Raw genomic sequence first — 447767 nt, 5'->3', positions numbered from 1 at the left:
CCCGCAGCCGTGCCATGAAATCGTCGGCATCGGGCAGATCCGGCGGCTCGGCTGCGGCCGCGGCCGGCGCGGCCTCGTCGCGCTGGTCGGCATCCTCCTCAGCCTCAGCCTCCGCGATCTCCGGCATCTCGGCCGCAGGCTCCGGGCGATGCAGCGGGGAGGGGATCGGCTCCGGCTCGGCGGGAGCGCGGGCCTCGGCCGCCGAGGCGCCGAGCAACAGGCGCTCGAGCGAGGCCATGGGGTCGGCGAGCTCGCCGTCGGCCGGCGCCTGGGGCGCGAGATCGGCCTCCGCCGCCTTCACCTCTGCCTTCATGTCCTCGACGGCATGGACGAGTTCCGGGTCGTCCTCGGGACGCGGCGGGGCCTTGTCGGCGCCCCTGCCCTCGTCGAAGGCGGGCTCCTCGTCGCTCAGGTCCTCCATCGGCTGGGCCACCGGCGGCGGCGCGGGGCGGAGCGACGCGACGATGGGCTCGACCCGCACCGGTTCCACCACCGGCGGCTCGACGACCGGGGTGGGCTCCGGCGCCTTCTCGGCGCCGCGCGCCTCGACCGGAGGGGTGGCGGAGGCGAGGCCGGCGGCCGCCGCAAGTCCGGCGGTCGCGGCCGCCGCGAAGGGTGCCTGGGCGGTCAGCGGCGGCAACCCGAAACTCTGGCGCGAGGGCGGCGTCGGCGCGGCCGGTGCCGAAACAGGCGGAGACGGCGGGGGCGGCGGCGCCATCAAGGCGTCTTCCAGCCTGTCGAGGGCGATCTCGCGAGGCGGCGCGGCGATGGGTGCCGGCGCGGTCGTCACGGCGGGTGCCGGTGCGGCCGTCACGGCCGGTGCAGCCGTCACTGCGGGTGCGGGTGAGACCTCCTCGACCGGAGCCCTGTCGAAGGGCTCGGCGAAGTCCTCGCGCAGCGGGGCGGAACCGCCCAGCCCGATGCGCAAAGCGTCGAGCTTCGCCGCGACCATACCGAGCTGGTCGACGACGGCGGCGAGGCCGAAGAGGACGATGCCGGCGGCGGCGATGACGGCGCCGACGATCATCACCGTGTTGCCGAGGCTCAGCAGGGCCGGGTTGGTGCCCCAGTAGAGCGTCACCACCCCGATCAGCGCCAGCAGCGCAGCCGCCACCTTCAGCACGAGGGCCATGGATCGTCCTTTCACCCGCGCGGACGACGAGGTCCGCTCCCGGCTACCGTAGAGCCGACAAAAAACGACCTATAGAAGGCAGGTCGTCAGATTCTCGCAACTACACCACGCCATGGCAGCGGGGCAATTGCCGCCGCGCACCCGGCGGCCTATGTGAGGGGGGTTGTTTCGTGTGCGATCGCCTGCCGCACGGCGCGAACGCGGGCGCCCCCTAAGGAGACGAGATCATGTCTTTCACCCTCGACGACCTGCCCTATGCCTACGACGCCCTGCAGCCCTACATGTCGAAGGAGACGCTGGAGTATCACCACGACAAGCACCATCAGGCCTATGTCACCAACGGCAACAACCTGATCAAGGGTACGGAATTCGAGGGCAAGAGCCTCGAGGAGATCGTCAAGGGCTCCTTCGGCAAGCATGCCGGCATCTTCAACAACGCCGGCCAGCACTACAACCACATCCACTTCTGGAAGTGGATGAAGCCGAACGGCGGCGGCAAGATCCCGGGCGGCCTGGAGAAGGCGCTCATCGACTCCTTCGGCTCGATCGAGAAGGCGAAGGAAGACTTCATCCAGGGCGGCGTCACCCAGTTCGGCTCGGGCTGGTCGTGGCTCGCGGTGCAGGGCGGCAAGATCGTCGTCACCAAGACGCCGAACGGCGAGAGCCCGCTGGTTCACGGCGGCGTGCCGATCCTCGGCGTCGACGTCTGGGAGCACTCCTACTACATCGACTACCGCAATCGCCGCCCCGACTACCTCAAGGCCTTCGTCGAGCACCTGGTCAATTGGGAGTATGTCGACGAGCTGTTCCAGAAGGCGACTGCCTGAGCGGGCCTATCGTCTTTCGGATCTTCGGAAAACCCCGGCCATCGCGCCGGGGTTTTTGCTAGGGTTAGGCATTCATCCGCATTGGCGAAGACATGCCCTTCCGTTACGGCTTGCCCGTTCTTTCCCTTAACGGAAACCAGCCATGGTCCGCGCCCTCGCCCTCGCCCTCGTTCTGGGTACCCTCGCCACACCGTCCGTCGCTGCCACCAGTTGGGTGCCGGGGAACGGCCGTTCCTGCGAACAAGCCTGCCAGGGCGCGGGGCGCCGGCCGGTTCAGTCGGGCGTCTATCTCCCGAGCCGGCAGATGTTCAACGTCTGCGCCGCAAACACGGCGGGCGAAGGCCTCCGCCCCGGCTTCAACCTGCGTCCGAGCTGGTCGAACGTCTGCGTGACGGCCTGGGGCGGCGGCACCGGCCAGGCGCGCAGCGAGCGGCAATACGAATGCCTCTGTGAGTGAAGGCCGCCCCTCCCGCGGCGCCGCGCCACCCCTGGCCCCCATCCCTCGGCCTCAGAGGATTGAGCGAAAGCGGGATGCTTTCGCATCTTCCTTTCGGGCTCGCCAGGGATGACGGAACGGCACGCCTCACGCGATCTCGGTGACGATCTTGCGCCTGACCGCATCGGCGAAGGAGCGGTCCGCGTCCGCCACCTCGACGAAGGCGCCAGGGCCGCCGATCACCGCCTCGCGATAATAGTCGGGCAGCGGCTGGCCGAGGCGCGCGGGAACCTGGCCGCCGGGCCTGAGGATCGCCAGGGCGTTGACGGTGATGCCCTTGGCCACGGCGTCGTCGCGGGCCGCCTCGACGGCGCGGCCGCCGATGTTCGGCCCGTCGCCGGAGACGTCGATGACGCGCCTGAGGCCCCGATAGGGCCCGGTCTCGATGTGGCGCACGCAGAAGTCGATGGCGGCGGAGATGGAGTTGTATCCGCGCGCCGCCCGCGGCCGGGCAAGGAGCTCGGCGGCAAATCCCCGCGCACTGGGCTCGTCGCGAATGAGCGTCCAGTCGACGATGACGTGCTGTGAGGTCGGCCCGCCCCACTCGGTGTAGATCACCGCGATGGCGCCGTGCATGCCCTTCGTGACGACCGAGAGCACCTCCGGCGACGATAAGGCCTGGCCGTAGCCGTCACGCTGCAGCCTGAGCTCGTCGTCGTCGATGGAGCCTGAGCCGTCGGCCGCCAGCGCCAGCACGACATCGACGGGAACGGGGCGCTGGGCGCTGCCCAGCCTGGGTGCGGCAGCCGCCGCGGCGAGACCGAGCGCCATGCGCCGGGACAGTCCGTTCCACCGCGATACCGGCATGCGCCCTCCCCTCGTGCCCCGTCGCCTCGTGCCATGTTCCAGCGGGCCGGCGGCTATGACCATCCACATCATCGTGACCGCAGGCGCCTTCGTATAGGGTGCGCCTCCCGCGACAGCCGCCGCCTCCAACCCCGAGCCCCGATTGGCCCTTCTCGTCCTCCTGTCCCTCGGCATGCTCATCGTCGGCTTCGGCGCCTTCGGCGTCATCGGCGTCATCACGCCGATCAGCCGCGATCTCGCCCTGACGCCGGTCGGCGCCGGCTGGATCGTCAGCGCCTATGCCTTCGCCTATGCGATCGGCTCGCCGCTCGGGGCCTCGATCACCGGCCGGCTGGACCGCCGCACCGTGCTCGTCATCGGCATGGGCCTGATCGCCGCGGGAGCCCTGATCACCGCCGTCGCCGCCCATCCGGCGGTGCTCTATGCCGGCCGCATTGTGCTCGCGGCAGGGGCCGGGCTCTATTCGCCGGCCGCGGCGGGCGTCGCGATGATGGCGGTACCGGCAGCGCAGCGCGGCCGGGCGCTGGCCACAGTCTATGCCGGGCTGACCGTCTCGCAGGTCATCGGCATTCCCGCCGCGGGCTATATCGGCTTCACCATCGGCTGGCCCTGGCTGTTCATCGCCATCGCCACCGTGGCCGTCGTCATGGCCGGCGCATTGTGGCTGCGGGTGCCGGCGAGGATCGCCATCGCACCGGCCACCCTCGGCGATCTCGCCCGCGCCATGACCGATCCGCGCCTGGCGCTCGCCGTGCTGGTGACGGTGACGGTGATGGGGGCGGCCTGGATCCCCTATACGTTCCTGTCGCCGATCATCGAGGAGAAGACCGGCGGCGGGGCAGGCCTCGTTGCCGGCCTGCTCATCGTCTACGGCGTCGGCTCGGTCGCCGGCAACGCGCTGGGCGGTTTCCTGGTGGACCGGATCGGCGCCAACCGCACCCTCATGATCGCCGCGACGGGGCCGCTGCCCATGATGGCGGCGCTGACCTTCATCCCCTGGGGCCCCTGGCTCGGCGGCGTCATCCTCTTCCTCTGGGGCATGCTCGGCTGGACTATCGGCGTGTCGCAGCAGGCGCGGCTGGTCGCCCTCGATCCCGCGCGCATGCAGGTGCTTTTGTCACTCAACGCCGCCTGCATCTATGGCGGCGCGGCGCTGGGGGCGAGCCTCGCCGGCCTCGCCAAGAGTCTCGGCGGCACGCCGGGCCTCGGCATCGCGGCGCTCGGGCTCGGCCTCGTCGGCGTCGCCCATCTCGCCCTGTCCCTGAAGCTCGGCGGCCGGCGCGACTACTGAACGGGCGCCTCCGGCGCGCCGGTCACCGCCACCGCGAAGGCGTAGGAGCGGGCGACCTCGGCCAGGCGGTCGAAGCGGCCGGCGGCGCCCCCATGGCCCGCATCCATGTTGGTGACGAGCAGGACCGGATGGGCGTCGGTCTTGGCGGCGCGCAGCCGCGCGACCCATTTCGCCGGCTCCCAATAGGTGACGCGGGGGTCCGAGACGCCGGCGAGCGCCAGGATGGGCGGATAGGCCTGCGCCCTGACATTGTCGTAGGGCGAATAGGCGAGCATGCGCCGGAAGGCCTCGGGATCGGCGATGGGATTGCCCCATTCGCGCCATTCCGGCGGGGTCAACGGCAGGGTGTCGTCGAGCATGGTGGCGACGACGTCGACGAAGGGCACCTCGGCGAGGATGCCGGCGAAGAGGTCCGGGCGCATGTTGGCCACAGCGCCCATCAGCATGCCGCCGGCCGAGCCGCCCTGGGCGACGATGCGGCCCTTCGCGGTGAAGCCCTTTGCGACCAGGTGTTCGGCGCAGGCGATGAAGTCGGTGAAGGTGTTGGTCTTGAACTCGCGCTTTCCCGTCCGGTACCAGCGGTAGCCCTTCTCCATGCCGCCGCGCACATGGGCGATGGCGTAGACGAAGCCGCGGTCGACCAGCGACAGCCGCGACGTCGAGAAGGAGGCCGGCATGGAGGCGCCGTAGGAGCCGTAGCCGTAGAGCAGGACCGGGGCGGTGCCGTCGAGCGGCGTGCCCCGGCGGTAGACCAGCGAGACGGGGACGGTCTCGCCGTCGGCGGCGGGCGCCAGCAGGCGGCGCGTGACATAGTCCGCGGCGTCGTGGCCGGAGGGGACCTCCTGGCGTTTGCGCAGCACGCGCGTGCGGGCGCGCATGTCGTAGTCCCAGGTCTCGTTCGGCGTCGTCATCGACGAATAGACGAAGCGCAGCGTGTCGGTGTCGAATTCGTAGCCGGGCAGCACGCCGAGCGAATAGGCCTCCTCGTCGAAGGCGATGGCGTGTTCCTCCGATGTCGTCAGGTTGCGGATGACGATGCGCGGCAGGGCGTTCTCGCGCTCCAGGCGGATGAGCCAGTCCTTCAACACATGGGCCGAGAGGATGAGCACGCCTGGGCGGTGGGGCACGACCTCGCTCCAGCGCTCGCGTTGCGGCGCGGCGAGGGGCGCGGCGACGATGCGGTAGTCCTCGGCCTCGTCGTTGGTGCGGATGAACAGCGTCGGCTCCCCCCGCCAGGACGGGTGGTAGTCCGGATAGGCCTTCACGTCCTCCCTGCGGGGCAGGACCAGGCGGGGCTCGGCGTCGGGACGGGTGAGGTCGAGCGCAAAGGTCTCGGTCGAATCGCTCTGCGAGCAGGAGATCAGCGCCAGGCCGCCTGCCGTCGTCTCGCCCATGCCGACGAAGACGGTGGTGTCCTTCTCCTCGAAGACGAGCGCGTCGCGCGCCTGGTCCTCGCCGAGCACGTGGCGGAAGATCCTGAGCGGGCGGTGGTTGTCGTCCAGGCGGATGTAGTAGAGCGCCGAACCGTCGGCGCTCCAGACCGCATCGCCGCCGGTCTCCTCGACGAGGTCGGCATGATCGGTGCCGGTGGCGAGGTCACGCACCTTGAGCGTGAAGAATTCCGAGCCCTTGTCGTCGTAGCTCCAGGCGAGGAGCCGGTGGTCCGGGCTGTGGGTGGCGCCACCGAGATCGAAGAAGGCGCGGCCCTCGGCGAGGGCGTCGCCGTCGAGCATGACCTGCTCGCCATCCTCGCTGCCGCGCGGGCGGCGGCAGACGATGGGGTGCTGGCCGCCCTCGCGGTAGCGGTCGTAGTAGTCGAAGGGGCCGTCGGGCGAGGGCACCGCCGAATCGTCTTCCTTGATACGCCCGCGCATCTCGCGAACCATGGCCTCGATCAGCGGCTTGACCGGCGCCAGCACGGTCTCGGCATAGGCGTTCTCGGCCATGAGGTGGTCGCGGATGGGCGCCGGCAGCACGCCGGGATCACGCAGCGCCTCCTGCCAGTTGGCGGCGCGCAGCCAGGCGTAGTCGTCGACGAGGTCGACCCCGTGCACGCTGCGCCGGGTGGGTCGGGGGTCGGCCACGGGGGCGGGAGCGGCCTTGGCGTCGAGCGTCATGAGATCATCCATTCGGGTGAAGGCGGAGGCGGCGCCTCGGAATCACTTTGCGGCAATGCAGTATTAACGCGTGGTTCATTGGTAGGGCAGAGCCGTGGCATTGGTAACATTATGTATCGACTACCGGGACGATGCGGGCGAATCGCGGCGATTTGCCCCACGGAGGCGGTTGCATGGTGAAGGAAACTACTCGTTTTGGGACCATACTTCGCCGTAGCAGTTGAATTTGCTGAAAGCGAACCGCCCCAATATCCACTTTTTTACTTAAAGCCTGCCATTCAGGCCTTGCCAGCCAAGCTCAGCGGCAGTATCTGCGCCACATGGACGTTGTCCCGGGCCAACAGGCTGAATCGGACGGCGCCCTGCAAGCAAACGAGCGCAACGCTCCGGGCCGCGACGGGGTTCTTCAACGTCGCCTGTCAGAGGATTTCGTGACCATGGCCGACTCGTCGACTGCCAACAACTATATCGAGCTCGCCGCCGATATCGTGTCGGCTTACGTCAGCAACAATTCCGTCTCCGCCGCCGACCTTCCCAGTCTGATCAACAACGTCCACAATGCCCTGGTCAACGTCACGACCGGCAAGGTGGAGGCTCCGGCCGAGCCGCTGAAGCCGGTGATCCCGATCAAGAAGTCGATCACGCCGGACTACATCGTCTGTCTCGAGGACGGCAAGAAGTTCAAGTCGCTGAAGCGCCACCTGCGCACCCAGTACAACCTCTCGCCGGAGGACTACCGCGAGAAGTGGGGCCTGCCGGCCGACTACCCGATGGTGGCGCCGAACTATGCCGCCGCCCGCTCGCAGCTCGCCAAGCAGATGGGCCTCGGCCAGCAGCGCCGCCGCAAGGGCCGCTGAGCTCATCCACTCCGTCTTCGACGACGCCGTCCGGATCTCCGGGCGGCGTCGTCTGCTTTTCGGCGCCCCTCTTCATCTGCGCCACCGCCCGCAGCAGGGCGACGTGCCGCCCGAGGTCGTAACCCTCGCCTGCCGCCCTGCTCAGAGCACGCTCGCGGCGCAACTGCCGCTCCAGCCGGCGCAACAGGGCGCCGCCACGCTCCGCCGGACCGAACAGGCCGCTGGCCCGCATCACAGGGCAGGCGGCATCGGCATCGGAGCGTCCCTCGGTGGCGCGCCAGCTACGGATGCGGCAATCCCCTCGTCCGGTTCCGGTCATCGCGATCCTCCTTGCGTCCATGCGCGAGGATGGCGGGCAGGGGAATGATGGGGACAACTTTTCCGCGATTCTTCCTCCCGGCGGTTGCACCCGCGGGTTAAGTCCCTGCGAAGACGCGATTTCCCGGTGGGCCGACAGCCTGCTGACATCCGAAGGAATAAAAACTTATTACCCTTGCGCCTCCCGCTCTTAAGGATTGTAGTCCTTTTCACGGAGGTCCTAACGATGTCCCCTCACCTCTCGCCGCCTTCCAGGTCCGCGAGGCCCGGAGAGGCCGGGATCGATGTCGCCGCGGCGCTCGCTGCCTGGGTCGCCGGGGTGGACCGCCTCGCTCTCTTCGGGGCAAGCCGTGGCGGCGCCCAGGTGGCGGCGGCGCGTCAGCTCGCGATCTACCTGGCCCATGTCGCGCTCGGCTATGAGCTGACACGGCTCGCCGCCGCCTTCGGTCGCGACCGCGCCACGCTCCGTCATGCCCTGCGCCGGATCGAGGACGAGCGCGACGATCCCGCCTTCGACCGGCAGCTCACCGGGCTGGAAGCCATCCTGATGCCGCTGCGGCGCGAGCGCGTCACCGTCGGAGGGCGCTGCCGATGACCGGTGCGCGAGGCCAGGCCGGCGACGATGCGGACCGCTTCCGGCGCGCCCATCAGGAGCGCGCTCTGGTGGAGGGGCCGGAGGGGCCGGTGGAGATCGACCTCACGGAGAGCCCGCTGCGCTGGCTCGCCAGCCGGAAGGATGCGGCGGGCCGGCCCTTCCTGTCATCCACCGAGGTCGAGGCCGGCGAGCGCTTCCGTCGCGACTTCACACTGGCGGGCCTCTCGCCGCGGCTCGGCGCCACCTGGGCGGCGCCGGTCTCCGGCGGGCGGCCTGCGGGGTCGGGACCGGACTATGCGGATGTCGTGGTCGCGGCGAAACAGCGGCTCGACCGGGCGATCGCCGCCGTCGGACCGGATTTCGCCTCCCTGCTCCTCGACGTCTGCGGCTTCCTCAAGGGACTGGAGGAGGCCGAGCGCGAGCGGCGCTGGCCGCTCAGGGCCGGCAAGGTCGTGCTCAAGCTGGCGCTCGGCACGCTCGCCCGGTCCTATGGTCTGGGCGAGACGGCGACAGGGCCGGCCCGGGCGCCGGCCATCCGCACCTGGCGGGCGCCGGCGGGTGACCCGGGCTGACCGGTCAACCGGCCAGCGCGTCGATGATGCGGACCCAGGAGCGGATGCCCTTGTGGAACGAGGTCAGGTCGTATTTCTCGTTGGGCGAGTGGACGCGGTCGTCTTCGAGGCCGAAGCCGACGAGCAGCGTGTCGAGGCCGAGATCCTCCTTGAAGGCGCCCACGATGGGGATCGAGCCGCCGGTGCCGATGGTCACCGCCTTGCGCCCCCATTCGTCCGTCAGGGCGGCGCGGGCCTTGGCGAGGACCGGCATGTCCCAGGGCAGCGCGATGGCGGCGCTGCCGCGCGAACCGAAGAACTCGGCGCGGCAATCGGCGGGAAGCTGGGCGCGGATATGGGCGCGGAAGGCCTCGCGCACCTTCACCGGATCCTGCTTGCCGACCAGGCGGAACGTCACCTTGGCCCAGGCCTCCGAGGGAATGACGGTCTTCGAGCCCTCGCCGGTATAGCCGCCCCAGATGCCGTTGATGTCGCAGGTGGGGCGCGAGGTCACCATCTCGATGAGCAGGCGGTCCTTCTCGCCGATCGGGTGCTTCAGACCGACGGCGCCGAGGAACTCCTCGGCACGGAGGTTCAGGCCCTTCCAGTCCGCGAGGACGTCGGGCGGAAGGTCCTCCACGCCGTCGTAGAAGCCGGGAATGGCGATGCGGCCGTCGGCGCCGTGGATCGAGGCGATGGCCTTGGCCAGCATGTGGATGGGGTTGGCGGCCGCGCCACCATAGACGCCCGAGTGCAGGTCGCGGTTCGCCGCCACGACCTTGAACTCGTCGACGACGATGCCGCGCAGCGAGGTGGTGATCGCCGGGATCTCGCGGTCCCACATGCCGGTGTCGCAGACGAGCGCGATGTCGGCGGCGAGGTCGGCCTTGTTGGCGCGCACGAAGTCGAAGAGGTGCTTCGAGCCGCTCTCCTCCTCGCCCTCGATGAGCATGGTGATGCCGAGGGGCAGTGTGCCGGTCACGGCCTTCCAGGCGCGGCAGGCCTCGACGAAGGTCATGACCTGGCCCTTGTCGTCGCTGGCACCGCGGGCGACGATCCGCTTGGAGCCGTCGGGCGCAGTGGCGATGCGCGGCTCGAAGGGCGGGGTCTCCCACAGATCCAGCGGATCGACCGGCTGCACGTCGTAATGCCCGTAGAAGAGCGCGTGCGGGCCGCCGTTGCCGGGGCTCTTCGCGACCACCGCCGGATGACCGCCCGTGGCGCGGGCCTCTGCGGTGAAGCCCATGGCGGCGAGATCGGCGGCCAGCCACTCGGCGGCCGCGACGCAATGGGCGGCATAGGCGCTGTCGGTGGAGACGGAGGGGATACGCAGCAGCGCGAAGAGGCGCTCGAGGCTCTGGTCGAGGCCGGAATCGACGGCGGCGAGGACCTGGTCGACGGGGCGGGATGTCATGGCGGATGCGTCCGGTTGGGGAGCGAGGGCGGGACGCTAGCAACCTCGCCCTGGATTGCAAACGCGGCGCGAAGCGTGACAGCCACCCGCCGCGGCAGGGCCTCAGCCTGTTTCGCCCGCGACGTCGCGGGCGCGGCCGGAGCGGCGCACGCGCTGCATCAGGGCGCCGACCCGGCGATAGACGAGGCGGGGCGCGGCGTCGGCGGACATGGCGGCGGCATAGCCGAGCGTCAGGGCGGCCCGCGCGACGGCGCGGGAGAAGGCGGGCACCAGAAGGAGACAGGGAATGCCGCTGCGCAGCGCCGCATCGGGGGGCCGCGGCAGGGCCCCCGCCGGGGCCACCGGATCGGGTGCGGCGCGTGCGGCGGCGACGACGATCACGTCGACCCGCCCCTGTTCGACGTGGAGCGACAGTTCGCCCTGGTCCGCCAGACCCACCGCATGGATCATGCCGAGGCTCCTGAGGCCCTCCGCCGCGACAGAGGGATCCACCCCGTCGAGGCGCAGCACGACGACCCGGGCGCCGTGAATCTGTTTCGTTCCCGCCATTCGCATCATTCCCGACACCAGCCGGGACCGGCAGGACTTCGCAGCCTGTTGAATCAACGCGGCGACGACCGTCCGGGCTCGGTCTTCGGCTCCCGGGCGAGGGGATAATGATACCGTCTTGAAGACCCTCTACGAATTTCGCTGCAATTGACGCAATCCGGCGGGACTCTGGATCAGCGGCGGCCGAGGCCGCCGAGCACGCCGCGCATGATGGCTCGGCCGATCTGGGTGCCGACGCTGCGCGCGAGCGAACTGGAGGCGTTCTTGATGATGATCTCGGTCGTGGACATCGGCGCCCGGCCGCGGCCCTTGCCCGTCGGTGCGGAGCCGCCGCCGAGGATGGAGCCGAGAAGGCCGCCGAGCCCGCCGCTGTCGGCCTGCTGGGCCTGTTCGGCCTCCTCGATCTTCTGGCGCGCACGCTTCTGCAGGATCTCGTAGGCCGACTCGGTGTCGATCGTTTCGTCGTATTTGCCGCGGAAGGGGCTCTTCGCCATGATCTGACGCCGCTCCTGCTCGGAAACGGGGCCGATGCGCGCCAGCGGCGGCGAGATGAGGGTGCGCTCGACGATGGAAGGCACGCCGTTGCCCTCGAGGGTGGAGACCAGAGCCTCGCCCTTGCCGAGCTGGGTGATGACCTCCTCGGTGTTCAGCTTCGGATTCTGGCGGAAGGTGGTGGCGGCGGCCTTCACCGCCCGCTGGTCGCGCGGCGTGAAGGCACGGAGCGCATGCTGCACGCGGTTGCCGAGCTGGGCGAGGACCGTCTCCGGCACGTCGAGCGGGTTCTGGGTGACGAAATAGACGCCGACGCCCTTGGAGCGGATGAGACGGACCACCTGCTCGATCTTCTCCACCAGCGCTTTCGGCGCGTCCTTGAACAGGAGGTGGGCCTCGTCGAAGAAGAAGACCAGCTTCGGCTTGTCGACGTCGCCGACCTCCGGCAGTTCCTCGAAGAGTTCAGACAGCAGCCAGAGCAGGAAGGTGGCGTAGAGCTGCGGGCTCGCCATCAGCTTGTCGGCGGCAAGCAGGTTGATGTGGCCGCGCCCCTCCCTGTCGGTGCGCATCAGATCCTTCAGCGCCAGCGCCGGCTCGCCGAAGAATTTCGAACCGCCCTGGTTCTCCAGGGTGAGGAGCTGGCGCTGGATGGCGCCGACCGAGGCGGCGGAGACGTTGCCGTAGGCGGCGCGCAACTCGTTCTGCAGCTCCTTGTTCGATCCGAGTTCCTGCAGCATGGCGCGCAGGTCCTTCAGGTCGAGGAGCGCGAGGCCGTTGTTGTCGGCATAGTGGAAGAGGATGTTGATGACGCCTTCCTGGATCTCGTTGAGATCCATCAGGCGGGAGAGCAGCAGCGGCCCCATCTCGGCCACCGTCGCGCGGATCGGATGGCCCTGCTCGCCGAAGAGGTCCCAGAAGACGACGGGAAATTCGTCCGCGTGCCAGTCGAGGCCGACGGTCTTGGCCCGTTCGAGGATGAAGGGCTTCTCCTCGCCCATGGCGGCGACGCCGGAGAGGTCACCCTTGATGTCGGCGGCGAAGACCGGCACGCCCGCCGCCGAAAAGCCCTCGGCGAGCACCTGCAGCGACACGGTCTTGCCGGTGCCGGTGGCGCCCGTGATCAGGCCGTGGCGGTTGCCGAACCTCAGCGCCAGCCATTCCTGCTTGGTGCTCTTGCCGAGGAGGAGGGCGTCGTCGGCCATGATCTGATCCTGAAGCTGCAGCGCTGCGGTCCGTCCGTTCTAGCAACGGGGCCGGGCGCTCGCCAAGCGCGATGAACGGCCGCGCTCCCCCAGGGGCATGTTGACGTGGATCAAGGCCCCGGACCGGCCGGCGCGGGCAATCTCCCGCCGACATTTCGGAGGGGGTTCTGCCATGACGGAAACGCTGTTCCTCGGGCTCGTGCTGGTCGTGTTCTGCGGCTTCGGCGCCACGCTCGCCTGGGTCGACTATTCGGGCAAGGACCTGCGCCCGCCGGTTCCCGGCCCGGGCGAGTGAGGCGCCGCAGCCGCGGCGCCCTTCCCGATCGCGCGACTCAGCCGCGCGCCCAGAGTTCGCCGACGACGGTGCCCGCCTTCTTCTCGATGGCGGCCGCCGCGTCGAGACAGACGTCCTCGCGGTAGCGCGAGGTGATGAGCTGCACGCCGATGGGCTTGCCGTCGACGAGGCCGACCGGCACGACGGCGGCCGGCAAGCCGAGCACGTTGATGGCCGACATGAAGCGCAGGTCGTTCCAGAACAGCTCGCGCCCGCGCTCGGGGCTTTCGAGATCGGCGTTGTAGGACGGCGTCTGCCGCACCGAGAGCGGCGACAGGATCACCGGGTGTTCCTCAAGGAACATCATCCAGTCGCGCAGCACGCGGGAGCGGCGGGCGATGGCCTTCATGTAGCCTTCGCGGTCCAGCACCGTGCTCGTGCCCTTCATCGCCTCGATGGCCTTGATGAAGTCGGGGCTGCCGTGCTGGCGCATGGTCGGCTCCTGCAGCACCGTCAGCTCGGTGAAGATGAGGTCCGACCAGAGCTTCCAGGTGCCGTCGAGATCGGGCAGTTCGACCTCGTTCACGTCGTAGCCGGAATCGGCGAGGTGGTCGGCCGCCTTGCGGACCAGCGAGATCACCTTCGTGTCGGTCTTCATGTCGCGCGGGATCTTCGCGACCGCGACCTTGATCGGCCCCTTCAGCTTCGGGCCCTTGAGCGGTGCCGGCACCCACCAGGGGTCGCGCGGGTCGCGCATCGCCATGACCTCGAGGCCGAGGCGCACGTCGGCGACGGAGCGGGCGATCGGCCCCTGGGCCGACATGAACTGGGCCATGAGCGGGCGCTCGTCGCCGTTCATCTGGGTGGGGTTGAAGGCGGGGATGCGCCCCTGCGTCGGCTTGATGGTGGCGACGCCGTTGCAGAAGGCCGGCCAGCGCAGCGAGCCGCCGATGTCGTTGCCGTGGGCGATGGCGCCGATGCCGGCGGCGACCGCCGAGCCCGCGCCGCCCGAGGAGCCGCCGCAGGTGATGGCGGGGTCCCAGGGGTTGAGGGTGAGGCCGTGCAGCGGGTTCTCGGTGAAGCCGCGCATGGAGAATTCGGGCGTGTTGGTGAGGCCGACGATGACCGCGCCGGCCTTGCGCAGGTTGGCGGTGACGGCGGAATCGTCGGGAGCGATGTTGTCCTTGAAGGCGACGACGCCGTTGGAATTGGCCTGGCCCTTGACGTCGAGATTGATCTTGATGGTGACGGGGACGCCGTGCAGCGGCCCGACCGCCTCGCCCTTGGCCAGGGCCTTGTCGGCGGCTTTCGCGGCCTTCAGCGCGTCCTTCGACAGGTCGACGACGACGGCGTTGAGCTTCGGGTTCACCGCCTTCATCCGGTCGATGCTCGCCTTCACCACCTCTTCCGACGAGACCTTGCCGGACTTGATCGCCTTGGCGGTCTCGACCGCCCCCCACTGCCAGATCGGTGCTTTCGCCACTGTCGCTGTTCCCCTCGTGATGAGGAGCGGATGGTGCGCGGGGAAGGGCACGGGGGGAAGTGCCCGCAGCGGGGACTGGTCATGCGCGGGACCGCCCCCTCTAGCGCGGGTCGCACCGTTCACCTCTCCCCGCCGGGAGAGGCGAAGGAGAGCCCTGTGCTGCCCCCGAGGCGCGTCGGCGTCTCAGATCCCCAGCACCCCGGCGATCTCCTCCACCGCCACCATGGGCGCGAGGCGACCCGCGGCGACGTCCGCCTCCAGCGCCGGCAGGCGGGCCTTGAGCACGGGATCGCGCTTCAGCCGGTCGGCGACACGCTCGTGCAGCATGGTCCACATCCACCGCACGCCCTGGGCACGGCGGCGGGCGGCGAAGTCGCCGGAGGCCTCGGTCTTCGTCCGGAAGACGCCGATCTGCTCCCACAGGGCGTCCAGCCCCTGATTGGCGAGGCCGGAGATCATCAGCACCGGCGGCGACCAGACACGCGATTTCGGCGCCATGATGTGCAGCGCCGCCCGGTATTCCGCCGCGGCGGCCTTGGCGCGCAGCGCCCCGTCGCCGTCGGCCTTGTTGACGGCGATGATGTCGGCGAGTTCCAGGATGCCCTTCTTGATGCCTTGCAGCTCGTCGCCGGCGCCGGGCAGCATGAGCACGAGGAACAGGTCCGTCATGTCGGCCACCGCCGTCTCCGACTGCCCGACGCCGACCGTCTCGACGAGGATCACGTCGAACCCCGCCGCCTCGCAGAGCAGCATCGTCTCCCGCGTCTTGGCGGCGACGCCGCCGAGAGTGCCCGATGAGGGCGAGGGCCTGACATAGGCGTTCTCGTCGTTGACGAGGCGAGCCATGCGCGTCTTGTCGCCGAGGATCGACCCGCCGGTGCGCGAGGAGGAGGGATCCACCGCCAGCACCGCGACGCGGTGGCCGGCGGCGGTGAGATTGGTGCCGAACGTGTCGATGGTGGTGGACTTGCCGGCACCGGGCACGCCAGTGATGCCGATGCGGATGGAGCCGCCGGTGTGGGGCAGCAGGATCTGGACAAGCCGACGCGCCACCGCCTGGTGCTCGGCCTTCGTCGATTCCACCAGGGTGATGGCGCGGGCGAGCACGGCGCGGTCACCGGCGCGGATGGCCTCGGCAAGCTCTGAGGGATCGGGAAGGGCACGCATGGCGGCGTGGTATCAAAGCCACGCTCCGGAGGCGAGCGATTCGGATGATGGCGGCGCCTCCCTCCCGCCCCATTGCGGCCATGCCCGCCCGCTAGGCGGCAGGACCCCAGGGGCCCTGCCCCGCCATTCCTGACCGATCCGAGTCCCGTACCGCATGCCAGAGCCGTCGACCGCCCCCGTCGCCGCACCCTTCCCCGTCCTGCGCCTCGCCGCCCTGGCGGTCGCGACGCTGACGCTCGGCGGCTGTTTCGGCACGGGATTGTCGACGGTGACCGGTTCGATCGGCGCGCTGACAGCGCCTGCGGCCGCGCCGACGGCAACCCCCGTCTTCGTCGCCTCCACCCGCCCCGCCTTCCCCGGCGACCGGCTCGGCGCGCCCTCGGCCGAACGGGCGCGGTTCTACCGCCAGGTGGTGACCATGCCGCCGGGCCGCGCCACGGGCACCATCCCGCGCCCGCAGATCACGCCGGAGAGCCCCAGCCGTCATGCCGTGCTGGCTGACCGGGCAGCGCTGACTCCCGACGCCTTCCGCCGGCAGCTGGGCGAGGCGGTCAACGCCAAGCCCTATGACGGGCGCGACGTGCTGGTCTATGTGCACGGCTTCAACACTGATTACGACGAGGCCGCCTTCCGGGTCGTGCAGGTGGCGGCCGACGGCGGCTTCCGCGGCACCCATGTGCTCTTCACCTGGCCGAGCTACCGCCGCGTGCTGGCCTATGGCGGCGACCGCGAGGTCGCCACGGCCTCTCGCGACGCGCTGGACAGGCTGCTCACCGATATCGGTCGCACGCCCGGCGTCGGGCGCATCCACATCCTCGCCCATTCCATGGGCGCCTTCCTGACCATGGAAGCCCTGCGGCAGGTGTCGATCGCCGGCAACGGCGAGTTGGGCGGCCGGCTCGGCGAGGTAATCCTCGCGGCGCCCGACCTCGACGTCGAGGTGTTCCGCCAGCAGATGGCGCGGATCTCCCGGCCCTCGCGTGTCTCGCTCTTCGTGCAGTCGGACGACCGGGCCCTGGCCGTCTCCTCGACGGTCGCGTGGGACCGCCAGAGGGTCGGCGCGCTCGACGTGCGCAATCCGGAACACCGCCGCATCATTTCGGGGCTCGGCGTGCGCGTCTTCACCATGAGCGCCACGGGCTGGACCGACCTGATCCGCCACGGCACCTTCGCCGAAGCGCCGGAGATCGTGCGGCTGATCGGCGGCAAGATCAGCCAGCCGCCGGTGATCGAAGATTCGCTGCCGCGGGTGGCCGAGGCCCCGCCGCTCCCGTCCGAGCTCCGGCCGCCCCAGGAGCAGCGGCCGATGGCCGGCCAGCCGGAGAGCGCCAGGGCCGTGACGGCCGAGCCGCTGCCCTCGGCGGAGCCGGTAACGTCCCCGCCTGCGGTACCGGCCGACTGAGCCTGAACGAAGCCGGCTGCCACCTGCGGTGCAAGACCGTCGCCCCCTGGGCCAGCCGGTTCAGGATCTGCCCGAGAGGATGAGTCGCGCGAGTTCGGCGGCGTCGGCGGCGAGCGCCGTGGGGCGGGCCGCGGCGAGCGCCGGCAGGGTGGCGAAGCCCCAGGTGACGGCGATGCTGGCGGCGCCCGCCTGCTGCGCCGCCTCGACGTCACGATGTTCATCGCCGATGCAGACGGTCTCGGCGGGCGAGACACCGAACTGCCGCATCAGTCGGCGGAACTTCGCCGCCTTACCGAACAGCGCGGCGCCCCCTTCGACGGCGGAGACGTGGACGGCGGTCTCCGGCCCCAGGATGCTCAAAATCGTGTCGCGGTCGTTGGAACTGGCGACGGCGACCTTCACCCCGGCATCGGCCAGTTCGGCCAGCAGCCCCGGCGTCCAGGGGAAGAGCGGGATGTCGTCAGCCTTCTCCCGGACGAGGCTGCGCATGTGCGCGGCGATCTGCGGCAGCTTCCAGACAGGCACGCCGAGGGCGCGGATCACCTCGCGGTTCGGCCGGCCGCGCAGCGCCTCGCGCTCCGCCGCGTCGATCTCGCGGAAGCCGTAGCGACGGGCGACGTCGTTCATGATGCCGAAGACCCAGTCGGCGCTGTCGGCGAGGGTGCCGTCGAAGTCGAAGATGGCGAGCCTGTAGCCGGTCATCACGACCGGCTACCAGCAGCCCGACGGACGGTCAAATTCACGCCGCCGCAGGTTTCGCCTTTGCCCAGGGGCCCATCCGCCAGAGCATGATCAGCCAGATGGCGATGGTGGCGACGCCGAGCATGCCGGCGATGGGCCGGGCGAAGAAGGCGAGGAAGGAACCGTCCGACTTGATCATCGAGGTGATGAAGTTCTGCTCGAACATCTCGCCGAGCACCAGGCCGAGGATGATCGGCGCGATGGGAAAGCCGTTCTCCTCCAGCATGAAGGCGAAGACGCCGAGGACGAGCATGATGATGATGCCGTAGACCGAGTTGGTCATGGCGTAGGAGCCGACGACGCAGAAGATGAGGATCATCGGCAGGAGGATGTTCTTCGGCACGCGCAGCACCTGTTTCGCCGACTTGATGATGGCCCATCCCAGGGGGAGCATCAGCAGGTTCGCGAGGACGAAGATCATGAAAACCGCGTAGATGAGCTGCGGATTCTGCAGGAACACGGTGGGGCCGGGGTTCATGCCCTTCATGTAGAGCACGCCGATGACGATGGCGGTGATGGAATCGCCGGGGATGCCGAAGACGAGGGCGGGGATCCAGGCGGCGGCGAGCGCCGAGTTGTTGGCAGCGCCGGCATCCACGATGCCCTCGACATGGCCGGTGCCGAACTTCTCCGGCTCCTTCGAGAAGCGCTTGGAGACGGCGTAGGAGATCCAGGCGGCGATGTCGGCGCCGGCACCCGGCAGCGCCCCAATGACGACGCCGATGCCAGACCCGCGCAGGAAATTGACCCAGTACTGCCGGAGCACCCCGCCGACGCCCTTGAAGACGTTGCCGACCTGCTGGAGCGCGGCCTCGCTGGCAGCGCCCATGCTGGTGACGCCGCGGAGCAGCTCGGAGATCGCGAACATGCCGATCATCGCTGGGATGAAGCTGATGCCCTGCATGAGCTCGACCGAGCCGAAGGTGAAGCGCGGGAAGCCCGCCGCCGGGTCGATGCCGATGGTGCCGAGGCCGAGGCCGATGAAGAGCGAGGCGAAGCCCTTGAGGGGATCGTTGGTGGCGAGGAAGACGGCGCAGGTGAGCCCGAGGGCGGCGAGCCAGAAATATTCGAAGCTCGAGAAGGCCAGGGCGAATTCGGCGAGGGCGGGCGCGGCGAGAACGAGGATGGCGACGCCGATGAGACCGCCCAGCACCGAGGTGACGAGATTGGTGCCGAGATTGAGGTCGAGGAGGCCCTTGCGGCCCATCAGGTAGCTCTCGTCGGTATAGGCGGCGGAGGCCGGTGTTCCCGGCATGCGCAGCATGGCGGCCGGGATGTCGCCGGCGAAGATCGCCATGGCCGTGGCGGTGACGATGGCGCCGAGCGCCGGCACCGGGTCCATGAAGAAGGTAACGGGGATGAGCAGGGCCGTCGCCATGGTGGCGGTGAGGCCTGGCATGGCACCGACGAACATGCCGAACAGGCCCGACGCCAGAATGATGAGGATGACGTCCCAGCGGAAGACGAGGGCGAAGGCCTGGAAGAGGATGTCGACGGTCATCGGGCGCTCCTCACAGGATCCAGTCCATCAGGCCGCGCGGCAGGGGCACGCGCATCAGGCTGGCGAAGAACCAGTTGACGCCGAAGGCCGCCACCAGCGCGGTGACGACCGCCACGGGCACCCGCACCTTGAACCAGAGAAAGAGGACGAGCAGCACGACGATGGTCAGCGGTACGAAGCCGACGGCATCGAGGACAAGGATGTAGGCGAGGGCCGCGCCGAGGACGAGCAGGGCGGAGACCACGTTCGCCGGGTCGCGGGCCCAGGACGGCATGTCGGCCAGCGGCTCGCCGGCCCGCCAGGCGGCGAAGCCGCGGATCATCATCATCACGCCGCAGAGGATGAGGAGGACCGCGAGCAGGCGCGGGAAAACTGCCGGTCCGTAGTTCTGGCCGGGAAAATCCGGGAATTTCGACGTCAGCACGATGACCAAGAGGGCGGCGGCGATCAGCATCGCCCCGCTGACGAGATCGTTGAACCGCACGGGGATGCCCTCGCCGCAGAGATGGAGGGAAGCGGCCCGCGGGCCGCTCCCCGGGAGAGTGGATCAGGCCTGGCGGGCGAGGCCGGCGGCCTTCATGGCGACACCCATGGCAGTGTTGCCCTCGTCCATGAACTTGGCGAAGCCGGCACCGTCGGCCCACTTCACGCCGAAGCCGCGGGCCGACATGAAGTCGCGGAACTCCTTCGACTCGTTGATCTTCTTGAGCACCGAGGTGTAGCGCTCGGCGATCGGGGCCGGCAGGTTCTTCGGCGCGGCGATGCCACGCCAGGCGCCGACCGTATAGTCGACCCCGATGGCCTCCTTCAGCGTCGGCACGTCGGCGAACTGCGGGTTGCGCGCCGCCGCCATGATGGCGAGAGACTTGGCACGGCCGGCGTCCAGCATGGCCTTGGCCTCCGGCACCGAGCAGGTGACGATGTCGATGCCGCCGGCCGCGAGGTCCTGCATGGCAGGCGCAGCGCCGTTCGACGGCACCCACGGCACGGCATTGGCGGGCAGGCCCATGGCGCCGAGCCAGCCGACGAGGGCGAGATGCCAGATGCCGCCCTGGCCCGTGCCGGAGGCCTTCAGCTTGCCGGGATTGGCCTTGATGAAGTCGGCGAGCGTCTTGAGGTCCTTGTAGGGGCCGGAGGCGGAAACCTGCACGCCCGGCGGATCCTCGTTCATCAGCGCGAGGGGCGTGTAGCTGTCGGGCTTCAGCTGGGTGAGGCCCTGCCAGTGCATCATCGAGATCTCGACGGTGATCATGCCGATCGTGTAGCCGTCGGGCGCGCCCGTCGCGATGGCCGAGTGGCCGACGACGCCGGAGCCGCCCGTGCGGTTCACGACGTTCACCGGCTGGCCGAACTCCTTCTCCATCAGCGAGCCGACGATGCGGGCGGTGGCGTCGGTGCCGCCGCCGGCGCCCCAGGGCACCACCAGCGTGATCGGGCGGGCGGGGAAGCTCTGGGCAATGGCCGGGGCGGAAAGTTGCGAAGCGAGGCCGAGGCCGGCGGCGCCGGCCATGAGGTGACGACGCGTGAAGTCAGTCATGGTGATCCTCCCGAGATCAAAATGAGGCCGGTTGATCCGGTCCTTGTCTGTGATCACAGAAAGCTGCACCGGAACGGCGGCCAGTTCAACCGTTTCGATCGACCGAATTTGCGGCCGCAAGGGAGGGTTGCGGCCGGCAGGGCGCGTGGCGGCCCGGCCCTACTCCGCCGCCTGCACGTAGCCGAGCTTGGCGTTGAGCTTGTCCATGAGGTCGATGGCGGCGTCGGCGATGGGCGTGCCCGGCGGGAAGATGGAGGAGGCGCCGGCCGCGTAGAGCGCGTCGAAATCCTGCGGCGGGATGACGCCGCCCACCACGATCATGATGTCGTCGCGGCCCTGCTTTTCCAGCTCCGCCCTGAGCTCCGGCACCAGCGTCAGGTGGCCGGCGGCGAGGGATGAGACGCCGACGCAGTGGACGTCGTTCTCGATAGCCTGCCTGGCGGCCTCCGCCGGGGTGGCGAAGAGCGGTCCGATGTCGACGTCGAAGCCGAGATCGGCGAAGGCGGAGGCGATGACCTTCTGGCCGCGGTCGTGGCCGTCCTGGCCGACCTTGGCGACGAGGATGCGGGGGCGGCGGCCCTCGTTCTCGGCAAAGGCCTCGACCATGTGCTGGACCTTCGAGACGTTCTCGTTCATGGCGCCGACCTCGCGCTTGTAGACCCCCGAAATGGCCTTGATCTCGGCCTTGTGGCGGCCGAACACCTTCTCCATGGCATCGGACATCTCGCCGACGGTGGCCTTGGCGCGGGCCGCAGCGATCGCGAGGGCGAGGAGATTGCCGTTGCCGGCCGCGCCGGCGGTCAGCGCGTCCAGCGCCGCCTGCACCTCCGCCGGGTTGCGCTCGGCGCGCAGACGCTTGAGCTTTTCGATCTGGCTGGCGCGGACGGCGGAATTGTCGACCTTGAGCACATCGATGGGCTTCTCGCCGTCGGGGCGGAACTTGTTGACGCCGATCACCGACTGGACGCCCGAATCGATGCGGGCCTGGGTCTTGGCGGCGGCCTCCTCGATGCGCAGCTTGGGGATGCCGGCATCGATGGCCTTCGCCATGCCGCCGAGGGCCTCGACCTCCTGGATGTGCTCCCACGCTTTCGCCGCGAGGTCGGCGGTGAGGCGCTCGACATAGAGCGAGCCGCCCCAGGGGTCGATGATACGGGTCGTCCCGCTCTCCTGCTGCAAGAAGAGCTGGGTGTTGCGGGCGATGCGGGCGGAGAAGTCGGTGGGCAGGGCCAGCGCCTCGTCGAGGGCGTTGGTGTGCAGCGACTGGGTGTGGCCTTGAGTCGCCGCCATGGCCTCGATCTGGGTGCGCACGACGTTGTTGAAGACGTCCTGAGCGGTCAGCGACCAACCCGACGTCTGGCTGTGGGTGCGCAACGGCAGGGACTTGTCGCTCTGCGGGTCGAACTGTTTGACGAGCTTCGCCCAGAGGAGGCGCGCGGCGCGCAGCTTCGCCACCTCCATGAAGAAGTTCATGCCGATGGCCCAGAAGAAGGACAGGCGCGGCGCGAACTGGTCCACCGTCATGCCCGCGGCGATACCGGCGCGGATATATTCGACACCGTCGGCCAGCGTGTAGGCGAGCTCGAGGTCCTGCGTCGCCCCGGCCTCCTGCATGTGATAGCCGGAGATCGAGATGGAATTGTATTTCGGCATCTCCTTCGCCGTGTGGGCGAAGATGTCGGAGATGATCCGCATCGAGGGCTTCGGCGGATAGATGTAGGTGTTGCGGACCATGAACTCCTTGAGGATGTCGTTCTGGATGGTCCCGGAGAGCTTGGCCTGCGGCACGCCCTGCTCTTCCGCCGCGGCGATGTAGAGCGCGAGGATCGGCAGCACCGCGCCGTTCATCGTCATGGACACGCTCATCTGGTCCAGCGGGATGCCGGAGAACAGCGTGCGCATGTCGTAGATGCTGTCGATGGCGACGCCCGCCATGCCGACGTCGCCGGAGACGCGGGGGTGGTCGCTGTCGTAGCCGCGGTGGGTGGCGAGATCGAAGGCGACGGAGAGGCCCTTCTGGCCCGCCGCGAGATTGCGCCGGTAGAAGGCGTTGGAATCCTCGGCCGTGGAGAAGCCGGCATATTGCCGGATGGTCCAGGGCTGGTTCACGTACATGGTCGGATAAGGACCGCGCAGGAACGGCTTGATGCCGGGGTACGTGTCGAGGAAGTCGATGCCTGCGAGATCCGCCTCGGAATGGACCGGGCGCACCGCGATCTCCTCCGGCGTCAGCCAGGTGGCGCCACCGGTGGCGGCCGGGGCTGCATCGGCGAAGGGGATGGTCGTGAAGTCTGGGATGCGGGTCATGGACCTCTCCCGGTCATGAAGCGTGTTTAAGCGTCAGGGACGCGAATTCGGGGCGAAGCGCAAGACGGCGAAAAGGGTGAGTGTCACGCCGCCGGCTCGAAACGGATGACGAGGCGGGTGCCGGTCGCCTCGGCGTATTTCTTCAAGGTGCGGGTCGAGGGCATGGACTTGCCGCTCTCCAGCCGCGCCACGACGGACTGGGTCGTGCCCATGCGGCGGGCGATCTCCTCCTGGGTCAGGCCCGAATGGGCGCGCGCCTTGATCAGTTCCTCCACGAGGGCGAACTCGTCCGCAAGGGCGTCATATTCGGCACGGACCGCAGGGTTCACCAGCATCCTTTCGCGCAGAACCGTCCATTCCGTCATCGGATCTCCTTGGCGCGCCTGCGCGCCAGTTCCATTTCGTGCCCCGGCGTCTTCTGTGTTTTCTTCACGAAGACCCTGACGATCACGACGCGCCGCCCGGTGGCCGTCACGTAGATGGCCCTGGCGATCCCGTCGCGTCCCTGAAGTCGCAGCTCCCACAGGCCGTCGCCCAAGCTTTTCGACCAGTCGCGCGGCAGGCCCATCGGACCCAGAACCTGGACGGCGTCGATCATCCTCAAGAGCTTGCCTTGAAACTCCGGCGGCAAGCTCAGGATTTCACCGTCCACCGTCGCGTTCAACGTCTCGACCGATCAGGTCATGGAGGGCGATCATCGCAAAAATGCGATCACCCGTCAAACCATGGGGTGCGTCAGAGGGCACCACGGGCCGTGCGCAGAACCTCCAGCACGTCGCCGCCGGCCTGGATGAAGCCGTCGATGCCGGCGGCCTTCAGGCCCTGCTCGAGATCGCCGGGGCGGCCGGCGAGCCAGAGCTGGCGGGCACCTGCCGCCTTGAGCGCCTTCGCGACATCCGTTGCCTCGGCCGAATAGAGCTCGTCCGTCGAACACAGGCAGGCGATCGCGGCGCCGCTCGCCCGGAAGGCGGCGGTGAGAGCGGCAGCGTCGGGGAAGGGCTCGGGGATGGGCGCGTCGAAGCCGCCGGCCTCGAAGAGGTTGCGGGCGAAGGTGGCGCGCGCCGTGAAGGCGGCGACGGGTCCGATGACCGCGAGAAAGACCTTCGGCCGGGTGCCGGCGGCGGCGAGGGCGTCGAGCTCGGCACGCAGCGCCTCGAAGGGCTCGGCGAGACGGGCGGGCGCCAGGGGATCGACGAAGATGGTATCGCTCTTCAGCCGGGACAGGGCCGAACGGATGGCACCGCCTGCGAAAGCCCTCACCTGGGCCTCGAAACGCTCGCCTCCGGCCGCCTCGGGCAGCTCGATGGGCGCCGCGCCGCGCCGGGTCTCGCGCTTCGGAGGCGTCAGCACCTCGGGAACCGCCTCTCGCACATTGGGGAATTCGGAGGCGCCAGTGAGCGGCGCCCGGCGCCGGGCGATGGCCGTCGCGCGTTCGGCACGGACCCCGGCGACGGCGGCCTGGACAGTGCCGGACGATAGCGCGGCGACGATCCCCCCTGCCCCCTCCCAGTCCTGAAAAAGGGCCCAGGCCCGCCGGCAGAGTTCGTCGGTGAGCGCCTCGATGCCGCCGGAGCCCGCCGCCGCGTCGGCGACGCGGTGGAGGTTCGATTCCTCGATGAGGATGAGCTGGGTGTTGCGGGCGACGCGGCGGGCGAAGCCGTCCGGCAGGCCGATGGCGGCGGTCCACGGCTCCACGACGACATGGTCGGCGCCGCCGATGCCGGCCGCGAAGACCGCCGTGGTGGTGCGCAGCCAGTTCACCGCGGGATCGACCTTCGTCACCATTCGCCAGGCCGTCTCGGCATGAAGGTCGAGATGGGAGGGCGCGAGACCGCAGGCCGTCTCCAGCCGCGCCCAGAGCCTGCGCATGGCGCGGATCTTGGCGGCCGAGAGGAACTGGTCGGCATCGACGGAGAGCACGACGGAGAGGGCGCGCGCCGCCTCACCGAGCGGCAGACCCGCCGCCTCCAGCATGCGCCAGTACTGGACGGCGGTGCCGAGCACATAGGCGAGCTCCTGCGCCTCGGAGCCCCCGGCGTCGTGGATGACGCGGCCGTCGGCCAGGAGCTGCGTACCCGCGAAGCCGCGGGCGCGCAGGGCGAGGACGGCATCCGATGCCTTGGCGGCGGTGCCATTCCAGCTTTCCAGCGTGCCGCGCCGCGCGAAGGCGCCGATCGGATCGATGCCGAAGGCGATTGTGAGGCTCTTCGGATCGAGCCCGTCGCGTTCCGCCTTCGCCGCCAGAATGGCGGCGACGTGCCCGGCGGAGGTGCCGGCGTCGACGCGCAGGGGAATGAGGTCGAGCATCACGCCGGCGAGGAGGGCATCGAGATCGGCGAGGCCGTCGATCACCATGGCGTCGCCGCGCCGGTCACCGATGGCGCCGCGGGTGACCACGACGAGGCCGGAGGCGCCGCCCGAGAGGTCCTCCAGCGCCTGGGCGTTGGCGGCTGCGGGATCGGGATGGTCGGCGCGCTGGGCGATGGTCCAGGGGATGCCCGGTGCCCGGCCCGCGAGCGGCGCGGCGCCTTCCTTGCGCGGATAGAGCGGCTGGACGGGGATGCCGTCGGCAGTGCGGCCGACCAGCACCTTGTCGAAGGGCTTGCCCTTCAGAACCGCGTCGACGGCGGCGCGCCACTGGGCTTCCGTGGCTGGCGGGAATTCGGCGGCGAGCGCGAGCGGTGCGGCGGGCGTGGTCGTGGCTGTGGTCATGGCCCCTTCGATGCCACGACGGCGCGCCTGCGGGAAGGCGTCCTTTGGGCGGAGCGCCCGTTCCGGCGCGCCGCCTTTACCCGGCGTTAACCACGATCGCCGCAAAACGGACGAGAACCAACAGGCTCCAGCGGGGTTTGCATGAAGGTGGTGATCCTCGCCGGCGGCGGCGGCACGCGCATGTCGGCCGACGGCGACCTGGCGCCGAAGCCGATGCTCGACATCGGCGGCCGTCCCATCCTCTGGCACATCATGCGGTCTTTCTGCCTGCAGGGTTTCGACGATTTCGTCGTCGCCGCCGGGCAGCAGGCGGAGAAGATCAAGCGCTTCTTCCTCGACGAGGTCGACACGGCCGGCGACCTCGCCATCGATGCCGGCCGCCGGCAGATCGACCGGACCGGTGGTCCCGACGATCACTGGCGGGTGCGGATCGTCGACACGGGCCTTCACACGGAGACGGGCGAGCGGGTGATGCGCCTTCGCGACGTCCTCGGGCAAGTGCCCTTCATCGTCACCTATGGCGACAGCGTCTCCGACGTCGACGTCGGGGCCGTCGTCGATCAGCACCGCCGCCGCGGGCACCTGGTGACCGTCACGGCGGTGCGTCCGCCCTCGCGCTTCGGCGGCATCCGCTTCGACGGCGACAAGGTGGCCGGCTTCGTCGAGAAGCCGCAGATCGGCGAGGGTTGGATCAACGGTGGCTTCGCCATCTTCGATCCCGCGGTCTTCGAGCATCCCGCGCTCTCCGCCCGCGGCGCGACCCTCAACGGCCTGTTCGAGACGCTCGCCAACGAACGCCGCCTCGGCGCCTACCGGCACGAGGGTTTCTGGCTCGCCGCCGACACGCTGCGCGCACTGAAACTGCTCGAGGGCCTGTGGGACAGCGGCGAAGCCCCCTGGATCCGCCCCGCCATGGCACCGACCGCCACCGTCAACGGGATCGCCTGATGAAAGTCGTCGACTGCCCCCGCGCCCGCCTCTACGACGTCGTCGCCGGCGCCTTCACGACGCTCGGCCGCCAGCCCGCGATGATCGAGCTCGGCGTCCACAAGGGCGACAACGCCACGCGGCTGATGGATGTGCTGGGGACCCGCCACTCCGTCCTGGTCGACGCCTGGAGCGCCGAGGCGCTGAAGACCTATTCCCATTTCGACAGGCTACCGCCCTGGATCCTGCCGCTGACCGCCTTCGAGCGCTATTTCGGCGGCAGCCTCTCCGACCAGGCCACCTTCGACAGGACCTACGAGGTCGCGCGCCAGCGCTTCGAGGGGCGCGGCGACGTGGAGATCATCCGCGACGACACCATCTCCGCCTTCGCGCGCATCCGCGACCGGCACGGCGACGGCGCCTTCGACTTCATCTACGTCGATGCCAACCACCAGTACGAATATGTGCTGCGCGACCTCCTCTACTACCAGCACCTGCTGGCCGAGGACGGCGTGATGATGCTCAACGACTGCTGCCACAGCCAGAAGGGCATGAACCAGAACCTCGGGGTGCTGGAGGCGGTGGGCAGCTTCCTGAAGCGCGCGGATTTCGTGCCCGTCGCGCTGACCAGCACGGACATGAGCGACCTGATCATCGCCCGGAAGGGCTCGGCCGTCGCCGCCGCCCTTGATGCGGCGCTGGATGCCACCGACATCTCCTTCGTCGAGGTCATGCCGCAGATGCTCGCGGCCGCGCATATCCGCCTCAGCCCGCAGGGGCGCGCGCGCGTGAGCTTCGCCTAGGGACGGTCCGGCAGGCGCGTCACGCCCGCGCTGTCGATGCGCGCGGCGAGATCTCCGACACGGACACCGCCGACGACCCAGTCGGGCGCAATCTCCGCCAGCGGCACCAGGACGAAGGCCCGGTCCGTCATGCGCGGATGCGGCAGGTGCAGGTCGGGCTCGTCGAGGACCACATCATCATAAGCGAGAATGTCGATGTCCACCGGCCGAGGGCCCCAGCGCCGCCCCGTAGCGCGGTCGCGGCCGAGGGAGGCCTCCACCGCCAGCGCCCGCTTCAGGAGTTCGCGCGGAGGGAGATCGGTGGCGATCCTCAGGCAGAGATTGACGAAGGCCGGCTGGTCGGTGACGCCCCAGGGCGGCGTCTCGTAGTCGGCGGAACGGGCGAGGAGCCGCACGGCCGTGCCGTCGCAGAAGGCCGCGACCGCACGGTCGAGGGTCTCCCGAACATCACCGACATTGCCGCCGAGGCCGATGAGCGCCTCGGCCATCAGGAGGGGCGCCGGCGCGTCATGACCACGCCCACGTCGTCGAAGATGGCGGCGATGGGCGCATGCGGCTTGTGAACCGTCACCGTCACGGCGGCGATGGGCGGGAAGGCGGACAGGATCGCGTCGGCCACGGCGCCGGCCGCCGCTTCCAACAGCTTGAAGTTGCGCGCCTTGAAGGTACGGACGGTGACCGCGGCGACGTCGGCATAGGAGACGGTGTCGGCGAGATGGTCGCTCGCCGCCGCGGCCGACAGGTCGAGCGCCATGTCGAGGTCGATGACGAAGCGCTGGCCGACCTCGCTCTCGTGCGACAGGAGGCCGTGATGGGCATGAACCAGCAGGCCCTTGAGGAAGATGCGGTCGGTCATGCGGCGTTCCCGATGGCGGCAGCCACCTTCAGCGCCTGTACCGTCTCGCGGACGTCGTGGGCACGGATGATGGCGGCTCCCGCCTGCATGGCGAGGATATGGGAGGCGAGGGACCCGCCGATGCGCTCGTCGACGCCGGAGGGGTCGACGAGGTCGATGAAGCGCTTGCGCGAGGCGCCGACCAGCACGGGCAGGCCGAGGGCCTTCAGCCGGTCGAGCTTCGCGAGCGTCTCGATGCTCTGAAGCGGCGTCTTGCCGAAGCCGATGCCGGGATCGACCGCGATGCGGTCGCGGGCGATGCCGGCGGCCTCGGCGATGGCGACGGAACGGGCGAGGAAGGCCAGCACATCGGCCATGATGTCGAGGTCGGGATCGGCGCCGTCACGGTTGTGCATGACGACGACGGGAACGCCGCGCTCGGCGACGAGGGGCGCCATGGCGGGGTCGCGCTGCAGGCCCCAGACGTCGTTGACGATGAGGGCGCCTTGGTCGAGCGCCCAGCGGGCGACCTCCGCCTTGATCGTGTCGATGGAGACGGGCAGGCCGAGCTTCACCACCTCCGGCAGGACGGGGGCCAGGCGGGCGATCTCCTCGTCGCGATCGACGGGCTCGGCGCCGCCGTAGGGCCGTGTGGATTCGGCGCCGATGTCCAGGATATCGGCGCCCTCATGCGCCATGCGCTCGGCATGGCGGATGGCGACGAGGGGGTCGAAAAAGCGCCCGGCGTCGGAGAAGGAATCCGGCGTCAGGTTGAGGATGCCCATGACGGCGGGGCGGTCGTTACGCAGGAAACGGCCGAGCGGCCCGCCGGACGGGATGGGGTCGGGGGTGTACGATGGCGCCATGGGGCAGCCTTGGACGCCAAGCCCCCGGCGCTGTCAATACCGGGCGTGGCAGGGGTCGTCTCTTCCGCGGGACGGGAGCGGATGCCGCCTCCGTCGGCCGCCATCCCCGGCCGAGCGCAGCGGGGGGATAAGGGATCCAGGGGTTGCAGGGGGGAGCCTCTCCGGCCGCAGCGTCCCGCAGCGTCACCTCTCCCCGGCGGGGAGAGGTCGCCGAGCGACAGCGAGGCGGGTGCGGGGGAGAGCAAACGGCGCAGGCTTGCCCCCTCACCCGGCCTGCGGCCTTTCCTCTCCCCGTCGGGGAGAGGTGAAGAGGCGGCGACGACCCCTGCGAGTCCCTAACGATCGGCCTCAGACGAACTGCGACAGGCCCGGCGTGCCGGCGACGATGCGGCCCATGACGTCCTCCCCGGCGTGCTCGCGGCCGAAGGCCATGAGTTCCTTGCCGACCGTGGAGATCTGGCCCATGTCGAGGCCGGCGCCCATCAGGTTGGCGCCGAGGCCCATGATGCCGCCGCCCATCATGCCGCCCATCATGCCCATGAGGCCGCCGCCACCGCCGCCCTCGCTCTGGGCGATGAGGCCCTCGGCGCCCGGCAGGGCGGCCAGCATCTGCTGCACCTCGGCCTGCGGACCCTCTTTCTGGAGGAAGCCGAGGATCATGCCGACGGCCTTGGCGGCGAGCCCTTCGTCGAGGCCGGCAGCGGCCGCGACGCGGTTGATGAGCTCCTGAATCATGATGGTCTCCCGGCTTCGACGGCTCCGGCTGACTGCCCCGTCGGTTGCGGCGCACTATGGCCAACGGCCAGGCGGGGAGCAAGCGCCCGCCTGTTTCGCCGGAGCCCCGGCTGTGCTTTGCTCACGCCCCGCATACCAGCCTGAGGAGGCGACACATGACCGCCGTACAAGCCCTGAAGCCGACGCCCGCCTATGACCGTTCCACCGTCGAGGCGGTGATCCAGCTCTATTTCGACGGGCTCTACGAGAGCGACGTCGACAAGCTCGGCGCCGCCTTCCATCCGACCGCCGATCTGCGCTGGCAGGACAAGGGCGAGTTGCAGGTCCTGCCCTACCAGGACTGGCTGGACCGGGTCGCCAAGCGCCCCTCGGCCAAGGGCCAGGGCCATGCGCGCCACGACTTCGTGGTGACGGTGGACCGTTCGGACGAGAGCACCGCCTTCGTGAAGGTGCAGTGCGCGCTTCTGCCGCGCTTCTTCACCGACTATCTGGTGCTGATGAAGCTCAACGAGGGCTGGCGCATCGTGTCGAAGTCCTACCGCTTCGACGTCCGCGAGTGAGGGCAAAGCCCCCTGCCCGTTCGGGCTGATCGAGAAAGGGGACCCGCGGGTCCCCTTTTTGTCAGGTGCGCTCAGAGGTTGTCATGCGCGGGCCTGGCCCGGGACTGACGAGGAGGACGGCGCGGGTTCGCCGCCCTTGCGAGGCCGCGCCCCCGCCTCAGCACATGTTGGGCTGGGCGGCGCAGGCGGTGCGGGCGCGGGCGAGGTTCTCGCGCAGCTTTTCGAGGCCCACCGCGCCGACCACCACCTCGTCACCCACCACATAGGTCGGCGTGCCGTTGATGCGCAGCATCTCGGCGAGGCGCATGTTCTCGGCGAGCGTCTGCTGGACCTGGGGCGACTGCATGTCGCGCTGCAGGCGCGTCATGTCGGCGCCGACCTCGCGGGCGACCTCCAGGGCGCGGGCCCCGTTGGCCTGGCCGCGGCCCCCGAGCAGCTTCTGGTGGAACTCGAGATATTTGGGCGGGGCGATCTGCATCTTCAGGGCGACGGCGACCTGCGCCGCCTCGACCGAGCCCTGGCCGAGGACGGGGAAGTCCTTCAGCACGATGCGCAGGCGCGAATCCGAGCGCAGCAGCTCCATGGTCTCGGGCAGCGCCCTTTTGCAGAAGCCGCAATTGTAGTCGAAGAACTCGACCAGGGTGACGTCGCCCTGGGGATTGCCGAGCACCACCTGATTGGGCGAGCGGTAGAGGGCGTCGCGGTTGGCGGCGAAGGCGGCGGCGCGGGCGCGGTCCTCGGCCTGGGCCTGGCGCTTTTCGAGCTCGACGAGCGCCTCCTGGAGGATTTCCGGGTTCTTCAGGAGATAGTCCCTGATCATGGATTCGATGCGGGCGCGCTCCTCGGCCGTCGGCGGCGCCGACTGGGCGAGGACGGGCGCGGTCACGGCGAGCAGGGCCGCGAGGGCCGGCGCGATCAGGCGCTTGAACATGGATTACGTCCTCAGTTGCGCCGGGGGCGCTGATTGTAGATGTCTTCGGCGATGAGCCAGCCGGGAGAACCGGTCGGCAGCGAGCCCTGGGCGCGGCGGGCGAGACCGCGCGCGGTCGCCAGGTCGCCGGAATGATAGGCCGCCTGGGCGGAGGCGAGATCGGCCTGGCCGCGGTCGTTCTTGCGGCCATAGGCGATGGCGAGCTGGCGATAGCCGTCGCCGGCCTCCGGCTCGCGCTGGAGGGCGAGACGCAGTTCGCGGATGGCCTCGTCCAGCACGGCATTGTTGCCGGAGGCGACGAGAGCGTGCCCGAGCATGATCCGGATGAGGCCGGCATTGGGCGCCAGCGACACGGCGCGACGCAGCGGCCCCATGGCGGCCGCGGGCTGCCCGGTCTCCAGCAGGATCTGCCCCTTGATCTCGTGGAAATAGGGGTTGTTCGGCTGGGAGCGGATCAGGTCGTCGGCCATGCCGGCGGCGCGAGTGCGGTCACCGAAGCGGAACATCTGGATGGTGCGGGCATAGCGCGCCGGCAGCGACGTGTCGGACGGGGGATAGCGCCGGGTGATGGCGTCCGACCGGTCGAGGAAGCCGGCGAGCTTGGCGCGCGCCAGCTGGTGCCGGGCGTCCAGCGCCGGCGGATCGACCTTGCCGTAATGGGGACTGGCCTTGGCGAGCGGCTCGATGATGGCGATGCGGTCGGCCGGCATGGGGTGGCTGACCGTATAGGGGTCGACGTGGCGGGCGACGAACATGGTCTCGTTCTGCAGGCGGCGGAACGTCTCGACCATGCCCTTCGCCGACTGGCCGGTGGCGTTGAGGTAGTTGATGGCGGCGCGGTCGGCGGCCGCCTCCTCGCCCCGCTGGTAGGACAGGAGCGAGCGCATGCCCATATGGGCGCCGGCGGTGATGGCGCCGGGCGCAGCCTCACCGACGCCGGACCGGCCGCCGCCGGTCGCAGCGCTCGCGGCGACGCCCGCGGCGCCGACGATCATGCCGAGGGCGGCGATGATCTGGGCGCGCTCCACTGCCTCGCGCAGGCGGGCGAGATGGCCGCCGGCGATGTGGCCGGTCTCATGGGCCATGACGCCGATCAGCTCGTTCGGCGTGCGCGAATCGAGGATGGCGCCGGCATTGATGAAGATGCGGCGGCCGTTGGCGACGAAGGCGTTGAAGCCGCGGTTGTTGACGATGATGACGTTGGTCTGGCTGCCGCCGACACCGGCGGCGCGGAACAGCGGCCGCGCGTAGTCGCGCAGGAGATTCTCGATCTCCGTGTCGCGGATGATCGGCAGGCCGCCCGGCATCTGGGCCTCGGCGGCGGGCGTCATCGCCATCAGGCCGGCGAGGGCCGCAGCCGCGGCGCGAAGCGGAAATGTGAACGACGTCATCGCTCGGAATCCTAAGGAGCAGGCTGACGGGGGTCAACGCGGGGGCCGGTCACAACAGGGAGAGAGCGGTGACCCGGCCCGCCCCGTGTGATAGGCGCTTGGCGACCCTCTTGGCGCGCCAAGGGGGCGAAACCATGACGCGGCCGCCATTTCGGGACTTTAACAGTATGACGCGCCAGGACCTTGCCCGCCAGATCCTCCATCCGACCCGGCGGGGCTCGGTGGCACCATTCCTCGTCATGGACGTGATGACGGCGGCGGCGAAGGCCGAGGCGGAGGGGCAGAGCGTCATCCACATGGAGGTGGGCCAGCCCGCCGCACCGACGCCCATGAGCATCCGCAAGGCCGCGGCCGAGGCCCTGATGGACGGGCAGATCGGCTATACGCTCGCTCTCGGCACGCCGGAGCTGCGCCGGCGCATCGCCCGCCACTATGCCGAGACGCATGGGGTGGAGGTGCCCACCGGCCGCATCGCGGTGACCATGGGATCCTCCTCGGCCTTCATCCTGTCCTTCCTCGCCCTGTTCGAGCACGGCGCGCGGGTGGCGATCGCCAGCCCCGGCTATCCCGCCTACAAGAACATCCTGGAGGCACTGGGCTGCGAGGTGGTCTTCATCGAGACGACCGCGGCGACGCGCTGGGCGGTGACGCCGCAGATGCTGGCGGCGGAACACGCGAAGAAGAAGCTCGACGGCATTCTCATCGCCAGCCCCGCCAATCCGACGGGCACGATGATGACGCCGGAAGCACTGAAGGCGCTGGTGGAGGCCTCGCGCGACCTCGGCATCCGCTTCATCTCCGACGAGATCTATCACGGGCTCTCCTACGAGATGCCCTGCCACACGGCGCTGGAGACCAGCGACGACGTGGTCGTGATCAACTCCTTCTCGAAATATTACTGCATGACCGGCTGGCGCATCGGCTGGATGATCGTGCCGGAGAGCCTCGCCCGCTCGGTGGAGTGCCTGGCGCAGAACCTGTTCATCTCGGCGCCGCAGCTCTCCCAGGTAGCGGCGCTTGCGGCCTTCGGGGCCACCGCCGAACTCGAGGTGATCAAGGCCGGCTATGCCGCGAACCGCCGGGTGCTGCTGGAGGGCCTGCCGAAGGCGGGGCTCGACCGGCTCCTGCCGGTGGACGGAGCCTTCTACGTCTATGCCGACGTCTCCCGCTACACCAACGACAGCCTCGACTTCGCCCGCCGCATGCTGGCCGAGACCGGCATCGCCGCGACGCCGGGGCCCGACTTCGACCCCTATGGCGGCATGCACGCCGTCCGCTTCTCCTTCGCCGGATCGACGGCGGACATGGAGGAAGCGGTGAAGCGGCTCGGGGCGTGGTTGCGGTGACCACCCTTCTCGTCACCGGTTTCGGCCCCTTCCCCGGCTGGGAGCGCAATCCGACGCCCGCCATGGTGAAGGCGGTGGCGGGGCTGCGCCTGCCCGGCATCCGCATCGTTGGGCAAGTGTTCAACACCGTCTATGCCGAGGTCGCCCGCGACCTGCCGGCCCTCATCGCGCGCCACCGGCCGGACGCGATCCTGCTCTTCGGCCTCGCCGGCCGCACCGGACACATCCGCATCGAGAAGCACGCCCATAACGTCACGTCGCGGCGGGTGCCGGATGCCTCCGGCGTCTTCCATGTCTCCGCCGACATCGTTGCCGAGGGGGCATGGCGGGTGCCGACCGACTTCGCCTGCGGACCCCTCGTCGCTCGGCTGCGGCGCAGCGGCTTAGACGCCCGGCTGTCGCCCTCGGCGGGGGACTATCTCTGCAACTTCGCCTATTGGCTGGCGCTGGAGGCGGTGAAGCGCCATCAGGTGAAGCGCGCGCTCTTCGTCCACGTGCCGCTGCCGCTGCAGGCCGGCCGATCCGCGCGCGGTGCCTTTTCCCGCAGGATGACGGCGGACGATTTGGCCGAGGCCGCCGTCGGAGCCGCACTGGCCATCACTGGCCGCGGTTACTTGGCGAAGCCGGTGCGCAGGCCGCGGGCCCAGTCGGCCCGGCCGTAGCTCTCGGCCTTCAGGGCCGCAGCTTCCCAATCATAGGCCACGGCGACCATCTCGACGCTCACCACCGCGCCCTGCGCCATGGTGACCACCGCATAGCGCGCGTGGGGCGAGCCGGCCTCCGAGACATGGGCGTCGGGCGGCGTCGGATCGGAATAGGCCGGCTGTCCCACACTGCCGGGATTGACGATGGTGGTCCCGTCGAGGACCAGAAGCCGCGGCAGGTGGCTGTGGCCGCAGAGCATGAGGCGGGCGGCGCCCACGTCACCGAGGCGGGCCCGGATGGTCGCGGCCTCCGACTGGACGAGGCGCCCGTCGCGCTTGTCCTCCATCAGGTAGGTGTCGTCGTCGGCCGGGGTGGCGTGGAACAGCCGCACCGCAAGGCCTGCGCCGTCGACGTCGCGCTGCATGGGGAGCCCAGCGAGCCAGGCGCGCTGCGCCGCGTCCAGCCGCTCGCGGGCGAGCTTGTCCGAGAAATAGAGCGCCTCTCCCTCCGCCTCGACCACCCAGCGGTCGTGATTGCCGCGCACCGTCGGCAGGCCCAGCGCCATCAGCCGCGCGGCGGTTTCGGCCGGCCAGAGCGGACCCGAGACGCAGTCGCCGAGATTGACCGTGAGGTCCACGCCCCGGGCAGCGATGTCGGCGAGCACCGCCTCGAGGGCGAGGAGGTTGCCGTGGATGTCGGCGATGACGGCGAGGCGCATGCGGATGGTCCTGATCTCGAGGCTCCATCATCGGGTCGGCTCGCGGGCCGGACAACAGCCATTCCGGCATCCCGATCCGGCACAAGACTCCACGGCACGGTGCTTGCGCTGGCTTCCGCAACACCGGAGTGCCCCATGCTCGCCCGCCGTTCCTTCCTGTTCGCAGCCGCCGCCCTGGCCCTGCCCGCCTCCGCCCGCGCCGCGACGCTGGATGCGGCCTCCTTCGGCCTGAAGCCCGGCGCGGCGGAGGACCAGACCCGCGCCATGCAGCGGGCCGTGGAAACGGCCGCCGGCTCGCGCATGCCGCTGCGCCTCGCGCCGGGCGCCTATAAGGTCGGTGAGATCCGGATGCCGGCCGGCACCCAGGTCATCGGCGTGCGCGGCGCCACCCGCCTGGTGTTCCAGGGCGGGACGGCCTGTCTCTCCGCCCAGCGCGCCGACATGGTGACCTTGTCGGGCCTCGTCGTGGAGGGCAACGGCCGGCCCCTGCCGGACAAGCGCGGCCTCATCGTGCTCGAACACGGCCGCGGCGTGCGCGTCGAGGATTGCGAGATCGCCGGCTCCAGCCACCACGGCATGGTCCTCGAAGGCATCGACGGCCTGGTGCGGGGCAATACGGTCTCCGGCGTCGCCAAGGCGGCGATCGTCGCGCTCGACAGCCGCGGGCTGACGGTCACCCAGAACACCATCCGCTCGGCCGCCAACAACGGCATCCTCGTCTGGCGCACCATCGCCGGCGACGACGGCACGATCGTCGAGGGCAACCGCATCGAGGAGATCGGCGCGCGGGACGGCGGCTCGGGCCAGAACGGCAACGCCATCAACGTCTACCGCGCCGGCAACGTCACCGTCACCGGCAACCGCATCCGCGGCGCCGCCTTTTCCGCCGTGCGCGCCAACGGCGCCGCGAACGTGGCGATCACCGGCAACAACTGCGCCTCGCTCGGCGAGGTCGCCATCTATGTCGAGTTCGGCTTCGAGGGGGCGGTCGTCGCCAACAACATCATCGACGGAGCGGCGCTCGGCATCGTCGCCACCAACTTCAACCACGGCGGCCGGCTCGCCAACATCCACGGCAACATCATCCGCAACCTGGTGAACCGCCGCCCGGCGGGCACGGATCCGAACGACGGAGCCGGCATCGGCATCTCGGCCGAGGCCGACGCCGCCATCTCCGCCAACGTCATCGAGGGCGCGCCGACCGCCGGCATCCAGCTCGGCTGGGGCCAGTACATGCGCGACCTCTCGGTGACCGCCAACGTCATCAAGGGCGCCCCCGTCGGCATCGCCGTCTCGGTGGTGCCGGGCGCGGGCCAGGCGCTGATCGCCGACAATCTCGTGCAGGGCGCGCGGATCGGCGCCGTCGTCGGCATGGAGTGGAAGAAGCCGGTGACGGGCGACATGGCCCGCGAGGGTGTCGGGCGCTTCGCACAGCTCAGCGTCTCCGGCAACAGGGTGCGCTGAGACTCAGGTTGCCGCCGCCGCAGCCTTCGACCGCTCCACCTCCGCCTCCACACGGCGGCGCGGCAGGGCCTCGGGATGGGCCTGCTGGAGCCAGGCCATCATCTCTTCGCGGATGAGGCAGCGCAGGTCGAAGGCGCGGGGCGAATTGGCGGCGCTGGCGAGGATGCGGACCTCCATCGTGTCCTGGCGGAGCTCCGTCACCTGCACGGCGAAGACCTTGCGGTCCCACAGTTCGCTCGCGGCGATGACCGTGCGCGCCTTTTCCCGGATCGCCTCCACCGGCGCCCGGTAGTCGAGATGCAGGAAGACGGTGCCGATGAGGTTCGCCTCCTCGCGCGTCCAGTTCTGGAACGGCTTCTCGATGAAATAGGTGAGCGGAATGACGAGGCGCCTGAGGTCCCAGATCCTGACGACGACATAGGTCGCGGTGATCTCCTCGACATTGCCCCACTCGCCCTCGACGAGCAGCGCGTCGTCGATGCGGATCGGCTGGGTGATGGCGAGCTGGATGCCGGCGAAGACGTTCTTCAGCACCGGCTGGAGCGCGAGGCCGACGATGATGCCGGCGGCGCCCGCCGAGGCGAGAAGACTGATGCCGTACTGGCGGACGCCGTCGAAGGTCATCAGCGCCACCGACAGCGCCACGGCGATGACCAGGATGCGGCCGACGCGCTGGAGGATCTGCGTCTGGGTCACGTGCTTGCGCGCCAGCAGGTTGTCGCTGGAATCGAGCTTGTAGCGACGCAGATAGACGACCGTCCAGACATGCAGGGCGCTGATGGCGACCCAGGCGAAGAGGCCGATGATGCAGAGGACCAGCAGGTGCTGGACGGCCTCGGCCTGGGCGATGGTGAGGGGCGCGGCCGGGGTGACGAGGGCGACGGCTGCGGTGACGAAGGCGAGGCGCACCGGCCGGCGGTTGCGCGAGACGAGGGAGCGCCAGAACAGGTCGCGGTCGCGCACCAGCCGCGTCGCGGCACGGAAGGCGACGCGATAGAGCAGCACGGCGACGAGGATGGCGGCGGCGTAGAGGCCGAGGCTGACGGCCCAGTCGGGAATCCAGGCGGGAAGGTCGAAGAACATCGGGGGCGGCAATCCGGCTTGAGGGGCGGAATGGGGCTCAGCGCCCCATCCTGAACGCGGAATGTGTCGAGGACGCGGGCACCGCCGGTCCGCGGCGTTAAGACCCCGTTAACCGGATCAGTCCACGGTTTGCCGGTCAGCCCTGTCCGGAGCCGCCCCATGCGCGCGCTTGCAAAGGTCTTCGCGGCAACCGCCGTGGTTCTCGCCCTCGCCGCGCCCGCCATGGCGCAGCAGGCCTGCGCCCCCGCCGACCTCACCCGCTTCACCGCGGAAGCGATGGTGAGCGACGCCGATCTGAGGGCGGAAGCCGAGGCGGCGCTCCATGGTTGCGCGAGCTTCGCCCTCGACCAGTTCCGCAATGTCGGCGAGATCGAGGAACGCGTCCTCGTCCATGTCGCCGCGCTCGCGGGACGGACCTCCTACGCCACCTATGCCGCCGACGAGATCCCGCAGGTCTCGCCGGCCCTGATCGCCCTGATCGGCGCCGCCTTCCGCCCGCTCTACCCGCACCTGCACGCGCTGCCGGAGCAGGAGAACACGGCGGCGATGCGCACCATCGTCTTCCACCTGCTGGCGCAGTCCGGCCCGCTCTCGACCGGTTCGGTCGCGCGGCCGGCCGCCCCTCCCGCCACGGGAACCCGGCCATGACCCCCGACGAGACCGCTCTGCCCCTCATCGTCGCACCGCCGCTCTCGCCGGCCGCCTCCTTCGACGCCGACGTCGCCGACCTGCACGAGGTCGAGTGGCTGGCGAGCGGAACCATCGTCCGAAAGGACTGAGCGCGCCCGCTTGCCCCGCCCGCCCCACGGCGGGCATCGTCCCGCCCCAGCCGCGTCAGACGGCGAGGAGGACAACGACCATGATCAGGGGTTCGGCGGTTCCGCGGAGCGGGCCGCTCGTCGCCATCGATCCGGCGGCCTATGTGCATGCCTCGGCGCAGATCTACGGCAAGGTGAGCCTCGCCGCGGGCGTCTCGGTCTGGCCCAACGCCGTCATCCGGGCGGAGATGTATGAGGTCGCCATCGGCGAGGGCTCGAACATCCAGGACTTCGCCATGATCCATATCGGCGGCGGCACCGGCACGACGGTGGGGCGCAACTGCTCCATCACCCACCGCGTCACGCTGCATGGCTGCACCATCGGCGACAACGTGCTGGTGGGGATCGGCGCCACGATCATGGACGGCTGCGTCATCGGCGAGAACTCGATCGTCGCGGGCGGCGCCTTCCTCAAGGAGAACACGGTGATCCCGCCGAACTCCATCGTCGCAGGAGTGCCGGCCGTGCTGAAGGCGAGCCGCGACTGTGGCCCGGCCAACCGGTTCAACGCTTGGCTCTACACCAGCAACGCCGAGGCCTATGCCCGCGGCGAGCACCGCTTCTGGGACGAGGCGGACCTCGACGCCGCCGCCGCGCGATTCGGTTTCACCCGGCGCCCCTAGCGCACGACGCGCCGCTCGATACGGAAGCGCATCTCCACGCCGCGCGCGGCGTCGGGGCGACGGTCGGGGGTGAGCCAGTGGCTGAACCGGGCGGTGGCCGGCGGGTCGCCCGGCAGGTCGAGGCTGAAGCGGGCGATCTCGCCGTCGCCGCGCCGCAGGACCACGGCCCTGACGCCGCCGGCTTCGCTCATCGGGAACACCGCCTCGGCGGTGGTCGCGCCGTCCTCGTCCGGCCGCCAGTGCAGGTCGAGGGGCGGAATGGCGGCGCGGGTACCGGCGCCGGCGAGGGCGAGGTCGGTCCAGCCCTCGCCCTCCAGGCGCAGTTGCACGAGGAGGAAGGGCTGGATCGGCGGCGGCGGGGTGGTGAGGGCGAAGGCCATGTAGCCGACCGCCACCGAGACGGAAGCGAGGGCTGCGGCGGCGCCGGCAGCGCCCCGCGCGATCGAGGCGGGCCGCGACAGGCGGCTGAGCGCCAGCCAGAGGCCGAGGGCGGCGCCGGCCGCGGCCCCGATCCCGCCCATCACCGCGGCAAAGGCGAGCCTGTCGCCCGACCTGCCGAGGTCGAGCCAGCCGGCGAAGGCGAGCGCGCCGTGGCGGCTGGCGAGGCCGGCGACGGCGGCGCCCGCCAGCGCCGCCACCAGGAGGGCGGCGAGGACCAGGGCGGGATGGTGCCGGCTACCGGATGAGCGGGAGCGGGCGGAACTGCGGAACGGGCGTGGATCGGACATGGCTCGACTGTCGCGCCGCGCAAGCGGCTCGCAGGTTCAGTCGCGCCGGGAGGCAATAAGGTTCAGCGTGCCGCCAGCGGCGGCCCGCCGGTCACTTCTCGACGAAGGCCTTTTCGATGACGAAATGGCCGGGGCCGGAGATCGCCCCCTCCTCGAAACCGCGGGCGACGAGCATGTCGACCATGTCCTTCAGGAAGGCGGGCGAGCCGCAGATCATCACCCGGTCATTGGCCTTGTCGAGCGGCGGCAGGCCGAACTCGGCCTGAATCCGGCCGGTGTCGAGCAGCTCGGTGATGCGGCCGTTGTGGACATAGGGCTCGCGGGTGACGGTGGGATAGTATTTCAGCTTGGCACGGACCAGCTCGCCGATGAGCTCGTCGTCGGGAAGCTCCTTCGAGACATAGTCGCCATAGGCCTGCTCGGCGATGAAGCGCGTGCCGTGGATGAGGACGATGTTGTCGAAGCGGTCATAGACCTCCGGGTCCTTCACCACGCTGATGAAGGGGGCGAGGCCCGTCCCCGTCCCGCAGAGATAGAGATTCTTGCCCGGCAGCAGCGCGTCCTGGACGAGCGTGCCGACCGGCTTGCGGCCGACCAGGATGCGATCGCCGACCTTGATGTTCTGCAGGTGCTTGGTCAGTGGCCCGTCGGGCACCTTGATGGAGAAGAACTCGAGGTTGTCCTCGTAGTTGGAGGAGACGATGGAATAGGCGCGCAGCAGCGGCCGGCCGTCGATCTCAAGCCCGATCATCGTGAACTGGCCGTTGACGAAGCGGAATGACGGGTCGCGGGTCGTCTTGAAGGAGAAGAGCCGGTCCGTGTAGTGGCGGACATCGAGGACGCGCTCGGAATTCAGGTTCGACATGGCAGAGCCCGGGGTGACTGGCGCCGACGGCAGTTCATTCGTGTACGAATGATACCGCATTGCACCAACTAGGCAAGAGCATGCGGCAAGGCAACAGCAAAATCGCTGTGCTGGATCAAAAGCCCCGCGGGGAGCCGTCGTCGCCGCCGCGAACCCTTGCCGGACGCGGGTTGCCGCCTATGCTGGCCGGCCCTCATTGCACGGTCCTGCCATGCCTTCCGACATCCTCTGCTTCGGCGAAGCCCTCGGCGAGTTCAACCAGACCATTCCGCGCGAGCCCACCTATCTCTTCGGCTTCGGCGGCGACACGTCGAATTGCGCCATCGCGGCGGCGCGATCGGGGGCGAGCGTCGGGGTGATCGGAGCCGTCGGCGACGACACCTTCGGCCGCGCCTTCATGGACCTGTGGCGGGCCGAGGGCATCGACACCGGCGCCATGCGCATGCCGCCGCAGAGCGAAACCGGCATCTACTTCATCACCCACGGCCCGGACGGCCATGAGTTCGCCTATCGCCGCGCCGGATCGGCGGCGGCGCGGTTCACCTCCGCCGACCTGCCGGTGACCGCCATCCGGGCCGCGAAGATCCTCCACGTCTCCGGCATCTCGCAGGCGATCTCGCCGTCGGCGAGCGCGGCGGTGCGCCTCGCCATCGCCGAGGCCAGGGCGGCGGGCGTCACCGTCTCCTACGACACCAACCTGCGCCTCCGGCTCTGGCCGCTGGAGCGGGCGCGCGAGGTGACCAACGAGGCCATGCGCCTCGCCGACATCGCCCTGCCGGGCCTCGACGATGCGCGCCAGCTCACAGGCCGCGACACGCCGGACGCCATCGCCGACTTCTACCTCGACGGCGGTTCGAAGATCGTGGCGCTGACCCTCGGCAAGGACGGGGCGCTGATCGCCACCGCCGAGGAGCGGCGGATCATCCCCTCGATCCCGGTGGGCGCGGTGGACGCGACGGGCGCGGGCGACTGTTTCGACGGGGCGTTTCTCGCCGAGTGGCTGGCGACGGGCGATCCGTTCCGCGCCGGGCGCTATGCCTGCGCGGCGGCGGCGCTCTCCACCCGCGGCTACGGGGCAGTCGCGCCCCTGCCGCGGCGGGACGAAGTTCTGGCGGTGCTGGGCTGAGGGCCGAGGCCGCTCGCCCCGCAACGAAAACACCCGGCGGGAGGCCCGCCGGGTGCCGTCATTCCGGTGTTGTGACCAGCTTTACTGGCTGACGCCGCTGGCGCGGATGGGAGCGGCCCACTTCTCGATCTCGCTGCGGACGAGCTGGCCGAGATAGGCCGGGCCGCGACGCTCCGGCGTCGCCATGATGGCGCCGAGGCTCTCCAGCCGCTCCTTCACGGCCGGCGTGTCCATCGCCTCGACGGTGACGGCGCGCAGGCGCTCGACGATGGCGGGCGGGGTGTCCTTGTGGAAGAAGAAGGCGTTCCAGGTATAGGCCTCGAAGCCCTGCAGGCCCTGCTGCTGCGCGGTCGGCAGGTCGGGGAAGACGGTGGACCGGTTGGCGGTGAGCGTCGCCAGCGCCTTCACGGCGCCGCCCTGGATGTGGGGCATGGCGGTGGAGGAAATCTCGCACATGTAGTCGACGCGGCCGCCGATGAGGTCCTGGATGGCCGGAGCCGAGCCGCGATAGGGCACGTGGGTGACGTCGTTGGTGCCGATCACCGAGTTCAGGTAGAGGCAGCCCAGGTGGACCGCCGATCCGGCACCTGCCGAGGCGAACTGCATCTTCGCCTGGTTGGCCTTCACGTGGGCGATGAACTCCTGGAGGTTCGTCGCCGGGAAATCCTTGCGGGTGATGAGGATCAGCGGCACCTCGGCGATGAGGGTGACGGGAGCGAAATCGGTGGCGGCGTTGTAGAGCGGCTGCTTGTAGAGCGTCTGGTTCACCGCATGGGTGCCGACGGTGCCGAGCACGAAGCTGTAGCCGTCGGGCGAGCCGCGGGAGACGCGCGCCGTGCCGGTCATGCCGCCGGCGCCGCCGACGTTCTCGACCACCACCTGCTGGCCCAGGATCTGCGACATGCGCTCGGCCATGATGCGGCCGAGGACGTCGGTGGGACCGCCCGCAGCGAAGGGGATGATCATCGTCACCGGCCTGGTCGGCCAGGTCTGCGCCTCCACGGCGGGGGCGGCGGCGAGAAGGGGAGCGGCTGCAGCCAAGGCGAGAAGCGCGCGGCGAGAGGTATTTTTCATCGATAATCTCCTCTGGAACGGCGGATCATGGTCAAAAGCCCCCTGATGTCCAGCCCCGAAAGCGGGCAGCGGCACACCGCCGCATTGACCTCCCGGCCCGCTGGATCACCCGTCCCGGGCATGGAGGCCATGAAGGGCAGGACTGGCAATCGGCGCCCGAGGCTCTATGGTCCGCCACCCTTTCGCCGGAGAGTCCCATGACCACCACCCGCATCGCGATCGCCGGTCTCGGCGCCATCGGCCGCACCCTCGCCGCGAAGATCGCCGGCGGAACCATCCCCGGAACGAGCCTCGCCTGTGTCGCCGCGCGCGACGAGGCCAAGGCGAAGGCCTGGCTCGCCGAGCAGGGCATTGCGGCTCCCGTGGTCCCCCTCGCCGACTTTCCGGCCCATGCCGATCTCGCCGTGGAATGCGCCCCCGCGGCGGTGATCGAGGAGATCTGCACGCCGATGCTCACCGCCGGCAAGAAGGTCATGGTGCTGTCCTGCGGCGCGCTGCTGCCGCGCCCGCACCTGATGGAGCTGGCGAAGACCCATGGCGGCCAGATCATCGTGCCGACCGGCGCGCTGCTCGGCCTCGACGCGGTCACGGCCGCCGCCGAGGGCACGATCCATTCGGTGCGCATGATCACCCGCAAGCCGCCGAAGGGCCTGGTGGGCGCGCCATATCTCGTCGAAAAGGGGCTCGACATGGACGCGGTGACAGAGCCGACCCTGATCTTCTCGGGCACGGCGCGCGAGGCGGCCAAGGGCTTTCCCGCCAACGTCAACGTCGCCGTGGCGTTGTCGCTCGCCGGCATCGGCCCCGACCGCACGACCATCGACATCTGGGCCGATCCGACGGTGACCCGCAACTGTCACGCCATCGAGGTCGATTCCGATTCGGCGAAACTGTCGCTCGCCATCGAGAACATCCCTTCGGACAACCCGAAGACCGGCCGCATCACCGCCCTTTCGGTCATCGCTGCCCTGCGCAAGCTCAACGCACCGGTGCGCGTCGGTACCTGATGGTGGTCCTGCGCCGCCGCGACGCAGCGGCGGCGGCCACAACAGCTTGCAACCCCCCGAACAGGCGCTAGTCTCTGTCTCAACCGGCAGACAAAGCCGGACGAGCAGCCCGCCAAGGGCCGCCAGAGGAAACCGTCTCGAGGGACCCCATGCGCAAGTTCATATTCGCCGGCTTCGCCGCGCTCTCCATGTCGCTGTTCGGTGCGGCGGCGGAGGCTCAGACCTGGCCGACACGGCCGATCACCTTCCACGTGCCCTTCGCCGCCGGCGGCGGCACCGACGCTTTCGCCCGTCCGCTCGCCGCCCAGCTCGAGAAGCAGCTCGGCCAGGGTGTCGTCATCGAGAACCGGGCCGGCGCCGGCGGCACGGCCGGTGCGCTGGTCGCCTCGCGCGCCGCGCCCGACGGCTATTCCTTCTTCGTCGGCGCCGCGCACCACACGATCGCTCCCTCGCTCTATCCGCGCCTCGACTACAACATCGAGACGGACTTCATCCCGATCGCGATCATCGCCCAGCCGCCGCAGATCATCGTGGTCAATCCGCGCCGCGTGCCGGCGACGACGCTCGCCGAGCTCATCGCGCTGGCGAAATCGAAGCCCGACGAGCTGATCTACGGCTCGGCCGGCATCGGCACGACCCACCACCTGGTCGGCGAATTGTTCAAGATCCTGACCCAGACGAAGATCCGCCACGTGCCCTATCGCGGCGCGGGCCCGGCCATGGCCGATCTCGTCGCCGGCCAGATCGACATGGTCTTCGACGGCCTCGGTACCTCGGCGCCGCAGATCCAGGGCGGCGCCATCCGCGGCATCGCCGTGGCGGCTCCGGCCCGCAGCCCGGCGGTGCCCAACGTGCCGACGGCGTCGGAAGCCGGCCTGCAGAACTTCGACGTTTCCACCTGGTATGCGGTCTTCGCGCCGAAGAACACGCCGGCGCCGATCATCGAGCGCATGCGCACCGAGATCCGGACGGCGCTGCAGGTGCCGATGATCAAGGAGGCCTGGGCGCGGAACGGTTCGGACATCCCGACCCTCGAGGGCGCGGAATTCGGCCGCTTCGTGTCGTCCGAGGTGCAGCGCTGGCGCAAGGTCGTGACCGATGCGGGGGTGAAGCTGGAGTGATCCGGCGGGGCTCCGCGAGCCAGGCGAAGACGTTGGAAGGCCCGCTTCGGCGGGCCTTTTGCGTTGGGGGTGAGGCTCAAGCCAAGCCTCTGCCATGTTGAGCGCTACCTCACCGCGTCATGGCCGGGCTCGTCTTGGCCGTCCACGACCTGGACACCGCCCTATGAGGAAGTCGTGGATGCCCGGGACGAGCCCGGGCATGACGGGCGCGGAGAGGGCGCTTTCAGGGCGTGGTCGTCCCTGCTCCCGCCTTCTGCCCCAGGCTCATGGCCAGAACGCGCGCCACATGCACCGCCTCGCGACCGGCGCCGTCGGCGATCTGGTGACGGCACGAGGTGCCGTCGGCGACGATGATCGCGTCGTCGGGCGCCTTGCGGACGGCGGGGAGCAGCGACAACTCTGCCATGGCGAGCGAGGCGTCGATGGTCTCGGCGTGATAGCCGAAGGCCCCCGCCATGCCGCAGCAGGAGCTCTCCACCGTCTGCACCTCGAGGCCGGGAATGAGGCGCAGCGCCCCCTCCACCGCGCCCATGGCGCCGAAGGCCTTCTGATGGCAATGGCCGTGGAGAACCGCCTTCGCCTTCATCTCGCCGAGCGGCAGGGCGAGCCGGCCGGCCTTGGCTTCGGCGGCGATCAACTCTTCGAAGAGCACCGCCACCCCGGCCACCGCCGTCGCGTCCTCCGAGCGCAGCAGCGCCGGGATCTCGTCGCGCAGGGAGAAGAGGCAGGAGGGTTCGAGGCCGATTACCGGCACGCCGCGGGCGGCGAAGGGCGCCAGCGCCGCCACCAGCCGCTCCGCCTCGCGTCGGGCATTGTCGACCATGCCGGTGGCGAGATAGGTGCGACCGCAGCACAGCGGCCGGCCGCCGCCCGCGGGCCGCGCATGGTGGACGCGGTAGCCGGCTGTTGTCAGCACGGTCACCGCGGCGTCGAGGTTCTCGCGCTCGAAGGCGCGGTTGAAGGTGTCGGCGAAGAGAACCACCTCGCGCCCCGCCTCGGGGCCCTCGGCGGCGGGCGGCGCAAAGACGTCGGAGCGCCAACGCGGCAGGGACCGGCGGGCCGAGAACTGCGCCAGCTTCTCCGACAGCGCCGCGAGGCCAGGCAGGCGGTCGCGCAGGTTGAAGAGCCAGGGCGCCATCGCCGCGAAGGGGGCGAAACGCGGCAGGTGCGCCACCAGGGTCTCGTGCAGGCTCGCGCCTCTGGCGGCATGCCGCACGGCCGCCACCTCGATCTTCATGCGGGCCATGTCGACGCCGGTCGGGCACTCGCGCTTGCAGGCCTTGCAGGAGACGCAGAGCTTCAGCGTCTCCTCCATTTCCGGCGCCAGCAGCGCATCGGGACCGAGCTGGCCGGTCATGGCGAGGCGCAGCGTGTTGGCCCGCCCGCGCGTCACATGCTGCTCGTCACGGGTGACGCGGTAGCTCGGGCACATGGCGCCGCCGTCGAGCTTCCGGCAGGTGCCGTTGTTGTTGCACATCTCGATGGCGCCGAGGAAACCCTTGCTCGCACCGGGATAGTCGGACCAGTCGAGGGCGGGCGTGATCTCGATGCCCTCGTAGCCCGGCGGGTAGCGGAACAGCGTCCGGTCGTCCATGGCGGGGGCGCGGGTGATCTTGCCGGGATTGAACAGGCCCTCGGGATCGAAGCGGTCCTTCACCTCCTCGAAGGCGCGGACGAGGCGGGTGCCGAACATCTGTTCGTGGAACTCGGAGCGGACGATGCCGTCGCCATGCTCGCCGGAATGCGAGCCCTTGTAGCGGCGCACCAGTTCGAAGGCCTGCTCTGCCATGGAGCGCATGCGCTTGGCATCCACGTCCAGCTTCATGTTGAGCACGGGGCGCACGTGGAGGCAGCCGACCGAGGCGTGGGCGTACCAGGTGCCCTCGGTGCCGTGGGCGCGGAAGATCTCCGTGAGGCCGGCGGTGTAGGCCGCGAGATCGGGCAGCGGCACGGCGCAATCCTCGACGAAGGAAACCGGCTTTCCCGCCTCCTTCATCGACATCATGATGTTGAGGCCCGAGGAGCGCATCTCGGTCACCGCCGCCTGCCAGGCGGGCTCCGTGACCGGCACCACGCCGCCGAAGCGGGCGCCCTCCCCCTGCCAGGAGAAGCCGAGATCGCCCATCAGGCCCGCGAGATCCTTCAGCTTCTGCAGGTTCTGGGCTTCCGTCTCCTCGGCGAATTCCACCACCAGCAGCGCGTCCGGATCCCCGCGCACCACGCGCTCCACCGTCGGGCGGAACATGGCGATGTCGCGGGCAAGCCCGATCATGGTGCGGTCGACCAGCTCCACCGCGATGGGCTTCAGGGTGACGAGGTGCTGGGCGGCGTCCATCGCCTCGTGGAAGGAGCCGAAATGGCAGATGCCGAAGACCTTCGGGCCGAGCAGCGGCCAGAGCTTCAGGTCGACCGCGGTGGTGAAGGCGAGCGTGCCCTCCGAGCCCACGAGGATATGGGCCATGTTGTTGGCGGCGCCCCTCGGCACGAGAGCGTCGAGGTTGTAGCCGCCGACGCGGCGCTGGACCTTCGGGAAGCGCACCTCGACCTCCGAGGCCTCGCGCTCGCCGAGGGTGAGGAGGTCGCGGGTCAGAAGGTCGGCGTCATTGCGCATCGCATCGTCGCGGGAGACCTCGCCGAACCAGCGGCGGGTGCCGTCGGCGAGCGCCGCCTCCACCTGGAGAACGTTGTCGCGCATGGTGCCGTAGCGCAGCGAGCGGCCGCCGCAGGAATTGTTGGCGGTCATGCCGCCGATGGTGGCGCGGGAGGCGGTGGAGACGTCGACCGGATACCAGAGGCCGTGCTTCTTGAGCTGGCGGTTGAGGTCGTCGAGGACGATGCCCGGCTCGACGCGGACGGTGCGGCCGGCGACGTCGAGGTCGAGGATGCGGTTGAGGCGCTTCGAACAGTCGACGACGAGGGAGGCATTGACCGTCTGGCCGCACTGGGAGGTGCCGCCGCCGCGGGGGAGGACGGTGACGCCCGCATCGCGGGCGAGCGCCACGGCGCGGATGGCATCGTCAATGGTCTCGGGGACCACCGCGCCCAGCGGCATGATCTGGTAGATCGAGGCGTCGGTGGCGTAGCGGCCGCGCGAGAAGCGATCGAAGAGAACGTCGCCCTTCACCTCGGAGGCGAGGCGGCGCTGCAGCGGCGTGTCGGGCGTCTTGCTCATGTCGTTCATCGGCACAGTCTCAATTCGGGCCGGGAGGCCATCGATCGGGCGATCGGACGTGAAGGCTCCGCCTTCACCTCTCCCCAGCGGGGAGAGGTCGACCGGAGCGACAGCGACGGTCGGGTGAGGGGGAAACGCTGCTGACGAGCCCTGCCCCCTCACCCGGCCTTCGGCCGACCTCTCCCCACCGGGGAGAGGTGGACCCAGCGGTCGGCGCCCGAAAGGGCCATGAGCCGCCGAGGTCCCTTGACTTGAATTTTGCATTCATTATTCATTCTGGCAAGAGGCCGCTGCGAGAAGCCGCGCCCGCCGATTCCGAGGAGACCCCCGATGGCCACCAATGCCCCCCGCGTCGCGGGCCGCCACTTCCTGCAGATTCCCGGACCCTCGCCCGTGCCGGAGCGCATCCTCAGCGCCATCGCGCGGCAGACGATCGACCATCGCGGCCCGGATTTCGGCAAGCTCGGCCTGCGCGTCCTCGACGGCATGCGCTCGATTTTCAAGACCCGCGGCGCCGTGGTGATCTATCCGGCCTCGGGCACCGGCGCCTGGGAGGCCGCGCTCGCCAACACGCTCTCCCCAGGCGACAAGGTGCTGATGGTGGAGACCGGCCATTTCGCCACCCTGTGGAAGACCATGGCCGGCAAGCTCGGCGTCGAGGCGACCTTCATCCCCTCCGACTGGCGCGCCGGCGCCGATCCCGCCGCCATCGAGGCGGCGCTGCGCGAGGACAAGGAGCATGCCTTCAAGGCGGTCTGCGTCGTCCACAACGAGACCTCGACGGGCTCGACCTCGCGCATCGACGAGGTGAGGAAGGCCATCGACGCCGCCGGCCACCCGGCCCTGCTGATGGTCGACACCATCTCCTCGCTCGCTTCCGTCGACTACCGCCACGACGAGTGGGGCGTCGACGTCACCGTCGCGGGCTCGCAGAAGGGCCTGATGCTGCCGCCGGGCCTGTCGTTCAACGCGGTGTCGGAAAAGGCGCTCGCAGCCTCGAAGGCCTCGCGCCTGCCGAAGAGCTTCTGGGGCTGGGAGGAGATGATCGCTGCCGGCAAGTCCGGCTACTTCCCCTACACGCCGGCGACGAACCTGCTCTACGGCCTCGACGAGGCCATCCAGATGCTGCACGAGGAGGGCCTCGACGCCGTCTTCGCCCGCCATCTGCGCCACGGCGAGGCGACGCGCCGGGCGGTGGCGGCCTGGGGCCTGGAAAACCTCTGCACCAACCCGAAGCATTTCTCGCCCGTGCTCACCGCCGTCGTCATGCCGGAGGGCCACGACGCCGACCGGCTGCGCTCGGTGATCCTCGACGCCTTCGACATGTCGCTCGGCACCGGCCTGTCGAAGGTTGCCAAGAAGGTCTTCCGCATCGGCCATCTCGGCGACATCAACGATCTGACGCTCGTCGGCACGCTGGGCGGCGTCGAGATGGGCCTCGGCCTCGCCGGCGTGCCGCACAAGGCGGGCGGCGTCGCGGCGGCGATGGCCTATCTGGCGGAAGGCAAGCGCGAGGGTGGTGCCAAGGCGGCGTGACGGTTGCCTTGCAGGACGGCAGTGCGTCCTTCGAGGCTCGCTTGCGGACGATGCTGACGCATCGCCGCGCGCTCGCACCTCAGGATGAGGATGGGGGTGACCTGCATTGGGGTACGACGCAAGCCAGCTCCGACCGAGTGTTCGCCCGTCGGTGCAACGCTCCTCCTCCCTCATCCTGAGGTGCGAGCGCGCAGCGCGAGCCTCGAAGGACGCACTTCCGTAATGCAGGGCTGAACAGGAGCCGATCATGAACGAGCATCCGCTCATCGCCCGCCGCTCGCTCGCCACGGAGCTGACCGGCCGGCTGCGCGACATGATCGTCGAGGGCACGCTGAAGGCCGGCGACAAGATTTCCGAGCCCGACCTCTGCGACCTCTTCGGCGTCTCCCGCACGCCGTTGCGCGAGGCGCTGAAAGTTCTCGCCGCCGAGGGCCTCGTCGACCTCACGCCCAACCGCGGCGCCCGCGTCGCCCGCATCGCGCCGGAGGCGGTGGAGGAGCTCTTCCCCATCATGGGCATGCTGGAGGCTCTGGCGGGCGAACTCGCCTGCGCCCGCCTGACACCTGACGACCTCTCCCGCCTCGAAACCATGCACGCCGAGATGATCGGCCATTGGCGGCGCGGCGAATGGGTGCCCTATTCCGGCCTGAACCGGCGCATCCACGAGGAGATATTCCGCATCGCCGGCAACGCCACGCTGGCCGGCCTTTACCAGAACCTGATGGTGCGCATCCATGCGGTGCGCTTCGTCGCCCGCAAGACGCCAGAGCGCTGGGCCGAGGCCATCGAGGACCACGAGCGGATGATGGCGGCGCTTCGAAAGCGAGACGGCGCGGCGCTCTCGACCCTGATGCGCGAACATCTGCGCCACAAGGCCGATGTCGTTCACGAGGCGCTGCGCCAGCTCGGGGCGCCGGAGCAGGGCTGATCCGCTGCCCCCTCCCCTCGCCATCCCGCGGGAAGCGCCTATCTTGAGGGACCCGACCCCGGCCCTTGACCCCGGATGACGCCATGACCCTCTTCTCCATCCTCGACCTCGCGCCCGTGCCGGAGGGCAAGACGCCCGGCGACGCGCTGCGCAACACGATCGACCTCGCCGGCCATGCCGACCGGCTCGGCTACAACCGCTACTGGCTCGCCGAGCACCACAACATGACCGGCATCGCCAGCGCGGCCACCGCGGTGGTGATCGGCCAGGTGGCGGCCGCCACCAACCGCATCCGCGTCGGCGCCGGCGGCATCATGCTGCCGAACCACGCGCCCATGGTGATCGCCGAGCAGTTCGGCACGCTGGAGAGCCTGTTTCCCGGCCGCATCGACCTCGGGCTCGGCCGCGCGCCGGGCACCGACCAGCGCACCCTCAGGGCGTTGCGCGTCGACCCCATGGACTCCGACAATTTCCCGCAGGACGTGCTGGAGCTGCAGGCTTTCCTCGCTCCCGTCCAGCCCGGCCAGCCGATCCAGGCGGTGCCCGGCGCCGGCACCGAGGTGCCGCTGTGGATCCTCGGCTCCTCGACCTTCGGCGCCCAGCTCGCCGCCATGCTGGGGCTCCCTTACGCCTTCGCCTCGCATTTCGCGCCCGATGCGCTGATGCAGGCGCTGACGCTCTACCGGGCGAAGTTCACGCCCTCCGAACAGCAGGCGACGTCCTATGCCATGGCCGGCTGCAACGTCTTCCTCGCCCCCACCGACGAGGAGGCGCGGCACCTCTTCACCTCGGCGCAGCAGCGCGCCGCCGGCATCTTCCGCGGGGTCCGCGGCCTCCTGCCGCCGCCGATCGACGACATCGAGACCTTCTGGAGCCCGATGGAGAAGGCGCAGGCCTCGCGCATGCTGCAGTTCTCCTTCGTCGGATCGCCAGAGACGGTGCGCCGCGGCCTGAAGCAGTTCGTCACCCAGACGGGCGTCGACGAGGTGATGGTGGCCTCGGCGATCTTCGACCACGCCAAACGGGTGCGCTCCTACGAGATGCTGGCCGAGGTGGTGAAGGATCTCGCGGGCGAAGCCGCCGCGGCGTGAGGGCCCGGCGGGCCCCTCACAGTCCTGCGGGTCCTGGCCCCTCACCCTCGCCAGACACCCCGCATTGGACCTTTCCCCCCCGCCGAACGCTATATGTCCATGATGACCTACCGGCCCTCCACTGCCCATGCCGATCTCGGCCCCGCCTTCTTTGACGTCGTCGCGCCGGCACGGTTCCCGCAGCACGTCCTGCGCTTCCGCAACCAGCGCTGGGCCGAGGCGGTCGGCCTCGGCGGCCTGTCGGATGCGCAATGGATCTCCCATTTCGGCCAGTTCGAGCCTCTGCCGGACAACCTCCCTCAGCCCCTGGCGCTGCGCTATCACGGCCACCAGTTCCGCTCCTACAACCCGGACCTCGGCGACGGGCGCGGCTTCCTCGCCGCGCAGCTCGTCGACGGCGAGGGACGCCTCCTCGACCTCGGCACCAAGGGCTCGGGGCAGACGCCCTATTCGCGCTCCGGCGACGGGCGCCTGACCCTCAAGGGCGGCGTGCGCGAGGTGCTGGCCTCGACCCTGCTGGAGGCCTTCGGCGTCTACACCTCCAAGACCTTCTCGCTCATCGAGACCGGCGAGCAGCTCATGCGCGGCGACGAGCCCTCGCCGACACGCTCCGCGGTCATGGTGCGGCTGTCGCACAGCCACGTGCGCTTCGGCACCTTCCAGCGCTGCCTCGCCCACAACGACTCCGACGGCATCGCGGCCCTCGTCGCCCATTGTATCCGCCACTACCACCCGCAGGCGGCGCGCGGCGGAGACGTGGCGAAGGAGGCTGCCGCCCTGCTCGCCGCGGTCTCCCAGGCGACGGGCGCCCTCGCCGGCGAGTGGATGGCCGCGGGCTTCGTCCACGGCGTGCTCAACACCGACAACATGGTCGTCACCGGCGAGAGCTTCGACTACGGCCCCTGGCGCTTCCTGCCGCGCTACGAGCCCGGTTTCACCGCCGCCTATTTCGACCAGACCGGCCTCTACGCCTTCGGGCGTCAGCCGGGGGCGGTGGCCTGGAACCTCGAGCGCTTCGCCGAATGCCTGACGCTGGTCGCCCCGGTGGCCGAGCTCGAGGACGCACTGAGAACCTATGCCGGCGCCTTCCACGAAGGTCTGCGGCGGGCGCTCTGCGCACGGCTCGGCCTGCGCCAGGTCGACGCGGACACCGATGACGAGCTCGCCGCCGCGGTCTTCCAGTTCCTGCTGAAGTCGCAGGCCCCCTTCGAGCGCACCCTGTTCGACTGGCACGGCGGCCTGGCGCGGCGCGCCTTCGCCATGGCGGGGCCGCAGGCGCATTTCTACCAGGGCGAGGATTTCGCCCGGCTCGAGGCGGCGCTCGGCGCTCACGAGCCCGTGCCGCCGGCGCCCGGCGCCGCCGCCTATTTCGAGGGCGAGGGTCCGGCGACGCTGCTGATCGAGGAGGTGGAGGCGCTGTGGGCCCCCATCGCCGAGCGCGACGACTGGAGCCTGTTCGCCGCCAAGCTTGACCACATCGAGCGCGCGCGCGTGGCTCACGCCATCGCGTCGCGACGATAGACGGCGACCAGGGCGTCGAGGCCTAGCCGCGCAGGCGGGCGACGATGCCCCAGGCCAGCGGCATGAGCGCGGCGGCGAGCGCCGTCTTCACCAGCGTGCCCAGCGCGAAGGGCCAGAGGCCGGCCGCGAGCAGCTTGTCGCCATAGCCGGTGAAGGTGCCGAGCCAGAGGAGGCCGGGCACGAAGACGATGACGTTGGCGAGGGCCATGGCGGCGAGGGTCGTCGGCCACGCCTTGTCCCAGCCGCGGTCGGCGGCGGCGCCGATGATCGCCGACATCACCAGGAAGCCGGCGAGGAAGCCGCCTGTCGGGCCCATGAAGGGAGCGATGCCGACGGACCAGCCGGCGAAGACCGGCGCGCCGAGGAGGCCGGCGAGGAGATAGGTCGCGACGGTCGCGACGCCGAGGCGCAGGCCGTAGGCGGCGGCGACAACCGAGATGGCGAGGGTCTGCAGGGTCAGCGGCACCGGCCAGAAGGGCACGCTCGCCTTGGCGCCGAGCGTGATCAGGCAGACGCCGCCGGCAACCAACGCGAGCGAGCGCAGGGTCGTCGCCGGCAGGGCGGCCGAACCGGATGGCCAGAGGGTCGCGGCAATGGTCGCGTCGGACATGGGTGAAATCCTTCGTGGGGGCTATGCCGTTGGGTCAGCTTGTCATTCGGCTGCCGACGTGGTGGCTTCACCCCCATAGCCCGTGACCTGCGGCATCGGCAAGGCGCCGGCCCACCCCGTTTCGACAGAGGCAGAATGGCCGAGGATATCCCCTTCGAGCGCGAGGACGCGGCCGTGCCCGGCCGGCCGGAACAGCTTTCGCCGCTGATCCGCCGGGTTCTCTGCGACAATCCCGGGCCCTTCACCTTCAAGGGCACGGTGACCTATGTGGTCGGCACCGGCCGCGTCGCCATCATCGACCCCGGCCCCGACGATCCCCGCCATGTCGCCGCCGTGCTGGAGGCGGTGAAGGGGGAGACGGTGGAGGCGATCCTCGTCACCCACACCCACCGCGACCACTCGCCGGCCACGGCCGCCGTCAAGGCGGCGACCGGCGCGCCGGTCTATGCGGAGGGGCCGCACCGGGCGGCGCGCGCGCTGAACCTCGGCGAGACCAATGCGCTCGACGCCTCGGGCGACAAGGATTTCCGGCCGGACGTCGTGCTGAAGGACGGCGACGTCGTCTCCGGCACGGGCTGGACCATGGAGGCGGTGTTCACGCCGGGCCATACCGCCAACCACATGGCCTTCGCCCTCCGCGAGGAGGAGACGCTGTTCTCCGGCGACCACGTCATGGCCTGGTCGACCTCCATCGTGGCGCCGCCGGACGGGTCGATGGGCGACTACATGGCCTCCCTCGACAAGCTCCGGGCGCGCGGCGAGAGGCTGTTCTGGCCCGGCCACGGCGGGCCTGTGCGCGAGCCGGCGAAGTTCATGCGGGCGCTGTCGCATCACCGCAAGCTGCGCGAGGCGGCGATCCTCAAGCGCCTGGCGACAGGCGACCGGTCGATCCCGGAGATCGTCGCGGCGATCTACGAAGGGCTCGACCCCCGGCTGAAGAGCGCGGCGGGGCTGTCGGTCTTCGCCCATCTGGAAGACCTGGTGGCGAAGGGCCTCGCCACCAGCGACGGCGCCCCGTCGCTGACCGGCGAATTCCGCGCAGCGTGAGGATTTGGGGGTAGGGGGGGCCAGGGAGGCCCCACCCTCACCCTCCCCTTGTCGCTCCGCTCCAAGGAGAGGGGGACTTTGACCCCGCGCTCCGTCCGGCTCCGGCGGCGCCAGGCACGACGGCGGACGACCGGCGGGACGCGGTCGTCCCCTCCCCGCGCAGCGGGGAGGGTCAGGGTGGGGCCATTTCTTGGAGACCCGTCCGCCCTCAAACGAAGTCGAGCGGCAGGGCCGTGACCTCCTTGATCTCCTCCATGACGAAGCTCGCCGAGACGTCCTGCATCTCGATGCGGGCGGTGAGCTTCCTGTAGAGACGATCGTAGGCCGCGACGTTGGGCACGCGGGCGTGCAGGATGTAGTCGATCTCTCCGGCGGTGCGGTAGACGCCGAGGAGCTCGGGAATGTCCTGCACGGCGGCATGGAAGCGCGCCGCCCAGTCGGCGTCGTGGCGGCTGGTGCGCACGGCGATGAAGACGGTGAGCTCGAGGTTGAGCTTGGCGGCGTCGGCGAGGACGACGCGGGCGCGGATGACGCCCTCGTCCTCGAGCCGCTTCAGCCGCCGCCAGCAGGCGTTGCGCGACAGGTTCACCTTCTCGGCGAGTTGCTCCATGGAGAGGCCGGCGTCCTGTTGCACCAGCCGCAGCAGCGCCTTGTCGGTGGAATCGAGCACGAGCGGTGAGGATGTCATCCCATCATCTTATCCAAACCCGCAACACTGTCCACCAAGTCGCGGCATTAACCCAAACGTTTGGGACATCATCCCACGGGGGCGGAGTTACGATCATCCCCATTGTGCGACTCGCGCCCTGCCGCGCCGGAGCCCCCGTCATGATCGAACGTGCCAAGACCGCCTTCCTCGCCCATCCCCGCTCGGTCAACGAGAGCTATTTCGAGCATATGGGCGTGGCGCTGCGCTATTCCGGCACCTTCGCCTTCTGCGCCTTCTGCGCCTTCGTGCACGCCTTCTTCCCCTTCCTGTTCGAGAAGACGGCCTCGACCATCGTCAAGAAGATGGTCGCCAACATGAATGCCCGCATGGACGCGCCGCAGGGCCAGGTGACGCCGGGCGCCCAGGCGGCGGAATAACGGGCTTTTCCCGGCAGCGGTTCTGGCTTATCGCGGCGGTCTGCCTCCAGGGAGCCCGTCCATGTCGCTGAGCGATCCCATCCTCGTCGAAGTCCTGCGCGGCGACAGCGTCGAATGCGTCCACCGCGGCGCCGCCGTCGTCTCGGATGCCGCCGGCCGGATCGTCTTCTCCCTCGGCGACATCGACCGCGCCATCTATCCGCGCTCGGCCATCAAGGCGCTGCAGGCGCTGCCGCTGGTGGAGAGCGGGGCCGCCGATCGCTTCGGTTTCGGCAATGCCGAACTGGCGCTCGCCTGCTCGTCCCACTCCGGCGAGGAGCGCCACGTGGCGACGGCCGCCGGCATGCTGGCCAGGGCCGGGCTCGGCGAGGCCGATCTGGAATGCGGGGCGCACTGGCCCTCGGGAGCGGCGGCGACCCACGCCCTCGCCCGCTCCGGCGGCAAGCCCTCCGCCCTGCACAACAACTGCTCGGGCAAGCATTCCGGCTTCCTGTGCTTCGCCTGCTCGCAGGACATCGACACCCGTGGCTATGTCGGCATCGATCACAAGGTGCAGCGCTTCGTCGCCGAGGCGGTGGGCGAGGTCACCGGCCACAGGCTCGACGCCGATACGGCGGTGGGCACCGACGGCTGCTCGATTCCGACCTTCGCCGTGCCGCTGACCAAGCTCGCCCAGGGCTTCGCCAAACTCGCCACCGGCGAGGGGGTCGGGCCGGAGCGGGCCAAGGCCTTCGTGCGGCTGCGCGCCGCCTGCGCCGCCGAGCCCTTCTTGGTGGCGGGCTCCGGCCGGTTCTGCACCGACGTGATGGAGCTTCTCGGCCAGCGTGTCTTCGTCAAGACGGGCGCCGAGGGCGTGTTCTGCGCGGCACTGCCCGACCAAGGCCTCGGAATCGCGCTGAAATGCGTCGACGGTGCCCCGCGCGCCAGCGAGGTCATGATGGCCACGCTCATCGCGAAACTTCTGCCCATGAACGAGGCGGAGGCTGCCAAATTCCGCCGCTTCGTCACGCCCGTCATGAAGAACTGGAACGGGATCACGGTGGGCGGACTGCGTCCGACCTTCTCCTAACCGTTTGATCGGCCGATACGATTCTGCGGATCAAGGGGAGCTCGTCGGGGCTCCCCCGTCCAGTTCTCAGGAATTCCAAAAAAGCCTCTTGCCAGCGGTCCGGGACGCGGTATCGTTCGCTTACGAATGATCTTCCGAAGAACAAAACAACGGAAGCTTCGGTCAGAGGTGGAACGGGCGGTCCCCGCCGCCCGCATCTGAGGGGAGATTGTTGATGTCGAAGCTCGATCTGTCGCGCCGCACCGTCGTCGGGGGCCTCGCGGCCACCGGTGTCGCCCTGACCACCGGAACCGGCTCCGCCCAGGGCGCCCCGGTGAAGGTCGGCGAGCTCAATTCCTACAGCCGCATGGCCGCCTTCGCCGTTCCCTATCGCAACGGCATGCAGCTCGCCGTCGAGCAGATCAACGCCGCCGGCGGCCTGGCGGGCCTCGGCGGTCGCCCGCTTGAGATCGTCTTCCGCGACGACGGCTCGACGCCGGGCGATGCGGTGCGCGTCGCCGAAGAGCTGATGACCCGCGAGAACGTCTCGTTCATCGCCGGCGCCTTCCTGTCGAACGTCGGCCTCGCCCTCGCCGACTTCGCCAACCAGAAGAAGGTGCTCTACCTCGCCACCGAGCCGCTCACCGACGCGCTCACCATGGGCAGCGGCAATCCCTATACGTTCCGCGTCCGCCCCGGCACCTACATGCAGACCAAGATGCTGGTCGACGCCGCCAAGGGGAAGGGCGTGAAGCGCTGGGCCGTGGTGGCGCCCAACTACGAATACGGCCAGTCGGCCGTCGCCGCCTTCAAGCGCCTGATGGGCGCGGCGGTTCCGGGCTTCGAGGTGGTCGCCGAGCAGTTCCCGGCGCTCGGCCGCGTCGACGCCGGCGCCACCGTCGGCGCCCTGGCCCAGAGCCGCCCCGACGGCATCTTCAACGTGCTGTTCGGCGCCGACCTCACCGCCTTCGTGCGCGAGGGCAACACCCGCGGCCTGTTCGAGCGCCGCACGGTGGTCAGCCTCCTCACCGGCGAGCCGGAATATCTCCTGCCCCTCGGCGACGAGACGCCGGACGGCTGGATCGTCACCGGCTATCCGCCGGAGCAGGTGGAGACCCATGGCCACCAGGCCTTCGTCACCGCCTACAAGGCGAAGTTCAACGACACGCCGCGCCTCGGTTCGGTGCTCGGCTACGTCGTGCCCTTCATGATCCGCGACATGTTCAACAAGGCGAAGTCGACCGAGACGGCGGCGATGATCGAGGCCTTCAAGGGCCTGACGACGCAGACCATCTGCGGTCCCGTCACCATGCGCGGCATCGACCAGCAGTCGACGCTCGGCGCCTGGGTCGGCGAGACGACGCTGAAGGGCAAGCTGCCGACGATGAAGAACTTCCGCTACGTCGACGGCGCCGACGTCATGTTCCCCGAGGCCGAGGTCCGCGCCGCGCGCAAGATCTGAGGATCGCAGTACGAGCCCTCTCCCCTGGCGGGAGAGGGCGTCCCATTCGCATGCACCTGCCGGGCGTCCGCCCGGTTCATCTCCCCCGACGGGCCGCGACTTGCCGCGACCCCGTTCTGACCGCTTGCGCCGAGAGCCCCCCGCCGATGGATCTCTCCTTCCTCGTCATCCAGGCCCTGTCGGGATTGGCCAGCGCCTCGGCGCTGTTCGTCATCGCCTCGGGACTGACCATCGTCTTCGGCGTGACGCGGATCGTGAACTTCGCCCACGGCTCGTTCTACATGCTCGGCGCCTATATGGCGGTGACCATCGTGCCCTGGCTTTTGGAGTTCGACCGCTCGCCGACGCTGTTCTTCATCGGCGTCCTCGCCTCGGCGACGGTGGTGGGCATTCTCGGCGTCATCATGGAGGTGGTGCTGCTGCGCCGCATCTACCGGGTGCCGGAGCTGTTCCAACTGCTCGCCACCTTCGGCGTCGTGCTCATCGTCCAGGACGTGGTGCTGAAGATCTGGGGTCCCGTCGACATCACCGGCCCGCGCGCGCCGGGCATGCGCCACGGCATCGAGATCCTCGGCCAGCGTTTCCCCGCCTATGAGATGTTCCTCATCTTCGTCGGGCCGACGGTGCTCGGGGCCCTGCTCCTCATCATGCACAAGACGCGTTTCGGCGTGCTCATCCGCGCCGCCACGCAGGACCGCGAGATGGTCGGCGCACTCGGCGTCAACCAGGCCATGCTGTTCACCGGCACGCTGTTTCTCGGCGCCTTCCTCGCCGGCCTCGGCGGCGCGCTGCAGATCCCGCGCCTGCCGGCCAATACGGGCATGGACCTCTCCATCATCACCGAGGCCTTCGTCGTCACCGTCATCGGCGGCATGGGCTCGGTGCCCGGTGCCTTCATCGCCGCGCTGATCATCAAGATGCTGGAGGCCTTCGGCATCCTCATCTTCCCGAAGATCACGCTCGTCCTCGTCTTCCTGCTCATGGCGGTTGTGCTGGTGGTCAAGCCCTGGGGCCTGATGGGCAAGCCGGAGGTCGCCTCGGGCCGCGCCGTGCTCCCCGAGGGCATTCTCAACCTCAAGGGCTTCTCGCGCACCGAAACCGTCGTCTGGATCGCGCTCACCATCGCGCTCCTGCTGATCCCCATCGTCGGCGACACCTACAAGGTGAAGGTCGGCATCGAGATCATGGTCTTCGCGCTCGCCGCTTTCTCGCTCAACCTCCTGATCGGCAACGGCGGCATCGTCTCCTTCGGCCATGCCGCCTATTTCGGCGTCGGCGCCTATGCGGCGGGCCTCCTCGTCACCGGGCCGATGAAGGCGCCGATGGAGCTGGCGCTGGTCGCGGCTCCCATCGCCGGCGGCCTCGCCGCCGCGCTGTTCGGCTATTTCATCGTGCGCCTCTCTGGCATCTACCTCGCCATGCTGACGCTGGCCTTCGCCCAGATCACCTATGCGATCTGCTTCCAGTGGGTGGAGGTGACGGGCGGCGACAACGGCGTCGTCGGCGTCTGGCCGTCGCGCTGGGCGGCCTCGCGCGAGGTCTATTTCTACGTCGTCGCGGTGCTGGCGCTCGCCTCCATCGTGGCGCTGCGGCATCTCTTCTACACGCCCTTCGGCTACACGCTGCGCGCCGCCCGCGACAGCGCCAACCGGGCGGATGCCATCGGCATCGACGTGAAGACGCATCGCTGGCTCGCCTTCATCGTCGCGGGCGCCGCGGCGGGCCTCGCCGGCGGCCTCTATTCCTTCTCCAAGGGCTCGATCGACCCGACGATGATCTCCATCGCCATGTCCATCGACTTCCTGATGATGATCCTCACCGGCGGCATCCAGACGGTGATGGGGCCGCTCGTCGGTACCGCCGTCTTCCACTCGGTGAAGGACTTCTTCATGCCGCTCACCGACTTCTGGCGCTTCTTCCTCGGCGTCTCGATCATCGCCATCGTGCTGGTCTTCCCGAAGGGCGTCGTCGGCGCCATCGAGGGCCTGCGCGAGCGGATGGGGCGTGGCGCGGCCGCGCCGGTCGTCGCGAAGGAGGCCGCGTGATGACCACGCTGCTCGCCGTCACCGGCCTCGAGAAGCGCTTCGGCGGCGTCACCGCCGGCAAGAACGTCACCTTCAGCCTGGCGGCCGGCGAGATGCTCGCCATCATCGGGCCGAACGGCGCGGGCAAGTCGACCACCTTCAACATGGTCGGCGGTCAGCTGAAGCCCGATGCCGGCACCATCGTGCTGGCGGGGCAGGACATCACCGGCAAGCCGCCGCGCGAGATCTGGCGCCTCGGCGTCGGACGCACCTTCCAGATCGCCCAGACCTTCGTGTCGATGAGCGTGGTGGAGAACGTGCAGATGGCGCTGATCTCCCACCACGGGCAGACCCGCTCGGTCACCGGCGCCGCCACGCGCCTCCACCGCGAGGCCGCCATCGGCTTCCTCGCCCGCGTCGGCATGGCCGACATGGCGGACCGGCCGGTGAACGAGCTCGCCTATGGCGACGTGAAGCGGGTCGAGCTCGCCATCGCGCTCGCCTCGGAACCCAAGCTCCTCCTCATGGACGAGCCGACCGCCGGCATGGCGCCGAAGGAGCGCACCGCTCTGATGCAGCTCACCGCCGACATCGCCCGCGCCCACGGCATCGGCGTGCTCTTCACCGAGCACGACATGGACTCGGTCTTCGGTCACGCCGACCGCATCCTCGTGCTGGTGCGCGGCGAGATCATCGCCACGGGGACGCCGGACGAGGTGCGGTCGAACCAGCGGGTGAAGCAGGTCTATCTCGGCGAGGCCGGATCGCAGGCGGCCCTCAAGGCACGCCGGCAGGCGGCGGAGGTGCACTGATGTCGACGGCCTCCACCACCATCTTGGAGACGCGCGGCATCGCCGCCGCCTATGGCCATGCGCAGGTGCTGTTCGGCGTCGACGTGACGCTGCGCGCCGGCGAGGTCGTGGCGCTGATGGGCCGCAACGGCGCGGGCAAGTCGACGACGCTGAAGGCGATCATGGGCGTCGTGCCGTCGCAGGCCGGCACCGTCACCTTCGAGGGCCAGGACGTCACCGGCTGGCAGCCCTACCGCATCGCCCGGCTCGGCCTCGGCTATGTGCCCGAGGACCGGCGCATCTTCACCGATCTCACCGTGTACGAGAACCTCGAGGTCGGCCGGAAGTCGGCGGCAGGCAGCCCCGGCAAGGAGCCCTGGTCGCTGGACAGGCTCTTCGCCATCTTCCCCAACCTCGCGGAGATGAAGGGCCGCCGCGCCTCGGCCATGTCGGGCGGCGAACAGCAGATGCTGACCATAGCCCGCACGCTGATGGGCAACCCGCACGCCGTGCTGCTGGACGAGCCGTCGGAGGGCCTCGCCCCCGTCATCGTCGAGCAGATGGCCGATGCCGTGCTCGCCATGAAGGCACAGGGCATCGCGGTGCTGCTCTCCGAGCAGAACCTCTACTTCGCCTCCGCCGTGTCGGACCGCGCCTATGTCATCGAGAAGGGCGCCATTCGCTACGAGGGGACGACGGAGGACCTCGAGGCCAACGACGAGATCAGGGAAGCCTATCTCAGCGTGTGAGCGCAGCCGGCCGGTCCGCCGCTTTCACCCTCCCCTGGAGGGGGAGGGTCGGACGAGCGAAGCGAGGACGGGGTGGGGTGACCCCGCCGTCCTCACCCCACCCCGGCGCCTCTCGGCGCCGACCCTCCCCCTCCAGGGGAGGGTGAGCCTACCCGGATGGTGCGGTCCCGACCGCACCGTTCGTAGGCGAATGAAAAGGACGAGACCTTGAGGCGCGTTGCCGGCATCGACGTTGGAGGCACCTTCACCGACCTGCTCCTGACCGAGCAGGAGGGGACGAGCGTGACCGTGAAGCTCGCCAAGGTGCCGACCAGCATCGCCAACCAGGCGGTGGGCGTGGTGAAGGCCATCGAGGCGGCGGGGGTCGGCCCGGCCGACCTCGACCTCATCATTCACGGCACCACGGCCACCACCAATGCGGTGCTGGAGCGCAAGGTCGCCAAGGTCGGCCTCATCACCACCGAGGGCTTCCGCGACATTCTCGAACTCGGGCGCCGCACCCGCCCGCGCGCCTATGGCATGACCGGCACCTTCGAGCCGCTGATCGAGCGGCCCTTTCGCCGCGAGGTGGCCGAGCGCATGAATGCGCTGGGAGAGGTCGTCACCCCTCTCGACGAAGCCGCCGTCAGGCGCGAGGCGGAGGCGCTGGCCGCCGCCGGCTGCGAGGCCATCGTCGTCCATTTCCTGCATTCCTACGCCAATCCGGAGCATGAGCTGCGCGCCGGCGAGATCGTCCGCAGCGTCTGGCCGAACGGCTATGTCACCCTCGGCCACGAACTCCTGTCGGAATATCGCGAGTACGAGCGCGGCACGACGGCGAGCGTGAACGCCGCCGTGCAGCCAATCCTCGACCGCTATGTGCAGCGGCTGCAGGCCGACCTCTCCGCCAAGGGCTTTTCCCGCGACCTTCTCGTCATGAACGGCAACGGCGGCACGGTGCCGGCGACGCTGGTGGCGCGCGAGGCGGCGAAGACGGTGATGTCCGGCCCCGCCTCGGGCGTCATGGCGGCGGCGGCGACGCTCGCCCAGTCCGGGCTCACCAACGCCATCACCTACGACATGGGCGGCACCTCCACCGACGTGGCGCTGATCCATGGCGGCGTGCCGGAGGTCTCGGCGGAGCTGACCATCGATTACGGCCTGCCGATCCACCTGCCCATGGTGGACGTGCGGACGGTCGGTGCCGGCGGCGGCTCCATCGCCTCGGTGAACGCGGCGGGGATGCTGCAGGTCGGCCCGCATTCGGCCGGCTCGGAGCCCGGGCCGATCTGCTATGGGCGCGGCGGCACGCGGCCGACCATCACCGACGCCAACCTCATCCTCGGCCGCCTCGACCCCGACCGGCTCACCGCGGTGCAGGGCAAGGTGTCGCTCGCCGACATCCGCTCTGTCTTCGAGCGGGATCTGGCCCAGCCGCTGGGCATGAGCGTCGAGGAGGCGGCAGCCGCCGTCATCCGCCTCGGCAACGTCCATATGTCCGGTGCCATCCGCATGGTGTCGCTGTCACGGGGCTACGACCCCCGCGACTTCGTGCTCTTCGCCTTCGGCGGCGCAGGCCCCCTCCATGCCGTGGCGCTCGCCCGCGAACTCGGAATTCCCGAGGTGCTGGTGCCGGCGCGCCCCGGTCTCACCAATGCGCTGGGATGCCTCGTCGCGGACCTGCGCCAGGACCGCGTCAACACCGTGAACAGGCCGCTCGACCAGGTCGACATGGGCGAGGTCAAGCGGCTGATGACGGCGCAACGCGACAGCGCCCTCGCCGTGGTCGAGGAGGAGAAGGCGGAGATCGAGGAGACGCTGGTCATCCACGGCGCCGACATGCAGTTCCGCGGCCAGACCCATCTCATCCGCGTGCCGCTCGCCTCGCCCGACGTGACGCGCGAGGAGATCCAGGCGGCCTTCGAGGCGGCCTATTTCCACCGCTTCCAGGTGCGGCTGCCGGAGATCCGCGCCGTGCTGGTCAATCTCGTGACCTCGGTCATCGGCCGGCGGCGCGCCTTCCCGCTCTCCGCCCTGCTCGATCCCGCCGCGCGGGCGGCGGACGTCGCGGGCGCCGTCATCGGCGAGCGGCAGGTCCATGCCGACGGACGCTGGTGGGACGCCAAGGTCTATTCGCGCGACGCGCTGCCCATCGGCGCCGTGGTCACCGGCCCGGCCGTCATCCAGCAGATCGACGCCACGACGGTGATCGAGCCGGGTGCCGTCGCGACGGTGGATGCCATCGGGAACCTCAGGGTGAAGGTATGAGCAGCACCTTCCCACGTTCGCGCCGTCCTCTCCATTCCCCTCCCCCCGCGCAGCGGTGGGGAGGGTTAGGGTGGGGGGCATACGAGCTTCCACAAACTTCTCCCCCCACCCCTGACCCCTCCCCTCCGCAAGCGGGGGGAGGGGAAATGCGCTTGGCTCTCGGAACGCAGCAGGAGGCCGCATGACCCTCCACACCCCCACCGTCATCGACGCCCTCACCCTCGCGGTCATCCAGGCCGGCCTGCAGCAGGTCTGCAACGAGATGGACATCGCCTTCTCGCGCTCGGCCTTCTCGCCCGTCATCGCGGAAGCCGACGACCGCGCCGACGGCATCTACGACCGCGACACCGGCGCGCTGATTTCGCAGGGCGAATTCGGCCTGCCGGTCTTCGTCGGCACGATGCAGCACTCGACCGGCCACATCATCCGCCTGATCGGCGAGGGCAAGGCGGGCAAGCCGGAGCCCGGCGACATCTACATCGTCAACGACCCCTATCTCGGCGGCACGCACCTCATGGACGTGCGCTTCGCCAAGCCGGTCTTCGTCGACGGCGCGCTGTTCTGCTGGCTGCAGAACACCGGCCACTGGCCGGACATCGGCGGCATGGTGCCGGGCGGCTTCTCGGCCCATGCCACCGAGGTCGAGCAGGAGGGCCTCCGCCTGCCGCCGGTGAAGCTGTTCAAGCGCGGCGCGATGGACCAGGAGATCTTCGCGATCATCTCCTCCAACATCCGCATCGCCGACCAGCGCATCGGCGACATCAAGGCCCAGGCGGCGGCGCTGCTGGTGGGCGAAACCCGACTGATGGACCTCGTGGCGAAATACGGAACCGCGACTCTGGACGAGGCGATCCGCCAGATCCGCGCCCGCTCGGCCGAGCGGATGCGGGCGGAGATCCGGGCCATTCCCGACGGCGTCTACCGCTCGGAAAGCTTCGTCGATTCCGACGGCGTCGTGAACGAGCCGCTGCGGATCGCCCTCACCGTCACCAAGGCCGGCGAGACGATGACCTTCGATTTCTCCGAGTCGTCCCCGCCCTGCCAGGGGCCGATGAACTCGGTCTTCGCCACCACCTGCTCCTCGGTCTATCTCGGCGTGAAGCACATCTTCCCGGACGTGCCGATCAATTCCGGCGCCTTCGAGCCGCTGACCGTCCTCAAACCCGAAGGCACTTTCCTCGACGCGCAATATCCGCGCCCCGTCTCGGGCTGCGCGGCGGAGGTGTCGCAGCGCATTGCCGAGGCGGTGTTCCTCGCCCTCGTCCAGGCCATTCCCGACAAGGTGACGGCGGCGCCGGCGGGGACCTCCGGCAATTTCGCCCTGGGCGGCTTCGACCCGGCGAAAAAGGCCGGCTATGTCATGTACCAGATCACCGGCGGCGGCTATGGCGGCAACGCCGCCCATGACGGCCTGACCAACGGCTGCTCGACCATCGGCATCTCCAAGACCGCGCCGGTGGAGGTGATGGAGCAGTATTATCCCGTGCTGTTCCGCCGCTTCGCCCTGCGCGAGGGCTCGGGCGGCGCCGGCAAGGCGCGCGGCGGCTTCGGCGTGCACTACGAGGTGGAGCTGCTGCGCGGCGAGGCGCGCGCCTCCTTCGTCATGGACCACGGCCGCTTCGGCCCGCCGGGCGTGCTCGGCGGCAAGGACGGCGCGCCGAACGTCGTGAAGATCCACCGCGGGACCGAGACGACCATTCCCGAGCACCTGTCCAAGGACCAGGGCTTGCGCATCCGCGCCGGCGACCGGGTCGAGGTGATGACGCCCGGCGGCGGCGGCTACGGCGACCCGGCGAAGCGCGATCCCGCCGCCGTCGCCCGCGACGTGGCGCGTGGCTACTACACCGCGGCCGAGGCCGAGACCCTGTGGGGACGGAGGGGCTGATGAGCTATTTTCGTCCGACCAGCCTCGCCGAGGCCATCGCCATCAAGGCCGGGAAAGACGTGACCGTGCTCGCCGGCGGCACCGACGTCTATCCCGTCCGCACCGCCCGGCGGGCCTGGGGCGACCCGGCCCACAAGCCGATCCTCGACATCACCGCCGTGCCCGGCCTGAAGGGCATCGCCGAGGAGGCCGATCACGTCCGCCTCGGCGCGCTCACCACCTGGAGCGACCTTGCCCGCGCCGACCTGCCGCCGCTCTTCGACGGCTGGCGCCGCGCGGCGCGGGAGGTCGGCGGCCTGCAGGTGCAGAACCTCGGCACGCTCGCGGGCAATCTCGTCACCGCCTCGCCGGCCGGCGACGGCATCCCGAACCTCATGGCGCTCGACGCCATGGTTGAGGTCGTCGGCAAGGCTGGCACGCGCGCCCTCCCCGTTCAGGCCTTCTCGACCGGCTATCGCACGACGGCGCTGGCGCCCGACGAGATCGTCACGGCGCTCATCGTGCCGAAGCTCGCCGGCGCGCGCTCGACCTTCCTCAAGCTCGGCGCGCGCAAATATCTCGTCATCTCCATCGCCATGGTCGCCGCCGTGATCGCCACGGACGAGGCCGGCAGGATCACCGCCGCACGCATCGCGGTCGGCGCCTGCTCGGCCGTGGCACAGCGGCTGACGGCGCTGGAGGTGGCGCTCGTCGGCCGGCCCCTCGCTGAAGCCGCAGGGCTCGTGATCAGCGACCACCTCGCCGCCTTGCAGCCCATCGACGACGTGCGCGCCACCGCCGCCTATCGCCGCGCGGCGGCCGAGGCGCTGGTGCGCGACGCCCTCGCCGACCTCGCCTCCCCCGCCGCCCGGAGGGCCGCCTGATGCTCGACCGTCCCGCTGCCACGCCGGTCAGGCTCACCGTCAACGGAACCACCCATCCGGTTCAGGCCGAGCCCTTCGCCAGCCTCGCCGACACGCTGCGCGAAGGCCTGGGGCTCACCGGCACCAAGATCGGCTGCGACGCCGGCGACTGCGGCGCCTGCACCGTGCTGATGGACGGCGAGCAGGTCTGCGCCTGCCTCGTCGCCACGGCTCAGGCGGAGGGCCGCGCCATCACCACCATCGAGGCCTCGGACCCTCTCATCGACCGGCTGCGCGCGGCCTTCCTGGCCGCCGGCGCGGCCCAGTGCGGCATCTGCACGCCGGGCATGATCATGGCGGCGGCGGATCTCCTCACTCGCAACCCTTCCCCCGGCCGCGGCGAGATCGAGGACGGCATCGGCGGCGTGCTCTGCCGCTGCACCGGCTATGCCAAGATCATCGAGGCCATCGACGCGGTGGCGCGCGGCGCCAACGCCTATGCACCCGTGGCGGAGGCGGGCTGCGCGGTCGGTACCCGCATCGCCCGCGCCGACGGGCTGCCGAAGGTGCAGGGCACCGACCGTTTCGGCGCGGATTACGCACCGGAGGGCGCGCTGTGGCTGCGCGCCGTGCGCTCGCCCCATGCGCGGGCGCGCTTCACCCTCGGCGATCTCGCCGCGGTGAAGGCCGCTCATCCGGGGCTGGAAGCCATCCTCACCGCCTCGGACATTCCCGGCGCCAATGCCTTCGGCATCTTCCCAACCATCAAGGACCAGCCGGTGCTGGCGCCCGGCTTCGTGCGCTATCGGGGCGAGGCGATCCTTGCGCTCGTCGGCACGCGCGGGGCGGTGGAGGGCATCGCCGATGCCGACCTGCCGATCACCTGGCAGGTGGAGCCAGCGCTGATCGGCGTCGAGGCGGCGCTGGCCGCGGGCGCGACGCCGCTCCACGCCAACATTCCCGACAACGTGCTGACCCGCGGCTATCTCGAGACCGGCGACGTCGCCGAGGGCCACAAGCTCGGCGCCGCCACCGCCGAGGGCCGTTTCCGCACCGGCTTCGTCGAGCACGCCTATATCGAGCCCGAGGCGGGTTACGCGGTTAGGGTCGGAGATCGAATTGAAGTCACCGCCTGCACCCAGGCCGCGGTGATGGATCAGGAGGAGGTCGCCCGCGTCGTCGGCGTGCCGATGGCCCAGGTCCGCATCATCCCGACCGCCTGCGGCGGCGGTTTCGGCGGCAAGCTCGACGTCTCCATCCAACCGCTGATCGCGGTTGCCGCCTGGCTGACCAAAAAGCCAGTGCGCATCGTCTATTCGCGCACCGAGAGCATGGCCTCCACCACCAAGCGTCACCCTTCGAAGATCCAGGCGCGGATGTCGGCGGACCGGGAGGGCCGCTTCACCGCCTACGAGATGACCGGCGACTTCAACACGGGTGCCTATGCCTCCTGGGGGCCGACGGTGGCGAACCGCGTGCCGGTCCACGCAACCGGCCCCTACAAGGTGCCGCATGTGCGCAACGCCACCCGCGCCGTCCACACCAACGAGGTGCCGGCGGGCGCCTTCCGCGGCTTCGGCGTGCCGCAGGCGGCGATCGCCGGCGAGACGCTGATCGACGATCTCGCGGAGCGCCTCGGGCTCGACCGCTGGCAGATCCGCCGCGTCAACGCCATCGGCCACGGCGACAGGACCCCGACCGGGCAGATCCTCCACGCCTCCGCCGGACTGCCGGACTGCCTCGACGCGGTGAAGGCGGACTACGACCGGCTGATGGCGGAAGCCGCCGCGCACAATGCGAAAGGTGGCCGCACCGCGCGCGGCGTAGGCGTCGCCTGCATGTGGTACGGCTGCGGCAACACCTCCATGTCCAACCCGTCGAAGATGCGGATCACGCTCACCCGCGACGGGCGGCTGACCTTCCTCAACGGCGCCGTCGACATCGGCCAGGGATCGTCCACCGTCCTGCTGCAGATCGCGGCGGATGCGCTGGGACTGCCGCCCCAGGCCTTCGGCTTCGTCATCGGCGACACCGACCGCACCTTCGACGCCGGCAAGACCTCCGCCTCGCGCCAGACCTTCGTCTCAGGGAACGCCGCCAAACTCGCGGGCGCCGATCTCCGCGCGAAGATCCTGGCGCTGGCCAATGCCGGCCCCGCCGCGCGGCTCGCGCTCGTCGGTGACAGGCTGACCGTGGAGGACGGCGAGGCGAGCCGCACCATCGACCTCTCGGGCCTCGCCGCCGACGCGGCGGGCATCGTGCTCATGGGCGACGGCGAATACGACCCGCCGACCACCGCCCTCGACGCCAAAGGCCAGGGCATCCCCTACGCCACCTATGGCTTCGCCGCGCAGGTGGCCGAGGTGGAGGTGGACCGCCTGCTCGGCACGGTGAAGGTGACGCGCATCGTCGCCGCCCACGACGTGGGCCGCGCCATCAACCCGACACTGACCGAGGGCCAGATCCACGGCGGCATCGCGCAGGGGCTGGGCCTGGCGCTGATGGAGGAATATCTCCCGGGCCGCACAGAGAACCTGCACGACTACCTCGTTCCCACGGCCGGCGACATGCCGGAGATCACCATCCACCTCGTCGAGGACACCGAGCCGGAGGGGCCGTATGGGGCCAAGGGCGTCGGCGAGCCCGCGCTCGTCGCGACCGCCCCGGCCATCCTCGGCGCCATCCGCCACGCGGTCGGCGTGCGCATGACCGAGGTGCCGGTCCTGCCGCACAAGCTGTGGGCTGCGATGCAGGGCCAGAGGGAGGCGGCGGAATGAGCGTGCGGCTGCCTCATTGCTTGACCGGTCACCCTGCACGACCCGAGTGCGTCCTTCGAGGCTCGCTGCGCTCGCACCTCAGGATGAGGAGGTCGGGTGCATGGCAACAGAGGCTGCCAGTCGGAGCGCCGCGCACCTGGGGCGACGGCTGCTACAGGTCTCAAGCCTCCCTCATCCTGAGGTGCGAGCGCAGCGAGCCTCGAAGGACGCACTTGGCTGTTGCAGAGCGCACAATTTCAAGGAGGTCGCCATGACCGCCACTGACCATCTCTCGCTCGAGGCGCGCTCGAAGAAGTTCGGCGCCGCGGAAGGCGACGGCATCCTGCGCTGCGACGCATGCCCGGTCCTGTGCCGCATCCGCCCGGGGCGCTCCGGCGCCTGCTCACGCTACGCCAACGAGAACGGCCAGCTCGTACGCACCGACCCGGTCGTGCTGCTGGCCAGGGCCGTAGAGGAGGGCGGCAGGCTGGTGGAGTTCGGCAAGAACGACTGGGACGGCCAGGTGCTGGATCCCTCCCGCACCTTCGTCACCGCCATCGGCGCCGGCACCACCTATCCCGACTACAAGCCGGCGCCCTTCATCGTCTCGGCGGTTCACGAGGGCGTCGACACGGTGACCGTCGTGACCGAGGGCATCTTCAGCTATTGCGGCGTCAAGGTGAAGATCGACACCGACCGGCACCTCGGCCCGGAGGCCGCGCCCATCCGCGTCGGCGGCGAGCAGGTCGGCCACGTGACGACGGCCGAGTACGGCAGCCAGATGCTCTCCATCGGCGGCGTGCGCCACCTCACCGGCGGCTCCAAGAAGGAGGGCAACGTCACCTGCGACACCATGCTCAAGCTCTGCGCCGGCGAACCGGTGACCATGGTGATCGACGGCGGCCACGAGGTGGTGGTGGCGGCGAACCAGGCACCGATCGTCGACGGCAAGCCCGAGCAGCGGATGCGGGTGGGCTGCGGCTCGGCGACCGTCGGCATCTTCGCCAAGCAGTGGCTCGGCCATGTCGACGAGGTCATCGTCGTCGACGACCACATCACCGGCGTGCTGACCGAGCACCAGGCGGGCAAGGTGCTGGACATGCGGCAGGCCGGCATCCGCGTGCGGGGACGCAAGTCGACGCCGGGCCGCTACTTCCAGGTGGCCAATCCCGGTATCGGCTGGGGCGGTACGGACATCGAAGACCCCCTGTCGATCATCCAGAAGATCGATCCGGAGACCGCCTGGCCGGGCCTGCGCCTCCTCCTCACCTCCACCACCGGAGAGCATTTCCTCTATTGCGTGCTGGACGAGAACCTCGTGCCCCAACCCGCCCCGATCCCCGAGGCGGTGATGAAGGTGGTCGACCGCATCGGCGAGAATTGCGAGCCCTCGCTCTGCACCGTGCTGTTCATGGCGGGTGCGGGCGGGAGCCTCAGGGCGGGCGTCACCGAGAACCCGGTGCTGCTGACGCGCTCGGTCGCCTCCGGCGAGACGAAGGTCACCATGGGCGGCGCGCCGGTCTATCTCTGGCCCGGCGGCGGCATCACCGTCATGGCCGATGTGACCAAACTGCCGAAGAACGCCTTCGGCTACGTGCCGACGCCGGCCATCGTCGCGCCCATCGAGTTCACCCTGCCGCGGGCGCTCTACGAGCGGCTGGGCGGCCACATGGAGGACGTCGTCTCCATCGACGACATCCTGCGCGACGTCGCCCCGCAGGCGCGCATCGACGGCTGGGTCGAGGGCAATCCCTGGCCCTTCCCGGAGAAGCGCCCATGACGGCGAAGCGATCACGGCGCGCCGGCGAGGCGGCGAGGACGCCTTATGTCCTCGAGGAGCAGATCGGCTTCCTGATCCGGCGCGCTCACCAGCGCGCCAGCGCGATCTTCGAGCAGGTGATGGAGGGGCTGGACGTCACGCCGGTGCAATATGCCGCGCTCGCCAAGCTGCACGACCTCGGGCCGACCTCGCAGAACCAGCTGGGGCGCATGGTGGGCATCGATCCCGCCACCATGTTCGGCGTCGCCGGTCGTCTCGCCAAGCGCGGCCTCGTGTCGCCCTCGGTCGACCCCAACGACGCCCGGCTCGTGCTGCTCGAGCTCACGGCCACCGGCCGCGAGACGGTGGAGGCGATGAAGGCGCGCGGTCCCGAGGTTTCGGCTCGCACGCTCGAACCGCTGTCGGCGGAGGAGGCGGAGACGCTGCTCGCCCTGCTCGGGCGGATCGGCTGACCATGTGGGACGCGCCCTCCGTGCAGCGCCTCGACGGCGACAGGTTGCATCTGCAGCACGGACCGATCGACGTGGTGCTGCGCGCCTGGGGCGCGTCGAGCGCGGTGCGCGACGCCTATGAGGCGGTGATCGCCCGATTCGGCGGCATCCTTCCGGAACTCGCCGGCGAGCTCGTGGAGCTGCGCAAACCCATGGCGGAGCGGCCGGAGGTGGAGACGCCGGTGGCAAAGCGCATGGTCGCGGCCTGCCGGCCCCATGCGGGGCTTTTCGTCACGCCGATGGCGGCGGTGGCCGGTGCCGTGGCGGACGAGCTGATGGAGATCATGGTGACGGCGGCACCCCTCGACCGCGCCTTCGTCAACGACGGCGGCGACATCGCCGTCCACCTGACCGAGGGCGAGACGATGGAGGTGGCGGTGGCCGCCGACTTTTCCGGCGGCGCCATCCCCGCGCTCAACGGACGCATCACCCTGACGGACCGGGACGGGATCGGCGGCATCGCCACCTCCGGCGCGCAGGGGCGGTCCTTTTCGCTCGGCATCGCCGATTCGGTGACGGTGCTCGCCCGCGACGCCGCCTCGGCCGACGTGGCGGCGACGCTGATCGCCAATGCGGTGGATGTCGACGACCCGCTGGTCGGCCGCAGCCCGGCCCGCCACCTCGACCCGGACAGCGACCTCGGCGACCTGCTGGCGACCACCGCCGTCGGCCCGCTCGCCACACCGCAGATCATCGCGGCGCTCGAAGCCGGCCGCGCGCGTGCCGAGCAGTTCCGCCGGCGCGGGCTCATTTTCGATGCGGCGCTGATGCTCCAGGGCGAGGCGCGCATTCTCGGACACACACGCAGCCTCAGGGAGATGAAACCATGACCATCGACGTCCGGAAGATCGTCGTCGGCGTCGAGGAGGTCCGCCACGACGGCGGACCGAAGCTCGACAGGCCGATCCTCAAGGGCTGGATCGCCGCCGTGCTGAAGAACCCCTATGCCGGCCGCTATGTCGAGGACATCCAGCCGACGATGGAGGCGCTCAAGCCCCTCGGCCTCGAATGCGCGACCAAACTGCTCGAGGCCCTCGGCGGCGACACCGCCGCCATCGAGGCCTACGGCAAGGGCTCGCTGGTCGGCGCTGCCGGTGAACTGGAGCACGGCGCGCTGTGGCACGTGCCGGGTGGCTATGCCATGCGCGAACTTCTCGGCGAGGCGCTGGCCATCGTGCCCTCCATGACCAAGGTGGGACCGCTCGGCGCCATCCTCGACGTGCCGATCCACCACCGCAACGCCGCCTATGTGCGCTCGCATTTCGACGGCGTGACCCTGATGGTGCAGGACAGCCCCCGCCCCGACGAGATCCTCTTCGCCCTTGCCATGACGACCGGCGGCCGGCCGCATCCGCGCATGGGGGGGCTGACGCAGGACCAGATTTCGAAGCGCGACGGCCAGAGGTAAGGCGAACGAACCACACTCCATGATTGCATATCATGCGGGATTTCCGTATGATATGTGATGGCGTCGTCGCTTGAGTTCGACTGGCATGACGGCAAGGCGGCGGCAAACGTCGCCAAGCATCGGCTGCGATTCGATCGAGCCGTAGCGGTCTTTGCGGATCCCGACCGTGTCGACTTTGATGTGTCGCGGGCAGAAGACGGTGAGGTTCGTCGCAAAACCGTTGGTCGATTGGACGGTCGGCTGACGACCGTCGTCTACACGCTCCGGGGCGACGTGCATTGGGTGATTTCGGCGCGACGAGCAAACAAGGCAGAGGAGCGGCGATATGGCCAGGTTCACACTTGATCCACGAAACCCGCCGCGGCTGTCGCCGGAAGAGGCAGCCCGCCTCGACGCCATGACGCCGGAGGAGATCGAGCAGAACGCGCTCGACGATCCGGACAACCCACCCTCCACCGAGGAGGAACTGGACCGCGGCGTCGCCGGCCGGCGCGTCCGGCTGCTGCGGCAGTCGCTGAACCTCAGCCAGCCGGCCTTCGCCGAGCGCTACCGGATCAATGTCGCGCGCCTGCGGGACATCGAGCAGGGCCGCACCATGCCGGACAGCGCCTTCCTCGCCTACATCACCGTGATCGAGACCGAGCGCGAGGCGGTGGACCGGGCGCTGGCCTCCTGACCTCAAGCCTGCTCCCCGGCAGGGCCTCTGGACCGGACGGGCCGGCTGTCTCTATGGAGGGGCTTCCGTCTCTCGCGTGAGCCTGCCCATGTCCTCGCAGACCGATCTCGCCGGCCTCCTCGTCGTCTCCGTCGAACAGGCGGTGGCCGCGCCCTACGCCGCCTCGCGGCTCGCCGATGCCGGCGCCCGCGTCATCAAGATCGAGCGCGACGAGGGCGACTTCGCCCGCCGTTACGACCGGGCGGTGGACGGCGAGAGCGCCTATTTCGTCTGGCTCAACCGGGGCAAGGAATCGGTCGTGCTCGACCTGAAGGATGCCGGCGACCAGGCGGTGCTGGCGGCGATGGTGGCGAAGGCCGACGTCTTCATCCAGAACCTCGCGCCGGGCGCGCTGAAGCGCATCGGTTTCGACATGGAGACGCTGCGCCGGCGCCACCCCCGGCTCATCACCTGCTCCATCTCCGGCTATGGCGAGGAGGGCCCCTGGCAGCACCTGAAGGCCTACGACCTGCTGGTCCAGGCGGAATCGGGCCTCTCGGAGATCACCGGCGAAGGCGATTCGCGCGCGCGCGTCGGCGTCTCGGTCTGCGACATCGCTGCCGGCATGACCGCCTACCAGGCCATCCTTCAGGCGTTGATCGGCCGCTCCATCACCGGCGAGGGCCGGCACATCGCCGTGTCGCTCTACCACGCGCTCGCCGACTGGATGAACGTGCCCTATCTCCAGTACGCCTATGGCGGCATCTATCCGCCGCGTTCGGGCCTCAACCACCCGACCATCGCGCCCTATGGCGCCTACCCTTGCGCCGACGGCAAGGCCATCCTCTTTTCCATCCAGAACGAGCGGGAATGGGTCTCGCTCTGCGAGAACGTGCTCGCCGACGCCTCCGTGGCAACCGATCCGCGTTTCGACGCCAATGTGAAACGGGTCGCCAACCGGGCCGACCTCGACGCCATCATCCTCGCCGCCTTCGCCCGCCATCCGCGCGAGGCGGTGGTGGAGATGCTGGAAAAGGCGAAGGTCGCCTATGGCCGGGTGTCCTCGCTCGACGACCTCAAGGTCCACCCGCAGAACCGCTATATGGAGGTGGAGACCCCCGCCGGCCGCAAGCGCATGCTCGCCCCGGGCGCCCTCCACGACGGGGCCATCCCGCAGTTCGGCCCGGTGCCGGCGCTCGGCGAGCACACCGCCAAGGTGAAGGCCGAATTCGGCGGCTGATCAACCCGCCGCGGTCGCTTCCCAGCCGCCGGTGGTGCGCGAGAACAGGATCGGCGTCGCGTTGCGGCGCAGTTCGGTGTGCAGGTCGACCCCGGTGAGAGCGGCGAGCACCAGCAGCACGCCGCCGTGCGAGACGATCAGCAGGTCGCCCTCCGGATCGTCCTCCAGCGACATCCAGCGCGACAGGGCGTGGCCGGTGCGGTGGACGAAGGTCGCCAGGCTCTCGCAGGCCGGCGGATCGACGCGCCAGTCGAGCGTGCCGACCGGCGTGCCGAAGAGGCCCATATACATGCGCTCCTGCAAGGCGGCGTCGGGCTCCGGCACGATGTCGCGGCCGTCGGTGACGACGGCGGCGGTCCGCCACGCGCGCATCATCGGGCTCGCCGCCACGCGGCAGATCGAGGCGAGCGCCAGGATCGAGGCGGCTTCGGCGGCCTGGGCCTCGCCGGCCGGGTTCAGCGGCGTGTCGGGAAACTGGTAGATGCCCTTGCGGTTGCCCTCGGTCTCGCCGTGGCGGAGGAAGATCAGCCGCGACAGGCGCGGGCGGAACGGCACGGCCCGCACGTGGTCCTGGATGGCGTCGTAACCGAGCGTCGGGGCGACCTGGGTCGGTGTTCCGCTGGCCAAGGGGCTTCTCCTCGCAAAATCGGGCGCTGGCATGGACCAGCCCGGCGGCGATGTCAAAGGGGCCGGAGGCCCTCATCCCCTGTTCTCCCCCTCGCCTTCCGACGGACCTTCGGCTAGTCAGGGGACATGACGACCGCCGCGCAGCGCCCCTCCATCCGTGACCGCATCCGCCCGATAGAGGCCCGGGAAACCGTGCTCTCCGCGCATTTTCTCGGCGCCGAGGCCGTTCTCGTCCTCGCCTCCGGCGAGATCATCCTGGCCGGTGACGGCGACCGCAGGATACCCCTGCACGAGGGCGGGATTCTCGACGCGGCCTGCGACGGGTCGCTGCTGCTGACCGGCGGCGATGACGGCCTGGTGCTGGCGCTCGACCGCAAGGGAGACCTGCGCCGCATCCACGACAGCGGCGGAACCTGGATCGACCGGGTGGCGCTCGGCCCGAACGGGGCGATCGCCTGGAGCGCGGGGCGCAAGGCCTTCGTCGCCCAGCCGAAGGGCGATCCCATGAGCCTCGCCCTGCCCTCGGCGGCGGGCGGCCTCGCCTTCTTCCCCAAGGGGCTGCGGCTGGCCATCGCCCACTACAACGGCGCGACGCTCTGGTATCCCAACGTCAAGGGCGACCCGGTGAAGCTGGAGTGGAAGGGCTCGCATCTCGGCGTCACCGTCAGCGCCGACCAGCGATTCGTCGTCACCACCATGCAGGACGCGCAGCTCCACGGCTGGCGGCTCGAGGACGGCCAGCACATGCGCATGTCCGGCTATCCCGGCAAGGTGCGCTCCTTCTCCTGGACCCAGGGCGGCAAGTTCCTGGCGACGTCGGGCGCGAGCGAGGCCATCCTCTGGCCCTTCTCGGGCAAGAACGGCCCCATGGGCGCCACCCCCACCATGATCGCTCCCGCCGCCAAGGCGGGGATCAAGGTGACGCAGGTGGCGGGCCATCCGCAGGCGCCGGTCATCGCGGCCGGCTTCGCCGACGGCCTGATCCTGCTCTGCCGCATCGAGGACGGCGCCGAGATCCTGATGCGCGAGCCGGACGGCGACGCGGTGACGGCGCTCGCCTGGCGCGCCGACGGCAAGGCCGTCGCCTTCGGCACCGAGGGCGGCAAGGCCGGCCTCGCCACCCTCTGACGGTTCATACTGCCGGCGGTGGCGCAGCCGGCGTGCGCGCCTGTGCGATGCCGAGGACGCGCTGGTAGACCCGGCCTACGACAAGCAGGACGAGACCGAGGCCGATGAAGGACAGGGCGCGCCACAGACCGGTGAGACCGGCCATGTCGACGAGGAAGACCTTGAGCACGGCGAGCGCCACCATGGCCGCCGAGGCCAGGCGCAACGTGCGGCTGCCGAAGGCGGCGCCGGCGCCGAGCAGCGCGATGCCCACCGCCAGCCAGACGGCGGAATAGGCGTAGAGCTCGCCGTCGCCGATGCCCCAGAAGGACACCTCGCCGCGCGCCAGCATGGCCACGGTGATGTTGAGATAGTTGACCAGCATGGCGAGGCCAACGAGACCCATGACGCGGCTCTCCATCGCCCGGCCGGCGCGCCGCTCCAGCATGGCCGCGCCGAGCGCCAGCACGGCGCCGAAACCGTAGCCGAGCAGGGCCCAGTTCACCACCGGATGGGCACCGACGTCGGCGCCGGTGACCCAGGGGTTGCAGGCGAAGCCCATGACCACGGCGATCCAGGCCCAGGAGGCGTAGCGGACGACGAGGACCGCATTGTCCCAGAAGACGCCGCTGCGCATGCCGGCGAGACGCGACAGGCCGAGCCCGAAGGCGAGCATGGTGACGGTATGGGTCGCCGCCTCGGGGAAGCGCATGGGGACGGCGAAAAGGCGGAGCCCGTGGGCGCCGAAGGCGTGGCGCACCTCGACGATCAGCAGCAGCGCCGTGAAGACCAGCGCCAGCGCCTCGAGGATGCCGACGGGCGCATCCTCGCCGCGCCGCCGGCGCAGCATCCAGGCGGCCGCGGCGGCGCTGAGGGCGGGCAGTCCGTAGCCGGGCAGCAGCCAGTTGAACACCACGGTGGAGCCCACGTCCGCCCCGTTGATGGCGGGGTCCCAGATCACGCGCAGCAGGACGCCGCAGCCGGCCAGGGCCGCCACCCAGCGCAGGTGGGGCAGCGGCCGGAAGGTGTAGACCCAGGCGATGCCGGCGATCATCGCCGCCAGGGCGAGGGTGAGCCAGGCGCGGTCCAGGAGCAGCGTCAGGGCGAAGGCGAGCGCCGCCAGCGCGCCGATGGCATAGAGCGCCGAGGCGGAGGCGAGGCCCGGCCGGCGGCCGGACCTGAGGCGGTGGGCCGCCTCGGTGGCCGCGCCGAAGCTTGCCGCCAGCACCATGGCCAGCGCCGCGAAGCGGGGCGAGATCACGAAGCCGTCGACCTTGCCGTAGACGACGGCGAGCACGGCGAGGGGCATGAGGACGGAGGTGGCGACGAGCGTCAGCACCACCCAGGCCTCGCGCTGGCGCCGCGCCACGGCGAGGACGGCCGGGACGATGCCGAAGAGCAGTGCCATGGCGAGGCCGGACCAGACGATGCGGGTGAGCACGTCCGGGAATTCAGGCGGAACGCCGAGCGGATCCACCAGCGTCGAGGGCCTGACGCCGACCGACCAGCCGAGGAGGATGAGCAGGGCGAAGAGCCCGGTGACCGGCGCCGCCGGGGCAACCGACGGCGCGCGCCAGACAAGGGCGAGAACGGCGAGCGCGAGGAGCAGGAACAGAGCGATGGCGGCCATGCCCTGCCGGCTCTCCAGAACGGCGAGCATGGCGAGGAAGGCGAAGGCGCAGAGGATGGCGGTGGCGCCGGCATCGGCGCCGCGCTCGCGATAGGCAGCGAAGCGGATGCCGGGCACCACGAAGAGCGCCGCGGTGGCGATGCCGGCCAGCGCCTGGACGAGGCTCGGATAGGCGCCGCCCGAGGTCGCGACGAGGGTCAGGGCGCCGAGCCCGACGGCGACGCCGGTCGCCGCGAGGCGCAGCCACAGCCAGTCCCGGATCCAGGCGAGGGTGAAGCAGGCGGCGGTGATGACCGCCGCATAGACAGGGAAGACGTAGGGGTTGGGATCGTCGGCGGCGACGAGGAACGGCGCGGCGAAGGCGGCGACGAGGCCGATGGCGCCGAGCAGGGGGCCGTGCACACCGGCGAGCACGAGCGTGCCGAGGCCGACCGCGCCGAGGGCGACGAAGGTCGTTGCCGGGCCGATGAAATCGTAGAGCGCATGGGAGGCGTAGATGGTGGCGAAGGCGGCCACCGCGCCGGCACCCGTCAGCGCCGAGGGGATGTCGGCGACGGGGAGGGTCGGCAGGCCCTTGTCGTTGCGGCGCAGCCACTCGCCGCCGGCCAGCAGGGCGAGCGAGAAGAGGAAGCCGAGGGCGATGCGCATGCCGGGGCCGACGAGGCCCTGCTCGATGGAATAGCGGACGAGGAAGATGCCGCCGAGGCCGAGCGCAATGGCGCCGACCCAGACCGCCCAGCGCGAGCCGATGCTCTCCTCGAAGCCGCCGAGGCCGGCCGCGGCGGGCGCGGGCGGCGGAGGCGGCGCGGGCGGGGCCTCCATCGGGTCGATGGCTTCCAGCGGTCCCTTGCTGGCGACCGCCGGCACCGAGCGGCGGACGAAGGCAGGCTCAGGAGCCGGTGCGGTGTCGGTAACCTCGGGCTCCGCCGGGATGGCGGGCTCCGGCGGGGCCACGAACGGAGCGACTTCGGCCGGCGGAGAGGCCGGTGTCGCCGACGCGCCGGCGGCGAGCGCCGCGCGCAGCAGCCCGAGCTCCGTCTCCGCCTGTGACAGCCGCATCTCGACGCCGTCGAGCCGCCGCTTGGCGTCGCCGGAGCGGACGAAGGCGGCGATGGCCATGATGGGCACGCCGAGAACGACCGCGACCGCGAGGAGGATGCCGAAGGCGAAACCCATGCTGTGCGGCCCCCCTGATGGCCGGAATCACGTGGTGGCGGCAGCGAATTGCGCCGCCGATATTCCGCCAGATGCGGCTTCAACATTTCGGCGCGATGGCGCGCGACGGGGCGATTGTCACCGCGGGATGTTGCGATCGCGTTGTCGCAATCGCGGCAATGCGGTCAGCGGCCGAGCCGGAGCGCGAAGGGTTCGCCCTCGAAAGCGTCGCGGCCGCGGCCGATGCGCTCGATGGCCGAGACCATGCGGCCGTCGCGGCCGAGCATGCGATCGGCGATGGTGACGAGGCGCAGGTTGGGCGTGGCGCTGGGGCTGAGCCGCCGGAGTTCGCCGGCAAGCGCCTCTTCGTCCTCGGCCGGATTGATCGCGCAGGCGGTGATGTAGGCGGCGGCGGTGGAGCGGCTGATCCCGGCCCAGCAATGGACGACGAGCGGGCTCCGCGCGCTGTGGCTGCTCCACCAGCCGTCGACGAAGCCGAGCAGGCGCTCCACATGGGCGTCGGCGGGCACGATGTAGCCGTCCATCGGCGCGACGATGTCGTTCATGCCGAGGAAGAGGTGGTCGTCCACCGCGACCGTCGCCGGCCGCTCGACGGCCGTGCCCTGGTTGATCAGCGTGACGACATGGCGCGCGCCGGTCGATTCGACCGTCGCGGCGAGCCTGGACAGCGAACAGACGTGAACCTCCATGACCCTGTCCTCCTGGTGCCCGCATGGCTTTCCGCCTGATAGCGCGGGATCGATGACGGAACGATGCGGCAGATCGCACGGGCCGGCAATGCCGGCCGGCGCTCAGGCCGCGAGTGCGGCGAAGCGGGCGAGATAGGCCGCCTTGGCGCTGTCGGAATCCATCGGCACCAGCACGGGCGGCACGCCCCGCTCGCCGCCGAAGACGCCGGTAGGGGCGCCGAAGATGCCGGTGGCCTCGTCGTGGCCGAAGCCGGCGAGCTGGGTCGCCTCGAGAAAGGCGGCGACGTGGTCGGCCTTCTTGGTGAGGGTGGCGATCTCGGCCGGGGCCGCCGCCGGCAGGCCGAAGCGGATGTGGATGGCGCCCATCAGCCGGGCCTCGACCGTCTTGTAGTCGCCGCCGATCACCGCCTTGAAGGGCGAGATCATGTCGCCGATGACATATTCGGGCGCGTCGTGCAGCAGCACGGCAAGCCGCCAGCGCGCCTCGAGGCCAGGCTGCATCCGCGCCGCGATCTCCTCCACCAGCAGGCAGTGCTGCGCCACGGAGAAGACGTGAGGGCCCGTGGTCTGGCCGTTCCAGCGGGCGACGCGGGCGAGGCCGTGGGCGATGTCCTCGATCTCGACGTCGAGGGGCGAAGGGTCGAGCAGGTCGAGCCGTCTGCCGGAGAGCATGCGTTGCCAGGCGCGCGCCGGGCGCTGGCGGGGGGACGGGGAGCGGGTGGCCATGGGCCCTTCCTGCCCGCTTCGCCCGGCGCGGGCAAGCCGGGTTTTGGCAGCAGCGTGGCGCGAGCGGGAACGACGTGCCGGTGGACGGGGGAACGCGGAGCGGATAACCGGGTTCACCCCGCTCGCGCGCCGGCGCGGAGCTCGCGTGAGGATGCCGCATGACCCCCGCCGACACGGCAAGCCTGCCGCCGCGCCCCGCCGACACCCCGCGCCGCCCGCGCATCGCGCTCGCCGACATCGCCCGCGGCGCGGCGCTGGTCGCGATGTTCGTCTATCATTTCGCCTGGGACCTCTCCTTCTTCCGTCTGATCGCCACCGACATCGTCGCCCATGCGGGCTGGCGCTGGTTCGCCCATCTCATCGCCGGCTCGTTCCTGGCACTGGTGGGAGCGAGCCTGGTGCTGGCGACGCGCGACGGCTTCGACCGGGCCGCCTACCTGCGGCGGCTCGCCCTGGTGGCCGGCGCGGCGGCGCTGGTGACGGTCGGCACCTATCTCTTCATGCCCGACGCCTATGTGTTCTTCGGCATTCTCCACCACATCGCGGTAGCGAGCGTGCTCGCCCTGCCCTTCCTGATGCTGCCGAGCCTGGCGGTGGCGGGCGGCGCCATCACCGCCTTCGCCCTGCCGGCCCTCGTCGCCCATCCCGTCCTCGACGCCGATCTCCTTCTCTGGCTCGGCCTCTCCGACCGCCCCATCCGCTCCGGCGATTTCGTGCCGCTGTTCCCCTGGTTCGGCTGCGTGCTGGCGGGGATCGTCGCGGCACGGGCGCTGCTGTCGTTCGTCGGTGAGGAGCGGCTCGCCGCGGTTCGCGCCGAGGGCGGCGCGGGGCGGCTCCTCACGACCATGGGGCGGCATTCGCTGCCGATCTATCTCGTCCACCAACCACTGTTCATCGCCCTCATCTCCGCCTGGATCTGGCTCTTCCCGGCGTCAGTGCATCGTGGGCCGGCCGCCGGCGACGCGCAGACGCGGCCCTTCGTGGAAGCCTGCATGCGCACCTGCGTCAGCAACGGCCAGGAGGCCGATCTCTGCCGCGAGGCCTGCGAATGCACGGCGGACCGGCTGAAGCGCGACAACCTCTGGGGCCAGGCGCTGTCGGGGCAGATGAGCACGACCGAGCGCGCCCGCGTCGGCGACATCGCGCGGATCTGCACGCGGGGAGAATGAGGCGGGCGGGAGCTGCGCGTCATCAGGATGGAAGGACACCGCCCCTTCCGTCATGCCCGGGCTCGGCCCGGGCATCCACGACTTGAACACCGGAGCGGGAAGGGAATTCGTGGATCCCGGGACAAGCCCGGGCATGACGGTGGTGGTTCGTGAGCGACTTTTGTCACAGGACGCCCTGCACGACCCCAGTGCGTCCTTCGAGGCTCGCTGCCGCTCGCACCTCAGGATGAGGGCGTTTGTGACCGACATCCGGACCGAAGGCGGTGTGACGGGCGCACTCCACCTCATCCGCGGTGCAGTTCTCCCCCTTCCTCATCCTGAGGTGTGAGCTGCCGGCGATGCGTCGGCATCGTCCGGCGGCGAGCCTCGAAGGACGCACTTCGTCCCTGCAGGTCGCCCCACCTCACCCCAGCGCCTTCATCTCCTCGTGGCGGAAGCAGCCGACCATGTGGTCGTTGGTCATGCCGACCGCCTGCATGAAGGCGTAGACGATGGTGGGGCCGACGAAGGAGAAGCCTCTCGCCTTCAGGTCCTTCGACAGTTTCTGTGCCACCTCGGTCTCGGTCGGCACCTGGCTGCGGTCGCGGAAATCCGGCTGCAGCGGCCGCCCGTCGACGAACTTCCAGAGATAGTCGGAAAAGCCCTCGCCACGGCCCATCATGTCGCAGTAGATGCCGGCGGCCTTCACCGTGCCGACGATCTTGGCGCGGTTGCGGATGATGCCGGGGTCCTCCAGCAGCGCCGCCACCTTCTCCGGCCCGTAGCCTGAGACGACGTCCGGCCGGAAGCCGTCGAAGACCTTCCGGAAATGCTCGCGCTTGCGCAGGATGGTGATCCAGGAGAGCCCCGCCTGGAAGCCGTCGAGGATGAGCTTCTCGAACAGGGCGCGGTCGTCGCGCTCCGGCACGCCCCAGTCGGTGTCGTGATAGGCGACGTAGAGCGGATCATAGCCGGGCCACCAGCACCGCGGCTTGCCGTCTGCATGATCGGTGAGCAACATTCGGGTCTCCTGCCGAATTATTTTACACTTAAAATATTTTTGGCGGGTGGGGTTGTTCGCGAAAATTCCACGGCGATAATGCCTTCGCATTGGCCGCGACCACGGACAAGCCCGGGAGCGGTCTTCGACCCGAGCAAGGCTCGGGGTGGGAGGTTTTCGATGAAGCGCATCCTTCTCTCTCTGGCGCTGGGGGCAGCGATGCTCGCCGGTCCCGCCCAGGCCCAGGAGCCGATCCGCATCGGCGTGATCCAGACGCTATCCGGCCCTGCTGCCGTCCTCGGTCAGCAGGCGCGCGACGGCCTCCAGCTCGCCGTCCGCCAGCTCGGCGGCCGCATGGGCGGACGCGAGGTCCAGGTCATCGTCGTCGACGACGAGCTGAAGCCGGACGTCGCCGTGCAGCGCGTCCAGGCCCTCATCGACCGTGACCGCGTCGACTTCGTCGTCGGCCCGATCTTCTCCAACATCCTGCAGGCGATCCACGCGCCGGTGGTCAATTCGCAGCGCACCTTCCTGATCAGCGCCAATGCCGGCCCGTCGAGCTATGCCGGCCGCGGCTGCCACGAGAACTTCTTCGTCACCTCCTACCAGAACGACCAGGTGCACGAGGTGCTCGGCGCCTATGCCCAGCGGCAGAACATGAAGAAGGTGTTCCTGCTGACCCCCAACTATCAGGCCGGCCGCGACGCCATGGCCGGGTTCAAGCGCCATTTCCGCGGCGAGATCGTCGACGAGGTCTATGTCCCGCTGAACACGCTCGACTTCTCCTCCGAGCTCGCCCGCATCGGCTCCTCGGGCGCCGACGGCCTCTTCACCTTCATGCCCGGCGGCATGGGCGTGAACCTCGTCCGCCAGTACGGGCAGGCCGGCCTCACCCAGCGGGTGCCCTTCCTCTCCGCCTTCACCGTCGACGAGTCGACGCTGCCGGCCCAGCAGGACGCCGCCATCGGCATGCTCGCCGGCATGACCTGGGCGCCCAACATGGACAATCCGCAGAACAAGAAGTTCGTCGCGGATTACGAAGCGGCCTTCGGCTCGGTGCCCGGCTCCTACGCCATGCAGGCCTATGACGCCGCCATGCTGATCAACAGCGCGGTGGTCGCCACCGGCGGCAACCTGTCGGACCGCGCCGCAGTCCGCACCGCCCTGCGCAAGGCCGACTTCACCTCGCTGCGCGGCCGCTTCCGCTTCGCCAACAACCACTATCCCATCCAGGACTTCTACACGGTGCGCGCCGCCAAGCGCCCGGACGGCAAGTTCCAGACGGAGATCGTGGACCGCATCTTCGAGAACTACACGGACGTCTACGCCGCCCAGTGCCAGATGCGCTGGTGAGGTGACACGCGATCACCCTCTCCCCTCGTGGGAGAGGGTGGCAGCGTCAGCTGCCGGGTGAGGGGCCGACTGGTCCTCACCGACACCCATCGCCCCCGCGTCCGCGGCCGGGATCCTGTTGCCCGCCCCTCACCCGGCGCCTTCGGCGCCACCCTCTCCCACGAGGGGAGAGGGTTTCCGATCGGCCTGCGATGTCCTCCACGCTCCTCATCATCCAGACGCTGAACGGGCTGCAGCTCGGCGTGCTGCTGTTCCTCATCGCCGCCGGCCTCACCCTGGTCTTCGGCGTGATGGACTTCATCAACCTCGCCCATGGCGTCCAGTACATGCTGGGAGCCTATCTCGCCGCCATGTTCGTCGCCTGGACCGGCAGCTTCTTCATCGGCATCGCCCTCGCGCTGATCACGGCGCTCGCCTGCGGCCTGGTTCTCGAGGTGGCGGTGATGCGCCACCTCTACGACCGCGACCACCTCGAACAGGTGCTGGCGACCTTCGGCCTCATCCTGTTCCTCAACGAGGGCGTGAAGATCGTCTGGGGCGCCGCGCCGCTGCAGGTGCCGATCCCGCCCTCGCTGTCGGGCACGATCCGCATCGCCGACGGCGTGCTCTATCCGGTCTGGCGCCTCGCCATCATCGGCTCGGGCCTCGCCGTGGCGCTGGGGCTCTACCTCGTCGTCGCCAAGACGCGGGTCGGCATGCTGATCCGCGCCGGCGCCACCAACGCGCCGATGGTCTCGGCGCTCGGCGTCGACATCCGCCGCCTGTTCATGATCGTCTTCGGCTTCGGCGCCATGCTGGCGGGCTTCGCCGGCTGCATGGCCGCCCCGGTCTTCTCGGTGGAGCCGGGCATGGGCGACAACCTGCTCATCCTCGCCTTCGTCGTCATCGTCATCGGCGGCATCGGCTCCATCCGCGGCGCCTTCGTCGGCGCGCTGCTGGTCGGCCTCGTCGACACGCTGCTGCGCTCCTTCTCGGTCGACCTGCTGCGCCTGTCGGGCCTCTCGCCCTCGGACGCGCGCACCATCGGCCCGGCGATTGCCTCCATGTCCATCTACATCCTCATGGCCGCCGTGCTGTTCTTCCGGCCGACCGGCCTCTTCCCGGCCAAAGGCTGAGCCATGGCCGAAACCCCCGCCCCCGCCGCCCTGCCCGCGACACCGCCGCTCTGGCGCCGCATCTGGCTGCCGGTCGTGGTCTTCGCGCTGCTGGCGCTGGTGCCCTTCGTCTGGTCCGAGCGCTTCATCCTGGGGCTCGTCAGCCGCGCCATGATCATGGCCATCGGCGCGCTGTCGCTCGACCTCATCCTCGGCTACGGCGCGCTCGTCTCCTTCGGCCACGCCGCCTTCCTCGGCATCGGCGCCTATGCGGTGGCGATCCTGTTCTCCCACGACATCGTCGACGCCTCCATCGCCTTCCCGGTGGCGATCCTGGCGGGCGCGCTCTTCGCCCTCGTCACCGGCGCCATCTCGCTGAAGACCCGCGGCGTCTATTTCATCATGATCACGCTCGCCTTCGGGCAGATGGCCTATTTCACCGCGACGAGCCTCTCGGCCTATGGCGGCGACGACGGCCTTCGCATGTTCCACCGCTCCGAGGTCTTCGGCACCCGCATCCTCGCCAACGACACCGCCTTCTACTTCGTGGTGCTGGGAACGCTGGTGCTCTGCTTCCTCCTGCTGAAGGCCATCGTCGGCTCGCGCTTCGGCCGGGTGCTGCGGGGCGCGAAGGAGAACGAGCGGCGCATGCGGGCGCTCGGCTTCGACCCGTTCCGCTACCGGCTCGCCGCCTATGTCATCGCCGGCGCGGTCTGCGCGCTGTCGGGCGCGCTCTTCGCCAATCTCGGGATGTTCGTCGCCCCGGCCTACATGACCTGGCAACGCTCGGGCGAGTTCATCGCCATGGTGGTGCTCGGCGGCATGGGCACGCTGATCGGCCCGATCATCGGCGGCATCGGCGTGACGCTGGTGGAGGAATGGCTGGCGGCGCTGACCCAGCACTGGAAGGTGATCTTCGGGCCGATGGTCATCCTCGTCGCCATCTTCGCGCGCGGCGGCGTCGTCAAGCTGCTGGAGCGGGGAGGTGGCAAATGACCGCGCCCATTCTCGCACTCTCGAACCTGCACAAGAGCTACGGCGCGCTGAAGGTGACGGACGGCGTGACGCTGGAGATCGCGCCGGGCGAACTGCATGCCATCATCGGCCCGAACGGTGCCGGCAAGACGACGCTGATCTCCGAGATCACCGGCGAGGTGGCGCTGGATGCCGGAACCGTCACCTTCGCCGGCGAGGACGTCACCGCCCTGCCCGTCCACGCCCGCGCGCTGCGCGGCCTCACCCGCTCGTTCCAGATCACCCAGGTGCTGCCGGGCTTTTCCGTGCTGGAGAACGTCGCGACGGCGGCGCAGGCCCATGACGGCTCCTCGTTCCGCTTCTTCCGCTCCGCGGGCGCCGAACGGCGGCTCAACGACACCGCCATGGCGGCGCTGGCGCAGGTGGGCCTCGCGCCGCGTGCCGGGACGCTCGCCGCCAGCCTCAGTCACGGCGAGAAGCGCCAGCTCGAAATCGCGATGGCGCTGGTGTCCGAGCCGAAGCTCCTCCTGCTCGACGAGCCCATGGCCGGCATGGGCCGGGAGGAGACCGAGCGCATGGTCGACCTGCTGATGGCGCTCAAAGGGCGCTATCCCATGGTGCTGGTCGAGCACGACATGCACGCGGTGTTCCGCCTCGCCGACCGCATCTCCGTCCTCGTCTACGGCCGCGTCATCGCCTCCGGCAGCCCCGAACAGGTGCGCGCCGAACCCGCCGTGCGCGAGGCCTATCTCGGCGAGGAGGAGTTCGCATGAGCAGGCCCGACCTCGCCATCGACGCCGAGACGCGCCTCGCCCACCAGTCGGGCGACACCCGGCCGGAGCTGCGCCTCTGGCTGCGGCTCCTGACCTGCACGACCATGATCGAGCGGGAGATCCGCCGCCGCCTCGCCGAGCGCTTCCAGATCACCCTGCCGCGCTTCGACCTGCTGGCCCAGCTCGACAAGTCGCCGGAGGGCATGACGCTCGGCGACATCTCCCGCCGGATGATGGTGACCAACGGCAACGTCACCGGTCTCGTCGCGCGCATCGCCGAGCAGGGCTATGTGGAGAAGCGGCGCGACGCGCTGGACGGGCGCGCCCAGCGCATCGTCATGACCGAGAAAGGCCATCAGGACTTCGCCCGCATGGCGCGCGAGCACGGTGCCTGGGTGCGCGAGCTCCTCGCCGACGTCGACCCGACGGAGCGCGAACTCTTGATGGGGCTGCTGGCCAAGACCAAGGCCTCCGTCGCCCGCGCCACGGCGGCGCGGATGGAGGGCGGGGCGTGAGGACACAGAACCGGAACCACCCATGCTGAGCGTCTCCAACCTCGAGGCCGGCTACGGCGACGTGCAGGTGCTGTTCGGCGTCTCTCTCCAGGTGGCGAACGGCGAGGTGGTGACCCTGCTCGGCCGCAACGGCATGGGCAAGACCACCACGATCAAGTCGATCTTCGGCCTGTTGAAACCCGCCGCCGGCGCCATCGCGGTGGACGGGGTGGCGCTCGCCGGCTCGCCGCCCTTCAAGATCGCCCAGTCCGGGCTCGGCCTCGTGCCGGAGGGCCGGCAGATCTTCCCCAATCTCGACGTCGAGGAAAATCTCGTCGCCACCGCGGCCAACAGGGCGAAGCGCGAGCAGGCCTGGACCCTGGAGCGGGTCTATGAATTCTTCCCGCGGCTGAAGGAACGCCGCCGCAACATGGGCAACCAGCTCTCGGGCGGCGAGCAGCAGATGCTCGCCATCGGTCGGGCACTGATGACCAATCCGAAGCTGCTCGTGCTCGACGAGGCGACGGAAGGGCTCGCGCCGGTCATCCGGGCGGAGATCTGGGGCTGCCTGTCCCGCCTCAAGCAGGACGGCCAATCGATCCTGGTCATCGACAAGAACGTCGATGCTCTGGTCAAACTGGCGGACCGGCACCTGATCCTCGAGAAGGGCCGGATCGTCTGGGAAGGGACCAGCGGCGATTTCCTCGCCAGTCCCGACCTGAAGGACCGCTACCTGCACGTTTGATCGGACATGCCCATGGCCACCCCGCTCGCCGAAACCATCGCCCGCGAATACGGCACCCCCGCCGTCGTCATCGACATGGACCGGGTGGAGGCCAACATCGCCCGCGTCCAGGCCCAGTGCGATGCCGCAGGCCTCGCCAACCGGCCCCATATCAAGACCCACAAGAGCCCGGAGCTGGCGAAGCTGCAGGTCGCCGCCGGCGCCAAGGGCATCACCTGCCAGAAGATCGGCGAAGCCGAGGTGATGGCCGCCGCCGGGCTCGACGACATCCTCATCAGCTACAATCTCCTCGGCGAGGAGAAGATGAACCGGCTGGGCCGGCTCCTCGAATCGACCACCGTCACGGTCGCCGCCGACAACGCCACCGTCATCGGCGACCTGCCGAAGGCCGCAGCCCTCGCGGGACGGCCTCTCGGCGTCGTCATCGAATGCGATACGGGACGCAAGCGCGCCGGCGTCGAGACGCCGGGCGAGGCCATCGAGCTCGCCAAGCTGATCGCCGCCTCGCCGGGCCTCGCCTTCAAGGGCTTCATGATGTACCCGACCGAGGACGGCTGGCCGGAGGCGCAGAAGTTCCTCGACACGGCGCTCGCCGGCATCGGGCTCGAGGGCCTCGAGGCGGAGATCATCTCCACCGGCGGCTCGCCCAACATGAAGAACATCGGCAAGCTGAAGGGCGCGACCGAGCACCGGCCCGGCACCTACATCTACAACGACCGCATGCAGGTGGAGGCCGGCGTCGCCACCCTCGACGACTGCGCGCTCACCGTCTATTCCACCGTGGTGAGCCGCGCCGGCGCCGACCGCGGCATCCTCGACGCGGGATCGAAGACGCTGACCGCCGATCCCGGCGGCGGGCTCGACGGCTACGGGCTCATCCTCGAACACCCCGAAGCGCGTATCGCCCGCTTCGCCGAGGAGCACGGCTTCCTCGACCTGTCGAAATGCAACGAGCGGCCGAAGGTCGGCGACATCGTGCGCGTCGTACCGAACCACGTCTGCGTGGTGGTCAACATGGTCGACGAGGTGGTGATGGTGCGCGGCGACGAGATCGTCGGTATCCTGCCCGTCGCCGCCCGCGGCAAGCTCAGGTGAGGAGACGGACATGAGCCCCGAAGAGAAGCTCGCCCAACTGGGCCTGACCCTGCCTCCGACGCCGACGCCGGCCGGCAATTACGTGCCGTTCAAGCGCGACGGGAACATCGCTTATCTCGCCGGACAGGGTCCGCGGAAGGCGGACGGCTCGCTGCATACCGGCAAGGTCGGCGCCGACGTCACCGTCGAGACCGCCTACGAGCATGCCAAACTCGTCGGCCTGCAGATCCTCGCCTCCGCCAAGGCGGCGGCCGGCGGCGACCTGTCCAAGGTCGAGTTCCTGAAGGTTCTCGGCATGGTCAACGGCACGCCGGATTTCGGCGACCATCCCCGCGTCATCAACGGCTTCTCCGACCTGATGGTGGCGGTGCTCGGCGATCGCGGCCGCCATGCCCGCTCGGCGGTGGGCATGGGCTCGCTGCCGATGGGGATCACGGTGGAGATCGAGGCGGTGATCCGCATTCACGATTGAGGGGTGGGGGCGATTGCCCTGCCTGCTCTTCCAAGATCCAAGCCCCTCACCCTTCCCTCTCCCCGCAAGCGGGGAGAGGGGACTTCGGCGTCGCGACCATCCTCGATCGCCGTGCAAGGCGCTACCGTAGTCCATCGAAACGCTGCGTCGTTGCCCCCTCTCCCCGCTTGCGGGGAGAGGGAAGGGTGAGGGGCTTCTGGGATCACCGAGGCCGGGCGTGTCGATCGGCACCCCTCTCCGCGTCATGGCCGGGCAGACGGCAGGCGTTGATAGGAATCCCCCACCCTGACCCTACTCCGCCACGACCGCCGTCGCCTCGATCTCGATCTTCGCCGCCGTCTCCACCAGCCGCACGACCTGCACCACGGCCATGGCCGGATAGTGCTGGCCGAAGACCTCGCGATAGGCCCGGCCGAGCGGGCGCAGGTTCGCCTGATATTCCCCCACGTCGGTCACATACCAGGTGAGCCGGACGATGTGGTGCGGCAGGGCGCCGCCCTCGGCCAGGATCGCCCGGATGTTCTCGAAGCACTGGCGGGCCTGGGCGATGAAGCCCTCGGGGAAATTGCCCATGACGTCCCAGCCGACGACGCCGCCGGTGACGATGAGCCGCCCCTTGGCGGCCATTCCGTTGGCATAGCCGCGCGGCACTGGCCAGCCCTTGGGGTTGAGCGTCACCGGCACGGAATCCTCGTCCGGCAGGTCGAGCGGGATCACGGGCTTCACGGGATGGGACATGATCGGGTCTCCGGCGGCCTCTATTCGGCGGCCTTGGCAGTGTCCGGGGAATGGCCGGCGCCGGCCTCGCGGGCGGCGCGTTCGCGCAGCGCGAAGCGCTGCAGCTTGCCGGTCTCGGTGCGCGGCAGTTGCGGCACGAAGGCGATGTCGCGGGGATATTTGTAGGGCGCGATCTCGTCCTTCACGAAGGCCTGGAGCTCGACGACGAGGGCCGGCGTCACCGTCACCTCGGGCTTCGGCACCACATAGGCCTTGACGATCATGCCGCGCTCGGGATCGGGCTGGCCGACGACGCCGGCCTCGGCGACGGCGGGATGGGCGAGGAGGGCCGCCTCCACCTCCGGGCCGGCGATGTTGTAGCCGGCGGAGACGATCATGTCGTCGTTGCGCGCCTGGTACCAGAAATAGCCGTCCTCATCCTGCACATAGGTGTCGCCGGTGACGTTCCAGCCGCCCACCACATATTTGCGCTGGCGCTCGTCGGCGAGGTAGCGGCAGCCGGTGGGGCCACGCACGGCGAGCCGGCCCGGCGTGCCGGGGGGCAGGTCCTCGCCGTCGGCGCCGATCACCTTGGCCTCATAGCCTGGCACGGGCCTGCCGGTGGCGCCGGGGCGGATCGCCTCCTCGGGGGCCGAGATGAAGATGTGCAGCATTTCGGTGGCGCCGATGCCGTCCATGAGCTTCAGCCCCGTCGCCGCCTGCCAGGCGTCGAAGGTCGCTTTCGGCAGGGCCTCGCCGGCCGAGACGCATTTCCGGAGGGACCGCCAGTCGTGGTCGCCGAGCAGGGGGATCATCGCTCGGTAGGCGGTGGGCGCGGTGAAGCAGATGGTCGGCTTGAAGGTGGCGATGGCCGGCAAGAGGTCGCCGGGCGAAGCCTTCTCCACCAGCACGGTGGAGGCGCCGACGCGGAAGGGGAAGAGCACGAGGCCGCCGAGGCCGAAGGTGAAGGCGAGCGGCGGCGAGCCGATGAAGCGGTCGTCCGGCCCGGGCTTCAGGACGTTCAAGGCATAGGCGTCGCAGATGGCGAGCAGGTCGCGGTGGAAATGCATGGTGCATTTCGGCTCGCCCGTCGTCCCCGAGGTGAAGCCGAAGAGGCAGACGTCGTCGCGGGCGGTGTCGACGGGGGCGAAATCCGCAGAGGCGTCCGCGGCGAGCGTCTTCAACTCTGAGAAGGTCACCACCCGCTTCAGGAAACGCGAACCGGCTGCGGTCTTGGTGAGTTCGTCGGTCAGGCGGTCGTCGCAGAGGGCGAGTGCGATCTCCGCCTTGTCGACGATCTGGCCGAGCTCGCGGGCGCGCAAGAGCGGCATGGTGGCGACGACGATGCCGCCGGCCTTGATGACCGCCAGATAGGCCGCGACCATGGTCGGGTTGTTCGGCGCCCGCAGCAGCACCCGGTTGCCCGGCACCAGGCCGAGGGCGCCGGTGAGGACGTTGGCGATGCGGTTGATCTCGGCGGCGAGGCCCGCATAGGTCCAGTTCGTGCCGTCCGGGGCGAGAATGGCGGTGCGGCCGCCGCGGCCCTCGGCGACGTGGCGGTCGACGAACTCGGTGACGCAATTCAGCCGCTCCGGATAGGCGAGCTCCGGCCGGTCGAAGAGGAAGGCCGGCTGCAGCTCCGCCGGCGGCAGCCCGCGCGCGGCGAATGTGTCCACATGGGCTGAAGCGGTGCCCGTCCCGAGCTTCACCACCGATCCCGTCATCGGGCGCTCCTATCCGGCTGCCTTGGAAGCCGCGGCCTCGGCCTCGGCGAGATGGGCCCTTGCGATGACGACCTTCTGAACCTCGGTCGCCCCCTCGTAGATGCGCAGGGCGCGGATCTCCCGGTACAGTTCCTCCACCTTCTCACCCTTCTTGACGCCCAGACCGCCGAAGATCTGGATCGCCCGGTCGATGACCTTCTGGGCGTTTTCGGTGGCGACCATCTTGGCGATGGCCGCTTCCTTGGTGATGCGCGGCTTGCCCTGGTCCTTGGCCCAGGCGGCGCGGAAGACGAGCAGGGCCGCGGCCTCGAGCTCGGCGACGCTGTCGGCGAGGGCGGCCTGGGTGAGCTGCAGGTCGGCGAGCGGCGCGCCGAACATGATGCGCGAGCGCGCCCGGCGCGTCGCCTCGTCGAGGGCGCGAAGACCCATGCCGAGAGCGGCGGCGGCGACGGTGGGGCGAAAGATGTCGAGATTGGCCATGGCCATGGCGAAGCCGCCGCCGGGCTTGCCGATCAGTGCGTCGGCGGGCAGGCGGCACTCCTCGAAGAGCAGGGTGGCGAGGGGATGCGGCGCGATGACGTCGATGCGCTCGGCGATGGAGAGGCCGGGCGCGTCGGCGGGAACGATGAAGGCCGAGATGCCGCGGGCTCCGGGCGCCTCGCCGGTGCGGGCGAAGACGACGTAGCGGTCGGCGATGCCGCCATTGGAGATCCAGGTCTTGACGCCGTCGAGCCGCCAGCCGTCGGCGAGGCGCGTCGCGGTGGTGGACATGGCGGCGACGTCCGAGCCGGCATCGGGCTCCGACAGGGCGAAGGCGGCGATGGCCTTGCCGTCGCGCACCGGCGGGCAGCACAGCGCCTTCTGCGCCTCCGTGCCGAAGAGCGAGACGACGCCGGTGCCGAGGCCCTGCATGGCGAAGGCGAAATCGGCGAGGCCCTCGACATAGGCCAGCGTCGCCCGGGTGATGCAGAGGGTGCGCACGTCGAGGGCGGGGTAAAGCCCGCCCTGGTCAGCCGGCACGCAGGCCTTCAGCCAGCCCGCCTCGCCCATGGCAGCGACGAGGCGGCGGCAGGAGCCGTCGACGTCGTGGTGGTCGACGAGGCCGGGGACGGTGCGCGCCGCCCAATCCGACAGGCGCGCGGCGTAGTCGCGGTGGCGGTCCTCGAAGAAGGGCAGCGACAGGAGGTCGGCGGGGAGCATCTCAATCCCCCTCGAAGACAGGCTTGGTCTTCGCCGCGAAGGCCTCGAAGGCGCGGCGGAAGTCCTTGGTGTCCATGCAGATCGCCTGCGCCATGGCCTCGGCCTCGATCGCCTCGTCCACCGACATGGTCCATTCCATGTGCAGCATGCGCTTGGTGATGGAGTTCGCAAAGGTCGGACCATCGGCGATCTCCCCCGCGAGCGCGGTCGCCTCGGCGAGCACCGCCTCGGGAGCGGCGAGGCGGTTGAAGAAGCCCCAGGCGTGACCTTCCTCACCGCCCATCATGCGGCCGGTGTAGAGCAGCTCCGAGGCCCGCCCCTGTCCGATGATGCGGGGCAGGATGGCGCAGGCGCCCATGTCGCAGCCGGCGAGGCCCACCTTGTTGAAGAGGAAGGCGACCTTGGTCTTGGCGGTGCCGACGCGCAGGTCCGAGGCCATGGCGATGATGGCGCCGGCGCCGACGCAGATGCCGTCGATGGCGGAGATGATCGGCTGCGGGCAGGCGCGCATGGCCTTCACCAGCTCGCCGGTCATGCGGGTGAACTGCAGGAGGCCGGGCATGTCGCGGCCGGTCAGCGGCTCGATGATCTCGAAGACATCGCCGCCGGCGCAGAAGTTGCCGCCGGCGCCGGTCACCACGACGGCCTTGATGGAGGTGTCGAAGGCGAGCGCGCGGAAGAGGTCGCCGAGCTCGGCATAGCTCTCGAAGGTCAGCGGGTTCTTCTTCTCCGGCCGGTTCAGGGTGATGGTCGCGACCTTGCCCTTCACCTCCCAGAGGAAATGCGTCGCCTGCCAGTCGGCCAGGGCCTGTCGGTGCGGGATGCGGTGGGCGGGGGCTTGCATGGGGCGTGTCCTCAAATCTCTCCGCCCGCCACCGGCAAAGCGAGGCCGGTGACGGCGGCGGCCGCGTCCGAGACGAGCCAGAGGACGGCGGCAGCCACCTCCTCCGGCTTGATCAGGCGGCCGATGGGCATGGTTTTTGTGAGGTCGGCGAGCGCGGCCTCGGGGCTGCGGCCGGTCTGGGCGACGATGGTGTCGATGGAGCCGGCGACGAGGTCGGTCTCGGTGAAACCGGGGCAGACGCAATTGACGGTGACGCCGGAGGTCGCGACCTCCTTGGCCAGCGCGCGCGTCAGGCCGACGACGCCGTGCTTCGCCGCGCAATAGGCGGAAACGTAAGGGTAGCCGGTGAGGCCCGCGGTGGAAGCGACCGAGACGATGCGGCCGGTACCGCGCGCCACCATGCCCGGCAGCACGGCGTGGATGCCGTCGAAGACGGCGGTGAGGTTCAGCGCGATCATGCGGTCGAAGAGCGCGGCGTCCATGCGCTTCAGCGGCGCGGTCTCGGCGTGACCGGCATTGCTGACGAAGATGTCGAGGTCCCCTGCATCGTGCAAAGCGGCGAGGAAGGCGGGACGGTCGGTGACGTCGCAGGCGATGGCGCGGGTGGCATGGCCGGCGGCCACGGCCTCGTCGAGGGGAGCCCGGCTGCGGCCGAGCACGATGACCTCGGCGCCCTGCCCCGTCAGCGCTGCCGCGATGGCCCGGCCGATTCCGCGTCCACCCCCGGTGACGAGGGCGCGCTTGCCGCGAAGGGGCGTCAGCGCAGAGGATGGGGCGGCGGGGTCCGTCGGCATCGTGGCCTCCTCGCCTGAATGTTTTAAGCTTCAAATATTTTGGAGCAAGAGCCTTTCCGCGCCTTGCCGCCAATTATTTTAAGCCTAAACTATTTCGGGTGACGCCTGCATGAGAGGCAGTGCGTCCTTCGAGGCTCGCCATCGGACGATGCTGCCGCATCGCCGTGGCTCGCACCTCAGGATGAGGATGGTGGTGCCCTGCATGGGCCAGGATGCGCCGCCTGTGCTCCTCCTGAGCCTGTGTCATGCTCGCCCCTCCTCATCCTGAGGTGCGAGCGTCAGCGAGCCTCGAAGGACGCACTCCGGTCAATGCAGCGACAAGGGAGATGGCCATGCGCATCGCGGTGATCGGCGGCGGACCGGGCGGGCTCTATTTCGCCATCCTGATGAAGAAATGGCAGCCGGCGGCCGACATCACCGTCTTCGAGCGCAACCGCCCGGACGACACGTTCGGCTTCGGCGTCGTCTTCTCCGACGCGACCCTCGACATATTCGAGCGCTACGACGCGGAGAGCTACCGCGCCATCACCGAGAACTTCGCCTACTGGGACGACATCGAGGTCCGGTTCAAGGACACGGTGCACCGTATCGGCGGCAACGGCTTCTGCGGCTGCTCGCGCCAGACGCTGCTGATCCTCCTGCAGAATCGCGCCCGCCAGCTCGGCGTCGAGATGCAGTTCCAGACCGAGGTGGAGCCGGACCCCGCGACCTTCGCGGGTTACGACCTCGTCGTCGCGGCGGACGGCATCAATTCGCGCATCCGCGAGGCCAATCGCGACCACTTCCACCCCGAGGTGGACCTCAGACCCAACAAGTTCACCTGGCTCGGCTCCACCCGCGAACTCGACGCCTTCACCTTCTTCTTCCGCGAGACGGAATTCGGCATCTTCATCGCCCACACCTACCAGTACGAGGCGGGCCGCTCGACCTGGGTCATCGAGACCGATCCCGAGACCTTCGCCCGCGCCGGGCTCGACCGCATGGACGAAGAGGCCTCGGCCCGCTTCCTCGAGGGCGTCTTCGCCGAGGAGCTCGCCGGCCATCCGCTGATCACCAACCGCTCGCTCTGGCGGCAATTCCCGATGATCCGCTCGAAGCGCTGGGTGAAGGACAACGTGGTGCTGATGGGCGATGCCAAGGGCACGGCGCATTTCTCCATCGGCGCCGGCACCAAGCTCGCCATGGAGGATTCCATCGCGCTGTTCGACGCCTTCCGCGCGAAGGGCACGGTGGCCGAGGCGCTGGCGTCCTACGAGACCGACCGCCGCGAGGAGGTGGAGCGCACCCAGCATGCCGCCGACGTCTCGCTCGTCTGGTTCGAACATGTCGACCGCTTCTGGGACATGGACCCGCGCCAGTTCGCCTTCGGCCTGATGACGCGCTCCAAGGCGATCACCTACGAGAACCTGAAGCTGCGCGCGCCGGACTTCGTCGCCGAGACCGACCGGATGTTCGCTGAAGGTGTTCCGGGCGCGGATGTCGCCAGGCCCCGCCCGCCGCTGTTCCAGCCGCTCAGCCTGCGCGACATGACGGTCGCGAATCGCGCCGTCGTCTCGCCCATGTGCATGTACTCGGCCGTCGAGGGCATGCCGACCGACTGGCACGTGGTGCATTACGGCGCCCGCGCCATCGGCGGCGCTGGCCTCGTCTACACCGAGATGGTCTGCGTCGCGCCGGACGCGCGCATCACGCCGGGCTGCGCCGGTCTCTGGTCCGACGAACAGGAGGCGGCCTGGACGCGCATCGTCGATTTCGCCCACGCCAACTCGCAGGCGAAGCTCTGCCTGCAGCTCGGCCATGCCGGTCGCAAGGGCGCCTCGAAGCTGATGTGGGAGGGAATGGACCGGCCGCTGACCGAGGGCGCCTGGCCGATCGTCTCCGCCTCCCCCATGCCCTACTATCCGGACAGCCAGGTGCCGGCGGAACTGGATGAGGCCGGCATGGCCCGCATCACCGGAGAGTTCGTGGCGGCGACGGAGCGGGCGGCGCGCTGCGGCTTCGACATGCTGGAGCTGCACTGCGCCCACGGCTATCTCCTCGCCTCCTTCCTGTCGCCGCTGACCAACCGGCGAACTGACGGCTATGGCGGCAGCATCGAGAACCGTCTGCGCTTCCCCCTCCGCGTCTTCGCCGCCATGCGCGACGCCTGGCCGGCGGAGAAGCCCATGTCGGTTCGCATCTCCGCCACCGACTGGGCCGAGGGCGGCATCACGGAAGCGGACAGCATCGCCATCGCCCGCGCCTTCGCCGAGGCCGGCGTCGACCTCGTCGACGTCTCCACCGGCCAAACCACGCCGAAGAGCCGGCCGGTCTACGGCCGCATGTTCCAGACGCCATTCTCCGACGCCATCCGCAACGAGGCCGAGGTGAAAACGATGTGCGTCGGCAACATTACCTCGGCCGACCAGATGAACACGATCCTCGCCGCCGGCCGCGCCGACCTGGTGGCGCTGGGACGGCCGCATCTCGCCGATCCCTCCTTCATGCTGAAGGCGGCGGCCTGGTACGGGGTCGACATCCACCAGCCGCCGCAATACCTGCCGGGCAAGGACCAGGCTCTGCGCAATGCGGTGAAGGACAGGGCCGACTTCGAGGCATTGAAGGTGGCGGCCAAGCCCAAGCGCCATGCGCGGGGGAGCTTCGCGCCGAAGGCCGCGGCGGAGTAGGTCAGCCGAGGTCGGCGAGGCTCGGCTCTACCGCCCCGCCGCCGACAGCCCGCCATCCACCGCGATCTCGGCCGCCGTCACGTAGCGCGCCTCGTCGGAGACGAGGAACAGCACGGCCTGCGCCACGTCCCAGGCATCGCCCATCTTTCCCGTCGGCACCTGCGCATTGCGGGAGGCGATGAGGGCCGCGGCATCGCCGCCGGCGACCTGCTTCGCCAGCCGCGTCTCGACGAGCGGCGTGTGCATCAGGCCGGGGATGACCGTGTTGCAGCGGATCGCCTTCTTCGCATAGGTCACGGCGATGGAGCGCGAGAAGCCGAGAATGCCGAGCTTGGTCGTCGTGTAGGCGACATGGGGCCGGTCGGGCAGGATGCGCACGCCGGCAATCGACGACAGGTTGACGATGGCGCCGCCGCCCTGTCGCTCCATCACCGGGATGACGTGCTTGCAGCAGAGGAAGGCGGTCTTGAGGTTGAGGTCGAGCTGGGCGTCCCAGACCTCCTCGCTCATCGAGACCGGATCGCCCGGCGCCGATCCCCCGACATTGTTGACGAGGATGTCGATGCGGCCGAAGCGGGCGAGGCAATCGGCCACCGCCGCCTCGACCTCCGCCGCCTTGGTCATGTCGACGGCCGCCGCATGGGCGGTGCCGCCCTCGGCCGCGATCAGCCGCCGGGTCTCTTCCGCCGCGGCGAGGGTGATGTCGGTGCCGTAGACGGTGGCCCCCTGGCGGGCGAGCAGGACGGCGGTCGCCTTGCCGTTGCCCCAGCCCTCCCCCACCGAGCCCGCGCCGGAGATGAAGGCCACCTTGCCGGTGAGGTCATGCATGACGGTGGCTCCGCTCAGGGGTCAGACGAGGACGGGGTGGGCAGTCATGCCGACGGTGCCGAAGACCCGGCGGTAGCGGGCGATCTCCTCCGCCGGGCCGGTGGCCTTCAGCGGATTGTCGGAGAGCTTCACCGCCGGGCGGCCGTTCGCCTCCACGACCTTGCAGACGACGGAGATGGGCGCGAGGGCGTCGGGGTCGCCGTTGGGAACGCAGCCCTTGAAGTCGTTGGTGAGGTTCGTCCCCCAGCCGTAGCCGATGCGGACCTTGCCCGTGAACCGCCGGGCCGTCTCCTCGATGGAATCGATGTCCATGCCGTCGGAGAGGATGACGAGCTTCTTGGCGGGGTCGCGGCCCTTGGCGCGCCACCAGGCGATGAGCTCCTCGGTGCCCTCCGTCGGGTCCTTGGAATCGGGGCGGGCGCCGGTCCAGTCGGCCACCCAGTCCGGCGCATGGGCGAGGAAATGCGCCGTGCCGAAACAATCGGGAAGGATGATGCGCATGTTCTGGTCGTAGATGCGCGCCCAGTCCTCCAGCACCCGGTAGGGCGCCTTCAGAAGCTCCTCGTCGGTCTTCGCCAGCGCGCCGTAGACCATGGGCAGCTCGTGGGCATTGGTGCCGATGGCCTCGAGGCCGAGATCCATGGCGAGCTTCATGTTGGAGGTGCCGGTGAAGACCTCGGGGCCGAGGGCGTCGGCCATGGCCTCCATCATCCACTGCTGCCAGAGATAGCCGTGGCGGCGGCGGGTGCCGAAATCGGAGATCTTCAGCGTGCCGACCTCTTCCTTCAGGCGGCGCAGGCGCTTGATCTTCTCCCAGGCCTTGGCCTTGGCATTGGCATAGAGGATGTCGAGTTCGAGCTTCGACAGCGAGCGCATGGTGGCGCGGGCGCGCAGCTCGTTGATGATGGCGAGGGCCTGCACCTCCCACATCGTCGTCTCGGCCCACTTGCCGGCGAAGGTCAGCTCATACTGCCCGTCGCGCTTTTCCAGCTGGTACTCGGGCAGGCGGAAGTCCTTGAGGAAGGCGAGGTAATCGGGGCCGAAGATGCGCTCGCGGCCGTAGAAGGTGTTGCCGGCGAGCCAGATCAGCTCCTTCGGCTTGAAGCGGAGGTCGCGGGCGTGATCGAGCTGCTCGCGCAGTTCGCGCTCGTCGATCACCTCGGCGAGGCGGATGGTGCGGGTGCGGTTGGTGAGCGCGAAGGTCGCCGTCACGTCCGGGTGGAAGCGCCGGATGAGCTGCTGCATCGAGAACTTGTAATAGTCCGAATCCAGCAGCGACCGGATGATCGGGTCCAGTTTCCACGTGTGATTGTAGACCCGGGTGGCGATATCGACCATGGACGGCCCGCTCGTGGCGCTTCAGGGCTGCGGACCTTAGGAGCCCGGGCGGCCGTTGGAAAGTCGCCCGTCCGGCAGCGGCGTGCAAGGCTGCCGCGCGGTACGGGGCTGCGCCGGCTTGTCCTGGCTCGGCTTCCCTCTTGCCCCCCACCCCTGACCCCTCCCCGCCGCAAGCGGGGGGAGGGGAATGGCGGGACGTCCGTCAGCGATCGCCTGTGTCGATCGTCGCAGGGATAGGCGCGTCCCCTCCCCCCGCTTGCGGCGGGGAGGGGTCAGGGGTGGGGGGCGTGATGCAATGAAGAAGAGAACTCAGGCGACCACCGCATCCCGGTTCAGGCCGAATTCCCGCCCGGGAATCGAGGCCAGCAGCGACTGCGTATAGGGATGCCGCGGATTGCCGAAGACCTCACCGATGGGGCCGGCCTCCACCACCTCGCCGCTCTTCATCACCGCGACGAGGTCGCAGACCTGGGCGGCGACGCGCAGGTCATGGGTGATGAAGACGATGGAGAGGCCGAGCCGTTCGCGCAGGTCGGCGAGGAGCCGCAGCACCTGCGCCTGCACCGAGACGTCGAGGGCCGAGACCGCCTCGTCGGCCACCAACACCTCGGGTTCCAGCGCGAGGGCGCGGGCGAGGCCGATGCGCTGGCGCTGGCCGCCGGAGAACTCGTGCGGGAAACGGTCGGTGGCCGCCGGATCGAGCCCGACGAGGCCGAAGAGCTCCCTGGCCTTCGCCAGCGCCTGCGCCCTGTCCATGCCGTGGACGATCGGGCCCTGGGCCACCAGCTCGCCGGCCTTGCGGCGCGGGTTGAGCGAGCCGAAGGGGTCCTGGAAGACCATCTGGATGTGGCGCGTCTCCCGCCGCATCTCCTCGCGGCTGAGCTTCGCGAGATCCTTGCCGTTCAGCACCAGCGAGCCGGTGTCGGGGTCGATGAGGCGGACGATGCAGCGCGCCAGCGTCGACTTGCCCGAGCCCGATTCCCCGACGATGCCGAGCGTGCCGCCCTTCGGCAGCACCAGCGAGACGTCCTTGACCGCATGGGTGACGCGCACGCCGCGGCCGAGGAAACCGCCGGTGCGGAAGGTCTTGGTGACCTTGGCGATCGTGAGGATGGGTTCATCCGAGATCGGCCGCGGCGGCGGCGCCTTCAGCGGCGGCACGGCGGCGATGAGCTGCTTGGTATAGGCGTGCTGCGGCCGGTTCAGCACCTCCTCCGCCGGGCCCTGCTCGACCACGAGGCCGTACTGCATGACCGCCACGCGGTCGGCGATCTCGGCGACGACCCCGAAATCGTGGGTGATGAAGAGCACGGCGGTGCCCTTGCGCTTCTGCAGATCCTTGATGAGGCTCAGGATCTGCGCCTGGGTCGTCACGTCGAGGGCGGTGGTCGGCTCGTCGGCGATCAAGACCTTCGGATCGAGGGCGAGCGCCATGGCGATCATGGCGCGCTGGCGCTGGCCACCGGAGAGCTCGTGCGGATAGGCCCGCGCGGCGAGCTTGGGATCGGGGATGCGCACCTCGGCCAGGAGGTCGAGCACCTTTGCCGCGATCTCCTGCTTCGACAGGCCGGTGTGGATGTCGAACATCTCGCCGATCTGGTCGCCGATGGTGCGCAGCGGATTGAGCGCGGTCATCGGCTCCTGGAAGATCATGGCGATGCCGGAGCCGCGCACGGCGCGCATCTCGGCTTCCGTGAGCTGCGTCAGGTCGCGGCCGTCGAACAGCACCTTGCCGCCGTCGATGGTCACGCCGCCGGGCAGGAGGCGCATGATGGCGTTGGCGGTCATCGACTTGCCGGAGCCGCTCTCGCCGACGACGCAGAGGATCTCGTTGCCGGCGATGGCGAGAGAGACGTCCTTCATGGCGTGCGGACGGTCGGCGCCGGCGGGCAGGCGGACGCTGAGCTGGTCGAGGACGAGGACGGGGGACGGGCTCACGGTCATCGGCCCTTCAGGCGCGGGTTGAGGGCGTCGTTGAGGCCCTGACCGACGAGCGAGACGGCGAGCACGGTGACGAGGATGGCGATGCCGGGAATGGCCGAGACGTACCACTGGACGCGCAGCACGTCGCGGCCGAGGCCGATGAGGTTGCCCCAGGAGGCAACGTTCGGGTCGGAGAGGCGGAGGAAGGCGAGCGCGCTCTCCAGCAGGATGGAGACCGCCATGACGACGCTGGCATAGACGATGACCGGCGGCAGGGCGTTGGGCAGGATCTCGCCGAAGATCAGCTTGAGGTCCTTAAGGCCGAGGGTGCGGCCGGCCTGGACGAATTCGCGGTTGCGCAGCGACAGGAATTCGGCGCGGGTGAGCCTGGCCGGTGCGGGCCAGGAGACGATGCCGACGGCGACGATCACCGTGGTGATGGTGGAGCCGAAGACGGCGACGAGGACGAGCAGCAAGAGGAAGTTCGGCAGGGTCTGGAAGGCCTCGGTGATGCGCATCAGCACATTGTCGACCCAGCCGCCGTAGTAACCCGCGACAGCCCCGATGACGATGCCGATGACGACGGCGATGATGGTGGCGACGCCGCCGATCAGCAGCGAGATGCGGGCGCCGTAGAAGATCTGGGCGGCGATGTCGCGCCCGGAATTGTCGGTGCCGAGCGGGAAGCGCGGATTCGAAAAAGGCCAGACGAGGGGACGGCCGGCGAGGGCCAGCGGATCGCGCGGGAAGAGCCAGCCGGCGCTCACCGCCATGGCGATGACGACCAGAAGCAGGATGAGGCCGATGACGGCGGGCGGCGAGCGGAAATAGGCGCGGACGATCTCCACGGCTCAGGCCCCCGAGGTGATGCGCGGGTCGAGGCGCGCATAGATGAGGTCGACGATGAAGTTCACGGTGATGACCAGCAGGGCCGAGACGAAGATGATGCCGAGGAGCGTGTTGAGGTCACGCTGGACGACGCTCTCATAGGCGAGGCGCCCGAGACCGGGGAGCGAGAAGACGCTCTCCACCACCACCGAGCCGCCCAGCATGGTGCCGGCCTGCAGGCCGATCAGGGTCACCATGGGCAGCAGCGCGTTGCGCAGCACGTGGCGGGTGATGATGCGCGTCTCGTCGAGGCCCTTGGAGCGGGCGGTGCGGACGAAGTCGAGGTTCAGCACCTCCAGCATCGAGGCGCGCATGATGCGCAGGTAGATGGCGAGGAAGATGAGCCCCAGAGTCAGCGTCGGCAGCACGAGGTGGCGCGCCGTGTCGAGCACCGCCCAGATGCCGGTGGCGGTGGAGGTGATGTCGGAGAGGCCGCCGGCCGGCAGCCATTGCAGGTAGATGGAGAAGACGACAATGGCCATGAGGCCGAACCAGAAGGAGGGCGTGGCGTAGAAGATGAGGCCGACGGTCGAGATCAGCGTATCGGGCCACTTGTTGACGCCGCGGGCCGCGACGACGCCGAGGATGAGGCCGAAGAAGAAGGCGAAGGAGAGTGAGGCGGTCATCAGCAGGATGGTCGCCGGCAGGCGCTCGGCGATGACGGTCGCCACCGGCTTGCCGTAGATGGCGGAGAAGCCGAGATCGAAGCGCACCAGCCGCCAAAGGTAGCTGCCGAGCTGGGCTGAGACCGACAGGTCCAGGCCGTAGAAGCGGCGCAGGTCCTCGGCCGTCTTGGCGTCGCCGCCGCCCATCTGCGCCATCATGGCGTCGACCGTGTCGCCCGGCGCGAACTGCAGCAGCAGGAAGACGCCGATCAGAATCAGGAAGAGGGTCGGGATCGAGGCGGCGAGACGCCGCCCCGCCAGGCTGAAGATTCGCATGGGATCAGGCCATTCGAGGCGGTCGTGAACGGTGGGGCGCAGACCGGCAGACAAGGGCAGGCACGTCATCCCCGGCCGAGCGAAGCGAGGGGAAGGGGATCCAGGGGCGGCCGAAGCTGCCCCGGAACGCATGAGCCTTTCGCCACCTGGCCCCCCTTCCCTCGCCCTTCGGGCTCGCCGGGGGTGACGTCGGTTTCACCTGTCTCGTCTCCGCAATCAGCCGGGCGTGGAGTCCGTGCGGGGTTCCCCGCACGCCGACGTGTCACTCCGCCAACCAAAGATCGTGCCAGGAGGACGAGCCCCAGCGCGGCGTGTTGGAATGGTTGCGTGCCTTCGCGGTGATCACCGTGACGAAGATCTGTTCGATCGGCATCCAGATCATCAGCTCGCCGTTGGCGCGCTTGACGAAGTCGGCGTAGAGCGCCTTGCGCTTGGCCGGATCCACCTCGGTGGCGGCATCGTCGATGATCTTGTCGAGGGTGGCGTCGGCGACGCCCCACTGGTTGGTCCAGGGCGCACCGGCCGGCTGCCCCGAGCGGTACCAGACCGTGGTCGAGACGGCGGGGTCGTTGCGGTACTGGTGCCAGCCGGTGGCGAGGTCGAAGGCGTGGTCGGCGTAGACCGACTTCAGGAAGCCGCCGCCGTCGTTGCGCACCACCTCGACGCGGATGCCGACCTCTCCCAGCGACTGCTGAATGAAGGTCGCCCAGAGCGACACGTCCTCGCCCCATGGCGCAGGCAGGAGGCGAAGCGACAGACGCGTGCCGCCGGCGCCGGGGCGCAGGCCCGCCTCGTCGAGCAGCTTGATCGCCTTGGCCTTGTCGTAGGGGTACTGGGGCGTGTTGGCGCCCGGATAGAAGTCGGTCGAGACCGAGGGGATGGGGCCGGTGCCGAGCTTGGCGAAGTCGCCGAGGAAGTTCTCGATGAAGAAGGGCACGTTGATGGCGTGGGCAATGGCCTGACGCACCTTGATGTCCGCCAGTTCCTTGCGCCGGAAGTTGAATTCCAGCGTGTTGGTGCGGGCATTGCCCTCGTTGCCCTTGGTGGAGACGACGAAGCGCGGGTCCTTGCCGAGGCGCGCCATGTCCGAGATCGTGAGTCCCGAGAAAGGCGAATAGTGGAGCTGTCCCGCCTCCATCTGGGCAGCGGCGGCGGCGCGGTCGGTGATGACGCGCCAGACGATGCGGTCGAGATTGGCCGGGCCCTTCCAGTAGCCGTCGTGCCGGTCGGCGATGATGTGCTGGCCGCGCTCGTACTGGACGAACTTGAACGGGCCGGTGCCGACCGGAGCGAGGTTCACCGGGTTCTGGCGGATGTCGCCCTTGCCCTCGTAGAGATGGCGCGGCGAGATATAGCCGAGGTCGGGCAGCGCGCGCAGCAGGAGGTTGAGCGGCATGGGCCGCTCGTAGCGGAAGATCGCCGTGTGCGGGTCCGGCGTGTCGACGGCGGTGAGGAAGAGCTGCAGCGTCGACCCGTAGTTCAGGATCTTCTTCCACATCTCCATGGCGGTGAACTGCACGTCCGCCGAGGTGAAGGGCTTGCCGTCGTGCCAGGTGACGCCCTGGCGCAGCTTGAAGGTGATGGTCTTGCCGTCGGGTGTGGACTCCCAGCTCGTCGCCAGCACGCCGACCGGATTGCCGGCGGCATCAAGGTCGACCAGCGGCTCCAGGATCTTGCCGGAGATGATGTAGACGCCCGTCGAGGCCTGGAGGCTCGGGTTCAGCTGGCGCTGCTCGGCGCCGTAATGGACGACGAAGACGCCACCCTTGCGCGGCGTCTGCTGCGCGAAGGCCTTGAAGGGATCGACCACGTTGGCGGCGATGGCCGCCGAGGTCATCAGGGCTGCGCGACGGGTGAAGTTCATGGAGCTCTCCTAACGGCAGGCAAGACGGATTTGACGATGGGCGACTGCGGAATGGGCGTCAATCGCGGATCTGCTCAGAAGCGCCTCGTGCCTCTCAATGGGGCACGAAGCTGACGATGACGCCATTCACGCGGGCGGCCGGCACGCTGACCGTCTCCTCGCCGTGGGCGATGCCGCCCGAGGCCTTCGCCGCCTTGGCGAGGTCGTCGGTGGCGATGACCAGGGCGACGGCCCCCTCGGACGCGGCGCCCTCTCGCACGGCGGCGGGATAGAGGGCCGAGAAGGTCTCGGCGTCGTAGAAGCGGAAGTCGGCGCGCTTGCCGCCGGAGGGCACGCGCCAGCCATCGGGCGTCTCCGTCGCCGGCTCGTCGATCAGGCCCGCCATCTTCTCGGCGGCAGCCTTCGGATCGGCGGTGAGGATCTCGATGCGGGCGATGCGTTTGGCGCCGTTGGCGTGGGTCATGATCTCGGGAATCCAGACCGTGTCGCGGGTCAGGTGCTGGCAGGCGAAGATGCGCATGCCGCCGGGATTCTGGTCGAGCGGCCAGCGGAAGACGTTGAACTTGGCCTCGCCCGTGCCGCCGCCGGGCAGGTCTACCGGGCGGCCGAAATGCACCGGTCCCAGCGGCTCGAGGCCGCGCGCCTTCAGCTCGGCCGCGCCGCCCGCGGCATCGTCGGTGGTGAAGGCGGTGCGCTCGATGCCCTCGCGCTTGGCCAGGAAGTCGCGGGTCGGCTTGTTCTGGTCGGTCTCGGTCAGCACGCCCAGCAGTTCGAGGTAATCCTCGCCGAACATGGTCGTGTAGTTGCCGGTGCCCAGATGCGGCGAGTGGGTGCCGCGGGGAGACATGGTGAAGCCGATCGCCGCCCAGGCTTTGGCGGCCGCGTCGAGGTCGCGAACCGTGACCACGACATGGTCGGCGCCGAGAATGTGCTTGAGCGGCATGGCAGCAGCCCTCCCCCTGATGATTGCGCGGGCAGTTCAACCCAACATGCCGCCGGAGGCAACGCACCGAGGGTGGCAGATTTGCGGGGCTATGCTGCCGTGCACACATAGCTGACGTAGCAAGATTTTCCATCTTCGCAGGAGAATTTCCAGACAAACAGTATTATTTTTCTCCGTACCGCAATACAAACAGAATTTAAATGCTGCCTACCTGGCCACCTCCGATAGCGACGCGCCATTTCGCCGCCCTCGTCGTCCCGGGCTGCAGACGGCACTCTTGCCGCTGCCCTCCGGGGCCGCTTTCATGGATCATGCCACATTCCGCGGAGATTGCTTCCATGCCGTCCACATCATCGGCTCCCTGGCCGCCGTCGCTCTGGGCGGCGACCGCCCCTCCCGGCCCGGTCCTCTCCCCGCTGACCGGTGCCGAGACGACCGATGTCGTCGTGATCGGCGCCGGCTTCACCGGCCTGTCGACGGCCATCCACCTGCGCGAGATGGGCGTCGCCGTCACGGTGGTGGAGGCGGTGGAGCCGGGCTGGGGCGCCTCGGGGCGCAACAACGGCCAGGTGATCCCGACGCTCGCGGGCCACGACCCCTCGGGCATGACGGCCCGCCACGGCGAGGCCGGCGAGCGCTTCAACGCGGTGCTGCGCGACGCCGCGCAATATCTCTTCGACACCGTGCGCAAATACGACATTCCCGCCGAGGCCGAGCAGGCCGGCTGGGTGCAGCCGGTGCATTCGCCCGGCCGCTTCAAGATCGCCGAGAAGCGGGTGAAGGAATGGTCGGCACTGGGCGCGCCGGTGGAACTTCTCGACCGCGGGGCCATGGCGCGGATGCTCGGCTCGGAGGCCTGGTACGGCGGGTTCTGGAACCGCACCGGCGGGCACATCAACCCGCTAGCGCTGGCCCGCGGCCTCGCCGAGGTGGCGCTGCGCCTCGGCGCGGTGATCCGCTCGCGCTCGCCGGTGCAGTCCTACGAGCGGGTGGGTGACGCCTGGGTGGTCAAGACCGAGAAGGGGTCGGTGACCGCGAAGGCCCTGGTGCTCGCCACCAACGCCTATACGGGGGAGTTCAGCGACAGGCTCAACCCGGACATCGCGCGCGAGGTCATCCCGGTCCTGTCCTGGCAGATGGCGACGCGGCCGATCAGCGACAATGTGGCGAAGTCGATCATCCCCGACCGGCAGGCCATGTCGGACACCCATCGCGAGCTCTATTTCGCCCGCTGGGACGCCCGCAACCGCCTCGTCACCGGCGGCGCCGCCATGTTCCCCGGCGCCGGCGGCGACAATCTGCGCGCCCAGCTCGCGCAGCGGCTGAAAAAGCTGTGGCCGCAGATCGGCGAGGTCGAGTTCGACTTCGTCTGGTCCGGCTATGTCGGCATGACGCCGGACAACCTCCTCAAGCCGCAGGTCGCCGGCTTCCCGCGCTTCCACCGGCTCGGACCCAACGGCTATGCCTGGGCGGGGTGCAACGGCCGCGCCGTGGCGCTCTCGGTGTCGCTCGGGCGGGAGCTGGCGAAGATCACGCAAGGGGTGCCGGAGAACGAGCTGGGGCTCCCCTTCTCCGAGCCGACGCCGCAGCCCTTCCAGCCGATCCTGCGGCGCATCGCGCCCTTCGCCCTGCCGCTCTACCGCCGCCTCGACGCGCAGGAGATCTGAGCCATGAGCGCGCCCGTGCCCGGCGAGGTGAAGGTCTTCGGACCGGAGGAGAGCCCGTCCTACTGGCAGCCCGTGCCGGCCAACGGCTTCGTGCGCTGCATCCTCAACCCGAAGACGGTTCAGTCCGAGAGCCGCTTCGCCATGGGCACGCAGACGGTGGCGCCGGGCTGCCACATCCGCGAGCACACCCACGACCGCCACGAGGAGGTGATCCACCTCACGGCGGGCAAAGGCTTCGCGCGGATCGACGGCGAGGACATCCCGATGGAGGTGGGCTCCACCGTCTTCATCGGCCGCGACCGCAAGCACGGCTTCGTCAATCCGGGGCCGGAGCCGATGAGCTTCGTCTGGTTCCTGATGCCCGGCGGGCTGGAGAACTTCTTCGCCGCCATCGGCCGCGAACGGGTGCCGGGACAGCCGGCGCCCGAGCCCTTCCCGCGGCCCGCCGACGTCGCCGAGATCGAGAAGCGCACCGTGTTCGGCTGGGCCGATGCCAGCCACAACCCGAAAGGCTGAGCCGATGATCGTCGAGGAGCGCGACTACCGCATCAAGACCGGCCACGTGGCCGAGTTCATCGGGCTCTACGAGGAGCACGGCCTGCCGATCCAGAAGGAGCTGCTGGGCACCTTCCACGGCTATTTCACCTCGGAGACGGCGGAGCTCAACCACGTGGTGGCGTGGTGGTCCTACGAGAGCCTGGACGACCGCCTCGTTCGCCGCGACCGGATGATGGCCGACCCGCGCTGGCAGAACTATCTCGCGCGGGTGAAGGGCCTCGTCGAGACCCAGCACGTCAGGTTCTTGCGGCCGACGCGGTTCTCGCCGATCCGGTAGGGAGAGGCGGCGGTGCCCTGGCGCCCGATCGACCACCCCCCTGCATGAGGCAAGTGCGTCCTTCGAGGCTCGCCATAGCATCGAGCGAACGCGAGATGCGTTCGCATCTCGCTATGGCCTCGCTCCTCAGGATTGGGGAGGATGTGCGTGGCACGAGGGGAGCTGCCGGATGGCTCAGCGCCCGCTCTTTCGCTCCTTACAGGACACCACCCTCCTCATCCTGAGGTGCGAGCGCTCGGCAATGCCTCAGCATCGACCGAAGCGAGCCTCGAAGGACGCACTTCGGCAGTGCAATCGGACCGATGCCATCGGCGCACCGCCCCTACTTGAACCCCACCACCGCGTGCGGCACGTAGGCCGCCTCCATCGTGGCGATCTCCTCCGCCGTCAGCTTGACCGACAGCGCCGCCACGGCATCGTCGAGATGGCTCATCTTGCTGGCGCCGATGATGGGCGCGGTGATGCCGGGCTTCTGCAACACCCAGGCGAGCGCCACCTGCGCGCGCGGGATGCCGCGGGCCTTGGCGACCTTCGCCACCGCCTCCACCACCTTGCGGTCGGCATCGGCGGTGGCGGCATAGAGCGTCTTGCCGAAGTCGTCGGTCTCGGCGCGGGCACTGCCCTCCTCCCAGTCGCGGGTGAGGCGGCCGCGGGCGAGCGGGCTCCAGGGGATGACACCGATGCCCTCCTCGCGGCAGAGCGGCAGCATCTCGCGCTCCTCCTCCCGGTAGAGCAGGTTGACGTAATTCTGCATGGTGGCGAAGCGCGTCCAGCCGTTGGCCTCGGAGGTCTTCAGCATCTTCATGAAACGCCAGGCGCTCATCGAGGAGGCGCCGATGTAGCGGGCCTTGCCGGCCTTCACCACGTCGTGGAGAGCCTCCAGCGTTTCCTCGATCGGCGTGTCGTAGTCGAAGCGGTGGATCTGGTAGAGGTCGACATAGTCGGTGCCGAGGCGGCGCAGCGAATGGTCGATCTCGGTCATGATCGCCTTGCGCGACAGGCCGGCGCCGTTCGGCCCCGGGCGCATGCGGTTGAAGACTTTGGTCGCGATGACGACGTCGTCGCGCTTCGCCATGTCCTTCAGCGCCTTGCCGACGATCTCCTCCGAGGAGCCGAGGGAATAGACGTTGGCCGTGTCGAAGAAGTTGATGCCGAGGTCGAGCGCCTTCCTGATGAAGGGGCGGCTCTCCGTCTCGCCCATGGACCAGGGATGGGCGCCCTGATCGGGCGCGCCATAGGTCATGCAGCCAAGGCAGAGGCGGGAGACGTCGAGGCCGGTGCGGCCGAGCTTCACAGTGTCCATGATGGTCCTCCGGGGCGGGCGTGCCGCAGTTCTAGGGCGACGGGGGCCCCGCGGGAACGGCCCGCTCCCGCGCCCCTGCCATGCCGTCAGTCGCCGCCGTGGCTGCGCCTGATCCGCCGGACGACGAGGGCCATGACGATGACCACGAAGGGCAGCACCGCCGCAGTCGCCACCGTCGGCTCGAAGGGCAGGATGCCGGCATCCTTGCCGCCCTTGAACAGGTAGCCGAGCAGGCCGAGCACGTAATAGGAGACGGCGGCGATGGAGAGCCCCTCCACCGTCTGTTGCAGGCGCAATTGCAGCCGGCCGCGTTCGGACATGGTCTCCAGCAGCGCCCGATTCTGCTGTTCGAGGGCGATGTCGACACGGGTGCGCAGGAGATTGGCGGCACGGGTGAGCTTCTGCGACAGCTCGGCCTGGCGGTCGGCCGCCGTCTGGCAGGTGCGCATGGCGGGCGCGAAGCGGCGGTCGAGGAAGGCCGCCCAGGTGGAATGGCCCTCGACCGGCACCTCGCCGATGACGGCGAGGCGCGAGCGCACCAGCGCCTCGTAGGCGCGGGTGGCACCAAAGCGGAAGCTCGACAAAGCCGCTTCCGCCTCCAGTTCGGCGGCCTGGGCCACCAGCGTGTCGAGGAGCGCGGCATTGCTCTCGAGGCCGGTCGCGGTCTTCATCCGGCCGGCCACCGCCACGAGTTCGCGCTCGATCCGGCCGATGATCGGCCCCATGCGCTGTGCCTCGGGCAGGCCGAGCAGGGCGAAGCAGCGGTAGGTCTCGACCTCGAGGAGCCGCTGCACCAGCGCGCCCGCCACCGCCGGGGTCAGCGTATGGTCGATGACGAGGATGCGGGTATAGCCGCGGGCGTCCTGGCGGAAGTCGGTGGCGATGGTGGCGGCGCCGTCCATGGCGCCGGAGACGCAGAGCGAGGCCGGGTCGAAGAGGCCTTGCCAGTCCGCCCCCAGCGCCTCCTCGCGGACGAGAGCGAGGTCGATGGCGACGAGGAGAGGACCGGGCGCCGCCACGGCCGCGCCGACCGGCGTCGGCTGCGGCAGCGGCCAGTGGAAGGGATCCTCGCCGGGCGCCGGCACATCCCAGCCGTAGGTGGAGAACTCGCTGTGGCGCTCCCAGCGCAGGCGCGCGGTGGGGAAGACGGCGCGGTGAAAATTGGCGCCCTCGTCGGGGCGCGCCGCGCCGGTGGCGTTGCACCAGGCGGCGAGAGCCGCGCGTTCCTGCACCACGGGCAGATCGGCGGTGGAGAAGGCGTGGAGCAGCACCCGTCGCGGCGTTTCCACCAGCTGGAACGGCCGGGCGTGCAGTTCGTCGAGAACCTGCCGTCGCAGCGGGTGGGGCGCGAAATCGAGACTCACGGGCGGCGCGTCCTGGGGCGGGGCCGGTATTGGAGCCCCGCCGCGACCGCTTGGCAAGCGGATGGGAGCGGCTGCGTCACTCGATGCCGTAGGCCTTCCTCGCCTCCGCGACCTCCTGTTCGTCCCAATAACCGATGAGGATGCCGCCGCGCATCTGCCGCGCCGGGCCGTAGGTCTCGATGGTGGCGTCGGACATCGTGATGCGGTTGTGGTCGGTGAGTGCCCAGGCGAGCAGGTGCTCCTTCAGCCGCCCGCGCTCGGCGGCGAAGTCCGGGTCGTCGCCGAGATCGCGGTATTCGTGCGGGTCGGCCTGAAGGTCCCAGAGCATCGGCCGGAAGCCCGGCGCATGGACATATTTGAACCGCCCGTCGAAGACCATGAACAGCCGGCACTCGTCGGGCTTGCGGCCGAGGGTGCGGCGGGAATCCAGCATGGAATAGTCGTATTCGGAGATGGCCACCTGCCGCCATGCGGGCGGCCTCTCGCCACGCAGCAGGGTTTTCAGCGACCGCCCCTCGACGATATGGCGCGGCACCTCGCCGCCGAAATGCTCGATGAAGGTCGGCGCGAGGTCGATGGCCTCGACGAGGGCGTCGCAGGTGGTGCCGCGGGCGGCATCGGCCTCTTTCGACGGGTCGACGACGATCAGCGGCACCTTCACCGAGACCTCGTGGAAGAGGTCCTTCTCGCCGAGCCAGTGGTCGCCGAGATAGTCGCCGTGGTCGGAGGTGAAGACGATCATGGTCTTGTCCGTCAGTCCCTCGTCGTCGAGGAACTGGAACAGCACGCCGAGCTGGTCGTCGATCTGCTTGATGAGGCCCATATAGGCGGGGATGACGCGGCGGCGGACCTCCTCGCGGGAGAAGTTGCGCGACACCCGCATGTCCATGAAGGCGCCGTAGACCGGATGCGGGTTCTGCCTCTCGCCGTCGGAGCGGATGGCCGGCTGGACGTCCGCTTCCGTGAACATGTCGTGGTAGGGCGCGGGGGCGATGTAAGGCCAGTGCGGCTTGATGTAGGAGAGATGCAGGCACCAGGGCCGGCCGTCCTCCTTCGCCTCGCGGATGAAGTCCATGGCGCGGCGGGTCATGTAAGGCGTCTCGGAGTGCTCCTCCGGGACGTTCGCCTCCTTGTCGGCATGGGCGAGAAGCCAGCCGTTCTGCTTCTGCCCGTCGGCCGAGAGGCCGGAATTGGCCCGGTCCTCCCAGGGGTTGCGGGCGGGAAAGCCGTGTTCCTCGAGATAGGTGTCATAGGCCGGCCGGGTTGCGCCGGGGCGCGAGGGGTGCAGGCCGTCGTCCCGCTCATAGGGCTCGAAGCCGCATTGCGCCGCCTCGACGCCGATCACCGAGCCCTTGGGGATGCCCAGCCGCTCCATGCCCTCGTCGTCGGCGGTCATGTGGGTCTTGCCGACGAGGACGTTGCGCACGCCGAGCGCCTTCAGATGCTGGCCGAGGGTCGGCTCGCCGATGCGCAGGGGGAAGTTGTTCCAGTTGGAGCCGTGGGAGCGCATGTAGCGGCCGGTGTAATAGCTCATGCGCGAGGGGCCGCAGACCGGCGACTGCACATAGGCCCGCGTGAACCGGACGCCGCGGGCGGCAAGGGCGTCGATGTTCGGGGTCTTCAGCCGCGGATGGCCGTAGCAGCCGAGGTAATCGAACCGGAGCTGGTCGCACATGATGAAGAGGATGTTCTTGTCGGCGTGCGGCATGTGAAGTCGTTCCGTGTGGGCTTCGTGCGATCTCCGAAGGCCCCACCCTCACCCTCCCCTCGCTGGCGCGAGGAGAGCGGGACTAAGCGTTCCGGGTATCCTGAACCGCCGTGCCAGGCGCGACCTTCGGCCGGAGGCCAGGCGGTAGTTCCCTCCCCTCGCCAGAGGGGAGGGTAAGGGTGGGGCCTATTCTCCTAGGATGGCTTGAAGCCTGAGGCCTTCACCGCCGGGGCCCAGGCCTCGTTGTCCTCTTTCTGGATGCGGCCGAGCTCCTCCGGCGTCGACCCCGTCGGCACCATGGAGAGCCGCAGCACCTTCTCCTTGACGCCGGGATCGCGCATCGCCGCCATGACCGCGCGGCTGACGCGCGCCACCATCTCGGGCGGCGAACCGGCACGGGTGAAGAGCCCGTACCAGGCGCCGCCTGTGATGGGGACGCCGGCCTCGGTGAAGGTCGGCACGTCGGGCAGGAAGGGCGAGCGCTCCCGGCCCGAGACGGCGAGAATGCGGATGCGGCCGCCCTTCGCCAGTTCCGTGACGTCGGAGGTGGTGGTGATGACCATCGGCACCTGGCCGGCGACGAGGTCGGTCAGCGCGGGAGCCGAGCCGCGATAGGGCGCGTGCTGCAGCGGCACGCCGATCTTCTCGGCGAGGAGCGCGCCGAAGAAATGCGGCAGGTTGCCGACGCCGGGCGAGCCGTAGGTGCCGCGGCGCGGGTCCTGCTTCAGCCAGGCGACGAGTTCGGCGAGGGTCTTCGCCGGCGTGTCCGGATGGATGGCGAGGGCGAAGTCGAAGGTGGTGACGAGGCTGACCGGCGCGAGATCCTTGAAGGGGTCGTAGGGCAGTTGCGGGAAGACGATCGGGTGGATCACCACCGGGGCGATCGGGGTGAGGAGCAGGGTGCGGCCGTCAGCCGGGGCGTTGGTGACGGCCTGGGTGCCGATCTGCCCGCCGGCGCCGGGGCGCGCCTCGACGATGGCCGTCTCGTTCAGGGCGCGGCCCACCTCGTCGGCGACGATGCGGGTCAGGGCGTCCCCTGCCCCGCCGGCGGCGAAGGGGAAGACGAAGCGCAGCGGGCCGGACTGGGCATGCGCCACGCGGGCCGCGAGGGGTGCCAGAGCGGCGCCCGCGATGAAATGCCTGCGATCCATGGTCGACCCTCCCGTCTTCTGTCGTTGCGACCATCACTGCACGAAGGCGACACGGTATCAACGGTGCCCCTATGATGTCAAGGATAGATTTCCTATTATAGGACTGCTGAGCCCGATGAGGCCGCGGGGCTGGCCGCCTCGGCGCCGTGCAAGGCTCGGCTCAGTAAGCCTTCACCGGATGGATGAAGGGCCACGGAGACGCCTCCGATCCGCGCTGCAGCCTGACCTCGATCAGCGCCGGGGTGCCCTTGGACAGCGCCGCGGCGAGAACCGGGCGCAATTCCTCCGGCGAACCGACGCTCGCGCCGTCGACCCCGAAGGCTTTCGCCAGCGCCGGAAAGTCCGGATTGATCAGATCCGCGCCGATCAGCCGGTTGCCGTAGCGGGTCTCCTGGTCGCGGCGGACATTGCCGTAGGCCGCGTTGTTGAAGACCACCGTCACGAGGCCGATGCCGTATTGGCGCGCCGTCGCCAGTTCCTGCACGCCGAACATGAAGCCGCCGTCGCCGGTGATGGAGACGACAGGCTTGTCCGGGTGGGCGACCTTGACGCCGAGCGCGGTCTGGAAGCCGTAGCCGAGCGTGCCCTGGAAGCCTGTGGAGACATAGGTGCGGGGCCGATGCACGGGATAGCCGAAATAACTGGCGAAGCCGGCCTGGCAGAGCTCCTCGACGAGGAGGCCCTCGGCCGGCAGCACGTCGCGGACGACGTCGAGATAGTCGATCTCCGGCTGCACGACCCGGATCGCCTCGGCGGCCGCGGCGCGGGCGGCCTCGATCGCCGCGCGGTTGTCGACGGGGCGATGGCCGGCGAGGGCCTCGAGCAGCGCCAGGACCGCCTCGCGGCTGTCGGCGACGAGGGGCGCGTCCGCCTCCAGTCGCCCCGTCTCTTCGGGATCGATGTCGATGCGGACGAGCTTGCGGCCGCCGTCGAGACGGGTCGCGACCTCCATCATGTTCGCCCAGCGCATGGTGGGCATTTCCAGCCGCGTGCCGATGGCGACGACGAGGTCGCACCGCTCCCAGAGGCGGAAGGCGGCGTAGGAGGAGAGCCCCCAGGGGCCCGCCTCGTCGACCACGCCGCGGCCGCCGCGGAAGGCCGCCACCGGCGCGCCGATGCGCTCGGCGAGGAGGGCTACCGCGGCTGCCGCGTCCTGCGCGCCGGACCCGGTCATGATCATCGGGCAGCGGGCGGCGCGGATCAGGTTGGCGGCGTGGGACACCGCCATGGCATCGGACTTCGGCGGCGCGTCGAGGACCGCGGCCGCGGCCTCGGGCACCGCCTCGCTCGCCGCCATGACGTCCCAGGCCATTTCCAGCGCGACAGGCCCGGGCCGGCCCGATTGCGCCTGGCGAAAAGCTTCCGCGACCAGGGCCGGCGCGTCTGCGGGCCGCTCGATGCGTTCCGCCCATTTCACCAGCGAGCGCAACGTGCCGAGCTGGTCGGCGATCTCGTGGAGATGGCCGCGGCGCCGGCCGATGAAGGCGGAGGGGATCTGCCCGGTGAGGCAGACCATCGGGGTATTGCAGCCCCAGCCGGTGGCGAGCGCGGCGGTGGTGTTGAGGAGGCCGGGACCTGGCACGACGGAATAGACGCCGGGCCGGCCGGTGGAGCGGCCGTAGCCGAAGGCCATGTAGCCACAAGCCTGTTCGTGGCGGGCGCCGACGGTGCGGATGCGGTCGGCGCTCCGGGCCAGCGCGTCGAACAGCGGATACATCTGCGCGCCGGGCAGGCCGAAGACCGTGTCGACGCCGTTGGCGAGGAGGCCCGCAACGATGGCCTCGCCGCCCGTCATGGGGCTGGTCACGGCCATTTCACCACCGGCGGCAGGGAGGAGAGGATGCTCTCGACATTGCCGCCCGTCTTCAGGCCGAAGACGGTGCCGCGGTCGTGCAGGAGGTTGAACTCGACATAGCGGCCGCGGCGGACGAGCTGCTCCTCGCGGTCGGCCTCGGTCCAGGGCGTCGTCAGGTTGCGGCGGACGAGGGCGGGATAGATCTCGGCGAAGGCGCGGCCGACGTCCTGGGTGAAGGCGAAGTCGGCGTCGCGGTCGCCGCTGTCGAGATAGTCGAAGAAGATGCCGCCGATGCCGCGCGGCTCCTTGCGGTGCGGCAGGTAGAAATAGTCGTCGCACCAGGCCTTGTAGCGGGCGTAGTCGGCGACCTCGTGGGCGTCGCAGGCGCCCTGCATCGCGGCGTGGAAGGCCAGCGTGTCCGGATCGCTCTGGCTGCGGCGTCGGTCGAGGACCGGGGTGAGGTCGGCGCCGCCGCCGAACCACATGCGGCTGGTGGCGACGAGGCGGGTGTTCATGTGCACCGCCGGCACGTTGGGGTTCACCGGATGGGCGATGAGCGAGATGCCGGTGGCGAAGAACCGGGGATCCTCGCTCGCGCCGGGAATCTGGCCGCGGAACTCGGGGGCGAACTCGCCATAGACGGTCGAGCAATGGACGCCGACCTTCTCGAAGACGCGGCCCGCCATCATGCTCATCACGCCGCCGCCGCCGTCCGCCCCGGTGTGGTCGGTGCGCACCCAGGGCTTGCGACGGAACCGGCCGGCGGGCGCCGCCGAGCCGGGCAGCTCGTCTTCCAGCGCCTCGAAGCGGGCGCAGATGTCGTCGCGCAACGCCTCGAACCAGCCGCGGGCCTTCACCTTGCGGTCGGAGAGGTCGGGCGGCAGGGGCGAGGGATCGGGGCGTGGCGCGTTGTGTGTCATGTCGACGCGATCTAGCCCCCTCGGGTGCCGCCCGGCAACCGGTCAGAAGGCCACGCAGGCCCGGCGCGTCATGACGCCCACCGATTCCTGCCGGAACTGCCGGCGATAGGCAGCGGCGATGTCGGCCAGGCGCGGCAGGTCCCGCGCCTCGTCGTCGAGGACGATGGTGACCACCTTGCCTGGCTCCCGGACGATCCGCCCGTCGGCATGGCGGTACTGGCCGCGGCTATCGGTGATGGTGAGGCCGGCCGGAAAGCGCGGCGTGATCTCACGGTCGACGAAACGGGCGAAGGCGTGCTCGCCGACGCCGACCACGTCGCCGATCTTGCGGCCGAACAGGAGCTCGGCGACCAGCCGCTCTCGGCCACCGGGCGGACAGGAGGGCGGCGCGGCGGTGACGCAGGCCGAGAGCGCCAGCGCGGCACAGGCGGCAGCCACGGCTCCGCTAATTCGCACGGTGCCTGTCAAAGCCTGGCGGTCTCGTACCAGAAGCGGTTGATGCTGTCGGCGAGGTCGCGATAGCCCTCGGAGGAGCGGGGTTTCACCACATAGGCGTTGGCATAGGCGCGATAGCTGCGCCGGACGTCCTCCTCGCTCTCGGAGGAGGAGAAGATCAGGGTGGGAACACCCCGCATGACCTCGTCGCGGCGGATGCGGCCGAGGACGTCGTGGCCGTCCATGCCCGGCATGTTGAGGTCCAGGAGGACGAGGTCGGGGTTGAACCGCGGAATTTCGGCGAGGGCCGCCTCGCCGCTGTCGGCGTGCCGGATCTCCAGGTCCTCGGCCGTGCCGGCGAAGGCATGGCGGAGAAAGAACACCTCGTTCGGATCGTCATCCACGATCAGAAGCTTCCGTCCGGAATGGCCCATCGTCTCCTCCTGCCGAGAGGTCTTTCCTGCCGCGCTGTCGGGGCAGCGTGAACTGGAAACGTGCGCCTTTCGGCCAGTCCTTGTCGAGCCAGATTTCGCCGCCGTGGCTCTCGACGATGCGGCGACACAGGGCGAGGCCGAGCCCGAGGCCGGGATAGCGCCTCTCGTCCCGGTGCAGGCGGCGGAATATCTCGAAGATCCGCTCGCCGTAGAGTGGGTCGATGCCGATGCCGTTGTCCTCGACGCTGATCTCCCACATCCGGCCCGCAGGCCGGGCGCGGATCTTCACCACGAGCGGCTCCTCGCTCCGGTATTTCAGTGCATTGCCGATGAGGTTCTGGAACAGCCGGGTCAGCAGTTCACCGTCGCCATCGACCCGCGGCAGGTTGAACACCTTGATCGCGGCACCGGCCTCGGTGATGTCGGCGTCCAGAACCGCCATGGCCTCGCCGACGACGGCGGCGAGATCGACGTCCTCGCGTTTCACCAGGGCATAGGCGACCTGGGTATAGGCGATCAGGCTGCGAATGAGGCGCTGCATGCGCTCGACGCTCGCCATGATGTTGGCCGCATAGCCGGCGGCCTCCGGATCGCCGTCTCCGACCTTGAGCTTCAGCATGTCGGAGAACATGTTGATGTGGCGCAGCGGGGCCTGCAGGTCGTGTGAGACGATGGCGGAGAACTGCCGCAGCGCCTCGTTGGTCTGCCGCAGCTTGGTCTCCTGCTCCTGGCGCTCGGTGTCGTCGCGCACCACCACGATGATGTTGGGCTCGTCGGGCCCGACGCCGTCGATACGGCTGTAGGCCGCCTGGATCCAGACCCAGTGGCCTTCCTTGTGGCGCAGCCGGTGGACGCTGAAGCCGAGCTCGCGCCCCTCCCCTATCGCCCTGTTCACCGCATCGACCCGCTTCCAGTCGTCGTGGTGGACGACGTCGGCCGGCCGAAGCCCGGTCATCTCCTCCGCCGTGTAGCCGAGCAGGCGGTGCGAGGAGGGCGATGCGTAGAAGATGCGGCCCTCGACGTTGCGCAGCAGGATCATGTCGCGGACGTTCTCGGCGAGGAGCCTGTAGCGATCCTCGCTGGCACGCAGCTCCCGGCTGCGCTCCTCGACGCGCTGTTCGAGGTCGCGGTTGGCGCGGGCGAGGGCCGAGGCCTGCAGGTGCAGCTTGACGGAAGCCCGGCCGAAGGCCTCGCCGACCCGGTTGACCTCGGCCACGCCGGTGCGCGGCACCACGGTGAGCTGGCCGCGCTCCATGGCGGCTGCGGCATCCGTCATGGCGGTGCTGGCACGGGCGAGACGGCGGACGATGAGGCTCGCCACCGCGGTCGCGATGCCGATGAGCCCGGCGGCCACGGCGAGCATCCACGCCAGCGAGTTCCACAGGGACCGGTTGAGCGCCGCCACCTCCACGCCCAGCGCCAGGAACCAGCCCGACGCGGGTGAGCGGCTGTAGAAGGCCGAGACCTCGACCCCTTCCGGGTTGACGCCACGCCAGCCTCCACTGCTGCCGGTGAGGGAGGCGAAGGCGGGCAAGGACCGGCCGACCGTTTCGCTATGGCGCGAGGAGCGGGCGATGATGAGCCCCGTGCGGTCGGCCAGGGAGGCGTAGTAGGGCGCCGCCACGCGAAAATCCGCCATGATGCGGGCGAAGACGTCGGGGCTGAATGTGGTGGAGACGACGAAGGCCACCTCGTCGCCGCGGATCACCGGCAGGAAGATGGCGACCGCATAGGTCCCGGTGCCGCGGCTGACGAAGAGGTCGGAGAAGACCGGCTCGCGCTGGGCGACCGCACTTTCCATCGGCTCGATCACCGGCCATTGCGGCAGCGGACTGCCCTGCGGTGTCGCGGTATCGACCAGCAGTTGACCGTCCATCCGCCGGAGGCGGATGTCGATGCCGAGGCTGGAGAATTCGCGCGCCTGGGCGTCGAACCGGGCGAAGTCGCCGGCGTCGATGGCGGGTGAGGTGGCGAGGGCACGCAGGATGGCGAGGCGGGAGGTGAGAAGCCGGTCGATCTCGGCGGCGACCGTCTCGGTCAGCTGCAGGGCACCGGCCCGGAGCTGCCGGTTCTCGGCCTCGGCGAAACGCCAGGTGAGGAAGGCCGCGAGAAGGAGGAGCGGCACGGTCAGGGCGGCCGCGAAGGCGGCGAGGTAGATTGCGAGCGAGCGTTCCTTCACCACGCCGTCCACGTCGCCCCCGCCCGCCCGATTCGACAGGCCGCAGCATATCACCGCCGGCAGGCGGTTGCCGCATGGTCAGGCGGGGCCGGCCTCGCCGCTGCCGCAGAAGATGTCGTAGACGACGCCGATGAGGCGGCGGACGTCGTCGTTGGCGAGGCTGTAATAGACGGTCTTGCCGTCGCGGCGCGTGGTGACGAAGCCCTCGAGGCGCAGGCGCGCGAGCTGCTGGGAGACGGTCGGCTGCCTGAGGGCGAGGATCGCCTCGAGCTCGCCGACGGACCGCTCCTTCTCCGACAGCAGGCAGAGCAGCAGCAGCCGGCTCTCATGGGCGAGCGCCTTGAGGAAACGGCTGGCTTCGCGCGCCTTTTCGGCCAGACCGACGGTCGCGGCGGACAGGTCGTCCGATCCCTGCCAGTCCATCGCTTGCGCTTTCGCCGGTCCCGCAGCCATTCCCGTCCTCCCGCCTTGCCGCCGTCCACGCCGGCACCCGCACGTGGCCGATCCCACGGCGGTTGCGTGTTCTATACCAATTTACCACCTACCGGCATACCGGGCTCATGGGACACCCCGCAGCGGCGTCCCTAACGTGGGGGCAGCCTGACCCAGATCAAGGCCGCATGCGGCCGGGGGAGGCCATATGCCCCCATCGACGAGGCTCACCCGGGCCCGCCGTTCCCTGCCACCATCCAGGCAAAGGCGCCGTCCCATGCGCATCCCACTGATCGCCGCCGCACTCGCAAGTCTCGCGACCGCCCCCACCTTCGCTCAGCAGGCGGGCGATGCAGCCGCCGGCGAGCGCGTGTTCGCACAATGTCGCGCCTGCCATCAGGTCGGCGAGACCGCCCGCAACCTCGTCGGTCCGCAGCTCAACGGCCTGTTCGGCCGGCGCGCCGGCTCCGTGGCGGGCTACAACTACTCGCCGGCCTACAAGACGCCGGAGGTTGCCGAAAAGACCTGGTCGCCCGAGAACTTCGCGACCTATATCCGCGACCCCCGGGCCGTGACGCCCGGCACACGGATGATCTTCGTCGGGCTGCGCGACGATACCCAGATCGCCAATCTGACCGCCTATCTGCAACAGTTCGGGACCGACGGAAAGAAAGCGCCCTGACGGGCCGACGCCGCGCTGCACGCTGCCGGATGCGCTCGGCCACCGGTGGCCGGGCGATTCGGCCTGCGCCGACACTTACGCCGAAGGTATTCAAGTATTTGTACGACCCGAATACCGTCATTCTCAGGCCACCTTCGATTTCAGCGATCAAAACACTGTTCTTTCCATGAAGCCCGGTCACGATAGAATAGTTTGGTCTGCATTTGACCAAGTCGTCTTTCGTATTGATTAAGCAATCTCCAGCAGCATTTGTGGCGGGACAAGGACGGCGGGCAGCGGCATGGGTCGCGGAGGCCGGACCAGGGATCGCCACGCTGGGGACACGGGATGCTGGGCTTGCTGGGGAGAAGACGGAACAAGGCGGCGGCAAAACTGGCGGCGCTCGACCGTGTGCAGGCAATGATCGAGTTCGACCTCGACGGCACGATCCTCGACGCCAACGCCAATTTTCTTGCCGCCGTCGGCTACACTCTCGATGAGATCCAGGGACGGCACCATGCGATGTTCGTCGACGCCGCCACCCGCGACAGCGCCGAGTACCGTGCCTTCTGGAACAGCCTGCGCGCCGGCACCTTTCACGCCGCGCAGTTCCGGCGCATCGCCAAGGGCGGGCGGGAGATCTGGATCGAAGCGTCCTACAACCCACTGATCGGCAGCGACGGCAAACCTTTCGGCATCATCAAGTTCGCCACCGACATCACCCGCCAGAAGGCCGAGGACGCGGAGAGCGCCGGACAGGTGGCCGCCATGCGGAAGTCACAGGCGGTCATATCCTTCACCCTCGACGGCGTCATCCTGGACGCCAACGACAACTTCCTGCGCGCGGTCGGCTACGAGCTCGACGAGATCAAAGGCCGGCATCACGAGATTTTCGTCGATCCGGCAACCCGTCGCAGCGCCGATTATGCCGCCTTCTGGGCCGCGTTGAAGCGTGGCGAGTTCCAGGCCGCCCAATATCGCCGCTTCGGCAAGGACGGCCGGGAGATCTGGATCCAGGCCTCCTACAATCCGATCCTCGATGCCTCCGGCCGGCCCTACAAGGTGGTGAAATTCGCCACCGACATTACCGCCCAGATCCGTCTGCTGGAGACCCTGCGGCGGATGATCGACACCAATTTTCTCGAGATCGACCAGGCGGTGGGGCGCACGAGCGAGGAATCGGCGCGCGCGGTGGACGCGGCGACGCGGACCCGCGACAACGTCCAGGGCATGGCCGCGGCGACGGAGGAACTCGCGTCCTCCATCGCCGAAATCTCGCAGATGATGACGAACTCCCAGGCCGCGACAGATACGGCGCTGGAGCACACCCGGGCGGCCGGCTCCTTCGCCACCCGACTGTCGGAGGCCACCGTCGCCATGGGCGGGATCATCGGCCTGATCAACACCATCGCCGGCCAGATCAACCTCCTGGCGCTGAACGCCACCATCGAATCGGCGCGGGCGGGCGAGGCCGGCCGCGGTTTCGCCGTCGTGGCGCAGGAGGTGAAGAACCTCGCCAATCAGGCGGCGCGGGCCACCGACCAGATCGGCACCGAGATCAACGGTGTCCAGGCGATCTCGGACGAGGTCGTCGGCGCGCTCACCGGCATCCGCAACTCCATTGCCGTCATGCGCGACAGCGTCGTGGCCACCGCCGCCTCGGTGGAGGAACAGAGCGTGGTGACGCGGGACATGTCGTCGAGCATGCAGCAGGCGGCACGCGCCAGTGCCCTCATCACCGAGAACATGGCCGGCATCGCGGCCGCCGTGACCCAGGTCTCCCAGGCGGTGACGTCGACCCGCGAGGCGGCCGTGGTGCTGGCGCGCTGAGCTCAGCGCAGCGGCGGCGCGTAGAGAATGCCGCCCATCGACCAGAGCTGGTTCATGCCGCGGGGAATGGCCAGCAGCGACCCGGCGCCGACATTGCGCTCGTAGATTTCCGCGTAGTTGCCGACCGCCCGGACGGCGCGGATGGCGAAGGCGTTGTCGAGCCCGAGCTTGACGCCGAGATCGCCCTCCGCTCCGACGAAGCGGCGCACGTTGGGCTTGGCCGAGCGCATCGCCTCGTCGGCGGTGGCGGTGGAGATGCCGAGCTCCTCGGCATTGACGAGGCCGTGGGCGACCCATTTGACGATGTTGAACCAGGCGACGTCGTCGGCACGCACCACGGGTCCCAGCGGCTCCTTCGAGACGACGTCGGGCAGGATGACCGCCTCGGCGGGCTTCGAAAGCTTCAGCCGCTCGGCGAAGAGGGCCGACTGGTCGGTGGTCAGCACGTCGCAGCGGCCGGCTTCCAGCGCCGCCAGGGCCTCGGCCGAGGTCGGCAGCGTGTGGAGCGTCAGGCGCATAGAATTGGCGCGGAAGAAGTCGGCGACGTTGAGGGCGCTGGTGGTGCCCTCCTGGACGCAGACCGGCACGCCGTCGAGCTCCAGCGCCGAGACGACGGCCGGGCGCCGCAACACCATGAAGCCCTGGCCGTCATGGAAGGTGATGCCGGCGAAGAGCAGCTTGAGGCCGGCCTCCCGCTCCAGCGTCCAGGTGGAATTGCGGGAGAGAAGGTCGATGCGGCCCGCCGCCAGCGCCTCGAAGCGCTCGGTGGCGGAGAGCGGGACATAGGTGACCTTTGCGGGGTCGCCCAGGACCGCGGCCGCCACCGCCTTGCAGAAGTCGACGTCGAACCCGGTCCAGGCGCCGCCGGAGCGGTCGGAGAAGCCGGCGAGGCCCTGGCTGACGCCGCAGACGAGGCTGCCGCGCTGCTTCACGGTGTCGAGCGTGGCGGCGGACGCGGGCAGCGCGGCGGCGGCGGCGAGGGCGAGGCCCGCCGCCCAGCGGCGGAACAGGCGGCCGAGCGGCATCGCGATGGTCGTCGTCATGCGGACCCTCCGGGGATCGGCGCCGGCGGAACGCGGCGGTCAGAGCGCGGCGGCATGGCGGATCACCACCTTCGCGCCCACCGGCACGCGGGAATAAAGGTCGATGACGTCGCCGTTGGCGAGGCGGAAGCAGCCGGAGGAGACGGCGTGGCCGATCGTCTCGGGCTGGTTGGTGCCGTGGATGCGGTAGACGGTGGAGCCGAGATAGAGCGCGCGGGCGCCCATGGGGTTTCCCGGCCCGCCGGCCATGAAGCGCGGCAGGTAGGGCTGGCGCTGGATCATCTCCGGCGGCGGCGTCCAGTCCGGCCACTCGGCCTTGCGCGAGATGCGCACGAGCCCGGACCAGGTGAAGCCCTCGCGGCCGACACCGATGCCGTAGCGCAGGGCGCGGTTGTTGCCGAGGACGACATAGAGAAAGCGCTCGGAGGTATGGACGACCACGGTGCCCGCGGGCTCGTGGGTGCGGAAGAAGACGAGCTGGCGCGCGAAGGGGCCCTCGCGGATGACGACCTCCTCGGTGGAAACCCTGCCCGGCTCGTCGCCGATCGACAGGGTCTCGCGCATGGCGGCGGGAGAGGCGGCCTGGGCGCGGGCCGCGGCGGGCGCGAGCGCGAGCAGGGCGGCGAGGACGACGGCCGTTCGGGCGGGGCGCGCGGTCATGGCGGTGCGGGTCCGGACTGGGAGACGCATGGGATCAGCGGGCGGCGGTGGCGCCGCCGCCGGGGCAGCGCACATAGACGAAGGTGCCGTAGCGGGCGTGCACGTCGGGGGCGACGAAGCGCATGACGATGAGGTTCTCGGTCAGCGACAGGATCTGCCGGTCCTGCGGGTGGCCCGGCGGGGCGTCGAAGCCGAGATAGATCTTGCCGTCGGCACTGCCCTTCAACGTCAGTTCGTAGAGCTTGGCGTCGTCGGCGACATGCATCATGACCCCGTCGGTGGGGCCCTTGGTGATGACGTAGGGAAGCCGGCAGTGCTGCCGCGCCATGGTCTCGGTGCGCGGCCTGTCGCGATCCTCGCGGAAGCTGGCGACGCCCCAGGAGCCGACCAGGGCGGTGACGGGATAGGCGGCGGCGACGCGCGCGGGCTGGACCGGGGCCTGGGTGACCGGGCCGCTCGGAGCGGAGGCGCAGCCGGCGAGGAGAAGGGCGAGGCCGGCGGCCACCACCGGACCGGCGGGGGGCGGAAGGCGAGCGAAAAACAGCACCACGATTGCACTCCGGCGACGGCCCGTGGCACGCAGTCAAGAATCTTATTTTACCGTTGGCAATGGGGGCCAAGGCTCGGCTCGGAAAAAATCCCGGGCCGATCCCGCCTCATCGCCGCGGAGGCAGCGAACAGCCTGCGGCGCTCAAGATCCGCGGCGGAACAAGACTTGGCGATGCTCGCCGCCTTCCCCGCAACGTCAGGCCGCTCCACGCGACGGGGGCCGGCCCCACACGTTTTCGCTCGCATCTCTCTGCGTAATCTGACATCGTTTCGCTGCCCATGCGGGCAGGTGCTGTCGCACCTCAGGCGCGACCGTCGTGCCGGCCCTGACGGAGGTCCGTCCGTCCAGGTAGTGGAGTTCAACATGCCCCAGATCCGAGGCGGCCGCCTGGCCGCCACCTTCGTCGCGACCGTGCTCGTGTCCGGCGCCTTCCTCAGCCTTCCCTCCTCGTCGGCGCGCGCGGCCTCGCTGATCGACGTCGCTCCCGCCACCACCGACAGCGCCGTCTCGCCGGTCGAGATGCAGCGTCGCGGCGGCGGCTTCCGCGGCGGTCCCGGTCCCGGCTTCCGTGGTCCCGTGCGTGGCGGAGGTCGCCCGGGCTTCCGCGGCGGGCGCGGCGGCGGCGGCAATGTCGGCGCGGCCATCGGCCTCGGTGCGGCGGCCCTCATCATCGGCGGCGCGGCGGCGGCGGCGGCATCGCAGCAGCGCGGACCGCGCGACTGCTGGATCGAGCGCCGCTGGGTGGACGGGCCCTACGGCCCGGAGCGCCGTCGCATCCGCGTCTGCGAGTAAAGGTCCGACGCACGGCACGGCCGGCCGCGTCCGCAGGGACGGCGGCCGGCCTTTGCCGTTCTGGCCTCCGCTATCCGCAGATCAGTATCGGGGAATGGTTGCCTTTGCCGCGTTCCCACGTAACGTGATCATCCGTCGTCGTGGCGATTCATCTGATCTCGTCACCACCCCGATCCGAGCCGGAGACTGACATGCGGCAGTTGACTCGCCTCATGATCATCGATGACGAGCTTCACGATATCGGCTTCATGCTGCAGTTTTTCGAGGAACGCATTCCCGATTGCGCCTTCGAAACGTTCAATTCCGCTGAGGAAGCCCTCGCCCGGCTGCACTTCACCGAGGCGCGCGGCGACAACCCGCCGCTGCCCGACGATCCCGACATCATCATCCTGGACCTGAAGCTGGGTGCGATGGACGGTTTCGAGTTCCTCCGCACGCTGCGCGGGGACGAACATACGCGGCACATTCCCGTGATCGTCATTTCCGGGACGGATTCCCCCAAGGCGGTCGACCGTGCCTACGAATGCGGGGCCAACGCCATGTTCCGCAAGCCCGTCTCGCTCGAAGGCTACCGCGCCATGATCGGCTCGATCGTCGACTACTGGCAGCGCACGGCGGGCCACGCCGCCGCCTGAAGGGCGGGAGGAAAGCGGCGGGGCCGGTGACGCTTGTCAGGTCGGATGCCCTCGGGCAATGCCCGCGACGCGACACGACCTGCGGAGTGCACCATGATTCGCGCCACCCTCCTGACCCTTCCCCTCGTCCTGCTGGCCGGCACCGGGCAGGCACGCGACGCCGGATGCCGCATCGAGCAGGCCGGGCGCGTGGTGCTCGACCGCACCTGCGACTTCGCGCCGGACGGCCGCGACGGCTCCTTCACGCTGTCGCCGCGCGGCGGCGGTCAGGGCATGCTGTTCGGATCGGTGTCGGTGGTGTCGGTCTCGGTCATCGAGCCCGGCCTCGCAGAGGTGCGCGGCCTGACCCGCGACGGCATCAATTCGCGCTGGGGCACCGCCCGCCGCTCGCAGCGCGACGGCGCCTGCTGGCAGGGCGACGACTTCCGGATCTGCGCGCGCTGACGGCGACTCAATCGCCGGAGGTCGGGGCGCTGTCCTCGACCACCATGCCGAGTTCGCCGGCCACCGCCCGCATGATCTCCATCTGCTGGGCCGTCACCTCGCCCTGGAGCTTGGCATCGAGGTCGATGTCGACGGCATAGAGCGGCAGGTTGCCCTCGATCAGGGCGAGGACGCGGTCGGAGGCCGGATCGCCGGCGCGGGCGACCATCACCTGCTGGTGCGTTTCCACGGTGCAGACGCGGACCGCAGCCTGGCGATCGGCGCGCGCGTCGGGAGTGAGCGCGACGAGGGAGAGGAGCCCCGCAGCCGCGCCCAGACAAAGGTGTCTGTTCATCGGTGTCGTTCCCAGCCTGACGGCTCCGCGTACGAACGCTGCGGGAGCCCGGAAGATGGCTGAAGAACGTCGAGAACGGGCGGAAGGTTCCGCCTTCGCCATTCTTGCGGCACATCTCGGCGACGTCACGGCGTCATCGCCGGCTGTTGGCTGGGTCGCTAGGATTCGAAGGTGACTCCAGTTTTGGCAGCCCGCTCAATATCTTGACGTATTTTCAATGGGTTGCTACGACTGACTGCTACATTTGACTGCTACAGTTGAGCCCCGATGAGCCGCCTTCCGCAGCCCTTCAAGCGTCCCGGATCAGCGAACTTCTATCTCCGCATTCAGGTGCCGCCGGACCTCAAGAAGATGTATCCGGCCTCCGGGCAGGTGTGGCGCAGCCTTGGCACTCCCTCCCCCGCTGAAGCCAAGCGACGGGCACCGGCAGCCCTTGAGGCGATCTACGCGGAGTTCGATGCGAAACGGCAGTTGCGGCCTCCCACGGATGGCGATGTTCAGGACATCGCTTGGGCTCGCTACGCCTATCTGGTCGAGCGGGATGAGCTGCTTCGGGAGAAGACCTACACCGAGGACGAGCTGGATGAGATGTGGCAGGCCATCGTCGCCAAATACGGAGACGAGGATTACGTCGCCTACAAGGAATTCGAACGTCTCGTTGAGCGCCGGAAGAAATACGATGCAGCTCGCCTCGCACGCACAAAGGAGCTGAAGAGCCCGGACCCCAATCGGACGGTCCGGATGGTTGCGCCTCAGGTCGAGGATGCCGTCGCGAAGCGGGGCCTCAAGGCTCCTAAGGGGACGGCGGATTTTCGGCGGATCGCTTCCGCAATCCAGCGTGCAGAGCTTGAGGCGTTCAAGCGAGCTGATGAGCGCGATCAAGGCGAATGGGGTGGGACACCGACAGACCCCCTTGTCCGCCCTCCCTCGACGTCTGCCCCCAGGACGGCTCCGGATGGCGACAGGCTGATGGATCACTTCGCGAAGTTTCAGCAGCAGCAAGGCAGTCAGCACCGGCCCGACACGCTGAACCAAAACCGACAGATTGTCCGGCTCTTTTCCGAGAGCGTGGGAGAGGCCAAGCCTGTCGAGCAACTGACCAAGCTGGACGTTGCCCGCTGGCGGGATCAGTTGCTCAAATTCCCAACTAAGGCTCAGCAGGTGCGGGAACTGCGCAGCCTGAAGTTTCCGCAGGTCGTGAAGAAGAACGAGGCGCTTGGCCGGGCCACTCTCGACCCCAAGACGGTCAATAAGTATCTCAGCGCCCTCGCCCCGTTTGCGCGGTGGCTCTCGTCCAACGGCTATGTCCCGACGCTGATCCTCACCGACGAAATGTATCTTACCGTCGATAGGGAGAAGCGGGGGCGCGATCCCTTCAGCGATGATCAGTTGAAGCGCCTGTTCGCCAGTCCGCTGTTCCACATGTGCCAAGGCGACAGGAAGGAGCATATCCCGGGCAATGTCGCGATCCGAGATTGGCGCTACTGGATTCCCTTGGTTGCTCTGTTCTCCGGGATGCGGCTAGGCGAGATAGCGCAGCTTCTGGTCAGCGATGTTCGCGACATGCACGGCCAATGGACGTTTCACGTCACGGGCGAGGGCGACGATGCGAAGACCGTCAAGACGGCTGGATCGGAGCGCATTGTCCCGATCCATTCCCGGCTGATTGCACTCGGATTTCTCGACTATCTCGGAAATCGGCACCAGAGCGGAGACGCCCGCCTATTCCCTGAGATTAAGCCCGACGCGCGAGGATTCTTCTCTGGCGTGCCGTCAAAGTTCCTGAACGGCTACATGCGCGCGGTGGGCATCAAAACGGGCAGCACGGCCTTCCATAGCCTTCGCCACAACTTCGCTGACCGCCTTCGGGCTGCCGGTTATCTGGACCAAGAGTTTGGCTTCATTCTCGGACACGGCGACCGGTTTGGAATGACAACCGGGCGATATGGAACCCTCACCCAAGGCACTCTCGACATGCGCGTCAAGCTAATCGAGGCGGTCCAATACACCGATATCGCACCCAAAAAGAAAGCATTGCGGGGCTGCCTGTGAGCGTTATACTTGTCACAGCCTGAGTTAATCTTGATTTTGACGTAATTATCCTTCAGTATATGCGCTGTTCCTGTTGTGAGTAACGGCGTTGTCTCGGAAATCATCCAAGCGATCTAAAGTCGATAAGGTCGAAGCGAAGTCGGTCCTCGCTTCTCCCGACGATTTCTTGATGGAGCTTTTTGGGGCAGCGCCGTCCTCTTCTGGAATCAGCGTCACGCCCGCGAAGGCGATGACTTGCCCGCCCGTCCGATGCGCTGTTCAGGCCATCGCTGAAGCCATTGGGCAGCTTCCCGTTCACGTCTATCGCCGCACCAATGGTGGCAAAGAGCGCTCTCAAGATCATTCCGCCTATCGGCTGCTTCACGACGAAGCGAACGACCACATGTCGGCGGCAGATTTCCGCGAACAGCTCACTCGCGACGCCCTGCTTCATGGCAACGGCCTCGCACTCATCAATCGCATCGATGGCAGGCCGATTGAGCTGATCCGGCTAGACCCTGTCTCTGTCGATATCGAGCCCGATGACCTTGGTTCGCCGCGCTACTTCCTCCGGCAAGAGACTCAGCGGCGAGAGATCGCCCGCGCCGATGTCCTGCACATCAAGGCCCCGTCTCTCAACGGCATCTCTGGCGATAGCCCGATCCGGCAGGCTCGCGAGACCATCGGCCTGTTGCTGGCAATCGAGGCTCACGCGGCCCGGCTGTTCAAAAACGGTGCTCGCCCTTCCGGACAGATCGTCCTGCCCAAGAGGGCCGCTCCGGAAACCCGTAAGAACCTCGCTGCCGCATGGCGTCTCGCCCATGGTGGCGAAAACAGCGGCGGCACGGCCCTTCTGGACGATGGCGCGGAATACAAGCCCGTCTCGCTGACGAGTGTCGAAGCCCAGCTCATTGAAGTGTGGAACCGTGCCGTCCTCGACGTGGCGCGCGTGTTCCGCGTGCCGCCTGCGCTCCTGATGGACTACTCCCGGCAGACTTGGACCAATGCAGAGTTCGGCGGGCAGCAGTTCCTGACCTATGCCCTCGCCCGATGGATCAAGGCTTGGGAAGGCGAAATTCGTCTCAAGCTGATCGGCGTCGATGAGCGCGACACGTTCCTCGCTGAGTTTCTGATCGACAACCTTCTAAGGTCCGACCTCGCAGCCCGCGCCGAAGCCTATTCGAAGCTGATCGCCGCTCGCGTCCTCAACCCCAATGAGGCCCGCGCAATGGAAAACCGCGCGCCCTACGCAGGCGGCGACGAGTTCCTGAACCCCCACACGACCTCAGCCCCCAGCGTGCCCAATGTCTGACGCCACCACTCACCGCGCCTTCTTTGGCGACGCGGAATATGCGTTCCGCCTGACGCCCCCGCTGATCATCGAGCTTGAGCGCCTGACAGGCATGGGCATCGGCGGTTTCTGTCAGCGCTTGTTCGCCATGGATTTCCGTCACGCCGACATGCTCGCGACGATCAGGCTTGCCCTCATCGGTGGCGGCATGGCGCATGGCGACGCTGATCGTCTCGTCCGCACCTACGCTGCGGACCATCCCATCATGCACGCCTATCCCCTCGCGGTGGACATTCTCGACCGGCTTTGGGGCGGCCCCCCTGCCGTCGAGACGGATGAGCCGAAGGACGAGACGCAGGAAGTCGCGGAACCCCAGCCGGAAGCCCAGGTCGAAGTCTTCGATCCCCCGGCAGACGACGACCACGCCCGTAGCCTCCGCAATGGCTACGGGGCCTGACATGGAACACCTTGAGATCAAGGCCGCGCTCGGCATCGACGCCGAAGGCACCATCACCGGCACCGCTTGGCCGTTCGGCTCTGCGGATCGCGTTGGCGACATCATCACCAAGGGCGCGTTCGGCTTCAGCGGCGAGCTGCCCATGCTTCTCGCCCATGATCCCGAACAGCCTGTCGGCCTCTGGAATGAGATCACCGAGACAGACGACGGTCTTCAGGTGAAGGGCTCGCTGTTCATCGGTGAAAGTCAGCGCGCCCGCGCCGTGCGCAGCTCAATCCAGAGCGGCCTTCTCACCGGCCTCAGTATCGGCTTCCGGACCAAGGCTGCGACCCAGAGCGGACGCAACCGGATCATCTCGTCCCTCGACCTTCTCGAAATCTCTGTCGTCCGCAATCCGGCCCATCCGAAGGCCCGGATCGCTCACGCCAAAGACGCCACGGCAGCCATCGCCGAGGCCATCAACCGCGCCGCCGTGGCGCTTCGCAAATCCTGAAAGGATCCCCAATGACTGCGCATGTCCGCGCCTTCGAAGGCGCAATCGAGCTGAAGGACGACGGCGACACGCCCGACGCTATCGCCAAGGCTCTCGCCAACTTCAACCAAACCGTCGATGACCGCCTCAAGGCCGTCGAGACGAAGACCGCTGATCGGCTCGACAAGGTCGAAGCCAAGCTCAATCGCCCGGCTGTCCATACCAAGGGCCAGGACGAGACGGACGTCGAGACGAAGGCGTTCAACCGCTTCGTTCGCGCTGGCGTCGAGCGGATGCAGCCGGACGAGGTGAAATCTCTTCGCGTCGCCTCCGATGCCGCAGGCGGCTTTCTCGCCCCGGAGGCTTTCGGGAACGAGCTGATCAAGCTGCTTCGCGAGTTCTCGCCCATCCGGAACTATGCCCGCGTCATCACCGTCGGCGCCTCGTCCATCAAGTATCCGCGCCGCACCGCCTCGACTGCCGCGACGTGGGTTGACGAGACGGCGGATCGCACCGGTTCCGAGCCGGCGTTCGAACAGCTCGAAATTGCCCCCTATGAGCTGGCGACCTTCGTGGACGTGTCGCAGCAGCTTCTGGAAGACAACGCCTACAACCTCGAATCCGAGCTGGCGTCGGACCTTGCCGAGAGCTTCGGCATCACCGAGAGCCTCGCCTTCGTGAAGGGCAACGGCACCGGCAAGCCGCGCGGCATCATGGCCGCGACCGGCATCACCGAAGTGAAGACCGGCAACGCCGCAGCTTTCCCGGCCTCCAACCCCGCCGACGTGCTGATCGGCATGTTCCACAAGCTCGCCAATCCGCATGCCCAGAACGCGGTCTGGATGATGAACCGGAACACGCTCGGCACCGTGCGGACGTGGAAGGACGCCAACGGGCGCTATCTCGTCATGGAGCCGATTTCCAACGGTGCGCCGACGACCCTTCTCGGCCGTCCCATCGTGGAAGCCGTCGATATGGACGACATCGCGGCGAACGCCTTCCCGATCCTGTTCGGTGACCTTCAGGGCTATCGCATCGTGGATCGCGTCTCGCTGTCCATGCTGCGTGATCCCTACTCGCTCGCGACGAAGGGCCAGGTTCGTTTCCACGCCCGCAAGCGCGTCGGCGGCGACCTCACGCACCCGGATCGCTTCGTGAAGCTCAAGGTCGCGGCCTAAGACCATGCGCCTCGCGGATTCAAACCTCATCGTTCGCGTCGAAGGCCAGGAATTCATCCTGCGTCCGACGCTGCGTGCTGCCTACAGGCTTGAGCGTCAGTTTGGCGGCTTCGCCCCGCTGATGCACCAGCTTCTCGACGGCTCGCTGACTGCGATGGCGGCAGTGATCCGCGAGGCGTCGTCCAATCCCTCAGACCTCCCGGCTTTCCTTGAGGGCATTCAGTCCATGCCTCTGCGCACCGGCATCGATCCGTTGCGCACCGTGCTCATCACCTTCGTCTGCGATCTCGCGGGCATCGATCCGGATCAGCAAGACGAGCCTCGCTCGTCCTCACCGATGGAGGCGAAGGACTATCACGAACACCTCTTCAAGATCGGCACGGGTTGGCTCGGCTGGACGCCGGAAGCGACTTGGAACGCCACCATCCCAGAGCTTCGCGCGGCCTATGAAGGCCGTCTCGAAATGCTGAAGGCAATCTTCGGCAGCGAGAAGGACAAGACCGAGACGGTTCCCGAGGAAGACGGCTTGCACGTCCTCAAGGCCATGGTCGCATCCGGCCAGAACAAGGCGTCGTGACCATGCCCATGCGCGCCCCCACTCGCTGCCCGTGTGGCAACCTCATCGCCTATGGCTCCCGCTGCCCATGCCGGCAGACGCAGGACCGCGAACGGAAGGCACGCCACGACGCAACACGTCCCTCTGCCCGTGAGCGCGGCTATGACGGCAAGTGGCAGCGTGAGCGCGAAGCCTACCTCGCGGCTCACCCCTTATGCGTCCGGTGCGGCGAGCCCTCCCGCATCGTTGACCACATCACGCCCCACAAGGGCGACCTCAAGCTCTTCTGGCGTCGCTCCAACTGGCAGCCTCTCTGCGTGCCCTGTCACTCCCGCACCAAGCAGCGAGAGGAGCGACGCACATGATGCCCCGTGCCGATCTCATCCGCGCTGATCGTGCGCTCTGGCGTGCCGTCATCTCTCAGGCGATCAGCGACGCCACGCTTGCTCTTGCCACCGTCAAGCCGGCAGAGCGCCACAGGGCTGTCGCATGGCTCACGTCGAACGGCCCAGACTTTCGGCACGTGTGCGCACTGGCGGACCTTGAGCCTGATCGCGTTCACGCATTCGCCCTCGACGCGATCAGCAAGGGTGACCCCATCCCCGCGCCCAAGCTGCGGCCCGTAGCCGTGAAGACCGTTCGCCAGTCCCCGCCCAAGCAGCCGCCCGTAGCCGTGAAGGCCACTCGCCAGCCCGAACCGAAGTCGGCTCGGGAGCCTAACCCTGACGCCGCTCGCTTCGGTCGAAGGATCGTCGTCGAGTTCGAAGGCACGCGCATAGACCTCATCACCCTTTGCAAAAAGCTCGGCCTCAAGCTGAACACTGTCCGTGATCGCCTGCGACTGGGTTGGTCTATCGAGGATGCGATCTCTCGACCCATCACGAAGCTCACGGGCGAGAACAAGAAGCGCAGGGCAACTGTCGAGTTTGAGGGCGAGAACATCGACCTCATTACCCTCTGTCAGCGTCATGGCATCACGCACACGGCGGTTCGCATGCGGCTCCGGAAGGGATGGAGCCTTCGCGATGCCCTTTTGAGGCCGATGCGCGAGCCCCGGGGTGGGTCGAAACTTCAGGCGAATGAACAGGGACCGGCGGGGGTCCATCCGCACAAGATTGCACCTAATTGGAGTTTTTCAGCATGACCGTTAGCGACCCTACTGGATACGTCGTGCGGCTCGCCAGTGGCGGCCCGCCCATGACCGTTGAGGGCTTCAACGTTGCCAAGAAAACGGCAGACGTCGCTTGGGTGGATCAGCTTGGCCGCATCCAGCATGCGACGTTCCCTGAAGTCTGCCTGCGCATCGTGAAGGTGAGGCCGGCATGACCGTTTCCCTCGCCAGCATGAAGGACCATCTCGGCATCACCGAGGACCACGACGACGCGCTGATTTCCGAGAAGATCGCGGTAGCGACGGCCTTCATCGAAGCCCAGATCGGCAAGCCCTTCGCTGAATTCGACCCTGTTCCGGCCCCGCTTCTTGAGGCAGTGCGACAGGTCGCGGCGCACCTCTATGAGAACCGGGAGGCGACGATCATCGACGCGTCGGTTCGCGAGATGCCCTTCGGCGTCGAGCAACTGATCGGCCCCTATGTCGAGTGGGTGGTGTGATGTCGGATCAGCTCGCCCGCCTGAACCGTCGTCTTGCTGCGATCCCGGTGGCAGTCCGCGAGGCTGTGAAGCCTGCGCTCGAAACCTCTGCGAACGAGATGGCGGAGGCGATGCGCAAGCTCGCCCCGGAGGACACCGGAGCGCTGAAGGACAGCATCACGGTCACTCCGGGAGGCGCGACGACGCCCGCCTACAGTCAGCCAGGCGGATCGCAGAAGGTGCCAGAGAACGCGGTGGCGATCACCGCCGGCAACAGCGATGTGCGCTATCCGCATCTGGTCGAATACGGCACCGAGCACACCCCGCCGCAGTCGTTCTTCTGGTCTGCCTTCCGGCTCTATCGCCAGCGTGCGCAGCGCCGCATCAACCGGGCCATCGGCAAAGCCGTGCGGGAGGGCTGGACGAAATGAGCGTCGAGCCGAGCCTTGCCATTCAGCGCGCTATTCGTGCCCGGCTGATCGCTGATCCCGCCGTGACGGCTCTTGTCCCGGCAGAGCGCATCTTCGATGGCCGTTGGCGCACCGAACAGCTTCCCTGCGTCGTTATCGGCGAGGGCAGCGTCAACTATTCGAACGAGTATGAGAGCTTCCATGACGAAGCCTATCTCGACGTTCATGTCTGGGTTCGCGAGGAAGGGTTTGAGCTTGCCAAGGAGATCACCGGGGCCATTCGTGCCTCGCTGAAGCAGGCCCCTTGGACCGCCGAAGGCCATATCGTTTGCGGCGTCACCGTCTCGAAAGCCCGCTTCATCCGGGGCAAGGACGCGGAGAACGCGCACGCCATCGTGTCGATCGACGCAATCCTTCAGGGGGCCGCGTGATGCGTTCCGGCACCCTATCCGCAGTGGTCACCCTTCAGCACGCCACGGAGGCTCCCAACGCGTCCGGTAGGATCGTCGCGTCATGGGCGACGACGGCCATCTTCCGCGCCGCCGTTGTCGAGGAAGCCGCGAACGATACCGGCAAGCCCGAAGCGATCATCGGCAAGCGTCACATCACCATCCGCTGCCGCGAGCGCGACGACGTCGAGCTGGCGAGCCGCGTGCTCTATCGCGGGCGACCCTATGAGGTTGTGGAGATCAAAGCCCATGACCGTCGAGGGCTGGAAATCCGCGCCGTGGCAAAGGATGCCGCGTGATGCGCGGTCGCAAGCCCGATCAGATCGCGGCCGATGCCGGTGCGCTGAATGTCGCGCCGTCGCCTCCGGGATGGATGGCGAAGGATGCCAAGGCGGAATGGCGTCGCATCCTGCCCGATCTCGTCCGCCGTCAGACGGTGACGACCTCCGATCTCGGATCGGTTGAAAGCTACTGCGTCGCCGTTGGCCGCGTCCGCGAGCTTGAGCGCCTGATCCAAGGTGCCCAGGTCATCGACCCGAGGTTGTTTCGCCTTCAGAACGGAGCCATTCAGACGGCCCGGCAGCTCGCCGCAGAACTTGGCCTTACGCCGGTTAGCCGCTCTCGTCCGAAAATGGTTGTGCCCGAGCACGACGAAGACTCGCTGGAACTGTGATGGCCGCGAGCACCTTCCCCGAATGGATCTATGACGGCAGCGAAATCCCCGATCCCTTCGGGCATGGCGAGAAGGCTGTCGCCTTCCTGCGACGTCGAAAGCACCCGAAATCCACGCTGCCCGGCAAGGGATTCCAGCTCGACCCGTGGCAAGAGCGGATCGTTCGCCGCATCTATGGCCCGCGTCATGCTGACGGCTCGCGGATCGTCAAGCGCGTGGTGCTGTTGCTGCCTCGCGGCAATCGCAAAACCTCGCTGTCTGCGGCCCTCGCTTGTCTGCATCTCTTTGGTCCGGAGCGCGTCCCCCAGGGCGAGGCGATCTTCGCCGCAGCGGATCGCGAACAGGCGGGCATCGGCTTTCGCGAGGCCCTTGGGATCATCCGCGCCGACAAGCGGCTCGATCCGCATTTCCGGGTCTATGACGCCTTCAACTCGGCGAAGAAGATCGTCTATTCGCGCGACGCCGTGACGCTTCAGGTCATCTCGTCCGATGCCGGAGCGCAGCATGGGCGCACGCCCTCATTCGTGCTCGCGGACGAGCTGCACGTCTGGCGTGGCCGCCTTCTCTGGGAAGCGCTTTCGACGGGAGCCGACAAAATCGACAACCCGCTCTTTGTCATCGCCTCGACCTCCGGACGCGGGCAGGACAGCGTTGCGTGGGAGATCGTTGAGGACGCCCGCAAGGTCGCGCGTGGCGATGTCGATGATCCCTCTATTCTCCCAATTCTGTTCGAAGCCGAGAAGGATGCGGACTGGAACGACGAAGCCCTCTGGCGTCGCGTCAATCCTGGCCTCGCCCATGGTTACCCCAGCATCGAAGGCTTCCGTCGCCATGCGCGGGCTGCGGAGCGCAGCGCGAGCGAACGGGAGAGCTTCAAGCAGCTCAAGCTGAACGTTTGGGCCGATCAGTCGACCTCCCCCTTCCTCGACATGGGCGTCTATGACGAGTGCGGCGAGCCCTTCGATGCCGAGGCGCTGAACGGCCTGCCGTGCTGGATTGGCGTCGATATGTCGACCACGACCGATCTCACCGCCGTCGTGGCCTGCGTCCGCGATGGCGACGACTTCTATCTCATTCCGCGCTTCTTCCTGCCCGGCGACAACCTCCGCGACCGCGCCGAGAGAGATGGCGTGCCCTATGTCCAATGGGCCGAAGACGGCTTGCTCACGGCAACGCCCGGAAACGTCATCGACTATCGCGCCGTCGAGACCTGCATTCGCGACCTCTGTGACCGCTTCGACGTGCAAGAGATCGGCTTCGACCTCGCCTATGCCCAGCCTGTCATGGGGCCGCTGTCCGACGATGGCCTGCCCGTGACGATCGTCCGACAGGGCTGGATTACCCAGAGCCCGGCTTTGAACGAGCTTGAGCGCGTCATCCTCGCGAAGGCGCTGCATCACGGCGGCAACCCGCCTCTCAGGTGGTGCTTTGCCAACGTCGCCATTCACACCGACAGCGCCGGCAACCGCACGATGCACAAAGGCAAATCGACAGGCCGCATCGACGGTGCCGTTGCGACTTGGATGGCCGTCTCACGCGCCGTCGCCTGCGAGAGCGCGGGCACCGCATACGCCGATCCCCACTTCGATCCCTCTGAATTTGTGTGTTAAATCATGGCTGAGTTCGACGCCCCCCAACTTTTGGTAATGCTGGAAGCTCGCATTCGCGAGTTTGAGCGAAACTTCCAAAAGGCTTCTCGCATCACCAACGATAATTGGCGCGGTATCGAGAACCGCAGCCGCGCCGCTGCCCGCAACCTTGAGGGCGTGATGGCTTCGATGGGGCGCAGCCTTGTCGCGCCGCTCTCAGGCATCGGTGCCGCCCTCAGCACCCGAGAAATCCTGCGCTACGCGGACGCCTGGACCGCAGCCAAGAACAGTCTCGCGGTCGTGGGTGTGACTGGCGTTCAGCAGACCGCCGTGCTGAACGAGCTGTTTCAGTCTGCCCAGCGCAATGCCGCTCCGCTTTCGGCATTGACGACCCTCTACGGACGAGCCGCGCAAGTGTCCACAGAGCTGGGGGCAAGCCAAGCCGAGCTTTTGAAGTTCTCAGATGGCGTTGCCGTGGCGCTGCGGGTTGCCGGCACCGATGCGACTCAGGCGTCCGGCGCGCTGCTTCAGCTTGGGCAGGCTCTCGGCTCCGCCAAAGTGCAGGCTGAGGAGTTCAATTCGATCAACGAGGGAGCCCGGCCAATCCTGATGGCCGTGGCGAACGGTATGGCTTCGGCTGGCGGATCGGTGGCCAAGCTGAAAGAGCTGGTCAACGAAGGTAAGGTCACAAACCGCGAGTTCTTCCGCGCCTTCATCGAAGGGATGGGATCTATCGAGGCCATGGCCGCGAATTCATCCCAGACGATCGGGCAGGCATACACCAAGATCACCAACGCACTGACCCGCTACATTGGCGAGACGGATGAGAGCCTTGGTGCCAGTCAGCGTCTCGCCCAGGGCTTGAACTCGCTCGCTGATAGTTTCGGCCAGACCGCAGACATTGTGCTGAAGGTCGCGGCCGTGATTGGCGGTGCTCTTGTCGGCCGTGCAATCGCGCCCATGGTGGCCTCTCTCGCTCTCGGCACGGCCGGAATGATCCAGTTCGTTGCCAGCCTGCGTTCGGCACTCGCCGTCGCTCTGGCCGTGGGCACAGCGACCGGCACCGCCAAGGCGGCGATTGCCGGCATTGGGGCCGCTGCCGGTCCTCTTGGTCTCATCATCGGCGGTGCGCTGGTCGGTTCGCTGGTCCTGTTCGGCTCATCGTCCGCGAAGGCGACCGAGGGAGCGAAGGCTTACGAGGCCGCGCTTCTCCGGGTCGAGCAGGCGGCAAAAAAGACAGGCGACGCGACGGTCGATGCCGCTCAGCGTCTTGTGGCCTCCCAGCGCAGCGCCTTGCTTGCCGGCTTGCAGGTTGCCGAGCAGACCGAACGCCAGACCCAACGCCAGCTTTCCGGCTTCATCCGTCTGGTTGACGATTTTTCGATGCGGCAGTTCATCTCGCCTGCGCAGGTCGAACAGCTCAAGCAGTTGGACCGAGAGCTTCAGAGCGGGGAGAAGACGAGCAAGACGGCTGCGGACGCTCTAGAGGCGTTGGGCCGCAGTCTGAACCCCGGCCCGCTGGTGGATCGGATCAATGAGATCATCGCAGCACTGCGCAAGCAGGTTGCCGTGACGAATGAAGCCGCAGCGGCGCTTGGAGCGCTCGGCGGCGGGCCATCCTTCCGCCGCTCCGAGAACGAGTCGATGTCCGCCTATGAGCGAATGGCTCAGGCGGGGCGCGCGTTCCGAGCCGAGGCAGAACGACGCAACGCGCTGACCAGCGAACAGGTGACGCTCGAGGCGAAGATTGCGGAGATCAGAAAGAAGGCGAATGAGGGCGGCGTTACGCTTCGCGAGAGCGAAATTCGGTCGATGGCGCAAGCCGAGATCGCAGCGGACGAGCGCCGGAGCGGCGAAGGCGGCGGCAGGACCAGCACGCGGCAGCGGCGCACGACGGATGACAGCTTCAACCGCGAGGTTCAGGCAATCCGAGACCGCATTGCCATGCTTGTTCTTGAGCGCGAGACGGTCGGCAAGGGCTATGAGGAACAAGAGCGCCGCCGCATGCAGCTTGAGTTGGAGCAGCAGACGCTGCGGCGGCTTCAAGACACGGCCAGATCAAACGGCGATGCCCAGTGGCGCAATATCTCGCTGTCAGAACAACAGCGCAGCGCCATCGCAGCGGTTGCAACGGAGTATGGCAGGCAGGCCGATGCGCTACGCCGCGTGTCCGAAGGCCATGAGCGCGCGAAGCAGGCCGCAGAGGAGTTCTACAGCACGTCCAAGAACGAGCTTGTCGACGTCGTTCTCGGAACGAAGAGCTGGGATCAGGCCCTTCGCAGTCTCGGCAATCGCCTCGCAAGCCTTGCCCTGAACGCTGCGTTCGACGCGATCTTCAAGCCCGCTGGCGGCGGAGGCCTGTTCGGCTCTCTGTCCGGCATCTTTTCGAAACTGATGGGATTTTCCGAAGGCGGATATACGGGCAACGGCGGCAAGTATGAGCCGGCGGGCATCGTCCATCGCGGCGAATATGTCCTGCCGCAGGAAGCCGTCGCCCGCATCGGCGTGAAGAACCTTGAGGCGATCCGTCGAGGCGTGCCCGGCTATGCCGGTGGCGGAAGCGTCGGTGCGATCCCTGTTCCTGCCATTCCGTCGCCCCCTGCACGCGGCTTTACGGGTGCTAACGCGAGCGGGGCCAACGTCACGATTTCCCCCGTCGTGACGGTCACCGCCAACGGCGGCACGCCTCAGCAGAACCAAGACCTTGCCGAGCGGACGAGCCGCGAGATGATCAACGGCATCCGCGCCATTGTCGGGGAAGAGCTGATCAAGGCCTTGAAGCCCAACGGCCTGATCGAAGCCCACGGGCGCTTGTGAGGGGGTCATGACACTCGCCTATTTCCAGCCCGTTCCCGCTCCCTCTCCGGGCACCGAGAACACCCCGGAGTTGAAGATCCTCGATGCTGAGTTCGGTGACGGCTATTCCCAGCCGACGCCGGACGGGCTCAATCACATGCGCGACGTCTTCCGCCTGAAGTGGGACGTCCTCACGACGGCGCAGGCCGATGCAATCGTGACGTTCTTCCGCACCCAGAAGGGCACGACGCCGTTCTGGTGGCGCGAGACGACGACCGGACCCTGGATCAAGGTGACCTGCAAGGAGTGGTCGCGCACACGCGGCGCGCCCCACACCGTCACCGCGACGCTGCGGCAGTCGTTCAATTAGCCGAGCGAAATTCGACTCAGGTCCTCAAGGGAATATCTGAGGCACGCACTTTCTCCTTCAGATCTTCCATACCAAGACTTTCTAGCTCAAGCACCATTGCGTCATATTGTAGCAATGGAAACCGCGAGGGACCGATGATGACTTGGTCGATCAGCTTGTCTGGCGTCACCCCAGTTAGACCGATCTCCGCGTTATCCTCCATTATGATCTTGTATACGATCTGGGGATAGCCATTGATGACCTCGACGCTCCTCTCTGTAGCCTTGCTTGGCCAGAGTTGGGGCAAGTGCATAATCCGCCACTCTCTTTCTTCAGCGAAACCGGGATGCTTCGTGCAGATAGTCATATTGAGAAAGCATGCAAAAAGCCCCTGCATGACGGTTGCTTGACCCGCGTCTTTCAGCATAGACTTATTGAGTATTATATTTGATATGACCTCTTCTATCTCGTCTTTTGCCTCTTTCTGAGAAAAATATTGAACAGGGTTGGACATTAAACCGATATCGTCTTCAATATACATGGGGTCAGCATTGATGACGAGCGCCGTTCCTGCGATTTGGCTACCATAGGCCCGCCACATTGACAGCCGACCAAGCCCATCTTCCTCTGGAAGGTGTTCCGACATGCAAGCAACGTAGGTGCCTCGCCGGATCGCGGGCAGGTGGGAGTTGAACAAGTCGACGGTCATTTTACCGACGCCGACCGAGCATTCATCAAGCGCCGCAAAAAGCTCGTCTTTCTTCGCAGTTAAAGACTCATTCAGAAGATCGAAGCCATGTTCGATCTCTCTGAAGTCATTCATAGCATAGATGCTCCGCATCCATACGCGACGGTTCCGGATGATGTTGAGGGCATTGGCGGCACTTGTGTAGTGGACCAGTTTTCGTCCCGCATCTTTTGCCTCGGCTCGCTTGCGGGTTGCCGTTGGCATAAAAATCGACTGAATTTGCCTGACTAGTGCCTTTTGCTCTGCTGTGAGCATCTGAAGTGCCTCTCGAATCGCATCACGCATGCTCGCACGTTGCGGCGCTGAATATCGAGATGCTGAGAACTCTCTCCACATCCACCTGCACTGTCATGCTATAATAGGGATAACAAAAAAGCCCCACGCCGAAGCGTGGGGCAGATTAGGTTTTGAAAGGTATCGAGCAATGCCACTCGATGAGTTTGATTATAGCGGAATCCCCGGAGTTTCGCAAAGAAAAGACGAGACGTTCGTCTACAGCAGCCATAGCGACGATGATGAGCGGCGAGCTCGCGAGCTACTGTTCGTGCAAATCGATCAGCTTGACCAGCCGGACCGAGACGGCGCTTCAGCACCCGCTGCCAGCGAGATTTCACCGCTCCCGGTGCGGTCCAAAACTGCCGAAAAACGCACCCGCCGATCGTCCCGTCGCGACCGTCATTTCCTCAGCGAATTGAAAGACTTGGGCCGCCGAAAGGCGCTGCAAGAGTTTCGCGCGACTTCAGTTAAAGCCCCCTCACCCCTCTCTCTCCACACCCCAGACCCAGACCTCCTAGAGCGCATCAAAGCCCTCAAGGCTCGATACCTGACACCCCAGGTCAAAGGCTATCTCAAGCGACAGTTCCCGGACCACAAGCATCCCCCTCTCTGGGAGAAGGCGACCCCGGTCCTCAAGAGCCATTACTGGCAGCAGTCAGTGAGTGAAGCCGGGGGCGTGCCCTTCGTCGTCAACTTCAGCCCTGATGTGATTGCGCGTGCCGAGGGCTCTGCGAAGGGTGCCTTCACTGTCCTCCGGGATCGTGTCCGCGATGCCCTGAAGGCTGAGTTCGGGCAGGCCATGGATTTCTGGTGCGCCCTCGACATTGACGACGACGGCAGGCTTCATCTTCAGGGCGGCATCATCGCCAGCTGGCAGGACAGCGACCGCGTCCGGAAGGCCCTGAAGAGAGCCGGTGGACGCTGGACCCATAGACGGGGAGAGAAGCGCCAAGTTTGGATTGGTGAGCACGGCGACGGCGGCTGGGGCACCTACTGCGTCCGCAACAACGAGGCCGTGCGGCAGCAAGTTGGGCAGCGCGGTGTCTCTGCGTCCCCGACTATCAAGCGGCGTGCTGAGGCTCTGTATGGGCGCGATAGGCTATCGGTCCTGCAAGCGCAGGAGGAAGCCTAATGGCTAAAGAGGCTAAGCCTTACGATCGTCCGGCTCGCCTACCCATGGGCGACGCATCGCCGGAACGGATATTCCGGGCAGTGGGGATCGCGCTTACGACTTGGGAGCGGCTTGAGTGGCGGCAGGCGGTTCTGTTCGCGCAGATTCTTGGAACCCGATCCGAAGCTGCCGCGCGTGCCTATGGCGTAGTAATCCCTGCGGCGACCAAGCGCGACATGATAGTGAAGGCTGCCGAATATGTTTTTGCCAATCAAAAGGATGTTGCTGCATCGATCACCCGGATATGCAATTTAACAGTCAGCTATTCTCAGCTCCGGAACGATATAGCCCACGGAGTTGCTACCAGTAAGACAATAAATGACCGCGACTTTGGATATTATCTGATGCCGAGTGACCGCAACTCGAAGCGGTATGAGCTCCCTTTTACATTCGACGACAGCAAGGGTGAAGAGGGTCTACTGGACATCTATGCTTATGCTTATACCGGTGCTCAGATTGAGGACATTGCCGTCAATTTTGAGCTTCATGGCCGCAGCATCGCGGAAATGGTGGCGAATATTATTGAGCTTCGGTCTCGTCCCGGCTATCAGGACTTGGCATAAGTAAGTAACGCGTTATTTCACCTCAGAAATTCATTGGACGATATTGGAACTACGACTCACGATCCCCCGGTCACTAACACCGAGGGGATCCAATGCACTTCCAACTCGTCCCTGGCGATGACCTCGCCCTCATCCTCGAATGCTCAACCGTCACCCGGCGCGTCTCAGAGCGCCTCGACGCATTCGAGGCAGCACACCCGCTAATCGGGCGACTTCTCGTCACGGTGGATGCCATCACCGGCAATGCGACCGTCGCTAGCGACAGGCCGCTCGCGGATCACCTCGTGCTCTTCCGGTCCGCGCCTGCGCCGGTGTCGATGGTCTATTCGGCACGAAACCTGTGACGGATCGCTATAGAGTAGTTTGTAGGGCTCCTACGCCCTGCACCTCACCCAACTCAAACGGAGGTGCCTTTATGGACCTTATCCCACGCGCTATGCGCGCCTATCACCGGAGCCAATCTGCGTCGCTGGTGGACGCATCTGCGGTTCTTTCAGAAGTCATCGATGGTCCCAGCCGGACCGATGTCCGCCTCTGGAAAGCTGGCAAGGGACCAGTCGCGAGCTACATCGTCTGCCGTCGTGCCAACGCGGCTGGCCTGATCACCCCACGATTCCGGCTTCTAGCAACAGGGGAGGCTGCGTGATGGGCAAGGCTGTCTGGAAGGACATCAGCTTCGAAGTTAGTGATCGTCGCGTCCACGGCCGATACAGGGTCGAGCACGACGTGCTCACCGTGACCTACGATGGCGAGGAAAAGACCACTCAGGTCGGCGGCATGCCGCCTGAGGCGCTTGCGCGACAGCTTCTTCGCGAACTGGTCCGGTAGTCATAGCCTATGGCCGAAGGACTGCTCGCCGCGCCGCTTTCCCGGCGCGGCGGATAACCTAAAGGCCGTGCTTGGCGGCCAGTGACGCTGCCAGCTTCTCGACCGGTTCCATCTGGCGATTTCGGACGTGTTCTGCCTCTCGGATCGCGGTCAGGACAGCGTAATTTATGAGCGTAAGCCGGTGTAAATAATAGAACAGGATTGCGCATATCGCAGGCAGGAATGCGCCACCCGCGACAACTCCCGCAGTGTATAGCGTCGCCATCCGTCCCATGGGATCGCTGAACTGACTAGGTGCATTGGCGGCGATTGCTGCCGCAATGAGCAAGAACGCTATCGCAAGAATTATACAGGCGATAACAGCGTTAGAATCCTTGGGTGGTTCTTTCATTTCATGTGCCCTCCGCACGCGATTAGGCACGAAGAGTAAGTCTCCTGCAACGGCCCTAAATTGGTTGGCCCTTCCCGCCAATGCCGCGGCGCACTGCTACATTTCACTGCTACAGTCTTCAAAAAATTATTATATATTTCATACACTTATGGAAATGGCTGGGTCGCTAGGATTCGAACCTAGATAGCGGGTACCAAAAACCCGAGTCCTACCATTAGACGACGACCCAATGCCGTGCCGCCGCGCCGGGGGCGAAGCAGGCGGGCGGACCATAGCGATGTGATCCGCCGGGTTCAACGGGCCCGGTGCCGGCGTCCCCGCCCCGCCGAACGGCCAAGGGGTCGGCAGTGGACGGCGCGCGCCCTCCTGCACTAGGTTTCCGCGCGACAGAGGCCGGCGTTCGGGCCGGCCCGCACATGCCCGGAGGAAACCATGCTCGGTCTGATGCAGGACTGGCCGCTGCTGATCCCGAAGATCATCGACCATGCGGGGCTCTATCACGGCGGCCGCAAGGTGATCTCGCGCTCCATCGAGGGGCCGATCGTCGAGACGACCTATTCGGACATCCGGCGCAACGCGCTGCGCGTCGCCAAGCGGCTCGAGAAGGACGGCATCAAGCTCGGCGACCGGATCGGCACCGTGGCCTGGAACACCTGGCGCCACCTCGAGGTCTGGTACGGCATCACCGGCATCGGCGCCATCTATCACACGCTGAACCCGCGCCTTTTCCCCGAGCAGATCGCCTGGATCGCCAACCATGCGGAAGACCGCATGATGCTGGTGGACCTGACCTTCGTGCCGCTGATGGAGAAGCTGGCCGACAAGCTGCCGACGGTGGAGCGCTTCGTGGTGCTCACCGACGGTGCGCACATGCCGCAGACGAGCCTGAAGAACGCGGTCGCCTATGAGGACTGGCTGAACGAGGTCGACGACGACTTCGCCTGGAAGAGCTTCGACGAGAACACCGCCGCCGGCATGTGCTACACCTCCGGCACGACGGGCAACCCGAAGGGCGTCGTCTACTCCCACCGCTCCAACGTCATCCATTCGCTGATGTGCAACGCGCCCGACATGCTGGGCCTGTCGTCGCGCGACGTGATGCTGCCGGTGGTGCCGATGTTCCACGCCAACGGCTGGTCCCTCGCCTTCACCGCGCCCATGGCCGGCACCTCGCTGGTGATGCCCGGCGCCAAGATGGACGGCGCGTCGATCGCCGAGCTCCTCGTCACCTACAAGGTGACCCATTCCGCGGCCGTGCCGACGGTGTGGCTGATGCTGCTGCAGGAGCTGGAGAAGACCGGGCAGATGCTGCCGGACCTCACCAAGGTGATCATCGGCGGCTCGGCCTGCCCGCGCGCCGTGACGGAGAAGTTCCGCGACGTCTACGGCGCCGAGGTCATGCATGCCTGGGGCATGACGGAGATGAGCCCCATCGGCACCCTGTGCTCGCTCAAACCCGAATATGCGGACCTGACGGGGGACGCCTGGCTCGACATCAAGGAGACGACGGGCCACCCGCCGTTCGGCGTCGAGATGAAGATAGTCGACGACGCGCGTCAGGAGCTGGCGCGCGACGGCAAGGCCTTCGGCCGCCTGATGGTGCGCGGGCCGGCGGTCGCCGGCTCCTACTTCAAGCGCGAGGGCGGCGAGATCCTCGACGCCGACGGCTTCTTCGACACCGGCGACGTCGCCTCGATCGATCCCTACGGCTACATGCGCATCGTCGACCGCTCCAAGGACGTCATCAAGTCCGGCGGCGAATGGATCTCCTCCATCGACCTGGAAAACCTCGCCGTCGGCCATCCCGACGTGGCCGAGGCCGCGGTCATCGGCGTCGTCCATCCAAAATGGGACGAGCGGCCGCTGCTCATCGTGGTGCCGAAGGCCGGCCGCACGCCGACGCGCGATGGGCTGCTCGCCTTCATGGAGGGCAAGATCGCCAAGTGGTGGATGCCGGACGACGTGGTGGTGGTGGACGAGATTCCGCACACCGCCACGGGCAAGATCCAGAAGACCACCCTGCGCGAGCAGTTCAAGGCCTATCGTTTCCCGGCCTGACCGGTCCGCAACGAAGGGGCGGGTGCGCCGGCGTGGCATTGCAACGCCGGCGGCGCTACCATGCCGCGACGCCCGCCGCCGGAGACCGCGATGACCGATGCCGCCCCGCCCGGACCCTGGGGACCGCGCTCCGCCGCGGCGGCCATGGCCGCCGCCGAACAGGCGCAGTTGCAGCGATCGGCGGCCACCTCGGTGCCGCGGGTGGCACCCGCCGCCGCGACGACGCCGGTGGCCTTCACCGGCCTCGCCGGCGAGCTGCTCGGCCTCCTCGTCAAGGGCTATCTGCTGCAGGTCGTCACCCTCGGCATCTACCGGTTCTGGTTCATCACCGACGTGCGCCGCTACTACTGGTCGCACAGCTTCGTCGGCCGCGAGGGCATCGCCTATACAGGCCGGGGCATCGAGCTCCTGAAGGGCTTCCTCATCGCGCTGGCCATCCTGGTGCCGATCCAGGCGGCCTCGTTCTTCGTGCTGCTCGGCCTGCCGCAGGCCGAATTCGTCGTCTCGGCCGTGGTCTTCGTGCTCTACCTGCTGCTCGGCCAGTTCGCCGTCTATGCCGGCCGCCGCTACCGGCTGACCCGCACCTCGTTCCGCGGCCTCAGGCTGCGCATGACCGGCTCGGCCTGGTCCTACGCCTTCAAGGCCTTCGGGCTCTGGCTCCTGGTGATCCTGTCGCTCGGCCTCGCCTTTCCCTGGGCGGCGGCGATCATGGAGCGCCTGAAGATGCGCCAGACCTGGTACGGCGACGCGCAGGGCGACTTCGTCGGCACGGCCGGCGACCTGATGAAGCGCGGCATCCTCATCTGGCTCCTCGCCTTCGGCCTGCCGGCGCTGATGATCGGCTCGGTCCTCCTCTCCATCCCGCCGCGGGTCTGGAGCGACCTCTTCGCGGCCGTCGGCGACGGGACCGTCAGCCGCCAGTCCGCCACGGGCCTGGCGATCGCGGCGCTGACCGGAGCGGGCATCATCTCCGTCGTCATCCCGATCCTCCTGTTCCCCGCCTTCTCCGCCGTCGTCTATCGCTGGCGCATGAACGGCACCCGCATCGGCGGCGCGGCGCTGGCGTCCAGCTTCACCATCGGCAGCTCCTACCGGGTCTACATCCTCGGCTGCATCGCCCTGCTCGGGATCCTCCTCCTGGTGGCGGTGGCCGGCGCCATCCTGTTCGGCGGCCTGGCGGCGGCGATCTTCGCCCGCGGCAATCTCGACTTCGAATCCCCCGCCACCGGCATCACCGGCATCGCCGTGCTGGCGCTCGCCTATATCCTCGTCATCGGCACGCTGTGGATCGCCAAGCAGCTCGTCATCGACCTCAGGCTGCAGCGGGCGCGGCTCGCCTCGCTGAGCGTCTTGAACCTCTCGGCCCTCGACGGCGTCACGGCGAACAATGTCGACGCCTCCGCCATGGGCGACAGTCTCGGCGACGCCGTCGATTTCGGGTTCGGCGCCTGATGCCCAGCGTCCGCGCCACCTATTACGACGGGATCGTCAGCCGCCGCCGGGACGTGGAGATCTCGCTGCACCCTCAGGGCGTGGCGATCTTTTCCCGCGAGGGCGTGCTGCTCACCACCTGGCCCTATGCCGACATCCGCCGCATCGAGGGCTTCCGCGGGACCGGCCTCGCCGTCACCCGGCTGGAGCCCGGCTCCACGGCCGAGCCGCGGCTGGAGATCGAGGATGCCGCCGTCGCCGCCGAGCTGTCGGCCCGCGCGCCGCTCACCCTCACCGGAGCCGCCGGCTCGCGCAAGGAACGGCGCGCGGTGGTGGTCTGGGCGCTGGCGTCCGTGGTCTCGCTGCTCGGCCTCGCCTATTGGGGCCTGCCGGCCATCGCCGGGCGCATCGCTCCCCTCGTCCCGGCAAGCGTGGAGGCGCGCCTCGGCGCCGCCATGGACCCGCAGATCCGCGCCGAGTTCGGCGGCCCCGCGGGGATGAAGATCTGCACCGCGCCGGCCGGCGTCGCGGCGCTGGCCGAACTCGTCGCCCGCTATGAGAAGCACGCGGACCTCCACGTGCCGCTGAAGGTCGTGGTGGTCGATAATCCGATGGTCAACGCCTTCGCCCTGCCCGGGGGCTACATCTACGTCATGCGCGGGCTCATCCAGAAGGCGCGCGGGCCGGACGAGGTGGCGGGCGTGCTCGGCCACGAGATCGGCCACGTCAAGTTTCGCCACGGCCTGCAATCGGCGATCCAGAGCGGCGGCCTCGGCTTCCTGCTCGGCACGGTGTTCGGCGACTTCGCCGGCGGCACGGCCATTCTCCTCGCCTCGCGCACCCTCCTCTCCAGCGCCTTCTCGCGGGATGCGGAGCGCCAGGCGGACGCTTTCGGCGTCGACCTCATGCTCAAGGGCGGCGGCAATCCGGAAGGGCTCGCCGGCTTCTTCGGCACGGCCGGCGGCGGCCCGCCAGGCGCCCTCAACTGGCTGACCAGCCACCCGGCCAGCGCCGAGCGCGAGGCGGCCATCCGCCGCCTGGCGCAGAACCGACCGGTGCTGGCCCCGGCGCTGTCGCCCGACCAGTGGCAGGCGCTGCGCGCCATCTGCCAGACCACCGGCTGAGGCGGACCCCGACCATGCGCCGTGCCCCCCTGGTGGAACCGAACTCGCGCCTTGCGGTGTGGAGCCTCAGGCTGGTGCTGGCCGGCCTCGCGGTCATGCTGGTGGCGGTGGTGGCGGCGCGCTCCGACTGGCTGGACGGCCTGCAGGCCGTGGTGGCGCTCGCCATCGGCATCGCCATTGCCGGCCTCGGCCTCCTCGCGGCGGTGGCGGCCGGCGCGATCATCTGGGTGACGGGTTATCGCGGCGCGCGGCAGGCTGCGGCGGCGGCGCTGCTGGGCCTTGCGGCGACCGCCTATCCGGTGACCCTCGTGGCGATCGGCTGGCGTCTGCCGGCCATGCCCGACATCACCACCGACTTCGCCGATCCGCCGGGCTTCGCCATCGCGGCCATGGCGCGGCCTCCGACCGCCAATCCCGTCGCCTATGCCCAGCAACTGGCTCCGATGCAGCGCCGGCTCTATCCCGAGATCCGCCCGATCGAGGTGGACCTGCCGGCGGAGAGCATCAACACCATCGTCTCCGACCTGGTCGAAGACCGCCGCTGGACCGTGCTGGACCAGGTGGACTATCGCGGCCCCGACCGCGAGGGCCGCGTCGAGATGGTGACCCGCTCGCTGCTGCTCGGCTTCCGCGACGACATCGTCATCCGAATTCGCTCGGTGAATGGCAGGTCCCGCATCGACATGCGCTCGGCGTCGCGCTACGGACGCCAGGACTTCGGCGTCAACGCCAGGCGGGTGATCGCCGCCCTGGACGAGATGCGAACGGCGGCGCGCCGGGCCCAGCGCGAGCGATAGGTGACTGACATGAGCATCAAGGCGGCGACCGTTCCCCTCCACGAGGACGAGGTGATCGAGGGCATCCGCCGCTGGGTGACGATCGAGAGCCCCACCTACGACGTCGGCGGCATCGAGGCCGTGCTGGATGCGGTCGAACAGGATTTCGACGGCCTGCCGGTGGTAATGGAGCGGCGCGAGGGCCAGGGCGGCTATGGAGGCGTGCTGAAGGTCTCCACCGCCGAGCCCTCCAACGAGAAGCCGATCCTCGTCCTCACCCATATCGATACGGTTCATCCCAAGGGCACGCTGACGGGCCGCCTGCCCTTCCGCCGCGACGGCGACCGCCTCTACGGGCCGGGGCTCTACGACATGAAGGGCGGCGCCTATCTCGCCGTCGCCGGATATCGCGCGCTCGCCCGCGCCGGCGTGCCGACCGCCCGTCCGGTCACCTTCCTCTTCACGCCCGACGAGGAGGTCGGCAGCCCCACCTCGCGTGCGATCATCGAGGAGGAGGCGTCCAGGGCCGCCTATGTGCTGGTCACCGAGCCCGCCCGCGACGGCGGCCGCATCGTCACGGCGCGCAAGGGCGTCGGCCGCTTCACCATCGCAACCCACGGCCGCCCGGCGCATGCCGGTGCGCGCCACATGGACGGCCGCAGCGCCATCCGCGAGATGGCGCACCAGATCCTCGCCGTCGAGGGCATGACCGACTACGCCCGGGGAATCACCACCACGGTGGGGCTGATCAAGGGGGGCACGGCGGCCAACGTCACGCCGGAGACCTGCACCGCCGAGATCGACCTGCGCGTGCCGGATCCGGCGGTGGGCGAGGAAATGGTCGCTCGCATCCGCGGCCTGACGAGCGTCGACCCCGACGTGACGCTCACCATCGAGGGTGGCATCAACCGGCCCGCCTATCCGAAGACGGCGATGATCGCCGACATGCTGGAGCGGGCGCAGAAGGTGGCTCTTGCGGTGGGCTTCGACCTCGCAGACTGTCCCATGACGGGTGGCGGGTCCGACGGCAATTTCACCGCTGCGCTCGGCGTGCCGACGCTCGACGGCCTCGGCATCGACGGCGCCGGCGCCCATACTCTCGAGGAGCACGGCCTCGTGTCCTCCATCCTGCCGCGGGCGCGCCTGCTCGCAGGCCTGATGGAAACCCTGAGGTAAGGAGCCTTGCGCTAAAGCTCACCTCGAGATCGAGGGAGCAGGCGTCGCATGGCCGAAATGTGTGGCAATTGCCGGAATTTCTTCGAACCGCGCACGGGCGGCGTCTGCCGCGCCCATCCGCCCACGGCACGCGACGACGGAACGGCGCGTTGGCCGTCCGTCGCCCGCAGCGACTGGTGCGGTGAGTATCGGGTCGCCCCGCCTCCGGCCAATCCGGGGATCCGGCGGCTCGTCTCCGCCTGAGGCCTCTAGGGAACGGTCGAGGACCAGATCGTCAGATAGGCGCCGAGCACGAAGACGGCGGCACAGAGGCTGGCGATGAGGACCCACAGCACCGGCTTGCCGATCGGCGCGGTGCGGGCAGTGTCGGCGTTCAGCACCTGCGAACCCGGCGAGTCCTCGCGCGGCGGCGGCTTCTGCCGGCGATCGGGTTCGACCAGTTTCGTCTCGTCGTCCGCCATCGGTTTCTCCTGTAAGCTGGAAAACCAACGCGGCGCGCACCGACGGGTTCCTCCGGACGAGCCGACGGCGGATGATCAGGGCGCCATGCCACCGGAGTCGCAGGCGAGAGCCGCCTGACCCGGGCGCATCCGGAACGTCTCTGCCTCCGCCTCCATGAAGGCCGTGTTGACGCCGAAGGTGCGGATGACCAGTTCCTTGACGCCGCGCACGAGAACCAGCTTGGTCTCAGGTTCCAGATTCCCCTCGTCGATCAGTTCGGCGGCCCGACCGAGGCTGGCGGTCGCCTCCGCGAAGGCCCGGACCACCTGAGCACGGGCCAGCGCCTCCTGCGGCGCGCGCGGCGCGCGGCCGAAGAGCGGAACAATGTTGGTTGGCGGACAGGAGCTGCTGACCACGGGGCACCTCGGGACTGGCGAAATGTTGCGCATGACGCTACGTAAGACGGCGCGAGGCTAGGCTCCCTTGGGTGAACGACATGTTAATGTTCAGGACGGGTAGAAGAAAATTCTCTCCTACAAACCATAGCACTTTCAGGCATTTGTCGCGTGTGCGACCGATGGTTGCGGCGGCAGGCAAGGTCGGACCCGCGTGGCCACATCCCCGGGAACGCAACTTTCGACCACGATCAACGGCAGGGGCGACCACGAAAAAAGGGCGGCCCGCGGGCCGCCCTTTTTCGTTCACGATGCCACGGAGGCCCAGAGGCCTCCGCTGGTCGGAGTGGCAGGATTTGAACCTGCGACCCCCACGTCCCGAACGTGGTGCGCTACCAGACTGCGCTACACTCCGCCTCGCGAACAGGCCGCGTGTATAGCGGCGCCTTCGGCCCCGCGCAACCCCATCCTTACCGCCTTTCGACGCCGTGTTCCGGCGCCTCGACGGCAGCGCCCTCGAGCCCCTAGACTGGCGCGATGAGCCGCCATTCCTTCGATGCCGTCGCCTTCGCCGGCGGTGGCAACCGCTGTTATTGGCAGGGCGGGTTCTGGGACGCCCTGAACGCCGTCCGGCCGCAGAGCCCGCGCTTCGTCGTGGCCGTGTCAGCGGGCGCCTTCCAGGCCTGTTTCTCGCTGATCGGCGAGGGCGACCGGGTGCGCCGCATCGTCTTCGACGCCTGCGCCGGGATCGAGCGCGAGATCGAGTGGCGGCGACTGCTGCGCGGCCGGTCCCCCTTCGTCGTCGGCGGGCTCTACCGCGACCTCATCGCCGAGGTCTTCGGCGAACTCGAACTGGCGGCGCTGCGGGCAGCTCCCGACATCCACATCCAGGTCACCCATCCGCCCGCCCTCATGCCGCCCCTGGTGGCCGCCTATGCGGCGATAGCGGCCTATCAGGTGGAGAAGGTGGTGACCGGGGCCGCCCATTCCCGCGCCGGCCGTCATCTCGGCCTGACCGCGAGCTGGATCTCGACCCACGCGGTGGAGACCCGCGAGGAGCTGGTGGACGCTCTGATGGGCACGGCGACCGTGCCGCCCTTCATGCCGGTGGGGCTGGTGAACGGCCGGCCGGCCCTCGACGGCGGCCTCGTCGACAACCCGCCGGTGGACCGGATCGCGGCGGTCGAGAAGGCGGGGGGACGGACCCTGGTGCTGACGACGCGGGCAGGCCGACCGATGCCCGCGGTGGAGAACCGCACGGTCGTCCGCCCTTCCGTGCCGATCCTGACCAGCCGCTTCGCGGTGACGGACGCGGATGCGATCCGTGCCGCATACGAGCTCGGACTCCGGGACGGGGAGGCCTTCGCACGGAGCCTTTGAAACCTGTTCAGCCGCGCGCGTCGAGCCAGCCGGCGAGGTCCATGAACGAGGGCAGGACCACGTCGGCGAGCGCCTCGAAATTCTCCGGGACCAGCGGCCCGGACGTCACGCCGACGGCGACGACCCCCGCGGCCCGGGCCGCGTGAATATCGTGGAGGCTGTCGCCGATCATCGCGACCTCGTCCGGCGCCATCTCCCACCGGTCGAGGAAGGCCTGGATCTGGCCGGGCGCCGGCTTGCGGCCATGGCCGGAATCCCAACCGACGATGTAGTCGAAGTGGTGGTCGATGCCGAGCCGGGCCGTCTGGCTGCGGGCGCCGTTCTCGGAATCGTTGGTGACGACGCCGAGGACGAGGCCGCGGTCCTTCAGCGCGCCGAGGGCGGCGGCGGGGTCGCCGATGGGTGTGAGGCCGGCGAGGCCCTCCTCGACGAAGAGCACGTCCATCTCGTCGGTGACGGCAGCAGAGAAGGGAACGCCGAGGGCCATGGCCCAGAGCGGGCCGTAATCGGCCGAGGAGCCGGCCACCAGCGGCGAGGTGGGGCGGAACCGCATGGCCGCCTCGTCGAAATGGGAGACCTGGATCAGCCTGTCGAGCTTGCCCCGGTCGCCCCGGGCCATGCGGTCCATGACCCGAAAGGCGGCCGGGCCCCAGGTCCTGTCGAAATCGACGAAGGTGCCGTCCTTGTCGAAGAGAATCGCGCGAATGGTCATGGGCCGCTCCTAGGCGCGCCATGTGACACGCCGGTTACGGCGGGTCCAGCCGCGCCGCGGGCTTGCCTTGGCGGGCCTCGGGGCCTAAGCCCCCCTCGACCACCGATCAAGGGCCGTGGAGACTTCGCCATGCGCTACATCTCGACCCGGGGCGACGCCCCCGTGCTGAACTTTCCCGATGCGCTCCTCGCCGGCCTCGCCCGCGACGGCGGCCTCTACGTGCCGGAGACCTGGCCGGCCATGACGCCGGAGGCGATCGCGGCGCTGTCGGGCCAGCCCTATCCGGAAGTGGCCAAGCGCGTGCTCGCCCCCTTCGTCGACGGCACGATCGGGGCCGCCGCGCTGGAGGCGATGATCGATGAGGCCTATGCGAGCTTCCGCCACCCCGCGGTGACGCCGCTGGTTCAGCTCTCCGCCTCGGAATGGGTGCTGGAGCTGTTCCACGGGCCGACGCTCGCCTTCAAGGACTGCGCCATGCAGCTCCTGGGGCGGCTGATGGACCATGTGCTGAAGGCGCGGGGGCAGCGCGCCACCATCGTCGGCGCCACCTCCGGCGACACCGGCGGCGCCGCGGTGGAGGCCTTCAAGGGCCTCGACCAGGTGGATGTCGTCATCCTCTTCCCCGAGGGCCGCGTGTCGGACGTGCAGCGGCGGATGATGACGACCGTGGATGCGGCGAACGTCCATGCGGTGGCGATCGACGGCACGTTCGACGACTGCCAGGCCATCGTGAAGGGGCTGTTCAACAACCACGCCTTCCGCGACCGGGTGCGCCTGTCGGGCGTCAACTCGATCAACTGGGCGCGGATCGTGGCCCAGGTCGTCTATTACTTCGTCGCCGGCGCCGCCCTCGGCGCGCCGCATCGGGCCGCCCGCTTCGTGGTGCCGACGGGCAATTTTGGCGACGTCTTCGCCGGCTATGTCGCCAAGCGCATGGGCCTGCCGATTTCCGAACTGGTGGTCGCCACCAACGTCAACGACATCATGGCGCGCACGCTCACCACCGGCCGCTACGAGGTGACGGGCGTGGTGCCGACCTCCTCGCCCTCCATGGACATCCAGGTCTCGTCCAACTTCGAGCGGCTGCTGTTCGACGCCCATGGCCGCGACGCGGGCGCCGTGCGACGGCTGATGGCGGGCCTCGCCCAGTCGAAGAGCTTCACCATCGACCAGGGGCCGCTCGCCCGCATGCGGGCGGAATTCGGCGCGGCGCGCGCCGACGAGGCCGAGGTCTCCGCGATGATGAAGGCGACGCTCAGCGAGGCCGGCTATCTCCTCGACCCGCACACCGCCGTCGGCATGGTGGCGGCACGCAAGGTGGACGCCGACCCGGCGGTGCCGACCGTCGTGCTGTCAACCGCCCACCCCGCGAAGTTCCCCGACGCGGTGGAAGCGGCGACCGGCACCCGGCCCGCCCTGCCACTCTGGCTCGGCGACCTGATGACGCGCGAGGAGCGCATCACGCACCTGCCGAACGACCAGGCGGCGGTGGAGGCCCATGTGCTGGAGAAGACGCGCGCAGCAGTGGCCGGCGCGGCGTGAGGGTCACATCCCGAGATAGGCCTTCCTGACGCCGTCGTCGGCGAGGAGCTCCGTGCCCGTGCCGGAGAGGGTCATCCGGCCGTTCTCCAGCACATAGCCGCGGCTGGCGAGCTTGAGGGACACCGCAACGTTCTGCTCGACTAGGACGCAGGTGAGGCCGCCCTCGGCGAGGTCGCGGATGGTGCGCAGCACATCCTGCACGACGGTCGGGGCGAGACCGAGTGACGGCTCGTCGAACATGACCAGTTCCGGCTCGCCCATCAGGCAGCGGCCGATCGCGACCATCTGCTGCTCGCCGCCCGACAGCGTGCCTGCGGCCTGGCCGGAACGCTCCAGGAGCCTGGGGAACATGGCGTAGACGCGCTCCAGGTTGCGCGCCTTGTGGCGGCGGGCGCGCGGGATCATGGCGCCCATGGCGAGGTTCTCGGCCACAGACAGGCTCGGGAACACCTGGCGGCCTTCGGCCACCTGGCCGATGCCGAGGTCGCAGACCTCGTGGCTCGGCAGGCCGGTGATGTCGCGGTCCTTGAAGCGGATGATGCCGGCGGCGGGCCGGTGCATGCCGGCGATGGTGCGGATGAGCGAGGTCTTGCCCGCCCCGTTGGCGCCGACGATGGCGACGATGGAGCGCTCGGGCACCTCGAGCGAGACCTTGTCGAGCGCCTGGGCGTCACCGTGGAAGACGTCGATGTCGTGGACGAACAGCATCTAGAGAGCCTCCGCCCCGAGATAGCTCTCGAGCACCTTGGGATGGCGCGTCACCTCCTCCGGTGTGCCCTCGGCGATGGTGGCCCCGTGGTGGAGGACGTGGATGCGCCCCGCCAGCGCCATGGTGGCGCGCATGACGTGCTCGATGAGCAGGATGGTGACGCCGGACCGGTTGACCTCGCGCAGGATGGCGACGATGCGGTCGACCTCGGTCGGCCTGAGGCCCGCCATGACCTCGTCGAGGAGCAGGAGCCGAGGCCCCGTGGCGAGCGCCCGGGCGCATTCGAGGCGCTTCCGATCGGGAAGGGTCAGCGACTTCGCCCTGGCGTCCCGCCGGTCCCACAGGTCGAGCTGGCGCAGCACCTCGCCGGCCTTGACGCGGGCCGCATCCATGTCAGGCGCGCGCATCATGGCGCCGATCGTGGCGTTCTCCATGACGGTGAGTTCGGGGAAGGGCCGGACGATCTGGAAGGTGCGGGCGAGGCCCCGCCGACAGAGCTCGTGGGGCGGAAGGCCGTCGGCGCGCTCGCCGGCGAAGGTGATGGAGCCGGCATCGGGCGCCATGGCCCCGGCGATCATGTTGAAGAGCGTCGTCTTGCCGGCACCGTTGGGGCCGATGACGGCGAAGATCTCGCCCTCCTCCACGGAGAGGGAGACCGCATCCACGGCGGTGAGGCCGCGGAAGCGCTTGGTGACGCCGCGGACGTCGAGGAGCGTGGTCATTCGCGCCCCTCCGGAATGCCGAGCTTCTTCTTCAGCCAGGGCCAGACGCCGTTCGGCGCGTACCAGATGATGACCATCAGGGCGGCACCGTAGAAGACGAGGTTGACGCCGGGAATGGCGCGGCCGGCGATCTTCTCGACGAGGGCGATGAGCGTCTGGCCGAGGGGGGTGAGAATGAAGGCGCCGAGGACCGGTCCGAACAGGGTGCCGAGGCCGCCGATGATCGGCGCCAGGATCATCTCGATGGAGCGGGCGATGTCGAAGGTCTGACTGGGAAAGAGGTTGTTCTGGTAGAAGGCATAGACGACGCCGGCCACCGCGGTCATGGCGGCCGAGAGCACCACCGCCGCCATCTTGGCGCGGAAGACGTCGATGCCCAGCGCCCGCGCCGCCTCGGCGTCCTCGCGCACGGCGAGCCAGGCATGGCCGAGCTTCGAACGACGGAGCGCAGCGCAGACGAGGAACGCAACGATCATCATGGCGAGGCCGACATAGTAGAACAGCATCGGTCCGCCGCGCAGGTTCACGGGGCTCGCCGTGGCCGAGACGGGAATGAAGAAGCCGGCGGCCCCGCCGACGAAGGACCAGTTGTCGAAGCCGATGCGGGCGACCTCGGCGAAGGCGATGGTGAGGAGGGCGAAATAGACGCCCTCGATGCCGAAGCGGAAACCGAGCCAGCCGATGACGGCGCCGAAGGTCATGGCCACCAGCATGGCCGGGACGATGGCGACGGCCGGTGAGATGCCGAACTTCACCCACAGCAGTGCGCCCATGTAGCCGCCGAGGCCGACATAGAGCGCGTGGCCGAGGGAGAGCTGGCCGCAAAAGCCCATCATGATGTTCCAGGCCTGGCCGACGGTGGCGAACCAGAAGATCAGGAAGAAGACCGAGAGCAGGTAGCGGTCGAGCACGGCCGGGGCCGCCAGCAGGACGGCGAGGAAGACGGCGAGCAGGACGAGGGCGCGGCGCGGCGCCTCGTCCACCAGGCGGGCGAGAGTTGCGAAGGGGCTCATGCGCGCTTTCCCAACAGGCCCTGCGGGCGGAGCGCCAGCACCAGGACCAGGAGGCCGAAGGAGGCCATGGTCTTCATCGAGGGCGCAATCAGGACGGAGGCCATGGCCTCGGCAATGCCGATGAGCAGGCCGCCGACGATGGCACCGGTCATCGAGCCCATGCCGCCGATGATGACGATGGTGAAGGCGAGCAGCGTGAAGGCCGGCGCGATCATGGGCGTGGCGTCGGTGAGCGTCACCATCAGCGCCCCGGCGGCCCCCACGCAGGCGAGGCCGAGGCCGAAGGTGAGCGCGTAGAGCTTCTTCACGTCGAGGCCGACGACGGCGGCGCCGACGAGATTGTCGGCACAGGCGCGGATGGCGACGCCCGTATCTGTGAAGCGGAAGAAGGCGAAGAGGAGCGCGGCCACGGCCAGCGCCGCGAGCGCGGCATAGACGCGGACCTTGTCGACGATGATCGCGCCGACCTCCCAGCTGTCGAAGGAATAGGGAAGGTTGGCGCTGCGGGCGTCGGGCCCGAAGATCATCAGCGTCCCGTTGACGAGGATGATGGCGAGGCCGACCAGCAGGATGAACTGCTCGTGCTCGGGGCGCGACACGAAGGGATTGATGAGCACGCGCTGCAACCCGTAGCCGATAACAAAGAAGGCCATGGCGATCGGCAGCATGGACAGGAAGGGGTCGACGCCGAAGGAGCGGAACAGCACGAAGGCGGCGTACATGGCGACGACGGCGAATTCGCCATGGGCGAAGTTGACGACGCGGACGACGCCGAAGATCACCGACAGGCCGAGCGCCATCAGGCCGTAGACCAGGCCCGTCAGGATGCCCTGGACGAGCACGTTTGCGTAGAGCGACCAGAACATGCCGTTTCGGGGGGATCCTGTGAGGGCGACAGCCGCAGTTAGCGCGACATCGCGGCGCGAGCAACCCGAGCGGGCGCCGTGCAGCCGGTCATGGCGCCGCAGCGAGCAGGCGGGTCGGTATGCCGAGGAGCGGGCCGGCCTCGGCAAGACACCGGTCGAGCGCGTGAACGGAAGCGCCCATGGGTCGCTGCGACAGCCAGGTGCACGGCGTCTCCGGCGCGCAGGCCGCGTTTCTGCTGATCGACAAAGGCGGCCGCCATTCGAAAATGCCGGGCCTCCACCGCGAGCGTGGCGAGGCTGTCGGCGGTCATCGCGTTGAAGGCGGACAGGCAAGCCGCACGCTGATCCAGCGAAATGCTTCCCGTCCGCAACCTGATTGCGAGCGCCGAGGAGACTTCCGTGATCGTCCAGTCGCTGATTGCAAGATGCTCGGTCCCATGGCTCTCCAGCCAATGATGGACGGCTTGAGTCATTGCGTCCTGCGACAGGGCTGCAACGATGAACGACGTGTCGAGATAGACCATCAGTAGCGGTCGCCGTCCCGCATGGATCGGACCAGATCGGCGGCACTCTCCGCCTGCGGCTGCATCGTGTCCGTCAGGGCACCCAACCGCCCCACATCGACCGGCTTGCGCGGACGGGGAATGGCGGCGAGGCGGGCCACCGGCTTGCCGCGGCGCGTGATATCGACGCTCTCGCCAGCCTCGACCCTGTCGACGAGGGCACTCAGATGGGCCTTGGCATCGGCGAGGTTGACGGTGGACATGGAGGCTTCCTGACCAACTGGATGGTCACATGGCCTGAACCACCAGGAAGCGCCAGCGAGGGCCGGCGCTCCCTGGCACGTTGCGTCAGCTCCGGCCCTGCCAGGCCGGCAGCGGCAGGACCGGCTCGGCCAGGGCCACGTCCTTCGGCAGGACGACGGTCGGCACACGCTTCAGGTTCTGCACCAGGGCCGAGCCGATGTTGGGGTTCTGGCCCTTGGCGTCGAAGGTGATGGGGCCGCCGATCATGACGTGATCGGCGATGTTGGTGGCCTTCACCGCCTCCATGAGCTGCGGGCCGTTGGTGGTGCCGGCGCGCTTGAAGGCGTCGGCGGCGATCAGCAGGCCCTCGAAGGCGAAGCCGGCGTTGAAGCTGTCCACGGCGAAGCGGTTGTTCGGGTTCGCTTTGGCGAAAGACTTCTCGAAGGCCTGGGTGACGCTGGATTTCGGGTTGGCCCAGGGCAGGCCGAAGAGGACGAAATCGGCCAGCGGGCCGAGGGCCTGGTAGAATTCCTCGTCGTAGAAGCCGGGCGAGCCGGGCGAAATGATCGCCTTGGGCTGGAAGCGCTGGCGCACCATGTCCCGCACCATCTTGATGGCGTCGGAGGCGCGGGTGACGCACATGACGAGGTCGGGATTGATCGAGCGGATCTTGGTGACCTCGACCGACAGGTCCTGGGCGCGCGGATCATAGGCGATCTTCTCGACCAGCTCGATCGGCAGGCCGACCCGCGGCCAGATGGCGTCCATGGCGTTGCGCTGGGCGGTGCCGAAGGTGTCGTTGGCGTGCAGGAACACCGCCTTCTCGAACTTGATCGACTTGGCGTCCATCACGTCCTTGATGAGACGCAGGCCGTTGGTGACGAGCTGGCCGCCGGTCTGGAAGTTGCGGACGAGGAACTTGTAGCCCTGCTCGGTGATCTGGGGCGCGGCCGCGACGTTGACGACGAAGGGCACTTGGCGCTGCTCGGTCACCTGGGCGATGGCGAGGGTATGGCCGGAATCGAAGGCGCCGGTGAGCACGTGGCAACCGTCGTTGATGGCACGCTCGGCCTGGGTGCGGGCGACGTCGGCGTTCGACTCGGTGTCGATATGGACGATCTCGACGTTGTAGCCCAGTTCCTTCAGCAGGTCCGGCGCGGCGAGAATGCCGCGGTGCATGGACTGGCCGGCCTGTGCGAAGAAGCCGGAGCGCGGCAGCAGCGAGCCGATCTTGAGCGTGCGCGCCTGGGCTTTCACCACGGCTGGTGCGGCGAGGGTCGCGGCAGCGCCGGCGAGGACGGTGCGGCGGGTAAAGGCGTCGGTTCTCTTCATCGGTTCCTCCCTGGATCCGAATGCCTGTCCATCTCGGATCGATTGATGGCGCGATCTTACGCGAAGCCGCGGCGAGGGAAAGCCGGCACGACGCAAGGCCACGCCGCGTCCGCACGGGTCTCAGGCGGGCGTCTTGTGCTCGAAGCGGCAGATGTCGGCAATGAGGCAGCGCGGACAGTCAGGCTTGGCCGCCTTGCAGACGTAGCGCCCGTGCAGGATCAGCCAGTGGTGCGCATGCAGCCGGTAGGCGTCCGGCACGACCTTCTCCAGCCCCAGCTCCACCGCCAGCGGCGTTTTGCCGGCGGCGAGGCCCGTGCGGTTGGCGACGCGGAACAGATGGGTGTCCACCGCGATGGTGGGAACGCCGAAGGCCATGTTGAGGACGACGTTCGCGGTCTTGCGGCCGACGCCGGGGAGCGTCTCCAGCGCCTCGCGATCGGCCGGCACTTCGCCGCCATGCTCGGCGATGAGGCGCTGCGACAGGGCGATGACGTTCTTCGCCTTGGTGCGGAACAGGCCGATGGTCTTGATGTGGCCGATCAGCGCCTCCTCGCCGAGGGCGACCATCTTTTCCGGCGTGTCGGCGATCTTGAACAGGGCGCGCGTCGCCTTGTTGACGCCGACGTCGGTGGCCTGGGCGGAGAGCGCCACGGCGACGAGCAGCGTATAGGCGTTGACGCTCTCCAGTTCGCCCTTCGGCTCGGGCTCGACCTGATGAAAGCGGAAGAAGATCGCCTCGATCTCCTCCCGCGTCAGGGCGTCACGCTTGCGGCGCCTGGCGGCGGCCTTCGCCGCGGCGAGATTGGCGATGGCCTTGGCCGGGCGCTTCGGCGGCGCCTTCGCGGTGGTGGACCGGTCTGACTTCCTGGGAGTGGTCGGAGCGCGCATGGAGGTCGTATAGTCGCAGGCGATGAGCACCGGCAATACAGACGCAGCCACGGTTCACGACGCCGCCGAGGAGGCTCCCCTCTTCGCGGCGCTGCTGACGCCGCACCGCTCCATGGGCTGGCCCGGCTTCATCGCCGTCATGACGGCGGTCGGGGCCGTCAATCTCGTCGGCGCGGTGATCTTCACCTCCATCGGCGCCTGGCCGGTCCTGCCCTTCCTCGGGCTCGACGTCATCATCATCTTCCTCGCCTTCCGGGCCAACTACCGCCATGCGCGGGCCTTCGAGGAGGTCATCGTCACGCCGACCGAGATCCGCATCCGCAAGGTGACTTGGCACGGCCGGGCGCGCGAATGGCGGTTCAATCCGGCCTGGACCCGGCTGCAGCAGACGCGCGACGAGGAGGACGGGCAGGTGCTCGGCCTCACCCTCGACGAGGGACGACGGCGGCTCGACATCGCCACCTTCCTGCCGCCGGTGGAGCGGGAAGGCTTCGGCAAGGCGCTCACCGCAGCATTGGCCGAGGCCCGGCGAGGCCCGGTCCGTACCCATTTCGACTGACGGAACCACACACATGGCAGGATCGACCGACCGCGTCCGGGGGGCGCTCAGGGATGCGGGTCACGACGACACGATCGTCACCTTCCCCGCCAGCACGCGCACGGCGGCGGAAGCGGCGGCCGCGGTCGGCTGCGCGGTGGCGCAGATCGCCAAGTCCCTCGTGTTCCGCGCCGGCGATCGGCCGGTGCTCGTCATCGCCAGCGGCACCAACCGCGTCGACACGGGCAAGGTGGCCGACCTCGTCGGCGCAGCCGTCGAGCGCCCCGACGTCCGCTGGGTGCGCGACGTGACGGGCTTCGCCATCGGCGGCGTCGCGCCGGTCGGTCACCTGACGGCGCCGATCGTCCTCGTCGACGCCGACCTCGCCGCGATCGATCCCATCTGGGCGGCGGCCGGCGCCCCGAACGCCGTGTTCCGCACGCGCTTTTCCGATCTCCTCGCGCTGAGCGGGGGAACGGTCGCGGCCATCGCCGAATAGGGCGCCGGCACCCGCAGAAATCGGGTGGAGGCCGGCGCATCGAGGGTCCACAGTCGCGCCAGTTCGTCACCGGAGCCCTTCCATGCTCAACGTCGTCCAGCTCGAACAGCACGGCCGCCCCATCCGCCTCGCCGAGGCCGCCGACGACTACGAGGTCGTCCGCCGGACCCTCGCCTTCATCACCGACCACTGGCGCCGCCAGCCCTCGGTGGAGGAGATGGCCGGCCATGTCGGCCTCTCCGCCGGCCACCTGCACCACCTGTTCCGCCGCTGGGCGGGCCTGACGCCGAAGGACTTCCTGCAGGCGATCACGCTCGATGCGGCGCGCGCGCTGCTGCGGGACGAGGCCAGCGTCCTCGATACCGCCTACGAGGTCGGCTATTCCGGCCCGGGGCGGCTGCACGACCTCTTCGTCACCCACGAGGCCATGTCGCCGGGCGAGTTCAAGACCGGTGCCGAGGGCCTCACCATGCGCTACGGCTTCCACCCCTCGCCCTTCGGCCTCGCCATCGTGGTGGCGACCGACCGCGGCCTCGCCGGGCTGGGCTTCTGCGAACCGGGCGGCGAGCCTTCGGCGCTCGCCGACATGAAGGGCCGCTGGCCGAAGGCGGTCTTCGTCGAGGATGCGGCGGCGACCGCCCCGCTGGCGCACCGGGTGTTCGATCCCGCCGCCTGGACCGGCGACCAGCCGCTGCGGGTCTGCCTCATCGGCACCGATTTTGAGGTCAGGGTCTGGGAGACGCTGCTGCGCATCCCCATGGGCAAGGCGACGACCTATTCCACCATCGCGAACCACATCGGCCGGCCCACGGCGGCGCGGGCGGTGGGGGCGGCGGTGGGCAAGAACCCCATTTCCTTCGTCGTGCCCTGCCACCGGGTGCTCGGCCGCTCCGGCGCGCTCACCGGCTATCACTGGGGCCTGACCCGCAAGCAGGCGATGCTCGGCTGGGAGGCCGGGCATAAGGGGTGAGGTGGTGGCGGGCCGGGCAAATTGCGCGGTCGCGGCGTGAGGCGGGCACATAACCCTCTCCCTTCATGGGAGAGGGTGGCGCCGTCAGGCCCCGGGTGAGGGTGAGTCCTTGATCCGTCTGGGGAGTTGCGTCGAAGTCAGGACGATCCTGTCGAGCACAGCATGCGGATTGGTGGTCACCTCGTGGTTCCAGAACCTGAGGACCGCAAACCCGCGCTGTCTGAACCATGCATCCCGTGCTTGGTCGTGGGCGCTGCCGGCGTGCTGGGCGCCGTCTGCTTCGACGATGATCTTAGGGTCGAAGCAGGCGAAGTCGGCCACATAGGGTCCGAGCGGAACTTGTCTCCGGAACTTCAAGCCGTTCAGCCGGCGGTTGCGCAGGACATCCCAGAGAATTCTTTCGATGCCAGTCGCGTTTCGGCGCAAGGACCGCGCAAAGGCGGAGGGCATGTGGCTCCTCCCTCACCCGGCCGCTGACGCGGCCACCCTCTCCCATGAAGGGAGAGGGTTTCGCGCCTGCCGTCCAGATTCGGAGCAAACCCGATGACCCAGTTCCTGCCAACTGGCAGTTCGGCTTTGGAGAGGCACAGCGTCATAGTCCCCCTCTCCCCGCCTGCGGGGAGAGGGCAAGTGTGAGGGGCCGGGGCAACACCCGCGCCGCCGATCACACCGCCGCGTCCCGCGACCGCCCCATGGCTCCCCTGCCCTCTCAGCCGCTGGATTTCCCGCCGCGCCCGGCTAGAACGGCAGGGTGACAGCCGCCCTCCCCGCCTCCCCCGTGGTGACCCATCGCCGCGTGCTCGCCATCGCGGTGCCGATGATCTTCGCCCATGTGACGACGCCGCTGCTCGGCATCGTCAGCGCCACCGCCATCGGGCGGCTCGGCGACGCCACGGCGCTGGCCGCCGTCGCCCTCGGCGCCGTGGTCATCGACGTCCTGTTCTGGGCCTTCGCCTTCCTGCGCATGGGCACGATCGGGCTCACCGCCCAGGCGGTCGGCCGCGCCGACGAGGTGGAGAAGCGTGCCGTCATCGCCCGCGCCCTCCTCCTCGCGGTCGCGCTCGGCCTCGCGCTCATCCTGCTGCAGAAGCCGCTGCTCTTCCTGTTCTTCACGGCCATGGGCGCCTCGCCGGCCGTCACCGCGGCGGCCGACACCTATGTCTCGATCCGGCTGTGGTCGGCTCCCGCGGTCTTCGTCAATTTCGCCGTGCTCGGCTGGCTCATCGGGCAGGCGCGCACCGTCACGGGCCTCGTGCTGCAGATCGTCATCAACGTCGCCAACATGGCGCTGACGGTCGTCTTCGTCTCCGTCCTCGGTCTCGGCATCACGGGCGCCGCCACGGCCAATGCGCTGGCCGAATGGGGCGGCGCGGCCGTCGGGATGGTGGTGGTCTTGTCCTCGCTCGGCTGGCGCTTCGCCGTGCCCTGGCGGGTCGTGCTCGACCGGGCGCGTATCCTCCGCACCATCGCCATCAACCGCGACATCATGATCCGGACGGCGCTGCTGGTCGGGTCCTTCGCCTTCTTCACCCGGCAGGGCGCGGTCGGCGGCGACACGGTGCTGGCCGCCAACGCCATCCTGATGAACTTCGTCGGCGTCGTCGCCTTCTTCCTCGACGGTTTCGCCACCTCGGCCGAGCAGCTCGGCGGCCAGGCGGTGGGCGCCCGCGACGAAAAGGCCTTCCGCCGCGCGGTCTTTCTGTCGAGCCTCTGGGCCATCGTCTTCGGCACGCTCGCCTCGGCCGTCTTCTTCACCGCCGGCGGCCAGGCCATCGACCTCGTCTCGACCTCCGAGGCCGTCAGGGCCGAGGCGCGGCGCTTCCTGCCCTACATGGCGCTGACGCCCTTCACCGGGGTCATGGCCTTCCTGCTCGACGGGGTCTTCATCGGCGCCACCTGGAGCGTCGCCATGCGCAACTGCATGCTGGCGGCGACCGCGACCTTTATCGCCGCGTGGTGGCTGCTCTCGGCTTACGGCAATGACGGGCTGTGGATCGCCTATCTCATCATGCAGGCGGTGCGCGGACTCTACCTCGGCCTCGTCATGCCCGGCCTGATGCGCGCCACCTTCAGGTGAGGCGCCACTCGGCGTTGGCGGTGCCGACGAGGTCGGCGACGGATGCGACGCGCTCGCGCATCAGCCGGTGGACGAGCCCCTGCTTGATCTCGCCGACGAGGCCGAAACCCCGGAACACCAGGCCCGAATAGAGCTGCACCAGCGTCGCGCCGGCGGCGATCTTGGCATAGGCGTCCTCGGCGGAGGCGATGCCGCCGACGCCGATGAGCGGGAACTGGCCCTCGACCCGCCGCCATGTCTCCGCCAGCATGGCGGTAGAGCGGGCGAAGAGCGGCCGCCCCGACAGGCCGCCCGTCTCCTTCGCCGTCGCCTGATCCTTCAGGCTCGCCGGGCGTTCGATCGTCGTGTTGGAGACGATCATGCCGTCGATGCCGCGGCGGCGGCTCACCGCCACCATGTCGTCGAGGCCTTCCAGCGACAGGTCGGGCGCGATCTTGACCAGGATGGGCTTGCCCGGCGCGGCAGCGTCGCGCGCCTCGACGCAGCGTGCCAACACCTCGTCCAGGAAGCTCGCCTGCTGCAGGTCGCGCAGCCCCGGCGTGTTGGGCGAAGAGACGTTGACCGAGAGATAGGAGACGTGGGGAGCGAGTTTCTCCACCAGCAGGCCGTAATCGGCGACGCGGTCGGTGGAGTCCTTGTTCGGCCCGATGTTGACGCCGACGATGCCGCCGCGGCGCGAGCGCTCGGCGAGGCGGCGAGCGACGGCCTCGACGCCGTCCGAATTGAGGCCGTAGCGGTTGATGACCGCTTCGTCGGACACGAGGCGGAAGACGCGGGGCTTCGGGTTACCCGGCTGCGGCTTCGGCGTGACGCCGCCGACCTCGACGAAGCCGAAGCCGAGGCGCAGCGACGCGTCGGGCACCTCCGCGTGCTTGTCGAAGCCGGCGGCGAGGCCGATCGGGTTGGGGAAGCCGAGGCCGAAGGCGGAGACGGCGAGGCGCGGATCATCCGCGCCACAGGCGGGCAGCGGCAGGGTCTTCAGCGCGGCGACGGCGAGGTTGTGGCCCGTCTCCGGATCGGTGGCGAGGAGGATGGGGCGGGCGAGGCGCGAGGCGAGGGAGAGGAGCGACATGGGTGGTTTCTTGCACCACGCGGCGGGGCCGGCAAGGGTGATGGCGCAAGGGTCTCGCTCGCAGAGCGTCGCTGGCCCCTCACCCTACCCTCTCCCCGCAAGCGGGGAGAGGGGGACTTCGACGTCGCGACCCGACCTCGGCGGTCATGCCGAGCTACACCGTGCCGGGCAAAGCGGGAGGCTGTAGCCCCCTCTCCCCGCTTGCGGGGAGAGGGTCAGGGTGAGGGGCAGAAGTCCCGATAGTACCGCCGTGCTATCCTTCAAATCCGCACGATCTTGGCGTCGGCCGGCCATTCCAGCGTCTTCAGCGCCTGGGCGAGATCCTCGATCAGGTCGTCCGGGTCCTCGAGGCCGACCGAGAGGCGCAGCAGGCCGTCGGTGATGCCCATTTCCAGCTTCTCGGCGGGGGTGAACCGGTCGTGGGTCGTCGTCGGCGGATGGGTGATGAGGCTCTTGGAGTCGCCAAGGTTGTTGGAAATCTTGATGATGTTCAGCGCGTTGGCGACGCGGAAGGCGCCGGCCTTGCCGCCCTCGACCTCGAAGGCGATCAGCGTCGAGCCGCCGCGCATCTGGCGCTTGGCGAGCTCGTATTGCGGATGGTCCTTGCGGCCGGGATAGATGACCTTGGTGATGCCCGGCAGCTCGGCCAGCGCATCGGCGATCTTCGCCGCGCTCGCCGTCTGGCGCTCGACGCGCAGCGGCAGGGTCTCCAGGCTCTTCAGCACGACCCAGGCGTTGAACGGGCTCATGGCCGGGCCGGTCTGGCGCAGGTACTGGTAGACGTTGTCCTGGATGAACTGTTTCGAGCCGAGGATGACGCCGCCGAGGCAGCGGCCCTGGCCGTCGATGTGCTTGGTGGTGGAATAGACGACGCAGTCGGCGCCGAGGGCGAGCGGGCTCTGCATCATCGGCGTGGCGAAGACGTTGTCGACGGTGACCTTGATGCCGCTCTTCCTGGCGATCGCGACGATGGCGGCGATGTCGTAGACCTCGAGGGTCGGGTTGGTCGGGCTCTCCAGGAAGAAGACCTTGGTGTTGGGGCGCACCGCCGCCTCCCACTGGGCGAGGTCGGCGCCGTCGACCAGCGTCGACTGCACGCCGAAGCGCGGCAGCAGCGTCTCGATGATGTAGCGGCAGGAGCCGAACAGCGCCTTGCAGGCCACCACGTGGTCGCCGGCGGAGAGCTGGCCGAACATGGCGGCGTTCACCGCGGCCATGCCGGTGGCGGTGGCCTTGGCGGCTTCCGCGCCTTCCAGAAGGGCGATGCGGTCCTCGAACATCTGGACCGTCGGATTGGAGAAGCGGGCATAGATGAAGCCGGGATCGGTGCCCTTGAAGCGGGCCTCGGCCTGTTCGGCGCTCTCGTAGACGTGGCCCTGGGTGAGGAAGAGGGCCTCCGACGTCTCGCCGAACTCGGAGCGGATCGTGCCGCCATGGACGAGGCGGGTGGCGGGCCGCACGCGGGAGGGGTCAAAGGGCTTCTTCATCGCATCGCTCCTCGTGGCGCGGCGGCGGGACACTTGTCCCCCGAAAAAACAGAACCCGACCTGGCAAAAGCCGAGGCCGGGTTGATCCCGTGCGCCCGGCCTTTTAGCGAATTGTTTAGCGTGGTTCGCAAGCCGGCCGGCCAAATCTCCACGTCGTGCGAGCGTGGTAGGGCGGCCGCAGGCGGGCGTCAAGCGGTTTGTTCGTTTTGACGAACGTTTCGTTCGTCGGAGTTGGGGCGCATGCAGGACGAAACGGTTCAGGGCATTCTGCCGGCCCAGGCGATCGAGGACCTGGTGGCGCGCGGCCAGATCCGCATCGCCCGGGCGCTGGACGCCGACCAGGTGCAGCCGGCCTCCCTCGACCTCAGGCTCGGTACGAGAGCCTATCGCATCCGGGCGAGCTTCCTTCCCGGTCCGAACACCACCGTGGCCGACCGGCTGCAGGCCGTCGCCCTGCACGAGATCGACCTGTCGCGCGGCGCGGTGCTGGAGACGGGCTGCGTCTATCTCGTCGAGCTCATGGAGGGGCTGGCGCTGCGCGGCGGAATTTCCGCCACCGCCAATCCGAAGAGCTCCACCGGCCGGCTCGACGTCTTCACCCGCGTGATCCTCGACCGCGCCCAGGCCTTCGACACGATCCCCGCCGACTACGAGGGCCCGCTCTATCTCGAAGTGTCGCCGCAGACCTTCCCCGTCCTCGCGCGCGCGGGCTCGCGCCTGTCGCAGATCCGCTTCCGCCGCGGCCGCGCCGAGCTGACGCTCGACGAGGTCAACGTGCTGCAGGAGACCGAGCGACTGGTCGACACTGGCACGCCCGTGGTCGGGCCGGTCGGAATCGCGGTGACCATCGACCTCCTCGGCGAGGCCTGGGGCGGGCTGCTCGGCTATCGCGCCAAGCGCCATTCCAGCGTCATCGACGTGGACAGAAAGGCCGCCCACGACGTGCTCGACTTCTGGGAGCCGATCCAGGAGCGCGGCAAGGGCGAGATGATCCTCGATCCCGACGAGTTCTACATCCTCGCCTCGAAGGAGGCGGTGGTGGTCCCGCCCGACTATGCGGCGGAGATGCTGCCCTTCGACCCGCTGGTGGGCGAGTTCCGCGCCCACTACGCCGGCTTTTTCGACCCCGGCTTCGGCCATGCGGCGGCAGGCGGCAAGGGCGCGCGGGCGGTGCTGGAGGTGCGCTCGCGCGAGGTGCCCTTCATCCTCGAACACGGGCAGATCGTGGCGCGGCTGGTCTATGAGCGCATGACCGAGCGGCCGCGGTCGCTCTATGGACAGGCCGGCTCGAACTATCAGGCGCAGGGCCTGAAGCTGTCGAAGCATTTCCGCTGAGCCAGGCCGGCGCGGCGATTTTTCCGGCTCCTAGTGTTCCGTGCCGTCGTCCGGCCGCTCCCTCGTCGGGTCGCCCAAGGCTCGCTTCAACGTCGTCAACGGCGTTTCTCCGAAAGCTTCGCGGTACTCGCCCGACAGGCGGGCCACATTGGAGAATCCGAGCCGGTCAGCGGCATCGCGCACCGAGGAGACCTCCCCACTCTCCAGGAGGTCCCGCGCCTGCCGCAGGCGGGCGCGCTTGATCATGGCGTGAGGCGAGGCTCCGAGCCTCCGGCGAAACGCGAGCTGCAGCGCGCGTACGCTGAGGCCGACGGTCGCGGCGATATCCGTCACCGTCAGGGGGGTCGTCATGGCGTTGATCAGGTCCAGTGCGCGTTCAACCTGCCGGGCGGACGGCGCCGCCACGCCCTCGCAATCACCCGGGCCATTGAACACGCCGCCATGTTCGAGCAGGAACATGACCAGGGCCTCCTCGCTCAACCGCAGGGAATGACCGACTGAATGTCCCGCGCGGTGGGCGAGCTCGATATTGGCGGCCGTGGACTCGACATGGGCGCCGAGGCCACGACCAACAGGGCTGTCGACATCGAAGACATGCACCCATGGCCAGTCATCACCGATGCTGCGGTCGATCATCACACGCGCCATCTCGGCCACTCGGTCGAAACACAGCAGGACGAGCCGCTTGCGGGTATTGCGGGCGGCGAGATGTCCTTTCGAACGCGCGGTGTCGAAGATCATCCCCTGGCCCGAGGTGATGGCGACGTCGTCGGTTCCCCGAATGATGCCTGAAGCACCCTGGGTGACGGTCCTGATGCCGACGCACCGCACGCCGTTCTCGGTGTAGGTCCTTGCGCCGCTGTGATTGAACGAATCCAGCACGAAGATCGAACCGTTGGAGACGAACTGAACGTCCAGAGCGAAAGAACGAGGAGCGGCGGGCTCGATCGAGATCCTGCAGTCGGTCGCCCTGCCGATGTGGTCGGCGGCCTGTTCGCTGTCGCGAAACGTGGCTTTGCCGAACAGCAGCTCATGGGGGAACATAAGACAGCCTTCAACTCATACGCCTTTCAACCGGTGTCTCACGGCGCGGGGGCCTTCCGCAAGGGAATCTGCGCAAACTTGATTTGCGCATTCGCATGCGTCGCCCGTCGATTGTACGTAAATTTACTTGTTGTATTCTCGTGTTTCTGGATCAAATACATAATGCGAACAGATATACAAAATGCGAATTCTATCAGATTAACTCAGTATTAAGCGTGTTCGTCTGTATTGACCTCATGGCCCGGTCGCGAGGTCCAGATGACTTCGCCCGCGTTCGCGATCGCATGGCCAGCTTGTCCATCGCAGCGGCACCGAGAGGGGGCCGTGCGGTCGTTGATCAGGACGTAGGAGGTCCTCCCCATGTTCTCGCTCGGTGCAGTCCGAACGACGCCGAAAATCCTCGCGGTCGTCATTCTTCTCAACATCATCATGATCGTCGTCGGCGCGATCGGGATCCTCGCGCTCCGGACGGTCGCGAGCGACGCTCAGCTCGCGGCGCGCGCCGCCCAGCGCGCCGTCGCTTCGTCGCGGCTGAACATCAACGTTCTGGCGTTGAACCGGATCGAGCTGCTGATCGCAGCCGACCCCCGCCCGGAGCGGATTCGCGAGCTGAGCGGCGACGCAGAGCGGGAAATGACCCAAGCCCGGGAGCGGATCGAATTCGTCCGCACCTCCCAGGCCCAGGCCGTGCAGGATTCCCTTCGCAAGGTGCAGACATCCTTCGAGGCCATGCGTGCCTCGGTGCAGAAGACCCTCGCCGCCGCCGCCCGGGTGCAGGGGACCATCACCCCCGATCAGCAGAAGGAGATCGACGCGCAGGCTCTCGCCACCCGACCGCTCATGGTCGCCACACGCGGGCTCGTCACCGAATTGACTTTGCTGCTGATCAGCCGTTCCGACGCCTATGCGAAGGAAATCCAGAACACCGCCGACGCCAAGGAAATGCTGCTCTACATCATCATGGCCTGCGCCGTGATCGCCGGTCTCGGCCTCGGTGTCCTCATCGGCCAGTTCGGCATCGCCCGGCCCATTCGCGCCATCAACGCGACGCTGGCGCAGCTCGCCGATGGCAAGTTCGACGCGAAGGTCACCGGCATGGAACGCAAGGACGAAGTCGGTGACATCGCCCGCGCCGCGGAGGTGTTCAAGGCGAACGGCATCGAGGCGGCGCGCCTGCGCGCCGAGCAGGAGGCGGCCAAGGCCGAGGAAGAGCAGCGCCAGAAGGCCCTGATGCGGGAACTCGCCGATCGTTTCGAAGCCTCGGTGGGCGGCATCGTCGAGATGGTTTCCGCCGCGGCGACCGAGATGCAGGCGACGGCGACCCAACTCAGCGCCTCCGCCCAGGAGGCCTCTGCTCAGTCGACCTCGGTCGCCAGCGCGGCGGAAGAGGCCGGCGCCAATGTGACGGCGGTGGCGGGATCGGCCGAAGAGCTCGGCGCCTCGGTGCAGGAGATCGGGCGGCAGGTTGAGCATTCGGCCGCCCTCGCCCGCGGCGCGGTCAGGGAGGCCGATGCTACCAGCGGTATCGTCACCGAACTGTCGCAGGGCGCGGCGCGGATCGGCGCCATCGTCGAGATGATCTCGAACATTGCCGGTCAGACCAACCTCCTCGCCCTCAATGCCACCATCGAGGCGGCGCGGGCGGGCGAGGCCGGAAGGGGCTTCGCGGTGGTCGCTCAGGAGGTGAAGGGTCTCGCCGAGCAGACGGCGAAAGCGACCAACGAGATCGGGGCGCAGATCGTCGCGATCCAGGAGACGACCCGCAAGGCGGTCGAGGCCATCGCCGGCATCACCGGCAGCATCCGCTCGATCGACGACGCCACCTCTTCCATCGCCTCTGCGGTGGAACAACAGGGCTCCGCGACGCGCGAGATCGTCAACTCCGTGGGTCAGGCATCGACCGGCACGAACGAGGTCTCCTCCAACATCACCTCCGTCGCGCAGGCCGCCGCAGAGACCGGCCACGGCGCCGCCCAGGTGCTCTCCGCCTCGTCCGACCTCGCCCGTCAGGCCGAACGTCTGTCGGCCGAGGTCAAGCAGTTCCTCGCCGGGGTCAGGGCCGCCTGAGCCGCCGCGTCAACGGCCGGGGCCCGAGGGGACTGTTCCCACGGGGCCCGGCCATGCCCTTCCAACCGATCCGGTCAGCCCGATGAAGAAACCCTCGTTCCGCCTGGTCGATGCGTCCTACCCGCAGCAGAGCGATGCGGCCGCCATCGCGCGCGAAATTCAGGTCGTGGCCGGGGCCCTGCAGCGTCTGCAGCGCCCGCTCGCCGCTCCCCCCTTCAACACCAGCAACGAGTTGAACCTCCATTTCGTCATCATGACCAAGGCCTATGTCGAGTTCTTCGCCTGCTACTGCGCCTCTCTCAAGCACGAGCTAGGCAAGACGGAGTGACGCCGTCCGCGCGCCCTCACGCGCCCGAGAGCTGCTGCTCCACCAGCCGCGCAAAACAGCTCGCGCCGATCGGCAGCAGGTCGTCGTTGAAGTCGTAATGACCGTTGTGGACCGGCACCGCCTTGTGGGTCTCGGTCACCTGTCCCAGCAGCATGAAGGCGCCGGGCGCCTTCTCCAGGTAATAGGCGAAGTCCTCGCCGGCGGTGAGCGAGGGAAGGTCGGTCTTGATGAGGTCGTCGCCGACCACGTCGCGGGCCGCCGCCTCGAAGGCGGAAGCCTCCTCCGCCGTGTTGATGGTCGGGGGATAGGAGCGCTTGTAGTCGAGGATGAGCTCGACGCCGTGGGCCGCGCAGAGGCCGTTCACGGTCTGGTGGAAGAGCTCGTCCATGGCCTTGCGCGTCGCCGGTTTCAGCGTGCGGATGGTGCCGGACATGGTCACCGTCTCGGGGATGACGATCTGCGAGGTTCCCGCGTGGAACATGCCGATGGAGAGCACCACGGTGTCGTGCGGGTCCATGCGGCGGCTGACGAGGTTCTGCAGCGCCCCGTAGATCTGCACCGCGCAGGGCAGCGGGTCGAGGCCGCGGTGAGGCTGGGCGGCGTGGCTGGAGCGGCCCTTCACGGTGATCGTGAAGTAGTCGACGGCGGCGAGCACCGTGCCGGGGCGGATGGCGGCGGTGCCGAGCGGCAGGTCCCAGGCGTTGTGGATGCCGTAGACCTGATCGCAGGGGAATTTCTCGAAGAGCCCGTCGCGGAGCATTTCGGCGGCGCCGGTCAGCCCCTCCTCCGCCGGCTGGAAGATGAGGTGAACGGTGCCGGAGAAATTGCGGGTCTCGGCGAGATAGCGCGCGGCGCCCAGCAGCATGGTGGTGTGGCCGTCATGGCCGCAGGCATGCATGCGGTTCTCGTAGGTGCTCTTGTAAGGCAGGTGGTCGTTGAGCTCGGGCATGGGCAGCGCGTCCATGTCGGCGCGCAGGCCGATCTTGCGGTTGCCCGGCCGGCCGTGGATGACGCCCATGATGCCGGTCTTGCCGAAGCCGCGATGCACTTCGATGCCCCAGGACTCCAGCTTCTCGGCGACGATGCCGGAGGTGCGGACCTCCTCGAAGCCGATCTCGGGATGGGCGTGGAAGTCGCGGCGCCATTCCGTCATCTCGGGGTGGAATGCGGCGATGCGGTCGATGACGGCCATGGCATGGGTCCCGGTGGGCGATGCGGAAGGCTATCCGGGACGGGGCAGAAGGCAATCCTCACGGTGCAGCGCAGCCCTGCGAAGCGGCACTGCAGCTCAGGTGGGTCCGAGCGGGATTGGCACGCGGCGGCCGTCGACGGTCGCATGGGTAAAGGCGAGGCCGAAGACCTTGCGGAGAACATCGTCCGAGAACGCCTCCTCCGGCGGGCCGAAGGCCGCCAGCCGTCCCTCGTGCAGCACGGCGACCTGATCGGCGAAGCGGGCGGCGAGCGCCAGGTCGTGCAGGACGGCGAGCACGACGCGCCCCGCGGCCGCCTCCTCCCGCAACAGCCCGAGCACGGCGAGCTGGTGGGCCGGATCGAGGGCGGCGGTCGGCTCGTCGGCGAGGATGAGCCGGGCGCCGGTGGCGAGGACGCGGGCGAGCGTGACGCGCGCCCGCTCGCCCCCGGATAGGGCAGTCACCGGCCGGGCCGCGAAAGAGGAGAGGCCGAGGCGGTCGAGGGCGGCGTCGACAGCCCGGCGGTCCTCGGCCGTGGCGCCGGAGAAGGGATCGCCGTGGGGCAGCCGGCCGAGCGTGACGGCGTCACGCACGCCGAGGTCCCAGGCGATTTCGGAGCGCTGCGGCAGATAGGCGATGCTGCGCGCCCGCGCCATGGGGGCGATGCGGGCGAGGTCCTCGCCGCCGAGGCGCATGGTTCCGGACGCCGGCGCGAGGCCGGCGAGGGCGCGCAGGAGGCTGGTCTTGCCGGCACCGTTCGGGCCCACCACCGCGACGAGCGTGCCGGCGGGGACGGCGAGCGTCACGTCGCGCAGCACCGGCCGGCGCCCCAGCGCCACCGAGACGCCATCGAGGGACAGGGCGGTCATGCCCCCTCCTCCGTCCGGCGGATGCCGAGGATGCGCCACAGGAAGAACGGCACGCCGACCAGTGCCGTGACGACACCGGTCTTGATCTCGGTCGTGGCGGGGACGAGGCGCACCAGAATGTCCGCGGCGGTGAGCAGCGCCGCCCCGCAGAGCGCCGCCGGCAGCAGAACACGGGCGGGATCGGAGGCCGCCGCCCGGCGCACGAGGTGCGGCGCGACGAGGCCGACGAAGCCGATGGCCCCCGTCACCGAGACGGCGGCGCCGACCCCGAGCGCCAGTCCGGTCGCGACGGCGAGGCGGGCTCGGCCCACCCTGACGCCGAGGCTCGCCGCCACCTCCTCGCCGAGGGTGAGGGCGCGATAGGCCCGCGCCTGCGAGACGAGCAGCACGGCACCGAGCGCCATGAAGGGCCCGGCGAGGGCGAGGTGGACCACCGAACGGTCCTCCAGCGAGCCGAGCAGCCAGAAGGCGATCTCGAGGGCGGCGAAGGGATTGGGCGCGAGGTTGAGGACGAGCGCGGTCGCCGCACCGAAGAAGGCGTTGAGGGCGAGGCCGGCGAGCAGCAGGACCGTGATGCCGGCGCGCCTCCCGGCGACGAGGAAGAGGAGCCCCACCGAGACGAAGGCGCCCGCCATGCCGGCGAGCGGCAGGGCCAGCGACAGGGCGGAGGCGCCGCCGAAGGCGAGGACGACGGCGGAGGCGAAGGCGGCGGCGGAGGGCGCGCCGAAGAGCGTCGGCTCCGCCAGCGGATTGCGCACGAGGCCCTGCAGCGCCGCGCCGGCGAGGCCGAGCGTCGCCCCGATGGACAGGGCGAGAAGCGTGCGCGGGAGGCGGATGTCCGTGACGATGATCGCTGCCGTGCCGTCACCACCGGCGAGACCGGAGAGGACCTCGGCGGGCGGCAACCAGACGGGTCCCGCCATCAGCGAGAGGCCGGCCAGCAGGATGCACAGAAGGGCCAGCGCCGCCGTCACGTCGTCTCCCGGGCGGTCAGTTGCGCCGGAAGGTCAGATAGCACGGCGTGCGCCCCTCGCGCAGGGCCTTGGCCTCGTAGCGGGTCGACTGCCAGTTCGGCCAGGGCGTCTTCCAGTCGGCCGAGGATCGTGCGGCGAAGGTGAAGTCGGGGGAGCGCATGAGGCGCTCCAGAGTCCAGGCGGCGTAGTGGTCGATGTCCGTGGCGAAGCGGAACTCAGCCCCGGGCTTCAGCATGCGGGCGAAGGCGCGGACCGTCTCGTCGGAGACGAAGCGGCGCTTGTGGTGGCGCGTCTTCGGCCAGGGATCGGGGTAGAGCAGGTAGACGATGTCGAGGCTCGCGTCGGGGAACCAGGGCAGCAGCAGCCCGGCGTCCTCGGTGTGCAGGCGGACGTTGTCGATCTCCTGGCCCTCGATCGCGGCGAGCATCTTGGCCATGCCGTTGACGAAGGGCTCGACGCCGACGAAGCCGAGACGGGGGTGAGCCGTCGCCTCGCGCACGAGGTGCTCGCCGCCGCCGAAGCCGATCTCCAGAACGTAGCCGTCGAGCGGCCGGGGAAAGAGGCCGGCGAGGTCGCAGGGTTGCGCAGGATCGACCCGCAGGCGCGGCAGCAGGGTCTCGAACAGATCGGTCTGGTGCGGGCGCAGCGCCTTGCCCTTACGACGCCCGAAGAAGGAGCCCTGCCCCGCGAGGCGCTTGTCGTCTGTCATGGTGAAACGCGCTGTCCCGGGCATCCACGAATTCTGTCGGCGCTACCGGTTACAAGCCGTGGATGCGCGGGACAAGCCCGGACATGGCGCGAGAGGGGCGGCGGGCGGTCACAACGAAAAGGGGGCCAGCGGCCCCCTTCCCTGTCACACGCGGAGCGCGTCGCCTCAGGCGACGACGGCTTCCTTCAGCTTGGCGACGAGATCGGTCTTCTCCCAGGAGAAGCCGCCGTCGCGCGAGGCCTTGCGGCCGAAGTGGCCGTAGGCGGAGGTGCGGGCATAGATGGCCTTGTTGAGGCCGAGATGCTCGCGGATGCCGCGCGGCGAGAGATCCATGACCTCGGCCAGGGCCTTCTCCACCTTCGCCTCGTCGACGCCGGCCTTCGCCGTGCCGTGCAGGTCGACGTAGATCGACAGCGGTTTGGCGACGCCGATGGCGTAGGAGAGCTGGATGGTGCAGCGGTCGGCGAGCTTGGCGGCGACCACGTTCTTGGCGAGATAGCGCGCGGCATAGGCGGCCGAGCGGTCGACCTTGGTCGGATCCTTGCCGGAGAAAGCGCCGCCGCCGTGCGGGGCCGCGCCGCCGTAGGTGTCGACGATGATCTTGCGGCCGGTCAGGCCGGCGTCGCCGTCCGGGCCGCCGATGACGAACTTGCCGGTGGGGTTGATCCACCACTTGCAGTCCTTGGCGATCTCGAGGCCGTCGAGCGTCTCGCGGATCACCGGCTCGACGATCTTCTGCACGTCCTTCGAGGTCAGCTTCTCGTCGAGATGCTGGGTCGACAGCACGATCTGGGTGACGGCGGCCGGCTTGCCGTTCTCGTAGCGGATGGTGACCTGGCTCTTGGCGTCCGGGCCGAGCTTGCCGCAGCCCTTCTCGCCGGACTTGCGGTACTTGGTCAGGTTCTCGAGGATCTTGTGCGCGTAGTAGATCGGCGCGGGCATGAGCTCGGGCGTCTCGCGGCAGGCATAGCCGAACATGATGCCCTGGTCGCCGGCGCCCACGTCCTTGTTGCCGGCCTCGTCGACGCCCTGGGCGATGTCGGCGGACTGGGGGTGCAGGAGGACGTCGATCTTGGCCTTCTTCCAGTGGAAGCCGTCCTGCTCGTAGCCGATCGCCTTGATCGCCTTGCGGGCGGCCGACTTGAACTTGGAGGGATTGACGACCGGGTTGCCGTGGGCGTCCTTCAGGACCTTGCCGTCCTTGTCCTTCTTGAGCAGCGAATCCGGCACGCGGACCTCGCCGGCGATGACGACGCGGTTCGTCGTGGCAAGGGTCTCGCAGGCGATGCGCACGGAGGAGGCGGGCACGCCGGCCTTGGCGGCTTCCTTGAAGATCAGGTCGACGATCTCGTCGGAGATCCGGTCGCAGACCTTGTCCGGATGGCCTTCAGACACGGATTCCGAGGTGAAGAGATAGGAACTGCGGGACACGAAACGTCCTCCAGGAGCAAGAGCCCACGGGTATCGCGGGGTGGGGCGCCGTCGTAGCGGTGGCACCGTGAACCGGAATTGAACGGCTGCATGACCCGAAACGGGCCGCGCAGCAGCCGGCGACGCGCATCGCCCGGCGCCCAAGCCGGGCGAGGTTCTGGCAACAGCGCGTTCGGCGGTCAAGTCCGAATATGACAAAAAGGCCGGTTCGTTCGCAAAAAAGAACGACCGGCCTCAGGATTCCGGAACAGCCGTCGTCAGACGGCCTCCTCCTCGTCACCCGCGAAGGCGCTGACGAGATCGACGATCTTGCGCCGGACCTTCGGGTTCTTGATGCGGATGAACGCCCGGTTCAGCGCCAGGCCCTCGCTCGTGGACAGGAAGTCCGAGACGTAGGACGCGGCGGCGACATCGGAAAAGCCGCCCTCCGGCGCTGGTTCCCCCGAGGGGGCACCCTCGAAGAAGAAGGAGACGGGGACCGAGAGAATGGCGCCGATCTGCTGCAGGCGGCTCGCGCCGATCCTGTTGGTGCCCTTCTCGTATTTCTGCACCTGCTGGAACGTCAGGCCGAGGCGCTCGCCGAGTTTTTCCTGGCTCATTCCGAGCATCATGCGGCGCATGCGAACACGGCTTCCGACGTGCTTGTCGATCGGGTTCGGGGACTTCTTCACAACCATCAAAGACTCTCCGTGCCTCCGCACGCTTTCGAGAAACCCACCCGACAAGCCCCCCGGCTTGCGACATCAGGCCCGCGGCCCTCCGTCGCGGGGACGACCATATCACCCCCATCGCGCTGCACCAAATCACGCGGCGCAGCGGCAGGATTGCGTCCCGCACTGTGCTTATGACCAATTGTGCAAATCGTTACAAGTAAATTGACGTCTGCCCTTTGGGTCAGCTCGGCCCGACAACGCTGCGACGGCTTTTGCGAAGCAGGAACAAGACTATGCCCAGGCAGACTACCGCCAACGGCAGGTGTCCTGCGCGCGCGAAGACGGTCGTCGGCAGCGCCTTCGGCAGGTCGGCGTCCAGCACGTCGCGGACACCGAGCGGCAACGACCACAGCGTCCTCCCGAGAGGGTCGACGACACCGGAAATACCACTGTTCGCGGCACGCACAACTGGCAAACCCTCCTCGATCGCGCGCACCGCGGTCTGGTGCATGTGCTGGTAGGGGCCCGGCGTGAAGCCGAACCACGCGTCGTTGGTGAGGTTCAGCAGCCATTGAGGCCTGAGGTCCGGAGCCGTCACGGCGCCGGGGAAGATGACCTCGTAGCAGATGAGGATACCCACCGGCGGCGCGCCCGGCACGACGAGGCTGCGCCTGCGGTCGCCGGACGAGAATCCGCCGCGCTGGCGGGTGATGGCCTCGAGGCCGAGCGCCTCGAGGCGGTCGTGGAGCGGCAGGTATTCACCGAAGGGGACGAGGTGAACCTTGTCGTAGGTCTGGTTGATGACCCCTTCGTGATCGATGACATAGGCGGAGTTGAAAACGCGGGGATCGCGGCGGCCGGGCAGCGGCTCGTCGGGCCGTGCGGCACCGGTGATGAGCGTCACTCCCGGGGGCACGAGGTCGGCGATCTTCGACAGCGCCTCCCGATCCCAGATGAGGAAGAAGGGAAAGGCCGATTCGGGCCAGATCACGTGGGTGACGTCGCGGATGCCGGAGCGCTCCGGCGAGGTCGGCTTGTCGGAAAGCTCGGCGTAGCGGGCGAGGATCTCGTCGCGCGCCTCGGGCCGGAAGCGCTGGTCCTGGGCAATGGCGGGCTGGACGATGCGGAGCTTCACGCCGGGCACGAAGGCCGCCTCGGTGGTGGAGACGCGCCAGCCGCCGAAGAGGGCGAGGCACATCAAGGCCAGCAGGGCGCCGGTGGGCACGGCGAAGCGCACGGTCGGAGTGGCCTCCTCGTCGCCGAGAACAGTCGGACTGGCGAAGACGAGCACGGCCACCAGCGTCAGCCCGTAGACGCCGACGACCGCGGCCCCCTGAGCGAGCCAAAGATACTGGGTCAGCGCGTAGCCGTAGAGGTTCCAGGGAAAGCCGGTGAGCACCGTTCCGCGGAGATATTCGGCGAGGGTGAGGCCGACGGCGAGGGCGAGGATGCGACGCGCGCCCGGCCGCCAGAGCAGCCGGGCGACGAGGGCGCCGAACGCTGTGAAGAGGGCGAGGCCGGCGGGAAGCAGGGTCACCGCCGCCGGCAGCAGCCAGGCGAAGCGGTCGGCCTCCACGAGGAAGGCCGCACCCACCCACCACAGACCGGCGAGGTGATAGCCGAAGCCGAACCACCAGCCCGTCCGCGCGGCGGCGAGGAGGGTGCGCCAGCCGCCGCCGGCGGCGGAGGCACCGTCGAGGAGCCAGACGAGCACCGGAAAGCTGATGGCGAGGACGGGAAAGACGCCGAAAGGCGGCATGGCGAAGGCTGCCAGGGCGCCGGCCCCGAAGGCCAGACCCGTCCTCTTCCATCCCCAGGCGAGGATGACCCCGCGCGCCAGGCCGCCCACCGTCACGGTGCGGCGCCTGCAGGGCGTCCGGGCGAATCGCGCAGTGCTCCGCTCATGGCAGCCCGTGTCCGACAGGCCGGCAGCGGGGTCAAGCGCCGACGGGTCAGGTCTTGTCGCTCCGTAGGTCCGGCGAGGCCGGTGCCGGCCGCATCGCCTGCTCGGCGGGGGCAGGCAGCACCTCGGGCGCGGCCGGCTCGGGGGGCGCCATCGACGAAGCCGAAGGAGCAGAGGCGGCGGCGGCCACCGCGGACTGCACCTCCTCGTCCCGGCGCCGACCACGCGCCGGCGGGCGGCTGATGAGCCCGCGGCCGCGGGTGATCTTCACGCGCTTCACGCGGCGGGGGTCGGCGTCGACGATCTCGAACTCCAGCTCCCCCGGTCCGGGGACCAGTTCGCCGCGCACCGGCACATGGCCGGCGACCACGGTCAGATAACCGCCGATCGTGTCGACGTCCTCGGTCATCTCCTCGCCAGGATCGAAGTCCGGGCCGAGCACCTCGCGCACTTCGTCGAGGGTGGCGCGGGCATCGGCGATATAGGCGCCGTCGGCGAGCTGGGCGATGGTCTTGCCGTCGTCGACGTCGTGCTCGTCCTCGATGTCGCCGACGATGCTCTCGACGATGTCCTCCATGGCGATGAGGCCGTCGGTGCCGCCGTATTCGTCGACGACGAGGGCGAGCTGGATGCGCGTCGCCTGCATGCGCGCCAGGAGGTCGATGGCGGGCATGGAGGGCGGCACGAAGAGGATGGGCCGGATCAGCCGCGTCGCCGACAGCGACACCCTCAGGTCGACGGCGCCGAGGTCGAGGCCGGGGGCGACCTTCGCAGCCGGCTTGTCCGACGGCGTCTGAGCATCGGCGTCAGCGGCCTTGGTGCGGCGCTTGCGCGTCGCCTTCTTCGCCTCGGCGAAGAGATGTTTCACGAGGTCCTTGATGTGGACCATGCCGACGGGATCGTCGAGCGTGTCGTCGAAGACCACCAGGCGCGTGTGGCCGGCATCCTCGAAGGTCTGCATCAGGTCGGCGAGGGAGACGTCCTTCTGCACCGCCATGATGTCGGCGCGCGGCTGGGCGAGATCGTTCACCCGGCTCTCGCGCAGATCGAGGATGTTGCGCAGCATCGAGCGCTCTTCCGGCGAGAAGCCGGCGGCGGCGGGCGCATTCTCCTCGAGCACGTCCTCGAGGTTCTGACGGGCGGAGGTGGCGGCTCTCAGACGGAGCCTGCCCAGGAGCCGGTCGACCCAGCGGTCGTTCTTGTCCCCCGGGCGGTCGGACCCCGCTCTCGGCGCATCCGCCGGCTGTGCGCTCGCGGGGGTCGTCGTGGAAGCGGCCTCGGCCGCGGTGGTTCGGTATCGACTGTCGCTAGGGTCGGGCATGGGGTCCGTCGGGCATCATCCGCCCGGTCGCGTGGGGATCGGCGATTCCGAGGCCGGCGAGAATGGATGTTTCCATCGCCTCCATCGCCACGGCTTCCGCCTCGGTCTCATGATCATAGCCTAAAAGATGCAACAGACCGTGGATCGTCAAGTGGGTCAGGTGATCGGCGGGCGCAAGCCCCTCCTCCCCTGCCTCGCTCACGAGTGTCTCGTAGGCGACGACGACGTCGCCGAGCAGAGGTCCGTGCGCCGCCGGAAAGGACAGGACGTTGGTCGGCTTGTCCTTGGCGCGATACTCGCGGTTCAACCGCTGCACCATGGCGTCGTCGGCGAGCGCCACCGAAAGTTCAGCGTCGGGGGGAATCGTCATGTCGTCGCGGGCAACCACCGCGTCGACCGCCCGCCGCACGATCTCCTCCGCCTCCGGGAGCCCATCCCAAAGATCGGAGAGGACCGCGATCTCCGTCTGGATTCCCGCCTCGTCGGCCTGCGGCTCGACGGTCATGGTTGGCGCATGCGCCGCGGCTGGTGCGGGGCGGAATGGTCTCCGGCCCGGGTCGCCGCCTCGTAGGCGCGCACGATGCGGCCGACGAGTTCATGGCGCACAACGTCGTCCTCGGTGAAATAGCTCTGGGCGATGCCCTCGACGGTGTCGAGGAGGTCGAGCGCCTCGGAGAGGCCGGACTTCATGCCGGGGGGCAGGTCGACCTGGCTGGGATCGCCGGTGATGATCATGCGCGAGTTCTCGCCCAGGCGGGTGAGGAACATCTTCATCTGCATGGAGGTGGTGTTCTGCGCCTCGTCGAGGATGACGACGGCGTTGGTCAGGGTGCGGCCGCGCATGAAGGCGAGCGGGGCGATCTCGATCATGCCGGACTGCATGCCGCGCTCGACCCGCGGCGCGTCCATCAGGTCGTAGAGCGCGTCGTAGATCGGCCGGAGATAGGGGTCGACCTTCTCCTTGAGGTCGCCGGGCAGGAAGCCCAGGCGCTCGCCGGCCTCGACGGCCGGGCGGGTGAGGATGAGCCGATCGACGAGCCCCTTGTCGAGCAGGGCCACGGCCTGGGCGACGGCGAGCCAAGTCTTGCCGGTGCCGGCCGGGCCGATGCCGAAGACGAGCTCATGGCGCTTGAGGGCGCGGATGTAGGAGTCCTGCGCAGGCGTGCGGGCCCGCACGGTGCGCTTGCGGGTGACGATCTCCTCGTGGCCGAGTCGGGGCGCGCCGTCCGGCTCGAACAGGGAGCCCTGGGAGGTCGTCATGCGGATGGCGCCGTCGACGTCGCCGAGAGTGACGTCGTGGCCGCTCTTCAGCCGCGCGTAGAGATTTTCCAGCACGATCTTACCCTGTTCGCAGGGATCGGCCGGGCCGACGAGATTGACGAGATTGCCGCGGGCGGTGGCGCGGATGCCCAGGCGCTTCTCGAGGAAGGCCAGGTTCTGGTCGTACTGGCCAAAGAGGCGGCTGGCGAGGCGGTTGTCGTCGAAGGAGAGGGTGATCTCTGCCTCTGCTCCTTCATGGTCGGCCGCAAGCCAGGGAATGTTGCGTCCGCTGTCCGGGCCGAAGCCGCCCCCGCTGGAATTTTTCAACCGCGCCGTCCTCTTGTCCTGGGTGAAGACCACTCATTCAGCCGCATGCACTGCTCTCATATGGTCGTCCGCGGCGAGAACGCCATCCAGGGAGTTTGTCTTGGCTCCCGTGATTCGCACAGGGACGATGCTGCCGATCATCGACGACGGTCCGATGACCTGGACCGGCGAGAGATAGGGCGAGCGTCCGACCACCTGGCCCGGCTTGCGGCCGATCTTTTCGAAGAGGACGTCGACGGTGCGGCCGACGAGGCTCTCCTGGAAGGCGTGCTGCTGGGCGGTGATCAACGCCTGCAAGGCATGAAGCCGCTGCGTCTTCAAAGGTTCCTCGATGTGGCCGTCCATGTCGGCTCCGGGCGTGCCGGGGCGGGCCGAGTAGGCGAAGCTGTAGGCGGCGGCGAAGCCGACCTGGCGGACCAGGTCCAGGGTGTCCTCGAAATCCGCGTCCGTCTCGCCGGGAAAGCCGACGATGAAATCGGACGAGAGCGCGATGTCGGGCCGCGCCCGGCGGATGCGGTCGACGAGGCGGAAATAGTCGTCGCGGGTGTGCTTGCGGTTCATGCGCTTCAGCACGGCGGAGGAGCCGGACTGCACCGGCAGGTGCAGGTAGGGCATCAGGGCGGCGAGGTCGCCATGGGCCTCGACGAGATCGTCGGTCATCTCGCGCGGGTGGCTCGTCGTGTAGCGCAGGCGCGCGACGCCCGGTACCTCGGCGAGGCGGCGCAGCAGCCGCGCAAGAGTCCATTCGGAGCCATCCTCGCCTGCGCCGTGATAGGCGTTGACGTTTTGGCCGAGCAGCGTCACCTCGCGTACGCCGGCCGCCGCGAGCTTTTCGACCTCGGCGAGAACCTCCGATACCGGCCGCGAGACCTCGGCGCCACGCGTGTAGGGTACGACGCAGAAGGTGCAGAACTTGTCGCAGCCCTCCTGGACCGTGACGAAGGCGGTGAGGCCGCGCGAGCGGGTTCTGGCCTCCGAGGCGGCGGGAAGCGCCTTGAACTTGTCCTCGACGGGAAACTCGGTGTCGACGACACCGGGCCTGACGCCGGCGCGGGCGACGAGGTCCGGCAGGCGGTGGTAGCTCTGCGGCCCGACGACCAGATCGACGACCTTCGCCCGTCGGACGATCTCCTCGCCCTCGGCCTGGGCGACGCAGCCGGCGACGCCGACCATCACCTTGCGGCCGGCCACCCTCGCCTCCTCCTTGATGATCCTCATGCGGCCGAGCTCGGAATAGACCTTCTCGGCGGCGCGCTCGCGGATGTGGCAGGTGTTGAGCAGGATGAGGTCAGCCTCCTCCGGCGTCGCCACCTCGCGATAGCCCTCCGCGCCCATGACGTCCGCCATGCGCTGGCTGTCATAGACGTTCATCTGGCAGCCGTAGGACTTGACGTAGACGGCCTTCGGCGCGGGCTTTTCGGGGTGGCTCATCAGGGGCTCCGGAGCGCGGAGCTATAGCGGGTTCGCGGCAGGGCGTTAAGGGGCGTGGCCCGGTTGCCGTTGCGCGATGTCCGGACAGGGAACCAGACCGACCGCTCCTCCGTATGAGTCCCAAGGTGACCATCGGCGGAGATGTTCCATGAGGGTGTTGAAGTCCGGCCTGACGGCGGCGGTCCTCCTCGCGGCGGGCCTGTCGGGCGCAAAGGCGATCGAAGGCACATGGCTGCGCGGCGACGGCAATGCGCGGGTGCGCATCGCGCCCTGCGGCGACAAGGTCTGCGCGACCAACCTGTGGATCGGCGACACGAGCAGCGGCGAAGAGGTGGGCGACCGGCTCGTCATGACGCTGGCGCCCGAGGGCGAAGGCAAGTTCGGCGGCACCGCCTTCGACCCGAAGCGCGGTCGCACCTATACGATCGTCATCACCACCAGCGGCGATCGGCTGAGCACGCGCGGCTGCATCCTCGGGCGGGTTCTGTGCCGGGAAGTAACCTGGACGGCGGCGCGCTGAGTGGCAGCGCGCTTGGTTAGTCTGCGGCGCAGCGCTTTCCTTGCTTAGGGAGCGCCGCATTCCGATCTGATCCGGCTCCGTCGGCGCATGAATGTCCAAGCCCAACCAATGCCAGGGAGGGCAGTCAGGAGTCCGGCAACGGCTAGCCGCCATCCGGCCTTCGCATGGTACGCTGCCGCGTCGGCTCCTGGCGTAGCGCTCAACCATGCGGCCTGCAGCGCCCACCAGGCACACACGACCGCCAAGACCAGACTCACAATCGTCAGCGAGATTGCAGCAAGCCTCATACCCTCGCCCTCACGAAATGGATCGATCTGACCCCCGTCAGCCCGGATCCAGTGGGGTCGTCCCCGTCGGCGAGCCGTCGGCCGCCAGCGTGATCTTCTGCACCCGCGCCTCGGCGTCGCGCAGCAGCGCCTCGCAGCGCTTCTTCAGCGCCTCGCCGCGCTCGTAGATGGCGATGGAATCCTCGAGCGGCACGTTACCGCCCTCGAGCTTCTGGACGATCTGCTCGAGCTCCCCCATGGCCTTCTCGAAGGAGAGAGCCGCGACATCGGCATGGGGGGCGGCGCTGGTGTCGCTCATGGGGGCACTCCGGGAATCGGCTTCGGTCAGCCGCGCATCAATGCCATGACATGGGCGCCGACGGAACGGCCGAGGCCTTCGAGATCGTAGCCGCCCTCGAGCACCGAGACGACCCGGCCGGAGCAGGTCTCGTCCGCCACCTCCATCATCCGCTTGGTCGCCCAGGCGAAGTCGGCCTCGGTGAGGTTGATGTTGGCGAGCGGGTCGCGCTCGTGGGCGTCGAAGCCTGCGGAGATCAGCACGAGGTCGGGCCTGAAGCCGCTCATGCGCGGCAGGATCACCGTGTCGAAGGCCTCGCGGAAGGCATCGCCACCGTCGCCGGCGCGCAAGGGCGCGTTGACGATCTGGTTGTGGGCGCCCGTCTCGTTCAGCGCGCCGGTGCCGGGATAGAGCGGCATCTCGTGGGTCGACAGATACATGACCGAGGGGTCGGACCAGAAGATGTCCTGGGTGCCGTTGCCGTGGTGGACGTCGAAATCCATGATGGCGACGCGCGTGGCGCCATATTTCGCCTGGGCGTGGCGCGCGGCGATGGCGACGTTGTTGAACAGGCAGAAGCCCATGGCGGTGGCCGTCTCCGCATGGTGGCCGGGCGGCCGCGTCGCCACGAAGGCGTTGCTGACCTTTCCCGTCATCACCTCGTCCACCGCGAAGACCGCGCCGCCGGCCGAGCGCAGCGCCGCCTCGTAGGAGCCGGGCGAGAGCGTCGTGTCGCCGTCGACGTGGACGAGGCCGACGAAGGGCGTTGCGTTCACCAGCTTGTCGACGAATTCCGGCGGGTGGACGCGCACGATGGCTTCGACGGAAGCCTCCGGCGCCTCGTCGCGGGCGAGGTCGGCGAAGCGCTCGTGCTCGAGCACATGGGTGATCATGCGCAGCCGGTCGGGGCGCTCAGGATGGCCGAACGGCGTCTGGTGCTCGAGACATTTGGCATGGGAGATGACGAGTGTGGTCACAGCGGCCGGCCCTTCCATGCACTGTCACGAGACGCGCGGGCCCCGCCGCCGCCCTCGGGGCCATGAATAAAGCATGGGACGGCGCGTGCAACCGAGGTCTCCCACGCAAACGTGATGGCCCATGCCGGATTGGCTGTTGGCACCTGGCGAAACATGCTTCCCCCCCTCTGCCGCCCTGTGTCAGGCTGATGACGGTCCGGCCTCTTGCTCGGGGTTTTTCATGATCCGTGCATTGATCCTCGTCGTGTCCCTGGCCCTCGGATGGGCCGTTCCCGCCAGCGCCCAGGGCCGCTCCGCGGCGAGCGAGGTGGACGTGCAGATCGTGCTGGCGGTCGACATCTCCTATTCGATGGACCCGGACGAGCAGCGCCTGCAGCGCGAGGGCTACATCAAAGCCATCACCTCGCAGGAGGTGATCGACGCCATCCGCAAGGGGCTGATCGGCAAGATCGCGGTGAGCTATCTCGAATGGGCCGGGCACCACGACCGGCAGGTGCTTATCGATTGGCGGATCATCGACGGGCCGGAGAGCGCCCAGGCCTTCGCCGCCGAGCTCCAGTCGAAGCCCTACCGCCGCGCCTTCCGCACCTCCATCTCCGGCGCCATCCAGTCGAGCGTCGACCTCCTGGAGAAATCGGGCCTGAGGTCGCTGCGCCGGGTCATCGACGTCTCCGGCGACGGGTCCAACAACAACGGCCCCCATGTCGAGATCGCCCGCGACGACGCGCTGGCCAAGGGCATCGTCATCAACGGCCTGCCCATCGTCATCCCCCGCCAGAACAGCCGCTACGTCGACATCCCCAATCTCGACGCCTACTACCAGGACTGCGTGGTCGGCGGCCCCGGCTCCTTCATGATCCCGATCACCACGCCGGACGAGTTCGTCACCGCGACGCGCCGCAAGCTGATCCTGGAGGTCGCCGGCATCACGCCGGTCTGGCCGCTGCCCTACGGGCCGCAGATCGTGCCGGCCCAGGCCCAGAAGGTCGACTGCCTCATCGGCGAGCGGATCTGGCGGGAGCGCTGGGAGCGCAACTGAGGCGCCTGCGCCGGGCTGTCCCGCGAGGCGTCCTCTTGCATCGGCGCGCGCTTCGGGTTTGTCTGCGCGCCCGTTTCCCAAGGAGGATGACATGGATTTCGGCCTGTCCGACAAGAAGGCACTCGTTCTGGCCTCGAGCCGCGGCCTCGGCCTCGGCATCGCCGAGGCCCTCGCCGCCGAGGGCTGCACCGTGATGCTGGTCGGCCGCACCGCGGACCGGATCAAGGCCAACGCCGAGGCGATCACCGCCCGCGGCAAGGGCAAGGCCTACGGCATCGCCGCCGATCTCGGTGCCGACGGCGCCGTGGACGAAATCGTGGCGCTCGCCGAGAAGACCCTCGGGCAGATCGACATCCTCGTGAACAACACCGGCGGCCCGCCCGCCAAGCCCGCCACCGAGGTCGCTCCCGACGAGTGGGCGAAGCTGTTCAAGGTGATGGTGGAGCCGGTCTTCCAGATCACCGCCAAGGTGCTGCCGGGTATGCGCGCCCGCAAGTGGGGCCGCATCCTCACCGTCGCCTCCTCGGGCGTCGAGAACCCGATCCCGAACCTCGCTCTGTCCAACGCCCTGCGCTCGACCATCGTCGGCTGGTCGAAGACCCTGTCGACCGAGGTCGCCAAGGACAACGTCACCGTCAACATGATCCTGCCGGGCCGCATCGCGACGGACCGGATCAAGGAGCTGGACGAGGCCAATTCCAAGCGCTCGGGCAAGTCCATGGACGAGATCCAGGCGGCCTCGATCGCCACGATCCCGGCCGGGCGCCTCGGCACGGCGGCCGAGTTCGGCGCCACCGCCGCCTTCCTCTGCTCGGAGCAGGCCGCCTACATCACCGGCTCGAAGATCCGCGTCGACGGCGGCGCGACGAAGAACGTCTGAGGACGGAGGGCGGCGCAGCACACTGCGCCGCCTTCAACCTTTCCCTGGCGGGCTCGCCAGCGGCGGGATGTGGCGCAGGGCTGGCGAGCAAGACAACGCTCTGCTTGCACCTCTGCAAACTCTGATCGCGAAGCCGGTGGTCGCCCAGCACGGCATCCTCGGCTAACCTCCGGGCATCCTTACTCCAGCCCCGAGGAGTTCCCGATGTCCTTCGCCCCGACCCCCGATCCGACACCCGGCGACAAGCTCGCCTGCGACGCCATCGACATGGTCATCGTGCCGCGCACCCATGACATCGGCGGGTTCACCGTCCGGCGCGCCCTCCCCTTTGCCAAGCGGCGGATGGTCGGACCCTTCATCTTCTTCGACCACATGGGTCCGGCCGAGTTCAAGGACGGCGGCGGCATCGACGTGCGCCCTCATCCCCATATCGGCCTGTCGACCGTCACCTATCTCTTCGAGGGCGAGATCCAGCACCGCGATTCCCTCGGCACCTATCTGCCGGTCCGTCCCGGCGAGGTGAACCTGATGACGGCCGGCCGCGGCATCGTCCATTCCGAGCGCACCGACCCGGCCCTCAAGAGCAAGGGCCACAAGCTGCACGGTATCCAGAGCTGGGTGGCGCTGCCGAAGACCCACGAGGAGATCACCCCCGGCTTCGAACATGTCGAGCAGCAGGAGCTCCCCGTCATCACCGGCGACGGCAAGACGATCCGCGTCGTCATGGGCTCGCTCTACGGCGCGACATCGCCGGTGACGCAGAACTGGCCGACCATCTACGGCGACATCGCGCTGGAGGCGGGGGCGAAGCTGCCGGTCGACGCCGACACCGAGGAGCGCTGCCTCTATGTCGTCTCCGGCGAGATCGACCTGCAGGGCGACGTCTTCCGCGAGGGCCAATTGCTGGTGCTGCGCCCCGGCGACCGCATCACCCTCTCGGCGGTGACACCGGCGCGGCTGATCCTCTGCGGCGGGGCGACCATGGACGGGCCCCGCCTCATCTGGTGGAACTTCGTCTCCTCCTCGAAGGAGCGGCTGGAGCAGGCCAAGGAGGACTGGAAGCAGAAGCGCTTCGACACCGTGCCGGGCGACGAGGAGGAGTTCATTCCGCTGCCGGAATGACCCGTCAGGCGGGGGCCTTCGCCTTCTCCTCGAACTGCAGGAAGGCGGTAAAGGCGTCGGCGGCATACATGAGCGAAGGGCCGCCGCCCATCTGGATGGCGACGCCGAGCACCTCGGCCACCTCCTGGCGGGTGGCGCCGAGCTTGACCAGCGCCTCGGCGTGATAGCCGAGGCAGCCGTCGCAGCGCGCCGCGACACCGAGGGCCAGGGCGATGAACTCCTTGGTCTTTTTCGACACGGCACCGTCCTTCATGGCGGCCTGTGTCAGGGTCGAGAAGCCTGCCATGGTCTCGCCGGCCTCCTTGCGCAGGTCGCGCAAGCCCGCCGAGAGGGCCCGGGTGATCTCGGGATAGTCCTTGCTCATGGATCAAGCTCCAACATCATATTCGTTTTTCCGCATATAGTGGGACACGAGGCCCCGCCGCAACGGCGCCCGGCGCAGGACACGGCTGCGCCAATCGGCCGCCCTGTCGCCGCTGCATTGCGCCGCCATGTCCGGTGGTGTACCCCTCGACGCCCTTGAGAGCCGCATTGATCCGTCCCGCCACATGCCGGTGACACGAGTGACAGACCGCCCAGCCACGCCCCTGCTCGACACGATCCACATCCCCGCCGATCTCCGCAAGCTGTCCGAACATCAGGTCAAGCAGGTCGCCGAGGAGTTGCGCGCCGAGACCATCTCGGCGGTGTCGGTCACCGGAGGCCATCTCGGCGCCGGGCTCGGCGTCATCGAGCTGACGACGGCGCTGCACTATGTCTTCGACACGCCGGCCGACCGCATCATCTGGGACGTCGGTCACCAGGCCTATCCGCACAAGATCCTTACCGGGCGCCGCGACCGCATCCGCACCCTGCGCCAGGGCGGCGGCCTGTCGGGCTTCACCAAGCGGTCGGAGAGCGAGTACGACCCGTTCGGCGCCGCCCATTCCTCCACCTCCATCTCGGCCGGGCTCGGCATGGCGGTGGCGCGCGACCTCGACGGCGGCCGCAACCACGTCATCGCGGTGATCGGCGACGGCGCCATGTCGGCAGGCATGGCCTATGAGGCGATGAACAATGCGGGCGCCCGCCACGAGCGGCTCATCGTCATCCTCAACGACAACGACATGTCCATCGCCCCGCCGGTGGGCGCCATGTCGGCCTATCTCGCCCGCCTCGCCTCGGGAAAGACCTATCTGAAGCTGCGCGACATCGGCAAGCAGCTGACCAAGAGCCTCGGCCCGACCATCGACCGCACCGTCACCCGCGCGGTGGAACACGCGCGCGGCTTCGTCACCGGCGGCACGCTCTTCGAGGAGCTCGGCTTCTACTATGTCGGCCCTATCGACGGGCACAATCTCGACCACCTGCTGCCCGTGCTGAAGAACGTCCGGGACGCCGATTTCGGGCCCATCCTGGTCCATGTCGTCACCCAGAAGGGCAAGGGCTACGGCCCGGCCGAGGAGACCGAGGACAAGCTGCACGCGGTGGCCAAGTTCGACGTCGTCACCGGCACCCAGGTGAAGGCCAAGGCCAATGCGCCGAGCTACACCAAGGTCTTCGGCGAGAGCCTGGTGAAGGAGGCGGCGAAGGACGAGAAGATCGTCGCCATCACCGCCGCCATGCCCTCCGGCACGGGCGTCGACATCTTCGAGAAGGTCTATCCGGCCCGCACCTTCGACGTCGGCATCGCCGAACAGCATGCGGTGACCTTCGCGGCGGGCCTCGCCACCGAGGGCTACAAGCCCTTCTGCGCCATCTACTCGACCTTCCTGCAGCGCGCCTACGACCAGGTGGTGCACGACGTCGCCATCCAGAACCTTCCCGTGCGCTTCCCCATCGACCGCGCCGGCCTGGTCGGTGCCGACGGGGCGACCCATGCCGGCTCCTTCGACGTCGCCTTCCTCGGCTGCCTGCCGAACATGACCATCATGGCGGCGGCCGACGAGGCCGAACTCGTGCACATGGTGGCGACCGCAGCCGTCCACGATTCCGGCCCCATCGCCTTCCGCTATCCGCGCGGCGAGGGCGTCGGGGTGGACCTGCCGGCGGAGGGCGTGCCGCTCGCCATCGGCAAGGGTCGCATCGTCCGCGAGGGCTCGCGGATCGCCCTGCTCTCCCTCGGCACCCGCCTCGCCGAATGCCTGAAGGCGGCCGAGGACCTCGGCGCGCTCGGCCTGTCGACGACGGTGGCCGACGCCCGCTTCGCCAAGCCGCTGGACATCGATCTCGTGACCCGGCTCGCCCGAGAGCACGAGGTGCTCGTGACGGTCGAGGAAGGCTCCATCGGCGGGTTCGGCTCCTTCGTCCTCCATGCGCTGGCCGATCGCGGCCTGCTCGACGGCGCCTGCCGCGTCCGCTCCATGGTGCTGCCGGACGTCTATCTCGACCACGACAAGCCCGAGGCCCTCTACGCGCGCTGCGGGCTCGACGCCCGGGGCATCGTCGCCAAGGTCTTCGAGGCGCTGGGGCGCGAGGCCGTGCGGGCCGGAACCGGGGCTCTGAGGGCTTGAGCCCGCGGCGGCTGCGGGCCGACCTCCTTCTGGTCGAGCGCGACTTGTTCGACAGCCGCGCCAAGGCCCAGGCGGCCATCGCCGCCGGCCTCGTCACCGCCGACGGTCGCCCGGTGCGCAAGGCCTCCGAGGAGATCCCGTCCACCGCCGCCATCACCGCAGAAGCGCCGCATCCCTGGGTGTCGCGCGGCGGTGTGAAGCTCGCCGCGGCGCTCGCGGCCTTCCAGGTGAGACCCGGCGGCCGGAGCTGCCTCGACGTCGGCTCCTCCACCGGCGGCTTCACCCACGTGCTCCTCACCGAAGGCGCGGCACGGGTGATCGCCGTCGATACCGGCCGCGACCAGTTCCATGGCAGCCTGCGCGGCGATCCCCGCGTCACGCTGATGGAGGCGACCGACATCCGCCGCCTGACGCCGACGGACCTGCCGGTGGTGCCCGATCTGGCGGTGATCGACGTCAGTTTCATCTCGCTGAAGCTGGTGCTGCCGGCGGTGACGGCGCTGCTGGCGCCGGCGGCGGAGCTGGTGGCGCTGGTCAAGCCGCAGTTCGAGGTGGGCCGTGCCCATCTCGGCAAGAACGGCATCGTGACGGATGCGGCGGCGCGCGAGGCCGCGGTGGCGGCGGTCCGCCTCGAAGCGGAAGGCCTCGGCTGGCGGATCGGCGGCCTCATCGACAGCCCGATCGCCGGCGGCGACGGCAATCGCGAGTTTCTGCTACACGGCATGCGGCCGTGACGGCCGACAAGCCCCACCCGCACCCTCCCCTTGTCGCGCTCCAAGGAGAGGGAGACTTCCGCGCTGCGCCCGATTCTTTTCCCTTGGTGCCTGGCGCGACGGGTGTGAAGCAGGCAGACGTGGTAGTCCCCCTCTCCTCGCGCAGCGAGGGGAGGGTACGGGTGGGGCCTTCCCCGTCCGCCTTCCCGACGGATCGGACGATGACATGACCACCCGCCTGACCATCTCCCATGTCGGCCATCGCGGCGACGGCGTCGCCGATGGGCGGTTCGTGCCCTACACGCTGCCGGGCGAGGTGGTGGAGGTGGAGGGGACGGAAGAGCGCGTCGCCCCGTCGCGCATCGTCACGGCGAGCCCGGACCGGGTGGCGCCGCCCTGCCCGCATTTCGGCACCTGCGGCGGCTGCGCGCTGCAGCACTGGGCCAGCACCCCCTATCTCGCGTGGAAGCGCGACATTCTCACCGCGACCCTCGCCCAGCACGGGCTGCATCCTGAGGTCGCCCCGACCGTCGATGCGCGCGGGACCGGCCGGCGGCGCGTCACCTTCCACGCCCGCCGAGGCGCAGGGACCCGGCTCGAGGTCGGATTCACCGCAGCCCGCAGCCATGCCATCGTCGCCATCGACGCCTGCCCGCTGCTGGCGCCCTCACTGGAGAGAGCCCTGCCGGCGGCGCGGCTGGTCGCGCGGGCGCTGGAAGGCGTCGGCAAGCCCATCGACATCCAGGTCACCGCGACGCTGCAGGGGCTCGACGTGGAGCTGCGCGGGCCCGGCAGGCTCGGCGAGAAGGACCGGCTGCGGCTGATGGAGGCGGCCAACGCGGCCGGCCTCGCACGCCTCACCAATCACGGCGACCTCGTCATGCAGCGCGAGCCGCCCAACGTCATGATCGACGGCCACCGCGTGCCGCTTCCGCCGGGCGGCTTCCTGCAGGCGACGGATGCCGGCGAGGAGGCCCTCGCCCACTTGGTGCTCGCCGGCGTCGGCAAGGCGAAGGCGGTCGCCGACCTCTTCTGTGGCGTCGGGCCCTTCGCCCTCAGGCTGGCGCGCCAGGCCAAGGTGCGGGCCGTCGATTCCGACGCCGGTGCCGTCGCCTCCCTCGCCCAGGCCGTGCGCATGGCCTCGGGCCTGAAGCCGATCCAGGCGGAAACGCGCGACCTCTTCCGCCGGCCGTTGATGGCCTCCGACCTCAAGGGTCTGGACGCCGTCGTGTTCGACCCGCCGCGGGCGGGTGCGGAGGCGCAGGCGACGATCCTCGCCAAGGCCGACATCGGCCGCATCGTCGCGGTGTCGTGCAACCCCGCGACCTTCGCCCGCGACGCCTGCAGCCTGGCGGCCGGCGGCTGGAAGCTCGGCACGGTGACGCCGGTTGACCAGTTCACCTGGTCGGCGCATGTGGAGCTGGTGGCGACGTTCACGCGCTGACCCCGGCGGCCTAGGCACCTCGACAGAGGGGCCGAGGTTGTTACGATCTGCGCGTTTCAAAGCGATTTTCCTGACCATTGCCATGATCTCCCGCCTCGCCGTCGCCGGCTACCGGTCGCTCCGCGACATCGTCATCGAACTCGGGGCCCTGACGGTCGTGACCGGGGCCAACGGCGCCGGCAAGTCGAGCCTCTACCGCTCGCTGCGGCTCCTCGCCGATACGGCCCAGGGGCGCGTGATACAGTCGCTCGCCGCCGAAGGCGGACTGTCCTCGACGCTCTGGGCCGGACCCGAGAGCTTCTCCAGGGAGGTCAAGGCGGGGATCCACCCCGTCCAGGGCACGCGACGGTCGCAGCCCATCAGCCTGCGGCTGGGCTTTGCCGGCGACGACTACGGCTATGCGATCGACCTCGGCCTGCCGATCGTCTCCGACAAAACGCTGTTCGGCCGAGACCCGCAGATCAAGACGGAGAGCCTGTGGACCGGCTCCAGGCTTACGCGCAACAGCCTGTTCGCCGAACGCCGCGGCCCCCTGGTGCGCATCCGCGACGACGCGGGACAGTGGCGAGACGTCTGGAGGACGCTGGAACCCTTCGACAGCATGATGACCCACGCGGCCGATCCGCGCGACGCGGTCGAGCTCCTGACGCTGCGCGAGCGCATGCGCTCCTGGCGCTTCTACGACCACCTGCGCACCGACCGCGATGCTCCGGCGCGCCGGCCCCAGGTCGGCACCTACACGCCGGTTCTGGCGAGCGACGGCGCCGATCTCGCGGCCGCCCTGCAGACCATTCGCGAGATCGGCAGCCCGGACGATCTCGCCGCCACGATCGAGGACGCCTTCCCGGGAACACGGCTCGAAATCAGCGCGCCCGACGGCTATTTCGAGGTCGAGCTTCGCCAGCACGGCCTCCTGCGCCCTCTGAAGGCGGCGGAACTCTCGGACGGCACGCTGCGCTATCTGCTTCTTGCAGCAGCCCTTCTGTCGCCGCGACCGCCCGAGCTGATGATCCTCAACGAACCGGAGACGAGCCTCCATCCGGATCTTCTGCCACCCCTGGCGAGGCTCATCGCCAAGGCGGCGGAAAGCACGCAGGTCATCGTCGTGTCACATGCAGGCGCCCTCGTCGGCGAGCTCGGGCGGCAAGCGGTGCGGGTCAACCTCGAGAAGGATTTAGGTGAGACGAGGACGCCGGACCTGGATCCGCCCGCCTGGAGCTGGCCGGCCCGCTGACGGAGGACGCCGCTACTCCCCCCGCGGCGCGGCGGCGCGGGCGAGGCGGTCGCGGATGGCTTCGCCGAGGCCCTCGGTCGGTATCGGCATGACGGCGATTCGCCGGGCGCCGGAGGCGTCGAGGAGGCGCAGGTGGCCGAAGAGATGGGCCGCCGCCTCGGCGAGATCGCCGGACGGCGACAGGTTGAGGACGGTCGCGGCCCCGCCGGGGACCTCAGGCCCGAAGGCGAGCAGCGCCTCGTCGGGCCCGGGGTCGGTCGCGTCGAGCCGCATGGCCGCGTTGGGAGCGTAGTGCGAGGCGAGCATGCCCGGCGCGATGGTCGCCTCCCCCGTCGCGGCCCCGAGGGGCCGGCCGATCACCGCCTCGACGGCGTCACGCGGAACGCCGCCCGGCCGGAGCAGCACCGGATCGTCGCCGAGGCAGGCGACGATGGTCGATTCCACGCCCACGTCCGTCGGCCCGCCGTCCACCACCGCGTCGATGCGGCCGTCGAGGTCGGCGAGGACATGGGCGGCGGCGGTCGGGCTGACATGGCCGGAGCGGTTGGCGGAGGGCGCGGCGACGGGCCGGCCGGCGGCGGCGAGCAGTGCCTGCGCCACCGGATGGTCCGGCACGCGCAGCCCGACCGTGTCGAGGCCGGCGCGGGCGAGGTCGGAGATGTCTCCGCCCGGAGCGACGGGCACCACCAGGGTCAGCGGTCCGGGCCAGAAGGCGCGGGCGAGAGCAATCGCGGCGGCGTCGAAGCGGCCAAGACGGAAGGCGGCCTCCGGCGTCGCCACATGGGCGATCAGCGGGTTGAAGCTCGGCCGGCCCTTGGCCTCGTAGATGGCGGCGACCGCACGCCCGTCGGTCGCGTCCGCGCCGAGGCCGTAGACCGTCTCGGTCGGGAAGGCGACGAGGCGGCCCGCGCGCAGCAGGCGGCCGGCTTCGGCGATGCCGGCGGCGTCAGGGGCGAGGCGAAGGGTGGAACGCGGTGGCATGGGGCGGCGCTTAGCACGGCGGGCGGGGAAACTCACCACTCGGCCGAGGAGCTCTGCATCAGCCAAGTGCGTCCTTCGAGGCTCGCTGTCGCTCGCACCTCAGGATGAGGTTGGTGGGAGAACCGCATCAGCCGGACAACGCGCGACAGTCCAGCGATTGCGGAGGCCGATGCCCCGCACCGCGCTCCTCATCCTGAGGTGCGAGCCCCCGGCGATGCCACAGCATCGTCCGGCGGCGAGCCTCGAAGGACGCACTTGGCTGATGCAGCCGTTCGACGGGAACGGTGCATCGCGCCCCCTTCCCCGATCCGCCATCCGACGTCCTTGCCGCTGGGCCGGGTCAGACCTAGAACCTAGTCCGACCGGAGGATATCGCATGACCTATCGCGCGCCCGTCGCCGACATGATCGCCACCATGAAACATGCCGCCGGACTGGAACAGGCCCTGGCGAGCGGCCTCTACGGGGACCTCGGACTCGACGACATCACTGCCATCCTGGAGGAGGCCGGCAAGTTCGCCGCCGACCGCATCGCGCCGCTGAACAAGGTCGGCGACCGCCACGGCACGCCGTTCAGGGACGGCGTCGTGACCATGCCGCCGGGCTGGAAGGAGGTCTATTCCGACTGGGCCGCCGCCGGCTGGAACGGGCTGACGGCGAGCGACGCCTTCGGCGGTCAGGGGCTGCCCTGCATCGTCAACTCGGCCTGCATCGAGATGTGGAACGCCGCCTCCGGTGCCTTCGGCCTCGGCCCGCTGCTGACACAGGGCGCCATCGAGGCGATCACCGCCCATGCCTCCGAGGAGTTGAAGGCCAAGTACCTGCCGAAGATGGTCTCGGGCGAATGGACCGGCACGATGAACCTCACCGAGCCCTCGGCAGGCTCCGACCTCTCGGTCCTGCGGACCCGCGCCGAACGCGCGGGCGACGGCACCTACCGCATCACCGGTTCGAAGATCTTCATCACCTATGGCGAGCACGACCTCACGGAGAACATCATTCACCTGGTGCTGGCACGCCTTCCCGACGCGCCCCCCGGCACCAAGGGAATCTCGCTGTTCCTGGTGCCGAAGTTCCTCGTGAACGCGGACGGCTCCATCGGTGAGCGGAACGACGTGCGCTGCCATTCCATCGAGCACAAGCTCGGCGTCCACGGCTCGCCGACCTGCACCATGGTCTATGGCGACAAGGGCGGCGCCACCGGCTGGCTGGTGGGCGAGGAGAACCGCGGCCTGATGGCGATGTTCACGATGATGAACAACGCCCGCCTCGCCGTCGCGCTGCAGGGCGTCTCGATCGCCGAGCGGGCGACGCAACAGGCGGTCGCCTATGCGATGGAGCGACGGCAGGGCAAAGCGCCGGGCGCGAAGGGCGAGGGCATCAGCGCCATCATCGAGCACCCGGACGTCAAGCGCATGCTGGCGACGATGCGCGCCTCGACGCGGGCGGCGCGGGCCATCTGCTACATGCTGGCCTCCGAGATCGACCGCGCCCATCTCGGCGCCAGCGAAGCCGAGCGCAAGGCCGGCAACGCCCGTGCCTCGCTGCTCACCCCCATCGCCAAGGCCTATGCCACCGACATCGGCAACGAGGTGGCCTCGCTCGGCGTACAGGTCCACGGCGGGATGGGCTTCGTGGAGGAGACGGGCGCCGCCCAGCACATGCGCGACGCGCGCATCTACGCCATCTACGAGGGCACCAACGGCATCCAGGCCATCGACCTCGTCACCCGCAAGATCGGCATCGACGGCGGCGCGCTGGTGGCGGCGGAGATCGCGCGCATGCGGGGCATCGTCGCCGCGGTGGCGGGCTCCAACGCCGAGGGCTTCGGCCAGACCGCGACGCGGCTCGGCGAGGCGGTGGATGCGCTGGAGGGGTCGACGCGTCACCTCATCGCGGCGCTCGCCTCCGATCCCGCCGACGCCCAGGCCGGCGCCACCCCCTATGCGCGGCTGTTCGGCCTGGCGCTCGGCGGCACCTCGCTCGCCGAAAAGGCGCTGAAGGCGCGCGACGGCGACACCGCCGAGACGGTGCGCGCCGAGGCCCTGGGTCTCGCCCGCTTCTTCGCCGAGAATCTCGCCACCGCGGCGCCGGGCCTCGGCGCCTCCATCGTCTCCGGCGGCCAGTCCGTCACCCATCTCGACATTCCGCTCGCCAGTTGAGGATCATCCCCATGGACGGCATCACTCCGCAGGCCGGCACCGACCACGTGACGATCACCCGTCACGACAAGGGCGTGGTGCTGGTGCGCATGAACCGGTTCGACAAGAAGAACGCGCTGACCGGCGCCATGTACGACACGATGCGCGGCGTCATCGAGAACGCTTCCGCCGAGGGCACGCGCGCCGTCGTCTTCGCCGGCGGCCCCGGCGTCTTCACCTCCGGCAACGACATCGCCGACTTCATGCAGCGCTCGGCGGGCGGCGCCTCGGCCGGCTCGCCGGCAGGCGACTTCATCCGGGCGCTGGCGACCGTCGACGTGCCGATGATCGCCGCCGTTGACGGCCTCGCCATCGGCGTCGGCACCACCATGCTGCTGCACATGGATCTCGCCTATGCGAGCCCTTCGGCGATGTTCCGCATGCCCTTCGTCGACCTCGGCCTGGTGCCGGAAGCGGCCTCCTCGCTGCTGCTGCCGCGCCTCGCGGGCATGAAGAAGGCGACCGAATACCTGATGCTGGCCGAGTCCTTCGGCGCGAAGGAGGCCGCAGAGATGGGCCTCGTCAACGCCGTGGTGTCGTCGGAGGAGATCGAGGCGAAGGCGCTGGCGGTCGCGACGAAGCTCGCCTCCAAGCCGCCGATCGCGCTCGCCCATTCACGCCGGCTCATGCGCAAGGGCTCGGAGGAAATCCGCGCCCGCATGGAGGAGGAGGGCGCCCTCTTCGCCGAGCTCCTCAAGGGCGACGAGGCGAAGCAGGCCTTCATGGCCTTCATGACGCGGAAGTAGGGAACGGGGCGGATCGCCCCCACCATTCTGTCGGAAAGACGTATAGAGCCCCACCCGCACCCTCCCCTCGCTCACGCGAGGCGAGGGGGACTACGGCCGACACGGCCACTTCATGGCTTGTGCCAGGCTTCACCGTTCCACGGAGGCGCGACGCGGTAGCCCCCTTCCCACGCGAGTGGGGAGGGTAAGGGTGGGGTCGTTGCAAACAACCGGCTGCAAGGATCGGCCGCCTCCCCTACCCCTCCAGCATGTCCGTCGAGACGATCTCGATGCCGAAGCCGCCGAGACCGACATAGTGCCGGGCCTTGGAGGCCAGCAGCCTGATGCGGTTGGCGCCAAGGTCGCGGAGGATCTGCGCGCCGAGGCCGATCTCGCGCCACTGGTCGTCGCGCAGCTTGGCCGAGCCGTGGCTCTCGTGGATGTCGGGCGCGGGGGCAGTCGCGGCGAGCGACTGAGCCGGCACGCCGGCCGTCCCGTCGCGCAGGTAGATGAGCACGCCGCCCTTCTCGGCGAGCGTCTTCATCGCCGCATCCGTGGAGCGGTTCTTGCCGAAGACGTCGCGCAGCACCGTCTCGCGGTGCAGGCGGACGAGGGTGGCGCCGGCCTCGTCGACCTCGCCGAAGACGAGGGCGAGGTGCTCCACCCGGTCGTAGGGCGTGCGGTAGGCGATGCCGCGGGCGGGACCATAGGGCGTCTCGATCGGGAATTCGCCCGCGCGCTCCACCAGCCTGTCACGGGCCTGGCGGTATTTGATGAGGTCGGCGACCGACACCATCAAGAGCCCGTGCTTCTCGGCGAAGGCGTTGACCTGCGGGCCGCGGGTGACCGTGCCGTCGTCGTTGACCAGTTCGCAGATGACGCCGATGGGCGGCAGCCCCGCGAGCTTGCAGAGGTCCACCGCCGCTTCCGTGTGGCCGGAGCGCATGAGCACCCCGCCCTCCTTGGCGATGAGCGGGAAGATGTGGCCGGGCCGGACGAAGTCGACGGCGCCGACATTGGGATTGGCCAGCGCCCGGACGGTGGCGGTGCGGTCGTCGGCGGAAATGCCGGTGGTGGTGCCGTGGCGATAGTCGACCGAGACGGTAAAGGCCGTGCCGTGGGGGCTGTCGTTGGAGGAGACCATGGGGTCGAGGCGCAGGCGCTGCGCCTCCTGCAGCGTCAGCGGCGTGCAGACGATGCCGGAGGTGTGACGGACGATGAAGGCCATCTGTTCGGGCGTGCAGAGCGAGGCGGCGACGATGAGGTCGCCTTCGTTCTCGCGGTCGTCGTCGTCGGTCACCACGACGATCTGCCCCTTGGCGAAGGCGTCGAGGGCGGCCTTCACGCGTTCGGCGGCTTCGAGCATGGTTCTCTCCTCATCGCGCGGCCCCTTCAGGCCGATGAAATCATTGGGGGTGACGGCGCCCGCGGTGAGCTCGGCGATGCGTTGGGCCGTCTCGCGCGACATCCACGGCGCGTCGCCGTTGCACAGCGCGGTGATGGTGGCTGGCGAGACGCCGAGCTGGCGGGCGAAGGCCAGCCGCGTCATGCCGGCACGGGCGAGCCAGGTGTCGAGCTTCATGGAGGGAAAATGGAGACGGACTGGATTTCAGTCAAACTGAAATTCTGCCGATACAGCTGTGCAATTCGGTGGGGATGAATAAACGGAGGGTGAGTGGCCCTCACCCTCACCCGTTCTGGCCGCGGTTCCTCAGGTAGTGATCGGCGATGACGCAGGCGACCATGGCCTCGCCGACGGGCACGGCGCGGATGCCGACGCAGGGGTCGTGGCGGCCCTTGGTGAGGATGTCGGTCTCGCCGCCCGTCTTGTCGATGGTCAGCCGCGGCGTGAGGATGGACGAGGTCGGCTTCACGGCGAAGCGCGCGACCACCGCCTGCCCCGTCGAAATGCCGCCGAGGATGCCGCCGGCATGGTTCGACAGGAACAGCGGGGCGCCGTCATTGCCCATCCGGATCTCGTCGGCGTTCTCCTCGCCGGTCAACGCCGCCGAGGCGAAGCCCGAGCCGATCTCGACACCCTTCACCGCATTGATGCCCATGAGGGCGCTGGCGATCTCGGCGTCGAGCTTGCCGTAGATGGGCGCACCGAGGCCGGCGGGCACGCCTTCCGCGACGATCTCGATGACCGCGCCGATGGAGGAGCCGGATTTGCGGATGCCGTCGAGATAGGTCGCGTAGAAGGCGGCCTTGTCGGCGTCGGGACAGAAGAACGGATTGGCGCCCACCTGCTCCCAGTCCCAGTTGTCGCGGTCGATGGCGTGCGGGCCCATCTGGACGAGGGCGCCGCGCACCGTCAGACCGGGCACGACCTTGCGGGCGATGGCGCCGGCGGCGACGCGGGCCGCCGTCTCGCGCGCGGAGGAGCGCCCGCCGCCGCGATAGTCGCGGATGCCGTATTTCGCCTCGTAGGTGAAGTCGGCATGACCGGGGCGGAACTTGTCCTTGATGTCGGAATAGTCCTTCGAGCGCTGGTCGGTATTCTCGATCATCAGCGCGATGGGGGTGCCGGTCGTCACCTGCACGCCGTCGTCGTCCACCATGACGCCGGAGAGGATCTTCACCGCATCGGGCTCGCGGCGCTGGGTGGTGAAGCGCGAGGTGCCGGGGCGGCGGCGGTCGAGATCGGCCTGGATGTCCTCGGCGGTGAGCGGGATGCGCGGCGGGCAGCCGTCGACGACGCAGCCGAGCGCCACGCCATGGCTCTCGCCGAAGGTGGTGACGCGGAACAGGTGGCCGAAGGTGTTGTGCGACATGGGCTGCGGATTACAGGCGCAGGCGGCGCTCGGCAAGCGGAGCCGCCTCACTCCTCCAGATAGATTCCCGTGTCGAACTTGACCCGCTGCAGGTTGAAGCTCGAGCGGAAGCGCCTGATGTTGTGCTCCTGGGCGAGGACCTGCCGGACGAAATCGTTGTAGTGGTCCATGTCGCGGCACACCACGATCAGCATGTAGTCCGTCTCGCCGGTGACGAAATAGCACTGCTGCACCTCCGGCTGGGTCGAGATATGCCGCTCGAAGGAGCGCAGCACGTCCTCGCGCTGGCGGTCGAGTTCCACCGAGACGAAGGCGATGAGGGTCGAGCCGACGCGGGCCGGATCGACGAGGGCGACCTCGCGGGCGATGTAGCCCTCGTCCTTCAAACGGCGGACACGGCGGGAGGTCGGCGCCGGCGACAGGCCCACCTGGTCGGCGAGATCCTGGTTGGGAATGGCGGCGTCGCGCTGCAGCCGGTTGAGGATCTTGCGGTCGATGCGGTCGAGCGGTTCGGGGGGTGGCGCAATCTGCGACTTCGGATTGCGTGAGGCCTGCGGCTTCTTCATCTGGATTGCGCTTTCGGCGGCTGTTGGCGCAACAGACGATGCAATTCTTGTGCAAGTTCGCAACCCCGGTTCACGCCGGATGGCTCACCATCATGGCCCATCGGACGGCTGCCGGTGGCCGCCTCCGCCCACTTTCGGAGACAGCCAACATGGCCAGCGCCCTCGCCCTCGACAAGTTCCCCCGCCAGAAGCTCACCTTCGGGCCCTCGCCGCTGGAGAAGCTCGACAGGCTCTCCGCCCATCTCGGCGGCGGCGTCGAGCTGTGGGCCAAGCGCGAGGACTGCAACAGCGGCCTCGCCTTCGGCGGCAACAAGCTGCGCAAGCTCGAATATCTCATTCCCGAGGCGATCCAGCAGAACTGCGACACGCTGGTCACCATCGGCGGCGTGCAGTCGAACCACACCCGCCAGGTGGCGGCGGTAGCCGCCAAGCTCGGCATGAAGTGCCGCCTCGTGCAGGAGAGCTGGGTGAACTGGAACGACGCCGTCTATGACCGGGTCGGCAACATCCTGATGAGCCGCATCCTCGGCGCCCATGTGGAACTCGTCGACGAGGGCTTCGGCATCGAGTTCAAGCGGAGCTGGGAGAACGCGCTGGAGGACGTGAAGGCCAAGGGCGGCAAGCCCTACGCCATTCCTGCTGGTGCCTCCGACCACAAGTTCGGCGGCCTCGGCTTCGTCGGCTTTGCGGAGGAGGTCCGGGCGCAGGAGGCCGAACTCGGCTTCGCCTTCGACTACATCGTCGTCTGCTCGGTCACCGGCTCCACCCAGGCCGGCATGGTGGTGGGCTTCGCCGCCGACGGGCGCGCCGACCGCGTCATCGGCATCGACGCCTCCGCCACCCCGAAGGAGACGCGGGCGCAGATCAAGCGCATTGCCGAGCGCACCGCGGACCTCGTGAACCTCGGCCGGCCCATCACCGACGCCGACATCGTGCTGTTCGAGGAGTACGCCTATCCCGAATACGGCCTCGCCTCGCCCGAGACGGTGGAGGCCATCCGCCTCTCGGCGCGGCTCGAGGGCATGATGACGGACCCGGTCTACGAGGGGAAATCCATGCAGGGCATGATCGATCTGGTGAAGAAGGGCTTCTTCCCCAAGGGATCGAAGGTGCTCTACGCCCATCTGGGCGGCGTGCCGGCGATCAACGGCTACAGCTACCTCTTCCGCAACGGCTGAGCCATGGCGGGGCCGGCGCTTCTCCTGGAGGTGCCGTGCGATGCGGCCGCCCTCCGGGCCACTGTCGCCCAGCGCCTCCGGCAGGTGGCGCTGAGGGAGGCCGTCACGGTCCTCGCCGCCGGCTTCGACGGCGCGGGCCGCACCCATGTGACGATCGTCGCCTTCGCGGCGGCGACCGTCCGCGACGGCTTTCTGGAGGGACTCGGAGACCTCGCGGGAGCGGGGCTCGTGGCGCGGCCCCTGGCGCTGGAGCCGGTGGAGGCGCCGCCCCCCGATCCGCTGTTCCCCTGAGGATCAGGTCGGCGCGAGCACCCCGCCGACCCGGAGCGGCGTTACGGCGGTTGCGAGCCCGTTGGCGCCGATGTCGACGATGATGCCGGAGAGCGTGGCGGGTCCGCCCGCCGGCTCGAACTTGCCGCCCGGCGTCTTCTCGCGCATGCGGCGCAGCGGCTCTGCCCTGTCCATGCCGATGACGCCGTCATAGTCGCCGCACATGCCGACGTCGGTCTGGAAGGCGGTGCCGCCGGAGAGCACCCGGTGGTCGGCGGTGGGCACGTGGGTGTGGGTGCCGACGACGAGGGAGACGCGCCCGTCGAGCACGTGCCCCATCACCTGTTTCTCGCTGGTCGCCTCGGCGTGGATGTCGACGACGATGGCATCGGCCACGCGCCCGAGGGGTGCTCTCTCCACCTCGCGCTCCACGGCGGCGAAGGGATCGTCCATGGCGTCCATGAAGACGCGGCCCATGACGTTGACCACCAGAACCTGCGCGCCGTTCTTGGCCTCGATCAGCGCGGCGCCGCGGCCGGGCGTACCGGACGGATAATTGACCGGGCGGACGAGGCGCGGCGCACGGTCGATGAAGACGAGGGCCTCGCGCTGGTCCCAGGAATGGTTGCCGAGGGTGACGCAGTCGGCGCCCGCATCCAGCAGTTCCTCGTAGATCGCCTCGGTGATGCCGAAGCCGTGGGCGGCGTTCTCGCCGTTGATGACCACGCAGTCGAGCTTCAGCTCGGCGATCAGGCCGGGCAGCTTGTCGGTGACGGCGGTGCGGCCGGCCTTGCCGACGACGTCACCGAGGAAGAGGAGGCGCATCAGAAGGTCCTGAAACCGGTGTCGGTGAGCACGAAATTCAGCCTCCGGTCATGGGGCTCGTGCGGCACGGCGTCAACCTCCTGGCAGGAGAAGGCGATGCCGACGGCAATGCGGCGCGACAGTGCGTCGAGGCGGGCGAGGGCCTGGTCGTAATGGCCCTTGCCGTAGCCGATGCGGTTGCCCATCGCGTCGAAGGCGGCGAGCGGCGTGAGCAGGATGTCGGGGTCGAGTTCGGCGGCTTCGGGTCCCGGTCCATAGGTGCCGAAGCCCATGGGCACGAGGTCGGCACCGCGAACGAGCTCGCGGAAGATCATCGGGCCCTTCCGGTCGGGGAAGGCGGGCAGCGCCAGGCGCGCGCCGGCGCGGCGCAGGCGGTCCATCAGAGGCCGCACGTCGATCTCGGACTGGATGGGCAGGAAGCCGGAGACGACCTTGCCGGCGACGGGGATGACGTCGAGCGGGAAGGTCTCGGCGAGCGTCAGCGCCGCCTCGATGCGGAAGGCGGGGTCGAGGGCATCGCGGCGGGCGAGCGCCGCGGCGCGCAGATCGGCCTTGGTGGGCTGGTGCATGGGGGAGGATTTAGCGGAGCGGCGATCGATCGTCACTATGGCGGAGTTCGTCCGAACTCACGCCACAGCCCTCTCCGTCATGCCCGGGTTTATGCCGGGCATGACGGCGGAGGTTCTTGCGCCAGGGACGCAGTGCGTCAGCCCTTATGCGCCGCGCTCGCGGCAGCCGGCTGCCTTGTCGCCATCGCCGCACCGCCCGCAAAATCAGCGGAGCCACTCTGCCGTTGGACGGCGATCCCGGGAACCTACCTAAGTAGGTGGGCGCCGTGTGCCCAAGACCAGGGTCGAGGACAGGGACAGCTCCCATGAGATCGATAAGGCCCCGGGGAAATGTGTCCTGACGAACGTCGCAGCTCCGTCACGACAGATAGGGCGGAACGTCTCCCGGCGGAAGACCCTCGGGGCCGGTCGCGGCGAATTCACCGCCGCCATCCGCTCGGACCCGTTGACGCTCGCGCTCCGCGCGCCCCAATAGGCGTCCCCGACCCGCACAGTGCCGCCGGAACGCCCGCCATGCCGCTGCCGAAACCCGTCACCGCCCTTGCCCCGCCGATGCCGGCGACGCTGATCGAGCGCTTCGCGGCGATCGTGGGCGCCCGCTACGCCATCACCGATCCCGGCGACCAGGCGCCCTATCTGCGCGACGACCGCAGCCTCTATCACGGGCGCACCTCGCTGGTGGTGCGGCCGGGGTCGACGGACGAGGTCGCGGCCGTCATGGCGCTCGCCCACGAGACCGGCACGCCGGTGGTGCCGCAGGGCGGCGCGACGGGCCTCGTCGGCGGCCACGTGCCGCACGAGACCGGCGCCGAGATCGTCCTGTCGCTGAACCGCATGACGACGGTGCGCGCCGTCGACCCCGCAGGCAACACGATGACGGTGGATGCAGGCGTGACGTTGCAGCAGGCGCAGGACGCGGCGGCCGCCGTGGGCAGGCTCTTCCCGCTCAACATCGGCTCCAAGGGCTCCTGCACCATCGGCGGCAACCTCTCGACCAATGCCGGCGGCACCCAGGCGGTGGCCTATGGCATGGCGCGCGACCTCGTGCTCGGCCTCGAAGTGGTGCTGGCCGACGGCCGCATCTGGCACGGCCTTAGGACCCTGAAGAAGGACAACACCGGGTACGACCTCAAGCACCTGTTCATGGGGGCGGAAGGCACGCTCGGCATCATCACGGCGGCGGTGCTGAAGCTCTATCCGGCGCCGCGCTCCATCGAGGCGGCCTGGGTGGCGGTGCCGTCCCCCGAGGCGGGCCTCGCCCTGCTCAATGCCGCGCAGGAGCGCGCAGGCCCCTCCGTCACCGGCTTCGAGCTGATGCCGCGCAACCTCTTCGAGTTCGTGCTGCGCCACCTCGCCGGCGCCCGCGACCCGCTGGCGGAGGCATCCCCGTGGTACTGCCTGATGGAGCTCTCCACCGCCTCTGCCGCAGGCCTTCGCGAGACGCTGGAGGAGATCCTCGCCGCCGGCTTCGAAGAGGGCATCGTCACCGACGCGGCGCTCGCCGACACCATCGACCAGCGCAACACCTTCTGGCGCCTGCGCGAGGGCATGAGCGAGGTGCAGAAGCTCGAGGGCGGCTCCATCAAGCACGACGTCTCGGTGCCGGTCGCCGCCGTGCCGGACTTCATCGCGAAGGCGGTGGCGGCCTGCTACGCCTATATGCCGGACTGCCGCCCCGTGCCCTTCGGCCATCTCGGCGACGGCAACATCCATTTCAACGTCAGCCAGCCGGTCGGCATGGACAAGGCCGCCTTCCTCGACCACTGGGACGCGGTGCAGACCATCGTCCACGACATCGTCGGCGAATTCGGCGGGTCTATCTCGGCCGAACACGGCATCGGCCGCATGAAGCGCGACCTGCTGCCGGGCGTGAAGGACCCGGTCGCCATGGACATCATGAGACAGGTGAAGGCGGTGCTCGACCCCAAGGGCATCCTCAACCCCGGCAAGGTGCTCTAGTCGAAGAGGCTCCCCTGCCCACCTTCCGTCCCCGGCTCCCGGCGACGCGGCGCCGCCTTCGGAGCCGCCACCGCCGGCCCTGCGGGCTCCTGCAGGTCCGGCCCGTCGTTGGCGACACGGTTGACGGCCGAGGAGATCGGAACGAGTTCCAGTTCGGCCTGAACCGGCGGCTCGATGAGGGCGGCGGCGCGTTCGGGCGTCGTCTCGGGCGCCAGCCATTCGTTCCAGTTGGCGGGGTCGAGGATCACCGGCGTGCGGTGATGGATGGCCGAGACCGGCGGCGGCGCCTCCGCCGTCAGCATCGCCACCGTGTCGACCTCAGAGCCGTCCGGCGAGATCCATGTCTCCCACAGGGCCGGGAAGGCGAACAGGCCGCCGTCCGGCCGGCGGATCATGTAGGGCGTCTTGACCTTGCCCTCGCGGTGCCACTCGTAGAAGGCGTCCGCCGGCATCAGCGCGCGGCGGCGGGTGAAGGCGGCGCGGAACGAGGGCTTATCGCGCGCGGTCTCGCTGCGCACGTTGATCACCAGCGGAAAGTCCTTGGGGTCCTTCACCCAGCCGGGAATGAAGCCCCAGCGCATCAGGACGAATCGCCTCCGGCCGTGATCGAGGGTGACGACCGGCACCGGCTGTGTCGGCGCGATGTTGTAGCGCGGCGGGAAGTTCGGCCTGTCCTCATAGCCGAAGGCCGCCTGCATCACCTCGGGAATGGTCTTGATGGCATAACGACCGCACATTTCGAACCTCGCCTGCCCTTGCGTCCCGCAAACTGGCCTGTATCGATTTAAGCCTTCTTTCACCCCGGACGTGGCTACCTGTCATGTAAAGTTGGGGACGACCACATTCCATGCTCGACGCCGTTCGTCAGGAATCCAGAATAGAGCTGACGCCGGAGCGCCTGCGCGCCGCCAATATTCATCCGGAAACGCGGCTGGCGACGGATTACCTCAACCATTTCAACGAAGTCATCATGCTCCTGGAGCTGGTGCCGTCCATGCCCGATTGCCTCGACGACGTGCTCGCCTGGCAGCCCGCCTCCTACGAGGAGCATTTCATCCGCTCGCACTACCGCGACAAGGACCTGGTGCTCGAGGCCTTCGCCGAGGCGCCCGTCGGATCCCGCCGCCGCTTCCTCGCGCTGGTGGAGGAGATGGACACGGTGATGCTGGAGACCATCGCCCAGCTCAAGGCCCATGCCGGCACGCCGGTGGCCGGCTACATCGCCGAGGAAGCCTCGGATCGGCTGAAACATCTCGCCGCCCGCACCTCCGGCATCATGAACGCCGTCATCCACGACGACGACGAGGGCGAGGGCGCCTCGGCGCAAGACGCCATCGACGCGCTGATGACGCGGTGAGCGACCGCTCCTATCCCGCACGGCCGATCCTCACCGTCTCGACGGCGGTGATTCGCGACGGCCGGGTGCTGGTCGCCGAGCGTGCCAATGCCCCCGGCGCCGGCTTGTTCAGCCTGCCGGGCGGCCTCGTCGAGGTGGGCGAGACACTGGCCCAGGCGGCGGCGCGCGAACTGATGGAGGAGGTCGGCGTCAGCGCCGAACCGGTCGGGCTGTGCGGCGCGCGCGACATCATCGTGCGCGATGCGGACGGGCGGGTGGAACGCCATTTCGTCGTGATCTCCTTCGCCGCGCGCTGGACCGCCGGCGAGGGCACGGTCTCGCCCGAAGCCGCCGCCATCCGCTGGATTCGCCCGGAGGAGGCGGCCGGCCTGCCGACGACGGAAGGGCTCGCAGAGGTTCTCGCCGGCGCGGTCGCGCTGGTTCGGGCCTGACGCGTCAACCACCCGCGCAGCTTTCCGTTGCGGCGACCCGGCGGCTCGCTCATATCTCGGGCCATGGCGAAGCTCGTCCAGGCCCTGGCGCTCCTCTCGATCCTGGTTCCGGCCGCGGCGACGGCCCAGGCGCCGCGGGCGTCGTCGCCCGTGCCCCTGCCTCCCGCGGCCCTGCGTGCGCCCTACGAGCCACAGCTCGTCCGGCTGTCGGAGATCATGGGCGCGCTGCATTATCTGCGCACGCTGTGCGAGGGTCCGGAAGGGGGCGCCTGGCGGCGCGAAATGCAGGCCCTGCTCGATGCGGAGGCCGCCGGAGGCGAGCGGCGGGAACGGCTCGTGCAGGCCTTCAACCGCGGCTATGGCGGCTTCGAACAGACCCACCGCACCTGCGCCCCCGCCGCGCGGCTGGCGACGCGACGCTATGTCGCCGAGGCGCGCAAGCTCGTCTCAGAGATCACCAGCCGTTACGGCAACTGAGCGCCTGTGTCATTTGGGGAACGGCTTCAATTTCTTGCCCGCCGTTAACCTTCCGGTCAGAAACGGGTGTCTTGGACATCGGACCATGCTACGGTCGCGCCACAGGACAGGACCGATCAACGGTCCCGCAGTGGACGCGACGATGCATTTTTCCCCAGAGACGACCTTCCGGTCGGCCGAGGCCGAAGACCAGCGCCATGCGGCGATGGGCTACGTCTCCGAAGCCTTCGCAGAGGCGCGGCTCGACGGGCTCGACGTCGATTGCATCGCGCAGGCCGCCATCTTCGCCTCCTTCGTCGAGATGGTGGCGACCTATGGCGAGGAGGCGACAGCCACCTTCGCCCAGCGTCTGGCCGAGCGCGTCAGGGGCGGCGAGTTCACCGTCGACCGATCGGCCCATTGATTCGCCCGTAGTTCGGCCCGCCATCGCCGGGAACGCTCCTTGGAACCGCGCAAGTTGGCCCTTCTCGCAGGATTGATCACCACCGCCGTTCTGGCCGTGTCGGTTGCGCAGATCATGCCGCGCGAGGCGCCGCGGCAGACCGAACCCGTCGTTTCCGCCGGCACGCCCCTGCGCACCACCATCCGGGACGTCACGCCACAGGCGGCCGAGGCGCCGCGACCCGCGCCGCCCCCGCTCGCCCAGGCGCCCGCGCCGGCCGCAACGCCCGCGCCGGCGGCGACACCCGTTCCCCCTCCGGCCGCGACACCCGTTCCGCCGCGCTCCGCCGCACCGGTGCCGACACCCTCGCCGCGCCGTGCGGCGCAGGCGCCCGTCTCGGTGGAGCTCCTGCCCGACAACGAGGACCTGCGCGAACGCGTCGGCTCCATGCGCGAGCGCCTGATCCTCGCGGCGCGTTCCGGCGACATCGCCAGGCTCGGCGTCGTCTTCCAGATGAACGAGACCATGCCGGTTTTCACCCGGGGCGCCGAGCGCGATCCCGTGGCGTTCTGGAAGAGTGCCTCGGGCGACGGCGAGGGCCGGGAGATCCTCGCCGTGCTCCTCAACATCCTCGACCTGCCGGCCGCCCTCATCAACAAGGGCACGCCGCAGGAAATGTATGTCTGGCCCTATCTCGCCCATGTGCCGATGGGCGACCTGACGCCGCGCCAGACCGTCGATCTCTATCGCCTGATGACGGCCCAGGACGTGCGCGACACGCGCACCCTCGGCTCCTGGGTGTTCTGGAGGCTGGGCATCGGGCCCGACGGCACGATCCACTTCTTTCTCGCCGGCGAATAGGCTCAGGCGCGCGGCGTCAGGACGAGAACCGTCCAGCTGACGCCGGGCCGGCCGAACATGTCGGCCCGGGTGGCGCTGAACAAGCCGGCGAGGCCATGTCGGCCGGCGAGAGCCAGGGTTTCCTCCCCCGACACGTCGAACATGCGCCGGCCCGGCGGCACCGGGCCGTGGCGCAGCGTCATGACCAGACGCCCGCCGGGCGCGAGGTGGGCGGCGAGCCGTGCCATGGCCCGCGCGCGCTCGCCGGCATCGAGATGCATGAGGACGGCGGTGAGCATGACGAGGTCGAAGCGCTCCCTCGCCGCGGCGAGGACCGGCAGGTCCGGCAGGCCGTCGTCGATCCAGGTGATGGCCTTTGCGGCATGGAGGCGGGCGCCATGGGCGCGCAGTTCCGCCGTCGGCTCGACGGCCGTGACCTCGAAGCCGCGATCGGCCAGGGCCGCGGCATCGCGGCCGGTGCCCGCGCCAATGTCGAGGGCGCGTCCGGCCGGCGGCAGAAGGTGGAGGACCGGGGCGTGCACCTCCTCGAAGGTGACGCTCTCGTACTGGACCGCGAGCCTGTCCGCCTCCGCGGCATAGCCGCTGGTGGCCTCGCTCACGGGCGCTGGTCCTGGAAGCGCACGGGGCGGCCGCCCGACGGGGCCACGAGGTCGCCCTCCCACATGACACGGCGGCCACGGATGACGGTGCCCACAGGCCAGCCGGTGACCTCCTTGCCGTCATAGGGCGTCCAGCGGCTCTTCGAGGCGATCCAGCCGTTGGTGATGGTGTGCCGGCGCTTCAGGTCGACGACCGTGAAGTCCGCATCGTAGCCGGCGGCGATCCGCCCTTTGCCGGCGATGGCGAAGATGCGGGCAGGTCCCGCGCTGGTGAGGTCGACGAAGCGCTCCAGCGTCAGTTTTCCGGCGGCGACGTGGTCGAGCATCGTCGGCACCAGCGTCTGCACCCCGGTCATGCCGGAGGGCGAGGCCGGATAGGTCTTCTGCTTCTCCTCCAGCGTGTGGGGCGCATGGTCGGAGCCGAGCACGTCGACGATGCCTTGTTCGATGCCCTTCCAGATGCCGGCCTGCGCCCTCGCGTCACGCACCGGCGGGTTCATCTGGGCGAGGGTGCCGAGCCGCTCGTAGCAGTCGGGGGCGACGAGGGTGAGGTGGTGCGGCGTCGCCTCGCAGGTGGCGACGTCCTTGTGGTGCTGCAGGTAGTCGATCTCCTCCGCCGTGGAGATGTGCAGAACGTGGATCTTGGCGTTGTAGCGCTTGGCGATGGTCACCAGCCGCTCGGTGCACATCAGCGCTGCGGTCTCGTCGCGCCAGACGGGATGGGAGCGGGCATCGCCCTCGATGCGCTCGCCCTTGCGCTCGCGCAGCCTGAACTCGTCCTCGGAATGGAAGGCGGAGCGACGGCGGGTGTTCTTCAGGATGGAGGCGACGCCCGCATCGTCCTCGACCAGCAGCGAGCCGGTGGAGGAGCCCATGAAGACTTTGATGCCGGCGGCGCCGGGCAGGCGCTCCAGCTCGGCCACGTGGGGGGCGTTCTCGTGGGTGCCGCCGACCCAGAAGGCGAAGTCGCAATGCATGCGGTCGGTGGCGCGCTTCACCTTGTCGGCGAGGGCCGCCTCGGACGTGGTCAGCGGGTCGGTGTTCGGCATCTCGAAGACCGCGGTGACGCCGCCCATGACGGCGGCACGGGAGCCCGATTCGAGGTCTTCCTTGTGGGTGGGTCCCGGCTCGCGGAAATGCACCTGGCTGTCGATGACGCCGGGGAGAACGTGCAGCCCCGTGCAGTCGACCACCTCGCCGCCCGAGGCCTGTGACAGGTCGCCGATGGCGGCGATGCGGCCGGCGGTGACGCCGATGTCGCGGATCGCTCGGCCGTCCTGATTGACCACCGTGCCGTTCCTGTAGATGACGTCGTAATTCGGCATGGCGGGCTCCCGGCAGTGCCGGGCCTTGTCCCCGGCGCGGCCTCGCTTATGTCCGAGAACGACAACCGTGCCAAGCGACCGAGAGGCCCCGATGCCCAGCGCATTCCTGCCCGACCGTGGCGTCGTCCGCGTGACCGGCGAGGAGGCCACGACCTTCCTGCAAGGTCTCGTCACCTGCGACGTCGCGGCGATCCCGGAAGGAGAGGCGCGGTTCGGGGCGCTGCTGACGCCGCAGGGCAAGATCGTCGTCGATTTCCTCGTCATTCCCGCGCCGGGCGCCGTCGGCGGAGGCTTCCTCTTCGACGTGCCGCGGGCGCTGGCCGCGGACCTTACGAAGAAGCTCGGCTTCTACCGCCTGCGGGCGAAGGTCACCGTGGAGGACCAGTCGGATCGCCTCGCCGTGACGGCGCTGTGGGGCATGGACGCGCCGCCCGCCGCTGGCGGGGTCGTCGCCCGCGATCCGCGCCATCCCGGCCTCGGCTGGCGCATGGTGGCGCCGCCGCCGCTGGAGATCGTCTCGGACGCGTCCGCCTATGACGCTCACCGCCTCCGCCTCGGCATTCCCGATGGCGGGCGCGACTTCGTCTACGGCGACACCTTTCCGCACGAGGCGGACATGGACCAGCTCGCCGGCGTCGACTTCCACAAGGGCTGCTATGTGGGCCAGGAGGTGGTGAGCCGCATGCAGCACCGCGGCACGGCGCGCACGCGCGTGGTGCCGGTCTCCTTCCCCGACTTCCCGCCGATGGAGGGACTGGACGTGACGGCCGGCGAGAAGACCGTCGGCGTGATGGGGTCGGCGGCCGAGGGCCATGGGCTCGCCAAGCTCCGCCTCGACCGCGTCGCCGATGCGCTGGCGGCAGGCGAGCCGATCACGGCCGGCGGCATTGCCCTGACGCCGATCAAGCCGGACTGGGCGCGGTTCGCCTGGCCGGGGGAGACCGTGGAGGGCTGAGGGCGGACAAGAGGCGCCACTACAAAAAGCTCTGCGGGTCCACGTCGATCTCGAGCCGCACATTGCCGCGCGGGGCCTCCACCGAGGAAAGCCAGCGGCGCATCCAGCCCGAAAGGTCGAAAGCCCGCGGCGAGCGCGCCAGCAGGCGGACCCGGTGGCGGCCACGCACCAGCGCCAGCGGCGCTTCCGCCGGCCCGAGCACCTTCACCTCGGGTGTCGGCGGCACGGCGCGGACCAGCGTGCGCGCGTAGGCCTGCGCGTCGCCCAGCGCCTCCGCGGAGACGACGAGGGCGGCGAGCCGGCCGAAGGGCGGCAGCATGGCCGCCTCGCGCATCGCGATCTCGACCTCGTAGAAGCCCTCGCGGTCACCCCTGACGATGGCCTGGATAATCGGGTGCTCGGGCTGGTGCGTCTGGATGAGGGCGCGCGAGCCGTCCTTCGCCCGCCCGGCCCGGCCCACCACCTGCTGCAGCAGCTGGAAGGTGCGCTCGCCGGCCCTGGGGTCGGCGTTGGACAGGCCGAGGTCGGCGTCGATGACGCCGACGAGCGCAAGGTTGGGGAAGTTGTGCCCCTTCGCCACCAACTGCGTGCCGATGACGATGTCCGCTTCGCCGCGGGCCACCGCCTCGATCTCCTGGCGGATGCGCTCGATGCCGCCGGCCATGTCGGAGGAGAGCACCAGCAGCCGCGCCTCGGGGAACAGCGTGGCGCATTCCTCGGCGAGGCGCTCGACCCCCGGGCCGCAGGCGACGAAACTGTCGACCGCGTCGCATTTCGGGCAATGCTCCAGCGGCGGCATGTTGAAGCCGCAGTGGTGGCACATCAGCCGCCGGCGAAAGCGGTGGTCGACCAGCCATGCCGAGCAGTTGGGGCACTGGATGCGCTCGCCGCAGGTGCGGCAGAGGGTGAGCGGCGCGTAGCCGCGGCGGTTGAGGAAGAGCAGCGCCTGTTCGCCGGCCTCCACCGTGCGGCGAATCTCCGCCTCCAGCGCGGGCGCGATCCAGCGGGTGCGCGGCGGGCCGGCACTGCGCAGGTCGACGGTGGCGATCTTCGGCATGTCGCGGCCGCCGAAGCGTTCGGGCAGGACGAGGCGGCGGTAGCGGCCGCGGTCGGCGTTGACGCGGCTCTCCACGGAAGGCGTCGCCGAGGCCAGGACGACGGGAATATCCTCCAGACGCGCCCTGACCACCGCCATGTCGCGGGCGTGATAGTGGACGCCATCGTCCTGCTTGTAGGCGCCCTCATGCTCCTCGTCGACGACGACCAGGCCGAGGTCCTGGAAAGGCAGGAAGAGCGCCGAGCGGGCACCGATCACCACCTGCACCTCGCCGGCGGCCACGCCCGCCCAGACCCGCCCGCGCTTCGTCGTTCCGACGCCGGAATGCCAGGCGGCGGGGCGATGGCCGAAGCGGGCGGCGAAGCGGTCGAGGAACTGCGTCGTCAGGGCGATCTCCGGAACCAGGATCAGCACCTGCCGACCCTGGCGCAGGGCCTCGGCGACCCCCTCGAGATAGACCTCCGTCTTCCCCGATCCGGTGACGCCGTCGAGGAGCTGCACGGCGAAGGCGCGGGCCGCAACGGCGTCGCAGAGGGCGAGAGCCGCCGCGTGCTGGGCATCGTTGAGGGCGGCGACGGCGTGGTCGGGGTCGAGCCGCGCCAGTGCCTCGGCCGGCATGAGGACGGCCTCCAGCACACCCTCGTCGACGAGCCCGTCCACCACCGAGGCGGAGACACCCGCCTCGCGGGCCGCCTCTCCCTTGGCCCGGGCAAGGCCGTCGGCGAGAACGGCGAGCAGCCGCCCCCGCGCCGGCGTCATACGGCCCGGCGCCGTGCCGGTGACGCGAAGTCCGACGCGCGGTTTCGGGGGTGCGAGATCGTCCGGGTCGCGCAGCGCCATGCGCAGCACCATGCCGCGGGGGCTGAGCGTATAGTCGGCCAGCCAGTCGCAGAGCTGGCGCACCGCATGGGGCACGACCGGCACGTCGAAACGGGCCGCCACCTCCTTCAGCCGGTTGTGCGAGACGCCGCCGGGCTCGTCGCGCAGCGCCCAGACGGCGCCGAGCGTGGTGCGGTTGCCGAGGGGCACGGCGACCACGTCGCCGGGCCCCAGCTCCATCCCCGCGGGGATGCGGTAGCTGTAGGGCCGGTCGACGGCGACCGGAATCAGCACGTCGGCGAAGCGGGGTGCGGTCATGCCGATGGCCTAGCGCGCCCGGAGCACGAAGGGAATGGGAGCGCGGCGCGGGATGCCGGGACAGGCTCTCGCGGCGATTTACGGCACCTGGATCGGGCGTCCAGTTTGGATTGTTTCCAATGTTTTCCCGGGCGATTGCCGCTCGTCATCGTTCGGGGTAAATAGCTGACATCTCCAGTCAACTTTACCGTCGGCGGCTGGAGAGGAGAGCTGCCTTGATCGTCTGTCATTGCAACGTTCTGAGCGACCACGACATCCGCGCCTGCCTCGGCGACGGCCCCGATTGCCCGCGGGCGGTGGGCGAGGTCTATACCTGCCTCGGCTGCAGCCCGGAATGCGGACGCTGCGCCCGCACCATCCGCGCCATCATGCGCGAGGCGGGAGTCGGGGGCTGCGCCGCCTGCCCGGTGGGCGAATGCGCCGGCCATGCCCATGACGGCGCCGCGGGCCCGGTTCTCGTCGCCGCCGAGTAACGCGCCCCGGCGCTGGTTGTTTCTGCCGGCCTTCCACTCTCCCCTGCCCTGTGCGTGCCGCGGCCGAACGGCGGTTCCGCCGGTCTGCTCCCTTGCCTCCACTTTCTGGAATGATTAAAAAGTGTCGGCCGCCCTCTGCGGCACGACGCGACGGAAACAGGTGGAGCAGGCCATGAAGGGCGACAAGAAGGTCATCGACTATCTCAACCGGGGCCTGCGCAGCGAGCTCACCGCCGTCAGCCAGTACTGGCTGCACTACCGCATGCTGCACAATTGGGGCTTCCTCGATCTCGCCAAGTACTGGCGCAAGGAATCGATCGAGGAGATGGTCCATGCGGACAAGTTCATCGACCGGATCCTGTTCCTCGAGGGCCATCCGAACCTGCAGGTCCTCGACCCGCTTCAGATCGGCCAGGACGTCGGCGAGATCATCCAGAGCGACCTGAACGCCGAAATCGGCGCCCGCGCGCTCTACCAGGAGGCGGCGTCCTATTGCGAGACCGTCAAGGACTATCCCTCGCGCGACCTGTTCATCGAGCTGATGACGGACGAGGAAGGCCATATCGACTTCCTCGAGACGCAGCAGGAGATCATCAAGACGATCGGCCTGCCGCTCTACATCCAGAAGCACATGGGCCCGGTGGGCGGGGATCACTGAGCCCGTTCACCCCGCATGAACCCGCGCCGTGGCAGGCTCTCCGCCATGGCGCGTCCCGACATGTCCGTGAACCTCCTCATCCCCGGCGCGGCCGACGACACGGCCGCCGCCCTCGGGCAATGGCTCCTGCACCTCTCCGCCGAACGCGGCCTGTCGCCGAAGACGCTGGAGGCCTACGGCCGCGACGTCCGGGCCTTTCTCGCCTTCATGGCGGAGCATCTCGGCGGGGCGGTGAGCCTCGGCGCCATGGACGGCCTGCAGCCGCGCGACGTCAGGGCCTTCATGGCGCGGCGGCGGGGCGACGGGCTCGATCCGCGCTCTATCGGCCGGGCGCTGGCGGCGGTGCGCTCCTTCGCCCGCTTCCTCGAACGGGAGGGCCGCGGCCGGATGGCCGCCTTTGCCGCCGTGCGCACGCCGAAGGCCGGCAAGCGTCTGCCCCGCCCGCTCGCCGTCTCCGCCGCCCGCGCGGTGTCATCCGTCGACGCGCGAACCCATGACGATGCCGCCGACTGGGTGATCGCCCGCGACGCGGCGGTGCTCGCCCTGCTCTACGGCTCGGGGCTCCGCATTTCCGAGGCGCTGGGCCTCAGACAGAAGGACGCTCCGCCCCCAGAGAGTGATGGCCAGATCACCGTGCTCGGCAAGGGCGGCAAGATGCGACAGGTGCCGGTGATCCGCACGGTCGCCCGGGCGATCGCCGACTACCGCCGCCTATGCCCCTGGACCCTCGGCGCGGAGGACGCCCTCTTCGTCGGGGTGAAGGGAGGGCCGCTGTCGCCGCGCATCATCCAGCTTGCGATGGAGCGGCTGCGCGGGGCGCTCGGCCTGCCGGAGACGGCGACGCCCCATGCGCTGCGCCATTCCTTCGCCACCCACCTGCTCGGCCGTGGCGGCGACCTGCGCTCCATCCAGGAGCTGCTGGGCCACGCCTCCCTGTCGACGACGCAGATCTACACCGAGGTCGACACGGCCGCCCTGCTGCGCGTCTACGAGAGCACGCACCCGCGGGCCTGATCGCCGTCAGCCGCTCGCCGGGCGGAGCGCCGCCCGCTCGCGCCGCGCACGCCGGAAGCGCATCAGCAGGCGCAGGGAGCGCCCTGCCCTGCCGCCCCGCAGGATGCGCAGATGGGTGAGAATGCGCCGCTTGATCGGGTCGATGTGGCCGTGCGCCCAGGCGAGCCAGCGCGTCCACAACCCGTAGAGACGCACGAAGAGCGGAATCTGCATGAGCTTGGGCTTGCAGGTCTCGAACAGGAAGGCGGTGATGCCGACGCCCACCACCTTGGCGAGGACGAGCACGCCGGCGCCGAGCACCAGGTGCCCGGAGGCGATGAGGCCGAGGGCCGCCAGCTTGAAGGGAAAGAGCAGGCCCGCCGGCACGGCGAACACCAGCAGGGTCGCATAGGGCGGCAGACGCTGGATGCCGTCGTGGATCGCCTGCTTCAGCGCCTTGAAGGGCAGCACCTCCACGAGGCGGGCGATGAGCGGGCCGAGGCGCTCCCACAGCCAGGTCTCGACGAGGATCACCAGGGCGGCGAGGACGAGGACGGGTCGCAGCAGGCGTCGCATGTGAGGGTTCCGGCAATGACGCTCGGAGTGAACCGCAGGACTGTGTCCGCCCGGCGGCGCGGGAGCAGCCCCTCTATTGCGCGGGGACGGACGGCTGGCAAGCGCGCGGGGCCGCCGGCCGCCGCCCGCGGTGCCAGAGCACCGATACGGGCGGAAACCGCAGCGCCGCAATCGCCGCTCTGCGCTCCCCAATCAGGCCGCAAAATGGGCGCGGGCCACCGTCATTCGAGGTCTCCTGTCATCAGGAGTTCCTCGTCATGGCCCATTGGACGCAGACCACCCGGGCGTTCATCATCTCGCTGCCGCGTCTGGCCGACCGCCGCGCCCATGCGACACGGCTGGCCGCGAGGCTGCCGGTGCCGACGACGATCCTCGACGCCGTGGACGGACGGCAACTGACCGCGGCGCAGCGCGCCCTGCACGTCCCGAAGCTCCGCCGCCCCCGTTATCCCTTCCCGCTCAGCGAGGCGGAGATCGCCTGTTTCCTCAGCCACCGCGCGGCATGGCGGGCGGTCGTGGAAAGCGGCGCCTGCCACGCCGTCATCCTCGAGGACGATGCCGTGCTCTGCGGGGCTTTCGCGCCGGACCTTGCGCGGCTGATGGAGGTTGAGACGGACTGGTCTTTCGTGCAGCTGCACAGCCACCGTCGCCCGGAACCGGGCGCCCCCTTCCTGGCGCGTCGGACGCTGCCGCAGTTGGAGATGGTCGGCCAGGTGATGACGGCGGAGGCCGCGCTGGCCCTGCTGCGCGCCAGCGCGCGGTTCGACCGCCCCGTCGACAGCTTCATCCAGATGACCTGGAAGACCGGCGTGCCGATCCATCATCTGGGGCGGCCGGTGGTGGTGAACGGCGGGGGCTTCTTCGGCGGCTCGACCATCAGCCGCGGGTTGGGACGGGTCGAGAAGATGAGGCGGAGTTTCGTCCGCCCCCTCTACAAGGCGCAGCTCGCGATCCTCTCGGCGCGGGGCGACACCGCCGCCGGGCTCGCCGCGGCCGCGACGCGCCTGTCACAGGCGTGACCCCAACAAAGAAGGGAGGCCGACCGGCGGTCGACCTCCCTGGCGTCGGACGGGGCGGAAAGGCCGCCCCGGTTCCCGGTCAATACACGCGGGCCTTGGGCTCGATGTACTGGATCTCGTTGGTCATCGTGTAGGTGTGGACCGGACGGTCGTCGAGCGTCACCTGGCGGGCCGAGGTGTCGGCGAAGGCCAGGGTGTGCTTCATCCAGTCCTTGTCGTTGCGGTCGGGGAAGTCCTCGCGCGCATGGGCGCCGCGGCTTTCCTTGCGGTTCGCCGCCGATTCCATGGTGACCACGGCCTGGGCGATGAGGTTGTCGAACTCCAGCGTCTCGATCAGGTCGGAGTTCCAGATCAGCGAGCGGTCGGTCGTCTTGATGTCGGAGGCGCCGCCCCAGACGTCGGCGATGAGCTTGCGGCCCTCCTCCAGAACCTCGCCGGTGCGGAACACGGCGCAGTTCGACTGCATGACGCGCTGCATGCTGTTGCGCAGCTCGGCGGTGGCCGTCGTGCCGGAGGCATGGCGGAAGGCGTCGAGGCGCGACAGCGCCATCTCGGAAGCGTTGGCCGGCAGGTCCTCGTGCTTCTCGCCGGGCGTGACCGTCTCGGCGGCGCGCAGGCCGGCGGCACGGCCGAAGACCACGAGGTCGATCAGCGAGTTCGAGCCGAGGCGGTTGGCGCCGTGGACGGAGACGCAGGCCGCCTCGCCGATGGCCATCAGGCCGGGCACCACGGCGTCGGGGTCGCCGTTCTTCTTGGTCAGCACCTCGCCATGATAGTTCGTGGGGATGCCGCCCATATTGTAGTGCACCGTCGGGATGACCGGGATCGGCTCCTTGGTGACGTCGACGCCGGCGAAGATCTTGGCGCTCTCCGAAATGCCCGGCAGGCGCTCGGCGAGGATCTTCGGGTCGAGATGGTCGAGGTGCAGGAAGATGTGATCCTTGTTTTTGCCGACGCCGCGGCCCTCGCGGATCTCGACGGTCATCGAGCGCGAGACGACGTCGCGCGAGGCGAGGTCCTTGGCCGAGGGGGCATAGCGCTCCATGAAGCGCTCGCCCTCGGAATTGGTGAGGTAGCCGCCCTCGCCGCGCGAGCCCTCGGTGATGAGGCAGCCCGAGCCGTAGATGCCGGTCGGGTGGAACTGCACGAACTCCATGTCCTGCAGCGGCAGGCCGGCGCGGAGCACCATGGCGTTGCCGTCGCCGGTGCAGGTGTGGGCGGAGGTGGCGGAGAAATAGGCGCGGCCGTAGCCGCCGGTGGCGAGGATGGTCTGGCGTCCGCGGAAGCGGTGGATGGTGCCGTCGTCCATCTTCAGGGCGACGACGCCGAGGCAGCGGCCGCTCTCGCTCATGATCAGGTCGATGGCGAAATACTCGATGAAGAACTCGGCATTGTTCTTCAGCGCCTGGCCATAAAGCGTGTGCAGCATGGCATGGCCGGTGCGGTCGGCGGCGGCGCAGGTGCGCTGTGCCGTGCCCTTGCCGAAATGGGTGGTCATGCCGCCGAAGGGCCGCTGGTAGATCTTGCCGCTCTCGGTGCGCGAGAAGGGCACGCCCCAGTGCTCGAGCTCATAGACCGCGGCGGGGGCGTTGCGGACGAGATACTCGATCGCGTCCTGGTCGCCGAGCCAGTCCGACCCCTTGACGGTGTCGTACATGTGCCACTGCCACTGGTCCTCGCCCATGTTGCCGAGCGAGGCGGCGACGCCGCCCTGGGCGGCCACCGTGTGCGAGCGGGTGGGGAAGACCTTGGAGATGCAGGCGGTCTTCAGACCCGCCTGGGCGCAGCCGACGACGGCGCGCAGGCCGGCGCCGCCGGCCCCCACGATGACCACGTCGTAGGTGTGGTCGGTGATGTCGTAGGCACGGCCGTTGGCGGCAGGTGCGGCGGCTTCAACCATGGGGCGAGCTCCCGGATATGACGGACGGGTCGACGGTTATACGCCGAAGGACAGCTTCAGGATCGCGAAGACGGACCCGAGACCGATCGCGAACGAGAAAAAGGTGTTGGCGAGGATCAGGGCGACCTTGGGCCCCTCCTGGGGCACGTAGTCCTCGATGATCACCTGCATGCCGATGCGCATGTGCCAGGTAGCGGAGATGACGAAGAGGATGAGGGGAATGGCCACCAGCGGCGAACCGAGCGTCGCCTTGACGGCGGCGTAGTTGGAGCCCGCCGTGGTGATGATGAGGCCGATGACGAAGAGCGACAGCGGCAGGTTGGCGACGCCCGTCAGGCGCTGCATCCAGAAATGCTCGGTGCCGGACTTGGCCGAACCCAGACCGCGGACGCGGCCGAGGGGGGTGCGCATGGAGGACTTGGAATAGGACATGGACCGGAGCCTTTCTCAGACGCCGCCGCGCACGGCATAGCCGACGATCCAGGTCAGGACCGTCAGCACGATGGAGCCGACGAGGTTGGCGCGCACCAGCCATTCGCGCTCGGCGGGGCCGAAGCCGCGGCCGGTATCCCAGATGAAGTGGCGGACGCCGCCGAGCATGTGATGATAGAGCGCCCAGGTGTAGCCGAAGAGGATGAGGCGGCCGATGATCGAGCCGGCGAACCACTGGAAGGTGGCGTAAGCGGAGGGGCCGGAGGCGGCGGCGATCAGCCACCAGGCCATCAGCAGCGTGCCGAAGAAGAGCGCGGCGCCGGTGATGCGATGGGTGATCGACATCATCATCGTCAGCATCGGGCGGTAAATCTGGAGATGCGGCGAAAGCGGGCGCTCGCTCACGGGCTTTGAATCGGCCATCTGGGGCATTCCTCAAGACCGGCTGGAGCGCATGCTGCGGCGCCCACCGGAAATCATCGGACTGTTTAAGGGAGCCGGCGCGCCGACGCAACGAGTCTGGAATGAGACAAAGGAGGGAAGAGACCGCGGCGTGCGCGCGGCGCGGCCCAGCCGTGCGCGGCTTGCCGAGGTCGGGAAGGCGCTCTATTGCGTGACCTCGCATGCCCAACACGCTCTCCCGCTACCAGGCGCTGGTCGATTCCGGCGAGATGTCCTTCGATGCCGCGCAGGCCGCCGTCGCCCGCCGGCTGGCGGCGCTCAACGACCGGCTCGCCGACTACCGGCTGGCCCGCCGCAAGTCCTCCGCCCTCGCATGGCTGTTCTCGCGCGGCCAGAAGCCCGAGCCGGTTCGCGGCCTCTACATCTGGGGCGATGTCGGCCGCGGCAAGACCATGCTGATGGACCTGTTCATGGAAGGCAGCCCGGTCAGGCACAAGCGGCGGGCGCATTTCCACGAGTTCATGGCGGACGTGCACGAGCGCATCCACGCCTGGCGGCAGAAGCTGAAGGCCGGCGAGGTGAAGGGCGACGACCCCATCGGACCGGTCGCCGCCGCTCTCGCGGAAGAGGCCTGGCTGCTGTGCTTCGACGAGTTCTCGGTGACGGACATCGCCGACGCCATGATCCTCGGCCGGCTCTTCACGCGGCTCTTCGAGGAGGGCGTGGTGATCGTCGCCACCTCCAACGTGGTGCCGGACCTGCTCTATCGCGACGGCCTCAACCGGGCGCTGTTCCTGCCCTTCATCGCTCTCCTGCAGGAGCGGATGGACGTCCTCAAGCTGGAATCGCGCACCGACTTCCGGCTGGAGAAGCTCTCGGGCCAGCCGATCTGGCTGACGCCGCTGGGGCCGGAAGCAGACCGGGCCATGGACACCGCCTGGTCGCGGCTGACCGGCGGGGTGGAAGGCGATCCCGCGGTGCTCGAGGTCAAGGGCCGGCGGGTGCCGGTGCCGCGCCAGGCGCACGGGGTCGCCAGGTTCAGCTTCGCCGAACTCTGCGAGAAGCCGCTCGGCGCCTCCGACTATCTGGCCATCGCCCACGCCTATCATACGGTGCTGCTCGACCGCATTCCGGTGATGAAGGGCCTCGAGCGGCGCAACGAGGCCAAGCGCTTCATCACCCTCATCGACGCCCTCTACGACAACCAGGTGAAGCTGGTGGCGAGCGCCGGCGACGAGCCGAACCGGCTCTATCTTTCCGACACCGGCACGGAGGAGTTCGAGTTCCATCGCACCGCCTCGCGCCTCATCGAGATGCGCTCCGACGACTATCTCGCCCTGCCCCACGAACGGCGGAACGAGCGCGCCGGCGACACCGGTGGTATCGTCGAGACGTGACGCGGCTCGCCGCCCGCGCGGCCAGCGATGAGACCTGACATGGCACGAGCAAGAGCCGGGGACGACGAGGCCCACCTCGTCTGTGCATTGACGGGGCGGCCCATCCGGCCCGGCCACGAGATTCGCCTCTCGGCGATCCGGCCGGGGGTGGCGGATCTCATTCGCCGCGACGCGCCCGCCATCGGTCCGAGCGATGTCATCGACCGGGCGATCGTCGCCGACTACCGCAGCCGCTACGTGGAGGACCTCCTGAAGGCGGAACGGGGGGAGATCACCGCGCTGGAGCGCGACGTGGTCGACAGCCTGCGCAACCAGGAGATCACCGCCGCCAATATCGAGGAGCGCATCGACGAGGGCCGGACCACCGGCGAGCGGCTCGCCGACAAGGTGGCCGAGTTCGGCGGCTCCTGGACCTTCATCATCGCCTTCTTCGCACTGCTCGCCGTGTGGATGGCCCTCAACGTCGTCGTCGCGTCGCGGGCCTTCGACCCCTATCCCTTCATCCTGCTCAACCTCATCCTGTCCTGCATCGCCGCGGTCCAGGCGCCGATCATCATGATGAGCCAACGCCGTCAGGAGGCGAAGGACCGCCGCCGCTCGGAGAACGACTACAGGGTGAACCTGAAGGCCGAGTTGGAGATCCGCCACCTGCACGAGAAGATCGACCACCTCCTGAATCGGCAGTGGGAGCGCTTCGCCGAAATCCAGGCCATGCAGATCGAGCTCCTCCAGGACCTGAGGGCGTCGCGTGGCCCGGCGGCCTGACCGGATCGGCGCGATCGCGCCGCCGATCGAGGACCGCGTCCAGGCGCGGCTGGTGGCGATCGCCGCCGACCATATCCGCCGTTTCGGCCCGGAGCGGGTGACGGTGGTGGCGGTGGCGCGCGAGGCGGGCATGAGCCACGCCAACGTCTACCGCTTCTTCGCCTCCAAGGCGGGGCTGATCGAGGCGGTCGTCGTCGCCTGGGCGCGCACGGTGGAGCTACAGCTCGGCGACATCGCCAATGCCCCCGACCCGGCCGACGACAAGCTGGAGCGCTTCCTCACCGCCTGGGCGCGGGCCCAGCGCGAGGGCCTGGACCGCGACCCGCCGATCTACGCCACCTTCGCCACCCTCTGGCAGGCGCGGAGGGACACGATCATGGCCCATCGCGCGCGCCTGCGAGCTTTTCTCGCCTCCATCGTCGACGAAGGCCTGGAGCCCGGCCCCTTCCGGGTGAAGGACGAGGAGCGCGCGGTGTCCTTCGTCGCCGACGCCATGCAGCGCTTCATCCATCCCGTGCTGGTCACCGAGATGAAGGACCTGTCCCGCCAGCAGGTCGAGCAGCGCGCCGGCCTCCTCGCCCGCGTGATCATTCGCACTCTGGTCGCCGGCGGCGTGTGAGGCCGTCCGTCAGGGTTCACGCGTATTTCCCCGCAGAGGCGAACATGGCCAGTTCCGCACCCGACCCGAGGGGGAACGACCATGTGCAGGACGTGTGATTCGCGGCTCGACCGCAGGACGCTGCTCGGCGCCGCCGGGCTGGCGATGGCCGCCGGTCTTTCCGCGGCCGGGAAGGCCTTCGCAGCGGAGGGGCCCGGCAGCGGCCTGACGCCCGACCAGGCCCTCGACAAGCTGAAGCAGGGCAACCGGCGCTACGTGGCCGATGCGCAGTCCTGCGTGATGGACATGGCGCGGCGGCGCAACGAGACCGCCGGCGGCCAGGCGCCCTGGGCCACCCTGGTGAGCTGTGCCGACAGCCGCGTTCCGCCGGAACTCATCTTCGGCGGCCTCACCCTCGGCGAGCTCTTCGTCGTCCGCAACGCCGGCAACACCGTCGACACCACGGCGATGGGCACGCTCGAATACGGCGCGGCGGTGCTGAAGTCGCCGCTCATCGTGGTGCTCGGCCATTCCGGCTGCGGCGCAGTCGCCGCGGCCTGCGACGTGGTGGCGAAGAACGCGACCTTTCCGGGCGCGATCGGACCGATGATCGAGCCGATCGTTCCCGCAGCGCTCGCGGCACGCGGTCGCCAGGGCGATTTCATCGACAACACGGTGCGGGAGAACGTGAGGCGGACGGTGGCGAAGCTGACCTCGGCTGGTCCGATCATCGCCGAGGCGGTCAAGGCGGGAGCGGTGAAGATCGTCGGCGCCCGCTACGACCTGGCGACGGGCGCGGTCGACGTCTTCGCGTGACCCTGGGTCAGGCGGGGTCGGGCGGCCCTGCCCGCCCCGGCGCGACCGCGGACCCGGCGGACGGCACAGCAGAGGCGCTTGCGGGAGCCGTCTGGCTACAAATTACAAAAACTGACACTTGTAATCGCCCGGTTCCGCGGATTTCGCCGGAAGCCGCGCCCGCCCCGCCCCCAGGCGCCCGTCGAACCGCCGCGGCCGGGAGGCCGCCCCGCGCCGGCCGCGGTCGCGCAACGTCTTGTTTTAACGGAAGAACGGGCGCCGGCCCGGTCCTCCGCGTTCGGGGATGCGCGACTCGCGACAATCGGGTAACTTCAGAGCAAAGCATGGCTTGAAAGACCCGCGAAATTCTGGATTAGAGGGTGAGGCAGGCGGTGATACCGCTCCCGCAACACTTTCAGCGAAAGACCCTTCCATGGCGCGCAAGAAACTCGCGATGATCGGCTCGGGCCAGATCGGCGGCACCCTGGCTCTCCTGGCCGGCCTCAAGGAACTCGGCGACATCGTGATGTTCGACATCGCGGAAGGCACCGCCAAGGGCAAGGCGCTCGACATCGCGCAGGCCTCGGCGGTCGAGGGCTTCGACGCCAAGATGAGCGGTACCGGGTCCTACGAGGCCATCGAGGGCGCCGACGTCTGCATCGTCACCGCCGGCGTGCCGCGCAAGCCCGGCATGAGCCGCGACGACCTCCTCGGCATCAACCTCAAGGTGATGGAGCAGGTCGGCGCGGGCATCAAGAAATACGCCCCGAACGCCTTCGTCGTCTGCATCACCAACCCGCTCGACGCCATGGTCTGGGCGCTGCAGAAGTTCTCCGGCCTGCCCGCCGAGAAGGTGGTCGGCATGGCCGGCGTGCTCGACTCCTCGCGCTTCGAGCTCTTCCTCGCCGAGGCGACCGGCGTCTCCATCGAGGACATCCACGCCTGGACGCTCGGCGGCCACGGCGACGACATGGTGCCGATGGTGCGCCACTCGACGGTCGGCGGCGTGCCGCTGAACCAGCTCGTCAAGTCCGGCTGGCTGACCCAGGAGAAGCTGGACGCCATCGTCGAGCGCACCCGCAAGGGCGGCGGCGAGATCGTCGGCCTGCTCGGCAACGGCTCGGCCTTCTACGCCCCGGCCGCCTCCGCCATCGCCATGGCCGAGAGCTACCTGAAGGACAAGAAGCGCGTGCTGCCGTCGGCGGCCTACCTCACCGGCCAGTACGGCGTGAAGGACATGTATGTCGGCGTTCCGGTGCTGATCGGCGCCGGCGGCGTCGAGAAGATCGTGGAGTTCGAGCTCGACAAGGGCGAGCAGGAGATGTTCGCCAAGTCCGTCGCCTCGGTGAAGGGCCTGGTCGACGCCTGCAAGACCATCGCCCCCGAGCTCGCGAAGTAAGTTCTGCGCGTGGCGTCCAGCAACCCGGCGGACGCCACGGCGTCCGTCGCACAAGCAGCCCGAAAAACCTGAGCGAGCGGCGACGGCCGCCTAAAAGAGGGTCTCAGATGAACATCCACGAATATCAGGCGAAAGCCTTGCTGAAGGAGTTCGGCGCTCCCGTCTCCAACGGCATCGCCATCTTCAAGGCCTCGGAGGCCAAGGCGGCCGCCAAGAAGCTCGGCGGCCCGCTCTGGGTCGTGAAGTCGCAGATCCATGCCGGCGGCCGCGGCAAGGGCAAGTTCCAGGAGAAGGCGGCGGGCGAAAAGGGCGGCGTGCGCCTCGCCAAGTCGATCGAGGAGGTCGAGGCCTTCGCCAAGCAGATGCTGGGCAACACCCTGGTCACCGTGCAGACCGGCCCCGCCGGCAAGCAGGTGAACCGCCTCTACATCGAGGACGGCTCGGACATCGAGAAGGAGTTCTACCTGTCGATGCTGGTCGACCGGCAGACCGGCCGCGTCGCCTTCGTCGTCTCGACCGAGGGCGGCATGGACATCGAGGCGGTCGCCCACGACACGCCCGAGAAGATCCTCACCTTCTCCGTCGATCCGGCCACCGGCTACATGGCCCATCACGGCCGCACCATCGCCAAGGCGCTCGGCCTGTCCGGCGACCTCGCCAAGCAGATCGAGGCGGTCGCCGGCGTTCTCTACAAGGCCTTCGTCGCCAAGGACATGGAGATGCTCGAGGTCAACCCGCTGATCGTCACCAAGCAGGGGCAGATCAAGGTTCTCGACGCCAAGGTCTCCTTCGATTCCAACTCGCTCTACCGCCAGCCCGACGTCGTCGCCCTGCGCGACCTGACGGAAGAGGACGAGAAGGAGATCGAGGCCTCCAAGTTCGACCTCGCCTATATCGCGCTCGACGGCACGATCGGCTGCATGGTCAACGGCGCCGGCCTCGCCATGGCGACCCTCGACATCATCCAGCTCTACGGCGAGAGCCCGGCCAACTTCCTCGACGTCGGCGGCGGCGCCTCGGAGGAGAAGGTCACCGCGGCCTTCAAGATCATCACCGCCGACCCGAAGGTGAAGGGCATCCTCGTCAACATCTTCGGCGGCATCATGAAGTGCGACGTCATCGCCCGCGGCGTGCTCGCCGCGGTGAAGGCGGTCGGCCTGCAGGTGCCGCTCGTCGTGCGCCTCGAGGGCACGAACGTCGAGGAAGGCAAGAAGATCATCCGCGAGTCCGGCCTCAACGTGATCCCGGCCGACGATCTCGACGACGCCGCGCAGAAGATCGTCAACGCCGTGAAGGGCGGCGGCAAGGCCCCGGCCAAGGCCCCCAAGGCCCCGGCCAAGAAGCCCGACGCCAAGAAGACGGACGCCAAGAAGGGCGGCAAGCCCGCCGCCAAGGCGGCGACCGCCGCGACCGGCGCTAAGACGTCCTCCAAGGCTCCTGCCGCCAAAGCTCCGGCTGCGAAGGCTCCGGCTGCGAAGGCCGCCGCCCCGAAGGCCGCCGCTGCGAAGGCCCCTGCCAAGGCCGCCGCCCCCAAGGCCGCCGCTGCCAAAGCTCCCGCCAAGGCCGCTGCTCCCAAGGCCGCCGCTGCCAAGGCGCCGGCCAAGGCCTCCGCTCCCAAGGCCGCCGAGAAGTCGGCGACCAAGGCCGCCGCGCCCGCCAAGGGCGCAGCGAAGACCGCGGCCCCGAAGGCCGAGGCCAAGGCGACCGCCAAGGCACCGGCGAAGGCTCCGGCCAAGGCCGCCGCCAAGGCGCCGGCGAAGGGCAAGGCTCCCGCCAAGGGCAAGAAGTGACATCCGGTCGGCGCGCCGGTGCCCGGCGCCGGCGCGCCACCGATCGCAACGGTTCCGGGAGTTCCGCTCACCGCCCCGGCGGAGCGGAACGATCGCAAGGACCGGCGGCGGCGGCTCACGAACGCCCGCCCCGCCGGATCGTCATCGGCGGTCCCTCGGCTGCACATTCTCATCGCGCGCGGCCGAACGGCTCGCACAGGAGCTATGAATGTCCATTCTGATTACCAAGAAGACCAAGGTCATCACCCAGGGCTTCACCGGCAAGAACGGCACCTTCCATTCCGAGCAGGCGATCGCCTACGGGACCAAGGTCGTCGGCGGCACCTCGCCCGGCAAGGGCGGCTCGACCCACCTCGGCCTGCCGGTCTTCGACACGGTGGCCGAGGCGCGTGAGAAGACGGGCGCCGACGCCTCCGTCGTCTACGTGCCGCCGCCGGGTGCGGCCGACGCCATCTGCGAGGCCATCGACGCCGAGATCCCGCTGATCATCTGCATCACCGAGGGCATCCCGGTGCAGGACATGATCCGCGTGAAGCGCTCGCTGGTCGGCTCGAAGTCGCGCCTCATCGGGCCGAACTGCCCCGGCGTCGTCACCGCGGGTGAATCGAAGATCGGCATCATGCCGGCCAACATCTTCCGCAAGGGCTCGGTCGGCATCGTCTCGCGCTCCGGCACGCTGACCTACGAGGCGGTGTTCCAGACCTCGAGCGAGGGCCTCGGCCAGACGACCGCGGTGGGCATCGGCGGTGACCCGGTGAAGGGCACCGAGTTCATCGACATGCTGGAGATGTTCCTCGCCGACCCGAAGACCGAGTCGATCGTGATGATCGGCGAGATCGGCGGCTCGGCCGAGGAGGACGCCGCCCAGTTCCTGCGCGACGAGGCCAAGCGCGGCCGCAAGAAGCCGATGGTCGGCTTCATCGCCGGCCGCACGGCGCCTCCGGGCCGCCGCATGGGCCATGCCGGCGCCATCATCTCCGGCGGCAAGGGCGGCGCCGAGGACAAGATCGCGGCGATGGAAGCCGCGGGCATCCGCGTCTCCCCCTCGCCGGCCCGCCTCGGCAAAACGCTGGTCGACGTGCTGAAGAAGCGCTGAGGCCGATCACAATCCGGAAATCGGCCCCGTCCCGGCCGATTTCCGCCATCGATACGGCGTCTCGTGACGCCCCGCATGACAGCGCGGACAGCGGATCGCAGCGGCGATCCCGAAGCTGCAGGAAACGACCATGGCACGCCAAGACGAGACCATTGCGCTCACGTCCTTCCTCTACGGGGGCAACGCCGCCTATATCGAGGACCTCTACGCCCGTTACGAGGCCGATCCCGCCTCGGTCGACGCGCAATGGCAGGCCTTCTTCTCCTCGCTCGGCGACGACGCCAAGGACGTGGTGAAGAGCGCGGAGGGTCCCTCCTGGTCGAAGCCGAACTGGCCGATCGCCGCCAACGGCGAACTCATCTCCGCGATGGACGGCAACTGGGCGCAGGTCGAGAAGGCGATTGGCGACAAGCTGAAGGCCAAGGCCGCCGACAAGGGCCGCGGCGCCGAGATCACCGCCGAGCAGGTGCAGCAGGCGACGCGCGACAGCGTGCGCGCCCTCATGCTCATCCGCGCCTACCGCATGCGCGGCCACCTGCACGCCAACCTCGATCCCATCGGCCTCGACCCGCCGAAGACGCACGAGGAGCTGGACCCGAAGTCCTACGGCTTCACCGAGGCCGACTACGACCGCAAGATCTTCATCGACAAGGTGCTGGGCCTGGAGTTCGCGACCATCCGCGAGATGGTCGGCATTCTCGAGCGCACCTACTGCCAGACGCTCGGCGTCGAGTTCATGCACATCACCGACCCGGCCCAGAAGGCCTGGATCCAGGAGCGCATCGAGGGGCCGGACAAGGAGATCGCCTTCACCAAGGAGGGCAAGCGCGCCATCCTGCAGAAGCTGGTGGAGGCCGAGGGCTTCGAGAAGTTCCTCGACGTGCGCTACACCGGCACCAAGCGCTTCGGCCTCGACGGCGGCGAGAGCATGATCCCGGCGCTGGAGCAGATCATCAAGCGCGGCGGCCAGCTCGGCGTGCGCGAGATCGTGCTCGGCATGGCCCATCGCGGCCGCCTCAACACGCTGACCCAGGTGATGGGCAAGCCGCACCGTGCGCTGTTCCACGAGTTCAAGGGCGGCTCCTTCGCTCCCGACGACGTGGAGGGCTCGGGCGACGTGAAGTACCACCTCGGCGCCTCGTCGGACCGCGAGTTCGACGGCAACAAGGTGCACCTGTCGCTGACGCCCAACCCGTCGCACCTCGAGATCGTCAATCCCGTGGTGCTCGGCAAGGTGCGCGCCAAGCAGGACCAGCTCGGCTGTTCGCCGGAAGACCGCACGGCGGTGCTGCCGCTGCTGATCCACGGCGACGCGGCCTTCGCCGGCCAGGGCGTCGTGGCCGAGTGCTTCGGCCTGTCCGGCCTGAAGGGTCACCGCACCGGCGGCTCGATCCACTTCATCATCAACAACCAGATCGGCTTCACCACCTATCCGCGCTACTCGCGCTCCTCGCCCTATCCCTCCGACGTGGCGAAGATGGTGGAAGCCCCGATCTTCCACGTGAACGGCGACGATCCGGAGGCGGTGGTCTTCGCCGCCAAGGTGGCGACCGAATTCCGGCAGAAGTTCCAGAAGCCGGTGGTCATCGACATGTGGTGCTACCGCCGCTTCGGCCACAACGAGGGCGACGAGCCGGCCTTCACCCAGCCGCTCATGTACAAGAAGATCCGCGGCCTGCCGACGACCCTCGACGGCTATTCCAAGAAGCTCATCGCCGAGGGCATCGTCACCGAGGGCGAGATCGACAAGATGAAGGCCGACTGGCGCACCCGTCTCGACGCCGAGATGGAAGCCGGCCAGTCCTACAAGCCGAACAAGGCCGACTGGCTCGACGGCAAGTGGGCCGGCCTGTCGGGCGGCGCCTCCTCGGACGACGATCCGCGCCGGGGCGCCTCCGGCGTCGCGCGCGAGACTCTGGAGCGCATCGGCCAGGCGATCACCAAGGTGCCGGAGGGCTTCACCGCCCATCGCACCATCCAGCGGTTCATGGACAACCGCCGCAAGATGATCGACACAGGCGAAGGCATCGACTGGGCGACCGCCGAGGCGCTGGCCTTCGGCGCCCTCGTCGACGAGGGCCATCGCGTCCGCCTGTCGGGCCAGGACTGCGAGCGCGGCACCTTCTCCCAGCGCCATTCGGTGCTGATCGACCAGGAGACCGAGGCCCGCTACACGCCCCTCAACAACATCGAGGGCTCGAAGGGTCGCTACGAGGTCATCAACTCGATGCTCTCGGAGGAGGCGGTGCTCGGCTACGAGTACGGCTACTCGCTCGCCGAACCCAACGCCCTGACCATGTGGGAAGGTCAGTTCGGCGACTTCGCCAACGGCGCGCAGGTGGTGTTCGACCAGTTCATCTCCTCGGCCGAGCGCAAGTGGCTGCGCCTGTCGGGCCTCGTCTGCCTGTTGCCGCACGGCTACGAGGGCCAGGGTCCGGAGCACTCCTCCGCCCGCCTCGAGCGCTTCCTGCAGATGTGCGCCGAGGACAACATGCAGGTCGCCAACTGCTCGACGCCGGCCAACTACTTCCACATCCTGCGCCGGCAGCTGAAGCGCGAGATCCGCAAGCCGCTGATCCTGATGACGCCGAAGTCGCTGCTCCGCCACAAGCGGGCGGTGTCGCGGCTCGACGAGCTGGTCACCGGCACCTCGTTCCATCGCGTGCTGTGGGACGACGCGCAGAGCCTACCGAGCCCCGAGATCAAGCTGGTCGAGGACAAGAAGATCCGGCGCGTCGTGCTGTGCTCGGGCAAGGTCTACTACGACCTCTACGAGGACCGCATCAAGCGCGGCATCGACGACGTCTACCTGATGCGCGTCGAGCAGCTCTATCCCTTCCCGCTGAAGGCGCTGGCGGGCGAGATCTCCCGGTTCAAGAACGCCGAGGTGATCTGGTGCCAGGAAGAGCCGAAGAACATGGGTGCGTGGAGCTTCGTCGAACCCTATCTGGAGTGGGTGCTGGGAACGGCCGGCTCCAAGTCGAAGCGCGCCCGCTATGTGGGCCGCCCGGCTTCCGCCGCCACCGCGACGGGCCTCCTGTCCCGCCACAACGCCCAGCTCCAGGCCTTCCTGGACGAGGCCTTCGCCTGATCCGGTCCGGCCCTTGGGGCCGGACGTTCCGCCATCAACGACCTCAAGAGAGGCCCGCAAGGGACTGAACACATGGCCACCGAAATCCGCGTTCCGACGCTCGGCGAATCCGTCACCGAGGCCACCGTCGCCAAGTGGTTCAAGAAGCCCGGCGAGGCGGTGAAGCAGGACGAGCCGCTGGTCGAACTCGAGACCGACAAGGTGACCCTCGAGGTCAACGCGCCGGCCTCCGGCACGCTGTCGGAAATCGTCGCGGATTCCGGCACGACGGTCGGCGTCGCCGCCCTGCTCGGCCAGATCGCCGAGGGCGCCGCAGCCGCAGCGGCTCCCGCCAAGGCCGCCGAGGCGCCGAAGGCGGAAGCGCCCAAGGCCGAGGCACCGAAGGCCGCCGCCGCGCCCGCCAAGGCGGCCTCCGCCGACAACGGCCCGGCGGTTGCCCGCATCGCCGCCGAGAGCGGCGTGAGCCCGGCCGGCGTCGCCGGCTCCGGCAAGGACGGCCGCGTCACCAAGGGCGACATGCTCGCCGCCATCGCCACCGGCGGTGCCGCCGCCCCGGCGCCGGCTCCGGTCTCGGCCCCGCGCCCCGCCTCCCAGCCGGAGGATGCCGCCCGCGAGGAGCGCGTGAAGATGACGCGCCTGCGCCAGACCATCGCGCGCCGCCTGAAGGACGCGCAGAACACCGCCGCCATGCTGACGACCTTCAACGAGGTCGACATGACCGCGGTGATGAGCCTGCGCAACCAGTACAAGGACCTGTTCGAGAAGAAGCACGGCGTGAAGCTCGGCTTCATGGGTTTCTTCGTGAAGGCCTGCGTCCAGGCGCTGAAGGACATCCCGGCGGTGAATGCCGAGATCGACGGCAGCGACATCGTCTACAAGAACTTCTGCCACGTCGGCGTGGCGGTGGGCACCGACAAGGGCCTCGTCGTGCCGGTGGTGCGCGATGCCGACCAGATGGGCATCGCCGAGGTCGAGAAGACCATCGCCGACTTCGGCCGCCGCGCCCGCGACGGCAAGCTGACCATTGAGGAGATGCAGGGCGGCACGTTCACGATCTCCAACGGCGGCGTCTACGGCTCGCTGATGTCGACGCCGATCCTCAACGCGCCGCAGTCGGGCATCCTCGGCATGCACAAGATCCAGGAGCGGCCGATGGTGGTCGGCGGCAAGATCGAGATCCGCCCGATGATGTATCTGGCGCTCTCCTACGACCACCGGATCGTCGACGGCAAGGAAGCCGTGACCTTCCTGGTGCGCGTCAAGGAGAGCCTGGAGGATCCGGCCCGTCTCGTGATGGATCTCTGAGCCGGACGAAGGTCCGGGCGGGTCCGCGCGGCGCGAGGAGAGCAGCATGTCCAAAGGCGTCGTCATCGTCACCGGATCGAGCCGCGGCATCGGGCGCGCCTGCGCCCTGCTGGCGGCCGAGCGCGGCTATGACGTGGTGGTGAACTACACCGCCAATGCCGCGGCGGCCGAGGAGGTCGTCGCCGCCATCAACGCGCTCGGCGCCCAGGCCGTCTCGGTGAAGGGTGACATCGCCGAGGAAGCCGACATCCTCGACATCTTCGCCGCGGCCGACAGGCTGGGGCCGCTGGTCGGCCTCATCGCCAATGCCGGCGTCGTGTCGCTGTCGGGCCGGGTCGAGACCTATACGGCCGACCGCCTCCACCGCATCATGAACATCAACGTGGTCGGCACCATCCTCTGCGCCCGCGAGGCGGTGAAGCGCATGTCGACCAAGCACGGCGGCAAGGGCGGCGCCATCGTCGCCATCTCCTCGGTCGCCTCGGTGCTCGGCAGCCCGAACGAATATGTCGACTACGCCGCCTCCAAGGGCGCGGTGGACAGCTTCGTCATCGGGCTCGCCAAGGAGGTCGCGACGGAGGGGATACGCGTCAACGCGGTCCGCCCCGGCATGATCACCACCGACATCCACGAGGCGAGCGGCGACCCCGGCCGGGTCGAGCGCATCCGCCCGACCATTCCGATGCAGCGCATCGGCGACCCCGAAGAAATCGCCCGCGCCGCGCTCTGGCTCCTCTCCGAGGAAGCCTCTTACTGCACCGGCACCTTCATCACCGCGTCCGGCGGGCGCTGAGCGCCGGCCACCGTCCGCACTTCCGGAGACAGTCCATGTCCTACGATCTCATCGTCATCGGCACCGGCCCCGGCGGCTATGTCGGCGCCATCCGCGCCGCGCAGCTCGGCATGAAGGTCGCCGTGGTGGAGAAGCGCAAGACCCATGGCGGCACCTGCCTGAACATCGGCTGCATCCCCTCCAAGGCGCTGCTGCACGCCTCCGAGCTCTTCGACGAGGCCGGCCACGGCTTCCAGGCCCTCGGCATCGAGGTGCCGGCGCCCCAGCTCAACCTCAAGCAGATGATGGTGCACAAGCAGGAGACGGTGGACGCCAACGTCAACGGCGTCGCCTTCCTGATGAAGAAGCACAAGATCGACCAGCATTTCGGCCGCGGCGCCATCACCGCGCCGGGCAAGGTCTCGGTCACCGCCGAGGACGGCAAGGTCACGGAGATCGAGGCGAAGGCCATCGTCATCGCCACCGGCTCGGAGGTGACCCCGCTGCCGGGCGTCGCCATCGACGAGAAGCAGATCGTCTCCTCGGAAGGCGCGCTCGAGCTCGGCAAGGTGCCCTCGAAGATGGTGGTGATCGGCGCCGGCGTGATCGGCCTCGAGCTCGGCTCGGTCTGGCGCCGCCTCGGCGCCGAGGTGCATGTGGTCGAGTATCTCGATCGCATCCTGCCGGGCATGGACGCCGAGGTCGCCAAGCAGTTCCAGCGCATCCTCGGCAAGCAGGGCATGACCTTCCAGCTCGGTTCCAAGGTGACCGGCGCCAAGACCTCGAAGAAGGGCGTCAGCCTGACGGTCGAGCCCGCCGCCGGGGGCGAAGCGCAAACCATCGAGGCCGAGGTGGTGCTCGTCGCCATCGGCCGCCGTCCCTATACCGAGGGCCTGGGGCTGGAGACGGTCGGCGTGGCGATGGAACGCGGCCGGGTCGTCATCGACGACCATTTCAAGACCAACGTTCCCGGCATCTACGCCATCGGCGACGTGGTGCGCGGCCCGATGCTCGCCCACAAGGCCGAGGACGAGGGCATCGCGGTCGCCGAGATCATCGCCGGCAAGGCGGGCCACGTGAACTACGACTGCATTCCCGGAGTCGTCTACACCTATCCGGAAGTCGCCACCGTCGGGAAGTCGGAGGAGGACCTGAAGGCCGCCGGCGTCGCCTACAGCGTCGGCAAGTTCCCCTTCACCGCCAACGGCCGCGCCCGCGCCAACCGCGCCACGGACGGCTTCGTGAAGGTGCTGGCCGACGCGACCACCGACAAGGTGCTCGGCGTCCACATCGTCGGCGCCGGCGCCGGAGAGATGATCCACGAGGCGGTGGTGCTCATGGAGTTCGGCGGCTCGGCCGAGGACCTCGGCCGCTCGACCCACGCCCATCCGACCATGTCGGAAGCGGTCAAGGAGGCGGCGCTGGCCGTCGACAAGCGCGCCATCCACATGTGAGGCGCCTGCCCTTCCTGGACAAAAGAAAACCCCGGCTTCGCAGCCGGGGTTTTCTTTTGTGCCAGTGCGCGATCTTTCCGGCTGCCTCCGGTGAACCTTCGCCGCTCCCGGTCCGACCCATGGACATCGCAAGCGACCGCAGCCACGCGGCGCCGGAACCCAAGGAGATCACCATGTCCATCAGCAAGCTCGCCGTCGCCGGCGCACTCACCCTCGCGCTGACCAGCGCCTTCACCGGCCTCGCCCAGGCCCGCGGCGGCGGGGGCGGTGGCGGCGGTGGCGGCGGCTCGGAGGCCACCTCGAGCAATGCCGTCGTGCTGCCCGGCGGGCCGACGCACCAGCGCTACGGCGCGCCGCCCCCGGCCAGCGCCAGCATGGAAGCCTGCCACTACTCCACCTACTGGGGTGGCATCGTCTGCGAGAGCCGCGGCGGCCGCCGCTGATACCTCGACACCCCGAACCCCGAACCGGCGGAGCGAAAGCTCCGCCGGTTTCGTTTTGCCTCCACTCCATTGCGGCACCGAGAGGGGCCGGCACCCGGCCGGGGGCGCCACAGAATCCGCCACGAGGACAGGAGCTCCCCAGGACCGAGGGCGGCGTCACGGGACCACGAACGCGCGAAAGCCCCGGTGCATGGCCGGGGCTTCGCTGCAGGTCGGAGGGAGGTCAGGTCAGGCGGTCGCGGCGCTCACTCGCAGACGCGGACGGTGCGGCGCTCCGGGCCGTAGGGGCCGTCGACCCAGCGGCGGGTCAGGTAGCAGTCGGAGGCGTAGGCGCGGGAGTTGGCGGCGGCGATGGCCCCGCCGACGATCAGGCCGGTGGCAAGCGCCCCGACGCCGAAGCCGATGTGGCGGCGATGGAACGGGCCGGCTTCGGCCTGGGACGCGACACCCACCGAGAGGGTGGCGACGGCGGCGGCGGCGATGGCGAAGGTCTTGAAGCGGTTCATGGCAGGTCCCCTTGAGTTCGGTGTGGGGCTCGTTGCGCCCCGATATCCATGGGTCGCGGCCTGCCGGAAAAAGGTTCGGGCCCGCCGCGATTTTTTTCCGCAGCGGGCCCGGAGGCTTCCTGACGCCTGGAATGCTGGAGGTCAGTCCGTCGCCTCGGCCTTGCCGGGATCGACGGTCGCCTGGCGCGGCGGGGCCGGCGGCGGCGCTTCGGCAGTCGCCGTGCCCGCAGCCGGCGGCGCTTCGGCCGTCGCCGCGGGAGGCGCGGGCGGCGGCGCCGTTACCATCGGGACCGAGGGGTCCGGCGCACGGGCGGCGGTGAGCGCCGGCACCGGATCGGCGAGGCCCGCGCCGAGCAGCGGATCCGCCGTAGCCCCCCGCCGCGCCGTCTCCTGCAGGATCTGGCGGAGCTGGGCGGGGTCGAGATCCGGCTGGCGCTCCAGCAGGAGGGCGGCGATGCCGCTGACATGGGCGGCCGCGACCGAGGTGCCCGAGGAGATCTGGTAGCCGCCACGCGGCGCGGGCAGGATGATCTCGACGCCCGGCGCCGCCACAGCGACGTGGTTGCCGCGCGAGGCGGCGGAGAAGAGCCGCCCCGCTTGGTCGGTGGCCGTCACCGCGATGACGTTGGGATCGGCGGCGGGGAAGGAGACGGGCGCGCCCGGCCCCTCGTTGCCCATGGCGGCGACCATGGCGATGCGCTGGCCCGCCGCCACCTGGATGGCGCGGGTCATCAGGGGATCGCGGGGGCCGGCGAAGCTCATGTTGATGACGCGGGCGCCCTCGCGGATGGACCAGTCCATCGCCTTGAGGATGTGGAAGCTGGTGCCCGAGGACCCCGTGCTCTGGCCCGGCGCGAAGGCGCGGGCGGCGAGGATGTTGGCGCGCGGCGAGACGCCGGTGAGCTGGGCATGGGCGACGATGGCGCCCGCCATGCCGGTGCCGTGCTCGTGCGGCTGAAAGGCTCCGCCGATGGCGTCGAAGGATTTGGCGATGCGGCCGACCATTTCCGGATGGGTCGCCTCGACCCCGGAATCGATGACGGCGATCGGCACCTGCTCGCCCTGGGCGAGGCGGTGGGCCTCCGGCAGGCGAAGCTGGTCGACGACATATTGCATGGAGGCGCCGCCCCCCTGGGTCGTCGAAGCGCTCTGCAGGCGGAAGACGTAGTTCGGTCGGTCGAAGAGGTAGTTGGGCTGGACGTAACCGACGCCTGGGCTGCGGGTGATGGCGCGGATCGCCGCCGGCACGGTGGTGCGGCTGGGGATGCGGTAGCGATGCAGAACCGCGCCGACGAGCTGCGACTGCTCCTCGGCGATCAGCGTCAGGTTGTAGCGGCGGACGAGGTTGCGCACCGCATTGGCGGGCGCATTGGCGTTCATGACGAAGATCACCTCGTCGGGCACGTAGCGCCGTTCGTTGGCCGGCGGCAGGCCGGGCAAGTCCTGCTGGCGGTCCGTGCCGGCACGGGCGGCGGAAATGAGCGCCGGCGCGCCGAAGGCTGCGGCCGCCCCGGCCGCTGCAGGGCCGAAGCCCGGTCCGCGCGGCGGGCCGCCGGGCGGACCGGCAGGCGGGCGACCTCCCGGCGGACGTCCCCCGCCACCCGGCGGGAGCACCACGACAGGACCTGGATCGGGCACGATGACGGGCGGCCGGCGGCCCGGGGGCAACCGAACGACCGGGCCGTCGCCGGGATAGACGACGGGCGGGCGGCCGCCAGGCGGACGGCCGGGCGGCCTTCCGCCTGGAGGACGTCCGGGGGGTCGGGTGACGACGTCGTCGCCGCCCGGACGACCGGGGCGGCCCCCCCAAGGAGGCCTGCGACCGGGCCGGCCCCCGACGTCGTCGCCGTAGCGGCCACGCCCCGCCTCACGACCTGGACGGCCGTTGCCGTAGCCGGCATCGTCGCCATAGCGGCCCCGGCCCGGCCGGCCGCCGAAACGATCGCCGCGCACGCCGCCCTCGGTGAAACGCCCGCCACGGCCACCGCCCTCGATGAAACGGCCGCCTCGGCCGCCACCCTCGACGATGCGACCGCCGCGTCCGCCCCCGTCCATGAAGCCGCCCCGGCCGGAGGGCATGCGCTGCATGGAGGGGCCACGCGAGAAACCCTCGCTGCGGGCACCGCGGCCGCGGAAGCCTCCGCCGCCGCCGAACCCTCCGATGGATATGCCGAACTGCGCCTGGGCAGGACGCACATCCATGGTCATGAGAAAGGTCGATGCCGCGAGGAGGCCGAGGAAACCGGCCACGATGCCCGACCCGATCCGCGGAGCCGCAGGACGACCGTCACGCACGCACATGGCTGCACCTCATGGACCGGATGGCATGAACTGCCCGGAACGCTAGTCCTGCATTGTTTCTGTTTGGCTCCACAGCCCGGCGGAGTGCCGGACGCTGGGGATCAGGAGGCCGGGCCGACGAAGCGGACGAGGCGGGCCTCGCCGCGCAGCGTGCCGACCACCCGGTCGAGATCGGCCGGGCTCATGATGCCCTCGCCGATGCGCACCCGGTAGAAGCCGCCGGGGCGCGGCCCCTCGACGATGGAGCCCTTCACCTGTTCGAGCAGGCGGCCCATGTCGGCGGCGGTGGCGTCGGCGGCGAAGCCGATGAGGATGTAGGTGCCCTCGGCGCGCGGTGCGGCCGGCGCCGGGCTGTGGGAGGCGGTCTGGAACTGCGCCGGGCCGGAGATGAAGGACGAGCCGATGACGCCGGCCTGGATGACGAGGGCGAGGGCCGCGGCACCGGCGGCATAGGCGAGGGTCCGCGGCGAGAGCAGGGCGAGCTTCTCGCCGAGCCAGTCGGCGAAGCCGGCGCGGGCGCGGGCGGCGACCTGGCCGAACTTCGCGGGTTCGGCCTCGACGCGCTTCATCAGGTCGTCGAGAACACGGGGCGAGGGCCGCGGCGAAGCTTCGGCGAGGGCGAAGGTCGCATCCTGGTCCTCGCGGACGATCTCGAGTTCGTCGCGCAGGGTCTCGTCGGCGGCGAGCGCCGATTCGACACGGGCGGTGTCGGCGGCGGAGAGCGTGCCGGCGGCGTACCAGGGCAGCAGTTCGGAAACCGCCCGGCGCTCGGTCATCTCCATGGGGCTGCGCGTCGTCATGGCCAACCTCGATCGACTCCGGCGCTCTGCATGAGCTCCTGGAGCCTTTTGCGCGCATAGAACATGCGCGTCTTGACGGTGTTCTCCGGTATCCCGACGATTTCGGCCACTTCGGAGATCGATTTCTCCTGATAGTAGACCAGATCGACGATCTCCCGGTGCTCGGGTGAGAGCTGGTCGATGCAACGGCGGATGGCCTTTGCCTTGTCCAGCTTCTGAGACACCGTCTCGGGCGTGTCCGCGTCGTCCGCGATGGCGGCAGCCTGTTCCTCGTCGAGTTCCGCCTCGGTCGTCTTCCTCAGCGAGGACAACGCCTTGAAACGGGCCATTCCGAGGATCCAGGTCGAGACGCTGGAGCGCCCCTCGAACCTGTCGGCCTGCCGCCACACGTCCAGGAAGACTTCGCCGATCAGGTCCTCGGCCTGCCCCTCGTCCTTGATGAACCGGAGGATGAACCGGAACACGCGGACATTGTGGCGGGCATAGAGGGCCCTGAAGGCGAGGCGATCGCCCTTGGCAACCCGGAGGATGAGGTCCTGGTCGCTGTCAGACTGCATCGCCACTCCCGAGCCGGTGGGCTCGCAGCATCAGTCGCGGCGGCCGGCGAAAAGGTTCATGCACCATGGAAGAATCTGTCGGGGGACGCTGGATCGGCCCAGCTCCGTAACATGACGAAACAGGAGACGAGGTCAACCTCGCGGGGCGCAGGACCGGCCGTGCCCGGAGCGTCAGCGCGGGATCAGCGCCCAGTAGTCTAGGTCGAGGATGACGGCGGGATCGTAGTCGTCGCCGGCCTTGAGGGGATAATCGGCGCAGGGCCGGTCCTTGGTGGCGATGGTGCGGATGCGCAGGGCGCCCACGTCGTCGCGGCCGGGAAGTTCCTCAACGGCGAGGATCTGCGACCAGGCGAAGACGGTGTTGCCGGCGAAGAGCGGCGCGACGTGACGGCCGCCGTTGATCGCGGCGATCTGGAAGGCATTGGCGAGGCCGTTGAAGGAGAGCGACCGGGCGATGGAGATGACGTGGCCGCCATAGATGAGGCGGCGGCCGAAGCGGCCCTGGCCCTCTGTGAACTGGTTGAAGTGGACCTTGGCCGTATTCTGGTAGAGGCGCGTCGCCATCATATGCTCGGCCTCCTCCACGGTCATGCCGTCGACGTGGTCGATGCTCTCGCCGACCACGTAGTCGGAGAGGCGGTGGCGCTGGCCGGAGAGCGCGGTGTCCCATTCGTCCGGCTCGATCAGCGGGCAGGCGTCGCCGAGCTGGTCGGGCTCCAGCGCCTTCGGCAGGGCCGGCACGTGCTCGGGCGGCGCGGCGGCGGCCTCGTCGCGCTTGCGCACCATCACCCAGCGCACATAGTCGAGCACGTCGTCGCCGTGCTGGTTGGTGCCGACGGAGCGGACATAGACGACACCGGTCTTGCGGTTGGAATTCTCCTTGAGGCCGATGACCTCGGACACGGTCGACAGCGTGTCGCCGGGATAGACCGGGGCGAGAAAGCGGCAGCCGGCATAGCCGAGATTGGCGACGGCGTTGAGCGAGACGTCGGGCACGGTCTTGCCGAAGACGACGTGGAAGACGAGGAGGTCGTCGACGGGGCTCCGTGGATAGCCGATGGCTTTGGCGAAGGCGTCGGAGGACTGGACGGCGAAGCGCGTGCCGTAGAGCGCGGTGTAGAGGGCGGCATCGCCCGTGGTGACGGTGCGCGGCGTCGCGTGGACGAGGCGGTCGCCCAGGCGGAAGTCCTCGAAGAAACGTCCCGGATTGGTCTTGGGCATGGCGCGGCTCCCCTCGGCTTTCGCGGCAGTCTATGCCGTGCTGCGATGCGAAATCCAACAGGACGAAGGAGGGGGTGACATCACCCGTTCGCCGCTCGCTCTTCGCTCTGCCCGCCACGCGAGTTCACAAGCCCCGCCGCATGGGCTATCGAACCCCACACCCCGCGCACGTCCTCACCAAGGCGCCCATGGCTCCCACATCCGTCCCCGGCCGCCCGAAACTGATCCTCGCTTCGGCCTCGCCGCGCCGCCTGGCGCTGCTGCAGCAGGCCGGCATCGAGCCGGACACGCTGGTTCCCGCCGAAATCGACGAGACGCCCTGGCCGCGCGAGAGCCCGCGCAAGCTCGCCCTGCGCCTGGCCCGGGAGAAGGCCTCGGAGGCCGCGCGCCGAATCCGCGACGATGCGGACTGGGCGGGATCGGTGATCCTCGCCGCCGACACGGTCGTCTGCGTCGGCCGCCGCATCCTGCCGAAGGCGGAGACCATCGAGGAGGCCGCCGCCTGCATCCGTCTTCTCTCCGGGCGGTCGCACCGGGTCTATACCGGCCTCTGCCGCGTCGATCAGGCGGGCCGCGTCAGCGCCAAGCTGGTGGAGACGCGGGTGCGGTTCAAGCGCCTGTCGAAGGACGAGATCGACGCCTATCTCGGCGCCGGCGAATGGCGTGGCAAGGCCGGGGGCTATGCCATCCAGGGCATTGCCGGCGCCTTCGTCGTCTCGCTGGTCGGCTCCTACACCAATGTCGTCGGCCTGCCGCTCGCCGAGGCCGTGGGGCTGGTCGGCGCGACGGGCTATCCCGTCACCCTCGGCTGGATCGCCAAGGGCTGAGGCGCGTTCGGAGGGAAGAACGCCGTCCTCCTTCCCTTCCAGCCCCATCGCATGCCATGACCCCACCCATGAACGCCGTGAACGACAACGATCGCCTGGTCGACCCGCCCAAGGCCTGCCGCATCTGCGGCAAGCCCGCCCTGGTACGCTTCAAGCCCTTCTGCTCGAAGCGCTGCGCCGACATCGACCTTAACCGCTGGCTGAAGGGCGCCTATGCCATCCCCGTCGTCGAGAACGAGGGGGAGGACGAGGACGACCCCGGCCGGGCGTGACTGCCGGCGCCCGCCGCGGCTGAAACCGCCGCCTGTCGCGGACGAGGCGGGGCTGCAACGAACTGCGGGCATCACGGGGCCAGGCCGCCACAGGACATGCCCGATGATCCCCTTCCGCCCGGCAGCGCTCGCCGCCCCCCTCGCCATCCTCTTTGTGGGGGTCCCTGCCGCGGCCCAGACCCATGGCCCCGTCGATCTGCCGCCCGAGCAGAGCGCCGCCGCCCGGCGCCTCGCCCGCCAGTTGGTCGACGGGGACGTCAACCGCCAGGTCTTCACCGCCGACTATGCCGCGCGCCTCTGCTACCGGGCGGCGGTGGCCAATCCGTCCAACGCCCGCGGCACGCCGGACCGCGACAGGCTGACGCCTGATCAGCGCGGCCAGTTCACCGCCTGCATCGAACAGTCGGGCTATCGCCTGGGCGGGCGCTGACCGCCGTCAGAGCATGTCGAGCGGGCGCTTGCGCGCCGGCGGCGGAAAGGCGCGATCGATCTCGGCGAGATCCTCGGCCGTCAGCACGAGATCGGCGGCGGGGCGGTTCTCCGCCACATGGGCGGGCGTGCTCATCTGCGGAATGGCGAGGACACCGCCGAGGCGCAGCGTGAAGGCGAGCGCCACCTGCGCCGCCGTCGCGCCGGGATGGCGGGCGGCGATGGCGGCAAGGGCGGGATGGCGCGGCAGCCGGCCCTGCTCGATGGGCGAATAGGCCATGACCGGGATGCCGCGCGCGGCCTGCCATGGCATCAGGTCGAACTCGATGCCGCGGCGGCCGCAATTGTAGAGCACTTGGTTGACGGCGACCGCCTCGCCGCCGGCCGCGACGAGTTCCTCCATGTCGTCGACGTCGAAATTCGACACGCCCCAGCACCGAATCTTGCCGTCAGCAACCAGCCGCTCGAAGGCCTCGACCGTCTCGGCGAGGGGAATGCCGCCGCGCCAGTGGAGGAGGTAGAGGTCGAGCCGGTCGGTGTTGAGGCGGCGTAGCGAGGCCTCGCAAGACGCGACGGCGCTGCGGCGGCCGGCATTGTGGGGATAGACCTTGGACACGAGGAAGGCCTCGTCGCGACGCCCGGCGATGGCCTCGCCGATGAGCTCCTCGGAAGCGCCGTCGCCATACATCTCCGCCGTGTCGATCAGCCTCATGCCGGCGTCGAGCCCGGCCCTGAGCGCTGCCACCGCCCCGTCGCGGCGGGCTGGGCGATCGGCAATGGTCCAGGTCCCCTGCCCGATCACGGGAACGGCCTCGCCGTCGGGAAGGGCAATGGTCGCAATGGGCTGGGTCATGGCCGGCTCCATGTTGCCCCGGAGCCGGCGCCGGGGAGTGTCACGTCTTCGGGATCTTAGCCTCGGCGACGACCTTTGCCCATTTCTCGGTCTCGGCCTTCAGGAAGGCCCCGAACTGGGCGGCGGTCTGCGGCGCCGGCTGGGCTCCGAACTTCTCGAACTTCTCGACCGTCTCCGGCTCCTTCAGCGCGCGGGTCATGGCGGCGTTCAGTGCCGCGACGGCCTCGGGCGGCGTGCCCTTCGGCGCCACGATGCCCGACCAGGAATAGGCCTCATAGCCGGGGAGCCCCGCCTCCGGCATGGTCGGGATGTCGGGGAGAATGGACAGGCGGGCCGGGCTGATGCCGAGCGCCTTGACGGTCTTGGCCTGGACCTGCGGCACGGCGGTGGGGCCATCGGCGAACATCAGCTGAACGTGGTTGCCGAGGAGGCTGCTCATGGCCGGGGCGCTGCCGCGATGGGCGACGTGCAGCATGTCCGCACCGGTCATGCTCTTGAACAGCTCGCCGGCGAGATGGGTGCCGCCGCCGACGCCGGCCGAGCCATAGGCGAGCTTGCCGGGATTGGCCTTGGCATAGGCGGCAAGTTCACCGACGTTGTTCACCGGCAGCGACGGGTGGGCGCAGACGATGATCGGGAAGATGCCCGCGCCGCTGACCGGCACGAACTCCTCGAGGAAGTTGTAGGGCAGGCTCGCCTTGAGGCTCGGGTGAACCGAGTGATGAATGGCGCAGACCAGCAGCGTGTGGCCGTCCGGATCGGCGCGCTGCACCGCCTGGGCGCCGATGACCGCATCGGCGCCGGGACGGTTCTCGATGATGACGGTCTGGTTCCAGTATTCGGAGATCTTCTGGCCGATCTGGCGAGCCGTCAGGTCCACAGGGCCGCCCGGCGGGAAGGGAACGACCAGCGTGACGCGCTTGGCCGGAAAGGACTGGGCCCTCGCCGGCAGGATCGAGGCGGCCGCGACGCCCCCGAGGGTGGCGAGAACGGTGCGGCGGCTGGCGGACGTCATGGGCAGGTTTCCTCCGAAAGGGTTCTTTCGGAAATGAAACGCCATTTCAGAAGACGGCGCAACTGGGCCGGTTGGGAGGGGAGCCGGTTTGCAGCCGGGCTTCTGAAACGACCATGGCCGGGACGATGTCCGGCCATGGAGGGTTCTCATCGGAGCGGTGCGCCCGGGGGCGGCCGGTTACTCGACCTTGGCGCCGGCGGCGCGCACCACCTCGGCCCAGCGCGGGATCTCGGTCGCCATGCGCGCCTTGAGGGCGTCGGGGCCCTTCATGGTCGCGAGGGCGCCGAGCTCCTGGAAGCGCTTCACGAAGGCCGGGTCCTGGCCGATCTTGATATGGGCGTCGACCAGCTTCTTGGTGACGGCGTCGGGCAGGCCCTTCGGCGCGATCATGCCCGACCAGGAGGTCACGTCGAAATCGGCGACTCCGCCCTCGATCATGGTCGGAATCTCCGGCAGGCCCGGCCAGCGCTTGGCGGTCGAGACGGCGATCGCCTTGATCGTCTTGCCCTGGATCTGGCCGATGATGGTCGGCAGGTTGTCGAACATGAAGTCGATGCGGCCGGCAATGAGATCCTGCACGGCGACCGCGCCGGTCCGGTAGGGCACGTGGAGCGGCTTCATGCCGACCTTGCGCGACAGGAACTCGGTCGACAGGTGTGCCGTGGTGCCGAGACCCGGCGTGCCGTAGGAGGCCTTGCCCTCGCCCTTCGCCTTCACCCAGGCGATGAACTCCTGAACCGTCGACACCGGCGTCTGCGGGTTGACCACGAGGACGTTGGGGATCTCGTAGATGTCGGCGATATAGGTGAAATCGGTCAGCGGATTGAAGGGCAGGTTGCGGTAGAGCTCGATATGGGCCGAGAGCGGGCCGATGGTCGAGACGCCGATCGTGTAGCCGTCGGGCTCGGCCTTGGCGACGGCGTTGACGCCAACGTTGCCGGCCGATCCCGGCCGGTTCTCGATGACGACGGTCTGGCCGATCTCCTTCGACAGGTTCTCGGCGATGACGCGGGCGAGCACGTCGGTAGAGCCGCCCGGCGGGAAAGGCACGATCATGCGCACGGGCCGGGACGGCCAAGCGTCCTGGGCCGAAGCGGTGCGGATGGCGGGGACGGCCAGAACTCCGGCGAGCCCTGCAAGCGTCGTACGGCGAGTGATCATCAGCAGCATTTCCTCATGTGTTTGACCATCTTCAGCGGGTTGCAGCCACGCTCCCCCACTCGATGACCCGAGGCAGCGTGACACCCGACCGTGTGCGTTGGGTAAATGGTAGCCGTCAGGCGGGCCCCGCCGCAACCCGCGGCGGGCCGGGATGCTGCATTACAGCAAAATCAATAGTGCCGCGGAGGGCCACGTATTAGGTCAGGGCGTCACTCCCGAATGCCCTTGCGGCCCCCCGGGCCGCGATATCCCTTTTGCAGAGCCTCCATGACCGCCATGTCCCCGCCCGCCGCGGCACCCTATCCCGGACTGGGCTTCCGCCAGTTCGTCGCCATGATCGCCGCGCTGATGGCGACCAATGCGCTGGCCATCGATTCCATGCTCCCCGCCTTGCCGGAAATCGGCGAGGCGCTCGGGATCGTCTCGCCGAACGCCCGGCAGTGGGTGGTCACCTCCTACCTGCTCGGTTTCGGGGTGGCACAGGTCATCTACGGCACGCTCGCGGACCGGTTCGGCCGCCGCCCGGTGCTGCTCATCGGGCTCGCGATCTATGTCGTCGGCAGCCTTGCGGCGACCTTCGCCACCAGCTTCGAGGCCATGATGGTGGCGCGGGTGGTGCAGGGCATCGGCGCCGCCGCCTCGCGGGTGCTCGCCGTCTCCATCGTCCGCGACACCTTTTCCGGCCGGCAGATGGCGCGGGTCATGTCGCTCGCCTTCATCGTCTTCCTCGCGGTGCCGATCCTGGCTCCCTCCATCGGCCAGGTCATCATCCTGGTGGCGCCGTGGCGCTGGATCTTCGCCTCGCTCGGCCTCTTCGGGATTGTCGTGGCGCTCTGGGTGGCGCGCAAGCTGCCCGAGACGCTGCACCCGGAAGACCGCACGCCGATCGCCCTCTGGCCCATCGTCAACGCCTTCCGCATCTGTCTGACGACGCGCCAGTCGGTCGGCTACATGCTCGCCATGACCTTCGTCATCGGCAGCCTGTTCGGCTTCATCAACGCCTCGCAGCAGCTGTTCGAGGACGTCTTCCGCGCCAGCGACATCTTCACCATCATCTTCGCGGTGATCGCCGGGTTCATGGCCATCGCCTCCTTCCTCAATTCGCGCGTCGTCGAACGGTTCGGCATGCGGCGGGTCTCGCATACCGCGCTGATCGGCTATCTCGCGGCGACGCTGATCCACGGCTCCGTGGCGCTGGCCGGCTACGAGACGCTCTGGACCTTCACCCTGTTCCAGTGCGCCACCATGTTCTTCTTCGGCCTGATGGCCTCCAACTTCGGCGCCCTGGCGATGGATCCGCTCGGCCATGTCGCCGGGACCGCCTCCTCCGTGCAGGGCTTCGTCTCGACGGTGGGCGGAGCCCTGATCGGCTTCTGGATCGGCCAGCACTTCAACGGCACCGCCCTGCCCATCGTGCTGGGCTTCGGCGCCTGCGGCGTGGCGGCTCTCGCCATGGTTCTGGTTGCGGAGAAGGGCCGGTTGTTCCGGCCGCAGACGGGACGATAGGCGAGAGTTCAGACCGGAAAGCGCACCGCACACAGTATTTCCACCGGCGGTCTTGCGGACGTGGTAGGATCAGTTCTCCATCGGCCAGCGCCCCCCTTGCGGCGGACGGAGTGTATCGACCGGGCAAGCCTCGCGTTCCGCAGGCCTCCGCGTTTTCCGCGAAAGGGGACGTTCTTGACCCCGCACCGGCCATCCATCCCAGATCCGGCCCTCAGCCTCGCTCTCGCGGTGGTTGCCAGTTCGACGTCGCCGCTCGTCCTTCTCGAAACCGACATGACGGTGATCGGAGCGAGCCCGTCCTTCTGCCGTGCCTTCCAGATCGATCCGGCCAGCGTCGACGGTCGCAGCGTCTTCGCCCTGGGGCAGGGGGAGTGGGGCGTGGCGAACCTGCGCTCGCTGTTGCGGGAAACCGCGATGGGAACAGCCGACGTCGAGGCCTATGAATTCGATCTCGACAGCCCGGCCCTGGGCAAGCGACGCTTGGTGCTGCACGCACATCGTCTCGTCCATGCGGCGGGACCGGAGGTGCGCGTGCTTCTGGAAATCTTCGACGCCACCGATGAGCGGTCGTCCGAAAGCTTCAAGCAGTCCCTCATCCGCGACAAGGCCGCCCTCCTGCAGGAGGTGCATCACCGGGTCGCCAACAGCCTGCAGATCATCGCCAGCGTCCTGATGCAGAGCGCCCGCCGGGTCCAGTCCGAGGAGGCCCGCGGCCATCTCACGGACGCCCGCAACCGGGTGATGTCGATCGCATCCGTCGAGCGGCAACTGGCCGATTCACAGGCCGGCGACGTCCACTTGCGGGACTATTTCACGGCTCTGTGCCGCAGCCTCGCCGCCTCGATGATCCGTGATCCCGAGGCTCTCACCCTGACGGTGGAGGCTGACGACACCACGGTGAGCGGCGAGTTCTCGATCAGCCTCGGCCTCACCATTACGGAACTGGTCATCAATTCGCTGAAGCACGCCTTTGCCGACGAACGCCGCGGGGCCATCGTCGTCGCCTATTCCTCGGGTCCGACCGGTTGGACCCTCAGCGTCACCGACAACGGCGTCGGGATGCCGACAGCCGGTGCAGGCGGCGCCAAGTCGGGCCTCGGAACCAGCATCGTCGAGGCACTCGCCAACCGGATGCAGGCGACCATTTATGTGAACGATATGGCACCTGGCACTCAGACGAAGATCGTCCACGAGGAAAGCACGCAGGCTGACACGGGCCTCGCGGCGATCGCTGCCGGGCGGACGGCCTGACAGGAACGCCGAGCGCCGCTCGCCGCAGGCGGGGCAGTTCCGCACCGGGCAAAACCATGTCCTCGCGCGCCTCCGGGTCGCCTGAGGCGGCTCCGGCAGGACAGGGCCGTCGTCGCCCCTCCCACCGCTTGCCAGACAAAGCTGATTGACCGCGTCAACGATGACCGTCAGAACCCGTCGATCCCGCATGGTGAGTTCGATGGCCATACACCACCCCCATCCCCGCGCCGCATGGTGCGATCCCCTCACGGGCGCGATTCTCGATGGGCGGGCCCTGATGGAGCGGATGGCGCGTCGGCAGGCCGTCCTGCTCGGCGAGACGCACGACGTGGCCGAGATCCACCGCTGGCAGATGCATGTGATCGCGGCCCTGCACCAGCTCCAGCCGCGCCTTGCCGTCGGCTTCGAGATGTTTCCCCGGCGGCTGCAGCCGGTGCTCGACCGCTGGGTCGACGGTCAGCTCTCGACCGCCGCCTTCCTGGCGGAGAGCGAGTGGGATACGGTCTGGGGCTTTCCCGCCGAAATCTATCTGCCGATCTTCCACATCTGCCGGCAGGCGCGCGTGCGCATGCTGGCCCTCAACTGCCACCGCCCGCTCGTCACGCGCGTGGGCAAGGAGGGCTGGGCCGCCATCCCCGAGGAAGAGCGCGACGGGCTGACGCCGGCGGCGCCCGCGACATCCGCCTACCGGCGCTACCTGTTCGAGCTGACCGGCGCGGGCGGGCGCGCGCCCGGCGCCGCCGGCCCGGACGATGCGGGGTGGGATCGCTTCGTGCGCGCGCAGCAGACCTGGGACCGCGCCTTCGCCTGCGCCATCGCGCGGGCGCTCGGCGACGGCACCGCCGACCTCGTCGTCGGCATCATCGGCCGCGGCCACCTGGAATACGGCCACGGCACGCCCTACCAGCTCGCCGATCTCGGCGTGACCGACGTCGCCGTTCTTCTGCCCAACCAGGATGAGACTCTCGCCATCGAGCCCGACCGCCGCCTGGCGGACGCGGTGTTCAGACTGGACAGGCCCGAGCCGCCCGCGACCCGGCGCACGCGCGCGCGGCTCGTCGCAGGCTAGGACCGGCGCGGCGGCAGCGGCGCCCGCATCATCCGCGGCGCGGTCTGCCGCTCGATGGCGATCTGCCGCACCGGGCCGCGCAGCGCCGTCATCTCGCGCAGGCCCTCGAGCCGCGACGCGCGCGCGAAGGTGTCGGTCGTCGACGCGGGCGCGATGCCGGCATAGCGCAGCCGCTCGGGCAGGCGGGCCGTCTCGATCTCCTCCACGCGCCGGCGCATGTCCGGCGACAGGCGCCCATAGGCGCGCGCGGTGACGAAGTCGCGCGGCTGGTGCGGGAAGCGTCCGCCGGCACGGAACACGCGCACGCCCTGATCCGTCACCACCACGTCGCCGGTGCGCAGCGTGTGGTCCTTCGCCAGCGCGAGGCGCGCCAGGCCCTGGGTGACGTTCGCCTGGCAGGAGCAGCCCGGCACGAGCCGCTCGCGATAGCGGAAGGCGGTGGCGGTGGCGCCGTAGAGTTGGCCCGTCTCGGAGCGCGCCGTCTCGATGGCGCCGTTGCGGGCGGGGTAGAGGCGCACGCTGGCGCCGGGGCACATGGCGCCGCAGGCCTCCGCCTGGGCGGTGCGGCCGGCGCCGCCGGTGGCCGGGCCGACGGGGAAGAAATAGCCGTCGCAGGAGCGCACGCAGAAGGCACGGGAGGAGCCGTCGGCCCCCGCCAGCGCCTGACCCTGGCGCGTCGGGCGGGTGTTCATCTGGCGCGGCGCCCTGCCGGCGGGCAGATGCGCCACGGTCGGCGCCTGGCGCTGACCGAACCAGCCGCCCGGCGCCGCAGGCGCGGCACGGCGACCGCTCTCGCCGCGGGCGATGGCGTAGAACTCGTCGCGATCCTCCGCCACCGATCCGGAAATCGACAGGCAGGCCAGGCCGAGGACGGCGACAATGCCGAAAACGCGGAACATGAGACGGCACCGGTAGGGGGGTAACGATTAACCTTACGTCATCTCTTAACGCTTCGGAAACCATCCGGCAAGCACCGGCTCGCGTTAGGGTTGATGGGCTTGCTGCCATCCTGCTGACAGAATTTGGCAAGAGGCCGTGTAGGGTGATCTCAACCCGAGGAGGAGAGATCCATGGCCCAGAGCCTCACCGCCATCCGCAGCGCCGCCGTCGAGGACCCCGAGGTCGAGGCCGTGCTGGCCGAATTCGACGGCGATCCCCGCCGCGCCATCCGCGCCCTGCTCGACGACATCGCGGCGCTCGCCGAGGACGAGCCGGCCGAAACCGTGCTGACGCTGACCGCCGCCATCCTGCCGGAGGCGCAGCGCCCGGGCTGAGCCGCACCGCCCTGCGGCACGTCCCTGCGCCGGGCTCGCCCCTGTCGTGCGGCGACGGCCATCCCCATCCCGGCAAAGGCGTCTAGCATTCGCCGATACCCTCGTATCGCCGGGAGCCGCCGATGCCGTCCTACAGCCCGACCACGTTCCAGGCCCTGACCTATTGTGACCAGGTGCCGAACTTCCTCGCCGGCACCGACAGCCCGCGGGCCTATCTGGAACGCTGCCTCGCCACGATCGACGAGCGCGAGCCGGTGGTGAAGGCCTGGGTGACGCTGAACCGGGAGGGCGCCCGCGCCGCGGCGGATGCCGCCACGGAGCGCTATAAGGCGGGGCAGCCGCTCTCGCCCATCGACGGGATCCCGGTGGGTATCAAGGACCTCTACGCCACCCGCGACATGCCGACGAAGATGGGCAGCCCCCTCTATGAGAAAAACTGGCCGAAGCAGGATTCGGCCAGCGTGCAGGCGCTGCGGGCGGCAGGCGCGGTCATCCTCGGCAAGGCGGTGACGACCGAGCTCGGCATGTCCCATCCCGGCCCCACCACCAATCCCTTCTCGGCGGAGCATTCGCCGGGCGGCTCGTCCTCGGGTTCGGCCGCGGCGGTGGGCGCCCGCATGGTGCCGGTGACGCTGGGCTCGCAGGTGGTCGGCTCCTGCATTCGGCCGGCCGGCTTCTGCGCCAATTACGCGCTGAAGCCCACCATGGGCGCCCTGCACCGCGGCGAACGGCAGGGCTTCAGCCAGAGCCATCTCGGCGTCCATGCCGGCAGCCTCGAGGACATGTGGCGCGTCGCCCACGCAATCGCCATCAGGGCCGGCGGCGATCCCGGCTATCCCGGCCTGGTCGGCCCGGCGACGCTGCACGCCCCCGTCGCACCCTCCCGCCTCGTGGTGATCGAGGCGGAGGGCTGGGCGGCCACCGACGCCGCCTCCCGCGCCGCCTTCGAGGGCGTGCTGGCGGTGCTGCGCGACGCCGGCGTCGAGATCGTCTCTCGCCGCGACAACCCCGTCGTGGAGGCCTTCGAGCGGGCCATCGGCGACAGCCTCGCCATGACGCGGGACATCTGCGCCTACGAGATGCGCTGGTCGCTCGACAATCTGGTGGCCGAGCACGGCGGCGGCCTCTCCGACAGCATGATGCAGCGGCACATTCTCGGCCAGAAGGTGACGCTGGACGAGTACCGCGCCCTGCTGGTGGCCCGCGACCATGCCAAGCGCGCCCTGCTCGCCGTGGCGGCGGCGGGGGACGCCATGATCTGCCTGTCGAACGTCGGCGCCGCCCCGCGCCTCGACAACAAGGGCACCGATTCCGGCATCGCCCACACCACCGGCCTGCCGGCCTTCAACGCCTGGACCTCGGTGACCGGCGCGCCGGCCATCTCGCTGCCGCTGCTGGCCGTCGACGGCCTGCCCTGCGGCGTGCAGGTGATCGGCCAGCAGCACGGCGACCACGCCCTCACCGGCATCGCCCGCTGGGTGGCGGAGACGGTGCTGGCGGCGGAGCGGCGGAAGGGGTGAGTGTGGCGGAGGCCCTCACCCGGCGCCTGACGGTGCCACCCTGTCCCACGAGGGGAGAGGGAGACTGCGTCGCGCGGCGCATTCGAACTGGCACACCCCGCCCCGCCGCGATCCCTCTCCCCTCGTGGGAGAGGGTGCCCGCGGCAGCGGGCGGGTGAGGGGGAGGCAAGGCCCCGCAATTCCGCCTAACGTCCTATCATAGGATTTTTTACTTGACGCCGGCGGTCGCCTCAGGCATCCTCCCTCTTCTCGCAACAGGAGGACCGCATGAGACCCGTCATCGTCGCACTGCTGGCCCTGATCGCCCTGGCCTTCGCGCCGCCGTCCCATGCCTCCATGCCGTCCCCTGCGGACGCGGCTTGCCGCGACGGTAGAAATGCCATATATTCTGCCGGTCTTATCTGCCATGGGAGATGGCATACGATGACCGCCAGGACGGACAAGCCGGTGTCCCGTGCCGCCACGTCGCGCAAGGCGGCGGCGGCCGAGGCGGTGCGCCGCGGCCCGGCCCGCACTGCCACCTATTTCGACACGGACGGCCTCATCGTCATCGACCGGGTGGCGGAGAGGTTCGGGCTGTCGAAGGCGCAGCTCGCCGACACGATGGGCGTGAGCCCCGAGACCTTCCACCGCGCCGCGCGGGCGAAAGCGCCGAAGACGCAGGGGCGCGTCACCGAAATGATCGAGATCGTCGCCCGCGTCAGCGACTGGGCCGGCGGCGAGAAACAGGCCCTCGCCTGGTATCGCGCCGAGCCGCTGCCGGCCTTCGGGGGGCGGACGGCGGAGAGCCTCGTCAAGGACGGCAAGGCGGCCGCCCTGCGCGACTGGCTCGACCATGTCGCCACCGGCGGCTTCGCCTGAGGTGTGGGCGGCGGGGCGCGCGATGCGGCCTCTCCGCAGCCGCCTCGCGAACCTCCACCCGTCATCCCCGGGCTTGGCCCGGGCATCCACGAATTCTGGTCGAGCTGCGGTGTTCAAGTCGTGGATGCCCGGCACAGCCGAGGCTTCGCCTCGGCGTTCTTGGCAGAGAACGGCGGCCAAGGGCCGCCTATCGCCCGGGCATGACGCGGTGAGGGCAGCGCGCGCTTCGACCATCTGGCGGCGAGACGCCGCGCATGGCGCAGCAGAGAGGGCGGCGGCCCACATGACCCGGTGACAGCGTGACACCCCTCCCCCTCATCCGCTATCGCGGCCTCGCCTACCGGGCGCATGACCCGCGCTGGGCCTTCGCGCCGACCTCCGGGGCGGGCGCGGCGATCCATGGCGGGCGGTTCAACCCGAAGGGCATGGCGGCGCTGTACCTGGCGCTCTCCATCGAGGGCATGTTCGCAGAAGTCTCCCACGGCTTCGCCCACCGCTTCGCGCCGCTGACGGTGGTGACCTACGACGTGGACTGTGCCGATATCCTCGACCTCACGACGGAGGCGGGCCGGCAAGCCGCCGGCACGGACCTCACGACCCTCGGCTGCGCCTGGATGCTGGACCGCGCCGAGGGCCGCGTGCCGCCCTCATGGACCCTCGCGAAGCGGCTCATTAAGGCGGGAGTGGCCGGGGCGCTGGTGCCGAGCTTTGCGACCGGAGCGACGGAGGGGATGCGGAATCTGGTGCTGTGGCGGTGGGGCGGGGCCGCGCAGCAGGTGGTGGCGTGGGATGAGGAGGGGCGGTAGCCTTTGGGCCGAACGTCCCGTCGCGTTCTCGCAAAAAGTCACGGCATGAAAACGTCCCAACGACTGCAATTTCAAGGATTTTTTGTCTCGGTAGCAACTACACTTCGCTGGCGTAACGCTGCGTGCTATTTGAACCCGATAGATGGGCGCAGAGGGGCGACGCCTTGCAAAACCAACCAACGCAGGCTGGACGCAAATATGACAAGGGTGAGCGGCGCTTCAAGCATGTAGGTAAAGGCGCTGAACCAGAGTTTTTTGTTCCTGAAGACAACCCAAAAAAGATTGTGGGGAAATGCCCCCGCTCAATATCGAATGAAGAGCGTGATCGTCTTTTGCAGATTGCAATACCTATAGATAACGGTGATCGAGAGGTGCCTGCAGCAAAAAAATTATACGCAGTACGCCAAGGCGCCATCTATGAAGCGCAAACATCTGATTTTGGCATATCTTATCATGCTTATCCGTTTCGCGGGAAACTGAGGGAAAGTGTGCTAGACAAGCTACGAAATATGGCTGAACGCGAAGGCTGTCTATCTCAGTTTGACGACTGGGTTCGAATGCACATTGTAAGGCACGGGCGATGACCAAATTCTCGTTGAAGCTCAATCCAATTGGCTCCGAAAGATTATCTACCTGCCATTTCTCAGTGGCTTTGGATGATGTCACCATATGGCCGAATCGCGGGGTGGATAGTTCAACCGTTGAAGTTCAGATTGATGATCTTCTCTCCCATTTGACTGAATTTTGGAAGCCTTTGATGCTGCGCCAAACGTTTCCTCTGGCGCTGAACCCATTACGGCCTTCCCTATTGCGGCCTGAAGCCGAGAAACGATGGGCCTCAAAGCCAGAACCTCAGGTTGAGCAAGAGGATATAGCATTAGAAGCGTTTCAAGAATGCCACGACATTTCTCGCTGCTTTGCTGGGTATTTTGACCTACCGCCGCTGTGGTTTTTTCGTTCTGGCGAAAGAATGCTGGTCGATACGGGCGAATACTTCGTTGAGGTCAGCTATGAAGCAGCGCGGGAGGCGTTGCAGGCTGCGGGCGATTGGATCGCTGACCGACTTGGAGACAGCCGATGGTCCACGTTGGTCTCGGCATGGAAAGCACGCGACGCTGGGGAGGGAATTGGCCTGCTGCGGTGGTCGACCGGGTTGGACGAAGAAACGGCAAGGAACCTTGCAGAGTCCGGCTTACTCACAGTTCCGGCGAATGTAACCGAAGCGGCCAACGACAATGACGAAATTCGCATTGCCGCACGTATGGCCAATTCTCTTCTTCCCGAGGACATCGAAGCGATTCTTGAGCGTATCGTTCAGTTCCCGAAAACGAATGCTGCAGGCCTCGACGCTCTTTCTGCTGCATCGCACATCTTCGTGCAAAGCCGCTATTCAACAGCACGCCCCTTCGAACAGGGCGAGGCACTGGCAGGCTTCGTGCGACAAAAAATTGGCGTGTCATCTTACGAATACTTGGATGTATTTGAACTAGTCAGAAAGCTTGGCGCTACGGTTTGCGTTGAGGCTTTTGGCCCATCTACGCTGGACGCCATTGCGGTATGGGGAAATCTGCACGGGCCGGCCACGCTCTTAAACTCTGGCAGCCGTCGACACAGTGTGCCTGGCTCAGAAGATGCTGAGCATTCAGGGCAGCTTAGGGTAACTCTTGCGCATGAGTTTTGTCATTTCCTTATTGACCGAGGGCACGCGCTGGGAGTGGTCGACGTGTTGCTCAGCCGAATGCCTGCACCAGTCGAGCAGCGAGCAAGAGCATTCGCGGCCGAATTGCTTCTGCCCAGTCGCGCCGCTGGAATAGCTTGGATTGATGCTGGGCGTCCGACCGACAGGCAAGGGCTTGAGAATCTTGTTGGCGATCTTTGCCAAAAATACTCACTCTCAAAGAGCGTTTCGTCGTGGAAGCTTGAGCACGGCGCGCGATTGTATGGCGCTAATCTGAGTCAAACTCTGGATGCGCTTCTCCCGCAACGCTAATCGCTCCTTGCTCATTCTTTTCTTCCGCAGTTGATCAACATGAAGCACGACCACACCCATTGACACCCCTCCCCGCCCTCCCCTATGGTCCGCGCCTCTTTCAATCGGAGCCGCACGCCGTGCGTTTCATCCTTATTGTATCCGGGGCGCCATCGACGGACGTGTGATCACTCACACGGCGGCCGAACGGTGGCGCTCAACACAAGGTCCCTCACGGGGCCTTTTTTGTTGCCCTGAACGACCCCGTCCCCTAACGCCTCGCTGCAACAACCGACCTTCAGACGACCTACAAGGAAACCGACCCCATGTCCCGCGAGATGACCGGTGCCGAAATGGTGGTGCAGGCCCTGATCGACCAGGGCGTCAACACCCTGTTCGGCTATCCCGGCGGCGCCGTGCTGCCGATCTACGACGCGCTCTTCCAGCAGGACAGCGTCAAGCACATCCTCGTCCGCCACGAGCAGGGCGCGGTGCATGCGGCGGAGGGCTATGCCCGCTCCTCCGGCAAGGTGGGCGTGGTGCTCGTCACCTCCGGCCCCGGCGCGACCAATGCCGTCACCGGCCTCACCGACGCACTGATGGATTCGATCCCGCTGGTCTGCTTCACCGGCCAGGTGCCGACCCATCTCATCGGCTCGGACGCGTTCCAGGAGGCCGACACGGTCGGCATCACGCGCCACTGCACCAAGCACAATTATCTCGTGAAGAACATCGAGGACCTGCCGCGCATCCTGCACGAGGCCTTCTATGTCGCGCAGAACGGCCGGCCGGGCCCCGTGGTCATCGACATCCCCAAGGACATCCAGTTCAAGAGCGGCAAATACGAGAAGCCGCGCGACAACCAGCACAAGACCTACCGGCCGCAGATCAAGGGCGACCTCGGCAAGATCAAGGCGGCGGTGGAGCTGATCGCCAAGGCCAAGCGCCCGGTGTTCTACACCGGCGGCGGCGTCATCAATGCCGGCCCGCAGGCGGCGCAGCTCCTGCGCGAGCTGGTGCGGGCCACCGGCTATCCGATCACCTCGACGCTGATGGGCCTCGGCGCCTATCCGGCGCATGACCCGCAGTGGCTGGGCATGCTCGGCATGCACGGCACCTACGAGGCGAACCTCGCCATGCACGGCTGCGACCTGATGGTGAACATCGGCGCGCGCTTCGACGACCGCATCACCGGGCGGCTCGACGCCTTCTCGCCGGGGTCGAAGAAGATCCACATCGACATCGACCCCTCGTCCATCAACAAGAACGTCAAGGTGGACATCGGCATCGTCGGCGACTGCGCCCACGTGCTCGAGGACATGGTGCGGCTGTGGAAGGACGTGGCCGGACAGGTCGACAAGCCGGCGATCAAGGCCTGGTGGCTGCAGATCGACGGCTGGCGGGCGCGCAAATCGCTCGCCTATACGAACTCCGAGAGCATCATCAAGCCGCAATATGCCCTCGAGCGGCTGGAGGCGCTGACCAAGGGGCGCAAGCGCTTCATCACGACAGAGGTCGGCCAGCACCAGATGTGGGCGGCGCAGTATCTGCATTTCGACGAGCCGAACCGGTGGATGACCTCCGGCGGCCTCGGCACCATGGGCTACGGCCTGCCGGCGGCGGTGGGCGTGCAGCTCGCCAACCCGAAGGACCTCGTCGTCTGCGTGGCGGGCGAGGCCTCGGTGCTGATGAACATGCAGGAGATGTCGACGGCGGCGCAGTATCGGCTGCCGATCAAGATCTTCATCCTCAACAACGAGTACATGGGCATGGTGCGCCAGTGGCAGGAGCTGCTGCATGGCGGGCGCTATTCGGAGAGCTATTCGGCGGCGCTGCCGGACTTCGTGAAGCTCGCCGAGGCCTATCACGCCAAGGGCATCCGCTGCGACGATCCTTCCAAGCTCGACGCCGCCATCATGGAGATGATCGACCATCCGGGACCGGTGATCTTCGACTGCCTGGTGGCGAAGGAGGAGAACTGCTTCCCGATGATCCCCTCGGGCAAGGCGCACAACGAGATGATCCTGCCCGACTTCGCCGGCGAGACCGGCGACATCATCGACGCCAAGGGCAAGCAGCTGGTGTGAGGCGTGGCGGGGACGGCGGCGGGATGTTATCTTACCGCCGTCTTACCGCACTTCCGGAGGGAGCCATGGACACGACCGTCTCCACCAAGGGGCAGGTGATCATCCCCAAGAGCATACGCGACGAGCTCGGCATCGACGCCGGTGCGAAGCTCCGGGTGTTCACCGAGGGCCGGCGCATCGTCATGGAGGCGGCGCGCCCCTTCCCTGAGACGTCGCTCGACCAGGTCGGCGGCATGGGGAAGCGGTGGTATTCCGGCCCCGCGATCCCCGAGAGCGAATGGCAGCCGGCGCTGGATGCCGCGATGCGTCGCCGGTGGGGTCACGAATATGACGACAGCGGCTCCTGACCATGGACGCGATCGACACCAACATCCTCGTCCGCATCATCATCCGCGATGACGAGGACATGTACCGGCGCGCGGCGGCGGCGCTGTCACAGGGGCCGGTGCTGGTCCCGACGACGGTGCTGCTGGAGGCCGAATGGGTCCTGCGCGGTCGCTACGGGCTGGACCGCGACGCGATTGCCGACAGCCTCACGGCCTTTCTGGGCCTGCCACAGGTGGAGACGCAGACGCCCGACGCGATCCACTCCGCCCTGAAGCTCATGCGCGCCGGCATCGATTTCGCCGACGCCCTGCATCTGTCCACGGCCGCTCCGGCGCGCCGCTTCGTCACGCTCGACGTACCGCTCGCACGCAGAGCGCAGCGTCTTGCCACCCCAACGCCAGTCTCGCTGGCCTAGCCTGTTGCGAAACACCCGCCCCATGACCCAGTCCCAGTCCGCCTATTTCCTCTCCGACGCCATCCACGCCGAGCGCCGCCACACGCTCGCCGTGCTGGTCGACAACGAGCCCGGCGTCCTCGCCCGCATCGCCGGCATGTTCTCCGGCCGCGGCTACAACATCGAGAGCCTGACGGTGTCGGAGACCGAGCACGAGAAGCACGTCTCGCGCATCACCATCGTCACCACCGGCACCGAGAAGGTGATCGAGCAGATCAAGACCCAGCTCGACCGGCTGGTGCCCGTCCACCGGGTGGTGGACCTGACCGTCCAGGGCTCGGCGCTGGAGCGCGAGCTCTGCCTCGTCAAGGTGCGCGGCAAGGGCGATGCCCGCGTCGAGGCGCTGCGCCTCGCCGGGGCCTTCGGCGCGCACACGCTGGACGCCACCCTCAACTCCTTCGTCTTCGAACTGACGGGGACGACGGAGGAGGTGGAGCGCTTCATCCGCCTGATGGGCGTGGTCGGCCTCGTGGAGGTGTCGCGCACCGGCATCGCCGCCATGAGCCGCGGCGCGGAAGGCATGCAGGAAGCGGCCTTGCCGGACGGTGCGCAGGGACGCTGAATGCGCGTCCGTTAAGTTCGCCCGACCGAGGCTAGAGCCATGCCGACGCATCTGTCCGTCAACGTCAACGCCGTCGCGCAGCTGCGCAACCGGCGCAACCTGCCCTGGCCGAGCGTCACGGGCCTTGCCCGCATCGCGCTCGAGGCCGGGGCGGCGGGGATCACCGTGCATCCGCGCCCCGACGAGCGGCACATCCGCCGGCACGACGTGTTCGATCTCGCCGCGCTTCTGCGCGCGGACTTCCCCGCCGCCGAGTTCAACATCGAGGGCTATCCCGACGAGCGCTTCCTGGCGCTCTGCGAGGAGGTGAAGCCGCATCAGGTGACGCTGGTGCCGGACGATCCGGCGCAGGCGACCTCCGACCACGGCTGGGACGTGCACCGCGACGCCGACCTCCTGAAGCGCGTCATCGCGCGGCTGAAGGCGAAGGGCATGCGGGTGTCGATCTTCCTCGACGCCGACCCGGCGCTGGTACCGGCGGCCAAGGCGACCGGCACCGACAGGATCGAACTCTATACCGGCCCCTATGGCCATGCGGCCGATGCGGCGGTGCAGGCGTCGGAGCTGAAGAAGCTTGTTGCCACGACCGCGGCCGCCACGGCCGCGGGCCTCGCCGTCAATGCCGGCCACGATCTCACCCTCGACAACCTGCCGCCGCTGGTGGCCGCGGCGCCGGCCATCGCGGAGGTGTCCATTGGCCATGCGCTCACCGCCGACGCCCTCATCCACGGGATGGCGGAGACGGTGAGGCTTTACAAGAAGGCCTGCGGCGGCTGATCGGCGCGCCGGCTGGCCCTGTCGCGCGGGCCCGGCCGCCGCCAGCCGGACGCCGCTGTCCCACCCTCTCTGTCGGAGGCCCTTGCGTGCACTCCGGCGCTGCGCTAGACAACCGAACCGTAACGTACGGTACGGCTCCTATCGCAGTCTTCCCTCCCTATGACCTCCGCCGCCAAACCACCCGCATCCGAGAGCCCGGGCGCCGACCCGGCGGAGCCGACCGCCCGCCAGGCGGCGGTTCTCGACGCGGTGCTGGCGCTGATGCAGGAGGAGGGCGGACAGCTCACCATGGCGGCGGTCGCACGGCGCGCGAGCTGCTCGAAGGAAACGCTCTACAAGTGGTTCGGCGACCGCGACGGGCTCCTCACCGCCACGGTGCAGTGGCAGGCGTCCCGCGTCCGCGCCGGCCGCTACGACCGGCAGAGGCTCGATGCCTCCAGCCTGAGGGACAGTCTGAAGGATTTCGCCGCCAACTGGCTTTCGGTCATTTCCAGCCCGACCTCGATCGCCCTGAACCGGCTGGCGATCTCCCACGCCGCGTCGAAGCAGAGCAATCTCGGCCAGATCGTGCTCGAGAACGGCCGTTTCGCCATCGGCAACAGGCTGAAGCCCGTGCTGGAGGAAGGGCGGGCCGCCGGCCTGCTCGCCTTCGACGACACCGAAGCGGCGTTCCGGACCTTCTTCGGCCTCGCCGGCCGCGACGTGCAGATCCGCCTGCTCCTCGGCGACGACCTGAAGCTCGGCAAGGCCGAGATCGCCCGTGACGCGGCGGCTGCCACCGACCAGTTTCTCACCCTCTACGGCCGCACGGACCAGACGCCGGCGGCCGCCTGACCCCTCACGCAACCCAAGTCCCAAGGAAGGAAGCATCCATGCGTGTCTATTACGATCGCGACGCCGATCTGAACCTCATCAAGTCGAAGAAGGTCTGCATCGTCGGCTATGGCAGCCAGGGCCATGCCCACGCGCAGAACCTGCGCGATTCCGGCGTCAAGGACGTGGTCATCGCGCTGAAGGCGGGTTCCGCCACTCGCGCCAAGGCCGAGGCCGCCGGCTTCACCGTCATGACGCCCGCCGAGGCTGCCAAGGTCTGCGACGTCATGATGATGCTGACCCCCGACGAATTGCAGGCCGACATCTACCGCGACGACCTGCACGCCAACATGAAGCAGGGCGCGGCGATCATGTTCGCCCACGGCCTCAACGTGCACTTCAACCTCATCGAGGCCCGCAAGGACCTGGACGTGCTGATGGTCGCCCCGAAGGGCCCCGGCCACACGGTGCGCTCGGAATATCTGCGCGGCGGCGGCGTGCCGACCCTGATCGCCATCCACCAGGACGCCTCGGGCAATGCCCATGACCTCGGCCTGTCCTACGCCTCGGCCAACGGCGGCGGCCGCGCCGGCATCATCGAGACCACCTTCAAGGAAGAGTGCGAAACCGATCTCTTCGGCGAGCAGGTCGTGCTCTGCGGCGGCCTGGTCGAGCTCATCAAGGCCGGCTACGAGACGCTCGTGGAAGCCGGCTACGCGCCGGAAATGGCCTATTTTGAGTGCCTCCACGAGGTGAAGCTGATCGTCGACCTCATCTACGAGGGCGGCATCGCCAACATGAACTACTCGATCTCCAACACCGCCGAATACGGCGAGTACGTCACCGGTCCCCGCATCATCACCGCCGAGACGAAGGCCGAGATGAAGCGCGTGCTGACCGACATCCAGTCGGGCAAGTTCACCCGCGACTGGATGCTGGAGAACAAGGTCAACCAGACCTCGTTCAAGGCGACCCGCGCCCGCATGGCCTCCCATCCGATCGAGGAGGTCGGCGCCAAGCTGCGTGACATGATGCCGTGGATCAAGGCGAAGGCCCTGGTCGACAAGACGAAGAACTGAGCGGCGTGGCGGAGCGGGGAGCGGGCGCAGGCCCCTTCCCGCTCCGTCCATCCGGCACGAGGGCGGCGCGTGGGCCGCCCTTTTCGCCGCACGGTTCCGCTCGCCCCATCGGGCGCGCGCCCCCCCGGGAACCCGTGCAGCACCCGTCATGCAATCTTGCGGTACAGGCGCCGTTCATGTTCCACTCATCGGACATATCGCATGGTCCGTCCGTCCGTCTTGGCGTTGGGTGGAAACAGGACTACGTGGGCTATCCTAGCCAGAGGTGGGGTCAGGAACATTCATGTCGCAACCGAGCCTGCGTGTCATCACGGGGTTGCCTTATCTGAAAGAACGGCTCGCGGAGCTCTACGCCGCTCGCCGCAACGGCCAGGCCGAACTGTTCGCGGCCGGCTTCGCCGAAGACGGGTTCATGCGCATCGTGGCCGACAGCCGGCTCGTCCCGGAGGCGGGCCCCTTTCGTGGTCGCGTCGCCATCGCCAAAGGCGTGCGACAGCTCTTCCAGCGCTACGAATATGTCGACGGCCTGGTGGTCGATGTCATCGCGGAGTTTGACCGGGCGGTGATCCGACGACAGCTCACCCTGCGTAGTGCTTCGACAGGCGCTGTCGCCGATTTCGACACGGCGGATTTCGTCCGCTTCCGGAATGGTGAGATCGCCGAACTGACGCAATTCATGGACACCGCGTCCCTGGCGGTTCTGGCAGGTCGAATCTGAGCATGGTGACGCCCCTTTCGCCCACCGGCGAGCGCAAGAACCAGCAGCGTGCGATCACCGAAGCGGTCCACGCGCTCTATGCGGCGCGCATCGCCGGAGCGGTGGACGACTTCGTATCCTATTTCGCCTCCGACGCGCGGCTGACGGTGGTGGGCAATCCGGCGCTCAGTCCGGGGGCCGGGTTGAGGATGGGCCGAGACGACATCGCCCGCTACCTCGAACACCTTCACGACCAGAACGAATATCTCTCCCATTCCATCGACGACATCGTCTGCGAGGGCGACCACGTGCTGGTGCGCTGGACGGTGGAGGTCCGCCTTCTCGACAACGGCCGCACCGGGTCGTTCGAACTGCTCGACCACATCCGGTTGCGGGACGGGCTGATCGTCGAGCTGACCCATTTCTACGATACGGGCGGCCTCGCCATCGCCCACGGCCGGGTGAAGATCGCCTGACCCGACCGCCGCTGATGCGTCAGTTCACCGAACGGAATTGGTGCGGTGCCGCGAGGGCGCGCTAGGCTGGCGCCACGGAGCGCTTCCCATGAACATTCTCTCGATCCAGTCCTGGGTGTCCTACGGCCATGTCGGCAACGCCTCGGCGGTGTTTCCGATGCAGCGGCTCGGTCACGAGGTCTGGGCCATCCACACCGTGCAGTTCTCCAACCATACCGGCTACGGCGCCTGGAAGGGCCGGGTCTATGACGGCCCGATGATCGACGAACTCGTCGAGGGCATCGAGGAGCGCGGCGTGCTGGGGCGCTGCGACGGGGTGCTGTCGGGCTACATGGGCTCCTCCGACATCGGCTCGGCCATCGTCGCGGCGGTGCGCCGGGTGCGCGCTCTCAACCCCGAGGCGCTCTATTGCTGCGATCCCGTCATCGGCGATGTCGGGCGCGGCGTCTTCGTGCGGCCGGGCATCCCGGAATTCATGCGCGACAAGGCGGTGCCGGCGGCCGACATCATCACGCCGAACCAGTTCGAACTCGAATATCTGTCGGGACGGCGGGTCACCACCATCGCCGATGCGATCGCGGCGGTGGAGGCGATCCGCGCCACCGGCCCGCGCACCGTCCTCGTCACCAGCCTCTTGACGGAGGATACGCCCGCCGACGCCATCGATCTCCTCGCCTGCGGCCCCAGCGGGCGGTTCCGCGTGCGCACGCCGCGGCTGTCGGTGTCGGTGAACGGGGCGGGCGACGCCATCGCCGCCCTGTTCTTCGTCCATGCCGCCACGAGCCGCGACGAGGCCTTCGCGGTGTCGCGCGCGGCGTCCTCGGTCTTCGGCCTGTTGAAGCGGACGGAGGAGGCGGGCTCACGCGAGATCCTCACCGTCGAGGCGCAGGACGAGTTCGTCACCCCGACCACCGTCTTCGCCCCCGAAAAGATCGGCTGAGAGCGCCATGACCGCTGCCCTCCCCGCGCGTCGCTTCCACACGCTCGACGTCTTCACCCACGACGCGCTGGCGGGCAATCCGCTGGCGGTGGTGCTCGACGCGAGCGGCCTCGACACGGCCGCCATGCGCAAGATCGCCGGCGAGTTCAACCTGTCGGAGACGGTCTTCGTTCTGCCCGAGGCCGCCGCCGGCCGGCGCGCCGACATCCGCATCTTCACGCCGGGCGCGGAACTGCCCTTCGCCGGCCATCCGACGGTGGGGACCGCGGTGCTGCTCGCCGCCCTCGACGGGCTGGCGCCGGGGGCCGAGACCACCTTCGTGCTGGGCGAGAAGGCCGGGCCCGTCCCCTGCCGCGTCACGCGCGACGCCGCCGGCCGCTACGAGGCGCAGTTCGAGGCGCCGCGCAGGCCCGCAGACCTCGGCCCGGCGCCCGACCCGGCGCAGCTCGCAGGCGTCCTCGGGCTGGAGCTGCGCGACATCGGCTTCGACCGCCACCGTCCCAGCCGCTTCGGCGCGCCGGTCTCGTTCTGCTACGTGCCGGTGAAGACGCGCGAGGCCATGGCGCGCATCCGGGTGGACACGCGCTGGTTCGCCGAGACCTTCGCGGCCATCGCCGACGACCATCCGGCGATCTTCGCCTACACCCGCGAGACAGTGGACCCGGACGCCGGCTTCCACGCCCGCATGTTCGCGCCCGGCCTCGGCATCGCCGAGGACCCTGCGACGGGCTCCGCCGCGGCGGCCTTCGCCGGCGTCCTCGCGGCGCGGGAGGGGCTCGCCGACGGCGCCCACACCGTCGTCATCGAGCAGGGATACGAGATGGGCCGGCCGAGCCGCATCCGTCTCGGCCTGACGCTCGAGGGCGGGCAGGTGAGCGCAGTGACGATCGGCGGCGGCGCCGTCATCCTGACCGAGGGCCGGATGTTCCTCTGAACGACGGCCGCACGGCTCACGCCCATGAAAAAACCCGCCGGCGCTGCGCCGGCGGGTCGATCACGTCGGAGCCCTGGGCTCAGCGACGATAGCGGCAGACACGCTCGCCGTAGCGGTTCACCCAGCAGCGGCGGCGCGGCGTGGTCTCGGCGCCGATGATGGCACCGGCGACACCGCCGACCGCGGCACCCGCGAGGGCACCACCGCCCGTGCCGGTGGCCAGGCCGCCGATCAGGGCGCCGGCGCCGGCGCCGATGGCGCCGCCCGCCGCAGCACGCTCCTCGCGCGGGGTGCACGCACCGATCATCAGGGCGGCAGCGCCAACCAGAGTGAGCTTCTTCAACATGGATATTCCCTCCTGCAGGCCCCCGACCCGGGGTGGACCATAGGTGACCGTGGTGCGATTTGCCAAGACGTGGCTCGGCCAGCATTAAGGACCGGTCAACGACCGTCGCCCGATTGCCGGCAGCGCCTGACATCTCGCGAGGACAACGCCTTCATGACGTCCCGGTTCCGCCGCATCCGCCACATTCGCGCCACGCTCGATTCCGGGCCCTGGTCCTACGCCGAAACCCACGCGCAGGCGATCGATTCCGCCTGGCGGACGGCGACCACGGCCAATCCCGCCCTGTTCGACGGGGAGGTGCTGGTCATCACGCACAGGGAGATCGACGGCGAGGTCTTCGAGGCCCGCTACCGCCCGGTCCGCTATTCCCAGTTCCTGCACTACATGCGGCACGGGGAGCCGGACGGCGCGAGTCGCAACGGCTTCGCCGTCGCCGGGCTCACCGGCTCGGACGGCGCGCTCGTCATGGGCATCATGGGCGGCCACACCGCCAATGCCGGCAGGATCTATTTCCCCGGCGGCACGCCCGATCCGGACGACGTGGTGGACGGCCGGGTCGATCTCGAGGGCAGCGTGATGCGCGAACTCACGGAGGAGACGGGGCTGACGGCGGAGGAGGTGCGCGTCGAACCGGGGTTCTGGCTGCATGAGGACGAGAAGCGGTCCGCCTTCATCAAGGTCCTGCATTCGCCCCTGCCGGCGGTCGACCTGCGCGACACCATCCTGGCCCGCGTGGCGCGGCAGGCCGAGCCGGAACTGGCGGGGCTGCACATCGTGCGCAGCCATGACGATCTGCGGCCCGACCTGATGCCGCCCTTCCAGCTCGCCTATGCGGAATGGTGGCTCGCCGGCGGCAGGGAGGTCTGAAGCGCGGCACGCACCACCGTCACCGTACAGGGCGCCTCGGCCGCCACCCTGGCCGAGACGCTGCCGAGATAGCGGCGGGTGCCGGACTGGCCGCGGGCGCCCATGACGACCTGGTCGACGTGGTTCTCGCGGGCATGGGTGACGATGGCCTCCGCCGGATCGGTGCTCTCCAGGACGTGGAAGCTGATGCGGTCCGCCGGCAGACCGAGGGGCGAGGCCCAGGCGCGCAGCGCGATCAGGCGGGCGACGTGCAGCGCCCTGCCCTCCCCGTCCGTGGTCTCGTCGATGCCGATACGCCGGAGCTTGAGGACGTTGACGCAGGCGAGTCTGGCGGAGGGCAGCAGCGTCAGCATGCGGCCCGCCACGGCGCGAACCGCATCGGCGACCGCGCAGTAGTCCGCGGAAAGGTCGACGGCGACGAGGACGATGGGGGCGGCGCCCTGCGCCTGGTCCCCCACGACGGGTGCGGGACGCTCGGCGCCCAGCGCGCGGAACCACCGGCGCAGACGCGCGAGGGAGCCGTCGCGACTCGTCCGCGCGGCGGCGGCGGTGAGGCGCACCTCGCCGGGATGGGCGAGGTCGAAGGCGAGCTGCGCCATGGTCGGGTAGCGCCCGGCGGGATCGACGGCCAGGCATCGCAGGATGATCTCCTGCAGCCACGGCGGGCAATCGGGCCGCAGGGCCCGCGGCGGCCAGGGGTCCCACCACAGCCGCCTGCGCAGGCGGCGCGCCCCGCGCGGGTCGCCGAAGGGCTGGCGCCCGGTCGTCATCTCGTAGAGGACACAGCCGAGCGCGAAGACGTCGGAGCGCGGGTCGTCGCGGGCGTGCAGCACCTGTTCGGGCGCCATATAGGGCGCCGTGCCGATGGGCAGGCGGAACTCCTCGGCGAGCAGGTCGGGCAGCAGGCGGTGGCGCGCCAGCCCGTAATCCACCAGCACGGCGGTGCCGTCGTCGCGGATCAGGACATTGGCCGGCTTCACGTCGAGATGCAGGACGTTCTGGCGGTGCAGGTCGCAGAGCGCCCGCGCCACGGCGAGGCCGAGGCTCGCCACCTCCGCCGCGGCAAAGGGGGCCTCGCCCATCCGCTCGTAGAGCGAGCGGCCGATGATGCGCTCCATCACGATATAGGGCTGGTGGGCGAAGTCCCCGGCGGCGACGAAGCGCGGAACGTGCGGCCCGGCGAGGCGCGGCAGGATCATCTGCTCCATCTCGAAGCCGACGATCATGGTGGGGTCGTCGCCGTCGAGGATGAGCGGGATCTTCATGACCAGCGGCATGTCCTCGCCCCCGCCGGTCACCTCCCAGATCTGCGCCATGCCGCCGAGCTTCAGCGGCGCCGTCAGGGTGAAGCCGTCGAGCACCAGGCCCTTCTCGATGCGCGGCGGCCGCATGCCCTATCACCTCCCGAGGGCGAGGCGGCTCGCCAACCGATCCGGCAGCCCCGCGGCGCGGATCTTCGCGGCGGCGGCCTGATGGTCGTAGGGAACACGATGGGGCTCCAGCACGCCTTGGGCGAGATCAAGAACGGCATATGCGGCGGCGGCGATGCCGTCGCGCGGCTGGCCGACGGCACCGACACCCACATGCCAGCGGCGATGGGGGGCGAGCGGCACGGGCATGCCGGTGACCGGGGTGAAACCGACGCAGGTGCGGTTCGGCTGCAGCGAGAACAGGGCCGGCACGTGGGTATGGCCGCAGGCGACGAGACGGGCGTCGGTGGCGCCGAAGCTCAGCTCGGCGTCGCGGGGCGTCATGACATAGGGCCAGTGGCCGGGATGGCGCGCCCCGGCATGGACGAGCAGCAGGTCGCCCTCACGGCCGGTGAGTGGCAGGCCGGCGAGGAAACGGCGATGCGCCTCGCCGAGGACGCCACGGGTCCAGACCATCGCCGCCAGGGCGTCGGCGTTCATGTCGGCGTCGTCGCGCGCAACCGCCTCGTCGTGGTTGCCCTGAAGGACCAGGGCGCCCGACGCGGCGAGGTCCATGACGATCTCGGTGCAGGCGACGGGGTCGGCGCCGTAGCCGACGATGTCGCCGAGCACGGCGATGCGGTCGACCCCGGCGCGCCGGACATGGGCCAGCGTCGCCTCGAGGGCCTCGCAGTTGCCATGAATGTCGGAAAGCAGCGCGAGGCGCATGGACGCCCCCCGGACCGTGCGACCGGTGACATCCTCGGCCGGCCCCGCGCCGGCGGCAAGGCCGCCTTTAGGCGATCAGGAGGGGTAGCCGTAGCGCCGCTTGACGGCGGTGAGTGCGGCCCGGGCCTCGCCGTCGCGGCCGGCCGCGCAGGCGCCCTCGGGCGTGCGCATGTCGGCGATGACGCGGCCATGCACCTCGCGGGTGACGTGACCGGTGGCGAGTTCGTTGTCCATGACGGCGCGGAAGCGGGCGATCTCGCCGCTGCAGCCGGCCCCCTCGGGCAGGCGGAAATCGGGGCGCGTCACATAGCTGGGGGTGGCGGAGGCCACGGGCTGCGGCGCCGGCACCGGGGCGGTGGTCGACTGGCAGGCGGCGAGGCCGATGGCGGCGAGGGCGGCGAGCACCAAGGAGCGTGTGGTGGCGCGGCGGATTGGACCTGTCATGGCGGACCCCTGGGGCGGCGAATCGACGGCGCCACTCTAGGCGCCGCCGACACGAGCGGACAATTCCCGCCTCAGGAAAGCGGCTTCAGGCCGCGCTCGATGGCGGCGCGCTTCGGCTCGAGGAAGGGCGGCAGCGCGAGCTTCTCGCCGATGGTGGCGAGCGGCTCGTCGACGTCGAAGCCGGGGCCGTCGGTGGCGATCTCGAAGAGGATGCCGTTCGGCTCGCGGAAGTAGAGGCTGCGAAAATAGTACCGGTCGACGGCCCCCGAACTCGGGATGCGCAGACCGTTCAGCCGCTCGATCCAGCCGGCATATTCCTTCTCGTCCGGCGTGCGGAAGGCGACGTGGTGGACGGAGCCGGCGCCCTGGCGCGCCTGCGGAAGGTGCGGCTCGACCGCCACGTGATATTCCGCCGCCGGGCCGCCCTCGCCCATGGCGTAGACATGGACGGGAGAGGCGCTCGGCAGGGTGTAGTCGCGCACCTTGCGCATGCCGAGCACGTGGGTGAGCACGAGGTCGGTGGTCTCCAGCACGGGGACGCTGGCGGTGATGGGGCCGAGGCCGCGGATCTGGTGCTCGGCCGGAACGGGGCTGGCGTCCCAGGGATGGGCCTCGCCGGCGCCGCCGTCGTCGATCAGGGCGAGGCGCTGGCCCTCCGGATCCTCGAAGTCGAGGGTGAGGCGGCCGTCGCGGACCACCGGCTGGTCGTGCTTCACGCCGTGCTCGGCGAAGCGGGCCGCCCACCAGCGGATGGTCGGCTCGCCGGAGACGCGCAGGGCGGTGCGGATGATGGCGTTGGTGCCGCGCCGTTCGGGCGCCACCGGCCATTCGAAGAAGGTGATGTCGGAGCCGGGGCTGGCGACGCCGTCGCCGTAGAAGAGGTGATAGGCGGAGGTGTCGTCCTGGTTCACCGTGCGCTTGACGAGGCGCATGCCGAGGACGCGGGTGTAGAAGGCGTGGTTGCCGGGAGCATCCGCCGAGACGGCGGTGAGGTGGTGGATGCCGGTGAGAGCGGGGGTCATGGCTCGTCCTCGCTGACGCGGCGGGGGCCGCGCTTCGTTGCCGCTAGACATCGGCCGCGCCGCCTTCCGGGGCAAGGGGCTCCGGGTCCGGTCCGCTGCAAGCCCAGCTTGCACCGATGCCGGGCCGTCGCGCGATCGGATCATGTTGGCCGTGGCAGACCGGATCGATCCGCCCTATTCTCTCCGTCAGAAGACCGCCGCGGGATGCGAGACGGTCCTGGCCCGACGGCCCGAGGGAGACATGACGATGACCACCATGACCACGCCCGCCCCCGTCCTGCCCGGCAAGACCGGCCCCTATCGCGCCGACCAGGTGGGATCGCTGCTGCGCTCGCAGGCGCTGAAGGCGGCCCGCGCCGACCATGCGGCCGGCAAGCTCGACGCCCTCGGCCTGAGGACGGTGGAAGACGCCGAGATCAAGAAGCTGATCGCGCGGCAGGAGGCGATCGGCCTGCAGGCGATCACCGACGGCGAGTACCGCCGCTCCTGGTGGCACTACGACTTCCTCTGGCAGCTCGACGGCGTCAGCCGGGTGGAGCTCGACCAGGGCATCCAGTTCGCCGGCGTGCAGACCAAGGGGGAGGCGCCGCGCGTCACCGGCCGGATCGACTTCACCACCCATCCCTTCGTCGAGCACTTCAAGTTCCTCAAGGCGAACACGACGCGCACCGCGAAGATGACCATCCCCTCGCCCTCGATGCTGCACTATCGCGGCGGGCGGAAGCTCATCAACATGGGCCTCTATCCCGACATGGCGGACTATTACGAGGATCTCGGCCAGGCCTATCGCAAGGCCGTCCACGCCTTCTACGACGCCGGCTGCCGCTACCTGCAGCTCGACGACGTCTCCTTCGCCTATCTCTGCGACCCCGAGCAGAAGAAGATGCTGGCCGAGCGCGGCGACGATCCGGACAAGCAGGGCGGCATCTACGCCGGCATGGTGTCGGCGGCGATCGGCGGGCGGCCGAAGGACCTCGCCATCACCATGCACCTGTGCCGCGGCAACTTCCGCTCCACCTTCGTCGCCTCCGGCGGCTACGAGCCGATCGCCGAGCTCCTGTTCAACGCCATGCCGGTGGACGCCTATTTCATGGAATGGGACACCGAGCGCGCCGGCGGCTTCGAGCCGCTGCGCTTCCTGCCCAAGGGCAAGGCGGTGGTGCTCGGCCTCGTCACCTCGAAGACCGGCGTGCTGGAGGCGAAGGACGACATCAAGCGGCGCATCGACGAGGCGGCGAAATATGCGCCCATCGAGCAGCTCTGCCTGTCGCCGCAATGCGGCTTCGCCTCGACGGAGGAGGGCAACACGCTGGCCGAGGACGAGCAGTGGCGGAAGCTCGAGATGATCGTCGAGGTGGCGCGCGAGGTCTGGGGCTGAGGGGGCGGGGCCGGGGCGCGTTGCCCGCCGCACCCGCGGCGGGTATCCTCTGCATCAAGCCATGGAGGCCGTGCGATGAACGCCATCACCATCCGGCTGGATGCGGCTCAGCGTGCTCCCCTTTGGCGGCCGGGAAGGACGCGTCGCCAACACCCGCGAACTGGTGGTGGTCGCCTGCCCTTACATCGTGGTCTATCGACGTGAGTCGTCGGCCGTCACTGTCCTCGCGGTGATGCATACGGCGCGGCTGTGGCCGCGCCGTTTCTGAGCCCTCACCCCTTGGCGGGCGGGAACATGAGCGGCGAGATCTTCATGTGGTCGCGCTTGGCCCAGTCGAGGCCCTTGACGCCGGCCTCGGCGCGGCGCTGGGCGGCCTCGAGCTTCTCGGAGGCCGCGTCGAGGTCCATGGTCAGGACCTTGCCGCCGTCGACCACCTTCTCACCGTCGACGAAGACGGTGCGGATGGCGCGCTCGCCGGCCGAATAGATCATCGAGCGGACGGGGTCGCGCAGCGGCCGCATGGAGGCGTGGGTGACGTCGACCAACACGATGTCGGCCTTGGCGCCGACCGCGAGGCGACCGATGTCCTTGCGTCCCAGCGCCTTGGCGCCGCCGAGGGTGGCGGCGTTGAAGACGTCCACCGACCGCACGTCGTAGGCATCCTCGCCCACCACGCGCGACATGATGGCGACGTGGCGCATCTCCTCGATCATGTTGTGCGGATAGGTGTCGGTGCCGATCGCCATGTTGACGCCGCGGCGGACATATTCGCCGAAGGTCTGCAGGGTGATGCCGCGGCGCTGGAAGACGGTCGGGCAGTGGGCGACGGTCGTGCCGGTGTCGACGAGGTCCTGCAGATCGTCGCGGCGCGGCCAGTGGGTCGAGGTGTGGTGGTCGAGGAAGATGCCGTGGCCGATCAGCGAGCGGTCGGAGAGCACGTCGAGGGAGCCGAGCCATTCCACCGGCGTCATGCCGTGGCGGCGGGTGATCTCGTGGAACTCGACGACGGACTGGGCCGCGTGGATCTGGAAGGGCAGCTTGCGCTTCTTGGCCTCGGCGAAGCTCGCCTTGATGAGGCCGGGGGTGCAGGTGTCGATCTGGCTCGGCGAGACCATGCCGGACATGCGGCCCGAGGGGTGCTTCGCCGCGGCGTCGAGCACCTTCATCGCCGCCTCCATGGCGGGAACGCCCTCGTCCTTGGCCCATTCATATTCGACGACGTGGCCGTTCTTGGTGAACCAGCGGGCCGAGCGATACATGGGCGAGAGCACGCCGCGCAGGCCCGAGGCGGCGAAGGTGTCGAGCCAGCCGTCCCAGGCAACCGACATGTCGACGAGGGTGGTGACGCCGGAGAGCAGCAGTTCCGAATAGGCCACCGTGGCGGAGGCGGGGATCGCCTCCATGTCCGGGGCGCCGCCGGCATCGGCGCGGAACAGCGGCATGAATTCGTAGAGCGCCGACTGGTAGAGCTTGGGCGAGCCGAGCTCGTCGTTCCAGCCCTTCGCCATCGGCTCGGAGGCGGGGTGGGAATGGACGTTGACGAGGCCCGGCATGACCAGCATGCCCGCCCCGTCGATGGTCTTGTCGGCCTTGCCGGAGAAGCCGGGGCCGACATGGGTGATCTTGTCGCCCTCGAAGGCGACGTCGGCCCCCTGCATGTAGGTGTGCTTGCGGCCGTCGAAGGCGACGACCCAGGCGGCGTTCTTGATGAGGGTGACGGGCATCGGACGTTCTCTCGGGGCGTTTTATGGTTCGGCCGGCGGCAGGGAAAGCACGGCCGGGCATCCCGAAGGGCGCCCGGCCGCCGAGGTCGTCACATCAGCGCGTGAAGCGCAGGTCGAGGCCCTTGTAGAAGCCGCAGCCGTAGATGTTGTGGGCCTTGAAGGGGGCGAGACGCGAGGTCGCCGCCACCTTCATCGGCTCGTGGTAGAGCGGAATCCACACCGCCGCGTCGTGGACCTGGGCAAGCACCTCACCGTAGTTCTGCGCGCGCTCGGCGTCGGAGACAGCGGTCATGCCGGTCTGGAGCCAGCGGTCGGTGTCGGCGTTCTTCCAGTTCATGCGGTTCGGGGTCGGCGCATTGGTCGAGCGGAAGTAGAGGTTCAGCGCGTCGCCGGCGGTGATGTAGGGGAAGGACATGCCGAACAGGTCGAACTCCTGCGTGGCGAGCTTGCCCCAGGCCACCGTCGCGTCGAAGAGCTGAATGCGCAGATCGACGCCGATCTTGCGCAGGTCGCCCTGCACCGTCTCCATCAGCTTCTGCCAGGTCGAACCGGTGAAGCCGTAGGCGAGCGGGGAGAGACGGACGCCGTTCTTGGAGCGGAAGCCGTCGGCGCCGCGAACCCAGCCGGCCTCGTCGAGGATGCGGTTGGCCTCGGCGACATTGGTGCGGATCAGGCGGGAATCGATGGCCTTGTTCCAGTCGGTGGCCGACTGGTGGATGTAGGAATAGGCCGGCTCCGTCTCGCCGAAGTTGATGTCGCGGGAGATTGCCTCCTGGTCGACGGCCATGACGATGGCGCGGCGCACGGCGGCGTCGTCGACACCGGCCTTGTCCACCTTGAAGCCGATGAAATAGGTCCAGAAGGCGGCCGGGTTGTCGACGATGCGCAGGTTCCGGTTGGCGCGGATCTGCGCCATGCCCGAATAGGGCACGTACTGCGTCGCCTGGCTCTGGCCGGTCAGCACGGCGGCGAGACGGGTGTTCTCCTCCGGCACGATGCGCCAGACGATCTCCTGGATGTGGGCAGGTCCCCGGTTCTCGTAGATCGGCGGACCCCAGCGATAGGCGTCATGGCGCTTCAGACGCATGTCGTTGCGCGGGCGCCAGTCGACCCAGCAGTAGGGACCGGTGCCGTTGAAGCCGCGCACGCCGAAATCGGCGCCGAGGGCGTCGACATTGGCCTTGTCGATGACGACGGCGAAGCTCTGGGTGAGCTGGTAGAGGAGCTCGGAGAAGGGCGCGGTGAGACGGTACTCAACCGTCGTCGCGTCCTTGGCGACGATGTCCTCCACCGGGCCGGCGCGCCAGCGCACCGGCGAGCGGGTGGCCGGGTCGATCCAGCGCTTCAGCGAATAGACCACGTCGTCGGCGGTCATCGCCTTGCCGTCGCAGAACTTCACGTCGGAGCGCAGCTTGAAGGTGTAGACCTTGCCGTCCGGCGAGACCGTCCAGCTCTCGGCGAGGCCCGGCTTGATGGAGGTCATGTCGTGGTCGAGCGACACCAGGGTGTCGGCCAGCATGAACAGCACCTCGGAGGCGGCGCGTGCCGTCGAGCGGTGCGGATCATAGCGGTCGGAATCGACCTCGCGCACGATGGTCAGCGTGTTCTGCGCCTGGGCCATGGCCGGGCTCGCCAGGGCGAGGCCGCCGGCGATGGCGCCGGCCAGCAATGCAAGTCGCTTCATACTCATGTCCCAACTCCTCTGAAGACGTGGGTTCTCTCCCGGCCCGCGTTGATCCGGACCGTTGGTTGCTTGCGGCTCAGGAGTGCCTGAGCCGGGGGTCGAGCATGTCGCGCAGCGCATCGCCGAGGACGTTGGCGCAGAGCACGAGCACGACGATGACGAGGCTGGGCATGACCGCGATATGCGGGGCGAGGAACAGCTCGTTGCGGCCCGCCGAGGCCATGGTGCCGAGCTCGGCCGCCGGCGGCTGGGCGCCGAGGCCGAGGAAGGACAGCGCCGAGCCCAGCAGGATCACCTGGCCGAAGCGCAGCGTCAGGTAGACGAAGACCGAGGAGATGCAGTTCAGCGCCAGATAACGCACCAGCAGGGTGCGGTCGTTGAGGCCGATGGAGCGGCCCGCCTCGATGAAGTCCTGGCCCATGACCACCAGCGCCGAGGCGCGGGTGACGCGCACCACCGTGGGGATGGTGGCGACCGCGAGCGAGATGACGACCGCCGTCATGCCGGGGCCGACCACCGCGGCGAAGGACAGGCCGAGGAGGATGGCGGGGAAGGACAGGAGGATGTCCGACAGGTGCATGATGACCCCGTCGAGCCGCCGGTAGAAGGCGGCGAAGAGGCCGAGGAGCAGGCCGATGGAGCCGCCGATGACGGTGGCGATCACGCCCATCATCAGCGTGGCGCGCAGGCCGTAGAGCAGGCGCGAGAGCATGCAGCGGCCGAGGCCGTCGGTGCCGAGCAGGAAGTCCCAGCGGCCGCGCGCCTCCCAGACCGGGGGCAGCATGCGCAGGCGGGTGTTGGTGAGATAGGGGTCGTTCGGCGCGAGCCAGGGGGCGAGGATCGCCGCCAGCACCAGCAGCACGAGGAGCACGGCGGCGGTGATCGCCAGCTTGTCGCGGAACAGGCGACGCATGTTGCCCCAGCGGCGCGGGGCGGCGGCGGCAGGCTCGGTTGCGGTCACGGCGGTCATCGCTTGCCCACCCGGGGATCGAGGATGCCGTACAGGACGTCGACGAGGAGGTTGATCACGATGAAGGAGACCGCGAGGATCAGGATCGAGCCCTGAGCGAGAGGCAAGTCGCGCGCCAGGATGGCGCCGACGGCGAGGCGGCCGACGCCGGGCCAGGAGAAGATGGTCTCGGTGACGACGGCGCCGCCGAGCAGGTAGCCGGCCTGCAGGCCGATGAGGGTGACGACCGGGATCAGTGCATTGCGCAGCACGTGGCGGATGATGACCGTGTGCTCGGCGAGGCCCTTGGCGCGGGCGGTGCGGACGTAGTCGGCGTTCATCACCTCGAGGGCGGCGGTACGCGTCATGCGCGCCACCGGACCGATGAAGATGAGGCCGAGGGTGAGCGAGGGGAGCGCCGCGTGGGCGAGGCCGTCGAGGGTCCAGAGCGGGCCGGCGCGGCCGAGGAAGGGCAGGAGCTCCCAGTGGTATCCCACATACATGATCAGCATCAGGCCGATGAAGAAGACCGGCATGGAGACGCCGAAGACCGAGATGGCGATGATGATGCGGTCGAGGGCGCGGCCCCGGTTGACGGCGGCGACGGTGCCGAGCGCGATGCCGATCGGCACGGAGAAGAGCAGCGAGCCGATCATCAGCTCGAAGGTCGGGCCGATGGCCTCGCCGAGCTCGCTGATGACGGGGGTGTTGTTGATCATCGAGTAGCCGAGATCCCCCTGCATCACGCGGGTGATGTAGATGAAGAACTGGATGACGCGGGAGCGGTCGAGGCCGAGATCCCGGCGGATCTGCTCGACCACATCCGGGGTGGCCTGCGGGCCGGCGATGACCTGGGCGACGTCGCCGGGCACGAGCTGCAATAGCATGAAGCCGAGCAGCAGCACGCCGAAGAGCACCGGGATCGACAGGACGGCACGATGTAAGAGGTGGACTCCCATGCCCGTCAGCCCTTCCACTCGCCGGTCGCGTCATGGACGCAGGCGCCGCCGAGGATGGTGAGGTCGCAGCGCGTGTCGGAGAGGATCGCCTCTGGCGAGGCCGTGAGCAAGTCGCGAGAGAAGACTGCGACATCGGCAGCCATTCCCGGCCGGAGCGTGCCGCGATGGTCCTCGCACTTGTTCACATAGGCGCCGAACTCGGTATAGGCCTGGATGGCGCGCTCGATGGAGATCGCCTCGCCGGCGCCGATGACCGTGCCCTTGTGGGTCTTGCGGGTGATCATGGTGAAGAAGTTCGGCCAGACGTTGGCGTCGCAGACCGGTGCGTCGGTGGAGGCCGCCGGCTGGAATCCCATGTCGATCCAAGTCTTCATCGGATAGCTGGTGGCCGGGCGGTCGTCCGGCATGACCTGCTGATAGAGCTCGCCGAAATCGTAGATGAAGACCGGCTGCGGCACGGGCTCGATGCCGGCGGCGCGCATGCGCTTCATCTGGTCCATGGTGTTGAAGCCGCAGTGCTCGATGCGATGGCGGCGGTCGGCGTCCGGATATTTCGCCAGCGCCTTCTCCATGGCGACGAGGGTCTGCTCGATGGCGCCGTCGCCGATGGCGTGGACGGCGAGCTGGTAGCCCTTGGCGTGGACCTCCATCGTCGCCTCTTCCATCTCCTTGTCGGTGAGACAGTAGATGCCGTGGGTCTCCTCCTCGCCGGCATAGGGCGAGGTCATGGCCGCGGTCTTGCCGCCGGCCGAGCCGTCGGTGAAGATCTTCACCGGGCCGATGCGCAGCATGTCGTCGCCGGAGCCGGTGACCAGGCCCTCCTCCCAGCAGCGGCCGAGAATGCCGCCGGGAATGTCGAGAAGGCACTGGGTGACGCGGAGCGGCTGGCGCCCGGTGCGCACGGCGTTGCGGTAGGAGATGATCTCCCGATAGCCGGAGCGCATGCCGACCGCGGCGTCCATGGTGGAGGTGATGCCGAAGGAGTTCATGTACCGGCCGCCGCGCTCGATGGCGGCGACGTGATCCTCGTCGGTATAGGCGGGCAGGACGGCGTGCACGGCCTGGCGGCCGTTCTCGGCCATCAGGCCGGTGAGGTCGCCGTTGACCTGCTCGATGGCGCCGCCGGCAGGGACAGGCGTCCTGGTCGTCACGCCGGCGATCTTCAGCGCCATGGAATTGGCGACGGCGAGATGGCCGCAGGTGCGCACCAGATAGACCGGATTGTCGGGAGCCGCGAGGTCGAGCTCGGTGCGGTGCGGGTGGCGACGGATGTCGAGCTTCGAATCGTCATAGCCGCGGGCGAGAATCCATTCGCCGGGCTTCTTGGTCGCCGCGGCGTCGCGGATGAGGCCGAGCAGGGCGTCGAGCGTGTCGGCCTTCTGCGGCCGGGCGTCGATCTCGGCCATGGAGATGCCCATGGGCAGGAGGTGGGCGTGGGCCTCGAACAGGCCGGGGGTCGCCAGGCGGCCGCGCAGCTCCACCACCTTGGTTCCGGGGCCGATCAGCGGCTCCAAGTCGGCGGAGGATCCCACCGCCAGGACCTTGCCGGACCACAGCGCAACCGCCTCGGCCACCGGCTCACCATAGGCCACGAAAACACGGCCGCCACGCAATACGACATCCGCCCTGGGAAGGATCGGCATCAAAACCCCCGAATACAAACTGCCCAGCATCGTGGCATGCCTGTTTTTACATCGGCAAGCCGCGCTGGTGCCGGGCACCTCTCCACTGCGCGGGGTGGATTTGTTGCCCACCGCCGCTATGGTCGGTGACTTTCATTTCGCCCGCGGCCGCAAAAAGAGCAGCAATCTTCTTCGGCTTCAACCCGTTTTGGCACGACCGTATCGGACTGCGGGACGAAACGATACCGTATCCACCGGTGAGACCGGGTGTGCCGCGGTGCGGCCACCCTCGTGCAGGAGCCACTCCATGACCGACGCGAAGACCGAACTTCCCGACGCCGCCGCCAGCGATCCGGTGGCCCTCGGCTGGATGACCGGCTTCCCGCCGCCGGCCGACAAGGCCGTCACCTATGCCGACGGCTCGTTCCGCTCCTTCCCGCAGTTGCGGTGGTCGTGGAGCAACGTCCGGCAGATCGTGCCGACGGTGAACGTCTGGCGCGGGCCCGGGCCCGCTTCCCCGCTGCCCCGCGCCGACGTGGACCTCGACGGCGTGGCCGTGACGACCATGGGCGGCGAGACCATCAGCTTCGCCGAGGCCCTGGCGCAGACCTTTGCCGACGGCCTCGTGGTGCTGCACCGGGGCAAGCTCGTCTACGAGCGCTATTTCGGCGCGCTGAAGCCGCACCAGCCGCATATCGGCATGTCGGTGACCAAGTCCTTCACCGGCACGCTCGCCGGCATCCTCGTCGCCGACGGCCTCGTCGATCCGGCGGCGCCGGTGACGCATTACGTCCCCGAACTCGCCGCCGGCGCCTTCGGCGACGCCAGCGTCGCCGAGGTCATGGATATGACCACCGGCCTCGCCTATTCCGAGATCTACACCGATCCGAAGTCCGACGTCTGGGCGCTGAGGCGGGCGAACGGCATGGCGCCGCCGCTGCCCGGCGTGCCGCAGCTCTCGCTGCTGGAGTATCTGACCACCGTCGCCAAGCAGGGCGAGCACGGCCGGGTCTTCGCCTACAAGACCGTCAATACCGACGTGCTCGCCTGGATCCTGCGGCGGGCGAGCGGGCTGTCGCTGAGCGAACTCCTGTCGACCCGCATCTGGCAGCCCATGGGCGCCGAGGAGGACGCCTACTACCACGTCGACCGTCTCGGCATCGAGAGCGGCGGCGGCGGGCTCAACACCACGACCCGCGACCTCGCCCGCTTCGGCGAGCTGATGCGCAACCGCGGCGCCTTCAACGGCCGGCAGATCTTCCCCGCGAACGTCGCCGACGACATCGCCCGCGGCGGCGACCCGGCGAAGTTCGCGCCCGCCGGCTATGCCACCCTGCCCGGCTGGTCCTACCGGAACCAGTGGTGGGTCAGCCACAACGCGCATGGGGCCTACATGGCGCGCGGCGTCTATGGACAGGCGCTCTACATCGATCCGAAGGCGGAGATGGTGATCGCCCGCTACGCCTCCCATCCGGCCGCCGGCAACGTCGCCAACGATCCGATCTCCCTGCCCGCCTGGATGGCGGTGGCACGCCACCTCATGGGCTGAGGCGCCCGACGTTTCAGCGATGTTGCTGCGCGGGCTCGCCTGCCACGACAAAGCCATGCCCGCGCGAAAACTTGCGGAAACGGCCCCCGGCTATAGGCTCCTCACGGCCTGCCTCCGCGGGCTGCGAGACCTCAAGGGAAAGCCGTCGATGTCGCTGCTCAACCGCCACCCAGCGCCGCTCGCGCTCGCCGCCGCCTGCCTGATGATGCTGCAATCCGGCGATGCCGAAGCCCAGCGGCGGCGCCAGCAGGCGCCGGCCTCGACCGAGGTGACGGTGCAGAATCGCGCCGGCGCCACCCTGCAGTACCTGTTCGTCACGCCGGTGGGCGAGGTGTCCTGGGGCGAGGACCGGCTCGGCAACGACACGGTGGCGCGCAACCGCTCCCACACCTTCACCCTCGAGGGCGACCAGTGCCGCCACGATCTCAGGGCGATCTACGAGAGCGGCCGGGAGGAGACGCGGTTCGGGCTCGACCTGTGCGCCCGCCCCGAGGTGGCGCTGAACGGGCGCACCCAGACCTCCAACACCGACCTTCAGCGCCAGGGCCCGGTGGCGCTCTACATCGTGCGCAACCGCTCCGGCGCGACCCTTCAGGTGCTGAAGCTCGTGGCGCCCGGCGGCAACGAGAGCGAGGACGTGCTCGGCGCGACGGTGCTGGAGACCGGACAGACCTTCACCGGCCGCTTCCGGCGCGGCGGCGGCTGCACCTATGACGTGGTGGCGACCTTCGACGGGGCGGGCGACCGCACCCTTACGGGCCGCAACCTCTGCACCAACCGCGAGGTGGTGTTCGGGCCGGAGGCGGAGGGCCAGCCGCAGGCCCGCCGTGACGGCGGCCGGGAGAGGCCCGCGGAGCCGGCCGGCGAGCCGCTGGCCTTCGTGGTGCAGAACCGCGGCGCCATCCCGATCCAGTATCTCTACGTGCGTCCGCGCGGCACCAGCGCGTGGGGCGAGGACCGCCTGGGCAGCGACACCATCGCCGCCCGCGGCTCGTTCCAGGTGAGCATGCCGCGGCGCGGCTGCGAATATGACGTGAAGGTGCGGTTCGACAACGACCGCGAGGAGGTCCGCAACGCGGTCAACCTGTGCGAATCGCCGGAATTCGTCGTCACCGGCCCGGCGCTCGCCACCGGCCGGGGCGACCGCAAGCAGCGGCCGACGGCGCGTGCCGCCCAGCCCTCGATCTCGCAGATCGTCATCGTCAACGAGGGCGAGCGGCCGATCGAGTCGCTGTTCATCTCCTCGTCCAAGGTCTCCTCCTGGGGCGACGACATGCTGAACCCGGAGGTGCGGATCCAGCCGGGCGCCCGCTTCACCGCCCGCGTCGAGCGGGACGATCAGTGCAATTACGACCTCAGGATCGTCTATCAGGGGGGACGCGAGGAGCGGCGCATGCGGCAGAACCTCTGCCAGCGCCAGGAAATCGCCTTCGGCGGCGCCAACGCCTTCCGCATCGACGGCGGCGGCCCCGAGAACGGCCGGCGGGTGGTCTTCACCAACAACGGCCGCGGCGACGTGCGCGAGGTCTATCTCACCCCCGTCACCGACACCCACTGGGGCGACGATCGGCTCGGCTCGGAACTGATGCCCCGCCGCTTCCGGCTCGAGCTCAGGCTGCCCACCGAGGGCGGCTGCCGCTGGGACCTGAAGGTGGTCTTCGAGGGCGGCCAGTCCATGGAGAAGCGCGACCAGGACCTCTGCGCGACGCCGGAAATGGCCATCGGCCGCGCCGGTCGTCCCGGCCAGGTCGCATCGACCGGCACCGGCTTCTACATCAACGAAAACGGCCACATCCTGACCAACCACCACGTCATCGACGGTTGCGCCACGGTGGCGATCTCCCGGCCCGGCGGCCAGCGCGTGCCGCTGCGCCTGATCGGCGCCGACGAGGGCGCGGACCTCGCGGTCCTAGTGCAGGAGAACACCACCTCCCAGCCGCTGCGGCTGCGCAACGGCGCCGGCGTCAACGTGCGCGGCGGCGAGCGCGTGGTGCTGGTCGGCTACCCCGCCCGCTCGCAGCTCGGCGGCGTCAACGTCACCGAGGGCATCGTCTCGGGCCTGCGCGGCGCGCTCGGCGACCAGAGCCGGTTCCAGTACACGGCGCCGACCCAGCCGGGCAATTCCGGGGGACCGGTGCTCGACGCTTCGGGCCTGGTGGTCGGCGTCGTCGTCTCGCAGATCGACAAGATCTCCGGCGAGCGGACGGCGCAGAACATCAATTTCGGCATCAAGCTCGACCTGGTGCGCAGCTTCCTCGCCGCCAACAGCGTGACGCCGACGGAGGGCGAAGCGGGTGCCAGCCTGCCGACCAGCGACATCCTGCAGAACTCCGACCAGTCGGTGGTGCCGCTGGACTGCCTGGAATAGGCGCAGCCCTCACCCGCGAGACAAGACGGCCCGGGGCGACCCGGGCCGTTTTCGTGTCACGGCCGGCCTTCGCGCGGCGGCCAGGGCCAGGGCAGGCCGAGAAGCCGCGCCGCGATCCACACGGCGGCGAGCGCCACGACGGCGCCGGCGACGCCGTCGAGGATCCAATGGTGGTCGAGATAGACGCTGCCGACGAACATGGCCGTGGCGTAGGTCAGATGCAGCGGCCAGGTGCGCCAGGTGGCGCGGCCGAGGGCGGCGAAGAGGCCGATCAGCGGGAAGGCGACGTGCATCGAGGGCATGGCGCCGAAGGCATTGGCGGCGCGGGCGTAGAACTGGCGGAAATAGGTCATGCCGAAGAGGTCGTCGACGCGCAGCAGGCCGGCGGCATTGGCGGCCGCCTTCACGTCGACGAGGCAGCCGTTCATGCGCACGTACCAGGGCGGCGCCGCCGGCACGATCAGCCACATGGCGAAGCCGATGGCATGGGCGATGGCGAAGGCCCAGAGATAGAGGGCCATGCGCTCCCGGTCGCGGACGAAGAGATAGAGCGCATAGACCGGCACGACATAGAGGAAGGCGGCATAGGGAACGGCGAAGAAGACGTCCCAGAAGGGCGCCGTGTGCTGCTGCAGCCAGTCGCCGGGCGTGACGTTCGGCGCGACGGCGAAAAGCTTCAGCTCGAGGGCGCGCAGGTCGCAGGCATGGACCCGCTCCGGCGTGACGAAGACCGGAACGACGAAGCGCATGGCGTCGGAGGCGATGGCCACGAGCACGCCGGGATAGAGCGCGGCGGTGATGCGCTGGGTGGTGCGGTTGTACAGGCCGAGAACCAGCACCAGGCCGCCGATCAGCGCATGTTCGGGCCGGAACTGCCCGGCGGGGATCATGGCGAGGGCGTAGAAGGTCGGCGCCAGCGGCGCCAGCCACCAGCGGCCCCACAGGTCCGTCAGGCGGCTCAAGGCGGTGTCGATCATGTCAGGTCTCAGGCGGCGGTGTCGCGGCCGGTCGGGGCGTCCGCAACGGCGCGCACCTCCGGCACCCGGGCGTCGATGACGTTGCGGGCGACGCGGAGTGCATCGGCCGCGGCGAGGAGGCTGAGCACGCCGACGAGGCCTATGCCGCCGAGCGTGAATGCCGGCGAGACCATGCCGAGCAGCAGCGAGAGCGCGATCAGCACCATGCGGTCGCCGCGGCGCATCCACAGCGGCGGCAGTTGCACCTTCAGGCCCTCGCAGCGCGCCCGCACGTAGGACACCGTATAGGCGGCGAGCAGGGTGAAGGCCGGCACCACCGCCATCCAGCCGGAGGTGGCGTAGAAGACGGTGAGGCCGAGGAGCGGGGAGGCGTCGGTGATGCGGTCGACGGTCGAATCGAGCAGGGCGCCGTAGCGGCTGACCGTGCCGGTGGAGCGCGCGAGCGGGCCGTCCAGCATGTCGAAGACGCCGGAGAGCAGCAGGAACAGCGTCGACCAGCCGAAGGCGCCATAGGCGGCGAGGATGCCGGAGACGAGGGCCGGCAACAGCGACAGCAGCGTCAGCGTGTTGGGCGTGACGCCCGTGCGCGCCAGCACGGAGGCCACCTTCGCCAGAGTGCCCGCGAAGGACGCACTGCGGGCGACATCCTGGAGGGAGGCGCCCCGTTCAAGGCTCGCGAGAAGCCGCGAGACCCAGCTTTCCGACATCAACCCGGCTCCCCGTTTGCCGCGTGCGGTGCTATGAGCCCGTCCTCACCCCGATAAGGAGCCGAGGCCGAGATGCGCCCCACTTTCCGGACCGCCCCGGCCTGCCGGCCATGATGATCCGCAACGCGCTGATGCGCTTCCGGCGCATGACGCCGGCTAGGCTCTATCAGGATCATGCCCGGGCACGCAAATTGATGCGCGAGCTACCGCCGCCGCGGCCCCCGTCGCCGGCCCGGCCGGAACGGCTCGTGGTGACGCTGACGACCGTCCCCGAGCGCATGGACAGGCTCGCGCCGGTGTTCCGCAGCCTCCTCGACCAGACGGTGGCGGCCGACCGCATCATCCTCGCCCGCCCGCAGGTGTCCCGGCGTTCGGGCCAGCCCTATCCGCAGCTCGACCCGCCCTTTCCCGGTGTCGACGTGCTCGATACCACCGACGAGGGGCCGGCCACCAAGTTGCTGCCGGCGCTCCTGGCCGAGCCCGCGGCGGCGATCATCGTCGTCGACGACGACGTCATCTATCCCTCCGACTTCCTCGAACAGATGCTCGCCTGGCATCGCCGCCTGCCGGGTGCCGCCATCGGCTGGCGCGGCTGGCGCATCGTGCCGGGCGCCCATCCCAAGCGCTTCCCCCACGTCTTCGCCACCGCCCTCGCCGCGCCGGAGCCTGTGGACATCCTCCTGGGCACCTGGGGCTATCTGGTGCCGCCCGGCGCCTTCGATGCGGCGGTGCACGACTTCTCCGGCCATGCGCCCGGCATCCGCTTCGTCGATGACGTGTGGTTCGCCGGGCATCTGGCGAAACGCGGCGTGCCACGCCTCGTCATCCCCGGGCGCGGCCTGCCGATCGAGACGGAAGCATCGAACCTCGCCGCCCTCACCTTCGGCCCGAACAGTTCCGGCACCAACGACCTCAATGCCATCGCCGCCTTCCGGGACTGGTGGTAGAGACGTAACGGCAAGATCTTCCACACATCCCGTGCCCTGCCGCGCGGCCCTCCGGCCCATCCGCGCAATATACCTCCGCATCGCGAGGGCATTTTCAGCGAATTCTCCGGATGATCCTGCAAATGCGTTGAAACGACGTTCACGTTTCCAAGCATTCGCCGGACCTGCAGGCGTCAAACGACTGGAAATGGCGGTCGGTCTGCTCGACCATGGCGGCCGTCACGTGCAGGACATCACCCCGGACAGCCCCGGCGGCCCGTCCAGCGCCCCCCAGCCGGAGACCGCCCCATGTGCCTTTCGTGCGCCTTCCCCACCGCCTCGTCCCGCCGCTCCTTCCTGAAGGCCGGCGCCGGCCTCGCCCTCGCAGGGGGGCTCGCCCTGCCCGGCCCCGCCGTAGCCCAGGCCCCCGCCGCCCTGAGCGGCGAGGAGGCGCTGAAGCGGCTGATGGAGGGCAATGCCCGCTACGTCGCCAATGCGCCGGAGCAGCGCGACTTCTCGGCCCGGCGGGCGGCGCTGTCGCGCTCGCAGCACCCCTTCGCCTCCATCGTGAGCTGCGCCGATTCGCGCGTCGCCCCCGAACTCGCCTTCGACCAGGGCGCCGGCGACCTCTTCGTGGTCCGCGTCGCCGGCAATTTCGTCAACCAGGACGGGCTCGCCAGCCTCGAATTCGGCGCGGCGGTGCTGCGCTCCCAGCTCATCCTCGTGCTCGGCCACACGCGCTGCGGCGCCATCTCCGCGGCCATCGACGTGGTCCGCAACAACACGCAGTTGCCCGGCCATCTGCCGCAGCTCATCGACGCCATCAAGCCGGCGGTCCATGCGGCCGACGCCGAGAAGCCGTCGGACATGCTGGCGGCGACCATCGCGGCCAATGTCCGTCTCAACGTCGAAAAGCTGAAGACCTCGACGCCGGTCCTCGCCGGCCTGGTGGCGGAGAAGAAGCTGACGGTGGCCGGCGGCGTCTACGACCTCGCCACCGGCAAGGTCACGCTCATCTGAGGCGGCAGGCCCGCCGTCGGACAACGTCGGCCGGCCGTCGTAGACCCGGCCGGCCGTCGTGCAGGCGAGGGCCTCTCCCCCTCGCCTGCGAAATGCTCTAAGAGCGCGGCCATGCCCGCTCCTCTCCCGCCCCTGCGCGTCGCGCTCACCGTCGACATGGAACCGGACTGCCCGCCGTTCCTTTGGACATGGCGGGGGGTGACGGAAGGCGCGCCGCGCCTCCTCGACCTCTTCGCGCGCGAAGAGGTGCCGGTCACCTGGTTCACCACCGGCGAGACGGCACGGCTGCATCCGGCCGCGGTCACGGCGGTGGTCGACGGCGGCCACGAACTCGCCTGCCACGGCGTCACCCACCAGCGCTTCGACTGGATGTCGAAGGACAGCGCCCGCTGGGAGATTCAGGATTCGACCCGGCGGCTGCGCGACTTCGGCGAGATCACCTCGTTCCGCGCGCCCTATCTGCGCTTTCCCGGCCATTATCTCGACCTGCTCCAGGACGAGGGTTTCGCCCTCGATTCCTCGCAGGCGCGCTACAAGAAGGACGTGCCGGGCGAGGAGAACGCGCCGGGCCTCGTGCGCATCCCCGCCTCCATCACCTCCAGCGCCCTGCGCATCCCCAAACTGCTGCGGGAGTATTTCCTCGGCCGGCTGCCCGACCCCGTGGTGCTCTTCGTCCACCCCTGGGAGTTCGTCGACTTCCGCCAGTCGACCCTGCGCTACGACTGCCGCTTCCGCACCGGACAGCCGGCGCTGGACGCCCTCGCCTCGGTGATCGGCTATTTCAAGGGGCGCGGGGCGACCTTCATGACCATGCGGGACCTGGGCGCCCAGGTGAAGGGGACCGCGGCATGAGCGTGCCCGCCGCCACGGACGCGGCCGCGCCGCCCTCACGCCGCCTATGGTGGATTCTCGGCTGGTGCGTGCTGGCCCTGTTCACCGGCATCGCCGCCTATGCCCTGCCCTGGGCGGACGTCATCGCCGCCCTGGCGGGCGCCAAGTGGCACTGGGCGGTGCTCGCCGTCTTCGTCTCGCTGGCGGGCTGGCCCTTCTGGATCCTGCAATGGCAGCTGCTGGCGCCGAAGGCGCACCGGCCGAGCTTCGCCCGGATGGCGCAGGTGACGGCGCTGAGCGGGGCGGCCAACACCTCCCTGCCGATGACCGGCGTCGTCGCCTCGGTCGGCTTCCTCATCGTGCGCGGGCGGCTGCCGGCCTCCGCCGCCGCCTCGCTCTATACGGTGGACCAGCTCGTCACCGGCATCGGCAAGGTGGCGACGCTGTCGCTGGCCGCCCTGCTCGTGCCCGTGCCGGACTGGATCCGCTCCGGCCTCCTCGCGCTCGCCGGCGTCATGGCGCTGGTGACGGTCGCCCTGCTCGTCGCCGCCCATGGCGGCAACCGGCTGCGCCGCCTCGGCATCGGCCTGTCGCCGCGCCCGGCCCGGCTCCTCGGCCACGTCGCCGATTTCGTCGATCATCTCGAACCGCTTCGCAATCCGGTCCTGGGCAGCGCCGTGGTGCTGCTGACCTTCGCCAAGACCGCGGCCGAGGTGCTGATGGTGATGACCGTGCAGGTGGCGGTGGGCATCGAGCCCTCCGTCGCCGCGGCGGTGCTGGTGGTGGCGGCCCTCGACCTCGCCACCATGGCGCCGGTCTCGCCCGGCCATCTCGGCGTGTTCGAGGCGACCGTCATCCTCTGCTACCAGTATCTCGGCGTGCCGCTGCCGCTCGCCACCGCCGCGGCGCTGATCCATCACGGCGTGCTCTTCGTCGCCTCGCTGGTGAGTCTCGGCTATCTCGGCTGGGCGCTGCCGCAGGACGACAAGGGCCAGCGCCGGCTCGACGAGCCCTAGGCCAGCGCCGCCCGCGCCGCCTGATATTCCGCCTCGTAGAGCGGCGCCACCGCGCGCCAGTCGACGCCGTCCGGCGGCAGGGCCGCGGCGGCGGCAAGCCTCCGGCGCAGGCCAGGCTCCTCGGCCAGCCGGCGGATGGCGGCGGCGAGTTCGGCGTCGTCCGCCGCGAGGATGGCGTCCTCGCCGTCGTGCAGGAAATCGCGCGCCCCCGATTGGGCCATGGTGACGACGGGCAGGCCGGCGGCGCGCGCCTCGAGGGCGGCGATGCCGAAGGCCTCGAGCTTCGAGGCCAGCAGGAAGACGTCGGCGCCGTGCAGCCGTGCACGGATCGCCTCACGCGTCTCCCGTCCGGCGAGGACGATCCGGTCCTCCATGCCGGCGCGGCGGATGATGGCGGCGATGGCGGCCCGCTCGTCGCCGTCGCCGACGATGGTCAGGCGCGCCGCCCCCGGCGGCAGGCGCTGCACCGCCGCGGCGAAGGCCTTGACCAGCCAGCGCGCCCGCTTGCGCTTCTGCAGCCGCGTCACCGAGACGAACTCGACCGGCCCGTCGCCCCGCGGCGCGAGGCCGTCCGGGCGGCGCCACCATGAAAGGTCGATGCCGTTGGGAACGGCGGTCACGGCCCTGTCGCCGAGCAGCGGACGCAGCGCCGCGCCGGCGACGGTCGAGACCGCGGTGAAGCGGACGGCGGAGCGGCCGTAGCCGTGCAGGGCGTTCAGCGCCATGAGCGGCAGGTCGTAATATTTCAGCACCGAGTGGAAGGTGGCGACCGCCGGGATGCGCCTGCGGATGCAGTGCTGCACGGCGTGGTGGGCGATGGGCGCCACGTTGCCGCAATGGACGTGGACGACCTCCTCGCCACCGGCGTCGATGGCGGCCCTGAGCGCCGCGAAGACCGCCGGCGTGAAGGCGATGCCGAAACCGGGCAGGCGCGGCCCGGGCAGGCGCTCGACGGGGATGCCGTCCACCTGCGCCTCGCCGGGGACACCGCAGATCACCCGGACCTCGTGGCCGCGCTCGCGCAGCGCCAGGGCGAGATCGCGCATCTGCAGCTCGATGCCGCCGAGTCGCGGCACGAACCAGTCGCTCACGAGTGCGATCTTCAAGGGGCGGCTCTCATCGATGGGCGGGGCGGCGGGCGGTCACGCATAGCCGCGTTCGACGAACCATGTCCACGCCTCGCGCATGGCCTCGACGGCGGGACGCGGGCGATAGCCGATCTCGCGGATGGCCAGGGCCGAGGAAAAGTGATGGGGCATGCAGGCGACCTCCGCCGCGGCGCCGTTGAGCTCCGGTTCCCGGCCGGCGATGCGCCCCCAGAGGTCCCCCGCCCGTCCGGCGGCGCGGACCAGTGCGGCAGGCGCCTCGACGACCCGCGAGGCGCGGCCCGCCGCCCGCCGCATCAGGCGGAAGGCTTCGGCGTAGGTCAGCGCCTCGCCCGACAGGACATAGCGCGGCGAGGGCGGCGGGGCGGCCGCCAGGGAGAGAATCGCCTCGGCGACGGCGCCGGCATGGCAGAAGTCGTTGCCGCCCGGCGGGGCGAGGGCGAAAGGGCCGCGGACCGCGGCCAGCAGCAGCCGGCCGGAGGAGGGTTTCCAGTCCCAGGGTCCGAGCAGGAAGCCGGGGTGGACGATGGTCGCGGCGAGGCCCCGCTCCATCTCCGCCAGCACCGCAGCCTCGGCCAGCCGCTTTGTGGCGGCGTAAGTGGTATCACGTGGGTGGGGCGCCGCAGGTGTCTCGTCGCCGGGTTCCTTGCGCGTTCCCCAGGCCAGAGTATCGACCGTGGAGACGTGGATCAGACGTGCGCCGGCTGCACGGCAGGCGCTCGCGAGTCGCTGCGTGGCCACCACGTTGTCCCGCCGGGACGCCTCGCCGCCGGTGCTGCCGATGGCCACCCGGGCGGCGCAATGGACGACGATCCCGGCCTTTTCCACGATTTTTTCGAGGGAGTCCGTCGCGAGGTCGCCATGGGCCACCGGCAGGTCGAGGCCGGCGAGCGCCGCCTCTCCCGCCCGTCCGCGCAGCCAGGCGGTGGCCGAAAGGCCGCGCGCGGCGGCCGCCCGCAACACGGTGTTACCGAGAAGGCCGGCCGCGCCTGTCACGATCATGACGGAAGCACTTCAAATGAGGGAACAATGCAGTATAAGGAGCCGCGCGCAGCCGGTGGTCTTCGGCCCGAGCGCCTGGAGATGTTTCGTGTCACGGTCTGCCATTCGTGTTGCCATCGTCGGTGTGGGCAATTGCGCCGCCTCGTTCGTTCAGGGTCTGCACTACTACAAGGACGCCAAGCCCGGTGAGTCGATCCCGGGGCTGATGAATGTCGAGGTCGGCCCGTACCATATCCGCGACGTCGAGATCGTGGCGGCCTTCGACATCGACAGCCGCAAGGTGGGCCAGGACGTCGCCGACGCCATCCTCGCCAAGCCGAACAACACGATCCAGTTCGCCAAGGTGCCGCCGACCGGCGTGACCGTGCAGCGCGGCCCGACCCTCGACGGCGTCGGCAAGCATCTGGTCGGCGTCGTGACCGAATCGAAGGAGGCCCCCTCCGACGTGACGGCGGTGCTGAAAGCCGCCCGCGCCGAGGTCATTATCTGCTACCTGCCGGTCGGATCGCAGAAGGCCTGCGAGTTCTACGCCGAGCGCGCCCTGGAGGCCGGCTGCGGCTTCATCAACTGCGTGCCGGTCTTCATCGCCTCCAATCCCGACTGGGCGAAGCGCTTCACCGAGAAGGGCCTGCCGATCGTCGGCGACGACATCAAGAGCCAGGTCGGCGCGACCATCGTCCACCGCGTGCTCGCCCGCCTCTACGAGGACCGCGGCGTCAAGATCGAGCGCACCTACCAGCTCAATTTCGGCGGCAACACCGACTTCCTCAACATGCTGGAGCGCGAGCGCCTGTCGTCGAAGAAGAAGTCGAAGACCCAGGCCGTCTCCAGCCAGATCGACGTGCCGATCGAGGCCGACAACATCCATATCGGCCCGAGCGACTTCGTGCCCTTCCTCGACGACCGGAAGATGGCCTATATCCGCATCGAGGGCACCGGTTTCGGCGGCGTTCCGCTGAACATGGAGCTGAAGCTCGAGGTCTGGGACTCGCCCAATTCCGCCGGCGTTGTGATCGACGCCGTGCGCTGCTGCCGCATCGCCCTCGACCGCAAGCAGGGCGGGCCGATCGGCGGGCCGTCGAGCTACTTCATGAAGTCGCCGCCCAAGCAGTACACCGACCCGGAGGCGCGCGACCTCACCATCGCCTTCATCGAGGGCGAGCGCTGAGAGCCGCTGCGGCGACCGCCCGGCGGCGCGCCCACCCCGCGGGGCCGGCGCCATGCTGATCGCGCGCCGCCTGACCAAGGCCCATGACGGACGCCCCACGGTACGGGGCGTCGATCTCGCTCTGCGCCGCGGCGAGGTCGTCGGCCTGCTCGGCCCCAACGGCGCCGGCAAGACCACCACCTTCTCGATGATTGCGGGCATGCAGGTGCCCGACAGCGGCGTCGTCATGCTCGACGACAAGAACATCACGCGTCTGCCGCTGTTCATGCGCGCGCGCATGGGCCTCGGTTACCTGCCGCAGGAGGCCTCGATCTTCCGCGGATCCTCGGTCGAGGACAACATCCTCATCGTGCTGGAATCGCTGATCGCCGATCGAAAGGCGCTGCGCGCCAGGCTCGACGGCCTCCTCGAGGAATTCGGCATCACCCATGTCCGCCGCTCCAAGGCCGGGGCCCTGTCGGGCGGCGAGCGGCGGCGGCTGGAGATTGCCCGGACGCTCGCGAGCGACCCCTCCTTCATCCTGCTGGACGAGCCCTTCGCCGGCGTCGATCCCATCGCGGTGACCGAGGTGCGCATCCTCGTGCGCAAGCTTTCGGCCCGCGGCATTGGCGTGCTGGTGACCGACCACAACGTGCGGGAGACGCTGAGCCTGGTCGACCGGGCCTATATTCTCGACGGCGGGCTCATCCTCGCCTCGGGTTCGGTCGAGCACATCGTCGCCGACCCGCGGGTGAAGGCGGTCTACCTCGGCGCCGATTTCGTGCTCTGACCGGTGTCACTTCGGCGCAACAGCCGGCCGCCTCCCCGATCCCGCCAATCCGCGGACACATCCCCGCAACGAACCCGCCGCGCTGCGGACACGGTTCGTTCATCATGTTGCTTTACGTTTCACGCCGTCACAGTGGGGTCACGCGTATGCAACTCTTCGATGGACTGGGTGTCGCCATCGCGCTGGCCTGCGGCCTGCTCACCATGCGCGTGATCGTCGGCGTCTGACCGCCTAGAGCCAGCCGAGCCGCCAGAGCCCGAACACCAGGGCGAGCGCGAAGACCCCCGCCACGGCGTCGTCCAGCATGATGCCGAAGCCTTCGGCGACATGCTCGTCGATATGGCCGATCGGCCAGGGCTTGACGATGTCGAAGAGGCGGAAGGCGAGGAAGCCGACCATCACCGCGCGCAGGCCCGGCGGCGAGAAGGCGATGACGGCGGCCATGGCCCAGGTCTCGTCGAAGACGATCGCGGGATGGTCGTGGAGCCCCGACCGGACGGCGGTGACGCCGCAGGCCCAGACCCCGACGACGAAGGCGGCCGCCACCACGGCGAGAGCCACGGCGGCCGGGGCCGCCTGCAGAGCCAAGCCGATCGGAATGCCGACGAGAGCCCCGAGCGTGCCCGGCCCGTAGGGAAAGAGGCCCGCGCCGCCCACCAGGGCGAGGAGAGAGGCGGGATGGCTCACCATGAAGGCGGCATCCACCGGGACGAGAGCGCCCGTACCGTCTGCCGTGCTCATGCCCCCTCGCTTCCCGTCACCGGATCCGCATAGACCCGGTAGCGTTTGGAAATCGTTCCGCCCGCGCCTTCGATGATACGGCGCATACGCACATTGTCGTCAAGAATCCAGCTCATCTCGATTTCGGCAGGCTGGGGATTGGCGGCGATCAGCCGCGCGATGGCGACGATCGGCAGCCTTGCGCCGAGGATCGTGTCGCGCAGGTCGGTCCTGACGCCGAGCAAGGTGACGCGCTTGGAGGCGAAACGATGGGTCAGGATGCGCCAGGCGAGCCGCGCCCAGTTGAACGGCAGCAGCCGGCCCTCGAAGCCGCGGAACAGTTCATAGCCGTTCGGCATGATGAAGGCGAAGGCGGCGGGCCGGCCCTCGTGTTCCAGGAAGACGGCGTGGTCGCACCTGAGGATCGGCCGGATCACCCGCAGGAGGGTGGTCAGCTCAGCCGTGGCGAGCGGAATGAAGCCCCAGTTGTCCCGCCAGGAGGCGTTGAAGAGCTCGGTCATGATCGCCGCTTCGGCGGCGAGGTTTCCCAGCCTGAGCTTGCGGGCGGTGATGCGGCTGCCCGCGGGAAGCTCGGCGAAGCGAACGCCGCGCCAGCGGGCACCCTGCTCGATGGGCACGGAATAGGCCAGCAGGTCCTTCACCGGCACGAGGCCGGCCGCCTCCACATGAGCGCCGAGATAGGGCGGATGCCAGGGCATGAGCACCATGTCGCCGCGATCCTGACCCTCGACCTGGACGCCGACCTCCTCGTTGATCGAATAGGTGAAGGGACCTTCGATCCGGTGCCGGCCGCGGGCCGCATGCCAGGCGCGCGCGGCGGCGACGAGGCCGGCGACGACGGCGGGATCGTCCACCGCGTCGAGGCAGCCGAAATGGCCGATGCCGGTGCGCCCCTCCGGCGTCAGCCGGTCGAACTGGGCCGAGATGCGGCCGAGCGGGCGGCCCTGCTCGTCGCTGGCGATGAAGAATGCGGCCTCGCCATGGGTGAAGAAGGGGGCGACGCGCCGGTCGAGCAGCAGGGTGCGCTCGAGATCCAGCGGCGGCTGAAATCCGGGCAGGCCCGAATAGAGTTGTCGCGGGATGCGGACGAAGCGTCTAAAATCGCGCCGTGACCGTGCTTCAGCAATCTGCAACCGAATTCGTCCCCGATGGGCGCGGGAGGCCGCTGCCGTTCAGCCTGCGGGCTCTCTACACCGCGGCGCGGGCCGAAGCCAGCGCGGGACGCGCCCCGTGGTGAGAAGCCTCTTCGCGCTGAAGCGGCGGCTGGTCTCGCAGCTCGACCTCGGCGGCCGGGCGCGCCGCTTCCCGAGCCAGCAGGCGCACCGGATCATGCGCGACGTCACCGTGCAGGTGGCGCTGGTGCTGCTGCTGATCGAGAGCATCTTCGTCGCCGAGCAGCTCATTTCCGGCCTGCTCGAGGAGGTGCTGAAGATCCGCGCCCCGCTCGCCAAGACCATCGCCATGATGGCCACCATGCTGCCGCAGGTCTTCGAGCTGGCGCTGCCCACGGCCATCCTCATCGCCGTCTATCGCGTCTCGCTCGGCCTCAGGGAGGACCGCGAGTTCCTCATGCTGTCGAGCCTCGGCATTCCGCCGCACGGGCTCATCCGGCTGGTCATCCGCATCGGCATCTGGGCGCAGATCGCCGCCCTGGCGGTGGGCGGCTTCGTCGATCCGCTGGCGCGCTACGCCTTCCGGCTGGTGATGTTCTCCTCCCAGTACCACGCCCTGACCGGGGGAACGGTCACCGCCAACCGGCTGTTCGAGACGCGGATCGGCACGGTGTCGGTGATGCCGCGCTCCGACGGCGTGCCCACCCCGCGCCTCTTCGTGCGCCAGCCGACGGAGGGCGGCGGCGAGCGGATCGTGGTCGCCAACGGCACCCGCCTGGTGGGCCCCGACCTCGACGGGCGCGTGGCGCTCCATCTCTACGACTTCGCCGTGGACGACTTCCCCGCACCGCCGGCGGGCGCCAGCGGCCCGCAGCAATGGCCGGTGGCGCCAACCTCCTCCCTGCGCGGCACCTCCACCCAGCAGAGCCTCGTGTTCAACGACATCGTGCCCTTCGACCCGCGCGGGCGGAACATCGCCGAACTGACCCTGCCCGAACTCCTCACCGGCGCCTTCACGCGCACGGGCGAGAGGCTGGAACTGGCCAAGCGCATCGGGCGGAGCCTTCTCTGCCTCATCGCGCCGCTGATCGCGCTGCTGGCGCTGTCGTTCACGACGCGGGCCAACCAGGCCTTCGTCCTGCCGCTCGCCTGCGCCGGCCTGATGACCATGGAGATCGCCGGCACCTCGGTGCTGGCGGGCGTCCTGCCGGCGGGTCTGTGGCCGGTGCTGTCGCTGGTGGCCGCGGGCGGTCTCACCATCGGCGTCGGCCTCGTCATCGCCGTGGCGCTGCGCTCGTCGGCCATCGCGCGACCGGGACTCAGCCGCTCGTGACGGCGCTTCCCACCCCCGCCCCCGAAACCGGCCGCCGCTTCGGCCTGGTGCCCTTCGGCACCTTCACGCGCACGCTCACCCTCGCCCATGCGAGCCATGTGGGAACCGTGGCCGCGGCGCTCCTCATCGTCGCCCTGACGCTGGACCTCGCCTCACGCGCCGACCGGGTCGTGGCGCAGGCGAGCGGCGGCGCGGCGGGCGTCGCCCTGCTGATGGGCTGGTACCTGCTGCTGCGCATCTGCGACGTCATCGGCAACCTTCTGCCGCTGGCCTGTTTCATGGGGCTGTTCTGGTCGGAAATCACGCTGACCCAGTCGCGCGAGCGCATCGTGATCTGGAACGGCGGGCGCTCGCCGCTGCAGTCGCTGATGCCGCTCTTCGTCCTCGGGGCCCTTTTCGGGGCGCTGCAGGTGACCGCGCTCTCGGTGCTGCGGCCGGCCGCCGTCGCCGTGCAGATCGACAGCCGCCTCGGCAGCTACGGCGAGCGCTTCGACCGGCGGCTGAAGCCGGACGAGCGGCGCTGGATCGTGCTCGCCGACCACATGGTCCAGGCGCGGATCGACTTCCGCAACCGGACGCTCGTCGACGTGCAGCTCTTCGAACTGTCGGAGGGCGGGCGCCTGACCGGGCGGGTGGCCGCCGCCAGCGCCTCGCCGGGCGAGACGGCAGGGACCTGGATCTTCCGGGACGGCATCCGCTGGACGGCGCCGGCGGGCGACGCGCCGACCCAGGCGACCGGCACGGGCGCGACGCGGCGATTCGCCGAGGAACGGATCGCAATGCCGCTGGAGCCGCTCTGGCTCGCCAATCTCGGCATCGACGCGCGCTACTTGCCGCAATCCACCCTGTCGGCGCTGGCGAGCCTCGAGGGCCTGAACGAGCCCTCTTACCGCGCCTGGTGGCACGTCCGCATCGCCCAGGCGGTGCTGCCGCTCGGCATGATGCTGATGGCCTCGGCACTGTCCATGACACTGCTTGCCCAAAGGACGCAGTTCAAGCCGATGATCCTGATCGGCCTCGCCGGCTATTTCCTCTATGTCACCAACAACGTGGTGGTCTGGCTCGGGGAATATGGGCAGTTGCATCCCCTGTTCGCGGCGTGGTTCATGCCGCTGGCGATGATCGCCACCGGCCTCGGCCTGATGGCGCGCATCGAGCGGGCGGGGCGAGGCGGCCCCTTGCCCACCGCCCTGTCGCGTCCGGAGCCTCCGTGATCCCTCTCGTCCTGCATCAGACATGGAAATCGGCCGACCTGCCGGCCGATCTCGCCGCCTTCCAGCAGAGCTTCGTGCGCCACAATCCGGCAATCACCCTGCGCTTCTACGACGATGCCGCCATGGACCGGTTCGTCGCCGAGCGGTTTCCGCACCTCGCCTCCGTCTACGAGGCCGTCAGGTTCCCGGTGCAGAAGGCCGACCTTTTCCGCGTCCTCGTGGTGCTGGCCGAGGGCGGCATCTACGCCGACATGGACATGGAGTGCCTGGCGCCGCTCGCCCCGGTGCTGGGGCGGGATCGGGCCGTCTTCGGGATCGAGGCGCAGGTGACCGGCATCCGCCAGCGCGAACTCGGCTACGACCAGCCGTTCCAGATCGCCAATTGCATCTTCGCCGCGCCGGCCGGCCATCCCTTCCTCGCCGCCTTCGCCGAGGAGATGGGCCGCAGCCTGTCGGAACGGCCGGTGACCGAGCGCCGCGACATCGAGGACGCGACGGGGCCGAAGGCGCTGACGCGGTTCTTCTATGCCACTCGTCCCGCTGGTGTGGACGTGCTGCACCAGATCGCCTGGGTGCCGCCGGACCTCTATGCCGACCTGCCGCTGCTCGGCCGGCGCATCCTCTGCCGTCACCATTTCCTCGGCAGTTGGAAAGGCGCGGAGCGCCCGTCCCTGTCCCGCCGCATCATCGAGCGCAACCGCCTGCCGAACCCCTTCCCGCGCGGGCCGTGGCACGAATTCGGCTGGGAGGATGCTGGCGGGCGCTGACGGGCCTTACATGTCGAGGCGGACGCGCTCGCGCACCGCCTCGCCGCTGGCGACGTCGATGCCATGGATGTCGATGTAGTGGATCTTCGGGATGAAGCGGCGGTCCTCGGCCTGGGCATAGGCATAGACGACGCGGAAGGTGCGCTGCCCGGAGGTCATCAGCGCGCGCGGCTTGCCGTCGGAGCCCACCTCGATCACCGCATCACGCTCGCGATAGCCGGCGATGCGCGCGGAATAGCGGGACGGGGCGATGGACCGGGCGCTGACGCCGAAGGCGAAGACGCGCTCGAAGAAGGAGAGTTCGCGCCGCCGGCCGTTGTCGTCGTCGTAGCGGCGCCAGAAGACCTCCACCGGCGCCTGAGGATCGAGGCCACCGTCCGGCCGCTGACGCGCGGCATAGACCAGAACATTCTTGTTGATGGCGTGCTGGACATAGAAGAGCATGCCGCGGTCGGAGGGGACCGGAAGATCGGGGCGGGCGACGGCGAGGGACCGCGAGACGGTCAGTTCGGACCGGCGGATGCTCACCGGCGGCAGCCGGTCCTGGGCGATGGACGGGCTCGCCGGCACGAGGAGGCCGGTTGCGGCGATCAGACCTCGGCGGGAAATGGTCATGGGGGAACCCTCGTCAACGCGTCTTATCGTGACCAAATGGCGCTCGACGCCATCTCAGGTGCAACTGGGTGCTAGATAGGACGGAAATAAGAGGTTAGGAAGGCACTGAGCGTCGCACGGGACGCAGGTGATCGGGCGGGCGGCCGAGACTTGGCTTGCGCGCGCGTAGGGCCTAGCGTGACGATGTCAGGACCGGACGACGTCGAGAAGTAACAAGAAGGCCACGGAATGACCGATACCGCATCCGCTTTCGGGGACGACCAGCTGACGCGCGACCTCGTCGAGGTGATCGCGAAGGAAGGCATGGTCGATCTGAACGGCGTTGGGCCGGATACGACGCTCGAATCGCTGAACATCGCCAGCGTCGACTACATGATGATCCTCGCCGCCATCGAGGAGAAGTTCCAGGTCTATGTGCCGATGGACGAGAGCCTCGCGCAGGTGAAGGACGTCGGCGGCCTCATCGCCGTCCTCAAGGAGCATATCCAGAAAGCGCAGCAGGCCTGATCGTGACGTCCCGCTCCGTCGTCGTCACCGGTCTCGGTGCGCTCACCACGGCCGGCCACGGGGTCGAAGCCCTGTGGACGGCCGCGGCCACCGGCGTGTCCGGCGTCAAGCAGATCGTGCTGGACTACGAGTTCGGCAACAACCTGCGCATCGCCGCTCAGGTCCAGGATTTCGACCTCGAGCGCTTCTTCCCGCATCTGAAGACGTCGTTCTTCGACCGGGTGACGCTGATGGCCCTGATCGCCGCCGACGAGGCGGTGAAGGATGCCGGCCTCGCCGAGGCCCTGCCGCTCGGCCCGCGCACCTCGGTGATCGTCGGCACCGGCATCGCCAGCCTCGGCACGATCGAGGAATCCTCGCGCAACATGGCGCTGACCCAGAAGCGCCCCGACCCCTTGACCGTGCCCCGCGCGATGATCAGCGCCTCGGCGTCCAATGTCGGCCTGGTCTATGGCTGCACCGGCACGACCTTCGTCGTGTCGAGCGCCTGCGCCTCCTCCGCGCAGGCCCTCGGCATCGCCTTCCACATGGTGCGCGCCGGCCTCACCGACCGGGCCATCGTCGTCGGCTCCGAGGCCATCGTCACCCCCGGCGGCATGAAGGCCTGGGAAATGCTGCGCGTGCTCTCGCCGCAGCTCTGCCGCCCCTTCTCGCGCGGCCGCAACGGCCTGCTGCTCGGCGAGGGCTCCGCGGCCCTGGTCATCGAGGCGGAGGAGGTGGCGGCGGCCCGCGGCGCCCGTATCCGCGGCCGCCTCCTCGGCTACGGCACCACGAGCGACGCCAAGGACATGCTGAAGCCGGACGTCGGCGGGGCCGCCGAGGCCATGACGCTGGCGCTGGCCGATGCGGGCCTCGGCGCGGAAGCGGTCGGCTATGTGAATGCCCACGGCACCGCCACGATCCTCAACGATTCGACCGAGAGCGAGGCGCTCGGCCGGGTCTTCGGCGAGAAGCTCGGCACCCTGCCGGTCAGTTCCACCAAGCCGATCCACGGCCACACGCTGGGGGCCGCCGGTGCCATCGAGGCGGTCGTCACCATTCGGGCGCTGGAGGAGGGCTTCGTGCCGCCGACCATCAATTTCCTGGAGGCGGACCCGGCCTGCCCCATCGACTGCGTCGCCAATGTCGGGCGCAGTCACGCCTTCGACGTGGCGCTGACCAATTCCTTCGCCTTCGGCGGCATCAACGCCTCGCTCGCCATCGGCCGGGCGGCGTGAGCCTCGTCGGCGGAACGCGGAAGGCCGCATTCGCGGTGGTCGCCACGACCGCCGACGTGGCGGCCTTCGCCGGCAGCCTCGGGGCACCGGCCGGCGCGCGCCAGCCCACCACCTATCCGATCCGCTGGCTGACCCGGCCCGAACTGGTCGATCTCGTGCGCGACCTCGCCGCCGACCGGCCGGGCTCGCTCCCCGTTCACGAATTGCAGACGGTGGAGATGCTGTCGGCGCTGCCCCTCGACAGGGAGCTGTCGCTCGCGGCCGAGGTGCGGAGGACGGACGAGATCCATCTCGCCCTCGACGTCGCGGTGAGCGATGCGGGGGCCCCCGTGGCGCGCCTCCACGCCGTCCTGAGGCTGGTGCCGTGACCGCTGCCGCCCATCCCCTGCCCTTCGGCACCGTGCTGCCGGACCGGCATTTCGCCGCCGTCGACATGGCCATGGTGCGGGCCTATGCGGCGGCCTCGGGCGACGACAATCCGATCCACGTGGACGAGGCGGCGGCGCGCGCCGTGGGCCTGCCCGGCGCCATCGTTCAGGGCATGCTGCTGATGGGCCTCGCCGACACGGCGCTCGCCGAATGGCTGCCGCAGGGCGCCTGCGCCAAGCTGTCGAGCCGTTTCGCGCTGCCGGTGGCGGTGGGCGCGGCGGTCACGGTGTCGGCGCGCGTGGTGCGGGCCGACACGGCGGAGGGCCGGCCGCGGGCGACCCTGCGCATCTTCGTCAAGGGAGCGGACGGCAAGGCGGCGGCGCTGGCGGAGGCCGTCGTCCTGCTGTGAGGCCGCCTCAGGCGGTCTGCGACATCTGCGACAGGTCGCTCAGCACGCCGAGGAACAGGTCGATGTCGGCGTCGGTATGGGCGGCCGAGACCGAGTAGCGCAGCAGCACCTCGCCGCTCGGGGTCGCCGGCGGCACGAGGATGTTGACGTAGATGCCGCGCTCCAGCAGCTCGCGCCAGAAGCCGAGGCCCTGGACGAGGCCGCGCATCTTGATGGCGCCGACCGGACCGGGTGCCGCGCACATCGAATAGCCGAGAGCCTCGACGCCGGCGCAGAAGCGCTCGGCCTTGCGCCAGAGATCGGCGCGCCGCTCCGGCTCGCTGGCGATGATGCCGATGGCGGTGCGTGCCGAGGCGACCACGGCCGGCGGCAGCGAGGCCGTGTAGAGATAGGAGCGGGCGAGGAAGCGCAGCGCCTTGAGAGCCGGATGGCTGGTGACGCAATAGCCGCCGATGACGCCGACCGACTTGGAGAAGGTGCCGACGACGGCATCGACCAGGTGCTCGGCGCCCTGGGCCTCGGTGACGCCGCGACCGGTGGGGCCGTAGAGGCCGAGGCCGTGGGCCTCGTCGACCAGCACCAGCGCGCCGTGCTTCTTGGCGACGGTGGCGAGGTCCTTGACCGCGCCGAGGTCGCCCCAGACGGAATAGAGCCCTTCGAGCACGACGAGGGTGCGCGAGGGGGGTACGGTCGCCTCCGACAGCATCCGGTCGAGATCGGCCGGGTCGTTGTGGCGGAAGGACTTGAAGGTGGCGCCGCTCGCCCGGCAGGCATCGATGATGCTGGCATGGCAGAAGGCGTCGTAGAGGATGAGGTCGCCTTCGGCGGCCAGGCCCCCGATCGAGCCGAGATTGGCCATGAAGCCGGTGGAGAAGACGATGGCGTCCGGGCGGCCGTAATAGGCGGCGATGGTGCGCTCGAGCTCGGCATGGCCGGCCTGGTTGCCGCTGGCGACGCGCGAGGCGGTGGAGCCGGTGCCCCAGGTCTTCAGCGCGGTCTCCGCGGCGGCGATGCAGCGCGGATCGAAATTGAGGCCGAGATAGCTGTTCGTGCCGAACAGCGTGGTGGGCCTGCCGTCGATGACGGCATGGACCGGGCTGTCGAAACGCTCGAGCTGGATCTTCAGCGGGTGGGTGGCATCGCCGACCGACCGTTCGAGGATGTCGCCCAGCGACGCGACGCGGCGCAGGATCCCGGTGAGTTGGGCGGTCGCGGCGACCGTTTGCGATCCGCCTTCGGGATGCACCGTACTATCGGACATGGAACAGCTTTGCTTTCGAGGGTCACCGAACCGTCAAGGAGGCGGTTCAGTCGCTATAGTTGGCTTGGCGAGCGCGAGCAAGCCTCGGGCCAGCACGGAGAGACCGGTTCCGCTCCCGGTAGACGACGTCCACATGTCGGAACTTATCTCGTTTTCTCAATGGTTTACAGCAATATCTGGGGTCGCGACGCGATACCGGATGTTACGCATTCCGGCCGATCAGCGGCCGAGACCGAAATATCGTGACATCCCCCAGTGAAAAATGCCGCCGGGAACGACGCCGCGCGAGGCCACCATGACGCGCTGGCCCAAGGGGCCGACGACATGGCGCGGGCCGCGCCTCCGGCCCTCGACGATGGCGGTGACGAGGGCGGCGACCCCGTCGGCCGGGGCGCCGGCGCGCTCGTCCTTCTCGTACATGGCGACGACGCGGGCACAGGCCGCCGCATAGGGCGAGGCGGGGTCGCGCGAGCCGGCCGCCCAGACGCGGTTGTCGACGACGGGGGTCGCGGTGTCGCCGGGGGCGACCAGCGCCACCGTGACGCCGAAGGCGGCGACCTCCTGGGCGAGCGCCTCGGTCAGGCCCTCCAGCGCGAACTTGCTGGCCGAATAGAGCCCCTGGAAGGGCATGCCGACACGGCCCGCGAGCGAACCCATGTTGACGATGGTGCCCGCTTTCTGGGCACGCATGCCCGGCAGGACGGCCCGGGCGAGGCGCATGGCGCCGAAGACGTTGGTTTCGAAGCTGAGGCGCGCCTCGTCCGGCGTGGTGTCCTCCACGGCCCCGGCCATGACCAGGCCGGCATTGTTCACCACCGCGTCGATGCGGCCGTGGGAGGCGAGCACGCCGGCGACGCAGGCGGCGACGGAGGCCTCATCGGTGACGTCGAGCACCGCCCAGGTCCAGGGCGCCTCGCCGGGGCTATCGCGGCGGCTGGTGCCGACGACGCGGTGGCCGCGGGCGGCGAGGCGCTCCGCCGTGGCGCGGCCGATGCCGGAGGAGGCTCCGGTGACCAGAACGACTTTCGACCCTGCCATGGCGGCTCCCCTCGACGACGACGAGGCTCCTTAGCCTGCCGCGCCGGCGGGCGCATCCCCCCGGCGGCGGCTCAGGCGCAGCGGGCGGTGAAGCCGCCGTCCACCGGCAGGCAGACGGCGTTGATGTAGCTCGCCTCGTCGCTGGCGAGGAAGACCGCGGCGTTGGCGACGTCCCAGCCGGTACCCATGCGGCCCATGGGCGTCGCCTCGTGGCGGGCCTTCACCATGTCGTCCGGCGAGGCGTACTGGACCGAGATCTGCTGGTAGATCAGCGGCGTGTCCATCAGTCCCGGCAGGATGGCGTTGCAGCGGATGCCGTCGCGGGCATATTGCAGCGCGACACCCACCGTGAACTGGTTCACCGCGCCCTTGGCCGCGTAATAGCTCGTATAGGGATAGCCGACGTAGCGGATGCCGGCCGAGGACGAGATGTTGGTGATGACGCCGCGGCCGCGCGCCTGCATGGTCGGGATGACCACCTTGCAGGCGAGGAACATGCCGGTGACGTTGAGGTCCATCTCGCGGCGCCATTCGTCCTCGGAGAGGTCCGGAGGGCCGCCCATCTTCGCATGGCCGACATTGTTGTGGAGGATGTCGACGGGCCCGAAGAGCGCGCCGGTGCGGGCCACCACGTCCTCGACCTCGAGGAGCTTCGTCACGTCGCAGGCGAGCGCCTCCGCCGTGCCGCCCTCGCCGCGGATGATGCCGACCGTCTCCTCCGCCGCCGAGCGGTTGATGTCGACGCAGACGACCCTGGCGCCGGCGCGCGCATAGGCAACCGCGGAAGCCTTGCCGTTGCCCCAGCCGGGGCCGACGGAGCCGGCGCCGAAGACGAGGGCGACGCGGTCTGCGAGTCTGCTCATGGTCATGCTCCGGTGGATCAGCCCAGCACCAGCTTCGGCAGCCAGAGGACGGTGGCGGGAAAGACGGTGATCAGGGCGAGGATGATCACGCCGACGCCGAGGAAGGGCAGGACTTCCCGCACCACCGCCTCGATGCGCACGTTGGCGAAATTGCCGCAGATGTAGAGGAGGATGCCGACAGGCGGGGTCAGCAGGCCGAGCATCAGGTTGAAGACCATGACCAGGCCGAAATGGACGAGGTCGATGCCCGCCGCCTCGACGATGGGGATCAGCACCGGGATCAGGATGATCATGGCGGCGATGGCCTCCATGAAGCAGCCGACGATCAGCAGCAGGATGTTGATGAGGAGGAGGATCACCAGCGGATCGGAGGAGATGCCGGAGATCCAGGCGGCGATGCTCTTGGGCAGCCCGCTCACCGCCATCAGCCAGCCGAAGCCGGATGCGAAGGCGATGATGATCATCACCACCGCCGTATCGAGCGCCGTCTGGACGAAGATCGGCCCGATGTTGCGCCAGGTGAGTTCGCGGTGGATGACCATGCCGACGAAGGCGGCGTAGAGGACGGCGATGGCGGCGCTCTCGGTGACCGTGACGACACCGCCGGTGATGCCGACCAGGATCAGCACCGGCATGAACAGGGCCCAGCCGGCCTGGCCCGCCGCCGAGACGAGCTGGCGCAGCGGCACCGCCTCGTGCCGGGGATAGTTCCGCTTGCGGGCGATGACATAGACGACGATGCCGAGGCCGACGCCGAGCGCGATCCCCGGTACGACGCCGCCGAGAAAGAGGGCGGCGACCGACACGCCCTTGCCGACCGACAGGCCGTAGATGACCAGCGGGATGGAGGGGGGGATGATCGGCCCCATGACCGAGGCGGCGGCCGTGACGGAGGCGGCAAAGCCGCCGTCGTAACCCTGTTTCTTCATGCCGGGGATGAGCACCTTGCCGAGCGCCGAGGCGTCGGCAACCGCCGAGCCCGAAACGCCGGAAAAGACCATGCAGGACATGACGGTGGTGAGGCCGAGGCCGCCGGTGAAGCGGCCGACGCAGGCATTGGCGAAGGCGACGATGCGCTCGGTGATGCCGCCGACGTTCATGAGGTTGCCGGCGAGGATGAAGAAGGGAATGGCGAGGAGGGAATAGGAATCGGCGCCGATCAGGGCGCGCTGGGCGAAGAGGGAGAAGGGCAGTGTCCCGTGCCAGGCGATCGCCAGGATGGTGGCGAGACCCATGGCGAAGGCGATCGGCAGGCCGATCGTCAGCAGCACCAGGAAACCGATCATCAGCACGCTGGCCATGGCGACGCTCCGTCAGAGGTGAACGTCGCCCTGGGGGACGCGCTTGGATGGGTCGACGATCTTCTCGACCCAGTAGAGCAGGATCAGCGCGGCCGAGACCGGGGCCGCGGCATAGAAGCTGGCCGGCGTGATCTCGAGGGCGCCGAAAGTCTGCGCGAGGTTGTCGAGGGAGAGCTTGCCGCCGTACCACAGCAGCATGGCGGCGAAGACGAAGATCAGGGCCTGGTTGATCCAGTAGATGACCCGCTGCAGCGGCGCCGGGAGCATCATCACCATCATGTCGATGACGATGTGGATCATGCGCCGGTAGAGCACCGCGGCGCCGAGGAAGGTGACCCAGACGAAGAGGATGCGGCTGACCTGCTCGGTCCACGAGAGCGGTGCGCCGAGGACGTAGCGATACCAGACCGCGACGACGGTGATCACCACGATGGCGGCGATGCAGGCCCCCGCCGCCACGGCGCTCATGCGCTCGGTAGCGTCGCAGAGGGCGCGAAGCGGGCCGGCCCGTTCGGGTGGCGGCGACATGGCTGTGTCCTGAATTGAGAGATGCGGAGGCGGGCGGCGCCGTGGCAGCCGCCCGCCCGAAGGTTCAGAGCCAGATCAGGCGATGGCGCCGATCTGCTGGACCCACTGCTTCACATGGGCGAACTCGTCTTCCATGCCGCGGAGCGTGGCGCGGAAGGCCTCCTTGTCGACCGGGTTGATGGCGATGTTCTTCGCCTTGACCAGTTCGAGGATGCGGTTGTCGTCGGCGATGACCTTCGGCCGCAGCTCGTTCTCCATGTCGCGGGCGGCCTGGTTGACCGCCTTGCGATGGGCCTCGGAGAGGCCGGCATAGACCTGCTCGGACAGGACGATCTGGTTGTCCTGCATCATGTGCTCGGTCAGCGCGAGGTTCTTGTTCACGTCGAAGATGCCGCCGTTGTAGGTCAGCGCCATCGGGTTCTCCTGGCCCTCGATGATGCCGGACTTGAGGGCCTGGAAGACCTCCGGCCAGGGCAGCGGCGTGGGCGAGGCGCCGAAGCGCTCGAAGGTCCGGCGCCACAGCGTCGTCTCCGGCACGCGGATCTTGAAGCCCCTGAGGTCGGCAGGCGTGCGCACGACCCGGTTGGAGGAGAGGAGCCGCGGCATGCGCGGGATCGACCCCACCGGGCGCAGCTTGGCGACCTTGGCGACGTCGTCGCCATAGGCGCCGATGACCGAGGTCATCACCCGGTCCTTGTGGGCGACGTCCTTGAACAGGTAGGGGAAGGTCCAGACGTCGGCCGGGCGATACCAGCCGGCGAGGATGGAGGCGCCGGGCGAGGCCACCTGCACGGCGCCCTGGAGAAGCCCCTCGACGTGCTCGCGCTCACCGCCGAGCGAGCCGGCATGGTGGGTGGTGGTGGTGATCTGGCCCTGGGTGAGCTCGCCGAGGCGCTTGGCGAAGAAGTCCAGCGACTGGGCGATGAAGTCGGTCGGCGGCGTGGCGCTGGCACCGATCCAGTTCAGCTTCTGGGCGCGCAGCACGGCCGGCATGGCGACGAGGGCGGTGCCGGCGGCGAGGCCGCCGAGCACGGTCCGGCGGGATGCGCGGATGCGGTCGAAGGTGGTCATGGGATCCTCCTTGTTCGGGTGCGGCCCGCTCACCGGGCTCTGCTGGGTCGTTTCCTCGGGGCGCCGGCTTGGCCGGTCTTGGTCGTGGCGCCGGTTGTCCGGTCATCCATATGTCTGCATGTCGACGCCCGGCGAACCGGGCGCCGCAGTCGTCACGCGACCTTGGCGTTGGGCTTGGCGAAGGCGGCCTCCATCTCGCGCCGAACCTTCACGGCAAGGCTGTCGGCGTCATAGGCGACGTCCGACCACTTCAGCCGCTGGCCGGCCTTGATGGGGTTCTTGAGCTTGACGTTGTGGGCGAGGCCGAGGGGCAGGTAGCCCTGCTCGAGCGAGGCCTCGGCCGGGGTCTGTTTGCCCCAGACGCAGAAGCCGCCCTCCCCGTCCAGCATCTCGCCGGGGGAGAGGTCGCGCTTGGCGGTGGCGACCACGTCGGAGTTGAAGCAGATGGCCGCGCCGGTCGGCTCCTTGCGCAGGGCGGCCGAGGCGACGGAGTAGCCGAGCTCCAGCCCGATCATGTGGATCGGTCGGTAGAGGCAGGAGTACTTGCCGGAGGAATCCTGCAGCATGGAGTATTCGCGGAAGCACTCCTGGCTGTAGGCGCTGTCGCTCTCGAAGACGACATAGGTCCCCATGACGAGGGAATGCGGCACGTCGGTGCCGTCGCGATAGACCGAGGAGGTGACCTCGGTGACGCCGGCCTTTTCGAGGACGCCGCCGGCCGAGCGCGGCTTGCAGATCTCGGCATGTTCGAAGCGCGTCGCCGGCGGGAAGGACAGGCCCTCGGCTTGCGCATGCAGGCCGGTGGCGTTGCACACCGCGGTCATCTCGATGCCGGACTTGGTGCCGTCGACGAAGGAGTTGAACATCTTCGGGTTGATGGAGTTCCGGTCGCGGATCTTCATGTACTTGTCGAGGATGTCCCAGACCGTGTCGGGCGTCGACTGGTGGTAGGTCGGGTGGTAGCGCGTTCCCTTGCCGGCGGCGACGACGCGGAAGCCGCAGGCCCGCGCCCAGTCGACATGGTCGGCGATGAGGGCGGGCTGGTCGCCCCAGGCCAGCGAATAGACGACGCCGGCGGCCTTGGCCTTGCGGGCGAGGATGGGGCCGGCCACGGCGTCGGCCTCGACGTTGACCATGACGATGTGCTTGCCGTTGTCGATCGCCTTGATGGCGAAGCGGATGCCGGCGCCGGGATCGCCCGTCGCCTCGATGATGACCTCGATCGCGGGATGGGTCACCAGAAGGTCGGCATTGTCGAGGATGGCGGTGCGGCCGGTCTTCAGCGCGTCGTCGATGGAGGTGGCGGAATATTGCTCTGCCGGCCAGGAGCCGAGCTTGAGCTGCGAGCGGGCGCGATCCGGATTGAGGTCGGCGACGCCGACGAGGTGCATGCCCTCGGTCAGGCGGCACTGGCTGGCGAACATGGTGCCGAACTTGCCGGCACCGATGAGGCCCACGGTCACGGGGCGGCCGGCAGCCTGCCGTTCGAGAAGCATCCGATGGAGGTTCATGCCGTCGTCCTCTGACAGTTCCGAAGTCGGCGCGGGGCGCCGGGACCGTCGAAGGCAGGCACAGGATACGGAAAGGCTGCGGCGCGCCCGATGGCGCGTCCCGAACGCCGCATGGCCTGCGGCACCCTGATGGCTTCCTCCCCGCGACCCTGCTGACCGGGCCGTCGACGTGTCTTGAGGAAACGCTAACGCGGATGCGAATTTCACGGAAACGAAATAAACTGCTGAAATCGATGAGGAGGATTCACCGATGATCCGGGGCATGCCGCCGCTGAAATGCCTGCAGACCTTCGCGGCGGTGATGGAGACCGGCACCTTCGCCAGGGCCGCCGAGCAGCTCAACGTGACGCCCTCGGCGGTCAGCCATCAGATCCGCATGCTGGAGGACATTCTCGGCAAGCCGCTCTTCGTGCGCCGCAACCGCACGGTGCAGCCGACCGAGGATGCGGTGGCCTATGCCAATGCGCTGGGCGAGAGTTTCACCCGCATCGCGGTGGCGACCAGCCGCTTCGCCTCGGAAGGGTCGGTGCTGCGGCTCATGCTGCATTCGGCGCCGAGCCTCGCCACCCTCTGGCTGGTGCCGCGCCTGCCCTCCTTCCGCACGCGCCACCCGGAGATCGACCTGACGCTCTTCGCCGGCCACGAACCGGCCAAGCTCGGCGACGACGGCTTCATGATCGACATCCAGTACAACCGGCCGGTGCCGGAGGCCTGCGAGGGCCTGGTGCTGTGCGAGGAGACGGTGATGCCGCTGGCCAGCCCCAGCTTCGTCGCGCAGCACCGGCTGACGCGGGTGGAGGACATCAGCGCCGTGCCGCTCATCCATTCGGTGCGCAGCGTGGTGCAGTGGGACCAGTGGATCGCCCGCCACGCGCCGCATGTGATGCTGGCGCGGCGCGGCATGACCTTCGACCGTGCCTATCTCGGGCTGATGGCGGCCCGCGACGGTCTCGGCCTGATGCTGGAATCGACGCTCCAGGCCGGCGGCATGCTGGCCGCAGGCGAACTCGTCGCGCCCTTCGGCCCGCTCGGCGTCACCGCCGTCGCCCATCGCCTCGTCTACCGGCGTGAGGACCGGGCGCGGCCGCAGATCGAGGCCTTCGTCGCCTGGATCACCGAGGAAATGGCGGCGGACAGGGCGGGCAGCGAGCCGCCTCAGCGGGTGAGAAGAGCGGCGAGGTAGAGGCCGAGGCCGAAGACCGTGTGGCCGAGAATGTTGAGCATGCGGATCTGCATGGCGTTGTCGCGCTTCGAAGCGGCGATGCCCGCGCCCATGCCGGGCTGGAGGATGAACCAGCCGCAGCCGATGGTGACGTAGCCGACGATGAGAGCGGGAACGAGGCTCGGCATGCGCGCCCAGCCGAGGCCCCAGACGGCCAGCAGCGCCGCGGCGAAGGCGATGCCGACGGCATAGTGGAAGATCCAGCCGATGGCGCGCTCGTTCGGCACGGGCGTGGCGCGGCCGATGTCGTCGTGGATGAAGCGGCCCTGCGGCAGGTGGCCGACCCAGCGCCCGACCATGGCCCAGTTCGGCGGGGGAACGGCGAAGGCGCGGTGGAGGAACAGCGCCCAGAGGTCGAGCAGGGCGGTGGCGGCGACGCCGAGAACGATGGACCGCCAGATGAATTCAGCCATGGAAGACACTCCCCGTCCCGCGCTCTGCCGGCGCGGCGTGGCGGCAATCTGGACGATCGGGGCGCCGCAGAGAAGCGGGGTCGGTGCGGGTGGCAGGGTTGCGTGGCGGGTGGCGACCTTTGTGCTCGCCCCTCACGCCAGATGGCGCCGCATCTCCTCGCGCGCCTTCAGCGCCGCGCCCTGGCGGCCGAGGATCTTGGCGATGCGCTCGGGCGCGAAGCCGAGGTCGACGAAGGCGGGACCGGTGTCGGCAACCTCCCGGTAATCGGCGATCCTGCCACCGTCCAGCCGGATGATGGCGACGCCCTCGAACAGCACCCGCGCGCCCTTCGCCTCGGGCAACAGCGAGCGGTAGGAGAAGGTGTAGCGGGCGTAGAGCAGGCGCCCGTCGCCGAGGGGATCGTGGAAGTCCCAGCGGAAGTCCTCGGCCGTGCGGTAGAAGACGTCGTCGATCATGCCGGCGATGGCGTCGGTGCCGCGGAAGGCGCCATAGAAGACGTCGTGATAGACGCCATCCGGCGTGAAGAGGGCGGCGAAGGCGCGACCGTCGCGGCGGGCCACGGCGTCGCGGAAGGCGTCGAGCAGGGCGGTGGCCTCGGCATGCGGGGTGGTCATCGGGTCTCCTCCGGCGCGACCGGCGTGAGGCCGCGCACCATCCCCGGATAGGACCAGAAGGCGGCGGGGCTGTCGACCCGCCGGGCTGATCGCCCTCGTCGTCCGGCCGCGGCCGCGACAGAATTGCCCGCCTCTTGCTGCAACGCACAGGTCTCACGGGATCACAAGCTACTGTTTCCATTGATTCCGCAACGCACACGGGTGGCGAATTGTATGATACAAGGCGGCGGATCTTGTGCACCTGCGAGACGACATCTTCCGCTGCCGCAGTATCCGCGTCTTTGACTAAATCGATTTTTGTCGTTTACTGCCCCCAACGCCCAAGCCGGCATGCGGGCGGCACGGCCTCGAGGGGGCCTGCCGCACACGCCGAACGAGGTCGGCACGGCGTCCACTCTGCGCGGCCCCCTGGCCGCGTCAGCCCTCGGGAGGATCAACCATGCGCAGACAGACCCTGAGCCGTCGCCGGTTCCTGGCAGCGACGGCGATCACCACCACGGCGCTCGCCACGCCCTTCGTGCGTCACGCCCATGCCGCCGGCAAGCTCTCCATCGGCCTGTGGGACCACTGGGTGCCCGGCGCCAACAAGGCCTCCACCGAGGTGGCGCAGGCCTGGGCCGCCAAGGAGAAGGTCGAGCTGACGATCGACTACATCCCCTCCCAGGGGAACAAGAACCTGCTCACGATCGCCGCCGAGGCGCAGGCCAAGTCCGGCCACGACATGCTGGCCATGCCGACCTGGTGGCCGCAGGCCCATGCCGACCTGCTCGAGCCCTGCAACGACATCATGACTCAGCTCATCAGCCAGAACGGCCAGGTGAACGACACGGTCCGGTATCTGAACAGGGCCGGCGACAAGTGGCTCGGCGTGCCCTCCACCATCGGTTCGCAGATCAAGGGCCCGTGCTCGCGCATCGACCTGCTCAAGCAGCATGCCGGCATCGACATCCAGGCCATGTATCCGGCGGGGTCGGCGCCGAAGGCCGACGGCTGGACCATGGACACCTATCTCAAGGCGGCGGAGGCCTGCCACAAGGCGGGCGTGCCCTTCGGCGTCGGGCTCGGCGACACGACGGATTCCGTCGACACGGCCGGCGCCTTCTTCCTGTCCTTCGGCGCGGCGCTGGTCGACGCCAAGGGCGAGCTGACGGTGAAGTCCGACCCGGTGCGCCAGGCGCTGGAGTTCTGCGTCAAGGCGGCGAAGTTCTATCCGGCCGACGCGCCGGCCTGGGACGACGGCTCCAACAACCGCTGGCTGGTCTCCGGCCGCGGCGCCATGATCATGAACCCGCCGAGCGCGTGGGCGGTCGCCAAGCGCGACGCGCCGCAGATCGCCGCCCAGTGCTGGACCCACGGCATGCCGGCGGGGCCGAAGGGCCGCTATGCGCCGTTCCTGCCCTATTTCTGGAACATCTGGTCGTTCTCGCAGAACAAGCCGGCGGCCAAGAGCCTGCTCGTGGCCATGTCGCAGCCCGACGCGGTGGCGAAGTTCGTGGCGGCCTCGGCCGGCTACGACATCCCCTCCTTCGAGAAGCTGACGACGCTGCCGACCTGGGCCGAGGAAGGGCCGCCGAAGGGCACGCTCTACCACTACCCGAACCCGCACAACCACCAGACGCTCTCCATCGCCGCCTCGCCGGCGCCGCCGAAGATCGCCCAGCAGATCTACAGCCAGGCGACGCTGACGAAGATGATCGTCCGGCACCTGCAGGGCGAGCCCATGGAGCGCACGCTCGCCTGGGCCGAGAGCGAGGTGGAAGGCTTCCTGCGCGGCTGATCCGCGCCGGGCTCATCGCACCGGACGGGGCGACTGCGGGCGCTCCCCCCACAGGACGACGGCGGCGCGCCCCGCGTGCCGCCGCCCGGCAACGTCAACCCATTGTTCCGGATCACCCTCGCGAGGCGGCGACACCCGATGGCAGATGCAGTCCTCTCATCCGATCCCCCGCGGCGGCGGGCAGCGGTGCGGTCGAACCCGGTGCGCCGCTTCTTCCAGCGCAAGTCGACGGTCGCCTTCCTGATGGCGCTGCCGCTGATCCTCCTGATCTTCGGCCTCGTGATCTATCCGGCCTTCTACGCCATCTACCTGTCGACCCTCAGGAAATCGATGACGAGCGTGGCCTGGATGCGCAACTGCTCCTGGCTGCCGGACGTGATCTGCACGCACATGCCCTTCGGCAACATGCAGTTCCTCTTCACGCGCGAAACCTTCTGGAAGGTGGTCTACCAGTCCTGCCTCTTCGCCATCACCGCGGTGATCTTCAAGGCGCTGCTGGGCTTCATCCTCGCCCATTTCGTCCACAACATCCCGGCCAAGGGCCAGCGCAAGTGGCGCGGCATGCTGCTGATCCCCTGGGTCATCCCGCCGGCCATGTCGACGCTCGCCTGGCTCTGGCTCTTCGACCCCTCCTACAGCGCCTTCAACTACGTGCTGACCGGCATGGGCTTCGACCGCATTCCCTGGACGGGAGACGCGAGCTGGGCGCGGTTCTCGGTCATCCTCGTCAACATCTGGGTGGGCGCGCCCTTCTTCATGATCATGTATCTGGCGGCGCTGAAATCGGTGCCCGACCAGCTCTACGAGGCGGCCGCCATCGACGGCGCCAACTGGTGGCAGCGCATCTGGTACGTGACGCTGCCGATGATGCGGAACATCATCGCCATCACGGCGCTGTTCTCCACCATCGTCACCTTCGCCAATTTCGACATCGTCCGCGTGCTCACCGCCGGCGGACCGCTCGACCAGACCCATCTCTTCGCGACCTGGGCCTTCAAGCTCGGCATCGAGGGCGGCGACATTCCGCTCGGCGCATCGGTGTCGCTGTTCATGGTGCCGATCCTGGCGGTCGCGGCGATCTTCATCCTGCGCGACATCAACCAGCGGGGGAACGAGGCATGACCGCGGCGACCGTCACGGACAAGGGCGCGCCCTCGCGCAACAAGGCCTACGGCTCGATGAGCCGGGACAGGACCTGGGCGCTGCGCTGGTCCTACTTCTTCCTCGTGATCTTCGCGGCCTTCTTCCTCCTGCCGCCGATCTACATGTTCATCACCTCGCTGAAGACCAGCGCGGAGATCTCGGCGGCGACGAACCCCTGGTGGGTCTACAACCCGACGCTCGCCAACTATGTCGAGCTGCTGACGAAGCCGGAATATCTCGTCTTCTTCCGCAACTCGGTGGTGGTGTCGGCCTTCGTCGTCACCATCACCATGCTGATCTCGATCCCCGCCGCCTTCGCCCTGTCGCGCATGCGGTTCTGGGGCTCGGCGACGCTGGCCACGGGCGTCTTCCTCACCTACCTCGTGCCGGACACGCTGCTCTTCATCCCGCTGTTCAAGATGTTCGCCGTGTTCCACGAGTGGACGGGCATCCAGATGCTGAACCGCTGGTGGGTGCTGCTCGTCGTCTATCCGACCCTGACCGTGCCCTTCTGCACCTGGATCATGATCGGCTATTTCGCCTCCATCCCGAAGGAGCTGGACGAGGCGGCGATCATCGACGGCGCTTCGTGGTTCCAGACGCTGACGCGCATCTTCATTCCCGTGGCGCTGCCCGGCATCATCGCCGCCACCATCTTCGCCTTCACGGTGAGCTGGGCGCAGTTCCTCTATCCCCTGGCCTTCACGACCTCCGTCGACCAGCTCGTGCTCCCCGTGGGGATCATCACCACGCTGATCCGCGGCGACGTCTTCGCCTGGGGCCAGATCATGACGGGGGCGCTGCTCGGCGCCCTGCCGCCGCTGATCATCTACGCCTTCCTCATGGACTACTACATCGCAGGCCTGACCGCCGGCGCGACCAAGGGCTGACGGGAGCAGACAATGGCAGGAGTAACGCTCAGGAACGTCGTTAAGCGCTACGGCGACGTGGAGGCCGTGCGCGGCATCAACCTGGACATCGCCGACGAGGAGTTCGTCGTGCTGGTCGGCCCGTCCGGCTGCGGCAAGTCGACGACGCTCAGGATGATCGCCGGGCTCGAGGACATTTCCGACGGCGACATCGCCATCGACGGCGACGTGGTCAACGACGTGCCGCCGAAGGACCGGGACATCGCCATGGTGTTCCAGAACTACGCGCTCTATCCGCACATGACGGTGGCGGAGAACATGAGCTTCGGCCTGCGCCTGAAGCGCTATCCGAAAGCGGAGATCAAGAGCCGGGTGGACGAGGCGGCGCGCATCCTCGACATCAGGGAGTTATTGGAGAGGAAGCCCAAGGCGCTCTCCGGCGGCCAGCGCCAGCGTGTCGCCATGGGCCGCGCCATCGTGCGCAACCCCAAGGTCTTCCTGTTCGACGAGCCGCTGTCCAACCTCGACGCGAAGCTGCGCGTGCAGATGCGCACCGAGATCAAGAAGGTGCACCTGAAGGTGCGCACCACCACGGTCTACGTCACCCACGATCAGGTGGAGGCCATGACGCTGGCGGACCGGGTGGTGGTGATGAACAACGGCCGCATCGAGCAGATCGGGCCGCCCAACGAGCTCTACCACCATCCGAAGACGCGGTTCGTCGCCGGCTTCATCGGCTCGCCCGCGATGAACTTCATTCCCGTGCAGCTGCGCGCTCGGGAGGGCGGCATCGACCTCGCCATCACCGACAGCATTGTGCTGCCGGTGCCGCCGGAGCGGGTGGAGCGCTACAAGGGCTTCGCCGGACAGGCGGGGCTGGTGCTGGGCCTGCGCCCCGAGCACATCACCGAGACCTCCGCCGCCATGGATCCCGGCGTCGCTCCCTTCGACATCACGCTCGACGTGATCGAGCCGATGGGCAACGAGACCCTCGTCTATTTCACCATCGCCGGCGAGGCGCTATGCGGGCGCGTCAGCCCCAATGCGGGAGCGGCAGACGGCCAGCCCATGCGGCTCGCCGCCAATCTCAACCACATGCATCTGATGGATTCGGCGGGCATGGTGCTGTGATCAGTAGAACTGGTCGATGGCCATGGCGACGAGGATCGAGACGGCGAGCGCGAAGTCGATCAGCCGGCGGCGCGGCGAATAGCGCATCAGCATGCCGGACAGAGCGACGCAGAAGGCGAGCACGCCGCTGAGCGTCGACAGGACCATGAGGCGCAGGTCCAGGAGCAGCGCGATGGCGAGGAAGCTCGCCACCGCGACGAGGCCGGATATGACGATGGCGAAAAGGCCGTAGGCGCCGGAAATGTCGACGAATCGGAGGAAAGCGCGGCGCCAGGCGGGGATTTTGCGGGCGGGAACGCTGACGTCGTAGAGCGCGCCGAGCGCCCGGCCGCTGGCGAGGAAGGCGAGCGCCGCGGCGCCCGGCATCAGCGCCAGAAGGGTGAAACGTCGGTCTGTGGCGATGCGCTCGATGCCGACGACCCGCTCGACGAAGCCGAAGGCGGTGAGCAGCACCGACCCGATGGTGAGTGCGCTGGCGACGATGACGCGTGCGACGTCGATCAGGGCCTTGTCGCGGTCGAGGGACGGCGGATGGGCGTGCGCGGACATGGACGGACGGCCTCGGCTCGGAGGGATGCGGCGGGGTTCGGCGAACCCCGTCGCAGCCTCGCCGCTCCGGCTTAAGGTCCGGTTTCCGTCAGGCCGGCCGGAAGTTCAGCGCCACGCCGTTGATGCAGTAACGCAGGCCCGTCGGCGGCGGACCGTCGGGGAAGACATGGCCGAGATGGCCGCCGCAATTGGCGCAGTGCACCTCGGTGCGCACCATGCCCCAGGAGCGGTCGACGGTCTCCTCGACCGAGCCGGGCAGAGGCTGGTCGAAGCTCGGCCAGCCCGTGCCGCTCTCGAACTTCTTGTGCGAGACGAAGAGCTCCTGCCCGCAGCCGGCGCAGGAGAAGGTGCCGGCGCGCTTCTCGTGGTTGAGCGCGCAGCTTCCCGGCCGCTCCGTGCCGTGGCCGCGCAGCACCTGGTACTGCTCGGGCGTGAGGATGCTGCGCCATTCCGCGTCCGTCTTGGTGACGGGGAAGGTCTTGGTGGCGGTCTCCATCGCGTGGTCTCCCTTCGAATGGTTCGGCGCGAACAGCGCCCGGATGTCGGCGAGCCTCATGATCTCACTCCGCGGCCACGGCCGCCCGTCGGCCGCGCGGGGCCCCGGCCTTGCGGGCCCGCACGAGATTGACGGCGACCAGCGCGAGCCCGGCCATGGTCACCCAGAGGGCCGGCCGGATACCGAAGCCGACGTCGAGATTGGCGTAGAGGATGCGCGAGGCCATGACGCCGGTCATGGTGGCGTACCACAGCGCCTCGAGCAGCGCCGTGGCGACGCCCGATATGATGGCGAGGCCGGCGAGTTGCAACGGGCGGACCTGGATGCCGGCCGCGCGCATCGCCCGGAACGCCATCAGCCAGACGAAGAAGCCGAGCATCAGAACCGGCTGCGACACGTCGATCTTCGTCTGCAGGAAGAAGTGCCAGATGGCGATGAAGGCGATGGGATAGGTGAGGAGGTGCAGCCGGTTCCAGGCGGTGCTGCCGAGCCGGCGGATCATCGCGTCGGTGGAGGTGGCGGCGAGGACGACGAGCCCGCCGAGGCCGACGAAACCGATGGTGAGATAGAAGCGCAGGAGGATCTCGCTCGCCACCTTCTGCAGGTCGAAGGCCTGCTCCACCACGTAGAAGAGGAGGTGGGCGAGGGCATAGGCCGCCGCGGCGACGCCGACCATGCGGCGCACGAGAATCAGCTTCGGCCAGTCGGCGATGAAGCGCAGCGGCGTCACCAGCAGCGAGACGAGCAGCAGCCGCACCGCCCAGTCGCCGGACTGATGGATGGCCGAGGTGATGGGCTTGGAGCCGAGCGTGCCGGTGGCCGCCTGGGCGGCGATATACAGCCCGGGGGCGAGAACCCCCAGGAAGACGATCAGCTTGAGGACGGAGAGGCGTCCCGCCCGGTCGTTCCACGGCAGCATGCGGCATCCTTCGACGGGTTCGATGTCATGCCATACGCGGTCGGACCGCAAGAGGTTACAGCCGGTGGCCTCACGTTGAAGTGAGGAGGGGCGGGGCCCGTCCCCTTTGTCCGATGCCCGCAGGCGGAGGGGGGTCTTGGTGGCCCCTCACCCCTACCCTCTCCCCGCAGGCGGGGAGAGGGGGCGCCAGCGTCGCGGGCTCACCCAATGGGTGTGCCCGGCTCCGGCGATCCACAATCGGCGAGACGTCGAAGTCCCCCTCTCCCCGTGTGCGGGGAGAGGGTAAGGGTGAGGGGCTACGCCCTCCGCCCTCACTCCGCAGGCCCACCCTCCAGCCAGGTCTTGCCGCGGCGGTAGAGCGCCTCGACCTCGGGACCGCGCAGGCCCGGCATGTCGCGCTTCACCGTGTAGCCGATCTTGGTCTGGATGTAGGCGAGGTGGCGGTAGCCCTCCGGGAACTGCGCGAGCAGGTCCGGGTCGAGCGTCAACTTGGCGTCGGGCAGGACCGGATCGAGCCGGTCCTTCTCGTAGATCGGCTGGCGCAGCACGACGCCCCAGCGCCCCTGGCGCTTCTCGATGAAGTCGTAGAAGCGGCCGGTGCAGACGACGTCACAGAGGACGCCGTCGACGGGCCCGCGCTGCGAGATGGTCATCTTGGTCTGGGCGATGGCGCGGTCGCCCGTCCGGTCGATGGTGGTGCCGCCGAGGAAGTGGAGGATCGACACGCCCTTGGCCCAGCCCTCGCGGCTGGCGCGGATGAAGTCCGCCGCCGGCCCCTGGTACCAGGTCGCCATCATCCGCCCGTCGTCGTGCCAGCAGGTGAGGAAGCGGTCCCAGTTGCCCGCGTCGCGCCATAGGGCCCAGTTCTCCACGAGGTCGCGGATGGCGAGGCGTTCGATGATGTCTTCGGTCATGGGCATTTCCGGTAGTCCAATGGCGAGTGATCGATGTGGCTGACGATGAGGACGACCGGACCCCTCAGAACGGGTAGTGACGCGGGCCGGTCTGGATGGTGATCCAGCGCAGCTCGGTGAAGGCGTCGATGCCGGCCTTGCCGCCGAAGCGGCCGTAGCCCGAGGCCTTGACGCCGCCGAAGGGCATCTGCGGCTCGTCGTGCACGGTCGGCGCGTTGATGTGGCAGATGCCGCTGTCGATGCGCCTGGCGACGCCGAGGGCACGGCCGATGTCGCGGGAGAAGACGGCGGCGGAGAGGCCGTATTCGGTGTCGTTGGCGACGCGGATCGCCTCCTCGTCGCCGTTGACGCGCACCACCGTCACCACCGGGCCGAAGCTCTCCTCGCCGTAGATGCGCATGGCCGGCGTCACCCTGTCGAGGATGGTGGCGGGCATGACCGTGCCCTCCAGCGATCCGCCGGCGGCCACCGATGCGCCCTTGGCCGAGGCGTCGTCAATGAGCGTCTTCACCCGCTTCGCCGCCTCGGCGGAGACCATGGAGCCGAGCACGACGTTCCCCGAGCGCGGGTCGCCGAAGGGCAGCGACTTCGCCTTGGCGGCGAATTTCTCGACGAAGGCGTCGGCGACCTTGGCGTCGACCACGATGCGCTCGGTCGACATGCAGATCTGGCCCTGGTTCATGAAGGCGCCGAAGGCGGCGGCGTTCACCGCCTCGTCGAGGTCGGCGTCGTCGAGGATGACGAGCGGCGCCTTGCCGCCGAGCTCGAGAAGGGCGGGCTTCAGGTAGCGCGCCGCCGTCTCGGCGATGATGCGGCCGACATGGGTGGAGCCGGTGAAGTTGACCCGCTTCACCGCGCGGTGGGCGATGAGCGTCTCCACCACCTTGGCGGCGTCGGCCGGCGCATTGGTGACGACGTTGACGACGCCGGCCGGCAGTCCCGCGTCGCGCATCACCTGGCCGATGAGCTGGTGGGTCGCCGGGCACTGTTCGGAGGCCTTGAAGACCACGGTGTTGCCGCAGGCGAGCGGCATGGCGATGGCGCGCACGCCGAGGATGACGGGGGCGTTCCACGGCGCGATGCCGAGGATGACGCCGACCGGCTGGCGGATGGCGAGGGCCAGGTTGTGCGGCTTGTCCGTGGGGATGACGTCGCCGGTGATCTGGGTGGTCATGGCGCCGGCCTCGCGCAGCATGCCGGCGGCAAGGCCCACGTTGAACAGCGCCCAGCCCTTGGTCGAGCCCGTCTCGGTCATCATGGCGGAGGCGAAGTCCTCGGCGCGCTGCTGCATCAGGTCGGCGGCGGCATTGAGTTTCGTCCGCCGCTCGTTGGGGCCGAGGGCCGACCAGGCCGGGAAGGCCGCAGCCGCCGCGTCCACCGCGGCGACGGCGTCCGAAACCGTGGCAGCGGCGGCGCGGGTCGCCACCTCGCCGGTCATCGGGTCGAGACGGTCGAAGGTGCGGCCGTCGGCGGCACCCATCTCGCGGGCATCGATCATCAGGTTGACGTGTTTCATGGAACTCTCCGGATGCGCGGGGGCGGCACGAACGGCCGGGGCTGGAACAGGCGCCTCGCCCGTCGAGGGCAGGGGCGACGGCGAGAAAATCGGCGGCGGGGCGACGTCGGCGCCGTCGTCGTTGGCGGGAACGGCGGCGCCGCCGAGATAGGCGGCGGCGACCTGCGGGTCGTTGGCGAGATCGGCGGCGAGGCCCTCGCCGACGATGCGGCCATTGGCGATGAGATAGGCGCGGTCGGCGAGCTTGAGGCACCGCCGCGCATTCTGCTCGACGATGAGGATCGCCATGCCGCGCGCCTTGATGGCGGCGAGCCCCTTGAAGAGCTCGCCGGTCATCACCGGCGACAGGCCGAGCGAGGGCTCGTCGAGCATGAGGAGGTTCGGCCGGCTCATCAGCGCCCGGCCGATGGCGACCATCTGCTGCTCGCCGCCCGACATGGTGCGCACCTGCTGCGACAGGCGTTCGGCGAGGCGGGGGAAGAGCGTCAGCACGTCGTCGAGGGTCGCCGCCTCGTGGGCACGGGCGCGCCTCGGAAAGGCGCCGAGCATGAGGTTCTCGCGGACGGTGAGGTCGCCGAAAATGCCGCGCCCCTCAGGCACCAGGGCGATACCCTGCTCGACGATGCGGTGCGGATCGGCGGCGCGGATCGGCAGGCCCTCGAAGGTGATGGCGCTCCCCTGCCCGGCCGGCATGAGCCCGGCGAGCGCCTTCAGGAGGGTGGTCTTCCCCGCGCCGTTGGCGCCGAGGATGGCGACCGTCTCGCCGCGGCCGACATGGAGCGCGACGTCGTCGACGGCCCGGTGGGGTCCATAGGAGGCGGAGAGGCGGGCGACCTCAAGCATCGTCGTCGTCTCCGAGATAGGCCTTGACGACGCCGGGATCGGCGAGGGCCTCGGCGGGCGTGCCCTCCGCGATCTTGGCGCCGGCGTTCATCACGATGCAGCGGGTGCAGAGAGCGCGGATGGCGTCCATCACGTGCTCGACCATGACGATGGTGAGGCCGTCGCGGGCGAGCGAGGCGATGAGGGCGATGCCCTCCTTCAGCTCGGTGGGATTGAGGCCGGCGAGCCATTCGTCGAGCAGCAGCAGGTTCGGCTGGGCGGCCAGCGCCCGGGCGAGTTCCAGCCGCTTCTGGTCGATATAGGTGAGGCTCTGCGCCCGTTCTCCGGCCCGGGGGGCGAGGCCGACGCGGACGAGCAGCGGCAGGGCGCGCTCCTCGGCCTCCGACGGGCCGCAGGGCCGCGCGCCGAACATGGCGCCGACCGCGACGTTCTCGGCCAGCGTCATGGTCGGCATGACCCGCACGAGCTGGAAGGTGCGGGCGATGCCGGCACGGGTGATGCGATGGGCCGCCTCGCGCTCGATGTTGCGGCCCTCGAAGACGATGGCGCCGGAATCGGCGGTGAGGTTGCCGGTGATGAGGTTGAGGGCTGTGGTCTTGCCGGAGCCGTTGGGGCCGACGAGGCCCACCACCTCGCCGCGGCGGATGGTGGCGGTGAGCCCGTCGACGGCGCGCAGGCCGCCGAAGCTCTTGGAGACGCCGTGGAGTTCGATCAGCGGCTGCATGGGCTCACTCCGCCGGATGGGGGCGACGGCGCGCCGCCCTGACGATGGCGCCGCGGCCCTGGTCGATGAGCCCGACGATCCCGTTCGGCACGAAATAGACGATCACCAGGAAGGCAATGCCGAGCAGGATGGAGAAGTAGTTGGGGAAGTTCGCCTGCAGGATCTCGAACAGGATGGCGAGGGGTACGACCCCGAGGATGGGCCCGTAGAGCCGCGCCGCCCCGCCCAGCAGCGCCATGATCAGCACCTGGAAGGAGATGATCGGGTTGAAGGCGATGGAGGGGTCGATGTAGGTCCAGCGCGGCGCCATGATCGCCCCCACCAGGGTCATGAAGGTGGCGGAGACGACGAAGACGGCGACCTTCGACACGGTGGTGTCGATGCCGGCGTGGCGGGCGACCGTTTCGTCCTCGCCGATGGCGCGCAGCGCCCAGCCGAGGCGGGAGCGCTGGATTGCGAGTCCGGTGAGGAGGATGACCACGAGCAGGCCGAGCAGCATCCAGTAGATGCCCTGCTGGGTGACGTCGATGAAGACGAAGCGGCCGACCGTGCCGCCGTATTTCGCCTCGCCCCAGGTGACGAGCTGGCGGACGAGCTCGGCGAGGCCGAAGGTGAAGATGACGAAATAGACGCCGGAGAGGCGCAGCGTCGACAGGCCGACGACGGTCGCGACGACGGCGCCGATCAGCGCCGCGACGCCGTAGACCAGCGGCAGCGGCAGCGTCTCGCCGAGGAAGGCCATGGTGTAGGCGCCGAGGCCGAAGAAGGCGGCGGTGGCCAGCGAGACGTAGTGCGTCGGGCCGGAGAACAGCGCCCAGGCGGTGGCGAGCGTCGCATACATCAGGATGTTGACGAGCAGCGCCATCCAGTAGGAGCCGGCGACGATGGGGAGCGGAGCGAGCGCCGCCGCGGCGGCGAGGACCAGCAGGGGCGGCAGCCAGGGCTTCATGGTCATCGCGCGGCCTTTCCGAACAGGCCGGTGGGCTTGACCAGCAGGATGGCGAGGAAGAGGGCGAAGTTGACGGCGAGCGTCAGGCCGCCGTCGAGGAAGGCGGCGGTGAGCGATTCCGCAAGCCCCAGGATGAGGCCGGCGACGAGGGCGCCGAAGATGTTGCCGACACCGCCCATGATGACGACGATCAGCGCCTTCATGGTGAAGACCACGCCCATGGCGGCGTTGAAGGTGAAGAACATGGAGACGAGGACGCCGGAGGCGGCGACCAGGGCCCCGCCGAGGCCGAAGGCGAAGGCGGCATAGGCGGTCGTGTCGATGCCGACGAGGGGGGCCGCGGCCGGGTTGACCGAGACGGCGCGGATGGCCGTGCCGATGCGCGTGCGCATCAGGAAGGCGGTGAGCGCCAGGGCGATGGCCACCGCCAGGCCCGCCGCCAGCAGGCGGTTCAGCGCCACGGTCGAGCCGATGATCTGCACCGGAACGGCGAGATAGGAATAGCTGACATAGGAGCCGCCGAAGACGACCAGCAGGATGCCCTGCACGACGAAGAGCAGGCCGAAGGTGGCGAGGATGGAATCGACCTCAAGCGCGCCGGGTGATTTCGCGCGCCGCACCAGCGGCGTCATCAGCACGCGGTAGATGCCCCAGTTGAGGGCGAAGGAGAGCGGCATGGCCACCGCCAGCGCCAGGATGGGGCTGACGCCCGCGGCGCTGAACAGCACATAGGCCAGGAAGGAGGCGGCGATGGTGAACTCGCCATAGGCGAGGTTCATGATCCGCGCGACGCCGTACTGGAGCGACAGCCCCATGGCGATCAGCGCGTAGATGCCGCCGAGGATCAGGCCCGACAGGATGACGTCGACGAGGAACATTCAGCGTCTCCGAATACAGGGCGCCGCCCCCGGCGATCCCCTCCCCCCGCTTGCGGCGGGGAGGGTGGCCCGAGCGCAGCGGAGGGCCGGGTGGGGGTGTCCAGCTCCGCGACATCGACATGCCCCCCACCCCTGGCCCCTCCCCTCCGCAAGCGGGGGGAGGGGAAGCGCGGCCCGTCTTCACGGCCGGCGGCGGTCGCTCGGACATGAGCGCCCCGCACCGGCGGTTTCGACGCGATGCCGCTCACCGTCATCCCATCACGCCGTCGGCCAGGCGGGCTTCGGGAAGACCGGCGCCTTGGTGCCGCCGACCTTGGTGGGAGCAAGGGCCACGAACTCGCCCTGCTGCCACTGGCCGACCCACCACTGGTCGACGCGCTGGTTGTCGACGAACTTGATGGTGCCGAGGATCGTCTCGAAGGACTGGGATCCCACGTCCTTGACGATCGCCGCCTTGTCGATGCCGACGCGCTCGATGGCCTGGGTGAGCACCTGCAGCGTCGAATAGGTGGTGGTCGAGGCCCAGCGGTCCGGCTCGCGGCCGACGATGCGGTTGTGGCGGGCGATGTAGTCCTTGATCTTCGCATCGGTCACATCGACGCCGCCGATGCCCATGACGCCCTCGGCATTGGCGCCGAAGCGCTGCTTGTAGAGCGGGAAGGCGGTGCCGACGGCGGTGTAGAAGACCTTCGGGTTGAGACCGCCGATACGCGCCTGCTCGGTCAGCGCCAGCGTGTCCGGCGGATAGGAGAAGGCGAGGAACATGTCGGGCTTCAGGCGCGCCGCCTCCGAGATGATGGGGGCGAGGTCCTGGGTGCCCGGCGGGTACTGGCGGTCCATGACGATCTGGAAGCCGGCCTTGGCGATGCCGGCGCGTGCGGCGCTGACGAGCTCGAGACCGAACTGGTCCTGGACCGAGGCGAGCGCCACCGTGTTGCCGAGACCCTTGTCCTTCAGCGTGGCGAGCAGGTCGGTCAACGCCGTGATCGCCGTCGAGGGGCGGTCGAGGAAGAGGAACATGTTGGTCCAGCGCTTCACCAGCTCGGGCTGGCGCTCGACGAAGAAGGTGGAGGCGAGGTGCGGGAAGCCGCCGCGGTTGAAGGAAGGCGCCACCGCGAGGTTCATCGCCGTGCCCCAGGGCGGCAGCAGGAGGTCGACCTTGTCCTGGTTGACCAGGCGCTCGATGTTGCGCACCGCCTCCTCGGACTGGGAGCGGTCGTCATATTCGACGAACTCGATCGGGCGCCGCTGGCCGCCGGGCAGCTTCAGACCGCCGGCCTCGTTGGTCTCCTTCAGCCAGAGCTGGTAGTTCGGCAGCGTGGTGACGTTGGCGCCGCCGGCGTTGGGCCCGGTCTTCGAGATGGAGAAGCCGATCTTGACCGGGCCTGCCTGGGCGCGGACCTGGGGTGCTGCGAGCGTCGCTGCGGCGATGCCGCCGACGACGGCGCGGCGAGTGGGCTTGAATGTGCTCATCGTGGACCTCCTCTGGTGTCCCCGTCCGGGGGTTGGCATTCCCATTCGTCCCTTCACCCGGCAGGCTCTTGGTGGCCCGCGCGGATGTCGTCTCTCCCGCCGTCAGCCGGCGATGCGGATGTTGGCGGCCTTGATGACCGGCTCCCACAGCCGGACCTCCGCCTGCATGGCGGCGGCGAGCTCCTCCGGCGTCGAGCCGACCGGCGTCGTGCCGATCTCGGCGAGGCGCTTGACCACGCCGGGGTCGTGCAGGGCCTTGTTCAGCCCCGCCGACAGCCGCCCGACGATCTCTCGCGGCGTGCCGGCCGCCGTGAAGAAGGCGAACCAGGACTGCATCTCGTAGCCCGGGACGACGGAGGAGATGACAGGCACGCCCGGCAGCTCGGCCAGCGGCTCCTTCGTCGACACGCCGAGCGGACGGATCAATCCGCCCTTGATCTGCGCGGCGGAGACGGTGAGCGTGTCGAACATGACGTCGAGACGGCCGCCGATGAGGTCGTTCATGGCGGGGCCGGCGCCGCGGTAGGGCGCGTGGACCATGTCGACCTTGGCGAGATATTTGAACAGCTCGCCGGCCATGTGGATGGAGGAGCCGATGCCCGCCGAGCCGTAGGTGAGCTTGCCGGGATTGGCGCGGGCGCGGGCCAGGAGGTCGGCGGCGGTCTTGTCCGCGGATGCCGACGGCACGACCATGACGTTGGGCACCGTGATGCCCATGCCGACGGGCGCGAGGTCCTTGAACGTGTCGAGCGGCATGCGGGCATAGAGCAGGTGGTTGATGGCGACCGCGCTCGAGGTGATGAGCAGCGTGTGGCCGTCCGGTTCGGAGCGGGCGACTTCCGCCGAGGCGACGTTGCCGCCGGCGCCGCCGCGGTTCTCGACGACGACCGCCTGGCCCCATTCCTGTGTCAGGCGCTCGACCAGATGGCGCGTCACGATGTCCGCCGCGCCGCCGGGCGGGAAGGCGACGACGATGCGGATGTTGCGGCTCGGCCAGGCCTGGGCCCTGACCAGGCTGGGCGCCGCCACCGCGGCGCCGAGCGCCAAGCCGCCGGCCAAGACGCGCCGGCGATCGGTCCGGATCGAAAGTCCCGTCATTCCTCGTTCCTCCCTGTCGTTCCGTCCGCGGTCGTTCAGCGCCGCCGGATCGTCCCGGATCGTTTCCTCTAGCCTTCCATGAGATGGGGCAGCCACACGTCGAGAACAGCCGCCCTCTTCTCCGTCTTCACGATATGCATCGCCTCCGCGATCGCGCTCTCGACCTCGTCGGGGTGCCTGACCTTTCGGGCATGGGCACCGCCGGCGGCGGCCGCGATCTCAGAGTAGTCCGGCGGCGGGTCGAAGGCGACGCCGATATCCGCGGCGCGGCTGGCATGGCCGGCGGGATGGACCGCCAGGGTGGAGTAACGGGGCGCGCGCCATCCCCGGTTGTTGAATACCACCTGCAGGAAGGGCGTTCCATACTGGCGCGCCATCCAGTGGACGGTGGAGGGCTGGGAGAACATGTAGGAGCCGTCGCCGGTGAGGGCGATCACCGTCTTGCCCGGCGCGGCGAGCTTGGCACCGATGGCGGCGCCCCCCGTCCAGCCGAGATTGCCGCCGCCGGAATTGAGCATCTGGCCGGCTCGGGTCGGCGCGATGTGGTTCACCACGACGGGGTAATTGGTGATGCCCTCGTTGAGCACGATGGTGTCGGCATCGACATGGGCGCGCACGCAGGCGGTGACATATTCGGCGGTGAGCCGGTCGCCGGCGGGCTTCGCCTCGGCGCGGGCGAGGGCCACCTTCCGCTCCTCGTGCAGGCGCGCGTAGTGGGCGCGCCGCTCGCCGATGCGGGCGACGTCGAGGCTGATGCGGTCGAGGCCGGCATTGAGCTGGGCGAGCGCCGTCTCGGCATGGACGCGGAAGACGCGGCGGGCCGGGATCGACCAGAGCGGCATGTCCTGCTTCAGGGGATCGACGTCGAGGTGCCAGATCTTCGCCTCGCCCCGCGGCTTCGAGACGGTGGGAATCCACGGCACGTCGGAATCGATCACGACGACCAAGTCGGCCTCGGCGAGGAGCGGATTCTGCCGCGGCTCGTTCCACTGGCAGCCCTGATACATCGGGTCATCGTGGGGCAGGTTCACCGCGTTCGGCACGCTCTCCAGCACGGCGATGCCGAGCGGCCCGACGAGGCGCTGCAGCTCGGCCACCGCCTGCGGATTGCGGCCGAGATAGGAGGTGACGACCAGCGGGCGGCGGGCGCCGGCGAGATCGGTGAGCAGGGCGTGCACCGCCTCCTGCGGCAGGGCCGAAGGCGCGATGGGGGCGAAGTCGGCGACGTCCAGACCCGCCTGCGCCGCGGGGTCGAGCGCCTCTTCCATCACCTCGCGGGCGCCCATCAGATAGACGGGACCCTTGGGGTCGGAATGGGCGAACTGCAGGGACCGCCAGGTCATCTGCTTGATGTTGCGCCCCGTTCGCAGCTCGGCGTCGTAGCGCATGTAGCCGCGCACGATGCCGCGCTGGTCGTGGACGTCCTGGATCCACTGGATGAACTCGTTGCGGCTGCCCTTCATCTCGCCGAACTGGGTGAAGGGCGAGGCTCCGGCGAAGATCAGCACGGGCACGCGGCCCTTGGAGACGTTGTGGACGGCGCCGGCGAGCGACTGGGTGCCGCACTCGACGTGGACGATGACGGCCTGGGCGCGGCCGGAGACCTGGGCGTGCCCCTGCGCGGCGGTGAGCGCCACCATCTCGTTCGGGCAGGTGACGACCTTCGGCATGGCGATGCCGGCGGCGCGCGCCTCAGCCAGCGCCTCGATGAGCGCGGGGTGGTCGCTGCCGAAATTGGAAAACAGATATTCGACGCCGGCCTCGGCGAGCGCTTCCAGAAAGGCGGTGGACGCTGTGTACATCGGCAGCCCTGCTTGCGACTGAATTAGTTGGATATCCAACTGTTAGAGTCAACACCGTCTTGTGGGGTCCGGACCGGCCGTGCGATGGTCATGGTGAACACGGGCGCCGCGAGGCCCGGCAGGGACCTGATGGCCCGGATTGAGACCGATCCACACGAACCGCAGGATGCCGGCAGCCGCCGGGAAGAGCCGGCGCGCCTCGGCCCGCTCGGCGACTTCATCGGCTTCCACCTGCGCATCGCCCAGGAGGCCTCGTTCCGCACCTTCGCCCAGAGGGTCGGGGACAAGAGCCTGAAGCCCCGGCGCTTCGCCGTGCTGACCCTCATCGCGGAAAATCCCGGCCTCACCCAGACCGCCCTCGGCAAGGCGGCGGGCCGCGACAAGTCGACCCTCACCTCGACGCTCGACGACCTCGTCAAGCGCGGCCTCGTGCTGCGCGAGCGCACGGCGCACGACCGGCGCAGCTATACGCTGACCCTGACCCCCGCCGGCTGCGCCCATCGCGAGCGGCTGATGCGGGCGGCCCTCGACCACGACCGTGAACTCGACCGCATCGTGGGCCGGGAGAAGAAGGCGGAGTTCCTCGCCCTGCTGCGCAAGATCGCGGCGGAACTCGGCTGAGCCCCGTTCGGTTTACCGCATATGCGAAATGCATGGCTTTTTGCCGCGGATGGGCCTAGGGAGACGGCCAACATCCGACGCCGCCATGTCCGCCGATCCCTGACCGGCTCTTCCTCCAGCCGGCGCGGACCCATTCCAGGACATTCCGCACCGTGACCGAAGTTCTCATCCCGCCCCAACTGGCCGCGGCTCTCGCCGCCAGGGACTATGTCGACCTCACTCCCGTGCAGAGCGCCGTGCTGGCGCCGGCGGCGGCGGGGCGCGACCTGCTCGTCTCCGCCCAGACCGGCTCCGGCAAGACGGTGGCCTATGGCCTCGCCCTCGTCGATACGCTGATGGGCGACGCCGAGCGCCTGCACCGCACCGCCGAGCCGCAGGCGCTGATCGTGGCGCCGACGCGCGAACTCGCCCTGCAGGTGCAGCGCGAACTGACCTGGCTCTATGCCGACACCGGCGCGCGCATCATCGCCTGCGTCGGCGGCATGGACGCACGGCGCGAGCGGCGCCTACTCGAGGACGGCGCCCATATCGTCGTCGGCACGCCGGGCCGCCTGCGCGACCACATCGAGCGCGGTGCGCTGGAGCCCTACTCGGCCAAGGCGGTCGTGCTCGACGAGGCCGACGAAATGCTCGACCTCGGCTTCCGCGAGGACCTCGAGTTCATCCTCAACGCCACGCCGGAGGACCGGCGCACGCTGCTGTTCTCGGCGACGATCCCGGCAGCCATCGCCACCCTCGCCAAGCGCTATCAGCAGAACGCGCTGCGCATCGAGGCCGGGACGCGCGAGCGCGGCCACCAGGACATCGACTACCGCGTCATCCGCGTCTTCCCCAACGAGGTGGAGCACGCCGTCGTCAACGTGCTGCGCCAGATCGAGCCGAAGACGGCCATCATCTTCGCCAATACCCGCAACGCCGTGCGCCACCTGCAGGCGACGCTGGTGGAGCGCGGCTTCTCCGCCGTGTTCCTGTCGGGCGAGCTCGGCCAGCACGAGCGCAACCTCGCCCTTCAGTCGCTGCGCGACGGACGGGCGCGCATCTGCGTGGCGACCGACGTGGCGGCGCGGGGCATCGACCTGCCCAACCTCGCCCTCGTGATCCATGCCGAACTGCCGCACGACGCCGAGGTGATGCAGCACCGCTCCGGCCGCACGGGCCGCGCCGGCAACAAGGGCGTCAGCGTCCTGCTGGTGCCGACCACCCGGCGCCGGCGCGCCGAGAGCCTGCTCGCCGAAGCCGGCATCCGCGCCGAATGGACCGGCCCGCCGACCGCCGACGACATTCGCGCCCTCGACCGCGAGCGCATCTTCGCCGACCCGCTGCTGACGGAAGAGCCGAGCGAGGAGGACCGCCAGGTCGCCGCCGTGCTGATGGAGCGCAAGTCTCCCGAGGACATCGCGATGGCGCTGGCGCGGGTGCTGCGCTCGCGTCTGCCGGAGCCGGAGGAGGTGTCGGATCCGGGCTTTGCCCGCAGCGCCACGGCGGGGCCCCGCGGCCGTCCCGAGCGAGACCTGAAGATGACCGGCGACATGGCGTGGTTCCGCGCCGATGTCGGCCGGGCCAACCGCGCCGACCCGAAATGGCTGCTGCCGATGATCTGCCGGCGCGGCAAGGTGACCCGCGACGACATCGGCGCCATCCGCATCCACGACACCACGACCGAGTTCCAGGTGTCGGCGGCCCTCGCCGAAACCTTCATCGTCAATGCCCGCAAGGCCAATGCTGACGACGTGTTCATCACGCCGATCCAGGAGGGCGAGGGCGGCGCGCCGCCGCCGCGCTTCCGCCGCCACGCCGAGGAGGGCCGCGAGCCGCGCGGCGAGGGCAAGCCCTTCAAGAAGCGGCCGCCGCCGGGTGCGGCCAAGGGCAAGGCCGAACGCGGCGGCTTCAAGCACCGCAAGAACCGCGAGCGCCGCTGAGCCATGGCGGCCGGCGACCCGATCGTCGTCTATGTCGACGCCGACGCCTGTCCGGTGAAGGACGAGGTCTATCGCGTTGCGCAGCGCTACGGTCTCGGCGTGAAGGTGGTGGCGAACAGTCCCATCGCCGTGCCGCGCGAGCCGTGGATCGAGCGCGTGGTGGTGAGCGAGGGGCCGGACGTCGCCGACGACTGGATCGCCGAGCGGGCCGGTCCCGGCGCCATCGTCGTCACCGCCGACATCCCGCTCGCGGCCCGCACGGTGAAGGCCGGCGCGGCGACGCTGGCGCCGAACGGGCGCATCTTCGATGCCGGCTCCATCGGCATGGCGCTCGCCACCCGCAACCTCATGGACGACATCCGCTCGGCGGGCGGCCAGACGCGCGGTCCGCCGGCCTTCTCGCCCCGCGACCGCTCCGCCTTCCTCTCGGCCATGGACCTCACGGTCAACCGGCTGAAGCGGGCGGGATACGGGTAGAGACTATCCAGTTCGTCGACACTGTTTGAGTGCCCCTCACCCTTTCCCTCTCCCCGCGAGCGGGGAGAGGGGGGCTACGACGTCGCGCCTGTGCCGCACAGCGCGATGCCAGTCACTATCCTTCGGGAAGAAGCCCGACGCGGGTGCCCCCTCTCCCCGCTCGCGGGGAGAGGGTAAGGGTGAGTGGCAATCCGTCCGGACCCACGGGGCCAGCCGCCTCGTCGTTCACACGAAGCTCTCACCCATGCCGATCCGCCCGATCGCCGGCAGCTTGATCGCCGGGCGACGGACGTCGATGCCGAGCACGGCGCCGAGGACGCTGACCTCGACGCCCTCGTACCAGCCGACCGTCAGGCCGAGATAGCCGCCGAGGGTGGCGCGGAACCCGAGGCCGGCGGTCGCCGGGCCGATCCAGCGTCCGTCATGGGGAAAGTCCTTGCCGATGGCGGTGGGCGGCAGGCTGGCGCCGAGGTCGGCGGCGGCCATCACCGCGGCCACGAAGGTGTTAGAGTTCGGCCCCGGCCAGGCGCGGTAGTCGCCGCGGTTGGCGTGGACATAGCCGGCGATGGCGGCGCGGATCTTCGGGATGGCGGCGGCCGCGCTCTCGCCGTCGGCGGCGAAGACGAGCTCCGGGTCGCGCCCGAACCAGCGGCCGTCGGCGACGAAGCCGTTGGTGCGGATCGGCTCGCCCCAGGCGGTGTAGTCGAAGCGGTCGTAGCGGGCGGCGCCCGCCTCCTTGACGACGATCCAGGTGTGGGTGGCGAAGATGCCGCGCCAGCGCACGGTGCGGGCGGCATAGACGCGGATCACCGCCTGCGGCGTCTCGGCGGCCGGTGCCAGCAGGCCGGCGCTGGCGCGGCCCGCCGTCGACCAGTCGGGGCCGGGATAGCCCATGGCATAGTGGCCGGCGGACCAGCCGATGGGCAGGGCGAAGAGCAGCAGCAGGAGGACAGACAGGCGGCGGCCGCGACCGGCCCTAGAATTCGACATCCAGTTCCTCGATCTCCTCGGGCTCGGCCTTGGCGGATGCGATCCATTGCTTCAGCGGCGCCCAGTCCATGATGGTCCGGCAATAGGCCGCGGCTGTGGCGTCAATGGGGACGTCGTAGGTGTAGAAGCGCATGCAGACTGGCGCATACATGGCGTCGGCCACGGTCGGGGCTTTGCCGAAGAGATAGGGCCCGCCATAGGTCGCGAGGCACTCGCCCCAGATGGTGAGGATGCGGTCGATGTCGGGCTGGGCACCGGCCCAGACCTTGAAGCCGGGATGGTGGGCCTTCAGGTTCATCGGCAGCGCCGAGCGCAGGTTCTGGAAGCCCGAATGCATCTCCGCCGAAATGGAGCGGCAATGGGCCCGCGCCACCCGATCCTCGGGAAGAAGGCCGGCCTTGGGGAAGGTCTCGTGCAGATATTCGGCGATGGACCATGCGCCCCAGATCTTGGCGCCGTCGTCGGTCAGCGCCGGCACCAGGAAGGAGGGCGAGAGCAGCAGCAGTTCGGCGCGCTGGCCGGGATCGTCGACCGAGACCGGCACCTCGTCGAAGGGGATGCCGGCCATCTTGCACAGGAGCCAGCCGCGCAGCGACCAGGACGAATAGTTCTTGCTCGAAAGGGTGAGCTTGGCCTTGGCCATCCGAACCTCCTGGCGACGGGCGCTGCAGCGCGGAAACCGCACCGAAAGAATACTCTCGCAGTGCAACAGAAAGTGCACTAGCTTTTTTTGGATCGATGCCAAGGTGGCATCTCGACCCACCCCGGGACGGCCCATGCTCTATCACGCGTTCGAATTCCACAGCCGGATGTTCGAGCCCGTGCGCGACGCTGCCCGGCTCGCCGGCGCCGCCTTCGGGTCGGCGCTCCAGGCCCAGGGGGGCCGCGTCGGCCGGGAGATGATGGCGACCTGGGAGATGATCGGCCGCACCGGCTTCACCCATGCCCGCCCCGACTACGGCATCACCAGCGTCACGGTCGGCAATCGCGAGGTGGCGGTCACAGAGGTGGCGACCCACGTCACGCCCTTCGGCACGCTCCTCAACTTCCGGAAGGACATCGACGTCACCCAGCCGAAGGTGCTGCTGGTGGCACCGCTCTCGGGCCATTTTGCTACGCTGCTGCGCAATACGGCGCGCACCCTGCTGCAGGACCACGACGTCTTCATCACCGACTGGCACAGCGCCCGCGACGTGCCCTGGACCGCCGGCCGCTTCGGCTTCGACGAATATGTCGAGCACCTGATCGACTTCCTGCACGTGCTGGGGCCGGGTGCCCATGTGGTGGCGGTCTGCCAGCCCTGCGTGCAGGCCCTGGTGGCGACCTCGGTGATGGCCCAGGCCGGCGATCCCGACCAGCCGCGCAGCCTGACGCTGATGGCGGGCCCGGTGGACGTGCGGATCAATCCGACCAAGGTCAACGAGCTGGCCTTCAACCACTCTTATGAGTGGTTCGAGAAGAACCTGATCTCGACAGTGCCCCTGCCCTGCGCCGGCGCCGGGCGGCGCGTCTATCCGGGCTTCCTCCAGCTCATCGCCTTCCTGTCGATGAACCGGGAGCGGCACATCAAGGCCCACCTCGACCTGCACGGCCATCTGGCGCGCGGCGAGACGGAGAAGGCCGAGCAGATCAAGACCTTCTACGACGAGTATTTCGCGGTGCTGGACCTCACCGCCGAGTTCTACCTCGAGACCATCGACAAGGTGTTCCAGCGGGCGCTGCTGCCCAAGGGCGAGCTGACCTACAAGGGCCGTCCGGTGGACCCGTCGGCCATCCGCCGCACGGCGCTGCTGACGGTGGAGGGCGAGCGCGACGACATCTGCTCGCTCGGCCAGACGGTGGCGGCCCACGACCTCGCCTCGAAGCTGAAGCCCTTCCGCAAGCGCCACCACATGCAGGCCGGCGTCGGCCATTACGGCGTGTTCAGCGGCCGCAAATGGGAGGGGCAGGTCTATCCCATCGTGCGCAACATGATCCTCGCCAGCGAATAGCAGGTCCGCCCGGCGGGGCGGCCACGCGTGCGGGGGGCGTGCCATCGCTCCGGCGAACCGCTATAGGCGGTGCCGGGACGACTGACGATTCCGGCGGCCGCCGGAGCACGCCGATGAGGATAACCCCGCCATGACGCTGACCCGCCTGCTGCGCGCCGCCGCCATCGCCACGACGCTCGCCGTCGCCTCCCCCGCCCTCGCCGACGACATCCGCGACGCGATCGAGGAGGCACGCCGGGCCTATCAGGCCAACGACCTCGTGGCCGCCAAGGCGGCGCTCGACGTCGCCTCCCAGCTCCTCGCCCAGCGCAGCGCCACCGGCCTGTCGCGCTTCCTGCCGGCACCGCCGCGCGGCTGGACCGCGGACGAAGCGGAGACCGACGCCAGCGCCGCCGCCATGTTCGGCGGCGGCCTCATCGCCAAGCGCCGCTACACCATCGGCGAGCGCCACGTGACGGTGCAGGTGCTCGCCAATTCGCCGCTGATCTCCCAGATGGCGCCGCTCTTCTCCAACGCCCAGCTCCTCGGCGCCGTCGGCCGTGTCTTCCGCTTCAAGGGCAAGACGGCGGTGCATTCGCGCGACGGCAACATCCAGGTGCTGCTCGGCCGCACGCTCATCATCCTCGAAGGCTCGGGAACCGAGGCGGAGAAGCGCGCCCTTCTCGACCTCCTCGACATCCCCGCCATCGAATCCTTCAACGGCTGAACAGGCCCCGCCATGTCCCTCGGTTTCCAGATTCTGCAGAAGCCCCATGCCAACGATCCGGAGCTGGCGGCCCTCCTCGCCGGCATCCCGACGCCGCTCCTCAGCGACAACATGGCGAGGCTCTTCGCCGCCGGGCCGACGCTCCGGCCGATGCATGACGGCACGCCGCTGCTCGGCTTCGCGCTGACGGTGAGGACGCGGCCGGGCGACAATCTACTCGTCCACAAGGCCATCGACATGGCCGGGCCCGGCGACGTGATCGTGGTGGAGGCGGGCGGCGACCTGACCAACGCCATCATCGGCGAGATCATGGCGACGCTCGCGCTGAAGAACGGCGTGGCGGGCCTCGTCATCGACGGAGCCATCCGCGATTCCGACGCCATCGCCACCATGAGCCTGCCGGTCTATGCGGCGGGCATCACCCATCGCGGCCCCTACAAGGACGGTCCCGGCGAGATCAACACCGGGGCGGTGATCGGCGGCCAGCACGTGGCGCCGGGCGACCTGATCGTGGGCGACGCCGACGGCGTGCTGGCGGTGCCGCGCGCGGAGGTGGCGACCATCGCCGCCCTCGCCCGCAAGCAGCTCGCCGCCGAGGACGCGACGATGAAGGCCATCGCCGACGGCACGCTGGACAGGAGCTGGGTCGACGCCACCCTCGCCGCCAAGGGCGCGGCGCTGGGCAAGGCCTCGCTCTACTGAGCCTGTGAGATCAGCCGCGCCTCGCCGCCGTCCACCAGCACCTCGGCGGCGGCGGGATGGCTGAGGAAGCCGACGGGACTGGCGGTCGGGCCATAGGCGCCCGATTGCAGCACGGCGACGAGATCGCCCTCGGCCATCGCCGGCATCTCGACCTTGCGCGCCAGCGTGTCGAGCGGCGTGCACAGCGGCCCGACGACGCTGGCGGGGCCGGCGGAGGGCTCGCCCACGCGCGAGGCGGCGACCACCGGATAGTCGCGCTTGATCACCTGGCCGAGATTGCCGGAAGCCGCGAGATGGTGGTGCATGCCGCCGTCGACGACGAGGAAGCGCTGGCCCCGCGAGAGCTTGGCCGAGAGCACTGCGGCGAGATAGACGCCGCTCGCCCCGACGAGATAGCGGCCGGGCTCCACCAGCACATGGGCGTTGCGGATGAGGGGGTCGGCGGCCTTCAGCGCGACGAGGTCGGGCAGGCCCGCCTTCACCGCCGCGAGGTCGAGGGTGCCGTCACCGGCGAAATAGGGGATGCCGAGGCCGCCGCCGAGATCGATGGTGCGCAGCGGGCGCCCGAGGCGCGCCGCGGCGCGGGAGGCGACGGCGAGGCCGTGGCGCCATTGCCCGAGCAGCACGGCGGCGTCGAGGATCTGGGTGCCGGCGAAGAAGTGGACCCCGGTGAGGTCCAGATGGGGCGAGGCCGCGACGGCGTCGACCACCGCCTCGAGATCCTCCTCGTCGAAGCCGAAGGGCGCCGCCTTGCCGCCCATGCGCATGGCCCCGCCCTGGGCCTCGGCGACGGGATTGACGCGGATGGCGACGGCGACGCGCCGTCCGAGGGCGGCGCCGATGGCCGCGGCATGGGCCATCTCCTCGCGGCTCTCCAGGTGAATCTCGCCGATGCCGGCCCCGATCACTGCCTCCAGTTCGGCGCGGCGCTTGCCGGGGCCGGCGAAGAGCATGTGTGCCGGGTCGACGCCGGCCGTGCGCGCGGCGCGGAACTCGCCGAGGGAGGCGATCTCGATGCCGGCGCCCTCCTCGTGGAGCACGCGCACCACGGCGGGGTTGGGGTTCGCCTTGATGGAATAGTGGATGCCGGCAAAGCCTTCGATCGCGGCGGCGAGAGCGCGGTAAGAGGCGCGGATCAGCGCCGCGTCATAGGCGAAGAGCGGCGTGCCGAACCGCTCGGCTAGGACGCGCGCCGGGATGCCGCCGATGAGGAGATCGGAGCCTTCGGTGCCGAACTGGCCGGCGACGAGGCGGTCGGTGAGGCTCGCCTCAGGCGCCATGGCTGCGCTCGCGCACCAGGCCGACATAGTCGACCTTGCCGTTGGGGGTGACGGGCAGGCGCTCCACCAGTTCGAGCTCGCGCGGCACCATGTAGGGCGGCAGCTCCGTCGCCGCGGCCTGGAGAACGGCGGCGCCGTCGACCGGGCCGAGAGCAACGGCCACGGCGTGGACCTTCTGGCCGGCGAAGGGATCGGGCAGGCCGATCACCGCCACCTGCTGGAAATGGCCCATGGCCATGAGGCATTCCTCCACCTCGGTGGGGCTGATGCGGTGGCCGGAGGATTTGATCATGGCGTCGTTGCGGGCAACGAAATAGAGGAAGCCGTCTTCGTCCTCGGTCACGAGGTCACCGGAGAAGCAGACGGTCTCGCCGCCCTCCGTCGCCGGGCGGAACGGATGGGGACGCAGCACCTCGGCGGTGGCGTCGGGCCGGTTCCAGTAGCCGAGCGAGACGGTTGGGCCGCGGTGCACCAGGATGCCGGGTTCACCGGGCGCGGCGCGGCGGCCGTCGGCGGTCACCACCAGCATCTCGCATTCGGGGATGGCCTTGCCGATGGAGGTCGGACGGCGATCCACCTCCTCAGGCGGCAGGAAGGTGGAGCGGAAGGCCTCGGTGAGGCCGTACATCAGGAAGATCTTCGTGCCGGGCAGCTTCTCGCGCAGGCGCGCCACCGTCTCGGAGGGCACGGCACCGCCGGAATTGGTGATGTAGCGCAGCGTCGGCAGCGGCGTCTTCGCCAGCATCGGCGTCGCGCGGGTGAGGATCGCCCAGATGGTCGGCACGCCGGCGAGGCCGGTGATGCCGTGCGTGGCGATGGCCTTCACGATGTCGGCGCCGAACTGGAAGGTGAGCAGGACGATGCGGGCGCGCTGCTCCACCGCGGTGAGGAGCTGGTTGAGCCCGTAGTCGAAGCTGAAGGGCAGCACCGAGAGAATGCGCTCGTCTTCGGTGATGCCGAGATAGGTGCGCACGATGCGCGTGCCCGCCAGCAGGTTGCGGTGGCTCAGCATGACGCCCTTGGGACGCCCGGTGGAGCCGGAGGTGTAGAGGATGGCCGCGAGGTCCTCGCCGATGCCGCCCGCAGGCGGCAGCTCGCCCGGCACGTCCGCGGGAAGATCGTCGACGGCGACGATATCGACGTCGAGGCCGGTGAAGGCCTCGGCGAGCGCGGCGACGGTGTCGGAGAGCGTCAGCACGATGCGCGCCCCGCAATCGGCGACGATGTGGCGGACTTGGGCCGGCTTCAGGAGCGCGTTGACCGGAACGACGACGCCGCCGGCCATGGCGATGCCGAAGATCGCCCAGCATTCCTCCAGGCTCTTCGGCAGGACGACGGCCACGCGGTCGCCGCGCGCGAGCCCGCGGTCGCGGCAGAGCCGGGCGCAGCGCCTCGAAGCGGCGTGGAGCTCGGCATAGGTCGCCTGCCGCCCGCCGTCGACGACGGCGATGCGGTCCGCCCCGGTGGCGGCGGCCTGGTCGAGGAGGTGATGGAGGAGATAGGGGGACGCGGTCACGCGCGCTGGCGCTCCACGAAGGCGACGAGCTGGCCGAGCGTCTCGAAATTGGCGGGATCGAAGTCGTCGTCCATCAGTTGCACGCCGAAGCGCTCGTCGAGGAAGGTGACGAGTTCGAGGATGCCGAGGGAGTCGATGGCCCCGCTGGCGAGGAGCGGCGTGGCCGCGTCGAGGGGCCGGCCGGCGAGGGCGGGGAACCGGCCCTGCAGGAAGGATGCGATCTCTTCGGACACGTCCATCGTATCGGTCGTCACGGCTTTCTCCTGGTTTCGCGGCCAGTCTCAGATGCGGAGGAAAACAAATTCCGAATAGGCGTGGTCGACGGCCGCGGGCATGTGCGCACCGCGGACGAAGGTGGGGCGCGAACGGGTCGAGAACCACGCGCCGGGCGGGATTTCGTCCCTGTTCGCCGGAAGTTCCAGGCAGATCACGCCTCTCGCCAGCAGGAATCGCGCGATTTCACCGAGGTTGCGACGAACTGACGCGACGTCCTCGGCATAGACCAGACGGGCCGCCGGCAGGCCCTTGCGGCGCCCGGTGCTGAAGAGGAGCGGCCGGGCCGCCCCACCCTCCACCAGCGCACAGGCGATGCAGCCGAGGCCGATATGATCGTCGACGACCCGCGCCATGTCGCCGTCCAGCGGCGCCTCGTCGACGGGGCCGACGTGACCCGGCCCCATCAGCAGCGCCAGCATGGGCAGGGCGAGGATGGCGCCGCCGTCGTGGCGTCGGGTAAAGCCGAACCGGCCGATCATCTCGGTCACGGGCGGGCTCGGGGTGAGGTCGGTGAAGGTGTCGACGGGCTCCGCAAGGACCTGCTGGAGCATGCGTGGCGCCAGCAGCCTGTAGCGCTCGTCGACATACCAGCTCGACAGGTTGACGACGGAGCGGGAGGCGGCGCCGTCGGCGGCCGCGCGGCGGCTGCGCATGGTCAGGATGACGCCGACCGCCTCGCCCTTGACGCGCATGATCCGGCCGACCGGCCCGAGCCCGGAGGCCTCGTGGAAGGCAGCGAGGCGATCGAGCCCCTCCGCCCAGAAGGACGGTGGGCGCAGAGGAAAACCGCGCGCCAGCAGGGCGCGCGCCTCCTCCATCGCGTGTTTGTCAATGGCTTCCAACATTATCGCGACACTATCAGCGATCGGGCGGCCCGGACGAACATTGTGAACGCGTCCTTAATCATCATGGTGAACCGCCAGGGCGTCCTCGACCTCGCCGCGCACCGAAATAGCCGCGCCAAACTTGTAGATCGCGGCGGAACATCTCGCGGATACTTAGGAAACGAACTGCTACAGAAGCGTTAGCCGCACAGGCCCGCCCCTGCGACGGATTGCCTCCCGTACAGTTCGCGGATCATCTCGCCAGAGCCTCAAAGCGCCGGGGGGATGGTCTCGCCCACACTGCGGGTGCAACGCACCCGGCGACACTATCGCAACGCAATATAAATCCATTTAAATTCGCGTCGCAGCATGGGCTTTTGCAATTGTCGGCCGCCGGAACGTTCTGACATACTCCCCGCCTGACCCAGGACAACATGGGCGCACCGCAAGAGTGCACGACAACCCTCGGGAGGATTTGCAATGAACATGCGCAAGGACACCGGCATGCGCGGCATCGATCGCCGGCAGGTCATCCTCGGCCTCGGCGCGACCGCGGCCATCGTCGCCAGCCCCGGCATCCTCAGGGCCCAGGCGCCGGTGACGCTCAACGGCGCCGTCCAGTTCAACGACGACCACGCCTTCACCAAGGCGCTGGTCCGCTTCGAGGAGCGGGTGAAGGCGCTCTACGGCAAGCCGGTGAACTTCAACCTGCACAAGAACTCCTCGCTGGGCCTGGAGAAGCAGTATTTCGAGTACATGGCCCAGGGCCGCGCGGTGGACTACGCCATCGTCTCGCCGGCGCACATGTCGACCTTCGCGCGCGCCGCGCCCTTCATCGACGCGCCCTTCGTGTTCCGCGACGTCGACCACATGGGCAAGGTGGTGAAGGCCAACGTGCTGAAGCCGATCGAGGACGAGGTGGAGAAGCGCGCCGGCGTGCGGCTGATCGGCCATGCCGGCGGCGGCACCCGCAACATCTTCGCCAACAAGCCGTTCAAGAACATGGCGGAGATGCGCGGCCTGAAGATCCGCGTCCAGGGCGCGCCGATCTGGTCGCGCACCTTCGCGGCGGCCGGCATGTCGCCCACCGTCATCGCCTACAACGAGGTCTACAACGCCATCCAGAACGGCGTCATCCAGGCCGGCGAGAACGAGGCGGCCGGCGTCGAGGCGATGAAGTTCTACGAGGTGGCGCCGAACCTGGTGCTCACCCAGCACGCGGTGTCGATCCGGCCGATCTGCTTCTCCATGAAGACGCTGGCGGCGCTGCCGAAGGACCTGCAGGACGCCGTCGTCGCCGCCGGCGCAGAGGCCGGCGAATACGGCCGGCAGGTGGAATCCGGCGAGGACAGCGCCAAGCTGGAAACGCTGGAGAAGGCCGGCCGCCTGAAGCGCATCGCCTTCGAGGAGCGCGACGCGATGAAGAAGGCGACCGATCCGATCATGGCCGCCTATGCCAAGGAGATTGGCGCCGAGACCATCTTCAGCAGCGTCAGCGGCGTCTGACGTGCCCGTGCCGGCCGGCCCCCGCCCACGCGGCGGGCCGGCCCGTCGCGGCGCGCCGCGCCGCTCCCTCGCCTGTTCCGAAAGCGCATCATGACCCCGTCCGACAGTCCAGCCGCAGGGGAGGCACCGAGCCTCTGGCGGCGGTTCACGGCGGCTTATGCCAGCCTCCTGTCCCATCTCGTGGTGGCCTCCGTCGCCATCCTGATCATCCCGGTCAGCCTGCAGATCTTCTCGCGGCACACGGCGCTGATCCCGAGCTACATCTGGACCGAGGAGATGGCGCGGTTCCTCTTCATCTGGACCATCTCCATCGGGGCGATGATCGGCGTCCGGGAATCGACCCATTTCGAGGTCGACGTGATGCCGGAACTGCCGCCGCGGGCCGAGGCGGTGGCGCGGCTGGTCGGCCGCTTCGGCACTCTCCTCCTCGCCTGCGTCTTCATCTTCGCCGGCATCAAGTTCGTCGAATTCGCCTGGTGGCGAACCTCCGAACTCGCCGACCTGCCGCTCTGGCTCATCCACCTGCCCTGGCCGCTCATGGGCGTCACCTGGATCGTCTTCCTCGGCGAACAGATGTGGGACGACCTGCTCATCGCCGCCGGCCGCAAGGCGCCGCCGGTCAAGCCGGCCGTGCACGACATTGAAGCAGGGACGCTGAACCTATGAGCGGCTCCGTCCTCACCGCCGGCCAGGCCGCCTTCGTCCTGTTCGGTGCCTTCTTCGGGCTGCTCGCGCTGCGCGTGCCGGTGGCCTTCGCCCTCGGCCTCGCCTGCCTGCCGATCCTGATGATCGAGCCCAGGCTCGACACCGTCACGCTGATGTCGGAGAGCTTCAACGCCTTCAATTCCTTCATCCTGCTGGCGGTGCCGTTCTTCCTGCTCACCGCCAACCTGATGAACATCGGCGGCATCACCGACCGCCTCTTGAAGCTCTCGCGCACCATGGTCGGCCACTGGCCGGGCGGGCTCGCCCAGATCAACGTGGTGCTGTCGCTGTTCTTCGCCGGCATTTCAGGCTCGTCCACGGCGGATGCAGCCAGCCAGTCGAAGATCTTCATCGAGGCCCAGCGCCGCGCCGGCTACGACGACTCGTTCTCCGTCGCGATCACGGCGGTGTCGGCCGTGCTCGCGGTCATCGTCCCGCCGTCAATCCTGATGATCGTCTGGGGCGGCATCCTGACGACGTCCATCGGTGCGCTGTTCCTCGCCGGCATCGTCCCCGGCATCCTCATCGCCGGCGCGCAGATGGCCACCGTCCACATCTACGCGGTGAAGCGCGGCTACCCGACCTATCCGCGGGAGACGTGGCGGGCCTTCATTTGCGCCTGCGCCCATTCCTTCCTGGCGCTGCTCACCCCCGGCATCATCATCGGCGGCAAGATCTTCGGCTGGTTCACGGCGACGGAATCGGCGGCCATCGCGGTGCTCTATGCGGGCGTCCTCTCTTTCGTCGTCTACCGCGAGATGGACCTCAAGGGGCTCTACGGCGCGCTGCTCGACACCGGGCGACTCACCGGGGTGATCCTCTTCTGCGTCGGCACGGCGAGCTGCTTCGGCTGGCTCCTCGCCTACTACAAGATCCCCGAGGCCATCCTCACCGGCGTCTCGGCCTGGAACATGGGCTTCATCGCCACCGGCTTCTTCGTGGCCGGCGTCTTCCTCGTGGTGGGCTGCTTCCTCGACGCCATTCCCGCCATCATCATCTGCGGCCCGATCCTGCAGCCGCTGGCCAAGGCGGTGGAGATGGACCCGGTCCATTTCGCCATGATCGGCATCGTGTCGCTGGCCTTCGGCCTCGTCACGCCGCCCTACGGGCTCTGTCTGATGATCGCCTGCGCGGTGGCGGGGATGCGCATGCGCGACGCCATCAAGGACACGGTGATCATGCTGATCCCGCTGTTCATGGTGCTGGGGCTGGTGATCATCTGGCCGAAGGTGACGCTGTTCCTGCCGAGCCTCGTGTCGCCGGAGTTCCTGAACTGACGGCGGCCGCGCGCGGGCGCGGCCCTCATCTCCACCGCGAGGGAGTGCATCATGGATTTCACGGGCAAGGTCGCGCTGGTCACTGGCGGCGCATCGGGCATCGGGGAGGCCGCGACCCGCGCCTTCGCCAAGGCCGGCGCCAAGGTGGCCTTCACCTACATTTCCAGCGGCGCGGAGGCGAACGCGCTGGAGAAGGAGATCGCCGGGGCCGGCGGTCAGGCCCTCGCCATCAAGGCAGACCTGACCAGGCAGGACGAGACCGATGCGGCCTTCGCCGCCGTGGTGCGCGCTTTCGGCACGGTGGACGTGGTCTTCACCAATGCCGGCGGCATCCTGCAGCGCATCGGGACGATCGAATCCTCGCTCGACCTGTGGCAGCGCGCCTTCGACCTCAACGTCATGTCGACCTACCTCACCTGCCAGGCGGCGGTGAAGATCATGGCGGAGAAGAAGTCGGGCGCCATCGTCACCATGTCGTCGCTGGCTGCGATGGACGGCGGCGGTCCCGGCGCCCTGCACTATGCCTCGTCGAAGGGCGCCATCGTCACCTATACGCGGGCGCTGGCGAAGGAGCTCGGACCGCTGGGAATCCGGGTGAACGGCGTCGCCCCGGGGCTGATCGACACGCGCTTCCACGTGCAGTTCAACACGCCGGAGGGACGGAAGGCGGCGGTGGAGGGAACGCCGCTCCGGCGCGAGGGCACGGCGGAGGACGTCGCCAACCTCGTGGTCTTCCTCGCCTCCGACAAGGCGGCGTTCATCACCGGCGAGACGGTGCAGATCAACGGCGGCCGCGGGCTCTACTGAGGCGGTCGGATCCTCGGCGCCTCACTCTTGTGTTTGCCGATGCCCCTCACCCTACCCTCTCCCCGCATGCGGGGAGAGGGGGCATAAGCGTCGCGTTTGTCGGGGCGAGGGATGCGCCGGGCATCGGGGTCGAGGATTGGCGCGACGTCGACGTTCCCCTCTCCCCGCATGCGGGGAGAGGGTTGGGTGAGGGGCGGGATCGACACCCGTTTGATTGACCCTCCCTGCCCTCAAGAAGTGCGTCCTTCGAGGCTCGCTTCCGGACGATGCTGGCGCATCGCCGGGGGCTCGCACCTCAGGATGAGGACGGTTGAGCCTCGCCCCCGGGAAGAAGGATGCTCAAACGTTCGGCTTGGTCAGGCGTCGTGCAAGGCACCACCCACCCTCATCCTGAGGTGCGAGCCGCCGGCAAAACGCGAAGCGTCTTGCCGGGCGAGCCTCGAAGGACGCACTTCCGCCGAACAGGGCGACCGGTCTCCTCATCGAAGGCAATGAACCTCAGATCGTCACGCCGCCATCCACCACCAGGCACTGGCCGGTCATGTAGGTCGAGGCCTTGGAGCCGAGATAGACGGCGGCGCCGGCGATCTCGTCGGTATCGCCGATGCGGCGCAGCGGCGTCTCGCGCTCGCGGGCCTCGCGCGCCTCCTTGTCCTCCCACAGCGCCTTGGCGAAATCCGTCTTGATCAGGCCGGGGGCGATGCAGTTGACGCGGATGTTGTGGCGGCCGTGCTCGTGGGCGAGGTTGCGGGCGAGCTGCATGTCGGCGGCCTTGGAGATGCAATAGGCGCCGATCACCTCCGAGCCGCGCAGGCCGCCGATGGAGGAGACGATGATGATGGAGCCCTCTTTCCGCTCGATCATCTCCGGCACCACCATCGAGATCAGCCAGTTGTTGGCGACGATGTTGTTGGTGAGGATCTTGCCGAAGGCGTCGTCGGTGATGCCGGCCATCGGCCCGTAATAGGGGTTGGAGGCGGCATTGCAGACCAGCACGTCGATGCGGCCGAGCTGGGCCCGCGTCTCGTCGACGAGGCGCTGCAGATCATCCTTCGAGGAGATGTTGGCCGGCACGACGATGGCGGTTCCCGCCCCGTGCTTCGCGTTGATGGCGTTCGCCACCTCCTCGCAGGGGCCGGCCTTGCGCGAGGAGATGACCACCTTGGCGCCGTGCTCGGCCATGCGCTCGGCGATGGCCCGGCCGATGCCGCGCGAGGACCCGGTGATGACGGCGACCTTACCCGTCATGTCGAAGAGATTCATGGCGTTTCCTCCTTTGCTATGGTTTGCCGGCCTTCCCGGCTCGAGCCGTTCGTCATCCCCGGCCGACTGAGCGGAGCGAAGGAGGGGAAGGGGATCCAGGAGTCGACACGCGAGACCGCGAGGCTTCGCTGCAAAGACTGGACCCCTTCCCTCGGCCTTCGGCCTCGCCGGGGGTGACGCGGAGGAGCGTCAGGCCGCTACGCGGGGATGGTGACCGCCCCGCCTCAATGGTTGGCGTACTTGCCCATCTCCATCCGCGCGATGGAGCGGTTGTGCACCTCGTCTGGGCCGTCGGCCAGGCGCAGGGTGCGGATATGGGCGTAGGCCTTGGCGAGACCGAAGTCGGTGGTCACGCCGCCGCCGCCATGGGCCTGGATGGCGTCGTCGATGACCTTCAGGGCGATGCGCGGCGCCGCCACCTTGATCATGGCGATCTCGAGCTTGGCGACCTTGTTGCCGACCTTGTCCATCATGTCCGCCGCCTTGAGGCAGAGGAGGCGCGTCATCTCGATGTCGATGCGGGCCTCGGCGATGCGCTGCTCCCACACGGACTGTTCGGAGACGCGCTTGCCGAAGGCGACGCGCGACTGAAGCCGCTTGATCATCTTCTCCAGCGCCATCTCGGCGACGCCGATGGTGCGCATGCAGTGATGGATGCGGCCAGGTCCCAGGCGGCCCTGGGCGATCTCGAAGCCGCGGCCTTCGCCGAGGATGAGGTTGCCGGCGGGAACGCGCACGTTCTCCAGCAGCACCTCGGAATGGCCGTGCGGCGCGTCGTCGAAGCCGAAGACCGGCAGGTGGCGCAGGATCTTCACGCCGGGTGTGTCGAGCGGCACGAGGATCTGCGACTGCTGCATGTGCTTGGCCGCGCCCGTGTCGGTCTTGCCCATGACGATGGCGATCTTGCAGCGGGGATCACCGACGCCGGAGGACCACCACTTGCGGCCGTTGACGACGTAATGGTCGCCGTCGCGGCGGATGGAGGTCTCGATGTTGGTGGCGTCGGACGAGGCCACTGCCGGCTCGGTCATGAGGAAGGCGGAGCGGATCTGGCCGGCCATGAGGGGGCGCAGCCACTGCTCCTTCTGCTCTTTGGTGCCGTAGCGGTGCAGAACCTCCATGTTGCCGGTGTCCGGGGCCGAGCAGTTGAAGACCTCTGAGCCGAAGCCGACGCGGCCCATCTGCTCGGAACACATGGCATATTCGAGGTTGGTCAGGCCGGCGCCGTGGAACTCGTCGTCGTCATGCTCGGCGGAGGGCGGCAGGAAGAGGTTCCAGAGCCCTTCGGCCTTCGCCTTGGCCTTCAGTTCCTCGAGCACCGGCACGACCTGCCAGCGGTTGGAGCCGAAGCCCTCCATCTGGGCGTCGTAGGTGGGGATCGCCGGATAGACGTGGGCGTTCATGAAGGCGATCACGCGGTCGCGCCAGTAGCGCTGGCGTTCGGACATCGAGAAATCCATGGACTTCCTCCTTTGTGGATCGTTTGCGGTCAGGATGGGGGTCGGGCGAGGCTGTGCGAGACGAGCCCCATGAATTCGGCGCGGATGCGGGCAAGATCGACGCCCTCGGGATCGAGCACCCACTGGGCCATGATGCCGCGGAGCGCCGCGGAAAGGATGAGCGCCTGGGTGCGGGCGTCGATGTCGGGACGGATCTCGCCGGCCTCGATGGCGCTGGCGATGAGGCGGCCGAATTCGGTGGCCGAGTCGCGGTTGAAGGTGGCGACGGCCTCGGCGAGGGCCGGCTTGTGCGCCGCGCCCATCAGCACGGCGATATAGGCGCGGATCTTCACCATGCCGACGGAGGTCCGCGCGAAGGAGGCGTCGATCGTCGCCATCAGGCGGGCGAGGCCCGTGGTGCCCCGCAGGCGCTCGCGGCGCTGCTGGGTGAACTCGTCGTGGATGGCCTCCGCCATGGCGGCGAGGAGCTCGTCCTTGGAGCGGAAGTAGTGACCGGCGAGGCCGCGGCTGTAGCCGGCGCGCTCGCCGGCTTCCGCCAGCGTCAGGCCGTCGACGCCCTTGTCGGCGACGATCTCGGCGGCCGCCGCGAGGACGCGGCTCTCAGCCTCGGCGCGCCGCTCGGCCTGGGTGCGCCTGCGGCGGATGGCGACCGGCTCGGAGGAGGCGCCCGCCTCCCCTTCCACCCGCATCGCCTTGCGCGGTGCCGCGCCCATTCCGTCGCCTCGCCGTCATGTTATTTGCTTGCGCGCAAACAAATAACATGTTCGACCTCCGGTCAAGCGGGAACCGCGCCGTCTGGCCGGATGGGGGATGGTTCAAGAGAAGCGGCGCGGCCTCAGCCCGGCATGGAACCAGGTGATCATGGAATAGATGTCATAGACCGGCAGCCCAACCGCCTCGGCGAGGGCGGCGGCATAGGGCGGCATGTTGGTGCATTCCAGCACGATGGCGCCGACCTCCGGATGGCGGGCCACGAGGTCGCGGCCGGCGGCGACGATGTCGGCCTCCGCCAGGGCGACGTCCATGTCGGTCTTCTCGGCCTTGATGAGGACGCGGAAGAACTCGCGGCCGCTCTCGGTGCCGGCGAGCGGCACGTCGCGCGGCACTCCCGCGGCATCGAGATGGGCGGGCGTGAGGGAGCTGCGGCTGACCGTGATGACGCCGACGCGCTTGCCCGGCGGCAGGGTCGCCTGCACCCAGGGCACCTGCATCAGCGAGGAGGTGGCGACCGGCACGTTCACGGCCTCCGCCAGTTCGCGCTGGAAGAGGGAGAGGAAGCCGCAATTGGTGGTGATGGCTTCGGCGCCGAGATCGACGAGGTCGCGCGCCGCGGCGATGAAGTCCGGCAGGAGGCCGCGGGCCCCTTGCAGCACGACCCGCTCGGGATCGGCGCCGCGCACCACCTTGAACAGCACGGGGAACGGCCAGGTCGTGCCGTTGCCCATGTCGCCGGGAATGCGGGGAAAGCGCGCCTCCAGCATGAGGATTCCGAGCGGCGCGCCGTAGATCGCCTTGCCGCCGCGGGCGATGCGCGGGGCCGTCACAGCGCGTCGAAGCGGATGGGGTGGGCGCCCTTCAGGAGGACCAGCCGGCCTAGCGGATGGACGTTCTCCAGCCCCTCGACGATGGTGAGGAAGTGGTTGCCGGCGAGCTGACCCGCCTTGGAGGCAAAGCAGACCGGGCCATAGGCCATGAGGATCTCGGTCTCCGACACGCCGCCGGGATAGAGGATGATCTGGCCGGGCGCCGGATAGCTCGTGGCGTTCTCGTAGTCGACGCCGAAGTTGAGGTCGCCGAGGGGCATCCAGACGCCCTCGCCGCTCCAGCGCACGTGGATGATCTCCGAGATGAAGGGCAGCGCCTTCTCGAAGGCGGCGCAGGTCTTCGGCGCGGCCTCGGTCTCCAGCTTGGCGACGAAGGTGTAGGGGCCGGCGGTGATCTTCAGTTTCTTCATGGGGAGGCTCCGAAAGGCGGGGCGATAAGTGCATGGCCGCCGCGGCATAGGCAAGCGGCAAAGCGGGCGGTTGTGCCGCGGGGCGGGATTGCCGCAGACTTCGCATCGAGCCGCGCGACAGACGCGGCGCGGAAGATCGGGGGGCCAAGGCATGGCGCGGATCCGCGTGGGGATCATCGGGCTCGGCAATGCGGTGGAGCCGCATGCCAAGAGCCTCCTCGACCTGTCGGACAGGGTGGAGGTGGCGATCGTCGCCTCGCGCAGCGAAGACAGGCTGAAGGCCTTCGCCCAGCGCTTCGCCTTCCCCATGACCACGGACATCGAGGGCGTGCTCGCCAGCCGCGACATCGACGCGGTGTGGATCCTGACGCCGCCGAACTCGCACCTCGAACTGGTCAAGCAGGCGGCGAAGGGGCGCAAGCACGTGCTGCTGGAAAAGCCGCTCGACATCAGCCTCGACCGCGCCGGGGCCATCGTCGCCGGCATGAAGGGCTCGGGCCTTACTCTCGGCGTGACGCTGCAGCATCGCTTCCGCCCGGCTTCGCTCAGGCTGCGGACGCTCCTCGCCGAGGGCGCCCTCGGCGTCATCGGCGCGGCGAGCTGCAGCGTGCCGTGGTGGCGGCCGCAAGCCTATTACGACCAGCCGGGACGCTGCACGATGGCCCGCGACGGCGGCGGCGTGCTGATCACCCAGGCCATCCACACGCTCGACCTGTTCCGCTCGCTGGTCGGCGACATGACGGTCACCGCCGCGACCGCCGCGACCACGCCCGTCCATCGCATGGAGACGGAGGACTTCGCCGCGGCGCTGGTGCGGCTCGGCAACGGTGCGCCGGGCGTCATTCAGGCGACCACGGCGGCCTATCCGGGCGGCGAGGAGCGCATCGAGGTCATGGGGACGGCGGGAACGGCCTGGCTCGCCGGCGGCAATCTCCGGGTCGCCTTCATCGACGGCCGCGAGGAGGTGGTGGTGCGCCAGGAGGGACCGACCGGCGGCGGCGCCAACGTGATGGACTTCCCCCACGACTGGCACAGGTCGCTGATCACGGATTTCCTCGACGCGATCAAGGAGGGCCGCGATCCCGTGGTCTCCGGCGAGGAGGCGCTGAAGAGCCAGGAGCTCATCGCGGCGATCCTGGAGAAGGCGGGCTGGCGGGCGGCGGGGTGACGGCAGCTCTTCACGGCTGGCGATCGATGAGACCGTTACCCCTCACCCTGCCCTCTCCCCGCTTGCGGGGAGAGGGGGGCGACAGCGTCGCGAGTCCTTCTCCGCCGGCTGGGCCTGGCCAAGCGTTTCAGACCCGCCGGGACGTCAAAGTCCCCTCTCCCCGCTTGCGGGGAGAGGGAAGGGTGAGGGGCCCGTGCCGCACCTCACGCCTCGCGACATTCGTCCCCTCACTTCAAATCCTTGAACCCCTTGCCCTCGGCGGCGAGCTTCTCCAGCAGCGCGGAAGGCTTGAAGTCGGCGCCGTGGCGGCCCTCGAACTCCTTCATCACCTTGAGCACCTCGGGCAGGCCCACCGTGTCGCCGTAGAACATCGGGCCGCCGCGATAGACCGGCCAGCCGTAGCCGTTGATCCAGACGATATCGATGTCGGAGGCGCGGATGGCCTTGCCCTCCTCGAGGATCTTCGCGCCCTCGTTGATCATCGGATAGATGCAGCGCTGCAGGATCTCCTCGTCGGAGATCTGCCGGCGATTGATGCCCTTCTTGGCCGCGAGGTCGAGGATGATCTTCTCCGTCACCGGCGAGGGTTTCGCCACCCGGTTCTCGTCGTAGTCGTAGAAGCCGGCGCCGGTCTTCTGTCCCCTGCGGTCCATCTCGCAGAGGATCTCGCGCGGGGTCTCGCCCTTCGAGGTCTCGCGCGACCAGCCGATGTCGAGGCCGGCGAGGTCGCTCATGGCGAAGGGGCCCATGGGCAGGCCGAAATCGTAGAGCACGCGGTCGACGTCCCAGGGCATGGCGCCCTCGAGGATCAGCTTGTTCGCCTCGCGCTGGCGCTGGGCGAGCATGCGGTTGCCGACGAAGCCGTGGCAGACGCCGACGAGCACGCCGACCTTGCCGATGGTCTTGGCGAGGCCCATGGCGGTGGCGATGACGTCCTTGGCGGTCTTCTCGCCGCGCACCACCTCCAGCAAGCGCATGACGTTGGCGGGCGAGAAGAAGTGCATGCCGATGACGTCCTCCGGCCGCTTCGTCATGGCGGCGATCTGGTCGACGTCGAGATAGGAGGTGTTGGTGGCGAGGATGGCGCCCGGCTTGGCGATGGCGTCGAGCTTGCCGAAGACCTCCTTCTTGATCTCCATGTTCTCGAAGACCGCCTCGACGACGAGGTCGCAGTCGGCCAGCGCCGAGAGGTCGAGGGTGGGCGTGAAGCGGCCCATGCGGGTCTCGACGTCGGCCATGGAGAGGCGGCCGCGCTTGGCCGTGTTCTCGTAGTTCTTGCGGATCACCGAGAGGCCGCGGTCGAGGGCCTCCTGCTTCGTCTCGACGATGGTGACGGGGATGCCGACATTGACGAAGTTCATGGCGATGCCGCCGCCCATGGTGCCGGCGCCGATGATGCCGACCTTGGCAATTGTGCGGGTGGGCGTGCCTTCCGGCACGTCGGGGATCTTGGCGGCCTGGCGCTCGGCGAAGAAGACGTAGCGCTGGGCGAGGGACTGGGTGCCGACCATCAGGCGCATGATGGTGTCGCGCTCGAACTTGAGGCCCTCGTCGAAGGGCATGGAGACGGCGGCCTCGACGCACTGGATGCAGGCCTCCGGCGCCTCGAAGCCGCGGAAGCGGCGGGCATTGGCCTTGCGGAAGGCGGCGAAGACGGCGGGGTCGGCGCCGAGCTTGTCGGCGCGGTCGCGCACCTTCTTCAGCGGGGCCGCATCGGCGATCAGCTTCTCTGCGAAGGCGACGGCGTCGGCCTTCAGAGAGCCCTCGCCCACGACCGCGTCGACAAGGCCGTGGCTCGCCGCTTCCGCCGCCTTCATCGGCTCGCCGAAGGCGATGACCTCGAGCGCCCGCTCGACGCCGACGAGGCGCGGCAGGCGCTGGGTGCCGCCGGCGCCGGGCACGAGGCCGAGCTTGACCTCCGGCAGACCGAGCTTCGCCGAGGGGACCGCGACGCGGTAGTGGCAGGAGAGCGCGAGTTCGAGCCCACCGCCGAGCGCCGTGCCGTGGATGGCCGCGACCACCGGCTTGGGGCAGGCCTCCAGAATGGCGTTGACCTCGTTCAGCGGCACGCCCTTCGGCGGCTTGCCGAATTCGGTGATGTCGGCGCCGGCGATGAAGGTGCGGCCGGCGCAGTGGATGACCACCGCCGTCACGGCTGGGTCGGCGCCCGCCTTCTGGACGGCCTCGGCGATGCCGGTGCGCACATTGGCGGACAGCGCGTTGACCGGGGGCGAATTGACGGTGACGACGGCGACACGGCCCTCGGTGGCGAGATCGACGACTTCGTTGATGGCGGTCACGGGCGAACTCCTGGCATGGCGATGAAGAGAGCGGTCAGCGCGGGCGCTGGCCGGCGAAGGGAAGCGTGGAGGACAGGCCGCCATCGACGGGGAAAGCCTGGCCGTTGACGTAGCTCGCCTCGTCGCTGGCGAGGAAACAGGCCATGGCGGCGATCTCCTCGGGCTGACCGGGGCGGTTCAGCGGGTTGAGCTGGCCGAGCTTTCCCTCGCTGCCGCGCTTGCGGGCATGGTCGAAGATCGGGACCGTCATGCCGGTCTCGATGAGGCCGGGGCAGACCGCGTTGACACGCACGCCGGTGCCGTAGAAGGCGTTGGCCGCCGTCTGGACGAGGCTGATCACGCCGGCCTTGGAGGCCGAATAGGGTGCGCCGCCGGCATTGGCCTTGAGGCCCGCAACGGAGGCCGTGCAGACGATGGCGCCATGCCCCTGCGCGATCATCAGCGGCGCGACCTCACGAATGGCCAGGAAGGGGCCGATGAGATTGACCCGCAGGATCTCCTGCCAGGTCTCCACCGTGAGGTCGAAGAAGGGCGTGAGACCGCCGGAAATGCCGGCATTGGCATAGATGGCGTCGATGCCCCCGAACTCGGCGACGGCGCGCGCGACATAGGCCTTCACCTCCGCCTCGGAGCCGGCATCGGCAGCCATGGCGACGGCGGTTGCGCCGGTCGCGCGGATCTCCGCCGCCACCGCTTCGACCGCCTCGGCCGAGCGGTCGACCAGGAGCACCGAGGCTCCTTCCCTGGCGAAGAGGCGGGCGCTCGCCCGGCCGATGCCACTCGCCGCACCGGTGACGATGGTGCGCCTGCCCTGAAGCCTGCCCATTGCGGTCCTCCCGAGACCTTTTCTCGCCCGGTTACCGGGCCTTGTCCTCAGCCTCCCAGGCCGACAGCACCGCGCGCATGGCGGTGACGAGGGCGAGGGGCTGGTCGATCAGCACGTGATGCTGCGCCTCCGGAATCTCGATGAAGAGGGAGCCCGCGGGCGCCTGGCGGCGGACATAGGCCTTCACCTCCTCGGGGAAGAGCACGGAATCGGAGCCCCAGGTGATGGCAAGACGGCATGTCGCGGCGGCGAGGTCCTCGGCCGGGTCGCGGCGGGTCATGCGCGACCACATGAAGGGGTCGAAGCGCCAGGTCCAGCCGGAGGTGCCGTCGGCCTTCTTCACCTCGCGCAGCGAGCGGCGGGCAATGGCGTCGACGACGTAGAGATTGTCGGCCGGTTGCGCCGGCATCAGCCGGAAGCGGGCCAGCGCCTGTTCGAAGGTGTCGTAGACGATGGTGTCGCGCGGCTCGCGGGAGGGAGGGCGGCCGAAATCGCGCTTCGCCCGCATCTCCTTCGACAGGAAGGGCGAATCGATGGTCATCAGCCCGCCGATGCGCGCGCCGTGGGTGGCGGCGAAGGCCATGGCGGGGAAGCTGCCGAAGGAATGGGAGACGACGACCGGCTTGACCGGCCCCTCGTCGAGCCCCGTCGCGGCGATGGTGGCGAGCATCTCGCCCATCAGGTCGTCCATCGTGTAGGCTGGTCGCCAGTCGGTGCCGCCCATGCCCGACCAGGAGGGGGCGACGACGCGATGGGTTTCGGCGAAGAAGGGCGCGAGGTGGCTCCACCAGTCGGCATGGGCCGAGCCGCCGTGGAGCAGCAGGAGGCCCGGCTTGCCACGCTGCCCCCAGGCGAGCGTCTCGATGGTGACGCCGGCGCCCTGGTGGGTGAAGCGCTCGGGCTCGACCGCCAGCGCCTTGTCGAACCAGGCGGGGGCCGGGGGCTTTGCCCCGGCGAAGGCGGCCAGTGGGGCGGGGATCGGCTCACTGGCCATGCGGAAGTCCCGGTGAATGAAGGTCGCGGCCAGCATTCACCCCGCACCCGGCCCTCGCAATAGGCCGAACGGCAGGAGCGGAATGCGGCCGCGACAGGGTCGAGGATCAACCGGCCTTCTTCAGGTGGCCGAACATGATGGCGCGGGCCTCTTCGTCCATCTGCGCCTTGAAGGTGAAGCGGTCCTTCAGGGCCACGGCCCGCGCCGCGGCGGGACGCGCGGAGACGGCGTCGAGCAGTTTCTTGACGTTCGGATAGCGCGCCCAGGCGTCGTCGCCGAGGACGAAGGGGACCATGCGGATCCAGCCCCACAGCGCCATGTCGACGATCGAATAGGCATTGCCCACCATCCAGTCGCGGCCGGCGAGATGGCCCTCCACCACCTTCAGGTGGCGGTCGGCCTCGTACTGGTAGCGCTCATGGGCATAGGGCACCGGCTCGGGGGCGAAGTGCCTGAAGTGCACCGCCTGGCCGAAATAGGGACCGATGCCGGTGGCGACGAACATCAGCCAGGACATGAGTTCGCCGCGCGCCTTCGCATCGGAGGCGGCGGGGAGGAACTGGCCGGTCTTCTCGGCGAGATAGAGCAGGATGGCGTTCGAATCGAAGACGACGGCGTCGCCGTCGACGATGGCCGGAACCTTGCCGTTGGGATTGATGGCGAGATAGTCGGGCGCGAACTGGGCGCCGGTGCGGGTGTCGACGGCGACGGGCTCGTAGGGAAGGCCGCTCTCCTCGAGGAAGAGCGCGACCTTGGTCGGGTTGGGCGAGCCGTTGAAGTAGAAGCGGATCATGGGGGGCCTTTCGGGGGGCTTTCGCTCAGCCGGCAGACATGGAGAGGGGCGGACCGATCTCGTCCGGGATCGGGCAGACATAAGGCGTCGCCTTTGTCCGCCGCGCAAGGTCGGCCTTGGCGGCGGCCATGAGGTCGGGGTTGGTGAGCACCGCCGCACCGGTGGCGGCCATGGCCTTGGCCACCTGCACCATGGCCTTGTGGGCGGCGGGCATCTTGCCCTGGGCGACGACCTGCCAGGTGTGGAAAGGCGTGCCGACGGCGACCGTCGGCGCATGGGCCTGGACGGTGGGAACGACCCAGCTCACGTCGCCGACGTCGGTGGACCCGATCAGCGGGTTGCGCTTGGCATTGAGCGGCACGGTGAAGTCGGCGAGCGGCCTGTCCTCCGGCTCGAGGCCGATGGTGCGATAGACGCTGGCGATGTCCTGGGGGGTGAGGGTCGCCTGGATGCGCTGGGCGAAAGCCTTGTCGTCCTCGTCGAAATGCGGCGGGCCGAGGTCCTCCATGATCGCCTGAAGCGCCTCCTCGAGCGGCGTGTTGCCGACGATGTTGGACACGGCGGAGATGATCTTCATCTCCATCTTCGTTTCGGTCATGAGCGCGGCGCCCTCAGCGATCTTGCGCACGCGCGCGACGAGCTCGAGCATGCCCGGCAGGTCGCGGGCGCGGATCGAATAGCGCACGCGCGCGTGGGCCTGCACGACGTTCGGCGCGATCCCGCCGGTGTCGAGCAGCGCGTAGTGCACGCGCGCGTCGGAGGGCATGTGCTCGCGCATGTAGTTGACGCCGACGTTCATCAGCTCGACCGCGTCGAGGGCGGAGCGGCCGAGATGGGGCGAAGCGGCGGCGTGGGAGGCCTTGCCGGTGAAGATAAAGTCGGCGCGGGTATTGGCCAGCGACAGCGGCGGGGCGACCTCCCACCAGCTTCCCGGATGCCAGGTGATGGCGACGTCGGCGTCGGAGAAGGCGCCGGCGCGCACCATGAAGGCCTTGGCCGCGCCGCCCTCTTCCGCCGGGCAGCCGTAATAGCGCACGCGGCCGGGAAGGCCGTTGGCGGCGAGCCAGTTCTTCATCGCCGTGGCGGCCAGCAGTGCCGCCGAGCCGAGGAGGTTGTGGCCGCAGCCATGGCCGTGGCCGCCGGCCTCCACCGGCCGGTGCTCGGCGACGCCCGCCTCCTGGCTGAGGCCGGGCAGGGCGTCGTATTCGCCGAGGAAGCAGATCACCGGCCCGCCCTCGCCCGCCTCGCCCATGACGGCGGTCGGGATGCCGGCGACGGCCTCGGTGACGCGGAAGCCCTCGGCCTTCAGTTGCGCCGTGTGCTCGGCGCAGGAGCGGACCTCGGTGTAGCAGACCTCGGGCATCCCCCAGACGCGGTCTGAGAGTTCGATGAGGCGGCCTGATGCCGCGTCCACCTGCCGCCACAGGTCGCTTCGGTTGTCCATGATGCCCTCGAGGGTCGATTGGGAAGCGCGCATATCACTGCCGTGGCGCAGCGAAGTCCAGCGCGAGGACGCATGGCGGGTGCGTGGCGGACGCGAACGCCGTCCGAGGCTCCGCCCGTCATCCCCGGCCGAGCGAAGCGAGGGGAAGGGGATCCAGGGGCCGAAGGGCCCGGCCGCGGAACGGCCCAGGCTCAGACCCGACGCGGAACTCGTCCTCGGCCCCTGGACCCCCTTCCCTCGCCCTGCGGGCTCGCCGGGGGTGACGGGAAGAGTTTTCGGTCAGCTGTGCGGAGGCGGCGCGACGGTGAGGCTCAATCCACGAACCGCGGGGCCCGCTTCTCCATGTTGGCGGCGATGGCCTCGACCTGGTTGGGCGAGCCGAGGATGGCCTGCTGCTCCACCGATTCCATCATCAGACCCTCGGCCGGGCCGACCACCGTCGCGGCATTGAGCAGGCGCTTGGCGGCGCGGATCGCCGCCGGGTTCTTCGCCGCGACGTCGCGCGCCGCAGCGAGCGCCGCCGCCCGCGGGTCGGCCTCGATGCGCGTGACGAGGCCGAGGGCCAGCCCCTCCGCGCCGGTCACCACGCGGCCGGTATAGGTGAGGTCGCGCACCACGTCGTCGCGGCAGAGATGGCGCAGGAGCTGGGTTCCGGCGACGTCGGGCACGAGGCCCCACTTGATCTCCATGATCGAGAGCTTCGCATCCGCCGTGGCGAAGCGCAGGTCGGCGCCGAGCGCCACCTGCAGGCCGCCGCCATAGGCGACGCCGTGCACGGCGCAGATGACCGGAATGGGCAGCTCCCGCCAGCACCAGGCCGCATATTGCGGCCGGTTGGCGATGCCGTGGGTGCGGGTGACGAGGTCGGAGAGCGAGCGGTCGCCGCCCGACTGCATCGCGGCGAAGGAGCCGAAGTCGAGGCCGGCGCAGAAGGCCCGCCCCTCGCCGGAGAGCACGGCGGCGCGCACGCCGGTCGTGTCGCGGACGAGAGCCGCCGCCTCGATCAGCGCGTCGAACATGGCGTGGTCGAGCGCGTTCATCTTGTCGGGACGGTCGAGCCGGATGTCGGCGACGCCGTCCTCGATGGTGACGGCGATGCGGTCGCGAATTCGGGTGGTGGTCATGGCAAGGCTCCTCGGCCCATTGTGGGAGAGGCCCGGGACGGGTTGAAGCCGGCCGTTCGGGAGGCAGCAGGGAGGAATGCTCCGGCCCGGCGCGGGGCTTCAGCCGGCGACGACCGCCTGGAGCATCGGGGCGAGATCGCCGCGCAGCTCCACCCTCACAGCGTCCAGCCCCAGCCATCGCGCCATCAGCCCGAGTTCGGCGGCCAGCGGCTCCGCCACGGCGGCGGCGTGAGCGCCCGCTTCCAGATGCGCGGCCTGGACGACCAGGCGGCTGCCGCCGCGGTCGGCCTTGAGGTCGACGCGTGCTGCCAGCGTGTCGCCGAGCAGGAAAGGCAGCACGTAATAGCCGTGGGAGCGCTTGTCGGCCGGCGTGTAGATCTCGAGGCGGATGCGGGCGCCGAACAGGGCCTCGGTGCGCTCGCGCTGCCAGACGAGCGGATCGAAGGGCGCGAGCAGGGCGCGGGCCTCCACCCGGCGCGGAATGCGCGCCTCCTTCGCCAGATAGGCCGGGTTGCGGAAGCCCGCGACAGTGACGGGGACGAGGTCACCGCTCGCGACGAGTTCGGCCACCGCCTGGCGGGTGCCGGCGACGCCGAGCCGGTAATAATCGCGCAGGCAGCGCTCGGTGGCGATGCCGAGCGCGACCGACGACCGGCGCACGAGGTCCCGGACGGCGTCGGCCTCCGGCGGGGTCGGCGCCTCCACCACCGCCCGCGGCAGGACACGTTCGGTGAGGTCGTAGACCCGCTCGAAGGCGCCGCGACGCGTCGCGGTGGTGACGACGCCGGCCCAGAACAGCCATTCGATGGCGCGCTTGCCCTCCGACCAGCCCCACCAGCCGCCCTCGCCCTTGTGATCGTGCGACAGTTCGCCGGCCGCCTTGGGTCCCTCGTCCGCGATCTCCCGGCGGACGTCCTCGATGAGGTCGGCGCGCTCGCGGCCGAATTCGGCGAGGCCGGTATAGATCCCCTCCCCCCGCCGCGCCCGCTCCATGCGCCAGCGGAACAGCGGTTGCAGACCCACCGGCAGATAGGAGGCCTCGTGGCCCCAATATTCGAACAGGGACCGCCGGCGCCCGGCATAGGCGAGCGCGTCGAGGTCGGCGGTGTCGTAGGGACCGAGGCGGGAAAAACCCGGCAGGGTGTGGGCGCGGGCCACCACGTTGACCGAGTCGATCTGGATAACGCCGAGGCTCTCGGCCATGCGCTTCAGATGGCGGCGCTCGCCGGTATGGCCCTCGCGGCGCGACAGACCGGCGAGGTCGAAGCCCTGGGCGGCGACGGCGATGCGCCGGGCCTGCCGGAGCGAGAGCTTTTCGGGACGAGGAGACATGGGATCACCCTAGCGGCACGGCCCCGGCATAGGCAGGGGATAGATGGCGAGCCACCCGAAAGCTGGCAGCATCGCAGCGCGCCGGCAAAGCCGCATGCCGGCTGGCCTTGCGCCCCGCGCGGCTGCCATGCCGACAGAATCCGGCGGGCCCCTTGTCCCCGAAGGTCGGCCCGGGGTTAATCTCGCCGCCCGTCATCGAAACCGCCGAGGATCACGCCATGAACCGGACCCAGCCCCTGACCCGACGCCCCCTCGGCGGCACCGGCCTCTCCATCGCCCCGCTCGTCTTCGGCGGCAACGTCTTCGGCTGGACGGCGGACGAAGCCACGTCTTTCGACCTGCTCGACCGCTTCGTCGATGCCGGCTTCGACGCGATCGACACGGCGGACGTCTATTCGGCCTGGGCGCCGGGCCATGTCGGAGGCGAGAGCGAGACGATCATCGGCAAGTGGATGAAGGCCCGCGGCGCCCGCGACAGGATCACCCTCATCACCAAGGTCGGCTCGCCCATGGGCGAGGGGAAGAAGGGGCTCTCGGCCCGCTACATCCCCGAGGCGGTGGAGGCCTCGCTCAGGCGCCTGCAGACCGACGCCATCGACCTCTACCTGTCGCACTGGCCGGACCCGGAGACGCCCTACGAGGAGACGCTGGCGGCCTATGAGAAGCTGGTAAAGGCCGGCAAGGTGCGGGCCATCGGCTGCTCCAACCTGGACGCCGACCAGTTGAAGGCCTCGCTCGCCGCTGCCGCGGCGAACTCCCTGCCACGCTACGAGGTGCTGCAGCCCGAATACAATCTTCACGACCGGGCGAAGTTCGAGGGTCCGCTGGCCGATCTCTGCACGGCCGAGGGGATCGGCGTGATCACCTATTTCTCGCTCGCCAAGGGATTCCTCTCGGGCAAGTACCGCTCGGAAGCCGATCTGGGAAAGAGTCCGCGCGGCGAACGCGGCGTCCGGCCCTATCTCACCGAGCGCGGCTTCCGCGTTCTCGCGGCGCTGGACGAGGTGGCCGAGGCCCACGGCGCCAGGCCGGCCGAGGTCGCCGTGGCCTGGCTGATGCACAAGCCGGCGGTCACCGCCCCCATCGCCAGCGCCACGACGCGCGAGCAGCTCGAGAGCCTCGTCCGCTCCACCTCGTTGTCCCTGGGGGCGGCGGACATGGCGAAGCTTGATGCCGCGGGAGCGCTTTGATCCACGGTTCCGCTGCGGGAAATAGAGGAACGTTGCGGATCCATGCCAGTGACGGGAAACGGCTGCGCCGCCCGCGCATGTCCCCTCCCTTGTCTTCCCCGCATGTCCGGTGCAGAAACGTCGCGCAACACTTTGTCGCGGGCGCGAGCCGGCGCGAAATGTTGTTTTCGACTTGGAGTGCCACCGCCCTCCAGCGTTTTGATCACCGGCAGGTCACCGAGGCTCGCCGGCAAAGCTCTTTCCCGACTGCGATATGCCGCTCCGCCATCTTCTCACCGGACTGGTCTGGCTGGTCGCCCTTGCGGCGGCGGACCCGTCGCGGGCCGAATGGCGGGTGCGGGAACTGCAAGAGACCAGCGGGTCGGGACCGGCGATCGAGATCTCCTACCGCAGTTCCGGCGAGCGGCTGACGCTGCTGTGCAGCGCCGGCGCGGCCTTCGTCTCCTTCTCGCCCGGCTACCGCCTGCCGGAGGTGCCGGAAGGCCTGTTCGAGGGCTCATACAGCGTCGACAACGGGCCGCCCAAGCCGATCCGCTGGCGTGTCACCCGCAATTCCGCCTTCGTCACGGCGCGCTTCGCCACGCAGTTCCTCGCCGACATCGCCGAGGCGGCCCAGGTCTTCATCAAGTTCCCGGCGGTCGAACAGACCTATGACGTGACCGCCATCTCCCGCCATGCGCGCCGGCTGAAGGCGATCTGCCGGCTGGGCGAGTGAGGCCGCTCGGCGAGCAAGGCGGGCGCATCGTCTCCATCTCGTTTACCACGGCGATGACCAGCGTCTGTTTCACTGTATCGATTAGGAGATTGTTGAAGCGCAGCCTCTACCGCTGGGGAAACCGCCGCAAGTTCATGAGCCCCCCATGTCCCCCAAGGTCCTGCGCCAGACGCTCACCGCCTTCCTTGGCAATGCGCGGCGCGACACCTCGGGCGTTGTCGCGGTGCTCTTCGCCATCTGCGCCGTTCCCCTGCTCCTCGCGGTCGGCGTCGGCATCGATTTCTCGCGGCTGTCGGCGGCCCGCACCGCGGCCCAATCGGCGGCCGACGCCGCCGCGCTGGCGGCGGCCTCCTCCCGGCTGGAGACCGAGACGAGCATGAAGCTGGTGGCGGACGGCCATGCCACCGCCAACCTGCGCGGCACCAATGCCGACGGCTCGCGCGTCACCCAGTTCGCCTATCGGCCCGATCAGCGGGAGGTGACGCTGAAGGTCAGCGGCACCATCGACACGACCTTCATGGCCCTGGCCGGCATCCAGCGCCTCGACTACGAGGCCGAGGCGCGGGCCATCCGCGGCCTCAACGGCAAGACGGAACTCGTCCTCGTTCTCGACAACACTTGGTCGATGTCGGGCGACAAGCTGGTGGCGCTGAAGCAGTCGGCGGAGGAGCTCGTCACGACGCTGAAGCAGGATCCCGACGCCGACGTGAAGATCGGCGTCGTCCCCTATGCCGACTACGTCAACGTCGGCACCGCCAACCGCAATGCCAGCTGGCTGAGCGTGCCGGCGGACTATGACGTCACGAGCCAACGCACCTGCGTCACCAAGACGACGCGGTCGGTCTGCACCCGTGGAGCCGCGCGGACCTGCACGCGGGTGATCGACGGACGCTCGGAGACCTATGACTGCACCCCCTCGACCTGCCGGGACGAAACGGTTCCGCCCTACCAGTCCTGTTCGGGCGGCGGCACGACCCGCTACCGCTGGTACGGCTGCGTCGGTTCGCGCACCACCGGCACGCTGCGCCTCAACGACACCCAGCCCTCGGTGCGCTATCCCGGCTATCTCGCCACCAGCCAGAACTGCCTGAACCCGATCGTGCCGCTGACGTCGAGCCAGTCGACGGTGACGACGGCGATCCGCGGCATGGTGGTGAACATCGGCAACTACAAGCCGTCGACCTATATCCCCGCCGGCCTGATCTGGGGCCTCAACGTGCTCTCGCCGGGCGCGCCCTTCGCCGAAGGCGCCGCCTACGATCCGGCCAACCGCCGGCCGCGCAAGGTCATGGTGCTGATGACGGACGGCGCCAACACGCTGCGATTCAACGCCGCCGACGGACGCCACCTCGCCCCCAACGGCAACGCGGCCAACCAGGCGAGCCAGATCGCGCAGACCTATACGGACATGAACGCCATCTGCACCTACGCCAAGCAGCAGAACATCGAGATCTTCACCGTCGCCTTCGACATCTCGAACGACCCGACCGCCTCGGCGGCCATGCGCAACTGCGCCACATCCCCGGCTCACGCCTTCGATGCCCGCGACCGCCAGTCGCTCTCGGACGTGTTCAAGAACATCGCCCTGTCGCTCCAGAACGTGCGCATCACCCGCTGACGGGTCGGTGCACTTTTTTATCGAAGGGCCGGGAACCGACGGCGGCGTTGCGCGTTATGATCGCGCGATAGGGCGGAATACCTGGTGAACCGCGTGCAATTTCTCGACGGCGGCGGCGCCATGGGTGCCGCGATCCGGGACTTCGACTGGTCCAGAACGCCGCTCGGTCCGATCGGGGACTGGCCGGCGGCGCTGCGCATCGCGGTGGGCATGATGGTGAGCTCCCGCTTCCCCAAATGCATCGTCTGGGGTCCGTACCAGATCACGCTGCACAACGACGCCTTCGGGGTGATCCTCGGCGACAAGCCCGCCCCGCTCGGCCGGCCGCTGAAGGAGGTCTGGCACGAGGTGTGGCACGAGATCGGACCCCTGGTCGACCTCGCCTATGGCGGCGAGCCCGTCTTCATTGAGGACCTGGGCCTTTCCATCGACCGCAGGGGCAGCCGCGAGGATGCCTGGTTCACCTTCTGCTACAGCCCCATCCGCGACGAGGAAGGCCGGGTCTGCGGCATCATGGACACGGTCATCGAGACGACCGAGAAGGTGCTGGCGGTGCGCAATGCGCAGCTCATCAACGCCGAGCTGTCGCACCGGATGAAGAACACGCTGGCGATGATCTCGGCCGTGGCCAACCAGACCTTCCGCCACGCCGACACGCTGGAGTCCGCCCGCGAGCGGTTCAACGACCGCATCGCGGCGCTCGGCGAGGCGCATGCGATCCTGATCCAGCAGGAATGGACGACGGCGCCCATCCGCGCGGTGGTGGAGGGCGCGCTGGCGCCACATCGGCAGGGAACCGGGCGCTTCACCATTTCCGGCCCGCCGGTGATGCTGTCGTCGCGTCAGGCGCTGTCGCTCGCCCTCGCGGTCAACGAACTCGCCACCAACGCGGTGAAGCACGGTGCGCTGCGCAGCGACCAGGGCACCGTCGCCCTCTCCTGGTCGGTGGAGGGCGAGGACTTCCGGCTGCGGTGGAGCGAGAACGGCGCCATCTCCTGCCCGCGGCCGGAGCACAAGGGGTTCGGCTCGCAGCTCGTCGAGCGCATCCTGCCGGCGGATTTCGCCGGCCGGGCCGAGCTGAGCTTCGCGCCCGAGGGATTGCGCTACGAACTGGAGGGGCGGCTGTTCAGGCCCGAGGTGGACCCGGCCTGACGGCCGGGGTCACGGCGCCGCCGCGCCCGGCTGGCCGCCCCGGTCCGCGGGCTTCAGCGGCGGCACGATGCGGAAGGCGAGGACCGTGGGCGCACCGTGGCGCAGGACGGCATCGGCATGGACGGAGCCTTCCGCCGTCAGGCTGGGAACGAGACGTTCGAGCCGCACCCGCGCGGCGTCGTCGTCCGGATGCCAGACGAGGAGGGCGCCCTCGCGGGCCACCCGCTCCGCGGTGATCCAGGGCGAGAGGCGCGTGTCGCCGTCGAAGAGGATCTGCGGCCGCGCCGCGGCGTAGAAGGCGACGTTGCCGGCATGCCAGCGGTCGCCGGCGACGATCCGCAGCGGCCGTCCGGTGCGCTGCCGCCACCGGCTCTCGAGCTCCGAGGCGAGGGTGCGCGCCGGATAGAGCGTCGGTACATGGGCCGCACCGGCGGCCAGCCGCAGCACGTGATGGCCGGCATTCACCACCGGCAGGACGAGCACCACGGCGACGACGACGATGGTCGCCAAGCGCAGGCGCCCGACGACCAGGCGCGGCCCGATCAGCACGAGCGCGGCGATGCCGGAAAAGGCGAAGAGCGCGGTGCCGCGGCCCTGACGGAACTCGCCGCCGACGGCGAAATTGGTGACCACGGCGATGAGGATGGGCGCGAAGGCCATGACCAGCAGCAGGGTCTTTTCCGTCTCGCCGGGGTCCCTGCCCTCGATGACCAGTTCGGGCGCGGGCCTGAACGCGCCGGCGCCCACGCAGATCGCGAGGAGGGCGACGAGCCCGGCATGGGCGAGGACCTGGGCGCCGAAGAAGCACAGGCAGTACCACAGGCGCATCAGCACCGTGTCGGCGGTGGCGTCGGTCGACAGGATATGGGCGAGCGAGGAGCCGCCGGTCTCGACGACCCATGCGACATGGGGCGCAACCAGGGCGAGGCCGAGCGCCAGAGCGAGCCAGAAGACCGGGCGGCGCATCTGGGCCCGGCCGGCGGGCAGGGTCAGCGTCAGAACGGCCAGCACCGCCACGAGGAGCAGGCCGACATATTTGGCGTAGACGGAAAGGGCGACCACGACGGCGAGGGCGAACCAGGCCGCCGACCGGCCCTGGACCACGGCGCGCCACCAGAACAGGCCGGTGAGGGCCCAGAGCGGCGCCGACAGGGTGTCCGGGGTGAAGGTCGCCATCGGCGGCCCGTAATAGTGGATGCCGGCGAGCGTCAGGAAGGCGGCGACGACGCCTTGGGCCGGGCCGAGCACGGCGACGGCGAGCGCCCACACCGCCCAGAGCGTCACCAGCACGCAGATCTGCGCATGGACATAGGCGAGCCAGGGCGCGCCGGGGGCGACATGCTCGCTCAAGCCCAGCACCCAGGCCTGCAGCGGCGGATGTTTGAAATAGCCCCAGGCGATGCTGCGGCCCCAGAGAAAGCCTTCCACCGTGTCGCGCGGCAGGGTGAGGAAGCCGATGGCGGAGGCCAGCACGGCGACGAGGGCGCCGAGCCCGGCGAGCCCCCAGAACAGGGCGACACCCCGGCGCACCAGCAGCGCTCCGATGGTCTCGCCGGAGATCGGCGCGGGGCCGACCAGATCGGCGCGCCAGAGAACAGGGCTGTGCATGCGGCGGGAGATTCGGGGGCGGGCGGTAACGGGGAACGGCGCTACCGCCTAACGCACCAGGTAACATTACGCAACACAATGTTGCCATAGTTTGCCGGTGATGCGACCACCCGCCCCCGTTCACTCCCCGCTGCCGAGCATCTGATCGATCGCCTCCGCGCGCGAGGTTTTCCGCCCGTCAGACCGGCCCCGCCTTCATCGACCCGTCCGAAAGAGGGGCAGGGTCCGGCGCCGGTTCGTCCGGGTCGCCGGACGGCGCCGCGTCGCGCCTGACCCGGTCGAGCGGGATCTGGCGCTCGTCGAAGGTGCCAGGCGGCACCGGCGCCGCGGATTCCGTCGTGTCGTCCACCTGTTCGCGCTCGGCGCCCGGCTGCCCGGGGCGACGGGCAGGATCGGAGGGCACGTCGCCAGGGCCGTCTTTTTCGGGGTGTCCCATCGTCGTCGATCTCCATCGCTTCGGGTGGAGAACGAGGGACAGGGCGCGCCTGTTCCGCGCGCCGCGGCCTCCCTCGCGCCCAGGTCACCGTCTTGCCGCTGAGACGCCCCCGGACTACGGTACCTCCGGGTGGGCTGTCAGCGTCCGGCGTCGGCCGGCGTTTTGTCTTTGGGGGTAATTTTCATGATGTTGAGACGGGTTGTTTTGATCGCCGCCGCGCTGATGGCGATGGGCACGACCGCGGCTTTGGCGGAGAGCCCGAGCTTCTGCAATCAATATGCGTCAAAGGCCGTGCACGACGCCCGGCAGGCGCGGTCGAACCCGCGCTGCAACACCAACCTCCATGCTGGCGTGTTCTCGACGGATTTCAACGTGCACTACAATTGGTGCCTGCGCGTCGATCGCAACCGGGCCTATGCCGGAACCGACCAGCGCGAAGGGCATCTGCGGCGGTGCAGCGTTGCCTCGGGTCCGGGCCGCCCGGGCGGCCCGGTCAGCGCCGTCACGCCGCCGCCGGAGGTGACGGGCAGTTGCCGGGGCGTCTATATCCGCCACTTCACCCGGCCGGGTCCGCGGGCCCTCGCCCTCGGGCCTGGCGGCTGCAGCTCGCAATATGGCCGGGGGAGCGTCGATCAGGCGGTGTCGATGGCGCTCATGGCCTGCGGCCGGATCGCCCGCGGACCGTGCCGCATCTTGGAAACACGGGGGCGCTGAGCGCCAGCGGCGGCATGACGATCGGACCCCGCGCGCCGCAAGGCCCGCGGGGTTTTTCGCCGTCCGCGAGGCGGCGCGACGGAAAGCGCGTCAGACGTCAGCGATGTTGAGGAAATGGTGCCCGGGGGCGGAATCGAACCACCGACACTGCGATTTTCAGTCGCATGCTCTACCAACTGAGCTACCCGGGCGACCGCGGCGCATGACCGTCAGATGACGATCAGCGGCAGTGCGGGCCGGCTTATAGAGGCTCCCGCCGGGGCTGTCCACCCTCATCGGGGAGAATGATCCACAGGCCGTCGCCGTGTCCGCGGCGGGCCGATCCGGTCGCGCGCGCCTGCCGCCGGCCCCGTCATGAAAAAGCCCCGACGGCGGGGCCGTCGGGGCAGTTGGAGGTCATGCGGGATGCACGGCAGGAGAGGCGTTCAGCGCAGGACGACGACCCGGGTGCCGACGCGGACGCGGTCGTAGAGGTCGACGACGTCCTCGTTGAGCATGCGGATGCAGCCGGAGGAGACGGCCTGGCCGATGGTGTGCGGCTCGTTGGAGCCGTGGATGCGGTAGAGCGAGGAGCCGAGATAGAGGGCACGGGCGCCGAGCGGGTTGTCGGGGCCGCCGGCCATGAAGCGCGGCAGGTCGGGGCGGCGCTGCAGCATCTGCACCGGCGGGCGCCAGTCCGGCCATTCCTGCTTGCGGGTGATGGTGGGGCTGCCGGCCCATTCGAAGCCGGGGCGACCGACGCCGATGCCGTAGCGGATGGCGCGGCCGTCGGCGAGGACGAGGTAGAGGCGGCGCTCGGTGGTGTTGACCACGACCGTGCCGGGGGCATGGCCGCCGGTGTAGGCGACGATCTCGCGCGGGATGGCGGGGGCGCGGGCGGCGGCCGAGGCGTGCGGCCGGGCGACCAGGGGCTCGCGGGTGTCCGGGTCGAACATGATCGTCTGGACGAAGGGATTGGCGGAGGCGGCCGAGGCGGCGAGCGACAGGGCGGCGGCGAGGACGAGGCGGCGGTTCATGGCGGGCTCCGGGCGGGTTCGGTGGATCAGCGGGAGGTCTGGTCGAGGGCGACCATGCGGACGGGGCGCAGATGCTCGCCCTTGGACGAGGTCTGGCAGGCGGCGGGAATGTGCGGCCAGGCGAAGCGGGCGCAGTCGGTGCGGTCGCCGGTGATGGCGGCGGTGCGGCCGGCCGTCTCGGAGGCGCGCGGGGCACCGTCGAGGCGGTTGCGGAAGCCGTCGAAGGCGGAATGGGCATGGTCGACGTCGGCGGCCGAGAAGGTCAGGGCCAGGGAGGGCACGGTGCCGGCGGCGCGGCCGTCGTGCGAGAGGCCGAGTGCCAGGACGAGGCCGAAGCCCGCCACACCGCCGAGAGCCAGAAACTTCGATATCCGGTTCATGTGCGATCCCCCATCTCGGCCCTCCGTGGGCCGGTCTCCCCTCTGTCGCCGTGGCCGCCGAAAAGGTTCATCGGAGCGGCGCGCCCGGCGTCATCGGGTTGAAGAGAACGTAAGGGGGAGCGTTTTCGTCGTGGTGTCTCGCGCGGCAAGCCCGCGTTTCAATGGCACGGGGCCGTGTTTCAAGCCTTGCCGGCGCGTGTCGGCCCCTGCGGGCGAACGTTGCAGGACGGGCCTCGCGTGTTTCAGGACGCGGGAAAGGGCCCCGCCGGTCAGCCCTTCTCGCCCTCGGGCATGAACATGTAGCCGGCACCGCGCACCGTGCGGATATAGGCGGGGGCCTCGGCGTCCGGCTCGATCTTGCGGCGGATGCGGGTGATGCGCACGTCGACGGCGCGGTCATAGGCCTCGGGGTCGCGGGCGCCGGCGAGGTCGAGCAGCCGGTCGCGGGAGAGGACGCGGCGCGGATTGTCGGCGAAGGCCTTGAGCAGGTTGAACTCCGAACTCGTCAGCGGCATTTCGGCGCCGGTCTCGTCGCGCAGCACATGGGCGCCGAGGTCGAGCATCTTGGTGCCGAAGCGGACGAGGTCGCGGGCGTCGCCGGTGCCGGCCGGACGCGGCGGCGCCACGGCCCGGCGCAGCAGGGCGCGGATGCGGGCGAGGAGCTCGCGCAGCTCGCATGGCTTGGCGAGATAGTCGTCGGCGCCGAGGTCGAGGCCGGTGACCCGGTCGTCGGGGCTCGCGGTGGCGGTGAGCATGATCACCGGCACGGCCAGACGCTGCTTCAGGTCGCGGACGACGGAGAGGCCGTCCTCCTCCGGCATGTTGAGGTCGAGCACCACGAGGGCGGGCCGCTCCTCCTCCAGCGCCCGGCGCAGCGCCGCGCCGCCGTCGCAGAGCGTCACGCGGAAGCCATGCATCTTCAGGTAGTCGCCGACCATGTCGCGGGCGGCGGCCTCGTCGTCGACGACGAAGACGAGCTGGCCGGGATTCACGAGGGCCCCCGCTGCACGAGGGGCGGCAGGGTGAAGGCGAAGGTCGCGCCCTTGCCGGGGCCGTTGCTGGTGGCGGTGATGCGGCCACCGTGCAGCTCGACGATGCGCCGGCAGATGAAGAGGCCGAGGCCGGTGGAGCTCTCCCCCGCGGTGGGCTTGGCGGAGAGGCGCTGGAAGCGGCCGAACAGGCGCTGCTCGTCCTCCGGCGTCAGGCCCGGCCCGGAGTCGGTGACGGCGATGCGGTGGCCGCCCTCGCTGGACGTGAGGGAGACGGTGATGCGGCCGCCCGGCGGCGAATATTTCACCGCGTTGGAGACGAGGTTGTCGATCGCCTCGCGCAGGCGGTCCGGGTCGGCGCGGCCGGGCAGCGTGTCGGGCCCGCGGTAGATCAGCATCTGGCCCTTGCGGTCGGCGAGCGGCGCGTTGGCGTCGATTACCGCGCCGACGACGGCAACGGCGTCGATGTCGGCGAGGCGCAGCACGATGTCCTCGGCGTCCAGCATGGCGTCGTTGATGAGTTCGTCCACCATCGAGGTCATGCGGGCGACGGAGGAGCGGATCTGCTCGATCTGGCTGCGGGCGCGGTCGATGTTCGGCGGGTCGAGGCAGAGGAGCTCGTTCATCATCTCGGACCGCCCGAGGATGACGCCGAGCGGATTCTTCAGGTCGTGGGCGACGGTGCCGAGCACCTCGGCCTTGTGGTCGTTGGTGCGCTTCAGGCGCTGCCACTGGGCGGTGAGCCGCTCGTTGGCGAGGGTGAGCTGGCGGGTGCGCTCGGCGACGCGCCGCTCGAGGGTGGCGTTGGCCGCCTGCAGCTGCTCGTAGAGGATGACGTTGTCGAAGGCGGTGGAGAGCCGGCCGCAGAAGACCGCGACCAGGGTCTGGTCGGTGTCGGAGAGCGGCCGGTCGGAGGTCAGCGCCACGACGATCTCGCGGCCCGTCGGGGTCTTGATGTAGAGCGCCGTCTCGGCGGCGTCGAAGGCGTGGCGACGGCGTTCGAAGGCCGAGTCGACCAGCCGGGCCATGGCGGGGTCAAGCACGCCGTCGGCCGCTGCGGCGACGGGCGCATAGACCCCGGATCCGGCCAGCACGGCGAAGCGCTCCTTGTCCTCGCGCAGCACCAGGATGCCCTCGCAGGAGACCTGGACGAGCCCGGAGATCTGGGTGAGCACGCCGGCGGCGAGCTTCTTCATGGACTTGAGGTCGAAGAGCTCGGAGGCCGCCTCGACGATCAGCTCGAGGCCGCGGCGTGTCTCCACCAGCCGCATAAGCTGCTGCCAGGAGCGGATGGCGGCGGTGAGCGAGGTGAAGAGCTTGTCGCCGGTCAGCTCGGTCTTCGCCTTGTAGTCGTTGATGTCGTAGTCGACGATCACCTTGCGCTCGGGCGCCTGGCCCGGCTGCCCGGTGCGCAGGATGATGCGCACCGTGTCGTTCTTCAGCTCGTTGCGGATGTAGTCGACGAGGTCGAGGCCGGCGCCGTCGCTCTCCATCACCACGTCGAGCAGCACCACCGCCATGTCCGGATGACGGGCGAGAAGGGTGCGGCCCTCGGCGGCGGAGAAGGCGGAGTAGAGGTCCAGCCGGTGGCCGGCGAGCTGGTAGTCCGACAGGGCGTATTTGGTGCCGGAATGGATCGCCGCGTCGTCGTCGATGATGGCGACCTTCCAGCGGCCCGCCTCGACCGCGGGTGCGTCCGGGCCGTCGTCGAGGATCGCGACGAGATCGTCGTCCTCCGGGTGAATGGCATCCTCTCTCGGTTCGGACATCATGCGGGTTCCTGCCGGTCGCCGGGCTCCTGCGGCGCGTTGAGCGGCAGGACGATGCGGAAGGTGGTGCCGACGCCCGGCGTCGACGACAGCGAGATACGCCCGCCAAGGCGCCGTGTCACGATGTTGAAGACGATATTCAGACCGAGCCCGGTGCCGCCCTCGCCGCGGCGGGTGGTGAAGAAGGGATCGTAGGCCTGGCGCTGCACCTCGGCGTTCATGCCGACACCGTCGTCGCGGAAGGTCATCACCACCTGATCACCCTCGGCCGCGGCGGCGATGGAGAAGGTGCCGGAGCGCCCCTCGGGAAAGGCGTGGGTCAGGGCGTTGATGAAGAGGTTGGTCACGACCTGGCCGTAGGGGCCGGGATAGCTGTCGAGAACGATGTCGGGCGGCACGTCCACCGCGAGCTTCACCGGGGAGCGGCGCAGCGTCGGGCGGAGGCTGGCGACGATCTGGTCGGTGGCCTCGGCGAGATTGAAGCTGCGGCGGTCGGCATGGCTGCGGTCGACGGCGACCTGCTTGAAGGCCTGCACCATCTCGCCGGCGCGCTGCAGGTTGAGCGAGAGCTGGCTCGCCGCCTCGCGGCTGCCCTGGACGAAGTCGGCGAGGCGGGAGCGGCGCAGCTCGCCGCGCTCGACGTCGGCGGCGAACTCGTCGATGCGCCGCGACAGGGTGGAGGCGACGGTGAGCGAGATGCCGATGGGGTTGTTGACCTCGTGGGCGACGCCGGCGACGAGACCGCCGAGGGCGGCGAGCTTCTCCGCTTCCACCAGGCTCTGCTGGGTGTCTCGGAGGTGATGGAGCGCCGTCTCGGCGCGGTCCTTGGCGGCGACGAGGTCCTGTTCGGCCCGCTGCTTCTCGATGGCGTTCTGGCGGAACACCTCCACGGCGCGGGCCATGCGGCCGATGTCATCGGTGGCTGTGAGGCCGGAGGGCGGGCGGTCCAGGTCGCCGGCGACGATGGCGTTCATGCTGCCGGCGAGGTCGTCGAGGGGAACGCGGATCGACCTGGCGATGAGGGTCCAGATGACGGCGGCGATGACGAGGAAGATGCCGGCGATGCCCGCCGCCTGGACGAAGACGATCCGGAGCGTCTGGTCGAGCCGTTCCTGCGCCGCGTCCTCCTTGGCGCGGACGCGCTCGGCGACCTCCTGGATGACGGTGGCCATCACCGCCTGATTGCCGTCGATCTCCACCTGGAGGAGCCGGTTCTGCATGCCGAGGACCTGGATCATGCGGCCGAAGCCGGCCCGCAGCGCGTTGGTGCGTTCTGCGAGGGCCGTCAGCGCGGCGCGCTGGAATTCGGTCTGGGCGAGATCGACCATGACGGGGGCGGTCTGCTGGATGACCTCAATGGAGCGGGAGGCCTCGCGCTGCGCCTGCACCGACTGGGTCAGGTAATAGTCGTTGATGGCGACGAGGAAGACGGAGAAGGCCTCGCGCGACTTGCCGAGCGAAGGGCCGACGAGGGCCGAGCGGTCGGCCATGGCGGTCTCGACCACGGCATAGAGCTGGGAGAGTTCGCTCGCCGGCTTGCGGATCTCGTTCTCGTAGATCGACGAGATGGTCTCGCGGACGCTGCGCAGCTCGTCGAAGCCGAGCATGAAGCGCTCGGTGACGCTGGTGACGGAGCGCGCCGGATTCTGCAGCGCGAGGTCGATCTCCTGCTCGATGGCGAGCTTGGCGAGGAGCGCCTTCCGGCGCTGTTCGATCTCGTTCAGCACCATCTCGTTGGGCAGGGCGAAATAGCGGTGGATGAGGGTCTGGAGCCGCCCGGCGTCGTTCTCGATGGAGGCGAGGAGCCGGTCGATGCGGCGGGCCTCCTGAAGGTCTGCCCAGGCGGAGCGGATGGCCCGCGCGCCGGAGGCGATCAGCAGCATCAGCAGGGTGATGAAGGCGAGGTTCAGGATGACGACGGTGACGATGCGCCAGCGCACGGGAATGCGCCGGAACTGTTCGGACACCCAGTCGAGCCTGCCGCGAATGGTGCGCAGCGCCGGCCGGACCATCACCCTGCGTGCCGTGGTCGCATCCATCAGCGGGCCTGGCGGATGCGCGTCACCAGCGCCGCGAGCGGGGGATCGGCGGCGAAGCGCTCGACGATGGGCCGCACCGCCTCCTCGAAGCCGCTGCGGTCCTCGAGGGTGACGACGGTGACGCCCGCCGCTTCGGCCTGGCGCCGCGAGGTCTGTTCGAGCTTCAGCCACTGCTCGCGCATGGCGCGGGCGGATTCGCGGGCGGCGGCACGGAAGATGTCGCGGTCGGCGGTGGTCAGCTCGTCCCAGGCCTTGCGCGAGACCACCAGGACCTCGGGGCTCATGGTGTGCTCGGTGAGGGTGATGTGGCGCGCCGCCTGGTAATGGTCGGTGGTGACGTAGGATGGCCAGTTGTTCTCGGCGCCGTGGATCAGCCCGGTGACGAGGCTGACGTTGACCTGGCCGTAGGGCAGCGCCACCGGCTCGGCGCCCAGCGCCCGCATCATCTCCACCATCATCTCCGACTGCTGGACGCGGATGCGCAGGCCCTTCAGGTCCTCGATCCGGCGGATGGGCCGGGCGGAATTGTAGATGGAGCGGGCGCCGGAATCGTAGAAGGCGAGGCCGACGAGGCCGTAGCGCTCGAAGCTCGCCAGGATGTCCTCGCCGACCGGCCCGTCGAGCACCGCGTGGAGATGATCGACCGAGCGGAAGAGGAAGGGCAAGGCGAGGATGTTGGCCTCGGGAATGAAGCTCGCCAGCGGGGCGACATTGGTGCGGTTGATGTCGATGGCGCCGATTCGGGTCTGCTCGATCGTCTCCTTCTCCTCGCCGAGCTGGCGCGAGTGGAAGATGCGCAGGCGATGGCGCCCGCCCGTGCGCTCGGCGATGAGCCGGCCCATTAGCTCCAGCGCCGTGACCGTCGGGTAATCGGGCGGCTGGGTGTCGGCGACGCGGAACTCCCGGGCGGCGAGGCCAGGGGCGAAAGCGGCGAGCGCCAGCAGCGCCCCCACCGCGAGGGCCGGCGCCCTGACCGCAACGATGCTCCACCAGCCGCCCATCGCCCGCCCCTGCCCATTCCAGGCGTTGCCCCGCCCTTCGCGAAAAATCATGCCACGAACCCGCCGATGCCGCCATGGCCGCTCCGGGCCGGTTGAGGAGGCCCTCAATGTTTCATTTCCGTGTCGCCGCGGCTCGCCGCCCTCGCCGCGACGCCGGACGCGGCGACATCGCGCCGAAACCGCCGGCGGCGACCTTCACCGCAATGAGGGGCGCGGCCGGGGACGGCCGGCGCCCACGCCGCGTCGGCGGCTGCTGGAGGCATGCGCATGACTTTCATCCGGACATCCGCCGTCGCGATGGCCCTGGCCATCGGGCTCCACGCCGGCGGCGGCACGGCCCTGGCCCAGGAGATCGGCATTCCGGAATGCGATCGCTTCATCACCAGCTACGAGGTCTGCGTGACGACCAAGGTGCCGGCGACCCATCGCGTCACCTTCTCCCAGCAGGTGGCGCAACTGCGCACCACCTGGCGGTCCCTGGCGCAGGATCCGCAGACGCGCCAGCAGCTCGAAGCAATCTGCCGCACCCAGGGCGAGCAGATGCGCCGGGGCCTCGAACCCTTCGGCTGCGCCTTCTAGCGCCGCCTCAGCGCGAGCAGGCCGCCAGCATCCGGCGGCGGATCGTGTCGATGCCGTCGAGCCGGTAGGTGCCCTCGAAGCGCCAGCGTCGCGACCCTTCCAGACGGATGGCGAGGGTGCCGGTGGCCGGCAGCCGCGTCAGGAACTCGCGCACGTCGCCGGGATAGATCGCCTGCTGCAGGTCGCGCGAGCCCTGCCAGATGTCGCCGGGGGCGAGGCGGTCGTTGATGCGCAGGGTGACGAAGACGCTGGCCGCTCCCATGACCGGGCTGTCGCGGCCGACCGCCAGAGAGACGCGGTCGTTGCGGCACGTGATCTCCAGGACGATGCCTTCCTCGCCCCAGGGCTCCAGCGGCCGCTGGTCGGCGACGATCGTGCGGCCGGAGGAGTCGCTTCCGGTGGTCACCAGCCAGCGGCCGATGCTGGCCGTGCCCGGTTCGTCCGGGGCATTGAGGGCGGCGGCGAGACGGTCGAAACAGGTAAGCCTCTCCGCCTCGACGGCAATGCCGGCGCAACGCCTGAGTGCATCGGGCAGGGCCGGCTCGGAAGCCGCCGCCACCGGCGACGAGCCGAGGCCGGCCAGAAGGACAAGGACGACCGCTTTCCACGTCATGGGCGAGAACATGGTGTCGCACCGGCCGCAGGCAAGCCGCCAGGTCGTCGCAGGAGGAAGGCCGGCGGCGATCCCCGCATCGCGGGTTCCCGCAGGCCAGACTTGCAGAGGGGTGGTGGCCGCCGGCGCTGCCGCCCCCATATGGCGGTAAAGTCGGTCGATAGGGAGATTGCGCGATGACAGACATGTTCCGGGACAACGCTGCCGCCGGCCGGTTCGAGCTCGACGTCGGCGGCCGCCAGGCCTTCGCGATCTACCGCCGCCAGGGCGGCAGCCTCGTCATCGACCATGTGGAGGCCGAGCCGGCGCTGCGCGGCACCGGTGCGGCCGGGCGCCTGATGGAGAAGGTCGTCGACGCGGCCAAGGCCGAGAGCCTCTCCATCGTGCCCCGCTGCGGCTATGCGGCGAGCTGGCTGCGCCGGCACGGCGGCTGAGCCCGTCATCCCGCCATTTTGCCGGGGTTCATCAGGCCGCGGGGGTCGACGGCCTGTTTCAGCGAGGCCATGAGCGCGAGGGCGGCGTCGCCGTGCTCGGCGGCGAGATATTTCATCTTGCCCTGCCCCACCCCGTGCTCGCCGGTGCAGGTGCCCTCCATGGCCAGCGCCCTCTCGACGATGCGGCCCATGAAGGCCTTGCAGGCCGCGACGCTCGCGGGATCGTTCTCGTCCATCAGCGGCAGGACGTGGAAATTGCCGTCGCCGACATGGCCAACGATGGGCGCGATGAGGCCGCTCGCCTCGATGTCCTTCTTGGTGGCGTCGATGCACTCGGCGAGCCGCGAGATGGGCACGCAGACGTCGGAGGACTGGCCCTTCCAGCCGGGCCTGAGCGCCATGGCCGCCCAGTAGGCGTCGTGGCGGGCCTGCCAGAGCCGCGTGCGGTCCTCGGCTTTGGCGGCCCACTGGAAGTCGCCGGCGCCGTAATCGTCGGCGATGGCGCGGAAACGCTCGACCTGTTCGGCGACGCCGGCTTCGGTGCCGTGGAATTCCAGCAGCAGCAGCGGCTTCTCGGGCAGCGAGAGTTTCGAATAGGCGTTGACCGCGCCGACCTGCACCTCGTCGAGGAGCTCGATGCGGGCCATGGGGATGCCGGTCTGGATGGCGACGATGGTGGCGTCGGCGGCGTCCTTGACGGTCGGAAAGGTGCAGGTGGCGGCCGAGATCGCCTCGGGGATGCCGTGCAGCTTCAGCGTGATCCTGGTGATGACGCCGAGCGTGCCCTCGGAGCCGACGAAGAGGCGGGTGAGGTCGTAGCCGGCCGAGGTTTTGCGGGCCCGGCGGGCGGTGTCGATCACTTCGCCGTTCGGCAGCACCACTTCGAGGGCGATGACGTTGTCCTTCATCGTGCCGTAGCGCACCGCGTTGGTGCCCGAGGCCCGCGTCGCCGCCATGCCGCCGATGGAGGCGTCGGCGCCGGGATCGATGGGGAAGAACAGCCCCATGTCGCGCAGATACTCGTTGAGCTGCTTGCGGGTGACGCCGGGCTCGACCACCACGTCGAGGTCTTCGGCGTGGACGGCGATGATGCGCTTCATCAGCGAGGTGTCGAGGGAGATGCCGCCGAAGGGCGCGTTGACGTGGCCCTCGAGCGAGGACCCCGTGCCGAAGGGGATGACCGGCACGTCGTGGGCGGCGGCGACCTTCATGACCGCGACGCAGTCCTCGGTCGACTCGGCGAAGACGACGACGTCGGGCGGCTGGTTCTCGATCCAGGTGAGGGTGTGGGCGTGCTGCTGGCGCACCGCCTGGGAGGTGACCGCCCGGTTGCCGAACAGGGACTGGAGCTCGGCGACGACGGCGGCGACGGTCTCCGGGCTCGGGCGGGTGCGGGTGGCGGGCATGGCGGGTCCTCGGTCGCCCCAAGGGTGGAGCGGGAGCGGACCTTAGGGGCTGGCGCGGCGCAGGCACAAGGGCCGGGGAACGAAGGCAGGATCGCGCGGGCGGTCCGTGTCATCGCCAGCTGGAGTACATGCCCCTCCCCCGCCCGGGCGATTGCCGGAGCCAGCCGCCATCGGCTAAGCCGGAGGCATGACCCAGTTCGACCTCTGCCCCGACACCGGCCTTGCGATTACCCCGCGGATGGCGATCCGGCCGGAGATGATCGACTACAACGGCCACGTGAACGTCGCCTTCTACGTCAAGCTGTTCGACGAGGGGCTGGACGTGCTGTTCGAGCGCATCGGCCTGTCGGAATCCTATGTGCGCACGCGCAACATGAGCTTCTTCGCCATGGAGATGCACGTGCGCTACCTGCGCGAGGTGCACCTGACCGATCCGGTGCAGGCGCGCATCCGCATCCTCGACCTCGACGCCAAGCGCATCCACTACTGGATGGAGCTCATCCACGCCGAGGAGCGCTGGCTGTCGGCGACGATGGAATCGATCTCGATCCACATCGACATGGCGACGCGCAAGCCGGCGCCCTTCCCCGACGACATCATGGCGCGGCTGGAGGACTGGCATCGCGCCAGCCAGGGCCGCGAGCGGCCGGAAGGCGTGGGTCAGGTGATCGGCATCCGGCGCAAGCCGTCCTGAGGACGGCCCGCGGGGTTCAGCGCGCGAAAGGCAGCGTGTAGGAGCCGCCAAGCGTCGTCAGGACGCCGGCGCGGCGCAGCTCGTCGGCGGAGACGAGGGTCTCGGCCTCGCGCGCCAGGCGCTCGGCGCGGCGGCGGCGGACATCGTTCAGGAAGCGGGCGAGGGTGGCGAAAAACATGATGCCCTCCAGGGGGCGTACGGGGTGACGCCGACGGCCGGTCCCGCGGGTGCAGGACCGGCCCAGTCGTGCGGCGCAGGATGGGGGCCTTCAGAGGCCCGACATCATGCTGCGGGTGCGGCGGACCATCTGGTCGCGGGTCAGGCCGTGGCGGGCGAGCTCGTCGTCCGACAGATGGGCCAGGTAGCCGTTGACGTAGGTGGAAGCGCGCAGTTCCTGGGCCTCGACGATGGCGTCGTAGATGGAACCCCAGAAGCCGCGCTTGCCCGTCGCCTTCTCGGCGGGGGCGGCGGAAGCGATCTTGTCGAGCGCAATGGTAGCCATGGTGGTCTCTCCTCTGAAAGAGTGGACGACCTCGAGGCTTCCTCCCTTTCGACAAGACCATTTTGTTGCAGTGCAGCGATTTTACAAGATTGTGCAGTGCACAACCAGCCTTGCATTCCGCGCATGGCTTGTGAAAACGAACTGTTAACGATCTGGATTCGCAAGTTTATTTCACGAACTCGAACCATTCGTCCTCGGTCATGACGGCGACCCCGAGGTCGCGCGCCTTGTCGAGCTTCGACCCCGCACCGGGGCCGGCGACCACGTAATCCGTCTTCTTCGACACCGATCCCGCGACCTTGGCGCCGAGCCGCTCGGCCATGGCCTTGGCCTCGTCACGCGTCATCTTCTCGAGTGAGCCAGTGAAGACCACGGTCTTGCCGGCGACGGGGGTGTCGGATTTCGGCTTTTCGGCCTCCTGCACCACGAGTTCGGCGACGAGGCGCTCGACCATGGCGCGGTTGCGCGGCTCGGCGAAATAGGCGGCGACGGCGTCGATGACGGCATCGCCGATCTGGTCGAGCGAATCGAGTTCATGGCGGGTTTCGGCATCGCCCTCGGCAAGGCGCACCGCCGCGTCGTGGAAGGCCTGCCAGGTGCCGTAGGCGCGGGCGAGGACGCGCGCCGTCGTCTCGCCGATGTGGCGGATGCCGAGCGCGGCGATCAGCCGGTCGAGCGGCACGGTGCGGCTCTGCTCGATGGCTTCGAAGAGGTTCTTCACCGAGAGCGCGCCGAAGCCCTCCTTGTCGCGCAGCTTCTTCAGGTTCTGCGCGTCGCGGCGGGCGAGGGTGAAGATGTCGGCCGGCTCGCGGATCGGCAGGTCGGGATCTGAGAAGAAGAAGGGCAGGCGTTCGGCCCCCAGGCCCTCGATGTCGAGCACGCGGCGCGAGACGACGTGGCGCAGCCGCTCCACGGCCTGGGCCGGACAGGCGAAGCCGCCGGTGCAGCGCCTCACCGCCTCGCCCTCCTCGCGGATGGCGGGGCTGCCGCAGGCCGGGCAGGTGGTTGGGAAGGCGTAGGGCTTTGCATCGGCCGGGCGCTTCTCGGCCACGATGTCGAGCACCTGCGGGATGACGTCGCCGGCGCGCTGGACGATCACGGTGTCGCCGACGCGGATATCGTGCTCGCGGAAGCGCTCGCCGTCGGTGCCGACGCCCCTGATGTAGTCCTCGTTGTGCAGCGTGGCGTTGGAGACGACGACGCCGCCCACGGTGACCGGGCGCAGCTTGGCGACGGGGGTGAGCGCGCCGGTGCGGCCGACCTGGATGTCGATGGCATCGAGGATGGTCGTCGCCTTCTCGGCGGCGAACTTGTGGGCGATGGCCCAGCGCGGCGAGCGCGAGACGAAGCCGAGGCGGGCCTGCAAGGCGAGGCTGTCCACCTTGTAGACGACGCCGTCGATGTCGTAGCCGAGGGTGGCGCGCTTCGCCTCGATCTCGCGGTAATGGCCGAGGAGGCCCTCGGCGCTGTCGCGCACGACGGTCAGCGGATTGGTGGGGAAGCCGAGTTCGCGGAACCAGCCGACCATGCCGGACTGGGTGTCGCGCGGCCGTTCCGGGCTGATCTCGCCCCACGCATAGGCGAAGAAGTGCAGCGGCCGCTCGGCGGTGATGCGCGGGTCGAGCTGGCGCAGCGAGCCGGCGGCGGCATTGCGCGGATTGGCGAAGGGCGGCAGGCCCCTCTCCTCCTGCCGGGCGTTGATGCGGCGGAAATCCGCGTGGGAGAGATAGACCTCGCCGCGCACCTCCAGCACGTCCGGGGCGCCCTTCAGCGTCTTCGGGATCTCGTCGATGGTGCGGATGTTTGCGGTGACGTCCTCGCCGACGGCGCCGTCGCCGCGGGTGGCGGCCACGGTGAGTTCGCCGCGCTCGTAGCGCAGCGAGCAGGACAGGCCGTCGATCTTCGGCTCGGCGGTCATGGCCACGGGCTCGTCGGCGCCGAGGCCGAGGAAGCGGCGCACGCGGCCGACGAAGTCCACCACCTCCTCGTCGGCGAAGGCGTTGGAGAGGGAGAGCATGGGAACGGCGTGGGTGACCTTGCCGAATTTGCCGGCCGGCGCCGCGCCGACCTTCCGGCTCAGGCTGTCGGCGGTCTTCAGGGCGGGAAAGGCGACCTCCAGCTCCTCGTAGCGGCGGCGCAGCGCGTCGTAATCGGCGTCGGTGAGGGTGGGGGCGTCGTCCTGGTAATATTGCCGGTCGGCCTCGGCGATGGCCTCGGCGAGGCGCTCATGCTCGAGGCGGGCCTCGTCGGCGGTCAGACTGTCGAGGGGGGCGTTGGGGGCGGGACGTTTCGACATCGGCGGGCTCGACCGGTTCGGGACCAGGCAGGCTCCCGTCATGCCCGGCGGAGCGCCGGCGGACAAGCCCGTCGGCGCCGCGACACGGCAGCAGTCAATCGACGATGCCGATGCTCATGCCGTGGGTCGCCGCCTGGCGGATCACCTGTTCCGGCGAGGGAAACCACATGGCGAGGATGCCGGTCATGCCGTGGCGGCGCAGCGCCGCGGGCGTCGCCGTCCATTCCTGCGCCAGCGACCGTACGCCGGAGCGAGGATCGCGCCGCCAGGGCGGCTGATAGGTGATGGAGCCGTCGACGCCGATCTCGCGGAAGAAGGCGCGGGTCTGCGACAGCAGCTCGCGCTCCTCGCCGTCGCCGAACAGGCCGCCGAAGGCGCCGGGCGCGATGCCGCCGTGGAAGATGAGGAGGCTCTCGGGCGCCACCGCCTTGGTGCGGGCAGCGGGGAAGAGGAAGTTGGCGCAGGAGGAGATGCAGTGGCTCTTCACCACGAGAAGCAGGCTGCGCAGGCGCAGGGCACGGGCGAGACGCAGCGAGGCCGTCACCTCGCCGCCGTCCGACGTGACGACCATGGCGGTGAGGCTGCGGTCGGCGAGGAGGGATTCGGCGCGGGCCGCGGTGGCGGCGTCGATGTCGCCGGTGAAGCAGAGGGCGGAGCCGGCGACGCGGATGTCGGTGACGGAGACGCACGCGGCGAGCGCCGCGGTCACGGCGGCGGGCTGGGCCCGGGCGGGGACGGGGCTGAGGAAGAGCAGGAGGGCGGCGAGGCATGCCAATGCCGGCGTCATCCTTCTCTCGCCCGTTGAGAGCCGGCCCCTCACCCTTCCCTCTCCCCGCAGGCGGGGAGAGGGGGACGTCGACGTCGCGGGAGTAGCCCATCGCTGGTGCCAGGCACGACCGCGTGATGCAGACGGCGCGACGCCGGGGCCCCCTCTCCCCGCCTGCGGGGAGAGGGAAGGGTGAGGGGCCATGGCGGCAGCAGGCCGGGGGATGCGCGACGGTGCGAGGAGAAACGGAACATGGATCATGCCGCCGTGATCCCCCCGAAACCCGGCGATCCGATGGCGCGGCTCACCCGACGGTGAGCAGCTTCTCGGCGGCGGCGCGGGCCTCGTCGGTGATGGTCTCGCCGGCCAGCATGCGGGCGAGCTCCTCGCGCCGAAGCTCGAAGCCGAGCGGCCTGACGCGGGTGGCGACGCGCTGGCCGGTCGTCTCCTTGGCGATGAGATAGTGGCGCGTCGCCTTGGCGGCGACCTGCGGCGCATGGGTGACGGAGAGCACCTGCACCTTGCCGCCGAGACGGGCGAGGCGCTGGCCGATGGCGTCCGCCACCGCGCCGCCGACGCCGGTGTCGATCTCGTCGAAGACGAGGGTCGGCGCCGAGCCCTGGTCGGCCAGCACCACCTTGAGCGCCAGCATGAAGCGCGAGAGCTCGCCGCCGGAGGCGACCTTCATCATCGGGCCGGGGCGGGTGCCCGGATTGGTCTGCACCCAGAACTCCAGGCGGTCGACGCCGTCGGCCCCGGTTCCGTCGGCGGAGAACTCGGTCGTGAAGCGGGCGCGATCGAGCTTCAAAGGCCCGAGCTCGGCGTTCACCGCCTTGTCGAGCTTCGTCGCCGCGGCCTTGCGCTTGGCCGACAGGACGGCGGCGGCCTTGCCATAGGCGGCCTCGGCGGCGGCGGCGGCCTTTTCCAGCGCCACCAGCCGGTCCTCGCCGGCGTCGAGGGCCGCGACGTCGGCGAGGTAGCGTGACGCGAGGTCGGCGAGGCCCTCCACCGGCACGGCATATTTGCGCGAGGCGGCACGCAGCGCGAAGAGCCGCTCCTCGATCCGCTCCAGCTCGCGCGGGTCGAACTCGGCGGCGCGCTGGGCGGCTTCCACGGCGGCGCGGGCGTCCTCGATGCGGTCCAGCGCCTCGCCGAAGGCCCGGACGATGGGCTCGACGAGGGCCGGCGCCTGGGCCGCGCGGCGCTCCAGCCGGCGCCAGGCGGCGGCGAGCGAGGGTACGGCGGAGGCGGGGCCGGCCAGCACCTCCATGGCCTCGGAAAGGTCGCTCGCGATCTTCTCCGCGCCCATCATCTCCTGGCGGCGGGCGGCGAGATCGGCCTCCTCCCCCGCCTCCGGCTTCAGCTTGCCGAGTTCCTCCACGGCGTGGCGCAGGAAATCGCCGTCGGCACGCGCCTTCAGGAGGCGGGCCTGCGCCTCCTCCACCGCCCTGCGGGCCTCGCGCCAGCCCTTCCAGGCGGCGCGGACGGCCTCGACCTCGGCCGCGAGCCCGCCGAAGGCGTCGACGACGGCGCGGTGGCTCTCCGGTTCGATCAGCGCCCGGTCGGCGTGCTGGCCGTGGATCTCGACCAGGGCGCCGCCGATGGCGCGCAGCACCTGCACGCTCACCGCCTGGTCGTTGACGAAGGCGCGGGTGCGGCCGTCGGCGAGTTGCACCCGCCTCAGGATCATGTCGCCCTCGGTGTCGATGTCGGCTTCCGCCGCGATGCGCCGGGCGGGATGGGCGAGCGGCACGTCGAAGACGGCGGTGACCTGGCCCTGGTCCTGCCCGTGACGGACGAGAGCGGCGTCGCCGCGGGCGCCGAGGGCCAGCGAGGTGGCGTCGAGCAGGATGGACTTGCCGGCGCCGGTCTCGCCGGTGAGCACGGAGAGTCCCTCGGCGAAGGTCAGATCGAGCCGGTCGATCAGGACGATGTCGCGGATCGAAAGCTGGACGAGCATGGGCGGTTCGCGAGTTCCCGGCAGCGGCTGGACGCGGAGGCCGGGAGATTCGGCCCGCTCCGCGCCCTCATGGGCTTAACGCGAACGGAGGCGGAACGGAAGCGTCAGCCGGTGATGCGGCGGAAGGCGCGGCTGATCCACGAGCCGGTGTCCTCGCGGGGCGAGAGGCCCTGGCCCTGGATCAGCGCGTAGCTGTCCTTGTACCACTGGCTGTCCGGGAAGTTGTGGCCGAGGACGGCGGCGGCGGTCTGCGCCTCGTTGACGATGCCGAGCGCCATGTAGCACTCGACGAGGCGGGCGAGCGCCTCCTCGACGTGGCGGGTCGTCTGGAACTGGGAGATCACCGTGCGGTAGCGGTTGATGGCGCCGGCGAACTGGCGGCGGTCGAGATAGTATTTGGCGACCGTCATCTCGCGACCGGCGAGCTGGTCGCGGGCGACCTCGACCTTGCGGCGGGCGGCGATGGCATATTCCGACTGCGGCCACTTGCGGGTGACCTCTTCCAGGACCACCAGGGCGCGCTCGGTGCGGGTCTGGTCGCGCTGGACGTCGGGGATCTGGTCATACTGCGCGGCGCCCATCAGGTACTGGGCATAGGCGGCGTCGTTGGAGCCGGGGTGAAGCTGCAGATAGCGGCGGGCCTGGTTGATCGTCTCCTCGTAGTCCTGCGCCTCGTAGTAGGAATAGGCGGCCATGACGAGGGCCCGCTTGGCCCATTCCGTGTAGGGATGGGTGCGGTCGATTTCCATGAACTTCAGGGCGGCGCGACGCCAGTCGCGGCGGTTCTGCAGGGCGATGCCCTCGTTGTAGAGCTTTTCGGCCGGCTCGTCGGGAAGGCTGGCCGAATCGACATTGCCGCCGAACAGGTTGCCGAAGGACGGAGCGTTGGCGCAGGCGCCGAGCGGGAGCGAGACCGCCAGAACCGCGGCCATGACCACCGCGCGCGCCGAAGCGCTGCGGGCGGGATGCGCCGAAAGGGCCTGATCCGAGGGCTGCCCATCCACGGGATGCTTCTGCACGGTCACGACCTTCCCACTCGACGTTATGACGCGGGCCGCGGGGCCCGGCACGGCTCATAACCGAATTTGAACCGTGGGGCTATCGCCCCGGCGCCACGTTCTGAAGCGGAGTTGAGGCCCAATTGGGGCAAGCGCTCAGTTGGCGTCCGGCCCGTAGGCGGCGACCGACACGCCGATATCGGCATGGCCGCGCTCGCGGCGGGCGGTCTGCTCGACGATGGCATAGGCCGTCGGGTCGGCGAAGAGCGCCTCGAGCAGCTTGACGTTCATGCGGTGGCCGCCCCGATAGGAGCGGAATCGGCCGATCAGCGGCGCGCCGGCGAGCGACAGGTCGCCGACCGCGTCGAGAAGCTTGTGGCGGACGAACTCGTCGCGGAAGCGCAGGCCCTCGGGATTGAGGATGCGGTCGTCGCCGACGACGACGGTGTTCTCCAGCGAGGCGCCGAGGGCCTTGTTGACGGCCCAGAGCCGGCTGACGTCCTGCATGAAGCCGAAGGTGCGGGCACGGGCGACCTCGCGGCGGAAGGCGCCGGCGTCGAGGTCCATGCCGAAGAGCTGACGGCCGATCATGGCGTTGTCGAAGTCGATCTCGACCTCGAGGCGCAGGCCGCGGTCGTGGGGATGCAGCTCGACCACGCCGCGCTCGGTCTCCAGCACGACCGACTTCAGCACCTTCACCATGCGGCGGGTGGCGTCGAGGGTGCGGATCCCGGCCTGGTCGATGGCGGCGACGAAGGGAGCGGCGGAACCGTCGAGGATCGGCATTTCCGGCCCGTCGACCTCGACGAGGCAATTGTCGATGCCGAGGCCGGCCAGTGCCGCCATCAGGTGCTCGACGGTGGCGACGCCGCCGCGTTCAGGCTTGCCGATGACGGTGGACAGGTCGGCCGAGGAGACGTTGCGGAAGACGGCGGGAATTTCGGCATGGTCCTGGTCGGAGCGCAGAAAGGCGATGCCGCTACCGGCCTCGGCGGGGTGCAGCGTCACCGACACCGCAGCTCCCGAGTGGACGCCGATCCCGTCGAGCTGGACCGCGTCGTGTAGCGTCGTTTGCCTGGCAGGCTTCATCATCGACCGTCTCTGCCACCCGAAAAGGAGGAGGTTCGTGAACCTCACCCGAGCGGGATGGCTCCATTCATGACCTGACGCGGTGGTCCAGATTGCGGGGGTGCCGATCCGGGATTTTGTTGCAGTGAAGCGAATCGCCCCACCGGTTCATCCAACCTCGTCGCGGCCGGACCATAAACACCCCCTCCGGGAGGGCCAAGTCACGGTTTATGTCGGACTGTTACCAGAATTCCGACGCATTCTCGAAACTGTGTTAACACCTTAAAAAGCGGGCGTTAACAAAAACTTACCCGGGTGGTTCACACCCGGGTAAATTGAAGCGCTGCAAGATTTGGTAACAATTCGGCCGAGCGGCCGAAAAGGCCTCAATTGGCCTGCCGGCGCAGGAAGGCCGGGATGTCCAGATGCTCGTCGTCGGCGCGCTGTTGCTGCGCTGCGGGACGGCCGTGGATGTCGAGGCCCGAGGGCTCGCGGCGCATCTGCGGAGCGGGCGCTGCCGGCATGCGGGGCGCCTGGGCGAGCGGGCGAGCCGGCTGCAGCGGCGGGGCGGCACGCGGCGCCGGAGCCGGAGCCTCGGCCGCCTCGGGCTTGCGGGTGAAGCCGATCGACTGGAGCTTCTCCATCAGCGAAGTGCGCTTGCGCTCCACCGGGTTGTCCTCGGCGCGGGAAGCCGGGGCGGGCTCGGCGCGAAGCTGCTGGCGGACGATGGGCGGCAGTTCGTCCGTCGTCGGCATGCGCACGGGGCGCATCGGCTTCTCGGCGGCCGGCGGGATGAAGTCGCGGGCCGGGATCGGCTCGTCGCGCGGCGGCATCAGCGGCTGGTCGAGCTCCACCGGGGCCTCGCGGAAGAGGGCGGGCTTGGCGACGACCGGCTGCAGGACGACCTCGCTCTCGGTGACGACGGCGGCAGGCGCCGGCGCCTCGGCAGCGGGAAGGTCGTAGATCTGCGGCTCGGCCTCGACGGGAGCCTGGGCGACCGGCTGCGGCGCGGGGGCCGGAGCGGGAGCCGGGGCGGGCTGCTGGAGCTGGGCCATGCGCTGGGCGCTCTGGCGCAGCTTGGCGGTCATCTCGGCGATGGTCTGGGTGTTGGCGCCCTGGGCCGACAGGTCGATGCCGGTGGCCACCACCGAGACGCGGATGGTGCCGTCGAGGGCGTTGTCGAAGGTGGCGCCGAGGATGATGTTGGCCTCGGGGTCGACCTCCTCGCGGATGCGGGTCGCCGCCTCGTCCACCTCGAAGAGGGTGAGGTCGTTGCCGCCGGTGATCGAGATGAGGAGGCCGCGGGCGCCCTTCATCGAGGTCTCGTCGAGGAGCGGGTTGGCGATGGCGGCTTCCGCGGCGGTGATGGCGCGGCGCTCGCCGGTGGCCTCACCCGTGCCCATCATCGCCTTGCCCATGTCGCGCATGACGGCGCGCACGTCGGCGAAGTCGAGGTTGATCAGGCCTTCCTTGACCATCAGGTCGGTGATGCAGGCGACGCCCGAGTAGAGCACCTGGTCGGCCATGGCGAAGGCGTCGGTGAAGGTGGTCCTCTCGTTGGCCACCCGGAACAGGTTCTGGTTCGGGATGACGATGAGGGTGTCGACCGACTTCTGCAGCTCGACGATGCCGGCCTCGGCCGTCTTCATGCGGCGCACGCCCTCGAAGTGGAAGGGCTTGGTGACGACGCCGACGGTGAGGATGCCGAGCTCGCGGGCAATGCGGGCGATGACCGGGGCAGCACCCGTGCCGGTGCCGCCGCCCATGCCGGCGGTGATGAAGGCCATGTGCGAGCCGGAGAGCTGGTCACGGATCTCGTCGATGACCTCTTCCGCCGCGGCCGCGCCGACTTCCGGGTGCGAGCCGGCGCCGAGGCCCGAGGTGACCGCGAGGCCCATCTGGATGATGCGCTCGGCCTTGGCCGAGGACAGCGCCTGGGCGTCGGTGTTGGCGACGACGAAGTCACAGCCCTGAAGGCCGCCCTCGATCATGTTGTTGACGGCGTTGCCGCCCGCGCCGCCGACGCCGAATACGGTGATCCGGGGCTTCAGTTCCCGAATGTCGGGCATCTTCAGGTTGATGGTCATCATGAGCCTCGTTCGAATCACTCACGCGACTGCCACGTCGCTTTTCTACTGTCGGTGCTTCGCCGGCGGCAACCGGCATCGCGTGCTCGGGTCCGGGCCGCATTGACGCGGCCGGAATGGTCTAGAAACTGTCCCTGATCCAACGGCCCACCCGGGTGAAGTAGCCGTCCGTCCCGGTGGCGGCGAGGAAGCGCCGCTGCGGTTCGAAATGCTCGGCACCCGCGATCTGCGGATAGACGGTGAGGCCGACCGCGGCGGCGAAGGGCGGACCCTTGGCGCTGTCGGGCAATCCGGTGATGCCGACCGGCCGGGCGACCCGGACCTGGCGGCCGAAGACCTGGGCGGCGAGATCGGCGAGGCCGGGAAGCTGGGCGCCGCCGCCGGTGAGGACGAGGCGGCGGCCGACTTCGGCGGCGGAGCCGGCGGCGACGAGGCGGTCGCGCACCATTTCGAGGATCTCGTCGATACGCGGGCGGATGATGCGGATGATCTGCGCCCGCGACACCGAATTGGGGATGTCGCGCTCGTCCTCGGAGATGGAGGGGACGTTGACGATGTCGCGCTCGTCCGACTTGGCGGCGAAACAGGCGCCGTTCAGCACCTTGATGCGCTCCGCGTCGGAGAGGCGCGTCGACAGGCCGCGGGCGAGGTCCATGGTGACGTGATGGGATCCCACGGCAACGGCGTCTGCATGGACGAAGTGGCCGCCGGCGAAGACCGACAGCGTCGTGGTGCCGGCGCCCATGTCGAGGCAGACCGTGCCGAGCTCGGCCTCGTCGTCGGTGAGCACCGCGAGGCCGGCGGCGAAGGGAGCGGCGACGAGGGCCTCCACGGTGAGGTGGCAGCGCTCGATGCAGAGCATGAGGTTGCGGGCGGTGGCGGCGTCGCAGGTGACGACGTGCATGTCGACGCCGAGCGAGGAGCCGAGCATGCCGCGCGGGTCCTTGATGCCGCGGGTGTCGTCGAGCCGGAAGCCGACGGGCATGGAATGGAGGACCGCCCTGCCCTGCCGCACCGAGTGGTCGGAGGCGGCCTGCAGCACGCGGTGAAGGTCCTGCTCCTGGACGCGGGGCGAGGGGCAGGTGACGCGGGCCTCGTACTGCTCCGAACCGATGCGGCCAGCGGAGACGGTGACGATGACGCGGTCGACCTGGACCTCGGCCATGCGCTCGGCTGCGTCCACCGCCTGGCGGATGGCCGCCTCGGCCTTGGCCATGTCGGCGATGGCGCCGGCCTTCATGCCGCGGGCGCGGGTGTGGCCGATGCCGAGGATTTCGGCCTTGTGGGTGCGATTCGGCAGGATGTCCGTGCCCTCGCGCGGACGCAGCCGCACGATCATGCAGACGATCTTCGAGGTGCCGATGTCGAGAACGCACATGATCGCCGAGCGCTTCGGCGAAATGGGCTTCATCTTCGGGGTCAGGCCGTGGCGGAAGGGCGCGGTCATGTGCGCAGGCCCTGCTGGGCGCGGCGGCGGGCACGCTCGCGGTCGCGCTCCTTGAGGGCCGCCTCGTGGGCCTTCATCGCGTCCTCGGACAGGCGGACGGTGACCCGGCCGGGAATGCGCATGTCGATCATGGTGACGTCGCGCGTCATCAGCCGGCGCTCGCCGTCGAGGCGGGCGAGGTCGACCATGGCACGGTCGAGATCGGTGTCGGGCAGGCGCACGTCGATTCCGTTCTTCAGTACGAGGGTCCAGCGGCGCTCGGCGACGAGCACGGCGGCGCGCACGACCTTGGCCACGTCGGGGTGATCGCCGAGCAGGCCGACGATCTCGCGGGCACGCTCGCCGGCACCCTTGCCGACGAGGAGCGGCAGATGCTGGAAGCGGGCATCGAGATGGTCGACGATGACGCGGCCGTCGGCGGCGATGACCTGGATGCGGCCGTCGAGCTGCCACAGCGCGAAGGGCTCGCGCTCGACCACCGAGATCATGATCTGGTCCGGATAGAGCTTCTGCACGGTGGCGTCGGCGATCCAGGAATTGGCCTTCAGGCGCTCGCGGGCCTGGTCGGCGTCGAAGAAGAGCACGGAGGTCTCGGGATGGACGCCGGCGACTTCCAGCACCTGGGCGTGGCTCATCTGGCTGTTGCCGGTGAGGCGGACGCCGCGCACCTGGAGGCCGGCGGCATTGGCGGCGCGGTCGCCCACCGAGAGCAGCGCCTCGTTGACGACGGGCCAGTGGCCGCCGCGCTGGACGCCGTAGAGGCCGGTGGCGGCGAAGAGGATGAGCGTGGCGACGAGGCCGGTGCGGCGCGGCAGGCGGATGCCGGCCATGCGGCTCGACAGGCGGCGCAGGCGCAGGCCGACGGCGCTCGGCCGGGCGTAGCCGTCGAACGCGGCTTCCCGGTGCGAGGGGGCGGCGGAGGACCGCAGCCTTTCGCTGGCCTGGGCGAGCGCGTCCGCCCCGGCTCCGGCGAGCCTGGCGGTCAACGATCGAGAGACGCGTCCAATACCATCCATTCGACCAGCTCGGCGAACGAGACACCTTCGTGAGCGGCCATGTCGGGGACGAGCGAAGTCCCGGTCATCCCGGGCTGCGTGTTGACTTCGAGGCAGACGAGCTGCCCGGTTCCGCCGGGCGTATCGTCGTATCTGAAGTCCGCACGGCTGACCCCTTTACAGCCGAGCGCCTGATGCGCTGCGAGGGACAGTCTTTGAACCTCAGAGTAAATATTTGGTTTAAGCGGCGCCGGAATCAGGTGCTTGGACCCCCCCGGGGCATATTTCGCCTCGTAGTCGTAGAAGGTTCCGGCGAAGGTGATCTCGATGACGCCGAGGGCGCGGTCACCCATTACCGCGCAGGTCAATTCCTTGCCGGCGATGAAGGGTTCGACCAGCACCGAGTCGCCGAGCGTCCACTCGGTGGAGTGCAGTTCCTGGGGCGGATGTTCGTGGTCCTTGGTGACGATGAAGACGCCGAGGGATGAGCCGTCGGTGTTGGGCTTGATCACGTAGGGGCGCGGCAGGAGGTGCTCGCGGGCGGCCTCGCGGCGCGGCACGATGAGCCCTCCCGGCACGGGAACGCCGGCCGCCGCCATGACCTTCTTGGCCATCGCCTTGTCCATGCATAGCGCCGAGGCCATGACGCCGGAATGGCTGTAGGGGATCTGCATCACCTCGAGGATGCCGGCGAGCGTGCCGTCCTCGCCGGGGCGGCCATGGGTGACGTTCAGCGCCACGTCCGGCTTCAGCTCGGCCAGGCGGAGCGCGATGTCACGGCCGACGTCGACGCGGGTCACCCGGTAGCCGCGGCTCTCCAGCGCGTCGGCGCAGGCGGTGCCGGAGGCAAGCGAGACCTCGCGCTCGGCGGACCAGCCGCCATAGAGGACGGCGACATGGGGTTTGGTCATGGTCACTCCTGAGCTCGCAGCCCTGCCGGCGCGGTCATGCGACCCGCGCCCGAATGTTGGTCATCACGCGATCGAGCGTTTGCTCGTCGAGGCGTCCGATGGGCCTGACGATGAGCTTGGGCTCGACGCAGACGATCTTGATGGTGCGGACGACGGACGGAATCGCCAGGCCGATGGCGCCATGGTCAGGCACAGTCACATCGAAGGGCATCGGAGGGTTTTCCGCCCCCGTTATCATCGCGAGCCAATAATATCCGGTCTCGGCCAGCGACATGTTGGAGAACACCAGAGCGGGGCGGCGGCGCTGGGCGTCGCCATCCGTGTAGGGAAAGGGCACCACCACGACCGAACCGCGCGGGAGGTATTGCCCTTCAGAGATCGGCATATCCCGCCTCGTCGATGGGGCTCGCCCATTCGGTGAAGGTGATGAAGGGATCGTCGATCAGATCGTCGTCCTTTTCGATCATGACCGCCTTGTCGGTGATCACGTAGCGTACGGTGTCGCCCGGACCGAGCTTGAGGTGATCGCGGACCGCGCGCGGCAGCACGGTCTGGCTCTTCGAGGAGAGCTTGGAGACATGCACCTTCCGAGCAGCCTTCGACATGGTGTCCTCCTGACGCGACGCGCTGGTGTGAGACATAGGGACGCCTCGACCTACAGTAAAGCGTCTTACGTCTTACCGCTTACCCCCACGCGCTTGATCTCCCATTGCAGCTCGACGCCGCTGGTCTCCCGCACCCGCCGACGCACCTCCTCGCCGAGCGCCTCGATGTCGGCGGCGGTGGCGGTGCCGGTGTTGATGAGGAAGTTGCAATGCATCTCCGACACCTGCGCGCCGCCGAGCCTCAGGCCGCGGCAGCCGGCGGCATCGATGAGCTTCCAGGCGGAATGGCCGGGCGGGTTCTTGAAGGTGGAGCCGCCGGTCTTTTCGCGGATCGGCTGCACCGTCTCGCGGTGATGCTGCACGGCCTCCATCCGCTCGCGGATGATCGCCGGGTCGGTCGGGACGCCCTCGAAGATGGCGGAGGTGAAGATCACCGGGCGGCCGACGTCGGACTTGCGATAGACGAAGTTCATGGCGGCATTGGAGAGGATCAGCGTCTCCCCCTCGCGCGTGACGGCGCGGGCCTCCACCAGCACGTCCTTCGTCTCGCCGCCATTGGCGCCGGCATTCATGGTCAGCGCCCCGCCGATGGTGCCGGGAATGCCGTAGTAGAACTCGAGCCCGCCGAGGCCGGCGGCGGCGGCCGCCTCGGCCACGCGCTTGTCGGGGGCGACGGCACCGGCGGTGATGCGGGTCCCCTCCACCGTCACCTCGCCGAAGCCGCGGGGGCGAAGGCGCACCACGACGCCTTCGACGCCGCCGTCGCGGACGATGAGGTTGGACCCGACCCCGACGGGCATCACGGGCATGTCGGCGGGAAGACGGGCGAGCAGATAGGCGAGATCGGCCTCGTCCTCGGGCGTGAACAGGACCTGGGCCGGCCCGCCGACGCGGAACCAGGTGAGCGGGGCCATCGGCTCGTTCGCGGCGAGGCGCCCGCGCAGGTCCGGCGCGAGGCTGCGGATCAGCGGCGTGATGTCGTCGAACACGGTCACTCCCGCGCCAGGGCTTCGAGCTCGCCCGGCAGGGCATAGGCCCATTGCGTGATGTTGCCGGCGCCGAGGCAGATGACGTAGTCGCCGGGCTTCGCCACCCCGGCGACGAGGCTCGCAAGCCGCGCCGGGCTCTCCAGCGCCACCACCGACTTGTGGCCGCGCGTCTTCAGGCCGGAGACGAGGTCGTCGCGGGAGGCGCCGGAGATCGGCTGCTCGCCGGCGGCATAGACGTCGGCGACGATGACGTGGTCGGCGTCGTTGAAGCAGGTGCAGAACTCGTTGAACAGCGAGGCGAGCCGCGTGTAGCGATGCGGCTGGACGATGGCGATGACCTGTTTGTCGGTGGAGGCGCGCGCCGCCTTCAGCACGGCGGCGATCTCCACGGGATGGTGGCCGTAATCGTCGAAGATGGTGGCCCCGTTCCATTCGCCCGTGCGGGTGAAGCGGCGCTTGACGCCGCCGAAGCCGGCCAGCGCCTTGCGGATCTGCGGACCGGCCATGCCGAGTTCACGGGCGACCGCGATGGCGGCGGTGGCGTTGAGAGCGTTGTGGCGGCCGGGCATGGGCAGGACGAGATCGTCGATCTCCTCGACGAGGGCGCCGGCGCGGTCGCGGAACTGCACCTTGAACCGGCACTGGCCGCCGGTGAGGTCGACGTCGATGAGGCGAACGTCGGCCTGCGGGTTCTCGCCATAGGTGACGACGCGGCGGTCGGCGATGGCGCCGACCATGTCCTGCACCACCGGATGGTCGATGCACATGACGCCGAAACCGTAGAAGGGCAGGTTCTCGATGAAGGAGCGGAAGGCCGTCTTCACCGCGTCGAAATTGCCGTAATGGTCGAGGTGCTCCGGATCGATGTTGGTGACGATGGCGACATCGGCCGGCAGTTTGAGGAATGAGCCGTCGCTCTCGTCAGCCTCGACCACCATCCAGTTGCCGGCGCCGAGGCGGGCATTGGTGCCGAGCGCGTTGATGATGCCGCCATTGACGATGGTGGGATCGAAGCCGCCGGCGTCGAGCAGGGTGGAGACCATCGAGGTGGTCGTCGTCTTGCCGTGGGTGCCGGCGATGGCGACGCAGGACTTCAGCCGCATCAGCTCGGCGAGCATCTCGGCGCGGCGGACCACGGGAATGCGCTTCTCGCGGGCGGCGACGAGTTCGGGATTGTCCTTCTTGATGGCGGTCGAGACCACCACCACCTCGGCCCCGCCGAGATTCTCCGCCGCGTGGCCGATGGTGACGGTGGCGCCCCGATCCTTCAGCCGCTTGATCGTATAGCCCTCGGCGGCGTCCGACCCCTGCACCTTGTAGCCGAGGTTGAGCAGCACCTCGGCGATGCCGGACATGCCGATGCCGCCGATGCCGATGAAATGGATGGGTCCGATGTCGCGGGGCAGTTTCATGGGGCGTCTTCTTGCGGATTCGGAGGGTGCGGTCAGAAGCTGGAGAATGATGGCTGCATCAAGTCAGTGCGAAGCCATCATCCGATCCCCGCGGTCTTCATCACCAGGTCGGCGAGGCGGTCGGCGGCGTCGGCATGGCCCTGGGCGCGCGCTGAGGCCGCAGCCGCGGCGAGCGGCGCGGGATCGGCGAGGAGCCGGGCAAGCTCGCCGGCGAGCCAGGCGGGGGCGAAGTCCGCCTGCTTGACGACGGTCGCCGCGCCGGCCGCGGCCAGCGTCGCGGCGTTCATCAGCTGGTCCTGGTCGAGGGCGTGCGGCAGCGGCACGAGGATCGACGGCCTGCCGATGACCGAGAGCTCGGCGACGGTGGAGGCCCCCGAGCGCGCGACAACGAGATGGGCTCCTGCCAGGCGTTCCGGCAGGTCGACGAAGAAGGGCGCGACCTCGGCGGCGACGCCGAGCCGGGCATAGGCTGCCTCGACCGCCGCCTTGTCCTCGGCACGGGCCTGCTGGACGAGGTGGAGGCGGGCGCGCAGGCCGGCGTCCACCTGTTCGAGCGCGGCGGGCAGGATCTCGCTCATGACGCGGGCGCCCTGGCTGCCACCGAAGACGCAGAGCCGGAACGGCCCGCCGGCCACCGGTGCGTCATAGGGCGTCCCCGCCGCCGCGATGACCATCGGGCGGACGGGGTTGCCGGTGAAGGTCGCCTTGGCGGCGAGCGGCGGGTCGCCGTCGAGCACGCCGGGGAACGAGGTGGCGATGGCGGTGACGCGCGGCGCGAGCTGGCGGTTGGCGCGCCCCATTACGGCGTTCTGGTCGTGGATCAGGGTCGGCACGCCGAGCTGGGTGGCCGCGAACATCGGCGGCAGCGTGGGATAGCCGCCGAAGCCGATGACGGCGGCGGGCTTCAGCACGCGGATGATCTTGCGGGCGTGGAGATAGCCGCTGCCGAGGGCGAAGAGCGTCTTCGCCAGCGCCAGCGGGTTCTTCGATGCGATGGTCGCCGACGAGACGATGTGCGTGGCGCGGGCGGGAAAGGCGCGGCCGTATTTCTCGGCGCGCTCGTCGGTGACGAGATCGACGAGGCAGCCGCGGGCGGCGAGCGCCACCGACAGGGCTTCCGCCGGGAAGAGATGGCCGCCGGTGCCGCCGGCGCAGACGAGGATCAGGGGCTGCGCCATGTCAGGCCCGGCTCGCCTGGTAGTGGCTGAGTTCGGCGAGCGTTTCCGCGCGAGGGCGCCGCCTCGTCAGGGCGATGAGCATGCCCATGCCGAAGGCGAGCGCGATGAGCGAGGAGCCGCCATAGGAGACGAAGGGCAGGGTCATGCCCTTCGGCGGAATGAGATGCAAGTTGACCATCAGGTTGATGCAGCTCTGCAGGCCGAAGAGCATGGCGAGACCGGCGACGGCGAAGCGGCAGAACGGGTCCTCGTCCTTCAGCGCGTGGTTCAGAGAGCGCAGCACCACGAAGGCGAAGAGGGCGATGATGACGAGGCAGAGCACGGCGCCGAACTCCTCCGCCGCCACGGCAAAGATGAAGTCGGTATGGCTGTCGGGGATGATGCGCTTCACCGTGCCTTCGCCCGGACCCTTGCCGAACCAGCCGCCCTGCTGGAAGGCGTCGATGGCGACGTCCACCTGGAACGTGTCGGAGGTGCCGGGCTCCATGAACTTGTCGATGCGGCGGCGCACGTGCGGGAAGGTGAAATAGGCGGCGGCGATGCCCGCGGCGCCGACACCGGCGAGCCCGAAAACCCAGAGCCAGCGCATCCCCGCCATGAAGAACAGCGCCGCCCAGACGGCGATGATGAGCGAGGTCTGGCCGACGTCGGGCTGCAGGATCAGCGGCGTCACGGTGGCGCCGAGCAGCAGCATGGCGAGGAGGTTGGCCGGCATTTCCGGGCGCTTGGCGCTCTCGGCGAAGAGCCAGGCGGCGAGCACCACGAAGGCGGGCTTGAGGAACTCGGAGGGCTGCAGGCCGATGCCGGCGAAGTTGAGCCAGCGCCGTGCGCCCTTGATCTCGGCGCCGACGAAGAGCGTGGCCACCACCAGCACCAGGGCGCCGAGGAAGGCGACGAAGGCGAGGCGACGGATCCAGTAGGGCGAGAGGAAGGAGGTGGCAATCAGGACGATGGCGGCGGGCACGAGGAAGAGGACCTGCCGGTTGACGAAATGGAACGTGTCGAGGCCGATGCGGTGGGCCACGGCGGGGGACGCGGCCAGCGACAGGACGATGCCGGCGAGCATCAGCCCGAACAGGGCCGAGAGCAGGAGGCGGTCGACGGTCCACCACCACTCGCCGAAGGCCGTGCGTTCAGCCCTGGAGATCATGCCCGGTCCCCGTCCCAAGTGAGATCGCCCGCAGAACGGGCCTTCAGGAAATCTAAAGGCCGCCGCTCAACGCTTCGTTAACTGCGCGGGGGGCGGGAGGCCCGATTGCCAGTCGGCCGGACGGCCTGCACGACGGAAGTGAGTCCTTCGAGGCTCGCTTCGCTCGCACCTCAGGATGAGGACGGCTGAGCGTTGCATCGACGCCAGCCAGAGGGGAGGCGTGCCGGTCGCGCTCCTGCGGCCCCTGATGCAGTTCGATTCCGTCCTCATCCTGAGGTGCGAGCGAAGCGAGCCTCGAAGGACGCACTCCGCTGATGCCACGTCGTGGTCATGCGCTCACACCTTCACCACTCCCGGCATGGCGAGCACGAGGTCGCGGAAGGCGGTGCCGCGCACCTCGAAATTCGGGAACTGGTCGTAGCTGGCGCAGGCCGGCGAGAGGAGCACGACGGGATCGGCGGCACCCTCCGCCGCGGCGTCCGCCGCCGCGAGGGCCACCGCCTTGTCGAGGGTTCCGGCGATCACATGGGGATGGGCGCCGAGGGTCTTGGCAAAATCCTCGGCCGACTTGCCTATCAGATAGGTCTTGCGGATGCGCGGGAAGAAGCGGGCGAGCGGGGCGATGCCGCCCTCCTTCGGCGTGCCGCCGGCGATCCAGTAGACGTCGGAGAAGGCTGCGAGGGCCTTCTCGGCGGAATCGGCGTTGGTCGCCTTGGAATCGTTGACGAAGAGCACGCGGCCGATGCGCCCGACCTGCTCCATGCGGTGGGCGAGCCCGGGGAAGGTCAGCATGGCCCGAACGATGGCGTCGTGCGTGAGGCCCAGGGCCTCGCAGGCGGCATAGGCGGCCATGGCGTTCTGGGCGTTGTGGGTGCCGCGCAGGGCACCCGCGGCGGCGATGGAGAAGCGGCGGACCACGGCGCCGGCCTCCATGCGCAGGATGTCGGCGCCGTCGAGACAGAGCCCGTCGGCGACGGGATTGCGGATCGAGATGCGCACGGTGCGGTGCCCGGCCCGCTCGGCGCGGTCCGCCATGGCCTGGCAGTGGCGGTCGTCGATGCCGAGGATGGCCGTGCCCCCCGGCTGCACACCGGCGACGAGGCGTTCCTTGACGGCGGCATAGAGGTCCAGCGTGCCGTGGCGGTCGAGATGGTCGGGCGTCACGTTGAGGCAGATGCCGACCAGGGGGTCGATGGAGGGCGTCAGGTCGATCTGGAAGGAGGAGCACTCGACGACATGGCTGTGGCCGGCGGCGGGGGGGGCGAGCGACAGGACCGCGGTGCCGATATTGCCGCCCATCTGCGGGTCGCGACCGGTCTCGGCGAGGATGTGGGTGATGAGGGCGGTGGTCGTCGACTTGCCGTTGGTGCCGGTGATGGCGACGAAGGGCGAGCGAGGCGCGGTGGCGCGGCGCTCGCGGCAGAAGAGCTCGATGTCGCCGAGCACCTCGACGCCGTTGGCGCGGGCGAGGCCGACGCTCCAATGCGGCGCAGGGTGGGTCAGCGGCACGCCGGGGGCGAGCACCAGGGCGGCGATGCCGGACCAGTCGATGTGGCGGAGGTCGGCGGTCTCGTGTCCGGCGGCCTCGGCTTTCGCCAGAGAGGCGGGGCTGTCGTCCCAGGCGACGACACGGGCGCCGCCGGCCGCCAGCGCGGCGCAGGTGGCGAGGCCCGATCCGCCGAGGCCGAAGACGGCGACTGTGGCGCCGCGGTAGGTGGTGACGGGGATCATGTCACCGCAGCTTCAGCGTGGACAGACCGGCGAGCGCCAGGACGAAGGCGATGATCCAGAAGCGCACCACCACCTGCGGCTCCGACCAGCCCTTCTTCTCGAAATGGTGGTGGATCGGCGCCATACGGAAGACGCGCTTACCGGTGAGCTTGAAGGACACGACCTGGACGATGACCGACACGGCCTCGAGCACGAAGAGGCCGCCCACCACCAGCAGCACGATCTCGTGCTTCACCGCCACGGCGATGGTGCCGATGAGGCCGCCGAGGGCGAGCGATCCGGTGTCGCCCATGAAGATGTGGGCCGGCGGGGCGTTGAACCAGAGGAAGCCGAGGCCGGCGCCGATCAGCGCGCCGATGATGACGATGATCTCGCCGGTGCCGGGCACGTGGGTGATCTGCAGGTAATTGGCGAAGAAGGCGTTGCCGGAGAGATAGGCGATGACGCCGAAGGTGCCGGCAGCGATCATCACCGGCACGATGGCGAGGCCGTCGAGCCCGTCGGTGAGGTTCACCGCATTGCCGGAGCCGACGATGACGAAGGCCCCGAACAGGATCATCAGGTAGCCGATGTTGATCGACAGGTCCTTGATGAAGGGGAAGAAGATCGAGGTGTTGAGCGGCTCGCGGGTGACCATCATCACGGCGGTGACGGCGAGGCCGGCGATGAGGAATTCCAGGGCGAGGCGGGCCTTGCTGGAAAAGCCCGCATGGGTCTGCTTCGTCACCTTGAGATAGTCGTCGTAGAAGCCGATGGCGCCGAAGCCGAGCAGGACGAAGAGCAGGATCCAGACATAGGGGCTGCGCAGGTTCGCCCAGAGCAGCGTCGCCACCAGCAGCCCCGACAGGATCATCAGCCCGCCCATGGTGGGCGTGCCCTTCTTGGCGAGGTGCGTCTCCGGGCCGTCGGCGCGGATCGGCTGGCCCTTGCCCTGCTTCAGGCGCAGGAGCTGGATCAGCCCCGGACCGAACAGGAAGACGAAGATCAGCGCCGTGAAGATGGCGCCGCCGGTGCGGAAGGTGATGTAGCGAAAGATGTTGAGCGGCGAGAAGACGCCGGAGAATTCGGCAAGGAAGGCGAACATCGTTGTCGTCGTCTTTCGTCCGTCGCGCCGCGAAGCCGGCAAGCGAATCACCACCGCCGCCCCCGGTGTGGTTCATGTCGATATGCCCTGCCGCGGGACGGACGCAAAGCCCGCCGCCGTGGCGGATCAGGTGGCGCCCTGGTGCTCGTCGGCAGGAACGGGCGGGAACTTCTGCTTCAGCGTCTCGACCAGCGGCGCCATGAGGCTGCCGCGCGATCCCTTGACCATGGCGACGTCGCCGGCGCGCAGGGCGCGGATCACGAGGGGCCCGAGTTCGGCCGAGGTGGCGGCCCAGGCGCCGCGGCGGTGCGGCGGCAATGCCCTCCACAGGCTCTCCGTCAGCGGGCCCGAGCAGAAGACGAGGTCGATGCCGGCCTTGTCCAGCGGCTCGGCGAGGCCGGCGTGGAGGGCCGGCCCCTCGGGCCCGAGTTCCAGCATGTCGCCGAGAACGGCGATGCGGCGGCCCTCAGGACCCTTCGGCGCGGTGCCGAGCACGGCGATCGCCGCCCGCACCGAGACCGGGTTGGCGTTGTAGCTCTCGTCGAGCAGCGTGAAGGAGCCAGAGGCGAGGCGGCGCTGGGTGCGCTCGCCGCGGCCGGCCACGGCCCGCGTTTCGCCGAGGGTGAGGGCGGCGACGGCGAGATCGGCTCCCGCGAGCTTCGCCGCGGCGAGGACGGCGAGCGAGTTCATGGCGAGGTGGCGGCCGGGCGATCCCAGCTTGTAGGTGACGTCCGTCTCCATGATGCGGGCGGAGACGGTCGAGCAGTCGGCGGCGAGGACGACGCGCAGCAGCCGCACGTCCGCCTCCTCGTGCTCGCCGAACGTCACGATGGTGTCGATGCCGGCGGCGCGCGCCGCACGGGCGAGGCGTTCGAAATGGCGGCTGTCGCGGGGCAGGACCGCCGCGCCCCCGTGCTCGACGCCGGCGAAGATCTCCGCCTTGGCGTCGGCGATGGCCTCGATGGTGCCGAGGTTCTCGATATGCACGGCCTCGACATTGGTGATGACGGCGATGTCGGGCTTCACCATCCGCGTCAGCGGCGTGATCTCGCCGGCATGGTTCATGCCGATCTCGAAGACGCCGAACTGGCTGCCCGCCGGCATGCGGGAGAGCGTCAGCGGCACGCCGATATGGTTGTTGAAGCTCTTCGGCGGCGCATGGGTTCGGCCCTCGCGCGAGAGGACATGGGCGAGCGCCTCCTTGGTGGAGGTCTTGCCGATGGAGCCGGTGACCGCGACGATCTTGGCGGCGGTGCGGGCGCGGGCGACGATGCCGGCCTTCTCCAGCGCCTTCAGCGGGTCTGCGACGACGATATAGGCGCCGGGAGGCGCGGTGGCCGCCCAATCCTGCGAGACGACGGCGAGCGCCGCGCCCTTGTCGAGCGCCGCCTGCACGAAGGCATGGCCGTCATGGGCGTGGCCCTTGATGGCGACATAGGCTTCGCCCGCGGCGAGGGTGCGGGTGTCGATCGACAGGTCGGAGACGGTGGCAGCGGGGGCGCCGACCAAGCGGCCGCCCATGGCGCGCGCCAGCGCTTCGGTGGTCCACAGAGGCTGCTGGCTCATGCGGCCGGCCCTTTCACGGCGGAGGGAGAGGAGAATTCGCGGATCGCGGCGGCGGCGACCTCGTGATCGGAGAAGGGCAGCGTCACCTGGCCGACGATCTGACCGGTCTCGTGGCCCTTGCCGGCGATGACCAGGAGGTCGCCGGGCGAGAGATCGCGGACGGCGGCGCGGATCGCCTCGGCGCGGTCGCCAATTTCCTCGGCACCGGGAGCCGCCGCCATGATGGCGGCGCGGATGGCGGCGGGGTCCTCGGAGCGGGGATTGTCGTCGGTGACGATGACGCGGTCGGCCTTTTCCACCGCGATGCGCCCCATCATCGGCCGCTTGCCGGGATCGCGGTCTCCGCCGCAGCCGACCACCACCACGAGGCGACCGGTGGCGAAGGGGCGCGCGGCGTCGAGCACGGTCTCCAGGGCGCCGGGCTTGTGGGCATAGTCGACGACGACGGGGGCGCCATCCTTCGCGCCGACGAATTCGAGCCGGCCCTTGGCTCCCTCGAGCCCGGCGAGGGCTGAGAAGGCGCGCTCCGGTGCGACGCCGCAGCCGATGGCGAGGCCGGCCGCGAGGAGGGCGTTGTCGACCTGGAAGCGGCCGAGTAGGGGAATGCGGATGGCGCGGCGGGCCCCGAAGGCCTCGATCTCGACCCTCTGGGCCGCGCCGTCGATGGCCTCGGAGAGGATGGCGATGCCGTCCGGCGCCAGCGCCGGATCGCGGCCGATCACGATCAGCCTCTGCCCGCGCGCCCTGGCCGCGGCGATGAAAGGATCCCCCTCCGGGCCCGCCATGACGACGGCCGTGCCGCCGGGCGGCAGGAGTTCGGTGAAGAGGCGCAGCTTGGCGGCGCGGTAGGCCTCGACCGTGTGGTGATAGTCGAGATGGTCGCGCGACAGGTTGGTGAAGCCGGCCGCCTGGATGCGCACGCCGTCGAGGCGGTGCTGGTCGAGCCCGTGGGAGGAGGCCTCGAAGGCGACGTGGGTGACGCCCTCGCCGGCGAGGGTGTCGAGGGTCTCGTGCAGCGTCACCGGGTCGGGGGTGGTCAGGCCGCCATAGACCTTGCCGGAGGGGCGGACCACGCCGACCGTGCCGATGGAAGCGGCGGCATGGCCCTCCGCCGCGAAGATCTGCCGCAGGAAGGCGGCGACCGAGGTCTTGCCGGAGGTGCCGGTGACGGCGGCGATGGTGCCTGGCTGGCGGGCGTGGAAGCGGCTGGCGGCAAGCGCGACGCTGAGGCGCGCGTTGGCGACGGCGACGACGGGCACGCCGCCCACCTCGGCCGGCGCATCCGCCCTGTCGGTGACGACGGCGGCGGCGCCCGCGGCGGCGGCGGCCTGCGCATAGGCCATGCCGTCGGTCTTCTCGCCCCTCAGCGCGAAGAAGAGGGTGCCCGCTGCGACCGCCCGGCTGTCGGCGGTGATACCGGAGACGGCGAGAGACGAAAGCCCCGGCGGCGTCTCCTCGGCGAGCAGGGATCGAAGGGTTTGGGAAGGCATGGGGCGCGGTGATCTCGGTTCGCGGACATCAGCGTCAGGCACTATGGCGGAGATGGGGCAGGCCCCTCACCGCCCCGGCATCCGGTAGCCCGCCTGGATCGCCTGCATGGCCGGCGGCATGTCGAAGCGCGGCTGCAGGCCGAGGAGCGGCGCGGACCTCGCGATCACCCGGCCGGCGGTCGGCGCGGCGTTGAAGCCGGCGGTGGCGAGGCCGTGGGTCTCCGGGATGCCGCGCGGCTCGTCGAGCATGACGAGCAGGAGGTAGCGCGGCTGGTCGGCGGGGAAGATGGCCATGAAGGAGTTGAGCTGCTTGTCCTTGGAATAGCGGCCGCCGATGACCTTCTCGGACGTGCCGGTCTTGCCGCCGACATAGAAGCCGTCGACCTCGGCGCGGCGACCCGACCCGCGTTCGGAATTGAGGCGCATCAGGAAGCGCATGGCCTGGGAGGTCTCGGGACGGATGACCTGGCGGGCGATGGCGTTGGCCTCGTCCGGCGTGCGGCGCAGGAAGGTCGGCTGGATGAGCCGGCCGCCGTTGACGAGGGCCGCCGTGCCCATGACCGCCTGCAGCGGGGCCACCGAAATGCCGTGGCCGAAGGAGACGGTGGCGGCGGTGATGTCGGCCCAGCGGCGCGGCACGAGCGGCGCCGTCGAGGGGCCGATCTCGGTGACGACCCGGTCGAACTGGCCGAGGCGGCGCAGGAATGACCGCTGGTGCTCGCCGCCGAGGGTGAGGGCCATGCGGCTGGTGCCGATGTTGGACGAATAGGTGAAGACCTCGGGCAGGGTCAGCACGCGGCGCTGGGCGTGGAAGTCCTTCACCTGGTGGCGGCCGACCGCCATGGGGAAACGGGCGTCGAGGGTGGAGTTGATGGTGAAGCGGCCGGAATCCAGCGCCATCGCGGTGGTGAGCGACTTCATCACCGAACCCATCTCGTAGACACCGGTGGTGATGCGGTTGGCGCGGTCGAAGCCGGCGGCGGTGGAGGGCCGGTTCGGGTCGTAGTCGGGGATCGAGGCGAGCGCCAGGATCTCGCCGGTATTGACGTCGACGATGACGCCGGCCGCCGCCTTGGCGCGGAACTTCTGGTGCGCCTGGACCAGTTCATCGCGCAGCACGTGCTGGACGCGCAGGTCGATGGAGAGCTGGACGGCCGCCTGATTGCGGTCGGTGACGAAACCGGCGCGGTGCAGTTCGGCGAGGCCCTGGTTGTCGATGTAGCGCTCGATGCCGCCGAGGCCCTGGTTGTCGACGTTGACCATGCCGAGCACGTGGGACAGCGTCGCCCCGTTGGGATAGGTGCGCTTGGCCTCGCGCAGGAAGCCGACGCCGGGAATACCGAGGCGGTGGATCTGGTCGCGCTGAGTCGGCGTGATCTCGCGGCGCAGCCAGACGAAGCCCTTGCCCGAACGCAGGCGCTCGCGCACCTCGCGCTGGTCGAGGTCCGGCAGGACGGCGGTGAGGAGCTCGGTCGCCTCGTCGACGTCGAAGCTGGCGGCGAGCTTCTTCGGCTCGGCATAGAGCGAGATGGCGCGCACGTCGGTGGCGAGCACCTCGCCGTTGCGGTCGAGGATGTCCGGGCGAGTGGAGGACACCGCCTCGGCGCTGCGCACGCCGGACTGGGCCGAGCGGTCGTAGCGCACGACGTAGAGGACGAGGCTGACGGCGATGACGCCATAGAGCGCGCCGAAGCCGAGCATGGCGAGGCGCACGCGCGACTTTGCCTTCTTCAGGCGTTCCGATTGCGGGCCGGCGAGCACCCAGGCGAGGGCATGGCGGGCACGCATCAGGAAGGACGGCCGAGGGGTCATCAGCGGCCTCCTGCCGGGCGGCGTTGCGGCAGCGGCATGCCGGGCACCGAACCGGTCACCACGGGATCGGCGCCGGAACCGAGGGCCTCCAGCATCGAGCCGATCGGATCGGGATCGACGAAGGGCTTGTCGGGCAGGCCCGCGAGATCGTGCAACTGGTTGATGGCCAGCGGCCGGAGCCGCAGATGCTTCTCGGCGAGGGCCTGCAGCCGGTCGGGGCTGTTGAGGTGCGCCCATTGCGCCTTGAGCTCGGCGATGGTCTCGCGTTCGCGCTTGATCTCGAGCTGCAGCTTCGCGACCTGCTCGGCATGGCGGGTCGCCTCGTATTTGATGCGATAGACATAGGCCGCCGCGACGATCAGGGCCGCCACCACGACGATGTTGAGGAGACGCATCATGGGCGGGTCCTCGGGCTCGCGGCGGTGCGCAGCGCGGCGCGCAGCTTGGCGGAGCGGGCGCGCGGATTGGCGCGGCTCTCGGCCTCGGAGGCGGCGACCGCCTTGCGCGTCAGCAGGGTGAATGTCGGCTCGGGCGGGCGGGCCGCCGGAATATGGCGCGAGCCGCCGGGGGCCTTGCCGGACCGCTCGACCAGGAACTGTTTGACGATGCGGTCCTCGAGCGAGTGGAAGGTGACGACCGCCAGGCGACCGCCGGGCTTCAGCACCCGCTCGGCGGCCTCCAGCGCCGCTTCGAGCTCGCCGAGTTCGTCGTTCACGGCGATGCGCAGCGCCTGAAAGGTGCGCGTCGCCGGATGGATGTCGCCGGGCTTGGAGCGCACGACGCGGGCGACGATGTCGGCGAGGCGGCGGGTGGTGAGGATCGGTTCGACCGCCCGCTCGCGGGCGATGGCCTTGGCGATGGGCCGCGACAGGCGCTCCTCGCCATAGGTGTAGATGAGATCGGCGAGGGCGGTTTCCTCGAGCCTGGCGACGAGATCGGCGGCGCTCTCGCCCTCGCTCGCCATGCGCATGTCGAGAGGACCGTCGAAGCGGAAGGAGAAGCCGCGCTCGGCCTCGTCGAGCTGCATGGACGAGACGCCGATGTCGAGGACGACGCCGTCGACGCCCGCGTGGCCGCATTCGGCGGCTATGGCGTCGAGACGGGCGAAGCGATCGTGGACGAGGGTGAGCCTGCCGGCGAAGGCGTCCACCATGGCGGTGCCGCCGGCGATGGCGGTGGGATCGCGGTCGATGGCGAGGATGCGGGTGTCGGCGGCGTCAAGCAGGGCGCGGCTGTAGCCGCCGGCGCCGAAGGTGCCGTCGATGATCACGTCGCCGTCGGCGGGAGAGAGGGCGGCCACGACCTCGGCCAGCAGCACGGGCACGTGCCGGGACATGTCGCCCGTGCCTCCCATGCCGCCTAGACCCGTCATGCCGATCCTCCCGCGCGCCGCGCCGACGGGGCGAGGCCGGCGGTCGGACGGGCGCCACCCCCACGCCGAGCGCGCGTGCGGGGCACGCGCCTCGGGCGTCGGAAACGGCTGCTCGCTCAGGACCGGCATGGCATCACGGGCGTCGGTGACGATCACGACCCGCGGGGCCTGTCCGCGGGCCTCGTGTCGTCAACGCCTCATTAACGCGGGCGGCCGTTAAGAAACGGTTTCCGGCAAGGATTTGGTGACCATGCCGGAGGCGTCAGGCGATGGGCTTGGCATGGACGCCGTCGAAGGTGGAGCGGATGGCGCGCGCCAGGAAGACGTAGGACCACCCCTGGAAGATCAGCTCCACGGCGAGAAAGGTGCCGAGCACCCAGGGCGCCGCCTGCGGCAGTTGCACGAAGATGAAGAGGCCGAGCAACAGCGAGATCATGCCCGAGGCCAGCACCCAGCCCCAGACGACGAGCGGGCGCATGTGGAAGGCGGTGACGATTCGCAGCAACCCCACCGCGACCAGCATGGCGGCGCAGACCAGCGTCAGGGCGACGACCGCCTGGAGCGGGTTGTAGAAGACGAGGACGCCGGTGGCGATGTAGAGCACGCCGATGGCGATCATCGCCAATCGGCTCTGCCAGCCCTCGCGGCGGAACGAATCGAAGAGCAGCACGCCGCCGGCGACCAGCATCATGGCGCCGAAGGACAGGGTGCTCACCACGGTGAAGAGGTTGGCCGCGACCAGCCCGAACAGACCGAGGGCGATGAGCGCGATGCCGGCGCCCATCAGCCAGCCCCAGTTGCGGCGCAGCGGCACGAGATGGGCGCCGAGCGAATGGCCCGTGCGGGCGGTTTCGGGGGTGGCGGGTCGGACGTCGGTCATGGCTCAGCCTCCAGCACTGCTCCAACACAATGCACCCGACGGGCCGCCGTTCCCTGCGGCGTCCGTATCAGGTCACCTCTGCCGCCGCTGCATGACGGGAAAATCGAAGCTGCGGCCGGGAAACGGCTCCTGCGCGAGCTGGAAGTGCCACCATTCCTTGGCATAGGCGCGGAAGCCGTGGCGCTGCATCAGCGAGGCCAGCATGGCGCGGTTGGCGGCGGCCTCGCGGCCGATGCCGGGGGCGCGGACATGGGCGCGCGGGTCGAAGCAGTCATAGGACGTGCCGAAATCGAGCACGCCGTCGTCGAGGCGCCGGCCGGCGGGCTCGGTGCATGCCCCGGCCGCGGCGCCGGCCACCGCGCCGGCGCGGGCGATGCCGAGGTCGACGGTGGAGCCGCGGGAATGGGTGGAGCGCGAGGAGAGATAGCCGTCGAGGGAGAGGCGGGCCTTGTCCACGGCGGGGTAGAAGACCGCCTTCATGCGCTGGTCGGCCGCATCGCGGGTCCAGGCCATCATGTCGGCGACGGCGCCCGACGGGCGATAGCAGTCCCAGACGACGAGGGTGAGGCCGCGCGGCGCGATCTCCGCCTGGGCCCGGGCCAGCGCCTCGGCGGCGCGGCGGGTGAGGATGCATTCGCCGGCCCCATAGAAGGCGACGGGTCGGCCGAGGAAGTTGCGCGCGCCGGCATAGCGGATGTCCTGGCGGACGGTGGGCGCGACGTCGGCGAGGTGGACGAAGCCCTCCGGCAGGCCGGGCTGCGCCGCCGCCGGCAGGGGTGCGATGAGGGCGGCGAGGAGGACGAGCGTGCGCATGGGGCGAGCCTCCCGCGGGGGGCGCGGTTTGGCAAGCCGGTCAGCGCGCGGCGAGGAGATCGCGCAGGGTGCGGAGGGTCGAGGCGTCGGCGACGCCGTCCACCTTCTCCTGCCGCCAGTGGCGCTGGAAGGCGGTGACCACGGCCTCGGTCGGCCCGTCGAAGACGCCGGTCACCTGAAGCCCGTAGCCGGCCATGGCGAAGAGCGCCTGCACCGCCTGGATCGGCGGGCCCTCTTCGCCGCGGCGATAGACCGGGCCGGGCTGCAGCGGGGCCGGCGGCACCCAGAGGCCGACGCCCTCCTCGGCGAGCCGCCCCCAGGGGAAGAGCTCGCCGGGATCCTGCTTGCGGCCCGGTGCGGTGTCGGAATGGGCGAGAACCCCGGCGGGAGCGATCTGCGGATGGCGCATGAGAATGTCGCGGGAGAGGTTCACAACCGCCGCGACCTGCTCCTCCGGGAAGGGCCGGTAGCCGAATTCGTGGCCGGGATTGACGATCTCGATGCCGATGGAGCGGGAATTGACGTCCTCCCTCCCCTGCCATGAGCCGGCCCCCGCATGCCAGGCGCGCCGGCCCTCGGCGACGCACTGGACGATCTCGCCGTCCTCGAACACCACGTAATGGGCCGAGACCCTCGGCGGGTTCGGGTCGCAGAGCCGGTGGAGCGCGGCCATGCCGTCCTGCATGCCGGTGTAGTGCATCATCAGGATGTCGACGGGGGCGCGGCGCTCGTCGTGGTTCGGCGAGGGTGCGAGGCCGTTCACCCAGGGCGAGTCGGGCCGTTCCAGCGGGCCGTCGTCGTGGTGATCGTGTTCGTGATCGTGGCCGCAGGCGCCGCTCATGCGAACCCCCTCGCCCGGCGCAGCACGTCATAGGCCTCGTTGATGGCGGCCATCTTGCCGGTGGCGATGACGACGAACTCGGCCGGCACGCCGCGGCCGATGAGGCGGTCGGGGTGATACTGCCGCACCAGGGCGCGCCAGGCCTGCTTGATCTCGCCGTCGGCGGCATCGGGCGCGAGGCCGAGGACGCGGTAGGGGTCGCGCGGGCCGGCGACGACGTGGCGCGCCTCGATGCGGGAGAAGGCCTGTTCCGGCAGGCCGAAAATGGCGGCGACCTCGGCGAGATAGGCGCGCTCGTCGGCGTGGACGGCGCCGTCGGCCGTGGCGATGCCGAAGAGGCCGTCGACCAAGTCCTCCAGCGTATCGGGCTTGTCCTTCAGGAGCTGGGCGAGCTGGCGGGCATAGGCGTCGAAGCCGGCCGTGCTCTGCTTGGCGAGGTCGAAGAGGCGGGAGACGTGAGCCTCGTCCTCCGGCGCCACCGACACGAGCCGGCGGAAGGCGGCGACCTCGTCGCGGGTCACCACGCCGTCGGCCTTGGCCATCTTGGCGGCGAGCGCGATGAGGCCGACGGTGAAGACCACCGATTGCAGGGGCGGGCCCTGCTCGGGAGCCAGAAGCCCCTCGTCGACGATGAAATGGCCGGCGAGTGCGCCCAGCAGCGCGCCGATCGGCCCGCCCAGCATGAAGCCCGCGGCGGCCCCCGCCAGTTTTCCCCAGATGGTCATGGGCGCTGTCTTAATCGGTTCACCGGCGTTCGGCAAAAGCGCGGCGGCGCAAGAGTCCCCTTGCGCCAGAACGCCGCAGCGGGCAAAGCCACGCGCGCGTCCTTCCCCAGAGGAATCATCCCATGTCCGGCCACGGCCATATCGACCCGTCGAACAAGAAGATCGCCCTCCTCATCGCCGTCCTCGCGCTCTTCCTGGCGCTCGCCGAGACGGCCGCCAAGAGCTCGCAGACCGATGCGCTCAACGCCAATGTGGAGGCTTCCAACCTCTGGGCCTTCTTCCAGGCGAAGACCATCCGCATGACGGCGGTGACCACCGCCGCCGAGGACATGACGATCACCCGCAACGCGGTGACCGACGAGGCGGCCAAGGCCGCCATGACCCGGCAGATCGAAACCTGGCAGGGCCGCGCCGCCCGCTGGGACAACGAGCCGGAGACCAACGAGGGCCGGCGCCAGCTCTCCGCCCGCGCCCAGGCGGCGGAGAAGAAGCGCGACGTCTCCTACAAGCGCTACCACGACTTCGAGATCTCGTCGGCGGCGTTCCAGATCGCCATCGTTCTTGCCTCCGCCGCGGTGGTGACGGGGGCCATGGCGCTGGCCTGGCTCGCCGGTGGCCTCGGCCTCGTCGGCATCGCCTTTTCCGCCATCGGTCTCCTGAAGCCCGGCCTCATCCACCTGTTCTGACCGGTCCAGCCCCATGAAGATGTCCGACATCCCCTTCGGCACGGTGGACTGGTCCACCGTCCAGCCCACCCGCCATGCCGGCGAGGTGGGCGAGGCCCTTTGGCGCACACGGCATTTCGGCCCCGAGGGCAACGCCATCCGCGTGCGCATGGTGGAGTACTCGGCCGGCTACGTGTCGGACCACTGGTGCTCCAAGGGCCACGTGCTCTTCTGCCTCGAGGGCGAGTTGGAGACGACGCTGGAGGACGGCCGGGTCTTCGTGCTGAAGCCGGGGATGAGTTATCAGGTGGCCGACGGTGCCGAGGCGCACCGGTCGCAGGCGCCGAAGGGCGCCAAGCTCTTCATCGTCGACTGAGAGGCCGGTTCAGCCGAGCCGGTCACCCTGGACGAAGGCATAGAGCGCGTGGTCGGTCCACGTGCCGTTGATGCACAGATATTGCCGGGCGAGCCCCTCGCGGGTGAAGCCGACGCGCTCCAGCAGGCCGACCGAGGCGGCGTTCTCAGGCACGCAGGCCGCCTCCATGCGGCGGAAGCCGAGAACGCCGAAGGCATAGGGAATGACCGCCCGGACGCCGGCGCTCATATAGCCCTGGCCAGCGAAGGACTCGCCCATCCAGTAGCCGAGCGAGATGGTCTGGGCGACGCCGCGGCGGACATTGGTCAGCGTCAGGCCGCCGACGAGGGCGCCGTCCTCCTTGCGGTGGAGGAAGAAGGCGTAGCCCTGGTCGTCGCGCCAGTCCTGCCGGTAGCGGGCGATGCGGCGGCGGAAGGCGGTGCGGGTGAGGTCGTCCGGCGGCCAGGCCGGCTCCCAGGGCACGAGGAAGCGGCGGCTCGCATCACGCAGCCGGGACCAGGCCTCGTAGTCGCCCATGTCGGGCAGGCGCAGCACCACCTTCGGCCCCACCACCGGCTCCGGCGCGGCATAGGCCAGCCCCACCGCCCGCAACAGGGAGAGGGGCCGACCTGCGGGAGACCGGCGGATGGGAGCCTTGGGCGTGGCGTTCATGTCGAGCGGAATTGTTCGGCCAGCTTCCGCACCTTGTCCAGCCCACGCTTGGGCCCGATGGCGGCAAAGGTCATGGGCGAGGAGCGCACCAGCCTTGCGCCGGCCGCGCGGGCATCCTCCACCGTGACCGCGTCGATCTTCGCCGCGATCTCCTCGAGATCGAGGGTGCGGCCGAAGACGAGCACCTGGCGGGCCATCTGGTCGGTGCGCGAGGACGAGCTTTCGAGGGCGCCGAGGAGGCCGACCTTCATCTGCGCCTTGGCGCGGCCCACCTCCGCCTCGCTCGCTCCCTCAACGGTGGCGTTGAGCACATCCATGGTGAGGTTGAAGAGGTCGACGGCGTCGGCCGGGTCGGTGCCGGCGGAAATGCCGAAGACGCCGGTGTCGTTGTAGGACCAGTGGAAGGAGTGGATCTCGTAGCAGAGCCCCCTGTCCTCCCGCACGTCCTGGAACAGGCGCGAGGACAGGCCGCCGCCGAGCAGGTTGTTGAAGACGCCGACGGCGTAGATGTCGGGGTCGCGGTAGCTCATGCCCTCGAAGCCGAAGACGAGATTGGTCTGTTCCAGCGGCCGGGCGATGGTGGTGGCCCCGCCGGCGTAGCGGGCGGCCTCGCAGGCGGGAGGCGCCTGCTGCGGCAGGGCCTCGAAGGCGCGGGCGACGGCGTCGACGACCCGGTCGTGGTCGACGGCGCCGGCCGCGGCCACCACCGCGCGCGGCGCGGCATAGGAGCGGTCCATATAGGCGCGCAGCTTGTCGGGTGTCGCGGCGCGGACCGCCTGGGGCGTGCCGAGGATGGTGCGCCCCAGCGGCTGGCCCGGATAGGCCTCGGCGATGAAATGATCCACCACGACGTCGTCGGGATCATCCTCGGCGGCGCCGATCTCCTGGACGATGACGTTCTTCTCCTTGACCAGTTCCTCCGGATGGAACTGGGGATCGGTGAGGATGTCGGAGAGGATGTCGATGGCGACGGGCAGGTCCTCGCCCAGCACTTTCGCGTAGTAGGAGGTGTTCTCCGAGGCGGTGGCGGCGTTGAGGTCGCCGCCGACCGCCTCGATCTCCTCGGCGAGGCCGCGCGGCGTGCGCTTCGTGGTGCCCTTGAAGGCCATGTGCTCCAGAAGATGGCTGATGCCGTGCTCGTCCGCCCGCTCGTCGCGGCCGCCGACGCCGAAGGTCACCTGGATCGAGGCGGTCTTCAGATGGGGCATGGCATCCGTCACGACCGTCAGGCCGGAGGGAAGCGTCGTCATTCGGGTGGTGGTCATCAGCGCCGGGGTCACTGCCGCCGGGGTCATCCCGCGGTCCTTGAGCCGGTGAACATAGTGACGCCCGGTCAGAACCGGAAGCCACCGGAGAGCATGATCCGCCGCGACAGGACCCAGTTCTCGGACCGCAGCGAGGCCTGGCCGACGGTTGTGGGCGTCACCCCCGTGCCGGTTCCCGTAACGGTGACCAGCGCCTGGCCGGCGAGGGTCTGCGTCAGGTTCTGCGACGGCGAGAAGACCGCCTCGAGCTCGCCGTCGAGCCGGATGAAGGCGCGGCCGAGGGGCACTTCCAGGCCGGCGCCGAAGACCGCGGCCGGCAGCCAGCGCGAGGTGCGGCTCGCCACCCGCCCGCCGGACGTGCACGAGACCGGAGGGCCGACCGTGCAGGACCTGGATCCGGTGGCGTCGAAATCGACCTGCTCCGAAAGCCGGGCCATGCCGAGGCCGGCCTTCACGAAGGGCATGAAGCCGGAAAAGGCATAGCCCCAGCGGCCGGTGACGGCGAGGCTGTTGTCGATGCTGGCGCGGTAGGTGCCGGAGGCCGTGTTGGTGTAGGGCGCGAGGCCGGGGATGGAGACGATGCTCGAGCCGCCGAGCCGGCCGGAACCCGCTTCGCGGCCGAGCCGCCCGCGGATCTCGATGCCGGAGATCCAGCCCTGCGGCCCGCCGAAATTCCAGCCGGCCATGGCATGGACGGTGAGGCCGGAGAGCCCCGCGGAGGTGCGGCAGCCCGACCCGCCGCCGAGCGAGACCGGCCCGAGATAGGGCACCCCCGCCCCCGGGCAGGCGAAGCCGTCGACGATGGTGAAGTCCCGGTGGGCGGCCGTGCCGTAGCCGAAGCCGCCGGCGACGTAGAAGCCGCCGAAGCCGCGGTTGGCGGCGGCGACCGCGTCGAAATCGGGAATGGCGGAATGGCGTACGTCCTGCGCCGCGGCGCCCGCGGCAGCAAGCACGGTTCCGAGCACGACGACGAGCCGCAAGGCGTGGCGAACCACGGCCATCTCCCCAACCTCTCGCGACCCGGATCATGTTTAACACGAGGTGGACGAGGGAGCGTGAAAACCGCCGATGAGGGTGGATGGTCCGTTAACGGTGAGGGTGGCGGGCGCTTCTCGGGAAGACCCCCCAACATCCGCGGCCACGGCATGGGCTCCACCTTCACCTCTCCCCGGCGGGGAGAGGTCGCCGAGCGTCAAGCGAGGCGGGTGAGGGGGAGAGAATCGACGAGGAGGACCAGATCCCCCTCACCCGGCCTTCGGCCGACCTCTCCCCGCCGGGGAGAGGTAAATGCGCGGCACCGTCATGCTTGCTGCGAGGCGACGCAGCGGCCGGAGCGGAAAGCAAAGGGCCTCCCCCCGCCTCACCCCCTGGGATCGACCGGCTTCACCGAACCGATGCCGAGGATGTCCTCCATGATCTTCGCGCCGGCCAGAACCCGGTCCTCGCCGTGGGGGCGGGCGGCGATCTGCAGGCCGATCGGGCGGCCGTCCTTCGTGAAGCCGCAGGGCAGCGACAGGGCGGGGCAGGAGACCGTCGTCAGCGCGTAAGCGATGGAGAGCCACTGCACGTAGTCCGGGAAGGTGAAGCCGTCGCATTCGGCGACATAGCGCTGCTCGACCGGATAGGCGGCGACGATGGTCGCCGGGGTGAGCAGGAGGTCATAGCGGTCGAAGAAGGCGAGGGTCCGGCGCAGCATGGTCTGGCGCTGGGCCTCGGCGCGGGTCAGCTCGTCCATGGTGAGCTTCAGGCCCTTCTCGATGTTCCAGATGACCTCCGGCTTCAGCTTGTCGCGGTGGGTCTTGAGGAGCTCGAACTTGGTGGTGGCGAAGGCATAGGCGCGCAGCGTGCCGAAGCACTCGTGCACTTCGGAGAAGTCGGGATGAGCCTCCTCGACGATGACGCCGGCCTCCTTGAAGCGCTTCGCCGCGGCTTCCGTGATGGCGCGCACCTCCGGGTCGACCGGGGTGATGCCGAGGTCCGGCGACCAGGCGACGCGCTTCGGCTTCCACGGCCCCTTGAGAATGGAGCGGAAGCTCTTCTTCGGGGCGGGCAGCGAGCGGGGGTCGCGGTGGTCGTCGCCGCTCATGGCGTCGAGCAGCAAAGCGAGGTCGGTGACCGTGCGGGCCATGGGGCCCTCGACGCCCAGCGTCGCGTCGATCTTGGTGCCGGGCGTGGCGGCGACGCGGCCCGGCGAGGGGCGCATGCCGACGATGCCGCAGAAGCTCGCGGGATTGCGCAAGCTGCCGCCCATGTCGGAGCCGTGGGCGAGCCAGGCCATGCCGGTGGCGAGCGCCACGGCGGCGCCGCCGGAGGAGCCGGCCGCCGACAGCTTGGTGTTGTAGGGGTTCACGGTGGCGCCGAAGACCTCGTTGAAGGTGTTGGCGCCGGCGCCGAATTCCGGCGTGTTGGACTTGGCGTAGATGACGCCGCCCTGGGCCTCGAGGTGCTCGACCAGGATGTTGGAGGCCTCCGGCACGAAGTCCTTGAAGATCGGGGACCCTTGCGTCGACAGCACGCCGGCGACGTCGGTGAGGTCCTTGATCGGCACGGGCATGCCCTGCAGGAGGCCCCTGCCCTCCTTCGGCTTCTTCATCAGCGCGCGGGCGTGCTTGCGGGCGCGGTCGAAGCACAGCGTCGGCAGGGCGTTGACCTTGCCGTCCACCGCCTTGATGCGCTTCTCCAGCGTGTCGAGCAGGTCGATCGGCGTCACCTCCCCCGCCTTCAAGAGCTTGACGATGTCGGTAGCGCTCTTCTCGATCAGCGACAGATCGGCGGCCATGGAATTCCCCTCGGGTCCTGGAATGCGGCGGGCACGGTGGCATTGCCGCACCCTCCGCCGCAAGCCGGGCCGGCTGCCGCGGCGTCATGCGCGGCGCGAATGGGTCGGCAGGCTGTGGGCTATGCCGGCCCGGCGCGACTGGGCTAAGAGGAGCGGAGCGCAACACCATCCGGGACGACAATGGCCGCCGAGGACCGCCACGCCGACGACCTTGCCGACGCCGAACCGCAAGTGCGGGTGCGCCATCTCAACAAGCGCGACCTCAACCGCACCTGGGAGTTCATCAAGGCGGTGTTCCGCGAGGTGAACCGCTCGACGGTGGAGTACCAGCGGCCGAAATCGAAGAAGCGCTTCCTCGAGGTCTTCGACGAGAAGGGCATCGAGCAATTGCTCTTCGTCATCCGCCTCGGCGGCAAGGAGCGGATCGTCGGCTATGCCGAATGCGCGCTGACCATCATCGGCACCGACAACTGGATGAACGAGCGCTATTTCCGCGCCCGCGACATGCGCCCGCTCTTCGTCGAGGAGCTGGCGGTGGACCCGGAGTTCCAGGGCCGCGGCCTCGGCACCTTCGTACTGGAGCAGCTCGAACATCTCGCCCGCCTGCGCGGCTGCACCCACTTGGTGCTGGAGGTGGCGGAGAACAACGACAACGCCCTGAAGTTCTACCGCGGCCGGTCCTTCACCAAGCTGGACGCCGCCATCTTCCTCGCCAAGAAGGTGGTGAGCGACCCTGAAATCCTGCCGCCGCGCCGGCTGAAGCGGCGCGACCCCAAGGCCCGGACGTCGGCGGGCGTGGTGGCGGTCACCGCCCCTTCCGAGCCCAAGGACATGCCGCCCGAAGGCTAGGTTTCGAATTGTAGCAGGGGCTGTCCTTTTGCGAGCCTGTCCTGCTTTGACAGGCCGCCCGCCGATCGGGTTCACTCCGCCATCCCCGCATCGGAGGCCGCCATGGCTTTGACCAACCTGCAGGTCCGCGACCTGGAAACCGTTCTTCACCCCTACACGAATCAGGCGACCATCCGGGACACGGGCACGCTGGTGCTGGAGCGGGCCAAGGGCATCTATGTCTACGACGTCGACGGCAAGCCCTATATCGAGGGCATGGCGGGGCTGTGGTGCACCGCGCTCGGCTACGGCAACGAGGAGCTCGCCGAGACCGCCTACGAGCAGATGAAGAAGCTCTCCTTCACCCATCTGTTCGGCGGAAAAAGCCACGACCCGGCCATCGAGCTCGCCGAGAAGCTGAAGGAGAAGGCGCCGGTGCCGATCTCCAAGGTGTTCTTCGTCTGCTCGGGCTCGGAGGCCAACGACAGCCAGATCAAGATGGTCTGGTACATGAACAATGCGCTGGGACGTCCGCAGAAGAAAAAGATCATCTCGCGGCTCAGGGCCTATCACGGCGTCACCATCGCCTCGGCCTCGCTGACCGGCCTGCCCGCCAACCACACCGATTTCGACCTGCCGATCTCCGGCATCCTGCACACGTCCTGCCCGCACTACTATCGCTTCGGGCTGGAGGGGGAGACCGAGGAGGAGTTCGCCAGCCGCTGCGCCCAGGATCTCGAGGACATGATCCTGCGCGAGGGGCCCGACACGGTCGCCGCCTTCATCGCCGAACCGGTGATGGGCGCCGGCGGCGTGATCGTGCCGCCGAAGGGCTATTTCGAGAAGATCATGGCGGTGTGCCGACGCTACGACGTCTACATGATCGCCGACGAGGTGATCTGCGGCTTCGGGCGCCTCGGCGAGTGGTTCGGCTCCTCGGTGCTGGGCTACAAGCCGGACGCCATCTCGGTCGCCAAGGCGCTGACCTCGGCCTACATGCCGGTGGGCGCGGTGATGATCCCCGAGGAGATGTACCAGGCGACCATCATCGAATCGAAGAAGACCGGCACATTCGGCCACGGCTTCACCTATTCCGGCCATCCGGTCGGCGCGGCGGTGGCGCTGAAGACCCTCGAAATCTACGAGCGCGATCGCATCATCGAGAAGGCGGCGGCCAAGGCGCCGCAGTTCCAGGCGCATCTGCAGGCGCTCGCCGACCACCCGCTGGTGGGCGAGGCGCGCGGCGTCGGCCTGGTCGGCGCGCTGGAGATGGTCGCGCACAAGCCGACGAAGAAGGCCTTCGAGGCCAAGGCCGGCCTCGGCGCCTATGCCACGGCGATCGCGCAGGAGGAAGGCCTGATCATCCGCAATCTCGGGGATTCGCTCGCCATCTGCCCGCCGCTGATCATCACGCCGGAGGAGATCGACGACCTCTTCGACCGCGTCGCGCGGACGCTCGACCGGACGCTCGACAAGGCGAAGGCGGAGGGCCTTCTCGGCGCCTGAGCGGCCCACCGCCGTGCCGTCAGGCCAGCCGTCACGGGCCTGACGCAAGGTTTGCTTCATTTCTGGGTCCGGTGGGGTTAGCCTGTCCGAACCCTCAACATGCCGATGAGTACCGATGGCCCGCGAACTCGATCCTTTCAAGGTCTCGTCCCCGCGGATCTTCCTGTTCCGCATGCTGGTGTTCCTGGCGCTGGTCGGCCTCGTCGTCTTCGTCCTGCAGCGCGAGGTGCAGGTGGCCTTCATGGCCAATCCCGGCCTCAACGGCGTCATCGTCGCGGTCGGCTTGATCGGCGTCATCCTGTCGTTCCGGCAGGTGATCCGCCTCTTCCGCGAGGCGCGCTGGGTCAACACCTTCCGCCTCGCCGATCCGGGCATAGCAGTCGAGAAGCCGCCGGTGCTGCTCGCGCCCATGGCGACCATGCTCGGCGCACGCAGCGGCCAGATGGCGATCTCCACGGTCACCATGCGATCGCTGCTCGATTCGCTCGCCACCCGCCTCGACGAGGGGCGCGAACTCGCCCGCTACCTCACCGGCCTTCTCGTCTTCCTCGGCCTTCTCGGCACGTTCTGGGGCCTGATCGAGACGGTGACCTCGGTCGGCCGCGTCATCAACAGCCTGTCCAACCAGGGCGAGCTCGGCACCATCTTCGAGGACATGAAGCGCGGCCTCGCCGAGCCGCTGGGCGGCATGGGCATCGCCTTCTCGTCCTCGCTCTTCGGCCTCGCCGGGTCGCTCGTCCTCGGCTTCCTCGACCTGCAGGCGAGCCAGGCGCAGAACCGCTTCTACACCGAGGTGGAAGACTGGCTGTCCTCGACCGTGCAGGACATGGCCGTCATCAGCCCCACCCAGGAGGGCGGCGCTCCGCAGGTGAGCGTCGCCGATCTCCAGCGCGCCTTCGACAGGCTGCGCGAGGCGCTGGGCGAGGGCTCGTCCAACCAGCGCGCCAGCGCCGCCATGGCCAATCTCGCCGAGGGCATCCAGGGCCTCGTCACTCATATGCGCTCCGAGCAGCAGGTGGTGCGTGACTGGATGCAGGCCCAGTCCGCCGACCAGAAGGAGCTGCGGCGCCTGCTCGAACAGATGCTGCGCGAGCGGGGACCGGTCTGATGGCCCTGTCGCGGTCGCGCCGCGGGGACCGCGGGATCGATTACTGGCCGGGGTTCGTCGACGCGCTGTCGACCTTCCTCCTGGCCATCATCTTCATGCTCTCGGTGTTCATGCTGGCGCAGTATTTCCTGTCGCGCGACATTGCCGGCAAGGACGACGCCATGCTGCGGCTGCAGCGGCAGATCGCCGAGCTCGGCGAGTTGCTGCAGCTCGAACGCGGCCAGCGGCAGACGCTGCAGGAGGGCCTCGCCGCCATCACCGCGACGCTCGGGACCTCGGACGCCGAACGGCGGCGCCTGCAGGGGCTCCTGGACGACGCGCAGGGCCAGGCGGGCGCCCAGGCGGGCCGGGCCACCTCACTGGAGCAGCAGCTCGCCCAGCAGCGCCAGACGGCCCAGGCGGCGCTCTCGCAGATCGAGCTCCTCAACCAGCAGATCACCGCGCTGCGCCGGCAGCTCGCCTCGCTCGAGGAGGCGCTGGGCGCCAGTGAAGCCCGCGACCGGGACGCCCAGAGCCGCATCACCGATCTCGGGCGCCGGCTGAACCTCGCCCTCGCGCAGCGCGTGCAGGAACTGTCGCGCTACCGCTCCGAGTTCTTCGGTCGTCTGCGCGAGATCCTCGCCGAGCGCTCGGACATCCGCGTCGTCGGCGACCGGTTTGTCTTCGGTTCGGAGGTGTTCTTCGGATCGAGCCAGGCCGAGCTGGAGCCCGGCGGCCGCGCGGAGCTCGACAAGCTCGCGGCGGCCATGATCCAGCTCGAGAAGGATATTCCGAGCGACATCCCCTGGGTGCTGCGGGTCGACGGCCACACCGACGCCCGGCCGATCCAGGGCGGCCGCTTCCGCTCCAACTGGGAACTGTCGGCCTCGCGCGCCATCGCCGTGGTGCAGTACCTCATCTCCAAGGGCATCCCGCCGCAGCGGCTGGTGGCAGCCGGCTTCGGCGAGTTCCAGCCCATCGACCAGGGCGAGGGCCCCGAGGCGCTCGCCCGCAACAGGCGCATCGAGCTGCGCCTGACGGACCGGTGACGGTCCGGATCGTCCCCTATCGTCCCACCCTCACGCCGGCGCTCGCCGACCTGTGGGTGGCGGCCTGGGGCCGCGCCTATCCGATCTACGACTTCGAGACGCGGCGGGGTTGGCTCCTCGACCGCATCGCGGTGATGGAGCGCGACGGTACGGCCATCCTCGTCGCCCTCGACGGCGAGGCCCCCGCCGGCTTCGTGACCGTGCACCCGGTCACGGGATGGATCGACCAGATGCTGGTCGGCATCGCCCACCAGGGCCGTGGTGTCGCCGATGCGCTGATGGCGGCCGCCAAGCAGGAGCGCCCCGCGGGTCTCACCCTGGACGTCAATGCCGACAATGCCCGCGCCATCGCCTTCTACCGGCGACAGGGCTTCGTGCGGACGGGCGGGCGCGTCAACGAGCAGGGCCGGCCCATCGACCTCATGGCGTGGACGCCGCCGCCCGCTCCACCGTCGCCTGGGTCTTGAACTGGAGTTCGGCGAGGCGCGCGTAGAGCCCGCCGGCCGCGGCGAGCGAGGCGTGGGTGCCCTGCTCGACGATGCGCCCCTGGTCCATGACGAGGATGCGGTCGCAGTCGAGCACGGTGGCGAGGCGGTGGGCGATGACGAGGGTGGTGCGGCCTGCCATCAGCCGCGACAGGGCCTCCTGCACCAGGGTCTCGCTCTCGGCGTCCAGCGCCGAGGTCGCCTCGTCCAGCAGCAGCAGCGGCGCGTCGCGCAGGATGGCGCGGGCGATGGCGATGCGCTGGCGCTGGCCGCCGGAGAGCGTCACGCCGCGCTCGCCGATGAGGCTGGCATAGCCCTCCGGCATGCGGGCGATGAACTCCTCGGCATGGGCCATGCGGGCGGCGGCCGCCACCTCCTCGTCCGTGGCGCCGGGACGGCCGTAGCGGATGTTCTCGGCGACCGACGCCGCGAAGATGGCGACGTCCTGCGGCACGAGGGCGATCCGCGAGCGCAGGGCGACGGGGTCGGCCTCGGCCACCGGCACGCCGTCGAAGCGCACGACGCCGCCCTGCGGGTCGTAGAAGCGCTGCACCAGGGCGAAGAGCGTCGACTTGCCGGAGCCGGAGGGGCCGACGATCGCCACGCGCTCGCCGGCCTTCACCGCGAAGGTGACGTCGTCGAGGATGCGCGTCTCCGGCCGCGTCGGATAGGCGAAGCGCACCGCGACGAAGGCGACCTCGCCGCGGGCGGGCTCGGGCAGCGTCAGGGGCTTCTCCGGCGCCTTGATGTCGGGAGTGACGGCGAGGATCTCTCCGAGCCGCTCGGCCGAGCCCGCCGCCTGGCTGATCTCGCTCCAGACCTCCGAGAGCTGCGACAGCGAGCTCGCCGCGAAGACGGCGTAGAGGACGAACTGCGACAGCCGGCCGCCGGTGATGGTGCCGGCCAGCACCTGCTGGGCGCCCGCCCAGAGCACGGCCACGACGCTGGCGAAGACGAGGAAGATGATGACGGCGGTGAGGACGGCGCGGGCGCGGTTGGCGCCGCGGGCGCCCTCATAGGCGTCCTCGGCCGCTTCAGAGAAGCGACGGGTCACCGTCGCCTCGGCGGTGAAGGCCTGCATGGTGCGCACCGCCTGGATGTTCTCGCTGGCATAGGCGGAGGCGGCGGCGAGGCGGTCCTGCGCCGCGCGCGAGCGGCGGCGGACGTTGCGGCCGAAGGCGACCAGCGGCAGGACGAGGAAGGGGATGGCGCCGACCACGTAGAGGGAGAGCTGCGGCGAGGTGATCACCATCATGGCGACGGCGCCGGCGAACATGATGATGTTGCGCAGCGCCATGGAGACGGAGACGCCGAGGGCGGACTTGAGCTGCGTGGTGTCGGCGGTGAGCCGCGAGACGAGTTCGCCGGTGCGCGCCGTATCGAAGAAGGAGGGGGACAGCGTCGCCAGATGGTTGAAGACGCTGGTGCGGATGTCGGCCACCACGCGCTCGCCGATGGTCGTGACCAGGTAGAAGCGGGCGGCGGAAGCCACCGCCAGGATGGCGGCGATGACCACCAGCATGCCGAAATACTGGGTGATCATGCCCTCGGCGGCGAAGCCGAAATCGATCATGCGGCGGATGGCGAGCGGCACGGCCAGCGTCGCCAGCGAGGCGACGAGCAGGGCGATGCCGGCGCCGGCCAGCATGCCGGGATGACGCAGCATGAACGGCAGGAACTGCAGCAGCGGGCGGAACTTCGGGCGGCGCGCCGGCACTGCGGCGGCGGGGCCTCCGCTCAGGGGATCGACCGTGGACATGAATGGCGGACTCGTCTTCCCGTTGCTGATGATGGAACCCAGGTCTTCGCTTGAAAAGACCGCCGAGTTCCTTTAATAGCGCGGCTTCTCATCACAGGACACGACCCTTAGCGCCTGCCCTTCGAGAGCGGCGCCCTTCGAGGACGACCCATGAAAGCCGACATCCATCCCGACTATCACACCATCAAGATCGTGATGACCGATGGCACCGAGTACACGACGCGCTCGACCTACGGCAAGGAGGGTGATGTCCTCCAGCTCGACATCGACCCGAAGGTCCATCCGGCCTGGACGGGCGGTTCGCAGCAGCTGATGGACCGCGGCGGTCGCCTGTCGCGCTTCAATCAGAAGTTCGGCGGCATCGGCGCCCTCAAGAAGTAAGTTTTCGCCTCCCGGCGGTCCTGCAAGAGCCCCGGCCTCGCCAAGGCCGGGGCTTTTTGCGTGGGCCTTGCCGCGCGTCGACGGCCGCAGGTATGACGTGATCGTCATGTTGCAGTGCAATATAGGCATTGCTGGGAGCACGCCGGTCGGCTAGAGCGCGAACGGGAGACGACGCCGGACTTGTGAGGGGACAGCCAGACGGGCGCATTGCGCCCCCCGGAGACCGCCCCATGCTGGAAGACCTCACCGCGAGCGGCGTCATACGCAAGCTCTACGCCTGGGAGACGGCCCTCCTGAAGGCGCATTTCCTCCGCCTCGACGCGGATGCCCGCCACGGTCGCTTCGCGGCCGGGGTCTCCGACGCCACGGTCTCAGCCTATGCGGACAAGGCGCTCGGACCCGACGCGATCGTCCATGGCTTCTTCGTCGACGGCGTGCTGCGCGGCGCCGCGGAACTGCGCCTGATGCCGGCGCATACCGGCGAGGTGGCGGTGAGCGTCGAGGAGGACTGGCGGCTGACGGGCGTCGGATCCGCCCTGTTCGGCCGGCTGCTCCTCACCGCCCGCAATCGCGGACTCACCGACCTCGTCATGACCTGCCTGCCCTCCAACCGCGCCATGCAACGTCTGGCGGCGCGTTTCGAGGGGCGGATCACCTATGCCTCCGGCGACAGCCATGCGCGGGTCGCGGCACGGCCGGCGACGCCGCTGTCGCTCTGGCGGGAGCTGTGGCGGGATTCGGCCGCGGCCGCGGAGACGGTGGTGGAGCGGCAGATCGGCCTGATCAGGCGCGCGCCCGGCTGGAGCGGGGCGCGCTGAGCCTCAGCGGGCCATGGTGACCGGCGCGCCGGTGGCGGTGGCCCCGCCATAGGCCCCGCCGCCCTGCGGCGACAGGCGGGCCGCGACGCGTCCGCCCGGCTGGAGCAGGACGATCTCCGAGCCGCGCTGCTCCCAGGCGTTGATGCGGGCGAGCGAGGGCGCGCGGCAGTTCTGCGGGCTGGCGCGATAGAATTCGAACAGCGGCGTCGAGGTGAGCGTGATGCGGCAGCGGTCGCCGGCATCCGTCACCGTCCAGGTGCCGGCGATGCTGGTGGGGCCGGAGGCGGCGCGCTCCTGGCGCGGCAGGGCGGCGACCACGGGCGGCGCGGAGGGCGTGGCGGTGCCGGGACGCGGCGGTTCGGGCTGCATGATCTGCGGCTGGGCCGAGGGGGCGAGCGCCGTGTCGACGGCCGGGGGACCGGTGTCGGAGCGGCCGGAGACGGAAGGCGGCGCGATCTCCTGGCTCTCGATCGTGCCGGCGGCGCCGGGCTGACCGCCGGGGATGATGTCGTCGGACGGCGCCGGGCGGATCTGCGGCTGGACCTCGGTGCGGGCGACGGCGGGGGAACGTCCCCAGCCGCCGGAGCCACCGCCTCCGTCGCCGAAGCGGGACGAGGAGGTGCAGCCGGCGAGGAGGATGGAGCAGAGGACGAGTGCGGCGGGGCGCATACCCATGAAGCGGTTCACCCAGAGGCTGAGGTCGCGCGATGCGCGGACTGTGCCACGGTGGCGCCACGGAACGGCGATTCCGTGGCAGCGCCGCGACACGCTGACGATGTTCGCGTTCTGGTTAACCGATCGTTGAGGCTGTTGCAGCCGCTTTTTTTGCGTGCGGGGCGCGTCAGACCTGGCGCGCCACCATCATCTTCTTGATCTCGGCGATGGCCTTGGCGGGGTTGAGACCCTTCGGGCAGGCCTTCGAGCAGTTCATGATCGTGTGGCAGCGGTAGAGCCGGAACGGATCCTCGAGATTGTCGAGGCGCTCGCCGGTGGCCTCGTCACGGGAATCGATGAGCCAGCGATAGGCCTGCAGCAGGATCGCGGGGCCGAGATAGCGGTCGCCGTTCCACCAGTAGCTCGGGCAGGAGGTGGAGCAGCAGGCGCAGAGGATGCATTCGTAGAGGCCGTCGAGCTTCTCGCGGTCCTCCTTCGACTGCCGCCACTCCTTCTCGGGGCGGGCGGTGGTCGTCTTCAGCCAGGGCTCGATGGAGGCGTGCTGGGCGTAGAAGCGGGTGAGGTCGGGGACGAGATCCTTCACCACCGGCATGTGCGGCAGCGGGTAGATCTTCACCTGGCCGGCATTCACCTCGTCCATGCCCTTGGTGCAGGCGAGGGTGTTGGTGCCGTCGATGTTCATGGCGCAAGAGCCGCAGATGCCCTCACGGCAGGAGCGGCGGAAGGTCAGGGTGGGGTCGACCTTGTTCTTGATCCAGATGAGCCCGTCGAGGACCATCGGGCCGCAATCGTCGCGGTCCACGTAGAACGTGTCGATGCGCGGATTGGCGCCGTCGTCCGGATTCCAGCGATAGATGCGGAACTCGCTCAGCCGGTTCGACCCCGGCGGCTTCGGCCAGGTCTTTCCCTCTGTGATCTTCGAGTTCTTCGGAAGCGTGAACTGAGCCATGTGATGTCTACTTGTCGTGCGGCCGAGCAAGGCTGACTTCCCATCAAGCCTTGGCGCGCCCTTGTCAATCGGGTCTTTTGGCGGGACGGGTGCCCGCGCCCCCTCAGCCGCGCATCCACCAGACGACGAGCGTGCCGAGAACGGCGGCGACGAGCCCCACCACGCGCAACTGCTGGTCCGGCGTGACGCGCATGGTCTCGAGCGCATCCCTTATACGCGAGGGGAAGGCTGCGAGGATCAGCCCCTCGATCACGAGCACGAGACCCAAGGCGACGAGAAAGTCTTGCATGGCGCTTGTTTATTGGGACAGGGCCGCTGCGAGGTGATCGCGGCGGCCCTGTCCGGGAGCTGGAAGGATCAGTTGCCCGTCGGCGGCGTCGCCGGGGTCCCCGGAGCCGGGGGCCGGGGGCCGTTCCGCCGGCCTGCCGGGTCGCCGAAATAGCGGAAGAACTCGGAGTTGGGCGACAGCACCATGCGGGTGTCGCTCTGCTTCAGGCTCTGCTCGTAGGCCTGCATCGTCCGGTAGAAGGAGAAGAAGTCCGGATCGCGGTTGAAGGCCTCGGCGAAGATCTTGTTGCGCTCGGCATCGCCCGCACCGCGGAGCTCCTCCGACCGCCGGTCCGCTTCGGCGAGAATGCCGACGACCTCGCGGTCGGCGCGGGCGCGGATGGTCACCGCCGCCTGCTGACCGGTGGCGCGCAGGTCGGCGGCCTCCTGGCGGCGTTCGGTCTGCATGCGGTTGAACACCGCCTCCTGGTTGACCTGAGGCAGGTCGACCCGGGTGAGGCGCAGGTCGACGATGGCGACGCCCAGCGTCGTCGCTTCGCGGTTCACCTCTTCCTGGATGCGGTTCATCAGCCGGTCGCGATCCGTGCGGATCAGCTGCGCCATGGTGGCGCCGGCGATGATGTTGCGCATCGAGGAATTGACGAAGCTGGCGAGGCGCGTGTTGGCGTTGGGGATCGTCCGCACCGTCTGGAAGAAGCGCAGCGGCTGGGTGATCCGGTAGCGCGCGAAGGCGTCCACGTCGAGGTTCTGGCGGTCGGTGGAGAGCACCGTCTGCACCGGCAGGTCGAGGTCGAGGATGCGCTTGTCCACGGTCACCACGTTCTCGATGAACGGAACCTTGAAGTAGAGGCCCGGCTCGCTGATCGGCTCGCGCACCACCTGCCCGAAGCGCAGCACGATGGCGTGCTGCGTCATCTGGACGATGAAGAACGAATTGGCGAGGACGAAGAGCGCTATGGCGGCGACGACGCCGAAGACGAGTTTCAGAGAGGAGTTCATCGCTGGGTCCTCGGGGCGCCGGCGGCCGGGCCGCCCGCCGGGGGCTGCTGGCCGGGGCGGCGCATGATCTGGTCGAGCGGCAGGAAGGGCTGGACGGCATTGCCGCCGGCCTGGTCGATGATGACCTTGTCGGTGCCGCCGAGGATGCGCTCCATGGTCTCCAGGAACATGCGCTCGCGCGTCACGTCCGGAGCCTGGCGGTACTGCTCGAAGACCTGGGTGAAGCGGCTCGCCTGACCGCTGGCCTCGGCGACGACGCGGTCGCGGTAGGCCTCGGCCTCCTGGAGGATCTGCGAGGCGCGGCCGCGCGCCTCGGGGACCACCTGGTTGGCATAGGTGCGCGCCTCGTTCTGGACGCGCGTCTGGTCCTGCTGGGCGGCGTTGACGTCGAGGAAGGCGTTGCGCACCTGGGTCGGCGGCAGGGCCGAGAGGAGCTGGACGACGCGGATGTTCACGCCCGACTGGTAGTCGTCCATGATACGCTGCATGATCTGGCGGATTTCCGACGCGATCGCGGCCTGATCGACAGTGAGGATGTTCTGGATGTTGCGCCGGCCGATGGACTCGCGCAGGGCGCTCTCGGCCACCGCCTTGACGGTGCCTTCCGGGTTCTGGAGCTGGAAGACGAAGTTGGCGACTTGCGCCGCGTTGACGTCCCACTGAACCTCGAGGTCGATGTCGACGATGTTCTCGTCGCCGGTGAGCATCAGGCTCTCCTCCGGCACCTCGCGATTGGCGCCGCGCGGCCCGCCGCCGGAGCGGTAGCCGATCTCGGTGCGGCGCACGTCGGTGACAGGCACCTTGTAGACGGTGCCGAAGGGCGCCGGCGGGTTCCAGTTCAGGCCCGGCGCGGCATTGCCGATGTGGCGGCCGAACACGGTGTTCACGCCGACCTCGTTCTGGCTGACCGTATAGAAGCCAGTGAGGCCGTAGATGATGAGGCCGAGGACAGCGATGAGGGCGATGCCCTTGGCGCCGATATTGCCGCCACCGCCCGGAAGGACGTTCTTCAGCCGCTCCTGGCTGCGGCGGATCAGCTCCTCGAGGTCAGGAGGCTGGTTGCCGCCGCCGCCACCGCCGCCGCCCTGGGGACCCTGACCCCAGGGGCCGCGCGGACCGCCGCCACCACCGCCGCCCGTGCCGCCGCCGCCCCAGGGGCCGCCGCCGCCTTGATTGTTCCACGGCATGAACTGTCCTCGCTTGATGGCAGGACGGGAGCCCTGCTCACGCCCGAAGGCGCTTGACGTTACGCCCGGATATAGAAGACCGCCTCGCCGCTTTCAACGCGGCGGGGGGTGGGAAGTCCACCCGCAGGGCGTCTTGGTGAATATGACGCGCCCCGTCAGGCCCCTGCAGGCGCCCTAACGGGGGGAGGTGTCCGGCCCCTGCGCTGCGCCATGCGGCGTTCCGCCGCTGGTGCGCCGGTAGGCGACGACACGGAAAGGGTGGTCGTCGCCGGGTCCCGCCGGGTGCTCGGTTCCTGTCTCCGCGGTCCAGATCGCCGGGTCGATGGCGGGAAAGAAGGCGTCGGCCTCCGGCTCGGCATCGACATGGGTGATGAGGAGCCGGTCGGCCCGCGGCATGGCCTGGGCATAGATGTCAGCCCCGCCGAGAACCGCTATCTCCGGGGCGCCCGAGCGCAGCGCCTCGGCATGGGCGATGGCGAGAGCCGCCTCGAGCGAGCCGGTGACGACGGCGCCGGGCAGCGACAGGCCGGGCTGGCGGGAGGCGACGATGTTGAGGCGCGTCGGCAGCGGCTTGCCGCCGAAGCTCTCGAAGGTCTTGCGCCCCATGACCAGCGGCAGGCCGGCCGTGGCGGCACGGAAATGCGCCATGTCGGACTTCAGGCGCCAGAGCAGGTGGTTGTCGCGGCCGATGGCGCCGTTGGCGGCGACGGCCGCGATGAGGACGATGGGGGTCAATTGCGCAATCTCAGCGATTCATCTTCAGAATGATCGCCTCGGGGAGGAACACCCCGTTGAACATGTTGTTCGACAGCTGGACCTGGCCCCCGGCGCCGAGCTTCACAATTCGGCCCAACGCTTCCAGCGCCTTGTTGTCGGAGGCGATTAGGTCGATATCACTGGTGTCGATGCCGCCAATCTCCTGCTGGTGGGCCGCCACGATCGCGGCGATACGCCGGTAGGCCTCGCGCTTGTCGTCAAACGGGCGTGCGAACTCGAGCCAGAGCCTCCAGTTTGCGTCTTCCGCAGCGAGGACGAAAAGGGCGGACCTGATGGCGAGCCCCTGGCTCTCCAGCAGCGACATCAGAGCCCGGGCACCCCCTACGTCAGGCCCTACCAGTGCAGTTTCAGCCATGGGAGAACTCCGTGGTTCCGATTTCCGACCGCGTCGATCATGCTGCTCGCGGTCAGTTCATCGATCATCCGATAGCGGCTTTCCTCGGACCATTGTACCACGACCGACCAATTCGCCGCGAACTGGACATCGTCAACCTGACGCTGTTTCATTTCCCCAGTAAGACCGGCCAGTCCGACAAGCTCCTTCAATGAATGAGTGTAGACCGCCGAGACGAAGCGGCGATCAGGGATGGAGTGAGCCGCAAACTGCAGCGCGATACAGGCTTTGAAGCCGATCTCGACCGCATACCCCGCCATATAGAAGGCGTTGGATGGGCGTCTATGGGACAGCAGCAGGAGCGCATCTTCATACTTGGCTTCCGCCAACTGATGCAGATCAGCCCGCTTCAGGCCAAAGCTCACGCCGACCGCCCTAGACCGCCACCGGCGCCTTGATGGCCGGATGCGGCTCGTAGCCCGTCAGCGTGAAATCGTCATAGGTGAAGGCGAAGAGGTCGGTCACGTCGGGGTTCAGCGTCATGACCGGCAGGGGCCGCAGCGGGCGGGTGAGCTGCAGCTCGGCCTGCTCGATGTGGTTGGTGTAGATGTGGGCGTCGCCGAGCGTGTGGACGAAGTCGCCTGGCTTCAGCCCCGTCACCTGCGCCAGCATGAGGGTCAGGAGCGCGTAGGAGGCGATGTTGAAGGGTTTTCCGGTCATGCCGTTTTGAGACCGAACCGCTATTGTGCTTGCGGCCCGCTGACGCCGCGCAAAGCGCAAAGCCTCGGCGGAGCTGGTCGGGGTTGCTCAGCCGAGGCTTTGTCGCGCCTCAGGCGGCTAGCCAACGCCGATTGAAGCGTCAGTCGTAAGAAGGGTTCACTGTCCCGCTGTTGCCGGAGGCACCAACTCAGAGGCGGGGAGCAGCCACCCCGACGGCGTCTGGAAGCCGGAGACGGCACGGCGAGAAGCCTGCGTCCTTCCGGGTCGCATAGCTCAAGGCGCCAGCCTCGCCGAGGGGCGCCTGGTCGACCATGAGACGATGAGCGTGAAGGAGCCTTGCGAACGCTACCTGGATGAGGCGACGCAGGGCCTCATTCTCGGCAAAGGCCGTCGCCCGAAGAAAGCTTTTGCAATCTACATAGGCGAGGGACGGATTAAGCGGCACATCATCCCGCTGCTCGCACCTGCAAGGCTAAAGACATCGCTTCGGCCGACGTGATCCGGTTCAGCTTGAAGGACACGAAGGAAGGCCTGTCGGTCAGGCCGGTCGGGCTTCCCGCGCTCGAGCTCTTGGAGCAGCGTCGGCCTGACGAGGCGAGTAGCCCAACCTTTCCGGGAACGATTGAAGGTAAGCCGGTCGGCTTTCCCAAGCACTGGCGCAAGATCGCGGAGTTAACGCCGCTCGCCGATGTGGCACCCCACGTCCTTCGCCACAGCTATGCACGCCTCGCCAATGATCTCGGTTTCACCGGAGCGACCGTAGCCGCACTTCTTGGCCACGCGCAGGGGTCCGTCACTACCCGCTACATCCACGAGATGGACACCGCGATAATCAAGCACTGGACGCGGTCTCGGGATACGTGCAGGGCTTACTCGATGGCCTGAAGTTCAAGCGCCTCTCCTACGCGCCCTACAGAGCCTCTCGCCGTGCCGCGATGCGCCGCTTGTTCGACGAGGCGGGGTAGCCCGAGCGCAGGCCGCGGCTCGTGGCCTAAGTACGAGTTCACAGCTTAAACACAGATAGCGAGCTGTTGGTCATGCCTCGACGCCTCCTCGAGACACCTCGGCAGGGTGACGGGCCGAGAGGATTATGGCGGTGCATCGAAAACCGCTTCTTGCTAGGCTTCGGCCGGGCAGGCCGGAGTTGCGCGGATCGATTCGCTCGCAGATACCTCGGTCGTTCGAGGTGAAGGGCGTCCTGACGTTCCATGGCGATTTACAGCTGGCATGAGATCGCCGACGTCCCTGCCGCGCCTGGCGTTTATGCCTGGTATTATACACCCGAGATAACCGCATTCGATCTCGACCGCATTACGTCGGACATTCTGAGGCTGAAAGAAAGTCGGGGAACATCGGCGGCCAAAGATGCGGTCCGCGACTTCCTTGATGAGTCGGTATTTCGCTATTTCCGTGAGCAGCCCTATTCAGCGCAGCTGCGCGGGCCGCTCAAGCCGCGTTACGAAGGACTAATCGAGCACCGCCCCACTCTTTCCGACTCGCTGCTGGAGCGGATCGTCGAGGAGCCCGCCCGGCTTGCGACCATTCGCACGGTTCTTGAAGCCTCAGCCCCGAATTTCGCGTCGCCGATCTACATCGTGACCTGCCACTGCTTTGTCATCCAGCGGCGGTTAGAGCCTCGGCGGGTTTTGCGCGGGATTGCGCAGCGGTGGTGAGCTTGGCGGCATAGGCCGCCGGCGGGATATATCCGAGCGCCGAGTGAGGGCGCCGGAGATTGTAGTCGTCAGCCCAGGCGGCGATCCTGATCCTGGCGTGGTCGAGCCCGAAGAACAGGCTCTCATTGAGCAGTTCGTCACGCATGCGTCCGTTGAAGCTTTCGCAGAAGCCGTTTTGCATGGGCTTGCCCGGCGCAGTGAAGTGCCACGTGACCCGGTTCTCCTGCGCCCAGGCGAGCATGGCGTTCGAGGTAAACTCGGTTCCGTGATCGGAGACGATCATGTCTGGCTTGCCCCGACGTTCGATCAACCCCGTCAGTTCGCGTGCAACGCGCCGCCCCGAGATCGAGGTGTCGGGAATGGCGGCAAGGCATTCCCGAGTGACGTCATCGACCACGTTGAGAATGCGGAAGCGCCGGCCGCAGGCAAGCTGATCATGGACGAAGTCGAGCGACCAGCGTGCGTTGGCCTTCGCTTCGACGAGGATCGGTGCCCGTGTTCCGACTGCGCGGCGTCTGACGCGCCGCTTGCGCACGGTCAGGCCTTCCTCGCGGTAGAGCCGGTAGATGCGGTTGATCCCGGAAGGCTCGCCGTCGCGGCGTAGAAGCACAAATAACCTGCGATAGCCGAAGCGCCTCCGCTCATTGGCGAGGTCGCGCAGCTGGGTTCGCAGGGCCAAATCCGGCGGACGACACGACCGATAGCGGACCATCTTCCGGTCAGCGTCGACGATGCTGCAGGCCCGCCGTTCCGACAGGCCCATGACGGCCCGCAGATGCGCGACTGCCTCGCGCTTGGCGGCGGGCCCTACCATTTTTTTGCGAGAAGCTCGCGAAGTGCAGCTGCATCCAACATCTGCTCAGCCAGAAGCTTCTTCAGCTTGGCGTTCTCGTCCTCGAGCTGCTTCAGCCGCTTCGCCTCGGAGACATCCATCCCGCCATAGCGGGCCTTCCAGTTGTACAGCGTCGCTTCCGAGATCCCGTGCTTACGCGCCAGGTCGGCGGTCTTCGCCCCCGCCTCGTGCTCGCGCAGAACCGCGATGATCTGCTCCTCGGTGAACCTTGCTCGCTTCATCTGTCCGTCCTCGTCAGGGCCGGACTCTAACTCCGCGTGGAGGAAAAACTCAGTGGCAGGTCACCTCCGATCGAGCCCTTCGGCGTGCATGGCCAAACTTCGGTCACGAAAGGCGGCTTCAAGCCAAATTCGCATCTCGGGCAATAATGCCTTCGGATTGGTCTCGACGTTGTAGAGTTTTTCATATTCTGAAAATACGGAGAAAAGTCTTTGTCCGCCAGGTTGCTCAGGTATACCTATCGCTTTTGTGTAATATTTTCGGCTGATCATTCCTCCTCTACTCGTTACAAGTCGCCCGGATCGCTTGTCCTCCTCTATGACGGCCCTCAAAAGACACTCTCTTCTGGCCCAATCAACACGTTGGCCCTGGCTCATACCGCAACATCCGCTTGGATTGCAGGGTGAGGATCGTAGTTCTCAACCAAGAAATCCGAAATTTTGTAATCATCGATGCTAGGAACGTCCCTTACTATACTCATGGTGGGAAACGGCCGGGGATCACGGCGGATCTGCTCGCGGGCCACGTCTAGATGATTCCTGTAGAGGTGCGTATCGCCACCGACCCAAATCAGCTCTCCAGGCTCAAGCTTGGACTGCTGTGCAAGCATCAACTGAAGAGTTGCAGCGCCTACAAAATTGAACGGGGCCCCGAGCAAAAGATCGACAGACCTTTGAAAGAGTAAACAATTGAGTCTTCCGCCTGAGGTTACATGATACTGGTACACCATGTGACATGGAGGCAGCGCCATGTCACTGAGTTCAGCAACGTTCCAACCGTGAAAAAGCATTCGCCGACTTGATGGATTATTTTTGAGCAGTTGAACGAGCACAGCAATCTGGTCATGCTCTCGTCCATCTGGCCCCAACCAGCGACGCCATTGCTTCCCGTAGACCGGGCCGAGTTCGCCCCATCTCCGAGCAAAAGCGTCGTCCTCTAATATGCGGCGCTCGAAATCTGTTTGCGTGATCGTTTCCCCGGTCGCAGCTCGGTAGGAGGCGAGCGGCCAATCCGTCCAAATTCGGACGTTATCTTTGAGAAGGTCTTGAATGTTGGTGCCGCCCGTCAGGAACCACAGCATCTCCTTAACAGCAGTTTTCCAATATACTCGCTTCGAGGTGAGGATCGGGACATGCCCTTGCGATAGGTCGAAGCGGACCATACTACCAAAGACTGACCGGGTGCCGACGCCGGTGCGGTCTATTCGCTCGTCCCCTGTTTCCAGTACTCGTTCGAGTAGGTCGAGGTACTGGTATTCTGGATGTCTCATTCCCAACTCCGTGCAATCTTCGCAGCGGGCTTCTCGGGCGGACCTTAAGGTGACTCGGCTGTTTCGTCACCGTGCGTATGAGGAGAGAACATGGTGGGCTGCCTTCGGCGGTTGCCCAAAGCGCTGGCTCGTCCTGGTAGCAGCCGCCACGGGAAGAGGTGCCTACCAAGCTTTCAGTTGAGAAGCACAAAGGGCGGCGACCGAATTACACGGCAGTCAGTTTCAATAGCGGTATGGTGTCAGCGTCCTGGCATGCGAGCTTCGCCACTCAATATCTGTAGCGGCAAACTAGTGATAGTTGGCCTTTCGTGGGCCGGAATTGCTATCGGGATTGGCCGCGCTGCAGTCACTAATTTCCTGCGTTATTCCTGAAAAATTGCCCACGCCGAGGAAGATGTCGGCGGAGCGCTGGTAGAGCTGGCAGGAGAGCCTGCCGTCCGCCACGTAGAACTGGAACAGGCAGTGGCAGGGCGGCAGCGCCATGGCCTCGACATCCGCCGGGTTCCAGGCCGAGACGATGAGGCGGCGGGAGTCCGGATTCGCCTTCAGCATCGCCACGAGATTGGCGATCTGGTCGATGGTGCGGCCGTCGGGGGCGGCCCAGGAGCGCCACTGCTTGCCGTAGACGGGGCCGAGATTGCCCTCCGCATCGGCCCATTCGTCCCAGATGCTGACGCCGTTGGCCTTGAGATAGGCGATGTTGGTGTCGCCCTTCAGGAACCAGAGGAGCTCGTGGACGATCGACTTCAGATGCAGCTTCTTGGTGGTGACCATCGGAAAGCCCTCCGACAGGTCGAAGCGCATCTGGTGGCCGAAGACGGAGAGCGTGCCGGTGCCGGTGCGGTCGTCCTTGCGGGCGCCGTGCCTGAGCACGTGCTCCATCAGGTCGTGATACTGGCGCATGGCGGCCTCCGGCGAATCCGAGAGCGGAGACTATAGCGCGGAAGGCGGCTCGCTGGCAGCAGCGCGCGGCGCGACACCCACATGAATCGGCGGGCGCCGGCGGTCCGGCGCCCGGGAGGCGCTCACTTCTTGACGAAGAGGTCGAGCTTCTTGAAGTGCTCGGCGAGCAGGTAATAGACCGTCACGCGGTTCTTGGTCCGGTCGCCCTTGAGGGCGGCGGCGACCTTGGCGAGCGCCGCGTCGATGGCGGCCTCGTCGGTCAGCGCCAGCTTCTTCATGCAGAAATTCTTCTTCACCCGGGAGACTTCCTCGGGATCGGCAAAAGACACGAGAGAGGAATCGCGATTCCTGAGCGCGATGCCGAGATATTTGACGATGCCCGCGACGGCCGCTTCGTCCGCTTTCGGCGCATATTTCTTTACGTCAGCCAACCAGTCGCTCATGCCGATTTCTCCCCTGTTCTGCGGCATCGACCCGACCCTGACGGGCCGGGAGCGAGCGAAGACTAGCACCGGCCCGACGGTGCGTCGCCACCCGCGACCTCCGGCAAAAACCCGATGAGCCCGGCGGTCACTGCGCCAGGATCGAGGGCCACTTGCGATCGGCGGCGGCGATGAGACTCTCGGCATCGGCGAGCCAGGTCCGGTGGACCCGGGCGTCGTAGTTGAAGTGGAGCCGGCCGGCGACGATGCGCCAGTGGCGGGGATCGCCCGAGGCACGGTAGCCCTGGGCGGCGGCCCAGGAGCAGTGGCCGCCATAGGCGGGGGCGTAACGGGCGGGATCGGCGGCGAAGGCGTCGCGGGCGTTGGCGCTGGCGAAGCGCCACACGGCGTCCTTCCAGCGATGGGTGAAGCGCGGATCGCCGCGCAGCGCCCGTCCCTCGCGGTGGAAGGCGACGACGTCGTAGCCGTCGGCGGCGAGGTTTGAGAGCGTGCCCGTATAGACCTCGGGTCCGGCGACGGCGGACATGGCGGAGACGAGGAGCGAGGCGCCCGCGAGGAGGGGGCCGAGGGCGCGGCGGGTGAGGCTGGAGGCAGGCGGCATGGTCGACCCTTTCGTCCGGCGGGGCGGGCTTGCCCTCACGCGGACTTACGGATCGTCGCGGGCGGCCGTTACGCCCCCTCCGAACGCAACCGGCGGCACCCGAGGGCGCCGCCGGCAGGAAGGTTCGTACGGGACGGCCCGGGGATCACTCGACAAAGACGGTGTCGCGCTTCTTGGTGATCGCCGGCAGGAAGGAGATGATCAGCATCAGCACGGCGATGGCGATCAGCACGGCCGAGATGGGCCGGTTGACGAAATCGACGAAGACCGACCAGTCGCCGCGCGACATCAGGATCGACCGGCGCAGATACTCTTCCATCAGCTTGCCGAGCACGAAGCCGAGCAGCAGCGGCGCGACCTCGAAGCCCATCTTGATGAAGGCGTAGCCGACGAGGCCGAAGAAGGCGGTGATCATCACGTCGAAGGGGTTGTTGTTCACCGAGTAGATGCCGATGCAGCAGAACATCAGGATCGAGGGGAACAGCATGCGGTAGGGCACCTTCAGGAGCTTCACCCACAGGCCGATCATCGGCAGGTTGATGATGAGCAGCATGAGGTTGCCGATCCACATCGAGGCGATCATGCCCCAGAAGAGATCGGGCCGCTTTTCCATGACCTGCGGGCCCGGCACGATGCCGTGGATGGTCATGGCGCCGACCATGAGGGCCATGACGGCGTTGGGCGGGATGCCGAGCGTCAGCAGCGGGATGAAGGAGGTCTGCGCGCCGGCATTGTTGGCGCTCTCCGGACCCGCGACGCCCTCGATCGCGCCCTTGCCGAAGCGGCTCGGATCCTTGGCGATCTTCTTCTCCAGCGTGTAGCTGGCGAAGGGACCGAGCACCGCGCCGTTGCCGGGCAGGATGCCGAGGGCGGCGCCCAGGCCGGTGCCGCGCAGCACCGGCATGAGCGACTGCTTCATCTCCTCCCAGTTGGGCAGGAGGCTGCCGATCTTGCTCTTCAGCACGTCGCGCGTCTCGGGCGATTCGAGATTGCGGAGGATTTCCGCGAACCCGAACATGCCCATGGCGATGGTGGTGAAGTCGATGCCGTCGGAGAGTTCCGGCCAGCCGAAGGTCATGCGGTCGGCACCGGTCTCGAGGTCCTGGCCGACGGTGGAGAGGGTGAGGCCGAGCAGCACCATGGCCACGGCCTTGATGACCGAGCCGCGCGCCAGCACGACGGCGAAGATCAGGCCCATGACCATGAGCGAGAAATACTCCGCCGGGCCGAAGAGCAGCGCGACGCGGGTCAGCGGCGCGGCGAGGGCCGCGATCACGATCGTGGCCACCGAACCGGCGAAGAAGGAGCCGATGGCGGAGATGCCGAGGGCGGCGCCGGCGCGGCCGTTGCGGGCCATCTGGTGGCCATCGAGCACGGTGACGATGGAGGTCGCCTCGCCGGGGATGTTGACGAGGATGGCCGTGGTCGAGCCGCCGTACTGCGCGCCGTAGTAGATGCCGGCGAGCATGATCAGCGCGCCGACCGGGTCGAGGCCGAAGGTGATCGGCAGCAGCATGGCGATCGTGGCGATCGGGCCGACGCCGGGCAGCACGCCGATCAGCGTGCCGATCATGCAGCCGAGGAAGCAGAGACCGAGGTTCTTGACGGTGAAGGCGACGCCGAAGCCCAGCGCCAGATTGGCAACCATATCCATGTGACGCGCCTTACCAGCCGGCCCACGGGGCGACCGGGATCGGCAGCCTCAACGCGACTTTGAACAGCAGGATGCAGAAGGCGGTCATGGCCGCCGAGAAGATCAGCGTCTGGGTCCAGTTGCGCTCGGTGGCGGCAAGGCTGGCGACGACGAGGGTCAGCGGTCCGGCGACGATGAGGCCGAGCGGCGGCAGGAGATCGGTGCGGCCGATTCCGGGGATGTTGAGCGTGGTGCCGCGGATCGTCATGGCGAAGAGCAGGACGGCGCCGAGAACGAAGACCGGGCCGCGGATCGACCAGGCCTCGAGGCGCGGACCGACGACGGTCAGGGCCTGGACGATGATCACCACGCCGACGGCCACGAGGAGAAATGAGAGGCCGCGCGGGAAGGAGCCGGGGCCGAGATTGGCACCGCGGCCGCCCGTCAGATTCGAGGACGCCCACATGATCAGGAGGCCGAAGGCGATGATGAACAGCCCCGCAAACATGTCCTGGGGGCTCTTGATCAGGCCGCGTGTATTGTCATCCGCTTTCGCGCTATCGTCGTGCATCGTCCCCCCGCGTCGGAGCGTTGTCTTGAGACTTTCTGTCGCCCCGTGCTCTTGCGCGCGGATGACATCATGTCAACACCCCGAAGACAAGCGGGAGGCGATTCACGGATAGGGGAGGATGCGTATCTTTCGGCCTTCCCGCAGCGCAACATCAACTGGTTGCGGCGCTTCGCGTACGGTAATGATCCAGCACGAAGAGCCGGATCGAAGACGACAGATTGCCATGGGTCCGGCCCCCGTCGATCTGCCCCACGAGATCCGACAGGGTCTCGCGGCGCTCGGCGGCGATTTCCTTCAGGGCATTCCAGAATTCGTCCTCCAGGCTGACGCTGGTCTTGTGGCCCTCGACCACGATCGAACGTTTGACAACGTGGCTCTTCATTCAGCTTCACTCCGGGCGCTTGTGACCGTCCAGCCGCTTGGCGTCGAGGGCCTTGCGTGCCTCTTCGAGCTTTCGCTCGCCGGCTGGACGACCAAAGCGCAGACGATTGGCGTCAGCGCCGAGGGACTCCGCTTCGCGCGCCTTGCGTTTGCGTGCGCGCTTCAAATTGACGATGTCACCCATGGCAACAGTCCAAATTCGCAAAGAGGGGTTCGGTTCCGGCAGTGATAAAAAAAAAGGCAGCCGGCTCGGCAAGGGGTAGGTGCCGCGCTGCACGACAGGTCTGCACGCGGCAGCCGTCAGGCATCGCGGGCGGGACCTGTCGGGGGACCAGTCTCTGGCGCGGCGTGCCGCGGGAGGCGCCTTATTTCTTGCGGAACTTGTCGAGGCTGACGACCTCGGCGCCGGCCGCCCCGGCATCGGTGCCGGGATGATCGGCCTTGGGGGCGTCGCCGGGCTCGGCCCGGGGCGCGGAAGCCGGCAGCGGCGAGACCGCGGAGGGTTCTGCCTCGCCGGACGGGCGGGGAGTGATCTCGCGCACCCCCGTGTCGCCCTTCTCCGCCTCGGCGCCGGCCACCTCGAACTGGAGGCCGAACTGGACGGAGGGATCGAAGAAGCCTTTGACCGCGTCGAAGGGCACGAGCAGGCGCTCGGGGATGCCGCCGAAAGAGAGGCCCACCTCGAAGCTGTGCTCGGTGACGATCAGGTCCCAGTACTGGTGCTGGAGAACCACCGTCATCTCCAGCGGGTACTTCTCCCGCATGCGGTTGGACAGGCGGACGCCGGGAGCGCGGGTGTCGAAGGTGATGTAGAAATGATGGTCGCCCGGCAGGCCGTCGCGCGCCGCGTCGAGGAGGACACGGCGGACCACGCCGCGCAGCGCGTCCTGGGCCAGAAGATCGTAGCGAATGAGGTCTGTTGGCATGTGCTGGTCGATCGCGGAACGGACCCGGGGCCTTCTGTCGCGCTGTATGGGACCCTTCCGGGCCACCGCGCCGCGGACCGGAGAGAAGTGGAGGCTTCTGTTGCCAGGTGCCTCCGAACCCCGCCTTACAGTGCTACCCGCAAGGACTTGATTTCGGTACCATCACCGCATTACGCGGCAACGGCCACCGGAGCATAGTTGTCGTTGGCAACTATTGAGACGGCCCGATAACGGCGGAACCATGCCGAGCAAAAGCCCACCCTTTACACCCTCGTCGATCCTGTTTCGCCCCCATCAGAAACACCCTAGAAGGGTCCTTCTGGTGGAGGCGCCGGGTACTGCCCCCGGGTCCGAAAGGCTTATTACGATGGCCGTTTATCGCCATAGCCGGGTTGCCCCGGCCCGCTGAATATAGGGGAGCCCGCGCCTCAGCGAAAGGGCTTCAGCGACGCATCCCCGGCGCAGGACCGACCTCGACCGGCGGCGGCAGGGGCGGAAGGATCGACAGGGGCGCGCCGGTGGCCGCCGGCGGGGCGGCACGTGCCCCGTCGAGGGCGCGACGGACCACTCCGGGCAGGTCGGAGCCGGCGCTGGGGGCGGGAGCCGGACCGGTGCGTGGCGCGGCCGGACGCGGCGCCGGGACGGGCGCGCCGTCCTGCGGCGGCTCGGGCGCCGGCACGCGCGGCGCGGGGCTCTCCGGCATCAGGAACATCTCGGCGGTCACCGGCGGCGGCATGGGCGGCATGGCGACAACGACCTGCGGCGGCGGCACCGACGTGTGACGGGAGAAGGCGCGCTGGCGGCTGCGCTCCAGCCGGTCGCTCTCGGTCATGCGGATGCGGAAGGCGGCGCGGTCGATGAGCCTGAGGCCCAGCCAGCCAGAGACGTCGTCGGTCTCGATGGCGCGGGCGGGCGCGCCGATCGGTCCCTCGAACCGCATGGCGATGACCGGCATGGTCTCGGCCTCGGGGATGGGATCCGGCGTGACGCGGACCTGGGCGGCCATCGTCCCCTCGGCGAGGTCGAAGCTCCCGGACCAGGCGATGCTGCCGCCGGGGACCGCAAAGGAGGTGCTGCCGGCACGGGCGGTGAGCCCGACGAATCCCAGCGTCGCACGGCCGCCGCCGAGCGGAACGGACGCGTCCAGAGCCTGGGCGAGAGCCGCGCCGAACGCCATGTCGGTCATCGGCCGGCCGAGATCCTGGGCGATCTCCGCCTGGCGGGTGACACGCGCCAGCGAAGCCGGATCGGCACCGGACACGGCCGTCGTGCGGAAGATCAGCTCGCCCGATCCGTTGAGGCCGGCAACGAGGGCCGCCGGCGTCGCCCCGTCGGCGGCGAGATCGGCGGTCACCGCCAGCTCGCCCTTCGCCCCGGGAAGGGCCAGGACCGCCGGCACGCCGGTGAGGGCGAGCCGCGCCGACAGGAGCGTGCGCAGGGCGGAGCGATCAAGGGTCAGGCCGCCGCTGACGCGGGCCGGGCCGGCCGCCGCGCCGAGGTCGCGCAGGCTGGTGACGCGGCCCTGGCGCAGGAGGCGCGCCGTCACGCCGGTGAGGGCGGGATAGCCGCCGAGGCCGATGCGCGCGATGCGGAGCGCCACATCGGCATCGACGTGGTCCAGAACCGTCTCGCCGAAGGCGGCGGCGGCGAATTCCCCCGCCCCGCCGTCGACGAGCCAGGCCGGGCCCGACAGCAGCGCCATCGCCGCCTCGCCGGTCATGTCGCCAAGGCCGATCTCGCCGCGGGCGGAAGCGCCGCGCCCGTTCAGACGGGCGGTGACGGTGGTGCCGCCGAGCCGACCCTCGGCCTTCTCGGTGCGCCAGCCGCCGTCATCGGCGACGGCGGTGAGGTCGAAACTCCCCGGCAGGCGGCCGGCGATTTCGGCGGGGACGCCGGCGAGCGGCATGAGGGCCGAGACGTCCTCGGAGCGCAGGGCGGCGGTGAGGCGGCCGCTGCCGTCGCCGCCGCGACCGGCGTCGAAGGAGAGCGTGGTGCCGGCGGAGACGAGAGAGCCCCGCAGCCGCAAGGTGGCGGGATCCGGGCGCTCCACCTGCGCCGACAGGCGGGTGCGGGCGACAGGCGTCGGCGCCGGCGCGGCGGCGCCCGCCACCAGGGCGAAGATCTGGTCGGCGCGCGGCGCGTCGATGGCGAGGGCGACACGGCCCGTCAGACCCGCCGGCTCGAAGGGATCGCCGGCGCCGGCAGCGTCGATCTGCAGGTTCGCCTCGCCGACACGGCCCTCGATCCTGAGGCCGAGGGCGCGGCGGCCGCTGGCGGCGAAGGTCACGGCGAGGTCGGCTCCGGCGAGCGACGGCGCCCGGTTCCGGATCCATTCGGCCAATGTCCGCGTGCGTTCGTCACGCAGCAGCAGGGCGACGAGGCCGTCCGCATCGGCCGCCCTGAGCCGGCCGGAGAGCCGCCCGAGCAGCGGCCCGCCGAGGCCGTCGAGACGGCCGGTGAGATCGAGGCCGAAGCCGGCGAGGTCGCCGACCTTCAGCCGCTCGGCCTCGAAGGTGCGCCCGTCGGTGGCGACGGCGAGATCGACGTCGCGGGCCAGGAAGCCGGCGAAGCGCGCCTGGCCGGCGCGCAACTGGACGCGGGTGTCGGTGGCGGGGTCGAGCCGCGCCCCGGCGCCGCGGGCGATGCGCAGCATCAGGTCGAGGTCGAGGGCGTCGGCCGTCAGCTCGGCCTGGAAGGCGTGGCGGCCGAGGGCGGGCACGTCGAGCGCGATGCGGCCGGAGGTGCGGCCGGCGGCGGTCTGAGCGGTGATGTCCTCGAGAAGGAGGCGCCCGGCATCGGCCGTCATGCGGGTCGTCAGGGTCAGCGGATCGTCGAGCGTGCCGGGAGGCGTCGGCTGGCCGTCGAGCCAGGAGAGCAGCACGGCGGGCCGCGCCGCGTTGACGGACAGCGTTCCGGCAAAGCCCATCTCGCCGGCGAGCGTCAGATCGCCCGCCGCCTCGACCTGCGCCTCTCCGGGAAACCGGCCTGAAAAAGCCTTGACGGTCCAGCGGCCGTCGACCGCCTCCATGTCGCCGCGCAGGTCCCCGAGCGGCGCCCCGCCGAGGGTCGCGCCGGCAATGTCGAAGCCGAGCGTCATCGGCACGGCGCCCTCGGCCAGACGCGGGACTTCGGCGAGCAGCGCCGCAAGCACCATGCGCGGCGTGCGGGGCGGACCCTCGATCAGCTTGTCGAGGTCGGCCTGCCGGACGGAGACCACCGCCTCGATCGCGCCGCCCGGCCCGAAGCCGCGGCGGAAGGAGCCGGTGGCGCGGGCGATGCGCTCGCCGGAGCCGACCTGCGCCTCCGCCCGCTGCATGACGAGGGCCTGGGCCGTCGCGGCGGCCGGACCGGAGACGCGCCAGGGCAGCCGGCCGCTGCGGCCGGTCATGACCAGGGTGCCGTCGAAACGCGGCCGCCCCGCGGCGCCGATCGTGCCCTCGGCCTCGAGGCCCGGCCCCTCGGGACGTTCGGGCACCCTGAGGCGCAGCATGAGGTCGCCGTGCTCGGCGAGGCTCATCATCAGATGCAGCGGCAGCACCGTCTCGCCCACCGTGGCCGAGCCTTCCAGCCTGACCGGCCCGGCCGTGCCGCGCGATTCGCCCGACAGCATCATCCGCTCGGCGAGGAGGGTGGCCGGGCCCCCCTCCTCGGACACGGAAAGGCGGGCGTTCTCGACCGTCAGCGCCTCGACGGGCAGGACGCGGCCCGGCACCTGGCCGAGCCGGAGACGCACGTCCGCGTCGCGGATATGGAGGGCGTTGAGGGAGGCCTCGCCGCGCAGCAGGGGCGCCACGCGCAGCTCGCCGTGGAGCCGGCCGATCCGCGCGCCGCTCGTCTCCGTGCCGATGGCGACGTCGCGCGCGTCGATGCGGATGGTCGGCAGGAGGCGGATGGAGAGGTCGCCGCCGATCCGAACCGGCGTGCCGAACAGGCGCGAGGCCTCGGCCTCGATGCGCGGCCTGTAGCCGTTCCAGTCGACCAGCCACGGGCCGATCACCGCCGCGACGATGGCGGCGATGAGGGCGATGGCGATGGCAAGCAACGTGTTCTGCAAGGCGGCACGCTCCATGCGGACGGCGCATGCCGGAATGTAGGGGATGCGCCGCCGGATCGAAAGGCTGACGCCGCGGCCGCGCGCCTCAGCGCGTCAGCATGCGCGGCTGGCTCATGCCCCAGCCGAAGGCGCCGCCGGGCGAGGACGGTTGCAGCATCTGCACCGTCTCGGGCCGCGGACGGCAGACGCGGCGGGTCCAGCGGGGATCGTGGCGGGCGAGGTCGAGGTGGAAGTGGTCGTAGTGGAACGGGTCGGCGCCGGGGCCGAGCACCGTGGTGAAATGGTCGCAGGCGCGCACGAAGATCTCACGCAGGAAGCCCGACTCGGCCGTCTCGCCGCGCCAGTGCTGGCGGATCACCACGGTATGGCCGCTCGACAGGACGAAGGCGAAGACGTCGAGGGCATTGCCGAAGGAATGTTCCGACATGCGGCCGGAGCGGCCGCCGCGGATGCCGCGGCAGGAATAGGAGCCGGCCTTCACCTCGAGGACGGCGGCGCCGAACCAGCGCTGGGCCGCCGGCTGCACGACATTGTCGATCCAGCGATCGACGGTCGGCACCATCTGGCAGGCGAGCGTCTGCGGGCGGTTGTAGGCGACCTGCCCGCGCGCCTGGGCGGCGACGCGCAGCGGATAGTCCATGCCGCAGGTGCCGGGCCCGTTGATGGTGTTGGCGCGCTGGACGTAGCGCGACATCTGCACGGCGCCCGAGGCCATGCAGCGGCTCTCGAGGTCGGAGCGCCACTGCTCGCGCCGCTCATAGGCATAGCGGCCGCAGGCCGCCATGGTCAGGGCGACCAGGGCGAAGGCGAACCATCTGAAGGCCCGGCGGCCCGGGCGCTGTGTGCCGAACGCAACACTCATCGGCTTTTCCGAAAATGCGGGAAATGTCCCTAACGTGCCGTTCATCATGGCGCGGCCGGGTGAACAGGCTGCCAAGAAAGGCGGTAAAGAAAGGATTGCGCGGCTGTCCGGCGAGGAGACACTTCCTTCGCGCAGCGGCTTCGCCTAGTCAGGCCCGATGAGCACCGATTTCACCGACGCGCGCCTGCTCGATGCCCTCGGCACCCTCGCCAGCACGGCAGGGGCCGCGATCATGGCCCATTACGGCGGGGCGTCGTCGATCAAGAGCGACGGGTCGCCGGTCACGGCCGCCGACCACGCGGCGGAGCAGGTCATCCTGGCGGGGCTCGCCGGCCTGCTGCCGGAGGTGCCGGTGCTCGCCGAGGAGGCCGCCGCCGCCGGCCGGTGGCCGGCCTCGACGCGGATGCTCGTCGCCGTCGACCCGCTCGACGGCACGCGCGAGTTCATCAGCCAGAACGGCGAGTTCACCGTGAACATCGGCCTCATCGCCGACGGCCGGCCGGTGGCGGGAGTCGTCTTTGCGCCGGCCCTGTCGCGGCTGTGGCTGGGGGCGGGGTCGAAGGCCGAGGCCATGGAACTGCCCCCCGGTGCTCCCATCTCCGCAGCGACCCGTCGCCGGACCATCCGCACGCGCCCCCTGCCCGCCGGCGGGCCCGTCGCGCTGGTGAGCCGCTCCCATCCCGACGCCGCCACCAGCGCCTATTACGCCGGGCGCGGCATCGGCGAGCAGCGCCCGGTGGGCTCGTCGCTGAAGTACACGCTCATCGCCGAGGGAGAGGCCGACGTCAGCGCCCGCTTCGCCTCCATCACCGAATGGGACATCGCCGCCGCCCATGCCGTTCTCGCGGCGGCCGGAGGCGAGATGACGCAGCCCGACGGCGCGCCGCTGGTCTACGGCCGGGCGGAGCGGCAGTTCCGCACCGATCATTTCATCGCCTGCAGCGGCGCCTATGCGGCGGCCGGACGCCGCTGACGCGGGGGCTGCGCGTTTCGGTCGCAGATTTTTGATCCGGCGCCCCGGCGGTCACGGCCCCGGAACGGCCGCGATCTGCAGCCCTGAGGCGCCTGCAAGTTGACTGAGTGTTTCAACAAATTTCCGCATTTGGAGACATTCCAAACAGATGTCTGGAGTCATTCCAATGTTGTTCCACGGTCTTGCCCTGCGGAACCGGCGATAGGATAGTCGCGCACCCTTTCCCGCCCCCGGTCCGCCCCCCGGTCCGCAGCGCAAGAACCGCCCGTTGGAGACCCCCATGGCCCCGTCCCCCACCCGTCGCGCCCTCCTCGGCGGCGCCGCCCTGCTCGTCGCCAGTCCGGCGCTGCTGCGCGCCCAGACGCGCACCCTCAACCTCTATTCCTCGCGCCACTACGACACTGACGAGGCGCTCTATTCGGACTTCACCAAGCAGACCGGCATCGCCATCAACCGCGTCGAGGCCGGCGAGGACCCGCTGCTCGCCCGCATGCAGAGCGAGGGCGCGAACTCCCCCGCCGACGTGCTGATCACGGTGGATGCGGGCCGCATCGAGAAGGCGCAGGGCATGGGCCTGCTGCAGCCCTTCGCCTCCGAGACGCTGGCGAGCCGCATCCCCGCGAACCTGCGCGATCCCGACGGCAACTGGTTCGGCTTCTCCACCCGCGCCCGCGTGTTCCTGGTCGCCAAGGACAAGGTGGCCGAAGGCGCGATCGGCAGCTATGAGGATCTCGCCGACCCGAAATGGAAGGGCAAGGTGCTGATCCGCTCCTCGACCAACGTCTACAACCAGTCGCTGACCGGGTCGGTCCTCGCCGCCCACGGGCCGGAGAAGACCGAGGCCTGGGCGCGCGGCGTCGTCGCCAACATGGCCCGCCCGCCGCGCGGCGGCGACACCGACCAGATCAGGGCCGCCGCGGCCGGCGAGGGCGACATCGCCGTCGCCAACACCTACTATTTCGGCCGGATGGCGCTGTCCTCCAAGCCGGAGGACAAGGCGGTGGTGGAGAAGCTGCGCGTCGTGTTCCCCAATCAGGCGGACCGCGGCACCCACGTCAACATCTCGGCGGCCGGCATCGCCCGCCACGCCAAGAACATCGACGCGGCCAAGGCCTTCCTCGAATATCTCTCGACCCCCTCGGCGCAGCGCTACTTCGCCTTCGGCAATTCGGAATATCCGGTCGTCGCCGGGGTGGAGCCGCCGCCCCACGTCGCCGCCTGGGGCAAGTTCAAGGTCGATGCGCTCAATGCCCGCGTCTTCGCCCGCAACAATGCCGAGGCCCTGAAGATCATGGACCGCGCCGGCTGGAAGTGATGCCTTGACCGACGCCGTCCTCGGCCCCTCCTCCCCCGCCCCGCAGCGCCCGGTCGTCATGGCCGGGCGTCCTGCGTTGCTGGGGCTGGCTTTGGTCCTGGCGGCGGTGGTGGCGACGCCGATCCTGGCGGTGGCGCTCAGCATCTTCCAGCGCGGCAGCGGCTCCATCGCCCATCTCGCCGAGACGGTGCTGGCCGAGATCGTGCTGAACACGCTGGGGCTCATGGTGATGGTGGGCGCCGGAACGGCGGCGATCGGCGTCGGCACCGCCTGGCTGGTGACGCTCTGCCGCTTCCCCGGCTCGCGCGCCTTCGAGTGGCTGCTGCTGCTGCCCCTCGCCGTTCCCGCCTACATCATCGGCTATGCCTATACCGACGCCATGGCTTTCGCCGGCCCGATCCAGAGCGGCCTGAGGGCGATGTTCGGCTGGTCGCGGGGCAACTACTGGTTTCCCGAGATCCACAACCTGCCCGGCGTCAGCCTCATGCTGACCCTCGTGCTCTACCCTTACGTCTATCTCCTCGCCCGGGCCGCCTTTCTCGACCAGTCGACCTGCGTGCTGGAGGCGGCGCGCACCCTCGGCGCCAGCCCCTGGACCGCCTGCCTGCGCGTCGGCCTGCCCATGGCCCGGCCGGCCATCGCCGCCGGCGTGGCGCTGGCGCTGATGGAGGCGCTCGCCGACTTCGGCACGGTGCAGTATTTCGGCGTGACGACCTTCACCACGACCATCTACCGGACCTGGTTCGGCCTCGGCGACCGGGTGGCGGCGGCGCAACTCGCCACCG

442 protein-coding genes, 3 tRNA genes, 2 other RNA genes, 5 pseudogenes and 1 riboswitch (2 of these 453 cut by a window edge) are annotated in these 447767 nt (G+C 69.2%); of the genes and pseudogenes, 211 read left to right on the top strand and 241 right to left on the bottom strand.

Features of this window, described 5'->3' with window-relative positions; translation table 11 throughout:
- Positions 1 to 1132, bottom strand: partial view of a hypothetical protein gene (locus tag C6569_RS02500; RefSeq protein WP_106747353.1) — the 5' portion only. The gene continues 638 nt to the left of window position 1, outside the view; the window shows 1132 of its 1770 coding nt (coding positions 1-1132); its start codon is at positions 1130 to 1132; the stop codon falls past the left edge of the window.
- A gap of 227 nt (positions 1133 to 1359) precedes the next feature.
- On the opposite strand from C6569_RS02500, the gene C6569_RS02495 reads away from it, so the two are divergent.
- Both C6569_RS02495 and C6569_RS02490 read left to right on the top strand, forming a co-directional pair.
- Positions 1360 to 1959, top strand: coding sequence for a superoxide dismutase (locus C6569_RS02495; RefSeq protein ID WP_106747352.1), 600 nt, complete (start codon positions 1360 to 1362; stop codon positions 1957 to 1959).
- 142 nt (positions 1960 to 2101) lie between these two features.
- Positions 2102 to 2416 carry a hypothetical protein gene (locus C6569_RS02490; protein ID WP_106747351.1) on the top strand — a complete coding sequence of 105 codons (315 nt, stop codon included), beginning with the start codon at positions 2102 to 2104 and terminating at the stop codon, positions 2414 to 2416.
- 126 nt (positions 2417 to 2542) lie between these two features.
- On the opposite strand, the gene C6569_RS02485 is transcribed toward C6569_RS02490, so the two are convergent.
- Entirely contained in the window at positions 2543 to 3262 is a 720-nt protein-coding gene (locus C6569_RS02485; protein WP_245898215.1) for a DUF1194 domain-containing protein, read from the bottom strand.
- Positions 3263 to 3404: 142 nt separating this feature from the next.
- On the opposite strand from C6569_RS02485, the gene C6569_RS02480 reads away from it, so the two are divergent.
- A complete protein-coding gene (locus C6569_RS02480; protein WP_106747349.1) occupies positions 3405 to 4553 on the top strand; it encodes an MFS transporter in 1149 nt (382 codons plus the stop codon).
- Here the strand turns inward: C6569_RS02480 and C6569_RS02475 are convergent.
- Positions 4547 to 6670: a S9 family peptidase gene (locus C6569_RS02475; protein WP_106750863.1), complete on the bottom strand. Its 2124-nt coding sequence runs from the start codon at positions 6668 to 6670 to the stop codon at positions 4547 to 4549. The two genes, C6569_RS02480 and C6569_RS02475, sit on opposite strands and share 7 nt — an antisense overlap.
- Positions 6671 to 7107: 437 nt before the next feature.
- On the opposite strand from C6569_RS02475, the gene C6569_RS02470 reads away from it, so the two are divergent.
- The 3 genes from C6569_RS02470 to C6569_RS02460 all read left to right on the top strand — a co-directional run bounded on the left by C6569_RS02470 (position 7108) and on the right by C6569_RS02460 (position 9012).
- Positions 7108 to 7527, top strand: coding sequence for a Ros/MucR family transcriptional regulator (locus C6569_RS02470; RefSeq protein ID WP_106747348.1), 420 nt, complete (start codon positions 7108 to 7110; stop codon positions 7525 to 7527).
- Positions 7528 to 8071: 544 nt separating this feature from the next.
- Positions 8072 to 8440 carry a helix-turn-helix domain-containing protein gene (locus C6569_RS02465; protein WP_106747347.1) on the top strand — a complete coding sequence of 123 codons (369 nt, stop codon included), beginning with the start codon at positions 8072 to 8074 and terminating at the stop codon, positions 8438 to 8440.
- Positions 8437 to 9012, top strand: a complete 576-nt coding sequence (locus tag C6569_RS02460) for a DUF6456 domain-containing protein (RefSeq protein ID WP_106747346.1) — start codon at positions 8437 to 8439, stop codon at positions 9010 to 9012. The genes C6569_RS02465 and C6569_RS02460 overlap by 4 nt, the downstream gene beginning before the upstream one ends.
- 4 nt (positions 9013 to 9016) lie before the next feature.
- Here C6569_RS02460 and C6569_RS02455 read toward each other — a convergent pair whose 3' ends face one another.
- From C6569_RS02455 to C6569_RS02445, 3 genes are all read right to left on the bottom strand, one after another.
- Complete coding sequence (locus C6569_RS02455) at positions 9017 to 10405, bottom strand: M20/M25/M40 family metallo-hydrolase (RefSeq protein WP_106747345.1); 1389 nt, start codon at positions 10403 to 10405, stop codon at positions 9017 to 9019.
- A 102-nt stretch (positions 10406 to 10507) separates the two neighbouring features.
- A complete protein-coding gene (locus C6569_RS02450) occupies positions 10508 to 10954 on the bottom strand; it encodes a hypothetical protein (RefSeq protein WP_106747344.1) in 447 nt (148 codons plus the stop codon).
- Positions 10955 to 11127: 173 nt separating this feature from the next.
- A complete protein-coding gene (locus C6569_RS02445; protein WP_106747343.1) occupies positions 11128 to 12648 on the bottom strand; it encodes a helicase HerA-like C-terminal domain-containing protein in 1521 nt (506 codons plus the stop codon).
- Between the two features lie 172 nt (positions 12649 to 12820).
- Between C6569_RS02445 and C6569_RS22350 the strand changes: the two genes are divergently transcribed.
- Positions 12821 to 12943, top strand: coding sequence for a hypothetical protein (locus C6569_RS22350; protein WP_281260388.1), 123 nt, complete (start codon positions 12821 to 12823; stop codon positions 12941 to 12943).
- 37 nt (positions 12944 to 12980) lie between these two features.
- Here C6569_RS22350 and C6569_RS02440 read toward each other — a convergent pair whose 3' ends face one another.
- Positions 12981 to 14456: an amidase family protein gene (locus C6569_RS02440; protein ID WP_425440693.1), complete on the bottom strand. Its 1476-nt coding sequence runs from the start codon at positions 14454 to 14456 to the stop codon at positions 12981 to 12983.
- Between the two features lie 132 nt (positions 14457 to 14588).
- On the bottom strand, positions 14589 to 15572 hold the full coding sequence (gene meaB / locus C6569_RS02435) for a methylmalonyl Co-A mutase-associated GTPase MeaB (RefSeq protein ID WP_106747341.1): 984 nt from the start codon (positions 15570 to 15572) through the stop codon (positions 14589 to 14591).
- A 154-nt stretch (positions 15573 to 15726) separates the two neighbouring features.
- Here meaB and C6569_RS02430 point away from each other — a divergent pair, with 154 nt between their 5' ends.
- Positions 15727 to 16974, top strand: a complete 1248-nt coding sequence (locus C6569_RS02430; protein WP_106747340.1) for an alpha/beta hydrolase — start codon at positions 15727 to 15729, stop codon at positions 16972 to 16974.
- 60 nt (positions 16975 to 17034) lie between these two features.
- Here C6569_RS02430 and C6569_RS02425 read toward each other — a convergent pair whose 3' ends face one another.
- The 8 genes from C6569_RS02425 to C6569_RS02390 all read right to left on the bottom strand — a co-directional run bounded on the left by C6569_RS02425 (position 17035) and on the right by C6569_RS02390 (position 25772).
- Complete coding sequence (locus C6569_RS02425) at positions 17035 to 17676, bottom strand: HAD hydrolase-like protein (RefSeq protein ID WP_106750862.1); 642 nt, start codon at positions 17674 to 17676, stop codon at positions 17035 to 17037.
- A gap of 37 nt (positions 17677 to 17713) precedes the next feature.
- Positions 17714 to 19216 carry a tripartite tricarboxylate transporter permease gene (locus C6569_RS02420; RefSeq protein WP_106747339.1) on the bottom strand — a complete coding sequence of 501 codons (1503 nt, stop codon included), beginning with the start codon at positions 19214 to 19216 and terminating at the stop codon, positions 17714 to 17716.
- 10 nt (positions 19217 to 19226) lie between these two features.
- Positions 19227 to 19700, bottom strand: coding sequence for a tripartite tricarboxylate transporter TctB family protein (locus tag C6569_RS02415; RefSeq protein ID WP_106747338.1), 474 nt, complete (start codon positions 19698 to 19700; stop codon positions 19227 to 19229).
- 63 nt (positions 19701 to 19763) lie between these two features.
- The gene (locus C6569_RS02410; RefSeq protein ID WP_106747337.1) at positions 19764 to 20753 is read right to left on the bottom strand and encodes a Bug family tripartite tricarboxylate transporter substrate binding protein; all 990 of its coding nucleotides are present in this window, start codon (positions 20751 to 20753) and stop codon (positions 19764 to 19766) included.
- A 159-nt stretch (positions 20754 to 20912) separates the two neighbouring features.
- Positions 20913 to 23060: a methylmalonyl-CoA mutase gene (gene scpA / locus C6569_RS02405; protein ID WP_106747336.1), complete on the bottom strand. Its 2148-nt coding sequence runs from the start codon at positions 23058 to 23060 to the stop codon at positions 20913 to 20915.
- A gap of 83 nt (positions 23061 to 23143) precedes the next feature.
- Positions 23144 to 23425, bottom strand: a complete 282-nt coding sequence (locus tag C6569_RS02400; protein WP_106747335.1) for a helix-turn-helix domain-containing protein — start codon at positions 23423 to 23425, stop codon at positions 23144 to 23146.
- Positions 23422 to 23724 carry a type II toxin-antitoxin system RelE/ParE family toxin gene (locus C6569_RS02395; protein WP_245898213.1) on the bottom strand — a complete coding sequence of 101 codons (303 nt, stop codon included), beginning with the start codon at positions 23722 to 23724 and terminating at the stop codon, positions 23422 to 23424. Before C6569_RS02395 ends, C6569_RS02400 begins: the two co-directional genes overlap by 4 nt.
- A 71-nt stretch (positions 23725 to 23795) precedes the next feature.
- The gene (locus tag C6569_RS02390; protein ID WP_106747334.1) at positions 23796 to 25772 is read right to left on the bottom strand and encodes a methylmalonyl-CoA mutase subunit beta; all 1977 of its coding nucleotides are present in this window, start codon (positions 25770 to 25772) and stop codon (positions 23796 to 23798) included.
- Positions 25773 to 25913: 141 nt separating this feature from the next.
- On the opposite strand from C6569_RS02390, the gene C6569_RS02385 reads away from it, so the two are divergent.
- Together C6569_RS02385 and C6569_RS02380 are read left to right on the top strand one after the other, a co-directional pair.
- On the top strand, positions 25914 to 26720 hold the full coding sequence (locus C6569_RS02385) for a sugar phosphate nucleotidyltransferase (protein WP_106747333.1): 807 nt from the start codon (positions 25914 to 25916) through the stop codon (positions 26718 to 26720).
- A complete protein-coding gene (locus tag C6569_RS02380) occupies positions 26720 to 27502 on the top strand; it encodes a class I SAM-dependent methyltransferase (protein ID WP_106747332.1) in 783 nt (260 codons plus the stop codon). Before C6569_RS02385 ends, C6569_RS02380 begins: the two co-directional genes overlap by 1 nt.
- On the opposite strand, the gene folK is transcribed toward C6569_RS02380, so the two are convergent.
- From folK to C6569_RS02360, 4 genes are all read right to left on the bottom strand, one after another.
- Positions 27499 to 27990, bottom strand: coding sequence for a 2-amino-4-hydroxy-6-hydroxymethyldihydropteridine diphosphokinase (gene folK / locus C6569_RS02375; RefSeq protein WP_106747331.1), 492 nt, complete (start codon positions 27988 to 27990; stop codon positions 27499 to 27501). The two genes, C6569_RS02380 and folK, sit on opposite strands and share 4 nt — an antisense overlap.
- Complete coding sequence (gene folB / locus C6569_RS02370) at positions 27990 to 28358, bottom strand: dihydroneopterin aldolase (RefSeq protein WP_106747330.1); 369 nt, start codon at positions 28356 to 28358, stop codon at positions 27990 to 27992. The genes folK and folB overlap by 1 nt, the downstream gene beginning before the upstream one ends.
- Complete coding sequence (gene folP / locus C6569_RS02365; protein ID WP_106747329.1) at positions 28355 to 29203, bottom strand: dihydropteroate synthase; 849 nt, start codon at positions 29201 to 29203, stop codon at positions 28355 to 28357. The genes folB and folP overlap by 4 nt, the downstream gene beginning before the upstream one ends.
- Positions 29204 to 29551: 348 nt before the next feature.
- The gene (locus C6569_RS02360; RefSeq protein WP_106750861.1) at positions 29552 to 29935 is read right to left on the bottom strand and encodes a DUF2267 domain-containing protein; all 384 of its coding nucleotides are present in this window, start codon (positions 29933 to 29935) and stop codon (positions 29552 to 29554) included.
- 158 nt (positions 29936 to 30093) lie between these two features.
- Between C6569_RS02360 and C6569_RS02355 the strand changes: the two genes are divergently transcribed.
- Positions 30094 to 30498, top strand: a complete 405-nt coding sequence (locus C6569_RS02355) for a nuclear transport factor 2 family protein (RefSeq protein ID WP_106747328.1) — start codon at positions 30094 to 30096, stop codon at positions 30496 to 30498.
- Between the two features lie 157 nt (positions 30499 to 30655).
- Here C6569_RS02355 and C6569_RS02350 read toward each other — a convergent pair whose 3' ends face one another.
- Positions 30656 to 31429 carry a DsbA family protein gene (locus tag C6569_RS02350; protein WP_106747327.1) on the bottom strand — a complete coding sequence of 258 codons (774 nt, stop codon included), beginning with the start codon at positions 31427 to 31429 and terminating at the stop codon, positions 30656 to 30658.
- Between the two features lie 11 nt (positions 31430 to 31440).
- The gene (locus tag C6569_RS02345) at positions 31441 to 32820 is read right to left on the bottom strand and encodes a M48 family metalloprotease (RefSeq protein ID WP_106747326.1); all 1380 of its coding nucleotides are present in this window, start codon (positions 32818 to 32820) and stop codon (positions 31441 to 31443) included.
- 167 nt (positions 32821 to 32987) lie between these two features.
- On the opposite strand from C6569_RS02345, the gene C6569_RS02340 reads away from it, so the two are divergent.
- Positions 32988 to 34166: a pyridoxal phosphate-dependent aminotransferase gene (locus C6569_RS02340; protein ID WP_106747325.1), complete on the top strand. Its 1179-nt coding sequence runs from the start codon at positions 32988 to 32990 to the stop codon at positions 34164 to 34166.
- A complete protein-coding gene (locus C6569_RS21855) occupies positions 34163 to 34828 on the top strand; it encodes a pyroglutamyl-peptidase I (RefSeq protein ID WP_181313880.1) in 666 nt (221 codons plus the stop codon). The genes C6569_RS02340 and C6569_RS21855 overlap by 4 nt, the downstream gene beginning before the upstream one ends.
- Here C6569_RS21855 and C6569_RS02330 read toward each other — a convergent pair.
- A complete protein-coding gene (locus tag C6569_RS02330; protein ID WP_106747324.1) occupies positions 34777 to 35529 on the bottom strand; it encodes a metallophosphoesterase family protein in 753 nt (250 codons plus the stop codon). The two genes, C6569_RS21855 and C6569_RS02330, sit on opposite strands and share 52 nt — an antisense overlap.
- Positions 35530 to 35664: 135 nt before the next feature.
- Between C6569_RS02330 and C6569_RS02325 the strand changes: the two genes are divergently transcribed.
- The gene (locus tag C6569_RS02325) at positions 35665 to 36993 is read left to right on the top strand and encodes a TIGR03808 family TAT-translocated repetitive protein (RefSeq protein ID WP_106747323.1); all 1329 of its coding nucleotides are present in this window, start codon (positions 35665 to 35667) and stop codon (positions 36991 to 36993) included.
- Positions 36994 to 36996: 3 nt separating this feature from the next.
- On the opposite strand, the gene C6569_RS02320 is transcribed toward C6569_RS02325, so the two are convergent.
- Positions 36997 to 38076 carry a mechanosensitive ion channel family protein gene (locus C6569_RS02320; protein ID WP_106747322.1) on the bottom strand — a complete coding sequence of 360 codons (1080 nt, stop codon included), beginning with the start codon at positions 38074 to 38076 and terminating at the stop codon, positions 36997 to 36999.
- 159 nt (positions 38077 to 38235) lie between these two features.
- Between C6569_RS02320 and C6569_RS02315 the strand changes: the two genes are divergently transcribed.
- From C6569_RS02315 to C6569_RS02310, 3 genes are all read left to right on the top strand, one after another.
- Positions 38236 to 38724 (top strand): hypothetical protein, encoded by a 489-nt coding sequence (locus C6569_RS02315; protein WP_106747321.1) that lies wholly within the window; start codon positions 38236 to 38238, stop codon positions 38722 to 38724.
- Positions 38721 to 38855, top strand: coding sequence for a hypothetical protein (locus C6569_RS22345; RefSeq protein ID WP_281260387.1), 135 nt, complete (start codon positions 38721 to 38723; stop codon positions 38853 to 38855). The genes C6569_RS02315 and C6569_RS22345 overlap by 4 nt, the downstream gene beginning before the upstream one ends.
- 80 nt (positions 38856 to 38935) lie before the next feature.
- Positions 38936 to 39517, top strand: coding sequence for a gamma carbonic anhydrase family protein (locus C6569_RS02310; protein ID WP_106747320.1), 582 nt, complete (start codon positions 38936 to 38938; stop codon positions 39515 to 39517).
- Here the strand turns inward: C6569_RS02310 and C6569_RS02305 are convergent.
- Together C6569_RS02305 and C6569_RS02300 are read right to left on the bottom strand one after the other, a co-directional pair.
- On the bottom strand, positions 39514 to 40245 hold the full coding sequence (locus C6569_RS02305) for a hypothetical protein (RefSeq protein WP_106747319.1): 732 nt from the start codon (positions 40243 to 40245) through the stop codon (positions 39514 to 39516). The genes C6569_RS02310 and C6569_RS02305 overlap by 4 nt on opposite strands.
- 91 nt (positions 40246 to 40336) lie before the next feature.
- A complete protein-coding gene (locus C6569_RS02300) occupies positions 40337 to 41110 on the bottom strand; it encodes a ferredoxin--NADP reductase (RefSeq protein ID WP_106747318.1) in 774 nt (257 codons plus the stop codon).
- 211 nt (positions 41111 to 41321) lie between these two features.
- Here C6569_RS02300 and C6569_RS02295 point away from each other — a divergent pair, with 211 nt between their 5' ends.
- On the top strand, positions 41322 to 42236 hold the full coding sequence (locus tag C6569_RS02295; RefSeq protein ID WP_106750859.1) for a sugar kinase: 915 nt from the start codon (positions 41322 to 41324) through the stop codon (positions 42234 to 42236).
- A gap of 81 nt (positions 42237 to 42317) precedes the next feature.
- Here C6569_RS02295 and C6569_RS02290 read toward each other — a convergent pair whose 3' ends face one another.
- Complete coding sequence (locus C6569_RS02290; RefSeq protein ID WP_106747317.1) at positions 42318 to 43310, bottom strand: tripartite tricarboxylate transporter substrate-binding protein; 993 nt, start codon at positions 43308 to 43310, stop codon at positions 42318 to 42320.
- Positions 43311 to 43507: 197 nt separating this feature from the next.
- Between C6569_RS02290 and C6569_RS02285 the strand changes: the two genes are divergently transcribed.
- Together C6569_RS02285 and C6569_RS02280 are read left to right on the top strand one after the other, a co-directional pair.
- On the top strand, positions 43508 to 44317 hold the full coding sequence (locus C6569_RS02285; protein WP_106747316.1) for an aspartate dehydrogenase: 810 nt from the start codon (positions 43508 to 43510) through the stop codon (positions 44315 to 44317).
- Positions 44318 to 44466: 149 nt separating this feature from the next.
- Positions 44467 to 45438 carry a Bug family tripartite tricarboxylate transporter substrate binding protein gene (locus C6569_RS02280; protein ID WP_106747315.1) on the top strand — a complete coding sequence of 324 codons (972 nt, stop codon included), beginning with the start codon at positions 44467 to 44469 and terminating at the stop codon, positions 45436 to 45438.
- Positions 45439 to 45661: 223 nt separating this feature from the next.
- On the opposite strand, the gene C6569_RS02275 is transcribed toward C6569_RS02280, so the two are convergent.
- Complete coding sequence (locus C6569_RS02275; protein WP_106750858.1) at positions 45662 to 48610, bottom strand: FAD-binding and (Fe-S)-binding domain-containing protein; 2949 nt, start codon at positions 48608 to 48610, stop codon at positions 45662 to 45664.
- 330 nt (positions 48611 to 48940) lie between these two features.
- On the opposite strand from C6569_RS02275, the gene C6569_RS02270 reads away from it, so the two are divergent.
- From C6569_RS02270 to C6569_RS02255, 4 genes are all read left to right on the top strand, one after another.
- Positions 48941 to 50146 (top strand): pyridoxal-phosphate-dependent aminotransferase family protein, encoded by a 1206-nt coding sequence (locus C6569_RS02270; protein WP_106747314.1) that lies wholly within the window; start codon positions 48941 to 48943, stop codon positions 50144 to 50146.
- A gap of 247 nt (positions 50147 to 50393) precedes the next feature.
- Positions 50394 to 51074, top strand: coding sequence for a GntR family transcriptional regulator (locus C6569_RS02265; RefSeq protein WP_106747313.1), 681 nt, complete (start codon positions 50394 to 50396; stop codon positions 51072 to 51074).
- Positions 51075 to 51157: 83 nt separating this feature from the next.
- Positions 51158 to 52165: an LLM class flavin-dependent oxidoreductase gene (locus tag C6569_RS02260; RefSeq protein ID WP_106747312.1), complete on the top strand. Its 1008-nt coding sequence runs from the start codon at positions 51158 to 51160 to the stop codon at positions 52163 to 52165.
- A 93-nt stretch (positions 52166 to 52258) separates the two neighbouring features.
- Entirely contained in the window at positions 52259 to 53686 is a 1428-nt protein-coding gene (locus C6569_RS02255; protein ID WP_425440692.1) for a protein adenylyltransferase SelO family protein, read from the top strand.
- A gap of 22 nt (positions 53687 to 53708) precedes the next feature.
- Here C6569_RS02255 and C6569_RS02250 read toward each other — a convergent pair whose 3' ends face one another.
- On the bottom strand, positions 53709 to 54296 hold the full coding sequence (locus C6569_RS02250; protein ID WP_106747311.1) for a biotin transporter BioY: 588 nt from the start codon (positions 54294 to 54296) through the stop codon (positions 53709 to 53711).
- 135 nt (positions 54297 to 54431) lie between these two features.
- On the opposite strand from C6569_RS02250, the gene C6569_RS02245 reads away from it, so the two are divergent.
- Positions 54432 to 55343 (top strand): MBL fold metallo-hydrolase, encoded by a 912-nt coding sequence (locus C6569_RS02245; protein WP_106747310.1) that lies wholly within the window; start codon positions 54432 to 54434, stop codon positions 55341 to 55343.
- 208 nt (positions 55344 to 55551) lie between these two features.
- Here the strand turns inward: C6569_RS02245 and C6569_RS02240 are convergent, their stop codons facing one another.
- Positions 55552 to 56031, bottom strand: a complete 480-nt coding sequence (locus tag C6569_RS02240) for an Lrp/AsnC family transcriptional regulator (RefSeq protein WP_106747309.1) — start codon at positions 56029 to 56031, stop codon at positions 55552 to 55554.
- A gap of 140 nt (positions 56032 to 56171) precedes the next feature.
- On the opposite strand from C6569_RS02240, the gene C6569_RS02235 reads away from it, so the two are divergent.
- The 17 genes from C6569_RS02235 to C6569_RS02155 all read left to right on the top strand — a co-directional run bounded on the left by C6569_RS02235 (position 56172) and on the right by C6569_RS02155 (position 75807).
- The gene (locus C6569_RS02235; RefSeq protein ID WP_106747308.1) at positions 56172 to 56429 is read left to right on the top strand and encodes a DUF6356 family protein; all 258 of its coding nucleotides are present in this window, start codon (positions 56172 to 56174) and stop codon (positions 56427 to 56429) included.
- Between the two features lie 67 nt (positions 56430 to 56496).
- Positions 56497 to 57498: an asparaginase gene (locus C6569_RS02230; RefSeq protein WP_106750856.1), complete on the top strand. Its 1002-nt coding sequence runs from the start codon at positions 56497 to 56499 to the stop codon at positions 57496 to 57498.
- A 214-nt stretch (positions 57499 to 57712) separates the two neighbouring features.
- The gene (locus C6569_RS02225; protein ID WP_106747307.1) at positions 57713 to 58939 is read left to right on the top strand and encodes an ABC transporter substrate-binding protein; all 1227 of its coding nucleotides are present in this window, start codon (positions 57713 to 57715) and stop codon (positions 58937 to 58939) included.
- A gap of 146 nt (positions 58940 to 59085) precedes the next feature.
- The gene (locus C6569_RS02220; protein WP_106747306.1) at positions 59086 to 60984 is read left to right on the top strand and encodes an ABC transporter permease; all 1899 of its coding nucleotides are present in this window, start codon (positions 59086 to 59088) and stop codon (positions 60982 to 60984) included.
- Positions 60984 to 61775, top strand: coding sequence for an ABC transporter ATP-binding protein (locus C6569_RS02215; protein ID WP_106747305.1), 792 nt, complete (start codon positions 60984 to 60986; stop codon positions 61773 to 61775). The genes C6569_RS02220 and C6569_RS02215 overlap by 1 nt, the downstream gene beginning before the upstream one ends.
- Complete coding sequence (locus tag C6569_RS02210) at positions 61775 to 62503, top strand: ABC transporter ATP-binding protein (protein WP_106747304.1); 729 nt, start codon at positions 61775 to 61777, stop codon at positions 62501 to 62503. The genes C6569_RS02215 and C6569_RS02210 overlap by 1 nt, the downstream gene beginning before the upstream one ends.
- 207 nt (positions 62504 to 62710) lie before the next feature.
- Entirely contained in the window at positions 62711 to 64750 is a 2040-nt protein-coding gene (locus tag C6569_RS02205) for a hydantoinase/oxoprolinase family protein (protein ID WP_106747303.1), read from the top strand.
- Between the two features lie 181 nt (positions 64751 to 64931).
- Positions 64932 to 66635: a hydantoinase B/oxoprolinase family protein gene (locus C6569_RS02200; protein ID WP_106747302.1), complete on the top strand. Its 1704-nt coding sequence runs from the start codon at positions 64932 to 64934 to the stop codon at positions 66633 to 66635.
- Positions 66635 to 67498, top strand: coding sequence for an FAD binding domain-containing protein (locus C6569_RS02195; RefSeq protein ID WP_106747301.1), 864 nt, complete (start codon positions 66635 to 66637; stop codon positions 67496 to 67498). Before C6569_RS02200 ends, C6569_RS02195 begins: the two co-directional genes overlap by 1 nt.
- The gene (locus C6569_RS02190; protein ID WP_106747300.1) at positions 67498 to 70254 is read left to right on the top strand and encodes a molybdopterin-dependent oxidoreductase; all 2757 of its coding nucleotides are present in this window, start codon (positions 67498 to 67500) and stop codon (positions 70252 to 70254) included. Before C6569_RS02195 ends, C6569_RS02190 begins: the two co-directional genes overlap by 1 nt.
- A gap of 250 nt (positions 70255 to 70504) precedes the next feature.
- A complete protein-coding gene (locus C6569_RS02185) occupies positions 70505 to 72013 on the top strand; it encodes a 6-hydroxynicotinate reductase (protein ID WP_106747299.1) in 1509 nt (502 codons plus the stop codon).
- The gene (locus C6569_RS02180; protein ID WP_106747298.1) at positions 72010 to 72465 is read left to right on the top strand and encodes a MarR family winged helix-turn-helix transcriptional regulator; all 456 of its coding nucleotides are present in this window, start codon (positions 72010 to 72012) and stop codon (positions 72463 to 72465) included. The genes C6569_RS02185 and C6569_RS02180 overlap by 4 nt, the downstream gene beginning before the upstream one ends.
- A 2-nt stretch (positions 72466 to 72467) precedes the next feature.
- Positions 72468 to 73334 (top strand): UPF0280 family protein, encoded by an 867-nt coding sequence (locus tag C6569_RS02175; protein ID WP_106747297.1) that lies wholly within the window; start codon positions 72468 to 72470, stop codon positions 73332 to 73334.
- The gene (locus tag C6569_RS02170) at positions 73331 to 73912 is read left to right on the top strand and encodes an amino acid synthesis family protein (protein WP_106747296.1); all 582 of its coding nucleotides are present in this window, start codon (positions 73331 to 73333) and stop codon (positions 73910 to 73912) included. Before C6569_RS02175 ends, C6569_RS02170 begins: the two co-directional genes overlap by 4 nt.
- Before the next feature lie 57 nt (positions 73913 to 73969).
- Positions 73970 to 74257: a BrnT family toxin gene (locus C6569_RS02165; RefSeq protein ID WP_106747295.1), complete on the top strand. Its 288-nt coding sequence runs from the start codon at positions 73970 to 73972 to the stop codon at positions 74255 to 74257.
- Positions 74238 to 74588 (top strand): helix-turn-helix domain-containing protein, encoded by a 351-nt coding sequence (locus C6569_RS02160; protein WP_106747294.1) that lies wholly within the window; start codon positions 74238 to 74240, stop codon positions 74586 to 74588. Before C6569_RS02165 ends, C6569_RS02160 begins: the two co-directional genes overlap by 20 nt.
- An 88-nt stretch (positions 74589 to 74676) precedes the next feature.
- The gene (locus C6569_RS02155; RefSeq protein ID WP_106747293.1) at positions 74677 to 75807 is read left to right on the top strand and encodes a CaiB/BaiF CoA transferase family protein; all 1131 of its coding nucleotides are present in this window, start codon (positions 74677 to 74679) and stop codon (positions 75805 to 75807) included.
- On the opposite strand, the gene C6569_RS02150 is transcribed toward C6569_RS02155, so the two are convergent.
- Positions 75808 to 76434, bottom strand: a complete 627-nt coding sequence (locus C6569_RS02150) for a histidine phosphatase family protein (protein ID WP_181313879.1) — start codon at positions 76432 to 76434, stop codon at positions 75808 to 75810.
- A 126-nt stretch (positions 76435 to 76560) separates the two neighbouring features.
- Here C6569_RS02150 and C6569_RS02145 point away from each other — a divergent pair, with 126 nt between their 5' ends.
- Positions 76561 to 77562 (top strand): WD40 repeat domain-containing protein, encoded by a 1002-nt coding sequence (locus C6569_RS02145; RefSeq protein ID WP_106747291.1) that lies wholly within the window; start codon positions 76561 to 76563, stop codon positions 77560 to 77562.
- Between the two features lie 4 nt (positions 77563 to 77566).
- Here C6569_RS02145 and C6569_RS02140 read toward each other — a convergent pair whose 3' ends face one another.
- From C6569_RS02140 to C6569_RS02130, 3 genes are all read right to left on the bottom strand, one after another.
- A complete protein-coding gene (locus tag C6569_RS02140; protein WP_106747290.1) occupies positions 77567 to 80347 on the bottom strand; it encodes a DUF2339 domain-containing protein in 2781 nt (926 codons plus the stop codon).
- A 164-nt stretch (positions 80348 to 80511) separates the two neighbouring features.
- The gene (locus C6569_RS02135) at positions 80512 to 81036 is read right to left on the bottom strand and encodes a tyrosine phosphatase family protein (RefSeq protein ID WP_106747289.1); all 525 of its coding nucleotides are present in this window, start codon (positions 81034 to 81036) and stop codon (positions 80512 to 80514) included.
- A 102-nt stretch (positions 81037 to 81138) separates the two neighbouring features.
- The gene (locus C6569_RS02130; RefSeq protein WP_106747288.1) at positions 81139 to 81762 is read right to left on the bottom strand and encodes an HD domain-containing protein; all 624 of its coding nucleotides are present in this window, start codon (positions 81760 to 81762) and stop codon (positions 81139 to 81141) included.
- 158 nt (positions 81763 to 81920) lie between these two features.
- On the opposite strand from C6569_RS02130, the gene C6569_RS02125 reads away from it, so the two are divergent.
- Entirely contained in the window at positions 81921 to 82931 is a 1011-nt protein-coding gene (locus C6569_RS02125) for an acetyltransferase domain-containing protein (protein WP_106747287.1), read from the top strand.
- A 403-nt stretch (positions 82932 to 83334) separates the two neighbouring features.
- Here the strand turns inward: C6569_RS02125 and C6569_RS02115 are convergent, their stop codons facing one another.
- Positions 83335 to 83931 carry a DNA-3-methyladenine glycosylase I gene (locus C6569_RS02115; protein ID WP_106747285.1) on the bottom strand — a complete coding sequence of 199 codons (597 nt, stop codon included), beginning with the start codon at positions 83929 to 83931 and terminating at the stop codon, positions 83335 to 83337.
- A gap of 159 nt (positions 83932 to 84090) precedes the next feature.
- On the opposite strand from C6569_RS02115, the gene C6569_RS02110 reads away from it, so the two are divergent.
- From C6569_RS02110 to C6569_RS02075, 8 genes are all read left to right on the top strand, one after another.
- Positions 84091 to 85263 carry an ABC transporter substrate-binding protein gene (locus tag C6569_RS02110; protein WP_106747284.1) on the top strand — a complete coding sequence of 391 codons (1173 nt, stop codon included), beginning with the start codon at positions 84091 to 84093 and terminating at the stop codon, positions 85261 to 85263.
- Between the two features lie 191 nt (positions 85264 to 85454).
- On the top strand, positions 85455 to 86378 hold the full coding sequence (locus C6569_RS02105; protein WP_106747283.1) for a branched-chain amino acid ABC transporter permease: 924 nt from the start codon (positions 85455 to 85457) through the stop codon (positions 86376 to 86378).
- Between the two features lie 3 nt (positions 86379 to 86381).
- Positions 86382 to 87353 carry a branched-chain amino acid ABC transporter permease gene (locus C6569_RS02100; RefSeq protein ID WP_106747282.1) on the top strand — a complete coding sequence of 324 codons (972 nt, stop codon included), beginning with the start codon at positions 86382 to 86384 and terminating at the stop codon, positions 87351 to 87353.
- On the top strand, positions 87350 to 88105 hold the full coding sequence (locus C6569_RS02095; protein ID WP_106747281.1) for an ABC transporter ATP-binding protein: 756 nt from the start codon (positions 87350 to 87352) through the stop codon (positions 88103 to 88105). The genes C6569_RS02100 and C6569_RS02095 overlap by 4 nt, the downstream gene beginning before the upstream one ends.
- Positions 88102 to 88620, top strand: coding sequence for a MarR family winged helix-turn-helix transcriptional regulator (locus C6569_RS02090; protein WP_106747280.1), 519 nt, complete (start codon positions 88102 to 88104; stop codon positions 88618 to 88620). Before C6569_RS02095 ends, C6569_RS02090 begins: the two co-directional genes overlap by 4 nt.
- A gap of 22 nt (positions 88621 to 88642) precedes the next feature.
- Positions 88643 to 89344 (top strand): ABC transporter ATP-binding protein, encoded by a 702-nt coding sequence (locus C6569_RS02085; protein ID WP_106747279.1) that lies wholly within the window; start codon positions 88643 to 88645, stop codon positions 89342 to 89344.
- 12 nt (positions 89345 to 89356) lie between these two features.
- Positions 89357 to 90439, top strand: a complete 1083-nt coding sequence (locus C6569_RS02080) for an alanine racemase (RefSeq protein ID WP_106750855.1) — start codon at positions 89357 to 89359, stop codon at positions 90437 to 90439.
- Positions 90440 to 90449: 10 nt separating this feature from the next.
- A complete protein-coding gene (locus C6569_RS02075) occupies positions 90450 to 90911 on the top strand; it encodes a RidA family protein (protein WP_106747278.1) in 462 nt (153 codons plus the stop codon).
- A 291-nt stretch (positions 90912 to 91202) separates the two neighbouring features.
- On the opposite strand, the gene C6569_RS02070 is transcribed toward C6569_RS02075, so the two are convergent.
- From C6569_RS02070 to C6569_RS02050, 5 genes are read right to left on the bottom strand one after another with little or no spacing between them, the layout of a single operon-like run.
- On the bottom strand, positions 91203 to 91649 hold the full coding sequence (locus C6569_RS02070; protein ID WP_106747277.1) for a RidA family protein: 447 nt from the start codon (positions 91647 to 91649) through the stop codon (positions 91203 to 91205).
- Positions 91650 to 91669: 20 nt separating this feature from the next.
- Positions 91670 to 93352: an AMP-binding protein gene (locus C6569_RS02065; RefSeq protein WP_106747276.1), complete on the bottom strand. Its 1683-nt coding sequence runs from the start codon at positions 93350 to 93352 to the stop codon at positions 91670 to 91672.
- Positions 93353 to 93361: 9 nt separating this feature from the next.
- Positions 93362 to 94552 (bottom strand): acyl-CoA dehydrogenase family protein, encoded by a 1191-nt coding sequence (locus C6569_RS02060; protein WP_106747275.1) that lies wholly within the window; start codon positions 94550 to 94552, stop codon positions 93362 to 93364.
- Position 94553: 1 nt separating this feature from the next.
- On the bottom strand, positions 94554 to 95396 hold the full coding sequence (locus tag C6569_RS02055; protein WP_106747274.1) for an enoyl-CoA hydratase family protein: 843 nt from the start codon (positions 95394 to 95396) through the stop codon (positions 94554 to 94556).
- A gap of 11 nt (positions 95397 to 95407) precedes the next feature.
- Complete coding sequence (locus tag C6569_RS02050; protein ID WP_181313878.1) at positions 95408 to 96190, bottom strand: SDR family NAD(P)-dependent oxidoreductase; 783 nt, start codon at positions 96188 to 96190, stop codon at positions 95408 to 95410.
- Between the two features lie 332 nt (positions 96191 to 96522).
- On the opposite strand from C6569_RS02050, the gene C6569_RS02045 reads away from it, so the two are divergent.
- On the top strand, positions 96523 to 98856 hold the full coding sequence (locus C6569_RS02045; RefSeq protein ID WP_106750853.1) for a bifunctional salicylyl-CoA 5-hydroxylase/oxidoreductase: 2334 nt from the start codon (positions 96523 to 96525) through the stop codon (positions 98854 to 98856).
- A 27-nt stretch (positions 98857 to 98883) separates the two neighbouring features.
- Here the strand turns inward: C6569_RS02045 and C6569_RS02040 are convergent, their stop codons facing one another.
- The 7 genes from C6569_RS02040 to C6569_RS02010 form a co-directional block, all read right to left on the bottom strand.
- Positions 98884 to 99684 carry an SDR family NAD(P)-dependent oxidoreductase gene (locus C6569_RS02040; RefSeq protein WP_106747273.1) on the bottom strand — a complete coding sequence of 267 codons (801 nt, stop codon included), beginning with the start codon at positions 99682 to 99684 and terminating at the stop codon, positions 98884 to 98886.
- 21 nt (positions 99685 to 99705) lie between these two features.
- A complete protein-coding gene (locus C6569_RS02035; RefSeq protein WP_106747272.1) occupies positions 99706 to 101022 on the bottom strand; it encodes a nicotinate phosphoribosyltransferase in 1317 nt (438 codons plus the stop codon).
- A gap of 309 nt (positions 101023 to 101331) precedes the next feature.
- Entirely contained in the window at positions 101332 to 102966 is a 1635-nt protein-coding gene (locus C6569_RS02030; RefSeq protein ID WP_181313877.1) for an ABC transporter ATP-binding protein, read from the bottom strand.
- Positions 102963 to 103793, bottom strand: a complete 831-nt coding sequence (locus tag C6569_RS02025; protein ID WP_106747271.1) for an ABC transporter permease — start codon at positions 103791 to 103793, stop codon at positions 102963 to 102965. Before C6569_RS02025 ends, C6569_RS02030 begins: the two co-directional genes overlap by 4 nt.
- Before the next feature lie 3 nt (positions 103794 to 103796).
- A complete protein-coding gene (locus C6569_RS02020) occupies positions 103797 to 104774 on the bottom strand; it encodes an ABC transporter permease (RefSeq protein ID WP_106747270.1) in 978 nt (325 codons plus the stop codon).
- A gap of 262 nt (positions 104775 to 105036) precedes the next feature.
- Positions 105037 to 106638 carry an ABC transporter substrate-binding protein gene (locus tag C6569_RS02015; RefSeq protein WP_106747269.1) on the bottom strand — a complete coding sequence of 534 codons (1602 nt, stop codon included), beginning with the start codon at positions 106636 to 106638 and terminating at the stop codon, positions 105037 to 105039.
- Between the two features lie 94 nt (positions 106639 to 106732).
- The gene (locus C6569_RS02010) at positions 106733 to 107581 is read right to left on the bottom strand and encodes a VOC family protein (RefSeq protein WP_106747268.1); all 849 of its coding nucleotides are present in this window, start codon (positions 107579 to 107581) and stop codon (positions 106733 to 106735) included.
- 338 nt (positions 107582 to 107919) lie between these two features.
- Here C6569_RS02010 and C6569_RS02005 point away from each other — a divergent pair, with 338 nt between their 5' ends.
- From C6569_RS02005 to C6569_RS01995, 3 genes are read left to right on the top strand one after another with little or no spacing between them, the layout of a single operon-like run.
- Positions 107920 to 109248: an NAD(P)/FAD-dependent oxidoreductase gene (locus C6569_RS02005; RefSeq protein WP_106747267.1), complete on the top strand. Its 1329-nt coding sequence runs from the start codon at positions 107920 to 107922 to the stop codon at positions 109246 to 109248.
- 3 nt (positions 109249 to 109251) lie between these two features.
- Positions 109252 to 109764, top strand: a complete 513-nt coding sequence (locus C6569_RS02000; protein WP_106747266.1) for a cupin domain-containing protein — start codon at positions 109252 to 109254, stop codon at positions 109762 to 109764.
- Complete coding sequence (locus C6569_RS01995; RefSeq protein WP_245898212.1) at positions 109739 to 110083, top strand: NIPSNAP family protein; 345 nt, start codon at positions 109739 to 109741, stop codon at positions 110081 to 110083. Before C6569_RS02000 ends, C6569_RS01995 begins: the two co-directional genes overlap by 26 nt.
- Before the next feature lie 322 nt (positions 110084 to 110405).
- On the opposite strand, the gene C6569_RS01990 is transcribed toward C6569_RS01995, so the two are convergent.
- The 10 genes from C6569_RS01990 to C6569_RS01945 form a co-directional block, all read right to left on the bottom strand.
- Entirely contained in the window at positions 110406 to 111386 is a 981-nt protein-coding gene (locus C6569_RS01990; RefSeq protein WP_106747264.1) for an aldo/keto reductase, read from the bottom strand.
- A gap of 86 nt (positions 111387 to 111472) precedes the next feature.
- Positions 111473 to 112750, bottom strand: a complete 1278-nt coding sequence (locus C6569_RS01985) for a DUF3422 family protein (RefSeq protein ID WP_106747263.1) — start codon at positions 112748 to 112750, stop codon at positions 111473 to 111475.
- A 76-nt stretch (positions 112751 to 112826) separates the two neighbouring features.
- Positions 112827 to 114458, bottom strand: a complete 1632-nt coding sequence (locus C6569_RS01980) for an alkaline phosphatase family protein (RefSeq protein ID WP_106747262.1) — start codon at positions 114456 to 114458, stop codon at positions 112827 to 112829.
- 194 nt (positions 114459 to 114652) lie between these two features.
- Positions 114653 to 115609, bottom strand: a complete 957-nt coding sequence (locus tag C6569_RS01975) for a Bug family tripartite tricarboxylate transporter substrate binding protein (RefSeq protein WP_106747261.1) — start codon at positions 115607 to 115609, stop codon at positions 114653 to 114655.
- Positions 115610 to 115769: 160 nt separating this feature from the next.
- A complete protein-coding gene (locus C6569_RS01970) occupies positions 115770 to 117404 on the bottom strand; it encodes a thiamine pyrophosphate-dependent enzyme (protein ID WP_245898304.1) in 1635 nt (544 codons plus the stop codon).
- 8 nt (positions 117405 to 117412) lie between these two features.
- Complete coding sequence (gene hemF / locus C6569_RS01965) at positions 117413 to 118324, bottom strand: oxygen-dependent coproporphyrinogen oxidase (protein ID WP_106747259.1); 912 nt, start codon at positions 118322 to 118324, stop codon at positions 117413 to 117415.
- A gap of 42 nt (positions 118325 to 118366) precedes the next feature.
- On the bottom strand, positions 118367 to 118762 hold the full coding sequence (locus tag C6569_RS01960; RefSeq protein ID WP_245898211.1) for a DUF3574 domain-containing protein: 396 nt from the start codon (positions 118760 to 118762) through the stop codon (positions 118367 to 118369).
- Positions 118763 to 118788: 26 nt separating this feature from the next.
- On the bottom strand, positions 118789 to 119163 hold the full coding sequence (locus C6569_RS01955; RefSeq protein WP_181313876.1) for a response regulator: 375 nt from the start codon (positions 119161 to 119163) through the stop codon (positions 118789 to 118791).
- Positions 119156 to 121372 carry a sensor histidine kinase gene (locus C6569_RS01950; RefSeq protein ID WP_146144710.1) on the bottom strand — a complete coding sequence of 739 codons (2217 nt, stop codon included), beginning with the start codon at positions 121370 to 121372 and terminating at the stop codon, positions 119156 to 119158. Before C6569_RS01950 ends, C6569_RS01955 begins: the two co-directional genes overlap by 8 nt.
- Positions 121373 to 121450: 78 nt before the next feature.
- Positions 121451 to 121795 (bottom strand): ArsR/SmtB family transcription factor, encoded by a 345-nt coding sequence (locus C6569_RS01945; RefSeq protein WP_245898303.1) that lies wholly within the window; start codon positions 121793 to 121795, stop codon positions 121451 to 121453.
- Positions 121796 to 122081: 286 nt separating this feature from the next.
- Here C6569_RS01945 and C6569_RS01940 point away from each other — a divergent pair, with 286 nt between their 5' ends.
- Together C6569_RS01940 and C6569_RS01935 are read left to right on the top strand one after the other, a co-directional pair.
- The gene (locus tag C6569_RS01940; protein WP_106747256.1) at positions 122082 to 122486 is read left to right on the top strand and encodes a c-type cytochrome; all 405 of its coding nucleotides are present in this window, start codon (positions 122082 to 122084) and stop codon (positions 122484 to 122486) included.
- A gap of 327 nt (positions 122487 to 122813) precedes the next feature.
- On the top strand, positions 122814 to 124295 hold the full coding sequence (locus C6569_RS01935) for a methyl-accepting chemotaxis protein (protein ID WP_106747255.1): 1482 nt from the start codon (positions 122814 to 122816) through the stop codon (positions 124293 to 124295).
- A 2-nt stretch (positions 124296 to 124297) separates the two neighbouring features.
- On the opposite strand, the gene C6569_RS01930 is transcribed toward C6569_RS01935, so the two are convergent.
- From C6569_RS01930 to C6569_RS01920, 3 genes are read right to left on the bottom strand one after another with little or no spacing between them, the layout of a single operon-like run.
- On the bottom strand, positions 124298 to 125338 hold the full coding sequence (locus tag C6569_RS01930; protein ID WP_425440691.1) for an amino acid ABC transporter substrate-binding protein: 1041 nt from the start codon (positions 125336 to 125338) through the stop codon (positions 124298 to 124300).
- A gap of 39 nt (positions 125339 to 125377) precedes the next feature.
- Positions 125378 to 125998: a L,D-transpeptidase gene (locus tag C6569_RS01925; RefSeq protein WP_245898210.1), complete on the bottom strand. Its 621-nt coding sequence runs from the start codon at positions 125996 to 125998 to the stop codon at positions 125378 to 125380.
- A gap of 34 nt (positions 125999 to 126032) precedes the next feature.
- A complete protein-coding gene (locus C6569_RS01920; protein ID WP_146144709.1) occupies positions 126033 to 126545 on the bottom strand; it encodes a hypothetical protein in 513 nt (170 codons plus the stop codon).
- 366 nt (positions 126546 to 126911) lie between these two features.
- On the opposite strand from C6569_RS01920, the gene C6569_RS21850 reads away from it, so the two are divergent.
- The 3 genes from C6569_RS21850 to C6569_RS01905 all read left to right on the top strand — a co-directional run bounded on the left by C6569_RS21850 (position 126912) and on the right by C6569_RS01905 (position 128419).
- Positions 126912 to 127340, top strand: coding sequence for a hypothetical protein (locus C6569_RS21850; protein WP_181313875.1), 429 nt, complete (start codon positions 126912 to 126914; stop codon positions 127338 to 127340).
- 191 nt (positions 127341 to 127531) lie between these two features.
- Positions 127532 to 127975: a response regulator gene (locus C6569_RS01910; protein ID WP_106747253.1), complete on the top strand. Its 444-nt coding sequence runs from the start codon at positions 127532 to 127534 to the stop codon at positions 127973 to 127975.
- A 93-nt stretch (positions 127976 to 128068) separates the two neighbouring features.
- Positions 128069 to 128419, top strand: coding sequence for a hypothetical protein (locus C6569_RS01905; protein ID WP_106747252.1), 351 nt, complete (start codon positions 128069 to 128071; stop codon positions 128417 to 128419).
- A gap of 7 nt (positions 128420 to 128426) precedes the next feature.
- Here C6569_RS01905 and C6569_RS01900 read toward each other — a convergent pair whose 3' ends face one another.
- Positions 128427 to 128753, bottom strand: coding sequence for a hypothetical protein (locus tag C6569_RS01900; RefSeq protein WP_106747251.1), 327 nt, complete (start codon positions 128751 to 128753; stop codon positions 128427 to 128429).
- Positions 128754 to 129020: 267 nt separating this feature from the next.
- Between C6569_RS01900 and C6569_RS01895 the strand changes: the two genes are divergently transcribed.
- The 17 genes from C6569_RS01895 to C6569_RS01815 all read left to right on the top strand — a co-directional run bounded on the left by C6569_RS01895 (position 129021) and on the right by C6569_RS01815 (position 142614).
- Complete coding sequence (locus tag C6569_RS01895) at positions 129021 to 130805, top strand: site-specific integrase (RefSeq protein ID WP_106747250.1); 1785 nt, start codon at positions 129021 to 129023, stop codon at positions 130803 to 130805.
- A gap of 169 nt (positions 130806 to 130974) precedes the next feature.
- Entirely contained in the window at positions 130975 to 132096 is a 1122-nt protein-coding gene (locus C6569_RS01890) for a phage portal protein (protein ID WP_106747249.1), read from the top strand.
- Positions 132089 to 132532 carry a gene transfer agent family protein gene (locus C6569_RS01885; protein WP_106747248.1) on the top strand — a complete coding sequence of 148 codons (444 nt, stop codon included), beginning with the start codon at positions 132089 to 132091 and terminating at the stop codon, positions 132530 to 132532. Before C6569_RS01890 ends, C6569_RS01885 begins: the two co-directional genes overlap by 8 nt.
- A 1-nt stretch (position 132533) precedes the next feature.
- Positions 132534 to 133025 (top strand): HK97 family phage prohead protease, encoded by a 492-nt coding sequence (locus C6569_RS01880; RefSeq protein WP_106747247.1) that lies wholly within the window; start codon positions 132534 to 132536, stop codon positions 133023 to 133025.
- Positions 133026 to 133036: 11 nt separating this feature from the next.
- Entirely contained in the window at positions 133037 to 134182 is a 1146-nt protein-coding gene (locus C6569_RS01875) for a phage major capsid protein (RefSeq protein ID WP_106747246.1), read from the top strand.
- A 4-nt stretch (positions 134183 to 134186) separates the two neighbouring features.
- On the top strand, positions 134187 to 134759 hold the full coding sequence (locus C6569_RS01870) for a hypothetical protein (protein ID WP_106747245.1): 573 nt from the start codon (positions 134187 to 134189) through the stop codon (positions 134757 to 134759).
- Positions 134760 to 134761: 2 nt separating this feature from the next.
- A complete protein-coding gene (locus C6569_RS01865; RefSeq protein ID WP_106747244.1) occupies positions 134762 to 135103 on the top strand; it encodes an HNH endonuclease in 342 nt (113 codons plus the stop codon).
- Positions 135100 to 135882 (top strand): hypothetical protein, encoded by a 783-nt coding sequence (locus tag C6569_RS01860; RefSeq protein ID WP_106747243.1) that lies wholly within the window; start codon positions 135100 to 135102, stop codon positions 135880 to 135882. Before C6569_RS01865 ends, C6569_RS01860 begins: the two co-directional genes overlap by 4 nt.
- Complete coding sequence (locus C6569_RS01855; protein ID WP_106747242.1) at positions 135879 to 136064, top strand: YodC family protein; 186 nt, start codon at positions 135879 to 135881, stop codon at positions 136062 to 136064. Before C6569_RS01860 ends, C6569_RS01855 begins: the two co-directional genes overlap by 4 nt.
- On the top strand, positions 136061 to 136348 hold the full coding sequence (locus C6569_RS01850; RefSeq protein WP_106747241.1) for a head-tail connector protein: 288 nt from the start codon (positions 136061 to 136063) through the stop codon (positions 136346 to 136348). The genes C6569_RS01855 and C6569_RS01850 overlap by 4 nt, the downstream gene beginning before the upstream one ends.
- Entirely contained in the window at positions 136348 to 136758 is a 411-nt protein-coding gene (locus C6569_RS01845; protein ID WP_106747240.1) for an HK97-gp10 family putative phage morphogenesis protein, read from the top strand. The genes C6569_RS01850 and C6569_RS01845 overlap by 1 nt, the downstream gene beginning before the upstream one ends.
- Entirely contained in the window at positions 136755 to 137168 is a 414-nt protein-coding gene (locus C6569_RS01840) for a DUF3168 domain-containing protein (protein WP_106747239.1), read from the top strand. Before C6569_RS01845 ends, C6569_RS01840 begins: the two co-directional genes overlap by 4 nt.
- Positions 137168 to 137485 (top strand): phage head closure protein, encoded by a 318-nt coding sequence (locus tag C6569_RS01835; protein ID WP_106747238.1) that lies wholly within the window; start codon positions 137168 to 137170, stop codon positions 137483 to 137485. The genes C6569_RS01840 and C6569_RS01835 overlap by 1 nt, the downstream gene beginning before the upstream one ends.
- Positions 137485 to 137859, top strand: a complete 375-nt coding sequence (locus C6569_RS01830) for a P27 family phage terminase small subunit (protein WP_106747237.1) — start codon at positions 137485 to 137487, stop codon at positions 137857 to 137859. The genes C6569_RS01835 and C6569_RS01830 overlap by 1 nt, the downstream gene beginning before the upstream one ends.
- On the top strand, positions 137859 to 139469 hold the full coding sequence (locus tag C6569_RS01825; protein WP_106747236.1) for a terminase large subunit: 1611 nt from the start codon (positions 137859 to 137861) through the stop codon (positions 139467 to 139469). The genes C6569_RS01830 and C6569_RS01825 overlap by 1 nt, the downstream gene beginning before the upstream one ends.
- Before the next feature lie 3 nt (positions 139470 to 139472).
- Complete coding sequence (locus C6569_RS01820) at positions 139473 to 142265, top strand: tape measure protein (protein ID WP_106747235.1); 2793 nt, start codon at positions 139473 to 139475, stop codon at positions 142263 to 142265.
- Between the two features lie 7 nt (positions 142266 to 142272).
- On the top strand, positions 142273 to 142614 hold the full coding sequence (locus C6569_RS01815) for a phage tail protein (RefSeq protein WP_106747234.1): 342 nt from the start codon (positions 142273 to 142275) through the stop codon (positions 142612 to 142614).
- Between the two features lie 16 nt (positions 142615 to 142630).
- Here the strand turns inward: C6569_RS01815 and C6569_RS01810 are convergent, their stop codons facing one another.
- Positions 142631 to 143626 carry a DUF2971 domain-containing protein gene (locus tag C6569_RS01810; RefSeq protein ID WP_181313874.1) on the bottom strand — a complete coding sequence of 332 codons (996 nt, stop codon included), beginning with the start codon at positions 143624 to 143626 and terminating at the stop codon, positions 142631 to 142633.
- A 139-nt stretch (positions 143627 to 143765) separates the two neighbouring features.
- Here C6569_RS01810 and C6569_RS21630 point away from each other — a divergent pair, with 139 nt between their 5' ends.
- From C6569_RS21630 to C6569_RS01790, 4 genes are all read left to right on the top strand, one after another.
- The gene (locus C6569_RS21630; RefSeq protein ID WP_146144708.1) at positions 143766 to 144749 is read left to right on the top strand and encodes a hypothetical protein; all 984 of its coding nucleotides are present in this window, start codon (positions 143766 to 143768) and stop codon (positions 144747 to 144749) included.
- On the top strand, positions 144749 to 145351 hold the full coding sequence (locus C6569_RS21625) for a hypothetical protein (RefSeq protein WP_146144707.1): 603 nt from the start codon (positions 144749 to 144751) through the stop codon (positions 145349 to 145351). The genes C6569_RS21630 and C6569_RS21625 overlap by 1 nt, the downstream gene beginning before the upstream one ends.
- Before the next feature lie 92 nt (positions 145352 to 145443).
- A complete protein-coding gene (locus C6569_RS01795; protein WP_106747230.1) occupies positions 145444 to 145695 on the top strand; it encodes a hypothetical protein in 252 nt (83 codons plus the stop codon).
- A gap of 301 nt (positions 145696 to 145996) precedes the next feature.
- Positions 145997 to 146179, top strand: coding sequence for a hypothetical protein (locus C6569_RS01790; RefSeq protein ID WP_106747229.1), 183 nt, complete (start codon positions 145997 to 145999; stop codon positions 146177 to 146179).
- A 58-nt stretch (positions 146180 to 146237) separates the two neighbouring features.
- Here C6569_RS01790 and C6569_RS21620 read toward each other — a convergent pair whose 3' ends face one another.
- Positions 146238 to 146570: a hypothetical protein gene (locus C6569_RS21620; RefSeq protein ID WP_146144706.1), complete on the bottom strand. Its 333-nt coding sequence runs from the start codon at positions 146568 to 146570 to the stop codon at positions 146238 to 146240.
- Positions 146571 to 146725: 155 nt separating this feature from the next.
- Positions 146726 to 146799, bottom strand: a tRNA-Gln gene (locus C6569_RS01785).
- A 203-nt stretch (positions 146800 to 147002) separates the two neighbouring features.
- On the opposite strand from C6569_RS01785, the gene C6569_RS01780 reads away from it, so the two are divergent.
- The 5 genes from C6569_RS01780 to C6569_RS01760 all read left to right on the top strand — a co-directional run bounded on the left by C6569_RS01780 (position 147003) and on the right by C6569_RS01760 (position 153135).
- On the top strand, positions 147003 to 148628 hold the full coding sequence (locus C6569_RS01780) for a long-chain-fatty-acid--CoA ligase (protein ID WP_106747228.1): 1626 nt from the start codon (positions 147003 to 147005) through the stop codon (positions 148626 to 148628).
- Between the two features lie 90 nt (positions 148629 to 148718).
- Complete coding sequence (locus tag C6569_RS01775) at positions 148719 to 150080, top strand: DUF898 family protein (protein ID WP_181313873.1); 1362 nt, start codon at positions 148719 to 148721, stop codon at positions 150078 to 150080.
- Entirely contained in the window at positions 150080 to 151183 is a 1104-nt protein-coding gene (locus tag C6569_RS01770; protein ID WP_106747226.1) for a M48 family metallopeptidase, read from the top strand. The genes C6569_RS01775 and C6569_RS01770 overlap by 1 nt, the downstream gene beginning before the upstream one ends.
- A 14-nt stretch (positions 151184 to 151197) precedes the next feature.
- Positions 151198 to 151980, top strand: coding sequence for a DUF1499 domain-containing protein (locus tag C6569_RS01765; RefSeq protein ID WP_106747225.1), 783 nt, complete (start codon positions 151198 to 151200; stop codon positions 151978 to 151980).
- 9 nt (positions 151981 to 151989) lie between these two features.
- Entirely contained in the window at positions 151990 to 153135 is a 1146-nt protein-coding gene (locus C6569_RS01760) for a M20 family metallopeptidase (RefSeq protein ID WP_106747224.1), read from the top strand.
- A 248-nt stretch (positions 153136 to 153383) separates the two neighbouring features.
- Here the strand turns inward: C6569_RS01760 and C6569_RS01755 are convergent, their stop codons facing one another.
- The 3 genes from C6569_RS01755 to C6569_RS01745 form a co-directional block, all read right to left on the bottom strand.
- Positions 153384 to 153596, bottom strand: a complete 213-nt coding sequence (locus tag C6569_RS01755; RefSeq protein WP_106747223.1) for a hypothetical protein — start codon at positions 153594 to 153596, stop codon at positions 153384 to 153386.
- Between the two features lie 75 nt (positions 153597 to 153671).
- Positions 153672 to 153992: a hypothetical protein gene (locus C6569_RS01750; protein ID WP_106747222.1), complete on the bottom strand. Its 321-nt coding sequence runs from the start codon at positions 153990 to 153992 to the stop codon at positions 153672 to 153674.
- A gap of 317 nt (positions 153993 to 154309) precedes the next feature.
- Positions 154310 to 154386 (bottom strand) — tRNA-Pro (locus C6569_RS01745).
- A gap of 122 nt (positions 154387 to 154508) precedes the next feature.
- Here C6569_RS01745 and C6569_RS01740 point away from each other — a divergent pair.
- Positions 154509 to 155351, top strand: a complete 843-nt coding sequence (locus tag C6569_RS01740) for a patatin-like phospholipase family protein (RefSeq protein WP_106747221.1) — start codon at positions 154509 to 154511, stop codon at positions 155349 to 155351.
- A 7-nt stretch (positions 155352 to 155358) separates the two neighbouring features.
- On the opposite strand, the gene C6569_RS01735 is transcribed toward C6569_RS01740, so the two are convergent.
- A complete protein-coding gene (locus C6569_RS01735) occupies positions 155359 to 156063 on the bottom strand; it encodes an HAD family hydrolase (RefSeq protein WP_106747220.1) in 705 nt (234 codons plus the stop codon).
- A gap of 129 nt (positions 156064 to 156192) precedes the next feature.
- Here C6569_RS01735 and thrC point away from each other — a divergent pair, with 129 nt between their 5' ends.
- Positions 156193 to 157605 (top strand): threonine synthase, encoded by a 1413-nt coding sequence (thrC, locus tag C6569_RS01730; protein ID WP_106747219.1) that lies wholly within the window; start codon positions 156193 to 156195, stop codon positions 157603 to 157605.
- Positions 157606 to 157608: 3 nt separating this feature from the next.
- Here the strand turns inward: thrC and C6569_RS01725 are convergent, their stop codons facing one another.
- From C6569_RS01725 to nth, 8 genes and pseudogenes are all read right to left on the bottom strand, one after another.
- Positions 157609 to 158313, bottom strand: coding sequence for an ABC transporter ATP-binding protein (locus tag C6569_RS01725; protein ID WP_106747218.1), 705 nt, complete (start codon positions 158311 to 158313; stop codon positions 157609 to 157611).
- On the bottom strand, positions 158314 to 159036 hold the full coding sequence (locus tag C6569_RS01720; protein ID WP_106747217.1) for an ABC transporter ATP-binding protein: 723 nt from the start codon (positions 159034 to 159036) through the stop codon (positions 158314 to 158316).
- Positions 159033 to 160049, bottom strand: coding sequence for a branched-chain amino acid ABC transporter permease (locus tag C6569_RS01715; RefSeq protein WP_106747216.1), 1017 nt, complete (start codon positions 160047 to 160049; stop codon positions 159033 to 159035). The genes C6569_RS01720 and C6569_RS01715 overlap by 4 nt, the downstream gene beginning before the upstream one ends.
- Positions 160046 to 160915 (bottom strand): branched-chain amino acid ABC transporter permease, encoded by an 870-nt coding sequence (locus tag C6569_RS01710; protein ID WP_106747215.1) that lies wholly within the window; start codon positions 160913 to 160915, stop codon positions 160046 to 160048. The genes C6569_RS01715 and C6569_RS01710 overlap by 4 nt, the downstream gene beginning before the upstream one ends.
- A gap of 88 nt (positions 160916 to 161003) precedes the next feature.
- Positions 161004 to 161439 (bottom strand): annotated as a pseudogene (locus C6569_RS01705) (type II toxin-antitoxin system VapC family toxin).
- Complete coding sequence (locus C6569_RS01700) at positions 161439 to 161681, bottom strand: type II toxin-antitoxin system Phd/YefM family antitoxin (protein ID WP_106747214.1); 243 nt, start codon at positions 161679 to 161681, stop codon at positions 161439 to 161441. The pseudogene C6569_RS01705 and the gene C6569_RS01700 overlap by 1 nt, the downstream one beginning before the upstream one ends.
- 85 nt (positions 161682 to 161766) lie before the next feature.
- Positions 161767 to 162993 (bottom strand): ABC transporter substrate-binding protein, encoded by a 1227-nt coding sequence (locus tag C6569_RS01695; RefSeq protein ID WP_106747213.1) that lies wholly within the window; start codon positions 162991 to 162993, stop codon positions 161767 to 161769.
- A gap of 120 nt (positions 162994 to 163113) precedes the next feature.
- Positions 163114 to 163881 carry an endonuclease III gene (gene nth / locus C6569_RS01690; protein WP_106747212.1) on the bottom strand — a complete coding sequence of 256 codons (768 nt, stop codon included), beginning with the start codon at positions 163879 to 163881 and terminating at the stop codon, positions 163114 to 163116.
- A gap of 22 nt (positions 163882 to 163903) precedes the next feature.
- On the opposite strand from nth, the gene C6569_RS01685 reads away from it, so the two are divergent.
- The 3 genes from C6569_RS01685 (at position 163904) to C6569_RS01675 (ending at position 165888) form a co-directional block, all read left to right on the top strand.
- The gene (locus tag C6569_RS01685) at positions 163904 to 164440 is read left to right on the top strand and encodes a DUF2244 domain-containing protein (RefSeq protein WP_106747211.1); all 537 of its coding nucleotides are present in this window, start codon (positions 163904 to 163906) and stop codon (positions 164438 to 164440) included.
- A gap of 13 nt (positions 164441 to 164453) precedes the next feature.
- Positions 164454 to 164918, top strand: a complete 465-nt coding sequence (locus tag C6569_RS01680) for a YbaK/EbsC family protein (protein ID WP_106747210.1) — start codon at positions 164454 to 164456, stop codon at positions 164916 to 164918.
- A gap of 82 nt (positions 164919 to 165000) precedes the next feature.
- The gene (locus tag C6569_RS01675) at positions 165001 to 165888 is read left to right on the top strand and encodes a bifunctional helix-turn-helix domain-containing protein/methylated-DNA--[protein]-cysteine S-methyltransferase (RefSeq protein ID WP_106747209.1); all 888 of its coding nucleotides are present in this window, start codon (positions 165001 to 165003) and stop codon (positions 165886 to 165888) included.
- Between the two features lie 84 nt (positions 165889 to 165972).
- On the opposite strand, the gene C6569_RS01670 is transcribed toward C6569_RS01675, so the two are convergent.
- Positions 165973 to 166338: an endonuclease domain-containing protein gene (locus tag C6569_RS01670; protein ID WP_106747208.1), complete on the bottom strand. Its 366-nt coding sequence runs from the start codon at positions 166336 to 166338 to the stop codon at positions 165973 to 165975.
- Positions 166339 to 166639: 301 nt separating this feature from the next.
- Here C6569_RS01670 and C6569_RS01665 point away from each other — a divergent pair, with 301 nt between their 5' ends.
- Entirely contained in the window at positions 166640 to 167965 is a 1326-nt protein-coding gene (locus tag C6569_RS01665) for an MATE family efflux transporter (RefSeq protein ID WP_245898209.1), read from the top strand.
- Here the strand turns inward: C6569_RS01665 and C6569_RS01660 are convergent.
- A complete protein-coding gene (locus C6569_RS01660; RefSeq protein WP_106747207.1) occupies positions 167958 to 169037 on the bottom strand; it encodes a quinone-dependent dihydroorotate dehydrogenase in 1080 nt (359 codons plus the stop codon). The genes C6569_RS01665 and C6569_RS01660 overlap by 8 nt on opposite strands.
- 260 nt (positions 169038 to 169297) lie before the next feature.
- A complete protein-coding gene (locus C6569_RS01655; RefSeq protein ID WP_106747206.1) occupies positions 169298 to 170524 on the bottom strand; it encodes an O-succinylhomoserine sulfhydrylase in 1227 nt (408 codons plus the stop codon).
- Between the two features lie 83 nt (positions 170525 to 170607).
- Positions 170608 to 170686, bottom strand: a riboswitch (SAM riboswitch).
- 78 nt (positions 170687 to 170764) lie between these two features.
- Between C6569_RS01655 and C6569_RS01650 the strand changes: the two genes are divergently transcribed.
- Entirely contained in the window at positions 170765 to 171859 is a 1095-nt protein-coding gene (locus C6569_RS01650; RefSeq protein ID WP_106747205.1) for a 2'-deoxycytidine 5'-triphosphate deaminase, read from the top strand.
- 30 nt (positions 171860 to 171889) lie between these two features.
- Here C6569_RS01650 and C6569_RS01645 read toward each other — a convergent pair whose 3' ends face one another.
- Positions 171890 to 172903, bottom strand: a complete 1014-nt coding sequence (locus tag C6569_RS01645) for a helix-turn-helix transcriptional regulator (protein ID WP_106747204.1) — start codon at positions 172901 to 172903, stop codon at positions 171890 to 171892.
- Positions 172904 to 173263: 360 nt separating this feature from the next.
- Between C6569_RS01645 and C6569_RS01640 the strand changes: the two genes are divergently transcribed.
- Positions 173264 to 174970 carry a methyl-accepting chemotaxis protein gene (locus C6569_RS01640; protein ID WP_245898208.1) on the top strand — a complete coding sequence of 569 codons (1707 nt, stop codon included), beginning with the start codon at positions 173264 to 173266 and terminating at the stop codon, positions 174968 to 174970.
- Positions 174971 to 175052: 82 nt separating this feature from the next.
- Positions 175053 to 175298, top strand: coding sequence for a hypothetical protein (locus C6569_RS01635; RefSeq protein ID WP_106747203.1), 246 nt, complete (start codon positions 175053 to 175055; stop codon positions 175296 to 175298).
- A gap of 16 nt (positions 175299 to 175314) precedes the next feature.
- Here C6569_RS01635 and C6569_RS01630 read toward each other — a convergent pair whose 3' ends face one another.
- The 11 genes from C6569_RS01630 to miaB form a co-directional block, all read right to left on the bottom strand.
- Positions 175315 to 176490: a M20 aminoacylase family protein gene (locus tag C6569_RS01630; RefSeq protein WP_106747202.1), complete on the bottom strand. Its 1176-nt coding sequence runs from the start codon at positions 176488 to 176490 to the stop codon at positions 175315 to 175317.
- Positions 176491 to 176586: 96 nt separating this feature from the next.
- A complete protein-coding gene (locus C6569_RS01625) occupies positions 176587 to 177357 on the bottom strand; it encodes an ABC transporter ATP-binding protein (RefSeq protein WP_106747201.1) in 771 nt (256 codons plus the stop codon).
- Positions 177354 to 178280, bottom strand: a complete 927-nt coding sequence (locus C6569_RS01620; protein ID WP_106750845.1) for a FecCD family ABC transporter permease — start codon at positions 178278 to 178280, stop codon at positions 177354 to 177356. The genes C6569_RS01625 and C6569_RS01620 overlap by 4 nt, the downstream gene beginning before the upstream one ends.
- A gap of 67 nt (positions 178281 to 178347) precedes the next feature.
- Complete coding sequence (trmB, locus tag C6569_RS01615) at positions 178348 to 179040, bottom strand: tRNA (guanosine(46)-N7)-methyltransferase TrmB (RefSeq protein WP_106750844.1); 693 nt, start codon at positions 179038 to 179040, stop codon at positions 178348 to 178350.
- A gap of 165 nt (positions 179041 to 179205) precedes the next feature.
- Positions 179206 to 180471 carry a methionine adenosyltransferase gene (metK, locus tag C6569_RS01610; RefSeq protein ID WP_106747200.1) on the bottom strand — a complete coding sequence of 422 codons (1266 nt, stop codon included), beginning with the start codon at positions 180469 to 180471 and terminating at the stop codon, positions 179206 to 179208.
- 257 nt (positions 180472 to 180728) lie between these two features.
- Positions 180729 to 181148: a helix-turn-helix domain-containing protein gene (locus C6569_RS01605; RefSeq protein ID WP_106747199.1), complete on the bottom strand. Its 420-nt coding sequence runs from the start codon at positions 181146 to 181148 to the stop codon at positions 180729 to 180731.
- Between the two features lie 217 nt (positions 181149 to 181365).
- Positions 181366 to 182979 carry an apolipoprotein N-acyltransferase gene (gene lnt, locus C6569_RS01600; RefSeq protein ID WP_106747198.1) on the bottom strand — a complete coding sequence of 538 codons (1614 nt, stop codon included), beginning with the start codon at positions 182977 to 182979 and terminating at the stop codon, positions 181366 to 181368.
- 97 nt (positions 182980 to 183076) lie between these two features.
- Complete coding sequence (locus tag C6569_RS01595; RefSeq protein ID WP_106747197.1) at positions 183077 to 184348, bottom strand: hemolysin family protein; 1272 nt, start codon at positions 184346 to 184348, stop codon at positions 183077 to 183079.
- Positions 184335 to 184853, bottom strand: coding sequence for an rRNA maturation RNase YbeY (gene ybeY, locus C6569_RS01590; RefSeq protein WP_106747196.1), 519 nt, complete (start codon positions 184851 to 184853; stop codon positions 184335 to 184337). The genes C6569_RS01595 and ybeY overlap by 14 nt, the downstream gene beginning before the upstream one ends.
- A complete protein-coding gene (locus tag C6569_RS01585) occupies positions 184850 to 185887 on the bottom strand; it encodes a PhoH family protein (protein WP_106750843.1) in 1038 nt (345 codons plus the stop codon). Before C6569_RS01585 ends, ybeY begins: the two co-directional genes overlap by 4 nt.
- An 81-nt stretch (positions 185888 to 185968) precedes the next feature.
- Entirely contained in the window at positions 185969 to 187366 is a 1398-nt protein-coding gene (gene miaB / locus C6569_RS01580; protein WP_106747195.1) for a tRNA (N6-isopentenyl adenosine(37)-C2)-methylthiotransferase MiaB, read from the bottom strand.
- A gap of 148 nt (positions 187367 to 187514) precedes the next feature.
- On the opposite strand from miaB, the gene C6569_RS01575 reads away from it, so the two are divergent.
- Positions 187515 to 187886: a DUF2147 domain-containing protein gene (locus C6569_RS01575; protein WP_106747194.1), complete on the top strand. Its 372-nt coding sequence runs from the start codon at positions 187515 to 187517 to the stop codon at positions 187884 to 187886.
- Positions 187887 to 188210: 324 nt separating this feature from the next.
- On the opposite strand, the gene C6569_RS01570 is transcribed toward C6569_RS01575, so the two are convergent.
- Complete coding sequence (locus C6569_RS01570) at positions 188211 to 188471, bottom strand: exodeoxyribonuclease VII small subunit (RefSeq protein WP_106747193.1); 261 nt, start codon at positions 188469 to 188471, stop codon at positions 188211 to 188213.
- 26 nt (positions 188472 to 188497) lie between these two features.
- Positions 188498 to 189427, bottom strand: a complete 930-nt coding sequence (locus tag C6569_RS01565; RefSeq protein WP_106750842.1) for a histone deacetylase family protein — start codon at positions 189425 to 189427, stop codon at positions 188498 to 188500.
- A gap of 220 nt (positions 189428 to 189647) precedes the next feature.
- Between C6569_RS01565 and C6569_RS01560 the strand changes: the two genes are divergently transcribed.
- From C6569_RS01560 to C6569_RS01550, 3 genes are all read left to right on the top strand, one after another.
- Positions 189648 to 190466, top strand: a complete 819-nt coding sequence (locus C6569_RS01560) for a DUF1194 domain-containing protein (protein ID WP_106747192.1) — start codon at positions 189648 to 189650, stop codon at positions 190464 to 190466.
- A 91-nt stretch (positions 190467 to 190557) separates the two neighbouring features.
- Positions 190558 to 191346, top strand: a complete 789-nt coding sequence (locus tag C6569_RS01555) for an SDR family oxidoreductase (RefSeq protein WP_106747191.1) — start codon at positions 190558 to 190560, stop codon at positions 191344 to 191346.
- A 204-nt stretch (positions 191347 to 191550) separates the two neighbouring features.
- Positions 191551 to 192468, top strand: coding sequence for a pirin family protein (locus C6569_RS01550; RefSeq protein ID WP_106747190.1), 918 nt, complete (start codon positions 191551 to 191553; stop codon positions 192466 to 192468).
- Positions 192469 to 192472: 4 nt separating this feature from the next.
- Here the strand turns inward: C6569_RS01550 and C6569_RS01545 are convergent, their stop codons facing one another.
- Complete coding sequence (locus tag C6569_RS01545) at positions 192473 to 192832, bottom strand: carboxymuconolactone decarboxylase family protein (protein WP_106747189.1); 360 nt, start codon at positions 192830 to 192832, stop codon at positions 192473 to 192475.
- Between the two features lie 199 nt (positions 192833 to 193031).
- Here C6569_RS01545 and dxs point away from each other — a divergent pair, with 199 nt between their 5' ends.
- The 4 genes from dxs (at position 193032) to C6569_RS01525 (ending at position 198351) form a co-directional block, all read left to right on the top strand.
- Complete coding sequence (gene dxs, locus C6569_RS01540) at positions 193032 to 194960, top strand: 1-deoxy-D-xylulose-5-phosphate synthase (protein WP_245898207.1); 1929 nt, start codon at positions 193032 to 193034, stop codon at positions 194958 to 194960.
- Positions 194957 to 195694, top strand: a complete 738-nt coding sequence (locus tag C6569_RS01535; RefSeq protein ID WP_106747187.1) for a TlyA family RNA methyltransferase — start codon at positions 194957 to 194959, stop codon at positions 195692 to 195694. Before dxs ends, C6569_RS01535 begins: the two co-directional genes overlap by 4 nt.
- A 205-nt stretch (positions 195695 to 195899) precedes the next feature.
- Complete coding sequence (locus C6569_RS01530) at positions 195900 to 197117, top strand: class I SAM-dependent RNA methyltransferase (protein ID WP_106747186.1); 1218 nt, start codon at positions 195900 to 195902, stop codon at positions 197115 to 197117.
- An 82-nt stretch (positions 197118 to 197199) separates the two neighbouring features.
- On the top strand, positions 197200 to 198351 hold the full coding sequence (locus tag C6569_RS01525) for an AAA family ATPase (protein WP_106747185.1): 1152 nt from the start codon (positions 197200 to 197202) through the stop codon (positions 198349 to 198351).
- A 12-nt stretch (positions 198352 to 198363) separates the two neighbouring features.
- Here the strand turns inward: C6569_RS01525 and C6569_RS01520 are convergent, their stop codons facing one another.
- Positions 198364 to 199332 (bottom strand): L-threonylcarbamoyladenylate synthase, encoded by a 969-nt coding sequence (locus tag C6569_RS01520; RefSeq protein ID WP_106747184.1) that lies wholly within the window; start codon positions 199330 to 199332, stop codon positions 198364 to 198366.
- A 376-nt stretch (positions 199333 to 199708) separates the two neighbouring features.
- Here C6569_RS01520 and C6569_RS01515 point away from each other — a divergent pair, with 376 nt between their 5' ends.
- Entirely contained in the window at positions 199709 to 201493 is a 1785-nt protein-coding gene (locus tag C6569_RS01515) for an acyl-CoA dehydrogenase family protein (protein WP_106747183.1), read from the top strand.
- An 11-nt stretch (positions 201494 to 201504) separates the two neighbouring features.
- Positions 201505 to 202278, top strand: a complete 774-nt coding sequence (locus C6569_RS01510) for an enoyl-CoA hydratase-related protein (protein ID WP_106747182.1) — start codon at positions 201505 to 201507, stop codon at positions 202276 to 202278.
- Between the two features lie 235 nt (positions 202279 to 202513).
- On the opposite strand, the gene ribB is transcribed toward C6569_RS01510, so the two are convergent.
- The 3 genes from ribB to C6569_RS01495 all read right to left on the bottom strand — a co-directional run bounded on the left by ribB (position 202514) and on the right by C6569_RS01495 (position 205597).
- A complete protein-coding gene (ribB, locus tag C6569_RS01505) occupies positions 202514 to 203839 on the bottom strand; it encodes a 3,4-dihydroxy-2-butanone-4-phosphate synthase (RefSeq protein ID WP_106747181.1) in 1326 nt (441 codons plus the stop codon).
- Between the two features lie 106 nt (positions 203840 to 203945).
- Entirely contained in the window at positions 203946 to 205031 is a 1086-nt protein-coding gene (aroC, locus tag C6569_RS01500) for a chorismate synthase (protein ID WP_106747180.1), read from the bottom strand.
- Between the two features lie 47 nt (positions 205032 to 205078).
- Positions 205079 to 205597, bottom strand: coding sequence for an Lrp/AsnC family transcriptional regulator (locus tag C6569_RS01495; protein ID WP_106747179.1), 519 nt, complete (start codon positions 205595 to 205597; stop codon positions 205079 to 205081).
- 149 nt (positions 205598 to 205746) lie between these two features.
- On the opposite strand from C6569_RS01495, the gene C6569_RS01490 reads away from it, so the two are divergent.
- Positions 205747 to 206775 carry a 1-aminocyclopropane-1-carboxylate deaminase gene (locus tag C6569_RS01490; protein ID WP_106747178.1) on the top strand — a complete coding sequence of 343 codons (1029 nt, stop codon included), beginning with the start codon at positions 205747 to 205749 and terminating at the stop codon, positions 206773 to 206775.
- 3 nt (positions 206776 to 206778) lie between these two features.
- Complete coding sequence (locus tag C6569_RS01485; protein WP_106747177.1) at positions 206779 to 207066, top strand: hypothetical protein; 288 nt, start codon at positions 206779 to 206781, stop codon at positions 207064 to 207066.
- A 3-nt stretch (positions 207067 to 207069) separates the two neighbouring features.
- Here the strand turns inward: C6569_RS01485 and C6569_RS01480 are convergent, their stop codons facing one another.
- The 3 genes from C6569_RS01480 to ssrS form a co-directional block, all read right to left on the bottom strand.
- Entirely contained in the window at positions 207070 to 207870 is an 801-nt protein-coding gene (locus C6569_RS01480; RefSeq protein ID WP_106747176.1) for a TIGR00282 family metallophosphoesterase, read from the bottom strand.
- Complete coding sequence (locus C6569_RS01475) at positions 207870 to 208439, bottom strand: 5-formyltetrahydrofolate cyclo-ligase (protein ID WP_106747175.1); 570 nt, start codon at positions 208437 to 208439, stop codon at positions 207870 to 207872. The genes C6569_RS01480 and C6569_RS01475 overlap by 1 nt, the downstream gene beginning before the upstream one ends.
- A 206-nt stretch (positions 208440 to 208645) precedes the next feature.
- Positions 208646 to 208798, bottom strand: a non-coding RNA gene (gene ssrS, locus C6569_RS01470) — 6S RNA.
- 154 nt (positions 208799 to 208952) lie between these two features.
- Between ssrS and C6569_RS01465 the strand changes: the two genes are divergently transcribed.
- Positions 208953 to 210398 (top strand): FAD-binding oxidoreductase, encoded by a 1446-nt coding sequence (locus tag C6569_RS01465; RefSeq protein WP_106747174.1) that lies wholly within the window; start codon positions 208953 to 208955, stop codon positions 210396 to 210398.
- Here C6569_RS01465 and C6569_RS01460 read toward each other — a convergent pair.
- Positions 210395 to 211135 carry an SOS response-associated peptidase gene (locus C6569_RS01460; protein ID WP_106747173.1) on the bottom strand — a complete coding sequence of 247 codons (741 nt, stop codon included), beginning with the start codon at positions 211133 to 211135 and terminating at the stop codon, positions 210395 to 210397. The two genes, C6569_RS01465 and C6569_RS01460, sit on opposite strands and share 4 nt — an antisense overlap.
- A gap of 110 nt (positions 211136 to 211245) precedes the next feature.
- Here C6569_RS01460 and C6569_RS01455 point away from each other — a divergent pair, with 110 nt between their 5' ends.
- The 5 genes from C6569_RS01455 (at position 211246) to C6569_RS21845 (ending at position 213906) form a co-directional block, all read left to right on the top strand.
- Entirely contained in the window at positions 211246 to 211755 is a 510-nt protein-coding gene (locus C6569_RS01455; RefSeq protein ID WP_106747172.1) for a hypothetical protein, read from the top strand.
- Positions 211752 to 212186, top strand: a complete 435-nt coding sequence (locus C6569_RS01450) for an NUDIX hydrolase (protein WP_106747171.1) — start codon at positions 211752 to 211754, stop codon at positions 212184 to 212186. The genes C6569_RS01455 and C6569_RS01450 overlap by 4 nt, the downstream gene beginning before the upstream one ends.
- A gap of 63 nt (positions 212187 to 212249) precedes the next feature.
- Entirely contained in the window at positions 212250 to 212663 is a 414-nt protein-coding gene (locus C6569_RS01445; protein WP_106747170.1) for a TIGR02301 family protein, read from the top strand.
- A 142-nt stretch (positions 212664 to 212805) separates the two neighbouring features.
- Positions 212806 to 213066, top strand: a complete 261-nt coding sequence (locus tag C6569_RS01440; RefSeq protein ID WP_106747169.1) for a hypothetical protein — start codon at positions 212806 to 212808, stop codon at positions 213064 to 213066.
- Positions 213067 to 213105: 39 nt separating this feature from the next.
- Positions 213106 to 213906, top strand: coding sequence for a hypothetical protein (locus C6569_RS21845; RefSeq protein ID WP_181313872.1), 801 nt, complete (start codon positions 213106 to 213108; stop codon positions 213904 to 213906).
- 2 nt (positions 213907 to 213908) lie between these two features.
- Here C6569_RS21845 and C6569_RS01425 read toward each other — a convergent pair whose 3' ends face one another.
- Positions 213909 to 214505 (bottom strand): class I SAM-dependent methyltransferase, encoded by a 597-nt coding sequence (locus C6569_RS01425; protein ID WP_106747166.1) that lies wholly within the window; start codon positions 214503 to 214505, stop codon positions 213909 to 213911.
- Positions 214502 to 215830, bottom strand: coding sequence for a dihydroorotase (locus tag C6569_RS01420; protein WP_106747165.1), 1329 nt, complete (start codon positions 215828 to 215830; stop codon positions 214502 to 214504). Before C6569_RS01420 ends, C6569_RS01425 begins: the two co-directional genes overlap by 4 nt.
- 91 nt (positions 215831 to 215921) lie before the next feature.
- Here C6569_RS01420 and ygfZ point away from each other — a divergent pair, with 91 nt between their 5' ends.
- Complete coding sequence (gene ygfZ, locus C6569_RS01415) at positions 215922 to 216785, top strand: CAF17-like 4Fe-4S cluster assembly/insertion protein YgfZ (protein ID WP_106747164.1); 864 nt, start codon at positions 215922 to 215924, stop codon at positions 216783 to 216785.
- A gap of 19 nt (positions 216786 to 216804) precedes the next feature.
- Here ygfZ and C6569_RS01410 read toward each other — a convergent pair whose 3' ends face one another.
- Positions 216805 to 218979 carry a primosomal protein N' gene (locus C6569_RS01410; protein WP_106747163.1) on the bottom strand — a complete coding sequence of 725 codons (2175 nt, stop codon included), beginning with the start codon at positions 218977 to 218979 and terminating at the stop codon, positions 216805 to 216807.
- Positions 218980 to 219194: 215 nt separating this feature from the next.
- Here C6569_RS01410 and C6569_RS22130 point away from each other — a divergent pair, with 215 nt between their 5' ends.
- From C6569_RS22130 to C6569_RS01395, 3 genes are all read left to right on the top strand, one after another.
- Entirely contained in the window at positions 219195 to 219452 is a 258-nt protein-coding gene (locus C6569_RS22130; RefSeq protein ID WP_245898206.1) for a (2Fe-2S)-binding protein, read from the top strand.
- Positions 219453 to 219624: 172 nt separating this feature from the next.
- Complete coding sequence (gene bfr, locus C6569_RS01400) at positions 219625 to 220110, top strand: bacterioferritin (protein WP_106750841.1); 486 nt, start codon at positions 219625 to 219627, stop codon at positions 220108 to 220110.
- Positions 220111 to 220125: 15 nt separating this feature from the next.
- Positions 220126 to 221124, top strand: coding sequence for a tyrosine recombinase XerC (locus tag C6569_RS01395; RefSeq protein ID WP_425440690.1), 999 nt, complete (start codon positions 220126 to 220128; stop codon positions 221122 to 221124).
- Between the two features lie 6 nt (positions 221125 to 221130).
- Here the strand turns inward: C6569_RS01395 and C6569_RS01390 are convergent, their stop codons facing one another.
- Positions 221131 to 221679, bottom strand: a complete 549-nt coding sequence (locus tag C6569_RS01390; protein ID WP_106747161.1) for a hypothetical protein — start codon at positions 221677 to 221679, stop codon at positions 221131 to 221133.
- Positions 221680 to 221936: 257 nt separating this feature from the next.
- On the opposite strand from C6569_RS01390, the gene C6569_RS01385 reads away from it, so the two are divergent.
- Positions 221937 to 222698 (top strand): glycosyltransferase family 25 protein, encoded by a 762-nt coding sequence (locus C6569_RS01385; RefSeq protein WP_106747160.1) that lies wholly within the window; start codon positions 221937 to 221939, stop codon positions 222696 to 222698.
- A 79-nt stretch (positions 222699 to 222777) separates the two neighbouring features.
- Here C6569_RS01385 and sdhA read toward each other — a convergent pair whose 3' ends face one another.
- Genes sdhA through sdhC form a run of 3 tightly spaced genes read right to left on the bottom strand, consistent with a single transcriptional unit; the run spans position 222778 to position 225453 of the window.
- Positions 222778 to 224598 carry a succinate dehydrogenase flavoprotein subunit gene (gene sdhA, locus C6569_RS01380; RefSeq protein WP_106747159.1) on the bottom strand — a complete coding sequence of 607 codons (1821 nt, stop codon included), beginning with the start codon at positions 224596 to 224598 and terminating at the stop codon, positions 222778 to 222780.
- A 36-nt stretch (positions 224599 to 224634) separates the two neighbouring features.
- On the bottom strand, positions 224635 to 225030 hold the full coding sequence (gene sdhD / locus C6569_RS01375; RefSeq protein WP_106747158.1) for a succinate dehydrogenase, hydrophobic membrane anchor protein: 396 nt from the start codon (positions 225028 to 225030) through the stop codon (positions 224635 to 224637).
- 15 nt (positions 225031 to 225045) lie between these two features.
- Positions 225046 to 225453, bottom strand: a complete 408-nt coding sequence (gene sdhC / locus C6569_RS01370) for a succinate dehydrogenase, cytochrome b556 subunit (protein WP_106747157.1) — start codon at positions 225451 to 225453, stop codon at positions 225046 to 225048.
- A 200-nt stretch (positions 225454 to 225653) separates the two neighbouring features.
- Here sdhC and zapE point away from each other — a divergent pair, with 200 nt between their 5' ends.
- The 12 genes and pseudogenes from zapE to C6569_RS01310 all read left to right on the top strand — a co-directional run bounded on the left by zapE (position 225654) and on the right by C6569_RS01310 (position 240337).
- A complete protein-coding gene (gene zapE / locus C6569_RS01365; protein ID WP_106747156.1) occupies positions 225654 to 226829 on the top strand; it encodes a cell division protein ZapE in 1176 nt (391 codons plus the stop codon).
- Between the two features lie 39 nt (positions 226830 to 226868).
- Positions 226869 to 227594: a DUF1003 domain-containing protein gene (locus C6569_RS01360; protein WP_106747155.1), complete on the top strand. Its 726-nt coding sequence runs from the start codon at positions 226869 to 226871 to the stop codon at positions 227592 to 227594.
- Complete coding sequence (locus C6569_RS01355) at positions 227578 to 228213, top strand: TetR/AcrR family transcriptional regulator (protein WP_245898205.1); 636 nt, start codon at positions 227578 to 227580, stop codon at positions 228211 to 228213. The genes C6569_RS01360 and C6569_RS01355 overlap by 17 nt, the downstream gene beginning before the upstream one ends.
- Positions 228214 to 228294: 81 nt before the next feature.
- Positions 228295 to 229008 (top strand): carbonic anhydrase, encoded by a 714-nt coding sequence (locus tag C6569_RS01350; protein ID WP_106747154.1) that lies wholly within the window; start codon positions 228295 to 228297, stop codon positions 229006 to 229008.
- Positions 229009 to 229420: 412 nt separating this feature from the next.
- A complete protein-coding gene (mdh, locus tag C6569_RS01345) occupies positions 229421 to 230386 on the top strand; it encodes a malate dehydrogenase (RefSeq protein ID WP_106747153.1) in 966 nt (321 codons plus the stop codon).
- Positions 230387 to 230493: 107 nt separating this feature from the next.
- Positions 230494 to 231684 (top strand): annotated as a pseudogene (gene sucC, locus C6569_RS01340) (ADP-forming succinate--CoA ligase subunit beta); the annotation flags it as partial.
- A gap of 700 nt (positions 231685 to 232384) precedes the next feature.
- Positions 232385 to 233272, top strand: coding sequence for a succinate--CoA ligase subunit alpha (sucD, locus tag C6569_RS01335; RefSeq protein WP_106747152.1), 888 nt, complete (start codon positions 232385 to 232387; stop codon positions 233270 to 233272).
- A 130-nt stretch (positions 233273 to 233402) separates the two neighbouring features.
- A complete protein-coding gene (locus tag C6569_RS01330; protein WP_106747151.1) occupies positions 233403 to 236363 on the top strand; it encodes a 2-oxoglutarate dehydrogenase E1 component in 2961 nt (986 codons plus the stop codon).
- A 72-nt stretch (positions 236364 to 236435) separates the two neighbouring features.
- Positions 236436 to 237668, top strand: coding sequence for a 2-oxoglutarate dehydrogenase complex dihydrolipoyllysine-residue succinyltransferase (odhB, locus tag C6569_RS01325; protein ID WP_106747150.1), 1233 nt, complete (start codon positions 236436 to 236438; stop codon positions 237666 to 237668).
- A gap of 46 nt (positions 237669 to 237714) precedes the next feature.
- Positions 237715 to 238461, top strand: a complete 747-nt coding sequence (locus C6569_RS01320) for an SDR family oxidoreductase (protein ID WP_106747149.1) — start codon at positions 237715 to 237717, stop codon at positions 238459 to 238461.
- A 35-nt stretch (positions 238462 to 238496) separates the two neighbouring features.
- Positions 238497 to 239894 (top strand): dihydrolipoyl dehydrogenase, encoded by a 1398-nt coding sequence (gene lpdA, locus C6569_RS01315; protein ID WP_106747148.1) that lies wholly within the window; start codon positions 238497 to 238499, stop codon positions 239892 to 239894.
- A gap of 173 nt (positions 239895 to 240067) precedes the next feature.
- Positions 240068 to 240337, top strand: coding sequence for a hypothetical protein (locus C6569_RS01310; RefSeq protein ID WP_146144705.1), 270 nt, complete (start codon positions 240068 to 240070; stop codon positions 240335 to 240337).
- Between the two features lie 245 nt (positions 240338 to 240582).
- On the opposite strand, the gene C6569_RS01305 is transcribed toward C6569_RS01310, so the two are convergent.
- From C6569_RS01305 to C6569_RS01280, 5 genes are all read right to left on the bottom strand, one after another.
- A complete protein-coding gene (locus C6569_RS01305) occupies positions 240583 to 240843 on the bottom strand; it encodes a hypothetical protein (RefSeq protein WP_106747146.1) in 261 nt (86 codons plus the stop codon).
- Positions 240844 to 240984: 141 nt separating this feature from the next.
- The gene (locus C6569_RS21840; RefSeq protein ID WP_181313871.1) at positions 240985 to 243144 is read right to left on the bottom strand and encodes a S8 family peptidase; all 2160 of its coding nucleotides are present in this window, start codon (positions 243142 to 243144) and stop codon (positions 240985 to 240987) included.
- Positions 243145 to 243245: 101 nt separating this feature from the next.
- Positions 243246 to 243944, bottom strand: a complete 699-nt coding sequence (locus C6569_RS01290; protein ID WP_146144704.1) for a hypothetical protein — start codon at positions 243942 to 243944, stop codon at positions 243246 to 243248.
- Entirely contained in the window at positions 243941 to 244501 is a 561-nt protein-coding gene (locus C6569_RS01285) for a sigma-70 family RNA polymerase sigma factor (RefSeq protein WP_106747142.1), read from the bottom strand. The genes C6569_RS01290 and C6569_RS01285 overlap by 4 nt, the downstream gene beginning before the upstream one ends.
- Before the next feature lie 171 nt (positions 244502 to 244672).
- Entirely contained in the window at positions 244673 to 245722 is a 1050-nt protein-coding gene (locus C6569_RS01280) for a MaoC family dehydratase (protein ID WP_106747141.1), read from the bottom strand.
- 188 nt (positions 245723 to 245910) lie between these two features.
- On the opposite strand from C6569_RS01280, the gene C6569_RS01275 reads away from it, so the two are divergent.
- The 3 genes from C6569_RS01275 (at position 245911) to C6569_RS01265 (ending at position 247251) form a co-directional block, all read left to right on the top strand.
- The gene (locus C6569_RS01275; protein WP_106747140.1) at positions 245911 to 246549 is read left to right on the top strand and encodes a Maf-like protein; all 639 of its coding nucleotides are present in this window, start codon (positions 245911 to 245913) and stop codon (positions 246547 to 246549) included.
- Between the two features lie 68 nt (positions 246550 to 246617).
- Positions 246618 to 246821 (top strand): DNA gyrase inhibitor YacG, encoded by a 204-nt coding sequence (yacG, locus tag C6569_RS01270; RefSeq protein WP_106747139.1) that lies wholly within the window; start codon positions 246618 to 246620, stop codon positions 246819 to 246821.
- 103 nt (positions 246822 to 246924) lie between these two features.
- The gene (locus C6569_RS01265) at positions 246925 to 247251 is read left to right on the top strand and encodes a hypothetical protein (RefSeq protein WP_106747138.1); all 327 of its coding nucleotides are present in this window, start codon (positions 246925 to 246927) and stop codon (positions 247249 to 247251) included.
- A gap of 6 nt (positions 247252 to 247257) precedes the next feature.
- Here the strand turns inward: C6569_RS01265 and C6569_RS01260 are convergent, their stop codons facing one another.
- The 3 genes from C6569_RS01260 to C6569_RS01250 all read right to left on the bottom strand — a co-directional run bounded on the left by C6569_RS01260 (position 247258) and on the right by C6569_RS01250 (position 250279).
- On the bottom strand, positions 247258 to 248103 hold the full coding sequence (locus C6569_RS01260) for an aldo/keto reductase (RefSeq protein ID WP_106750839.1): 846 nt from the start codon (positions 248101 to 248103) through the stop codon (positions 247258 to 247260).
- A gap of 40 nt (positions 248104 to 248143) precedes the next feature.
- The gene (locus tag C6569_RS01255; RefSeq protein ID WP_106747137.1) at positions 248144 to 249118 is read right to left on the bottom strand and encodes a Bug family tripartite tricarboxylate transporter substrate binding protein; all 975 of its coding nucleotides are present in this window, start codon (positions 249116 to 249118) and stop codon (positions 248144 to 248146) included.
- A 177-nt stretch (positions 249119 to 249295) separates the two neighbouring features.
- Positions 249296 to 250279 (bottom strand): Bug family tripartite tricarboxylate transporter substrate binding protein, encoded by a 984-nt coding sequence (locus tag C6569_RS01250; protein WP_181313870.1) that lies wholly within the window; start codon positions 250277 to 250279, stop codon positions 249296 to 249298.
- 267 nt (positions 250280 to 250546) lie between these two features.
- On the opposite strand from C6569_RS01250, the gene C6569_RS01245 reads away from it, so the two are divergent.
- From C6569_RS01245 to C6569_RS01235, 3 genes are all read left to right on the top strand, one after another.
- Positions 250547 to 251785 (top strand): multidrug effflux MFS transporter, encoded by a 1239-nt coding sequence (locus C6569_RS01245; protein ID WP_215905781.1) that lies wholly within the window; start codon positions 250547 to 250549, stop codon positions 251783 to 251785.
- A 195-nt stretch (positions 251786 to 251980) separates the two neighbouring features.
- Entirely contained in the window at positions 251981 to 253036 is a 1056-nt protein-coding gene (locus C6569_RS01240) for a sensor histidine kinase (protein ID WP_425440708.1), read from the top strand.
- A gap of 286 nt (positions 253037 to 253322) precedes the next feature.
- Complete coding sequence (locus tag C6569_RS01235; protein ID WP_245898203.1) at positions 253323 to 254105, top strand: ChaN family lipoprotein; 783 nt, start codon at positions 253323 to 253325, stop codon at positions 254103 to 254105.
- Here the strand turns inward: C6569_RS01235 and C6569_RS01230 are convergent.
- The gene (locus C6569_RS01230) at positions 254102 to 255004 is read right to left on the bottom strand and encodes a DUF2865 domain-containing protein (protein WP_106747135.1); all 903 of its coding nucleotides are present in this window, start codon (positions 255002 to 255004) and stop codon (positions 254102 to 254104) included. The two genes, C6569_RS01235 and C6569_RS01230, sit on opposite strands and share 4 nt — an antisense overlap.
- A 171-nt stretch (positions 255005 to 255175) precedes the next feature.
- On the opposite strand from C6569_RS01230, the gene C6569_RS01225 reads away from it, so the two are divergent.
- From C6569_RS01225 to C6569_RS01150, 17 genes are all read left to right on the top strand, one after another.
- Positions 255176 to 255379, top strand: a complete 204-nt coding sequence (locus tag C6569_RS01225) for a hypothetical protein (RefSeq protein WP_106747134.1) — start codon at positions 255176 to 255178, stop codon at positions 255377 to 255379.
- A gap of 122 nt (positions 255380 to 255501) precedes the next feature.
- Positions 255502 to 256899, top strand: coding sequence for an amidase (locus C6569_RS01220; RefSeq protein ID WP_106747133.1), 1398 nt, complete (start codon positions 255502 to 255504; stop codon positions 256897 to 256899).
- A gap of 423 nt (positions 256900 to 257322) precedes the next feature.
- Positions 257323 to 257760 carry an antitoxin Xre-like helix-turn-helix domain-containing protein gene (locus C6569_RS01215; protein ID WP_106747132.1) on the top strand — a complete coding sequence of 146 codons (438 nt, stop codon included), beginning with the start codon at positions 257323 to 257325 and terminating at the stop codon, positions 257758 to 257760.
- A 317-nt stretch (positions 257761 to 258077) separates the two neighbouring features.
- Positions 258078 to 258566, top strand: coding sequence for an RES family NAD+ phosphorylase (locus tag C6569_RS01210; RefSeq protein ID WP_106750835.1), 489 nt, complete (start codon positions 258078 to 258080; stop codon positions 258564 to 258566).
- Between the two features lie 164 nt (positions 258567 to 258730).
- Positions 258731 to 259150 carry a hypothetical protein gene (locus tag C6569_RS21615; protein ID WP_146144703.1) on the top strand — a complete coding sequence of 140 codons (420 nt, stop codon included), beginning with the start codon at positions 258731 to 258733 and terminating at the stop codon, positions 259148 to 259150.
- Entirely contained in the window at positions 259147 to 260556 is a 1410-nt protein-coding gene (locus C6569_RS01205) for an ImmA/IrrE family metallo-endopeptidase (protein ID WP_106747131.1), read from the top strand. The genes C6569_RS21615 and C6569_RS01205 overlap by 4 nt, the downstream gene beginning before the upstream one ends.
- Before the next feature lie 305 nt (positions 260557 to 260861).
- Positions 260862 to 262622, top strand: coding sequence for an acetolactate synthase 3 large subunit (locus C6569_RS01200; RefSeq protein ID WP_106747130.1), 1761 nt, complete (start codon positions 260862 to 260864; stop codon positions 262620 to 262622).
- A gap of 65 nt (positions 262623 to 262687) precedes the next feature.
- Entirely contained in the window at positions 262688 to 262969 is a 282-nt protein-coding gene (locus C6569_RS01195) for an AbrB/MazE/SpoVT family DNA-binding domain-containing protein (protein ID WP_181313869.1), read from the top strand.
- Positions 262970 to 262971: 2 nt separating this feature from the next.
- Positions 262972 to 263364 (top strand): type II toxin-antitoxin system VapC family toxin, encoded by a 393-nt coding sequence (locus tag C6569_RS01190; protein ID WP_106747128.1) that lies wholly within the window; start codon positions 262972 to 262974, stop codon positions 263362 to 263364.
- 22 nt (positions 263365 to 263386) lie between these two features.
- A complete protein-coding gene (ilvN, locus tag C6569_RS01185; protein ID WP_106747127.1) occupies positions 263387 to 263965 on the top strand; it encodes an acetolactate synthase small subunit in 579 nt (192 codons plus the stop codon).
- 39 nt (positions 263966 to 264004) lie between these two features.
- Positions 264005 to 264742 (top strand): pyridoxine 5'-phosphate synthase, encoded by a 738-nt coding sequence (locus C6569_RS01180; protein ID WP_106747126.1) that lies wholly within the window; start codon positions 264005 to 264007, stop codon positions 264740 to 264742.
- Between the two features lie 159 nt (positions 264743 to 264901).
- Complete coding sequence (locus C6569_RS01175) at positions 264902 to 265576, top strand: TetR/AcrR family transcriptional regulator (protein ID WP_106747125.1); 675 nt, start codon at positions 264902 to 264904, stop codon at positions 265574 to 265576.
- Between the two features lie 38 nt (positions 265577 to 265614).
- On the top strand, positions 265615 to 266634 hold the full coding sequence (gene ilvC, locus C6569_RS01170) for a ketol-acid reductoisomerase (protein ID WP_106747124.1): 1020 nt from the start codon (positions 265615 to 265617) through the stop codon (positions 266632 to 266634).
- Between the two features lie 283 nt (positions 266635 to 266917).
- On the top strand, positions 266918 to 267352 hold the full coding sequence (locus tag C6569_RS01165) for a nuclear transport factor 2 family protein (protein WP_106747123.1): 435 nt from the start codon (positions 266918 to 266920) through the stop codon (positions 267350 to 267352).
- A 2-nt stretch (positions 267353 to 267354) separates the two neighbouring features.
- Positions 267355 to 267807 (top strand): nuclear transport factor 2 family protein, encoded by a 453-nt coding sequence (locus C6569_RS01160; RefSeq protein ID WP_106747122.1) that lies wholly within the window; start codon positions 267355 to 267357, stop codon positions 267805 to 267807.
- An 88-nt stretch (positions 267808 to 267895) separates the two neighbouring features.
- Positions 267896 to 268747, top strand: coding sequence for a pyridoxal kinase PdxY (gene pdxY / locus C6569_RS01155; RefSeq protein WP_106747121.1), 852 nt, complete (start codon positions 267896 to 267898; stop codon positions 268745 to 268747).
- Positions 268748 to 268754: 7 nt separating this feature from the next.
- Positions 268755 to 269681 carry a PhzF family phenazine biosynthesis protein gene (locus C6569_RS01150; protein WP_106747120.1) on the top strand — a complete coding sequence of 309 codons (927 nt, stop codon included), beginning with the start codon at positions 268755 to 268757 and terminating at the stop codon, positions 269679 to 269681.
- A 79-nt stretch (positions 269682 to 269760) separates the two neighbouring features.
- Here C6569_RS01150 and C6569_RS01145 read toward each other — a convergent pair whose 3' ends face one another.
- The gene (locus tag C6569_RS01145) at positions 269761 to 270027 is read right to left on the bottom strand and encodes a glycine zipper domain-containing protein (RefSeq protein WP_181313868.1); all 267 of its coding nucleotides are present in this window, start codon (positions 270025 to 270027) and stop codon (positions 269761 to 269763) included.
- A gap of 153 nt (positions 270028 to 270180) precedes the next feature.
- On the opposite strand from C6569_RS01145, the gene C6569_RS01140 reads away from it, so the two are divergent.
- Complete coding sequence (locus C6569_RS01140; RefSeq protein WP_106747119.1) at positions 270181 to 270894, top strand: NUDIX hydrolase; 714 nt, start codon at positions 270181 to 270183, stop codon at positions 270892 to 270894.
- Here C6569_RS01140 and C6569_RS01135 read toward each other — a convergent pair.
- The 4 genes from C6569_RS01135 to C6569_RS01120 all read right to left on the bottom strand — a co-directional run bounded on the left by C6569_RS01135 (position 270855) and on the right by C6569_RS01120 (position 274498).
- Positions 270855 to 272285, bottom strand: a complete 1431-nt coding sequence (locus C6569_RS01135) for a bifunctional serine/threonine-protein kinase/universal stress protein (RefSeq protein ID WP_106747118.1) — start codon at positions 272283 to 272285, stop codon at positions 270855 to 270857. The two genes, C6569_RS01140 and C6569_RS01135, sit on opposite strands and share 40 nt — an antisense overlap.
- Positions 272286 to 272291: 6 nt before the next feature.
- Positions 272292 to 273032: a metallophosphoesterase family protein gene (locus C6569_RS01130; RefSeq protein WP_106747117.1), complete on the bottom strand. Its 741-nt coding sequence runs from the start codon at positions 273030 to 273032 to the stop codon at positions 272292 to 272294.
- 75 nt (positions 273033 to 273107) lie between these two features.
- Entirely contained in the window at positions 273108 to 273476 is a 369-nt protein-coding gene (locus C6569_RS01125) for a hypothetical protein (RefSeq protein WP_106747116.1), read from the bottom strand.
- Positions 273477 to 273547: 71 nt separating this feature from the next.
- Positions 273548 to 274498 carry a ring-cleaving dioxygenase gene (locus tag C6569_RS01120; protein WP_106747115.1) on the bottom strand — a complete coding sequence of 317 codons (951 nt, stop codon included), beginning with the start codon at positions 274496 to 274498 and terminating at the stop codon, positions 273548 to 273550.
- A gap of 247 nt (positions 274499 to 274745) precedes the next feature.
- Between C6569_RS01120 and C6569_RS01115 the strand changes: the two genes are divergently transcribed.
- Both C6569_RS01115 and C6569_RS22485 read left to right on the top strand, forming a co-directional pair.
- On the top strand, positions 274746 to 275876 hold the full coding sequence (locus tag C6569_RS01115) for a 5-methyltetrahydropteroyltriglutamate--homocysteine S-methyltransferase (protein WP_245898201.1): 1131 nt from the start codon (positions 274746 to 274748) through the stop codon (positions 275874 to 275876).
- A 100-nt stretch (positions 275877 to 275976) separates the two neighbouring features.
- Positions 275977 to 276144, top strand: coding sequence for a type II toxin-antitoxin system RelE/ParE family toxin (locus C6569_RS22485; RefSeq protein WP_146144702.1), 168 nt, complete (start codon positions 275977 to 275979; stop codon positions 276142 to 276144).
- Between the two features lie 4 nt (positions 276145 to 276148).
- On the opposite strand, the gene C6569_RS01110 is transcribed toward C6569_RS22485, so the two are convergent.
- From C6569_RS01110 to C6569_RS01090, 5 genes are all read right to left on the bottom strand, one after another.
- A complete protein-coding gene (locus tag C6569_RS01110) occupies positions 276149 to 277600 on the bottom strand; it encodes an amidohydrolase family protein (protein WP_106747114.1) in 1452 nt (483 codons plus the stop codon).
- A 94-nt stretch (positions 277601 to 277694) separates the two neighbouring features.
- Positions 277695 to 279290, bottom strand: a complete 1596-nt coding sequence (locus C6569_RS01105; protein ID WP_215905780.1) for an ABC transporter substrate-binding protein — start codon at positions 279288 to 279290, stop codon at positions 277695 to 277697.
- A gap of 70 nt (positions 279291 to 279360) precedes the next feature.
- Complete coding sequence (locus tag C6569_RS01100; RefSeq protein ID WP_106747112.1) at positions 279361 to 280254, bottom strand: ABC transporter permease; 894 nt, start codon at positions 280252 to 280254, stop codon at positions 279361 to 279363.
- The gene (locus tag C6569_RS01095; protein WP_106747111.1) at positions 280251 to 281192 is read right to left on the bottom strand and encodes an ABC transporter permease; all 942 of its coding nucleotides are present in this window, start codon (positions 281190 to 281192) and stop codon (positions 280251 to 280253) included. Before C6569_RS01095 ends, C6569_RS01100 begins: the two co-directional genes overlap by 4 nt.
- A gap of 5 nt (positions 281193 to 281197) precedes the next feature.
- The gene (locus C6569_RS01090; protein ID WP_106747110.1) at positions 281198 to 282835 is read right to left on the bottom strand and encodes an amidohydrolase; all 1638 of its coding nucleotides are present in this window, start codon (positions 282833 to 282835) and stop codon (positions 281198 to 281200) included.
- A 286-nt stretch (positions 282836 to 283121) separates the two neighbouring features.
- Between C6569_RS01090 and C6569_RS01085 the strand changes: the two genes are divergently transcribed.
- Complete coding sequence (locus C6569_RS01085) at positions 283122 to 284363, top strand: serine hydrolase domain-containing protein (protein ID WP_106747109.1); 1242 nt, start codon at positions 283122 to 283124, stop codon at positions 284361 to 284363.
- A gap of 148 nt (positions 284364 to 284511) precedes the next feature.
- The gene (locus C6569_RS01080) at positions 284512 to 286731 is read left to right on the top strand and encodes a S1 family peptidase (protein WP_181313867.1); all 2220 of its coding nucleotides are present in this window, start codon (positions 284512 to 284514) and stop codon (positions 286729 to 286731) included.
- Between the two features lie 56 nt (positions 286732 to 286787).
- Here the strand turns inward: C6569_RS01080 and C6569_RS01075 are convergent, their stop codons facing one another.
- On the bottom strand, positions 286788 to 287708 hold the full coding sequence (locus C6569_RS01075; protein ID WP_106747107.1) for a phosphatase PAP2 family protein: 921 nt from the start codon (positions 287706 to 287708) through the stop codon (positions 286788 to 286790).
- A gap of 8 nt (positions 287709 to 287716) precedes the next feature.
- Positions 287717 to 288415 carry a CDP-alcohol phosphatidyltransferase family protein gene (locus tag C6569_RS01070; RefSeq protein ID WP_106747106.1) on the bottom strand — a complete coding sequence of 233 codons (699 nt, stop codon included), beginning with the start codon at positions 288413 to 288415 and terminating at the stop codon, positions 287717 to 287719.
- Positions 288416 to 288666: 251 nt separating this feature from the next.
- Between C6569_RS01070 and C6569_RS01065 the strand changes: the two genes are divergently transcribed.
- From C6569_RS01065 to C6569_RS01050, 4 genes are all read left to right on the top strand, one after another.
- On the top strand, positions 288667 to 289362 hold the full coding sequence (locus tag C6569_RS01065; protein WP_146144701.1) for a hypothetical protein: 696 nt from the start codon (positions 288667 to 288669) through the stop codon (positions 289360 to 289362).
- A gap of 288 nt (positions 289363 to 289650) precedes the next feature.
- Positions 289651 to 290361, top strand: coding sequence for a carbonic anhydrase (locus tag C6569_RS01060; RefSeq protein WP_106747104.1), 711 nt, complete (start codon positions 289651 to 289653; stop codon positions 290359 to 290361).
- Positions 290362 to 290472: 111 nt separating this feature from the next.
- Positions 290473 to 291213 (top strand): polysaccharide deacetylase family protein, encoded by a 741-nt coding sequence (locus C6569_RS01055; protein ID WP_106747103.1) that lies wholly within the window; start codon positions 290473 to 290475, stop codon positions 291211 to 291213.
- Entirely contained in the window at positions 291210 to 292208 is a 999-nt protein-coding gene (locus C6569_RS01050; RefSeq protein ID WP_106747102.1) for a lysylphosphatidylglycerol synthase transmembrane domain-containing protein, read from the top strand. Before C6569_RS01055 ends, C6569_RS01050 begins: the two co-directional genes overlap by 4 nt.
- Here the strand turns inward: C6569_RS01050 and C6569_RS01045 are convergent.
- On the bottom strand, positions 292205 to 293314 hold the full coding sequence (locus C6569_RS01045) for a glycosyltransferase family 4 protein (protein ID WP_106747101.1): 1110 nt from the start codon (positions 293312 to 293314) through the stop codon (positions 292205 to 292207). The two genes, C6569_RS01050 and C6569_RS01045, sit on opposite strands and share 4 nt — an antisense overlap.
- Before the next feature lie 36 nt (positions 293315 to 293350).
- Positions 293351 to 294316 (bottom strand): NAD-dependent epimerase/dehydratase family protein, encoded by a 966-nt coding sequence (locus tag C6569_RS01040; protein WP_106747100.1) that lies wholly within the window; start codon positions 294314 to 294316, stop codon positions 293351 to 293353.
- Between the two features lie 88 nt (positions 294317 to 294404).
- Here C6569_RS01040 and C6569_RS01035 point away from each other — a divergent pair, with 88 nt between their 5' ends.
- The 3 genes from C6569_RS01035 (at position 294405) to C6569_RS22340 (ending at position 296480) form a co-directional block, all read left to right on the top strand.
- Positions 294405 to 295484: an inositol-3-phosphate synthase gene (locus C6569_RS01035; protein WP_106750832.1), complete on the top strand. Its 1080-nt coding sequence runs from the start codon at positions 294405 to 294407 to the stop codon at positions 295482 to 295484.
- Between the two features lie 52 nt (positions 295485 to 295536).
- Positions 295537 to 296253 carry an LPS export ABC transporter ATP-binding protein gene (gene lptB / locus C6569_RS01030; protein ID WP_106747099.1) on the top strand — a complete coding sequence of 239 codons (717 nt, stop codon included), beginning with the start codon at positions 295537 to 295539 and terminating at the stop codon, positions 296251 to 296253.
- Between the two features lie 104 nt (positions 296254 to 296357).
- Complete coding sequence (locus tag C6569_RS22340) at positions 296358 to 296480, top strand: hypothetical protein (RefSeq protein WP_281260385.1); 123 nt, start codon at positions 296358 to 296360, stop codon at positions 296478 to 296480.
- A 4-nt stretch (positions 296481 to 296484) separates the two neighbouring features.
- Here C6569_RS22340 and C6569_RS01025 read toward each other — a convergent pair whose 3' ends face one another.
- Positions 296485 to 296994, bottom strand: a complete 510-nt coding sequence (locus C6569_RS01025; protein ID WP_215905779.1) for a phosphatidylglycerophosphatase A family protein — start codon at positions 296992 to 296994, stop codon at positions 296485 to 296487.
- On the bottom strand, positions 296991 to 298127 hold the full coding sequence (locus C6569_RS01020) for a hypothetical protein (protein ID WP_146144700.1): 1137 nt from the start codon (positions 298125 to 298127) through the stop codon (positions 296991 to 296993). Before C6569_RS01020 ends, C6569_RS01025 begins: the two co-directional genes overlap by 4 nt.
- Before the next feature lie 97 nt (positions 298128 to 298224).
- Here C6569_RS01020 and C6569_RS01010 point away from each other — a divergent pair, with 97 nt between their 5' ends.
- The 3 genes from C6569_RS01010 to C6569_RS01000 are packed head-to-tail and all read left to right on the top strand — an operon-like array spanning position 298225 to position 301420.
- Positions 298225 to 299439: an LptF/LptG family permease gene (locus C6569_RS01010; RefSeq protein ID WP_181313865.1), complete on the top strand. Its 1215-nt coding sequence runs from the start codon at positions 298225 to 298227 to the stop codon at positions 299437 to 299439.
- A complete protein-coding gene (locus C6569_RS01005; RefSeq protein ID WP_181313864.1) occupies positions 299436 to 300653 on the top strand; it encodes an LptF/LptG family permease in 1218 nt (405 codons plus the stop codon). The genes C6569_RS01010 and C6569_RS01005 overlap by 4 nt, the downstream gene beginning before the upstream one ends.
- Complete coding sequence (locus C6569_RS01000; protein ID WP_106747094.1) at positions 300650 to 301420, top strand: glycosyltransferase family 32 protein; 771 nt, start codon at positions 300650 to 300652, stop codon at positions 301418 to 301420. The genes C6569_RS01005 and C6569_RS01000 overlap by 4 nt, the downstream gene beginning before the upstream one ends.
- Before the next feature lie 6 nt (positions 301421 to 301426).
- On the opposite strand, the gene C6569_RS00995 is transcribed toward C6569_RS01000, so the two are convergent.
- Positions 301427 to 302035, bottom strand: coding sequence for a DUF4833 domain-containing protein (locus tag C6569_RS00995; RefSeq protein ID WP_106747093.1), 609 nt, complete (start codon positions 302033 to 302035; stop codon positions 301427 to 301429).
- Positions 302036 to 302263: 228 nt separating this feature from the next.
- Here C6569_RS00995 and C6569_RS00990 point away from each other — a divergent pair, with 228 nt between their 5' ends.
- The 4 genes from C6569_RS00990 to C6569_RS00975 are packed head-to-tail and all read left to right on the top strand — an operon-like array spanning position 302264 to position 304537.
- Positions 302264 to 302542 carry an acyl carrier protein gene (locus C6569_RS00990; RefSeq protein WP_106747092.1) on the top strand — a complete coding sequence of 93 codons (279 nt, stop codon included), beginning with the start codon at positions 302264 to 302266 and terminating at the stop codon, positions 302540 to 302542.
- A 2-nt stretch (positions 302543 to 302544) separates the two neighbouring features.
- Entirely contained in the window at positions 302545 to 303759 is a 1215-nt protein-coding gene (locus C6569_RS00985; RefSeq protein WP_342750251.1) for a beta-ketoacyl-[acyl-carrier-protein] synthase family protein, read from the top strand.
- A 35-nt stretch (positions 303760 to 303794) separates the two neighbouring features.
- Positions 303795 to 304127, top strand: a complete 333-nt coding sequence (locus tag C6569_RS00980) for a hypothetical protein (protein ID WP_146144699.1) — start codon at positions 303795 to 303797, stop codon at positions 304125 to 304127.
- Positions 304124 to 304537 (top strand): MaoC family dehydratase, encoded by a 414-nt coding sequence (locus tag C6569_RS00975; protein WP_106747089.1) that lies wholly within the window; start codon positions 304124 to 304126, stop codon positions 304535 to 304537. The genes C6569_RS00980 and C6569_RS00975 overlap by 4 nt, the downstream gene beginning before the upstream one ends.
- A 7-nt stretch (positions 304538 to 304544) precedes the next feature.
- On the opposite strand, the gene C6569_RS00970 is transcribed toward C6569_RS00975, so the two are convergent.
- The 7 genes from C6569_RS00970 to C6569_RS00940 all read right to left on the bottom strand — a co-directional run bounded on the left by C6569_RS00970 (position 304545) and on the right by C6569_RS00940 (position 312110).
- On the bottom strand, positions 304545 to 305798 hold the full coding sequence (locus C6569_RS00970) for an aminotransferase class I/II-fold pyridoxal phosphate-dependent enzyme (protein WP_106747088.1): 1254 nt from the start codon (positions 305796 to 305798) through the stop codon (positions 304545 to 304547).
- A 219-nt stretch (positions 305799 to 306017) separates the two neighbouring features.
- Positions 306018 to 306836: an SDR family oxidoreductase gene (locus tag C6569_RS00965; RefSeq protein WP_106747087.1), complete on the bottom strand. Its 819-nt coding sequence runs from the start codon at positions 306834 to 306836 to the stop codon at positions 306018 to 306020.
- 71 nt (positions 306837 to 306907) lie between these two features.
- Positions 306908 to 307699, bottom strand: coding sequence for an SDR family NAD(P)-dependent oxidoreductase (locus tag C6569_RS00960; protein ID WP_425440689.1), 792 nt, complete (start codon positions 307697 to 307699; stop codon positions 306908 to 306910).
- 17 nt (positions 307700 to 307716) lie between these two features.
- Positions 307717 to 309000 carry a TRAP transporter large permease gene (locus C6569_RS00955; RefSeq protein ID WP_106747085.1) on the bottom strand — a complete coding sequence of 428 codons (1284 nt, stop codon included), beginning with the start codon at positions 308998 to 309000 and terminating at the stop codon, positions 307717 to 307719.
- 12 nt (positions 309001 to 309012) lie between these two features.
- Positions 309013 to 309528 carry a TRAP transporter small permease gene (locus C6569_RS00950; protein WP_106747084.1) on the bottom strand — a complete coding sequence of 172 codons (516 nt, stop codon included), beginning with the start codon at positions 309526 to 309528 and terminating at the stop codon, positions 309013 to 309015.
- Between the two features lie 75 nt (positions 309529 to 309603).
- Positions 309604 to 310599 carry a TRAP transporter substrate-binding protein gene (locus C6569_RS00945; protein ID WP_106747083.1) on the bottom strand — a complete coding sequence of 332 codons (996 nt, stop codon included), beginning with the start codon at positions 310597 to 310599 and terminating at the stop codon, positions 309604 to 309606.
- A gap of 152 nt (positions 310600 to 310751) precedes the next feature.
- Complete coding sequence (locus tag C6569_RS00940) at positions 310752 to 312110, bottom strand: NAD(P)H-dependent oxidoreductase (RefSeq protein ID WP_106747082.1); 1359 nt, start codon at positions 312108 to 312110, stop codon at positions 310752 to 310754.
- Positions 312111 to 312360: 250 nt separating this feature from the next.
- Between C6569_RS00940 and C6569_RS00935 the strand changes: the two genes are divergently transcribed.
- Entirely contained in the window at positions 312361 to 313293 is a 933-nt protein-coding gene (locus C6569_RS00935; protein ID WP_106747081.1) for a LysR substrate-binding domain-containing protein, read from the top strand.
- On the opposite strand, the gene C6569_RS00930 is transcribed toward C6569_RS00935, so the two are convergent.
- Positions 313266 to 313745, bottom strand: coding sequence for a DUF2938 domain-containing protein (locus tag C6569_RS00930; RefSeq protein ID WP_106747080.1), 480 nt, complete (start codon positions 313743 to 313745; stop codon positions 313266 to 313268). The genes C6569_RS00935 and C6569_RS00930 overlap by 28 nt on opposite strands.
- Before the next feature lie 132 nt (positions 313746 to 313877).
- Positions 313878 to 314360 (bottom strand): nuclear transport factor 2 family protein, encoded by a 483-nt coding sequence (locus C6569_RS00925; RefSeq protein ID WP_106747079.1) that lies wholly within the window; start codon positions 314358 to 314360, stop codon positions 313878 to 313880.
- 439 nt (positions 314361 to 314799) lie between these two features.
- Between C6569_RS00925 and C6569_RS00920 the strand changes: the two genes are divergently transcribed.
- From C6569_RS00920 to C6569_RS00905, 4 genes are all read left to right on the top strand, one after another.
- Positions 314800 to 316137, top strand: a complete 1338-nt coding sequence (locus C6569_RS00920) for an ABC transporter substrate-binding protein (RefSeq protein WP_106747078.1) — start codon at positions 314800 to 314802, stop codon at positions 316135 to 316137.
- Between the two features lie 138 nt (positions 316138 to 316275).
- Complete coding sequence (locus C6569_RS00915; RefSeq protein WP_106747077.1) at positions 316276 to 317259, top strand: carbohydrate ABC transporter permease; 984 nt, start codon at positions 316276 to 316278, stop codon at positions 317257 to 317259.
- A complete protein-coding gene (locus C6569_RS00910) occupies positions 317256 to 318170 on the top strand; it encodes a carbohydrate ABC transporter permease (protein WP_106747076.1) in 915 nt (304 codons plus the stop codon). The genes C6569_RS00915 and C6569_RS00910 overlap by 4 nt, the downstream gene beginning before the upstream one ends.
- A 12-nt stretch (positions 318171 to 318182) precedes the next feature.
- A complete protein-coding gene (locus C6569_RS00905) occupies positions 318183 to 319280 on the top strand; it encodes an ABC transporter ATP-binding protein (RefSeq protein ID WP_106747075.1) in 1098 nt (365 codons plus the stop codon).
- Here C6569_RS00905 and C6569_RS00900 read toward each other — a convergent pair whose 3' ends face one another.
- The 12 genes and pseudogenes from C6569_RS00900 to C6569_RS00850 form a co-directional block, all read right to left on the bottom strand.
- The gene (locus C6569_RS00900; protein WP_106747074.1) at positions 319281 to 319829 is read right to left on the bottom strand and encodes a hypothetical protein; all 549 of its coding nucleotides are present in this window, start codon (positions 319827 to 319829) and stop codon (positions 319281 to 319283) included. It abuts the gene before it with no gap.
- Positions 319830 to 319917: 88 nt separating this feature from the next.
- Positions 319918 to 320325: a peptide-methionine (R)-S-oxide reductase MsrB gene (gene msrB, locus C6569_RS00895; RefSeq protein ID WP_106750830.1), complete on the bottom strand. Its 408-nt coding sequence runs from the start codon at positions 320323 to 320325 to the stop codon at positions 319918 to 319920.
- Positions 320326 to 320389: 64 nt separating this feature from the next.
- A complete protein-coding gene (locus C6569_RS00890) occupies positions 320390 to 321244 on the bottom strand; it encodes a protein-methionine-sulfoxide reductase heme-binding subunit MsrQ (protein WP_106747073.1) in 855 nt (284 codons plus the stop codon).
- 311 nt (positions 321245 to 321555) lie between these two features.
- Positions 321556 to 322158, bottom strand: coding sequence for a nuclear transport factor 2 family protein (locus C6569_RS00885; RefSeq protein WP_106747072.1), 603 nt, complete (start codon positions 322156 to 322158; stop codon positions 321556 to 321558).
- Between the two features lie 64 nt (positions 322159 to 322222).
- A complete protein-coding gene (locus C6569_RS22125; protein WP_245898301.1) occupies positions 322223 to 323674 on the bottom strand; it encodes an aldehyde dehydrogenase in 1452 nt (483 codons plus the stop codon).
- 414 nt (positions 323675 to 324088) lie between these two features.
- Positions 324089 to 324517 (bottom strand): annotated as a pseudogene (locus C6569_RS22120) (ABC transporter ATP-binding protein); the annotation flags it as partial.
- Positions 324510 to 325241, bottom strand: coding sequence for an ABC transporter ATP-binding protein (locus tag C6569_RS00875; protein WP_106747070.1), 732 nt, complete (start codon positions 325239 to 325241; stop codon positions 324510 to 324512). The pseudogene C6569_RS22120 and the gene C6569_RS00875, both read right to left, overlap by 8 nt.
- A gap of 4 nt (positions 325242 to 325245) precedes the next feature.
- Complete coding sequence (locus C6569_RS00870; protein ID WP_245898200.1) at positions 325246 to 326196, bottom strand: branched-chain amino acid ABC transporter permease; 951 nt, start codon at positions 326194 to 326196, stop codon at positions 325246 to 325248.
- Positions 326193 to 327068: a branched-chain amino acid ABC transporter permease gene (locus C6569_RS00865; RefSeq protein ID WP_106747069.1), complete on the bottom strand. Its 876-nt coding sequence runs from the start codon at positions 327066 to 327068 to the stop codon at positions 326193 to 326195. Before C6569_RS00865 ends, C6569_RS00870 begins: the two co-directional genes overlap by 4 nt.
- A 258-nt stretch (positions 327069 to 327326) precedes the next feature.
- Positions 327327 to 328541, bottom strand: a complete 1215-nt coding sequence (locus tag C6569_RS00860; RefSeq protein ID WP_106747068.1) for an amino acid ABC transporter substrate-binding protein — start codon at positions 328539 to 328541, stop codon at positions 327327 to 327329.
- 102 nt (positions 328542 to 328643) lie between these two features.
- Positions 328644 to 329639 carry a Bug family tripartite tricarboxylate transporter substrate binding protein gene (locus C6569_RS00855; protein ID WP_106747067.1) on the bottom strand — a complete coding sequence of 332 codons (996 nt, stop codon included), beginning with the start codon at positions 329637 to 329639 and terminating at the stop codon, positions 328644 to 328646.
- A 68-nt stretch (positions 329640 to 329707) separates the two neighbouring features.
- Complete coding sequence (locus C6569_RS00850) at positions 329708 to 331441, bottom strand: thiamine pyrophosphate-requiring protein (RefSeq protein ID WP_106747066.1); 1734 nt, start codon at positions 331439 to 331441, stop codon at positions 329708 to 329710.
- 129 nt (positions 331442 to 331570) lie between these two features.
- Here C6569_RS00850 and C6569_RS00845 point away from each other — a divergent pair, with 129 nt between their 5' ends.
- The 3 genes from C6569_RS00845 to C6569_RS00835 all read left to right on the top strand — a co-directional run bounded on the left by C6569_RS00845 (position 331571) and on the right by C6569_RS00835 (position 334458).
- The gene (locus C6569_RS00845) at positions 331571 to 332062 is read left to right on the top strand and encodes a MarR family winged helix-turn-helix transcriptional regulator (protein ID WP_106750828.1); all 492 of its coding nucleotides are present in this window, start codon (positions 331571 to 331573) and stop codon (positions 332060 to 332062) included.
- Positions 332063 to 332214: 152 nt separating this feature from the next.
- Positions 332215 to 333981 (top strand): DEAD/DEAH box helicase, encoded by a 1767-nt coding sequence (locus C6569_RS00840; protein WP_106747065.1) that lies wholly within the window; start codon positions 332215 to 332217, stop codon positions 333979 to 333981.
- Positions 333982 to 333984: 3 nt separating this feature from the next.
- Positions 333985 to 334458 carry a YaiI/YqxD family protein gene (locus C6569_RS00835; protein WP_106747064.1) on the top strand — a complete coding sequence of 158 codons (474 nt, stop codon included), beginning with the start codon at positions 333985 to 333987 and terminating at the stop codon, positions 334456 to 334458.
- A gap of 225 nt (positions 334459 to 334683) precedes the next feature.
- Here the strand turns inward: C6569_RS00835 and C6569_RS00830 are convergent, their stop codons facing one another.
- Both C6569_RS00830 and C6569_RS00825 read right to left on the bottom strand, forming a co-directional pair.
- Positions 334684 to 335448: a DUF3750 domain-containing protein gene (locus C6569_RS00830; RefSeq protein ID WP_106747063.1), complete on the bottom strand. Its 765-nt coding sequence runs from the start codon at positions 335446 to 335448 to the stop codon at positions 334684 to 334686.
- A complete protein-coding gene (locus C6569_RS00825; protein ID WP_106747062.1) occupies positions 335435 to 336091 on the bottom strand; it encodes a glutathione S-transferase family protein in 657 nt (218 codons plus the stop codon). The genes C6569_RS00830 and C6569_RS00825 overlap by 14 nt, the downstream gene beginning before the upstream one ends.
- A 133-nt stretch (positions 336092 to 336224) precedes the next feature.
- On the opposite strand from C6569_RS00825, the gene C6569_RS00820 reads away from it, so the two are divergent.
- The 3 genes from C6569_RS00820 to C6569_RS00810 all read left to right on the top strand — a co-directional run bounded on the left by C6569_RS00820 (position 336225) and on the right by C6569_RS00810 (position 338847).
- Positions 336225 to 337439: a polyhydroxyalkanoate depolymerase gene (locus C6569_RS00820; RefSeq protein WP_106747061.1), complete on the top strand. Its 1215-nt coding sequence runs from the start codon at positions 336225 to 336227 to the stop codon at positions 337437 to 337439.
- A gap of 130 nt (positions 337440 to 337569) precedes the next feature.
- Positions 337570 to 338145 carry a hypothetical protein gene (locus C6569_RS00815; protein WP_106747060.1) on the top strand — a complete coding sequence of 192 codons (576 nt, stop codon included), beginning with the start codon at positions 337570 to 337572 and terminating at the stop codon, positions 338143 to 338145.
- 12 nt (positions 338146 to 338157) lie between these two features.
- Positions 338158 to 338847, top strand: coding sequence for an RraA family protein (locus C6569_RS00810; protein WP_106747059.1), 690 nt, complete (start codon positions 338158 to 338160; stop codon positions 338845 to 338847).
- On the opposite strand, the gene C6569_RS00805 is transcribed toward C6569_RS00810, so the two are convergent.
- From C6569_RS00805 to C6569_RS00790, 4 genes are read right to left on the bottom strand one after another with little or no spacing between them, the layout of a single operon-like run.
- On the bottom strand, positions 338841 to 340127 hold the full coding sequence (locus C6569_RS00805; RefSeq protein ID WP_106747058.1) for a type III PLP-dependent enzyme: 1287 nt from the start codon (positions 340125 to 340127) through the stop codon (positions 338841 to 338843). The two genes, C6569_RS00810 and C6569_RS00805, sit on opposite strands and share 7 nt — an antisense overlap.
- Entirely contained in the window at positions 340117 to 341643 is a 1527-nt protein-coding gene (locus C6569_RS00800; RefSeq protein WP_106747057.1) for an AMP-binding protein, read from the bottom strand. Before C6569_RS00800 ends, C6569_RS00805 begins: the two co-directional genes overlap by 11 nt.
- Positions 341640 to 341897 (bottom strand): acyl carrier protein, encoded by a 258-nt coding sequence (locus C6569_RS00795; protein WP_245898199.1) that lies wholly within the window; start codon positions 341895 to 341897, stop codon positions 341640 to 341642. The genes C6569_RS00800 and C6569_RS00795 overlap by 4 nt, the downstream gene beginning before the upstream one ends.
- 27 nt (positions 341898 to 341924) lie before the next feature.
- Positions 341925 to 342764, bottom strand: a complete 840-nt coding sequence (locus C6569_RS00790; protein ID WP_146144698.1) for a hypothetical protein — start codon at positions 342762 to 342764, stop codon at positions 341925 to 341927.
- A gap of 459 nt (positions 342765 to 343223) precedes the next feature.
- Here C6569_RS00790 and C6569_RS00785 point away from each other — a divergent pair, with 459 nt between their 5' ends.
- The 4 genes from C6569_RS00785 to C6569_RS00770 all read left to right on the top strand — a co-directional run bounded on the left by C6569_RS00785 (position 343224) and on the right by C6569_RS00770 (position 347038).
- Positions 343224 to 344249: a TRAP transporter substrate-binding protein gene (locus tag C6569_RS00785; protein ID WP_245898198.1), complete on the top strand. Its 1026-nt coding sequence runs from the start codon at positions 343224 to 343226 to the stop codon at positions 344247 to 344249.
- A gap of 90 nt (positions 344250 to 344339) precedes the next feature.
- Positions 344340 to 344915, top strand: coding sequence for a TRAP transporter small permease (locus C6569_RS00780; protein WP_106747055.1), 576 nt, complete (start codon positions 344340 to 344342; stop codon positions 344913 to 344915).
- Positions 344912 to 346231: a TRAP transporter large permease gene (locus C6569_RS00775; RefSeq protein ID WP_106747054.1), complete on the top strand. Its 1320-nt coding sequence runs from the start codon at positions 344912 to 344914 to the stop codon at positions 346229 to 346231. The genes C6569_RS00780 and C6569_RS00775 overlap by 4 nt, the downstream gene beginning before the upstream one ends.
- A gap of 51 nt (positions 346232 to 346282) precedes the next feature.
- Entirely contained in the window at positions 346283 to 347038 is a 756-nt protein-coding gene (locus C6569_RS00770) for an SDR family NAD(P)-dependent oxidoreductase (RefSeq protein WP_106747053.1), read from the top strand.
- Between the two features lie 498 nt (positions 347039 to 347536).
- Here the strand turns inward: C6569_RS00770 and C6569_RS00765 are convergent, their stop codons facing one another.
- The 5 genes from C6569_RS00765 to C6569_RS00745 form a co-directional block, all read right to left on the bottom strand.
- A complete protein-coding gene (locus tag C6569_RS00765; RefSeq protein WP_106747052.1) occupies positions 347537 to 348301 on the bottom strand; it encodes an SDR family NAD(P)-dependent oxidoreductase in 765 nt (254 codons plus the stop codon).
- A gap of 224 nt (positions 348302 to 348525) precedes the next feature.
- Positions 348526 to 349761 carry an acyl-CoA dehydrogenase family protein gene (locus C6569_RS00760; protein WP_106747051.1) on the bottom strand — a complete coding sequence of 412 codons (1236 nt, stop codon included), beginning with the start codon at positions 349759 to 349761 and terminating at the stop codon, positions 348526 to 348528.
- A 29-nt stretch (positions 349762 to 349790) separates the two neighbouring features.
- Positions 349791 to 350474: a TetR/AcrR family transcriptional regulator gene (locus C6569_RS00755; protein WP_106747050.1), complete on the bottom strand. Its 684-nt coding sequence runs from the start codon at positions 350472 to 350474 to the stop codon at positions 349791 to 349793.
- A 102-nt stretch (positions 350475 to 350576) separates the two neighbouring features.
- Complete coding sequence (locus C6569_RS00750; protein ID WP_106750825.1) at positions 350577 to 351242, bottom strand: aspartate/glutamate racemase family protein; 666 nt, start codon at positions 351240 to 351242, stop codon at positions 350577 to 350579.
- A 59-nt stretch (positions 351243 to 351301) separates the two neighbouring features.
- A complete protein-coding gene (locus C6569_RS00745; protein WP_106747049.1) occupies positions 351302 to 351715 on the bottom strand; it encodes a DUF3830 family protein in 414 nt (137 codons plus the stop codon).
- A gap of 151 nt (positions 351716 to 351866) precedes the next feature.
- On the opposite strand from C6569_RS00745, the gene C6569_RS00740 reads away from it, so the two are divergent.
- Positions 351867 to 352883, top strand: a complete 1017-nt coding sequence (locus tag C6569_RS00740; protein ID WP_106747048.1) for a Gfo/Idh/MocA family protein — start codon at positions 351867 to 351869, stop codon at positions 352881 to 352883.
- 227 nt (positions 352884 to 353110) lie between these two features.
- Here C6569_RS00740 and C6569_RS00735 read toward each other — a convergent pair whose 3' ends face one another.
- From C6569_RS00735 to C6569_RS00705, 7 genes are all read right to left on the bottom strand, one after another.
- Positions 353111 to 355174, bottom strand: a complete 2064-nt coding sequence (locus C6569_RS00735) for a 3-hydroxyacyl-CoA dehydrogenase NAD-binding domain-containing protein (protein ID WP_215905810.1) — start codon at positions 355172 to 355174, stop codon at positions 353111 to 353113.
- Between the two features lie 43 nt (positions 355175 to 355217).
- Positions 355218 to 356009: an SDR family NAD(P)-dependent oxidoreductase gene (locus tag C6569_RS00730; protein WP_106747046.1), complete on the bottom strand. Its 792-nt coding sequence runs from the start codon at positions 356007 to 356009 to the stop codon at positions 355218 to 355220.
- Positions 356010 to 356040: 31 nt separating this feature from the next.
- The gene (locus C6569_RS00725) at positions 356041 to 357003 is read right to left on the bottom strand and encodes an alpha/beta fold hydrolase (protein ID WP_106750824.1); all 963 of its coding nucleotides are present in this window, start codon (positions 357001 to 357003) and stop codon (positions 356041 to 356043) included.
- A gap of 106 nt (positions 357004 to 357109) precedes the next feature.
- A complete protein-coding gene (locus C6569_RS00720; RefSeq protein WP_106747045.1) occupies positions 357110 to 357796 on the bottom strand; it encodes a glutathione S-transferase family protein in 687 nt (228 codons plus the stop codon).
- Positions 357797 to 357821: 25 nt separating this feature from the next.
- Entirely contained in the window at positions 357822 to 359240 is a 1419-nt protein-coding gene (locus tag C6569_RS00715; protein ID WP_106750823.1) for a M20 family metallopeptidase, read from the bottom strand.
- 311 nt (positions 359241 to 359551) lie between these two features.
- Complete coding sequence (locus C6569_RS00710) at positions 359552 to 360349, bottom strand: crotonase/enoyl-CoA hydratase family protein (RefSeq protein WP_106750822.1); 798 nt, start codon at positions 360347 to 360349, stop codon at positions 359552 to 359554.
- A gap of 114 nt (positions 360350 to 360463) precedes the next feature.
- Complete coding sequence (locus tag C6569_RS00705) at positions 360464 to 361696, bottom strand: winged helix-turn-helix domain-containing protein (RefSeq protein WP_106747044.1); 1233 nt, start codon at positions 361694 to 361696, stop codon at positions 360464 to 360466.
- A 236-nt stretch (positions 361697 to 361932) separates the two neighbouring features.
- Here C6569_RS00705 and C6569_RS00700 point away from each other — a divergent pair, with 236 nt between their 5' ends.
- From C6569_RS00700 to C6569_RS00685, 4 genes are all read left to right on the top strand, one after another.
- Positions 361933 to 362886, top strand: a complete 954-nt coding sequence (locus C6569_RS00700) for an aldo/keto reductase (RefSeq protein ID WP_106750821.1) — start codon at positions 361933 to 361935, stop codon at positions 362884 to 362886.
- A gap of 253 nt (positions 362887 to 363139) precedes the next feature.
- Positions 363140 to 363601, top strand: a complete 462-nt coding sequence (locus C6569_RS00695; protein ID WP_106747043.1) for a hypothetical protein — start codon at positions 363140 to 363142, stop codon at positions 363599 to 363601.
- Between the two features lie 145 nt (positions 363602 to 363746).
- Positions 363747 to 365219, top strand: a complete 1473-nt coding sequence (locus tag C6569_RS00690; protein ID WP_106747042.1) for a pilus assembly protein TadG-related protein — start codon at positions 363747 to 363749, stop codon at positions 365217 to 365219.
- A gap of 84 nt (positions 365220 to 365303) precedes the next feature.
- The gene (locus C6569_RS00685) at positions 365304 to 366371 is read left to right on the top strand and encodes a sensor histidine kinase (RefSeq protein WP_245898197.1); all 1068 of its coding nucleotides are present in this window, start codon (positions 365304 to 365306) and stop codon (positions 366369 to 366371) included.
- Positions 366372 to 366380: 9 nt separating this feature from the next.
- Here the strand turns inward: C6569_RS00685 and C6569_RS00680 are convergent, their stop codons facing one another.
- Both C6569_RS00680 and C6569_RS21605 read right to left on the bottom strand, forming a co-directional pair.
- The gene (locus tag C6569_RS00680) at positions 366381 to 367979 is read right to left on the bottom strand and encodes a glycosyltransferase family 39 protein (protein WP_106747040.1); all 1599 of its coding nucleotides are present in this window, start codon (positions 367977 to 367979) and stop codon (positions 366381 to 366383) included.
- A 178-nt stretch (positions 367980 to 368157) separates the two neighbouring features.
- Entirely contained in the window at positions 368158 to 368415 is a 258-nt protein-coding gene (locus C6569_RS21605) for a hypothetical protein (RefSeq protein ID WP_146144697.1), read from the bottom strand.
- Positions 368416 to 368598: 183 nt separating this feature from the next.
- Here C6569_RS21605 and C6569_RS00675 point away from each other — a divergent pair, with 183 nt between their 5' ends.
- Positions 368599 to 369129: a hypothetical protein gene (locus C6569_RS00675; RefSeq protein ID WP_146144696.1), complete on the top strand. Its 531-nt coding sequence runs from the start codon at positions 368599 to 368601 to the stop codon at positions 369127 to 369129.
- A 115-nt stretch (positions 369130 to 369244) separates the two neighbouring features.
- Here the strand turns inward: C6569_RS00675 and C6569_RS00670 are convergent.
- The 7 genes from C6569_RS00670 to C6569_RS00640 all read right to left on the bottom strand — a co-directional run bounded on the left by C6569_RS00670 (position 369245) and on the right by C6569_RS00640 (position 376323).
- A tRNA-Phe gene (locus tag C6569_RS00670) sits at positions 369245 to 369320 on the bottom strand.
- A gap of 234 nt (positions 369321 to 369554) precedes the next feature.
- A complete protein-coding gene (locus tag C6569_RS00665) occupies positions 369555 to 370145 on the bottom strand; it encodes a L,D-transpeptidase (protein ID WP_106747038.1) in 591 nt (196 codons plus the stop codon).
- 26 nt (positions 370146 to 370171) lie between these two features.
- Complete coding sequence (locus C6569_RS00660; RefSeq protein ID WP_106747037.1) at positions 370172 to 370525, bottom strand: hypothetical protein; 354 nt, start codon at positions 370523 to 370525, stop codon at positions 370172 to 370174.
- 269 nt (positions 370526 to 370794) lie between these two features.
- The gene (locus tag C6569_RS00655) at positions 370795 to 371463 is read right to left on the bottom strand and encodes a winged helix-turn-helix domain-containing protein (protein ID WP_425440707.1); all 669 of its coding nucleotides are present in this window, start codon (positions 371461 to 371463) and stop codon (positions 370795 to 370797) included.
- A gap of 50 nt (positions 371464 to 371513) precedes the next feature.
- Positions 371514 to 373283, bottom strand: a complete 1770-nt coding sequence (locus tag C6569_RS00650; protein ID WP_106750820.1) for a sensor histidine kinase — start codon at positions 373281 to 373283, stop codon at positions 371514 to 371516.
- Positions 373283 to 375322: a sensor histidine kinase gene (locus C6569_RS00645; RefSeq protein WP_106747035.1), complete on the bottom strand. Its 2040-nt coding sequence runs from the start codon at positions 375320 to 375322 to the stop codon at positions 373283 to 373285. The genes C6569_RS00650 and C6569_RS00645 overlap by 1 nt, the downstream gene beginning before the upstream one ends.
- On the bottom strand, positions 375322 to 376323 hold the full coding sequence (locus C6569_RS00640) for a TRAP transporter substrate-binding protein (RefSeq protein WP_106747034.1): 1002 nt from the start codon (positions 376321 to 376323) through the stop codon (positions 375322 to 375324). The genes C6569_RS00645 and C6569_RS00640 overlap by 1 nt, the downstream gene beginning before the upstream one ends.
- Positions 376324 to 376590: 267 nt before the next feature.
- Here C6569_RS00640 and C6569_RS00635 point away from each other — a divergent pair, with 267 nt between their 5' ends.
- Positions 376591 to 376902, top strand: coding sequence for a hypothetical protein (locus C6569_RS00635; RefSeq protein ID WP_146144695.1), 312 nt, complete (start codon positions 376591 to 376593; stop codon positions 376900 to 376902).
- Positions 376903 to 376909: 7 nt separating this feature from the next.
- Here the strand turns inward: C6569_RS00635 and C6569_RS00630 are convergent, their stop codons facing one another.
- Entirely contained in the window at positions 376910 to 377527 is a 618-nt protein-coding gene (locus tag C6569_RS00630) for a hypothetical protein (RefSeq protein WP_106747032.1), read from the bottom strand.
- Positions 377528 to 377691: 164 nt separating this feature from the next.
- Here C6569_RS00630 and C6569_RS00625 point away from each other — a divergent pair, with 164 nt between their 5' ends.
- On the top strand, positions 377692 to 377949 hold the full coding sequence (locus C6569_RS00625; RefSeq protein ID WP_106747031.1) for a GNAT family N-acetyltransferase: 258 nt from the start codon (positions 377692 to 377694) through the stop codon (positions 377947 to 377949).
- Between the two features lie 5 nt (positions 377950 to 377954).
- On the opposite strand, the gene C6569_RS00620 is transcribed toward C6569_RS00625, so the two are convergent.
- On the bottom strand, positions 377955 to 379355 hold the full coding sequence (locus tag C6569_RS00620) for an FAD-binding oxidoreductase (protein ID WP_106747030.1): 1401 nt from the start codon (positions 379353 to 379355) through the stop codon (positions 377955 to 377957).
- Between the two features lie 187 nt (positions 379356 to 379542).
- Between C6569_RS00620 and C6569_RS00615 the strand changes: the two genes are divergently transcribed.
- Positions 379543 to 380049 carry a thioesterase family protein gene (locus C6569_RS00615; protein WP_106747029.1) on the top strand — a complete coding sequence of 169 codons (507 nt, stop codon included), beginning with the start codon at positions 379543 to 379545 and terminating at the stop codon, positions 380047 to 380049.
- Positions 380050 to 380065: 16 nt separating this feature from the next.
- Here C6569_RS00615 and C6569_RS21835 read toward each other — a convergent pair whose 3' ends face one another.
- From C6569_RS21835 to C6569_RS00480, 28 genes are all read right to left on the bottom strand, one after another.
- Positions 380066 to 380227, bottom strand: coding sequence for a hypothetical protein (locus C6569_RS21835; RefSeq protein ID WP_181313862.1), 162 nt, complete (start codon positions 380225 to 380227; stop codon positions 380066 to 380068).
- 90 nt (positions 380228 to 380317) lie between these two features.
- Positions 380318 to 380551, bottom strand: coding sequence for a hypothetical protein (locus tag C6569_RS00610; protein ID WP_106747028.1), 234 nt, complete (start codon positions 380549 to 380551; stop codon positions 380318 to 380320).
- Positions 380552 to 380717: 166 nt separating this feature from the next.
- Positions 380718 to 382847 (bottom strand): NAD-dependent DNA ligase LigA, encoded by a 2130-nt coding sequence (gene ligA / locus C6569_RS00605; RefSeq protein ID WP_106747027.1) that lies wholly within the window; start codon positions 382845 to 382847, stop codon positions 380718 to 380720.
- Positions 382848 to 382941: 94 nt separating this feature from the next.
- The gene (locus C6569_RS00600) at positions 382942 to 383634 is read right to left on the bottom strand and encodes a hypothetical protein (RefSeq protein ID WP_146144694.1); all 693 of its coding nucleotides are present in this window, start codon (positions 383632 to 383634) and stop codon (positions 382942 to 382944) included.
- 283 nt (positions 383635 to 383917) lie between these two features.
- A complete protein-coding gene (recN, locus tag C6569_RS00595) occupies positions 383918 to 385573 on the bottom strand; it encodes a DNA repair protein RecN (RefSeq protein ID WP_106747025.1) in 1656 nt (551 codons plus the stop codon).
- A gap of 104 nt (positions 385574 to 385677) precedes the next feature.
- Entirely contained in the window at positions 385678 to 386592 is a 915-nt protein-coding gene (locus C6569_RS00590; RefSeq protein ID WP_245898195.1) for an outer membrane protein assembly factor BamD, read from the bottom strand.
- 135 nt (positions 386593 to 386727) lie between these two features.
- On the bottom strand, positions 386728 to 387660 hold the full coding sequence (lpxC, locus tag C6569_RS00585) for a UDP-3-O-acyl-N-acetylglucosamine deacetylase (protein ID WP_106750818.1): 933 nt from the start codon (positions 387658 to 387660) through the stop codon (positions 386728 to 386730).
- A gap of 365 nt (positions 387661 to 388025) precedes the next feature.
- Positions 388026 to 389726: a cell division protein FtsZ gene (gene ftsZ, locus C6569_RS00580; protein WP_106750817.1), complete on the bottom strand. Its 1701-nt coding sequence runs from the start codon at positions 389724 to 389726 to the stop codon at positions 388026 to 388028.
- Between the two features lie 121 nt (positions 389727 to 389847).
- Complete coding sequence (gene ftsA, locus C6569_RS00575; protein WP_245898194.1) at positions 389848 to 391173, bottom strand: cell division protein FtsA; 1326 nt, start codon at positions 391171 to 391173, stop codon at positions 389848 to 389850.
- Complete coding sequence (locus C6569_RS00570) at positions 391170 to 392159, bottom strand: cell division protein FtsQ/DivIB (RefSeq protein ID WP_181313861.1); 990 nt, start codon at positions 392157 to 392159, stop codon at positions 391170 to 391172. Before C6569_RS00570 ends, ftsA begins: the two co-directional genes overlap by 4 nt.
- A complete protein-coding gene (locus tag C6569_RS00565; protein ID WP_106747023.1) occupies positions 392156 to 393079 on the bottom strand; it encodes a D-alanine--D-alanine ligase in 924 nt (307 codons plus the stop codon). The genes C6569_RS00570 and C6569_RS00565 overlap by 4 nt, the downstream gene beginning before the upstream one ends.
- Positions 393080 to 393113: 34 nt before the next feature.
- Positions 393114 to 393464: a type II toxin-antitoxin system PemK/MazF family toxin gene (locus C6569_RS00560; RefSeq protein ID WP_106747022.1), complete on the bottom strand. Its 351-nt coding sequence runs from the start codon at positions 393462 to 393464 to the stop codon at positions 393114 to 393116.
- Positions 393451 to 393684: an AbrB/MazE/SpoVT family DNA-binding domain-containing protein gene (locus C6569_RS00555; RefSeq protein ID WP_106747021.1), complete on the bottom strand. Its 234-nt coding sequence runs from the start codon at positions 393682 to 393684 to the stop codon at positions 393451 to 393453. The genes C6569_RS00560 and C6569_RS00555 overlap by 14 nt, the downstream gene beginning before the upstream one ends.
- A 65-nt stretch (positions 393685 to 393749) precedes the next feature.
- Positions 393750 to 394724 carry a UDP-N-acetylmuramate dehydrogenase gene (gene murB / locus C6569_RS00550; RefSeq protein WP_106747020.1) on the bottom strand — a complete coding sequence of 325 codons (975 nt, stop codon included), beginning with the start codon at positions 394722 to 394724 and terminating at the stop codon, positions 393750 to 393752.
- Positions 394676 to 396085: a UDP-N-acetylmuramate--L-alanine ligase gene (gene murC, locus C6569_RS00545; RefSeq protein WP_106747019.1), complete on the bottom strand. Its 1410-nt coding sequence runs from the start codon at positions 396083 to 396085 to the stop codon at positions 394676 to 394678. The genes murB and murC overlap by 49 nt, the downstream gene beginning before the upstream one ends.
- A gap of 77 nt (positions 396086 to 396162) precedes the next feature.
- On the bottom strand, positions 396163 to 397263 hold the full coding sequence (murG, locus tag C6569_RS00540; RefSeq protein ID WP_106747018.1) for an undecaprenyldiphospho-muramoylpentapeptide beta-N-acetylglucosaminyltransferase: 1101 nt from the start codon (positions 397261 to 397263) through the stop codon (positions 396163 to 396165).
- 1 nt (position 397264) lies between these two features.
- Complete coding sequence (gene ftsW, locus C6569_RS00535; protein WP_106747017.1) at positions 397265 to 398413, bottom strand: putative lipid II flippase FtsW; 1149 nt, start codon at positions 398411 to 398413, stop codon at positions 397265 to 397267.
- A 336-nt stretch (positions 398414 to 398749) separates the two neighbouring features.
- Positions 398750 to 400144, bottom strand: coding sequence for a UDP-N-acetylmuramoyl-L-alanine--D-glutamate ligase (murD, locus tag C6569_RS00530; protein ID WP_106747016.1), 1395 nt, complete (start codon positions 400142 to 400144; stop codon positions 398750 to 398752).
- 1 nt (position 400145) lies between these two features.
- Complete coding sequence (gene mraY / locus C6569_RS00525; RefSeq protein ID WP_106747015.1) at positions 400146 to 401228, bottom strand: phospho-N-acetylmuramoyl-pentapeptide-transferase; 1083 nt, start codon at positions 401226 to 401228, stop codon at positions 400146 to 400148.
- Positions 401229 to 401354: 126 nt separating this feature from the next.
- Positions 401355 to 402794, bottom strand: coding sequence for a UDP-N-acetylmuramoylalanyl-D-glutamyl-2,6-diaminopimelate--D-alanyl-D-alanine ligase (locus C6569_RS00520; protein WP_106747014.1), 1440 nt, complete (start codon positions 402792 to 402794; stop codon positions 401355 to 401357).
- Positions 402791 to 404284 (bottom strand): UDP-N-acetylmuramoyl-L-alanyl-D-glutamate--2,6-diaminopimelate ligase, encoded by a 1494-nt coding sequence (locus tag C6569_RS00515; protein ID WP_106747013.1) that lies wholly within the window; start codon positions 404282 to 404284, stop codon positions 402791 to 402793. The genes C6569_RS00520 and C6569_RS00515 overlap by 4 nt, the downstream gene beginning before the upstream one ends.
- A 66-nt stretch (positions 404285 to 404350) precedes the next feature.
- Positions 404351 to 406096, bottom strand: coding sequence for a peptidoglycan D,D-transpeptidase FtsI family protein (locus C6569_RS00510; protein WP_106747012.1), 1746 nt, complete (start codon positions 406094 to 406096; stop codon positions 404351 to 404353).
- Complete coding sequence (gene ftsL / locus C6569_RS00505) at positions 406096 to 406494, bottom strand: cell division protein FtsL (protein ID WP_342750250.1); 399 nt, start codon at positions 406492 to 406494, stop codon at positions 406096 to 406098. Before ftsL ends, C6569_RS00510 begins: the two co-directional genes overlap by 1 nt.
- Positions 406491 to 407432, bottom strand: a complete 942-nt coding sequence (gene rsmH / locus C6569_RS00500; protein WP_106750814.1) for a 16S rRNA (cytosine(1402)-N(4))-methyltransferase RsmH — start codon at positions 407430 to 407432, stop codon at positions 406491 to 406493. Before rsmH ends, ftsL begins: the two co-directional genes overlap by 4 nt.
- 298 nt (positions 407433 to 407730) lie before the next feature.
- Positions 407731 to 408348, bottom strand: coding sequence for an HdeD family acid-resistance protein (locus tag C6569_RS00495; protein ID WP_106747011.1), 618 nt, complete (start codon positions 408346 to 408348; stop codon positions 407731 to 407733).
- Positions 408349 to 408420: 72 nt separating this feature from the next.
- The gene (locus C6569_RS00490; protein ID WP_106747010.1) at positions 408421 to 409161 is read right to left on the bottom strand and encodes a M15 family metallopeptidase; all 741 of its coding nucleotides are present in this window, start codon (positions 409159 to 409161) and stop codon (positions 408421 to 408423) included.
- A gap of 40 nt (positions 409162 to 409201) precedes the next feature.
- The gene (locus C6569_RS00485) at positions 409202 to 410002 is read right to left on the bottom strand and encodes a peptidoglycan recognition protein family protein (RefSeq protein ID WP_106747009.1); all 801 of its coding nucleotides are present in this window, start codon (positions 410000 to 410002) and stop codon (positions 409202 to 409204) included.
- Positions 409999 to 410727 carry a TerB family tellurite resistance protein gene (locus C6569_RS00480; protein WP_106747008.1) on the bottom strand — a complete coding sequence of 243 codons (729 nt, stop codon included), beginning with the start codon at positions 410725 to 410727 and terminating at the stop codon, positions 409999 to 410001. Before C6569_RS00480 ends, C6569_RS00485 begins: the two co-directional genes overlap by 4 nt.
- 122 nt (positions 410728 to 410849) lie before the next feature.
- On the opposite strand from C6569_RS00480, the gene C6569_RS00475 reads away from it, so the two are divergent.
- Both C6569_RS00475 and C6569_RS00470 read left to right on the top strand, forming a co-directional pair.
- Positions 410850 to 411413 carry a DUF4337 domain-containing protein gene (locus C6569_RS00475; protein WP_106747007.1) on the top strand — a complete coding sequence of 188 codons (564 nt, stop codon included), beginning with the start codon at positions 410850 to 410852 and terminating at the stop codon, positions 411411 to 411413.
- A 13-nt stretch (positions 411414 to 411426) separates the two neighbouring features.
- Positions 411427 to 411768 carry a DHCW motif cupin fold protein gene (locus C6569_RS00470; protein ID WP_106747006.1) on the top strand — a complete coding sequence of 114 codons (342 nt, stop codon included), beginning with the start codon at positions 411427 to 411429 and terminating at the stop codon, positions 411766 to 411768.
- Positions 411769 to 411777: 9 nt separating this feature from the next.
- On the opposite strand, the gene C6569_RS00465 is transcribed toward C6569_RS00470, so the two are convergent.
- The 4 genes from C6569_RS00465 to C6569_RS00450 form a co-directional block, all read right to left on the bottom strand.
- Positions 411778 to 412419, bottom strand: coding sequence for a GNAT family N-acetyltransferase (locus C6569_RS00465; protein ID WP_106747005.1), 642 nt, complete (start codon positions 412417 to 412419; stop codon positions 411778 to 411780).
- A complete protein-coding gene (locus tag C6569_RS00460; protein WP_245898193.1) occupies positions 412416 to 413714 on the bottom strand; it encodes a M16 family metallopeptidase in 1299 nt (432 codons plus the stop codon). Before C6569_RS00460 ends, C6569_RS00465 begins: the two co-directional genes overlap by 4 nt.
- Before the next feature lie 38 nt (positions 413715 to 413752).
- Positions 413753 to 414679: a hypothetical protein gene (locus C6569_RS00455; RefSeq protein WP_146144693.1), complete on the bottom strand. Its 927-nt coding sequence runs from the start codon at positions 414677 to 414679 to the stop codon at positions 413753 to 413755.
- A 365-nt stretch (positions 414680 to 415044) separates the two neighbouring features.
- Complete coding sequence (locus C6569_RS00450; RefSeq protein ID WP_106747003.1) at positions 415045 to 416463, bottom strand: amidase; 1419 nt, start codon at positions 416461 to 416463, stop codon at positions 415045 to 415047.
- A gap of 180 nt (positions 416464 to 416643) precedes the next feature.
- Between C6569_RS00450 and C6569_RS00445 the strand changes: the two genes are divergently transcribed.
- The 5 genes from C6569_RS00445 (at position 416644) to C6569_RS00425 (ending at position 421400) form a co-directional block, all read left to right on the top strand.
- Complete coding sequence (locus tag C6569_RS00445) at positions 416644 to 417312, top strand: GNAT family N-acetyltransferase (protein ID WP_106747002.1); 669 nt, start codon at positions 416644 to 416646, stop codon at positions 417310 to 417312.
- A gap of 102 nt (positions 417313 to 417414) precedes the next feature.
- On the top strand, positions 417415 to 418797 hold the full coding sequence (locus C6569_RS00440) for an aspartate aminotransferase family protein (RefSeq protein WP_106747001.1): 1383 nt from the start codon (positions 417415 to 417417) through the stop codon (positions 418795 to 418797).
- A 115-nt stretch (positions 418798 to 418912) separates the two neighbouring features.
- Positions 418913 to 419905, top strand: coding sequence for a flagellar motor protein MotA (locus C6569_RS00435; protein ID WP_106747000.1), 993 nt, complete (start codon positions 418913 to 418915; stop codon positions 419903 to 419905).
- A complete protein-coding gene (locus C6569_RS00430; RefSeq protein WP_106746999.1) occupies positions 419905 to 420933 on the top strand; it encodes a peptidoglycan -binding protein in 1029 nt (342 codons plus the stop codon). The genes C6569_RS00435 and C6569_RS00430 overlap by 1 nt, the downstream gene beginning before the upstream one ends.
- Complete coding sequence (locus tag C6569_RS00425) at positions 420930 to 421400, top strand: GNAT family N-acetyltransferase (protein ID WP_106746998.1); 471 nt, start codon at positions 420930 to 420932, stop codon at positions 421398 to 421400. Before C6569_RS00430 ends, C6569_RS00425 begins: the two co-directional genes overlap by 4 nt.
- Here C6569_RS00425 and C6569_RS00420 read toward each other — a convergent pair.
- On the bottom strand, positions 421354 to 423177 hold the full coding sequence (locus C6569_RS00420) for an ABC transporter transmembrane domain-containing protein (protein ID WP_106746997.1): 1824 nt from the start codon (positions 423175 to 423177) through the stop codon (positions 421354 to 421356). The genes C6569_RS00425 and C6569_RS00420 overlap by 47 nt on opposite strands.
- 150 nt (positions 423178 to 423327) lie before the next feature.
- On the opposite strand from C6569_RS00420, the gene rpmE reads away from it, so the two are divergent.
- Both rpmE and C6569_RS00410 read left to right on the top strand, forming a co-directional pair.
- A complete protein-coding gene (gene rpmE / locus C6569_RS00415; RefSeq protein WP_106746996.1) occupies positions 423328 to 423558 on the top strand; it encodes a 50S ribosomal protein L31 in 231 nt (76 codons plus the stop codon).
- Between the two features lie 230 nt (positions 423559 to 423788).
- Positions 423789 to 424376: a GNAT family N-acetyltransferase gene (locus tag C6569_RS00410; protein ID WP_106746995.1), complete on the top strand. Its 588-nt coding sequence runs from the start codon at positions 423789 to 423791 to the stop codon at positions 424374 to 424376.
- A 3-nt stretch (positions 424377 to 424379) separates the two neighbouring features.
- On the opposite strand, the gene C6569_RS00405 is transcribed toward C6569_RS00410, so the two are convergent.
- From C6569_RS00405 to thyA, 9 genes and pseudogenes are all read right to left on the bottom strand, one after another.
- Positions 424380 to 425051 carry an AprI/Inh family metalloprotease inhibitor gene (locus tag C6569_RS00405; protein ID WP_106746994.1) on the bottom strand — a complete coding sequence of 224 codons (672 nt, stop codon included), beginning with the start codon at positions 425049 to 425051 and terminating at the stop codon, positions 424380 to 424382.
- A 166-nt stretch (positions 425052 to 425217) separates the two neighbouring features.
- Positions 425218 to 426000, bottom strand: coding sequence for a succinate dehydrogenase iron-sulfur subunit (locus tag C6569_RS00400; protein WP_106746993.1), 783 nt, complete (start codon positions 425998 to 426000; stop codon positions 425218 to 425220).
- 103 nt (positions 426001 to 426103) lie between these two features.
- Positions 426104 to 426289, bottom strand: coding sequence for a DUF2065 domain-containing protein (locus tag C6569_RS00395; protein WP_106746992.1), 186 nt, complete (start codon positions 426287 to 426289; stop codon positions 426104 to 426106).
- Positions 426290 to 426357: 68 nt separating this feature from the next.
- A complete protein-coding gene (gene hflC, locus C6569_RS00390; protein WP_106746991.1) occupies positions 426358 to 427287 on the bottom strand; it encodes a protease modulator HflC in 930 nt (309 codons plus the stop codon).
- A complete protein-coding gene (hflK, locus tag C6569_RS00385; protein WP_106746990.1) occupies positions 427284 to 428474 on the bottom strand; it encodes an FtsH protease activity modulator HflK in 1191 nt (396 codons plus the stop codon). Before hflK ends, hflC begins: the two co-directional genes overlap by 4 nt.
- A gap of 174 nt (positions 428475 to 428648) precedes the next feature.
- Entirely contained in the window at positions 428649 to 429209 is a 561-nt protein-coding gene (locus tag C6569_RS00380; RefSeq protein WP_106746989.1) for a dihydrofolate reductase, read from the bottom strand.
- A gap of 10 nt (positions 429210 to 429219) precedes the next feature.
- Positions 429220 to 429555 (bottom strand): hypothetical protein, encoded by a 336-nt coding sequence (locus C6569_RS00375; RefSeq protein WP_106746988.1) that lies wholly within the window; start codon positions 429553 to 429555, stop codon positions 429220 to 429222.
- Positions 429556 to 429584: 29 nt separating this feature from the next.
- Positions 429585 to 430010, bottom strand: coding sequence for a DNA-binding protein (locus tag C6569_RS00370; protein WP_146144692.1), 426 nt, complete (start codon positions 430008 to 430010; stop codon positions 429585 to 429587).
- A gap of 10 nt (positions 430011 to 430020) precedes the next feature.
- Positions 430021 to 430299, bottom strand: a pseudogene (gene thyA / locus C6569_RS00365) (thymidylate synthase); the annotation flags it as partial.
- Positions 430300 to 430815: 516 nt separating this feature from the next.
- On the opposite strand from thyA, the gene C6569_RS00360 reads away from it, so the two are divergent.
- Together C6569_RS00360 and C6569_RS00355 are read left to right on the top strand one after the other, a co-directional pair.
- Positions 430816 to 431190 (top strand): tyrosine-type recombinase/integrase, encoded by a 375-nt coding sequence (locus C6569_RS00360; protein ID WP_181313860.1) that lies wholly within the window; start codon positions 430816 to 430818, stop codon positions 431188 to 431190.
- A gap of 323 nt (positions 431191 to 431513) precedes the next feature.
- Positions 431514 to 431978 carry a hypothetical protein gene (locus tag C6569_RS00355; protein WP_106746985.1) on the top strand — a complete coding sequence of 155 codons (465 nt, stop codon included), beginning with the start codon at positions 431514 to 431516 and terminating at the stop codon, positions 431976 to 431978.
- Here the strand turns inward: C6569_RS00355 and C6569_RS00350 are convergent.
- From C6569_RS00350 to C6569_RS00290, 14 genes and pseudogenes are all read right to left on the bottom strand, one after another.
- A protein-coding gene (locus C6569_RS00350; protein WP_106746984.1) for an IS3 family transposase occupies positions 431920 to 433052 on the bottom strand; the annotation gives its coding sequence in 2 pieces (ribosomal slippage) (positions 431920 to 432800 and positions 432800 to 433052; 1134 coding nt in all). The genes C6569_RS00355 and C6569_RS00350 overlap by 59 nt on opposite strands.
- Before the next feature lie 60 nt (positions 433053 to 433112).
- A complete protein-coding gene (locus C6569_RS21600; protein ID WP_146144691.1) occupies positions 433113 to 433322 on the bottom strand; it encodes a hypothetical protein in 210 nt (69 codons plus the stop codon).
- Between the two features lie 101 nt (positions 433323 to 433423).
- Positions 433424 to 434320 carry a thymidylate synthase gene (locus C6569_RS00345; RefSeq protein ID WP_106746983.1) on the bottom strand — a complete coding sequence of 299 codons (897 nt, stop codon included), beginning with the start codon at positions 434318 to 434320 and terminating at the stop codon, positions 433424 to 433426.
- Positions 434321 to 434647: 327 nt separating this feature from the next.
- A pseudogene (locus C6569_RS00340) lies at positions 434648 to 435223 on the bottom strand (thymidylate synthase); the annotation flags it as partial.
- Positions 435224 to 435345: 122 nt separating this feature from the next.
- Positions 435346 to 435666, bottom strand: coding sequence for a DUF2853 family protein (locus C6569_RS00335; protein ID WP_106746981.1), 321 nt, complete (start codon positions 435664 to 435666; stop codon positions 435346 to 435348).
- A 127-nt stretch (positions 435667 to 435793) separates the two neighbouring features.
- A complete protein-coding gene (locus C6569_RS00330; RefSeq protein WP_106746980.1) occupies positions 435794 to 436267 on the bottom strand; it encodes a YHS domain-containing (seleno)protein in 474 nt (157 codons plus the stop codon).
- A 145-nt stretch (positions 436268 to 436412) separates the two neighbouring features.
- Entirely contained in the window at positions 436413 to 437921 is a 1509-nt protein-coding gene (locus C6569_RS00325) for a tripartite tricarboxylate transporter permease (protein ID WP_106746979.1), read from the bottom strand.
- A gap of 10 nt (positions 437922 to 437931) precedes the next feature.
- Positions 437932 to 438408 (bottom strand): tripartite tricarboxylate transporter TctB family protein, encoded by a 477-nt coding sequence (locus C6569_RS00320; protein ID WP_181313859.1) that lies wholly within the window; start codon positions 438406 to 438408, stop codon positions 437932 to 437934.
- A gap of 214 nt (positions 438409 to 438622) precedes the next feature.
- A complete protein-coding gene (locus tag C6569_RS00315) occupies positions 438623 to 438853 on the bottom strand; it encodes a ribbon-helix-helix domain-containing protein (RefSeq protein WP_106746977.1) in 231 nt (76 codons plus the stop codon).
- A 6-nt stretch (positions 438854 to 438859) separates the two neighbouring features.
- A complete protein-coding gene (locus tag C6569_RS00310; RefSeq protein WP_106746976.1) occupies positions 438860 to 439036 on the bottom strand; it encodes a DUF4169 family protein in 177 nt (58 codons plus the stop codon).
- A 181-nt stretch (positions 439037 to 439217) separates the two neighbouring features.
- A complete protein-coding gene (locus C6569_RS00305; protein ID WP_106746975.1) occupies positions 439218 to 439778 on the bottom strand; it encodes an SspB family protein in 561 nt (186 codons plus the stop codon).
- Between the two features lie 86 nt (positions 439779 to 439864).
- Positions 439865 to 440219: a transfer-messenger RNA gene (ssrA, locus tag C6569_RS00300) on the bottom strand.
- A gap of 1 nt (position 440220) precedes the next feature.
- Positions 440221 to 443832 (bottom strand): AsmA family protein, encoded by a 3612-nt coding sequence (locus C6569_RS22335; RefSeq protein ID WP_181313858.1) that lies wholly within the window; start codon positions 443830 to 443832, stop codon positions 440221 to 440223.
- A gap of 85 nt (positions 443833 to 443917) precedes the next feature.
- The gene (locus tag C6569_RS00290) at positions 443918 to 444694 is read right to left on the bottom strand and encodes an extensin-like domain-containing protein (protein WP_181313857.1); all 777 of its coding nucleotides are present in this window, start codon (positions 444692 to 444694) and stop codon (positions 443918 to 443920) included.
- Between the two features lie 157 nt (positions 444695 to 444851).
- Between C6569_RS00290 and C6569_RS00285 the strand changes: the two genes are divergently transcribed.
- The 3 genes from C6569_RS00285 to C6569_RS00275 all read left to right on the top strand — a co-directional run.
- Complete coding sequence (locus tag C6569_RS00285) at positions 444852 to 445667, top strand: 3'(2'),5'-bisphosphate nucleotidase CysQ family protein (protein WP_106746972.1); 816 nt, start codon at positions 444852 to 444854, stop codon at positions 445665 to 445667.
- A 280-nt stretch (positions 445668 to 445947) separates the two neighbouring features.
- Positions 445948 to 446982, top strand: a complete 1035-nt coding sequence (locus C6569_RS00280; RefSeq protein ID WP_106750812.1) for a Fe(3+) ABC transporter substrate-binding protein — start codon at positions 445948 to 445950, stop codon at positions 446980 to 446982.
- A 4-nt stretch (positions 446983 to 446986) separates the two neighbouring features.
- Positions 446987 to 447767, top strand: the 5' portion of a protein-coding gene (locus C6569_RS00275) for an ABC transporter permease (protein ID WP_106746971.1). 920 nt of this gene lie beyond the right edge of the window; the window shows 781 of its 1701 coding nt (coding positions 1-781); the start codon lies at positions 446987 to 446989; the stop codon falls past the right edge of the window.

The sequence above is a fragment of the Phreatobacter cathodiphilus genome (assembly GCF_003008515.1).
GTDB lineage: Bacteria > Pseudomonadota > Alphaproteobacteria > Rhizobiales > Phreatobacteraceae > Phreatobacter > Phreatobacter cathodiphilus.
Note: the sequence above shows the minus strand (reverse complement) of the source record. Positions and strands in the feature narration are given on the sequence as shown.

Coding starts and splice junctions, on each gene's coding strand:
- C6569_RS01770 (WP_106747226.1), top strand. CDS start 150,080: ATGCCCAGCGTCCGCGCCACCTATTACGACGGGATCGTCAGCCGCCGC.
- C6569_RS02460 (WP_106747346.1), top strand. CDS start 8,437: ATGACCGGTGCGCGAGGCCAGGCCGGCGACGATGCGGACCGCTTCCGG.
- C6569_RS02300 (WP_106747318.1), bottom strand. CDS start 41,110: ATGTCGAACCTGAATTCCGAGCGCGTCCTCGATGTCCGCCACTACACG.
- C6569_RS21605 (WP_146144697.1), bottom strand. CDS start 368,415: ATGGGACACCCCGAAAAAGACGGCCCTGGCGACGTGCCCTCCGATCCT.
- C6569_RS02090 (WP_106747280.1), top strand. CDS start 88,102: ATGAGCAGGCCCGACCTCGCCATCGACGCCGAGACGCGCCTCGCCCAC.
- C6569_RS22485 (WP_146144702.1), top strand. CDS start 275,977: ATGCGGCTCAGCGTGCTCCCCTTTGGCGGCCGGGAAGGACGCGTCGCC.
- C6569_RS00990 (WP_106747092.1), top strand. CDS start 302,264: ATGACCGATACCGCATCCGCTTTCGGGGACGACCAGCTGACGCGCGAC.
- C6569_RS00335 (WP_106746981.1), bottom strand. CDS start 435,666: ATGAGCGACTGGTTGGCTGACGTAAAGAAATATGCGCCGAAAGCGGAC.
- C6569_RS01145 (WP_181313868.1), bottom strand. CDS start 270,027: ATGTTGAAGAAGCTCACTCTGGTTGGCGCTGCCGCCCTGATGATCGGT.
- C6569_RS01875 (WP_106747246.1), top strand. CDS start 133,037: ATGACTGCGCATGTCCGCGCCTTCGAAGGCGCAATCGAGCTGAAGGAC.
- C6569_RS01200 (WP_106747130.1), top strand. CDS start 260,862: ATGTCCCGCGAGATGACCGGTGCCGAAATGGTGGTGCAGGCCCTGATC.
- C6569_RS01760 (WP_106747224.1), top strand. CDS start 151,990: ATGAGCATCAAGGCGGCGACCGTTCCCCTCCACGAGGACGAGGTGATC.
- C6569_RS01455 (WP_106747172.1), top strand. CDS start 211,246: ATGCTCGACGCCGTTCGTCAGGAATCCAGAATAGAGCTGACGCCGGAG.
- C6569_RS01180 (WP_106747126.1), top strand. CDS start 264,005: ATGCCGACGCATCTGTCCGTCAACGTCAACGCCGTCGCGCAGCTGCGC.
- C6569_RS00855 (WP_106747067.1), bottom strand. CDS start 329,639: ATGACGGGACTTTCGATCCGGACCGATCGCCGGCGCGTCTTGGCCGGC.
- C6569_RS00950 (WP_106747084.1), bottom strand. CDS start 309,528: ATGTCGCCGCCACCCGAACGGGCCGGCCCGCTTCGCGCCCTCTGCGAC.
- C6569_RS00825 (WP_106747062.1), bottom strand. CDS start 336,091: ATGGCCAAGGCCAAGCTCACCCTTTCGAGCAAGAACTATTCGTCCTGG.
- C6569_RS02135 (WP_106747289.1), bottom strand. CDS start 81,036: ATGGAGGTTCACGTCTGTTCGCTGTCCAGGCTCGCCGCGACGGTCGAA.
- C6569_RS02125 (WP_106747287.1), top strand. CDS start 81,921: ATGACCCCCGCCGACACGGCAAGCCTGCCGCCGCGCCCCGCCGACACC.
- C6569_RS02320 (WP_106747322.1), bottom strand. CDS start 38,076: ATGTTCTTCGACCTTCCCGCCTGGATTCCCGACTGGGCCGTCAGCCTC.
- C6569_RS01625 (WP_106747201.1), bottom strand. CDS start 177,357: ATGACCGCCCTGTCCCTCGATGGCGTCTCGGTGGCGCTGGGGCGCCGG.
- lpxC (WP_106750818.1), bottom strand. CDS start 387,660: ATGAAGCCTGCCAGGCAAACGACGCTACACGACGCGGTCCAGCTCGAC.
- C6569_RS00680 (WP_106747040.1), bottom strand. CDS start 367,979: ATGCACAGCCCTGTTCTCTGGCGCGCCGATCTGGTCGGCCCCGCGCCG.
- C6569_RS01510 (WP_106747182.1), top strand. CDS start 201,505: ATGGACGGCATCACTCCGCAGGCCGGCACCGACCACGTGACGATCACC.
- C6569_RS02240 (WP_106747309.1), bottom strand. CDS start 56,031: ATGACATCCTCACCGCTCGTGCTCGATTCCACCGACAAGGCGCTGCTG.
- C6569_RS02070 (WP_106747277.1), bottom strand. CDS start 91,649: ATGTCCCATCCCGTGAAGCCCGTGATCCCGCTCGACCTGCCGGACGAG.
- C6569_RS01255 (WP_106747137.1), bottom strand. CDS start 249,118: ATGACGTCCGCCAGCCGCCGCACCGTTCTCGCCACCCTCGGGGGCGTC.
- C6569_RS01835 (WP_106747238.1), top strand. CDS start 137,168: ATGCGTTCCGGCACCCTATCCGCAGTGGTCACCCTTCAGCACGCCACG.
- C6569_RS01970 (WP_245898304.1), bottom strand. CDS start 117,404: ATGACGGGCGGCGAGGCCATCGTTGCGGGCCTCCTCGCCAACGGCGTC.
- C6569_RS02170 (WP_106747296.1), top strand. CDS start 73,331: ATGACCATCGACGTCCGGAAGATCGTCGTCGGCGTCGAGGAGGTCCGC.
- C6569_RS00665 (WP_106747038.1), bottom strand. CDS start 370,145: ATGAACCGCCGCCTCGTCCTCGCCGCCGCCCTGTCGCTCGCCGCCTCG.
- yacG (WP_106747139.1), top strand. CDS start 246,618: ATGAACGCCGTGAACGACAACGATCGCCTGGTCGACCCGCCCAAGGCC.
- C6569_RS01675 (WP_106747209.1), top strand. CDS start 165,001: ATGCTCAACGTCGTCCAGCTCGAACAGCACGGCCGCCCCATCCGCCTC.
- folK (WP_106747331.1), bottom strand. CDS start 27,990: ATGGCCGAGGCGCTCATCGGCCTCGGCGGCAATGTCGGTGATGTTCGG.
- C6569_RS01825 (WP_106747236.1), top strand. CDS start 137,859: ATGGCCGCGAGCACCTTCCCCGAATGGATCTATGACGGCAGCGAAATC.
- C6569_RS00770 (WP_106747053.1), top strand. CDS start 346,283: ATGGATTTCACGGGCAAGGTCGCGCTGGTCACTGGCGGCGCATCGGGC.
- C6569_RS01140 (WP_106747119.1), top strand. CDS start 270,181: ATGACGTCCCGGTTCCGCCGCATCCGCCACATTCGCGCCACGCTCGAT.
- C6569_RS00900 (WP_106747074.1), bottom strand. CDS start 319,829: ATGTCCGCGCACGCCCATCCGCCGTCCCTCGACCGCGACAAGGCCCTG.
- C6569_RS01775 (WP_181313873.1), top strand. CDS start 148,719: ATGACCGATGCCGCCCCGCCCGGACCCTGGGGACCGCGCTCCGCCGCG.
- C6569_RS00410 (WP_106746995.1), top strand. CDS start 423,789: ATGCTGGAAGACCTCACCGCGAGCGGCGTCATACGCAAGCTCTACGCC.
- C6569_RS01870 (WP_106747245.1), top strand. CDS start 134,187: ATGCGCCTCGCGGATTCAAACCTCATCGTTCGCGTCGAAGGCCAGGAA.
- C6569_RS00810 (WP_106747059.1), top strand. CDS start 338,158: ATGTCCCTCGGTTTCCAGATTCTGCAGAAGCCCCATGCCAACGATCCG.
- C6569_RS01890 (WP_106747249.1), top strand. CDS start 130,975: ATGGAGCTTTTTGGGGCAGCGCCGTCCTCTTCTGGAATCAGCGTCACG.
- C6569_RS00775 (WP_106747054.1), top strand. CDS start 344,912: ATGAGCGGCTCCGTCCTCACCGCCGGCCAGGCCGCCTTCGTCCTGTTC.
- C6569_RS01150 (WP_106747120.1), top strand. CDS start 268,755: ATGACCGCTGCCCTCCCCGCGCGTCGCTTCCACACGCTCGACGTCTTC.
- C6569_RS02290 (WP_106747317.1), bottom strand. CDS start 43,310: ATGAAAAATACCTCTCGCCGCGCGCTTCTCGCCTTGGCTGCAGCCGCT.
- ftsZ (WP_106750817.1), bottom strand. CDS start 389,726: ATGACCATCAACCTGAAGATGCCCGACATTCGGGAACTGAAGCCCCGG.
- rpmE (WP_106746996.1), top strand. CDS start 423,328: ATGAAAGCCGACATCCATCCCGACTATCACACCATCAAGATCGTGATG.
- C6569_RS22345 (WP_281260387.1), top strand. CDS start 38,721: ATGACCCCCGACGAGACCGCTCTGCCCCTCATCGTCGCACCGCCGCTC.
- thrC (WP_106747219.1), top strand. CDS start 156,193: ATGCGCTACATCTCGACCCGGGGCGACGCCCCCGTGCTGAACTTTCCC.
- C6569_RS01635 (WP_106747203.1), top strand. CDS start 175,053: ATGAAGAAACCCTCGTTCCGCCTGGTCGATGCGTCCTACCCGCAGCAG.
- C6569_RS02270 (WP_106747314.1), top strand. CDS start 48,941: ATGGCCACCAATGCCCCCCGCGTCGCGGGCCGCCACTTCCTGCAGATT.
- C6569_RS01930 (WP_425440691.1), bottom strand. CDS start 125,338: ATGACGACGACCATCGCGATGCCGCTCGGCCGCCTGTTCCGCCGCTGG.
- C6569_RS00915 (WP_106747077.1), top strand. CDS start 316,276: ATGGCAGATGCAGTCCTCTCATCCGATCCCCCGCGGCGGCGGGCAGCG.
- C6569_RS02385 (WP_106747333.1), top strand. CDS start 25,914: ATGAAGGTGGTGATCCTCGCCGGCGGCGGCGGCACGCGCATGTCGGCC.
- C6569_RS01720 (WP_106747217.1), bottom strand. CDS start 159,036: ATGACCACGCTCCTCGACGTCCGCGGCGTCACCAAGCGCTTCCGCGGC.
- C6569_RS00805 (WP_106747058.1), bottom strand. CDS start 340,127: ATGGCGCCTGAGGCGAGCCTCACCGACCGCCTCGTCGCCGGCCAGTTC.
- C6569_RS00640 (WP_106747034.1), bottom strand. CDS start 376,323: ATGGGCGGCTGGTGGAGCATCGTTGCGGTCAGGGCGCCGGCCCTCGCG.
- C6569_RS02185 (WP_106747299.1), top strand. CDS start 70,505: ATGACCGCCACTGACCATCTCTCGCTCGAGGCGCGCTCGAAGAAGTTC.
- folB (WP_106747330.1), bottom strand. CDS start 28,358: ATGACCGACCGCATCTTCCTCAAGGGCCTGCTGGTTCATGCCCATCAC.
- C6569_RS01545 (WP_106747189.1), bottom strand. CDS start 192,832: ATGAGCAAGGACTATCCCGAGATCACCCGGGCCCTCTCGGCGGGCTTG.
- C6569_RS01060 (WP_106747104.1), top strand. CDS start 289,651: ATGTGCCTTTCGTGCGCCTTCCCCACCGCCTCGTCCCGCCGCTCCTTC.
- C6569_RS01120 (WP_106747115.1), bottom strand. CDS start 274,498: ATGACCCCCGCTCTCACCGGCATCCACCACCTCACCGCCGTCTCGGCG.
- C6569_RS00440 (WP_106747001.1), top strand. CDS start 417,415: ATGGCTTTGACCAACCTGCAGGTCCGCGACCTGGAAACCGTTCTTCAC.
- C6569_RS01740 (WP_106747221.1), top strand. CDS start 154,509: ATGAGCCGCCATTCCTTCGATGCCGTCGCCTTCGCCGGCGGTGGCAAC.
- C6569_RS21835 (WP_181313862.1), bottom strand. CDS start 380,227: ATGTTTTTCGCCACCCTCGCCCGCTTCCTGAACGATGTCCGCCGCCGC.
- C6569_RS00850 (WP_106747066.1), bottom strand. CDS start 331,441: ATGTACACAGCGTCCACCGCCTTTCTGGAAGCGCTCGCCGAGGCCGGC.
- C6569_RS01495 (WP_106747179.1), bottom strand. CDS start 205,597: ATGAAGAAGCCGCAGGCCTCACGCAATCCGAAGTCGCAGATTGCGCCA.
- C6569_RS00310 (WP_106746976.1), bottom strand. CDS start 439,036: ATGGGTGACATCGTCAATTTGAAGCGCGCACGCAAACGCAAGGCGCGC.
- folP (WP_106747329.1), bottom strand. CDS start 29,203: ATGGCGCCATCGTACACCCCCGACCCCATCCCGTCCGGCGGGCCGCTC.
- C6569_RS01095 (WP_106747111.1), bottom strand. CDS start 281,192: ATGGGAGTCCACCTCTTACATCGTGCCGTCCTGTCGATCCCGGTGCTC.
- C6569_RS01275 (WP_106747140.1), top strand. CDS start 245,911: ATGGCTCCCACATCCGTCCCCGGCCGCCCGAAACTGATCCTCGCTTCG.
- C6569_RS01650 (WP_106747205.1), top strand. CDS start 170,765: ATGCAGGACGAAACGGTTCAGGGCATTCTGCCGGCCCAGGCGATCGAG.
- C6569_RS00645 (WP_106747035.1), bottom strand. CDS start 375,322: ATGGATGCGACCACGGCACGCAGGGTGATGGTCCGGCCGGCGCTGCGC.
- ftsL (WP_342750250.1), bottom strand. CDS start 406,494: ATGATGCGTCTCCTCAACATCGTCGTGGTGGCGGCCCTGATCGTCGCG.
- C6569_RS01175 (WP_106747125.1), top strand. CDS start 264,902: ATGACCTCCGCCGCCAAACCACCCGCATCCGAGAGCCCGGGCGCCGAC.
- C6569_RS01490 (WP_106747178.1), top strand. CDS start 205,747: ATGGCCAGCGCCCTCGCCCTCGACAAGTTCCCCCGCCAGAAGCTCACC.
- C6569_RS01515 (WP_106747183.1), top strand. CDS start 199,709: ATGACCTATCGCGCGCCCGTCGCCGACATGATCGCCACCATGAAACAT.
- C6569_RS02425 (WP_106750862.1), bottom strand. CDS start 17,676: ATGACCGGCTACAGGCTCGCCATCTTCGACTTCGACGGCACCCTCGCC.
- C6569_RS00475 (WP_106747007.1), top strand. CDS start 410,850: ATGTCCGGCCACGGCCATATCGACCCGTCGAACAAGAAGATCGCCCTC.
- C6569_RS01900 (WP_106747251.1), bottom strand. CDS start 128,753: ATGAACAGACACCTTTGTCTGGGCGCGGCTGCGGGGCTCCTCTCCCTC.
- C6569_RS00555 (WP_106747021.1), bottom strand. CDS start 393,684: ATGTCGAAGGCTGCTCGGAAGGTGCATGTCTCCAAGCTCTCCTCGAAG.
- C6569_RS01245 (WP_215905781.1), top strand. CDS start 250,547: ATGACCGCCATGTCCCCGCCCGCCGCGGCACCCTATCCCGGACTGGGC.
- C6569_RS01215 (WP_106747132.1), top strand. CDS start 257,323: ATGACCGCCAGGACGGACAAGCCGGTGTCCCGTGCCGCCACGTCGCGC.
- C6569_RS00905 (WP_106747075.1), top strand. CDS start 318,183: ATGGCAGGAGTAACGCTCAGGAACGTCGTTAAGCGCTACGGCGACGTG.
- C6569_RS01830 (WP_106747237.1), top strand. CDS start 137,485: ATGCGCGGTCGCAAGCCCGATCAGATCGCGGCCGATGCCGGTGCGCTG.
- C6569_RS01855 (WP_106747242.1), top strand. CDS start 135,879: ATGACCGTTAGCGACCCTACTGGATACGTCGTGCGGCTCGCCAGTGGC.
- C6569_RS01880 (WP_106747247.1), top strand. CDS start 132,534: ATGGAACACCTTGAGATCAAGGCCGCGCTCGGCATCGACGCCGAAGGC.
- C6569_RS02390 (WP_106747334.1), bottom strand. CDS start 25,772: ATGACCACAGCCACGACCACGCCCGCCGCACCGCTCGCGCTCGCCGCC.
- hflC (WP_106746991.1), bottom strand. CDS start 427,287: ATGAACTCCTCTCTGAAACTCGTCTTCGGCGTCGTCGCCGCCATAGCG.
- C6569_RS01940 (WP_106747256.1), top strand. CDS start 122,082: ATGCGCATCCCACTGATCGCCGCCGCACTCGCAAGTCTCGCGACCGCC.
- msrB (WP_106750830.1), bottom strand. CDS start 320,325: ATGGAGACCGCCACCAAGACCTTCCCCGTCACCAAGACGGACGCGGAA.
- C6569_RS02210 (WP_106747304.1), top strand. CDS start 61,775: ATGTCGACGGCCTCCACCACCATCTTGGAGACGCGCGGCATCGCCGCC.
- C6569_RS01410 (WP_106747163.1), bottom strand. CDS start 218,979: ATGACCGCACCCCGCTTCGCCGACGTGCTGATTCCGGTCGCCGTCGAC.
- C6569_RS01190 (WP_106747128.1), top strand. CDS start 262,972: ATGGACGCGATCGACACCAACATCCTCGTCCGCATCATCATCCGCGAT.
- C6569_RS01790 (WP_106747229.1), top strand. CDS start 145,997: ATGGGCAAGGCTGTCTGGAAGGACATCAGCTTCGAAGTTAGTGATCGT.
- lptB (WP_106747099.1), top strand. CDS start 295,537: ATGCTGATCGCGCGCCGCCTGACCAAGGCCCATGACGGACGCCCCACG.
- C6569_RS02180 (WP_106747298.1), top strand. CDS start 72,010: ATGACGGCGAAGCGATCACGGCGCGCCGGCGAGGCGGCGAGGACGCCT.
- C6569_RS00705 (WP_106747044.1), bottom strand. CDS start 361,696: ATGTCTCCTCGTCCCGAAAAGCTCTCGCTCCGGCAGGCCCGGCGCATC.
- C6569_RS01595 (WP_106747197.1), bottom strand. CDS start 184,348: ATGCCCGACCCTAGCGACAGTCGATACCGAACCACCGCGGCCGAGGCC.
- C6569_RS01710 (WP_106747215.1), bottom strand. CDS start 160,915: ATGTTCTGGTCGCTCTACGCAAACGTGCTCGTCCAGGGCATCCTGACG.
- C6569_RS00315 (WP_106746977.1), bottom strand. CDS start 438,853: ATGAAGAGCCACGTTGTCAAACGTTCGATCGTGGTCGAGGGCCACAAG.
- C6569_RS02260 (WP_106747312.1), top strand. CDS start 51,158: ATGACCCTCTTCTCCATCCTCGACCTCGCGCCCGTGCCGGAGGGCAAG.
- C6569_RS00355 (WP_106746985.1), top strand. CDS start 431,514: ATGGCGATTTACAGCTGGCATGAGATCGCCGACGTCCCTGCCGCGCCT.
- ftsW (WP_106747017.1), bottom strand. CDS start 398,413: ATGATCTCCAGGGCTGAACGCACGGCCTTCGGCGAGTGGTGGTGGACC.
- C6569_RS01235 (WP_245898203.1), top strand. CDS start 253,323: ATGGCGCGTCGGCAGGCCGTCCTGCTCGGCGAGACGCACGACGTGGCC.
- C6569_RS01205 (WP_106747131.1), top strand. CDS start 259,147: ATGACCAAATTCTCGTTGAAGCTCAATCCAATTGGCTCCGAAAGATTA.
- C6569_RS02160 (WP_106747294.1), top strand. CDS start 74,238: ATGGCCAGGTTCACACTTGATCCACGAAACCCGCCGCGGCTGTCGCCG.
- C6569_RS02035 (WP_106747272.1), bottom strand. CDS start 101,022: ATGGTCGATATCGCCACCCGGGTCTACAATCACACGTGGAAACTGGAC.
- C6569_RS21620 (WP_146144706.1), bottom strand. CDS start 146,570: ATGAAAGAACCACCCAAGGATTCTAACGCTGTTATCGCCTGTATAATT.
- C6569_RS01285 (WP_106747142.1), bottom strand. CDS start 244,501: ATGCAGTCTGACAGCGACCAGGACCTCATCCTCCGGGTTGCCAAGGGC.
- C6569_RS00715 (WP_106750823.1), bottom strand. CDS start 359,240: ATGGACAACCGAAGCGACCTGTGGCGGCAGGTGGACGCGGCATCAGGC.
- C6569_RS01480 (WP_106747176.1), bottom strand. CDS start 207,870: ATGCGCCTCCTCTTCCTCGGTGACGTCGTCGGCAAGGCCGGCCGCACC.
- C6569_RS01990 (WP_106747264.1), bottom strand. CDS start 111,386: ATGGACACTGTGAAGCTCGGCCGCACCGGCCTCGACGTCTCCCGCCTC.
- ygfZ (WP_106747164.1), top strand. CDS start 215,922: ATGCCCAGCGCATTCCTGCCCGACCGTGGCGTCGTCCGCGTGACCGGC.
- C6569_RS01230 (WP_106747135.1), bottom strand. CDS start 255,004: ATGTTCCGCGTTTTCGGCATTGTCGCCGTCCTCGGCCTGGCCTGCCTG.
- C6569_RS22125 (WP_245898301.1), bottom strand. CDS start 323,674: ATGAAACACGTCAACCTGATGATCGATGCCCGCGAGATGGGTGCCGCC.
- C6569_RS01560 (WP_106747192.1), top strand. CDS start 189,648: ATGATCCGTGCATTGATCCTCGTCGTGTCCCTGGCCCTCGGATGGGCC.
- C6569_RS01305 (WP_106747146.1), bottom strand. CDS start 240,843: ATGAACCGCTTCAAGACCTTCGCCATCGCCGCCGCCGCCGTCGCCACC.
- C6569_RS21630 (WP_146144708.1), top strand. CDS start 143,766: ATGCCACTCGATGAGTTTGATTATAGCGGAATCCCCGGAGTTTCGCAA.
- C6569_RS01025 (WP_215905779.1), bottom strand. CDS start 296,994: ATGAGCACGGCAGACGGTACGGGCGCTCTCGTCCCGGTGGATGCCGCC.
- C6569_RS00450 (WP_106747003.1), bottom strand. CDS start 416,463: ATGGCCGCCGATCTGTCGCTGATCGAGAAGAGCGCTACCGACATCGTC.
- C6569_RS01520 (WP_106747184.1), bottom strand. CDS start 199,332: ATGCCACCGCGTTCCACCCTTCGCCTCGCCCCTGACGCCGCCGGCATC.
- C6569_RS02450 (WP_106747344.1), bottom strand. CDS start 10,954: ATGGCGGGAACGAAACAGATTCACGGCGCCCGGGTCGTCGTGCTGCGC.
- ribB (WP_106747181.1), bottom strand. CDS start 203,839: ATGAAGCTCGACACCTGGCTCGCCCGTGCCGGCATGACGCGGCTGGCC.
- C6569_RS02065 (WP_106747276.1), bottom strand. CDS start 93,352: ATGACGGGATCGGTGGTGAAGCTCGGGACGGGCACCGCTTCAGCCCAT.
- C6569_RS00945 (WP_106747083.1), bottom strand. CDS start 310,599: ATGACCACCTTCGACCGCATCCGCGCATCCCGCCGGACCGTGCTCGGC.
- C6569_RS01695 (WP_106747213.1), bottom strand. CDS start 162,993: ATGAAGAGAACCGACGCCTTTACCCGCCGCACCGTCCTCGCCGGCGCT.
- C6569_RS01165 (WP_106747123.1), top strand. CDS start 266,918: ATGTCGCAACCGAGCCTGCGTGTCATCACGGGGTTGCCTTATCTGAAA.
- C6569_RS01420 (WP_106747165.1), bottom strand. CDS start 215,830: ATGCCGAATTACGACGTCATCTACAGGAACGGCACGGTGGTCAATCAG.
- C6569_RS02475 (WP_106750863.1), bottom strand. CDS start 6,670: ATGACGCTCGACGCCAAGGCCGCTCCCGCCCCCGTGGCCGACCCCCGA.
- C6569_RS01795 (WP_106747230.1), top strand. CDS start 145,444: ATGCACTTCCAACTCGTCCCTGGCGATGACCTCGCCCTCATCCTCGAA.
- C6569_RS00745 (WP_106747049.1), bottom strand. CDS start 351,715: ATGAAGAAACTGAAGATCACCGCCGGCCCCTACACCTTCGTCGCCAAG.
- C6569_RS00660 (WP_106747037.1), bottom strand. CDS start 370,525: ATGAACCGGATATCGAAGTTTCTGGCTCTCGGCGGTGTGGCGGGCTTC.
- C6569_RS21625 (WP_146144707.1), top strand. CDS start 144,749: ATGGCTAAAGAGGCTAAGCCTTACGATCGTCCGGCTCGCCTACCCATG.
- C6569_RS00675 (WP_146144696.1), top strand. CDS start 368,599: ATGATGTTGAGACGGGTTGTTTTGATCGCCGCCGCGCTGATGGCGATG.
- C6569_RS00860 (WP_106747068.1), bottom strand. CDS start 328,541: ATGAGCACATTCAAGCCCACTCGCCGCGCCGTCGTCGGCGGCATCGCC.
- C6569_RS02130 (WP_106747288.1), bottom strand. CDS start 81,762: ATGGCCACCCGCTCCCCGTCCCCCCGCCAGCGCCCGGCGCGCGCCTGG.
- C6569_RS02030 (WP_181313877.1), bottom strand. CDS start 102,966: ATGACCGTGAGCCCGTCCCCCGTCCTCGTCCTCGACCAGCTCAGCGTC.
- C6569_RS01860 (WP_106747243.1), top strand. CDS start 135,100: ATGATGCCCCGTGCCGATCTCATCCGCGCTGATCGTGCGCTCTGGCGT.
- sdhA (WP_106747159.1), bottom strand. CDS start 224,598: ATGGTTGAAGCCGCCGCACCTGCCGCCAACGGCCGTGCCTACGACATC.
- sdhD (WP_106747158.1), bottom strand. CDS start 225,030: ATGTCCTATTCCAAGTCCTCCATGCGCACCCCCCTCGGCCGCGTCCGC.
- C6569_RS00965 (WP_106747087.1), bottom strand. CDS start 306,836: ATGGCAGGGTCGAAAGTCGTTCTGGTCACCGGAGCCTCCTCCGGCATC.
- C6569_RS00875 (WP_106747070.1), bottom strand. CDS start 325,241: ATGCAGCCGCTGATCGAACTCCACGGCGTCTCCAAGAGCTTCGGCGGC.
- C6569_RS02015 (WP_106747269.1), bottom strand. CDS start 106,638: ATGAACTTCACCCGTCGCGCAGCCCTGATGACCTCGGCGGCCATCGCC.
- C6569_RS22350 (WP_281260388.1), top strand. CDS start 12,821: ATGACGGAAACGCTGTTCCTCGGGCTCGTGCTGGTCGTGTTCTGCGGC.
- C6569_RS02175 (WP_106747297.1), top strand. CDS start 72,468: ATGTGGGACGCGCCCTCCGTGCAGCGCCTCGACGGCGACAGGTTGCAT.
- C6569_RS01820 (WP_106747235.1), top strand. CDS start 139,473: ATGGCTGAGTTCGACGCCCCCCAACTTTTGGTAATGCTGGAAGCTCGC.
- C6569_RS01755 (WP_106747223.1), bottom strand. CDS start 153,596: ATGGCGGACGACGAGACGAAACTGGTCGAACCCGATCGCCGGCAGAAG.
- C6569_RS01160 (WP_106747122.1), top strand. CDS start 267,355: ATGGTGACGCCCCTTTCGCCCACCGGCGAGCGCAAGAACCAGCAGCGT.
- C6569_RS00845 (WP_106750828.1), top strand. CDS start 331,571: ATGGCCCGGATTGAGACCGATCCACACGAACCGCAGGATGCCGGCAGC.
- C6569_RS02325 (WP_106747323.1), top strand. CDS start 35,665: ATGCTCGCCCGCCGTTCCTTCCTGTTCGCAGCCGCCGCCCTGGCCCTG.
- C6569_RS00465 (WP_106747005.1), bottom strand. CDS start 412,419: ATGAACGCCACGCCCAAGGCTCCCATCCGCCGGTCTCCCGCAGGTCGG.
- C6569_RS00285 (WP_106746972.1), top strand. CDS start 444,852: ATGAGCACCGATTTCACCGACGCGCGCCTGCTCGATGCCCTCGGCACC.
- C6569_RS02225 (WP_106747307.1), top strand. CDS start 57,713: ATGTCGAAGCTCGATCTGTCGCGCCGCACCGTCGTCGGGGGCCTCGCG.
- C6569_RS01910 (WP_106747253.1), top strand. CDS start 127,532: ATGCGGCAGTTGACTCGCCTCATGATCATCGATGACGAGCTTCACGAT.
- C6569_RS00725 (WP_106750824.1), bottom strand. CDS start 357,003: ATGGCCAGTGAGCCGATCCCCGCCCCACTGGCCGCCTTCGCCGGGGCA.
- C6569_RS00755 (WP_106747050.1), bottom strand. CDS start 350,474: ATGGGCGCGGCACCGCGCAAGGCGATGCGGGTGGAAGGGGAGGCGGGC.
- C6569_RS02295 (WP_106750859.1), top strand. CDS start 41,322: ATGCCTTCCGACATCCTCTGCTTCGGCGAAGCCCTCGGCGAGTTCAAC.
- C6569_RS00890 (WP_106747073.1), bottom strand. CDS start 321,244: ATGCTGCCGTGGAACGACCGGGCGGGACGCCTCTCCGTCCTCAAGCTG.
- C6569_RS00470 (WP_106747006.1), top strand. CDS start 411,427: ATGAAGATGTCCGACATCCCCTTCGGCACGGTGGACTGGTCCACCGTC.
- C6569_RS01395 (WP_425440690.1), top strand. CDS start 220,126: ATGAACCCGCGCCGTGGCAGGCTCTCCGCCATGGCGCGTCCCGACATG.
- mraY (WP_106747015.1), bottom strand. CDS start 401,228: ATGTTCGCCTTCCTTGCCGAATTCTCCGGCGTCTTCTCGCCGCTCAAC.
- C6569_RS02470 (WP_106747348.1), top strand. CDS start 7,108: ATGGCCGACTCGTCGACTGCCAACAACTATATCGAGCTCGCCGCCGAT.
- C6569_RS01640 (WP_245898208.1), top strand. CDS start 173,264: ATGTTCTCGCTCGGTGCAGTCCGAACGACGCCGAAAATCCTCGCGGTC.
- C6569_RS01115 (WP_245898201.1), top strand. CDS start 274,746: ATGACCACCATGACCACGCCCGCCCCCGTCCTGCCCGGCAAGACCGGC.
- C6569_RS00820 (WP_106747061.1), top strand. CDS start 336,225: ATGCTCTATCACGCGTTCGAATTCCACAGCCGGATGTTCGAGCCCGTG.
- C6569_RS01815 (WP_106747234.1), top strand. CDS start 142,273: ATGACACTCGCCTATTTCCAGCCCGTTCCCGCTCCCTCTCCGGGCACC.
- C6569_RS01780 (WP_106747228.1), top strand. CDS start 147,003: ATGCTCGGTCTGATGCAGGACTGGCCGCTGCTGATCCCGAAGATCATC.
- C6569_RS01530 (WP_106747186.1), top strand. CDS start 195,900: ATGACCACCCGCCTGACCATCTCCCATGTCGGCCATCGCGGCGACGGC.
- C6569_RS01605 (WP_106747199.1), bottom strand. CDS start 181,148: ATGGTTGTGAAGAAGTCCCCGAACCCGATCGACAAGCACGTCGGAAGC.
- C6569_RS02050 (WP_181313878.1), bottom strand. CDS start 96,190: ATGCCGACGGACCCCGCCGCCCCATCCTCTGCGCTGACGCCCCTTCGC.
- C6569_RS02445 (WP_106747343.1), bottom strand. CDS start 12,648: ATGGCCGACGACGCCCTCCTCCTCGGCAAGAGCACCAAGCAGGAATGG.
- C6569_RS02250 (WP_106747311.1), bottom strand. CDS start 54,296: ATGTCCGACGCGACCATTGCCGCGACCCTCTGGCCATCCGGTTCGGCC.
- C6569_RS00910 (WP_106747076.1), top strand. CDS start 317,256: ATGACCGCGGCGACCGTCACGGACAAGGGCGCGCCCTCGCGCAACAAG.
- C6569_RS02420 (WP_106747339.1), bottom strand. CDS start 19,216: ATGACCGTCGACATCCTCTTCCAGGCCTTCGCCCTCGTCTTCCGCTGG.
- C6569_RS02255 (WP_425440692.1), top strand. CDS start 52,259: ATGTCCATGATGACCTACCGGCCCTCCACTGCCCATGCCGATCTCGGC.
- C6569_RS00830 (WP_106747063.1), bottom strand. CDS start 335,448: ATGTCGAATTCTAGGGCCGGTCGCGGCCGCCGCCTGTCTGTCCTCCTG.
- C6569_RS01350 (WP_106747154.1), top strand. CDS start 228,295: ATGTGCAGGACGTGTGATTCGCGGCTCGACCGCAGGACGCTGCTCGGC.
- C6569_RS21850 (WP_181313875.1), top strand. CDS start 126,912: ATGCCCCAGATCCGAGGCGGCCGCCTGGCCGCCACCTTCGTCGCGACC.
- C6569_RS01195 (WP_181313869.1), top strand. CDS start 262,688: ATGGACACGACCGTCTCCACCAAGGGGCAGGTGATCATCCCCAAGAGC.
- C6569_RS02200 (WP_106747302.1), top strand. CDS start 64,932: ATGACCCTCCACACCCCCACCGTCATCGACGCCCTCACCCTCGCGGTC.
- C6569_RS01630 (WP_106747202.1), bottom strand. CDS start 176,490: ATGGCCGTCATCGACCGCATCGCCGCATTCCACCCCGAGATGACGGAA.
- C6569_RS02305 (WP_106747319.1), bottom strand. CDS start 40,245: ATGTCCGATCCACGCCCGTTCCGCAGTTCCGCCCGCTCCCGCTCATCC.
- C6569_RS21600 (WP_146144691.1), bottom strand. CDS start 433,322: ATGATCAGCCGAAAATATTACACAAAAGCGATAGGTATACCTGAGCAA.
- nth (WP_106747212.1), bottom strand. CDS start 163,881: ATGCGCGCTCCGACCACTCCCAGGAAGTCAGACCGGTCCACCACCGCG.
- C6569_RS01280 (WP_106747141.1), bottom strand. CDS start 245,722: ATGCCCAAGACCAATCCGGGACGTTTCTTCGAGGACTTCCGCCTGGGC.
- C6569_RS02285 (WP_106747316.1), top strand. CDS start 43,508: ATGACCACCACCCGCATCGCGATCGCCGGTCTCGGCGCCATCGGCCGC.
- C6569_RS02495 (WP_106747352.1), top strand. CDS start 1,360: ATGTCTTTCACCCTCGACGACCTGCCCTATGCCTACGACGCCCTGCAG.
- C6569_RS01685 (WP_106747211.1), top strand. CDS start 163,904: ATGAGCACCGGCAATACAGACGCAGCCACGGTTCACGACGCCGCCGAG.
- meaB (WP_106747341.1), bottom strand. CDS start 15,572: ATGCGTGCCCTTCCCGATCCCTCAGAGCTTGCCGAGGCCATCCGCGCC.
- C6569_RS01680 (WP_106747210.1), top strand. CDS start 164,454: ATGGCAGGATCGACCGACCGCGTCCGGGGGGCGCTCAGGGATGCGGGT.
- C6569_RS01620 (WP_106750845.1), bottom strand. CDS start 178,280: ATGGCGGGACCCGTCTGGTTGCCGCCCGCCGAGGTCCTCTCCGGTCTC.
- C6569_RS02235 (WP_106747308.1), top strand. CDS start 56,172: ATGATCGAACGTGCCAAGACCGCCTTCCTCGCCCATCCCCGCTCGGTC.
- C6569_RS01905 (WP_106747252.1), top strand. CDS start 128,069: ATGATTCGCGCCACCCTCCTGACCCTTCCCCTCGTCCTGCTGGCCGGC.
- C6569_RS01050 (WP_106747102.1), top strand. CDS start 291,210: ATGAGCGTGCCCGCCGCCACGGACGCGGCCGCGCCGCCCTCACGCCGC.
- C6569_RS01390 (WP_106747161.1), bottom strand. CDS start 221,679: ATGCGACGCCTGCTGCGACCCGTCCTCGTCCTCGCCGCCCTGGTGATC.
- C6569_RS01385 (WP_106747160.1), top strand. CDS start 221,937: ATGGCCCATTGGACGCAGACCACCCGGGCGTTCATCATCTCGCTGCCG.
- C6569_RS00485 (WP_106747009.1), bottom strand. CDS start 410,002: ATGAGCGGCGCCTGCGGCCACGATCACGAACACGATCACCACGACGAC.
- C6569_RS00325 (WP_106746979.1), bottom strand. CDS start 437,921: ATGGATATGGTTGCCAATCTGGCGCTGGGCTTCGGCGTCGCCTTCACC.
- C6569_RS00395 (WP_106746992.1), bottom strand. CDS start 426,289: ATGCAAGACTTTCTCGTCGCCTTGGGTCTCGTGCTCGTGATCGAGGGG.
- murB (WP_106747020.1), bottom strand. CDS start 394,724: ATGGGCCTATGCCCTGCCGGGCGAGCTCGAAGCCCTGGCGCGGGAGTG.
- zapE (WP_106747156.1), top strand. CDS start 225,654: ATGCCCAACACGCTCTCCCGCTACCAGGCGCTGGTCGATTCCGGCGAG.
- C6569_RS02075 (WP_106747278.1), top strand. CDS start 90,450: ATGAGCCCCGAAGAGAAGCTCGCCCAACTGGGCCTGACCCTGCCTCCG.
- C6569_RS00490 (WP_106747010.1), bottom strand. CDS start 409,161: ATGCGCACGCTCGTCCTCCTCGCCGCCCTCATCGCACCCCTGCCGGCG.
- C6569_RS22340 (WP_281260385.1), top strand. CDS start 296,358: ATGTTGCTTTACGTTTCACGCCGTCACAGTGGGGTCACGCGTATGCAA.
- C6569_RS02145 (WP_106747291.1), top strand. CDS start 76,561: ATGACGACCGCCGCGCAGCGCCCCTCCATCCGTGACCGCATCCGCCCG.
- C6569_RS00290 (WP_181313857.1), bottom strand. CDS start 444,694: ATGAGTGTTGCGTTCGGCACACAGCGCCCGGGCCGCCGGGCCTTCAGA.
- C6569_RS02085 (WP_106747279.1), top strand. CDS start 88,643: ATGCTGAGCGTCTCCAACCTCGAGGCCGGCTACGGCGACGTGCAGGTG.
- C6569_RS01330 (WP_106747151.1), top strand. CDS start 233,403: ATGGCACGCCAAGACGAGACCATTGCGCTCACGTCCTTCCTCTACGGG.
- ftsA (WP_245898194.1), bottom strand. CDS start 391,173: ATGACCGCGCCCTTCCGCCACGGCCTGACCCCGAAGATGAAGCCCATT.
- C6569_RS01555 (WP_106747191.1), top strand. CDS start 190,558: ATGGATTTCGGCCTGTCCGACAAGAAGGCACTCGTTCTGGCCTCGAGC.
- C6569_RS00435 (WP_106747000.1), top strand. CDS start 418,913: ATGGCCCGCGAACTCGATCCTTTCAAGGTCTCGTCCCCGCGGATCTTC.
- C6569_RS00720 (WP_106747045.1), bottom strand. CDS start 357,796: ATGATCCGCTTCTACTTCAACGGCTCGCCCAACCCGACCAAGGTCGCG.
- C6569_RS01250 (WP_181313870.1), bottom strand. CDS start 250,279: ATGATCACTCGCCGTACGACGCTTGCAGGGCTCGCCGGAGTTCTGGCC.
- C6569_RS00520 (WP_106747014.1), bottom strand. CDS start 402,794: ATGAGCCAGCAGCCTCTGTGGACCACCGAAGCGCTGGCGCGCGCCATG.
- C6569_RS02310 (WP_106747320.1), top strand. CDS start 38,936: ATGATCAGGGGTTCGGCGGTTCCGCGGAGCGGGCCGCTCGTCGCCATC.
- bfr (WP_106750841.1), top strand. CDS start 219,625: ATGAAGGGCGACAAGAAGGTCATCGACTATCTCAACCGGGGCCTGCGC.
- C6569_RS00405 (WP_106746994.1), bottom strand. CDS start 425,051: ATGGGTATGCGCCCCGCCGCACTCGTCCTCTGCTCCATCCTCCTCGCC.
- C6569_RS01225 (WP_106747134.1), top strand. CDS start 255,176: ATGGCCCAGAGCCTCACCGCCATCCGCAGCGCCGCCGTCGAGGACCCC.
- C6569_RS00655 (WP_425440707.1), bottom strand. CDS start 371,463: ATGGTCGGCGACTACCTGAAGATGCATGGCTTCCGCGTGACGCTCTGC.
- C6569_RS21840 (WP_181313871.1), bottom strand. CDS start 243,144: ATGTGCGTGCGTGACGGTCGTCCTGCGGCTCCGCGGATCGGGTCGGGC.
- recN (WP_106747025.1), bottom strand. CDS start 385,573: ATGCTCGTCCAGCTTTCGATCCGCGACATCGTCCTGATCGACCGGCTC.
- C6569_RS00445 (WP_106747002.1), top strand. CDS start 416,644: ATGGCCGCCGAGGACCGCCACGCCGACGACCTTGCCGACGCCGAACCG.
- C6569_RS00280 (WP_106750812.1), top strand. CDS start 445,948: ATGGCCCCGTCCCCCACCCGTCGCGCCCTCCTCGGCGGCGCCGCCCTG.
- C6569_RS00375 (WP_106746988.1), bottom strand. CDS start 429,555: ATGTCGCTGCTGGAGAGCCAGGGGCTCGCCATCAGGTCCGCCCTTTTC.
- C6569_RS01135 (WP_106747118.1), bottom strand. CDS start 272,285: ATGCGGCCGCCGCGCATCGAGAAGGGCCTGGTGCTCGACGGCTTCACC.
- C6569_RS01085 (WP_106747109.1), top strand. CDS start 283,122: ATGACCGACGCGAAGACCGAACTTCCCGACGCCGCCGCCAGCGATCCG.
- C6569_RS01935 (WP_106747255.1), top strand. CDS start 122,814: ATGCTGGGCTTGCTGGGGAGAAGACGGAACAAGGCGGCGGCAAAACTG.
- C6569_RS00330 (WP_106746980.1), bottom strand. CDS start 436,267: ATGCCGCCTGCCTCCAGCCTCACCCGCCGCGCCCTCGGCCCCCTCCTC.
- C6569_RS00510 (WP_106747012.1), bottom strand. CDS start 406,096: ATGACCCCTCGGCCGTCCTTCCTGATGCGTGCCCGCCATGCCCTCGCC.
- C6569_RS02490 (WP_106747351.1), top strand. CDS start 2,102: ATGGTCCGCGCCCTCGCCCTCGCCCTCGTTCTGGGTACCCTCGCCACA.
- pdxY (WP_106747121.1), top strand. CDS start 267,896: ATGAACATTCTCTCGATCCAGTCCTGGGTGTCCTACGGCCATGTCGGC.
- C6569_RS01655 (WP_106747206.1), bottom strand. CDS start 170,524: ATGAAGAAGCCCTTTGACCCCTCCCGCGTGCGGCCCGCCACCCGCCTC.
- C6569_RS02000 (WP_106747266.1), top strand. CDS start 109,252: ATGAGCGCGCCCGTGCCCGGCGAGGTGAAGGTCTTCGGACCGGAGGAG.
- C6569_RS00790 (WP_146144698.1), bottom strand. CDS start 342,764: ATGTTGGAAGCCATTGACAAACACGCGATGGAGGAGGCGCGCGCCCTG.
- C6569_RS02010 (WP_106747268.1), bottom strand. CDS start 107,581: ATGCCGCTCAAGCACATTCTCGGCGCCGACCATGTCGTGGTCACGGTT.
- C6569_RS02215 (WP_106747305.1), top strand. CDS start 60,984: ATGACCACGCTGCTCGCCGTCACCGGCCTCGAGAAGCGCTTCGGCGGC.
- C6569_RS02410 (WP_106747337.1), bottom strand. CDS start 20,753: ATGACTGACTTCACGCGTCGTCACCTCATGGCCGGCGCCGCCGGCCTC.
- C6569_RS02195 (WP_106747301.1), top strand. CDS start 66,635: ATGAGCTATTTTCGTCCGACCAGCCTCGCCGAGGCCATCGCCATCAAG.
- C6569_RS01980 (WP_106747262.1), bottom strand. CDS start 114,458: ATGCCGCACGCCGACAAGAACATCCTCTTCATCATGTGCGACCAGCTC.
- lpdA (WP_106747148.1), top strand. CDS start 238,497: ATGTCCTACGATCTCATCGTCATCGGCACCGGCCCCGGCGGCTATGTC.
- C6569_RS01645 (WP_106747204.1), bottom strand. CDS start 172,903: ATGTTCCCCCATGAGCTGCTGTTCGGCAAAGCCACGTTTCGCGACAGC.
- C6569_RS01320 (WP_106747149.1), top strand. CDS start 237,715: ATGTCCAAAGGCGTCGTCATCGTCACCGGATCGAGCCGCGGCATCGGG.
- C6569_RS00430 (WP_106746999.1), top strand. CDS start 419,905: ATGGCCCTGTCGCGGTCGCGCCGCGGGGACCGCGGGATCGATTACTGG.
- C6569_RS02485 (WP_245898215.1), bottom strand. CDS start 3,262: ATGCCGGTATCGCGGTGGAACGGACTGTCCCGGCGCATGGCGCTCGGT.
- C6569_RS02355 (WP_106747328.1), top strand. CDS start 30,094: ATGACCGCCGTACAAGCCCTGAAGCCGACGCCCGCCTATGACCGTTCC.
- murD (WP_106747016.1), bottom strand. CDS start 400,144: ATGATCCCCGTCACCACCTACCGCGGCGCCACAGTCGCCGTCTTCGGC.
- C6569_RS01070 (WP_106747106.1), bottom strand. CDS start 288,415: ATGTCGGAAAGCTGGGTCTCGCGGCTTCTCGCGAGCCTTGAACGGGGC.
- C6569_RS01125 (WP_106747116.1), bottom strand. CDS start 273,476: ATGACAGGTCCAATCCGCCGCGCCACCACACGCTCCTTGGTGCTCGCC.
- C6569_RS02315 (WP_106747321.1), top strand. CDS start 38,236: ATGCGCGCGCTTGCAAAGGTCTTCGCGGCAACCGCCGTGGTTCTCGCC.
- ligA (WP_106747027.1), bottom strand. CDS start 382,847: ATGTCGAAACGTCCCGCCCCCAACGCCCCCCTCGACAGTCTGACCGCC.
- C6569_RS00765 (WP_106747052.1), bottom strand. CDS start 348,301: ATGAATCTCTTCGACATGACGGGTAAGGTCGCCGTCATCACCGGGTCC.
- sdhC (WP_106747157.1), bottom strand. CDS start 225,453: ATGGCCGATTCAAAGCCCGTGAGCGAGCGCCCGCTTTCGCCGCATCTC.
- C6569_RS00750 (WP_106750825.1), bottom strand. CDS start 351,242: ATGCTGGAGGCGCGCTTTCCCCGCATTCCCGGCGACATGGGCAACGGC.
- ybeY (WP_106747196.1), bottom strand. CDS start 184,853: ATGACCGTCGAGCCGCAGGCCGACGAGGCGGGAATCCAGACGGAGATC.
- C6569_RS00345 (WP_106746983.1), bottom strand. CDS start 434,320: ATGAGACATCCAGAATACCAGTACCTCGACCTACTCGAACGAGTACTG.
- C6569_RS02110 (WP_106747284.1), top strand. CDS start 84,091: ATGAAGCGCATCCTTCTCTCTCTGGCGCTGGGGGCAGCGATGCTCGCC.
- murG (WP_106747018.1), bottom strand. CDS start 397,263: ATGGCGCAGCCCCTGATCCTCGTCTGCGCCGGCGGCACCGGCGGCCAT.
- C6569_RS02165 (WP_106747295.1), top strand. CDS start 73,970: ATGGCGTCGTCGCTTGAGTTCGACTGGCATGACGGCAAGGCGGCGGCA.
- miaB (WP_106747195.1), bottom strand. CDS start 187,366: ATGAGCCACCCCGAAAAGCCCGCGCCGAAGGCCGTCTACGTCAAGTCC.
- C6569_RS02105 (WP_106747283.1), top strand. CDS start 85,455: ATGTCCTCCACGCTCCTCATCATCCAGACGCTGAACGGGCTGCAGCTC.
- C6569_RS01040 (WP_106747100.1), bottom strand. CDS start 294,316: ATGATCGTGACAGGCGCGGCCGGCCTTCTCGGTAACACCGTGTTGCGG.
- C6569_RS00565 (WP_106747023.1), bottom strand. CDS start 393,079: ATGACCAAACCCCATGTCGCCGTCCTCTATGGCGGCTGGTCCGCCGAG.
- C6569_RS01105 (WP_215905780.1), bottom strand. CDS start 279,290: ATGAGTATGAAGCGACTTGCATTGCTGGCCGGCGCCATCGCCGGCGGC.
- C6569_RS02345 (WP_106747326.1), bottom strand. CDS start 32,820: ATGACGTCGTTCACATTTCCGCTTCGCGCCGCGGCTGCGGCCCTCGCC.
- C6569_RS01845 (WP_106747240.1), top strand. CDS start 136,348: ATGTCGGATCAGCTCGCCCGCCTGAACCGTCGTCTTGCTGCGATCCCG.
- C6569_RS00930 (WP_106747080.1), bottom strand. CDS start 313,745: ATGGCTGAATTCATCTGGCGGTCCATCGTTCTCGGCGTCGCCGCCACC.
- C6569_RS00740 (WP_106747048.1), top strand. CDS start 351,867: ATGGCGCGGATCCGCGTGGGGATCATCGGGCTCGGCAATGCGGTGGAG.
- C6569_RS00600 (WP_146144694.1), bottom strand. CDS start 383,634: ATGACGCCGGCATTGGCATGCCTCGCCGCCCTCCTGCTCTTCCTCAGC.
- C6569_RS00625 (WP_106747031.1), top strand. CDS start 377,692: ATGACAGACATGTTCCGGGACAACGCTGCCGCCGGCCGGTTCGAGCTC.
- hemF (WP_106747259.1), bottom strand. CDS start 118,324: ATGACACACAACGCGCCACGCCCCGATCCCTCGCCCCTGCCGCCCGAC.
- C6569_RS00835 (WP_106747064.1), top strand. CDS start 333,985: ATGGCGGCCGGCGACCCGATCGTCGTCTATGTCGACGCCGACGCCTGT.
- C6569_RS02465 (WP_106747347.1), top strand. CDS start 8,072: ATGTCCCCTCACCTCTCGCCGCCTTCCAGGTCCGCGAGGCCCGGAGAG.
- C6569_RS01100 (WP_106747112.1), bottom strand. CDS start 280,254: ATGACCGCCGTGACCGCAACCGAGCCTGCCGCCGCCGCCCCGCGCCGC.
- C6569_RS02095 (WP_106747281.1), top strand. CDS start 87,350: ATGACCGCGCCCATTCTCGCACTCTCGAACCTGCACAAGAGCTACGGC.
- C6569_RS01725 (WP_106747218.1), bottom strand. CDS start 158,313: ATGCTGTTCGTCCACGACATCGACGTCTTCCACGGTGACGCCCAGGCG.
- C6569_RS02155 (WP_106747293.1), top strand. CDS start 74,677: ATGTCCTCGCAGACCGATCTCGCCGGCCTCCTCGTCGTCTCCGTCGAA.
- C6569_RS02340 (WP_106747325.1), top strand. CDS start 32,988: ATGACGCGCCAGGACCTTGCCCGCCAGATCCTCCATCCGACCCGGCGG.
- C6569_RS01945 (WP_245898303.1), bottom strand. CDS start 121,795: ATGGACTGGCAGGGATCGGACGACCTGTCCGCCGCGACCGTCGGTCTG.
- C6569_RS01840 (WP_106747239.1), top strand. CDS start 136,755: ATGAGCGTCGAGCCGAGCCTTGCCATTCAGCGCGCTATTCGTGCCCGG.
- C6569_RS01310 (WP_146144705.1), top strand. CDS start 240,068: ATGTCCATCAGCAAGCTCGCCGTCGCCGGCGCACTCACCCTCGCGCTG.
- C6569_RS00695 (WP_106747043.1), top strand. CDS start 363,140: ATGCCGCTCCGCCATCTTCTCACCGGACTGGTCTGGCTGGTCGCCCTT.
- C6569_RS01765 (WP_106747225.1), top strand. CDS start 151,198: ATGCGCCGTGCCCCCCTGGTGGAACCGAACTCGCGCCTTGCGGTGTGG.
- C6569_RS01715 (WP_106747216.1), bottom strand. CDS start 160,049: ATGAGCCCCTTCGCAACTCTCGCCCGCCTGGTGGACGAGGCGCCGCGC.
- rsmH (WP_106750814.1), bottom strand. CDS start 407,432: ATGTCCCGGCACGTGCCCGTGCTGCTGGCCGAGGTCGTGGCCGCCCTC.
- sucD (WP_106747152.1), top strand. CDS start 232,385: ATGTCCATTCTGATTACCAAGAAGACCAAGGTCATCACCCAGGGCTTC.
- C6569_RS00815 (WP_106747060.1), top strand. CDS start 337,570: ATGACGCTGACCCGCCTGCTGCGCGCCGCCGCCATCGCCACGACGCTC.
- C6569_RS00610 (WP_106747028.1), bottom strand. CDS start 380,551: ATGGCTACCATTGCGCTCGACAAGATCGCTTCCGCCGCCCCCGCCGAG.
- C6569_RS01550 (WP_106747190.1), top strand. CDS start 191,551: ATGTCCTTCGCCCCGACCCCCGATCCGACACCCGGCGACAAGCTCGCC.
- C6569_RS02115 (WP_106747285.1), bottom strand. CDS start 83,931: ATGTTGCTCACCGATCATGCAGACGGCAAGCCGCGGTGCTGGTGGCCC.
- C6569_RS00925 (WP_106747079.1), bottom strand. CDS start 314,360: ATGACCACCCCGCATGCCGAGGCCACCGCCCTGCTCGACGCCTTCCGC.
- C6569_RS01475 (WP_106747175.1), bottom strand. CDS start 208,439: ATGCACCAGCCCACCAAGGCCGATCTGCGCGCCGCGGCGCTCGCCCGC.
- trmB (WP_106750844.1), bottom strand. CDS start 179,040: ATGACAGACGACAAGCGCCTCGCGGGGCAGGGCTCCTTCTTCGGGCGT.
- C6569_RS01670 (WP_106747208.1), bottom strand. CDS start 166,338: ATGCCCTCCGCCTTTGCGCGGTCCTTGCGCCGAAACGCGACTGGCATC.
- C6569_RS01075 (WP_106747107.1), bottom strand. CDS start 287,708: ATGATCGACACCGCCTTGAGCCGCCTGACGGACCTGTGGGGCCGCTGG.
- murC (WP_106747019.1), bottom strand. CDS start 396,085: ATGAAACTGCCCCGCGACATCGGACCCATCCATTTCATCGGCATCGGC.
- C6569_RS01445 (WP_106747170.1), top strand. CDS start 212,250: ATGGCGAAGCTCGTCCAGGCCCTGGCGCTCCTCTCGATCCTGGTTCCG.
- C6569_RS00615 (WP_106747029.1), top strand. CDS start 379,543: ATGACCCAGTTCGACCTCTGCCCCGACACCGGCCTTGCGATTACCCCG.
- C6569_RS01885 (WP_106747248.1), top strand. CDS start 132,089: ATGTCTGACGCCACCACTCACCGCGCCTTCTTTGGCGACGCGGAATAT.
- C6569_RS01865 (WP_106747244.1), top strand. CDS start 134,762: ATGCCCATGCGCGCCCCCACTCGCTGCCCGTGTGGCAACCTCATCGCC.
- C6569_RS02265 (WP_106747313.1), top strand. CDS start 50,394: ATGAACGAGCATCCGCTCATCGCCCGCCGCTCGCTCGCCACGGAGCTG.
- C6569_RS01080 (WP_181313867.1), top strand. CDS start 284,512: ATGTCGCTGCTCAACCGCCACCCAGCGCCGCTCGCGCTCGCCGCCGCC.
- C6569_RS02190 (WP_106747300.1), top strand. CDS start 67,498: ATGCTCGACCGTCCCGCTGCCACGCCGGTCAGGCTCACCGTCAACGGA.
- ilvC (WP_106747124.1), top strand. CDS start 265,615: ATGCGTGTCTATTACGATCGCGACGCCGATCTGAACCTCATCAAGTCG.
- C6569_RS00620 (WP_106747030.1), bottom strand. CDS start 379,355: ATGCCCGCCACCCGCACCCGCCCGAGCCCGGAGACCGTCGCCGCCGTC.
- C6569_RS00870 (WP_245898200.1), bottom strand. CDS start 326,196: ATGACCATGAAGCCCTGGCTGCCGCCCCTGCTGGTCCTCGCCGCCGCG.
- C6569_RS01265 (WP_106747138.1), top strand. CDS start 246,925: ATGATCCCCTTCCGCCCGGCAGCGCTCGCCGCCCCCCTCGCCATCCTC.
- C6569_RS01130 (WP_106747117.1), bottom strand. CDS start 273,032: ATGCGCCTCGCGCTGCTTTCCGACATTCATGGCAACTGCGAGGCCCTC.
- C6569_RS02100 (WP_106747282.1), top strand. CDS start 86,382: ATGGCCGAAACCCCCGCCCCCGCCGCCCTGCCCGCGACACCGCCGCTC.
- C6569_RS00320 (WP_181313859.1), bottom strand. CDS start 438,408: ATGTTTGCGGGGCTGTTCATCATCGCCTTCGGCCTCCTGATCATGTGG.
- hflK (WP_106746990.1), bottom strand. CDS start 428,474: ATGCCGTGGAACAATCAAGGCGGCGGCGGCCCCTGGGGCGGCGGCGGC.
- C6569_RS00635 (WP_146144695.1), top strand. CDS start 376,591: ATGACTTTCATCCGGACATCCGCCGTCGCGATGGCCCTGGCCATCGGG.
- C6569_RS01090 (WP_106747110.1), bottom strand. CDS start 282,835: ATGCCGATCCTTCCCAGGGCGGATGTCGTATTGCGTGGCGGCCGTGTT.
- C6569_RS02080 (WP_106750855.1), top strand. CDS start 89,357: ATGGCCACCCCGCTCGCCGAAACCATCGCCCGCGAATACGGCACCCCC.
- C6569_RS01995 (WP_245898212.1), top strand. CDS start 109,739: ATGCCAGCCACAACCCGAAAGGCTGAGCCGATGATCGTCGAGGAGCGC.
- C6569_RS00400 (WP_106746993.1), bottom strand. CDS start 426,000: ATGGCTCAGTTCACGCTTCCGAAGAACTCGAAGATCACAGAGGGAAAG.
- ilvN (WP_106747127.1), top strand. CDS start 263,387: ATGACCCAGTCCCAGTCCGCCTATTTCCTCTCCGACGCCATCCACGCC.
- C6569_RS01220 (WP_106747133.1), top strand. CDS start 255,502: ATGCCGTCCTACAGCCCGACCACGTTCCAGGCCCTGACCTATTGTGAC.
- C6569_RS00560 (WP_106747022.1), bottom strand. CDS start 393,464: ATGCCGATCTCTGAAGGGCAATACCTCCCGCGCGGTTCGGTCGTGGTG.
- C6569_RS00420 (WP_106746997.1), bottom strand. CDS start 423,177: ATGTCCACGGTCGATCCCCTGAGCGGAGGCCCCGCCGCCGCAGTGCCG.
- C6569_RS00480 (WP_106747008.1), bottom strand. CDS start 410,727: ATGACCATCTGGGGAAAACTGGCGGGGGCCGCCGCGGGCTTCATGCTG.
- C6569_RS00730 (WP_106747046.1), bottom strand. CDS start 356,009: ATGGGCAGGCTTCAGGGCAGGCGCACCATCGTCACCGGTGCGGCGAGT.
- C6569_RS01895 (WP_106747250.1), top strand. CDS start 129,021: ATGAGCCGCCTTCCGCAGCCCTTCAAGCGTCCCGGATCAGCGAACTTC.
- odhB (WP_106747150.1), top strand. CDS start 236,436: ATGGCCACCGAAATCCGCGTTCCGACGCTCGGCGAATCCGTCACCGAG.
- C6569_RS02280 (WP_106747315.1), top strand. CDS start 44,467: ATGCGCAAGTTCATATTCGCCGGCTTCGCCGCGCTCTCCATGTCGCTG.
- C6569_RS02430 (WP_106747340.1), top strand. CDS start 15,727: ATGCCAGAGCCGTCGACCGCCCCCGTCGCCGCACCCTTCCCCGTCCTG.
- C6569_RS01975 (WP_106747261.1), bottom strand. CDS start 115,609: ATGGATCGCAGGCATTTCATCGCGGGCGCCGCTCTGGCACCCCTCGCG.
- C6569_RS00460 (WP_245898193.1), bottom strand. CDS start 413,714: ATGACCCCGGCGGCAGTGACCCCGGCGCTGATGACCACCACCCGAATG.
- scpA (WP_106747336.1), bottom strand. CDS start 23,060: ATGACCCGCATCCCAGACTTCACGACCATCCCCTTCGCCGATGCAGCC.
- C6569_RS01485 (WP_106747177.1), top strand. CDS start 206,779: ATGGCGGGGCCGGCGCTTCTCCTGGAGGTGCCGTGCGATGCGGCCGCC.
- C6569_RS02400 (WP_106747335.1), bottom strand. CDS start 23,425: ATGACGGAATGGACGGTTCTGCGCGAAAGGATGCTGGTGAACCCTGCG.
- C6569_RS01290 (WP_146144704.1), bottom strand. CDS start 243,944: ATGACGACGCGCAGCCCCATGGAGATGACCGAGCGCCGGGCGGTTTCC.
- C6569_RS01660 (WP_106747207.1), bottom strand. CDS start 169,037: ATGTCGCTCCTCTCCCTCGCCTCGCGCCTCGCCCGCCCCATCCTCCTC.
- C6569_RS01360 (WP_106747155.1), top strand. CDS start 226,869: ATGGCACGAGCAAGAGCCGGGGACGACGAGGCCCACCTCGTCTGTGCA.
- C6569_RS02220 (WP_106747306.1), top strand. CDS start 59,086: ATGGATCTCTCCTTCCTCGTCATCCAGGCCCTGTCGGGATTGGCCAGC.
- C6569_RS02330 (WP_106747324.1), bottom strand. CDS start 35,529: ATGCGCCTCGCCGTCATCGCCGACATCCACGGCAACCTCCTCGCCCTC.
- C6569_RS01850 (WP_106747241.1), top strand. CDS start 136,061: ATGACCGTTTCCCTCGCCAGCATGAAGGACCATCTCGGCATCACCGAG.
- C6569_RS01460 (WP_106747173.1), bottom strand. CDS start 211,135: ATGTGCGGTCGTTATGCCATCAAGACCATTCCCGAGGTGATGCAGGCG.
- C6569_RS02455 (WP_106747345.1), bottom strand. CDS start 10,405: ATGACATCCCGCCCCGTCGACCAGGTCCTCGCCGCCGTCGATTCCGGC.
- C6569_RS02275 (WP_106750858.1), bottom strand. CDS start 48,610: ATGAGCAAGACGCCCGACACGCCGCTGCAGCGCCGCCTCGCCTCCGAG.
- C6569_RS01525 (WP_106747185.1), top strand. CDS start 197,200: ATGATCTCCCGCCTCGCCGTCGCCGGCTACCGGTCGCTCCGCGACATC.
- C6569_RS01570 (WP_106747193.1), bottom strand. CDS start 188,471: ATGAGCGACACCAGCGCCGCCCCCCATGCCGATGTCGCGGCTCTCTCC.
- C6569_RS01055 (WP_106747103.1), top strand. CDS start 290,473: ATGCCCGCTCCTCTCCCGCCCCTGCGCGTCGCGCTCACCGTCGACATG.
- aroC (WP_106747180.1), bottom strand. CDS start 205,031: ATGTCGCACAACACCTTCGGCCACCTGTTCCGCGTCACCACCTTCGGC.
- C6569_RS02020 (WP_106747270.1), bottom strand. CDS start 104,774: ATGCGAATCTTCAGCCTGGCGGGGCGGCGTCTCGCCGCCTCGATCCCG.
- C6569_RS02045 (WP_106750853.1), top strand. CDS start 96,523: ATGCGCATCGCGGTGATCGGCGGCGGACCGGGCGGGCTCTATTTCGCC.
- C6569_RS02350 (WP_106747327.1), bottom strand. CDS start 31,429: ATGTTCAAGCGCCTGATCGCGCCGGCCCTCGCGGCCCTGCTCGCCGTG.
- C6569_RS00960 (WP_425440689.1), bottom strand. CDS start 307,699: ATGAGCAGACTCGCAGACCGCGTCGCCCTCGTCTTCGGCGCCGGCTCC.
- C6569_RS01110 (WP_106747114.1), bottom strand. CDS start 277,600: ATGCCCGTCACCCTCATCAAGAACGCCGCCTGGGTCGTCGCCTTCGAC.
- C6569_RS01440 (WP_106747169.1), top strand. CDS start 212,806: ATGCATTTTTCCCCAGAGACGACCTTCCGGTCGGCCGAGGCCGAAGAC.
- C6569_RS02040 (WP_106747273.1), bottom strand. CDS start 99,684: ATGCATGACCTCACCGGCAAGGTGGCCTTCATCTCCGGCGCGGGCTCG.
- C6569_RS01700 (WP_106747214.1), bottom strand. CDS start 161,681: ATGTCCACCGTCAACCTCGCCGATGCCAAGGCCCATCTGAGTGCCCTC.
- mdh (WP_106747153.1), top strand. CDS start 229,421: ATGGCGCGCAAGAAACTCGCGATGATCGGCTCGGGCCAGATCGGCGGC.
- C6569_RS01925 (WP_245898210.1), bottom strand. CDS start 125,998: ATGACCGCGCGCCCCGCCCGAACGGCCGTCGTCCTCGCCGCCCTGCTC.
- C6569_RS02140 (WP_106747290.1), bottom strand. CDS start 80,347: ATGGGTTTCGCCTTCGGCATCCTCCTCGCGGTCGCGGTCGTTCTCGGC.
- C6569_RS01465 (WP_106747174.1), top strand. CDS start 208,953: ATGCCGCTGCCGAAACCCGTCACCGCCCTTGCCCCGCCGATGCCGGCG.
- C6569_RS00935 (WP_106747081.1), top strand. CDS start 312,361: ATGATCCGGGGCATGCCGCCGCTGAAATGCCTGCAGACCTTCGCGGCG.
- C6569_RS00920 (WP_106747078.1), top strand. CDS start 314,800: ATGCGCAGACAGACCCTGAGCCGTCGCCGGTTCCTGGCAGCGACGGCG.
- C6569_RS02060 (WP_106747275.1), bottom strand. CDS start 94,552: ATGCTCCCCGCCGACCTCCTGTCGCTGCCCTTCTTCGAGGACCGCCAC.
- C6569_RS01810 (WP_181313874.1), bottom strand. CDS start 143,626: ATGCGTGATGCGATTCGAGAGGCACTTCAGATGCTCACAGCAGAGCAA.
- C6569_RS01575 (WP_106747194.1), top strand. CDS start 187,515: ATGAGGGTGTTGAAGTCCGGCCTGACGGCGGCGGTCCTCCTCGCGGCG.
- C6569_RS00955 (WP_106747085.1), bottom strand. CDS start 309,000: ATGGCCAGCGTGCTGATGATCGGTTTCCTGGTGCTGCTGACGATCGGC.
- C6569_RS00630 (WP_106747032.1), bottom strand. CDS start 377,527: ATGTTCTCGCCCATGACGTGGAAAGCGGTCGTCCTTGTCCTTCTGGCC.
- C6569_RS00495 (WP_106747011.1), bottom strand. CDS start 408,348: ATGACCGACGTCCGACCCGCCACCCCCGAAACCGCCCGCACGGGCCAT.
- C6569_RS01260 (WP_106750839.1), bottom strand. CDS start 248,103: ATGACCCAGCCCATTGCGACCATTGCCCTTCCCGACGGCGAGGCCGTT.
- C6569_RS02005 (WP_106747267.1), top strand. CDS start 107,920: ATGCCGTCCACATCATCGGCTCCCTGGCCGCCGTCGCTCTGGGCGGCG.
- C6569_RS01735 (WP_106747220.1), bottom strand. CDS start 156,063: ATGACCATTCGCGCGATTCTCTTCGACAAGGACGGCACCTTCGTCGAT.
- C6569_RS00760 (WP_106747051.1), bottom strand. CDS start 349,761: ATGGATTTCTCGATGTCCGAACGCCAGCGCTACTGGCGCGACCGCGTG.
- C6569_RS00785 (WP_245898198.1), top strand. CDS start 343,224: ATGAACATGCGCAAGGACACCGGCATGCGCGGCATCGATCGCCGGCAG.
- C6569_RS00690 (WP_106747042.1), top strand. CDS start 363,747: ATGTCCCCCAAGGTCCTGCGCCAGACGCTCACCGCCTTCCTTGGCAAT.
- C6569_RS00885 (WP_106747072.1), bottom strand. CDS start 322,158: ATGACCGAAGACATCATCGAACGCCTCGCCATCCGCGACCTCGTGGAG.
- C6569_RS02055 (WP_106747274.1), bottom strand. CDS start 95,396: ATGCAAGCCCCCGCCCACCGCATCCCGCACCGACAGGCCCTGGCCGAC.
- C6569_RS00940 (WP_106747082.1), bottom strand. CDS start 312,110: ATGAACCTCCATCGGATGCTTCTCGAACGGCAGGCTGCCGGCCGCCCC.
- C6569_RS02380 (WP_106747332.1), top strand. CDS start 26,720: ATGAAAGTCGTCGACTGCCCCCGCGCCCGCCTCTACGACGTCGTCGCC.
- C6569_RS00515 (WP_106747013.1), bottom strand. CDS start 404,284: ATGCCTTCCCAAACCCTTCGATCCCTGCTCGCCGAGGAGACGCCGCCG.
- C6569_RS00995 (WP_106747093.1), bottom strand. CDS start 302,035: ATGACCATTTCCCGCCGAGGTCTGATCGCCGCAACCGGCCTCCTCGTG.
- C6569_RS02245 (WP_106747310.1), top strand. CDS start 54,432: ATGGCCGAGGATATCCCCTTCGAGCGCGAGGACGCGGCCGTGCCCGGC.
- C6569_RS00970 (WP_106747088.1), bottom strand. CDS start 305,798: ATGTCCGATAGTACGGTGCATCCCGAAGGCGGATCGCAAACGGTCGCC.
- C6569_RS00650 (WP_106750820.1), bottom strand. CDS start 373,283: ATGTCCGAACCGAGAGAGGATGCCATTCACCCGGAGGACGACGATCTC.
- C6569_RS00865 (WP_106747069.1), bottom strand. CDS start 327,068: ATGTTCCTCGTCGACGTCATCCTGTCGGGCCTGATCCTCGGCGGCATC.
- C6569_RS00780 (WP_106747055.1), top strand. CDS start 344,340: ATGACCCCGTCCGACAGTCCAGCCGCAGGGGAGGCACCGAGCCTCTGG.
- C6569_RS00305 (WP_106746975.1), bottom strand. CDS start 439,778: ATGCCAACAGACCTCATTCGCTACGATCTTCTGGCCCAGGACGCGCTG.